This is a genomic window from Geothrix sp. 21YS21S-2, assembly GCF_030846775.1.
Lineage (GTDB): Bacteria > Acidobacteriota > Holophagae > Holophagales > Holophagaceae > Mesoterricola.
The window spans coordinates 2713547-3170591 of record NZ_CP132910.1 but is presented as its reverse complement, the minus strand read 5'-3'; the positions used below and the strand labels follow the sequence as shown (position 1 = coordinate 3170591).

Below are 457045 nucleotides of genomic sequence, written 5' to 3'. Positions count from 1 at the left end.
GCCCGGGCCCATGGCGTAGTGCTCCCCCATGGGGATGCCGATGCTGACGATCTTCTTGGCCGAGGTGTTCATCGCCCCCCAGGGTAACCCTGGAGCGGGGTCCCGTCCATGCGGCCTGATACCATGGTCGCGTCGAGGATGGTGGCGATGCTGGGATACAGGGAGGCCCTGAAGCTTGTGCTGGAGCGCGCGGAGCCCCTGCCGCCCCGGCGGCTGCCGCTCATGGAGGCCCTCGGCCTCGCCGCGGCCGAGGACATCCTGGCGCGGGAGCCCGTGCCGCCCTTCACGAACTCCGCCATGGACGGATTCGCCCTGCGGGCCGGGGACGCCGCCCTGGGGCGGCTGCCGGTGGCCGGGACCGTGCCGGCCGGCATGGCCGAGGTGCCGGCCCTCCGGCCCGGGGAAGCCCTGCGCATCATGACGGGCGCCCCGCTGCCCCCGGGCGCCGATTGCATCCTTCCCATCGAGCACGTCCGCGTGGAGGGCGACTGGGTGATCCTTTCCACGGCACCTCGCCGCGGCGCCAACATCCGCCACGCGGGCGAGGACATCCCGGCCGGGGGCCTGGTGGTTCCGGCCGGGGCGGTGCTCAGGCCGGCCGAGGTGGGGGTGCTGGCCGCCATCGGCTGTCCCGAAGTCAGCGTGCGGCCCCGGCCCCGGGTCGCCGTCATCACGACCGGCAACGAGCTGGTGGACGCGGGCGACCGCCCCGGCCCCGGGCAGATCCGGGACGCCAACATCCATTCCCTCTGCGCCCAGGTCCTGGCCGCCGGGGGCCTCCCCGTCCCGCGGCCCCGGGTCGTGGACCGCCGGGAGACCGTGGCCCGGGCCCTGCGGGAAGCCCTGGAGGAGGCCGACGTGGTGCTCACCAACGGCGGGATCTCCGTGGGGGATTTCGACTACATCAAGGCGGTGCTGGAGGACCACGGCGCCGAGCGGGTCTTCTGGAAGGTGGCCCAGAAGCCGGGGAGTCCCCTGGGCCTGTGGGTCTTCCAGGGCAAGCTCATCTTCGGCATTCCCGGCAACCCGGTGGCGGCCATGCTCATGTTCGAGGAGTACGTCCGGCCCGCGGTGCGGCGCATGATGGGGTACCGGAACCTCCACCGCCCGGAGCGGACGGGGATCCTGGAGGAGGGCTGGAAGCGCGGCGGGGACCCCATGCGCACCGAATTCCTGAGAGTGGTTTCCGGGCCGGATGGGACGGTGGCCCTGGCCGGACCCCAGGGTTCCGGCATCCTTTCGGGCATGATGCGGGCCAACGCCCTGGCCGTCATCCCCGAGGGCCCCACGGCCCTGGAGCCCGGCAGCGAGGTGGCGCTCCACCTCCTCAACGAGGCGGAGGACCATTGAGCGAAGGTTTCCCCCTCCCCTGGGCCCGCCCCTTCCAGGTGGGCCTTCGCACCGCGCACATCATGGCGATGGGCCTCGTCCTGGGCGGCGTGGCCCTGGGAGCCGGCCACGGCCGGCTGAAGGCGTCCATCGCGGCCACCGTGGTCAGCGGCGTGCTCCTGTTCGCCCTGGACCTGGCCAAGGGCACGACGGTGATCTACCAGGGCAGCGGCGTCGCCGTGCTCCTCAAGCTGGCCCTCCTGGGCCTGGGCAACCTGGTCCCCCAGCAGCGCCTGGGGTGGTACCTCGCCGCCACGGCCGTGGCCTCCATCGGCTCCCACATGCCGGGGAACTGGCGGCACTTTTCCCTCATCCATGGGAAAGTGATCAGACACTAGAGGGGCGGGATGGGCATCGTACTGGGCGGACACATCGAAAAGGCGGCCGCGTGGCTGGACCAGACCGGCTGGCAGAAGCTGCAGCGCATGCTGGTGGTCGTCGTCACCTGCCTGATCATCCTCTGGGCGCTGCGCCTGGTGTCCAGGGCCGTGGCCCGGTCCATGGCCGCCGGCGTGGGCGAACACAACCCCGAGATCCAGCGCCGGGCCAAGACCCTGGGCGCGGTCATCGGGAATTTCGCCCGGGTGCTGGTGGTCTCCTTCTTCATCCTGGAGACCCTGCAGGAGTTCAACGTCAACGTGGGCCCCCTGGTGGCCGGGGTCGGCATCGTGGGCGCGGCGATCGGCTTCGGCGCCCAGAACCTCGTGAAGGACGTCATCGGCGGCTTCTTCCTCCTGGTGGAGAACCAGTACGGGGTGGGCGACATCATCTCGGTGGGCGACAAGCACGTGGGCACCGTGGAGCGCATGACCTTCCGGATGACCATGCTGCGGGACATGGAGGGCCGCGCCCACTTCCTGCCCAACGGCACCATCAGCGACGTCATCGTCCTCAGCAAGCAGTTCGCCAAGGCCCTGGTGGACGTGGACGTGAGCCACGACGAGGACCTGGACCGCATCATGGACGTGCTCCGGGACGTGGGCGCCGAGCTCATGGGGGCCCGGGAGGACGTGCTGGAACCCACCGAGGTCCTGGGCGTGGAGGCGATGACCGCCGCAAGCTGCACCATCCGGACCCTGACCAAGTGCCTCCCCGGCCAGCAGTGGGACGTGGCGAGGGAGCTGCGCAGGCGGGTGCAGGTGCGGTTCAAGCTGGAGGGCTTCGGGAGGCCCATTCCGCAGCGGATGATCATCAACAAGTAGGGGGATCCTTGGCCCCCGTCCGGGCTCGGCCGAGCCTCCCTTCATACAAACGGACAAGCATGTGATAAATCACCGCCTCCTGTGCCCTTTGGGCGGAGGACAGCAGGCGGTTCACGGACATGTGGATCAGGCTCGCCAGGATGGCGTCCATGGGGGCGGTCAAGGCGCCCACCGATGCCAGGAACCCCATCTCCCTTAGGATCGGCCGGATCCGCCCGGTCCTTGCCTCCAGGCAGGTCAGGTCCCGGGACCTTGGGTCCTGAGGACGGGGATCCAGCAGGGCCTCAAGCCCATTCTTCTCCTCGCGGAAACGTTGCCCCAGAGCCGGACCCGAAAGGGAGAACTCCTTCTCGAACCCGGCGCAGCGGTCCCGTACGTTCTTCAGGCGTTGGGCCACGGAAAGGTCCGCACTCGTGAAGTAGGCATCGACGCTGGCCAGGGCCGTGCACCAACGCCTCCGCTCCCCTTCCGCTCCCGGGTTGCCGCCGAGGATGCCCAGTGCCGCTTCGCTGTCGGCCATGAATATCCGTTCCGCCCGTTCCTGGTTGCTCAAGCCGCCGTAACGAAGGGTTTCCGGTTCATAGGTATCCAACTGGAGACGCCACACCGATCCGTTTGCGAGGTTCGGACCCAGAACCTGTCGCAGGCCCGGGAAGACCCGTCCCCAGATCCGGTCCGGGGCCCCGTGGAAACGAAGCCTGATATGGGGATCCGGATCGGCGTAGCGGAGGAAGAACCATCGGTCCGCATCTCCGGAAGCCATGATCCCCTGGATGAAGGAACCCAGCGCGCCGCCCAGCAGGGCCGCAGCCGAGTGCAGGCCGGTGTAGATCTTCGCGTACAGCCATTCCGAACCCGGGGCATGAGGGACCGTGACCTCCGAAAGGATCGGGGAAGGCACCGCGGGCGGAGGATCGCGGGGTTCGGCCAGAAAGGCCAGCACAAGCTGGTGCCGGTAGGGCCCATCCGGCCCGGTTGCCACCAGATGGTCACCATCGGGCAAGTCCTCCAGCAGGGTGACGCTCTCGCGCTGCTTGACGAGTCCCCAGAAGGCTTCCACACAGAGGGCGTTGTCCAGGTCCACGGGCAGTTCGTTATCCCCCTCGGGGAACACAAGGTGGCGGGGAAGACCCTGCTCACGGCGAAGCCGTTGAATGGCCAGGAACCGTTCCCGGGCACACGGTTCCTTCCGGAGCGCCGCCAGGACCGCTGGGCTCCAGCGCCATTGGGCCCGGGCGAGGACCACTCTTCCGCACACCACGCGCGGAAGGGCGGCCTCGCCCGCAAGGTTTCCCCATTGGAAGCCCAGGGTTCCCAGCACCCCCTGATCCTGGAGGGAGGCCAGGAAGCGGTAGGCCTCGCTGCCCCTGTCGTGATAGGCCGCGGCGCTGGAGAGGCGGGGCAGGACCTCCCGATCCAGGCGCCGGGACCAGAGCACTACCCGGTCCTCCACCACCCCGACGAAGAGGTCCTCGAGGAGGACCCACTGGTGCGGGTCGGCTCCCGAAGAGCCGAGGTAGGGGATTTCGAAGGAACGGAGAACGGGCCTTGCGAGCACGTTTCCCATGCGTCCCTCGGGAAGGTGGGCGATTTCCGCATGGATGGCATGCGGATTTAGCAGCGCTTCCGCCTCAAGGTGGCGACGCACTTCTTTGGAAAGCACTGGATCCCCGTGGCAGAAGCGTCCGAGCATACGTGCTGCTGACGGGCCTGCGGCCCCATGGAACAGGATCCTGAAGGGGCCGCCATCCACGGCGCTGGGCGAGGCGCCTTCCAGCTCCACCATGCAACTGAAGGAGTGGGGCAAGGGGGGGAGCGGACCCTCCCCGGACATGGCCGCCAGGTCCTGCTCCTGCAATTCCAGCACGCGCTCACCGGTTCCTTGCAGGGCCAGGACACGCTTGAGCAGGTGCACCTCCCTGGGCGCAAGCCATGCCTCCACCGGCCGGGAATCCATTCCGGGCCGCAAGCCAAGGCCGTCGAGCAACGCAGTGGCCAGGGGTCGGGTGCCTCCGTCTCCAAACCAGCCAACGCCACATTCAGGATCCAGGGCCTCGGCCAGTGGGACCCAACGGTTCGCGTAGCGACGTTTGAACGTCTCCTTGAAGGCCTGGAAGGGGTCTCGTGGGCTCCTTGGGCTCATCCGAATGTGGAGGTGGACCGCCTTCAGGATCTCGTCCCTCAAGGCCGGACTCAGGGTGAGTTTCTCCCCAGGCTGGAAAAGGTCCACCTGCCAGAGGCGGGTGGGGTCCACACCTGCGGGAAGGTCCTTGAGGCGCTCGACCAGCGCCAGATAGGCCTGGGGTTTGTTGCCTAGGCCCTTGAGGTCCAGATCGTTCAAAAATCGTGAAGCCTCCAGAAGGGCTGTGGCGACAGGGAGGGTCGAGGGTGAACGCGCAAGGCTTCGGATGCAGGCCGCAAGGGGCTCGGGGCCTGTGGTGGCCGGTTCCAGGTTGGAGACCAGGACCTGCCGTCCGATGAGTTCCCGCAGATACTCCCGGATCTCTCCCATCTGGAGATCCTCGGCCACCAGCCTGCGGGCCAGTTCCGCAAGGGATGAGCCCTCCCTCGCATGGGCAAGCACCGCTTCCAGCGGCCCGTCCGGAATGGCCTCCATCAGTTCAAGATGGCGCGTTCCTTTCTTCATGTGGACCGCCACGTACCTCAAGCGGTTGGCCACCCGGTATAGGCTGGAATTGGTCCTGAACTCCAGATTGTCCTGTAGACCGGGGTCCCCGCGCAGCCCATGCACCAGTTCGCACAGGTACCCCATGTCGAGGCGCGAACGGCGCCACCATGCCTCCCTGGGCGCAACCTCCAGCCGCGTCGCCTCGCCCATCCGCCCCATTCCGTGCCCGGCAAAGAGGCCAAAGGGGGTGGAACGGGTGCACATTCGCGCGAAGTAGCGAACCAGCGCCAATTCCGACCGCTGTCCTTTGGGTCCGAGCGGGTCCTCCTGCCAGCGTTCAAGGCTCTCCACGAGGTCGGGTGAGGCCACCTGCAGGCTTTCGAGGATTTCCGGCCGCATGGTCAGCCTTCTCAATCGATCCCGCAGGATCCGGCAATCCTGATCGTAGGCTCGTTCAAACCTTGCTGGATCTTCCACGCATGCGGCGGCCTGGAGTCCGGCGCACCAGGACCGCCATTCCCCGTAGGAAAGGAGGGGTGTGCGGAAACAAAAAAAATCGTCCATCCGGAATTTATCGGTTTGATCTGCCACGAAATGGCCTCCCCAAGGACGGTTTCAACAGATCAAGGTGAGCATTTTCCATTGCCCGTCGTGAGCCAGGTGCGGAAGCATCGCAGCGAAGAAACCGTACCAGAAGGAGCTGGATTTCCAGGCCAGGAAGGCCATTGTAAAGATAAAAAAGTCATAACCTGACCAAACGAGAATCAGGGCATATTCCAGTGCGTTTGGTGCCCCCCATGCGTGCAAAACACCCCACGCAATTCCTGAAATAACGGAAATGAGCACTGGATCGACCAACGCCTTGCCAATAACCCATACAAGCCCAGCCAAAAGGAAGGATTCCAGCACAGGGCCAACCAGCACCATCACGAAAAAGGGCCACTCGGTAAAGGGTGAGGGCCTCATGTCAGGGGCGTACCAGCCAGCGGTCTGACATAAGAATAAGACACAGCTAAAAATCCATCCTGGAAATTCCATGATAATTATTGATTTAATGACATAAGATAATAATGAATATCCTGGATCTAGTAGTGATTTAAAAAGTTGATGCAACATTGTGGCACAATCAGAATGCGCAACATTCCGAATTACTAAAATTCGCATATGCCATAACAGTCTCCAATCATATAAATTAATTAATATGCGATTTCGTTCACCGTTTGAACACTTCTGGAAACCGAGTTTCGTTCCACATTCAATCTTTATGTGGAAGGAAGGAGAGCGGGATGCCGCACGTGAACAGTGGGGCTAGCTCAACAACAAAGCGGACGTTATCGCCTGCACGGGCTGGCAGACAAGAAGAGATGCCTATCCCACGTGGGCTCCAGGTCGGATGCTGCAGCAAGCAATACCAGTCCTACACCTGCGTTTCCCTCCAGGACGCCTGGTAGATGATGGATTCCATGGACACGCCTTTCATCCAGCATGAAAGTTGGGAAGCCGCCAAAGGGTTTGCCTGGACAATGAAAGGCTATTGTTTCACCAAGATAATCCATCGCTGCTTCGTGGAAACAAGGGTCACCCGTAGCAAAATAAAGGCGCAAAAAAAGTAGGGAATTTCCTGATGCGCCATGGCACAAGCACGCATCGCGGACTCCAGAGGCTTCGAGAGGTCGTCTGGCCGCATTTTGGGCGATGGAAAGGGCCGCTGCTTCCCAGTCGGGCCGGGATGCGTCCTTCGCTGCCATAAGCAGGGCCATCGCCAGGCCAAGGTCTCCGTAGCACCAAGCAATCCTGCTGCAAGAGGGTATGTCCTCCTTTCCCTTTGGAAGGATGTTGGCAAAGGAGCCATGGCCACCGTCGGGGTTGCGCCGAGACAAGAGCCACCTGACACAGCCTTCCAGGAGAGGCGCAGCCATTGCCTTTTCAACATCTGCAAGAACCGCCCTTCCCAGTAATGCAATCACGCCAGGGATGCCATGGGCTAATCCCAAGTCCCAACAGCCTTCAGGTGCGAATTGGAGCTGCCATTCAGGAAGTTGCCAGGATGGAGTGAACCAAGCGATGCCATCGCTCCGGATCACCGCCGTCTGGCCCAGGTGCCTAATGACGCTGCCAAGAATCTGCCGTCCTCTCCCGGTCTCCAGGCGTTCGAGAGCATAAATGCCGAGGCCCACGAGGCCAATAATCAGGTCATAGGACTGGCGCCATTCCGGGCAGTTGAGACGAATCAGAAGATTTTCGTCTACCTCGTTTGCGGGATCCTCTGCCAAGGGGTCAAGCATGTCCTTCAGGTGGGTCGTCGCCCATGCAATGCCTGGAAACCCTCCAAAAAGTGAGGTGTCTGTCGATCTAAAGGGGAGGCTCCTCGCGGCTGACGCCTGAAGTCGTCTGCAATTCCGCAATGCCTCCATGCTGCCGGTAGCCATGGCGAGGTAGCCAAAGAACAGGGCGCCGCCTGCAACACCTCGGGCAAGGCCGGTTTCCTTTCCATCCCAGCATTTGATATCCGAAATTTCGCGAGAAATTTCCCAGATCCTTTCCCATGCCGATTCCGCATTCCTGTCAGTCAAGATCGCCTTCCAGATGTGGCCCATTCTCATTTCTTCCCAACTTGGATCCCAGGAAGGCCGTCGGGAGTGGACCCTTCGACCCTCCTGGTCTTTAACGCCGCGGTCTGTTCTCCGGTTGACCCGAGACTGCTGACCATCCAGCGGCAGGACGAGCAAAATGCTCAAATCCTTCAGCTAGCAACAACCCAATGCCGACAAGTTCAAAACTGGGTTGGGTGCGAGTAATAAGTCCAAAGCCATTGGATAATATGCGGGGTTAGCACCAGCACGTCGGCCAGTTCCCTGCGCCTGGCCCGCCTGGTCCCTGCGAGGTCGGCCTTGCGGGCGGAGCCTGTGGCTGTGGACGTTGGTGGCACCAGTCTGAACCGAGACGTCTCTTCCAGACATCTACCTGATCAGGAATTCTGGGGGTATTATTGACGAGCCGAATTGTTGTTGGTGTTGGAGATGTCCCTCCGACAACCCATTGCATTTCGCTATCGGAAACGCTGTTTAAAGGCATGATTGACTCCGCCTTGAATGAAAGCTTTTCCACGTTGGTCTCCTGTTCTTCAGATAACTTCCTATCTCGACGACCAGAGCACGGTCATATTTCATGATTAGCGCTAACAAATCGACGCACGTGGCGTCGATCGCCCCCAGGTACCCTCCTGAGTACCTATTCCAGGATGAAGGTTCCTATGCGGGAGCGATAATCGTCAAATTTTGATTGCTTAGCTGGTTTAAAACGGCCCTGGTTCCGGTCCTCGAAAAACACGGACCCTATCCGATGTGCTTTGAACCAGCTTGATGCAACCCTGTTGAATCGCCAGCTTGCTCCACCACCTCGCTCCGCCGAGGGTTCCTCGATGCTTCGGTTATCCCTTCCGGGTAACGATCATCGCATCCTTACCGATCCCACGCAGCCTGGCGGTCCGTGAAGCGCCAGGAAGGAGACTCCAAGGCCGTTGTGGACGGTCACCGTGCCAGGGCCCGCGTGCTTCGCCTTGAGGCCAAAGGTGGAATCAAAGAGGGCCCAGGCCGCGAAACCGTTTACGGCCAAATGATGGACGCCAGCGGGTACTGCGCGCCAATCTACGTGGCCGTCCTTCCCTGTTGCCAGGGGGTTTTCGCCATCCCGTAGAAGCGGAACGGTGGCGAGCGGTCTAAAGACCCTGCCTGCGCAGCGGAGCCACACCTCCTCCCCGCGCTGCATGGCCCACACCTCGTTCAGGTCCTGCCCGGCAGGCCCCGGGATGCGCAGCATGGCGGTCCCAGGGCAGGCATCGCATGTGAAATCCAGCGGATAGGCACCCACCGTATGCACAAACAGTGGATTCGGGAGTCCAGGAAGGGACTTGAGGGCAATGAAGGGGGCAGCAATGAACAATTCGCTGTCCAAGGATTCATTGACGAGTACCCAGGTCCCACCCCTTAGGGACTCCCAAAAACCGCTCGGCTTTCCGCCTGTGGTCACCCGCTCGGCTACGATGCGGCTGTCGATGCTGAACCGGGATCCGGTGCGCAACGCGAGGTAGAGCCTTCCCTGCCAACGGAGGAAGGCGTAGGCCGTTCCACTCTCCCCACCCGGGATGAACCATCCGTCCGTTCGGGGCCGCATGTCCGATGCAAGGTGCTTCCAGGTGGAGGCTCCAGCTTCGTAAAGGTCGAGGTCCAGGGTTCCGGTGAACCGGCCCGGCCTGACCCTGTAGGTGTGCTCCCGCGAACTGTAGATGCCGGGGAGGTCGGGGAACGCCCGTGGTTCCTCCTGGATTTCGGCCAGAAATTCCAGTCCGGGAGGAGCGGGCATTTCCGGGATGGAGCCCTTCTCGACCAAGGCTCGGATCAGAATGCGTTCAGCGACCTGGACCAGGGCATCGGCCTTCAGCTTCGTGGCTCCGGCCACGAAGATTCCCATCCGCTCCGAAGGTATGAGGATCATGGCACTGGCATAATGGGGTGTCTGCCCGCGGATCGCCCAGGCTTCGTACCCGGCAGCGCGAAGAGCGGGTTGGCAAACGGTGTCCCAACCCAGGCCGAAGGCTGTAAACGGTGAGGGAAGGGGTTCGGCCTCTGGCGGGAGTTGCTGGCGTCCCATCTCCTTTACGGTCTCCTCCGATAGGATTCGTTCACCCTTGAAGCTGCCGCCATCCAGGAGCATGGACATGAGCCGGGCCATATCCGGTGCCGAAGAATAGAACCCGCATGACGCATAGGCATTGGCGAATTCAAGGGGACACCGTCGCATGCCATCGAAAGCCCGGGCGTAGGGATCGTTCTGTGGACGTGGAGCCGGGATGAAATCACAATGTCTCATTCCCAGCGGGTCGAGAATCTCCCTTTTCGCATAATCGATGTAGGCAACCCCGGTCACAGCCTGGACCAATTCCTGCAGGACCGTGAAGCCATCGCCACAGGGTACCGGCAGGATTCCCGGCAGATGATTGAGGCGCTGGAGCGCGAGGCCGTCCAGCACCTGGCCCGCATAGCCGGCAAAGGGCACCGAGGTGAATCGACTACGTGGATCCGTGCCTGGTATTCCTGAAGTCTGGCCCAGCAGCATCCGGACGGAGATGTGCCGGTACTCTGGCGACAGCATGCGGAAGGCCGGGAGGTGTGCCGCCACGGGGGTATCCAGGCTGAACCGGCCCTCTTCCGCTAGCTTCAGGACGGCTACGGTGGCCAGGATCCTCCCTACCTCTCCGACGCCGAACCGTGTATCCGAATTGGCGGCGATGAGCCTGGCACCGGGACCCTCCCCGGCGGCGTCGGCGAACCCGAAGGCCTCTTCCCAGACGAACTTGCGGCCGTTGACCAGGGCAAGGGCCACGGAAGTGGCTCCCGTTTCGGCCATGGCCGCCTTGACCGCGGCAGCTCCCTCGGTAGATGCGAAAAAGTGGACATCCTGCAACCCGCCTGCCCTGACGGGCGCAGGATGCGCCCAAAGGGGCATCAGCAGGGCGAAGATGATGTGGGTTCGCCATGATTGCGTCATCTGACCTCCCTTTGCCACCCTCTCTCCCACAGTGTGGGACGGCCCCTGAAGGTTCGGGCTCAGCCGGATGCCCAACCGCTCGCGCAGCGGCAGGCCCTCAACATTCCGTCAGTCAGAATTATAAGACTTTTAATGCTGCTGTTTGATATTCGAATGAAACCTTTGATTTTTGCCCGTCAGGTCCTAGTGACGGGGCTGAATGGCCCCATAAACGCCGAGCAACTCGGCCCGCTTGGAGGAATGTTATGAACATAAGAAGCATAGCCTTGCAAGGAGCGATGCTCCTCGCCGTCACTCAAACACTCGGCGCATGCGGGGATGGGGTTTCCTGCCCACTCGCCGACATGACCCGATCGGCGGCGGACGCTTCGAATTCCGCGCTTGACGCTATTCCGAAGAGGCGTGTTGAAGTGGGGAACATGCAGGGAACACCAAGTAATGGTCTTTATTATCTAGCTGTCTGCCTGACGTGCAGGCTGGGTTCCGCGATCACCACCGACCCGGCGGTGTGCTTGCAATGGGGCCAATTCCACAGCGCCAATAATCCGAACCATAACGTCGTGCTCCGGTCTGCCAGCAACCCGGCGGTGCTGGCCCCCTAAAGAGTCTGGCGATCATGGGTATCATTCGGGAGACCACCCCGGTCCATGTTGCTCAGGTGCGGGAACGCGTGGGTCCGGGGTTCTTCCCGACGGCGTGCGCTCCACGCGACTCCGGACGCGACAGGGGCTCGGGAAACCCGATTGGCATCACTCCAGCAGGGAAGCCAGCAACTCCGGCGCCGGCATGGCCCGGATCCGGTAGCGCTCCGGGAAGATCCCCATGGGCTCCAGGAGGCTTCCCAGCCGCGCCCGCGCGGTGTCCCAGGGGAACCATTGGCAGGCGCGGTGGCTGCCGCCTACGTCCAGGCGTCCCACGCGGTCCGCCTCGGGGAGCCAGGCCTCCTCGGAGGTCCCGGGGAGGAAGGTCGAGCTGAGCACGGCGCCCGAGGGCGTCTCGGTCACGAGAAGCGGCGCCACGGAAACCTCCCTGCCGTGGAGGCGGTCCAGGAGGATCTTCTGGCCGGCGTACTCCTCGGTGAGGCGCCGGCGGCGGAGGCGGGCCAGGAGTGGGGCCGCGGGGTGGTCCGGGCCGCCGTCCCAGGGCTCCCACTGGAAGTGCGCGAGCCTGAGGGGGCAGCTGTTCATCCACCTCGGGGTGCCGCCCAGGACGTCCAGGGCGAACTCCAGGAGCCAGCCCAGGGCGCGGGGATCCTCCGAGCCCGCCACCAGGAGCGTGTCCCGGTCGGGCAGGACCACAACGGGCTCGCCCGGGAGGTCGAGACCCTTGAGCATGCCGGGCAGCAGGATGCGGCTGCCGTCCAGGGCGTCCCGCCAGGTGGAGCGGAAGAGGCCGGGCCGCACCTGGAGGAAGCGCTCCCCGCCGCCCCGCTGGAGGAGGTTCGTCCGGGCCCTCTGCAGGAGGGCATCGTAGTCGGCGCCCCAGGAGGCCAGTTGCTTCGGTCCCACATCCAGTTCGCAGTCGGGGAAGTCCACCACAAGGCTGGTGGCGAAGATGCCCGCCAGGGGCCGGAATTCGGGCGGCGCCGCGCCTGGGCGCAGGGCAAGGGTCTCATGGAGGAACCTGGGTCGGACCTTGGGAAGGAGGCGGGGAAGGGCCTCATCGAGGGTGAGGGCGGGCCGGGCGGCGGGAGTGGCGAGGCGCTTGAGGTGTCCGGCGAGGGATCCAAGAATGTTCATGGCATCTCCTGGTAGAAAGTGCCTATTCTGTGTTAATGCTAGACAAAATTATAATAATTATGATTGAAATTATTCTAAAATTAGCAGAATTTAATACGTCTATTGGATTTTGCTGACCCCGGGCCTTCCGGCTTCCCCCCCGCGCCGGGCGGTGGCGACGACCCCGGCCCGATCCGCCAACCGTGCCCCGACCTGCCCCGCGCCGGGAACCTTTTCCCCTCTGTCGCCACCCCTTGAACTTGTGAACCATCGGGCCCCGCCGGACTTCGGGGAGGCAATGGATTGGGCAGGTGATACGATTGAAGGTCCCCCTCGCGTGGGGTTTTCAGAGGTCGCAAGCATGGAAAGCAACTATGAAGGCAGGACGATCTTCGGGGCCTCCCGCGCCGAGGAGCGCACGGCGTTCGTCCGGAGTGTCTATCTGTGGCTGATGGGCGGGTTCGGCGTGGCGGCGGTGGGGGCCCTGGCCTCTCCCCTCGTGCTGAACTACCTGATCGGGGCCCTGGGGCGGTTCTTCTTCTGGCCCATCCTCGGCGTCTATTTCGGAACGTTCTTCTGGGCCCAGAAGGTCAGCCGAACCAAACCCCAGAACCGGTACGCCTACGCGGCGTTCACCTTCGTGGCGGGCATCATCGCGGGCATGGCCATGCTCGCGGCCATGCAGCAGTCGGGCCCGGGCATCGTGATGGCGGCCATGGGCATGACGGCGGCCGACTTCCTGGTGCTGAGCGCCGTGGCGCACTTCAGCAGGAAGGACTTCAGCTTCCTGGGCAGCTTCGTCACGGTGGGCCTGGTGGTGGCCATGGTGGCCATCCTCATCGGGTTCTTCGTCCAGATGGAGATCTTCCACCTGGCCATCTCTGCGGTGATCGTCATCGCGTGCTCCGCCAAGATCCTGTGGGACACCTCCCGCATGCTCCAGGGCGGCGACTACACCGACGCGGCGGGCTTCGCCCTCTCGCTCTTCATCAGCCTCCTGAACATCTTCCTCAACCTCCTCCGCCTGCTTTCGGGCGGCCGCCGGAACTGATCGCCCAAAGGATGTCCATGCTCCGCAGCCTCGTTTGCACCGCCTTCTCCCTCGTCCTGGCCGCCCAGACGCCCGCTCCCGCCCCCCAGGCCCCAGCCGCTCCGGCTCCGGCCAAGGAGGACAAGGTCCTTGCGACCCTGGGCACCACCGTGGTCCGGGAATCGGATTTCGAGCTCTTCCTGTCCGTGTCCCTGCCCGAGCAGCAGCGCGCGCAGGTCATGATGATGGCCGGCGCCCGGGAGCAGTACCTCAAGCGCTTCCTGGACTACAAGATCCTGGCCGCCAAGGCCCGCAAGGAAGGCATCGCCAAGGCCCCCGACTTCGCGAAGAAGATGCAGCTCATGGAGATGCAGGTCCTCATCCAGTCGCTCTTCGATCGCGACGGCGCCTCGCTCAAGGAGAAGTCGGCCATCAAGGACGAGGACGTGAAGGCGTTCTTCGACAAGCACCCCGAGAAGTTCATGACCCCCGAGAGCTTCAACGCCCGCCACATCCTGGTGAGCACCCGGGCCCAGGGCGCCGAGAAGGCCCGTACGGATGACGAGGCCAAGGCCCGCATCAAGGAGATCCAGGACGCCCTCAAGGCCGGCAAGTCCTTCGAGGAACTGGCCAAGACCTATTCCGACGACCCGGGCAGCAAGGACAAGGGCGGTCTCTACGACAACATGCCCTTCGGCCGGTTCGTGCCCGAGTTCGACAAGGCCGTGCGCGACCAGAAGGTCGGCGAGGTGGGCGAGCCCGTGAAGTCCATGCATGGCTACCACCTCATCAAGGTGGACAAGATCACCCCCGCCGCTCCCCAGACCTTCGAGACCGCCAAGGAAGCCGCCAAGCAGCAGGCGACCACCGATAAGCAGGAAAAGATCATGAACGAGTACATGGAAGCGGCCCGCAAGGAGGTCGCCTACCATGAAGGCGCTGCGACGGCTCCGGCGGCCAAGGCCAGGAAGGGAGCCAAATGAGCGTCCGCGGGTTCGCGCTCCTCTCCCTCCCCTGCATCCTGATGGGCGCGCCGGAGGTCCGGGAGGAGATCCTGGTGGTGGTCAACGGCCACACCATCTCCCGCAGGGCCTTTCAGCAGGCGGTTGAACAGGAGACCGCCGCCCTCTACCGGCAGTTCTCCGGCAAGGTCCTGGACGAGAAGCTCAAGGACGCCCGGGAGAAGACCCTCCAGGGCCTCGTGGACAACTTCATCATCCAGGACAAGGCCGAGGACCTGGGCATCAAGCTCCGGGAAGAGGACATCCGCAACTACATCGAGGACATCAAGAAGCAGAACAACTTCGCCACCGATGCGGATTTCGAGCGGGCCCTCAAGGGTTCCCTGGGCATCGGCCTCCAGGCCTACATGAGCCGCACCCGCACGGACATGCAGAAGCAGGAGGTGCTCCGGCGCGAGGTGTACTCCAAGATCGCCATCGAGGAGCAGGAGCTGCGCGCGTACTACCTTGACCACAAGGAGGACTACCGCCAGCCCCCCCGCTTCCGCATCCGGGAGCTGGTCCTGGCCAAGGGCGTCACCCCCGAGGACCAGGCGGCCACCAAGGCCGTGGTCGCGAAGATCCAGGAAGCCCTGAAGAAGGGCACCACCTTCGAGGCGCTGGTGAAGGAATACTCCACCAGCACCAGCCGCAGCACCGGCGGCGACCTGGGCTGGCTGCCCAAGGGGATCCTCCACGCCAACATCGAATCCGCCTCCCTCGCCCTGAAGCCCGAAGAGGTCTCGGCCCCCCTGGAGACGGACAAGAACGTGTACCTGGTCCAGCTCATCGAGGCCCAGCTGGACACCACCAAGCCGTTCGCCGAGGTGAAGGAGAAGATCCTGGAGAAGCTGCAGGAGCCCAAGGCCCAGAACGCGATCGAAAACTACCTCGCCGGCTTGCGTATCCGCGCCAACGTCCGATACATGGTACTGAAGGACGACATCATCAAGGGGTGAACGTGCGTCTGGACCTGTTCCTGAAGAAGACCCACCTCGTCAAGCGCCGGGAACTCGCCCGGGAGCTCTGCGAGGAGGGGATGGTGCGGGTGGACGGCACCCCCCGCAAGGCCAGCTTCGAAGTGAAGGCTGGCGTCGAGCTGGAATTCCCGCTGTACAACCGCATCATCCGCGCCCGGGTCCTGAACGTCCCCGAAGGCAACGTGCCCCGGGGCGACCAGTGGACCTACATCGAGGTGCTGGAGGAGCGCTGGGCGCCCACCGACGACGCCCAGATGGCGGATCCCCTGGCCCCGCGGCCCAAGACTCCGACGTTCCATTAGGATTGAGCCATGACAGACCAGGCAGCCCTCCGCACCCTCAAGGAGGGCGATGTCTTCAACGGCTTCCTCCTGGCCCAGGAGGTGTCCTTCAAGACCAGCGCCAAGGGCTCGGAATACCTGGAGCTCAAGCTCTCGGACGCCTCCGGGGATCTCAAGGGCTTCCTGTGGGATCTGCGGGCCGTGGAGGGGGACCTCGACCAGGTGGTCCCCGACGCCTTCCTCAAGGTGAAGGGCCAGATCTCGAACTACAACGGCCGCACCCAGATCCGGCTGGACAAGCTGCGTTTCGCCCAGGACGGGGAAGTGGGGGACCTGGCCCGGTTCTTCCCCGTGAGCCGGCGCGACGCGGAGGAGATGGCCCGGGAGCTGGACGGGCTCGTGGCCGGCGTGAAGGACCCCTGGATCCGCCGGCTGCTGGAGGCGCTCTTCGTGGACGACCCGGTCCGGCGCGCGGCCTTCCGCCGGGCCCCCGCCGCCAAGAGCATGCACCACGTGTGCCTGGGCGGCCTCATCGAGCACACCCTTTCGGTGGCCGGCATGGCCGCGAAGGCCTGCGCGCACTATCCCGACATGAATGCCGATCTGGTGCTGGCCGGCGTCCTCCTCCACGACCTGGGCAAGATCGAGGAGCTCACCTACCAGCGCAGCTTCGGCTACTCCGACGCGGGCAACCTGCTCGGGCACATCTCCATGGAGGCCGAGTGGATCAGCCGCGCCGCCGCGGCCATTCCGGGCTTCCCGGAGGACCTGCGGCTGCACCTGCTGCACATCGTCCTGAGCCACCACGGCAAGCTGGAGTACGGCTCCCCGGTGCTGCCCAAGACCCCGGAAGCCTTGCTGGTGCATTACCTCGACGACCTGGACGGCAAGCTGGAGGCCATGTTCAGGGGCATGAGGGAGGACGCGGGCGAAGGCGCCTGGACCCCCTTCTCCCGTTCCATGGACCGGATGATCTACAAGTCCCGGTGGCCGAAGGTAGATTAAATCAATGAAGCAAGGCCGGAATTGCCGTATCCTCTCGGCAGGTACAACCTTGTTCCCCAAACCGCTAGGCTGAATATAGCCACCCGCCCCCGGGGCGCGGGGATCCATCGCACCCGTCAGGTCGCCACCCATGAAACTCTCCAGGAAAGCCAAGCGCTACGACGACACCGTCCTGCCGGGGGACTTCGTGGGGTTCGAGCCCTTCAGCGACGGCGACGCCCTGAGCGAGGGCGAGGTGAGCGGGGCCCTGCGGCGCACCGGGGACGGGGTGGAACTGGGGCACATCACCCTCGAGCGCCTCGCCGCCAAGAAGCAGACCTTCGCCAAGCTGAAGTCCCGGGCCGAGGTGCTCACCCGCCAGCTCACCTACCTGGACGAGCACCTGGAGATCGTGGACCACGACCGCCGCGGCATGTACATCCAGCTGCGGAGCCTGCCCCCCTACAAGGACGATTCCCAGATCCGCTTCAACGAGATCTCCATCGGCCGGGACAAGGTGGTGGTCAAGCGCATCGCCTTCTACCGCCGCGACGAGGTGAAACAGCAGGTGGCCTTCAGCCTCACCGAGGATCTGCTGGAGCGCCTCATGTCCGATCTGAGGCAGGTGCTGAGCCCCGTCTAGGTCAGGGGATCGGGACGAAGGTGAGTCCGCCCGCCGGCCCGCGCAGGACGGCGCTGTTGTCCAGGATTCCCACCAGGACGGCTTTTTCGTCCGCGCCCGTGGGCAGGAACAGGAGGTCGTGGGTGGTCAGGTCCAGCCGGGCCAGCATGAGGCCCTTACCCTCACCGGGTGGCAACTGGTACGCCGGCACGGCCATGAGGGCGACATTGTTGTTCATCCACCAGGCCAGGCCGCCCCGGTCCCCGTCCGCCAGGGCCAGCAGGGGCAGGGGCTTGCCTTTCACGGTGAAGTCCTCGGTGCCGGTGCGGGTGCCTTTTTCGATATCGAGAAGGTCCAGGCGGAGGCTCTCCCCGGAGGTGAGCAGGACCTTGCCGTCCTCCCGGATGGCCACGCGGTGGCGTACCTGGGCGGCGAGGCCCCCCTTGGACGGCTTGATGCCGTAGGTCCACATCACCGCGCCGCCCTTCAGGTCCCTCCGCTCCAGGTAGGGCTCCTTGGTGCGGTAGCACAGCACGAAGCTGCGGGCGTCCCAGGCCAGGTCGGCCACCTCGGCGGGCAGGGAGTAGGAGGTGCCGGCCTTGCCGGTCTTCTCCAGCCGCTGGAGGGTCGTGGACGTGACAATCCACGCGTTGCCGGCGGGATCCAGGACCCATTTCTCCGGGGGCGCATCCAGCCTGGATACCGCCAGCATCTCGGTGGTGCCCGTGTCCCTGGACCAGACCCGGAGCGCGCGGGCCGCCGGGTCGAGGAAGACGCAGGAGCCGTCCCGGTCGAAGGACGCCCAGCCGGTGGCGCTCTTCACGGGGTCCCAGTCCTGGCCGAAGGCCGGGACGGCGGCGAGGAGGACGAAGGCTGCGGTCAGAGCGCTGGCTGGATTCAACGAGGCCTCGGGTCGGTCTGGGGTTGGGCTGTATCAACCATAGACAAGGCCATCGCCACGGGCAAGAAATCAGGCGTACTTAATTTGCAGCCTGGCTGGAAGGCAGTTGGATCGGTAGTTTCCGATGGAAATCAACGATTCGTTCATATAGGGCTCGGGGGCTCAGGCCCTCTTCGTCCAGGAGCAGCGCCTGGTCCCCGTGATGGACGATGTGGTCCGGCACGGCGCAGCGGAGCAGGGGCCGGAGGATGCCCTGGTCCGCCAGGAGCTCGGCCACGGCCGCCGTGAAGCCGCCCGGGGCGCAACCCTCCTCCAGGGCCACGACGCCCCGGACCTTGCGGCTCCAGTGGCTGATGAGGTCCCCGTCCAGGGGCTTGACGAAGCGCGCGTTGATGACGGCGCAGGAAATCCCCTCCGCGGCGAGCCGCTGGGCCAGGGCCTCGGCCGGCGCCACCAGGGTGCCCAGGGCCACCAGCAGGAGGTCGCTTCCCTCCCGGAGGAGCTCCCCCTTGCCGATGGGCAGGGCGGCGATGGGATCCTGGAGCGGCACCCCCAGCGCGTTGCCCCGGGGGTAGCGCAGGGCCGCGGGGCGGTTGCTGTAGATGGCGGTGAACAGCATCTGGCGGAGCTCGTTCTCGTCCTTGGGGGCCATGATGACGATGTTGGGCATGCACCGCAGGAAGGACAGGTCGTAGAGGCCGTGGTGGGTGGGGCCGTCGGCGCCCACGATGCCTCCCCGGTCCATGGCGAAGGTCACGGGCAGGTTCTGCAGGCACACGTCGTGCAGCACCTGGTCGAAGCCCCGCTGCAGGAAGGTGGAATAGATGGCCACCACGGGCCGGAGGCCCTGGCAGGCCAGGCCCGCGCCGAAGGTGACGGCGTGCTGCTCGGCGATGCCCACGTCGAAGCAGCGCGTGGGGTGAGCCTTCTGGAAGATGTTCAGGCCCGTGCCGTCCAGCATGGCGGCGGTGACGGCGACGATCTTGGGGTCCTTGCGGGCCAGCTCCGTGAGGGTCGTGCCGAACACGCTCGTGTACGAGGGCATCGCCGGCTTCGCGGGGTCCACGGGGGCCTTGCGGATCTCCCCGGCCTCGGCGTCGAAGGCGGTGACGCCATGCCACTTGAGGGGGTCCTTCACGGCGGGGTCGTAGCCGAAGCCCTTCTTGGTCTGCACGTGGAGGAGCACGGGACCCTCGGCCATGCGCTCCTTGGCCTCGCCCAGGCCGCGCAGGAGGGCCGCCACGTCGTGGCCGTTGACCGGGCCGATGTACTTCAGGCCCAGGTCCTCGAAGAGCAGCCCCGGCACCGCGATGCGCTTGAAGGATTCCTCGCTCCACTTGGCGACCTTGGCCAGGCGCTTGCTGACGCTGGCCACGGGGATGGCCTTGATGGCGTACTCGATGCGGTCCCGCCAGCGGTTGTAGTACTGGCCGTTGATCATCTGGTTCAGGTAGCCCTGGAGCGAACCCACGTTGGGGTTGATGCTCATGTCGTTGTCGTTGAGGATCACCATGAACTTGCGCGTCTCCAGGAACCCGGCCTGGTTGAGGCCCTCGAAGGCCATGCCCGCGGTCATGGAGCCGTCGCCGATGACGGCGATGCTGGAGAAGTCCTGGCCCAGCAGGTCCCGGGCCTGGGCCATGCCCAGGGCCGCCGAGATGGAGGTGCTGGCGTGCCCGGCGCCGAAGTGGTCGTAGACGCTCTCCTCGCGCTTGAGGAAGCCCGACAGCCCCCCGTGCTTGCGCAGGGTGGGGAAGCGGTCCTTGCGGCCCGTGAGGATCTTGTACGGGTAGGCCTGGTGGCCCACGTCCCACACGATGCGGTCCACGAGGAAGTCGAAGTGGTGCATGAGGGCCACGGTGAGCTCCACCGTGCCCAGGTTGGAGCTGAAGTGGCCTCCGGTGACGCTGATGGAGTCGATGAGGAACTGGCGCAGCTCCAGGGCCAGCTGTTCCATCTGGATCAGGGAGAAATGCTGGATCTGCTGGGGCGCCGTGACGGAATCGAGGAGGGGTTGCCGGCTCACGCGCTGCGCCCCGCCAAGTACGTGGCCAAGGCCGTCAGGGAATGCGGATTCGGAAGCGATAGTAGCTGACATTGGGCACGCTCGGTGGCCTCCCGCAAGGCGTTGCGGGCTCCAGCGAGCCCGAGCAGCAGGGGGTAGGTGATTTTACCCTTGCCCTCGTCTTTGCCAACCCGCTTCCCCATGGCTTCCTGGGTGGAGGTGGCGTCGAGGATGTCGTCCTGGATCTGGAAGGCGAGCCCCAGGGCTTCTCCGGCCTCCCGCAGGGCGGCCCGCTCCTCCGGGGCGGCGGCGCCCGCGATGGCGCCCAGCTCCAGGGAGGCCCGGAGCAGGGCCCCGGTCTTCAGGCGGTGGATGACCTGCAGTTCGGCCAGGCTCACGGGATCGGCGCCCCGGGTGCGGGCCTCGCCCTCCAGGTCCAGGGCCTGGCCGCCCACCATGCCGCGCCAGCCCGCGGCCTCCCCCAGCACCCGGATGGCCTCCACCCGACGGGAGGGAGGGAGGTCGGCATCGGAGGCCAGGACCGTGAAGGCCTCGGTGAGGAGGCCATCGCCCGCCAGAATGGCCGGCCCCTCGCCGAAGGCCACGTGGCACGTGGGCTTGCCCCGGCGGAGGTCGTCGTCGTCCATGGCCGGAAGGTCGTCGTGGATGAGCGAGTAGGTGTGGATGTACTCCAGCGCCACGGCACAGGGCAGGGCCGCCTCGGCCCTGGCGCCCACGGCCTCGGCGGCCAGCATGCACAGCACGGGCCGGATGCGCTTGCCGCCGGCCTGGAGGCTGTAGGTCATGGCCAGGGCCAGGTTGGCGGCCTCGCCCTGGGCGAAGGGCAGGAGGTAGCGGGACTCGAAGAGGGGGAGGAGGCGGTCGAGATCCGCCTTGACCTGCTGGGGCGCCGGGAGGGTCAAGCCTGCTCCCCTTCCAGGGGCTCGGCGCGGTACTCCCCGCCCAGGCCCTGCTTGAGCACCTCCACCCGCCGCTGGGCCGCGGCCAGCTGCTGCTGGAGGGTCCGGCTCAGGCCGACCCCCTCCTCGAACTGCTGGAGGGCCTCCTCCAGGCCGAGGTTCCCGGCTTCCAGCCGCTGCACCAGGGCCTCCAGCCGGTCCAGTCCGTCGTCGAAGGAGGGGGTCGGATTCGTCATCCTTCCATTGTACCGGCCGGGTCTACTTTTTCTTCATCATCTCCTCGCGCATCTTCTTCCCCGCATCCTCGGTCCTGTAGTCCGCGGGGAGGGCGAAGGTGGCGGCGGGCACCGGGCCCTGCTCGATCTTCGTGGCCTCGGTGGCCACGTCCATGCCCATCATGCCGGTCATGTGGGTCTTGAGGGGGATGCCCTTGATCTTGGCCATCTCCTCGTAGAGCCGCTTGAAGCTCGCGCCCATGGGGCCGGCCTTGGCGAACTGCGCTGCGCGGGACTGGACCATCTTCATGTAGGCGGCATCGGGGATGGGCATCTTCAGGGTGGGGTCGGCGGAAAGGGCCATGACCAGCTTGCCCACCTTGATGTTCCAGGCCGTGCAGGAGCGCCCGGCCACGGTCTCGGGGCCCACCTTGTCCACCTTGAAGTCGTTGGGGTCGCCGAACATCGCGCCCATCATGGCCCCCATGCCCTCGGGCTGGGCGGCGTTGAGCGCGTCCAGGGCCGCCAGGGCGTCCTCGAAGCTCATCTTGGATATGAGTTTCTTCTTGTGGTCGATGGTGTAGGAGATGCCGTTCTTGAAGTCCACCAGGGTGTCCCGGCGGTCCTTCTCGTTGCGCACCATGTTGAATTCGCTGCTGTAGTAGTGGACCTCGGTGGAGGTCCCGCCGGCACCCATCATGCCTTTGGCCACCGAGTTGAAGGTGATGGTGAGATCGGCTGCGGCGAGGGCTCCGCACACCAGGGTTGCGGCCAAGGCAAGAACAAGGCGTAATCTCATTAGGAACTCCTGGGAAGGTTGACCCCAAATTACGCTCAAGCATTCCCGGATTCCAGAAGGAATTGTTGAAACTTCTAAGGACGAGGGTGGAAAAAACGATGGCCCGGATACTGGTTGTGGATGATTCCCAGGAAACCTGCGACCTCCTGGAGCTGCTCCTCGGGGAGGGCCTCGGCCTGGAGGTGGCCGTGGTCAAGGCCACCCGGCCCGAGGACGCCCTGCGACACCTCAGGGAGGGCGGTTTCGACCTGATGCTTTCGGACATCAACCTGGAGGCCAGCCTGGACGGCCTGGACCTGCTCAAGGCGGCCAAGCCCCTGGGGGTGGAGACCATCCTCCTCACCGGGTTCGGGACCCTGGAGAAGGCCCTGGAGGCCGTGCGGGAAGGCGCCTTCGACTTCATCTCCAAGCCCTGGAACAACGAGGACCTGCAGTCCCTGGTGAAGCGGGCCCTGCTCATGAAGGGTTCCCGCGGCGGGCCTAAGGATCCGGACACGGCCGTCGACCTCCATCAGAGCGTCATGATCGGCTCCAGCCCGAAGATGATGGAGGTCTACCGCACCATCGCCTCGCTGCAGAACAGCCGCACCACGGTGCTGATCATCGGCGAGAGCGGCACCGGCAAGGAGCTGGTGGCCCAGAACATCCACCTGAGCAGCGACCGCAAGGCCTGCCCGTTCGTGGCCATCAATTGCGGGGCCCTCACCGAGGGGCTGCTGGAGTCCGAGCTCTTCGGCCACGTGAAGGGCGCCTTCACCGGCGCCGTCCTGGACAAGAAGGGGCTCTTCGAGGAGGCGTCCGGAGGCACCATCTTCCTGGACGAGATCGGGGAGACCTCCCTGGGCTTCCAGGTGCGGCTCCTGCGGGTCCTGCAGGAGCAGGAGGTGCGCAAGGTGGGCGGCAACAAGACCGTCAAGGTGGACGTGCGGGTCATCGCCGCCAGCAACCGGGACCTTGCCGCCATGGTCAAGGCCGGCAAGTTCCGGGAGGACCTCTACTACCGGCTCTGCGTGGTGGAGATCCGGGTGCCTCCCGTGCGCGAGCGGTTCTCCCGGGACGCGCGCACCGGCAAGGTCCTCTCGGACATCCCCGCCCTCATGGACCACTTCCTGGCCGAGTGCAGCCGCAAGGACAGCCAGTTCTACCGCCTCAGGGCCGACGCGCGCCAGCAGCTGGAGGCCTACAGCTGGCCCGGCAACGTGCGGGAGATGGGCAACATCATCGAACACCTCACCCAGCTGAGCCGGGGCCGGGAGATCACCCCGGACGACTTCCCCGAGAAGATACGGGACGAGCTGCGCGCCAAGGGGACCAGCATCCCCGCCGCCCCCACCCCCCTCCTCGAGCTGATCAAGGACTGGGACCACCTGCCCACCCTCGAGGAGCTGGAGCGGCGCTACATCCAGGTGCTGCTCAAGCACGAGCACCGCAAGAGCCGCATCGCCGACATCCTGGGCAAGGACCGGACGACCCTCTACCGCAAGCTCAAGGACCTGGGCCTGGCGGAGGGCCCGGAGGAGGGACTCTGATGGAAAATGCAACGCGTTGCAGAATCCAACGGAGAAGACCTCAAGGTCAAATTATTAAGTAAAGCAATTGTTCAATTTATGTATTGGCCTGGTTCATGCATTCTTGTGCCCAGCTTCCGGCCGTGCCGGATTGAACCTGGAGAATCCATGAACAAGCTCGCAGCTCTGCTCATCGCGGCCGCCCTCATCAGCCCCGCGTTCGCCGAAGACGCCAAGAAGGACGTCAAGAAAGAGGAAGTGAAGAAGGTCGAAGTCAAGAAGGACGCCAAGAAGGACGTCAAGAAGGCTGAGCCCAAGAAGGAAGAGGCCAAGAAGGCCCTGACCGAAGAGAAGAAGGCCGAGGCCAAGAAGGCCGAGCCCAAGAAGGAAGAGGCCAAGAAGGATGCCAAGAAGGCTGCCAAGGCCGAGCCCAAGAAGGAAGAGGCCAAGAAGGCCCTGACCGAAGAGAAGAAGGCCGAGGCCAAGAAGGCCGAGCCCAAGAAGGAAGAGGCCAAGAAGGATGCCAAGAAGGCTGCCAAGGCCGAGCCCAAGAAGGAAGAGGCCAAGAAGGCCCTGACCGAAGAGAAGAAGGCCGAGGCCAAGAAGGCCGAGCCCAAGAAGGAAGAGGCCAAGAAGGATGCCAAGAAGGCTGCCAAGGCCGAGCCCAAGAAGGAAGAGGCCAAGAAGGCCCTGACCGAAGAGAAGAAGGAAGAGGCCAAGAAGGACGCCGCCCCCAAGGCCAAGAAGGCCAAGAAGGCTGCCAAGAAGGCCGAGAAGGCCGTCGAGCCCAAGAAGGAAGAGGCCAAGAAGGCCCTGACCGAAGAGAAGAAGGAAGAGGCCAAGAAGGATGCCGCCCCCAAGGCCAAGAAGGCCAAGAAGGCTGCCAAGAAGGCCGAGAAGGCTGTCGAGCCCAAGAAGGAAGAGGCCAAGAAGGCCCTGACCGAAGAGAAGAAGGCTGAAGCCAAGAAGGCCGAGCCCAAGAAGGAAGAGGCCAAGAAGGATGCCAAGAAGGCTGCCAAGGCCGAGCCCAAGAAGGAAGAGGCCAAGAAGGCCCTGACCGAAGAGAAGAAGGAAGAGGCCAAGAAGGACGCCGCCCCCAAGGCCAAGAAGGCCAAGGCTGCCAAGAAGGCCGAGAAGGCTGTCGAGCCCAAGAAGGAAGAGGCCAAGAAGGCCCTGACCGAAGAGAAGAAGGAAGAGGCCAAGAAGGACGCCGCCCCCAAGGCCAAGAAGGCCAAGAAGGCTGCCAAGAAGGCCGAGAAGGAAGCCGCTCCTGCCGAGAAGAAGTAGTCTCGATACGGACCAGCATTGAAAAGGGCCCCGCGAGGGGCCCTTTTCCTATGCCGGCGTGGCCCCCAGGAGGACCTGGAGCACGGCGTCCCGCAGGGAGGTCATGGTGTAGGGCTTGTGGAGGAAGGCGTCGGGCTTGAGGCTCCGGAGGGAGCCCGCCAGGACCTCGCTGGTGTAGCCGCTGCTCAGGATCACCTTGGCCCGGGGGTCCAGCTCCCGGATCTGGGTGGCGGCCTCGACGCCGTTGAGGTGCGGCATGGACAGGTCCATGACGATGATGGAGATGGCGTCCGCATGGGTCCGGTAGCATTCCAGGGCCTCGAGGCCGTCCTCGGCCAGGACGACCTCGAAGCCGGAGGCCATCAGGATCTCCGATGCGCACTGCCTGAGCATGGGCTCGTCGTCCACGAACAGCACCTTGCCCTGCGGGAGCACCAGGCTCGCGGGCTGCTCCGGGGCCTCCCCGCCCTCCGGCGCCTCCACCAGGGGAAGGTAGACCCTGAACACGGATCCGCCTCCGGGAACGCTGTCCACGGCGATGCCGCCCTCCCAGGCCCGGAGGATGCCCAGCACCGCCGACAGTCCCAGGCCCCGGCCGGTGAACTTGGTGGTGAAGAAGGGATCGAAGATCCTCGAAAGGATCTGATCCGTCATCCCGCAGCCCGAGTCCGCGACCTCCAGGACCGCATAGGCTCCGGGCCGCATCTGCGTCTGGGGCAGGAACGCCAGGGCCCCGGGCGGGTCGATGAGGTGCCGGCCGGCGCGTACGGTGATGGCCCCTTCCCTTTCCTCCCCGATGGCCTCGGCCGCGTTGTTGACCAGGCTGACCAGGATCTGGTGGAGCTGCGAAGGGTCCGCGTTGATCAGGAGGGGCTCGCCCGCCACGTCGACGCGAACGGCGATGCGCCTGGGGCAGGAGGCCTCGAACAGCTTTTCCATGCCTTTGACGAAGGTATTGAGGTCCAACAGGATGGGCAGCCAGGGCCCCCGGCCGGTGAAGGCGAGCATCTGGTTCGTGAGAAGCGCGGCCCGCTGCACGGCCTTCTCGATGTTGTCCAGGAAGGGCAGGGCCTGGCTTTCCGGGGGGTAGGCCTGGGTCAGGATTCCGCAGTTTCCCAGGATCGACGTCAGCAGGTTGTTGAAATCATGGGCGATCCCACCGGCCATGACCCGCAGGCTGTCCAGGCGCTGGGCCCTGCGGAGGGATTCCTCGGCCTCCTTCCAGGGGCTGATCTCCGTGTAGATCCCCAGGAACCGCTTCAGGTGGCCCGCGGGGTCGAAGGAGGGGGCGAGGGTGGCGTCCACCCAGTAGAAGGTGCCGTCCTTCGCCCGGTTCTTGATCTCCCCCTTCCAGACCCTGCCGGACAGCAGGGTCTCCCACAGGTTCCGCCAGAAGCAATCCTCGTGGCAGCCGCTGTTGAGGATCCGGTGGTCCTTGCCCACGAGCTCGTGGACCGGATATTTGCTGATCCGGCAGAAAAGTTCATTGACGTGGGTGATCAGCCCCCGGGGGTCCGTGATCGAAACCATGGCGTTCTCATCAACCGTTTTCAGGAGGTCTCCAATATCCTGAAGATGGATGATCGCGTTGGCGGACAGGAGGGTCCGGTCGGCATAACCTTCCATGGCTGCACCTGACGGCAACATAGATTAATCATCACCCGGAGGGGCGGCTCATGAGACGGTGTCTCAGGTCCCAAAGTATAGGTCGCCTCTTGATGATTGCCATATTTTCCATGCCTCCGGGCGAACGAAAAGGGCCCCATCCCGGGGCCCTTTTCATGGGTAGGCAATGTGCCGACTAGCAGACCTGGTGCATCCAGCCGTTGGTGTCGGGGTCCACGCCGTGCTGCAGGTTCAGCAGGGCTTCGCGCAGCTGGGAGGCCACGGGACCGGTCTCGCCGCGGTTGATCTGCCACTCGCCGTGGGCGGATTTCACGGTGCCGATGGGCGTGATGACGGCGGCGGTGCCGCAGGCGAAGGCCTCGGTCATGCGGCCTTCCAGGAGGGCGTCGCGCCAGTCGTCCACGGAGATCCGGCGCTCCTCGGCCCGGAAGCCCAGCTTCTTGGCCATGTCCAGGAGGCTCAGGCGGGTGATGCCGGGCAGCAGGGTGCCGGTGAGCACGGGGGTGACCACGATCGTCTCGCCGCCTTCCTTGTACACGAAGAAGATGTTCATGCCGCCCATCTCCTCGATGTAGCGGCGGTGCACGGCGTCGAGCCACACCACCTGGTCGCAGCCCTCGGCCTTGGCCTCGGTCTGGGCCACGAGGCTGGCGGCGTAGTTGCCGGCGCACTTGGCGGAGCCGGTGCCGCCGGGCGCGGCGCGGACGTAGTTCTCGGAGATCCACACGGTCACGGGCTTGACGCCCTGGGGGAAGTACGCGCCGGCGGGGGAGGCGATGAGGATGAAGAGATACTCCTTGGAGGCCTTGACGCCCAGGGCCGCCTCGGTGGCGATCATGAAGGGGCGCATGTAGAGGCTCTCGCCGATGGCGTTGGGGACCCAGTCCTTCTCCTGGCGGATCAGGAGGTCCGCGGCTTCCACGAAGAGGTCCACGGGCAGCTCGGGCATGGCCAGGCGGCGGGCGGAGGCGTTGAAGCGGTGGGCGTTGGACTCGGGGCGGAAGGTCTTGACGTGGCCGTCGGGCTGCCGGTACGCCTTGAAGCCCTCGAAGATCGCCTGGCCGTAGTGCAGGACGCTGGCGGCGGGGTCCAGGACGATGGGGCCGTAGGGCTTCAGCACGCCCTTGCCCCAGCCCAGCTCCTCGCTGTAGGGGATGACCACCATGTGCTCGGTGAAGACCTTGCCGAACCCCGGGTTCTGCATGCGCTTGGTCCGCTCCTCCGGCGACAGGGGTTCCCGGGCGAGCTGGATGTCGAAGCGCGCGGTGTTGGAGGTGGAGAGGGCGGTCATGGGAGCTCCTTCGGGGTTGAGACGCCGGGGCGGGCATGGATGAGCCCGCCCAGGCGCTCGATGGCTTCGCGGGTCACGCTCGGCGCATGGGTTGAGAAGTTGAGGCGAAGGCAGTTGGTGCCCCGCCCATCCGGAAAGAAGAGAGGACCCGGGGCGAAGCCCAGCCCGTGGGAGATGGCTTCGCGATGGAGATCGAGGGCCGAGACGTCCTCGGGGAGCACCACCCAGAGGTGCATGCCGCCCTTGGGCTCGGTGACTTCGGCGTCCCGGGGGAAACTGGCCTGGATGGCCTCCAGCATGGCGTCCCGGCGCTCCCGGAGGGCCTTGCGGATCCGCACCAGGTGGCGCCGGAACCCGCCGGAGTCCAGGAAGTGGCCCATCACGGCCTGGGAGAGGGTGGGCAGGGCGATGGTGTGCACCTCCTGCACCAGGGCCAGCCGGCGCAGGACGGCGTCGGGGGCGATGATGTAGCCCAGGCGCAGGCCCGCGGCCACGGACTTGGAGAAGCTGCCCAGGTGGATGACGTGCTCGGCCCCCGGCAGGCTCCGGAAGCTCGGCGTGCGCCCGCCGATGAAGCGGAGGTCCCCGTAGGTGTCGTCCTCCACCACCGTGACGCCGTGGGCGCGGGTGAGCGCGAGGATCCGCTCCCGCCGCGCGCGAGAGAGGGTCATGCCGGTGGGATTGTGGAAGGTGGGCACCGTGAAGAGGAACTTCGCGTCGCCCTTCTGCAGGAGGGAGGCGAGCCGGTCGGGGTTCAGGCCGTTGCGGTCCACCGGCACGGGAACCGCCTCGCGGCCCAGGGTGCGGATGAGGGCCAGGGCCCCCACGTAGCAGGGGCTCTCCACCAGCACCCGGTCGCCGGGGATGGTCAGCGATTCCAGCACCAGGGCCAGGCCGGCCTGGGAACCGGGGATGGAGCGGATGCCCCAGCCCGGGGGAACGGGTTCCCCCTCGTCCCGCAGCCACCCGGCGACCCCGGAGAGGTAGGACGGGTGGCCCGCGGGGGCGGCGTACACCCAGGCCTCGGCGTCGAGTTCCTTCATGGTGCGCGTGTACAGCCGGCGGAGGGCGTCGCCCGGCAGCAGGTCCGTGGGGGGGAAGGCTGCGGAAAAGCTCACCAGGCTGCGGTTCTGGGCCGCCTCCAGCGTGTCGCCCAGCCAGGGGCCCAGCTCGTCCTCCCGCACCCGCAGGGAGGAGCCCTGGAAGGGGAAGATGTCGGGATCCAGCAGGGCGGGCGCCTCCGGCAGGTAGTCGCTCACGAAGCTGCCCCGGCCCGTGACGGTCTGCACCCACCCCGTGCGCTTGAGCCCCGCCAGGGCCTTGAGCACGGTCAGGCGGTGCACCTTGAACCGCAGGGCCAGATCCGGCACCGCCGGGAGCCGCATGCCCGGGTTCCACTCGTTGGCCTGGATGAGCGAACGCAGGGTACGCTGCAGCTGCAGATAGAGGGGACTGGCTGCACCGGGATTCAGGGGGGCCGTGGGGATCATGACCCCCAAAGCTTGGGCTCCTGCCGGGGAAAAGTCACCCCACGGGGGTCAAAACTACAGGCCATGGCAGACCGCCCGCCATGATGGAGGCATTTTCAGGAATTTCCCATACCGGCACAGACTGCTAGCTGGCCAGATCCTCGCGCCTTATTCCCGCCGCCCGCCGGATGCCCAGGGCGGAAACCGCCAGGGCGGAGGGGTCCAGCACCTCCCGGGCCACCCGCTGCACCTGCTCCAGTCCGACCTCCTCGATCTCGGCGATCTGCTCGTCCAGGGTCAGGATGCGGTCCGTGTGCAGGCTCTGGTAGGCGAGGGAGAACATGCGGCTGGTGGCGGACTCCTGGCTGAAGACCAGGTTGGTGCGCAGCTGCAGCTTGGCCCGCTCCAGCTCTTCCAGGGTGACGCCCGAGGCCCGCACCTTGGCGCACTCGGCGGCCGCGCGGCGCACCAGCTCCCGGGCCCGCTCCGGCGCGCAGCTGGCGCTGATCTGCAGGGCCCCGGTGTCCTGGTAGTGGGTGAGGTAGGTCCCCACCTGGTAGCACAAGGCGTTCTTCTCCCGCAGTTCCATGAAGAGCCGGCTGGACATGCCGCCTCCGAGCACGTGGCTCAGCACCCCCACCGCAGCCCGGTCCGGATGCACGTGGGGATGGGCCGGGAACCCCATGACGAGGCTGGTCTGCTGCAGCTCCTTGCGGGGCGTGTTGAGGACGAAGGGCCGGGGCCGGCCGGAGGCGGCGCGGCCGGTTTCGTCCCGGAGGCCCCGCGGCAGGGCGTCCAGCACGGGCCCGAGCAGCTCCAGGAAGGGCTGGACCTCGATGTCTCCCGCCGCGACGATGAGGAGGTTGGGCGCCCGGTAGGTCTTGTCGAAGAAGGCCCGGGCCTGGTCCCGCCCGTAGGTGGCCACCTGCTCCCGCCGGCCCAGGATGGAGTGGGACAGGGGGCTGCCCGGCCAGAAGTTGGCGTAGAACAGCTCGCTCACCCAGTCGTCAGGTTGGTCCTCGCTCTGGCTGATCTCCTCCAGGATCACGTTCCGCTCCCGCGCCAGTTCCTCGGCGTCGAAGGTGGGCGTGGTCACCAGGTCCTCCAGGATGGCCACCAGGTCGGGGAGCTTCTCCTTCAGGACCTTGCCGTAGAAACAGGCGGCCTCCTTGCCCGTGAAGGCGTCGAGGCTGCCCCCCAGGTGGTCGGTGGCCTCGGCCATGACCTGGGGTTCCGGGAACCGGGCGGTGCCCTTGAAGACCGTGTGCTCGATGAAGTGGGCCAGCCCCTCCTCTCCCGGGAGTTCCCAGCAGGAGCCGCGCTTCACCCAGAACCCCACGGAGCAGCTGCGCACGCCTGGGATGGGGTCGATGAGGATCTCGGTGCCGTGGGGGGAAACGGAGCGGTAGGGCATCGGACCAGTGTAACGGCGAACCCCGATCCTAGCCTTCCGCGTCCCGCCCAGCCAGACCGACGGGCGTCTTCTGCAGCTTCCAGCCGCACAGCGCCCAGCACAGCGCGCCGAAAAGGACCAGCGCCAGGACCGACACCAGCACGGGGCTGGCGATCTGTTCCTGGGCCAGGATCTCCCAGTCCGCGACCATGCCGCCGCGGCTGCCGGAAATGCTCTCGATGTGGTGGAGGAAGGTGAAGCGCTGCAGGGTCGCGGGCAGCACGCGCAGGATGGACTCCCAGCCGAAGAACACCAGGGCGCCCCAGAGGGTGCCCCGCTTGAAGACGAGCACCAGAAGGCTCATGAACGCCAGTTCCGCCCAGAAGGCGAGCACCAGCGCCAGGGCCTGGAGGGCGGCGGAGGCGGCGTCCGCGCCCAGGGCCATGAGGCCGAGGCCGGCGGCCGCGAGCCAGCCCGCGCCCCAGGCGAACCACACGAGGCCCTTGGCGAAGGGGAGGCTCCACACGGGCACGGGGCGCACGAGGATGAGCGGGAGGGTGCGCTGCTCCAGGTCCTCCCGGATCCCGCCGGGGGCGGCCACCAGCACCATGATGGGGAGGACGAGCGCCGCCAGGACCCCGTGGAAGAGATGCAGCGCCAGGCGGGAGTCGAAGTTGCCGAACTGCCTGCCGACCATCAGGCCCACGAAGGAGAAGGCCACGGGCACCACGGCCAGGGCGCAGAGCACCCAGCCCCGGGCCTGGAGGACCCTCGGCGCGTAGCCCAGGGCCACGGCGCGCACGGTGGTCATCGCGGAGAGGGCTCGGCTCGTCATTGGTGGTCCTTGGTGAGGAACTGGAAGACCGCGTCCAGGTTGAGATCCAGGGGATCCAGGGCGGCCAGGGGCAGGCGCCCTTCCACCACGGCCTCCTGGAGCCGGGGGAGGAAGGTCCTGGGGTTGCGCACGGCCAGGACGGCTCCGCCCTCCTCCATGCGCAGGGCCACCAGCTCGCCCTGCTCCACGGCCCACCGGGCCACGGCGGTGGCGGAGGGGGCGGTGACCCGCAGCTCCACCGGGTGCCGGTCCAGCAGCTCGCGGATCTCGGGCACGCTGCCCTCGGCCAGGAGCCGGCCGCGGAAGAGCAGGAGGATGCGGTCGGTGAGCTGGGCCACCTCGCCCAGGATGTGGCTGGAGACGATGATGCGGGCGCCGCCCCCGGCCAGCATGCGCAGGAGGTCCATGAGCTGGAGCCGGGCCTCGGGATCCAGGCCGTTGAAGGGCTCGTCCAGGATGAGGAGCGAGGGCTCGTGGAGCAGGGCCTGGGCCAGGCGGATGCGCTGGCGCATGCCCTTGGACATGGAGGTGAAGGGCTGGCGCGCCCGGCTCTCCATGCCGGTGATGGCCAGGGCGCGCTGGAGGGCCAGGTCCAGGGCGCGGCCCTGGAGGCCGGAGAGCTGGCCCATCATGCGCAGCCACCGGTCCGCGCGCATGCCGCCCGGGAAGCGGTCCCCCTCGGGCACCAGGCCCAGGCGGGAGAGCACGGCGGGGTTGCGGTAGGGCGCCTCGCCGAACACCCTCACCTCGCCGCCCGAGGGCGGCAGGAGCCCGCACAGGAGCTGGATGAGGCTGGACTTGCCGGCGCCGTTGGGGCCCAGGAGGCCGGTGATGCCGCCCCCGGGTCCCAGGTCGAAGCTGGTGGGGGAAAGGCCGAGGATGTCGCCGTAGCGGAGGGAGGCGCGCTGGAGGGAGATCATATCGTCGCCTCGCTGGGGCGCGTGCGCCGCACTGCGATGATCAGCCAGAGGACCAGGTGGAAGGCGGTGCCAAGGAGCACCGGGATCCAGCCCTGCTCGCTGTCCAGGCCCAGGATGAGCCGGGGCCAGGCCTTGCTCAGCGTGCCCACGCCCAGGGCCATCCAGCGCGGGTCGGACAGGGCGCCGGAAGCGACCGCGCCCAGGGCGCTCGAGCCCAGCAGGATGCCGAGGGCCCATCCGAAGCCGGCCTTGGGGGAGGAGGCCAGGCTGGAGGCGCCCAGCGTGACGGCCCCCATGAGGGCGGAAATGGCGGCGGCCGCGGGCAGAAGGTAGAGGGGCGCCGTGGGCCACACCGGCCCGTGCAGCCCGGCGATGGCCAGGGACAGGCCCCAGGGGAGGAAGATGAAGGGAAGCATGACGGCCAGGGGCAGCCCCGCGGCGAAGAGGGCCTTGGCGCCGAGATAGTCCCTGGGCGTGACGGGGTGGGCATAGAGCAGCGGGCGGATGCGGTAGAGGGTGTCCCGGGCCACGAGCCCGCCGCCCACCAGGGCCACCTGGAGCCACAGGATGGTGATCATGAAGGGGTTCAGGAGCCCGGCCTGGAACCTGGCGCCCTGGGGGAGGAAGGCGTCGGTGACCTTCCGGATGTCGGCCAGGGCGGCCTTGCTGGCCATGAGGTGGTTCACGTAGAGCTGCGCGCAGAGGATAAGGAGGATGGCCAGGAACACGAACCCGAAGAACCGCCCCAGCTTGAGGCGGAGCACCCGCCGCAGGTCGAAGCGGAAGATCACGAGCGCGGGCGGCAGGCCCAGGCCCTGCTCGGGGCGGGGGGGAAGGGAGGGGGCGTAGATGGGCATCAGGCGGGCCTCAGGGCGCGGATCAGGACTTCGTCGAGGCGGTCATGCCTGGGGGTGAGCTGCACCAGGGTGGCGTTCCTCGCCTGGGCCCACCGGAAGGCGGCCACGGGATCGGGGTCCGCCAGCTCCACGTCGTAGAGCCCGTTGCGGGCCTCCAGCACGGTGCCCAGCTGGCCCAGTTCGGCCTCCTGCCCAGGCGCCAGCGGATCCAGGAACCGCAGCTCGAAGCGCCGGGCCAGCATCCTGCGCAGGCCCGCCATGCTGCCGCTGGCCTTCACTTCGCCCTTGTCCAGGATCACCAGCTGGTCCGCCACCCGCTCCACGTCCAGCAGCAGGTGGCTGGCCAGCACGACGCTGGTGTCGAGCTCGGCGCGAACCTTCAGCACCAGGTCCAGCATGCGGGTGCGGCCGTCGGGATCCAGGCCGTTGGTGGGCTCGTCCAGGAAGACCAGTTCGGGCGAGTGGACCAGGGCCTGGGCCAGCTTCACCCGCTGGCGCATGCCCGTGGAGTACCCGGAGACGTTGCGGTAGCGGGACTCGTCCAGCCCCACGAAGTAGAGCACCTCGTGCGAGCGGTCCCGGGACTGGCGGGCGGAGAGGCCGCTCAGCTCGCCCCAGAAGGCCACCTGCTCGTAGGCCGAGGCGTCCTCGATGAGGGCGTCGTACTCGGGCATGTACCCGATGCGGGAACGCAACTTCGCCGCATCGGGACTGCCCAGGGGCACGCCCAGCACCTCGCCCCGGCCCCCTGCGGGCCGCAACAGGCCCAGCAGCGTCTTGAGGAGCGTGGACTTGCCCGAGCCGTTGGGGCCGAGGAGACCGATGATCCCCGGCTCCAGCTCCAGGGTCACCCCGCGAAGGGCGACCACCGGTCCGTACCGAACTTCCAGTTCTTCGAATGCGAGCAAGGGGTGCTCCTAGAATTTCATCCCGACGCTGCCCTGGAGGACGTTCCCATCGTAGGTGCGGTCCACGGAACTCACAAGGTAGCGCGCTTCCGCCGACAGGGCCCGGTTGAAACGGTAGCCGGCGCCCGCGGTCACCGCCAGCTTGGTGGTGTGGGAGGACACCCGGGCACCGGCCGCGGGCGTGCGATCGAAGAACCACCGCACCCCGCCCAGGCCGGCCAGGACGTAGGGCCCCTTGAAACTGCCGGAGAAATGGTAGAGGTGGTCGAAGGAAAGGACGTAGTTGCTCGCCTTGGTCTTCAGGGCCGGGGTCCCGGCGGGGCCGCCCTCGGGGAAGACGTTCCACTCCAGCCGCGTGCGCCGGGAGAGGCCGTCCTTGAAGTAGCGGTTCCACTGCACGCCCAGGCCCAGGCCGGTGGTGTGGTCCAGGGCCGTCCCCAGCTCCTTGGCGGGGAGGTTCGCCTGCACCTGCCAGGCGAATTCCGACCGGTCGCGGGAATGCCAGTGCCAGCGGTGGCGATCCGGCTTGGCCTCGGGCTCGTCGGCGAAGACGGGCGCGACGCTGGCGGCGCAGAGGAGGAGGACGAGGGTTCGAAGAACATGCCGCATGGAATCTCCGTGGCTTTCCAATGCCTACGGATCGGCGGCCCCGGAGGTTTAGAGGAATCCCAGGAGAGGGTTCCCCCCCGTCCCGAAGTTCGCGAGGTTCGGGAAGATCGCGGCGAGGTCGGAGGCGCCCACGCCCAGCCAGGATCCGAGGGTGGCGGCGTACTGGTCCACGGCGGTGGTGGGGATCCAGACGCCGCTGAAGGGGGAATCGGGGTTCACGAAGGCGCCCAGGTCGGGGCCCACGGTGGGGAAGCGCCCGTAGAGGTCGCCGCCCTTGACGGCGCCGCCCACCACCAGGTGGTGGGCGCCCCAGCCGTGGTCGGTGCCCGAGCCGTTGCTGGTGAAGGTGCGCCCGAAGTCGGACATGGTGAAGGCCGTCACGCTGCCGCTGAGGTCGGCGCCGTTGAGGGAGGCCAGGCTCTGCATGAAGTAGCCCAGCCCCGCGTCCAGGTTGAGCATGAGCCTGGGGTGGCTCGCATTCTCGTCCATGTGGGTGTCGTGGCCGCCCACGCCCAGGAAGAACACCTGGCGCTTCATGCCCAGCACCTGCCCGGCGGCGATGAGGTTGGCGATGGTCTGGAGGCCGGTGGCCACGGGATTGACGACGCTGGCTCCCGTGCGGGGGTCGGTGACCCTGGGGGGAGCGGGGGCGGCGGTGATCGCCAGGAGGGCGTTGGCCAGCTGCTGCTGGGCCGTTGCCGAGCGGCTCACCACCGCGGCGTGGTCGGCCTGGAAGTGGGATGGGATCGACGGCGTGGGGGACGTGATGATCGACTGGAGGGTGCCGGGGGCGGCGGAGCTTCCGAAGAGGCTGCCCTGCCGGGTGCCGCTGATGGCGATGGGACCCGAGGCGGAGGACTGGTAGGCGAGGGTGGTGCGCCCGGAGAGCAACACGGCGTTCCCCGACACCGATATGGCGGTGAACACCCCATTGGCGTTGGCGGAGGCGAACGTGTCGGCCAGGAGGCCGCCCCAGCCCAGGCGGGCCCCCTCCCCCGCTCCGGTCTGCCACGTGGACTGCTGGTCGTTGTGGGAGTAGAGGCTCCTGGGCAGGGTGGCGGTGCCGGCCTTGTACTGGGCGCGGGTGACGGGCTGGACCAGGGTGCCCAGGTTGGCCACCACGGCGGCCTTGCCCTGGGCGAAGAGGCCCTGGACGTTGGTCATGAGCGGGTGGAGGGCGAAGGTGCGCACCCCGGTGCCGGTGGTGCCCGCGGGCCACCCGTTGTCGGTGCGGGGCACGATGGGCAGCACGCCGCCCAGGGCCGAGGCCCCCTGGGACCCCAGGGCCCCCGCCACGGCCGGGGCGCCCGGCTCGGCCAGGGCGATGGAGGACGCGCCGCCCACGTTCCGGGAGGCCTGGTAGCGGCCCCAGGAATCGGCGTCGGTGGCCATGACCATGTTGGCGGAGTCGTTGCCGCCCAGCAGGAAGATGCACACCAGGGCCTTGTAGTCCGTGGGCGCGGCCAGGGCGCCCAGGGAGGCCAGGCGCAGGCCGAAGGGGTGCAGGGCAGGACCCAGGCCCAGGGCCGCGGAAAGGCGGAGGAAGTCGCGACGGGATGAGGGCATGGTTGCTCCGCTCAGCGCTGGTGCAGGAATTCGGGGGAGGCGAGGGTCAGGAACACGGCGATCTTCACCCGGTCCAGACGGGCCTTGTCCAGGTCGGCCTGGACGCCCGTGGTGGGCAGCTTGCGGGCCGCGACGGCCGCGGTGATCTGGTCGCGCAGCGTGGCCGACATGGCCGAGCAGGTGAGGACGTCGGCCACCCGCGCCACCAGGGCCGAGGGGGTTTCCGCCAGCGGGAGTTCCGCGGCGTAGGCCGCGGTGATGTCGGCGCCGGTGGTGGGGGGCAGGGTGCCGGTGCCGCCGCCGATGCCGTTGGAGACGAGGTTCAGGAGGAAGTTCAGGTAGCCCGCCACCGAGACCTCGTCCACGGTCTGGAACTCCGGGGCCAGCAGCCCCGCGGCTCCCAGCTCGCCGTGGGGGGGCACGAAGCCGGGGCGCCAGAAGTTGAAGACGGACGGCGCATTGAGCGGCGACTGGCCGAGGCTGGTGGAGCTGGAGTCCAGTCCGGGCATGAGCCAGGTGCCGGACTGGGAGGAGGCGCCGAAGGCCCTCATCCAGGCCGTGAGCCGCAGCACGGGCTCCTTCAGCTTCCCGTAGCCCGGGTCGGAGGAGGCCGTGCGGGCCTCGGGGTCCAGCAGGAGGGCCCGCACCACCGCCTTCAGGTCCCCGCGCACCCCCTTGCCGTTGTCGTTGAACGCCGCGGCCACCCGGCCCACGTAGGCCGGGGAGGGGTTGCTGGTCACCAGCTGCTGGATGAGCCGCGTGGCGAGGAAGGGCCCGACGTTGGGGTGGCCGGCGAGGGTGTCCAGGGCCACCTTGAGATCCCCCGCGGGGTCCGGCGTGGAGGAGGCGGCGATGGTGGTGCCCAGGAAGCTCTTGGCGCTCACGGAGTGGTAGGCGGGGTAGAGGCCCATGGCCGTGGTCTCGCTGGCGGGGCCCTCCATCTTCCAGAAGGTGGTGCTGGTGGGATTGGCGGCGTACCAGCCCCAGCCCGTGAACGCCTTGGCCAGGCCCGCCACGTCGTCATGGCTGTAGGTGGGGATGGGGGCGCCCTGGGCGTCGGTCTTCAGGGTGCCGTCGGCGTTGAGCTGGTAGAGGCCGATGGTGAAGAGCTGCATGACCTCCCGGGCGAAGTTCTCGTCCGGCAGGCGCCCGCGGGTGAGGTCCTCCTGTCGGTTGTTGAAGGAGGAGAGGTAGAACCCCATGGCCGGATGGAGGGTGACGTCCTCCAGGAGCCTGCGGAAGCTGCCGAAGGCGCCGGCCCGGAGCGTGTCGTAGTAGGAGGCCGCGCTGCGGGGATGGCCGGCGACCTTGGCGTCCTGCATGGACACCACCATGATCTGGCTCAGTGCGAAGGCCACCCGGTGCCGCAGGGGGTCCCCGGCGTTGACCGCCTGCCCGTAGAAATGCTCATAGAACTGGTTGGGACCGAGACTGAGGAGCCCGGTGGTCCTGCCCGAGTTGTAGGCGTCGAACTGGGCCTGGCGGGCGTCCATGTGGGCCACGAAGGTATCGGTGGCCGGCTGGGCCAGCTGGTGGTCCACCCAGCCGGCGTAGCCCAGGGTGGTCAGCAGGGCCACGTCCGCGTCCGAGGGACCGAAGGTGGCCTGGGTGAGGAAGCGCCGGGCCTCGGCGGGCGTCGCGGGGGGATCCTTGGGCGGGGCCAGGGTGGGGTGGCTGCCGCCGCCGCACGCCAGCAGGAAAGCGGCCGCCATGGAGATCACGGACCTTCGGATAAAGGTGGGGCGGATCATACGTGCTCCCGAGAAGGGCTTGCCTAGCGCTCGATTCCCGGGGGGCCATGTACCGTGCCAAACCATTCATATGATAAGGCAAGCGAGCGAAGGGTGACGAAAAGAATCACGATCCTTCGCACGGATCCACATGGGCAGAAAAAAACGCCCGGCATGGTGTGCCGGGCGTTTTCGTCGCGCTGGGCGCGGTCTACTCGGTGACGAGCTCCCGGCGGCGCTCCTTGAGGCGGCCGGCCTTGCCGAGCTTGTCGCGCAGGAAGTAGAGCTTGGCGCGGCGGACCTTGCCGCTGCGGAGCACTTCCAGCTTGTCGATCGAGGGGCTGTGGAGGGGGAAGACCCGCTCGACCCCGATGCCGGCCGAGATCTTCCGGACGGTGAAGGAGGTGCGCATGCCGCCGCCCTTGATGCTGATCACCACGCCCTGGTAGATCTGGATGCGTTCCTTCTCGCCTTCCTTCACCTTCACGTGCACCTTGACGGTGTCGCCGGGGGCGATCTTGGGGAGGTCGGAACGAAGCATGCCAGCTTCGAGGCGGTCCATAATGTTGGTCATGACTTCTCCTGTTGAGGCCAGCGGTCCCAGGGCCAGAACGGCCGGACATGGCGCACGAATCCCACACTCGGGCTGATCAGTTTACCGGAATGAGCCCGGATTTCCAGCGCTTTTCCAGCCTTTGGGCCGGGGCCGGTCCCAGTCCTCGGGGTGCTCGGCCTGCCAGGCGCACCATTGGTCCGCCCGGGGCAGGGCCGGGATGCGGGCCCGGAAGGCCTCCCACAGGTCCGGGCGCAGGCGCTTCGTGCGGGCCATGGCCTCCCGGAGGCGGTGGAGGCGGATGGCCTCGTGGTTGCCGCCCTGGAGCACGGCGGGGACCGGGAGGCCCTCGAACTCCGCGGGGCGGGTGTAGTGGGTGTGGTCCAGCAGGCCCCCGGCGAAGCTGTCGGCGTCGGCCGAGGCGCTGTTGCCCAGGACCCCGGGGAGCCAGCGGCACACCGCGTCGATGAGGAAGAGGGCCGGGAGCTCGCCCCCGGAGAGCACGGCCTCCCCGACGCTCATCTCCTCGTCGATGTAGAGGTCCACGGCCCGCTGGTCCAGGCCCTCGAAGCGCGTGCAGACCAGCACGACCTGGTCCAGGGCGGCCAGTTCCAGGACCTTGGCCTGGTCCAGGGGCGGGGCGGCGGGGCTGAAGTGGATGACCCGGCGCCGGGGTTCCCGGGGCAGCGAGGCCAGGGCGTCCCGGACCACGTCGGGCCGGAGCACCATGCCCGGCCCGCCCCCGAAGGGCGGGGCGTCCACGTGGCCGAAGGCGTTGCCCGCGAAGGGGCGGTAGGAGTGGGTGGCCAGCACGTGCCCCAGGTCCCGGAAGGCCCGGCCCGTGACCCCCGTGAGGGCCAGATCGAAGAACTCGGGGAGAAGGGTCAGGGCGTCGAAGCGCATGGGGTTCCAGTTTGTCACAAGGAATTGAAGGGTTGGACCTTGCGCTTTGGCCGGGGGCAACCATCCTTGCGGGGTCGAATCCGGCCGGAACGGCTACAAGTATATAAATAATTACCTTTGAAGGGGCCTGCCGGGCCTCTCCGTCCCCTTTTCAGCCATCCTTCCAAAAGAAAGGCGCTCCCATGGAATGGGTCACTCTCCTCCTCCAGATCCTCGAACTGCTGATCCGGCTGCTCGCTACGAAGTAGGCGTCTCCTCGGACCAGCCCTCCCCGTCCTCCAGGGCGGGATCCACCGGCACCCGGTAGGCCTCGGAGCCCCACGCTCCCAGGTCCCGGGTGCGACAGCGTTCGGAGCAGAAGGGCCGGGTGGGGGTCGTCTCCCAGGGGACGGGTTTGCGGCATTGGGGGCAGGGGCGCACGAGCATGGCCCCAGTCTACCACCCGGCCCTCCACGCAATCCTGCTTGCGTCGGCATTAAAAAATTTTAGTCAGTTTTGGAAGATCCGGTTGACACCTGGATTTCCATGCGTAGACTGGGAAGTGCGGAATGGTGACGGAACCGTCCGGCACCCCCCAGGAGGCAGGTATGGGAAAGATCATCGGCATCGACCTCGGCACCACCAACAGCTGCGTCGCAGTCATGGAGGGTGGCCAGCCAAAGGTCATTCCCAACGCGGAAGGCTCGGACACCACCCCCAGCGTGGTGGGCTTCAACCCCAAGACCAGCGAGCGCCTGGTCGGCGCGGCCGCCAAGCGGCAGGCCGTGGCCCAGCCCAAGAACACGGTCTCCTCCATCAAGCGGTTCATGGGGCTCCCCTTCGCCGATTCCTCCAAGGAACAGCACCTGGTGCCCTACCTGGTCGAGCGCGGCGAGAAGGGCGGCTGCAACGTCAACATCATGGGCAAGCACTACACCCCTGAAGAAATCAGCGCCATGGTGCTCACCAAGATGAAGGAGAGCGCCGAGGCCTACCTGGGCGAGAAGGTGACCCAGGCCGTCATCACGGTCCCGGCCTACTTCAACGACGCCCAGCGCCAGGCCACCAAGGACGCCGGGGCCATCGCGGGCCTGGAGGTGATGCGCATCATCAACGAGCCCACCGCCGCGGCCCTGGCCTACGGCCTGGACAAGAAGAAGGACGGGACCATCGCGGTGTTCGACTTCGGCGGCGGCACCTTCGACATCTCGATCCTGGAGGTGTCCGAGGGCGTGGTCGAGGTGAAGTCCACCAACGGCGACACCCACCTGGGCGGCGACAACGTGGACCAGCTGATCATCGACTGGCTCATCGAGGAGTTCCAGAAGGCCGAGGGCATCGACCTGCGCAAGCAGGCGGAATCCCTGCAGCGCCTGAAGGAGGCCGCCGAAAAGGCCAAGTGCGAGCTCTCCACCACCACCCAGACCGACATCAGCCTGCCCTACATCACGGCGGACGCCAGCGGTCCCAAGCACATCAGCCAGACCCTCACCCGCAGCCGCTTCGAGGCCATGCTCGAGCCGATCCTCAAGCAGCTTCGCGTCCCCTGCGAGAACGCGGTGAAGGACGCCAAGCTCAGCCACCACGAGATCGACGAGGTCGTCCTGGTGGGCGGCTCCACCCGCACCCCCAAGGTGCAGGAGCTGGTGAAGTCCATCTTCGGCCGCGAGCCCAACAAGAGCGTGAACCCTGACGAAGTGGTGGCCGTGGGCGCCGCGGTGCAGGGCGGCGTGCTCGCCGGCGACGTGAAGGGCGTGCTGCTCCTGGACGTGACGCCGCTCTCCCTGGGCATCAACGCCAACGGCGGGCAGATGAGCGTCATCATCCCCCGCAACACCACCATTCCCACCAAGCGGTCCGAGATCTACACCACCGCCGTGGACAACCAGCCCGGCGTGGACATCGAGGTGTTCCAGGGCGAACGCCCGCTCGTCGAGGGCAACAAGCTCCTGGGCAACTTCCACCTGGGCGGCCTGCCCCCCGCGCCCCGCGGCATGCCCCAGATCGAGGTGGTCTTCGACATCGACGCCAACGGCATCGTGCACGTGACGGCCAAGGACAAGGGCACCGGCAAGGACGCCAGCATCACCCTCACCGGCTCCACGGGCCTGTCCAAGGAGGAGATCGACGCCAAGGTCAAGGACGCCGAGGCCCACAAGGCCGAGGACGAGGACCGCAAGAAGCTCCTGGAGGACAAGAACCACCTGGACCAGACCATCTACCAGGTGGAGAAGCTCATCAAGGAGAACGGCGAGAAGCTCCCCGAGGGCGACCGCAAGGACGCCGAGGCCGCCATCGCCGAAGGCAAGGAGGCCCTGGCCAGCCTGGACAAGGACCGCATCGCCAAGGCCCTGGAGAACCTCAACGCCAAGAGCCACAAGCTGGCCGAGAGCATCTACAAGGATGCCCAGCCCCCGCAGGATCCCGGCGCGGCGGCCCCCGGCGGGGACCCCAAGAAGAAGGAGGACGACGTCATCGACGCCGAAGTCGTGAACTAGGAATTGACGCATTCCCGTGGGGCCGGGGTTTCGACCCCGGCCCTTCGTCTATCCGGCAAAAAACCTTAGTCCGGGTGGCGCAAATCCAGGGTAAATTGCTGCCATGGCCACTCCCGACTACTACAAGATTCTTGGCGTCCCCAAGGGCGCCTCCGAGGAGGACATCAAGAAGGCCTACCGGAAGCTCGCGCGCAAGTTCCATCCGGACCTCAACCCCGGCAACAAGGAGTCGGAGGCCCGGTTCAAGGAGCTCGCCGAGGCCAACGACGTCCTGTCCGATCCTGCCAAGCGGAAGAACTACGACACCTACGGCGACCCGGCCGGGCCGGGGCCCCAGATGGGCGGCGGCCAGGGCTTCTCCTTCGAGGACGGCGGATTCGCCGGCAGCTTCCAGGATCTCTTCCAGGGCTTCGGCAAGCGGCCCCCGGGCCGCCGGAGGCCGGGGCCCCGGGCCGGCGAGGACACCCAGCACACCGTCCGCATCGGCTTCAAGGACGCCTTCAGCGGCACCCGCCTCACCCTCAACCTGCACCGCTCCGAGACCTGCACGGCCTGCCAGGGCAGCGGGGACAAGGTGGGCGCGCCGGTGAGCACCTGCCCCACCTGTTCCGGCCGGGGCTACCAGGAGCTGGGCGGCGGCTTCTTCCGCTCGAGGGAGGAGTGCCCGGCCTGCGGCGGAACGGGGAAGAAGGCCCCCCCCTGCGAGACCTGCAAGGGCCAGGGGCGCATCCCCCGGAACGAGTCCGTGACCGTGGCCATCCCCGCGGGGGTGGAGGACGGGACCCGGCTGCGGGTGGCCGGCAAGGGCGAGGCCGGACGGCGCGGCGGCGGCCCCGGGGACCTCTACCTGCAGGTGCAGGTGGAAGCGGACCCGCGCTTCGAGCGCCGGGGGGCGAACCTCTATCTGGATCTCCCCATCAGTTTTTCCGAGAGCGCCCTGGGGGCCAAGGTGGAGATCCCCACCCCCGAGGGCCACTCCACCATCAAGATCCCGCCGGGCACCCAGGGCGGCGCCAACCTCCGCCTCAAGGGGCTGGGCATGCCCATCCCCGGAGCCTCCCAGCGGGGGGATCTCTTCGCCCGCATCAAGGTGGTGACGCCGAAGATCGAGGACGAGCGGTCCAAGGAACTGCTCCGGGAACTTGCGGAACTCAACGACGGATCCATCCGTGCGGACGCGTGGAGGTGATATGAGGCGGGATCCGAAAAGCGGCTCGTACATGATCGGCGTGGTGGCCGCCCGGTATGAAATCCACCCCCAGACCCTGCGCTTATATGAAAGGGAAGGGCTCCTTCTCCCCTCCCGGACGGAGGGCAAGACCCGCCTCTACAGTGAGGACGACCTGGAACGCCTTGAGTTCATCCTTAGTCTTACCAGAGACTTGGGTGTAAATCTGGCCGGCGTCGAGGTGGTCCTGAACCTCCGGGACCGCATGAAAAAAATGCAGGAGGAGATGCAAAACATTATCGAAAAAAATGAATCTAAAATGAAGTCAGCCGGACTTGAACCCGAAAGGGGTCCGGAAGGCATTTCTTCGACAGGCCTGGTCAAACTGACGCACCAAGGCCTGCGCAAGAGGTAAGCTGACAATCCCTTTGTTATGCTGTTCCTTCTTCAAGGTGGAATGTGCCCCAACGGCATCTGGAAGAGCGGTCGCTCGACAAGTACTTCGACTCGATCAGGGATCTCCCGCTCCTGACCGCGGAGGAGGAGCGCATCAACGGCAGGCTGTGGCAGAACGACCGCAACCCCGAGGGCCTGCGCATGCTCGTGGAGGGCAACCTCCGCTTCGTCGTCAAGGAGGCGCGCAAGTTCCAGGGCATGGGGCTCGACCTGCTGGACCTCATCTCCGAGGGTAACCTCGGCCTCATCGAGGCCGCCAAGCGCTTCGATCCCGAGCGCGAGAACAAGTTCCTTACCTACGCGTCCTGGTGGGTGCGCCAGGCCATCTTCCACGCGCTGGCCGAGCACGGCAGCAAGATCCGCCTGCCCCAGAAGGTGGCCGGGCACCTGGTGCAGCTCAACCGCATCACCCACCGCCTGGGCCAGGACCTGGGCCGCACGCCCACCGTGGCCGACATCGTCGCCAACAGCAACTTCTCCGCGGAGGAGGTGGAGCGCCTGCAGCTGCTGCAGCAGACCACCTCCACCGTCAGCACCGAGCAGGGCATGGGCGAGTCGGACCTCACCCTGGGCGACAGCCTCGAGCAGACCATCGAGCCCAGCGCCATGGACACCCTGGACCAGGAGTCCTTCCAGGACCAGGTGCGGCTCAGCCTGGGCCTGCTCAACGAGAAGGAGCGCCGCATCATCGCCCTGCACTTCGGCCTGGACGGCTCGGACCCCATGACGCTCGAGCGCATCGGCCAGTCCTTCGAGCCCCCCATCAGCCGCGAGCGGGTGCGCCAGATCGAGGAGCGCGCCTTCATGAAGATCCGCGAGCGCAGGCGCGTCCTCCTCGGGCAGTTCCTGAAGGGAGACCGTTCGTGAAAGGTGCCGAAGTCTGCCCCCTCTGCGACGGGCGGCGGGTGATCCTGGATCCGGATCCCATGAAGCCGGCGCGCCCCTGCACGTGCGCGGCCCCGGCCGCGGCCCAGCGCGCGGTGCACGGCATTCCCGGGCGGTACCGCGAGGCCACCTTCGAGTCCTTCTGGGAGTGGTGGAAGATCCAGAACCCGCGCGAGAAGCTCGTGGGCTCGCTGGCGCAGGTGAACCAGCTGCTCGACAACGCCGAGATCCGCGCCACCCTCTCCGAGGACCTGCGCAGCAAGCTCGACCTCATCGTCCACAAGTGCGGGCCCAAGGCCGGCCCCGACGGCGAGATGACCTGGCGCGACCCCAGGCCGGCCCAGGAGCCCTGGGGCTACCGCTCGCTGTTCAACTGGGCGCGCAGCGACCGGGACCCCTCCGACTTCTGGTGGATCGACGGGCCTCCGGGCTCCGGGCGCAGCACCCTGGCCGCGGCGGCCCTCAAGGCCTGCGGCGAGCGCACCCGCGGCGGCGGCCTGTTCATCTCGGTGCGCGCCTTCACGCTGGAGCTGCGCGACACCTACTACGATTCCCGCAGCTTCACCAACACCGACTTCATCAGCGAGCGCGACCGAATGGCGCCGCTGCTTGAGGCGCCCATCCTCGTGCTGGACGACTTCGACCGCATGGACGGCGACATCCGCGTGGTGCGCGCCATGGCCCAGCTCCTGGACCACCGCTACGGGGAGCAGCTCCCCACCCTCCTCACCGCCAGCCGGTGGACCGAGACCCTCCAGAACGGCGACCGGGACACCTACCCGCTGCTGCGCCTCGACGATCCCAGCCTCTTCCGGCGCCTGGCCTCGGCCAAGCGGGTCGTGCTGCGCCCGACCCTGGAGCGGCTGCTGGAAACCCTGAATGGGTAGGAAGCTCCTCCGCGCGCTCCTGCTCCTCCACCTGCGCCGCCCCGCGGGCCTGTGGATCGGGCTGGCCGTCCTGACCCTGGCCCTGGGCCTGGGCGCGCTGCGCGTGGAGCGCAGGCTCGACCTCATGAGCCTCCTGCCCACGGACAACCCCGTGGTGCGCGCCAGCATCGAGGCCGGCGTGGGCCAGCAGGAACTGCTCTGGCTCGCCGCCGAAGGCGGGCCCGGGGACCTGGAGGCCCGGCAGGCCTGGGCCGAGCACCTGGTGGAGAACCTCCTCACCGACGCCAGCGTCCCCCTGAACGGCATGAGCGGCGAGGGCCGCATCTCGCCGCCCATCCCCGTGCCGGAGGCCCGGGGCGCCTCCCTCTGGCCGCCCCTGCTGGCCGCGGGCAGCTTCCTCGAGGGCGACGGCGCCGTGGGGCGCCTGGTCACCGAGCAGTTCTACGCCCTGGCCCCCATGCTCCTGGGGGACCGCCTGGCGCCCCTGAAGGACCCCGCCGAGCTGCAGCGGCGCTTCCGGGCGACGGCGAAGGCCCTGGCCTCTCCGGACCCGGCCAAGGCCAAGCTGGCCCAGCTCGACCCCCTCCAGCTCAGCCAGTTCGTGACGGAAAAGGACGAGACCCGCCTGAGGGTGACCCAGGGCGCCAGGGCCTTCCCCGTGAAGCTGCGCACGGGCTACCTGGAGACCCGCGACGGCCGCTTCGTCCTGGTCCCCCTGGTGCTGGACTTCCCCAGCGGCGACGCCCGGGCCACGGCGCGGGTCCTGCGGTGGCTGGGCGCGGGCGCCCGGGGTCCCCTGCCGGAGCGGGCCACCCACGCCCAGGTGCGCGGGGCGCTGGCCGCGGGCCCCGACCGCGCCTTCCCGCTCCAGGCCACCGGCGCCCACGCCATCGCCTACTGGGAGTCCCACACCCTCACCCGGGAGATCCTCCTGAGCCTCCTGCTGAGCTTCGTGCTCATCGGACTGGTGTACTGGATCGGCTTCCGGACCCTGGCCGGCTACGGTTTCGTGGTGGTCCCCCTCCTGCTGGGCATGCTGTGGGCCCTGGGCCTCACGGGCTGGGTCCTGGGCCGGCTCAACCTCATGGCGGCCGCTTTCGGCGCGGTGCTCCTGGGCATCGGGGACGATGTGGGCATCCTGCTCTTCAGCCGCTACCGGGACGAACGCCAGACGGGCCGCACCAAGGCCCTGAGCCTGCGCGCCGCCCTCCTGGGCACCGGCCCCGGCGTCATCGCCGGGGGCCTTGCCACCTCCGCGGCGTTCCTGGCGTGCGTGGCGGCGCCCTTCCCGGGCTTCCGGGACCTGGGCCTGACCGCCGGCCTGGGCCTCCTGGCCTGCATGGCCGCGAGCTTCCTGGTGCTGCCGGCCCTGCTCCTGGCCCTGGACCGGGGCACGGGGACCTTCGCGCCCGCCCCGCACGCCCTCGACCGCCCCGCCCCCATCCGGCCCTGGAAGCCCGCCCTGGCCCTGGCCCTGCTGGTGCTGGGCACCTGGGGCATCGGCTCCATGAAGTGGGAGGAGGACCTGCGCCGCTTCCGCCAGCAGGGAAACCCCGCCCTCTCCCTGCAGGAGACCCTCAGCCACGCCCTGGGAGCCGGCCTCCAGCCCCTGGCGGTGCAGCTGCCCCTGGACGACCCCGCGCGCCTGCCCCAGCTGTGGAACGCCGTGGTCGTCCCCCTGCGCAGGGAGGGCCTGCCCATGCCCGAGTGGAAGGTGCCGTCGCCCGAGCTCAAGCGGATCCTGGGTTCGGACACCTGGTACCGCCGGGCCCTGGAGGAGGCGGCCTCCGCGGGCCTGGACCCGGTGGCCCTGGAAGGCAGCCTTACCGCCCTGCGCGCCAGCGTGGAGAATCCCGCCAACGTGCCCCGGAGCATCCAGGCCCTCATGCCCCCCGTGAAGGCCCCGGTGCGGCGCGCCCCGCTCCAGCTCTTCGGATGGCACGCGGGGCCCCGGGAGCCGGAGGCCGCCCCGGCCGCGACCTTCACCCTGCCCCTGCGCCTTTCCGAAGGCGCCCAGGAGCGCATCGAGGCCGAAGTGGAGGCCGCCGGAGGGCGCATGGTGGGCACCCGCCCCCTCTTCCGCGCCATCAAGGCCGTGGCCCGGGACGCCCTGCGCCAGGTGATCCTCCTGGCCCTGGCCGCCGTGCTGGCCGTGGTGGCCGTCTTCGGGCGGCGCCTGCGCTTCCTGGGGCTGGCCCTGGTGCCCCTGGCGGCGAGCCAGGTGGGGGCCCTGGGCATCCTGGGCTGGATCGGCGAGCCGCTCACGTTCCTGTCCCTGGTGGCCATCCCCATCGCCCTGGGCGTGAGCGTGGACACCGCCATGAACCTCCTCCACCGGGCCCGCCTGGAGCCCCATGCGGCGGCCCGCGTGGCCCGGGTCAACGCCGTGTGCGCCGGCACCACCCTGGCCGGCTTCGGGGGCCTGGCCTTCAGCGGGTACCGGGGCCTGCGCGGCCTGGGCCTGGCCTCCCTGGGCGGCGTGGCCCTGGCCCTCCTCGTCACCCAGTGGGTCCTTCCCTGGATCCTGGAGCGGTGGCCCCTGCACCGGAGCGAACCGTGAACGACCTCAAGGCCCTCGTTGAGGCCCGCCTGGCCAAGGGCCCCCTGCCCGCCGCCGAGGCCATGGCCCTGGCCCTCTACCACCCGGAATTCGGCTACTACCGGCGCGCCGAGGGCCCCTGGGGCTTCGAGGGCGCAGACTACTACACGGCCCTGGACCTGGGACCCCTGCTGGGCGAGGCCCTGGCCACGCGCCTGGAGCGGGCCTGGGAACGGCTCGGTCGGCCCGATCCCTTCGTCGTGCTGGAACCCGGCGCCGGCCGGGGCTGGCTGGGCCGGGACCTGCTGCAGGCCTCCCGAGGGGCCTTCGGCGCGTGCCTGCGCTACCTCCACCGGGACGACAACCCCGCCGCCGCGGCCGCCGCGCGCATCGCCCTGGCGCCCCACCTCGAATCCGGCCGGGCCCGCATCGTCGCCCAGCAGGAGCCCCTGGAACCCTTCCGGGGCGCCATCCTCTCCAACGAGCTCTTCGACGCCCTGCCCGCCCAGCCCTACCGCTGGGACGGCGAGCGCTGGAGCTACGAGGCCCTGACCGCCCAGGGCCAGGCATGGCTGCCGGCGGACCCCTGCGAAGCCGTCGACTGGTTCGCCTCCCAGGCCGAAGGCGGCCTGGAGGCCGGGGACGGCGCCCCCTGGTGCGAGGACCTGCCCGGGCTGGTGCGGGACCTGGCCGGGTGCCTGGAGGCGGGTCTCTTCCTCGCCATCGACTACGGCCACACCGCCAGCCGGGTCCTGGACAAGGGCTCCGACCTGCGCCGCTACAAGGGCCACAAGGTGGACGGCGCCTGGTGGGAGGACCTGGGGGAGGCCGACCTCACCGCCGACGTGGACTTCACCCGCCTCGCCCTCCACCTGGAGCGCGCGGGCCTGCGCGAGTCCGCCCACGTGAGCCTCAGCGCCTGGATCCGGGAGCACGCGCCCCTGGCGGCCTGGGAGGAGGCGTGGCAGACCCTGGAGCCGGCGGCACGCGTGAAGCGCATGGAGAACCTCCTGCAGCTCACCCTGCCCACCTTCATGGGCGAGCGGTTCCGGGTGCTGGAGGCCTGGAGGAGTTGTGATTGAGGACCGGGCCACCGGGCGCCAGGGGGGATAGAATTGGGTCCCCACTTGTGCCAAGGAGCCCCATGTCCACCCGCAACCGCATCACCCTGGGCCTCGTGCCGATCCTGGCCCTGGCCGCCATGCCGCTTCGGCCGGAGCAGCCCATGACCCCCACCCTCAAAGCGCTCACCGCCCCCTGGACGGGCCCCTTCGGCGGCGTGCCGCCCTGGGACCAGGTCCGCCCCGCGGACTTCGCCGCCGCCTTCGACCTGGCCATGGCCGACCAGCGCAAGGCCATCAAGGCCATCGTGGACAATCCGGCCGCCCCCACCTTCGAGAACACCATCGCGGCCCTGGAGCGCTCCAGCCGGATGCTGGACCGGGTCAACATCCTCACCGGCGTCCACTTCAGCACCCTGAAGACCGGCGACGTGCCCCGCATCGAGGCCGAGACCAATCCCAAGCTGGCGGCCTTCGCCGACGAGATCACCCAGAACGCCGGTCTCTTCAAGCGCATCGAGGCGGTGTACGCGGGCCTGGACAAGGCCGCCCTCACCCCCGAGCAGAAGCGGCTCACCTGGCTCTGCCGCACGAACTTCGTGCGCGCCGGCGCCCTGCTCACCCCCGCGCAGAAGAAGCGCATCCAGGAGATCAACCAGGAACTGGCCACCGTCAACACCCGGTTCGCCCAGAACGTGGTGGCCGAGGAGAGCGGGCTCTTCACCGTCATCGACTCGGAAGCCGGCCTGGCCGGGCTCTCCGCGGACTACAAGGCCGGCGCCGCCCGCGCCGCCGAGGCCCGGGGCCTCAAGGGCAAGTGGGTGGTCGCCAACACCCGCTCGGCCATGGAGCCCTTCCTGGCCTACGCCCAGGACCGCGCGCTACGCGAGAAGGTCTGGCGCACCTACGTGAACCGCGGGGACAACAACGACGCCCGGGACAACAAGGCCGCCATCACCCGCATCCTCCAGCTGCGCTACGAGCGCGCCCGGCTCCTGGGCTACAAGAGCCACGCCCACTGGTCCGTGGAGCTGAGCATGGCCAAGACCCCCGAGCGGGCCGTGGCCCTCATGGAGGCCGTGTGGAAGCCCGGCGTGGCCCAGGTGAAGGCCGACGTGGCCGAGATGCAGGCCATCATCGCCAAGGAGGGCGGGACGTTCAAGCTGGCCGCCTGGGACTACCGCTTCTACGCGGAGAAGCTGCGCAAGGCCAAGTACGACCTCGACCTAAACGAGGTGCAGCCCTACATGCAGCTCGACAAGCTTCGCGAAGGCATGTTCTGGGCCGCGGGCAAGTGCTACGGGCTGTACTTCAGCCCCGTGCAGGGCCTGCCCGTGCAGCATCCCGACGTGAAGGTGTGGGAGGTCAAGGACGCCAAGGGCGCCCACGTGGCGCTCTGGTACTTCGATCCCTTCGCCCGGGCCGGGAAGTCCTCCGGCGCCTGGATGAACGAGTACCGCACCCAGCAGCGCTACGACGGAGAGATCACCCCCATCGTCAGCAACAACTCCAACTTCACCAAGGGCGCCCCCGGCGAGCCCGTCCTCATCTCCTTCGACGACGCCCAGACGATGTTCCACGAGTTCGGCCACGCCCTCCACGGCATGCTGAGCAACGCCACCTACCCCAGCGTGGCCGGCTCCAACACCGTCCGGGACTTCGTGGAGTTCCCCTCCCAGATCAACGAGCACTTCTTCCTGACCCCGGAGATCCTCAACACCTACGCGGTCCATTACAGGACCGGCAAGCCCATCCCCCAGGAGCTGGTCGACCGCATCAAGAAGGCCGCCAAGTTCAACGAGGGCTTCCAGACCATGGAATTCCTGGCCTCGGCCGTCATCGACATGAAGTTCCACCTGGCCGGGGCCGGGCCCGTCGATCCCGCGAAGTTCGAGAAGGAGGAGCTGGCCAGGCTGGGCATGCCGGAGGAGATCGTCATGCGCCACCGGCCCACCCAGTTCAACCACATCTTCTCGTCGGACGGGTATTCCGCCGGGTACTACGCCTACCTCTGGGCCGACGCCCTCACCGCCGACGCCTGGGAGGCCTTCCTGGAGGGCAAGGGGCCCTGGGACCCCGCCGTGGCGGCCCGCCTCAAGGCCACCGTCCTGTCCGTGGGCAACACCGTGGACCCCGCCGACGCCTTCCGGAATTTCCGCGGCCGGGACGTCAACACGGACGCCCTCATGCGCAAGCGGGGCTTCATGAAGTGATTTTTCCCTTGCGATTCAAGGGAATGGATGACATTCTATTGGGCCTTGTCTTGGGCTCCCCAAGTGTGCCGACTTTACCTGGCACCGCCCAAGCCTCCTTTGCGAGGACGTCATGTACGCAGTGATCCAGACCGGTGGCAAGCAGTATCGGGTTTCCGAGGGGGACATCCTCCGCGTGGAACTGCTCGAAAAGGACCTCAAGGAAGCCGTGATCTTCGATCGCGTCCTCCTGGTGGACAACGACGGCGAGCTGAAGGTGGGCAAGCCCACCCTCGAAGGCGCCACCGTCTCGGCGGAGGTCATCTGCCACGACCGCGCCAAGAAGGTTCTCATCTTCAAGAAGAAGCGCACCACGACCTACCAGCGCACCAAGGGCCACCGCCAGGGGTACACGGAAGTTCGCATCAAGGGCATCCAGGCTTAGGCCCGGTAAGAGAAGAGAGGTTTTGTCATGGCACATAAAAAAGGTGTAGGTTCCAGCCGCAACGGCCGCGATTCCAATGCTCAGCGCCTCGGCGTGAAGGCCTTCGGGGGCCAGCTGGTCACCGCCGGCTCCATCATCGTCCGCCAGCGCGGCACCCGCTTCAAGATGGGCGTCAACGTGGGCATGGGCACCGACCATACCCTCTTCGCCAAGATCGAGGGCAAGGTCCGCTTCCAGGACAAGGGCCAGCACGGCCGCTTCATCCACATCGACCCCGTCGAGGCCTGATCCCAGGCTCCATTCCGGTGAGCGCGCGGCCTTGAGAATCGGGGCTGTGCGCTCATCGTCTTTCAGGCAAAACCATGTTCCTTGACCATCTGACGCTGCACCTGGAAGCCGGCCACGGCGGCGCCGGGGCATCCTCCTTCCGCCGGGAGAAGTTCGCCGAACTGGGCGGCCCCGACGGCGGCAACGGCGGTCTGGGCGGGTCCATCAGCATCCGGGCCAACAAGGCCCTCAACACGCTCAATCCCTACCGCAACCAGCGCAACTTCCTGGCCGAGCGCGGCGGCAACGGCGCCGGCGGGCTCTGCTCGGGCACCGACGGGGCCGACATCGTCCTGGACGTGCCGCTGGGCACCGTCATCAAGGACGCCCTCAGCGGTGAGATGATGGCCGAGCTGCTCAGCCACGGGGAGGTCGTCACCGTGGCCCGGGGCGGCCGCGGGGGCCTGGGCAACAACAACTTCAAGAGCTCCACCAACCGCACCCCCCGCCACGCCCAGCCCGGCGAGGACGGCGAGATCCGCGACATCGACCTGGAGCTCAAGCTCATCGCCGACGTGGGCCTGGCGGGCCTGCCCAACGCCGGCAAGTCCACCCTGGTGAGCCGCGTGTCCGCGGCCCGCCCCAAGATCGCCAACTACCCCTTCACCACCCTCGAGCCCCAGCTGGGCGTCGTCACGGTGGACGAGGTCAACAGCTTCGTCATCGCCGACATCCCCGGCCTCATCGAGGGCGCCGCGGGCGGCGCGGGCCTGGGCGTGCAGTTCCTGCGCCACGTGGAGCGCACCCGCATGCTGCTGCACCTGGTGGACCTCTCGGACCCCGTGCTGGAGCCCGAGGAGGCCATCCGCATCATCGAGGGCGAGCTCAAGGCCTTCTCCCCAGTGCTGGCCTCCAAGCCCTGCTGGCTGGTGGGCACCAAGCTGGACGCCCTGCAGGACGACGACCGGCGCACCCGCTTCGAGGCCCTCTGCAGGGCCCGGGGGCAGGAGCCGATCCTCATCTCCGGCGTCACCGGCGAGGGCATCCGGCCCCTGGTGTACAAGCTCGGCACGGCCCTTCTGGGGGCTTCGGGCGCATGAGGCGGGTGGGGCTCCTGGGAGGCACCTTCAACCCTCCCCACGCCGGACACCTGAAGCTCGCGGACCTCGCAATACCGGCCCTGGACCTGGACGAGCTGCGCCTGGTCCCCACCGCCATCCCCCCCCACAAGCCCCGTCCGGCCCTGGACGGGGCCATGCGCCTGCGCCTGCTCCGCGACCTGCCCTACCCGGTGGAGACCCTGGAGGTGGACCGGGGCGGCCCCAGCTTCACGGTGGACACCCTGGAGGCCCTGGCCGGGAGGGAGCCCGGCACCGCCTGGATCCTGGTCATGGGAAGCGACCAGCTGGCCGGCTTCCAGGGCTGGAAGCGGCCGGAGCGCATCCTGGAGCTGGCCTCCCTGGCCGTGTCGCCCCGTCCGGGCTTCGAGGGCTCCGCCGTGCCGGACCTCCTGCGGGACCGGTTTCGGGCCCGCTGGTCCGGATCTCCGGGAGAGGTGGTCGAGCTGCCCGGAACCGCGCTGGAGCTGGCTTCCACCGAGCTCCGGGGGGAGCTGGCCCGCGGGGGGGCGCCCCCCGAAATTCCGCCGCAAGTTCTGGCTGTCATTTGCCGGGAAAACCAGTACCGTAATGTCTGTTTGGGAGAACGAATGACCCTAGAGCCTCGGCTCGCGAGTGTGGTGGAAGCTGCCCGCTCCAAGAAAGCCTTCCGGATCCGCCTTTTCGACGTCACCGGGATCGCCAGCTTCACCGACACCTTCGCGTTCATGTCCGGGTCCAGCGACCGCCAGAACCGCGCCATCGCCGACGCGGTGGAAGAGCAGCTGAAGGCCATCGGCACCCGCCCCCTGTCCCGCGAGGGCGAGCAGAACGGCAACTGGATCCTCCTGGACTACGGCGACATCATCGTCCACGTCATGGATGAGGACACGCGGGGCTTCTACAATCTTGAAGGCCTGTGGAAGGAAGCCCGGGAGCTGGAGCTCCCGCCCGAAGTGCATCCCTCCATTCCGAACACCGAACACCGGGAGGGGTGAGCCATGCTCAATCAACACAGCGCATTCGACGCCATGCAGTCGCGTCTGCGCGTCGCGGCCGAGCTCTACGGCCTCGAAGAGGCGCTCTTCAAGGTGTTCATCGCTCCCATCCGCTCGATCATCGTCAGCTGCCCCGTGCACATGGACGACGGGGGCTGGGAGGTGTTCACGGGCTACCGCGTGCAGCACAACGTCGCGCGCGGCCCCGCCAAGGGCGGCATCCGCTACGACCCGCGCATCACGCTGGACGAGATCAAGGCCGGCGCCGCGTGGAACACCTGGAAGACCGCGGTGGTCGACGTGCCCTTCGGCGGCGGCAAGGGCGGCGTCATCTGCGATCCCACGAAGATGAGCGACGGCGAGCTCGAGCGGCTCACCCGGCGCTACATCGCCGAGATCATGGACCTGCTGGGCCCCGACCGGGACGTGCCCGGCATCGACATGGGCACCAACAGCCAGGTCATGGCCTGGGTCCTCGACACGTACACCATGCACACCCGCAAGACCGAGAACGCCGTGGTGACCGGCAAGCCGATCTCCCTGGGCGGCAGCCTCGGGCGCACCGAGGCCACGGGCCGCGGCATCCTCATCTCCGCCCGCGAGGCCATGCAGCGCCTGGGCAAGCCCCTGGCCGGGGCCACGCTGGCCGTGCAGGGCTTCGGCAACGTGGGCTCGCAGGCGGCAAGGCTCCTGCACGAGGCCGGCGCGCGCATGGTGGCGGTATCGGACCTCAAGGGCGCCATCCGCAACGACCGCGGCATCGACACCCACGCCCTCCTCAAGTACCACGCCGAGCACAAGACGGTGGTGGGCTTCAAGGGCGCCGAGCCCATGGACGCCAAGGACCTGCTCACCATGGCCGTGGACATCCTGGTGCCGGCGGCCACCGAGAACCAGATCACCGAGGACAACGCCGCCAAGGTGCGGGCCAAGGTCGTGGTGGAGGGCGCCAACGGCCCCACCTCCCCCGAGGCCGATCCCATCCTCCTGGACAACGGCGTCCTGGTGGTGCCCGACATCCTGGCCAACGTCGGCGGCGTGACCGTGAGCTACTTCGAGTGGGTGCAGAACCGCCTGGGCTTCTACTGGCGCGAGCGGGAGGTCAACGAGCGCCTGGTGGAATACATGACCCACGCCTTCCAGGCCGTGTTCGCCACCACCGACAAGTTCAAGACGAACCCCCGCATCGGCGCCTACATCCTGGCCCTGGACCGCGTGAGCCAGGCCATGCACGCCCGGGGCTTCTACGCCTGAAGGCCTTGCGGAACTGAAATAAATCATTAATATTACGGGATGTCCTTTCGTCCCCTGCCGGGTCCCCGGGATCCGCTTGCCCGCATTTGGGGTAAGACCGGTGTTTATAACGCAACAGCCTTGGCGTTCCTCGTTGCCGCGGCCCTCTTCCTGGTGGGCCTGAATAACCATGCGCTTTGGGATTATCATGAACCTTACGTCGGCGGCATCATCCATGAGATGGCCACCGGGGGGGACTGGGTCGTTCCGACCCTGGGCGGCCAGCCCTACCTGGAGAAGCCGCCCCTCCACTACCTGATGGGCGTGGCCGCCACCCGCCTGGCCGGCACCTTCGAGCCCTGGGCCCTGCGGCTCCCCAGCGCCTTCATGGCCATGGCCACCGTGGCCTGGATCACCTGGGTGGGATGCAGGCTGCAGTCCTGCCGGGCCGGGCTGTGGGGGGGCTCCTGGCCGCGACCCACGTGCTGTTCTTCCGCATGGGCCACCAGGCGGTGGTGGACATGACCCTCACGGCGGCCCTGACGGCGACCCTGGGCCTGGCGCTCCTGGCCCTGGCCGAGCCCGGGCGCCGGCTCTGGGTTGACCTCTTCTGGGCCAGCCTCGGACCGCTGTTCCTGGCCAAGGGCGTCATCGGCCCGGTGATGGCGCTGTGGGCCCTGGCGGCCCTGCTGGCCCTGGACCGCGGCGCCGCCCCCGGATTCCTCCGCCCCGGGTGGGGCATGGCCGCGGGCCTGGCCCTGGCTCTGGCCTGGGTACTGCCGCTGGCCCTGCGGGGCGGACGGGAGTGCCTCACGGAGGTGTTCATGCGAAACACCCTGGGCCGCTTCCTGGAGCGGGCGGGTCTGGTGCCGCGAACGGGCCGCCTGGACGAGCACCGGGAGTCCGCGCTGTTCTACCTGGAGCGGACCCCGGGCAACCTCCTGCCGTGGCTGGCGCTGTGGTGCGCGGCCCTGGTTCCCCGCGGCTGGCGGGGGGTGCGGGCCTGGGGCATCCCCGCCGTGCTCGCCGCGACCCTGGTCCTGCTCACGGTGTCCTCGGAAAAGCGCATGGTGTACCTCCTGCCCGTGCTGCCCCTGTCCTTCCTCAACACGGGCCTGTGGCTGGACCGCGTCTTCCTCCGCGGTCCGGACGGCGTGGCGCGGGCCGCGCTATGGATCACCCTCTTCCTGGCCCTGGTGCTCGGCGCGGGCCTGCCCTGGTTCGTGGTGGCGCGGGTGGGCATGGCCTGGACGGAGGCCCTGGCCCTGAGCCTCCCGCCCCTGGCGCTGGGCGCGGTCTCCTGGACCCTGGCGGCCCGGGGCAGGCTGGAGGCGGCCCTGCGCTGGACCCTGGCCCAGTGGGTAGCCACGCTCCTCCTCTTCATGGTGCAGGCGGTGCCGCACCTGGACCGGGAGTGGAACCCCATCCTGGAGCCGTACCTGGAGGCCAAGAAGCTGGAGGACCAGGGCGCGCGCGTGCTCCAGGGCCGCCTGGAGGAGACCCAGGTGGGCTACGCCAGCCTCACCTTCGGCCGTGTCCTGCCCGAGGTGGCCGACGCCCGGGCGGTGCGGGAAGCGCTCTCCCGCGCCGAACCGGTGGCCCTCCTCCTGGAACCCAGGCACTTCTGGCGCGGGGAGCTGGCGGCCCGGGCCGAGGGGGCCGTGGAGATCCCCACCGAGGCCTCCCGCTCCCGCCGGCTCCGGGACCGGGCCCCGGTGCTGCTCCTGAACCGCCGGGCCCTGGACCTGCTCGAGCATTCCAGGGACCTGGGCCCGCTGGCCTCAAAAGACCCTGAAAAAGCCCACGAACCCGTTGCATGAGCGGACGCCTGGGAGGGTGCTGAGAAGCCCCACGCCCAGGTCCACGCGCACGGCGGTGAACCACCAGAAGCCGGGGAGGTCCCCCGCGATGGCAAGGCCGGTGACCTGGTAGGTCCGCTGGTCGTCCAGGCTGCGCAGCCAGGCGTGGTCCAGGCCGAGAGTGACGCGCAGGCTGGGCCCGGACGGGAGCACCAGCGCGGCCTTGGCGTAGGTGAGCCGGTCCGCGGCGATGGCGTTGTTCCGGATGCCGGCGATGCGCACGCTCCCCCCGGTGCCGCCCACGTCCAGGGCCTGGAAGCGGTCGAAACTGCGGCCCCCGGCGAAGCCCGCCTCGCCGTGCAGCCAGGAACCGCGGCCAAGCTCATGGTCGTAGCCCGCGGACCCTCCCCACCGCGCGTAGGGCCCCTTCAATTCCCGGAGGGAACCCGGCAGCCCGTAGACGCCCTCGGGCCGCCGTCCCTCGCCATAGTAGCCCTTGAGCTGGAAGCCGCTGCGCAGCCAGCTGAGTTCGCCCGTGGTCTCGCGGTTCCACCCCGAGGGAGGCAGGACGAAGCCCTCGGTCCAGTACTTGCCCTCCCGCGGCCTGGAGTAGTGGTCGTGGCGGAGGTCCATGCGCCCCTGGAGCCGGAAGCCCCAGCCCAGGTCGTGGCCCACGGAGAGGAGGAGGTTGCCCGTCCTGCGCCCCACGCCCTCGCGGTCCACCAGATGCCCTTTGCGCACGGGGCGCTCGGTGCCGGAGAGGAGGCTGAAGGCGGTGCTGGCGGCGAAGTCGAACCCCGCGCCCACGTTGGGGACCGAGATCTGCCCGGTGTTGAAGATTCCCGCGGTGAGCCCGGAAACCTGGATCCCCTTGCCGAAGGCGTCGAAGTCGAAGTAGGCGAGGGCGGGCAGGGGGATCACCGGCAGGGGCAGGGTGGGGTCGAAGAGGAGAAGGCCGCCGATGAGGCGCCCCGAGGTCCGGGGCTTCTCCTCGGCCTTCCGGGTCCCGTCCTTCTGGCGGCTGAGGTACCGGAGGCCGTCCGGGGTGCTCCGCAGCATGGTTCCGTCCGACCTGCGGGCCTCGAGCCGATGCTCGGCGAACCCCGGGCCGTTCACCGTGAAGCCGGAATAGGCCAGGGTGCGCCGGGCCTGGGTGACGCCTCCGCCGCCCACCCAGCGCTCGAAGATGACGGCCTTCTCCAGGCGCCAGATGCCCGGGGCCGCCTCGCCGTAGGTGAGGGTCCGGGTCTCGGACTTCACCATGCCCGGCAGGCCCGAGCGGGAGGAGCGCTCCTCCAGGATGCGCCCCGAGGCCTCCTCCACCAGCAGGGACCCCTCGTGGAGGGTGGCGTCCCCGTCCGCGGGCTCGAAGAGGATCCGCCGCCGGCCGGCGCCGGCCTCGCCGCCGTCCCGGTAGCGGTACCGCTCCGTCAAGGTCAGCGCCGCCGGCGGCGCCAGGCTGGTGCGGCTCTCCACGATGGGCAGCTGGAGGCCGCCCTTGAGCTTGGCCTTCACCCCGTTGAGGAGCACCTCCTTCTGGAGCGTCTCCTCGGGCTCGCCCGCGGCCTGGAACGACCGGAACCGGAAGCCCAGGTCCGAGCCCGGGCCCTGGGAGGCCTGGATATGGAGGTCCACGGCGAGGTCGGCCTCCAGGGTGCGCACCGCCAGGGTCTCCCGCAGCCGCTCGGCCCGGACCCTGGCCAGGAGCGCGCCCACATCGTAGGCGTCCCGGGCGGTGACCTGCACCTCGTGGCGGTCCCGGGGGGCCTCCACCACGGCCCAGGCGCCCTGGACGAACCGCCAGCGGCGCTCGGAGCCCGTCCTGGGGTTGCGCAGGAGGAGGGTGCCCGCGCCGCCCTCCACGTCCGTGAACCCGGCCGGGATCTCCAGCCCGGCCCCGGGTCCGCCGGGGGGGATCACGAGCCGGCCCCCGTCCCCCAGGAGCTGCCCCAGGCGCGGTCCGGGATCGGAGGGGAGCCAGAGGGTCCAGGGCCGCCCGGGCATGAGTTCCTGGGCCCGCGCCAGGAGGCCGGGCCAGGCCGCGGGGTCGGGCCCCAGGTCCTCGGCCAGGAGCGCGCCGCCCTGCACCGCGCCCCAGGCGGCCTCGTCCCACAGGGGCTCCCCCCCGGGATCGAAGCCCAGGTAGAGGACCACGGCGGGAGCCTGGGCCTTCAGGGCCTGGCTGGCGGCCAGGAGCAGCGGGACGCGCCCGGGGCCCCGGGGCAGGAGGATCCGGACGGCCGGCCTCCCCAGGAGGGGGGCGACCCGGGCGGACCAGGCCTCGATCTTCGCCTGGACCTGGGCGGGATCCCGCGAATCGCCAGGAACCCAGTCGGCCGCCGCGGCATCCCTGAGGTCGAGCATTCCAGGAACCGATTCACCCACCCGGAGGGGAGCTTGGCCTTGAAGCGCGGCGCAGCCGAGGGCGATGATGGCGGTCCTGAGGATCACGCGGCCTCCCGTAATGAACGTACAGCCAGTGTAGCGGTTCCGGCCGCGGCCCATTAGCGGCTATCCTTTCTCAGAGCTGCCCATGCGATTCACCGTGAAGTTCACAACATCCGCCGGCGAGATCCTCGTGAGGGACTTCGAGGGCGGCGACGCCGCCGAGGTGAAGGCCAAGGTCATGGCCGAGGGGAACTTCCCCATGGACGTGCGCCGCACCATGGGCGCCTTCCAGAGCCAGAAGACCCTCAAGGCCGAGACCCTGATCCTCTTCAACCAGGAGCTGCTGGCCCTGCTCAAGGCCGGCATCCCCCTGCTGCAGTCCCTGGAGCTGCTGGTGGGCCACGGCAAGGACGCGCTGCTGCGCAGCTCCCTGGAGCGCGTGGTGGAGCTGCTCAAGGAGGGCATGTCCTTCTCCGAGTCCATGGAGCAGGTGGGCACCTTCCCGGCGGTGTACCGCGCCAACGTGGTCGCCGGCGAGCGCAGCGGGACCCTGCCCGAGGTCATCGCGCGGTGGCTGGCCTTCCAGTCCTTCGCCCAGAACAGCCGCCGGCGCATCATGGAGGCCCTGTTCTACCCCTGCTTCCTGGTGGGCGTGCTCATCATCGCCCTGGCCGTGATCTTCAACGTGGTGCTCCCCCGGTTCGCGGAGATCTACCAGGGCAGCGGCATCGAGATGCCCCAGGCCACCCAGTGGCTCCTGGACATCGGCGAGTTCGTGCGCCGCACCATCTACTTCCAGCTGGTTCTGCTGGCCGTGCTGGCCGTCTTCATCCGCTGGATGTTCACGACCCCGGCCGGCAGGCAGGTCTGGGAGCGGATCCTCCTGTCCCTGCCCAAGCTCGGCACGCTCTACCGCATGTACCACTCCTCCGTCTTCACGCGCACCCTGGGCGTGCTCCTCTCGGGCGGCATGCCCGCGCTGCAGGCCCTGGAAGTGATCCAGCGCACCACCCCCAGCGAGCGCATGAAAAAGCGCCTGCGCAACGTCACCGAGCTGGTGCGGGCCGGTTCGTCCCTGCACACCGCCCTGGAGCAGTCGCAGCTCCTGGACCCCCTGGCCGTGGAGATGACCCGGGTGGGCGAGCAGTCCTCGGCCCTGCCGGAGATGCTCAACCACGTGTCGGACTTCTTCGACCAGGAAGTGGAGAAGGCCACAACGGCCGTGACGGCGCTCATCGGGCCGATCCTCATCCTCTTCATGGGCGTGACGGTGCTGGGGCTGCTGCTGGCGGTGTACATCCCGCTCTTCAACGCCGGGAGCACGGTCCACTAGCCGGGCGGGAAACCCCTAATCCCGCGCCTTGGCCTCCAGGGCCACCGGGTCGCCGTGGAAGTAGTTGCCGCGGATGATCAGGTCCGCCACCTCCAGGCCCTCCCTGCAGTGCGCGGCCTCCTTCGGGGACGCCGAGCCGCGCAGGGTGCCGTCGGCCAGCACGATCTGGCCGCGGGCGGTGTTCAGGAGGTTCCGGCCCATCATGCGGCCGCCCCATTCCCCGGGGTCGACGCCCAGCAGGTCCAGGAGGGTGGGCATGATGTCGACCTGGCCGCCCGGGATGTCGAGCTCCTTCGGCTCAAGACCCTTGGCGGCGATGATGAAGGGGATGCGGTGGTCCCGGGCGCCCCACCAGGGCTGGGCCAGGGGCGACCGGAGCAGCTCCTTTTCATAGTACCTGTGCACGCCCTGGTGGTCGCCGGTGACCACCACCACCGTGCGGTCCAGGAGCCCGCTTTCCTCCAGGCGCTTCAGGAAGATGCCCAGGTGCTTGTCGGTGTAGTGGATGCTCTGGAGGTAGCCCCCCATGGGGCCCTGGTCCAGCGCGGGGTCCAGGGGGAGTTCCCGCAGGTAGTCCGGGAGATTGAAGGGCTCGTGACTGGAGAGCGTGACCAGGAAGGCGTAGAAGGGCTCCTTCAGGCCGCGGACGAGGGGCGTGGCCTGGGCCAGGAAGGAGGCGTCGGCCAGGCCCATGCCGAAGGACTCGCTGCAGTCGAAGGAGCCGGAATCGAGGATCCGCTCGAACCCGAGGTTCACGTGGCCCTGCCGGACGTTCCAGAAGGACCCGGGGTCCGGGTGGATGGAGAGGGTGGCGTAGCCCCGCGCGGCCAGCAGCCGGGGCAGGGAGGGCAGGCTCGCCAGGGGGTAGGAGGCGAAGGTGGCCTCCCGGCGCACGGGGTACACGGAGGCGTTGGTCATGAGGTCGGCGTCCGAGCTCATGCCCAGGTTCACCTGCTCGTGGAACCGGGTGAAGGAGAGCCCCCGGCGCCGCAGGGCGTCCAGGGTGGGGGTCACGGGCACGCCGCCCGCGGTCTGGCCCAGGACGAAGGACTCGAGGGATTCCACCTGGATGAGGAGCAGGTTCCGCCCCTTGAGGCTCCCCCGGAGCGGTCCCGGAGACCTGCCCTCGCGGTTCCCCCGGAGCCAGCCTCCGATGCGGTCGCGCTCCGTGCGGGACAGGTCCAGGAAGGCACTCCCCTTTTCCAGGTAGGCCACGAGGTCCAGGGCGTGGTACCCCAGGGGCGTGACGAGGACCGCGAGGTCCACGGGCTTGGCCAGGGTCAGGGGCTCCCTGGCGCTTCCGGAGCCCAGGACGCCCCCGCCCAGCACCGGCACCAGCAGGAAGAGGCCGCCGAAGGTTCCGGACTGGAGGGCCAGGCGCCCGAAGCGCCCCGGGCCCCAGGCCGGGATCTGGCGGCGCAGGAGGTAGAGGAGGGCCAGGTCCGCCAGGAGGAGCAGGTCCCACCCCTGGATGAAGGGCGTGATGTGGTCCAGGGGCAGGGAGATGCCCCCCGCCGCCGAGAGGATGCCCAGGGAGGGGAAGGCCCGGAAGGCCCGGTAGTACCAGAGGTCCGCCAGCAGGAGCGACGTGAGGAGGACGCTCAGCGCGCAGAAGGCCGCGGTGCGCCGCCGCTGCGGGAAGGCGTTGAGCAGGGACAGCAGGAGGAGGATGACCAGGGAGTAGTAGGCGGGGCGGAGGAGGGACCGGAAGATCTCGCGGTTCAGGATGCCCAGCGAGAAGTCCAGGTGGTCCACGCTGAAGATCGCGGAGTAGAACACCAGGAACTTCAGCCACACCAAGCCGAAGAGGACGAGTTCGGGCCGGGTGGGGCGGAGCGCCCCCAGGGCCGATCGCAGTGCGGACATGACGCCTCCGGCCCGGGCAGGGCGGTGCCAGGGGCGGCCCAGGACCGCCCCCCGGCAGGACATTGATTAATAATTAAAATTGAACCCAACAATCCAGGCCAGTTCCCGGTTGTGGGTTCAATAATTAATAATCAATTAATATCCGTCCGCAACCCCAATCCCGGTCCTACCGGTAGTGCTGCTTCAGCCACTTGTTGGGATCCTGGGGCTGGGTGAGATGCCGGACCTCGAAGCCCAGCCGGGGCCCGTCCACGGTGACGCCCACGGTGCCCAGGGCCTCCCCCTGCTTGAGGATCTGGCCCTTGGCGGCCGAGATGCCGCGCAGATGGGTGTATAGCGTGAAGAAGCCGCCGCCGTGGTCGAGGATCACCATCGGCCCGAAGCTCTGGTAGATGTCGGCGTAGACCACCTTCCCGTCGGCCACGGCGTTGACCTGGGCGCCGGCCGTGGCCGAGATGAGGAGCCCGCTCTGCATGGTCCGGGTGTGGAACTTGGGGTGCAGGTGCTCGCCGAAGCCCTGGGCCAGGGTGCCGGGGGTGGGCTGGGGCAGGTCCCCCCGCAGGCCCGCGAAGGCCACGGGGCTCTCGAAGGCGTCGGCCCGGGGCTTGCCCAGGAGCTGGGTGAGCATGCGCTCGAGCTGAAGGGCCTCCTCGGCGAGCTCGGCCTGGACTTCCTTCTGGCGCGATTCGTCCATGCGCAGGCCGTCCAGGAAGGAACCCAGGCGCTCCTCGTTGAGGGTGAGGCTGGCCTGGAAGCGCACCGCCTCCTCCTCCTCCCGGGTGAGCCGCTTCATGGCCTCCTGGATCTCGCCCTCCCGGCGGGCCAGGTCGGTCTGGAGGTGCTGGATGCGGTCCAGGCGGATGCGCTCCTGGTTGCGCAGGTAGGCGAGGTAGCGTCCCTGCACGATGTACTGCTCGAAGGTGGCGAAGCTGGCGAACAGGCCCAGGTCCCCCAGGGGGCCCAGCGCCTGCATCCACCGCACCTCCTTGCGCAGCTCGTTGCGCCGCTGGCGGATCTCCAGGCTGATCTCCTCCTTCTTGCGGCTGATGGACTGGACCTCCATCTGCGCCTGGTCGCGCTTGAGCCGGGCCTGCTCGGCCTGGGCCCGCACGCGGTCGGCCTGCAGGGAGATGGCCTGCAGCTCCACCAGGACGCCCTTCCGGCGCTTCTTGAGGGCTGCGATCTGCTGGTCCGCCGCCGTGAGCGCGGCCTGGATCTGGGTGAGCCGGCCCTTGACCTGGTTGAGGTCCTGGGGGGGCGGCAGGGGCTCCTGGGCCGCCAGCGCGGCGCCGAGGACGAGGGCGAGGGTCCGTCTCAAGCCTTGCTCCGCTTGGGGGCCTTGCCCGGCAGGAGGAGCAGGAGGGCCGCGAGGAGGATGGGCAGGCCCAGGGTCAGCGGCAGGGCCTTCCAGGCGAAGGGGTCGGAGGGGAGCTGGGTGCTGGGCAGGGCCCGGCCCAGGAAGGCCATGGTCTTCACGGCCGCCTTGGGGACGTCCAGGTCCCCCAGGAATTCCCCGCCCCAGGCCATGACGCGCCCCACCTCCTGGAGCCCGAAGGCGAGGATCACCGCCAGGCCGCGGTTGGACTTGAGGAGGCACCCCAGGGCGGCCGACCAGAGCAGAAGCTCCAGGCCCAGGAGCACGGCGTTGGTGTCGGCCAGGAGGATGCGGGGGGCCAGGGGGTTGCCCAGGAGCCTATAGCTGGCGGCCAGGATCGGAAGGATGGCGATCTGGCTCAGGACGAGCCCGTGGGCGAAGGCCAGGGGCGCGCCCAGGGCCAGTCCCTTGAACCGCTCGGGCCGGGAGCCCGAGGCCAGCCACTCCCCCAGGGGGAAGATGCCGCCCAGCAGGATCACCGCCGGCACCACGGCGAACAGGAAGCGCCCCAGGATGTCGGCCGCCCAGGCCTTGGGATCGTCGATGAAGCCCAGGGGGATGCCCGAGCCGAAGACCATCAGCTGGCCGTCGCCGTTGATGCCCTGGATGCCGCCCAGCACGAGGCCGGTCAGGAGCAGGCAGATGCTGGTCCACACGATGCGCAATCTGGAGCTTCCGAAACGGTCCATGCCTTCTCCTGGTTGTTCCCGAGGATTGTACTGCGCCCGCGGCCCGCATGAGGATTCCCCTTTCCGGGTTCCCGCCCTGGGGCTATGGTAGAGGCCCCTCCCCAGGAGACGCCATGAACGCCGATGCCCTCACCCGTGAAGCCCTTGCAGCCTTCGCCCAGTCCAAGCGCCAGGCCTTCGAAGCCGAACTCCGCACGCTCGTCGAGATCCCCTCCGTCTCCAGCGACCCGGACCGGGCCGGCGACATCCGCCGCTGCGCCGAGGCGGCCGTGGACCTCTTCCGCCGCCACGGCGGGGAGGCCACCCTCCTCGAGACCGAAGGCAACCCCCTGGTCCTGGGCCGCTACGACCTGGACCCGGCCCTGCCCACGCTCACCGTTTACAACCATATGGATGTCCAGCCCGCCAACGAGCCCGAGTGGACCACCGAGCCCTTCCGGATGGAGATCCAGGGCGACACCTACAAGGGCCGGGGCACCACCGACGACAAGGGGCCGGCCCTGTCGGCCTTCTTCGGGGCCATGGCCGCCCGGGAGGCCGGGGTCCCCCTGAACGTCCACTTCCTCTGGGAGCTGGAGGAGGAGATCGGGTCCCCCAGCTTCCGGGGCGGCCTGGAGAAGCACAAGCACCTCCTGGGCACCCAGGCCATCGTGGTGAGCGACACCGTGTGGATCACCCGGGGCAAGCCCAGCACCCCCGCCGGCCTCCGGGGCCTGAAGGGCTTCCGGCTCACCCTGGAGACCGCCAGCCACGACCTGCATTCCGGGGTGGTGGGCGGCGCGGCCCGCAATCCCCTGGCCGAGCTCATGAGCGTCGTGGCCGCCATGGTGGACGGCCACACCGGGAAGGTGAAGATCCCCCACTTCTACAGGAAGGTGGCCAAGCCCTCCAGGAAGGAGCTGAAGGAGTGGGCCCACTCCGGCTTCTCCGTGGAGACCTTCAAGGCCGACCACGAGATCCACGGCCTGCGCACCGAGAACCCCCTGAAGGTCATGAAGCGCATCTGGGGCCGGCCCACCATGGAGGTCCACGGCGTGGTGGGGGGCTACACCGGCCCCGGCATCAAGTCCGCCGTCCCCCCCCGGGCCGAGGTCAAGATGAGCTGCCGGCTGGTGCCCGACATGGACGAGGCCTCCACCTTCGACCTCATCCGGAAGTTCCTGGCCATGCACTACCCCGACGTGCAGGTCCACGAGGAGCACGGCCTGGCCCCCTTCAAGGGCCACGTGTCCGGCCCCTACGCCGAGGCCGTGAAGGACGCCTACGCCTTCGCCTTCGGCGCCCCCTGCTGCTTCACCCGGGAGGGCGGCTCCATCGGGGCCGTCAAGACCATGGAGGACGTCCTGGGGTGCGAGGTCTACTTCCTCGGCCTGAGCCTGCCGTCGCACGGCTACCACGCCCCCAACGAGAACTACGACTGGGAGCAGGCCTCGGGGGGGATCGCCGCGTTCGCGCGGTACTTCCAGGTGGTCAGCGGATTCTGAAGGCCGCCCGGCCCGGCCCCATGGGAGAATCGGACCCATGGAGGTTTTTGCGTGAAGCTCGTCATCTGGGATTTCGACGGAACCCTGGCCGACACCCGGCCCATCATCGAGGCGGGCATGGACCACGCCCTCAAGGCGATGGGGCTGCCGGGGACCGTCCGGGAGGAGTGGCTCAAGTACGTCGGACTGCCCCTGGAGGAGGGGATCACCCGCACCTTCGGCCCCCTGGGCCGGGCCATGGAGGAGGTCCTCCCCATCTACCGGTCCTACAACTACACCGCCAACGAGCACCTGATCCGTGGCTTCGAGGGCATTTCCGAGCTCCTGGCGGAGCTTCACCGCCGGGACGTCCGGCAGGCCATCGCCTCCAGCAAGCGCACCGCGCCCCTGGTGCGGCAGGTGGAGGCCCTGGGATGGACCCGCTTCTTCGAGGCGGTGGTGACCCCCGACGACGTGGCCGACGCCAAGCCGGCCCCGGAGAGCATCCACCTTATCCTGGGGCGCCTGGGGGTTGCCCCGGAGGATGCGGTGATGGTGGGGGACACCCCCTTCGACCTGGACATGGCCCGGGAGGCCGGGATCCGGAGCGTGGCCGTGGGCCACGGCTTCTACGGGGAGGAGGCCCTGGCGGCCTCGGGGCCCATGGCCTACGCCCCCGACACGGCGGCCCTCCGGGACATCCTTCTGGCATGGAGCGCGTCATGAGCCTGACCCACCTGGACCCCGAAGGACGCCCCGTGATGGTGGACGTGTCGGCCAAGGCCGCCACCCGGCGCCGCGCCGTGGCCGCGGGCTACCTGGCCCTGAGCCCGGAGTGCGCCCGCGCCCTGGAGGAAGGCGGCGGCCCCAAGGGGGACCCCTGGACCGTGGCCCGCATCGGGGCCGTCGGCGGGGCCAAGCGCACCGGGGACCTCATCCCCCTCGCGCACCCCCTGGTCCTGGACGCCGTGACCGTGGCCCAGCACTGGGACCCGGAGCTCCGCCGGGCCTGGCTGCGGGTGGAGGTGGCCCTGGAGGGGCGCACGGGGGTGGAGATGGAGGCGCTCACCGGGGTCAGCCTGGGGCTCCTGGTGCTCTACGACATGCTCAAGGCCGTGAACCACCGCATGGAGGTGGGCCCGGTGCGCCTCCTCCTGAAGGAGGGGGGACGGCGGGGCCGGATCCTGGAGAGCTGGCCGGATTGTCCTTGGCAAGAATAATGCCGCCATTTTCCAGCCGCTGCCCGGCTGCCATTGATCACCCTGAAAACAAAGGGTGATGCGCTATTTCCTTGATTCCATTCGGCGCAAACGGAATGCATTTTCGTTTGCGTTGGGGAAATGTGCTGGCTAGGATCAGAGTTCCGATTGTCCACCATGGGGTGATCCCCAGGAGGGTTGCTAGCGTCCCACCACCTGATTCCCGTTCCCGCATGAGGAGAACCCATGCGCAATGCCATTATTGCACTCGCACTCGCCATCTCCGGAATGACCGGGAGCCTTCAGGCTTCCAGGACCGTGACCTCCAGCCTCCACAAGGTCAGGAGGGGGGAGACCGCCGCGCGCATCGCGCGCGACAACGGCCTTTCCCTGGCCCAGCTTGAAGCCATCAACCCCGGCCTGGACCTGGGCCACCTGCTGGTGGGTTCCACGGTCAAGGTGAAGGGCAAGCCCGCCCTGGCCTCCCACCGGAAGCCGGGCGCGCCCGTGCCCTCCCTGCCGGCCACCCCCGCCCCCGGGCCCACCAGCTTCACCCACCTGGAGCGGATCCTCCCCGCCTCGGCGCGGGATCTCTCCGCCATGGCCCCCGTTGGGGAGGACCGTCCGGCCCTTGCGGGCATCAAGGCCGTCCTGCCTCCCGTGGACCCCGCCGATGCGGTGGTGGCCCCCGCCCTGGCCTTCACGCCGGCCGATCCGGGCCGCCTGGACCTGCTCTGGCCCGTGGAGACCCGCACGGTCAGCTCCGCCTGGGGCCCCCGCATGCGCTCCAGGACCATCAAGGTGAAGGCCTCCAAGCGCCGGGTGAAGTACCGGGGCAGCCACAAGGGCGTCGACCTCACCGCCCCCACGGGCACCGACGTCTTCGCCGCCCTGGACGGCCAGGTGGTCACCGTGGGCTCCATGAAGCGGGGCTACGGCAATTTCGTGATCCTCGACCACGGCAACGGCGTCGTGACCGTCTACGGCCACCACCGGAAGAACTTCGTCCGCGAAGGCGAGATCGTCCACCGGGGCCAGAAGATCGCCGAAGTGGGCCGCACCGGCAACGCCACCGGCCCCCACCTCCACTTCGAGCTGCGGGTGGACGGGACCGTGAAGAACCCCCTGCCGTTCCTGAACGACGTGGAGGAGATCCCCGCCGACCAGATCGCCGAGAACCAGGCCGCGGTGGCTCCCAAGACCCGGCATTGATTTTTACAGAACCTCTCGTCCGTTCGCAGCATCCCTGCCTGGAACGAGCATGTTTGGGTTTGGCATGTTAGGCTTGGCCTTTGCGCGGTTGTACGAGGTGATCATGGTTGTACGTCATTACGGGTTGCGCGCGTGCGCAGCCATGCTGCTCGCCGCTCTCGTGCTTGGCGCCGGCCTCGGGTGCGCCAAGAAGTCCCTGGCCGAGAAGGCCGCGGAATCCACCACGTACAAGATCTCGGGCACCGTGACCTACACCCGGGTGCCCATGCACTACGACGCCAACGGCGTCCCCACCGGCCTGGAGACCGATCCCGCGCTCTTCAAGACCGTTCCGGCCCGGGGCCTGAAGGTCCGGGTCTTCCAGGTGCGCCCGGAGACCCTGCCGGACTACACCGTCAAGAACGTATGGACCCTGGTCTCCCAGGCCACCACGTCCAGCACCGGCCTCTACACCGCCAGCCTCGGCGTCCAGAAGAACTACCTCACCTTCGTGGAAGTGGAAGGGCAGATGACCCAGCCCACCACCCCCGCCTCCCTCGTGACCCTCGGCGCCGACCCCGACGGCGTCTACAGCACGAAGCAGATCATCGACCGCCCCGTGTACGTGATCCGGAAGTCGATTGACGGCAGCACTTCAACCACGAATGCCACCCCGGCCGCCGTCGGCACCGCCGACGTGGTCGTGAACTTCGACATCGGGCTGAACGACCCGTGGATGGTGGTCCTGCCCAACTGGTGGGTGCCCTACGAGAGCAGCTTCCCCTTCCCCGAGACCGTGGCCGCCGGCAGCCGGATCCCGGCCATCCTGGACACCTTCTACGAATTCAACAACAACATCGGCAACGCCGTGCCCAGCAGCTCCGAGACGGAGCTGGCCATGCACTACCGCCCCGGCCTGTCCACCCGGCGGGGCACCTTCGTCGAGTGGCGCCCCACGCTCCTCCCCAAGTCCTATAACGGGTCCACATATCTGTACATGGGCTCCATCTGCGGCGGCGGCACCATCGACGGCGTCCCCCAGCCGGACGACGCCTTCGATCCGGCCACCCTCTACGCGCTCATGGGCCGCAACGCCATCCTGGGCCAGGGCAAGACGAACATCCTCCCCACCGGCGTCCCCGCCACCAGCCTGGCGCCGGACCTGGCCCTGGTCGAAGGCTTCGGCGACGCCATCGCCGTCACCCTGCTGGAGCACCCCTACCTGCCCTCCGCCACCGGGAGCAACCGCTACCAGACCGTGCGGGACATCCGCGACCTCAGCAAGCTGAACGCCTCCCAGATCGGCCCCTTCTCCGCCCCGGCCATCACGGCCCTCACCTGGGAACTGGCCCTCATCAACGGCGGCATCACGTCCCCGGGGTCCGTGGCCAACTGGTCCAACATGACCGCCCTCAATTTCACGCGCATGTATTCCGGCAACAACCCCACCATGACCTCGGGGACGAAGACCGTCTCCACGGACGTGACCAGCCTGTACACCCAGCTGGCCCGGTTGCAGGAGGACCGGACCGCCTCCGACAACTCCGACCTGAAGACCTTCTTCGGGGACGCGGTGCTCACCCCCTTGTGCGCGAAGTTCAACATCCCCTGGTCAACCGCCGCCAACGCCATCCTGCCCAAGTACACCGTCAACTGGGGCTCCGATCCCGATTCCCTGGTCACGCCCCTGCCCAGCTTCACGCTGTCCATGTCCTCCGCCGCCAAGATCAAGCGCTACTTCCTGGACACCGGCAACGTGGAGCAGGCCGAGGACTATTACCCCAACAACTCCCGGGGCGAGGTGCTCTACGCCATGAGCGCCTGGAGCCTGGACCGCGCCTACTCCTTCAGGGTCACCACGGTGCCCGCTCTGCCGGCCGGCGCTTCCATCGAGGTGGTGATCGACGGCGACATCGCCAACGCCTATCTCTTCCCTTCCGGCGCCGCCACGGCCTACCCCCTCGCCATCAAGGGCAACCCGGCCGACCTGACCACCCCCAACTGGCACCGGTTCAGGATCCGCCTGCTCAGCCCCACGACCCTGGTGTCCGACACCCAGGTCACCATCCATCTGGACAAGGTAAATTGATGAACATCCAGCCCGCACTCGAAATCCTCCGGGCCCGTGCCCCGTTCGTGCCGGACCTGGCCCTCGTGCTGGGCTCGGGACTCGGAGCCCTGGCCGGTTGCGTCGAGGCCAAGGCAGGCGTGTCCATCCCTTTCACCGACCTGGGCTTTCCCGTGCAGACCGTGCAGGGCCACCAGGGCAAGCTCATCTTCTGCGAGCTGGAAGGCCGGAAGGTCGTGCTTCAGGCCGGCCGCTTCCATTTCTATGAAGGCAACCCCATGTCGCTGGTCACGGCCCCCATGCGCATGCACGCGCGGCTCGGGGTGAAGGCCGTGGTTCACACCAACGCCGCCGGAGCCGTGAACGCGGGCTTCAAGGTGGGCCAGCTCATGGTCATCAACGACCATATCAACCTCATGGGCACCAACCCGCTCATCGGCCCCAACCAGGAACCCGGCCCCCGCTTCCCGGACATGACCGGCGCCTACGACCCCGCCCTCTCCGCGCAGATCCTGGCGGCCGCCAAGGCGCTGGGCCAGGACGTGCAGCAGGGCGTCTACCTCGCCGTCACCGGCCCCAGCTTCGAGACCCCCGCCGAGATCCGCGCCTTCCGCACCCTGGGCGCCGACGCCGTGGGCATGAGCACCGTGCCCGAAGTGATCGTGGCCCGCCACGAGGGCATGAAGGCCGCGGGCATCTCCTGCCTGTGCAACATGGCCGCGGGCATGCTCCCCCAGCCCCTCACGCACGCCGAGGTCCTGGAGGCCGGCGCCGCCGCGGCCGCAAGCTTCGAGAAGCTCGTGCGGACCTTCCTGCGGGATCTTGCAATATAGGCTTATCCTTACCGGATGAAGCTGTCGCTTTCGATGATCGTGAAGGACGAGGAGGCCCACCTGGGCCACTGCCTGGACTCCGTCCGGGGCCTCGTGGACGAGATCGTCGTGGTGGACACCGGCTCCACCGACGGCACCGTGGCCCTGGCCCGGGCCAGGGGCGCCGCGGTGCACCCGTTCCCCTGGAACGGCGACTTCTCCGCGGCCCGCAACGCCAGCCTGGCCCACGCCACGGGCGACTGGGTGCTGGTGCTGGACGCCGACGAGGCCGTGGATCCCAGGGACCACGCCGCCCTGCGCGCGGCCTGCGGGGGCGCCGACGCCTACCGGGTGCTCATCCGCAGCTACCTGCCCGACGCCGCCTACACGATGATGGACACCCAGGCCCGGCCCAACCCCGGCGGGTATGCCGAGGGGGCTTCCTGGCCGGCCTGCGGCGACACCCGGGCCGTTCGGCTCTTCAGGCGCCTTCCGGGCGTGGCCTTCCGGGGCCGCATCCACGAGAGCGTTGAGGCCTCCTTCCCGGGTCCCCTCCCGGACCTGGACACGGTGATCCACCACTACGGCTTCACCCTCGCCGACCGCGTGGAGGCCAAGAAGCCCGTGTACCTGGACCTGGCCCTGAAGGACGCCCAGGACCGCCCGGAGGACCTCCTGAGCCTCTTCAACGTGGTGATCCAGGCCGCCGCCGCCGAGGACTGGGAGCTGGCCGTCCGCACCGCCGAACGCTATCGCGCCCTGTCGCCGGAGGTCCCCCCGACCCTGCGCCTCACCCACGGCACCGCGCTCCAGCGCAGCGGGCGCCACGAGGAGGCCCTGCGGGTCTTCGCCGAGCTTCCCGGCAGCATCCCCGCCGCCGTGGGCCGGGGGGTCTCCCTGGAGCGCCTGGGGCGCCGCGAGGAGGCCCGGGCCCTCCTGGAGGCCTGCATCCGGGAGTCCCCCGGCTACACCACGGCGTACCTGGACCTGGCCGACCTCCACGCGAGGGCCGGCGCCCAGGACGCGGCCCGGACCGTCCTGCTGGCCGGCCTGGAGGCCGCGCCATCGGACGCCTCCCTGTGGGGCCGCCTCGTGCGCCTGGGCGTGGAGGAGGGCCTGCTGGAGCAGGCCGTCCGGGACGCCTGGGTAGCCATCCAGCACTGCCCCCAGGGGGGCGACGGCAGCTGGCACAAGCTCGTGGGCATCTTCCTCCTGCGCCAGGGCGCCGCGGCCGAGGGGCGCCAGGTCATCACCCTGGGCCTGGCGGCCTTCCCCGGCCACCCCGATCTCACCCGACTCCTGGAGCTCTGCTGACATGCCCCGCATCCGCGTCCTTCCCGACCAGGTGGCCAACCAGATCGCCGCGGGCGAAGTGGTGGAGCGTCCCGCCTCCGTGCTCAAGGAACTGGTGGAGAACGCCCTGGACGCCGGCGCCACCCGCCTGGAGGTGCGCTGGGAGGAGGGCGGCAAGCGCATGCTGGACGTGGCCGACGACGGCTGCGGCATGGCCCGGGACGACCTGTACATGGCCCTGGAGCGCCACGCCACCAGCAAGGTGCGCACGGCCGACGACCTGGGCCACCTGGCCTCCTTCGGTTTCCGGGGCGAGGCGCTGCCCTCCATCGCCTCCGTGAGCCGCTTCGACATGGCCTCGGCCGAGCAGGACGGCGCCGGCCACCGCCTGCGGTGCGAGTTCGGCGTCATCAAGGAGGTGCAGCCCTTCAGCCGGTCCCGGGGCACCACGATCACCGTGCGGGACCTCTTCGCCCAGCTCCCGGCCCGCAAGCGCTTCCTCAAGGCCACCGAGACCGAGCACGCCCACCTGTGGGGCGTGGTGACCCGCATGGCCCTGGCCACGCCCGCCATCCACTGGGTGCTGGAATCCGACCGCAGCGGCCGCCTCGCCCTCCCCGCCGTCCCGGTAGCCGGCGCCCGCCTGGGGCCCCTCCTGGGCGACAAGCTCACCGCCCTGGTCCCCTTCCGGGACGGCACGGCCCCCTGGACCCTCCACGGCTACGTGTCCCCCCCCGAGCTCAGCTTCCGGGACCGCAACCACCTCTACCTCTTCGTCAACGGCCGCGCCGTGCGGGACCGCCTGCTGCTGGCGGCCCTGGCCTCGGCCTGGGAGGGATTTTTCCCCAAGGGCTCCTATCCCGCCGCCGTGGTCTTCCTGGACGTGCCCGCCGACGCGGTGGACGTGAACGTCCACCCCACCAAGGCCGAAGTGCGGTTCCGGGAGCCCCAGCGCATCTTCCCCTGGGTGGGCCGGGCCCTTCGCGAGGCCTGGAGCGAACTGCGCGGCGGCCTGGCCTCCGTGCTGGACCTCCCCCCCCGCCCCCTGGAACCGGAACTGGACCGCCCCCTGGCCCCCGTGGCCGCCGAACACCCCCACCTGTGGTCCGCCGCGGGCTCGGCCGGCACCGGCACCTACCAGGCCCTGGAAGCGGCCTTCCCCCGCCGGGAGGAACCCGCCCGTGTGGCGGAACCCCTCCATGGGCCCGCCGTGCGCTACCTGGGTTCCTTCGATTCCACCTACCTCCTGGCCGAGGTGACCGGCGGCGCCGAACCCGAACTGTGGCTGGTGGACCAGCACGTGGCCCACGAGCGCATCCTCTACGAGCGCCACTTCCTCCGCAAACACCAGCCTGCCGTGCAACCCCTTATGCCCCCCCGGGTGGTGCGCGTGGGCCCCGAGGCCATGTCTCGCCTGACCCCCTTTCTGGACGCCTTCACCGAAGCCGGCATGGAGGTGGAGCCCTTCGCCGAGGACGCCGTGGTGGTCCGCGGCCTGCCGGACTTCCTCATGGACCGGGACCCCGAGGCCCTGCTGGCCGACCTGCTCCAGCGCCTGGAGGAGCTGGGCCGGGTGGACCTGGACCACTTCCGCCGGGAGCTCAACGCCGAGCTCAGCTGCCGCAGCGCCATCAAGAAGCACCACCACCTCCCGGCCGACCTTGCCCAGCGCCTCATCGAGGACCTCATGGCCTGCGAGGTGCCGCACACGTGCCCCCATGGGCGGCCGGTGATCAAGAAACTGACGCGGACGGAGCTGGAGCGGAGCTTCGGGCGGCGGGCTTAGATCATGTGGCTATTGCGCTTGTCAAAACCTCCTCATCCGGGCCAACGCACCTAGGCTGACTGAGGGGAAACGAGGCCTGAGCAAGGCTCCTGTGCAACGGCTGCATTGGCATTTTCGGCCTTTGGCTGGTGGAGACGCTGCTTGCGACCCGGAACGTCCGTTTCCTTGGCTTTCAGATTCAGGTGTTTATTGGGGATCGGCGGTCTTTGGCCGGCGGTTCCTCCAAACTGCCGGAGACACTTCCCGGTGCACCTCCTGGCGAGAACCGTGAAGGTCTTCCAGGGGCCTGGCACCAACGTCACCCTTGGGCACCACGGAGCCCCACCATTGTCGAAATTGTTGAATCCGGACGGGCTTTTGGCAAGGAGAGCTACCACATAACCCCGATGCCCAAGGCTTTTTCATGTTCGGTGGAGGCAGGGGTGCGAAATTCTGCCTGATCTCCGGGATGGCTGAAATAGCGGCCCACGATAACAGGCAAGCGAAGAACTCGCTTACCTTTGGACAGGAGGCGTTGCCACCAAAGTGAATCACCGATGATGTTAATGGTGCTTCCATCATTGAAGGCGAAGGGATAGCGACCCAATTCGCCGTGCAGGGCCGTGCGCCATCCGGTGGCAGGACCGAGCGTCGCGCGTTCTCCGGTGCCACTCCCCAGTCTTACGCACTCCCCTTGGCTAGGGGGCCAGACGGGATTGAAGGGCAGTTCTTTCGCAAGGATGCTCGGTGTGACGGCATCCGTTTCCGCCTGTGAGAAGCAAACGCGCCAATCGCCTGCCACCAGGTCCGCCCCCCCCTCCAAGGTTTTCAGAAACAATTCCACCGCATCCGGGTTCAGCCGGTCGTCCAGGTTCAGGTTGATGACAAAGGGGGTCTTTACTTGGCTGAGGGCCAGGTTCCAGGCTTCATAGATTCTGAGAGGCTCCCGGGAAACGAGGGCTGTTCCCCTCAACCAATTGGGGACGGTATCCCCGGCGTCGAAGACATAGATCCGGTCCACCGCTACGGACTGGGCATCCAGGCAGGACTGGTGCCCCTGCAGACGTTCCAGGCGGTCGGGGTCCTTGTGCCAAACGGCGCAAAGGACGGTGGCCCGCGCCAGCGATGGCTTCTGGCCGCTTTCGTGGCCAAAGTCCCATCCGAGGGCATCGGCCCGTTCCAGTGAGTCTTCCCGCTCGGCCTGGGCGGCTCCGTCTCCATCGAGGAACTCGGCTTTTAAGGCCCAGAGGAAACCCGCCCTGGGTGCCAACTCAAGCCAAAGCTCAAGTGTGGACGTCAAGCGGGCAGCATCCATGGAGAGCAGGGAACGGACTTGATCATGAAAGATATTGGCGGCGAACGTCCGGGCCCCGGCCGCAGCGAGGGCCGTCAGGCCCTGACTGACCGCGATCTGGTGTGCAGGGCGAAGGTGCTTCCGCGCCTCCATAAGGTCCTTATCCTCTTGCCATCGCTCTTCATGGCTCTTCTTGACTTCGTCCCCTTCCTGATTGTGGTGGACACGCGCATCCCATACGGGCAGAATCTGCCAGCCCGCAGCATGGATTCGGTAACAGAGATCCCAGTCCGCGCCATAGAAATGGTAGCCCGGGAAGAATCCCCCCACGGCCTCCCATGCGGTTTTGCGCACGATCCCGAAGTTGATCATCAACCAGCCGTCGGACCCCATGGGAGCCCACCAATCGGGGTACCCCTGCCAGCCGGGGTTGTGTTCCATCAGCGAAAGGCCACCAACCTTGATGCCTGCCAGCTCTCCATAGGCAAGCAGCCGCGGCAAGGAATCGGGTTCGAACAAAAGGTCATCGCTGCCATACATCACCCACTTGCCCCTGGCCTTTGCGAAGCCTGCGTTCATGAGGAGGGACCAGCTGAACTTGCCGTCTGTGCCCAGGTAGTCCTCATCCGCCAGAACAATCCTGGCTCCCATCTTCTGGAATACCTCCCGGCTGCTTTGGTCGCCGCTGGGGCAGATCCCTATTACTTCCCAAGGGATGGTGCCCAATGACGCGTGTGCGCTCGCGAGCATGGCCTCGAGGCGCTTTGGCCGCCCGATGGACGGAACCACCAGCGAAAGAACCGGTGCAGGGCCCTGGGGCGCGGCCACGGTAACCGTTTCCAGCCCCACCCTGGCGAGATCCAGGTTTGGTTTTAAATCAATTGCGTTTGGGCCATTCCACGTTTGTTCCCAGCCATCCTGGGCCACCAGGAGAGGGACCTCGGATCTGCCTTCCATGGCCGTTCTGACTGCCCTCGTGAGGACTTCAGGAGAAAGGTCCTTGACGCAATACGGGCGTTCATATGGACAGTTCCAATCGCACAAATAGCAGGACAGAGGCAGGACCGAACACGTCGTCAGAGGGGAATACGGCATGAACCGGCCGAAGTGCCCCCCGCCAAGTACCACCACATTCGGGAGGCCAACCGCGCAGGCCATATGGGCCAGGCCGGTTTCTGCGCCAACCGCGAGGGCACATCTTTTCATCAATGCGGCGCATTGGCGAAGTGTCAGGCGCCCGCACAAATTCACCCCAGCCGTCGGGAACAGGTCGAGGTGCCGTTGATTGATCCCCTGTTCTGCCTCGACACCAAGGGCGACAACAGCAAGCTCAGGGTGGTCCTTCAGGACGGGGGCCAGGGCCAGGCCATAGCCTTCGTAGATCCGTGATTCCCATTGGGCCCCCGCAAAGAGTGCCACCAGCTTCCTGTCCTGAAGCTTCTCCTCCCCTAAAATGGCTTCGACCGCCTGGACGTCCTCTGGAGTGAACCAGACCTCTGGTTGCAGATCCTTAGGTTCGATGCCCAGGTATTGGAGGAAGGATTTATGTCGATCCAGTTCCAAGGCCCAGTCCTCCTGCGCAGGAACGAGATCCGTATACAACGCGTCCAAAGCCGGCCGTTCCCTGGGATTGCGGTTATGGTCGTCCCCGAAGTGGCCCACCCGGCGCAAGGCCCCGCACATCCCGGTGAGGACGTCCGCCAGCGGCTCCCTTGAGTAGACACTATGCAGGCAGAGATCGAAGTGCCTGTGGGTCAGGTCCCGGATCAGGTCCTGGAGGTAGGGGCCTCCACCCAGAGCCAGTTGCTTGTCGACCGGGTAGACTTCATCAGCAAATGGGCATGCCTCGTACAGCTCGGCTACTCGTGGCTGGCAGAGCACGGTAATCCGGGCATCTGGGAAATGGCCACTTACGCCTTCCAGCATGGAGGCGGCAAGAAGGTTGTCTCCAACGGCATCCAGTCGGACCCAAAGGATGTTTTCCACGTGGGGCTTGGCCGGTACTCTGCCCGGATCGAATTTCGCCACGCAGAACCCGAATTTTTCCCGCGATAGGTAGGTCAGGTCAAACCGGGGATCCTCGAGGATGCACTGGAGGCTTCGCCGGTGCTTGACGTGGAACACGTCGTCAAGGGCGATCGTGCAAGGGCCTTCAAGGAGTTCCAGGAGATACTGGAATTCCACGAAGCCCATATGGCCTCCGCTGTCAAGGAGCACGAGGTCAGGCCGATATCCGAACGCTTTCAGGCATTGGCGGAGAAGATCATCGGGGACCTCGGAAAAATCTGTTTCCTGGGCGTACAGCCTAGACCGCTCGTTTTCCTGGTGGTCCACATAGACATCCTTGAAGGCCATGTTCCTCACCATGGCCTCCTCGATTTCCGCCAGCCCCGGCAATCGGGTTCTTGGCACGGAAAGGCCAAGAAGGGGTTCCACCATTGCCAATAGGCCATCTCTTCCAAGGTTCTCCTTAGCCTGCAGATGGTTGGAGGGGTTCACTTCAAGGCTGAAGAACCTGGGGGAATCGATCTTGTAGTCGCGCAATAGGATGGCCAAGGTACGGGTCGTACCGGTGCCCAGGTAAGTGCCCGTTTCAAGCACCTTGGCCGGCCGGTTGTTGCGGAAGACCCGGTCCATGGCGGTGGAGAAATCGGAATTGCCCTCAACCACGGTCAGGTCCTTATCCCCAGCCCCCTCGCCGGCAATTCGCACGCCCGCTGAGGCCTTGACCTTACGGCCCAAAATGAGTGCGTCGTACGGGAACGGCGCCCAAAGGAGCTCCTGGACTTCAAGGCCCGCTGCCTCGAAGAGGCGAACCAAAGCCTTGCCTGAGAACAAGTTCAAGTGGGCCGGGCTCTCGAATGGGTACCAGTCCGCACCCTCTCCGTCAAAGATGGGTGTCTGCAGCAGGAGCCTGCCCTTCTCCTCCAGCAGCCCAGCAATACCGCGCAGGAACCCGAGTGGGTCCGGCACGTGTTCGAGCACATCGAACGCTACGACCGCATCAAACCGGGGCTCAGGGATGGCGACGGCAGGGAATAGACCCGGGTAGACCTCTGCGAGACCGAATTCCCTCCTTGCGAATGCGCAAGTGGCTTCGTCCACCTCCACGCCGACAGCACGCTTCGTGCCGCGATCCAGGCAATACCGGAGAAAGCCGCCGTGACCACATCCGATTTCGAGGAGCCGATCAGGAACGCCATTGCGCCGGGTGAGCCGCTCGAACCATTCCGGAATCCGGTCATTGAAGTCATGCAAGGCTCTTTCCGCGATCAGGCCAGGCGTCTCCGGGTGGTCCGCGCCTTCGCCGTTCCAGTAGGGGCCGAATGCATACAGGGCTTTCAGTGCTTGTTCGCCATAGCCCGTCCATTTCACCTGGGTTCCACAGGACGTACAACTGCCATACCCAGGGTGGACTCCATCTACCAGTTTGCCCCCGCACCAGCATGTCTCGAAGTCACGGATCTCAGCGTCGGGCATGGAAAGCTCCAGGGGTTAGATAGCGTGGGTGCATACAAAGTGCCTACCGAGCAAGCTTTGCGCCAAGTTCATTCGGCCAGGACCGTCGAGAGGGCTGCTCGAAGGGATTTCCGGTGCATTTCGAGGGTGTGGCCGGAATTCACAAAGTCTATTGCTTGCAAGGTCCGGGCAAGCCGCTCCTCCACGGGGAGGACTTCGCACGATTCGATCGCTTGGGCTACCAGGGCTTCGCTGCAGCCCGCAATGGGAATGCCAAAGGTACCGAGCTCGACGCTTGCCTCCAGAGTTGCCACGGGGAGAAGTCCACCGTTTCCGACAGCAGAGAGCAGGCTTACCCCCCCACCCTCGGAGCAGGAAGGAAGAACCGCAAAGCCGCATTGTTCCGCGATCCGCAGGAACTCAGGACTTCCAATCCGGACCATTCCGATCATATGGATATTCCTCGACGCTGCCAGACGGGATTGAAACACCCGTCCAAAGGCCCCTTCCCCTTCAAGAGGACCGCAAACATAAAGTTCAAGCCATGGGCGGGCGAGAAAGACCTCCAGGAGGAGGTCGAGACCCTTGTGAATGAGGCCGGCACTGCCGAACCAAAGAAATCCCCGGCCGGCCTTCCTGGGGTCCTTCCGCTGGGCGAGGGCCGCCCCGTCCACGAGGTGATGGAAAAATGCCCGGATGATGAAAATCTCGCTGGAGGTCCGGCCATGATAAGTCGCGGCAGTGGCCTCATTGCCGAGGACCAGCACTGCATCGCAAAGGGAGGCGATGGAGGTGAAATCCTCCGACGCAAACCGACCGGACTCCAGGAGGCAGGGGCCATACCTCTCCCTGAAGGCCTTGACCCGGTCCAGAGTGCGGAGATTCTGGACCTGGTTGTGGATGCCGGGGGAGTAAAGAAGGACCCGTCTGGGGCGCCGGCCACCCGAATGGCACTCGACCAGGGCCCGCCCGAGGCCCAGGATGACGTCATATTCGCCATACCCTCGGGGGGGTTCAGCCCAATGGTCGATGGCATCAACCGAATAGCCCGATTCGTGCAGGGCCAATCCTTGTTCAAATGCCTCATGGGTGTTTGTGTGGAAAAAATTCATGGACTCCCTGTCCACAAGACCTTCTACCGCGCCACATAGGAGGGCCTTTTTCTTGCGCCGTGTGCCGAAGGCATCTTCCAGGATTGGCATTGGGCTTCCTCATGCACGGTTGTGGGCCAGGAGCCAAATCGAATCGCATTGGGTTGTCGGCTGGTTGTACTCCCAGTAGCTGACCATCTGGAAGCCCCTTCCTTCCAGCAATGCCTTCGCTTCGCCGAAAAGTCGCTGGCCCTCCCAAACCGGCACCGTCTCGCATTCCAGATGGATGGCATGGATGCGAGTCAGTTCTGTCCCAAAACCTTCAAGGACTTCCACAGCATGGCCTTCGACATCGATCTTGCATGCTGAAATGTCTTGGATCCCATATTTATCGAGAAATGTGTCGCCCCGCATCAGTTCAACTAAAATATTCTCCGAGGGGAATCGTTCGTAGATCTCCCTTGGCATCAGAGAACTCATTCCCTGCTTATTGAGGTCAGGATCGACAATGTTGTGAAACACCTGATGCCCGTTTCGGTTTGACAAGGCCAGGTTGTAAACCTGGAAGAAGGGGAAATGGGCCTGGATCCGCGCAAAGGACTGAGGTGCCGGCTCGATGACATGGACTTGGCGAATACCAGCGGCCTTTGCGAAGGTATTGGCATCTTCGCCATCCCGGGAACCGATTTCGAGGAAATTCCTGATCCTGAGTCGGCGGGAGTGCAAGTGGCTGAAAAAATTAATCATCGGGCCTCCCCAATTTCCGCTCTACCTAGTGCCCCGCTGACCCAGGCGACTCTTCTGTCCAAACTGAAATCCGCATATCCGGTTGCCCTGTTCAGAACCTTCTTCCGTGAGGCCGCAGCCGCCCGGGCATTGGGCCCCTGCAACCAGGGCAGCCTGTTGTTCGGTCATTGGGGCCCTCCGGAAGGGTGGCGCGCCTTGGCAGGGCGGGCGAACTTATCTGCATGGAAGATCCAGGACAACCTTTGCTGAAGATCAGGATACGCCAAAGCCGGGGAGCCCCGCCAGGGTGCCCAGCCTTCCCTTCCACCGCCAGGGCTTGGGCGAGAATGGCGGATTTCTGTCGGTTCACGGGGTCCGAAGGACGATACCCAGCGTCCGCAGTCAACCGACTTAATCATTGACCCACCCGTGGTCAATACTTGTGACGCTTGACAGGGGCGCCTACCCGGCCCTTGCGAGCCCATTGAGGCCCTGCGTGGCCTACCCGGGGGGCGGTCCCGCCGCCACGTTCGGCCGGCGCACGGGGTGTCCGCCGATGGTCAGCCCTTGCGCCGTCGCTCCTGGGCCAGGTCCACCCCAAGGCGCCGGGCGGTGGCGTAGAGAGCGGTGCGGCTGAGCCCCAGGTCCCGGGCCGTTTCGGCGGCGTGGAACCCCCTGCGGCCGAGGGACTCCAGGAGGTGGCGCCGCTGGAACGCCAGGGTGGCTTCCTGCCAAGGCAGCGGGATGCCTGGTGCCTTGGCGAGCTCGGGGAAATGTTCTGACCCCAGAGGCCCCTTCCCGCACCTTAGGAGGGCGCGTTCAAGGCAGTGGAGGAGCTGGCGCACATTGCCAGGCCAGGACTGGGCGGCAAGCGCCTCGCATAGGCCGGGTTCCAAGGGCGGCCCGTTCCGGCCGAGAGCCAGCGAGATGCGTTCCACAAGGCGCGGCACTAGGTAGTGGAATTCATGGCCCCGTTCCGCCAAAGCCGGTGTAACCAGCACGGAGCCCTGGAGCCGGTGGAGGAGATCCTCCCGGTACAGCCGGGTCCGCACCATCTCCTCCAGGGGCTGATTTGTGGCAGCTACGAATCGCAGGTTCACCGGTCTCCACCGGTCACTGCCGAGGGGGCGGATCTCGCTTTCTTGCAGAACTCTTAGCAGCATCGCCTGGGTCCGGGCTGATAGGTCGGCCACTTCGTCAAGGAAGACGGTCCCCCCCGAAGCCGACACAAGGGCTCCTGGCCGGTCCCGGTCGGCGCCCGTGAAGGCCCCCCGTACATGGCCGAAGAGCTCGGATTCCAGCGCCCCTTCGGCCAGGGCCGCGCAGTTCACCGGCACCAGGGGGCCTGAACGGCCGGATCGGCGGTGCAGTTCCCGCGCGGCGAGTTCCTTGCCGCTCCCGGAGGGGCCCAGGATGAGAACGGTCAGGGAGGTCTGCGCGACGAGATCCAGCTCCCGCAGCACCGCCCCCATGGGCTCGGACCCATCGGTCAGCAGCTCGGGTTCGGGGGGCGCGTTCCTCACCCCCCCACCCTACACCCCCTACCTGGCGTCCATGTACGGCCGGCTGATGGTCTTGTCCGTGGAGATGGGCAGGGTGTAGGCGCCGTAGAGATCCAGCTTCTGGGTGTACTTGAGCTTGATGACGCAGGTGCCGGCGTTGTGGTCCCCGAGGACCGTGAAGGTGATGCAGCCCTTGGCCAGGGCCTCGGGGATCTCCAGCTCGGCGGCCTTGGCGCGCAGCTGCTGCTCCAGGGCGGCCGCGGGCATGATGCCGGCCCGGGATCCCAGGTCCTCGGCGGCATTCACCAGGCTGTTGTTGGCGTAGAGCACGGGCACGACCTTGAGGGCCACGGCGCCCACGATGATCAGCACCAGGAGGCTGACGATGCAGCCGATCTTGCCTTCGCCGCGTTCATTCCTGCGGTTTTCGGTCATGGCGTTCCTTTCGGGGGTTCAGGGTTGGAGGTCCTGGAGGGCCTGCCGGGCCAGGGGCGCCAGCAGCGGCCCGTCGGGACCGAACAGGGTGGCCTGGGGGTATTTCAGGGCCTGGGTGAAGGACTGGGCTGCGTCGCGCACATAGACGCTGCCCATGTGGAGGAGGCAGATGCCGGTGTAGTAGTCGAGGGTGCCCTGGCTCACGCCCTGGACGCCCACCATCCGGGCGTCGCGAAGGACCTCCAGGGCCTTGTCGTACTCCCGGAAGTGCATGAGGGCGAGGGCCTGGTCGAGCCGCAGGAGCGAGGCCTCGTCCCCCTGGGCCCCCAGGTAGCGCAGGCGCAGGTCGGAGAGGACCAGGGGATAGCAGAGGTCCGGGGAGTTGACGGGGAGTTCGGCGGGCATCTGCGAGACCGTGAGCTTCACGGGGGCATCCCCCTGCGAGACGGCGAGGCTGCCGCCCCCTGCCTCGGCCAGGGCCCTGCGGAAGTCCGCAACGTTGGCCACGGGCCTGCCGCCGGCCTCGGTGAGGATCCTGCCGGGCTTGATCCCGGCCTTGAGGGCGGCGGCGTCGGCCGTGAGGACGTGGGCGCCCTCGGGCAGGTCCAGGAGGGTGAGGCCGGCCCAGGGCTCGGAGAGCGCGGGCTGCCGCTCCATGCGCGCGGCCAGCGACCCCAGGGGATCCTGCTCCAGGGGCATGACGGCAAGGCGCTCCTCCTGTCCGGTGAGGGTCGAGAGGACCAGTTCCACCTGCTGGATGGGCCTGCCTGGGGCGGGCCGCGCCCACAGCAGGAGCTCGGTCTCGCGGGTGGCCCGCAGGCGGGCCAGGCAGTCCTTGAGGGACTCGCCCTTGGCCGCGGTGATGAAGGCCACTTCGTGGAGCCTGCCGCCCAGGGACGCCAGCATGCCCAGGAGCCGGTCGCGGCCCGCGAAGTCATCGCTCCCCTCGAAGCCCGCGTAGGTGAGGCGCGGCTTGGGCCGGGCCACGAGGGTGAGCGACTTGCCCTCCAGCACCTCGATGCGCTGGGTGAAGCTGCCCGCGGCGTACTTCACCTGGAGGTCGTAGGCCTGGGCGCAGACCTGCAGGTCCCGCACGGGCACCCGGCCCATGTCGAGGCCCGAAAGGAGCAGCTGGCCGCCGGGGACGGCGCTCTGGACGGTGAGGGTGCCGCGGCTGGGCTCGAGCTTGACGGGTTCGAGATCGGCGTCGGCGAACGGGGTGGTCAGGGCCTCGGCGATCTCCATGCGGCGGGTCCGGTGGCAGGGCAGGCGCACCTCGAGGAGGTGCTTGCCGGGCGCCAGGTCCGCGATGCGCAGGCCCTCCGAGAGTTGGTCGGGCTTCACGCCGGCGCGGTCGGCCAGATAGCTCCGGTCCGCGGGTGCCTGGCCCCGGGAAAAGCCGCGGGACTTGCCGTCCACGAACAGCTCGGCGCCCGCGGGGGAGGTGAAGACCGTGATGACCGAGGACGTGCGCGCGAGCTTGAAGTCCAGGGTCCTGGTGTCCTTGAGGGCCACGTCGAACTTCACGTCCTGGCCCTGGAACCCGAGCCGGGAATAGGCGGCGGCGTGGGCGCCCGGGGCCAGCCAGTGGACGCCGGGCTCGGGGCGCCGGGGCTTGCCGTCCACGGTGAGGACGCCTCCCGCGGGGTCCAACGAGAGCTTCACCCGGCCGAACCGGGCCGTGCGGAGCCCGTCGTAGGCGGCCTGCAGCCTGGGGTTGGTGATGGAGCGGTCGATCTCGTAGTCGGGATCCAGTTCCAGGAGGCTCTCCAGGCGCTTGGGGGCCTGGGCCTTCCTGCCCGCGGTGCGGTCGTCCAGGACCGCCGTCCAGTTGTAGGCCTCGCAGAGCACCCTGGTCCAGCCCTCGTCCAGGGTGCGTGCCGACGGCTCCAGGGCGGCGAGGATGGACTCGAACTTGGCGGCGGCGCCGTCCCGGTCGCCCTGGGTGGCCCACAGGGCCTTGGCCGCGGCCAGCGTGTCCCGCAGGGCGGGATCCTGGGCGCCCAGGGCGGCGCAGGCGGTGAGGAGGAGGCAGAGGAGACGTCGCATCATTGCAGCCTGATCAGCAAGTCGTTGGAGCGGTCCGCGAGGATGAGCCCGCCGGCGCGGTCCAGGGCGACGGCCCGGAACTTCCCGGCGATGCCCAGCGTCTTGTAGGTGGCCGAGCGCAGCACGGAACCGTCCGGCCCCCACACCACCACCCCTTCGAAGTCCCCGTCCACCAGGGCGGCCACGTGGCCGAGCGGATCCGAGGCGAGGGAGACCACGTACTTGAAGGAGGCCGGGAGGTCCTTCCCGTAGGGCACGGAGGCCCGGGTCCGCCCCGCGGCGTCCAGGAAGAGAAGGGTCCGGGTGGCGTCCGAGGCCGCGGCGGCGCCGCCGTCGGGAAGGGGGGCCAGGGCCTGCACGGCGGGCACGGGCAGGGGCCGGGGCGCGGCGTCCCCTGCCAGCACCTGGATGACCTGCGATCCCGGGTCGCAGATCCAGGCGTTGCCCCAGGTGTCCAGCATCCCGCCGGAAGGGGAGGGCAGCGGGGGCGCGGCGGGCTGGGGCGCGTCCTCCTTCACCAGGCCGAACTTGGCGCTCACCACCCAGGTGGTCCCCGGAGCCGGCACCAGGAGGGCCTTGCCGCCCTTGACCACCGGGCCGGAGGGGACCAGGGCCCCATCCTTGAAGTGGTAGGCGCGGTCGTCATCGGACTGGTACAGGTAAAGGCCGCCCTCGGGGCCCGTGGCCAGGAGGGTGGGGGTCTTCAGCCACTTGGTCCTGCCCTGGGGCCAGGGGCCCATGGATTTTAGGGCGGGCTTCTGGAGGCGCTGGAGCACCCGCACCTGGATGCGCCACTGGGCCTCCTGGGCCTCAGGGGCCTGGGGGTGACGGTTCCTCAGGTCCTGGAGCATGCGCAGGCAGCCCGTGAGGTCGCCCATGATGTCGAGGGTCTCCGCGGCCTGGAGTTGGGCGGCGATGCCCGCGGGGGAGGCCGGGTCCATGCGCATGGCCTCGGTGAAGGCCTGGAGGGCCCGGCCCCACTCGCCCTGGAGCTTCCGGGCCAGGCCCATCTGGAGCCGGGCCTCCTGCACGAGGGGGTGGTCCGGGAAGAGGTCCACCAGCCGGTTGAAGTCGGCCAGGGCCTCCTTGATGTCGGCGGGGGCGTGGCTGCGCGCGGCCCTGCGCCTGCCCAGGAGGAGGAGGGCGTCGCCGGCCTGGGGGGTCTTGAGGTACTCGTTCTTCAGCTTCTCGAGAAAGGGGGTGGCGGCCTCGGGCTTCTTCTCCACGTCCATCTGGTGCCGGGCCAGGCTGAGCAGGGCCCGGGCGGCGAAGGGGGACTGGGGGAGCTGCGCGACGAGCTGGTTCCAGGTCTCCAGGGCCTCGGGGTAGCTGTGCGCGGCGTAGGCGCGCTCCCCGGAACGGTAGAGCCGCTCGGCCATGTCGCCGTCCTGGGCATGCAGCAGGGGCACGGCAGCCAGGATCAGGGTCACGGGGCGGATCCAGGTTCCTAGGACATGCATGAGGGCCTCGAAATATTAATTAAAGACAGCTTAACCCCTTCAGGGCTCCAGCGCCTGGAGGACGTGCTCCGTGGGGTAGGGCTTGAAGAGGGCCCCGATGACCCAGGGATTCAGCCGCAGCGGCGCGATGTCGCGGTTGGCGGTGGAGAGCAGGGCGTAGCGGAAGCGCTCGCGGCCCTTGAGGTCCTCCAGCCACGGGGCGAGGTCGCCCTGGGCGTCCTTGCTCTCGGTGATGACCAGGTCCACGGAGCGGCCCGCCAGGATCGCCTCCGCCTCCTCCCGGCTTCCGGCCTCCATGACCTCGCGCTCCCCGTTGGCCAGGGCCATGGCCAGGCGCTTGCGGAAGAAGGCGCTGGGCTCGAGCAGCAGGACGGAGCGCACCGGGGGCCGCCGGTTGAGATCGGATTCCGTCAGGCCCAGGGCCAGGAGGGCGGCGCGCGCGGCGCTCTTGAGGCCCAGGCCGGAGGCACTCAGGTAGATCTCCCGGATGGGCTCCACCATTCCGGGCTGGCGGGTCAGGCCGCCGATCTCGCAGAGGTGGGCCACCTCGCGCCACTCGGCGCCAGGGGCCGAGAGCATGCCCAGCACCACCCCGGAGAGGGTCTGGGCCAGCTCGGGCCGGATGATGAGCTCGGGGTCGGAGAGGGCCTCCCGCAGGGCCAGGAGGGCCTCGGCCTTCTTCGGGCCCTTCTCGGGCAGCTTCTGGATCTGGGCGTTGATGCCGGCTTCCTTCTGCGCCAGGAGCCCCAGGCCGTCGCCGCGCCGGGCCAGCTCCTTGACCACCAGGGCGACCCGGTCGTTGGACTCCCGGTCCCAGGTCTCCTTGGTGCGCATGTCGAACAGGAAGTCCGAGACCCGGTCCTTCAGGAGGTTGTACGCGGGCCGGTCGAAGACGAAGAGGTCCTGGGAGGCCAGGATGGCGCGCAGGCGCTGGCCCTCCCCCTCGCGCTCGTCGCAGCACCTCTCGAAGAGCTTGATGAAGTCGGGCAGGGCGTCCAGGGGCAGGGGCCGGTCGAAGCCGGGGAAGGCCGTGAGCGCGCCCTCCAGGGCCAGGATGAGCACCTGGGGCTGCTTGAGGTTGGGGGCCTTGCGCAGGAGGCCCAGGGAGGCCTCCGGGGTGCCCAGCTCCTTGAGCGCGGCGGCCAGGGCGATCTGGAGGTTGAGGGGCTTGCCGTCGTGGAGGAGCTCCAGGAGCACGGGAGCGCTGCCGGGGTAGCCGATGGCGGACAGCGCCTCCACCGTCTCGACGATGAGGGCGTCCCGGTTGTCCTTCTGGAGGAAGCCCAGGAGGGGCTCGGCGGCCATGCGGGTGCGGTTCTCGCCGAAGACCCGGATGGCGCTGCGCACCTGGTCCTGCTGGCCGCTCTCGAACATGCCCATGAGGGCCGGGAAGCTGGAAGGGAGCTTGCCCAGGTGGTGGATGGCCCTCTGGCCCACCTCGACGATGGGGTCCTCCATGGCCGCCAGGAAGAAGGGGGTCAGCGCGTCGTCCTCGCGGGTGCCCAGCGCGTCCAGGTACTTCTCCCGGCGCGAGATGTCGGGGTCCTTGAGCAGCTCGGCCAGGAGGGCCGTCTCGGTCACGGGCAGCAGGCGGAGGAAGGCCGTGACGAACCCGTCGCCCCCGGCCCGGCTCCGGAGGATCGGCGCGAAGATGGGCAGGATCTCCTCCCGGGTGATCTCCCCGCAGTCCACCTTGAAGGCCAGGGCCTCGGCCACCTGGTCCACCAGGGAGGTCAGGAAGCCCAGGCGGGCCTCCACGCCCTGGGCGGCGTCGGAGACCATGGCGGAGTACCGGGCCACCTTGCCCTCCCCCATGAGGGTCAGGGCGTCGGTGAGGAAGGTCTCGTAGACGCCCCCCACCCAGGGGCGCAGGTCCTCGACGGCGCCCAGGATGTCGGGCTCCTCCTGGGCCGCGGCCCGCTGGAGGCCGGCCAGCAGCTCCTTGGTCTCCGGGTGCCGGCTGGAGAAGTGGGCGAGTGTCTGGCGCAGGAGCTCGGGCAGGACCGAAGCCCGCTGCAGGGTCTGGAGGCGGTTGAGCCCGGCCAGGAGCAGCTGGTGGTCGAGGAAGTCCTCCCGGGCCGATTCCGCCACCGCCTTCAGGAAGGCCGTGGCCCCGGCCTCGGGCAGCGAGCCCATGACGCGGATGGCCAGGCGCTGGGCGAGGGGGTCCCCGTTGTGATAGGCCTCCACGATGGCACCCAGGTCCTGGGCGCCGGCCGTGGCCCCAAGCAGCTTGGCGCCCTGGGCCGCCATGCGGAGGTTGCCCTGGCCCTCCATGAGCCGGCTGATGTGGTAGGCGGCGCTCTGCTGGCTCTGGAAAAGGCCCAGCTCCCGGTTCAGGATCACCTGGTAGTCGTGCTCGGTGCGGGAGGTCTTCAGCGCCGTCAGGGCCGTCAGGGCCCCCCGGGTCCCAAGCGCGCCCAGGGTGGCGCACCCCTCGTCGAAGATGCCCAGGTCCTGCTCGGTCTTGAGGGCCATGGCGATCCAGGGCGTCCATTCGGGCCAGTCGAACTTGGCCACGGCGCCCAGGATGGCCTTGCGCAGTCCCCGGGGCGTCCCCTGGGAGCCGAGCCGGCTGCCCAACTCATGCAGGGCCTGCTTTTTGAGTGTCTGGAGCTGACTGGCCAGCCTGGCCGGGAACTGCACATCCCCTTCGGCGAACTCCTTGAGGAGGTCGCGGAGGTTGTCCAGGGGTGTGTGCGGGATCTTCCGTAGCGGGCTTGGCATTACATCCTGTGAAAGAGGGGCGGCAAGCATTATTCTTTTCACAATCGCCGCGATTCGCTAGCGTTTCCACATGCGCATTCCGTATTTTCTGCTCCTGGCCATGTCCTGCCTCCTCGGGGCCCAGATCCCCTTCGGGGAACTGGCCCCCATGGACCGGGAGGAAGCCGCCCAGATCGTGAAGAAGGCCGACTTCGCCTTCCAGACCCGTACGCAGCCGGTGCACGTTCGAACTTCCACCATGGAAAAGATCTTCGACCACCCCCGCATGAGCCTGGCCATGTGGCGCTATTGCCAGTTCGTGCCCAGGTTCCACGGCTTCGTCCTCCCCGACGGGTCCTGGACCCTGGACGACGCCCGGGGCCTCACCGGGCGCCTGCGGTGCGTGCTGGCCAAGCCCGGTTTCCGGGTCTACCTGGTGGAGGGCCGCGCCGAGGCGGGCCGGCTGAAGACGCCCTTCGCCGTGGGCGCGCGCATGGCCGTGGCCTACCGCTACTGGGACACGCCCCAGGGGTTCGAGACCCACCTCCAGACCTGGACCGCCCTGGACTCGGCCGTCCTGGGCATCGTCGCCCGGCCCTTCCAGGGCTACATCCGCCACCGCCAGGACGAGTTCATCGCCTACATCAACGGCAATATCGCCACCTTCGGCCAGTTCGCCGAACGGGACCCGAAGGAGTTCCGCGATCCCCTCCGGAGCGAAGGCGATCCCGTGGCGGTCCACGACTTCGACGCCCTCTTCCCGAAGCGCTGATGGAATCCTTCCGCGAGCTCTGGACACGGGCCGTCCGCCCCCGGGAGGGCTTCCGGGCGCGGGCCCTGGAGGCCCCCACCCTGGCGGGGTCCGTCAAGGACCTCCTGCTCCTGCGCGCGCCCCTGGCCTTCCTGGGCCTGGTCCTCGGCTACCTGAGCTTCTCGGGCCTCTACGCCCGGCTCGTCTCCCCGGACAGCGAGGTGTGGACGCACATCCTCCGGCAGCTCCCGGAAGCCGTCGATCCGGCGGAACTCCGCGCGGCCCTGGCGAACCTTCCCGCGGCCCCGGGGCTCCACGCGCTGCTGCCCTGGATGGTGCTGCTGGCGCCCGTTGCGGTCCTGGGCCTCTGGCTCCACGACGCGACCTTCGACCACGTGGCCCTGTGGCTCCTGGGGGGGCTGCGGGAGCGCCGCGGGTTCCGGGCCAGCCTCGTGGCCGACGCCGAAGCCCTCAAGGTGGGCGCCTTCGGGGCCGCCGCGGCCCTGCTGGGCGACCTCCCCGTGGTGGGGTTCGCCTTCGGCCTGCTCCTCCTGCCCGTGGCCGTCTATTTCTGGATCCTGCGGGGGTACGCCCTGGCCGCGTGGCACGGGTGCCCGCCCTGGAAGGGCGTGACGGCCACCCTGGTGCACGTGGCCCTTGTGGGAGTCTGGCTGGTCCTGATGATCCTGGCCTGCCTCCTGATGCTCCTCATGCTCCTGTAGAATGGTTCATGGTGGCGTTCCCCCCGCAGACAGGTCATCATGTGACCACGTTCCCCCAAGGGAGTTCCCCCATGTCCTTCCAGGCCATTCTGGACAATCTGATCGAGCGGGTGCCCGAAGCCATCGCGGCGACCTTCAACGACAAGGACGGGGATCCCCTCTGCTCGCGCACCATCGAGGTGCCCAACGACGCCCTGCAGCTCCTGGGCGCCTACCGGAACGTCGTCAAGCGCCATCTCCAGCAGGCCGTGGAGGAGTTCGACCGGGGCGAGGTCGAGCAGGTGGCCTTCTGCACCGACCAGCACTGGATCCTCATGATGGGCGGGCTGGAACACTGCTCCCTGGTGCTGGTGATGCGCCGGGACGGCATCCTGGGCCGCGCCCGCTTCCAGATGCAGCAGGCCCTGGAACAGCTCAACCAGCAGCTGTGAATCCCTTCTGAAACACCAAAAAACGAGTGATATGGGAGAATCATGGTCCGATTTACGGGTCTTCTTGGTCTTGTCTGCTTCATGGCTCTGGCCTACGCGTGGTCCTCGGACCGCAAGGCCATCCACTGGAAAACCGTCGGCTGGGGCATGGCCCTGCAGTGGATCCTGGCCCTGGTGGTCCTCAAGGGCGAGTTCCTTTCCAGCGCCCTGGGCTTCATCCCCTTCCCCCCCCACGCCGGCTGGGTGATCTTCGCGCTCCTGTTCGTGCCGATGCTCTTCAAGCGCTACGGCATCCTCCAGGTGGCCTGGTTCAAGTGGGCCCTGGGCACCGTGGTGGCCGTGGCCCTGGTCCGCGGCAACCTGGTGGGCTCGGTCTTCGACAAGGCCCGGGTGGTGGTGGAGGGCCTCATGTCCTACGCCAAGGCCGGCGCGACCTTCGTCTTCGGCCCCCTGGCCACCCCCTCCGGCGCCGCCGTCACCAACGCCCAGGGCGCCACCGTGGGCAGCATGGGCATGATCTTCGCCTTCGTGGTGCTGCCCACCATCATCTTCGTGGCCAGCATCTTCGCCGTGCTCTACCACGTGGGCGCCATGCAGTGGGTCGTGGGGGCCTTCTCCCGCGCCATCAGCCGCTTCCTCAAGGTGAGCGGCGCCGAGAGCCTGTCGGTCTCGGCCAGCATCCTCATGGGCCAGACCGAGGCCCCGCTGACCATCCGCCCCTACCTGGCCGGCCTCACCCGGTCCGAGCTCATGGTCGTCATGACCGCCGGCATGGCCCACGTGTCGGGTTCGATCATGGTGGCCTACGTGCAGGTGGCCCACGTTGACGTGGTGCACCTCCTCACCGCCGTCATCATGACCGCCCCCGGCGCCATCATGATCGCCAAGATCCTGGAGCCCGAGACCGGCACCCCCGCCACCGCCGGCGAAGTGCAGGTGAACATCCCCTCCAACGACGCCAACGTCCTGGACGCCGCCGCCCGCGGCGCCTCCGAGGGCCTGCACCTGGCCATCAACGTGGCCGGCATGCTCATCGCCTTCATCGCGCTCATCGCCCTGATGAACGGCATCCTGAAGGCCATCTTCCCGGCGCTGTCCCTGGAGCTGGTGCTCGGCGTCATCTTCCGGCCCTTCGCGTGGCTCATGGGCATCCCCTGGAAGGAGGCCGGCATCGTGGGCTCCCTCCTGGGCCAGCGCATGGTCATCAACGAGTTCGTGGCCTTCATCCAGCTGGGCAACCTTCCCGAGCTGAGCACCAAGGCCCGCCTCATCTCGACGTTCGCCCTGTGCGGCTTCGCGAACTTCAGCAGCATCGCCATCCAGGTGGGCGGCATCGGCGCGCTGGTGCCGGAGCGGCGCGGCGACCTCGCGCGGCTCGGGCTGAAGGCGATGATCGCGGGGACCCTGGCGAACTTCATGTCGGCCTGCATCGCGGGGATCCTGAGCTGAAGGGGACTTGGAGCCATCTGGGCACGGAAAAAGTCCGGCCGGGGCCTTGCACCCCGGCCGGATGCGATTTAGCATGATGTTTCAGTTCGCAATTGAGCGGTCTGATTTTAATAAACTAATTTTGATGTAATTTATGAAATATACCATACTCACCTTGGTTTTCTTGTCAACTGCCTATTTTCAGGCTGGTGCAGTGGTTCCGCAGGATCCAGGAATTCAGCATCCCATTTTTGATGAAATGGATTCGAGGGGTGGGGGTTCGAGTTCTCGTCAGGACTGCATAAAGGTGTGTGATAAAAAATATGCGGAGAAGGTCAAGGCAGGAGCCCTCCTCACCGGTATTGAGCTATTTACGTGGGCTCTACTGATAAAAAATGAATATGACAAATGTGTTGCTGGCTGCCCATCTTAAGAGATTGTTCTCTCTCCGTTTTTTACATATCTCTCCGACTTTGCGTCACCTGGCACCTAAAACATAAATAATACTATAACCGTCTTGATATACCTACTCAGTCAGCAATTAATAATTTTATTATCAAGGGTTTTCCATGCAATCGACAAAATCCATTAAGACAATTATTTGCTACCTTACCTTTTTTTGTTGCCTTTGGCCACAGGATCCCCCTGACTACCCCGGTTTCCGCGGCCTGCCGGGCCTCGTCTGGAGTGGTGGGAAGCGCATTCTGTCCCTTGATTTTGGCCGTGCGCTCGAAATCGCCGATCAGACATCAGGAAAGGAGGAAACCCTTGAAGAGCCCGAGGGCGCCTTGGGCCTGACCTACCGTGCCGGTGTCGCAACCACCTGCCGGCTCGTGGACAAGACCATCCTGGTCTCCCAGCAGAGGCTCCCGGGCCTCTGGGAAAACTTCCCCATCGATTTCGGGACCTTCGGACGCGACGAATTTTTCGGACTGCCTTCGAAGCTCTATCAGACCGATACCGGCTCGCGATTTTTCGTCATGGATGTGATGCCCGGATTTTCGAAAGGGGAGGACGCTTCCATCTGCTCCTGGTGGAAGCAGACGAACGGCGGGGTCTTCAAGGCGGAGGCCCTGATTCCCATCGCCCTCGACGTACCGGTCTTCCAGGCCTTCCATCCGGTGGGACCGGGCGGAGCGTGGATTGCCCAGGTGGCCCTCCGTTACCAAGGACTGCTACCGTTCCTGGAGTTCCCCATCCAGGTGAAGGGGGCCTTCCTTGTGGTCTCCTGGAATGCCGGGATCATCTGGGTGATCAAGGACGATGACCCGTGGCCCTCCCGGACGATCAAACTCCTGCCGCTGGACGACGACTGCCTGTCGGGGCGGAAGCGGCACAGCCCCGTGCTCCTGGGGATCCAGCCCATGCCCAACGACCGGGTGCTGGTGGCCATGCGGACCCGGAAGGCGATCGAGGCCTCCATCCGATTGGAACAGGCGCCCAGGAGCTCCGTCCCCCAGCCGCCCGATGGCCAGGGATTGGACGAAATCGAATGGAAGGAGGTTGACCCCTTCGAGGGGAGGGTCGGCGACCCGGATCCGGCTGTGCTCGAACGCGCCCCCACCTCCTGGCCCGCGGGTGAAACCCTGGCTTTCCGCTTTGATCTGGCCGGGAGGCTGATCCTTCCCTAATGAGCGTTCGGGCCCTGCGGGTCCCCACGCCCCTCAGTGCGCCGCCACCAGCTCCGGCAGGATGCTCTTCGCGCCCACCATGCACGTCTTGTGCTCCAGGTGGTACTCGAACTCGCCCCTGAACTTCTGCAGGAACGACTCCACCGGTCCGCAGGCGGCATCCCCCAGGGGGCAGAGCGTCCTGAGGTTGATCCGCGGCGGCAGGCTCGCGAGAAGCTCCAGGTCGCCTGGGCGGCCCTGGCCGTGCTCCAGGCGGTGGAGGATCATCTCCATCCAGTTGCAGCCTTCCCGGCAGGGGGTGCACTGGCCGCAGCTCTCGTGGGCGTAGAAGTGGGTGAGGCGGAGCAGGGCCTGGACCATGCAGGTGCTCTCGTCCATGACGATCATGCCGCCCGAACCCGCCATGGAACCGCGGGCCTTGACCGTGTCGAAGTCCATGGGGCAGTCGAAGTCCTTGGCGTCGAAAACCGGGGCGCTGGAGCCGCCGGGGATGACGGCCTTGAGCTTGCGGCCGGTGCTGGAGCCGCCGCCCAGGTCGTTGAGGATGAAGTCCATGGGCAGGCCCAGGGGGAGCTCGTAGAGGCCGGGGCGCTTCACATGGCCGCTGAGGCCGTAGATGCGGGTGCCGGTGTTGCCGGGGGTGCCCAGCTGCGCGTAGGCGTGCCCGCCCATGCGGAGGATGGGGGCCACGGCGGCCAGGGTCTCCACGTTGTTCACGGTGGTGGGCTGGCCGAAGGCCCCCACGGAGGCCGGGAAGGGGGGCTTGACCCGGGGCTCGCCGCGGCGGCCCTCGAGGCTGTTGAGCAGGGCGGTCTCCTCGCCGCAGATGTAGGCGCCGGCGCCCCGGTAGGTGAGGATGTCGAAGTCCCAGCCGGTGCCCAGGATGTCCTTGCCCAGGAACCCGGCGTCGCGGGCCTCCTGGAGCGCGGCCTCGAGCTTGTCGATGAGCCAGGAGAACTCGCCCCGCAGGTAGATGAACCCGGTGCGGCACTGCATGGCCCAGCCGGCGATGACCATGCCCTCGATGAGCTGGTGGGGGTTGTACTCCAGGATCGCGCGGTCCTTGAAGGTCCCGGGCTCGCCCTCGTCGCCGTTGCAAACGAGGTAGCGGGTCACCTTGCGCTCGGGGGTGTCCTTGGGCATGAAGCCCCACTTCATCCCGGTGCGGAAGCCGGCGCCGCCCCGACCGCGCAGGTCGGAGGCCTTCACCTCGGCGGTGACGGCCGCGGGCTCCATCTTCAGGGCCTTGCGGCAGGCCTCGTAGCCTTCCCACTTCTCCGTGTAGACCTTGAGGTGCCAGTTGTGCAGGTCCCCGGCGCCGCGGAGCATGAGGTTGGGGTACTTCGAGGAGCCGAAGCCCTCGAAGGTGTAGAGCTGGTGGTCGGGCTTGGTGCGGATGGCGGCCATGGTCACTCCCCCCACGCTGCGGTCTCGCCGCGCCGGCAGGCATCCATGAGGGCCTCCAGCTTCGCCTCGTCCACGAACTCGTCGAAGACGCCGTGGTTGATCTGGATGCAGGGCCCGCTGCCGCAGGAGGCCAGGCACTCCACCTCATCCACGCTCCAGAGCCCGTCCGGGGAGGGGCCCTCGCCGGGCCTGGCGCCGGTCTTCTCGATGACCTTGGCCAGCAGTTCCGCGGCCCCGTTCAGGGCGCAGCAGAGGTTGGTGCACACCTCGAAGTGGTACCGTCCCACGGGCTTCTTGCGGAACATGGTGTAGAACGTGGCCACCCCGAAGACGTGCCCTTCGGTGACCCCCAGCGCCGCCGCCACTTCCTTCATGGCCCCCAGGCTCAGGAAGCCGAACTCCTTCTGGGCGATGTACAGGGCCGGCAGGGTCCCGGCCATCCGGTCCGGGAACTGGGAGGCGATGGCCTGGATCTTCGCGACAGCCTCCGGGCTGAGCTTGTCCCGCTGCGTCTTGGGCAGACGCTCGCCCGGCGCCAGGGGCACATCGCTGGTTTCAGGGGGCAGGGGATGGTTCATGGCTCGTCCGCGAAGGTAACTAAGGACACCCAGTCTATCCTGTATCCCCCGCACCACGGCACCAAAGCCTCGCGGCCCGGCTCCGTCCGCCGGCGCGCCCGGGAAGGCGTTCCGGGGCGTATGTGTTGAAACGCCTAATTCGCCCGCGGGACCCCTCCGGCCGCTCCCGGGCGCATTCCGCACCCGCCCCTGCCGGCCGCCCGTTCCCGAAATCCCGCGGCTGGACACGCCAGCGCCCCCATCTACACTGAAGGCACGCCCAAGGGCACAGGAAACGGCCACCCCATGCAGCTGCGCGAAGAGCTCCTCATCAACAAGCCCCTGGACCCCGGCCAGGAGCTGCTCCTGTCCATCCTCCTTTGCCGGGAGTACGCCACCCGGCTCTCCGACGAGCGGCTCTTCAAGCCCGCCGGCATTACGGATCAGCAGTTCAACGTGCTGCGGATCCTCAAGGGGGGACCCGACGACGGCTACCTCATCCGGGAGCTGCGCCGCCGCATCATCAGCAGGAGCGCCGACGTGCCGCGGCTCGTGGACCGCATGGTGAAGGCGGGTCTGGTGTGCCGCCGGGAGGACCCCAACGACCGCCGGGGCTGCCTCGTGAAGCTCACCCCGGAAGGCCGTGCGCTGGAGGCCAAGCTCGCCCCGGTGCACACGGCCCTGTGCCGCGAGATCGACGGACTCCTGGGGCCCGAGGACAACCGGGTCCTCATCGCCCTCCAGCAGAAGCTGCGGGAAGGGATGCAGGAACGGCTGGAGACCGCGGACTAGCCCTTCTTGGGGCCGGGCTTGCGGAAGCCGCCCGTGGGCTTCGCCACGGGCCTGCCGCCCGCGGGCCGGGCATCGGCGGGCCGGCGCGGCCGGGGGGCGTCGTCACCGGGGCCCGCAGCGCGGCGCGGCCTGGGGGCGTCGTCGCGGGGGCCCGCGGCGCGGCGTGGCCGGGGGGCGTCTTCGCGGCCGGAGGGGGCCCGCCGGGGCTCGTCCTTGGTGTAGCGCTCGGCGCGCCGGACCCGGTCCAGCTTTCGCTCGGCGGTGATCTTGGGCTTGTAGATGTCGGCCTCGCCCTTGAGGCCGGCGTCGGCGCGCTCCACCCGGCGCGCGGTGCGCAGGGCCTTGAGCGCCTTCTCCATGTCCGAGGGCAGCGGGGCCGAGGCGGTGACGGATTCGCCGGTGACGGGGTGGCGGAAGCCCAGCAGCTCGGCGTGGAGGGCCTGGCGGTCGATGATGGGGCTGGGGCTGCCGTAGACCTGGTCGCCCAGGAGCGGGAACCCGCGGTCGGCGAACTGGACGCGGATCTGGTTGCGCCGGCCCGTCTCCAGCTTGACCTCCACGACGGTGTGCCCCGGGAGGCGCTCCAGCACGCGGTAGTGGGTGATGGCGACCTTGGCGCCCTTGACGTCGTGCTTGGCCTTGGAGTTCTCGGGCACCACCTGCATGCGCAGGGACTTCCGTTCCACCAGCTTGTCCGAGAGGGTCCCGGCGTTCTCGGGCAGCTCGCCCACGAGGATGGCCTTGTAGATGCGGTGGAGGTGGTGCTCGTCGAAGATGCGCTTGAGGCCGTTGAGGGCCTCGGGGGTCTTGGCGAAGACCAGCACGCCGGAGGTGAATCGGTCCAGGCGGTGGGCGATGAAGAGCTGGAAGCGCTTGAAGCCGCGGCGGCGGTACAGGTCGGTGAGGGCCTCGGCCAGGCAGGGGTCGGTGTTCTTCTCTGCGGGCACCGTCAGGAGGCCGGCGGGCTTGTCCACGAAGACGAGGTGCTTGTCCTCCAGGAGGATCGTGAACGGGCAGTCGGCGGACCTGCTGGGTTTGGGCTGGGCGCTGTAGACCATGTCCGGGTCGAAGACCACGTCGATGACGTCCCCGGCCGTGAGGCGCTGGCCGTAGGTGCGGACCTCCAGGCCGTTGACCTTGACGCAGCCAGCGTCGATGAGGCCCTTGGCCTGGCGGTGGCTGACCTCCAGCTTGCGGTGCAGCTCCGCGGCAAGGGCGGTACCTTCGACCGCGCCGGTCCAGTTTTCCTTCGATCGGGCCATGGGCTCCTCCAGTGCCCGGCGTCCGTTGAAACGCTGAGCTTCCTGACCATGGAACCATAAAAACCCATATTTATCAACAAAAAAGGGCGGCCCCACCCGGGGCCGCCCTCCTTGGGGGGTCCACCCTACCTGGCCGGGGCGGCCTTCGCGAAGTCGCCGGCCTTGACCACGCTGATGCTGCCGGGCGCCAGGAACTTCTTCAGGGCCGAGAGGATCTGGTCGTTGGTGAGCTCGGCAACCTTCCTGTCCAGGGCTGCCTGGAAGGCCATGGTCCTGCCGGCCTCCTCGTTGCTGGCGAGGCGGCCGGTCAGCTCCCGGTCCTGGGCGCGGCTCTGTTCCTGCCCCTGGAGCCACCCGGACTTGGCCTCGGCGATCTCCTTGTCGGTGAAGCCGGTGGCCAGGGCCCGCTCAAGCTCCTCCCGGAAGGCCTTCTCGACCTTGGCGGCGTTCTGGGGGGCGCAGATCGCGTTGGCGGTCCAGGAACCGAAAGTCTCCATGGAGCCGGCCCGGAAGCGCGAGCCGACGCCGTAGCTGAGGCCGTCCTTGACCCGGATCCGGTTGGCCAGGCGGCTGTTGAGGAAGCCGCCGCCCAGCATGAAGTTGCCCAGAACCATGGCCGGGTAGTCGGGATCGGTGTCGCGGATGGCGAGGTTCAGGCCGGCGAGGAAGACGGCATTGGGCTTGTCGGGGGTCTCGATGACTTCCGATCGGGCCGTGGAGGGACGGGGGGTGGCGGTGATGCGGGCATAGGGGGCCGGGCTCTTCCAGGTGCCCAACAGGCCTTCGACCACCGGCCGGATGGCCGCGGCGTCCACGTCGCCCACAATGGCCAGCTCGCCGTGGGAGGCGCCGAAGAAGGCGGCGTGGAAGGCCTTGGCGTCCTCCACCTTCACGGTCTTGAGGTCGGCGATGGCCTCCTCGATGCTGTCGGTGTGGCGGGGGTGGCCCTTGGGCCAGATATCGAGCAGCTGCTGGAACCGCGTGTAGCCCAGGGCCGTGGGATCGCTCTTCTGGGCCTCCATGCCGGCGAGGTTCTCCTGGCGGAGGATCTCGAACTCCGTGGCGGCGAAAGCGGGCTCCCGCAGGGCCTCCGTCACCAGCTTGAGCGTGCCGGCGAGGTTCTCCTTCACCGTCTCGATGGAGACGCTGATCCCCTCGGCGCCGCCGTTGAAGTCCACGTTCGCCTTGAGCTGGTCCAGCCGGTCCTGGAATTCCTGGCGTCCGGTGCGGACGGTGCCGCGGCTCAGCATGGCCGCGGCCATGGAGGCGCGGGCGTCCTGGCCCATGAGCGCAGCCTCGGTGCCGAAGTGAAGGGCGAGCGTTGCGTGGACGGAGCCGCCGCGCGTCTTCTTGGGCACCATCGCGACCTTGAGGCCGGCCGCGGTGGCGAAGCGCACCGTGCGTGCCTCGATGGCCAGGGGGGTGGCGTCGAAGGCCTCTCCCTGGCTCTTGAGCTCCTGGCCCTTGTAGTCCTTGACCATGGCCGCCACGTCCTTCAGGTCGGGGATCTCGGACCGGTCCGGCTTGGGGGTGGGGATGAAGGTGCCCAGGGTGCGGTTGCTGGGCTTGAGGTAGGCCTTGGCGACCCGCTGCAGGTCGGCGGGCGTCACCGCCTTCACCCGGTCCCGGCCCAGGAAGAGGGTGCGCCAGTCGCCCAGGGCGATGGGTCCGCTGAGCGCGAGGCCGACCTGGTCGGACTGGTTGAGGTGGAGGTCGAATTCCTTGAGGATGCTGGTCTTGGCGCGCTCGACCTCCTCGGGGGCGAAGGTGGCCGCACCGGCCTCCTCGGTGATCTTGAGCACGGCATCCCGGGCCTCGTCGAGGTTGCCGCCGGGCGGGAGCATGGCGCCGACATACATCAGCCCGGGCTCACGGGTGGGCTGGGGAAAGGAGAAGACGAAGGCGGCCTTCTTGGGCTCCACCAGGGCCTTGTAGAGCCTGCCCGAAGGCGCGTCGCTGAGCACCTGGCTCAGCACCGAAAGAGCCGCCATGTCCGGGTCCGTCCCGGCAGGGATGTGATAGGCGGCCATCAGGGCCAGGGTGTCGCCCACGCGCCGGACCGTGACGCTCCGTTCGCCGTCCTGGGTCGGCTCGACCGTGTAGGTCCTCTCCAGGATCCGGGCCGGCCTGGGAATGGGGCCGAAGGTGTCGTTGACCAGGGCCAGGGTCCGGGCCGGGTCGAACTTGCCGGCCACCAGCAGCACGGCGTTGTCGGGCTGGTAGTACTTCCGGAAGAAGTCCGAGAGGTGCCAGATGTTGACGTTCTCGATGTCCGCGCGGCACCCGATGGTGGGCTTGCCGTAGTTGTGCCAGAGGTAGGCGGTTTCGGCGACCCGCTGCTGCAGGACGGCGAAGGGCTGGTTCTCGCCCATCTCGAATTCGTTGCGGACCACGGTCATCTCGGTCCTGAGCAGCTCGGCGGCCTTCTCCGGCTTGACGGCCACCCAGCTGTTGATCATGCGGTCCGCTTCCAGGTCCAGGGCCCACTTCAGGTTCTCGTCGGTGGCCTTCATCGACTCGAAGTAGTTGGTGCGGTCGTAGTTGGTGGTCCCGTTGGGGCGGGTGCCGTGGAGGGTGAGCTCGTTGGGGATGTCGGGGTGGCGCGCGGTGCCCTTGAAGATCATGTGCTCGAGCAGGTGGGCCATGCCGGTCTCGCCGTAGCTCTCGTTGCGGCTGCCCACCAGGTAGGTGATGTTCACCGTGACGTTGGGCTTGGAGGGGTCGGGGAACAGAAGGACCTTGAGGCCGTTGGCCAGGCGGTATTCGGTGATGCCTTCCACGGAGGCGGTCAGGACCGGGGCGGGCAGGGCGGCCTTGGCGGCCGCCTTGGGTGCGGGGGCCTTCGCCTTGGCCTGGGCCAGGCCGGGAAGGCCGCCCAGGATGAGCAGGGCGGCCACAGGCAGATGGAAGCGGGTTCTCGGCATCGAAAAACTCCTAGCGGATGAAAGGCATGACCTAGCCTCTCACGCGGTGCGGAGGGATTCAACGGCGAGGAAATTAACCAAACTTAACGGTCACCAGAGCCCGAAAACGGCTAGCCCACCGCCCAGGAGGGCCATGGCGGTGGCGGCCCAGCCCACCTGCTTGAGCCGGCGCGGAGCGGGCGGGGCGGCCCACACCCAGAGCGCCGCCAGGGCCATGGGCACCAGCGCCGCCCCGGCGGTGCGGGGCAGGCTTCCGCGCAGGGCCGCCAGGCCCGCCCAGGTGGCCAGGGCCGCGCCCAGGGCGAAGGCGCAAAAGCGCGGGAGCCAGGCCCCGCCGCGCTTGAGGGCGAGGATGTGGCAGTGCACCACGGCGGTGGCGAGGGTGAACATCCCGCCCAGGAGGAGGGCCAGGAGGACCGCCCGTCGGGGACCCCCGCCGCCCAGGAGCACCACGCTGCCCGCCGTGGCGGAGAAGGCCCAGGCCGCCACCAGCTCGCCGGCGGCGGTGCGCTCCTGCCGGATGAGGAACAGGAAGAAGAGGACCGCGCCCAGGGCGGCCGCCGGGAGGAGGCCCAGGAGGTGGGCGGCCGGGGCGCCGATCCAGGCCCCGAAGATGGCCAGCAGGAGGACCGAGCCCAGGATCACCAGGCGGAGGGCCGCCCGCACCTGGGAGGCCCCCCGGGCGGCTTCACCCCTGCGGCCCAGGAGGACCAGCACGGGTTCGCTGGCCAGGAAGAGGGTCACCGCCAGCACGGCCTGGAAGATGCCGCGGGAGCCGTGCCCCAGGGCGGCGCCGCACAGGAGGGCCACGCCCAGCTGGGCGTAGGCGCCGTGTTCGCGGGGCCAGAGAGGGTGGGATTCCTTGGGCATCGCTTCAGATCTCCAGCAGGGCCGCGAGCCGGGTTTCCCACTCGCGTCTAAGGTCATCCAATTTCAATCCCTTCCCCTTGCCGGGGGCCGCCTGGAGCAGGCCCTGGGAGGACGGGTGGGGCAGGACCTCCAGCTGGAAGTCCGGGGCCCCTTCGATGCGGGCGAAGACCCACTGGGCCCTGCGCCCCATGGCGACCACCCGGAGGCGGCCCGGGCAGCGCTCCGAGGCCTCCGTCAATTCCTTCCGGAGCCTTTCCTGGTTGCCGGGGGCAAGGAGTTCCTTGTCGGTGGGGGCCCGGAAGGTCCGGAAGTCCCGGGTGGGGCAGACCGGAAAGGCGTTGGAGAGGGCGGCCCCCCGGAGCACCGGCGCCAGGCCGGCTTCCCGGAAGCGGGCGCCGTCCCAGTCCAGGTAGGCCGCCGGAGGGACCTGGGCCAGGCCTGCCGCCTCCAGGGCCCGGTACACGCAGGTGCCGGCACGGTCCCCCCAGAAGGGGATCCCGCTCTGGTCGGCGCCCCGGGGTCCCGGGGCCTCGCCGAAGAGCATGATCCGCACCGGTCCCTCGGGAGGAAAAAGGGGGGCGACCTGGGTTTGAAGAATCCGTGCCATGGCATCAGATTGCCAGAGGCTTATCTTGGAAGATGCGAATTTGAAGTGCGGGAGGCGGGTATGAATTCGACCCCTGGCCTGGATGTGGGCATAAAAAGAATGGTGGAGTCAGGTACTTACATCCCCGCCACCGGGAAGGTGGAGGATCTGAAAATTTCCTGCCCGCCCCGCCTGAAGCGGAGCGACCTGGATGACCCTGCCCGTTTCCACGTGCGTCTCGTTGAATGGCTCATGCAGCAGAAGTGACGCGGTTCCGTTTTTTTACACGGAGAAGTACCGGGCCTGGGGGTGCCAGGCGATCAGGGCCGAGGTGGTGTACTCCGGGTCCATCTGGAACTGGTCCGTGATCGAGACGCCGATGCGGGAGCCGTCCAGGAGGTCCAGGAGGGTGGCGTTGCCCTCCAGGTCCGGGCATGCCGGGTAGCCGAAGGAGTAGCGGGAGCCCTGGTAGCCCTGGCTGAAGAGCTGGCGCAGCTGGGCCGCGTCCTTCCCGTGGATGCCCAGCTCCCGGCGGACGCGGGCGTGGAGGTGCTCGGCGAAGGCCTCGGTGAGCTCCGTGGCCAGGCCATGGAAGAGGAAGTAGTCGGCGTACTGGTCGGAACGGTAGAGCTCCGAGGCCAGCTCCGCGGCCCGGTTCCCCAGGGTGACCACCTGGAGCGCCAGCACGTCGAAGCGGCCCGAGGCCTCCGGCTCGAAGAAGTCGGCCACGCAGAGGCGCCGGCCCGCGTCCTGCCGGGGCAGGGCGAGGGTGGTCAGGAGGGTCTTCCGGTCCGGCGCGTAGACCCGCAGCGCGTCGCCCCGGGCCTGGACCGGCAGGTAGCCGTAGCGGGCCCTGGGCTCGAGCAGGCCCTCCTCGAGGATCCGGCTCTTCCAGGCCGCCAGGAGGGGCTCGGCCTTCTCCTTCAGCACGGCCTCGAAGGCCGCGTCGGTGAGCCTGCCCTGGGTGAAGGACCACCGGTTGCGGATCACCACGAACGTATCCAGGAAGGCGAAGAGGTCGTCCAGGCTGACCTCGGGCTGGCGCACGCCCCAGAAGGGGGGCTCGGGGACCGGGAGGTTCCGCTTCACCCAGGAGCTCTGGCCGGCGGGGGTGAGCTCCACCTGGGCCGCGCCCCGGTGGAGGACCGTGATGCCGGGCGTTCCCGGCGGGGCCGCCGCGGGCGGGGCCGTCCCGGCCCCGCTGGTGAGGCGGTCCATGTGGCGCAGCCCCTCGAAGGCGTCCTCGGCGTAGAGCACCTGGCCCCCGTAGACGCTCTGGCACTGCTCGGCCACGAAGTCCCGGGTGAGGGCGGCGCCCCCGAGGATCACCGGGATGTCCAGGCCCTTCCCGGCCATGAAGATCAGGTTCTCCCGCATGATCGTGGTGGACTTCACCAGCAGTCCCGAGAGGCCGATGGCGTCGGCGGGGTAGCCCTCCAGGGCGGCCAGGATCGCCTCCACGGGCTGCTTGATGCCCAGGTTGACCACCTCGTAGCCGTTGTTGGAGAGGATGATCTCCACCAGGTTCTTGCCGATGTCGTGCACGTCGCCTTTCACCGTGGCCAGGATGACCTTGCCCTTGGTGACCGAGGCCTCCTTGGGGATGTGGGGCTCGATGCGCTTGACGGCGGTCTTCATGGCCTCGGCGCTCTCCAGCACGAAGGGCAGCTGCATCTCGCCCGCCCCGAACCGCTCGCCCACGACCCGCATGGCGTCCAGGAGGATCCGGTTGATGATGTCCAGGGGGGGGATCGTCATCAGGGCCTCGTCCACGTCCTCGAGGATCAGGCGCTTCTCCCCGCCCAGGATGTCCCGCTTCAGCCGCTCCTCCACGGGCAGGTTCCGGTCCGAGGGGCCCGCGCCGGGGGCGGCCTTGCCGTCGCCGAACAGGGCCATGACGGTCTTCAGGGGATCGTAGCCCTCCCGCCGCCGGTCGAAGATCAGGTCCTCGGCCGCCGCGCGCTGCTCCGGGTCGATCTCGGCCACGGGGATGACCTTGGCCGAGTTGAAGATGGCCAGGTCCAGCCCGGCCTTCACGGCGTGGTAGAGCATGAGGGCGTTGACGACGTGGCGGACGCCGGGGGCCAGGCCGAAGCTGATGTTGCTGACCCCCAGCATCGTGAGCACCCCGTGGTGCCGGGCCTTGATGAGCCGGATGGCCTCCAGCGTCTCCAGGGCGGAGCGGCGGAATTCCTCGTCCCCGCTGCCCAGGGTGAAGGTCAGGGGATCGATGATCAGGTCGGAGGGGTTGAAGCCGTACTCGCCCACCGCCAGGTCGTAGAGCCGGGTGGCGATGGCGGCCTTGGCCTGGGCCGTCTTGGCCATGCCCTTCTCGTCGATGGTCAGGCCCACCACGGCGGCGCCGTAGGTGCGGCAGAGGTCCAGCACCTTCCGGGCCTTCTCCTCGCCGTCCTCGAAGTTGATGGAGTTGACCACGCACTTGCCGGGGGCGGTCTGGAGGGCCTTCTCGATGACCGGCACCTCCGTGGAGTCGATCATGAGGGGCAGGAGGACCTGGCCCACGGCCTTCTTCAGGAAGGCCTCCATGTCCGCGGACTCGTCCCGGCCCACATAGGCCACGCACACGTCCAGCATGTGGGAGCCCTCCCGCTGCTGGTCCCGTGCGATGTCCACGAGGCCGTCGACGTCCTCCTTTGCAAGCAGGTCACGGAACTTCTTGGATCCGTTGGCGTTGGTGCGCTCGCCCACGATCAGGGGGCGGGGCTCCTGGCGCAGGGGGACGCTCTGGTAGAGGCTCGAGACGGCGCGGTCCAGGACCGGCGTGCGGTGGGTGACGCCCGAGGTGCCCAGCTGGGCCCGGAGGGCGCGGATGTGGTCGGGGGTGGTGCCGCAGCAGCCGCCGACGATGTTCAGGTTGAACTCCTTGGCCAGATGGGCGACCTTCCCGGCGAAGGCCTCGGGCTCCAGGGGATACACCAGGGCCCCGTCCCGGTTCACCGGCAGGCCCGCGTTGGGCAGGCAGCTGATGCGGCAGGGGGACTGCTCCACCAGGGCCTGCAGGGGGGCGTGCATCTCGTCCGGGCCGGTGCCGCAGTTGAGGCCGATCACGTCCACGCCCAGCATCTCGATGCTGGTGATCACGGCCTGGATCTCGGTGCCCAGGAGCAGGGTGCCCGTGGTCTCCACCGTGGCCTGGACCCACAGGGGGCATTCCCGCCCCAGCCGGGCCATGGCGTCCTTGGCGGCGCGCACCGCCAGCTTGATCTGGCCCAGGTCCTGGCTGGTCTCGATGAGGATGCTGTCCACCCCGCCCAGGAGCAGGCCCCGCATCTGGGCCAGGTAGCTGGCGTACAGGGCCCCGTAGGTGATGTGGCCCAGGGTGATGAGCTTGGTGCCGGGGCCCACGGAGCCCACCACGTAGCGGCGCCGGTCGTAGGACCTGGCCACCTCCAGGGCGAGCCGCGCGGCGGCGATGTTGAGCTCCTCGGCCCGTTCGGGGATGCCGAATTCGGCGAGCACCACCTCGTTGGCGCCGAAGGTGTTGGTCTCCACCGCGTCGGCGCCGGCGTCCAGGTAGGCGGCGTGGATGTCCCGGATCCACTCCGGGCGCCTTTCGCACAGCAGCTCCATGCAGCCTTCGAGGGCCGGGCCGCCGAAGTCGTCCACCGTGGGCTTGCGCGCCATGATCTGGGTGCCCATGCCCCCGTCCAGCAGGAGGGTGCGTTCGAGGAGAAGCGAGGAAAGGGAAGTCACGCGTCCACCCCCAGGTATTCGATGACCACGTCTCCCGCCACGGAGAACTGGCAGGCCAGCCTCTGGCCGGCAGGGGCCTCCATGCTCCGCAGGAAGTCCCGCTCCTCGGGACCCATGGCCGAGCAGTGCTCGAGCCCGGCCAGGATCCGCACCCGGCAGGTGCCGCAGGACCCGCTCCGGCAGCCGAAGGTGATGTCGGCCCCCGCGGCGTCGGCGATGGCCTGCAGGGCCGTGCCCGCCGGCGCCTCCACCAGCAGGTCCTCGGGAAGGAAGCGCACCCGCGCCAGCTCACTCATGGTCCACTCCCGCTTCCAGCAAGGTCTCCAGCAGCTCGACCTGCCCCAGGGGGGCCGAGAGCTGCAGGCCGCGCACCACGGGGCGCACCTTGGCGATGATCTCCCGGGCGATGTCCAGGCCCTCCTTGAGCTGGTCCTCGGCGGACTGCCACCGGGCCATGCGCTTGAGGAGGATGTCCGGCAGGGTCACGCCGGGCACCTCGTTGGCCATGAACTCGGCGTTGCGCAGGCTCTTCAGGGGCCAGATGCCCGCGATGACCGGGATGCCGAGGGGCTCGGCGAACTCCAGGAAGCGGAACAGCGCGTCGGCGTCGAAGACCGGCTGGGTGATGGCCCATTCGGCGCCCGCGTCCACCTTGTACCGGAACCGGGACTGCTCCCTGTCCACGTCCACGGCCACGGGGTTGGCCCCCACGCCGATGCTGAACCGCGTGGGCACGCCGATGTTGCTGCCGCCCAGGTCCAGGCCCGAATTCAGGCAGCGCAGGATGTTCACCAGGCCGATGGCGTCCACGTCGAAGACCGCCGTGGCGTTGGGGTAGGGCCCGAGCTTCGGGGGATCGCCCGTGATGGCCAGCACGTTCTGGACGCCCAGCCCCGCGGCGCCCAGGAGGTCGCTCTGGATGCCCAGGAGGTTCCGGTCCCGGCAGGCGAAGTGCATGAGGGCCTCCATGCCCACCCGCTGCTGGATGATCACGGCGGTGGCCAGGGCCGACATGCGGGCCATGGCCCGGGGGCCGTCCGGGACGTTGATGGCGTCCACGCCCCGGTCCCGGCAGAAGGCGGCCTTCTCCACCAGCTTGTCGGCGCTGATGCCCTTGGGGGGGACCAGCTCGACGGTCACCACGAATTCGCCGTCGGCGATCTTCCGGCTGAACGCGCTGCGCTCGGCCTGGGGCACCGGGTAGTGGGTGGCCTCGGTGGGGGGGCGCTCGGTGGCGCCCTCCACGAAGGCCTTCTCCTGGCGCAGGGCGCCCCGCATGGAGCGGGTGTGCCCGGGCGTCGTGCCCGCGCAGCCGCCCACGGCCCGGACCCCCAGCTGGAAGGCCTGGCGCGCGAACTCGCCCAGGTACTCGGGGCTGGCCATGTACAGGAGGCGCCCGTCGACCATGCGGGGAAGGCCGGCGCTGGGCTGGAGGATGAGGGGACAGTCCGTCACGGCCCGGAACCGCTTGAGCAGGTCCAGGAGGGGGGCCGGGCCGCTGCCGCCGTTGACGCCCACGAGGTCGGCGCCCCACTCGGCCAGCTTGGCGATGTACCACTCCGGCTCCGTGCCGTAGAGGGTCTGGCCCTCGTCGTTGGGGGTCATCTGGGCCACCACGGGCAGGGAGCAGATCTCCTTGATGGCCAGGATGGCCTGGTGGATCTCGTTGAGATCCGCGAAGCTCTCCAGAACGAAGAGGTCCACGCCGCCCTCGATGAGGGCCCGGGCCTGTTCCGCGAAGAAGCCCCTCGCCTCCTCGAAGGAGGTTGGGCCCCAGGGCTCGATGCGCACCCCCAGGGGGCCGATGCACCCGGCCACCCAGCCGGGATCCTCGTCGCCCAGGGCCGCGCGCGCCAGGAGGGCCCCCTTGAGGTTGATGTCCCGCAGGTTTTCGGCGAGGCCGTAGCCCTGCAGCTTCAGGCGGTTGGCCGCCCAGGTGTTGGTGGTGACCACCTGGGCCCCCGCGGCGCGGAACTCCTGGTGGATCGCCCCCACCAGCTCCGGGGAGGCCAGGTTGGCCTCGTCGAAGGACCGGTTGATGTAGACGCCGCGCTCGTAGAGCACGGTGGGCGTGGAACCGTCGAAGAGGAAGCATTGCCCGGAATTCAGGGCTTCGGTGAAGGTCTGGGTCATCCGCCGCTCCTGGGTGCAGACTCTATGCAATGCGCATGCAGCCTGGGAATCAACAGGGAAAGCCGGTGGTCCGGCACCAGGAAGGCCAGGGAGACCCCGGTGTCCCCGGCCAGGATGGCCGCCACCGGTTCATCCACCAGGGGCCCCAGGAGGCTGAGGGCGCGCCCCGGCGCCTCCCGCAGGCCCTCGCCCACCAGCGCCACCGCCGCCCAGCCCCGCTGGACGGAGAGGCCGGAGGCCGCCAGGTCCCGGAGGACGGCTTCGGAATCGGCCGTCTCCCCCTTGGCGACCAGGAGGCCCCCGTCGGGGGTGGCCAGCAGTCCGTAGAGGGAGGCCCCGGCCTCCAGCAGCCGGGTGGAGGCCTGGAAGAGCAGCTCGGAGTCCTGGGCGGGGGGGACCCGCAGGCAGGAGACCCCCTCCTTGTACGCCACCGAGGTGATCTCCCCGGGTCGGCGCGCCGGGGCCTCGGAGCGGATCTCGGTGCGGCTGCCCGTGGGGCGGTGCGTGTTGGCCACCACCAGGCCGAAGCCCGCGCGGCTCACCGGCGCCAGGGCGTCGGCATGGAGCACCTTGGCCCCGAAGGCCGACAGGGCCGCGGCCTCCCGGAGGCTCATGACCGGGATGGGCCGGGCCTCGGGCACCAGGCTGGGGTCGGCGCTGAGCACGCCGTCCACGTCCGTCCAGATCTGCACCTCGGAAGCGCCCAGGGCCTCGCCCAGCAGGGTGGCGCTGGTGTCGGAGCCGCCCCGGCCCAGGGTCGTGGTGGACCCGTCCGGGGCCGTGCCCAGGAAGCCCTGGGTGACCCACAGGGCGCCCTTGGCCAGGCCCTCCCGCCAGGGCCCGGCGGCCTCCCGGATGCGCTCGAGGTCGGGCCGGGCCCTGCCGTGGCGGGCGTCGGTGCGAAGCGCCTCCCGCACGTCCCGGAACGTGGCCGGCAGGCCCCGGCGCCCCAGCAGGGTCTCCAGGAGCCGCGCCGACAGGGTCTCGCCCAGGGCGAGGGCGGCGTCGCGGGAACGGGGGGAGGCCTCCCACAGGAGGCCCATGCCCTGCAGCAGGCCCGCCAGGGACTGGAACAGGGGCTCCCAGTGGGGGCGGACCGCCTCGTCCACGCCCAGCGCCCGGGCCGTGGCCCAGTGCCGGGCCTCCAGGGCGATGCGGGCCGCGCCCGCGGCCTCCAGGTCCCCCTTGGCCGAGGCGTTGATGGCCTTCAGGATCAGGTCCGTGGTGCCCGACAGGGCCGAGACCACCACGAGGCCCCCCTGGGGGAGCTCCTGGCCGATGATCGTCGCCGCCAGTTCCAGGGCCTCCCGGGTTCCGACGCTGGTTCCTCCGAACTTGAGAACTTTCAAGGCAGTACCTCCTTCAGCCAGGCTTTCACCTGGTCCCACTCGATGAGGAAGGCATCGTGCCCGTGGGGGCTCCGCACCCAGCGGGCCTCCCCCAGGCGCTCCGCCTTCCGGGCGGCTTCGATGAGTTCAATCAGGCAGGCCTGGGAGAAGAGCATGTCCCCCTCCAGGCCCAGGACGTGGAGCGTGGCGCCCATGCGCGCCAGGACCTCGGGCAGGCTGCCCCGGCCCCGGGTGAGGTCGTGGTTGTCCATGGCGTCCAGGAGGGCCACGTAGGCCGCCCGGGTGAACCGCGCCGCCAGGGCCCTGCCATGGAAAGCCAGCCATTCCTGCAGCTCGCTTGGAGCGGTGAAGCGCCCAGCCAGACCCGCGGGGCTCCGGAAGGTGAGCATGGCGACGCGCCGCGCCAGGGCGATGGCCTCGTCGTCGCCCAGGGAGGGGCTGGCCAGGATCGCGCGCTGGGCCTCGTTGGAGCCCCAGAGCCACGCGTCGGAGCGGCCCCCGCAGCCGATGACGCCCACGGCCTTGAAGCGCCCGGGCTCCAGGACGGCCAGCTCCAGCGCCACCATGCCCCCCAGGGATCCCCCCAGGAGGGCGTCGAAGGACAGGTCCCCGGCGCGGATCCACTGGGCCAGCACCTCGGCCTGGTACCGGGTGGACCAGCCGCCCCGGGGTTCCGGCCCTTCGGCGCCGTAGCAGCTCCCGGCGAGGTTGGGCGTCCACACGGTGGCCTCGGATGCCGCCAGGGGCGCGCCCGGCTCGAACATGGGCCCCCACCAGCCCTTCACCCCCGGCGCGTCGGCGGCGTCGGGGCCCCCGGTGAGCGCGTGGAGGAGCAGGACCCTGGCCGGCCCGTGCCCGGTGACGCGGAAGGCGGTGCGCACGCCCTCCGGGGAGAGGAAGGCCTGGGTCAAGCGTCCCCCCCGCACAGGGCCTGGTTCAGGTCCGCCTTCAGGTCGTCGATGTTCTCGAGGCCGATGGAGAGCCGGATGAGGTCGTCCGTGACGCCGTTGGTGGCGCGGTCCTCGGCGCTGAGCTGCTGGTGGGTCGTGGTGGCCGGGTGGATGATGAGGCTCTTGGCGTCGCCCACGTTGGCCAGGCGGGAGAAGAGCTCCACCGCGTTGATGACCTTGGCCCCGGCGGCCAGCCCCCCCTTCACGCCGAACGTGAGGATGCCGCCGAAGCCCGCGCCCTCCCGGAAGTAGCGCCGGGCCAGGGCGTGGCTCGGATGGCCGGGGAGGCCCGGGTAGTTGACCCAGGCCACCTGGGGGTGGGCCTCCAGCCACTGGGCGATGGCCAGGGCGTTGCTGCCGTGGCGGTCCATGCGGATGGGGAGGGTCTCGATGCCCTGGAGCAGAAGGAAGGCGTTGAAGGGCGACAGCGCGGGGCCGAAGTCCCGAAGGCCCTCCAGGCGGGCCTTGGCCGCGAAGGCCGCCGGACCCGCAACCTGGGTGAGGACGGCCCCGTGGTAGGAGGGGTTGGGCTGGGTGAACTCCGGGAACCTGCCGTTGGCCCAGTCGAAGTTGCCCCCGTCGACCAGCACGCCGCCGAGGCTCGTGCCGTGGCCCCCGAGGTACTTCGTCGCGCTGTGCACCACCAGGTTCGCGCCATGCTTCAGGGGCTGGCAGATCCAGGGGGAGGCCAGGGTGTTGTCCACGATGAGGGGCACCCCCGCCTCCTGGGCCACCGCCGCCAGGGCGTCGAAGTGGGGCACGTCCAGCTTGGGGTTGCCCAGCGCCTCCAGGTAGATGGCCTTGGTCTCCGGGCGCAGGGCCTTGCGGAAGGCGTCAGGGTCGGTACTGTCCACGAAGGTGACCGTGATGCCCAGGCGCTTGAAGCTCTGGCTGAAGAGGGTGTGGGTGCCCCCGTAGAGGTTGGTGCCGGCGATGAGGTGGTCCCCGGCCTGGGCCAGGGTCACCACCGCGAGGGTGATGGCGGCCTGGCCGGAGGCCGTGGCCACCGCCGCCACGCCGCCCTCCAGCTGGGCCACGCGCTTTTCCAGCACGTCCACCGTGGGGTTCCCGATGCGGGTGTAGATGTTGCCCGGCTCCTCCAGGCTGAACAGGCGCGCCCCGTGCTCCGTGGAGTCGAAGACGTAGCTGGTGGTCTGGTAGATGGGCACCGCGCGGCTGCGGGTGTCCCGGTCCGGGCTGTGCCCCCCGTGGAGGGCGATGGTCTCGAAGTGGGGCTGGTTCTGGCTCACGTTCGGCTCCAGGTGGATCTTCCCCCGCCCGCCGCGGGGGGGGAATGCTTGGGTCCTTGTCTCCCCGCTAGGGGCCTCCGGACAGGTCGAGGGAGCCTTCGGTTCCTCGCGAGCTTCACATGGACGGAGAGGGGCCCGAATAATTCGGGCCCCTCTCCGTCTGTGTCTTGGCAGTCACATCAGTTCGGTATCTATCCGGCTCGACGCATGCGTCCACCGGCAGGAATTGGCACCTTGCTCATCGCAGGTTGCCAAGGTTTCACAGGGCCCGTCCCTCCACCTTTCGTGATAGCTCACTATGGAACTGACAAAGAACTCAGAACCATCATGATGCGTGTTCGCTGCCCAGGAGTCAAGGCCTCAGGGTAGGCTGAAGCCATGCTCTCTTCGCTCCGCATCCAGAACCTGGCCCTGGTGGAAGACCTCGCCCTGGACTTCCAGGCCGGCTTCACCGTCCTCACCGGCGAGACCGGGGCCGGCAAGTCCCTCCTGGTGGACGCCCTCTCCCTGCTGGTGGGGGCCCGGGGCGACGGCGACATGGTGCGCCAGGGCACGGCCCGGGCCGTGGCCGAGACCGTGGTGGACGGCGCCTTCGAGGCCTGGCGGGCCTTCCTCGCCGACCGGGGCCTCCCCGAGGAGCAGCCCGTGGTGCTGCGCCGGGAGGTGGCCGCCAACGGCCGCAGCCGCGCCTGGATCAACGGCGGCGCCTGCAGCCTGACCGACCTGCGCGAGGCCGGGCGCATCTGGATGCGCCTCACCAGCCAGCACGACCACCAGTCCCTCCTGGCCGAGGAACGCCACCTGGGCCTCCTGGACGAGGTGCTGGGCATCAGCGCCGACCTGGCCGCCCAGGCGGGCGACGTGCGGGACGCCCAGGCCCGCCTGGCGGCCCGGAAGAAGAGCGAAAGCCAGCGCGCCGAGCGCCTGGAGTGGCTGGCCGAGCAGATCGCCGACCTGGAGAAACTGGCCCCCCGGGCCGGGGAGTGGGTGCAGCTGCGCAGCGAGCGCGAACCCCTGCGCCACGCCGTCCACCTGGAGTCCGCCTTCCGCGAGGGCGCCGAGGCCCTGCGCGACGCCCTGCGCCTGGTGGAGGACGCCCACCGCGCCCAGGCCCGCGCCGCCTCGATCCTGCCCGCCGCCCAGGTGGAAGTGGACCGCACCCGCTCGGCCCTGCTGGAGCTGGAGGACCTCCAGGCCCTGGCCCAGGACCAGGCCATCCGCTGGTCCCGGGAGGGCGTGGACCGCATCGAGGCCCTGGAGACCCGCCTAGCCCAGTTCGAGAAGCTGGCCCGGCGCCACCGCTGCGAGCCCGAGGAGCTCGCGGGCCGCCTGGAGGCGCTCCGCCGCGAGCAGGACGAACTGAACAACCACAGCTCCAGCCTGAGGGAACTCGAAGGCGGCCTGGCGAAGGCCTGCGAGGCCTACCGCGCCGCCGCCGAGGTCCTCCACGCCCACAGGGCCGGCCTCGTCCAGCCCCTGGAAAAGGACGTGCACCAGCGCCTGGGCCGCCTGGGGATGAACGGCTGCCGAATCCAGCTGCGCCTGGCCGTCGCCGAGGAACCCTCGAGCCCGGTCCTCCTGGCGGGCCTGCCCGTGAGGGTCTCCCCCCAGGGCTTCTCCACCGTGGCCATCTGGATCGAGCCCAACGTGGGCGAGGGCTTCCGCCCCCTGGCCAAGATCGCCTCGGGCGGCGAGCTGAGCCGCCTCATGCTGGCCATGCAGGGCGCCGGCATGGCGCTCGGCGCCGGCAGCCGGGACCCCCTGGTCCTGGTGCTGGACGAGGTGGACGCCGGCATCGGCGGCGAGACCGCCATCGCCGTGGGCGCCGCCGTGCGCGAGCTGGGCCGGAGCCACCAGGTGCTGGCCGTGACCCACCTGGCCCAGGTGGCCGCCCGCGCCGAGCACCACGGCCAGCTGCGCAAGGAAGTGAACGAGGGCCGCACCCGCAGCGGCCTCACCTGGCTCGCGGGCGACGCCCGGGTGCGGGAACTGGCCCGGCTCCTGTCCGGCCACCCCGACCGCCCCGAGGCCGTGGCCCACGCACGGATCCTGCTGGAGGGGGCCGTGGCCACCCCGCTGCTGGAGGTGGACGGCGCGGCCCCGGTGGAGGGGAAGCGGAAGCGGCGGTGAAAGGCTGCCGGCGCCTGGCGTTGTTTACCAAGAACAGGAATGGCGATACTTGAGTTCAATTTACGGGAAAATAATAAATTCATCCGTTTAACAGATTGAAATTATGCCACCAGATGGCATATTTTTATCATGTTCGATCGCACCCTTTCCCCACGCGTGGCCGAAGCGCTGCTCGACACCCCCGTGGTCCTCCTTTTGGGGGCCCGGCAGGTGGGGAAGAGCACCCTGGCCAAGGCCCTCCTGGCCCACCAGGCCCAAGGCCGCTACCTGACCCTGGACGACCCGGCCGTACGCCGGGCCGCAGAAGTGGATCCGGTCGGCTTTGTCGCCCAGCAACGGGGCCTGACGGTACTGGACGAAATCCAGCTTGCCCCCCAGCTCTTCCGGACCATCAAGGCCGAGGTGGATGCAGAACGCAAACCGGGCCGCTTCCTGCTCACCGGCTCTGCGAACGTCCTCGTCCTCCCCCAGGTTTCCGAATCCCTGGCGGGGCGAATGGAAGTGATTACGCTGGATGGGCTTTCCCAATACGAGGTGGCGGGTTCCGGCGGCAATCTGGTGGACCGCCTCTTCTCGGACAGGCCCCTGGAACCGCAGAATCTGGACCTGGACCGGGAAGCCCTCATCGGCGCGATTCTCGCCGGGGGGTTTCCGGAAGCCCGCGAACGGGAGCCCGGGCGTAGGCGCAGCCAATGGTTCGAAAGCTATGTCCAGACTCTGCTGCAGAGGGATATCCGGGACCTGTCACGGATCGAGGGACTGACCCAGCTGCCCCGGATCCTGGAACTCCTTTCCGTGCGTTCGGCCAGCCTCCTCAACATGGCCGAGCTTTCGAGGTCCCTGGGCATCCCCCTCAACACCCTGAAGCGCTACCTGGCCCTCCTGGAGGCGGTCTTCCTGCTCGCCACGGTTCCGGCCTGGAGCAGCAACCTGGGCAAGCGGCTGGTGAAGGCGCCGAAGCTCATGCTTCGCGACACCGGCCTTCTCGCCCACATGATGGGGGCCGATGCCGGGCGGCTGGCCCGCGATCCGGACCTCCTGGGGGGCCCCCTGGAGACCTTCGTGGCGGGTGAACTGCGTAAGCTGCTGGGATGGGCTGAGTGCAGGGCAAGGCTGTTCCACTACCGGACCCTGCCGGGCGCGGAGGTGGACCTGCTCCTGGAGCACGCCGACGGCCGGGTCCTGGGTGTCGAGGTGAAGGCCAGCGGGGCCCTTCAGGCCAAGGACTTCAGGGGGCTGAAAGGCCTGGCCGGCTCGCTGGGCGAGGCCTTCCACGGAGGGATCGTCCTGTACACCGGCCGGGAAGTCCTTCCTTTCGGTCCGAAGCTCCATGCGGTGCCGGTTTCGGCCCTGTGGCAAGGACTGGCTTGAAGCCTTCAGAAATCTCCGCGGTCCCCCACCTGCGGGGCCAGCGGAAGATCGTGGTGGGCCAGGACCCCGCGGGCCTGCCCAGGCGAATCCCCGTCACGGCCGCGGGACTGCGGATCCGGGCCGAGGCACGGCAAGGGCCCGCCATTTGCCTGCGAGCGCTCACGGCGGGTCGAAGCCCGGAATCTCGGCATCAGCGACTTGAGGCAAGCTGCTTTACATAAAGCGTGTAGGTCACACAAAGGCTTGTCACTTTGTAAAGAAAACTCCCCGGGCTGGGCAGATTTCGCGTCCCCGGCTCCGGATCCTCCGGGCCACGTCTAATAATTAAATTAATTTGGCTTAAAGCCATTCGATCCAGCACCCGGACCCTCGTGGACCCAGCATTTCCCTTGATTTGGGACCCCCGTCACAGCATCCGCCGCCAATAGGCGGATGCTGGTTTGGTAGCATTTTTGTTCACGACGGAAATCCTGACTCGGAGGTATCAAATGACCTACAAGATCGCGTGGCTCCCCGGTGACGGCGTGGGCGTCGAAGTCATGGAAGCGACCCGCATCTGCCTGGACGCCCTCAAGTTCGACGCGACCTACACCCACGGCGACATCGGCTGGGAATTCTGGTGCAAGGAGGGCGAGTCCTTCCCCCAGCGCACCATCGACCTGCTGGGCAGCTCGGACGCCGCCATGTTCGGCGCCATCACGTCCAAGCCCGCCAAGGACGCCGAGCGGGAGCTGATCCCCGAGCTCCAGGGCAAGGGCCTGGTGTACCGCAGCCCCATCGTGCGCATGCGCCAGATGTTCGACCTCTACACCTGCCTGCGCCCCTGCAAGGCCTACCCCGGCAACCCCCTGAACTTCAAGGAGGGCATCGACCTGGTGGTGTTCCGCGAGAACACCGAGGGCCTCTACTCCGGCGTGGAGTTCAGCCCCGTTCCCGCCGAGATCTCCAACGCCCTCAAGCACAACTCCAAGCCCTTCGGCCATTTCGCGGAGCTGGCCCCCGAGGACTACGCCATCACCTGCAAGATCAACACGCGCAAGGGCTGTGAACGCATCATCCGCGCGGCCTTCGAGTATGCCAAGAAGTTCGGCTACCCCAAGGTCACGGCCATCCACAAGGCCAACGTCGTGCGCGCCACCGAGGGCATGTTCCTGGAGATCGCCAAGCAGGTGGCCAAGGACTACCCCGGCATCCAGATGGACGACGCCAACGTCGACGCCATCTGCATGTGGCTCCTGAAGAACCCCAAGAGCTACGGCGTCATGGTGGCCACCAACCTCTTCGGCGACATCATCAGCGACCTCAGCGCCCAGCTGGTGGGCGGCCTGGGCTTCGGCTGCTCGGGGAACATGGGCCAGAAGCTGGCCGTCTTCGAGCCCAGCCACGGCTCCGCGCCCAAGTACGCGGGCCAGTACAAGGTCAACCCCATCGCCACCATCCTGGCCGCCAAGATGATGCTGGACTGGCTGGGCGAGACCGCCATGGGCTCCCGCCTGGAGGCCGCCACCGCCGCCGTCATCGCCGAGGGCAAGGTCCGCACCTACGACATGGGCGGCACCTCCACCACGCTGGAGATGGGCGAAGCCATCGCCCGGAAGCTGTAGCCATGGCCATCGTCATCCACGAGGTCGGCCCGCGCGACGGGCTCCAGGTCGAGCGCCAGGTGGTGCCCACCGAGGTCAAGGAGGGCTGGATCCGCGCCCTCATGGGCTCGGGCGTGGACATCGTCCAGGTGGGCTCGTTCGTGCACCCCGAGAAGGTCCCCCAGATGGCCGACACGGACGAGCTGTTCCGGCGCCTCTCCGGCGCCAAGGGCGCCCTGCTCTCCGGCCTCGTGCTCAACGAGAAGGGCCTGGAGCGCGGCGACGCCTGCGGCGTGGGGATGTTCTGCATGGGGGTCTCGGCCTCCGAGACCCACTCCCGCAAGAACACCGGAATGGGCAGCCTGGAGGCCCAGGCGCGCATCATCGCCATGGGGCGCGCCGCCCTGGCCGCCGGCAAGAAGGTGCAGGTGAGCGTCCAGAGCGCTTTCGGGTGCGGCTTCGAAGGGAAGATCCCCGACGAGCGCGTTCTGGAGATCGTCCGCGCCTACGTGGATGCCGGGCTCGTGAACATCAGCCTGGCCGACACGGCGGGCCACGCCCACCCGGAGCAGGTCAAGCGCCTGTTCGGCCAGATCCTCGCCCTGGGGCCCATCCAGGCCACGGGGCACTTCCACGACACCTACGGCCTGGGCATGGCCAACGTCTACGCCGCCATGGAGGCCGGGGTGCAGGTCTTCGAGACCAGCTTCGCGGGCCTCGGGGGCTGCCCCTTCACGAAGGTGGCCGCCGGCAACGTGGCCACCGAGGACCTGGTGCACGGCCTGAACCGCGTGGGCCAGCGCCGGGACATCGACGTGCCCCGGCTCGTGGAGATCGCCAAGGACGTCGCGGCCTTCTTCGGCCGCGAAATGACCGGCCGCGTGCACCGCACCGGCCCGCTGGGATACTGACATGACCAAGCAACGCATGCTCGAAGGCGTCAAGGTACTCGACCTCACCAACGTCCTCTCCGGACCCTTCGCCACCCTTCATCTCGCCCTCCTGGGCGCGGACGTCATCAAGGTGGAGAACCCCAAGGACGGCGACCTGGCCCGCAAGCTGGGCATCGTCCCGGCCTTCAACAAGGCCCTGATGGGCACCAGCTTCCTCGCCCAGAACGCCAACAAGAAGTCCATCACCCTCAATACCAAGAGCCCCGAGGGCAAGGAGATCTTCCGCAGGCTGGTCAAGGACGCCGACGTCCTGGTGGAGAACTTCCGCCCCGGCGTCATGGACCGCCTGGGCCTGGGGTACGCGTCCCTGAAGGCCATCAACCCCAAGCTCATCTACTGCGCCATCTCCGGCTTCGGCCAGACCGGCCCCGACGCCCTCAAGCCCGCGTACGACCAGATCATCCAGGGCCTGTCGGGCGAGATGGCCGTGAACGGCGACGAGCGCCTGAACCCCCTGCGCACGGGCTTTCCCGTGTGCGACACCGTGGGCGGCCTCAACGCCGCCTTCGCCCTCATGGCCGCGCTCTACCACCGGGAGCGCACCGGGGAAGGCCAGTTCATCGACATCTCCCTCCTGGATTCCATCATGCCCCTCATGGGCTGGGTGGCGGCCAACCTCCTCATCGCCGGCCAGGAGCCCGTCCTCATGGGCAACGACAACTTCACCGCGGCGCCCAGCGGAACCTTCCGTACGAAGGACGGCTTCATCAACATCGCCGCCAACAAGCAGGAGCAGTGGGAAGCCGTGTGCGACGTGCTGGGCGTGGCCGAACTCAAGGCCGACCCCCGCTTCCAGGAGCGCGACACCCGCAAGAAGAACCGCAAGGACCTGACGCCCCTCCTGGAAGCCAGGCTCCTGGAGAAGGAGACGGACGTCTGGGTGGAGGCGCTCAACGCCAACGACGTCCCCAGCGGCGCCATCCTCAGCCTCAAGGAGGCCCTGCGCCAGCCCCAGGTCCAGCACCGGGGCGTGCTCCAGAAGACCGAGGTGCCCGGCGTGGGCGAGATCGAGGTGTTCGGCCTCACCGCCCTGTTCGACACCTGCTCCGGGGACGTGGCGGCCCCGCCGCCCACCCTGGGCCAGCACAACGCCGAGATCTACGAACGCGCCGGCCTGGACGAGGCCGCCCGCGCTGAGCTCAAGTCCAAGGGCGTCATCTAGAACCGAAACGGAGGAACCCCCATGGGTATGACAGTTGTTGAGAAGATCCTCGCCCGCGCCGCCGGGCGCGAGGCGGTCAAGGCCGGTGACGTGCTGGAGCCCCGGGTGGACCTGGCCATGTCCCACGAGAACGCCGCCCTGGTGATCAACCAGTTCGAGGCCATCCACGAGGGCACCGGCATCGAGGCGAAGCCCTGGGATCCCAGCCGCATCGCCATCATCTTCGACCACCGCATCCCCGCGGAGAGCCCGAAGACCGCCACCAACCACAAGAAGATCCGCGGCTTCGTGGGCAAGCACGGCATCGCCAAGTTCCATGACGTGCGCGGCGACGTGGGCGGCATCTGCCACCAGATCCTGCCGGAGTACGGCTACGTGCGCCCCGGCTTCGTGGTGGTGGGCACCGACAGCCACACCACCAGCCACGGCGCCCTGGGAGCCTTCTCCTTCGGCGTGGGCGCAACCGAGATGGCCTCCGCCTGGACCCTGGGCTACGCCGTCAACATCGAAGTGCCCGCCACCATCAAGGTCGTGGTCAAGGGCGAGTTCGCCCCCATGGTGAGCCCCAAGGACCTGATCCTCCACCTCATCGGCGTGCTCACCGCCCAGGGCGCCAACTTCCGCGTGCTGGAATTCCACGGGGAGACCATCCGGAAGATGAGCACCTCCGGGCGCCTCGCCATCTGCAACATGAGCGTGGAAGCCGGCGCCACCAGCGGCATCGTCCCCGCCGACGCCGAGACCATGCGCTACCTGCGCGAGGAGGCCGGCGTCACAGACGCCATCACCCCCGTCGCCCCCGACGCCGACGCGGTCTACGAGCGCGTGGTGGAGATCGACGTGAGCGCCCTGGCGCCCCAGATCGCCTGCCCCCACACCGTGGACAACGTCAAGGACATCGGCCTCGTGGCCGGCAAGCCCGTGCAGCAGATCGTCATCGGCTCCTGCACCAACGGCCGCCTCGACGACCTGGCCATCGCCGCCGGCATCCTGCGCGGCAAGAAGGTGGCCGCGGGCACCCGCATGCTGGTGTTCCCGGCATCCGGCAAGATCTTCGGGCAGGCCATGGACAAGGGCTACATCCAGGACTTCATGAAGGCCGGCGCCGTGGTCATGAACTCGGGCTGCGGCCCCTGCCTGGGCGTGCACGAAGGCGCCCTGGGCGACGACGAGACCGCGCTCTCCACCACCAACCGGAACTTCAAGGGCCGCATGGGCAACCCCAAGTCGGAGGTCTACCTCTGCAGCCCCGCCGTGGCCGCGGCCTCGGCCATCACCGGCGTCATCACCGATCCCCGCGAAGCCTGAGGAGAAGCCCATGAGCAAAGTCATCATCAAGCTGGAAGCCGACATCTCCACCGACGACATCTACCCCGGCCGCTACATGGCCACGGTCCTGCCCACCGAGACCCCCCAGTTCTGCTTCGCCAACCGCATCGAACTGAACGAGAAGCTGAGGGGCGGCCAGTTCCCCAAGGGCTCGGCCATCGTCGCCGACCACAACTTCGGCTGCGGCTCCTCCCGCGAGCAGGCCGCCTCCGCCCTCAAGGGCTTCGAGCTCAACATCGTCGCCAAGAGCATGAGCCGGATCTTCCTGCAGAACTCCATCAACCTGGGGCTGAACGTCGTGCTCTGCCCCGGAATCGAGGCCGAAGAGGGCCACGACCTGGACATCCAGGTGGACAAGGTCACCAACCTCACCACCGGGAAGACCTTCGAGACGGTCAGGCTCCCTGAGGCCCGGCAGGCCATCATCGACGCGGGCGGGCTGGTGCCCTACACCCGCAAGCGGCTGATGGAGTCGGTCCGCTAGACAAGTGCTGAAAACAGTATAGAAGAGGACCAGCCGCAGGGGTGCTCCCGCGGCTGGTCCTTTTCCTTCGGCCCGGCGCATCTGACGGGTACCCAAACATGCCTCGTAATGATAGGCTAAAGCCGATTCCCGGAGGCCCGATGCGAACGCTCCTTTCCTGTCTCGTCGCGACGACCCTGGTCGCAGCCGCGCCGGCGCCCGCCACGCGCAAGGTCGACCAGGTCGACGACTACTTCGGCACGAAGATCGCCGACCCCTACCGGTGGCTGGAGGACGACAACGCCCCCGAGACCAAGGCCTGGGTCGCGGCCCAGAACCAGGCCACCTCCGCCCACCTGGCGGCCATCCCCCAGCGGCAGGCCATCCTGGAGCGGCTGCGGGCCCTGCAGGACTACGAGAAGTTCACGGCGCCCCGGAAGGAGGGCCGGAACTACTTCTATTCCCACAACACGGGCCTCCAGAACCAGGCCGTGGTATTCGTGACCGCCGACCCCGCCAAGGAAGGCCGGGTCCTCCTGGACCCCAACGGCCTCAGCAAGGAGGGCACCATGGCCCTCTCGGGCATGAGCCCCAGCCCCGACGGCCGGCTCGTGGCCTACGCCGTGGCCGCCGCGGGCAGCGACTGGAAGACCTGGAAGGTGCGGGACGTCGCCACGGGCCGGGACCTGCCCGACGAGCTCCAGTGGACCAAGTTCGCCAACGTGGCCTGGAACCGCAAAGGCACCGGGTTCTTCTATGTGGCCTACGCCGCCCCCGGGCAGGGCGAGGCGCTCAAGGGCGTGACGAAGAGCCCCAAGGTGCGCTTCCACGCCATGGGCACCCCCCAGGCCGACGACGCCTTGGTGTACGAGCGGCCCGACCAGCCCGAGTGGTACCTGGCGCCGGACGTCACCGACGACGGACGCTGGCTGACCATCCACGTCTCCAAGGGCGACGCCCCCGAGCATTCGGTCCTCCTCAAGGACCTGCGCAAACCCGGCGCCCCGGTGGTGCCCTTCCTGGACCGGTTCGACGCCCGCTATGCCCCGGTGGGTTCCAAGGGCGACACCTTCTTCTTCAAGACCGACAAGGGCGCCCCCCGCGGACGCCTGGTGGCCATCCGCGTCAACCACGCGGATCCCAAGGACTGGACCGAGCTCATCCCCCAGGCTGCCGGAACGGACGTCCTGCAGGGCGTGTCCCTGGTGGGCGGCCGCTTCGTGGCCAACTGGATGCGGGATGCCCACACGGCCGTCACCTTCCACAGCCTCAAGGGCGCCCTCCTGTCCGAGCTGGCGCTCCCCGGCGTCGGTTCGGTAGGCGGCTTCCACGGCAGGATCGGGGACCGGGAGGCCTTCTATACCTACACCTCCTTCAACACCCCCCCGGCCATCTACCGCTACGACTTCGCCACCGGGACCTCCAAGGTCCTCCATGCCCCCAAGGTGGCCTTCGACCCGGCCGCCTACGTGGTGACCCAGGTCTTCTATCCCAGCAAGGACGGCACGAAGGTGCCCATGTTCCTGGTGCACAAGAAGGGCCTGGCCCTGGACGGGAACAACCCGACGCTCCTGTACGGCTACGGCGGCTTCGACGTCTCCCTCACGCCCTCCTTCTCAGCCGTCAGGGTGGCCTGGCTGGAAAGGGGAGGTGTCTACGCCCAGCCAAGCCTGCGGGGCGGCGGAGAGTACGGCAAGCCCTGGCACGACGCGGGCCGGCTGGCGAACAAGCAGAACGTCTTCGATGACTTCATCGCAGCCGGCGAGTGGCTTATCAAAAACAAGTACACCTCCACCCCCCGCCTCGCCATCAACGGCGGCAGCAACGGCGGCCTCCTGGTGGGGGCCTGCCTGAACCAGCGCCCGGACCTGTGGGGCGCCGCGGTGCCCGAGGTGGGCGTGATGGACATGCTCCGCTTCCACAAGTTCACCGTGGGCTGGGGCTGGAAGGGGGACTACGGTTCCAGCGAGACCCCGGAAGGCTTCCGCACCCTCCTCGCCTATTCCCCTCTCCACAACATCAAGCCCGGCACCGCCTACCCGCCGACCCTGGTCCTGACCAGCGACCATGACGACCGGGTGGTGCCCGCCCACAGCCACAAGTTCACGGCCACCCTGCAGGCGGCCCAGGCGGGTCCGGCCCCCATCCTCACCCGCATCGCCACCAACGCGGGCCACGGCGCGGGGAAACCAACCGCCAAGATCCTGGAAGAGAAGGCGGATGTTTATGCTTTTCTCCTCGAGGCGCTGAAAATCAAGTAAGACCTGCGTAAAATTCCGTCAAATGAGTCAGGCCGCCGAAAGGTTCCCCGGCGGTCTGATTTTTTTGTGGAAAGTCACAGTTTGGACATACAAATTCTCGGGATTCCATGCACAATCATTCAACTAATCCACGGCCCAACAGCCAAACTACCAACCTCCATAGGGGAGCCACTATGTATAAGAAGAGACTAGGTCTTCTGCTTCTGACCCCACTTGCCTGTATGACCGTCGCCCAGGCGCAGGTGAGCCAGACCACCGGCGCCGTCCGCGGCACCGTCACCAGCCAGAAGAAGACCCCCATCGCCGGCGCCACCGTCATGGTGCGCAACGTCGAGACCGGTTACAGCCAGACGGCCGTCACCGGCGCCAAGGGCGACTACCAGCTGCCCCTGCTGCCCACCGGCGCCTACGACATCACCTTCTCGGCCAAGGGCATGAAGACCCTCAAGGACCTCAAGGTCCGCGTCACCCTGGGCAACGCGACCACCGTCAACCCGGTCATGGACTCCGCCGAAGTGAGCGCCACGGTGGCGGTGGTGGCCACCACCAGCGACATCGACCCCAGCCGCACGGTCACCATGACCCAGGTGGACCAGAAGCTCGTGGAGCAGGTGCCCCTGGTGAGCCGCAACTTCACGGACATGGCCCGCCTGACGCCCGGCGTCACCGCCGGCCAGGGTTCGGGCGGCACGCCCCGCCTCATCGTCGAGGGCGGACGCCAGATCTTCAACGCCGTGCAGATCGACGGCGCCTCCAACAACTCCGCCTTCTTCAACGAGCAGCGCGGCGGCGTCTACACGCCCTTCATCTTCGGCGCGGACACCATCAAGGAACTGCAGGTCGTCACCAACGGCTTCGACGTGCAGTACGGCCAGGCCGGCGCCACCATCAACGCCATCACCAAGGGCGGCACCAACGAGTTCACCGGCAGCGCCCTCTACGAGATGCGCAAGACCAGCTGGTCCGCCGCGCCCAAGGGCGTGCCCTACGATCCCGCGGGGACCTTCAACACCCCCACCAACCTCCAGCGCTTCAACGATTCCACGAACATCAACTTCAACGTGGGCGGTCCGATCATCAAGGACAAGCTCTACTACTTCGTGGGCGTCGAGCGCTTCCACAAGAGCATCACCTCCAACCCCATCCCCACGCCCATCACCACCGCCGCTGGCATGACCCAGGCCGACTTCGACCGGATGTACAACTCCCGGCTGGGCCACATCGTCACCAACAAGAGCGGCCTCACCCTGGACAACGAGTTCGGGAATCCCGGGCAGGGCATCTCCGCCCATCCCTATCCCATGGAGAACACCAACACGGTGTACTTCGCCCGGCTGGACTACAGCCTCAACGCCAACCACCGCTTCGTGCTGCGCACCAACTACCAGAACATGACCGACACGCTGACCAACACCAGCGCGGTGCCCAACAACGCGGAGTCCAACAACATCCCCACCCGCGTGCAGTCCATCAGCTGGGTGCTGGAGGCCAACGACATCTGGACCCCCGAGCTCTTCACCGAGAGCCGCATCCAGTTCGCCCGGGAAGCCCGGCCCATGACCGGCAACGCCTACCCCGGCACCCCCTCCATCTCCATCCCCCAGAGCACCTCCTTCATGGCGTTCGGCACCAAGACCTCCACGCCCCGGGAGAGCAACGAGCTCACCACCCAGTTCTACACCTCCACCACCTGGAACCGCGGCGACTGGCAGGTGAAGGGCGGCTTCGACCTCACCAAGGTGGACGAGGACAATCAGTTCTTCCAGAACAACGCCGGCGCCTGGAACTTCGGCACCTACGGCTCCGCGGCCGACTGGGCCAACGGCGTGCTCGCCGCCTCCCCCAACAACGGCTCCGTGCAGTACAACGGCGCCGTAAGCGCCTACTCGGGCCGCATCCCCATGACCACCAAGTGGGCGTCCGTGTTCGCCCAGGGCCAGTACTCGGGCCTGCTGGACCACCGCCTCCTGCTCACCGCGGGCTTCCGCACCCTGAGCCAGAGCTTCTCCGACAACCCCCACCCCAACCCGAACTTCGCCGGCCTGGACCAGGGCATGGGCGGACACACCATCGACCCCCGCTTCGCCTTCAGCTTCGATGTGGACGGCAAGGGCAAGACGGTCGTCCGCGGCGGCCTGGGCTACTTCACCAGCCCCACCCCGCTCCTCCTGCACTCCAACACCATGACCGGCAACGGCCAGATCATCACCAACTACAGCTTCTCCCTCAACCGCGCCAACGCCACCAACCTCGCGCTGTTCAACAGCGGCCTGCTCAGCGCCAACAACGTCATCGGCAACACGACGAACATGCGCAAGCTCTCCGACGCGGAGCTGGCCACCCTGGCCTCGGGCACGGCCTTCACCGCCGGCTCCTCCCCCACCTCCCTGTGGGACCCCACCAACAAGCTGTCCCGCTCCCGCAAGATCAGCATCGGCGTCGAACATGACCTGGGCAACAACCTCACGGTCGGCCTCACCGCCAGCTACGTCAACTACTACAACCTGCAGCGCTTCGAGAACATCAACCTGACCCAGACCGGCGGCAGCGCCTACAACGACGGCTACGCCCCCGGCATCAACGCCTGGAGCACCGCCACCCGCCCCGGCACCGCCACCATCCGCGGCCGCGTCGTCAACTTCGGCAAGGGCAGCGTCGTCCCGGGCAACCCCGTGGGCGGCTTCAGCGACGTCTACCTGGTCAAGGCCGACGGCTACGGCTTCTACCGCGGCCTGAGCGCCTCCGTGAAGAAGACCTGGGCCGAGAACCTGGGCCTGCTGGCCAACGTGACCTGGTCCAAGGCCCAGGACACCGGCTCCTTCGAGCGCGGCACCTACACCTCCGCCGGCAACTACTCCAGCGAACTGGGCGCCTCCCTCACGCCCGATCCCCAGGACGTGGGCTCCAACTTCGGCTACGGCGACAGCGACCGCCGCTGGGTGGCCAACGTCGTGGCCTACTTCCCCATCGTCCTCGGCATCGAGGGTTCCGTACGCGGCCTGTTCAACACCGGGCTGCCCTTCACCGCCTACGACGCCCGCAACCTCAACGGCGACGGCATGATCAACAAGATCTACGCCGGGCACGTCCGCAACGACATGCGCCAGCCCAACTACACCCAGTTCGACATCCGCCTCACCCGCACGTTCCAGGTCTACAAGACGGTCCGGGTGCAGGGCATCGTCGATGTCTACAACCTCTTCAACAAGGCTGACTTCCAGGTGCCGACCGGCAACTACCAGGCCGACACCTCCACCGGCGCTCCCAGCCTGGCCTTCGGCCAGCTGGCCACCGTGGACAAGAACCGCACCCGCGAAATGCAGATCGGCATCAAGGCGATCTGGTAACCTGCCCGCGTCCGCTAGGAAGGCCCCCTCCGGGGGGCTTTCCCCTGTACGGCCGACCAGACCAGGAGGCCAGCCAGGGCCGCCAGGGCCAGCCCGCTTTCCGCAAGGAAGGCGGCCCGGGCTCCGGCCGCGGCCATGAGCAGACCCATGAGCGGGCTGGAGACCAGGGCCCCGAGGCCCAGGACGGACTGGAGGGCGCCGAACCCGGTGCCCCGGGACGCGGCCGGGAGCAGGTCGGCCAGGAGGGCCTTCTCCACGCCTTCGGTGAATCCGTAGAAGGCGCCGTACCCCAGGAGGGCCCCGGCGAACAGGAGGGGGGTCGTGGCGGTGCCCATGGCCGCATAGGCCGCGGCGTACACGGCCCACCCCAGGGCCAGGAAGGGCACGCGGCCGAACCGGTCCGAGAGCCTGCCCACGGGCAGGGCGAGGGCCGCGGCCAGCAGGTTGAACACCAGGAAGATCCCCAGGATCGCCCGGATGGAGAAGCCCGCCTCCCGGGCGCGCAGCACCAGGAAGGCATCGCTGGAGTTGGCCAGGGCGAACACGAAGACGAGGGCCAGGTAGGTCCGGGCCTCCCGGGGCACATGCCACGAGAGCCGGCGCGAGGAGGTGGTGGCCCTCGGGATGGTGGGCACCCAGAAGACCAGCAGGCCCAAGGTCGCCAGGCCCAGGGGCAGGGCCAGCCACACGCAGGTGCGGAACAGCTCTGCGGTCATGGGGCCCCGGCCGACCCCCAGGGCCAGGGCCAGGCCGATGCCGGCCATGGCCCCCAGGGTGTCCAGGAACCGCGTCACCCCGAAGTCCCGCCCGGACCTCCCGGCAGCGGCGGCATCCGCGATCATGGCGTCCCGGGGCGCCGTGCGCAGGCCCTTGCCGACCCGCTCCAGGACGCGGCTAAGGCCCACCAGGGCCGGCGTGAAGGTGAGGAGGTACAGCGCCCGCGCCACGACGGTGACCGCGTAGCCCCCCACCACGAACCCCTTCCGGCTGGGCATGCGGTCCGAGAGCCACCCGCTGATGCCCTTGAGGAAGACCGCCGCGCTTTCGGCCACCCCCTCCACCAGGCCCACCAGGGCCGGCGAGGAGCCGAGGGCCACCGTCAGGTACAGGGGCAGCATGCGGGCCAGAACCTCCCCCGCGCAGTCGTTGAGGAAGGCCACCCAGCCGAGGCGGGTGGAAATGCTCACAGAAGACGAGGATGGGGCCTGGGGAGGCATGGAGAGAGAATAGCCTCTTGGTCTTGGGCGGTCTTCAGGCCATCCTGAAGGTTCGTTGTTGAACTTATGGGTTGTCCGCGCCACTTCGTTGACATGGACACCATCTGGGAGGTTTGGGTATGGCGAGGACGACTGTGAGGACCGGACTGGGTGCGCTTGGGCTCCTGGCGGGCCTGGGGACGCCGCTGGCGGCCCAGACCCTTTGGCTCCCTGCTTCCGATCCGGTGGGAATCGCCCGGGGCGGGGCGGGGGTGGCCTTCGGCCAGAGCCTGGAGGCGGCTGCCCTGAACCCCGCCCTCCTGGTCACCCTGCGGGACGACGCCAGCGCCTTCGTGGCCGCCGGCATGGAGCTGCATTCCTCCCAGGCCACCCTGCAGTCCAATTCCAACGTCCAGTACAGCTCCGACCGGAACCGCTTCCTGCCCGCCTTCGGGGCCGCCTGGAAGCTCAAGCCGAACCTGTACCTTGGCCTCAAGTTCGATAATCCGTTCATGCGCCATACCCTGATGCCCAACACCTACACGGGCCGGTTCGAAGCCCAGGGCATGGATCTCTCCACCCGCCGCATGGAGGCCCAGGTCTCGTATGCGGCCACCCCCGGCCTGTCCTTCGGGGCCAGCCTGGGCATGACGCACGTCTCGTATTCCTTCACGAATTCCGTTCGGGTGCCGGTGCCGGGCGTGCCGGGAGCCCCGGTCTCCGGGACCAACCCCGCCCAGGGAATCCTCGAAGTGAACGCCGAGGAGAAGGGCTCCAAGTATCTCCCCAGCTACGCCCTCGGGTTCCGGTGGGCCATGAATCCCCGATGGACGATCGCGGGAGCCTACCAGGGCGCCATCCAGGGAACCCTGCCCCTGACGGCCAGGGTCGACGCCAGCCACCGCCAGCTGGTCGGGATAAGCGGATTCGGGACCCCCAACGCCATCGCCGTGCCCGCGGCCCAGACGCTCCAGGGCGCCCTCACCGTCAATCCCGGCGTCGGCAAGATCACCCTCCCCGGCCGTTTCACCGTCGGCGTGCGCCAGCGGATGACCCAGACCTTCACCTGGGAAGCCGATCTCCGCTACATCCTGGGCAACGGCATGAAGCTGCCCGGGTACGCCACCGTGACGGGCCCCAGCGGATCCGTGAGCGGGCAGGGCTTCCAGGGCGACCTCCACAGCGGCTTCGGCATGAGCCTCGCCGGCGAATTCGCCTTTTCCAAGAACGTCACCGGACGCATCGGGCTCTCCTCGGACCCCGGCCTCCGGAAGGATCCATCCCTGGAGCCGGTCCTGGGCGGTTCCAGGACGGCTGGCTTCTCGGCCGGTTTGGGCTGGAGGGTCCTCAAGGGCGAAGTGAACCTCGGCTGGCAGATCCGCCAGTCCCAGGACCGCGAAGTCAAGAACCTGGACGGCACCTGGGGCCTCGCCGGACAGGGCACCACCGGCACCCTCACCCGGGTGGAGGGCATGGGGCACCTCTGGTCCGTCGGCTACAAGAAGGCCTTCTAGCATGCGCTTCCTGGGTCCCCACGCCTGCGAGGAGGCCCTGCTCAGGGGCGAGCTCCAGACGCTCCGCGTCGCGCCCACGGCCTGGGAGCGCAGCGCCAAGCTGCGAACCGACGCCCGGGAGCAGGGCGTCGTCATCCACCGCGAGCCCATGGACAGCCTGGACCGCAGGGCCCAGGGGCAGCGCCACCAGGGCGTCCTGGGCGAGGGCGAGGCCATCGTCCTGGGGTCCCTGGCCGAGCTGGCGGAAAAGGTCCGGGAGCGCGGCTCCGCGGCCCTGGTGCTGGCCCTGGACGGGGTGACGGACCCCCACAACTTCGGCGCCATCCTGCGGTCCGCGGCGGCCGCGGGGGTGGACGGCGTGGTCTTCCCCGAGCGCAGGTCCGCGCAGGTGAACGAGACCGTGGTGCGCGCCAGCGCGGGCACGGTGGGCCGCGTACCCCTGGTGCGGGTGGTGAACCTCGCCCGCGCCCTGGAGGACCTCAAGGAGGCCGGGGCCTGGGTCTACGGCCTGGCCGCGGGGCCCGGCAGCACCGACTACCTCGCCGAGACCTTCGACTGCGCCACCGTGCTGGTGCTGGGCTCGGAAGGGGAGGGCCTCCACAAGAAGATCCAGGAGCACTGCGACGGACTGCTGGCCATCGGCATGCCCGGGGGCGTCGAAAGCCTGAATGTCTCAAGCGCAGCGGCGGTCATGGTTTTCCGTGTCCTCGCTCAGCGCGGCGTCCACCCAGGGTGAATCTTTTTTGTTGTGCCCTTCCTGCGGGCGTGTTACCTTTGCAATTCCCTGTCAGGAAAGCTTTGCCTCACAGAGCGCCGAAACAGGGTTCCTTTGACATTGCCTAGATGGCCGAGTGGTTAATGGCAGCAGACTGTAAATCTGCCGGGCTCCGCCCTACGGAGGTTCGAATCCTTCTCTAGGCACCAGTTCTTTCGCGGAAGACTGGTTGTTTTGCGGGAATAGCTCAGTTGGTAGAGCGTCAGCCTTCCAAGCTGAATGTCGCGGGTTCGAACCCCGTTTCCCGCTCCAGAAAAGCATGGCCCACATAGCTCAGTGGCAGAGCGCGTCCTTGGTAAGGACGAGGTCGGCGGTTCAATCCCGCCTGTGGGCTCCACTTTTCATCCGCGCACCACCCAACTAAGCAACTTCACAATCCCCACCACCTCCAGGAGGCACCTGTGGCCAAAGAGAAATTCGATCGCTCAAAGCCTCACGTCAACATCGGCACCATCGGCCACGTGGACCACGGCAAGACCACGCTGACGGCCGCCATCGCGACCCTGCTGTCCGTCACGCAGGGCGGCACGGCCAAGTCCTACGAGCAGATCGACTCCGCTCCTGAAGAGAAGGCCCGCGGGATCACGATCAACACGGCCCACGTCGAGTACCAGACCCCCCGCCGGCACTACGCCCACGTGGACTGCCCCGGCCACGCCGACTACATCAAGAACATGATCACGGGCGCGGCCCAGATGGACGGCGCCATCCTGGTGGTCGCCGCCACGGACGGCCCCATGCCCCAGACCCGCGAGCACATCCTGCTCGCCCGTCAGGTCGGCGTGCCCTACATCGTCGTCTTCATGAACAAGATCGACATCGCCGATCCCGAGCTGAGCGACCTGGTGGAGATGGAGCTGCGCGAGCTGCTCACCTCCTACGGCTTCCCCGGCGACGACATCCCCATCATCCGCGGCTCGGCGAAGCTGGCCATGGAGAACGCCACCAACGTCAACGCCCCCGAAGTCAAGTGCATCTATGAGCTCATGGAAGCCGTCGACTCCTACATTCCCGATCCCGCCCGTCCCGTCGACAAGCCCTTCATCATGCCCGTCGAGGACGTGTTCACCATCACCGGCCGCGGCACCGTGGTCACCGGCCGCATCGAAGCCGGCGTCGTGAAGGTGGGCGAGGAGATCGAGATCATCGGCCTGCGCGACACCGTCAAGAAGGTCGTCACCGGCGTCGAGATGTTCAAGAAGTCCCTGGACCAGGGCCAGGCCGGCGACAACGCGGGCATCCTGCTCCGCGGCGTGGAGCGCAAGGACGTCGAGCGCGGCATGGTTCTCGCCAAGCCCGGTTCCATCACGCCCCACACCAAGTTCACCGCCGCCGTCTACGTCCTGGGCAAGGACGAGGGTGGACGTCACACTCCCTTCTTCAACAAGTATCGCCCCCAGTTCTACTTCCGCACCACGGACGTGACTGGTTCCATCGAGCTGGAAGCGGGCCGCGAAATGGTCATGCCCGGTGACAACGTCACCCTGACCGTCGAGCTGATCGTTCCCATCGCCATGGAGAAGGGCCTCAAGTTCGCCATCCGTGAAGGCGGCCGCACTGTCGGCTCCGGCAGGGTTGACGAAGTCATCCAGTAAAGGACCACGCCATGCGTGACATCGTTCAGCTTCTCTGCACCGAGTGCAAGCGCAAGAACTACACCACCACGAAGAACAAGCGCACCACCACGGGCAAGCTCGAGTTCAAGAAGCACTGCCGATCCTGCGGGGGCCACAAGCTCCACCGGGAAGGCAAGTAGGAAGGGTCGAACAGGGTCCCGCGACAGCGGGATCCTGCTTTCCTTGGAAGCCCAGAGGGGAGTAGCTCAGCTGGTAGAGCAGCGGACTCCAAATCCGCAGGTCGCGGGTTCGAAACCTGTCTCCCCTGCCAATCTTGCTCGGCCCCAGCCAACGACAGCTGGGGCCAATTGCTTAAAAGACCTTTGAAAGCCGGGAGATCCCGTTGATTTCAGCCATCAAACATCAGGCCAAGGAGCTTCTCGCGGAGCTCAAGCGCGTTGATTGGCCCGGGAAGCCGAAAGTACTGAGCGCCGCCTATTCGGTGGTGATCGTATCGGCCTTCGTGGGCCTGTTCCTGTGGGCGTGCGACAAAGTCATCACCTGGGGGATGGCCTTCATCCTTCCTCACCACTAGTCCGGAGGACCCGATGACAGATCTGCTGGGTATGCCCGGAGAAACCTTGGCACCCCCGACCAACGAACGGAAGATGGCCTGGTTCATCATCCACACCTATTCCGGCTACGAGGCCAAGGTGATGGAGAGCCTCCGCCAGCGCATCAAGATGGAAGAGCGGGACGAGCATTTCGGCGACATCCAGATCCCCGAGGAAACCTACGAGGAGATGAAGGTCGACGCCAAGTCGGGACGCAAGGAGCGGGTGCTGAAAAAGCGCAAGTCCTTCCCCGGCTACCTGCTGGTTCAGATCGCGGTCACCAAGAAGGGTGCGAACTACGAGATGGAGGATGCCGATTGGCACCTCGTCCGCAACACCCCGAAGGTCACCAGCTTCGTGGGCGCCAACAAGAAGCGCCCCACGCCCCTCACGGACGACGAGGTGCGGCAGATCATGAACCACACCGAAGAGACCCAGGAGAAGCCCAAGCCCAAATACCACTTTGAAAAGGGCGAAAAGGTCCGTATCATAGACGGCCCGTTCGCCAACTTCGAAGGGGATGTGGAGGAAATCCACGAAGAGCGCTCCACCATCAAGGTGATGGTGACGGTGTTCGGTCGCAGCACCCCCGTGGAGCTCGACTTCATCCAGGTGGAGAAGCGCTAGCTTCCCGCCCTACAAGGCGACAGTCGCCGGCATGTGCCGGAATCCGTCGCGGGAGATCATAAGACATGGCCAAGAAGATCACCGGATACATCAAGCTGCAGCTCCCCGCCGGGGAAGCCACCCCTGCGCCTCCCGTGGGCCCCGCCCTCGGCCAGCACGGCGTGAACATCATGGAGTTCGTGAAGCAGTTCAACGCGAAGTCCGTGACCCAGGTGGAGAAGGGCACGATCCTGCCCGTCGTCATCACCGTCTTCGGCGACCGCAGCTTCAGCTTCATCCTCAAGACCCCCCCCGCCGCCGTGCTCATCAAGAAGAAGCTCGGCCTGGACAAGGGCAGCGCCATTCCCAACAAGACCAAGGTCGGCAAGATCACCCAGGCCCAGCTTGAGGAGATCGCCAAGGTCAAGATGCCCGATCTCAACGCCGGCAGCCTCGAGGCCGCCATGCGTTCCATCGCCGGTTCCGCGCGCTCCATGGGCGTCGAAGTCGTCGACTAGGAATCCCTTCAACGGAGTCCCGCATCGTGCGGGAAACCCGGCAACCGCGACCGTCATCGCGGAAGATCTTTTGAGCAGGAGTTAATATGGCAAAACCTGGAAAGAAGTACCAGGCTGCCGCCTCCAAGATCGAAGATCGCCCCTACGACCTCGTTGAGGCCCTCGGCGTGATCACGGACCTGGCGTTCGCCAAGTTCGATGAGACCGTGGAAGTGCACATGAGGCTCGGCGTCGACCCCCGTCACGCGGACCAGATGGTCCGTGGAACGATTGTCCTGCCCCACGGCACGGGCAAGACCATGCGGGTGGCCGTCATCGCCACGGGCGAAAAGATCAAGGATGCGGAAGCCGCCGGTGCGGATATCGTGGGCGGGGACGATCTCGTGGAGCGCATCGCGGGGGGTTTCCTGGAATTCGACGCCCTCGTCGCCACCCCGGACATGATGAAGGGCGTGGGACGTCTCGGCAAGGTGCTGGGTCCCCGCGGCCTCATGCCCAACCCCAAGACGGGCACTGTGACCTTCGACGTGGCCAAGGCCATCAAGGAGATCAAGGCCGGCAAGGTCGAGTATCGTGTCGACAAGACGGGCATCATCCATGCGGGCGTCGGCAAGGTCTCCTTCGGAGTTGAAAAGCTCAAGGAGAACGCCAAGGCCCTCATCGATGCCGTCCACAAGGCCAAGCCGTCCGCTGCGAAGGGCAAATATGTGAAGGCTATCCACATGGCCTCCACCATGGGCCCCAGCATCTCCGTCGCCCACGTTGTGGAAAAGTAGGAGCGGACCATGGAACGCGAACAGAAACGCACCGAAGTGGCCCAGCTCAAGGGGACGTTCTCCACGGCCAAGTCCGCCGTCGTCCTTGGGTTCAAAGGCCTTACCGTCGTCAAGGACACCACCTTCCGGAAGTCCATCCGGGAGAGCAAGGCCCAGTACCGGGTTTCCAAGAACACGCTGCTCAAGCTGGCGGTGAAGGAAACCCAGTTCGATAGCCTGTCCGAACACTTCAAGGGCGCCACCGCCGTCGCCACCACGGAAAATGACGTGGTCGCCCTGGCCAAGGCCGTCCATAACTTCCTGAAGGACAACCCCGCAGCCAACCTCAAGGGCGCGATCCTTGACGGCAAGGCCGTGACCCCGGCGGAATTCAAGATCATCGCCGAGCTCCCGTCCCGCGACGTCCTCATTGGCAAGCTGCTCTACCTCATGATGTACCCCATCTCCGGCATCGCAGTGGCTCTGGAGGCGATCCGCAAGCAGAAGGAAGACGTGGCGCCTGCGGCCGAATAGGCTCCTGCCAGATCCCGTCTCCACCCACCCCGAAACCAATCATTTGAGAGGAGAACTACATGGCTCTCACCGCTGATATGTTGATCAAGGAAATCGAAACCATGACCGTCCTCGACCTGGCCAACCTGGTCAAGGCCCTCGAGGAGCGCTTCGGCGTTTCCGCCGCCGCTGTCGCCGCCCCCGCGGGCGGTGGCGCCGCCGCTGCGGCCCCCGTCGAAGAGCAGACCGAGTTCAATGTCGAGCTGCTCGAAGCCGGCGCCCAGAAGCTGAACGTCATCAAGGCGGTCCGCGAGATCGTGACCGGCCTGGGCCTCAAGGAAGCCAAGGACATGGTCGACGGCGCTCCCAAGGTCGTCAAGGAAGGCGTGTCCAAGGACGAAGCCGCCAAGATCAAGGAAAAGCTCGAAGCCGCCGGCGCCAAGGTCGCGATCAAGTAAAAAGCCGACCGGCCGCGTCAAACCCGAAGCGCGAGGTGTCTTTGTACACCTTGCGCTTTGTGGTTTGTGAAAAAGTGGTATGCTTATTTCTTGCCCCCGGACCCGCGTCCGGGCATTTCGATCCCAGCCACCACAAAGGGCCCCGGTTGCCTCATTTTCCGTGTGCCAGAACATCGCGATCCTCAGGGTCAGCTTCCGCCGGTGACGGCGGGTGGCTGACCCCAGGTCCGTCGCATGTCGCGTGTTCGGTGGGCCTGGATCGAGACTTCTCGTCCGACCTCTCCATGTTTTCCCGACGGTCCCTCAAGGCCTGCGCGGGTGTCTTCCGGAGTGAACCATGAGCGTTCAACAGAACATCTACCGCCAGCGTGTGCAGTTCTCGAAAATCCGCTCCCTGGTTCCAATCCCGAACCTGATCGACATCCAGAAGCGCAGCTACGACGAGTTCCTGCAGATGAACCTGCTCCACTCGGAGCGGGAAGGCCGCGGCCTCAAGTCCGTCTTCGAGTCCATGTTCCCCGTGCACAACGGCAAGAACCCCGACGGCGGCGACGCGAGCCTCGAGGTGGAGTTCGTCGACTACACCGTGGGCCACTGGGCCTGCAAGTGCGGCAAGAACGAGGGCCTCGAGCACCTGCGCACCACCTGCAAGAGCTGCGGCCACCACATCGTGACGGACCACCCGAAGGACCCCACGGTGGACTGCCCCAAGTGCGGCACCCGCAACAAGAACCAGGCGAAGATCTGCGACGTGTGCAGTGAGCCCGTGGGCCTGCACCAGAAGATGCGCATGGAAGAGTGCGTGGAGCGCGGCGCCACCATGGCCTCGCCCCTGAAGATCCGGGTGCGCCTCAACCAGTTCGACAAGGACGAGAAGGGCAACCGGCGCTACAAGCAGAGCCAGGAGTCCGAGGTCTACTTCGGCGACCTCCCGACCATGACCGACCGCGGCACCTTCGTCATCAACGGCACCGAGCGCGTCATCGTCTCCCAGCTGCACCGCAGCCCCGGGGTGTTCTTCGCCATCAGCAACGACAAGGCCCTCTACAGCGCCCAGGTGATCCCCTACCGCGGCAGCTGGATCGAGTTCGAGCTCGACACCAAGGGCCTCCTCTACGCCCGCATCGACCGCAAGCGCAAGTTCCTGGGCTCCACGTTCCTGCGCGCGCTGGGCCTGTTCGACGAGCGGCTCGCGGACAACCAGTCCATGCTGGCCCACTTCTACACGGCGCAGCGCTTCACCCTGAAGGGCGCCGTCGTCTACCTCCAGCCCAGCGAGCTCCTCGTGGGCCAGAAGGCGATCGAGGACATCAAGAATCCCAAGGACAAGGAGATCATCGTACCCAAGGGCAAGGCCGTCAGCCGCCGCCTCCTGGAGTCGATGATCAAGGCCGGCGTCAAGCAGGTGGCCGTGGAGCGCGGCATGCTGGACGGCGCCGTGCTGCTGGAGGACGTGGTCAACATGAACACCGGCGAGGTCCTGCTGGAGGCCAACGACGCCTTCGTGCAGACGCACCTCGAGATGTTCCTGGCCAACAACGTCGACGAGTTCGCGGTGTGCTTCCCCGAGAACGACGCCACGGGCAAGGTCTTCACCGAGACCCTCTCCAAGGACCACACCGAGGACAGCGAAGAGGCCGCCAAGGAGCTCTTCAAGAAGATCCGGCCCGGCGAACCCGCCACGCTGGAATCCAGCAAGAAGCTCCTCCACTCCATGTTCTTCGACGGCCAGAAGTACGACCTCTCCAAGGTCGGCCGCCACAAGATGAACGCCAAGCTCGGCCTCACCACCGAGCTGGACGCCCGCACCCTGTCCACCGAGGACTTCGTCGCCACCGTCCACTACCTGCTGCGCCTGAAGAAGTACGACACCACCCGTTCCGACCGCGTGGACGAGGTGGCGCCGGTGAAGAAGGACGACATCGACCACCTCGGCAACCGCCGCGTCCGCAGCGTCGGCGAGCTGCTGGAGAACTGCTTCCGGGTGGGCCTCGTGCGCGTCCAGAGGGCCATCAAGGAGAAGTTCTCCATGGCCCAGGACCCCAACAGCCCCCTGCAGCCGCACGACCTCATCAACTCCAAGCCCGTCATCGCGGCCATGAAGGAGTTCTTCGGGTCCAGCCAGCTTTCGCAGTTCATGGACCAGACCAACCCCCTGTCGGAGATCACCCACAAGCGCCGCCTGTCGGCCCTCGGACCGGGCGGCCTCAGCCGCGACCGCGCGGGCTTCGAGGTGCGCGACGTGCACACCTCCCACTACGGCCGCATCTGCCCCATCGAGACGCCTGAAGGCCCGAACATCGGCCTCATCTCCAGCCTCTCCTGCTACGCCCGCATCAACGAGTTCGGGTTCATCGAGAGCCCCTACCTCAAGGTCGAGAACGGCCGCATCGTCAACTACGCCAAGGTCACCAGCGTGGGCGACAGCAAGTTCGGCTACATGCAGGTCGTCCCCCTTGACGAGCTGGAGGCCGAGAACGCCAAGTTGGACAAGGCCGGCAAGCGCCCCGCCAAGTCCGAGATGCACGCCTGGTACCTCTCCGCCTGGGAGGAGGACGCCCACACCATCGCGCAGGCCAACGTGCCCGTGGACAAGGAGGGCAACATCCTGGACGAGTTCGTGGTGGCCCGCGTCGCCGACGAGACCAAGACCGTCGAGCGCGAGAAGGTCACCCTCATGGACGTGAGCCCCAAGCAGCTCGTGTCCGTGGCCGCCAGCCTCATCCCCTTCCTCGAGAACGACGACGCCAACCGGGCGCTCATGGGCGCCAACATGCAGCGCCAGGCCGTGCCGCTGGTCCGCACCGAGGCCCCCATCGTGGGCACCGGCATGGAATACTACGCCGCCCGCGACTCCGGCGCCTGCGTCCTCTGCCGCCGCTCCGGCATCGTGGAGACGGTCGACGCCAACCGCATCGTGGTGCGCGTCGAGGACGACCCCGAGACCGAGGGCGAAGAGAGCGGCGTGGACATCTACACGCTCATCAAGTACGCCCGGAGCAACCAGAACACCTGCCTCAACCAGGTGCCCCTGGTGAAGAAGGGCGAGTACGTCGCCTCCGGCCAGATCCTGGCCGACGGTCCCTGCTGCGAGCACGGCGAGCTGGCCCTGGGCCGCAACCTCGTGGTCGCCTACATGCCCTGGCGCGGCTACAACTTCGAGGACGCCATCCTCATCAGCGAGCGCATCGTCAAGGAAGACCTCTACACGACGATCCACATCGAGGAATTCGAAGTCCACGCCCGCGACACCAAGCTGGGCCCCGAAGAGATCACCCGCGACATCCCCCAGGTCCGGGAAGAGATGCTGAAGAACCTGGACGAGTCGGGCATCATCCGCATCGGCGCCACGGTCCGCCACGGCGACATCCTGGTGGGCAAGGTCACCCCCAAGGGCGAGACCATCCTCAGCCCCGAAGAGAAGCTCCTCCGGGCGATCTTCGGCGAGAAGGCCAGCGACGTGAAGGACGCCAGCCTCACGGTGGGCCCCGGCATCGAGGGCACCGTGGTCGACGTCAAGGTCTTCACCCGCAAGGGCCAGGAGAAGGACCTCCGCACCCAGCAGATCGAGCGCGAGCAGATCAGCAAGTGGGAGAAGGACCTCGAGGACGAGGAGCGGATCATCCGCGCCGAGGCCAAGAAGCGCATCGTCGCCCTCCTGAAGAACAAGGAGCTGGCCGAAGCGCTGGCCGACGACAAGGGCAAGGAACTGCTCCCCAAGGCCAAGAAGCTCACCCAGAACATGCTGGAGGCCGTGCCCTACCACCGCTTCCGCCAGGTGACCGTCGCCGCCGGCAAGGAGCGCCTGGAAGCCCAGGTGCTGGACATCCTCGACAAGACCGAGAGCCAGCTCCGCGTGCTGCGCGACATCCTGAACGAGCGCATCGACCGCCTGGTCAAGGGCGACGAGCTCATGCCCGGCGTGCTCAAGACCGTCAAGTGCTACGTGGCCGTCAAGCGCAAGCTGCAGGTCGGCGACAAGATGGCCGGCCGCCACGGCAACAAGGGCGTGGTCAGCCGCATCCTCCCCGTGGAGGACATGCCCTACCTGCCCGACGGCAAGCCCGTGGACATCGTGCTGAACCCCCTGGGCGTGCCTTCCCGCATGAACATCGGGCAGGTGCTCGAGTGCCACCTCGGCTGGGCCGGCAAGGTCCTGGGCGTGCACTTCACCACCCCGGTCTTCGACGGCGCCCGCGAGAGCGACATCAAGGAATGGCTCGTCAAGGCCTGGGAGAAGAACGACCACAAGGGCCCCGACGTCACCGGCAAGACCCTCCTCTACGACGGCATGACCGGCGAGGCCTACGAGCAGCCCGTGAACGTCGGCTGCGTGTACATGCTCAAGCTGCACCACCTCGTCGACAACAAGATCCATGCCCGGAGCATTGGACCCTACTCCCTCATCACGCAGCAGCCCCTGGGCGGCAAGGCCCAGTTCGGCGGCCAGCGCTTCGGCGAGATGGAAGTGTGGGCCCTGGAAGCCTACGGCGCGGCCCACGTGCTGCAGGAGCTCCTCACCTACAAGTCCGACGACATGCACGGACGCACCCAGATCTACCAGGCCATCATCAAGGGCGAGACCATCAAGGATCCCGGCCTCCCCGAGAGCTTCAACGTGGTCAAGAAGGAGCTCAACGCCCTGTGCATCGATGTGGCGATGCTGACGCGAGAGGAACTCGAACCTCTCCAGGACGTCGAAGAACCCGCGTTCTCCATCGAGGGTTAAGTTCGCGACTTTCTGGTGAATCCACAACGATTTTGAGAGGTCTGAAATGTTTCCCGAGCAGCAGAACATCAACGCCTATGAGTGCATCCGGGTCACCCTCGCGTCCCCCGACGTGATCCGTTCCTGGTCCCGCGGGGAAGTCACCAAGCCCGAGACCATCAACTACCGCTCCCTCAAGCCCGAGCGCGACGGACTCTTCTGCGCCCGGATCTTCGGACCCGTGAACGACTGGGAGTGCCTGTGCGGCAAGTACAAGCGCCAGAAGTTCAAGGGCGTCATCTGCGACAAGTGCGGCGTCGAGGTCACCAAGAAGGCCGTGCGCCGCGAGCGCATGGGCCACATCGCCCTGGCCTCCCCGGTCAGCCACGTGTGGTTCTTCAAGGGCGTCCCCAGCCGCATCGGCTACCTCCTGGACATCCCCCTCAAGGATCTTGAGCGGGTGCTGTACTTCGAGGCCTATGCCGTCACCGATCCCGGCCAGACCCCCCTCAAGCCCCGCGAGATCCTCGCGGAAGAGAAGTACCGGGAGTACAAGGCCGAGTACGGCGAGGGCTTCCGGGCCCAGATGGGCGCCGAGGCCATCAAGGAACTGCTCCGCCACGTGGACGTGGAAGCGCTCGCCATCGAGCTGCGCCACCTCATGAAGCAGGAGACCTCCACCCAGAAGCGCGTGAAGATCGCCAAGCGCCTCAAGGTGACCGAGGCCTTCAAGCGCTCCGGCAACAAGCCCGAGTGGATGATCCTGGACGTCGTCCCGGTCCTCCCCCCCGAGCTGCGGCCCCTGGTGCCCCTGGACGGCGGCCGTTTCGCCACCTCCGACCTCAACGACCTGTACCGGCGCGTGATCAACCGGAACAACCGCCTCAAGAAGCTCCTGGAGCTCCGGGCCCCCGAAGTCATCGTGCGCAACGAGAAGCGCATGCTGCAGGAGGCCGTGGACGCGCTCTTCGAGAACGGCAAGCGCGGCCGCCTTCTGCGCGGCGTCAGCAACCGCCCGCTCAAGTCCCTGTCCGACGCCCTCAAGGGCAAGCAGGGCCGGTTCCGGCAGAACCTGCTGGGCAAGCGCGTGGACTACTCCGGCCGTTCGGTCATCGTGGTGGGTCCCGACCTCAAGCTCCACCAGTGCGGCCTCCCCAAGAAGATGGCCCTGGAACTCTTCAAGCCCTTCATCTTCAACCGCCTGGAGCACAAGGGCCACGCGGCCACCATCCGCCAGGCCAAGGAGATGGTCGAGCAGGGCGTGCCGGAAGTGTGGGACGTGCTGGATGAGGTCATCCAGAACCACCCCGTGCTGCTGAACCGCGCCCCCACGCTCCACCGCCTGGGCATCCAGGCCTTCCAGCCCGTCCTGGTGGAAGGCAAGGCCATCCGCCTGCACCCGCTGGTCTGCACCGCCTTCAACGCCGACTTCGACGGCGACCAGATGGCCGTGCACGTGCCCCTCTCCCCCATGGCCCAGATCGAGGCCCGGGTGCTCATGATGTCCACCCAGAACATCCTGAACCCCGCCAACGGCCGCCCCAACGTGGTGCCCTCCCAGGACATCGTGCTCGGCGGCTACTACCTGACCAAGAAGCGGCAGAACCGCAAGGGCCAGGGCATGGTCTTCGGCACCATCAACGAGGTCATCGCGGCCCACGAGGCCAAGGTGGTCGACACCCACGCCATCATCCAGCTGCGCTACACCGGCGAGGTGGTGGACGCCGAGGCCTGGCACAAGAAGGATCCCAAGAAGCACTCCGAGCAGGAGATCTTCGAGTGCCCCAGCCACGAGGTGAAGCGCGAGCTCATCACCACCACCGTGGGCCGGGTCATCTTCAACCGCTCCATGCCCGAGGGCCTGCCCTTCATCAACGCCCTCCTGAAGAAGGAAGGCCTGCTGTCCCTGGTGAACCGCGCCTACAAGCTCAACGGTCCCGAACTGACCATCAAGCTCCTGGACGCCATGAAGGATGTCGGCTTCCTCTGGGCCATGAAGGCCGGCGTGTCCGTGGGCATCGACGACATCGTCGTGCCGCTCACCAAGGGCAAGCTGATCAAGGAAGCCAACGAGCAGGTCCGCGCCGTCGAGCACGAGTACTACCACGAGGGCAAGCTGGACGCCGCCACCCGCTACAACAAGATCCTCGAGATCTGGGGCCAGACCTCCGAACAGGTCGCCACGGACATGATGAAGGAGCTTGAGAAGCGCAACGAGACCGGCGAGTTCCTCAACTCGATCTACATCATGGCCGACTCCGGCGCCCGCGGATCCAAGACCCAGATCCGCCAGGTGGCCGGCATGCGCGGCCTCATGGCCAAGCCCTCCGGCGACATCATCGAGACGCCCATCACCTCGAACTTCAAGGAAGGCCTCTCGGTTCTGCAGTACTTCACCTCCACCCACGGCGCCCGCAAGGGCCTGGCCGACACCGCCCTCAAGACCGCCGACTCCGGCTACCTCACCCGCAAGCTGGTGGACGTGGCCCAGGACGTGATCATCAACGAGGACGATTGCGGCACCCTGGACGGCATCGAGGTCAGGGCCATCGTCAACAGCGACGGCACCATCCGGAGCCGCCTCCGCGACCGCATCATGGGCCGCGTGGTGCTGGACGACGTGGTCGATCCCTACTCCAAGCAGGTCATCGTCCCGGCCGGCACGCTCCTCTCCGAGGAACTGGCCTTCCACATCGAGACCTCCGGCATCGTCTCCGTGAAGATCCGTTCGGTCCTCACCTGCGAAGCCCGCCGCGGCGTCTGCGCCATGTGCTACGGCCTCAACCTCTCCACCGGCCGCATGGTCGATCTCGGCGAGGCTGTGGGCGTCATTGCGGCACAAAGCATCGGCGAGCCCGGCACCCAGCTGACCATGCGAACCTTCCACGTGGGCGGCGCCGCCAGCCGCACCTCCGAGAACTCCACCCACGAGGCCCAGATCGCGGGCATCGTGAAGCTGGACGGCATCAAGTACGTGGAGAAGGTCGTCAACGTCGAGGGCCAGGCCCCCACCGTCGAGCTCATCGCCATCAGCCGCGCCGGCACCATCCAGGTGCTGGATGCCAGCGGCAAGATGCGGGAAAGCTACAAGATCGCCCCCGGCGCCCACATCAAGGTGCGGGACGGCGAGGAAGTGGAGCCCAAGACCCCCCTGGCCGAGTGGGATCCCTACAACGACTACCTCATCTCCGAGAAGGCCGGCATCATCGACTTCAAGGAATTCGAGCTGAACTCCAGCTTCCAGGAAGAAAAGGACCAGATCACCGGCCGCTTCCGCAAGCGCGTCATCGATCCCACCGACGACAAGCTCCATCCCCACATCAACATCAAGGGCGAGAACCACAAGGTCCTCCAGCGCTACAACATCCCCACCGGCGCCTACCTTGAAGTGGAGGAAGGCCGGGAAGTGGTCCCCGGCGAAGTCCTGGCCAAGACCCCCCGGCAGCAGGCCAAGACCTCCGACATCACCGGCGGTCTGCCCCGCGTCACCGAGCTCTTCGAAGGCCGTAAGCCCAAGGACCCCGCGATCATCAGCAAGGTCACCGGCATCGTCAAGTATGGCAACCGCGTCCGCGGCAACCAGAAGGTCATCGTCGAGAACGAGATGGGCGACCGTGAGGAGTACCTCATTCCCCGCGGCAAGCACATCCAGGTGCAGGACGGCGACGAGATCCAGGCGGGCGAGAAGCTCACCGAGGGCGCCGTCAGCCCCCACGACATCCTGGAGATCCAGGGCGACAAGGCCCTCCAGGCCTTCCTGCTCAACGAGGTCCAGGAGGTCTACCGGGCCCAGGGCGTGACGATCAACGACAAGCACATCGAGACCATCATCCGCCAGATGATGCGCTGGGTGCAGATCACCGACGTGGGCGACACCCCGCTCATCGTCGACGAGAAGGTGGACAAGCACCGCTTCAAGGAGATCAACGAGCAGGCCCTCAAGGACAGCGGCGCCCCCGCCACCTGCGAGCCCCAGCTCCTGGGCATCACCAAGGCCGCCCTCACCAGCGAGTCCTTCATCTCCGCCGCCTCCTTCCAGGAGACGACGCGGGTGCTCACCGAGGCCGCCCTCGAAGGACGCGTGGACTACCTGCGCGGCCTGAAGGAGAACGTCATCCTGGGCCGCCTGATCCCCGCCGGCACCGGCATGGCCCTCTACCGCAACCTCGAGACCGAGGAAGGCCAGTACCCCGAAGTGTCCGACACGGACAACCTGGGTATCGACGACTTCGACGACGAGTACAGCCGGATGGCGCAGCATGTCGAGGAACTGCAGGGTATGAGTGAGGTCGAGGGGGAAGATCTCTAGCCCTACTATGGAATAGGTGGTAAAAGGGAAGCAGTCCCCCTTCTTACCACCTATTCCATTGTCTGGATGGTTATATCGGTTGTAAGGGGCGTGGATTTAGATTAACTATGGGAATTCCTGTGCAGGACGTTAACTGCGAAGTCGAATGTACTGTCCGTAAGCGAGGGACTTGAATGGTCAACGGGGTCCTGGGGGTCAAGAAGTCCTTGCTGGCCGGTTGTGTTGTCGGTTTGATTTCAGCGGTCATTTCCGTCTTCCTGCCGAATTACTACACGTCCGAAACGCGTATCCTGCCGGTGGACGCCAAGGGAGCCGGCGGGGGCCTGGGTAATTTGGCCGCCGCCGCCGCCGCCTTCGGAGTGGGCCTGCCAAGCAACGATGGAGGCGAGAGCAATTTCGTAGATATCATTAACAGCCGCTGGATGCGGGAGCGGTTGCTCGCCACCGAGTTCCGGTTCCACTACCGGGCCTGGCGGTTTGGAGAGGACCGGGAATACCGGACGACCCTGGCGGAATTCTTCCATGTGACGAACCCGGATCGGGGTGTCGCCGTGATGGCTGAACTGGTGAAGAGCGGCCGGGACACGAAGACCAAGATTCTCACAATCACCGCCGAGACGCGGTCCCCGGAACTGTCGATGGCGATCGTCCAGCGGACGGCCAGTTTGCTGGAAGCCTTCGTCCAGGCCAAGGGACGGACCCGGGGCGGTAGTAAGGCGGTGTTCGCCGAGCAGCGCCTCAAGGAAGCCGAAGGCGAGTATCTTCAGGCAGAGGATGTTTTCCGGCGGTTCATGGAAGGCAATCGTAATTATTTGACCAGCCAAGATCCCGGGGTCAGGCTCCAGGGCGCTCGGCTGGAAGCCAATGTTAAGCTCAGACAGCAACTCCTTTCGACCCTGGCCCTGAACCGGGAGCAGGCCCTGATGGAAGAGAAGAATGACCTACCGATTCTCTCCGTCATGGATCCGGCCAACTTGCCAGTCGAAAAAAGTCGTCCATCCAGGAAGGCCATTACGCTTACGGGATTCTTTCTGGCCACCCTGGGCTGCTGGGCATGGCTGAACCGTAAATGGCTGAAGCTGGTCCTTCAGGAGTATGGCTCCACAGCGCCCGTTCCAGAGTCGGAGTGAAAATGCCAATCAAGGGAATTGTTCTCGCAGGTGGGACCGGATCGCGCTTGTATCCGCTCACGAAAGTCACGAACAAGCATCTCCTGCCGGTAGGCTATGCGCCCATGCTCTGGCACCCGGTCTGGAAGCTGAAGCAGGCTGGCATTGAGGAGATCCTGATCGTCACAGGCACCGAGCACATGGGCGACGTGGTCGGATGCCTTGGCAGTGGAAAGGATTTCGGTTGCCGGTTCACCTACAAGGTCCAGGACGAGGCGGGCGGAATCGCACAGGCCCTCGGGTTGGGCGAGAACTTCGCCGCGGGCATGCCGGTGTGCGTAATTCTCGGTGACAACATTTTCCAGGATGACCTAACGGCCGAAGTGCGGGCCTATGTTGCCCAGGGCAAGGGCGCGCGGCTCCTTCTGAAGCCCGTTCCCGACCCCCAGCGCTACGGCGTTGCCGAGGTCCTGGACGGTTCCATCGTCGGTATCCAGGAGAAGCCCTCGACCCCCAAATCGAACCTCTCCGTCACCGGCATCTACTTCTACGACGGCTCCGTCTTCGACATCATTCGCACGGTCAAGCCGTCCGGTCGCGGCGAGATGGAAATCACGGACGTGAACAATGAGTACATCCGGCGAAAGGAGTTGACGTTTGGGGTGTTGGAGGGATGGTGGACGGACGCAGGGACGTTCCCCAGCCTGGCCCACGCCAACGAACTGGCGCTCAAGGAAGCCATGGCCTTCCCGGACATCGCGAGGAGGCTCTAATGACCTTCACCCGGGGAATCATCGAAGGTGTCGTGATTACCCCATTCCGCAAATTCATCGACGAGCGCGGCTGGCTGGCCGAGATCTTCAGGCACGACGAACTGCCCGCCTGGTTCCGCCCCGAGATGTGCTACGTGAGCGTCACGCATCCGGGTGTGCTGCGCGGCCCCCATGAGCATGTTGACCAGGCGGACCTGTTCTGCTGGGTCGGGCCTGGCGATTTCAAGCTCACCCTTTGGGACAACCGGCCCTCATCTCCCACCTTCGGCAACCGGATGGAAGTGGCTATGGGCCTCAACAATCCAGGTTCGGCGATCATCCCCAAAGGGGTCGTCCACTGCTACCGGTGCATCAGCCACGAACCGGGCCTCGTCATCAACTGTCCGGACAGGCTGTTCATGGGAGACGGAAAGAAGGCGCCCGTGGATGAGATCCGGCACGAGGATGACCCGGCCAGCCCCTTCGTACTGGATGAGCGGGCCCGAAGGGCGCAGCTCTGATGAACATCCTGGTGACTGGGGCCGCGGGCCAACTGGCGTATGCCATCCAGAAGACCTGGTCGGGCCATGATCTCATCCTTCCCGAGGAATCCAGCCTGGATCTGTGTTCCGAGGCCTCCGTTCTGAAGGCGCTGCGAGGCTTCCGTCCCGATGTCGTCGTCAATTGCGCCGCTTTCACGCAGGTGGACCGGTGCGAGACGGAACCTGGGCTGGCCCGACTGGTAAATGGCGAAGCCGTCGGCTGGCTCGCCAGGGGGTGCGGTGAGGTGAACGCCCTTCTCGTGCAGATCAGCACCGACTATGTCTTCGATGGCACGGGGGACCGCCCGTACCGGGAGGACGACCCCACGGGTCCCCGGTCGGAATACGGAAAGTCCAAGCTGCTTGGTGAACAGAAGGCAGCCCTGGCCCCCAGGCACCTCATTCTGCGCACGGCCTGGCTTTACGATGCCTGGGGCAAGAACTTCCTCCGCACAATGCTGGCCTGCGCGGCCCAGGGGCGCAGCCTTCGGGTGGTGGATGACCAGTTCGGCTCCCCTACCTCCTGCCGGGCCCTGGCCCGTCAGATGAGGGTCGCGGTCGAGGAGGGCTGGGAAGGCCTGGTTCACGCCACCTGCACAGGGAAAACCTCCTGGCACGGGTTCGCTGCGGAAATCTTCCGCCAGTCGGGCCTTCAAGTGGACCTGAAACCATGCGGGACCCGGGACTATCCCCTACCCGCGCCGCGCCCGGCTTACTCCGTGCTGGATGGAACTCGCCGGGGCACCCTGGGCACGGACCTCATGCCGGCCTGGGCGGATGCGCTGGGCGAAGTTATCCAATTTCCAGAGATCTAAAAGGAGAGGCATTGACCGAGACCATCCTCATTACCGGCGGTGCTGGCTTCATCGGCAGCAACCTCGTCCATCGCTGGGTCCGGAACCACCCCGGCGACCGGGTCGTGGTTTTGGACAAGCTGACCTACGCTTCCGATCGTTCCCAGATCGAGGGCCTGTCCGGCGTGGACCTGATCCAGGGCGACATCACCAACCTGGAACTTGTCCGCCACGTGATCGAACGGAACGCCGTGGTCAGGATTTTCCATTTGGCAGCAGAAAGCCATGTGGATCGAAGCATTTCCGGCCCAGCCGAGTTCATCCGGACCAACATGGTTGGCACCTTCAGCATGCTGGAGGCGGCCCGACAGGCGTGGGCGGGGCAGAAGGGCTGCCGTTTCCTGCATGTAAGCACCGACGAAGTTTATGGTTCCCTTGGTGAGATAGGGAAATTCCACGAAACGATGGCCTATGCCCCGAACAGTCCGTACAGTGCCAGCAAGGCCGGCAGTGACCACCTGGTGCGCGCCTACCACCACACCTATGCTATGGACGTGATAACAACAAATTGTTCCAACAATTATGGCCCCAGACAGCACCCGGAAAAACTGATCCCCCTGGTTATTGCCCGGATGGTCGCCAACGAGCCGATCCCGATCTACGGTGATGGCCAGAACATCCGGGACTGGCTGTTCGTGGAGGACCACTGCTCGGCCCTGGAAACGGCGATGCTTTCCGGTGTGGCCGGGGAGACGTACTGTGTCGGTGGCGAGAACGAGCAGAAGAACCTCGATCTGATCGATATCCTTTGCGACACGGTGGACCTGCAGCTTGGCCGTTCCCAGGGCACCAGCCGCGGTTTGAAGACGTTCGTGCAGGACCGGGCCGGGCACGATCGCCGGTACGCAATTGATTCCACCAAGATCCAGACCGAACTGGGATGGAGGCCGGAGCATTCATTCCAGGACGGGCTCAAGGCTACGGTCGCCTGGTACCTTCGCGGCCAGGGGCATTTGGAAGCTTACGGAGAAACCCTATGAAGGCGGTCATCCTTGCGGGCGGCATGGGCACCAGGATAAGTGAGGAAACCCAGATCAGGCCAAAACCCATGATCGAGATCGGGGGCAAGCCCATCCTCTGGCACATCATGAAGACCTATTCTGCCCACGGGATCAACGATTTCATCGTCTGCTGCGGCTTCAAGGGCTATGTGATCAAGGAATATTTTTCCAACTATTTCCTGCACACGTCCGACGTCACGTTCAACATGCGGGACAACAAGATGGAGGTGCACCACCAGTCCGCCGAGCCCTGGCGAGTGACTCTTGTGGATACCGGCGAGGCGACCATGACCGGCGGCCGGATCAAGCGGATCGCCCCGTACCTCGATGAGGACTTCTGCCTGACCTACGGGGACGGGGTCGCGGATGTGGACATCAAGGCCCTCTTGGCCTTTCACGCGGAAGAGAAGACCCTTTGCACGTTGACCGCAGTCCAGCCGCCGGGCCGCTTTGGGGCCTTGGACCTCAACGGCTCCCGCATCGCGGCATTCCAGGAAAAGCCCAAGGGAGACAGCGCCTGGATCAATGGCGGTTTCTTCGTCTGCTCGCCCAAGGTACTGGACCTCATCGAAGGGGACGCCACCATATGGGAGCGCAAGCCCTTGGAGGAACTGTCCCGCCAGAACCAGCTCTCCGCGTTCAAGCACCGAGGTTTCTGGCAACCGATGGATACCCTTCGTGACAAAATTCTCCTAGAGGAACTGTGGGCCTCAGGCAAGGCCCCATGGAAGGTGTGGTGATGTTTCAGAATATCTATCAGGGACGACGCGTGCTCATCACCGGGCACACCGGGTTCAAAGGCGCCTGGCTGACCCGGTGGCTGTTGAGCCTCGGGGCCGAAGTCACGGGCCTGGCCCTCGCCCCAGAGACCACCCCAAGCCTTTTCGATCTGTTGGGCCTGGAGGACCAGATCCGGCACCACGTCGCCGATATCCGGGACGTACAGGCGGTTCGCCTGATCGTGGAAGAGGCCCGGCCCGAGATCGTCTTCCACCTCGCTGCCCAGGCCCTGGTGCGACCCAGCTACCAGGATCCCAAGTGCACCTGGGATACCAACGTGGGAGGCACGGTCAACCTGCTGGAGGCCATACGCCTGACCCCGGGGGTACGAGCGTGCGTGGTCGTCACCTCCGACAAATGCTATGAAAACGTTGAACAATTTTGGGGGTACCGGGAATCGGACCCCCTGGGGGGTCACGACCCCTACAGTTCGAGCAAGGGCGCCGTGGAACTGGCCGTGGCCAGCTGGCGCAAGAGCTTTTTCCAGAATCGTGGAGGCCTCCGCCTGGCCTCCGCTCGGGCCGGCAATGTGATCGGGGGAGGCGACTGGGCCCCTGAACGGATCGTGGTCGATTTCGTTCGCGCCATCCGGGCCGGCAGACCCCTGACCTTGCGTAACCCGGGGGCGACCCGGCCCTGGCAGCATGTGCTCGAACCCCTTTCCGGCTACTTGGATTTGGGCGCCCGCCTGTTCGGAGAGGACGGCTGGCGTTTTGCGGAAAGCTGGAACTTTGGCCCCAGCGAGGCATCGGTCGTCACCGTCCTTGCCTTGGCTGACGCGCTGGTGGCGAGTTGGGGCGCCGGGGAGGTCCAGGTACAGCAGGAGGCCAACCAGCCTCACGAAGCCGGCCTCCTGAAACTCGACTGCTCCAAGGCCCATGCCCTTCTTCAATGGCATGGGACCTGGGACTTCTCCGAGACCGTGCGCCAGGTCGTGGCCTGGTACCGGGGGCATCACGAGGGTCTTGTGGCCCAGGAATTGACTCTGCAACAAATCGATGCCTTCGAGGCAGCGGCCGCCTCCCTCGGGCTGCCTTGGACCCGATGAACAGGGATGAATTTATGACCGAACGACTTGCCCAACTCCGACAGGAAATCCTGGAACGCACCCGGGAACTCATCCGTCTTCGCGAAGCCCCAAAGCCCTTCGTCCCTGGCGAAACCACCGTCCCCTATGCCGGCCGGGTATTCGACGAGGAGGAGGTCGCCGCCGGCGTATCCTCGATGCTCGATTTCTGGCTTACCCTCGGTCCGGAAGGGGCGGCCTTCGAGAATGAATTCGCGCAGATGCTCGGGGTCTCCAGGACCCTGCTCGTGAATTCCGGAAGCTCCGCCAATCTGGTGGCCCTGTCGGCCCTGACCAGCCACAAGCTGGGGGAGCGCCGGATCCAGCCGGGGGACGAGGTCATCACCGTGGCCGCAGGATTCCCAACCACCGTCGCACCGATGATCCAGTGCCAGACGATCCCTGTCTTCGTGGACAACGATCCCCTTACGGGCAATGTCCGGGTGGAGTGCCTCGAGGACGCCTACGTCCCAGGAAAGACCAAGGCCGTGATGATCGCCCATACCCTGGGCAACCCCTTCGATCTGGGTGAAGTTGTCCGGTTCTGCAAGGAGAAGGGCCTCTGGCTCATCGAGGACAATTGCGACAGCCTGGGCAGCCGCTACGGGGAGGCCCTGACGGGCACCTTTGGCGATCTCTCGACCCAGAGCTTCTATCCGCCCCACCACCTAACGCTTGGCGAAGGGGGGGCCGTGAACGTCAGGACTGAACCCCTGCTCAAGCTGGTGGCCGAGAGCATCCGCGACTGGGGACGGGACTGCTGGTGTCCTTCCGGCAAGGACAACACCTGCAAGCGCCGCTTCGAATGGCAGCTGGGAGATCTCCCCCAGGGCTACGATCACAAATATATATACAGCCACCTCGGGTACAACCTGAAACCCCTCGATCCCCAGGCCGCCATCGGTCGCCAGCAGCTCAAGAAGCTGCCGGCCTTCATCCAGAGCCGGATCGACAACTGGGCCTACCTGCGGCACGGGCTGATGGACCTTGATGATGTCATTGATTTCACCCTGCCCACCCATGCGAACGGATGGAGCGAAAGCGGCTTCCAGTGGACCCCCGGGAAGCCCGTGACCGCCCCCAGCTGGTTCGGCTTCATGATGCTGGTGCGTCCCGGCAGCCCTGTCACCCGGACGGGCCTGGCCTGCGCCCTCGACCAGGCCAGGATCGGCAATCGCATGCTTTTCGGAGGGAATCTGGTCAGGCAGCCCGCCTTCGTACAGCTTGCCAGCGACAGCGGTGGCCGCGCCTTCAGGGTTGTAGGCGACTTGGCTGGAGCGGATCGGATCATGAACGATTCGATTTTCGTGGGTACCTACCCCGGTTTGCGGCGGGAACACCTTGACCATATCATTGCGACTGTCCGAAGGGCTTTTGGGCGAATCTAGGCAGGCCATCCAAGCACGTCCGAGCACTGGGCCAGGAGTGATTATGCTCAATGAAATTTCGGATTTGGTTCAACTGAATCCACTCGATAATGTTGCCGTCGTGATCCGCCCCGAGGGGCTGGAAACGGGGGACCCTTGGACCAGCGGGGACCTCAGGGGCGTTGTTGCCATGGCCATCCCGTCCGGCCACAAAATAGCCGTGCGCGCCGTCGGGGTGGGGGAACCCATCCTGAAATATGGAATGCCCATCGCCGTTGCCACCAGGCCGATCCAGGCCGGCGAGCATGTTCATGTGCACAACGCCGCCATGCCCGAGGATCATTTCCGGGAAACCTCGGTGCCAATCACATCCGCCAAGGAGTCCGGCTGGGCCGACCTCCCGGGAACCTACCTTGGATACCGGCGAAAGGGGAGGCCCAACGGCACGAGGAACTACATCGTAGTTGCGGCCACGGTCAATTGCTCGGCCACGGTGGTCAAACTGGTCTGCCGCCATTTCCAGGGTCAGGATCTCCGGGCCCGGGGTATCCACGGGATCATTCCCTTGACCCATGGCAGCGGCTGCGCACAGACAATCGGTGGTGGTGCTTACCAAACTCTCAACCGCACCCTCGCAGGTTCCATCTTCCACCCCAACGTGGTCGGAGCGGTCGTAATCGGCCTGGGTTGCGAGGGAACGACCTTCCAGAGCATCTGCGCGTCCAGGAGCGGCGATGCATCCTGGGAAGATTTTCCACTGGAACGCATGGACATCCAGGAGTGTGGCGGAACCGGGCCCGCGGTGGCGAAGGGGATCGAGCTGGTGGCGGAAATGCTGGACCATCTGCCGGTTCTCGAACGGGAGGAACTGCCCGTCAGCGATCTGAGGCTTGCGCTCAATTGCGGCGGCAGTGACGCGTTCAGCGGTCTTACCGCCAACCCGGCCCTCGGGGTGGTCAGCGATATCCTGGCCTTCAAGGGAGGCACAGTCGCCCTGGCGGAAATTCCGGAGTGCCACGGAGCGGAAGGCCTGCTCATTCAGCGGGCAGCCAGCCCCCAGGTCCGGGAGGACCTGCTCCGGGTCTTCGACTGGTGGCGGGCCTACTCCCAGCGCCACGGCGTCACCCTGAACGACAACCTCTCCCCCGGAAATATCCGTGGGGGCATCACGACGATCGTCGAGAAGAGCCTGGGCGCGGTTGCCAAGTCCGGGTCCAGCCCCCTGACGCAGGTGGTGGATTACGCCCTGCCCGTGATGGGGCCTGGGTTCGTCCTGATGAACACGCCGGGTTTTGACCCCGTTTCCGTGACCGGTCTGGTCGCAGGCGGTTGCAATCTTGTGGCCTTCACCACGGGGAGGGGATCCGTCTATGGGTGCGCCCAGGCGCCGACCCTGAAGATCGCGACTAATAGCTCCCTGGCAGCGCGTCTGGCGGGGGATATCGATTTTGATGCCGGCCGGGTGGTGGAGCATGGGGAGACGGCCCAGGTGGGTGCGGAGATCTATCACCAACTCATCCGGGTCGCGAGCGGGGAGACCACCTCCAGCGAACGGCTGGGCCTCGGTTGGGAAGAATTTGTGCCATGGGCGATCGGAGAGACCTTATGACCATTGGATCCTCGACACGGGAGATCTTAATCATTGGAGCTGGGGCCATCGGGCGGGGATACCTGCCCTGGTGCTTCCCCGGGTGCCGGTTCGTATTCGTGGACAAGGCCCCGGCCATCATCCAGGCGATGCAGGATCGCGGCAGGTACGAGACGTACCGGGCGCGCAACGGGAAGCTCGAAGCCATGACCGTGCCTGTTGAGGCGGCCTACTACCCTGACACCTTCGACGCTGCTCGTCACCCCGACCCCTTGGCCGTTTTCATCAATGTCGGTCCGAGGCACGCCGCGATGGTCGCCAGCCTAGTCAAGGGCTACGACTGCCCAATAATCCTGTGCGAGAACGACCCGGCCACCGTTAACGCGGTCAAGGCCTCCTCCGGTCTGGCCAAAGTCTATTTCGCGGTTCCGGATGTCATCACGTCCAATTCTGCTCCCGACCACCTGCTGGCCAAGGACTCCCTGTCCGTCATTTCCGAAGACGGGGTCCTGTTCGTCGATGAGGCCGTGGGGGATCTCCCCGGCGACTTCAAGACCCTGTCAACCCATGAGCTGCTCCACACCCAGTGGACGGCGAAACTCTTTCTGCACAATACGCCCCACTGCGTCGCCGCCTACCTGGGCGCCCTGGCCGGGGTGCGCTATGTCCACGAGTCCATGGCCATCCCCCGAATCGACGCCATCGTCGCCGGAGCGATGATGGAAATGCTCAACAGCCTCAAGCTCCGCTGGGAGATTCCCCACCCCTTCCTCGAATGGTACGCGGCCAAGGAACTGGCCCGTTTCCGCAACGAGCTGCTGTGCGACCCCATCAGCCGGGTCGCCCGCGAGCCGCTCCGCAAACTGGAGTCGGATGGGCGCCTGCTTGGAGCGGCCCAGATCTGCCTCGCGAGCGGCTTCATCCCCCACAATCTCTTGGCCGGCATTGCCAGCGCCCTCCTGTTCGCCGACGACGCGGACGCCGACCGACACCTGGGGTTCATGAGGAAGGCCCTTTCCCCGGCGACCTTCATCTCCCACATCCTGAGCCTGAGGCCAGGGGAGGCCCTGGAGGTCATCTTGCGCGAGCAGCTGCCCATCATCCTCCCGCGCCTCGAGAATTTGAATGTCCCCAAAGGAGAGCTCGCATGACCATCCAGTTTGAAAGGGAGTCCCTGGCCGCTCTCCGGTCGGTGGCCTCCAGCGAGGAACTCATGGAGGAGCCCATCGAGCGCGTGGTGACCGGCACCAAGGGCTCCATGCGGGATATCGTCACCAACCTCGACACGATGATCGAAAAGCATATCTGTGCAGTCCTGATGGAAACGGCCTACCCGATCCTCAGCGAGGAGGCCTACACGCCAGATGCTGAACTTCCCCCCATGGACGCGCCCTTCTGGGTGGTGGACCCCATCGACGGCACGGTGAACTTCGCCAGCGGCATGCCCTACTACGCCGTTTCCGTGGGGCTCTGGGACGGCACCGGCTTCGGCGTGGGCGCGGTCTCCATGCCGGCCTTCAAGGAAATCTTCTTCACTCACGGCAACGAGGCGGCCTTCCTCAACGGTAAGCACCTGAAGGCCCAGCCCAGCACCCTGCAGGATGCCCTGATCGGCGTGAGCCTGCCAGGTCGAATGCAGCCGGGCGGCCCCCCCCATTACGAGATCTTCGCCCGGGTCAACGAGAGCAGTCGCGGGTGCCTGCGCCTGGGTTCCGCCGCGGCACTGCTCTGCCTTACCGCATGTGGCCGGCTCCAGGGTGCCTACGGATTCAACGCAAAACTTTGGGACGTGGGTGGCGGCTTGGCCATCGCTTCCCGCGCCGGCTGCGAAGTCTGGACGCGGTTCCACCCCGGGCATGCCACCCTCGACTACCTTGTCACTGCGCCAGGTGTCCTGGAACCACTGATGGCACTTGTTCTACCGGATCCTTCTACCTTGGGAGCGAAATCATGAACCTGAGTGGAATTCCTGTCGTCATCCTGTGCGGGGGCAACGGCGTCTTCGTGGATGGGAGTATCACGCGGCGGTCCAAAGGGCTGGTTGAAGTCAGAGGGGAGGCCATGATCCTCCACTTGATCCGCACGTTCGTCCAGGCCGGGTCCAGGCACTTCATCCTATGCTGTGGCTACCAGATGGATCTCTATTCAACCCTTTTCGCCACAGTCGGCAAGGGGGACGGCCTCCACTTCGAGCTTGCCGGGCCGGGCCTCGAGGGGACGGTGGACCTGGTGGATACCGGACTTGCCACGCCAACCGCGGAACGGGTGAAGCAGGTTCAGCCTCTCCTTCGGGACGTGCCCTGGTTCTGGGTCACTTACAGCGATACGCTCAGCCACGTCAAGCTGGGTGAACTTGCCCGGTTCCACCTGGACCATGGGCTCATCGCGACGTGCCTGGCGGCGCGGCTCCCGACCCGGTTCCGGATCCTGGGGATGAAGCGGGGGGAGAATCTCCTGCGTGGGTTCTCAGACAACCCCGTCATCCAGAATGATTACATCAATGGTGGTTTCTACGCATTCCGCCAGGAGCTCTTCAATCCAGCCTATCTGGGCAACCCCGCCAGCAAGGTGCTTGAGGATGCGGTCCTCGGGGAGCTGGTCAAGGATGGCCAGATGATGGCCTTCCCCTATGAAGGGCCGTGGCACTATCTGGATTGCGAAAGGGACCTCGGCTATCTGGAGGCGCTGCTCGCCGCCAAGGACAACGGATGATGAAACTCAGCAGCTACGTGGCCTCGTTTCTCGCCGCCCACGGGGCGCGGCATATCTTCGCCATTTCGGGAGCGGGCAACGTCCACCTTCTGGAGGGGGTGGATGACCATCCGGACCTTACCTACGTATGCCCCCACCACGAACAGGCGGGGGTTATGGCCGCCATCGCCTACCACCGGCTTTCGGACCGGATGGGGGTGATGATGACCACCGGCGGTCCCGGTGCCGTGAATGCCATTTCTGGCGTCCTGGACGCCTGGGCGGATTCCTTTCCCTGCTTGATAATCTCGGGCCAGGAGAAGAGTGCCTGGGCCCGTGAGGACAACCCGCTGCGGATGTGGGGCGTGCAGGGCACGAACATTGCGAAGATGGTTTCGGGTATCACCAAATACAGCGCAATGATCACCGACCCGTCCACGATCCGGTGGCACCTGGAAAAGGCTTGGCATCTGGCCAGTTCGGGTCGCCCCGGCCCCGTGTGGCTGGACATCCCCACGGATATCCAGGCTGCGCAGGTCGACGAGAACCTCCTGGAGGGGTATGCCCGTCCCGTTGCCGAGGCGGTGGATTTCGGCCCGCACATGGCGCGGGTGCGGGAACTCATCGGCAACGCAAAGCGGCCGGTCCTTTGGCTGGGTCACGGGATCCGGCTGGCGGGCGCCCTGGGGAAGCTGGACGCGTTCCTTGACCATCTGCCCTTCCCCTTCCTGACCTCCTGGAACGGGGCGGACATGGTGCCTTCCTCCCATCCCCGCCACTTCGGCCATGCCGGTGTCTATGGGCAGCGCTGCGGGAACTTCGTCCTGCAGAATTCGGATCTGGTGATCGCCATCGGCACCCGGCTGGCCATTCCCCAGGTTGGCTATGAATGGAGCGAGTTCGCGCGCGGGGCCCAGGTCGCCGTGGTGGACATCGATGGCACGGAACTCGGCAAACTGCCCGAGAGCGACCGGTTCCTCAAGATCCACGCGGATGCCGGGCAGTTCCTGGATGCGATCCGGGAGTCCATCCCCGCCCAGCCGGAGCCGGCCTCCTGGTTGGCCCAGTGCTGCGACTGGGAGGGGCGCTACCCCCTTGTGGAACCGGAACTCCATGTGCAGTCGACCGGGCGTCTCAATTCCTACCGGTTCGCGCAAGCGCTGGTCGAAGAGCTGGCCGAAGACGATGTTGTCGTCACGGACATGGGGGCCGCCCTCACCACCACCCATCAGGCCATCACCCTCAAAGCCGGTCAACGGCTGGTCACCTCCACCGGCCTGGGCGAAATGGGGTTCGGCCTTCCAGGCGCCATTGGTGCGGCCTTCGGCAAAGGGGGCCGCGTGATCCTCCTGGCCGGGGACGGTTCGACCATGATGAATGTCCAGGAACTCCAGACCATCTTCCACCACCAGCTCCCCATCAAGATCTTCCTGTACGCCAACGACGGCTACCTGACGATCCGGCAGACCCAGCGGGCCCTGTTCGGCGAGCATCTGGTGGCGAGCGGCTCGGCCAGTGGCGTGACCTGCCCTGATTTCGCGAAGGTGGCGGAAGCTTTCGGGATCCCGAGCCTCCGCCTGTCGGACCCCGCCGAGGTGTCGGCAATGATCGCCCGGACCCTCGCGACGCCCGGGCCTGTACTCTGCCAAGTCTCCCTCGACCCCGAGCAGATTCTCGGGCCCAAGCTCTCCCTGGCCGTTCGGCCCGACGGAACCCTGGTCTCACCCCCGCTCGAGGATCTGGCACCCTTCCTGCCCAGGGCAGTCCTCCGGAAGGAAATGCTGGTCGGACTGCATCCCAAGAGCCAGGCCCTGGATTGAACCCGATTTCATGATTCCTGGAGTGACCATGGAAGAAGCAAAGACCTGGCTGGCCGCCAAACCGCACCGAATTGGCCCCTTCCTGCGCATCCCGCGCCCCGAGTTGGTGGAAATGCTGGGTATGGCCGGTTTCGATTTCGCAATCCTGGATCTGGAACACGGCCCTACCGCTCCCGCGGACGTTTATCCCCTGATCCTGGCCGCCGAGCGGCGAGGGTTAAGGCTCCTCGCCCGAATCCCAGCCCTTCAGGAATCCTATTTCAAGTGGCTGTTGGATCTGGGCGTCGGCGGCATTCAGGTTCCGCATGTCAAGTGTCGGGAAGATGCGGAACGGGCCGTGGCCTACGGCATGTTCGCACCGGGCGGCGAGCGGGGTATGTGCCGGTTCGTGAGGGCCGCCGAGTTCTCCAATATCCCCAAGGAGGACTACATCGCCGAGGCCAATCGAAACCGGTTGCTCGTCCTCCAGATCGAAGGGAAGGAGGGGCTCGACCACCTGACCGAGATCATCGAGGTGCCGGGAATCGATGTGATCTTCGTGGGTCCCTATGACCTCAGCCAGTCGCTCGGCCTGATCGGCCAGATTTGGCACCCCGAGGTGGTCAAGGCGGTGGAGGAGGTCATCACCCTTTGTGGCAACAAGGGCGTCGAGGTCGGTGTCTTCACCGATACCCCGGAAGGGCTGGCCCATTGGAAGAAACTGGGCGTGAAATACCTTGCCTACCGGGTGGAGACCGAGATCCTCCTCAACGCATTCAAGAGCACCCTTACCGACGCCCATGACGCCTTGCGCTGATCCGAACCGGGGTTCACGCCACCCCATCCTGGAGGGGGACCTGGACCGGATCCTGGCTAACTCCCTGCCCTGGGAGCAGTTCGCAGGCAAGACGGTCCTTGTCACGGGGGCTGGAGGCTTCCTGCCTGCCTACCTGGTGGAAACGCTTCTGCGGCTTAATGAGACCCGCACCCTGGCGAAGGTCCGTGTGGTGGGCCTGGTTCGCAACCTGAAGAAAGCCCAGGAGCGTTTCCGGCATCACGCCGGACGGAGCGACCTGGACTTGGTGTGCCAGGACGTCATCGAACCCTGGAATTTGGAAGGACGCATGGATTTCATCATCCATGCCGCCAGCCAAGCCAGTCCGAAGTTCTTTGGCAGTGACCCGGTGGGCACCCTGGAGGCGAACCTCCTGGGAACCCGCCGCGCGCTGCTGCGTGCCAGGGAGGACAGAACCGAAGGCTTCCTCTACTTCAGTTCCGGGGAAGTTTATGGTCAGGTGGACCCCGCCAGGATCCCCATCCTCGAGGATGCCTACGGGTATCTGGACCCCACGAACGTTCGGGCCTGCTATGGAGAAGGCAAACGGGCCGGCGAAGCCCTTTGTGTGGCCTATGCCCACCAGTTCGGCATCCCCGCCCGGATCGCAAGGCCATTCCATACCTATGGGCCGGGTATGGCCTTGGACGATGGGCGGGTCTTCGCGGATTTCGTCTCCAACATCGTCCTGGGTCAGGACCTTGTGCTGAAGAGTGAAGGTTTGGCCGTTCGTCCGTTCTGCTACTTGGCGGATGCCACGGTGGGCTTCTTCACGGTACTCCTGAAAGGATCGACCGGGGCCGCATACAATGTGGGCAACCCCGACACTGAGATCAGCATTCGGGACCTCGCGGCCCTCTTGGTCCGGGTTTTCCCTGAACCCCAAAAGCGAGTTGTTGTATCGGTCCAACCGCACTCCCATGGCTATCTCGAAAGTCCGATCGTCCGCAACTCTCCGGATATCAGGAAACTGCGGGCACTAGGCTGGAACCCCACGACAGGCCTGGTGGATGGCTTCACGCGGACTGTGAATTCCTTTTTAAATCCTTCGAATCAGGCCACATGATACGTTTGGACGAAAAGGGTATGGGGGCGCCTTCATACTGCCATTGGGGAGCTTCCGGATGACGATACAGCGAGTGGGAAGGCTGACGGCGGGCCACGGTACGGCCTTGCTGGCCATGTCTGCCCGGTTTGTGGCCGCGGGGGGGTGGCTGGTCGCCATGGCCATGGTGGTTGCCAATCTCAGTCCGGCACAGCAGGGGTTCCATTACGCCTTCCAGAGCCTCATTGCGCTCCAGATCCTGATGGAAATGGGCATGTCCACCGTGATCCTGACGACGGCCGGGCACGAAGTGGCCCTACTAGCCTGGAGTGGCGAATTCTGGCGCGGGGAGGATTTCCACATCCAGCGTCTGGGGTCGCTGATGCGCCTAGCCATGAAGTGGTATGGGATCGCGGGGCTCGCGGTGGTCTTCATCATCGTCCCCTTCGGCGTGGTCTTCTTCAGCCGCACCCACCCTGCGGACACCGGCGTGGTCTGGCTGGGGCCGTGGATCGGTCTGGGCCTTGCCACCGCCGCATCCGTGTTCATGGTGGGGATGAACGCCATGGCCGAGGGCATGGGGGCCGTGCGGGAATTGGCGCTGACGCGTCTGTTCCAGTCCACGGTTGCCATCGTCTCGTTCTCCCTGGCCCTGAAGCTGGGGGCGGGGCTCTGGTCCGCCTCGGTCATGGTCGGCTCCGGGGTGGTGGTCAACGCCAGCCTGCTCTACCTCAAGTGTGGCCCCCGCATGGTTAACGCCCTTCACAGCCCCGTGGGGGCGCGGATCGATTGGGCCAAGGACCTGCTGCCCTTCCAGTGGCGGATTGCCGTTAGCTGGATGGCCGGCTACGCCATCTTCCAGCTCCTCACCCCAACAGTGTTCGCGTTCAACGGCGCGGTGGCGGCCGGCCGGTTCGGCATGGCTGTCCAGGCGACGACGGGGGTCGGGGCGATCGCGGGTGCGTGGCTCCAGGTCCGGCAGGCCCCTTGGGCCCAAGGCGCGGCCCGGCGCGATTGGACGTTCCTGGACTCGGACTTCCGCAAGGTCGGGACCGTGACTACCACGCTGGCCATTCTCGGCTGCGGTTGCCTCGTTCTGATCTTCCATTTCGCTGGCCGCGTGGGTTATGGAACCCGGGTCCCTTCCGGATCGGTGCTTTTGCCTTTGTGCATTGCCATTTGCCTGAACCAGTGGACCAACGCCATGGCCACCTACCTGCGGTCCTTCCGGGTGGAACCGTTCCTCATCCCCTCCCTGCTTATGGCGGCTTCCATTGCCATCGGCTGCACGCTGCTCCGGCATCAGGAACCCTTCGTTCTGGCCTGGTGGTACTGCGCCATGACCATCCTGGTCGGGTTAACCGGGGGTGGCTGGGTGTTCCACCGTTGGCGCCGCCTGAACCAGGCCTAGGCCTTGCCGGGATCTTGCCTTGATGAAAGTGAGTTCAACATTGCATGTGCCCCCCTGGGGCCTGAGTGGAAGAGGATTCGATGAGTGATTCAATAAAATTCCAGGAGCCCCCTGCCCAGGTGCCCCAGGTCCCCTTGCTCACCATCGGAATCCCGACCTACAACCGAGCAGGTTTCCTCAAAAGATGTTTGGACCACATTTTCGATCAGGTGACGCCGGCAATGGCGCCCCTGGTCCGAATCCTCGTCGGTGACAACGCGTCACCCGACGGGACGGAGGGCGTGGTGGCGGAGTACTGCCAGCGTGGAATCGAGGTGGTTTACATGCGGCATGCCGAGAACCTGGGCGCGGACGGCAATTTCATGAAGATCCTGGAGACCATGGGCGATACCCACTACTGGATGCTCCTGGGAGACGACGACTGGATCATGCCCGGGGGGCTCGCCAGGATCCTCGACCTCCTGTCATCCTCCTCACCCCTGGGTGCGGTATTCCTAGAATGCCGCCCGAGGCATGAGCAATTCGTAAGCCATGGCTCAACCTTCCTTCTCGACCGGGAGGCCTTCGTCAAATATGTGAACCACCACCTCACCTTCATCTCCTGCATGATCTTCCCCAAGGAGGCCCTCCGGACTGCCCGCCAGGGCTTCGAGGAGTGCCGTGGTTCACGCATACAGCAGTTGGGGTGGGTCTTCCCCCAGATCTTGAGGGCAGACCGGTTCGGCGTCATTGGCAAGATGATCATCGGAGCCGAGGTAGGGAACACGGGTGGATACGGTTTCTCCACCGTCTTCGTCACCCATTTCTGGAGGATCTGGAATCGGTATTTCGTCGACTACCCAGTGTTGACGCACTGGGTGAGGACCAATATGCATCTCTTTTTCTACCAGAATTTCCTGGTGGAAATCCGGACCGGTACGGGGAGCGACTTCAAGGCGGAAGCCGACTGCAAGAAGATCCTGGAAGATGAATTCGCAGGCGAATGGTCCTATACCCTCTACCTGAAACCGGTCATGTGCCTCTGGCCGCCCCTCGCCCGGGTCTACTTCCGGGTCTGCGGGTTAGTGCGATTGCTCAAACTGTGGCGCCAAGGCGAGGCGCTCAAGCGTTCCCTTGCGACCGGGGCGGTTACCCGGGTGGTTCCGGATGGCCCTCCAAAGGCCTGAATGGTTCAGGATACCGGGGGCCCTGAGGCCCTACCGAATCTTAAAGGCTCGATAGCACGCGATTCCCTTGGCGAACTCCAGGGAGAAGGTGGTCTGGCCGCCGGAGATTTCAGTAATCCTGGGAGTCGTGCCCCAGCCGAAGAAACATTCCCCGGGGCCGAAATACTGGAAGGAACCCATGGCGACCGTGTTCGCGCTGCCGGGGTACTGGTCGATCAGGTCAGCCGTCATCCGGTCCTCGTCAAGACTAAGAACCTTGCCGCTGCTGTGGCTCAAATCATAATGTCCATTGTTGTTGTCGAAGAGGGAAAGGGCGAGGGATTGGCCCGATCGGGAAACGATCCGCGCCATGTGCTGGTGGAAAAAATTCCAAGGGGAGGATTTCGTGAACATGTTCCCGCCACCGCCAAGCACCCATTTGATCTGGATCAGGGAATGGGAGTCCCTGGGCGCGAAGGGGAGAATCTTGATTATCGCGTCCTGATGACGGAAGGAGAGGATGTAGCCGTTGTCTTTAGGGTCAAGGGCCATCGAATTGAAATGCATATAGTCGGCCGCAGGCTTGGAGGCGGGGTTTGTATTGGTATAGTCATTTGAATCCGTGCTGGTGCTAAAGAATTGCGGATAATCAGTAGAATCCCACTCCCAGAGCACTTGTCCATCCTGGATCTCCTGGATGATGGTGCCTTTGACATGGCTGTCGCTCTTCCCCCCGAATGCGGTCAAGTCCATTATTCGCTCGCTCGTCGACGCCAAAACATAGTGGTCGTCGGCATAGAATATGAAATCATGAACATCGGCGGGAACGGTTCCGTGCCAAGTATTCTGCAGCCCCTTATGCCTGCGCAACTCCCTGAAATTTGCATCGAGGAGGACAAGGTCATCCGTGATGGTCTGGGCGAAGGCATACCGCTGGACGCCATTGGCATAACTGAATTTTTGGAAATTGAAAGGATAGCCAATTAAACGATGAAAATATACCGGATCGCCTGTCTCAGAGAGAATGAGATTATATCCAGGCGGGTTGACTCTGACACTCGAATCGAAGGTCGTCGTATAAATTTGGCCCGGGGCTACCGGCCCCGAAGTGGACCTGGTGAAACCCGGGAAATCGGGCGGGTGCGTGGAGACGGACAGGAGACGCTCCGCTCCGGACTCGCCCCAGATCCTGATGGTGAAAGCCTCCTGGCCCGCGAGATCGTTCAACTGGATGGTGCTGCCGTGCCCAAGAATTTCGGCATCCGTATACCCCTCCGGGAGGTGGAGGTCGGGAAGGGAGATCGCCATGGGCATGCCCAACGATGCCTCCACAAGGGCATAGGAAGCCACCGATTCTGAGATCTCCGGAACCAGGCGGATGGGCATGGCCGGTCGGGAGCCGCCTTCGTGGGTGCAGGAGATGGAATAGAGTCCCGCCAATGCCAGTAAGACTTCAAATGTGATCGTACAAGACGAGAACGTCTTCCGCGTCAAACCCATGGGTTCCTTCCTTGTACGGGAAGTATTGACTTCCGGTGGAACGTGTAAAGAACTATTCGAGATCGAGGACGGATCCTCCTCTAGGGGGTCCATTCCGCCAGCTTCTCCTTCCGGAGCCGCCATCCATCCCGGATGCCCCTCAGGATCACCCGGATCTCGGCCCAATCGCCGACCAGGGCCCGCTTGACGACCCGGAGGGAGGTCCCCACCACAAGCGGCAGGAGCGGGAAGGGGGCGCGCCTGTAGCAAAACCGGGCGAAGGACCGGTTGAGGTAGTAGTGCTGCCGGAGGGACCGTCTGCCGATGGTCGCGCTCTCATGGTGATAGACCACGGCCTCCCGCGCTACCGCCAGACGGAAGTTCCGCCGCTTCAATTCCGCGCAAAAGTCCGCATCCTCGAAATAAAGGAAATAGCCATCGTCGATGAAACCGATTTCTTCGATCACTGCCATGGGGATGAGGAGCGATGCGCCCGTAAGGAAATCCAGGGATTCCGCCGCGCAGGGATGCGTGACGTGCCAGGAACGGCCAACGAAATGGGAAAACCGGCCTCCCCCATACGTAAGCACCCGTCCGGGCTGGTCCCCGTCCAGGATTTTGCAGCCAACGGCCCCGATCTGGGGGTCGGAGGTGATGCGTTCCAGCATCAGGTCCAGGGCCTGGGGATCCACCTCGGCATCGTTGTTCAGAACCCACAGGTAGGTGACCTTCCGTGCCTTGAAATGGAGGTAGCCAACCTCGTTCCCTTTGGCGAAGCCGAGGTTCCCCCCCGATTCGAGGACCGTGACCCAAGGGTGGGCGGCCCGGATGAACTCAACGCTCCCGTCTCCGGACGCATTGTCCACTACCACGGCCTCCCAGTTCGCGTGGGCCAGGGCCTTCAGGGAGTCGAGGCACCTGATGGTCATCGGGTAGTTCTTGTAGTTCAGAACGACAATGCCGACCTTCACTCGTTCTCCCTTGACTTGGCGACGGGGGCGTTGGCGTCCAGGAAGGCGGCCACATCCTCGCTCGAGAGGAGGGGGACCGCTTCACGGATCCGCTCTTCCGGCCAGTCCCACCAGCGGAGGTCCTCCAACCTGGCGATGACCTCGTCCGGGAAGCGCATCTTCAGGATCCGGCCGGGTGCGCCGCCGACGATCGCATAGGGAGGAACATCTCGGGTGATCAGACTCCTGGCCGTGACAATCGCGCCGTTGCCGACCGTGACTCCCGAAAGGAGCGTCACGCCATGACCTATCCAGACGTCGGAGCCAATGACCACATCCCCCTTGGAGGACGGCATGCCATCCTCCCAGGCACCGGGCAGGCCCAGTCTGATGCGCAATGGATAGGTGGAAACCCAGGTGGTGGGGTGGTTGCCGCCCAGAAGAACATGGACCTCGTCCGCAATGGAGGAATAATTCCCCACTCGTAGCTGGGATCCGTTCGGCCAGGTGTGGACCACAGGTGTTCCATAGGAATGACGGCCCCATACCACGTGACCTTTCCTGATCAGGAGAAGCAGCTTCCCGGCCTGGGCGGCATCCAGGAACCGCTGGTGAAGAGTCCCAAGGATGACCTTGATTATGGACAACATCAATATATCCCTTCTCCCGCAGGTGGCTGGACCAAGTGGAACGTTGGTTTCTGATTGTTCAATTATAGTGCTGATTTGGCTGGATATTGCAGCACCAGGTCCTATCCGGTTCCCTCCCAGCTGGGAGGGCCTGGTACCGCAAAGCCCGATCCGCCGGACGCCGCATCGCGCGGCCCATTGGACCGTATTGACCGATGGCGAACGGAACTGATGTTAGCATTATCCCGTATGTAGCGAAGGATCCGCGCTCTAGCCAGACCGGCCCTTCGCGTCCGAGCGGTCCTTTAAATCTTGTCACTATCCCCTCTTTCGACGGGCCCTTGCCCCTTTTCGTGAGTCATGATCGCTTTCTTTCTGCCCAATGGTATCGGGGACACCCTGATGGCGATTCCAGCGCTTCGAAGGCTGGCCGCGGTCGAGGGGGCGAATGCTCTGACCGTGGTCATCAGTTCGAAGCTGCACCGGCCTCTCCTGACGAAGTTCGTGGGGGAGAAGATCCGGACCATCGAGCGGTACGACGGTAAACCGTTCCCGCACGTCCGCCTCTTCCTGAAGCTCCTGTTCTCCCGGGCCAAGGTCATCTACGCGCCGATGCTGTCTCGCAAGCCCATGCACCTTCTGTTCTTCCTGCTGATGGGCAAGAAAGTGGTCGTGCCCAGGGGCTTCCTGGGCCGGAACCTGCTGGGGCTGGTCAGATCAAGGGCCTCGCTCGAGACGTTCCCCGGCCACCAGGTGAATTTCTTCGTCCAGTTCCTCGCGGAACAGGATCCGAGGGTGGATGCGGCACCCGTCGATCCGGGGGAGCTATCCCTTCCCCGGCCCGAACCGGTCCCGCCCGTCGACCACGCACTCCCCCGGAGGTTCCGGGTCGCGCTGGGTATCAGCTGCGGGGGGCTGGAAAGGCACAAGGTCCCCACCGCGGGGACCTTTGCCAAGTTGATCAACGCAATTGAGAAGCGCATTCCGGTCCACACAGTGCTAATCGGGATTCCCTCGGACCTGCCCCTCATCGAGGCCTTCATGGCGGAAATGGACCATCCCGAGCATGTCGAGAAGGTCATCGGACTGCCCCTCGAAGACCTGTTCCGTGAGCTCCAGACCTGCGATCTCGGGATCAGCGGAACGACGGGTCAAGGTCACATCATGGCGGTGGCCGGCCTGCCAATGCTTGTGGTGGCTGGCGTGACGGAACCCTTCGAATCAGGGCCCTATACACGGCGGGGGGCGGACCTCCGGCACCGCTTGGCCTGTGGCCCTTGCTACCAGGAGGGTTACAGGTCCGGCTGCGGGGCCATCCAGTGCATGGAGACCCTGGACTTGGAGGAAGGCGCCGAGCTGGCATACAAGTTGTTGATGGACCCAGAGTTCGGGCTTGATTGGCAGGCCCGGAACCTCAAGCGGTTCCCGGTGCTGATCGAGAGCATTAAGGGAATTCATGCCGTTCTGCCGGAAGTGCCAGGGAAATGAATAGCGACGCCTTGGCCGGGGCGGCCCCGGAGGGTCCTCGCCCTCCGCAGACGGCGGGGTTGGGTGCCGTCCGCTCCTGGGATGGGTCCAGCCGCCGCATCTGGACCATCTACGTCCTGGTGATCTACGGCTACCTCTACCTCTGCATGTTTTTCGGTGGGCCGTTCACGGCCTTTGATCATGAAAATTACATCGGCTTCCTGAACCAGCCGTTTCCGTTCTTCTTCGAACCTGGCTTCACAGCGCTGGCCTACCTGCTGAACATGTTCATTGGCGAGAGCCTGCGTTTCCCATTGCAATTCGTGATCCTGACCCTGCCCCCGTTCCTCCTCGTCTGGAGTGCGGACAAACGGGAAAGGTCCGGTGCGAGCGGAATGATGTTGTACGCCTGCATCCTTACCAAGGCTTTCTATATCGGGTTTTTTGCACAGCGGTTCTTCTTCGCCGAGCTCTGGGTTACCGCTCTGGTGATCCGTTCCACGACCCGGAAAGGCTTGTCCTGGAAAGAGGCCATGCCAGGTCTTCTGCTCCATTTTTCCACTTTAACGATTCTGCCCTCTCTTGTCTGGCTTCGCGGCACCTTTTCCATGCGCAAGCTGATGACCGGCGGCCTTTTCCTTGGGATTGGCTATATTTATATCATGTTTTTTAGTGGCTTTCAATTCCTGGGCTACGACTACTCGCGCTACCTGGACGGCAATGGGCCACCCGGAGGCTATTCCCTTTTCACCATCTTTGAAATGGCAGTGCTTGCCATGATCTGCAAGGTCATCCTGCCGAAAAAGGATGTGGCGAATTTCATTACCCTGGTGGTCCTGGTCCTGATAATGAAAATGGCGATGGGCGAGGTGGAAGTCTTTTCCAGGGTCTTCCAGATCCAGGTGGACCTGATCATGATCCTGGCTGGACTGTGGTCGAAGCGACGCGCAGAACTGCTTTATTTCTTCGGATTCGGCTTTTTCGTGATCCAGCTGCTGTTCACTTCCATCTCAGGGGAGTTGATCGTCTTCCATTCCACTGCCTTGCTTAATGCCCTGGGTTTCAAATAATCGTCAGGACGATCCCTTGCGGCGAAAGAACTGGGGGATCCGCGACCCTATCTTCTGGATGATGAACCAGGGAGCGATTTTCAGGCCATTCTCCATGCATGCCCGGTGGGATTCCAGGTTCGCCTTCAGAATGTTCCGGAGACTCTGGTTCGAGGCGCCTCCCATCCTGAACTTGACCAGCACCTCGGGGAGGTGGACAGAAGGTGTGTTATGGCGGGCCATGAACCTCAGCATGAGTTCGAAGTCCGCAGCGATCCGGTAGTCCAGGTTGAAGCTGCCGCATCGTTCGAAGACCTGCCGGCGCACGAAGAAGGTCGGGTGCGGAGGCATCCATCCCTTTTCAAACAGGCCAGGCCGGTACGGCTTGGATCGCCAGTAACGGATGACCCGGCTGGTGTCCGACGCGGACACGTACTCGAGATCGCCATACACGATGTCGATCGAAGGATCCCGGAAGGCCTCCAGAACCTTCTGGAGGACCTGATCGTCCGCATAGAGGTCATCGGAGTTGAGGGTCCCCACGATGTCGCCCGTAGCCAGGGCGATTCCCTTGTTCATGGCATCGTAGATGCCCTTGTCCCGTTCGCTGACGAAGTGGCCTAGCCTGGGAAGGTAGGGCTTGAGGGCATCGAGGGTCTCGGCCCGGGAGCCGCCATCCACCACGATGCTCTCCAGGTCGCCTTCGAACTTCTGGTTGAGGATCGAGTCCAGCGCCTCGTGTACCTGGGGGTTGTTGTAGACCACCGTGACTATGGAAATCTTCATAGAACCTTTTTCATCCATGCGATGGTCTCAGCCAACCCTTCATCCAGGGTCGTCCTGGCCTGCCAGCCGAAGCGCTCGGTGGCCCTCGATGTATCCAGCTTGCGCTTGGGTTGCCCATCGGGGTAGCTCGGGTCGAAGACCAGTTCGCCCTGAAAGCCTGTTGCGCCCTTGATCTTAAGGGCCAGGTCCCGGATGGTGATCTCCTCCCCGGTGCCGAGATTGACGGGATCGGCGTCCTCGTACCTGGTCATGGCTTCACAGATGGCCGTGGCGGCATCCTTCACGTACAGGAACTCGCGGCTGGCGGATCCCGTGCCCCAGAGGCCCACGGTCGGCGAAAGGGCGGCCTTGGCCTCCAGAAATTTTCGGATGAGGGCTGGGATGACGTGGTTGTTTGCCAGGTCCAGGTGGTCTCCGGGTCCGTAGAGATTCACGGGAATCAGGTAGATCCCGCGGGTTCCGTATTCCTGGCGGTAGGCCTGGAGTTGCACCAGCAGGGCCTTCTTGGCCAGACCGTAAGGGGCATTGGTCTCCTCCGGGTAGCCGTTCCAGATGTCGTCCTCCCGGAATGGCGTCGGGCAGAACTTGGGATAGGCGCAGACGGTGCCGAGAACGAGGGTCTTGGCGACCTGCTCCAGACGGCAGGCCTCGATCAGATGCAGACCCATCATCATGTTCGCGTAGAAGAAGGAGCCGGGATGTTCGCGGTTGGCCCCGATGCCGCCGACCAGGGCGGCCAGATGGATCACCCCGTCGGGCTTGTGGGCCTTGAGGTACTTCCGGGCGGCGCCAGGGTCCAATAGGTCCAGTTCCTTCTCGGTGGGAGCCAGCAGAGTCGCTCCGCGGGCGGCCAGCTCCTCCATGAGGTGTCTGCCCAGGAAGCCGTGGCTCCCGGTAACCCAGATGCGCTTGCCAGTCAGAGGAAAGGTTTCGGGGTGGATCATTCAAAAACTCCCGCGCGAGGTTGATCCATGGCCGGCATGGTTCAGGATGAGTTCTGCCTGTGCCAGCTTGAGGTCGGATTCCACCATCATGACCGCGAGGGTCTTTACGTCCGTCCGGGGTTCCCAGGCGAGGGCCTGCCGGGCCCGGGTCGAATCGCCCTCGAGGTGGTCCACCTCCGCCGGCCGGAAATAGCGGGGGTCGATTTCCACATATTGCCTCCAGTCAAGTTCGAGGTGCTCGAACACCAGCAGGAGGAAGTCGCGGATGGAAATGGAGGTCCCGGTGGCGATGACGAAGTCGCCGGGCTCGTCGAGCTGGAGCATCTTCCACATGGCCTCGACATAGTCGCCTGCGAATCCCCAGTCGCGCTTCGCTTCCAGGTTGCCCAGGAACAGCTTGTCCTGCAGCCCCAGTTTGATGCGGGTGGCCGCGCGCGTGATCTTGCGGGTCACGAAGGTTTCGCCCCGCCGGGGGCTTTCGTGATTGAACAGGATGCCGTTGGTGCAGAACATCCCATAGCTTTCCCGGTGGTTGATCATCTGGTAATGCGAGTATGCCTTGGCACAGGAATAGGGGGACCGTGGCTGGAAGGGCGTGTCTTCGCTCTGCCGGGGTTTGGCGCTGCCGAACATCTCGCTCGAGCCGGCCTGGTAGATCTTGACCTTGCGACCGTTGGAATCCTGGTGGCACCGGATTGCCTCCAGGAGGCGGAGGGTCCCCAGGGCGACGGTGTCGACCGTATACTCGGGCTGGTCGAAACTGACCTTCACATGGCTCTGGGCGCCAAGGTTGTACACTTCGTCGGGCTGAACTAGGTCCAGGATCTTTCTGAGCCCGCCTCCGTCGCACAGGTCCCCGTAATGGAGGTGGAGCCGGGGGTTCTGGTGCGGGTCGACGTAGAGGTGATCGATGCGCCCCGTATTAAAGGACGAGGATCGGCGAATGATCCCATGGACTTCATAGCCCTTGGCGAGCAGCAGTTCGGCAAGGTAGCTTCCGTCCTGGCCAGTGAGGCCTGTTATCAGGGCAGTCGGCATGCATCCTCCATTTCAAGCGGGCTCCGGAACCCGGCTCCGTTTGACTGGGAGCCATCCCGGTTTCCTTGGTTTCTATTCTAGATTATCGGTCGACGACAGCGTTTGCCCCGCGCACCGGTTTTGCCGGCCAAGCCCCTCCCAGGAACGGAAGACCTCACGACCGACGTCCCACGGAAGCCGGACCCGTCGGCGACCTTCAACTTCAGGGACGCAGGTTATGAGGATCTTCCTGCCCATGGTCGGGGGCTACTCGCTCAGGAGTGCCTTCCTGCTCAGCTTGATCTTGCCATTGGCGTCGACCGCGATGCACTTGACCATGATTTCCTGGCCCTCGCTGACCTCGTCGGCGGGGTTCTTCACCCGGTGGGGCGCCATCTCGGAAACGTGGAGAAGGCCGTCGAGACCGGGGAGGATCGTCACGAAGGCGCCGAATTCGACCACCTTGGCCACTCGGCCTAGGTAGGTCTGGCCCACTTCTGCGGTCTGGATGAGGTCTCCGATCATCTTCAGGGCCACGGCCAGCTTCTCCTTGGTGGGACCGGCGACCTGGCAGGAGCCGTCGTCGTCGATGTTCACCTGGCAGCCGCTCACCTCGATGATGTTGCGGATGACGGCGCCGCCCTTGCCGATGACGTCGCGGATCTTCTCCTTGGGGAGCTGGATCGTGTGCATCTGGGGCGCGTTGCCTGCATACTCGGTGCGGGGGGCGGCCAGGACGGTGCCCATGGACTTGAGGAGCTCAAGACGGCCCTGCTTGGCCTGGTCGAGGGCCTTGGTGAGGATCTCGGTGGTGATGCCGCCGATCTTGATGTCCATCTGGAGGGCGGTGATGCCGTGGACGGTGCCGGCGACCTTGAAGTCCATGTCGCCGTAATGGTCTTCCTGGCCGGCGATGTCGGTGAGGACCACGAACTTCTCGCCGTCGCTCACCAGGCCCATGGCGACGCCCGCAACGGGGGACGCGAGCTTGATGCCGGCGTCCATGAGCGCCAGGGTGCCGCCACAGATGGTCGCCATGGAGCTGGAGCCGTTGCTCTCGGTGATCTCGGAGACGACGCGCAGGGTGTAGGGGTTCTCTTCCTTGGAGGGCAGCACCTGGAAGATCGAGCGCTCGGCGAGCATGCCGTGGCCGATTTCGCGGCGGCCGGGGCCGCGGTTGGGCTTGCACTCGCCCACGGAGTAGCCGGGGAAGTTGTAGTGGAGGTAGAAGCGCTTGTCGTACTCCTCCTCGATGCCGTCGATGTGCTGGATGTCATCGGCGGTGCCCAGGGTGGCGGTGACCAGGGCCTGGGTCTCGCCGCGGGTGAACAGGCAGGAGCCGTGGGCCGCCGGCAGGACGCCCACCTCGATGTTCAGGGGGCGGATCTGGTCGAACTTGCGGCCGTCGAGGCGCAGACCCTGCTTGAGGATGGCGTTGCGGAAGAGGGTCTCCTTGAGGGTGTCGAAGCTCTCGACGACGTCCTTCTTGAGCTCGGGCTTCTCCTTGGCGAACTCGGCCACGGCCTCCTTCTTCAGGGCGTCGATGGCCTTGTAGCTCTCGATCTTGACCTTCATGGTCAGGGCGGCCAGCAGCTTCTCGGCGAACTTGGCGGCCACGAGCTTGTAGACCTCCTCGTTGCGCTCGGGCTTGACGGCAACCATCTTGGTCTTGCCGACCTTGGCGCGCAGGTCGCGCTGGAGCTTCACGAGGGTCTTGATGGCGGCGTGCCCGAACTCCAGGGCCTTGACCATCTCGGCCTCCTGGAAGCTCTTGGCGCCGCACTCGACCATCACGAGGGCGTCCTCGGTGCCGGCGACCAGGAGGTCCAGGTCGGAGTCGGGGCGCTGGCTGACGGTGGGGTTGATGATGAACTCGCCGTCGATGCGGCCCACCCGGACGCCGCCCACGGGGTTCACAAAGGGGATCTCGGAGATGATCAGGGCCGCGGAGGCGCCCACCATGGCCAGGACGTCGGGCTGGTGGTCGCCGTCGAAGCTGATGACCTGGGCGGTGATGACGGTGTCGCCGTTGTAGCCTTCCTCGAAGAGGGGGCGCAGGGGGCGGTCGATGAGGCGGGAAACCAGGGTTTCCTTGGTGGTCTGCTTGCCTTCGCGCTTGAAGAAGCCGCCGGGGATCTTTCCGGCGGAGAAGACGGGCTCGCGGTAGTCAACAGTCAAGGGGAAGAAGTCGATGCCTTCCCGGGGTTCGGCCACGCAGACGGCCACGAGGACCATCGTGTCGCCCTGGCGGACGATGACGGAGCCAGCGGCCTGCTTGGCGATGCGTCCCGTCTCGATGCTGATGGGGGTGCCGCCCAGGTCGATGCTGACGGTGGTGGGGTTGAATTTAAGGGCGTTCATGGATTCTCCTGGGACCTCGGCCCCAAAGTGGCTCCCTGATTGCGATCCCTCCATGAAACCCTCCGCCGGAACTGATGGGGGGAGGTGGGCTTCCTGCAGAGGTCGCTGCCGACGGGAGCGAACGGATCGGCATTGCAATAATACCATTAAAGATGGTTGCATGAAAAAACAGCTTGCCTGGGGCTCGCTCGCGCCGGGACCCCCAGACCCGCCGACAATTTTCTCAAGTATTTTTCTCTTCTCAATCTTGCGCGAACCGTGGGATTACCATACTTTCCACGAAGAACCACGGAGGCATGCATGATTATCCGGGCGGAGTGGCCGGGCTATGTCGTGGGGGTGCTCGTCACCCCAGGCCAGGAAGTGGAGGAGGATGAGTCACTAATGCTTCTGGAAGGAACAGATACGGGCCACACCCCCTTCTACGTAAGTGCTCCCGAGTCCGGGAAGATCAAGCGCATTCTCCTCGAGGAAGGCGATTTCGCCGAGGAGGATGACGAACTGGTGGAGTTGGCCGACATGGACTGAAGACCGGTGCGGAGCTTGCCCGGGGATCCGATCCTGTAAGATGGAAGGGTTCCTGGAGCCGCCCATGTCCCTGCTAGTCAAGAACGCGCGTCTTATCGATCCCTCCCAGAATTGGGATGGTCCTGCCTCCATGCTGGTAGTGGACGGGCAGGTGGCGGCTGTGGGCGAAAACCTCGCGGACCCCCGGATCGAGGGGGCCGAGGTGGTGGACGCCAAGGGCCAACTCCTGGTCCCCGGCCTCGTGGATCTTCACGTGCACTTCCGGGAGCCTGGGCAGACCGCCAAGGAGAACATCGAGACCGGCTGCAGGGCGGCCGTGGCCGGAGGGTTCACCTCCGTGTGCGCCATGGCGAACACCAAACCCGTGAACGACTCGGTGGCCATCACGGAGATGATGCTGTCCCGGGCCCGAAAAGCTGGCTTGTGCCGGTACTTCCCCCTGGGTACGGTCACCAAGGGCGCTGCGGGCGAGGAACTCACGGACTACGGGACCCTCAAGGCGTCCGGGTGCATCGCCTTCAGCGATGATGGCCTGCCGGTGATGAACGCAGCCATCATGCGGCGGGCACTGGAGTACACGGGCTGGCTCGACATGCCTATCGTCGCCCACGAGGAGGACACGAACCTCGCGGCCAAGGGCTACATCAACGAGGGCGCCGTGAGCGCCTACCTGGGCTGCCTGGGCATCCCGGCTGCGGCCGAGGAGGCCATGGTCGCCCGGGACATCGTCCTGGCCGAGCACACCGGGGGGCATCTCCACCTGGCCCATCTGAGCACCAAAGGTTCCCTGCGGCTGGTGCGCGAGGCCAAGGCCCGCGGGCTGAAGGTCACCTGCGAAGTGACGCCCCACCATTTCGCGCTCACGGACCGCGAGCTGACGCGTTTCGATTCCGACTTCAAGATGAACCCGCCCCTGCGCAGCCAGGCCGATCTCGACGCCATCCTCGAGGCCCTTGCCGATGGCACGGTGGACGCCATCGCCACGGACCATGCGCCCCACACCTGGGATGACAAAGAGTGCGAACTGCGCGACGCGTCGTTCGGGATCATCGGCCTGGAGACCGCGCTTCCGCTCACGCTGGCGCTCCTCGTCGACAGGAAGGTCATCACGCTCTCGCGCGCCGTGGAGTTGCTCTCCTGCGGCCCGGCTTCGGCCTTCCACCTGGACCGCCAGGGCCTCGGCAGCCTCAGGCCGGGCTCGGCGGCGGACTTCGCGCTCGTTGACCTGGAAGCCAGGATCACGGTGGACCGCGCCTTCGTGCAGAGCCGGAGCTTCAATACACCCTTCAAGGGGTGGACGCTGCCCGGAAAGGTCGTGGGGACCTGGGTCGGCGGCGCGAAGGTATGGGGCTAGCTAGCGGGCGCCCTGACCAAAGATGACGACCTTTACCGTCTTGAGGACGATGAAGGCCCACATTCTCAACGTCCGGTTCTCGATGAACATCAGGTCGTAGGAGAGCTTGATCCTGGTGCCGTTCACCGAATCCACGTAGCCCTGGGAAACCTGGGCAAGGCCCGTTATGCCGGGCTTTACATGGAACCTCTCACCATAGCGGGGTATCTCCTGGAGGAAGGACTCGACGAAGGCTGACTGCTCGGGCCGGGGGCCTACCAGGGCCATGTTACCCATGAGCACGTTCCAGAACTGAGGGAGTTCATCGATCCGGGTTCTCCGCAGGAATTGACCTCCTGGCAGGATTCGGTCGTCCTCGTGGGCGCAGAATCGGGCATGGCCGTGATGGTCGTGGTGCATGGAACGGATCTTGAAAATTCGATAGGGCTTTCCACCCATTCCGATTCGAATCTGGCTGAAGATGGGGTTGCCCCGGTCCACCACCATGACATAGAGCAGGCTCACAAGGAGGACGGGCATGGTGAGGATGAACAGGACCAGTGTCGAGAGCCAGTCGATGGCGTAGATCAGGTCCAGCTGGCTCTTGACGGGGCCCGCCTGTTCCTCGGGGAGGGAAGGGGCAGTACCGCCGCTCAGCCTAGGGTATTCAAGGGCCAGGGCCAGTTTGTTTTCATCGGAAGGTGTCATCAGGAAACTCGTTATGCTTGGCCGATCGAAGGTGTGGAGGATTCACGCACGGAAAACCACTCGACTGTCTCCTCCAGACCATGCTGAAGATCGATGGCCGGTTCCCAGTCTATTACCCTTTTTGCGAGAGAGGGATCAAGGATGGACCTGACCTGCTCTCCCTGGATTGGGGGAAAGTGGGAAATCCCTGGGTCCGTGGGGAGGATGCCCCGGACCCGATCGGCCAATTGGAATATGGAGGTCTCGATGCCGGTCCCAAGGTTCAGCACGCCCTGGGGGCGGTGGTGGAGAATGAGGGTAGCGGCCCGGGCGAGGTCCTTCACATAAACGAAATCCCGGGTCTGTCGTCCGTCTCCATTGATCCTGAGGGGGTTGGCCCTCAGTCCCTGGCGGATAAGGACGGCGACCACGCCGGCCTCGCCCCGGCCGCCCTGCCGGGGGCCATAGACGTTGGAGAACCGCATCGAGCACGAGGGGAGTCCCCGATAGTGGTGGAATGTAGCTAGGTACTTATCTACGCTCAACTTGGCGACACCGTAGGGGGAGCACGGCCGTTCGGGGTGATTCTCATCCTGGGCCCCGGCCTGCGGCTCCCCGTAGATCGCGCCGCCGGAGGAGGCGAACGCGAAGTAAGCCAGTCCGTTCTGCATGCCAAGTTCCAAGAGCTTCAGGGTATTGATGATGTTCTGCTGGGCATCGAGGACGGGATTGGCGGCGCTTACGCGGACGTCGATCTGGGCCGCGTAATGGAGGATCGCTTCGGGACGGAAGCTTCGGATCAGGTCCGCGGAGCGCTCTGACTCGATGGCTCCTTGTTCGAACCGGGCGCCTGGGTTGAGGTTGCTCTCAGACCCGGAGGAAAGATCATCAATGACAAGGACATCCCGGCCCTGCTCGACGAGGGCGTCAACTACATGGCTACCGATAAATCCGGCGCCACCGGTGACTAGAATGCGCTTCACGAGGTCCCCTTGGTTGGATTGTCAGAACCATCCGGGCCTGCGCCGGGGCGGCTTCGGGGTTTTAGCGGAGTCGCTGGAAAAACGACTGGAGTCAATACGGAAATTGCTCGCTGATTCAGCATACCTTACTTGGGATCGACTTTGAAAAAAATGGCTTATCCTTCGTTGGTTATTATCTTTGGCGAATATAAATCGATCGTGATATCGATCAAATCCTACTGTTTTTATCGGGACCGACTTGATAGCTGACGGCCATTTTGGAGATTTTAAGTCTTTGACCCGAAGGCACATCCTTCCTGAGATCCCGGAGGTCCCCTTTAACGAAAATCGAATCGGTCATAATTAAATGAATAATTTCAATTGTATTTATGTGAGAAGTTTTTTTATCCTTTTATTTGATCGCGTTCAGGATGAGGGCAAGGGGAGTGATCGCCTGCAAGTTCTCCTGCCAGGTCGTGTCACGCCGCACCCGCTGGGGCACAAGCACAGCGTCCCCGGGTTCCACCTCCATCCCGAGAATGCTGCGGTCGAGAATCCGGCCATCGGCCTTCAGGAGGCGGATATTGGAGTCATCAGCATTCCGGGTGAGACCTCCGGCAACCTTCACCATGTCACGTACCTTGAAGCCGGGCACGACGTGGTAGGACATGAAGGGGCTCGCGGTTTCCCCGATCACATAAGCTGTCTCCGTCCTGCGGGGAATGATGATCTCGTCCCCATCCTGGAGATCCACATCCAGTTTGTCGTTTCCGGCAAGGATGGCGGGGATGTTCACCACAAGGCGGTCCAGGCTTCCCGTGCCCAGTCCGTGGAGGATGGGGGTCTTGAGAAGGGTGCCCGTGGTGGGCTGCCGCTTGGTCTCGTTGAGCCTTTCCAGGATGTTGTTGATGCCGTTCAGGGCGGGGGCCTGGGTGTTGGCGCGCTGCGACTCGACGTTGAACGAGTCGGGATTCGGTGTGGCCATGGGGCGAAGGAAGATGGAACCCTGGGGCATGGCCTCGGCGGTGAGGCCACCGGCCCGGGCGAGAACTTCCCGAAGGCCGGTTCGGGGGGAATCCAGCACGTACACGCCGGGCCGCACCACCTGCCCGAGGAGGGTCACGCTCCGGTGGGGGCGATAGTCGGGTTTCGCGTAGACGCTGATCTGGTCCTGGGGCTTGAGGAGGGGGTTGACGGCCTCGTCATTGAGGGCGACCGGGCTGGAGGTCTCGCTCGAGAGCAGTTTCGTGAGGTCCAGCTTTCTGATCTCGCTGGGCTTTCCCTCGCGTGTATGCGCCAGTTCCGCCACGAGCCGGTCGGCTTCGTTCAGGAGGACGCCGGTCTGGAAAAGGAGGTCCGAGGCGCGCATGCCCTCGTGGAAGGGGAAGGTGCCGGGACGGGAGACGGGGCCCCTGACCTGGACGGTCTGGGGAAGGCGCAGGTCGGAGACCCGGTACAGCTCGATCTGGTCACGGTCCTGGAGCAGGAGGTTATGCGCCGGCTCGCCGGAGAGGGCCTGGGCCACGTCGAAGGCGAGGTAGCTGGTGCTCTGGTCGGGTAGGGTGCGGACGATCTCGCCCCGGTGAAGGTAGGTGTCGGGAAGAAGCTGGGACTCCCTGCGAAGGAGGTCGCCGACCCGGAGCCCCTCGGGCCGGGAGAAGCTCCCGGGAACCCGGGCCCAGCCGGATACCGTGACGAGCCTTTCCCTGCGCTCGCGGCTGGTGAGGGCCGAGAGGACGTCGCCCCGCCGGAGCTCGACCTGGCCGGCCTTGGCCAGGGGGACGTCGGCGGCGTCCAGGACGCCGCCCTTGGCCAGGCGGCGCAGGACGAGACTGTCCTCGAAGGCCTGCAGAGCGAGGCCCCCCGCGAAACGCAGGGCCTGGTCGACCGTCTCGCCAGGCAGCATCTCGAACTGCATGGAAGGCGCCACGCCGTCGGAGTTCCAACGGGCGAGCCAGCCAGGGAGTCCGCTGTTCTCCATGGAGATGCTTTCGGCCTTGGCCTCCTGCTCTGGGATGTTCGTCGTGCGCTGGTCGCCACGGGCCTGGACGCTGATGCGGTCAAGGCGCTTGCGCAGGAGGACGAGGCGCTCCTCGATGAGGGTCCGTTCGGCTAGCGTGGGCTCCTGGTAGGAGGCTGTCTGCCCCTGGATGGGGCCCGCCGCCAGAGACTGATCCAGTCCCTGACCCTGGGAGCGTTCCTGCTCCAGTTCCAGGTCCGGCTTCTTGTCCTTGTTCTTGGAGGTGGCCTTGTCCTGTTCCCGGTCCGGGTCGATGTCTTCGGTCCCTTCCCGCTCCCCGAGCAGGGCCTCGGCATGCATGCGGTTGGGGGACCCCTTGGGGCCAAGGCGGTATTCCTCCGCGGCGATCTGCTCCTTCAGTTTGGCGATCTCCTTGTCCAGGCGGGTCTTCACCTTCCTGGGCTGCAGGTCGCCGGTGGCGGCCACCACGCGGGTGAAGGCGCCCTCCAGGGTGACCTGGTTGAAGGCCAGCGGCACGAAGACGGTGTCGCCGCTCTGAAGGCCGAAATTCATGTTGCCCAGGCCTTCGGCCCGCAGGGGGTAGAGGTCCACCTGGTGGACGGCCTTGCCGCCGCGCATCACCCGGATCTGGCGGTAGCTGCCGGCGGCGGTGGGGCCGCCCGCGAGGCTCAGCACATTGACAAGGCTGCTGAGGCTGGGGACCAGGTAGCCGCCGGGGCGGTAGACTTCACCCAGGACGAAGACGCGCACCTCCCGCAGCTTCACGACGGAGAGGTCGACCGTGGTCCGGCTGAACTGCTGGGCCACCTTCGCCTGGACGGCGGAGCGGGCCCTGGCCAGGCTCATGCCGGCCACCTTGACCGAACCCACCTTGGGGACCACGAGTTCGCCGCGTCCGTCCACCTGGGCGGGGAGCTCGAAGTTTGCACTGCCGAAGGCGCTGATCTGGATCTGGTCGCCGGCGCCCAGGACGTAGTCCTCGGAGATGCCGCCCTCGGTTCCGGAAGGAGAGCTCTGCCGCGTCGTGAAGAGGTCCTCGGCGAAGCGCTTCGGTCCTCGCTCTTTCGCCTTGGCGGCCTTGATCTCGGCCTGGATGGAGTCCTGCTCGGACGGAGCCTGGCGCGCGCCTTCCTGTGCCTGCAGGGTTCGAGCCGTGGCCGCGGTACCCCGTGGGACGGCATCCGTGGCTGCGGCCCCGCCCAGTTGGGCCGCTGTTGCAGCCTGCCGGAGGCTCTGGAGATCCGGGAGGCCCGGTTCCTGGGCCACGAGGGAGAGGGCCGTGAACAAGACGCCTACATAGCGGGGACGAAGCATGAAATCACCTTTTAATTTTCCAATCCTAGCACCAGCAGGGAACACGCCCTAATAGGTAGGCGCTCGCTTCGTCGGCGTCAACCTTGCGGTCCGCTGTGGAACCTGCCCTCCTCAACCGATATGGATCATTTCCCTGAATGCTCCAATCCGGCTCTCGTACTCCTCGGTGCCCAGAGCCTGCACCCGCTCCGTCCCGAAATCCTGCACCGCGAAGCTGGCCATGACCGTTCCGGCCAGGGCCGCGCGCTTCATGGTGGCCAGGTCCAGCGTCCCGGCGGCCGCGAGGTAGCCGAGGAACCCGCCTGCGAAGGTGTCGCCCGCTCCGGTGGGATCGTGGACCTCCTCCAGGGGGAAGGCGGGAGCGGCAAAGTGCCCCTCGGGGGTGAACAGGAGCATGCCGTACTCGCCGCGCTTGACGACGAGGATCTGCGGGCCGAGCTTGCGGATCGCTGCGTAGACCTTCACGAGGTTCCGCTCGCCCGTGAGGGAGCGGGCCTCGGCCTCGTTCACGAGGAGGATGTCGATCTCCTTGAGGACCTCGAGCAGGGCCCCGCGGGCGCCGTCGATCCAGAAGTTCATGGTGTCCAGGGCGATCCACTTGGGGCGGGGGGACATCTGCCTGACCACGTCCAGCTGGAGGGTGGGATCGATGTTGCCCAGGAAGAGGTACTGGGAGCTGCGGAAGGCCGCGGGAAGGTCCGGCTTGAAGCCCGCAAAGACGTTCAGGTGGGTCTCCAGGGTCCTGGCTTCATTGAGGTCGCTGCCGTACTGCCCCTTCCAGTGGAAGCTGAGGCCGGGGGTCTTGATCAGGCCCGAGAGGTCGATGGGGCGGCCTTCGAAAACCTTGAAATGGTCCGGACCGAAATCCTCGCCGACGATCGCCACCACCTGCACGGGATGAAACCGGCTCGCGCTGAGGGAGAAGTGGCTGGCCGAACCGCCCAGGATGTTGTCCCGGCGGCCCGAGGGGGTCTCGAGGTCATCGAACGCTACGCTTCCAACGGCGAGAAGGCTCATGGGGGTTCTCCGGACGTGGTGGAATGGAGATGGATGCCCACCCTGCGCCCTTGCGGGATCGCGGGGTGAGCGTCGTTGGACGGGACGGAGGCCGCCGAGCCTAGGCCGTCCGGACGGGACGGCTCGCAACGCTCCTCGGTGACATTAGATCCTACCTTGCCGATCCCTTGAGGGGCAACGCCATTCCAGGGCGGTCAGGCCATTCCGTGCTTGGAAAGAATGGCGCTGCGCTGCTTATCAAACTCGGCCTGGGTGATGAGCTGGCTGTCGAAGAGATCCTTGAGTTCGGTGAGCTCCTCCTTGATGCCCTTGGCCGGGGCCGGGGCGGCCTGGCCGGCGGGGTAGGGGGCCTGGGCCATCTGGCCCATGGCGCCGCCCATCTGCTGGCCCATCATGTTGCCCATGCCCACGCCCATGCCCAGGCCCATGCCCATGCCGGCGATGCCGCCCGGGTTCTGTGCGGCCAGGGGCACGGAATCGGCCACCTGCATCTGGGTGTAGGCGCCCATCACGGGGGCCATCATGCCCACCGAGGTTCGCTTGTCCATCATGGCCTCGACTTCCTCGGGGAGGCTGATGTTCTCGATGAAGAGCTTGGAGCACTCCAGGCCCATGGTCTGGAATTCGGGGTCCATCTTCTGGCGAAGCAGGTCCGAGAGGTCGTCGTAGTGGGCTGCCAGGTCCAGGGCGGGGACCTTGGCCTCGCCCAGGGCGTCGGTGAACTTGCTGATGAGGCTCTTGCGCAGCTGCTCGGTGATGTCGTCCTTGGTGTAGACGCCGTTGGTGCCCACCAGCTCCTTGAGGAACTTCTTGGAGTCCTTCACCCGGATGGAATAGATGCCGAAAGCGCGGATGCGCAGCATGCCGAAGTCGGCGTCCCGCATCATGATCGGGTTGGAGGTGCCCCAGCCCAGGTCGTTGTAGAGCCGGGTGTTGGTGAAGTAGACCTCCGACTTGAAGGGGCTCTCGAAGCCGTACTTCCAGCCCTTGAGGTCGGCCAGGATGGGCATGTTCTTCGTGGAGAGGGTGTGGGTGCCGGGGGTGAAGGTGTCGGCGAACTGCCCCTCGTGGACGAAGGTGGCCTCCTGGCTCTCCCGCACCACCAGCTGGGCGTTGTTCTTGATCTCCTGGTTCCGCACGGGGAAACGCCAGGCCAGCACGTCATTTGAATCGTCCAGCCACTCGATGATTTCAATGAATTGGGCCTTGCCCCAGTCCATAAAAGCCATAAAGGCCTCCTCGCGGCATTTGGTGCCGAGGGATTATACCAGGAGCGGAGAAGAACTCTGGGGCGTAGAGAGAGGGGCGCCCTGGTTTCCCTCCAAGCGGTTCTTTTGGCCGGATTGAAGCGTTTGCCAACTATCATCTAGCAAACTCTAGGAGCAGGAATGCCCACTTCACGATCCGCGATGATCACCGGCGTCACGGGCCAGGATGGAAGCTACCTGGCGGAGTTGCTCCTCTCGAAGGGCTATCAGGTCCACGGCATGGTCCGGCGGTCCTCGGCGTTCAACACCAGCCGGATTGATCACCTCCACATGGGTGGGAAGGCGAATCCGAATTTTTTCCTCCATTACGGCGATCTTGCTGACGCAGGGTCCCTGCGGGACATCCTTGATCTTGCACAGCCGGATGAAATCTACAACCTCGGAGGGCAGAGCCATGTGCGGGTGAGCTTCGATCAGCCCGAATACACAATGGAGGTGAACGGAACTGCCGTCCTGAGATTCCTGGAGGCGCTCCGATTCCACCTGAAGCATGGGGGGAAGGCTGCCCGGTTCTACCAGGCGGGTTCCAGCGAGATGTTCGGGAGGGCGAAACCGCCCCAGAACGAGGGAACAAGGTTCGAGCCGCGCTCGCCGTACGCCGTCGCGAAAGTAGCTGCGCACCACGAAGTCGTGAACTACCGGGAGAGTTATGGGCTGTTTCTATGCAACGGGATCCTTTTCAATCACGAGAGCCCCAGGCGGGGCGAGAACTTCGTGACCCGAAAGATCACCCGGGCGGCAGCTAGAATCAAGCTGGGCCTGGAACATCGCTTGACTCTTGGAAACCTGGAGCCAAGGCGGGACTGGGGTTTCGCCGGGGATTATGTTGAGGCCATGTGGCGCATGTTGCAGCAGGAGGAGCCTGACGATTATGTCATCGCCACCGGGGTCTCCAATTCAATCCGCGGGTTTCTGGATCTGGCCTTTGCAACGGTTGGGCTGGATTGGCATGAATTCGTCGATACCGATCCTCGCTTCCTCCGGCCCTCAGAGGTAGACGACATCGAGGGCGACGCATCCAAGGCCCGGGACCTTCTGGGTTGGAAGCCGACCATGGATTTCGCATCGCTGGTCGAGATGATGGTCGAGGCGGACCTGGAACTGGCAAGGACCGAAATCAGGACCGAGGGCTGAAGGCGGGTGGCCCACCCATCACCGCAACCCAGGACAGAAGAATACCGGGCCTCTCTTTTGTTCCCGGTCGCACCTTCAGGGCTTTCGGCCCTAGGCAAGTGCCGGTTGGCTGATGCCATGGGCTGAAGCCAGGTCCTCCTGGCTTATTCCTGCCTTGAGGCGTGCCGTTCGGATCGGGTTGCGGATGGGAGCCGGGTTGAAATCCTGGGGATGCTCCAGCATCTCCCGGTCAAACCGGTGATGGCCTGCCGATCCGCATCGTCAGCGGGGACCCCTTGGCGGATTCGCCGCAACCCTGCTGACGGGTTATAGAACCTTTCAGGGGCGTCAATATCCCTTCACTGCTTTTTCCGCCCCCTCGGCACCTCTGGATTGGGAATCCGCGTCTTCGTGAACACCGCGCGCGTATCGCTGTCCACCACGCACCGCCACCCGCGGCTCTCCCCCGGCATGCGCAGGTCCACCTCCCACCCCCCGGTGGCGCCGTTCAGGTGCACCCTCCGGGCGCTGACGGCGATGCCGCTGGTCTCGTGCTCGGCGATGGCCCGGGCCTCCCGGGCGGTGCCCACGGGGCGGGCCAGGGCCGCGGACCCCAGGAGGAGGAGGGCGGCGAGGAGGGGCCTCACTTGGCTTCGGGGATGCCCAGCTCCCTGAGCCAGGCGGCATGGACCGAGGGGCGCTCGCTGCGGACCCCCTCCCGGCGGAGGGTGTGGAGGCGCAGGGCGCCGTCCCGGAAGCCCAGGAGGATCCCCTCCCGGCCTTCCCGGAAGTGGCCCTGGGGGCAGGGGGAGGCCGAGGGAAGGGCCCAGGCCACCTTCAGGAGCCCCCGGGGGGTCTCCAGGAAGGCGTTGGGCCAGGGATCGGCCACGGCCCGGATGAGGTTGAAGGCCTCGTGGAGGGGATGGGTGAGGTCGAGCTGGCCGTCCTCGGGGGCCCTGCCCCCGAAGTAGCTGGAGGCGCCCAGGCCCTTCTGGGGGATCCGCTTGGCGGTGCCGTCCACCAGGCCGGGGACGAGGGCCTTGACCAGGGTCCTGGCGGCCGCGGCGGAGCGCAGGGTGAGGCTGAGGGCCGTCTCGTCCCAGGCGATGGGCAGGGGGGTCTGGCCGATGATGTCGCCGTCGTCGGGCCGGGAGGTCATGGAGTGGAGCGTGATGCCGGTGGCCGTCTCGCCCTTCACCAGGACCCAGTTGATGGGGGCACGGCCCCGGTAGGCGGGCAGGAGGGAGCCGTGGAGGTTGTAGGCGCCCTTCTTGGGCAGGTCCAGGTACCGCTGGTGGATCATCTCCCGGAAATAGAAGCTGAAGAGGAAGTCCGGCGCCATGGCGGCCACGGTCTTGTAAACCTTGTCGCTGTTGAAGTCCTTTTCCATGTGCACGGCGATGCCGTGCTTCTGGGCCAGGGCCGCGGGCGGGGTGAACCAGGCCTCGTCGGGGCGCTGGGGGTAGGTGAAGAGGGCCTGTACGTTGATCCCGGCCTCCAGGAGTCCGGCCAGGGCCTCGTGGCCGACGGAGGAATAGGCGCAAACGATGGCTGTGGTCATGGGCTGTCCTCCCGGGGCGGTCCATTCTAACCTCCGGACCGTTCCCTGCCGTATTCTGAACCAGGAGGTTCCGTTCCTGTAAAGTCGTTGGCGGAGGGCTTGGGTTTGATGGACATTCGGACGTTCTTGGCCGCCGGCCTCCTGGGGATCGTTTCCCAGGCCCAGACGGCGCCCGCCCAGGCGGATCCCTTCTTCCTCCCCTCGGAGGCCAGGGCCTACATCCTCAAGGCCACGGGCTCCGCCCCCACCACCCAGACCAAGCTGCAGGACCTCCTCCAGACGCTATTCCTGAAGCGCGCCGATGGCGGCATCGGCCTGGTCTACGACAACTCCCGCACCCGCACGGTGGCCGAGGTGTGGACCGACGGCAGGGCCAACTGCCTGTCCCTGACCGCCTTCTTCGTGGTGGCCTGCCGCGCCATGGGGATCCACGAGGAATACGCGGAGGCCCTGAACACGAACCACTGGCGCAAGGCCGGGGGGATCATCCGCTTCGAGCGGCACGTGGTCGCCCTGACCCCCGCCCCGCCCCACAACGACCTCATCGCCGACTTCGTGCCGGAACTGCGCAAGCGCTACGGCACCTACAAGGTCGTCGTCCTTCCCGAGACCCGGTTCCGGGCCCTCTTCTACAGCAACCGGGCCGTGGAGTGCCTCACCGACGGGGACCTGGACGCCGCCCGGGAGCAGGCCCAGCTCTCCCTGGATTCCGATCCCAAGTCAAGCGTCGGCTGGAACATCCTTGGGGTCGTGTACGCCGCCATGGACAATCCCGCCAAGGCCGAGGAGGCCTACCGCCGCGCCATGGAGCTGGACAAGCGCGACGGGGCGCCCATCGGGAACATGGAGGCCCTGCTGCGCAACGCGGGGCGGGTGGAGGAGGCCCAGCGCTTCCGCGCCCTGGGGGAGACGGTGCGCAAGAAGGACCCCTACTTCCACGCCTACCTCGCCGAGGAGGCGCTGCTGGAAGGGGACGTGGCCGAGGCCCAGAACCGCATGCGGTCCGCTCTCAGGATCCTGCCCAAGGACCCGGACTTCCTCCTGCTGGCCGCGCGGGTGCGCCTGGCGGCGGGTGACCTGGAGGGGGCCATCCGGAGCCTGCAGGATGCGAAGAAGTACGCCGATCCCTCGGAGCAGGAGCGCTACAACAGCAAGATCGAGGGGATCCAGGGGATGAAGGGCGGAAAGGTGGAGCGCTAACGCCCATCCCGAAGGGGGGGCTATACTTGAAGGGAGTTGCGTCCAGCCGGCACCCCGAGAGGGCGGAGAATGACGTTCGGTGGTCCAAAGCGTGAAGGGGAGCTCTACAAGGCGGCCGGACCCGAGGCCGGGTCCTTCGTGCCGGAGCTGCAGATCCTTCCCGTCAACCAACGTGCCCTGTGGCCGGCCCTCCGGGTGCTCCGGGACCAGGGGTTCGTCCTCTACGGAGGGACGGCCATTTCCCTTCGCCTGGGGCACCGGGTATCCGTGGATTTTGACTTCTTCACGGATCGTAAGCTGGAGCATGCCGGTGTCATCGCGGCACTCCCATTCGGCGGCAGGTCCCAGGTCCTCCAGGAGGCGCCCAATACCCTCACCCTGCTGGTGGCTGTGGAGGAGGGTTCGGGAGAAGGCGTGAAGGTCTCCTTCTTCGGGGGAAGGAGCATGGGCCGGGTGGGGACTCCGGACGTGACCAGCGACGGTGTCGTGGTCGCGGCCTCGCTTCTGGATCTGATGGGGACGAAGCTCAAGGTCATTCAGCAGAGGGCGGAGAAGAAGGACTATCTCGACATCCATGCCATGCTCGGGCGGGGTGTGGGCCTCGACGAAGGCCTCGCGGCTGGGAAGGCGCTTTACGGCAAGACCTTCCAGCCCTCCGAGGCGCTGAAGGCACTGGCCTACTTCGGCGACGGGGACCTGGGTGGACTGCCAGCTGATGTGCGCGAATCCCTGGTCAGGAAGTCCGCCTCCGTCATCGATATCCCGGCGCTGACCATCCTCTCGTCCCGGCTCGGACCTGGAGAAGCCTGATGGACCAGACCGCGAGCCGAATGCTCTTCGAGGATGCCCGTCGCTACATCTGGTGGGAGACACCCGCCGAGGCGATGCTCCGCCCCGACCGGGTTATCGCGCAGGTCATGAACATGGGAGATTTTGACGATTCCCGGGCCCTCCTCGCAGCCATCGGTGAAGCTTCCTTCCGGGTGGTGCTTGAAATCGCTGAACCCGGCTGGTTCAACGAGCGGTCCTGGCATTACTGGCACTACGCCCTGGGGGTATGCCCTCCGGACGGGACGGTGCCGCCACTTCCGGCCCGCCGCTTCAGCTAGGCCAGGACCCCACGCCCCGACTTGATCCGCTCCACGATGGTGCTGGTGCTGTGCCCCGGCAGGAACGGGATGAGGACCAGGGTCCCCCCCCGCGCCTCCACCACGTCCCGCCCCACCACGGTCTCGGGCGTGTAGTCCCCGCCCTTGGTGAGGATGTCGGGCTGCAGGGCCGTGATGAGCTCGAGGGGGGTGTCCTCCTCGAAGCGCACCACCGCGTCCACGCTGCGCAGGCCCAGGAGGACCCGGGCCCGGGCGGCCTCGTCCTGGAGGGGGCGGGAGGGCCCCTTGAGCCGGGCCACGGAGGCGTCGGAGTTCAGGCCGACCACCAGGAAGTCCCCCAGGGCCCGGGCGTCCTCCAGGTACTGCACGTGGCCGGGGTGGATCAGGTCGAAGCAACCGTTGGTAAAACAGAGTTTCCCGTTCCGGTTGGGGTGGGCGCTGAGGAAGGACTGGGCGTCGGTGAAGTAGCGGGCGGGTGAAGTCATGGGATTCCTGGGGTAAGCTGGTAGTTCCGGCCGACGGCCGGTTTCAAGAGGATGCCATGCCGCTGTATGAATACCGCTGCGAAACCTGCGGCGAAAAGGAAGAAAAACTGGAGGGGTTTTCCGCCCCCACCGAGCACGCCTGCGAGCACTGCGGGGCCGGCATGGGCATGAAGCGCCAGATCTCCCGGACGGCCTTCAACCTGTCCGGCGGAGGGTGGCATGCCCAGGGCTATTCCGGGTCCGCCCCCGAGAAGAAGGAGGCCGCTTCGGAGGCCCCGGCCGCCCCCAAGGGGGGCTGCTCCGGAGGCTGCGCCTGCCATTCCCCGGCCAAGGACAACTGAAAATCGGGATTGTGGCTGGACATTTCCCTGAATTTCGGTAACATTTCAGATTCCCGGGTCCCATGGGCCCGTGGAATTTTCGCCCGACGTCATCCCGCATGACCTCTTCGGCGCCGGCAAGCGGCGAATACCTTGCTGCATGCCCAAAACATAGGAGGATGGTGTGCCAACCATCAATCAGCTGATCCGCCAGGGGCGGAGCACCTTTGAGAACAAGACCAAGAGCCCGGCGCTGGACGCCTGCCCGCAGAAGCGCGGCGTGTGCACCCGGGTCTTCACCACGACGCCCAAGAAGCCGAACTCGGCCCTCCGCAAGGTGGCCCGCGTGCGCCTCACCAACGGCATCGAGTGCACCACCTACATCCCCGGCGTGGGCCACAACCTGCAGGAGCACAGCATCGTGCTCATCCGCGGCGGTCGCGTGAAGGATCTCCCGGGCGTGCGCTACCACGTGGTCCGCGGCACCCTGGATGCCACCGGCGTCGCCGGCCGCAACCAGTCCCGTTCCAAGTACGGCGCCAAGCGCCCCAAGGCGGGTGCCGTCGCCGCCAAGAAGAAGTGAGGTAGACATGAGCCGCCGTTCCAGCCCCGCCAAGCGCGAAATCCTGCCGGATCCCGTCTACAACAGCCTCACCGTCTCCAAGTTCATCAACGTCCTGATGGAGCGCGGGAAGAAGTCCACCGCCGAGCGCATCCTCTACGGTGCGCTTGAGATCGTGGCCAAGAAGTCCGGCGAGGAGGCCCTCGAGGCCTTCCAGAAGGCCCTCAACAACATCAAGCCCTCCGTCGAGGTGAAGTCCCGCCGCGTCGGCGGCGCCACCTACCAGGTTCCCGTGGAGGTCCCCCAGGGCCGCCGCCAGTCCCTGGCGATGCGCTGGCTGAAGACCTATTCCGCCGGCCGCGGCGAGCGCACCATGCGCGACAAGCTCGCCGGCGAGATCCTGGACGCCATGAACTTCCGCGGTTCCTCCGTGAAGAAGAAGGACGACGTCCACAAGATGGCCGAGGCCAACAAGGCCTTCGCCCACTTCCGCTGGTAGGTACAGGACCTGCATGACCGGGGCCGATCATGACGGATCGGCCCCCGTTTTTGCACAGTGAACGTTGATCCCGCGTCTGATATTTGATTTCTGAACTCTGAAGGAGGCCCCCGTGGCCCGCACGACTCCCCTCGAGCGCTACCGAAACATCGGCATCATGGCCCACATCGATGCCGGCAAGACCACGACGACGGAGCGTATCCTCTATTACACCGGCAAGATCCACAAGATCGGCGAGGTGCATGAGGGCGCGGCCACCACCGACTGGATGGTCCAGGAACAGGAGCGCGGCATCACCATCACCTCCGCGGCCATCACGGCCTCCTGGACGGCCCAGACGGGCTTCCTCAAGGACATCGAGCACCGCGTCAACATCATCGACACCCCCGGGCACGTGGACTTCACCGCCGAGGTGGAGCGCAGCCTGCGCGTGCTGGACGGTTCCGTGGCGGTGTTCTGCGCCGTCGGCGGCGTCGAGCCCCAGAGCGAGACCGTGTGGCGCCAGGCCGACAAGTACGGCGTGCCCCGCCTGGGCTTCGTGAACAAGATGGACCGCCCCGGCGCCGACTTCTTCCGCGTCTGCGAGATGATGCGCACCCGCATCAAGGCCCGGCCCATGCCCATCCAGATCCCCATCGGGGCCGAGGAGCACTTCAAGGGCGTGGTCGACCTGGTCCTCATGAAGGGCCTGACCTTCAGCGAGGGCGACAAGGGCTTCGAGGTGGAGTACGGCGAGATCCCCGAGGATCTGGTCGACACCGCCAACGAGTGGCACGAGAAGATGGTCGAGATGGTCGCCGAGACCGACGACGTCCTGATGGACAAGTACCTCAGCGGCGAGACCCTCACCGAGGACGAGATCCGCACCGGCATCCGCAAGGGCTGCCTGAGCCTCGCCTTCACCCCCATGTGCTGCGGCTCGGCGTTCAAGAACAAGGGCGTCCAGCCCCTGCTCGACTGCGTCGTCAGCTACATGCCCAGCCCCCTGGACGTGCCCGCCATCCAGGGCCACGACCTCGACGGCAACCCGATCGAGCGCCAGGCCAAGGACAGTGAGCCCTTCAGCGCCCTGATCTTCAAGATCATGGCCGACCCCTTCGTGGGCAGCCTCGCCTTCATCCGCGTCTACTCCGGCGTCCTCGCCGCGGGCTCGGGCGTCTACAACGCCAACAAGGGCCGCCGCGAGCGCATCGGGCGCCTCCTCCAGATGCACGCCAACAAGCGCGAGGACATCGACGAGGTCCGCACGGGCGACATCGGCGCCGCCGTGGGCTTCAAGGACGTCCTCACCGGGCAGACCATCTGCGACGAGAACCACCCCGTGATCCTGGAGTCCATGGACTTCCCGGATCCCGTCATCCAGGTGTCCATCGAGCCCAAGACCAAGGTCGACCAGGAGAAGATGGGCATCGCCCTCAGCCGCCTGGCCCAGGAGGATCCCACCTTCAAGGTGAAGACCGACCCCGAGACCGGCCAGACCATCATCGCCGGCATGGGCGAGCTCCACCTGGAGATCATCGTCGACCGCATGATGCGCGAGTTCAAGGTGGAAGCCAACGTGGGCAAGCCCATGGTGGCCTACCGCGAAACCATCCGCAAGCGCGTGGAAGCCGAAGGCAAGTTCGTGCGCCAGTCCGGTGGCCGCGGCCAGTACGGCCACGTCAAGATCTACGTCGAGCCCAACGAGCAGGGCAAGGGCTACGAGTTCGTCAACGACATCAAGGGCGGCGTCATCCCCAAGGAATACATCAAGCCCGTCGACCAGGGCATCCAGGAGGCCATGCAGTCCGGCGTCCTGGCCGGCTACCCCTGCGTGGACATCAAGATCACCCTCTACGACGGAAGCTACCACGAGGTGGACTCCAACGAGATGGCGTTCAAGATCGCCGGCTCCATGGGCTTCAAGAACGGCTGCGAGAAGGCCAACCCCGTGCTGCTCGAGCCCATCATGGCCGTCGAGGTCGTGGTCCCCGAGGACTACATGGGCGACGTGATCGGCAACCTGAACAGCCGCCGCGGCCGCATCGAGAACATGGAAGACCGGGCCGGCGTCAAGGTCGTCACCGCCCAGGTCCCCCTGGCCGAGATGTTCGCCTACTCCACCAGCCTGCGCGGCATGACCCAGGGCCGCGGCAACTACACCATGCAGTTCAGCCATTACGACGAGGCTCCCCGGAACGTGGCGGAAGAAGTGATCGCCAAGGTCCGCGGCACCAAGTAGCAGAATTCCGGGCGTCTAGGCGCCGGACGCAGTCACAGCCCCCATCCGGGGGTGAGGTCGCCCGAGATCCCATGGATCGAGACCTCCAAATACGAAGCTCGCCGGGGGGGGAAACCTCCCCTGCAGCCTTGAAAATCAAAAAAAGCCATTGCGAAATCGATGGCTTTTGCTATTCTGACTAGCCCTGTCCCTGCTATCGGGACAACAAAACCCATGGGCGGTCAGCGCCCCACGTCTATGGACGGTACACCCGTCCCACTGGAGTGAAGATGAAAGACAATATTCGCATCCGTCTGCGAGCCTTCGACCACCGTCTGCTGGACCAGTCCACCCGCGAAATCGTGGAGACTGCCAAGCGCACCGGGGCGCAGGTTGCGGGGCCCATCCCCCTTCCCACGCGCACGTCGAAGTACACCGTCAACCGCTCTCCCCACGTCGACAAGAAGAGCCGCGACCAGTTCGAGATCCGCACCCACAAGCGGCTCCTCGACATCCTGAACCCCACGCAGAACACCGTGGACACCCTCATGCGCCTGGACCTCCCGGCGGGTGTGGATGTCGAGATCAAGGTGTTCAGCCGGCAGGGCAACAGGTAAAGGGAGGCGACGATAATGACCAAGGGAATCATCGGCAAGAAGCTGGGCATGACCCAGATCTTCAATGAAAAGGGACAGGTTGTCCCGGTAACCGTAATCCAGGCCGGCCCGTGCGTGGTCGTGATGCGCAAGACCGTGGCCCGCGACGGCTACGAGGCCGTGCAGGTGGGGTTTGTGGATCCCGCCGGCGGCAAGCGCGCCTCCAAGCCCGAGAAGGGCCACTGCGAGAAGCACGGCGTGGCCCCCGTCCGGGTGCTCCGCGAGCTGAAGGTGGACGCCACCGACACGCTCAAGGAAGGCGACTCCATCCTGGCTGGCGAGTTCGAGGGCGGCGCGAAGGTGCACGTCACCGGCATCAGCAAGGGCAAGGGCTTCGCCGGCGTCATGAAGCGCCACCACTTCAAGGGCGGCCGCGCGACCCACGGCTCCATGTTCCACCGCGCCCCCGGCTCCATCGGCGGCTCGTCCTACCCCTCCCGTGTGTGGCCCGGTATGCGCATGGGCGGCCACATGGGCGCCGAGCAGGTCACCGTCCGCAATCTGGAAGTGGCCCGCGTCGACGCCGAGAACAACCTGCTGCTCATCAAAGGCGCCGTTCCCGGCCCCAAGGGCGGCTACGTCGTGATCAAGCAGGAGGCGTAACATGGCGGTCTTCTCTCATCCCGTTCTGAACCTGGAAAACAAGCAGGTCGACACCGTCGAGCTCATGGCCGAGGTGTTCAAGCTTGAAGAGATCAACAACCACCTGATCTGGGAATCCGTGCGGCACCACCTGGCCAGGCGCCGGGCCGGCACCGCCAAGACCAAGGACAAGTCCGAGGTCTCCGGTTCGGGTCGCAAGCTTTGGAAGCAGAAGGGCACCGGTCGCGCCCGCGTCGGTTCCATCCGCTCCATCATCTGGAAGGGCGGCGGCACGGCCCACGGTCCGAACCCCCGCTGCTTCGACTACGCGTTCCCCAAGCGGGCCCGCCGTTCCGCCCTGCGGAACGCCCTCTCCGCCAAGTTCGCCTCCGGGCAGGTGGTGGTCGTCGAGAACTGGGCTGTGGATTCCCACAAGACCAAGTCCCTCATCGCGACCCTGACCAAGCTGGGCGTGGACGGTTCGGCCCTCCTGGTCGGCACCTCCGACAAGGCGACCCTTGCCGCGGGCAACAACCCCAAGCTCCACACCATCGAGAGCCTGGGCGTCAACGTCTATGACCTTCTGAAGTTCGACCAGGTTGTCTTCTCCAAGGAAGCCATTCTGGCCCTCCAGGAAGTGGTGAAGCCATGACCAAGATTTTCGAAGTGATCCGCAAGCCCCTCCTCACCGAGAAGGGACAGCTCCTGCGCGAGGCCAACATCCAGGTCTTCGAGGTCGCCGTCTGGGCCTCCAAGCACCAGATCAAGGAAGCCGCCGAACTCCTTCTCCAGGCGAAGGTCAAGTCCATCCGCACCGTCAAGATGCCCAGCAAGAGCAAGCGTCTCGGCCGTTGGATGGGCACGACCGGAAACAAGAAGAAGGCCTATATCGAACTGGTCGAGGCCACCGAGGCCGCGCAGTAGCGACCGTTCATCCATTCGCCGGGCGGACAAGAAATGCCACTATCGCCCGGCCACTTTGAGGCATGAGGATAATCATGAGCATCAAGCTGCTCAAACCCACGACCCCCGGTCAGCGGGGCATGTCCAAGCAGGGCTTCGAGGAGATCACCACCGATCGCCCCGAGCGCACCCTCCTCGGCACCCGCACCCGTTCGGGTGGCCGGTCCAACACGGGCCGCATCACCACCCGCCACATCGGCGGCGGCCACAAGCGCCGCTACCGCATCATCGACTTCAAGCGCAACAAGGCTGACGTTCCGGCCCGGGTCGCCACCATCGAGTACGACCCCAACCGCTCCGCCCGCATCGCGCTCCTGATCTACGCCGACGGCGAGAAGCGCTACATCCTGGCCCCCGACGGCCTGGAAGTGGGCCGCACCGTCCTGTCCGGCAAGAACGCGGACATCCTGGTTGGCAATTCCCTGCCCATCAAGAACATCCCGCTCGGCACCGAAGTCCACAACATCGAGCTGAAGCCCGGCAAGGGCGGGCAGATCGCCCGCGCCGCCGGCACCTTCGCCCAGGTGGTGGCCAAGGACGTCGACTACGCCCAGCTGCGCATGCCCTCCGGCGAGATCCGCAAGATCCACCTCGAGTGCTACGCCACCATCGGCAAGGTCGGCAACCTGCAGCACGAGAACGTCGCCCTGGGCAAGGCCGGCCGTCGCATCTGGCTGGGCGTTCGCCCGACGGTCCGCGGCGTGGTCATGAACCCGGTGGATCACCCCCACGGCGGCGGCGAAGGCCGCACCTCCGGCGGCCGTCACCCCGTGACGCCCTGGGGCCAGCCGACTCGCGGCTACAAGACGCGCTCCAACAAGCGCACCACCAAATTCATCGTCAAGCGGATCAACTAGGAGGGGTAGTCAATGGCTCGTTCGCTTAAAAAAGGTCCGTTCATCGATGCCCACCTCCAGAAGAAGGTGGACACCGCCCAGCAGCTCAACGACAAGCGGGTCATCAAGACCTGGTCGCGGCGCTCCACGGTGGTCCCCACGATGATCGGCCTCACCATCGCCGTGCACAACGGCAACAAGTTCATCCCTGTCTACGTCACCGACAACATGGTGGGCCACAAGCTGGGGGAGTTCTCCCTGACCCGCACCTTCAGGGGCCACGCCGGCAAGTCCGACGCCAAGGCCAAGGGGAAGTAAGATGACGACCATCGTAAGCACCGCCACGCTCCGGCACCTTCGCGGCTCCGCCCAGAAGGCCCGGCTCGTGATCGATCTCATCCGCGGCAAGAAGGTGGGCGAGGCCCAGTGGATCCTGGCCTCCACCAAGAAGTACGCCGCCGGCCACATCAAGAAGATCCTGGACTCCGCGGTGGCCAACGCCATCGACAAGGATGCCGCCGTCAACCCCGACGAGCTCTTCGTCAAGAGCGCCTTCGTGGACGAGGGCTTCCGCATGAAGCGTGTCCGCCCCGCCCCCATGGGCCGGGCCTACCGCGTGCAGAAGCGCACCTGCCACATCACGCTCCAACTCGGCCGGGAGGAATAAACCATGGGTCAGAAAGTTCATCCGTACGGATTCCGTCTTGTCCACAACAAGAACTGGCACTCCAAGTGGTTTTCCAAGCGTGAGTACGCGACCCTCCTCCACGAGGATCTCAAGCTCCGCCGCGAACTGAAGAAGCAGCTCCACGGCCTGAACGCCATGGTGTCCAAGATCGACATCGAGCGCGCCGCCGACAAGGTGACCGTGCGCATCTTCACCGCCCGCCCCGGCATCGTCATCGGCCGCAAGGGCGCGGAGATCGACAAGCTCCGCGAGGAGCTCCAGGCCAAGCTCAAGCGCCCCGTGAGCGTCGACATCCAGGAGATCAAGAAGCCCGAGATCGACGCGCAGCTCGTGGCCGAGGGCGTCGCCCAGCAGCTCGAGCGCCGCATCGCCTTCCGCCGTGCCATGCGCAAGGCCGAGGAAGCCGCCATCCGCTTCGGCGCCAAGGGTTTCAAGATCAAGGTTTCCGGTCGTCTGAACGGTGCCGAGATCGCCCGCACCGAGGACTATCTCTCCGGCCAGATGCCCCTCCAGACGATCCGGGCCAACGTTGACTACGGCTTTGCCGAGGCCAACACCACCTACGGCATCATCGGCGTCAAGGTGTGGGTCAACCTCGCCGAAGCCGCCGTCGAAACCGTGAAGCGCTGAGGTAACAGCCATGTTGATGCCTAATAAGGTCAAGCACCGCAAAGTCCAGAAGGGCCGCACCTGCGGCGTCTCGACCCGCGGCAACGAAATTTCCTTCGGCGACTATGGACTCAAGGCCCTCGAGCACTGCTGGCTCACCAACCGGCAGATCGAGGCCGCCCGTATCGCCATGACCCGCCACATCAAGCGCGGCGGGCGCATCTGGATCCGGATCTTCCCCGACCGGCCCACCACCAGCAAGCCGGCCGAGACCCGCATGGGTTCCGGCAAGGGCGCGCCCGATGGCTGGGTTGCCGTGATCCGTCCCGGCCGCATCCTGTTCGAGATGGAAGGTGTGGACGAAGCCACTGCGAAGGAGGCCCTGCGCCTCGCGCAGATGAAGCTCTCCGTGGCCACCGAGTTCATCTCCCGAACCCCCCCGGAAGAGTGAGAGGCACGAGATGAACAAGAAGAATCCATTCAGCGAACTGGCTGGCAAGAGCATCGAGGAGCTGGCGCAGCTGGAGGCCGACCTGGCCGCCAAGCGGTTCACCCTCCGCTTCCAGCATGCCGTGGGACAGGTGGAGAACACTGCCGAGATCCGCAAGACGCGTCGCGAACTGGCCCGCGTCAAGACCGCCCTCAAGTCCAAACTGGCTGTGTGAGGAAACCATGAGCCTAGAACATAAGATGATTCGCAGTGGCGTAGTGGTCTCCAACAAGGCCGACAAGACGGTGGTGGTGAAGGTGGAGCGCAAGTTCCAGCACCCCCTGTACTCCCGGACCGTGAAGCAGACCGCGAAATTCATGGCCCATGACGAGACCAATGCCTGCCAGATCGGCGACGTGGTCAAGATCGTGGAGTCCCGTCCCCTTTCCAAGCGCAAGCGCTGGATGGTCCTCGAGATCACCCAGAAAGCTGGCGAGTAAGGAGCCGATATGATTCAGATGGGATCCATGCTAACCGTCGCCGACAACTCCGGCGCAAAGAAGATCTGCTGCATCCTGCCCCTGGGCGGCGGTGTGGGCAGGATCGCCCAGCTGGGCGACGTCATCACCGCTTCCGTCAAGGAAGCCATCCCGGGCGGCACGGTCAAGAAGAAGGCCGTCGTCCAGGCCGTCATCGTCCGCCAGCGGAAGGCCTTCCGCCGCAAGGACGGGTCCTACATCCGCTTCGACGAGAACGCCGCCGTCATCATCAAGAAGGATGGCGAACCGGTCGGAACCCGCGTCTTCGGACCCGTGGCCCGCGAGCTGCGCGAGCGGAAGTACATGAAGATCGTTTCCCTCGCCCCTGAGGTGCTCTAATGGACAAACCGACCAAGATGAAGCTCAAGAAGGGCGACGAAGTGGTCGTCATCGCGGGCAAGGAAAAGGGCAAGCGCGGCCAGATCGCCAAGGTCCAGCCCGCCACCAACAAGGTGATCGTCGGCGGCCTGAACATGATCAAGAAGGCCACCAAGCCCAACCAGCAGACCGGTGAAGGCGGCGGCATCATCTCCAAGGAGGCTCCCATCCACGCCTCCAACGTGATGCTGATCGACCCCACCACCCAGAAGCCCACCCGCAAGCGGGCCGAGTAAGAATTTTCCATCCCGTTCCTTCACATCTGTGAGAGAATGGCCATTCCGCCGATGGATGTCCGTCGGCGGAACACTTTGACAACCGAGGTTGGAAGGAAACGGGCCGGACCGCCGGTACCAAGCCCTTTCGCCCTCCCGAACCCTGGGGATGTAGTCGTCCCCCGGAAATGGAGGAAAGAATGCCTACTAGTGCGGAACCCCGCATCAAGGCCCGTTACCACGCCGAAGTGGCCGGGAAGCTTCAATCGGAATTCGGGTACACCTCTGCGATGCAAGTGCCCCGTTTGAACAAGATCGTCATCAACATGGGCGTCGGCGACGCCATCCAGAACATCAAGGTCCTGGACGTCGCCGTGGAAGAGCTCACCGCGATCGCCGGCCAGAAGGCCGTCGTCCGGAAGGCCAAGAAGAGCGTCGCCCAGTTCAAGCTGCGCGAGGGCATGCCCATCGCCTGCATGGTGACCCTGCGTGGCAACCGCATGTGGGAATTCCTGGACCGCCTGGTGAGCCTGTCGCTCCCCCGCGTCCGCGACTTCCGCGGCGTCCCCACCAAGTCCTTCGACGGACGCGGCAACTACACGCTCGGCCTCAAGGACCAGCTGATCTTCCAGGAGATCGACTACTCCAAGGTTGAAAAGATGAAGGGGATGAACATCACCTTCGTGACTTCAGCGCCCACGGACCCCGAGGCCCGTGCCCTGCTTGCCCACCTGGGCATGCCTTTCCGGAAATAGGGAGCCCACATGGCTAGCACCAACAAGATCTACAAGGACAGCGTCAAGCCCAAGTTTTCCACTCAGCACCGGAACCGCTGCAAGGTGTGCGGCCGTCCCCGGGGCTACATGCGCAAGTTCGAACTCTGCCGCCTTTGTTTCCGCAAGCACGCCCTCGCCGGCGAGCTCCCGGGCGTCCAGAAGTCCAGCTGGTAAGGAGAGGCATCCATGAACACTGATCCGATCGCCGATTACCTCACCCGCCTCCGCAATGGCATCATGGCCGGCCACGACGCCGTGGTCGTGCCCGCCAGCAAGATGAAGGAGCGTCTCTCCGCCATCCTGAAGCAGGAAGGCTACATCCACGGCTACAAGGCCGTCGAGCACGAGGGCCGCGACTACCTCATCATCCAGGTCAAGTACGTGAAGACCGGAGAGTCGGTCATCCACGGCCTCAAGCGCATCTCCAGCCCCGGCCTCCGCGTCTACGCCGGCGTCAAGGAGATCACCGAGGTCCAGGGTGGCCTGGGCATCTCCATCCTCACCACGCCCAAGGGCCTGCTGACGGGCAAGGACGCCCGCAAGCAGAACCTCGGTGGCGAGGTCCTGGCCCACGTCTGGTAGAAACCGCTCTCCAACCCTTTCCAAGGAAACCATCATGTCTCGCATCGGAAAAAAGCCAGTGGCACTGCCGTCAGGCGTCAAAGTGACCATCCACGGGGCTGAGGCCGTCGTCGAAGGCTCCAAGGGCAAGCTGACCTGCCCGATCCCCCAGGGGATCACCGTCGAAGTCGCGGCCGATTCCATCAACCTTACCCGCGTCAATGACGAAGCCCAGAACCGGGCCTTCCACGGCCTCACCCGCGCCCTGATCAACAACGCCGTCGTCGGCGTGACCACGGGCTGGAAGAAGGAACTGGACATCGTCGGCGTCGGCTACAAGGCTGCCATGGACGGCGAAAACCTCCGCCTCGACCTGGGCTACAGCCACCCGATCAACTATGCCGCTCCCCAGGGCATCACGATCGCCGTGGAAAAGAACACTCACCTCGTCGTGACCGGGATCGACCGCCAGTTGGTCGGCCAGGTCGCAGCGGACATCCGCAAGTACCGGAAGCCGGAGCCCTACAAGGGCAAGGGCGTCCAGTACACGGGTGAAGTCATCCGCCGCAAGGCCGGCAAGACCGGGAAGTAGGGAGCAACCATGGCTAACGACATCTCGATCCGCCGTCAGAAGACCAAGAATCGCATCCGGGGCCGCATTTCCGGCACCCCCGAGCGTCCGCGTCTCACCATCTACAAGAGCCTCAAGAGGATCTACGTGCAGGCCGTGGATGACACCCAGGGTGTCACCATCGCCGCCAGCTCGTCCCTCGAAAAGGGCCTGCGGGAAACCCTGGCCTCCGGCTCCAACATCGCAGCCGCCAAGGCCGTCGGGGAGAGCATCGCCGCTCGCCTGAAGGAAAAGGGCATCACGTCCGTGGTGTTCGACCGCAACGGTTATGTCTATCACGGCCGCGTCAAGGCGCTGGCTGACAGCGCCCGGGCTGCCGGGCTCCAGTTCTAGGAGGGTGAGGAACATGGCATACAATGCACCAGACACCAAGCCCAACTCCCAGAGCGGCGACCAGCAAGGCGAAATGAAGGACCAGGTCATCTACGTGGGCCGCGTCACCAAGGTCGTGAAGGGGGGCAAGAACTTCTCCTTCAGCGCGCTGGTGGTCGTGGGCGACGGCAACGGCAAGGTGGGCTTCGGCCTCGGCAAGGCGCTGGAAGTGCCTTCCGCCATCAAGAAGGGCATCGAGAGCGCCAAGCGGAACATGATCCACGTTCCCGTGTCGCCCAACCGCAGCCTGCCCCATCCCATCACCGGCCGCTTCGGCTCCGGTTCGGTCCTCATGAAGCCCGCTCCCGAGGGCACCGGCATCATCGCCGGCGCCGCCGTCCGCGCCATCATGGAAGCCGCCGGCATCAACAACGTGCTCACCAAGAGCCTCGGTTCCTCCAACCCCCACAACGTGGTTCGCGCCACCTTCGAGGGTTTCAAGAACCTCATGGATCCCTACACGGTCATGACCAACCGTGGCCTGGATCAGGCGGAGGCCTAAATGTCCCAGCTCCTCGGCAAGCAGGTCGTCATCACCCTCAGGCGCTCCAGCATCTGCACCGTGCCCAAGCATCGTGCGTTCCTCCAGACCCTCGGTCTCAAGAAGGTCGGAGACAAGCGGGAGTGCGAGTACACGCCGAATGTGCATGGCATGGTCAAGCGCATTCCCTACCTCATCGACGTCACGGTGAAGGGGTAAGACATGAAGCTCAACGAACTCAGGCCCGCAGAGGGCGCCACGAAGAACCGCAAGCGCATCGGCCGGGGCAAGGGCTCCGGCAACGGCAAGACCGCCGGAGCCGGCGAAAAGGGCCAGAAGTCCCGCCGGGGCTACAGCTCTCAGCGCGGCTTCGAGGGTGGCCAGATGCCCCTCCACCGCCGCCTCCCCAAGCGCGGCTTCACCAACATCCATGCCATCCAGCTCCAGGAGCTGGGCCTGGACTTCATCAGCACCCATTTCGCCGAAGGCGAGACCGTGTGCCTGGAAGCCATGAAGGACAAGAACCTGCTTGACCCCAAGATGGGCGGGATCGTGGTCCTCAAGCGCGGCGAACTGACCCACAAGATCACCGTGGTGGCAGACCGCGTCACCAAGGGCGCCCGCGAGGCCATCCTGGCCGTCGGCGGCACCATCCAGGAGCCCCCCTGCTCCAAGCAGGCGTCCAAGTAGTCCTTCCCGTTAGGATTTGAAACGCATGGAAAAGCTCCGGCAGTTGTTCTCCAACCCCGAACTTCGCAAGCGCCTGCTGTTCACGCTGACGATGCTGGTGATCTACCGGCTCGGCGTGCACGTGTCGGTGCCCGGCGTCAACGCCGAAGCCCTGGCCAAGAACCTGGGCAAGGCGGGGGATCTGTTGAACGTGGTTGACCTGTTCTCGGGCGGCGCCTTCAAGAAGTTCTCGGTGTTCGCCCTGGGCATCACCCCGTACATCACGGCCAGCATCGTGCTCCAGCTCATGGGCGCGGTGGTCCCGGCCCTCGAGAACCTCCAGAAGAAGGAGGGCGAGGCCGGCCGCCAGAAGATCAACCAGTGGACCCGGTTCCTCACCGTGGGCCTGGCCTTCGTGCAGGGTTTCGGCATCGCGTCCCTGGCCCAGAGCCTGGGGCCCGACGTGGTCATCAATCCCGGCCTCGGCTTCAAGATCCTGTGCGCCTTTACCTTATCCACCGGCACCATCTTCGTGATGTGGATCGGCGAGCAGATCACGGACCGGGGGGTCGGCAACGGCATCTCGCTCCTGATCTTCGCCGGCATCGTCTCGGGCCTGCCCAAGGCGATGGAGACCATCGGCACCATGTTCATGGCGTCCCTCAAGGGCGCCGGCAACGTGGCCCCTCCGGGCGTCTTCCTCCTCCTGCTGGCTTCCATGACCGTCGTCCTCCTGGCCGTCGTCCTCGTGGAGAACGCCTACCGGAACATCCCCATCCACTACGCCCGCCGGGTGGATTCCTCCCGGATGGCCAGCCAGCGCAGTTCCTACCTGCCCCTCAAGGTGAACACCGCGGGCGTCATGCCGGTGATCTTCGCCAGCTCGGTGATCTTCTTCCCCGCCACCATCGCCCAGTTCACGCGGTGGGAGTGGCTGAGCAAGGCCTCCAGCTACATCAGCCCGCAGTCCCACTTCTGGACCTACACCCCGATCTTCGTGGGCGTGGTCATCTTCTTCGCCTTCTTCTACACCAGCATCGTCTTCAATCCGGACGAGACCGCCGACAACATGAAGCGGTCCGGGGGCTACATCCCCGGCATCCGGCCCGGCAAGGAGACCTCGGTCTACATGGACAGCATCCTCTCGAAGCTGACCTTCGCGGGCGCCGTCTACCTGGCCCTGGTTTCCATCGTTCCCCTCGTGATCACCAATTCCATGCCGGGACTGAATTTCTACTTCGGCGGAACCTCCCTCCTCATCGTCGTGGGCGTGGCCATGGATACCGTGGCCCAGCTTGAGAGCTATCAGGTGATGCGCCGCTACGACGGGTTCCTGGAGAAGGGTCGCATCCGGGGTGGCCGGCTGGCACGCTCGGGAGCGAAGACGCCATGAAAATCCATATCCTTCTCGGGGCCCCTGGCAGCGGAAAGGGAACCCAGGCCAAGCGCCTGGTTCAAAAAAGGTCTTTGATACACCTGTCTACAGGTGATATTCTGAGAGATGCCGTCTCGAAAGGGACGGAGATTGGCCTTCGGGCCAAGGCCCTCATGGCCAGTGGCAAGCTTGTGGATGACGACACGGTTAACGGTCTTGTTTTCGCGCGGCTGCAGAACGAGAGCGGAGATGTGTTGTTTGATGGATATCCCCGGACCCTGCAACAGGCTGAATCCTTGGAGACTTTCCTCTCCTCCCAGGGAATCGGCCTCGGATTCGTGATCGACATCTTCGTCCCCGAGAGTGTCTTGGAAGCCCGTGTGGTGGATCGCATGGTGTGCAGCAACAACGATTGCGGCGCCATCTACCACCTCGTCACAAAGCGGCCCCACCAGGAGAACGTCTGCGATCTGTGCCACAGTCCGCTGAAGCACCGCGCCGACGACTGCTCCGAGGCCTTCAGAAGCCGGATGGTTGAATTCAACAAGACCTTCCAGCCTCTCCAGGCCTTCTACAAGGAGAGGCCGAACTATCGCACCGTCGACGGCAACCTCGCGCCCGATGCGATCCACGCCACCATCCTTGAACTTTTCCAGGAGCAAGCTTGAGCAAAGAAGAAGCCATTGAGCTCGAAGCCACAGTGGTGGAGTCCTTGCCCAATGCCGTGTTCCGGGTCGAGTTGGAAAACAAGCACCAGGTCCTGGCTCACATCAGCGGCAAGATGCGGAAGAACTTCATCCGCATCCTCCCTGGCGACAGGGTCCTGGTTGAAGTCACCCCTTACGATCTCAGCCGTGGCCGGATCATCTACCGATTCAAGTAACCTCACACATTAATCCCTGGGGGAAACCCATGAAAGTCAGGCCCTCTATCAAGAAGCTGTGCGAGCACTGCAAGGTGGTCCGCCGCGAAGGCATCAATCGGATCATCTGCAAGAAGAATCCCAAGCACAAGCAGCGCCAAGGCTAAGGAGTCAACATGGCACGCATCGCAGGCATCGATCTGCCAATTGCCAAGCGCATCGAGATCGCGCTTACGTACATCTATGGCATCGGTCGCCCCAAGGCTCAGAGCATTCTGACCCGGGCCAAGGTGGACTTCAGCACCAAGGTGCGGGATCTCACCGAGGACGAGGTCGGGCGCATCCGTCGCGTCATCACGGCCGAAGAGACCGTGGAAGGCGATCTGCGCAAGAACATTGGCATGGACATCAAGCGCCTCATGGACATCGGCTGCTACCGGGGCCTTCGCCACCGGAAGGGCCTCCCCGTCCGTGGACAGCGCACTCACACCAACGCGCGGACCCGCAAGGGCAAGCGCAAGACCGTGGCCGGCAAGAAGAAGTAAAGGTTGAGGAACTGATATGGCAAAGACTCAGTCAAAGACCGCCGGCAAGAAGGTGGTCAAGAAAAAAGAAAAGAAGAACGTCCCCCACGGCGTGGCGCACATCCAGGCCTCGTTCAACAACACCATCATTTCCATCTCTGACCCCATGGGGAACATGCTCAGCTGGGCGTCCTCCGGCAACCAGAACTTCCGGGGCACCCGGAAGGGCACGCCCTTCGCCGCGCAGATCGCGGCGGGCGTCGCCGCCGAGGCCGCCAAGGAACAGGGCATCCGCAGTGTGGATGTCCGCGTGAAGGGACCCGGGGCTGGCCGCGAAAGCGCCATCCGCGCCCTGAACGCCGCCGGCATTTCCGTGACCAGCATCCGCGACGTCACCCCCATCCCCCACAATGGCTGCCGCCCTCCCAAGCGGCGCCGGGTTTAAGAGAGGAGGAGAACCATGGCTCGATATCAAGACGCCGTTTGCCGCCTCTGCCGACGCGAGGGCATGAAGCTCTACCTCAAGGGTGAGCGCTGTTTCAAGGAGAAGTGCTCCTTCGAGACCCGCAAGGGCAAGATCCCCGGACAGCACGGGGCCGCCAAGGCGAAGAAGCCCACCGGCTACGCCCTCCAGCTTCGCGAGAAGCAGAAGGTCAAGCGCATCTATGGCGTGCTGGAAAAGCAGTTCCGCCTCTACTTCGAGCGCGCCGACTCCAAGAAGGGCGTGACGGGTCACAACCTGCTCTCCTTCCTGGAAAGCCGTCTCGACAACGTCGTTTTCCGGCTCGGGTTCGCCCCCAGCCGCGCCGCAGCCCGCCAGATGGTGATGCACGGCCACATCCTGGTCAACGGCAAGCGCTGCGACATTCCCAGCTACCAGACCAAGAGCGGCCAGAGCATCGAGATCTCGGTCAAGGCCCAGGCCAACGACTTCGTTAAGTCCTCCCTGGAAACCGCGGCTGGCCGCGGAATTCCCCAGTGGCTCACCCTCGACGCCGGCGCCTTCAAGGGCTCCGTCATCGCGGTTCCCAAGCGGGAAGATGTTCCTCTAGACATCAACGAGCAGCTGATCGTCGAACTCTACAGCAAGTAAGGGGACAGGAATGCTGAACATCAGCGATTTCCAGAGGCCGCGTTTCGCGGAGGTCAGTGCGAGCTCGAAGACCGGCTCGTACGGCGAGTTTGTCGCCTATCCCTTCGAACGCGGTTTCGCCACCACCTGCGGCCACTCCCTTCGCCGGGTGCTGCTCAGCAGCATCCAGGGCGCGGCCGTCACCAACGTACGGATCAAGGGCGTGCAGCACGAGTTCACGGCCATGCCCGGCGTGTGGGAGGACATCACCCACATCCTCCTGAACCTCAAGGAAATCCCTTTCAAGCTCCATTCCTCCCAGCCCCAGATCGTGACCATCAGCCACAAGGGCGAAGGCGTGGTGACCTCCGGGTCCATCCGCTGCAACCAGAATGTGGAAGTGATGAACCCCGATGTGCACATCGCCACCCTGGGCGAGGACGGGGAACTTGAGATGGAGATCCAGGTCTCCATGGGCCGCGGTTTCGTCACGGCCGACCGGAACCTGGACGAGAAGCTGGGCCTCGGGTTCATCCCCCTGGATTCCAACCACAGCCCCATCATCCGCGTGAACTACATCGTCGAGCCCGCCCGCGTGGGCCACAGCACGGACTACGAGAAGCTGACCCTCCAGGTGTGGACCAACGGCACGGTCGACCCCAAGGACGCGGTGAGCGATTCCGCCCTCATCCTCCGCGAGCACTTCCTCATCTTCGCCCGCCAGGACGAGGATGCCGTCGAAACCGAGCAGGGCGCCACGATCCTCACCACCGAGGGCGTGAACGGCATGCTGGGCAAGTCGGTCGAGGAGCTCGAGCTGTCCGTCCGGGCCAACAACTGCCTGCGCAACGCCAACATCACCACCATCGGTGAGCTGGTGCAGCGCACGGAAGCGGAGCTGATGAAGACCAAGAACTTTGGTAAGAAGTCGCTCCAGGAGATCAAGGACGAGCTCGCCCGCATCGGCCTCTCCCTCGGCATGCGCATCGAACAAGAAGTCTAAGGAGCTTACCCATGCGTCACAATGTCACCGGCAAGCGCCTTGGCCGCACCACCAACCAGCGCAAAGCCCTCATGAAGGGTCTCGCCATCTCGATCATCGAGCATGAGCGCCTCCAGACCACCCTCGTGAAGGCCAAGGAGCTCCGCAAGTTCGTGGAGCCCTTCATCACCCTCGGCCGCAAGGACACCGTCGCGAACCGCCGCCTGGCCATGGCCCGGCTCGGCAGCAAGAAGGCCGTGGAGAAGCTCTTCTCCGAGGAATTCTCTGCCCGCTTCGTCGGCCGTCCCGGTGGTTTCACCCGCATCCTCAAGACGGACCACCGTCTGGGCGACGCGGCGGACATGGCGATCATCGAGCTCGTGGACTACGTCCTGCCCGAGCCCAAGGAAGCCGAAGCCACCGCCGAATAAGGCGACAACCGCTTCACGAAAGGCGCCCTCCCGGGCGCCTTTTTCGTTGGGGCGGGTCAGTGCTGCGGCGGGGCCTCGAGCGCATCCCCGAGGTCCGGGTCCCAGGCGGCCGTGGCGAGGGTGGCGCCTCCTGGCTCGATGCGAAGGGTCCGCCGGATGAGGGTCTCCTCGGCGGCGCCTGCGCCATGGCGCAGGGTGAAACCCGCGTCCGGGTCGGCCGTGAGGACGAACCCCCGGGGAGTCCGGCTGGAGGCGTCCCAGAGGCGCAAGGCGAGGGGCGCTTCCCCGGCGGCCATGGGCAGGAACCGGACGGCGTGAGGCGGCAGGCGGTACGACTGGGCGACCGGCAGCACCACCTCGATGCGCGGCCTCACCTGGACGGCCCGGCCCGCCTTGTACCGCCATAGACCCTGCCTGCCCGGCCCAGGCTCCTGGGTGAAGCCGACGGTCCAGGTGGCGTCCGACCGGTTGGTGAGGGTCAGGAGCCGAAGGGCCTGGGAGGCGGGGGCGCCGGGCACGGCCAGGGGGGCCGGGCCTTGCCCGGGTTCCTTGGATTCCTGGGGATCCTTGCCCTCCGCGAGGCGGGGGCGGGACAAGGGCCTGGGGGCGTCGATCGCCTCGGCCGAGGTGCGCTTCACGCCGCGGGCCGCCTGCGGGGGGACGGTGGCGGACGCCTTGGCGGGCGGATCCCAGCCGTCCCCCAGGATGCGAACCGTATCCCCCTCGACGACGCAGGGATTCCAGCCCGGGACGCCGTGCCGGAACTCGAGGGTCACGACGGGGGAACGGCCCTCCTTGGCCTCCTCCTTCGGGAAGCGCAGATACAGGGCCCGGCTCCTGCCGAGGCCGCCCAGGGGGCCGGCGTCGAACAGGCCGCAGGTGACGTGCTCGGGTCCCTTCCCGGTGGGGCGGGTGAGGGTGAGGCGCTGGCCCGGGTCGAGGCGGACCTCCCTGACCCGGGCGGGAAGGCGGCGCTCCCCCGAAGGCCCTCCGGGATACACGAGCAGGTTCGCCTCCCTGGAGTCCAGGATCAGGGACCAGCGGGATCTGGACAGGTTTTCGACGTGCACGTTCCGGTTGGCCGCCAGAGGGGCCGCGACCAGGCAGACGGCGGAAAGGAGGACGCGCGTCGCGGGGACGGGGCGGGCGGATCGGGACATGGCTGGGCTACCTCGCCTCCAATAATAAAATATTAATGGATCAAGGCAAGGGCCGGAAGGGTCCGGGGTCAGGCCAGGAGGCCTGCCAGGAAACTGCCGGGGGCCACGTAGCCCTCCACCCGGTCGGGCCCGGTGCTCAGGTAGGCGATGGGGGTCTCCACGCTGGCGGTGAGGGCCTCCAGGTAGACCCGGGCCTCGGCGGGGAGCTTCGCGGGGTCCTGGATGCCCCGGGTGGGGGTGCTCCAGCCCTTGAAGTATTTGATCTCGGGCTGGATTTCGTTCCAGTCCTGGATGCAGGAGGGGATGCGGGTGCCCACGCGGCCTTCGCCGTCCCGGTAGCCCACCACCAGTCCCACCTGGTCGAAGCCGTCCAGCACATCCAGCTTCATGAGGCCCAGGCCGTCCACCCCGTTCACCCGGCAGGCGTGGCCGGTGATGACGGAATCGAACCAGCCGCAGCGCCGCGGCCGGCCGGTGGTGGTGCCGAACTCCCGGCCCAGTTCCCGGATGCGGTCCCCGGTGGCGTCGAGCAGCTCGCTGGGCATGGGCCCTGCGCCCACCCGGGTGGTGTAGGCCTTGGCGACCCCCAGCACGTGGGAGAGGGCCTTGGGGGGCAGGCCGGTGCCGGTGAAGAGGCCTCCGATGCTGCAGTTGGAGCTGGTGACGTAGGGATAGGTGCCGTGGTCGATGTCCAGCAGGGTGGCCTGGGCCCCCTCGAAGAGGATGGATTCGCCCTTGCGCCAGGCGCTCCACAGGAAGTCCTGGATATCGCCGATCATGGGCAGGAGGGGCTGGGCGATGGCCAGGATGTCCCGGGCGGTGTCCGCGACGGACGCCAGGCCGGCTTCGGCGCCCAGGAGCTGGCTCACCTCGGCGTGCCCGTGGCTGATGCGCTCGGGAAGCGTGGCGGCGTGGAGGAGATCCCCCATGCGAACACCCATGCGAGCGGCCTTCATCTCGTAGGCGGGGCCGATGCCCCGGCCGGTGGTGCCGATCTTGTGGAGCCCGCCTTCGCGCCACTTGTCCAGGGCGATGTGGTGGGGCAGGATGATGTGCGCCTTATCGGAAATCAGGAGACGATCGGTCAGGTCGAACCCGCGCTTGGCGAGCCGGTCCAGTTCCTGCAGGAAGACCTCCAGGTTGAGCACGACGCCGGAGCCCACCACCAGGAAGCAGCCCTCATGGAGCGCCCCGCTGGGAACCTGGTGCAGGGCGATGCTGACGCCGTCCACCACGACGGTGTGGCCGGCGTTGTTGCCGCCCTGGAACCGCACCACGTTCTGGAACCGCGAGCTCAGAAGGTCCACCAGCTTGCCCTTGCCCTCGTCGCCCCACTGCAGGCCGAGGATGGCCAGATTCTCCGCAAGAACACTCATGCATTTACCCCCATCCTCCAGATTACCGCGCCGGGGTCCGGTCTCCTAGGTACCGGAAGCAAATGGGGACACCAGGACCGGATGAGGCTACCCTTTAGTGTCCGGTCCTGTCTTCAGTGGGGAGGCGGGGTTCAGAATATTCCGGGGGGGCCGCATGTTCGAGAAATTCACCGAAAAAGCACGCCGCGTCATGTTCTTCGCTCGCTACGAAGCCAGCCAGTTCGGCTCGGAGAGCATCCAGAGCGGGCATCTCCTGCTCGGTCTCCTGCGCGAGGCCGAGAAGACCTCCATCCAGCTGCTGGATCGCATGGGCGTCCAGACCAACCTGCTGCGGGAGCGTCTCATTTCCGCCCTGAGCCCGCGCGACAAACGGCTCACGCCCAGCTCGACCAGCATCGACATCCCCATGGAGGAGGAGGTCAAGCGCATCCTCCAGCACGCCACCCAGGAGAGCGCCAAGCTCAACCACAAGCACGTGGGCGCCGAGCACCTGCTCCTGGGCATGCTGAAGGAGGAGCAGGGCCTCGCGGGCCGCCTCCTGAAGGAGGCCGGCGCCGACCTCATCGCCGCCAAGGAGATCCTCCTGGAAGCCACCAAGGAGGAGAAGATCGCCAAGAAGAAGAAGGAGCACCCGCTCCTGGCCGAGTTCGCGAGGAACCTCTCGGAGCTGGCCGAGCGCGGCATCTTCGACAACCTCATCGGCCGCGAGACCGAGGTGGACCGCATCATCCAGATCCTCTCCCGCCGCCGCAAGAACAACCCCATCCTCCTGGGCGAGGCGGGGGTCGGGAAGACCGCCATCGTGGAGGGCCTGGCCCAGAAGATCCACGAGGGCCTCGTGCCGCCGAGCCTGCAGGAGAAGCGCATCTACGCGCTGGACCTGAGCCTGGTGGTGGCGGGCACCAAGTACCGCGGCCAGTTCGAGGAGCGGCTGAAGTCCATCATCGCCGAGGCGTCCAAGGACCCCAGCGTGGTGCTCTTCATCGACGAGATCCACAGCATCATCGGCACGGGCGCCGCCGAAGGCAGCCTGGACGCCGCCAACATCCTGAAGCCGGCCCTTTCCCGCGGCGAGATCCAGTGCATCGGCGCCACCACCCACAAGGAGTTCGCCAAGTACATCGACAAGGACCGCAGCCTCGTGCGGCGTTTCCAGCCGGTGAACGTGAACCCCCCGGACGAGCCCGAGAGCCTGCGCATCCTGGAAGGCATCCGCAGCCGCTACGAATTGTTCCACCGGGTGCGCTACACCCCGGCCACCCTGCTGGCCTCGGTGTACCTCTCCAACCGCTACATCACCGACCGGTCGCTCCCCGACAAGGCCATCGACCTCCTGGACGAGGCCGGCGCCCGGGTGAAGCTCCGCGGCGGCGTGACCGTGGGGGAGAGCCACAAGGCCGAGGAGGAGCTGCACCGGGTCATCACGGAGATGAACGAGGCGGTGCTCAACCGCGACTTCGAGAAGGCCGTGCTGCTCCGCCAGAAGGAAGTGCAGCTGCGGGAGCAGATCACCGGGACCGAAGGGGAGCTGTCGGAGGAGGACTACGAGAGCTTCGCCGAGGTGACCGAACGGGACATCGAGGACGTGGTGGCCTCCTGGACGGGCATCCCCGTGCGGGCCCTCAAGAACGAGGAGAAGGCCAACCTCTCCCACATGGAAGAGCACATCAACGAGCGCGTCATCGGCCAGGAGGAGGCCGTGAGCGCCGTGAGCCGGGCCGTGCGCCGGGCCCGCACCGGCCTCAAGAACCCCGCCCGGCCCATGGGCTCCTTCCTCTTCCTGGGCCCCACGGGCGTGGGCAAGACCGAGCTGGCCAAGACCCTGGCCGGGTTCCTCTTCGGCGATCCCAAGAAGATGATCCGGTTCGACATGTCCGAATTCATGGAAAAGCACGAAGTTTCCAAGCTGCTCGGGGCCCCTCCGGGGTACGTGGGCTATGAAGAAGGCGGCATGCTCACGGACAGGATCCGGCGCAACCCCTATTGCGTCATCCTTTTCGATGAAATGGAAAAGGCCCACCCGGACCTGATGAACGTCCTCCTGCAGATCTTCGACGACGGTCAGGCCACGGACGCCTTCGGGAACCAAGTGGACTTCAAGAACACAATTATCATCATGACCTCCAATGTGGGCAGCCGGGAACTCCTCCCGGACAAGAACCTTGGCTTCGGGATAAAGGATGACCGTCCGGATTCGAAAGCTGGCGAAGCGCTCAAGGTGCTCAAGCGGACCTTCCCGCCCGAGTTCCTCAACCGCATCGACGAGATCGTGGTGTTCAACCGCCTCGGGGACGCGGAGCTCCGCAAGATCGTGCGCCTGCTCATCAACGACCTCAACGTCACCCTCCAGAAGCACAGCCTGGTCGTCACCCTCTCGGACGATGCCTGCGACTTCCTGGTGCGCACCACGGTCCGCGACCGCGCCTACGGCGCCCGGCCGCTCCGCAGGGCCATCCAGAAGATGGTGGAGGACCCCCTCGCCGAGCTCATGGTCGCCCAGGAGGAGGTGCCCGCGGGCATGGTCCACTTCGATCTGGTTGATGAGAAGCTCGTACCTTTGTTCACCGAGACACCCGCCGTTACCGAACCCCAGCTCACCGAGGTCCAGGGATGATTTAGAAATCCGCCTTGCGGGCGGCCCGGTTCGCCGGGGGACCTTCCAGAGAGACCGACGGCCCTTTCGGCCTTGGGAATTCAATGCTCGACCTTATGTAATGGATCATGAATGAGATTGCTCGCCGAACCCCAGCGCCAGACCCCTCGTCGCCCGCTTCTTAGCCAGTGGGCACGGGGCCTGTCCCCCCTGGTGCTGGCGGCCAGCCTCCAGGCCCTGCCGGCCCTGGCCCAGGACTCCGAGGTCATCACGAAGATCGAGGTCATCGGGGCGCAGAAGCAGACGGCGGAGACCATCATCTTCAAGACCGGCCTGAAGCCGGGCGACGACCTGCGCAACGTGGACCTCACCGCGATCCTGGACAAGCTCTGGGCCACCAATGCCTTCGACGACATCAAGTTCCAGGCCGATGACGAGGAGAACGGCAAGAAGCTCATCATCATCGTCAAGGAGCGGCCCCTCATCAAGGAAGTGGATTTCCGCGGCGGCACGGAAGTGGGCCTCAGCTCCCTGAAGGACAAGATCAAGGAGAAGAAGCTCACCATCAACCCCGATACCGTCTACGATCCGGAGGCGGCCCGCAAGGTCAAGGACCTCATCGTCGACCAGTGCGCCGAGAAGGGCTTCCGGAACCCGGTCATCGAGGTGTCCCTGGAGAGCATGGGGCCGACCGTCTCGCGGCTGGTCTTCGACATCAAGGAAGGCGGCAAGGTCAAGATCTACAAGGTCGCCTTCCGCGGCAACAAGGCCATCAGCAGCAAGGCCCTCGCCAAGGTCATGGCCAAGACCCGCAAGCACTGGATGTTCAGCTGGCTCACCTCCCATGACCTCCTGGTGGAGAAGAACATGGACGAGGACCTGATGGCCATCAAGAAGGCCTACTGGCGCCTGGGCTACAAGGACGTCTTCGTGGGCAAGCCCACCATCGAGGTGAGGGACGTCACCGCCGAGAAGAACAAGAAGAAGAACGAGAAGCGGGTCAAGGAAGGCAAGTCCCCCAAGTACGATCTGCGCGCGGAGCTGATGATCCCCATCCTGGAGGGCGAGGCCTATTCCGAGGGCACCTTCAAGCTCGAGGGCAACGACAACGTCATGAAGGGCGAGGCCGGCGAGAAGTTCTACCGCACGAAGATCGCCGAGGCCAAGCGGGACAACCACTCCTGGCTGGCCAAGCTGCTCAGCATCAAGCCCGACATCCAGGACCCCAAGGAGACCGAGAAGCGGCCCTTCGACCTGGATTCGCTCAACGCGGGCATCGACAAGGTCAAGGAACAGTACAGCAACATGGGCTACATCATGTTCCGGGCCGAGAAGAAGATGGATGTCCGGGAGGTGAACGGGGTCAAGAAGGTCGACGTCACCCTGAAGGTGGACGAGGGCGAGCTCTACACCGTGCGCCACCTGAACTTCGAAGGCAACAGCGTCACCAAGGACAAGGTCCTGCGCCGGGCCATGATCCTCAAGGAAGGCGACCCCTTCCAGACCGAGCTGTTCAAGGACTCCTTCACGGGCCTGGGCCAGCTGGGCTTCTTCGACGTCAAGAGCTCGGAACCCAAGGTCGACATCGTCCCCGACAAGCCCCAGGTGGACATCACCATCAAGGGCGAGGAGGCCGGCGTCAACGAGGTGCTCTTCCAGGGCGGCTACGGCTCGGTGCTGGGCTTCTCCCTGGGCATGAGCTTCTCCACGCGCAACCTGGGGGGCGGCGGCGAGACGCTGAGCCTGAGCTACAACGGCGGCAAGTACCAGCGCATGGCCTCCATCTCCTTCACCGAGCCCTACATCTTCGACCTGCCGTACTCCCTGACCACCAGCATCTCGGACGGGACGACGGACTACGACGCCTCCCGCGTGGGCGCGGCCTACGCCTACAAGCAGCTCTCCCGGGCCCTGGGCGTCTCCATGGGCACGCGTCTGTCCACGTTCATCCCCGGCAAGACCTGGGCCTGGTTCACCACGTACCAGGTGGGCTACACCTTCCGCATCCTCAAGATCGAGGGCGGCCGGAACTACTACTACCGGGACACCAGCTCCCAGCTCACCTCGACGATCAACAACTTCATCACCTACAGCACCGTCAACCATCCCTTCAAGCCCACCCACGGCACCAAGCTGTCCCTGGGCTTCGAGTACGGAGGCTGGCAGTTCGGCGGGGACCGGCCCTTCTACCGCACGACGCTGGAATTCGCCAAGTGGACGAACATCGGCGAGCGGCACATCTTCGGGTTCAACTCCAGCTACGGCTATGTGCGCAACCTGACCAACGACAGCCTGGCCATCTGGGAGCTGTATCGGCCCGGCGGCGAGAACTCCATCCGCGGCTACACCTACGGCCAGGTGGGCACGGCGGCCAGGGACAACAACAACACGTTCGTGGTCGTGGGCGGCAACAAGCAGTTCATCGCCAACGCCGAATACCAGTTCAAGATCGCCGACCAGTTCCGGATCGTGGCCTTCTACGACGCGGGCAACGCGTGGGCCCAGGGCGTCAAGATCTTCCACGAGTCCCTGCGGCGCAGCGCCGGTCTCGAGTTCCGGTTCTTCCTGCCCATCAGCCCGGCCCCGCTGCGGCTCATCTGGGCCCGCAAGCTCAATCCCTACGAGTTCGACACCGAAGGGAAGACGCAGTTCCAGTTCAGCATCGGCACCACCTTCTGATCCCAAACCACCCCCCGTCAACCCGGAGCCACCCATGCGCATCCTGAACGCCCTGCTGCCCCTGGCGGCCGTCGTGAGCCTTTCCGCCCAGGACATCACCCCCAAGATCGCCGTGTTCGTCCCCGACCGGCTCATCGCCAACACCGTGAGGGGCCGCCAGCTCTTCGCCGAGCTCGAGGTCACCAAGAAGAACCTCGAGGAGAAGCTCAAGGCCAAGGGCGAGGAGGGCGCGCGCCTCCAGGCCCAGCTCCAGTCCCCGAGCATCAGCGACGCCGGCAAGGAGCAGATCACCAAGCAGCTGCGCGATGCCGACTACGAGTTCAAGAAGCTCCAGGAGGACAGCCAGGCCGAGTTCCAGAAGACCCAGCAGAAGGTCTTCGGCCAGTTCCAGCAGGAGGTCGGCCCCATCGTCGACGCGGTGGCCAAGGAACAGAAGATCCAGCTGGTGCTGCAGTACCAGCAGGGCCTCATCGCCTACGGCGAGGAGAGCTGGATGCTGGCGTTCACCAACGAGGTGGCCAAGCGCTTCGACGCCAAGACGCCCGCCACCGGTCAGCCTGCCAAGCCGGCCGCTTCCGCCCCCGCCGCCAAGCCTGCCGCCAAGCCCGCCACCCCCAAGAAGTAGCTAGTCCCGGCCCGTAGAGCCGTAGCCGCCCCCGCCGCGCTGGGTGTCCCCCAGGGCGGCGGCGTCGCGTTCGGGGCGCCATTCCCAGGCCGGCACGGGGGCCAGGAGGAACTGGGCGATGCGCTCGCCCCGGGCCAGGGAGAAGGGGGCCGTCCCGTGGTTGACCAGCACCACGGCCACTTCGCCCCGGTAGTCCGCGTCGATGGTGCCGGGGGCGTTGAGCACGGTGACGCCGTGCTTGAAGGCGAGGCCGGACCGGGGCCGGACCTGGCCCTCGAAGCCCTCGGGGATGGCCATCACCAGGCCGGTGGGCACCAGGCGGCGCTCGCCGGGGGCCAGGGTCCACGTCTCCCCCTCGGCGATGGCGGCCCGCAGATCGAGGCCGGCCGCGTGGGGCGTGGCCCTTTCGGGCAGGGGAAGGCCCTCGCCGTGGGGCAGGAAGCTGATGGGGACCTGGATCATGGACACTCCGCCGTGCCCTCCACCTTAACGCGACCCTAACCCGGCGGGACCTCTTCTGCGTTACCTTTCATGAATGCGGAGGTCACCATGAGGATCGGGATCGCTTTGGCGACGTTGACGGTTTGCGCCGGCCTGGTGGCGGCGGAAGGGCCCGGCTCCGGCAACCGCACCGAGACCCGCTCCGAGAAGCTGGCCTTCGGGTCCAAGCTCTGGGTGAAGAACCGCAACGGGGCCATCCGGGTCGTGGGCTGGGACAAGGAGGAGGTTTCCCTCGTCGCCCAGATCCGGGACACCTCCAAGCGCAAGATCGACCTGGTGGTCCAGCACGTGGGCGCCGACCTGGACATCGAAGCCCAGTTCCAGCAGCCGGTGGTGGTGTTCAGCTTCGGCTTCGCCCCCAGCCCGCGCTGCGAGATGACCCTCAGCGTGCCCCGCAGGGTCATGGGGCACTTCCGCACCACCAACGGCCCGGTCTCCGTGGCCAGCCTGGAGGGCTACGCCCGGTGCGAGACCACCAACGGCGACGTGGTGATCCGGGACCTCAAGGGCGAATGCCTGGCCGAGACCACCAACGGCGCCCTGGAGGCCTACAACCTCAAGGCCCGCATCAAGGGCGGCACCACCAACGGCCGGATCCGCCTCGAGGACGTGGAGGGAGGCATCCAGCTGGAGACCACCAACGGCGGCATCGTCGCCAGGAACCTGGACGGCTGGGGCGAGGGGATCCGCCTGGAAAGCACCAACGGCGGCATCGAGGTGGTGCTGGGCAAGGCCACCGGCGATATCCGGGCCGAGAACTCCAACGGCGGCATCGACATCAAGGTCGCGGGCGCCACGGTGGTGGAATCGGCCAAGCACTCGGCACGGGTGAAGGTTCCGGGCCGGGAGCAGAAGATCACGCTGGAAACCACCAACGGCGGGATCACGGTCCGCTAATCTGGAGTCATGTTCGACCCGAGACCGTTCCTCCTGGCCCTCCTGGGCGCGGCCTGCGCCGCCCAGATCATCCAGCCGCCCGACGTGACGGACCGGACCCTGTCCAACGGGATCAAGGTGCTGATGGTGGAGCGCCCCGGCATCGGTGCCGTGCGGGCCGAGGTGTTCATCCAGGGGGGACGGGCCGCCGCCGGGGGCCTCGCCCCCGCGGCCGCCGACCTCCTGGCCCGGAGCCTCTTCCGCCGCCAGCCCCCCGCCCAGGTGGAGAAGGACCTGGACATGACCCTGCGCCAGGAGGGCACCGCCTTCGAGACCCTCCGGCTGGAGCGGCTCCGCCAGGCCCGACGCCCGGACCGGGCTCCCTCGCCCGAGCTCCCGGCCCTCCAGGCCATGCACCGGGCCGCCCTGGCGGCCATCCAGGACCACATGCGCCCCTCGGACGCCTGGGACGAGGTGGATGCCCTGGGGGGCACCCGCCGCAGCTGGGACGTGACGGCGGACTACATCGCCCATGGCTTGGACCTGCCCGCCGGCCAGGTGGAGGCCTGGTGCCGGCTGGAGGCCGCCCGCCTCGCCCACCCGCCCCTGGGCCGCTTCCCCCTGGAGCGGGAGCGGCTCCTGCTGGAGGTGGACAGCGGGAAGCCCCCCTGTCCGTCCTCCCTTTCCGTGCTGCTTTCCATGGCCCTGGCGGGGCGCCCCTATGCCCAGGCTTCCGAGTTCCATCGCTCCGACGTGGAGTCCATCACCCTGGCCGACCTGAAGGCCCTGGGAAGGCACCTCCTGGCCCCCGGGCGCATCACCCTGGTCCTGGTGGGCGATTTCCGCTCCGATGCCCTCCTGCCGGCCCTGGAGCGCGCCTTCGGTGTCCTGGGGAAGGGGGAGGCCGCCCCGGCGCCCGCGCCCTTCAAGGACGACGACCCCATGAACGCCCTGGAGTCGCCCGCGGGGCGGAAGATGCTGGTGAGCACCACCGGGGAGACCCGGATCATCGTGGGCTGGCGGATCCCCCCGGCCAACCACCCCGACGGCCCCGCCCTGCGCGCCCTCGCCCAGGTCATGGCCGGCAGCCCCAGCTCCCGCCTGAACCAGGCGCTCCTCACCACCAAGGGCGTCGCCGGCACCCTCGCCCTCAGCATCGGGGTGCCCGGGCAACGGGACCTGAACCTTTTGGTGGTGGACGCCGAACCCGCCGCGGACCACTCCCTGGCCGAGCTGGAGCAGGCCATCATGGGCGAGGTGCTGCGCCTGCAGCGCGAACCCCTGCCCGAGGCGGAGGTGCGCCGGGCCCAGGTCCAGCTGGAGGTGCTCCAGATCCAGGTGCAGGAGGACGCGGCCGCCCTGGCCGGCGCCCTGGGGAAGGCCCACTGCCAGGGGGGCGACTGGCGCCTGGCCTTCCGGGCCCTCTCCGCCGCCCGGGACCTCCGGCCCTCCGACATCCAGGCCGCGGCCCGCACCTACCTGGTGCCCTCCCGCATGACCGTGGCGCAGTTCGGTCCGGATCCGCTCCTCCTGCCCCTGGATCAGACCGAGAGCCGCCTGCTCCAGGTCCTCAATGCCCTGGTGCAGCGCCGCATGTCCGATCCCGTCGAGGCCCAGGGCGTGCTGCGGGAGGCCCTCAGGCAGCTGCGCATGCTGAGCCCCGGCGAGCGCCTGCAGACCCTCAAGCTCCTGGAAGCCCAGGTGGCGCCATGAGGGCCTGCCTGTTCCTGGCCTGCGCGGCGCTCGCGGCCGCCCCGGGGCCCCAGACCTTCACCCTCCCCTCCGGGTTGCGGTGCCAGCTGCTGGAAAACCATGACCAGCCCCTCATCCGGGCGGAACTGGCCGTGCGATGGGACGGCGAGCCACGGCCCGGCCTGGGCGGCTTCCTGGCCCAGCTCATGCGGGCCGGGGGGGCCGGGACGTACACCCGCCCCGAGTTCAACCGGGCCCTGGACGACCTGGGCATCACCTTCGGGTTCGAGAGCGGGCCCGGCCTCTACCGGTGGACCCTGGCCACGGACAGCCGCAGCCAGGAGCCCGCCATGGAGCTGCTGGCGGACGCGGTCTTCCGGCCGGCCTTCGACATGGGGACCCTGGGGGCCCAGCGCCTGGCCGTGGGCCGGCAGTTCACCGCCGCCGGCGCCCAGGACCGCGGCCGGGCCCGCTTCCTGTGGGCCCTGGGGGACCCGTCCGTGGAGCTGCCCCTGGTCGCCGGGGCCGTGGACGCGATGGACTTCACGGAACTGCAGGCGTTCCGCCGCCGGGTGGTGCGCCCCGAGAACGCCTCCCTCGTCCTCCACGGCGACCTGAGCCTGGTCCAGGCCAAGGAGCTCGTCTTCCTTCATTTCGGGCTTTGGGGGCCGGGTCCCCGGACAGCCCCCCCGGGGACAACCCCCCAGGCCGCCGCCGAACCCAGGCTCCTGGAGGTGCTGGACGGCGGCGAGGCCGAGCTGTGGGCCGGACGGTCCGCGGCCGGGTGCGATCCCGCCGTGCGGGAACTGCTGGAGGACCTGCTGCAGCAGCTGCCCCGGGTCCTGTCCCCGGGCCTCGTCGGCGAATGGGGCGTCGGTCCCGGCCGGCCGCTCCTCCTCAAGGTCAAGGCGGGCGCCGGCGCGCGGGACGGCCTGGTGGCGGCCTTCCTGCGGACCCTTGAGGGGATGCGGACGCAGGGCTTCACGGAGCAGGACCTGGACCGGGCCCGGGCCCGGTGGAAGGCCCGCGTCGCGGCCCTGCCCCTGCATCCCCAGGACCTGGTCCGCCGCCTGCAGGAGGGGGTCCTGGACCCCGCCTTCGCCGCCCGCGTGGAGGCCGTGCGGCTGAAGGAGGTCAACGAGGCCCTGGCCGCCCTGCTGGCCCCGGCGGACCTGCGGTACCTCCTGCTGGGCGGGGATGCCGCCCTGGTTCAGAAGGCCGAAGCGGCGGGCCTGGGGCCCGCGGTGGCGATCAACTGACCTGGACCCCGAAACGGGCCGCGAGGTCCAGATAGCGCTCCTGGATCCCCCGGATGACCTGCGGAGGCAGGTGGGGCGCCGGGGGCCGCTTGTCCCAGTCCGGGAGGGTCTCCAGGTAGTCCCGCAGGAACTGCTTGTCGAGGCTGGGGGGGTTGGAGCCGGGCCGCCACGCGTCGGCCAGCCAGTACCGGCTGGAGTCGGGCGTGAGCACCTCGTCGATGAGCATCAGGCTGCCGTCCTCCAGGAGGCCGAACTCGAACTTGGTGTCGGCCAGGATGATGCCCCGTTCCAGGGCCAGCTCGCAGCCGCGTCGGTACAGGGCCAGGCTGGCCGTACGCACCCGGGTCGCCAGCTCCTGGCCGATGAGTCCGGCCATGGTGGCGAAGTCGATGTTCTCGTCGTGGCCCTCCTCGGCCTTGGTGGAAGGGGTGAAGATGGGTTCGGGCAGGCGGTCGGCATTCCGCAGGCCGGGGGGAAGGGCGATGCCGCAGACCGTGCCGCTCTTTCCGTATTCCTTGAGCCCGGAACCGGCCAGGTAGCCGCGCACCACGCACTCCACGGGCAGGGGCGCGGTCTTGCGCACCAGGATGGAACGGCCCCGGAGCAGGTCGGCATGGGGCCGGAGGGCCTCGGGGTAGGCCTCCACCGCCGTGGCCTCCAGGTGGTTGGGAAGGAGGTCCGCGGTGGCGCCGAACCAGAAGTTGGCCACCTGGGTGAGGATCCGGCCCTTGCCGGGGATGCCTTCGGGCATGATGCAGTCGAAGGCGGAGATGCGGTCGGTGGCCACGATGAGGAGGCTGCGCCCGAGGTCGTAGACATCCCGCACCTTGCCGCGCCGGAAGGCGGGGAGGGGCAGGTCGGTTTTCAGGAGTGCGTCCATGGCGTCCTCGTTCAGGGGGTGGAAGGCAGTTCCGGGATGTGCCGGGGGGTGGGGGCCAGCCAATGGAGGGCCATGGGCAGGAGCTGGTAGCGGTTCTGGATGTTCACCCACCGGGATAGTTCGGTTTCCCGCACGGTGGTTCCCGGCCCGGTGACGGGCAGGCCGCGCTCGGCGCAGAAGGCCTGGACCTCGGCGCCGGTGACGCCCAGAAGGGCGGGCAGGACCTCGAAGGGGTAGGTGTTCTCGTTGAAGGCCGGGGCGAGGATCCGGAAGTCGAAGGTCTCCCGGAGCACCGAAAGGGTGGCCTCCCGGTTCAGCTCCAGGGCCGCGTCCAGGTGGGGGAAGGGGTCCTGGCCACCCAGGCTCCGGGCCTGGGCGGCGCCCAGGTGGGCCAGCGGGTGAACGGGGTTGGCCTTGAGGAGCTTGGCGAAGGCCTCCCCGGCTTCCAGGGCACGCCCCAGATTGATGAGACATTCACCCCTGTGCAGCAGGGATTCGGCGTTCCGGGGGTCCTGGGCGAGGATGCGGTCGGTGATCTCCAGGAGTTCCTCCACCATGCCGGCCTTGCGCAGGAGGGCTGCGAGGTTGTCCAGGGCCGAGCGGTGGTTGGGGGTGAGGAGGAGGAGCCGCTCCAGGAGCTCGATGGCGTGGGCGTCGTCCTGCTCCTGTTCGGCGCGCTGGGCCCAGTCCCAGAGGACCTCGGCCTGGCGCGCCACGGGGTGGCTGAGGGTGCCCCGGCGCTCGTCGGAGGGGTGCAGCAGCTGCGTGCAGACCCAGGTGTAGCGGCCGGGGTCCCGCCCGCCCGGAGCGCCCAGTTCGTCCTCGATCGCCCGGATGACGGTCTTCAGGCCGCGGTCCCACAGGGGCGGCACCGGCATCTGCACATGGGTCTGAAGCTCGCGGCGCAGGGGCTGGAGGGGGTCCCCCGTGCGGCCCAGGTGGAGCTTCAGGCGCAGGAAGCGCAGCTCGGCGGGGGGATCGGTCTCGACCCGCACCCGCAGTGCGAGTTCGCCCGTGTCCGGGTCGAAGCCGTCGAGGAGGAGGTACTGGAGGTGGGCCCGCATACCAAGAGATTAGCAAAGGTAGTTGACCGCGAGTCCTTTAGCCATGAATATTGGGATGTTCCAGAGTTGCAGGGAGCCGCCATGAAAATCCTGTCCGTCGTCGGTTGCGCGCTTATCGCCTTGGCACCCGCGACGGCGCATGCGGGGGGCCTTGAACTGGGATTGCTGCTGGACAAGCAGGTGGGCAAGGCCCAGGCGCTCACGGCGCCCTCCAACGGCCTGAAGGCGGGCAACTACGATTCGGTGGGCCCCACCGGCCTGGGCTTCCGCGCGGCCTACACCTTCCTGGACCTGAAGATCGCGGGCCTGGGCGCGGCCGTGACCTACCACCCCAAGGCCGAGGGCGACCTGAAGCTGGGTTCGGCCACCCTGGGCAAGTACGGAAGCGAATATTCCGCCGTGGGCCTGCAAGCGGATTGGAAATTCATCATCAACCTGAACGCCGGCATCGATTACCGGTTCGAGAAGCTGACCACCTCCGGGCCCGGCCTGCCGACCGAGACCACGAACCTCGGCCGCCCCTGGGTGCGCGCGGGGCTGGGGTTCTCCGCCCCCCTGCCGGTGGTGAGTCCCTTCGTGCGCCTGGAAGTGGCGGCGCCGCTCAGCACCCCTGCCAAGGGCGACGGCAACGAGGAATTCCGCAAGGCCATGGCGCCTTCCTTCCAGGTCGCCCTGTACGGGGGCATCCGCTTCTAGGGGCCGAATGGAACTGCGCGTTCTAGGATGTTCGGGAGGCGAGGCCGAGGGCAACCGCCTGACGGGGCTCCTCGTGAACGGCACCGTCGCCATCGACGCGGGGAGCCTCACCCAGGCCCTCTCGCTCGAGGAGCAGGTGGAGATCCGGCAGATCTTCATCAGCCACTCGCACCTGGACCACATCTGCACGCTGCCCTTCTTCACCAAGAACATCTTCGGGCACACCGACGTGCCCGTGGAGATCCACGCCCTGCCCGAGACCCTGGACGCCCTGCGCCGGCACCTCTTCAACGACGAACTGTGGCCCGACTTCTCGGTGATCCCCAGCCCCGACAACCCCATCATCCGCTTCACCGAGATCGAGCCCGGCCGCACCTACGAGGTGGAGGGCCTGCGCATCACGCCCATCCCCGTGAACCACCTGGTGCCCTGCGTGGGCTACTGCGTGGAGGACGACCACTCCGCCTTCATCTTCAGCTCCGACACCGCCGCCACCGACAAGGTCTACGAGGTGGCCAACGCCACGCCGAACCTGCGGCTCTTCATCACCGAAGCCAGCTTCCCCAATGCCCAGGGCTGGCTGGCGGACGCCTCGAAGCACCTGACCCCGGAGAAGCTGGGGAAGGAACTGAAGAAGCTCAAGGTGGACGTGCCGGTGGGCATCTACCACCTGACGCCGGGGGACCGGGCGGTGATGCTGCCCGAACTGAAGGCACTGAAGGATAAGCGGTTGAAGCTTCTGGATCAGGACTCACGATTCCAGTGGTAGGGCAACGCTCATGTCCTCAGGAATTGAACCGATTGAAAACCGGACTTTGAAACGGTTTGGATAGGCCGTTCATTCCCCAGCGTGAATTGGGTGAAATGGGGTGTCATTGTGGGTGTCGGTGCTTGAATTGGGTGAAATTGGGTGTAGTTTTGGGTGCATGTTCCGCACTGAATCCCTCCAGATCACCCAGGAATTCCTGAACCTCATCGCGAGGATCGAGGAATTCAAGGGAATCTGGCGCACCCTGGGCGTTCTGGCCCCGGACCGGCTGGCGACCCTGCGCCGGGTGGCTACGGTGGAAAGCATTGGATCCTCCACCCGCATCGAGGGCAGCCGGCTCACCGACAGGGAGGTGGAACGCCTTCTGGGTGCCCTGGAGATCCGGGAATTCGCAACCCGGGACGAGCAGGAGGTCGCTGGCTACGCGGGGGTGATGGAGCTGATTTTCGCCTCATGGCAGGACATCGCCTTCACCGAGAATCATGTCCGCCAGCTCCACCGGGACCTGCTGGTCCACAGCGACAAGGACGCTTGGCACCGGGGCGACTACAAGACCACTTCCAACTCCGTGGCGGCCTTTGATGCGGAAGGGAACCAGGTGGGGGTGGTCTTCGAAACCGCCGCGCCGTACGACACCTCCCGGTTGATGGGGGAGCTGACCGGGTGGGTCCGGGAGGAGCTGGAGAGTCGCCGGATCCATCCCCTGCTCGTCATCGCCATCTGGGTGGTGGTCTTCCTGGAGATCCACCCGTTCCAGGACGGCAACGGCCGCCTCAGCCGTGCCCTGACGACGCTGCTTCTCCTCAAGGCGGGCTACGCCTACGTTCCGTACAGTTCCCTGGAGAGCATCATCGAGCGGAACAAGGAGGCGTATTACCTCGCGCTGCGAAGGACCCAGGGAACCATCCGCACCCAGGCTCCGGACTGGCAGCCCTGGGTGGGATTCTTCCTGCAGTCCCTGCACGAGCAGACCCGCGTCCTTGGCCGCAAGATCGAGCGCGAGAAGAAGGTGCTGGCGGCCTTGCCCAGGCACTCCCTCCTCATGGTCGAATTCGTCCGCGAGCAGGGAAGGATCACCATGCGGGAAGCGGTCCGGGTTACGGGCGCCAGCCGGAATACGCTCAAGGTGCAGCTCCGGACCCTGGTGGTATGGGGTTTGCTGAACCAGCACGGGCAGGGGCGGGGCGTCTGGTACGACCTCGCATGAACGAAGGGCCGGGACGAATCCCGGCCCTTCATTCCCAGGTCGTTCAATCAGTGCCCGATCGGTTTCCCTGCAGCCTGCAAGCGCACCAGGCTGGCGGCGAGCTTGGCCTGGGCCACGTCCAGCTCGTCCTCGGTGTCGGCGTCCTTGATCATCTTCAGGGCGCGGACCCGGGCGGCCTCGGCGCGGTCGGCGTCGATCATGTCCACGGTCTCGCTGATGCGGGCCAGGACGGTCACATGGTCGGGACCCACCTCGGCGAAGCCGCCGAAGACCGTGAGCCAGTGCTTCTGGTCGTTCTCGGTGTAGTAGACGAGGCCGGTGCCCAGGGCCGTCACCAGGGGGGTGTGGCCGGGCAGCACGCCGTAGTAGCCCAGCTCGGCGGTGGGGAACTGCACCTCCGAGACGTGGGCGGAAAAGACCCGGCGTTCGGGGGTAAGCACTTCGAGGAGGATGGAGTCGGTCATGGCAGCCTCAGGCCTGGGCCAGCTTTTCCGCCTTCGCCGCGGCCTCTTCGATGGTGCCGACCATGTAGAAGGCCTGCTCGGGGAGATGGTCCCACTTGCCGTCGCAGATCTCCTCGAAGCCGCGGATGGTCTCCTCCAGCTTCACGTACTTGCCGGGCATGCCGGAGAAGGTCTCGGCCACGTGGAAGGGCTGGCTGAGGAAGCGCTGGAGCTTGCGGGCGCGGGCCACGGCGAGCTTGTCGTCGTCGGAGAGCTCGTCCATGCCCAGGATGGCGATGATGTCCTGGAGCTCCTTGTACTTCTGCAGGATGGCCTTCACGCGCATGGCGGTGCCGTAGTGGCGCTCGCCCAGCACGCGGGGGTCCATGAGGCGGGACGTGCTGGCCAGGGGATCCACGGCGGGGTAGATGCCCAGGGCGCTCAGCTCGCGGGAGAGGTTGGTGGTGGCGTCCAGGTGCGCGAAGGTGGTGGCGGGCGCGGGGTCGGTGTAGTCGTCGGCGGGCACGTACACGGCCTGCACGGAGGTGATGGAGCCCTTCTTGGTGGAGGTGATGCGCTCCTGCAGCTCGCCCATCTCGGTGGCCAGCGTGGGCTGGTAGCCCACGGCGGAGGGCATGCGGCCCAGGAGGGCGGAAACCTCGGCGCCGGCCTGGGTGAAGCGGAAGATGTTGTCGATGAAGAGCAGCACGTCCTTGCCCTCGGCGTCGCGGAAGTGCTCGGCGACGGTGAGGCCGGTGAGGGCCACCCGGGCGCGGGCGCCGGGAGGTTCGGTCATCTGCCCGTAGATGAGGGCCACCTTGCTCTCGGCGATGTTCTCCTTGTTGATGACGCCGGAGTCCATCATCTCGACCCAGAGGTCGTTGCCCTCGCGGGTGCGCTCGCCGACGCCGGCGAACACCGACAGGCCGCCGTGGCCCTTGGCCAGGTTGTTGATGAGCTCCATGATCAGCACGGTCTTGCCCACGCCGGCGCCGCCGAAGAGGCCCGTCTTGCCGCCCTTGGCGTAGGGCTCCAGGAGGTCGATGACCTTGATGCCGGTCTCGAACATCTCGGCGGTGGTGTTCAATTCGTCGAGCTTGGGGGCCTCGCGGTGCATGGGCAGCGTGGTCTTGTTGCCCAGGGGGCCGCGCTCGTCCACGGGCTTGCCCACGACGTTGATGATGCGGCCCAGCGTCTCGGGGCCCACGGGCACCTGGATGGCGCTGCCGGTGTCGACCACCTTCTGGCCGCGCACCATGCCCTCGGTGGGCTCCATGGCCACGCAGCGCACGCGGTTCTCGCCCAGATGCTGCTGGACTTCGAGCGTCACGGTGCTGGTGACGCCGTTGGCGTCGGTGATGTCGGTGAGGATGGCGTTGAGGATCTCGGGGAGGTGGTTCTCCTCGAACTCCACGTCCACGGCGGGGCCGATGATGGCGATGACGCGGCCTTGCTTCATTTGACTCATGTCGGACCTCAGGGCTAAGGGGGATTGATCAGGCGTTGGCGCCGGACACGATCTCGATGATCTGGTTGGTGATGGAGGCCTGCCTCAGCTTGTTCATGTTGAGGGTGAGGCGGGCGATCATGTCCTCGGCGTTGGTGCTGGCCTTGTCCATGGCTGCCATGCGCGCGCCGTGCTCGCTGGCGGAACTCTCCAGCAGGGCGTGCAGGAACGTGGTCTCGATGAAGCGGGGCAGGAGGGCGTCCAGAACCTTGGCGGGGCTGGGCTCCAGGAGGGGGGGCACGGCCTCGTCGGCGTGGGCGGGGATCTCCATGGGGAAGATGCGCAGCGTCGTGGGCACCTGGGCGAGGGCCGAGGCGAAGTAGTTGTGGATGACGTACAGCGCGTCGATCTCGCCGGCCTCGTACTGCTTCGCGGCTTCCACCGCGATCTCCTGGGCCAGGGCCGGGAGCCCGGCCAGGGCGATGCCGGTGCGGTCCGCGGCGTAGGCCATGCCGCGCTTGCGGGCCCAGTCCGCGGCGCGCTTGCCCACCGCGTCCAGGTGGACGATCCTCGAGCCGGTGGTGGTCACGAAGGCCGTGGCCTGCTTGAGCACGTTGGCGTTGAAGCCGCCGCAGAGCCCCTTGTCGCTGGCGATGACCACCAGGCGGATGTTCTTCTCCTCGCGGGGGGCGAGAAAGGCCTGGGCGATGGGGCTGTCGACGGAGGCGCCCAGCTCTTCCGAGCGGGTCACCACGTTGCGCACCACGTCCAGCATCTTGGCGGCGTAGGGGCGCAGGGCCAGAAGGCTTTCCTGGGACTTCCGCAGCTTGACGGCGGAAATCATCTTCATGGCCTTGGTGACCTGCTGGGTGTTCTTCACCGACCGGATCCGGCGGCGAATGTCCTGTAGGCCGGCCATGGGTTATGCTCCCGCGGGCTGGTTGAGCGAAGCCTGGAAGGTCTCCTTGAAGCTCGTCACCTGGACCTTCAGGGCGGCCTTGGTCTCGTCGGAGATGACCTTGGTGTCCCGGATGGCCCGGAGCAGCTCGGGAGCGTTGATGTCGAGGTACGAGTGGAGGCCGGACTCGAACTTCCGGCACTGGTTGACCGGCAGGTCATCCAGGAAGCCGGCGGTGGCGGCCCAGATGGTGACCACCTGCTTCTCCACGGGCATGGGCACGTACTGGGGCTGCTTGAGGATCTCCACCAGGCGCTGGCCGCGGTTGAGCTGGGCCAGGGTGCCCTTGTCCAGGTCGGACCCGAACTGGGAGAAGGCCGCCAGCTCGCGGTACTGGGCGAGCTCGAGCTTGATGGAGCCGGCCACCTGCTTCATGGCCTTCACCTGGGCGGCGCCGCCCACGCGGCTCACCGAGATGCCCACGTTCAGCGCGGGCCGGACGCCCGAGTTGAAAAGGTCGGATTCCAGAAAGATCTGGCCGTCGGTGATGGAGATGACGTTGGTGGGGATGTAGGCGGAAACGTCGCCGGCCTGCGTCTCGATGATGGGCAGGGCCGTCAGCGATCCGCCGCCACGCGCCTTGCTGAGCTTGGAGGCGCGTTCCAGCAGGCGGGAGTGGAGGTAGAACACGTCGCCGGGGTAGGCTTCGCGGCCGGGAGGGCGCCGCACCAGGAGCGAAATCTCGCGGTAGGCCACGGCCTGCTTGGAGAGGTCGTCGTAGATGGCGAGGACGTGCTGGCCGGGGTTCTCGGCGGAGGCCTCCTTGCCGTCCACGCCGTGCCACATGAAGTACTCGCCCATGGCCGCGCCGGTCATGGGGGCCAGGTACAGCAGGGGCGCGGGCTCGGAGGCCGTGGCGGCCACCACGATGGTGTGCTTCATGGCGTCGAAGTCTTCCAGGGTCTTCACAACCTGGGCGACCGTGGAGCGCTTGAGACCGATGGCCACGTAGATGCAGATGACGCCCGTGTCCTTCTGGTTGATGATGGCGTCCAGCGCCACGGCGGTCTTGCCGGTCTGGCGGTCCCCGATGATCAGCTCGCGCTGGCCGCGGCCGATGGGGATGAGGGCGTCGATGGCCTTCAGGCCGGTCTGCATGGGCTGGCTCACGGACTCGCGGTCCACGATGCCCGGGGCGATGCGCTCGATGGGGTTGCGGCCGGCGGAGGCGATGGGGCCCTTGCCGTCGATGGGGTTGCCGAGGGCGTCGATGACGCGGCCCACGAAGGCCGGGCCCACGGGCACGCTCATGATCTTGCCGGTGCGCTTGACTGTGTCGCCTTCCTTGATGGCGGCGGTCTCGCCCAGCAGGATGATGCCGACGTTGTCCTCCTCCAGGTTGAAGGCCAGGCCCTTCACGTCGTGGGGAAGCTCCAGCAATTCGCCGGCCATGACCTTCTCGAGGCCGTGGGCCCGGGCGATGCCGTCACCCACGCTGATGACCGTCCCGATCTCGGAAACGTCCACCTGGGCGTCGAAGCCTTCGATCTGGCTGCGGATGATGCGGGAAATCTCTTCCGCGCGAATGTCCATGCGTTCCTCCGAAATTCCGGGACGGGGTTAGGCAGAAAGGAGCTTGGCCTTCAGGAGCCGGAGCTGGCCCTGGAGGGAGGCGTCGTAGACGGTGGAGCCCACCTGGACCTTCACGCCGCCGAGGATGGCGGGATCCGGCTGCCAGCGGAACCGGATGGTCTTGCCGGTGCGCTGGGCCAGGGTGGCCGTGAGGGCCGTGGTCTGGGCCCCGGTGAGGGGCTGGGAGCTCTGCACGCGGGCTTCCACCACGCCCGTGGCCTGGTCGACGAGTTCCGAGTAGGCCTCGGCGATCTCGTGGACCAGCGGCAGGCGAGCGGCCTTGGCCACCACCTGGAAGAACGTGCGCACCGTGGCGCTCATCTTGCCCTGCTCGAGGATCGCGTCGAAGGCCGCGGCCTTGCGGGACGGGGCCAGGAGGGGGTAGAAGGCCAGGCGGGTGAGGTCGGGGTTGGCCTTCACCAGGGCGGAGATCTCCGTGAGCTCCTCCCGGTAGGCGGCGAGCTTGCCTTCCTTCTGGGCCAGATCCGCGAGGGCCTTGGCGTAACGGCGAGCGACGAGGCGGTTGCTCACTGGGCACCTCCGACCTGCTGGATGGACTGGTCGATGACGCGGGCGGCCACGTCGCCGGTCACCTGGTTCTGGAGCCGGCGGCTGGCGCCCTCCACGGCCAGGGTGGCCACCAGAGTGCGCAGCTCGGCTTCGGCGGCGCGCTTCTGGTAGTCGATGTCGGCGGCGGTCTGGGCCCGGATCTGGGCGGCCTCGGCCTGCGCGGACTGGATGATGCGCTCCTTCTCCGCCTCGGCCTCGGTCTCGGCCTTGGCCATGATGCCGGCCAGCTCCGCCTGGAGCCCGGCCATGCGGCCCTCCAGCTCGGCGATCTGGGCGTCGGCTTCGGCGCGCTCGCGCTCGGCCTGGCTGAGCTTGTCCTCCAGCTCCTTGGCCCGGGCCTTGAAGGCGCTGGACAGGGCGCCCTTCAGGAGGAGGAAGAGCAGCCCCGCGAAGAGGGCGAAATTGAAGGCCTGGATCCCGAACTGGCCGGCCTTGCCCAGCTCCATGCCGAAGAGCTTGAAGGGGACGTGGTGCGCTCCCCCGTGCCCTTCGCCGGTGGCCTCATGGCCGCCCTCGTGGGCCGCTGCGGCCTCATGGCCGGCCGAAGCCTCATGGCCTTCGGGCTTTGCTTCATGCCCTTCAGGCTTGGTTTCGGGCTTGGCCTGGGCGTGGCCGGCGGGCTCCTGGGCCCGCAGGGCGGGCGTTCCGGAAGCGAGGCCGCAGAGAAGGGCCAGGAAAACGAACGGTCGGAGGATTTTCATCATGCCTGCCGGAGAAGATGGGAAACCATGGATTCGGAAAGGGCTTCCACCTGGGTCATGAGATCGGCCTTGGCCGATTCCTGCGTGGCCTTCAGTTCGGCCAGGGCGCGCTCCCGGTGCCCCGCCGATTCGGCGCGGGCCTTGTCCAGCAGGGCCTCCTTCTCCGCGGACGCGGCGGCGGAAAGGCTCTTGCGGTGCTCGAAGGCCTTGGCCCGGAGCTCCTTGAGACGGGCGGCATAGTCCGCCTGGCGCTCCTCCACCAGGGCGGCGGCCTCGGCCCTGCGGCTGGCGCCCGACTGGATGGCCGTTTCGCGGTCGTCCATGACCTGGATGATCGGCTTGAAGAAGGCGTATTTGAGGAAGATGAAGAGGGCCGTCACCAGGACCATCACGAAGACGAGGGTCCCCGGATCGATCTTCATGGGATCCGGCAGCGCGTCCATGAAACCCTGGGGCTCGCCTGCATGAAGGATCCCTGCCCCGCCAATCGACATCAGAACATCAGGTAGCACGGATTCCTCCAATTGGCCTGCGTTTCCCCTCAACTCGGACCGCCCGGGGCGCAGGAAGGAAGGTCCTAGATAAGGGAGCCAGACATTCTCTCAACTTCGCAGTCATACCTCAAGCCAGGGATTTAGCCTTGACGCAGCGGGTGTCACGTGAGAGTATCAATGTTCGGCGATACGGGCGATTAGCTCAGTCGGTAGAGCAGCTGCTTTACACGCAGCATGTCGGCGGTTCGAGTCCGTCATCGCCCACCAGAAATGGTGCTTTGAAAACCAGGGGTTGTAGCTCAGTCGGTTAGAGTGACGGCCTGTCACGCCGTAGGTCGCGGGTTCGAGCCCCGTCAGCCCCGCCAGTAAAAGGAAGCGCCCTCGTCATGAGGGCGCGACTTTTTTAGGGAGCCACCCTCATGAAACTCCCCATCGTAGCCCTGTGTGGTCGTCCCAACGTGGGCAAGTCTACTCTTTTCAACCGACTGACCCGGAGCCGGGCGGCACTCGTGCACGATCTGCCGGGCATGACCCGGGACCGGAGCTACGGACGGGTGACCTGCCTGGATGAGCTCGGCGATCCCACGGAGGTGTTCGAGCTGGTGGACACCGGCGGCCTGGACTTCGACGGGGCCGACGTGATCACCATGGGCATCACCCGCATCGCCGAGGCGGCCATGCAGGAGGCCCACGTGCTCGTCCTCATGGTGGACGCCCACGACGGCTGGAATCCCGACGACGCCGAGATCGCCACCCGCATCCGGGTCCAGGGCAAGCCCTCCATCCTGGTCATCAACAAGATCGACGGCGTGCGGGGCGGGTCCCCGGACAGCGCCTTCTACGAGCTGGGCTTCGACGAGGTGCACATCCTCTCCTCCGCCCACGGGGACGGGGTGCCCGAGCTGCTGGAGAGCATCAAGGCCCACCTCCCCTTCCACCGCACCCCCGAGGAGGCGGAGATCCACGATCCCGGCGACGAGCTGCGCTTCGCCGTGGTGGGCCGCCCCAATGTGGGCAAGTCTTCTCTGGTCAACAAGTTCCTGGGCTACGAGCGGAGCCTGGTGAGCGACGTGGCCGGCACCACCCGGGATACGGTGGACACGGTGTTCCAGGTGGAGGAGCGCATCTACCGCCTCATCGACACCGCCGGCATCCGCCGCAAGGGCAAGACCAACGAGGGCGCCGAGAAGCTCTCGATCCTCAAGGCCAAGCAGGCCATGGCCCGCGCCGACGTCTCCCTGCTCCTGGTGGACGCGGTGGAGGGGGTGACCCACCAGGACGCGGTCATCGCGGGCTACGCCCACGACGCCGGCGCCGCGGTGATCATCGTGGTGAACAAGTGGGACCTGGTGGAGAAGGACACCTTCACGTCGCTGTCCATGGAGGACAAGATCCGCCAGGACCTGGGCTTCCTGCAGCACTCGCCCATGATCTTCGTGTCGGCCCTCACGGGCCAGCGGGTATCGAAGATCTTCGCCCTCATCCACGAGGTGGCCGACGCCCACGCCCGGCGCATCCCCACCAGCAAGCTCAACAATTTCCTCCGGGAAGCCGTGTCGAACTTCCCGCCCGCGGCCACCGAGGGCCTGAAGCCCAAGCTCTACTTCATGACCCAGGTGGGCACCCGCCCCCCCAGCTTCGTCATCAAGACCAACACGGACCGCGAACTGCACTTCAGCTACCAGCGCTACCTGGAGAACCGCCTGCGGGAGCAGTTCGGGTTCATCGGCACCCCCATCCGCCTCGCCTTCCGCAAGCGCGGGGTGGGCGAGGGCCAGGACGAAGGCACCGCGAAGGTCCGGAGGATCCTGGATCCCGGCGAGGGGCTGAAGCCCAGCCGGAGCGCCGAGGCCAAGTCCCATTCCTCCCAGGGGCCCTCCACCCGGTCCCGCACCTTCCACCGGCCCAAGGCCGAGGGCGAGGCGGACGAGCCGCGCCCGCCCCGCACGCCGAAGGCTCCCGCCAAGCCGGCCAGGCCCGCGGCCACCCGCCCGGTCCGGGCGACCAAGGCCGCTCCCGCCAAGGGCCGAGCGTCCAGGGGCGTGAAGGGGCTGTCGGCCACCCGTGCTGGGCACTCGGCCAAGCGGCAGGTCAGCAAGAAGAAGTAGGAATCGATGCGATGCAGGAGGGGGCCTGCATGGCCCCCTTCTCTTATCCCTTTTCCATCCCCGTCCATCCCCGTTCATCCCCGGCGAATAGAACGCCGGGTGCTTCGGTCCCAGCGTTTCGGCAGCATCCTTGGCTTTCAATCGCCGGGGATGAACGGGGAGTGCGCCAGGCCAAGCCTGGGCGAGGAGGATGGATGACCTAAGACAGACTGAAACCTCGCAATGGAGCCCAGCGGGGAGGCAGCAAGCCCCGCCCGGCAAAGCTGGCCAGCAGCCGGAACCGAGTCTTGCGTGGGGAAGGGCGACCGACCTCGTGAAGCGTAGACAGGGAGTGCATGGGCCGTGTGATGGAGCCCCGAAAGCATCCAACCGTGGGAGTCGACGCCGTTCTCCGATCGGAAGACAGCACCCGAAGGTCGCAAGGGCCTGACCGTAGGGTCCCACCGGGGTCATAGAGCAGGGCACGTGCACAGGGGTTCCCCAGGAACCTGGGAGATCCAGCCATCTCCGCCAACAACCCAGTGGTGAGGGAAGCCACGTAAAACGAACCCAGGCTCGCCGGGGGGTGCCGCCCCCGGCGGGAGCGAACAGCCGGCACAGGGCGGTACCGCAAACTGAAGGAAACGAAGGAGCGCGGGAGGGGTGGCCGGAAGTCGGAGCAGCTCATAGTAGCGATGATCGCGGGGAACCGGGCCGCCGGGACCCGCTGGAGCCAAGGAGCTGCCGGATCACGGAACCGTTGAAGGGAAAGATAATGGGTGCAATGACATCCAACAGCGTCTCCACGAAACAACAACGGATCGCAGAACTGGCCAGGATCCACCCGGAGGTGGCTTTCACCTCCTTGGCCTACCACATGGACCTGGACTGGATGAAGGAAGCCTTCGGGCGCACCCGCAAGGATGGGGCGACCGGGGTGGACGGCGTGACGGGCAAGGAATACGGGGAAAACCTGGAGTCCAACCTCCAGAGCCTCCTGAACCGGGCTAAGAACGGCGACACCTACAAGGCCCCTCCAGTCCGGAGAACCTACATCCCGAAAGGGGATGGCAGCCAACGCCCCCTGGGCATTCCCGCCTTCGAAGACAAGGTCCTGCAAAGGGCCGTGGTGATGGTGATGGAACCGCTCTATGAGCAGGACTTCCTGGACTGCTCCTACGGGTTCAGGCCCGGGCGCTCCGCGCACATGGCGCTGGAGGCGATTTGGCAGGGGTTGATGGACATGGGGGGAGGCTGGGTGCTTGACGTGGATATCCGTAAGTATTTCGATACTTTGGACCACGGGAAGCTGCGGGAAATCCTTGACCTGCGGATGAAGGACGGCGTTCTGAGGCGCCTGATCGGCAAATGGCTCAACGCGGGCGTGCTGGAGAAAGGATGCATCACGCACCCGGAAACCGGCTCGCCCCAGGGCGGGGTGGTCAGTCCGATGCTCGCCAACATCTACCTCCACGAGGTGCTGGACGTGTGGTTTGAAAGGGAGGTCAAGCCCCGACTCCGGGGTCGGGCCTTCCTGGTGCGCTACGCGGACGACTTCGTGATGGGCTTTGCCCAGGAGGAGGATGCCAAGCGGGTTATGGAAGTCCTGCCCAAGCGGTTCGAGCGGTATGGCCTGACGATCCACCCGGATAAGACCCGGCTGGTGGAGTTCTGGAAGCCGAGGGAGCCCAGGGACCCCAATGGGGGACCAGGCCACTTCGACTTCCTGGGATTCACCCACTACTGGGCCACGGCCAAGAACGGCCGGTGGGTGGTGAAGCGGAAGACCGCGAAGAGCCGGATGAGTCGGGCGCTCACGAAGATCGGGGAGTGGATGGCCAAACACCGCCACCTCCCGGTGCGCGAGCAATGGCGGACGATCAACCAGAAACTGGTCGGTCACTTCAGGTATTACGGGATCACGGGGAACTCCAGGGCCCTGGCGCACTTCCGCTATGAAGTTGGGCGAAGGTGGCGTGGATGGCTCAACCGGAGGTCCCAGCGGGCCCGCATGACCTGGGATCGCATGAACAAGCTTCTGGCTCGGTTCCCACTGGCCCCAGCCATCAGTTACGCATCGAAACTACGTCCTCAGCGACCGTGACGAGGAGCCGGATGCGGTAGTCCCGCACGTCCGGATCTGAGGGGGGCCGGGGGCGCAAGCTCCCCGGCCTACCCGACTAAAAAAAGCTATAAAAGATGTTATTCCAATCCATGCCCGGGCCGGCCTAGAGCGTGCCCTGGATGATCCCCCCGTCCACCTGGATGGAACTACCCGTCAGGTAGCTGGCTCGCTCGCTGCACAGGAAGGCGATGACGTCGCCGATCTCCTCCGGCCGCCCCAGGCGGCGCACGGGGATGGAGGCGTTGGCCTTCTCGAAGTAGTCCTCCACGGTGGTGCCGTCCTTCCGCGAACGCACCTCGGCCAGGTGGAGCTGGCGGTCCGTCAGGACGTGGCCGGGCAGGAGGGCGTTCACCAGGACGTTGTCGGGGCCGAACTCGGTGGCCATGGTCTTGGTGAGGGCGGACAGGCCGGCGCGCAGGGCGCTGCTGATGGTCAGGAGGGGCACCGGCTGCTTGGCCACCAGGGATGTGATGTGGACGATGCGGCCCCACTTCCGCTCCCGCATGCCGGGCAGGACGAGGCGGGACATGCGGACCACGTTCAGGAGGGTGCTCTGCACGCCGCTCTCCCACTGGGCCTCGGTGAGGTCCAGGAAGGTGGCGGCGGGGGGGCCCCCGGTGTTGGTGACCAGGATGTCCACCTGGCCGAAGGCGGCGAGGGTCGCCTTGAACCAGTCCTCGATCTCGGCGGGGTTCGTGACGTCGCAGGGGACGGCGAGGACGGAGCCGCCCAGCTCGGCCCTGGCGGCCTCCAGGGCGGCCCGGTCCCGGCCGCAGATGGAGACCCGGCAGCCCTCCTTCACCAGGGCGGCCGCGGCGGCCTTCCCCAGGCCCTTGCTGGCGGCCGCCACCATGGCCACGCGGCCCGTGATTCCCAGTTCCATGGCTGCACCTCCCGAGGTTCCCAGGCTGCCACGATCGGGGCGCGGCCGGAAGCTGTGACTTGGGAGGAAGACAAGGGGGGGCCGGTCCTGTAGCCTGGATCCAAACCACTTTCCCCGGGAAGCCCCATGACGGAAGCCATCAGAAGATCCCTGCGCGATTCGGTCCTGGCCCGATGGACGTCCCTGCTCATCGTGTCGTTCACGATGCTGTGCGGATACTACGTGGCCGACGTCCTGTCCCCGCTCAAGCCCCTGATCGAGCAGCAGCTGAAGTGGACCAGCGCGGAGTACGGGTTCGTCACGGGCGCCTACGCCTGGTTCAACGTCTTCCTCTTCATGCTCATCTTCGGCGGCATCATCCTGGACAAGATGGGGGCCCGGTTCACCGGCATCCTCGCGAGCTCGCTCATGGTGATCGGCTGCGGGATCAAGTGGTGGGCGGTGAGCACGCACGCCCTGGACGGGACCATGGTCCCGCTGGTCCACGTCAAGGGCCAGGTCATGGCGGCCTCGCTGGGGTTCGCCACCTTCGGGGTGGGCATCGAGATCGTCGGGGTCACGGCCACCAAGGTCATCGCGAGGTGGTTCAAGGGCTACGAGATCGCCCTGGCCATGGGGCTCCAGGTGGGCACGGCCCGCATCGGGACCGGCCTCGCCATCGGCCTGGGCGGGCCCATCGCGGTCTACTTCAAGTCCGTGGGGGCGCCCATCCTCGTGGGGGTCGTGCTCCTGGGCGTGGGCCTCGTGGCCTACTTCTTCTACTGCGCCATGGACCTGAAGCTGGACCGGACCGAGGGGGTCGACACCCAGGGCGTGGCCGAGGAGGATGCCTTCCGCCTGTCGGACATCGGCGAGATCCTGCGCATCCGCGGGTTCTGGTACATCACCATCCTCTGCGCCCTCTTCTATTCGGGCGTCTTCCCCTTCCTCAAGTACGCCCCGGACCTCATGGTCCAGAAGTTCCACGTGAAAGAGAGCCTGGCCGGCTCCATCCCCAGCATCCTCCCCTACGCCGCCATGCCGCTGACGTTCCTCTTCGGCAGCTACTACGACCGCAAGGGCAGGGGCGCCACCCTCATGGTCATGGGCTCCGTGCTCCTGGTGGCCGTGCACTTCGTGTTCACCGTGCCGCTGCTCAACAGCTGGGTGGTGGCCCTGGTCGCCACGATCTTCCTGGGCTTCGCCTTCGCCCTGGTGCCTTCCGCCATGTGGCCGTCGGTGCCCAAGTTCATTCCCCACCGCCAGCTGGGCACGGCCTACGCCCTGATCTTCTGGACCCAGAACCTGGTGGCCCTGTGGGGCGTCCCCTACCTCATCGGGTACGTGCTTGACCGCTATTGCATCGTCGGCACCCGGGTGGTGGACGGCGTCAGCAGCCCGGCCTACAACTACGCCCTGCCCATGATGATCTTCACCTGCCTGGGCGTGCTGGCCGTGGTGTTCGGCCTGCTCCTGAAGATGGAGGACAAGGCCAAGGGCTTCGGCCTCGAGCTCCCCTGCCAGGAACGGTAGCTACAGCAGGTTCGTCCAGGCCCCGCCGTTGTGGACCTCGACGCATCCCTCCCGCTCCAGGAACTGCTTGGCGATGCCGGACCGGCCCCCGCTGGCGCAGAAGACGATCACCGGCCGCCCGGGATCGATCTCGGCCACGCGGAGCTGGAGCTGGTCCAGGGGGATGTTGACGCTGCCGGGGACGTTGCCCTGGCCGTACTCGGCCGGGGTCCTCACGTCCACGAGCTGGGCGCCTGCGGCTTTGAGCTGGTCGAAATCACCCACGGGGTTGGCCTCCACGGAAGAAGAGCAGGATCTGCTTGACGATGAAGAGGATCCCCCAGACCAGGGCCAGAACGAGCACTGCCTTGCCCAGGTACATGGGATCCTTTCCTAAGATGCTTTAGAAGATATCCTTGTTCCGTTCCCGGAGGCGATCCCATGACCAGCATCGAAGAAAGGGCCCGGGCCATCCGCCTCGTGTGCACCGACGTGGACGGGGTGCTCACCACCGGGGCCCTGGTCTACGGCACGGATCCCCGGCACACCAAGGCCTTCAACGTGCGGGACGGCGCGGGGATCAAGTGGCTCCAGCGGTTCCGGATCCCGGTGGCCTTCATCTCGGGGCTGGATTCCCCGGCCACGATCCACCGGGCCTGGGACCTGAAGGTGGAGGACTGCTTCGTGGGCCACCTGGCCAAGAAGCCGGTGTTGGACCAGCTCTGCGCCAAGTACGGCCTGGCCCCCGAGGAGGTCGCCCACGTGGGCGACGACCTGGCCGACCTGCCCCTGCTCACGCGGGTGGGCCTCGCCTGCTGTCCCCGGGACGCCGTGGCGGAGGTGCGCGCGGCCTGCCACCTGGTCGTGCCCGTGGACGGTGGAGCCGGCGTGGTGCGGGCCGTGGCCGAGGCCATCCTGCGGGCCCAGGGGCACTGGGACGAGGTGGTGGCCTCGTACTGAAGTAGACTGGAGCCACTTCCATAGGATCCGCCATGCACGCCGTCCATAGGACACTGGCCATCACCTCGGGAATCCTCCTGGCCTCCGCGCTCTGGGGCCAGGAGGCCGAGCCCTCCACCCTGGGCCTCCAGCTGCGGGGGAGCTTTCCCGAATCGGGCCTGGGGGATGCCGTGGGCGGCGGGAACGCGCCGGGGGTGGGTATCAGCCTCGTGATGGAGAACGACCTGGCCGAGTACTACCCGGGCTGGCGGTACCGCGTGGCCCTGGGCATGGACTTCTGGTTCTGGGGCAACCTGACCAAGCTCCCCGGCTCCGCGGGCAAGGTGTCCGTGGGCCACCTCAGCGCCGAGGCGGTGCGGATGCTGCGCCCGGCCAGCCCCAAGGGCCCCTACCTGGTGGCGGGCGTGGGCATCTACGAATGGTCCTGGTCGAAGTCGGACCCGGTGCTGGGCAAGGTGGACCAGAAGGCGGGGCACATGGCGGGCACCTTCGGGTTCGGGTACCGCTGGACGCGGTCCCTGGACTTCGAGGTCAAGGCCCTCATGGGCAAGATGGACCCCGACACCACCGCGGTGGCCATCATGGCCGCGGCCACGTACCGGTTCTAGGGCTGCCGGCAAAGCCCGGGGCTTCCTGGACACAGGATGAAGGGGGCGCTCAAGGCAGGAAGATCCCCATCCATCCCATACATCTGATTCCCTGTTTCAGCAGGGCGATTGCAGGAATGGGTCGGCGAAGGCAGCTAGCCTGCGCGCCTTCTCATTCCTGGCCGGCCCTGCTGAAACAGGGATGTGAATTGGATCGAGAGGAAAGGGCAGGATAAGGCCTGGCCGGTCCTTTCCTAGAGAAACGCGGCAAGGTGGTCCGCCACCCGGCGCGCCGCTCCCGGTTCGCCCAGGCGGGCCCGGATGCCGGCCAGTTCCTCGCGCATGGAGGCCGCCTTCCCGGGTTCCAGGAGGTCCTTGAGCACCTGCCGGAGCCGGACGGGGTTCACCTCGCCCTGCAGGAGTTCGGGCGCCACTTCGCGGCCGGCCACCACGTTGGCCAGGCCGAAGTGGGGGATCCGCACGAAGTACCGCGCGGCCAGATAGGTCAGGGGGCTCAGCTTGTAGATGATCGCGAAGGGCGTGCCCAGGAGGGCGGTCTCCAGGGTGGCGGTGCCCGAGCACACCAGGGCGGCGTCGGCGTAGGCCCGGGCGGCGTAGCCCAGGTCCTCCACCAGCCGGATGGGGGCGCCTTCCAGCCGGAGGGAGGCCGCATCCAGGGTGGGCGCCACGGGGAGCACCCACTGGACGTCCGGGCCGTCCCACCCGGCGACGGTGGCCACCAGGGGCGGCAGGAGGCGGTCCAGTTCGCTGCCGCGGCTGCCGGGAAGAAGGGCCACCAGGGGTCGGGAGGGGTCCAGGCCGGCCCTCCGGAAGAAGGTCTCCCGGTCCACCTCGGGCACCACGGCCTCCACCAGGGGGTTGCCCACCCAGAGGGCCTCCACGTGGAGGCCCTGGAAGAGGGCCGGCTCGAAGTCGAACAGGCAGTAGAGGGCATCCAGGGTGCGGCCCAGTTCCGGGATGCGGCCCGCCTTCCAGGCCCACACCTGGGGGCATACGTACCAGTGCAGGCGCAGGCCCGGCATCGCCTTGCGGAAGGCCTTGGCCAGGCGGAGGTTGAGCCCGGGATAGTCGATGAAGAGGACCGTGCCCACCCCCTCCTCCCGGGCCACGTCCTGGATGAGCTTGAAGAGGCGGCGCAGCTTGGGCAGGTGGCGGATGACCTCCACGAAGCCCACGACGCCCAGATCCTTCACGTCCGCCAGTTTGCGGTCCAGGAAGGGGGTCATGAGGCCGCCGCCCACGCCGATGATGCGAAGGTCGGGGCGCAGGGCTCGGAGCTCCTTGAGGATCTCGGCGCCGTGGAGGTCGCCGGAGGCTTCGCCGGCGATGACGAGGAGGGGCTTCACTGCGCGCCTCCCTTGAACAGCACCTCGGGCCAGGCCCGGGCCAGGTCCTCCAGGCCGGCGCCCCCGGGCACCGCCACGTTCCACCGGTAGCCCAGGGCCTCCAGGCCCGCGAGGTCGTCGCCGGGCTCGGCCACCGCGCAGAAGAGCCGGTCCGAGATGCACTCCAGGTCCGCGCCCACGCCGCGGTCCCAGCAGAACCCCACCGCCTCCCCGCGGGCTTCGCGCAGCCGCCTGACCAGGCCCGGAGCGGCGCCGGGGGCGGGGCGCAGGGCCAGCTTGACGCCGGTGCCGTGGGTGATCTCCAGCAGGCCCTCCAGGACGCCCAGGAAGCGGGAGACGTCCATGCGGGCTTCCGGGTCCTCGGCGGCCAGCACCAGGAAGTCGGGCTCCAGGCGGGCCCGCAGGGCCGCCATGGCGGTCTCGCCCAGCGCCTCGTCCCAGGGGGCCGGAGCCAGGTGGATGGCGTGCACGGGGAGGCCGGCCCAGGCCGGGTGGAGTCGGCCATTCCACGCCAGTTCGATGGCCTGGAAGGGCTTATGGGCGCCGGGGTCGATTTCGGAAGGGACGAGGGGCACAAATCGCATCAGGTGATTATCATGGAACACTGGAGGCATCCATGGCCCGAGTTTTCACTCTCGAGGAAGCCCGGGCGGCGCTGCCTCAGGTCCAGGTCATCACGCGACCGGTGTTCGAACTGGCCTCGAGCCTCGCGGAGGAGCTGCAGGCCGCCGAGGACCGGCAGGAGGATGCGCGGGTGGAATCGCTCCAGACCCGCCTGGAGGCCCTCATGGAGAGCTGGGCCGAAGCCGTGCGCGACCTGGGCCCCGACGTGAAGGGCCCCTGGCTGGTGGACTTCGATTCCGGGGACGGCTACTGGTGCTGGGCCTTCCCCGAGGAGGACCTGGACCACTGGCACAGCTACGAGGGGGGCTTCTCCTCCCGGGTTCCCGTGGCGCTCAAGCCGGAGGTCCGGCGCGGGTGAACGGCTTCCGGGAAGCCGTGTGCGCCGCGGTGGCCCTCGTTCCCCGGGGGCGGGTGGCGACGTACAAGCAGATCGCGTGGATGGTGGGCTTCCCGCGCCGGCCGCGGCAGGTGGGGATGGTGCTCAAGGGCCTGCCCGAAGGCACGGACCTGCCCTGGCACCGCATCGTGAATTCCAAGGGCTACGTGCCCAGCCGGGGCCGGTGGTGGGGGGCCATGCTCCAGATCGAGCGGCTCCGGGCCGAGGGCGTCGAGGTGGACGACGCGGGCAACCTGGACCTGAAGGCCTTCGGCTGGGACGGCGCTACATCTTGACCAGTTCCACCCGGCGGTTCTTCCCGCGGCCCTCCTCGGTGTCGTTGGAAGCCACCGGCGCGAAGGGGCCGGCGCCGAAGCCGCGCAGGCGCGCGGGGGCGATGCCGTGGTCCTTCACCAGGGCCTGGACCACGGACTCGGCCCGGGCCTGGGAGAGCCTCAGGTTCAGGTCGGGGGCGGCGACGGAATCGGTGTGGCCCACCACGAAGACCTTCAGGGCCGGGCTGGCCTTGAGGAGCACGGCGACCTCGGCCACGGCGGCCCGGGAGTCCTCCCTGAGCTCGGCCTTGCCGGAGTCGAAGTGGATGCCCGGCACCTCCACGTGGCCCGCGGCGCCCAGGCCGGCCCGGAAGGCGTCGGCGTTGGCCTTGACCTCCTGGGCCATGCCGGCCTTCTCCACGATGGTGAGCTGGTAGCCCCCGCCCCAGGCCGAGTCCACCTGGATCCAGGTCTCGGCGCCGCCCTTGGCGGCCACCATCGTCGTGTAGCGCCCCTCCTCGAGGAGGACGGTGCCGCCCAGGGCCCGCAGGGCGGCCTGGTGGTTGCGGTGGATGGCCAGGGGCGAAGGGGCCTGGGTGCCCTTGTCGGCCTGGTAGCGGATCTCGAAGAACCGCCCCTCCACCGGGGTGGTCTTGCCCTTGGGGCCCTTGAAGGGGTAGGAATCGAAGGCCTGGGTCCGGTAGGCGACGATGTGCATGTTCTGCATGCGCGTCAGGAGCGGATGGTCCTTGGAGCCGGGGCGGTCCGGATCGGCGTGGGCCGGCAGGAAGCCCAGCACGGCGGTGAGGACGAGGGGGACGAGTCGCATGGCGCCTCCTGGGGCGGGGGGCCTTCCGCCAGGAATCCGCCGGCGGAATCCTCCCAAGGGATGGGGTCTGGTGGGACAGGCACATTGAACGCCTGCGGCGGTGAGAATGCAACGTCAAGTCGCCATGATTTTCCTTTTGGGATCGGGCCGGGCCCATCCTTCAGCCTGCGGAGGTTTTCAAAGGCGCCCCCGAGGGCCCGGGCTTGGTGAATCCCGGGTCAGGGTTGATCGAGGTGGATGGGGTGGAGGTGCTCATCCCTGGCGCCTGCAGAGGGAATGGTCTGGCCAGCACGCGATCCAGCACGGTATCCGACAGGCCCAGAACATCCTCCACGGTCGGCTCCAGGAGCACGTCCGGAATCAAGCCCCGCTGCCAGCCTTCCGGGTTTCCCTTGTCCCAGAGGAAGCGCCGCACGGAACAGCCGAACACCGGCCTGAGTCCGGGGAGCACCGTGAAGTGGACCTGGCCAAAGGCGTTGTCAGGTTGACCCGTCTCTCCGCCGGCGAGGAGCGCCCCGTCCCCTTTGAGCCGCCGCGCCGCTCCGTGGCCGGAGCTGTGGGTTCCCGCATCCGTGAGCACCCATGTGCCTCCGGGCCGAGAGAAGGCCGGGTTGTTCCTGATCCAGCGCAGCACGGGTGCGAACACGCGCTCGTCGCCCCCGGCATTGCCTCGGAGGTCCACCACGATCCGGGCCACGGGGCGGTTCCGGCAAGCCTCGGCCATCCGCCCAAGGAAATCCTTCATGGGGTCATCCGTCCGATTCCGGCACCTGGCGTAGCGCAGATAGAGGGTCCGGTCCTCCTGCAGCAGCCGGAAGGCATAATAGCGATCGGGCTCAAGATCCCGCGGGCGCTTCCAGGCTCCGGGCAGCGTGGCCCATCGCCTCCCCTCCTCCGGGCCCACCTCCATCCTCGCCTCAAACCGCTTCCCCTCCCGGTCTTCAAGTTCAAGGAGAGGCTGGGCGCCCCCAGGAAGCTCCCCCAGGGCCTCCAGCCAGGCCCACCCCACTGGAAAAAGACCCGCCAGGAGCTGCCTCCGCTTGGAAGGGACGGGGTCAGCGATGAAGGGTTCGAGGCGATGAAGGTAGTCGTCCACGGGTTCGCCGCCCACGGCTACGACTCGCGCCCCCAGAAGGGCTTCCTGCCCGTGGGCAACGAGGATGATTCTCAGGCCATCCTGGGCATGGCTGGTCCGAAGCGGCCAACTCCTGACCGATGTGGCGGTTTCCCGGAGTGCCGTATGGGCATCCCCCAATCGGGCCAGGATCCGCTTCCAGCGCAGCGCTGCCTGATACTCGCTCAGCCTTGGAAGGTCTTGATCCAGGTCGGCCACACGGGCCAGAAAGGCCTCGCGGCTGAAGCGGGACCACGGGTCAGGGTGGTCGGCCTGGAGGGCCCGCATGATGCGGCGGCCGGCCTCCCGCCAACGCTCCACGCCGGTTCCGTCGAGGGGCTCCAGCACGGCGGCCCGTGCCTCGGAGGCGGGATACGAGGTGTCCGGCACCTTCTGGAAGATGACCTTCGTGTAGGCACAGCCCACCAGGAGGCAGAGGGATAGAACGGCGGTACGCAGCACGGAGGACCTGCCCGGAAGGATGGGCCAGGATACCAGAAGCCCTTTCCCTGGCGTTCCGGCCCCGCAGACCCCCTTCAGATCGGTGTGGCGGCCGGCAAACCCTCCCGTCCCCGAAGCCCCGTTGAGGTTCTCGGGGACCCTCCACCCGGGTGAACGGCGGAAGGGCCTCCTTGCGGAGGCCCTTCAGGTTGGTTGGGGAGGAAGGATTTGAACCCTCACCTGACAGAATCAGAATCTGTTGTCCTACCGTTAGACCACTCCCCAAACGGCACTAATAGAATATCCAATTTCAAGAGGAAAACAAGACCTTTGGGTGAAATGCGGGGGGCCCAACCCGCGGTATCCTCTTAGCCAACTCCACAGGCGGACGCACCCATGGCAGATACCCTGAAACTGGCCTATTTCGTGGCGATGAAGGAGGGCGCCAGCTACCTGGGGGGGCTGCTCCTCACCGACGCCTCCGGGATCCCGCTGGATTTCCGCTACACCGAGCCCATCACCCCCACGAAGCTCCAGGCGGTGCTCTACGGCAAGGCCCTCGAGCCGCACCTCAAGGAGGAGGTGATCCAGAAGACGCTTCTCAAGGAGCTCAAGTCCCCGCCGGACCTCTTCATCCTGCCCCCGGCGGAGCTCGCGGGGGGCTGGAACGGGGAGGCGAAGTGCCCGGCCCTGGCGGTTCAGAAGACGCAGGAGTCCCCCCTGGCGCGGGTGGGCGAGAGCTTCCGGGCCTCGCCCCGGGAGGTGCTGCTCCAGGTGGCGGAAGGGGCGGCCCCGCTGCGGGTGATCTTCGCCCAGTCCGTGGACCTGCCGGCCCAGGAGCAGGCCCTGGGCAGGCTGCTGGAAGCCGCCTACCAGATGGATCCCGTGGAGCCCCTGGAGCGGGTCGCCGCGGCCCTCCAGACCCTGGTCAAGCCGGTGTAGGCATGGTGGGCGGCCGGTTCCGGGACGCGATGTCCGACATGGCCGAAACCATCCGGCGGGTCTTCAGGGACCCGCCCACGCGGGGCGTGGACCTCGGCCTGCCGGTCCCCGGGGCCCGGGGGGCGGAGCCCCTCGGGACCCGGGCCCAGGCCCCGGACTTCCGGCTCATGGCGGCCACCGCGCAGGTCCCTGTGCTGGCACCGGTCCCGCCCACGGCGGTGGCCTTCCGCTGGACGGCCGAGGTTCGCGGGGAGGACGGGTGGGGCAGCTGGGCCGCGGGTGCCCAGGTTTGCGTCCTGCCGCTCTTCGAGGCCGGGGAGGCCGCCCGCCTCGAGGTGCCGCCCCTTCCCCGGAGGCCCCGGGTGCGCGAGGTGGCCCCGGAGGCGTTTCGCGCCCGGAGCCGGCCCGGGCTGGAGCCCCTGGCCTGGGCCCGGGTCCTGGCCGCGCCCTGCGCCCTGGACGCCCCCCGGTCCTTCCGCGCCCTGGAGCACGCCCTGGCCCTGCCGGTGGCCTTCGTGGGGGAGGATGTCCAGAAGCTCCCCAAGGCGATCTGGATGCGGTATACCCTGAAATTGGTGCGGGAGACCGGCGAGAACATCCGTAATCTGGATGTGCTGGGCCTCTACCGGATCCCCGCGCGGGGCACCCGGCAGATCAACCATCAGGCCTCCACCGGGCGCCTCCTGGTCACCCTCGGCCCGGAGAGCGTGGGCGCCCCGAGGGCCCCCTTCGTCCTGGCCCGGAAGAAGGATGACGAATCGATCGTGTGCTGCTTCGTGGAGGATGTCTGATGTCCAAGCCCGGCAAGGAACCTGACAAGGACTGGACCGAGGAGGTGGACGCGCCGGACCCGACGGTGCCCATCTCGGGCTGGCCGGATTTCGAGACGGCCCTGCGCAAGCGCTTCCCCGGCGAGACCGGGCCCGTGCCGTGCGAGTACGTGGTGGTGGTCTACGCCGGCGCCCACCTGGGCCGGGTCTTTCCCCTGGTGCCCGGGGCCAACATCATCGGCCGCAGCCCCAGCGTGGACATCGCCCTGCTGGACGAGGAGGTGAGCCGCACCCACGCCACCATCACCCTCTGGCAGGGTCCCGCCGGGGACCGGGTGCAGCTGGAGGACAACGCCAGCACGAACGGGACCTTCCTCAACGGCCGGGCCGTGACCCGCACCATGGAGCTCTCCCCCGGGGACCGCATCGCCATGGGCAGCCACGTGCTCAAGCTCGTGGCCATGGACGCCATGGAGCGGGCCTTCCACGCGGTGCTCCTGGACCAGAGCTCCAAGGATCCCCTCACGGGCCTGGGCAACCGGCGCACCGCGCTGGAGGAGCTGCAGCGGCGCTTCGACCTCTCCAAGCGCCACCACCGGCCCCTTTCGATCATCATGTGCGATCTTGACTTCTTCAAGCGCATCAACGACACGCTGGGCCACCTGGCCGGGGACCAGGTGCTCCGGGACTTCGGGGAGCGGGTGGTGCGCGGCCTGCGCACCACCGACGTGGCCGGGCGCATCGGTGGCGAGGAGTTCCTCCTGGTGCTGCCCGAAACCGACATGGAAGGCGCTCAGCTGCTCGCCGAACGCCTCCTGGCGGCCACGGGCGAGGTGCCCTTCGACCTGCCCTCGGGGCCCCTGGCGGTGACCTGCAGCCTGGGCGTGGCCGAGCGCCGGGAGGAGGACCGGGACGGAGGCGCCCTCATGGGCCGGGCCGACGGGGCGCTCTATCTCGCCAAGCGCGGCGGGCGGAACAAGGTGGTCTGCGACCAGCCTCCTCGTTGACAAGGCTTGTGGCGGAACACGAATCATGGGCTAGCGGAATTCCGCAACAAAGGCTTAAATGACATAGGACTTCCCGCCTGTGCCAGCCCACACGATGCCCATTCAGCCACCTCTCTACGAGGACTTCGCCGAATCCGATCCGCCGACGCTCTTCGCCTCCCCGCTGGGCGAGACGCTGCCGCCGGCCAGAGGGGAGTGGGCGCTCATCCGCTATGTGGGCGTCCCCATCGGGGAGGTCCTGCCCCTGCGCACGGTGAACCTCACCGTGGGCCGGTCCCCGGAGAACAACCTGGTGCTCCCCGAGGTGGAGGTGAGCCGCCACCATGCCCGCATCGAGCTGGTGGGGCAGGAGGACCTGGCGCCCATCGTCCTCATCTCCGACCTGGGGTCGACCAACGGCACCTACGTGAACGGCCGGAAGATCCTCACGCGCAACGGGCCGGTGAGCCTCCAGCACGGCGACGTGATCCGGGTGGGGACCCATGCCTTCAAGCTCAAGCACCTGGACGAGATGGAAAAGCACTACCACGAGGCGGTCCTGGCCCAGACCACGGTGGATTCCCTCACGGGCCTGACGAACCGGGCCTCGGTGCTGGGCTTCCTGGAGAAGCAGACCGACCTGGCCAGGCGCCACGGGCGCCCCCTGACCCTCATCATCTGCGACCTGGACCACTTCAAGGACGTGAACGACCAGCACGGCCACGCCGTGGGGGACCTGGTCCTCAAGCGCTTCGGCCAGGTGGTCATGGGCCGGCTCCGGGCCTCGGACCACGTGGGCCGCATCGGCGGGGAGGAGTTCCTCATCGTCCTGCCCGAGACCGAGGGCCGCGAGGCCCTCGCCGTGGCCGAGGAGCTGCGCAAGGCCCTGGCCGAGGAGGCCATGGCGTCCCACGCGCCGGGCCAGACCTTCCACGTCACCTGCTGCTTCGGCATCGCCCAGTTCCGGCCGGAGGACGCCGACGCCGGCTCCCTCCTGGCCCGGGCCGACGTGGCCCTCTACCGTGCCAAGTCCCAGGGCCGGAACCGGGTGGAATTCGACGGACGGACATGAGCCTGGTCCTGCCCAAGCGCGCCGGCGGAGCCCGGGTCCTGGAGCGCCTGGGGGAGGGCGGCATGGCCGTGGTGCACCGGGCCGAGGATCCCTTCCGGCCGGGGCGGGCCCTGGCGGTGAAGTTCCTCAAGGCCGAGGCGTCCGGCGACTCGGAGCTGGTGGTGCGCTTCCTGCGGGAAGGGGAGGTCCTCAAGCGCCTCAGCCATCCCAACCTGGTGGAAGTCTTCGACTTCGGCCGGGCGGGGAGCACGCCCTTCATCCTCATGGAGCTGCTCCCCGGCGGCGACGTCAAGCGCTGCTACGGAGAGGCGCCGGCGCGGTTCCTGCGCCGCCTCCTGCCCGTGGCCGGCGCCCTGCGCACGGCCCACGAGGCGGGGATCATCCACCGCGACCTGAAGCCCTCCAACCTGCTCTTCGACGCCCTGGGCAACCTCAAGGTGACCGACTTCGGCGTGTGCCTGTGGGAGGGCGGGGAGGGCACCCGCGTCACCCGCAGCCAGATGGTGGTGGGGACCCTGGGCTACATGGCGCCGGAGCAGCACGGCGATCCCAGGAGCGTGGACGGCCGGTGCGACGTGTACGCCCTGGGTGCCATCCTCTACGAGTTCACCACGGGCCGTCCCTACAGCCAGGTGCAGCTCCCGCCCGCCCTGGTGCGCACGGGCTTCCCGCCCCGCATGGCGCGCATCCTCATGCAGTCCCTGGCCCCCGATCCCGCCAGGCGCATCCCCTCCATGGAGGCCCTGGCCGCGGAGTGGGCGGATTGGCTGGAGAGCGCCGAGAGCGCCGGGTGGGGCGACCAGCCCCTGCCCGGGTTCCGGGTCGAGGACGTGGAGCAGGAGACCGTGAGCCGGGTCCGGCGCCACGCCGAGGAGGAGCCCGGGTCGCGGCTGGGACCCTACCTGGACGGCCTGCGCACCGGCGGCGTGGGCAGCCGCCGCGCCGCGGCCGAAGGCCTCCAGAACGCCGTGGCCGCCGGTGACGAGGGCTTCCTCCTGGCCGAGCTGGCCCAGGCCCCCGAGGCCATGCGGTTCGCCCTGTGCAACGCACTGGGCGCCGTGGGCACTCCCGCTGCCATACCGGCCCTGCTGGCCCTCCTGGGGGACCCCTTCGCCCAGCGGGAGGGGGCCGAGGCCGCCAGCCTCATCGCGCAGCGGGCCGGACTCCCGGACCTGGTCCTGCCGCACCTGCGCGAACCGGGCCTGGGCTCCTCCTGGCGCTGGGTGCCGAGGGCGCGCCTGGGTGACGGGGCCTGGGCCGCGGCCCTGGCCCGGGACTGGGGGGCGCTGAACGCGCCGCTGCGCCTGCAGGCCCTGGAGGCCGCGGGCCTGCTGCCGGCGGCCGCAAGGGCCGGGCTGAAGACGCGCCTCAAACCGGCCCTGGAACGCGTCGGCGGGCAGCTGCAGAAGCTGTGGGAAGCGCTCTAGACCCAGAACCGCTCCAAAAGCATCCTCAACGGGGCCGGGGAAATGGCCCCCGGGCCCAGGAACGGGTAGTTGTAGACCAGCAGGAGGAAGAAGACCAGGCCCAGGCTGGCGCCGAGGGTGGCATGCATCAGGTGGTGCTGGCGCAGGCTGCCCATGTTCAGGAGACAGGAGAAGGCCAGCAGGATGAGGCTTCCCATGCCGAGGGAGATCCACATGGACGCGTCCAGGTAGGTTTCCCCGCCTTCGATGCGGTCATGGCGCAGGCTCCGGCAAAGGGCCAGCTGCTGGAGCTGCTGCTGATGCAGGGGCAGGTCGCCCAGGGCGGCCGGCTTGTAGGTGGTGAAGGCCAGGCCGAGATGGGCGATCATCCGGTTGGTCTCCGGGTCCTGGTCCCCGTCGGTGATCCTCGTCCACTCCTTGTCGATGACCTGCCGGACGTAGGCCTTCAGTTCCGCCCGAATCGGATCCCGGAACTCCGGAGGGTAGCCTTCGAGGTTCTGGTAGAGGTTGTGCAGGGCGTTGGCCTCCTGGTCCACGATCGAGGACACCTTGTCGTAGTTCTGCCACACGGCGACGATCACCAGGGCGAAGACCAGGGCGAAGATGGAGCCCACCGCGCCACCGTAGATCTGGCCGAAATCCGAGGAGCCCGGTTCGAAGCGCAGCCCGGGCAGGAACCGGTAGGAGGCCTTCAGGGTCCCGACGGCAGCCAGGGTGAAGGCGGAAATCATGAAGAGGGCCAGGGCCAGTTCGTTCACCTGGCAATAGAGGTAGCGCATGTCCAGGGTCTCCGGGGAAAGGTCGGCGGCTGGGTCTACGCTATAAAATAATCATATATCAAGGGAGGGCAAGGCCGTCCCGCGGAGGTTGCGGGAACCCCCCGTCAGTCCGCCAGCAGGGCTCCGAAGGCCCCGGGTTCGAAATCCGGGACGGGACCGGGCTGGAGCACGGCGTGGGCTCCGGCGTAGAGTGCGCTCCAAAGGGCGCCCCGCACCGCAGGGGATCCCAGCTCCGCAAGGGGCAGGGCGACGCGGGTGGAATGGTCCCAGCCCAGCCGCCCGTTGAGGCGCCGGAGGCGCAGGAGCAGCCCGGCCTGGGTGAGGGTCCCCTGGAAGAGGGCGTCCGGGTCCGGGTCGCAGTCGTGGTAGGCCTGGCGGCCCTCCTCGCCGTTGAAGCGGGTGCCCCCGAGGATCTCGGGGTCCACCGTGCCCGCGGGATCCCAGGTGAGGCCGCACGCGGCGCAGGCCACTTCGCAGGCCCAGTCCCACGGCCCGCCGCCCCGGCTGAACACGGACCGGGGCGGGGCGGCCATGAGGCCCAAGGCCACACCCTCCACCCGGTTGCGGAAGGCCGGGTACAGGAGCGTGCCCCACTCCGGGGCGGTCACCGCGGGCCATTCCTGGAGCCGCGCGGCGCGCTGGATCAGGAGGGCCCTGAGGGTGTCCAACTAGGCTTCCATCATCTCGCTGATGCTCCTGCCGCCGTGGATGCGCAGGATGGCGTCGCCGAACATGGAGGCGGTGGAGAGGACCTTGAGGTTGGGGATCTCCGCGGAGATGGCGGGCGGGATGGGGATGGTGTCGGTGACGACCAGCTCGTCCAGCTCGGCCTCCTTGAGGCGCGTGAGGGCGGTCCCGGAGAAGACGGCGTGGGTGGCGCCCACGCGGACCCGGCGCACGCCGAAGCCCCGCAGGATCCGCGCGGCCTCGCGGATGGAGCCGCCGGTGGCGATCTCGTCGTCGAAGATGATGCAGTCCTTGTCCGCCACCTCGCCGATGAGGGCGGTGGAGCGGGCCGATTCGCTGTCGTCCACGCGGCGCTTGTCGATGATGGCCATGGGCAGGCCCAGGCGCTTGGCGAAGTGGCCGGCGATCTTGCCGGCGCCGGCGTCCGTGGCCACCACCACGGAATTGGAGAGGTCCGAGCTGCGGAAGTGGTTCACCAGGACCGGCGTGGCCAGGAGCTGGTCGGCGGGGATGCGGAAGAAGCCGAGGATCTGGGGGGCGTGCAGGGTCATGGCCAGCACCCGGTCCGCCCCGGCGGTCTGGAGAAGGTCTGCCACCAGGCGGGCGGTGATGGAAATGCGTGCTTCATCCTTCTTGTCGCTGCGGGCGTACGGGTAGTAGGGCAGGACCGCCGTGATGCGTGCCGCCGACGCGAACTTGAGGGCGTCGATCATTATGAGCATTTCAACAAGGTTGTCGCTCACCGGCGGGGCGCTGGTCTGGATGACGAAGACGTCGGACTCCCGGACGTTCTCGTCGATCTTCACCTTGATGTTCTCGTTGGAGAAGCGGGTGATGCGGGATTTTCCCAGCTGCATCCCGATATGGCCGGCGATGCCGGCGGCCAGGGTCGGATGGCTCGAACCCGAAAATACCTTCATCTCACCGAACATGATTCCCCCAGGGGCCAGTTTACCAACCCAGGCCCCGCCTCGACAGGCGAATGGAAATCAAAATTCTAGACCTTCCCGCCTCCGACCCGCTCGATGCGCGCCCCCAGGCCCTTCAGCTTCTGTTCCAGGCCCGAATAGCCCCGGTCCAGGTGGTAGATGCGGTCGACGGTGGTCTCCCCCCTGGCCACCAGCCCCGCGATGACCAGGGTGGCGGAGGCCCTCAGGTCCGTGGCCATGACCGTGCAGCCGGTCAGGGCGCTGGGGCCGGCCACGATGGCGGTGCCGCCGTCGATGCGCAGGTTGGCGCCCAGGCGCTCGAGCTCCATGGCGTGCTGGAAGCGGTTCTCGAAGATGGTCTCCCGGATCACGGAGATGCCGGTGGCCTGGGTCATGACGGCCATGACCTGGGCCTGGAGGTCCGTGGGGAAGCCGGGGTAGGGGGTGGTGGTGACGTCCTTGGCGTGGAGCTTCTGGCCGGCCTCGCGCTGGATGCGCAGGTTCAGCCCCTCCTGGCCCTCGCGTTCGGTGAACACGCAGCCGCAGCGCTCCAGCAGGTCGATGATGGACCGGAGGTGGTCCGGCTCCACCCGCTCCAGCAGGACGTCGCCCCCGGCGGCGGCCACCGCGCACAGGAAGGTGCCGGCCTCGATGCGGTCGGGGATGATGCCGTGGTCGCAGCCGCCCAGCGCGTCCACCCCCCGGATGGTGAGGGTGGAGGTGCCGATGCCTTCGATGGGCGCGCCCATGGCCACGAGCATGCCGGCCAGGTCGCCGATCTCGGGCTCCATGGCCGCGTTGCGCAGCACGGTGGTGCCGGTGGCCAGGCACGCCGCCATGAGGATGTTCTCCGTGGCGCCCACGCTCACCTTCTCGAAGGTGTGGTCGATGCCCTTGAGGCGGCCGGCGGGCACGTGGGCCTCGACGTAGCCCCGGTCGATCTCGATGACGGCGCCCATGCGCTCCAGGGCCTCCAGGTGGAGGTTCACGGGCCGCGCGCCGATGGCGCAGCCCCCGGGCAGGGACACCGAGGCCTTGCCGTACCGCGCGAGCAGGGGGCCCAGGACCAGGATGGAGGCCCGCATGGTCTTGACCAGGTCGTAGGGGGCCTGGAGGCCGCCCCCGGCCACGCCGGCGGCGTCCACCACGGCGGTGAGCTCGAAGCCCTCCTCGTCCTTGGTGACCTCGGCCGTGCAGCCCAGGGCCTGGAGCACGCGGAGCATGGTGCGGATGTCCGAGACGGCCGGCAGGTGGCGCAGGGTGACCTGCTCCCCGCCCAGGAGGGCCGCGGCGATGCAGGGGAGGGCGGCGTTCTTCGCCCCGGAGACGGCCACGCGCCCCGTGAGGGGGACGCCACCTTGAATCACAAGCCTGTCCATCGACACTCCAATCTCGGGTTCCAGCATAAACTGAGGCGTCCCCGGGAGCGAACTTTGCGCCTTTCCGCCGCCATGATCGTCAAGAACGAAGCCGGTTCCCTGGGCCACTGCCTGGAATCCGTCCAGGGACTCTGGGACGAGCTGGTGGTCCTGGACACCGGATCCACGGACGGCACCCGGGAGCTGGCCCGGTCCTTCGGGGCCCGGGTGGAGGACTTCACCTGGGTGGACGACTTCGCCGCAGCCCGCAACGCCTGCATCCGGAGCTGCACGGGGGACTGGATCCTGGTGCTGGACGCGGACGAGGCCATCGACCCCGCGGACCACGCCGCCCTGCGGGCCGCCCTGGAGGACGCCGCGGTCCAGGCCTACACCCTGCCCATCCGGAACTACCTTCGCAGCGGGGCCTTCGTGGGCATGGACGGCCCGGCCCGGCGCAACGAGCGGGAGTCGGGGGAGGGGGCCCAGTGCAGCCACTACTACCTCCAGAAGGCCATCCGCCTCTTCCGCAGGCGCCGGGACGACGTCTACCGGGGCCGGGTGCACGAGATCGCCGAGCTCTACTTCGAGGAGAAGGGCCTGGCCGCGCCGGAACTGGAGGTGCCCATCCACCACTTCGGCAAGCTGGACATGGCGCGGGACCGGGCCAAGCAGGGCGAGTACTTCCGCCTCGCCCGGGCGGAGGCCGAGGCCCGGCCCCAGGACCTGCAGCTCCAGTACAACGTGGTGCAGGAGGGCCTGCTGGTGGAGGCCTGGGAGGACGTGCGACGGGCCGCGGAGCGCTTCCGGGCCTCGGCCCCGCGGGCGCCCATGCTGGTGTGGCTGGGGGGCGGGCTCGCCCTGCAGGGCCTGGAGCGGTACGAGGACTCCCTGCTCTGGTTCGGCAACATCCTGCGCCAGCAGCCCGGCCACGCCGCGGCCCTGGGCGCCCGGGCCGAGTCGCTGTGGAAGCTGGGCCGCCTCAACGAAGCCAAGGACGACTACCTGAGGGCCCTGGACGCCGACCCCGCCTACACCCTGCCCTTCCTGAAGCTGGCCTCCCTGCTGGAGGAGGCCCAGGACCTGGAGTCCGCCCGGAGCGTGCTGGAGGCCGGGCTGGACCAGAACCCCAGGGACACCCTCCTGTGGGAGGCCCTGGTGGGCCTGTCGGCGCGGTACCGGGACCCCCGGGTCGCCTCGGACGCCCTGGACGCGCTCCGGGCCGTGCCCGACGGCGGCAGGACCCTGTGGCACCAGATCGTCATCCACGCCCTCCTGGACGCGGAGGAGCCGGAGAGCGCCGCCGGGATCCTGGACCTCGGACTGGCGGCGTTCCCCGGCGACCCGGAACTGCTGGCCCTTACTGAAAGATGTTCACGTAGTACGCCTTGAGCTTCCCGGTGCCGTCGGGCACCCCGTAGACGCGCACCTTCGCGCCCGCGGTCAGCACGGAGGCCCACTGGGCCGGGTCCACGCCGGCCACGGTGACCACGGCCCCGGCCTGCCGGGTGAAGGTGGTGACCAGCGGCTGCTCCTGGGCGGCCGAATTGAGGGTGACGGTGACCGGCACGGCCGTGGCCCCCCTGGCGGTGATCTGCATGGAGCCCGAGGCGTAGGCGGTGGTCACCGTCTGGGCCAGGGGGGAGATGGCGATGGGCATGAAGACGGCGTTGGCCGCGTTCCAGCCCGAGGACCAGTTGAGGGTGCTGATCGCGTAGGGCTTGAAGGTGGCGCCGGTCGAGTCCAGGACGACGCCCGAATTGGCCTCGGCCAGGAAGCCGGCGGTTCCCGTGGTTGCGGCGCCGGGGAAGGTGAAGTCCCAGCTCGAGAAGGAGGGGGCGTAGCCCAGGGCGTGGGTGGCGGTGGAGAGGTCCCCGAAGGTCTTGGTGTACGTGAAGCCCGCGGCGGTGGCGGGATGGATGGAGCCCTCGAACACGCCCCGCTGGATGTCCACCGAGGTCGCGGTCATGGGCGTGGCGGTGGGATCGGCCACGGTGAGGTGCACCTTGAAGAACCGCTCCACCTGGGAAAGGAAGGCGGTGCCGTTGCCGCCCGAGAGGTCGGTGGTGGCGTCGCCCCTGAAGTACCACTTGGTGGCGGCGTTGATGAGGAAGGTCTTCGGATTGCCGTTGGAGTCGAGCACCCGGATGAGGTTGTTGGTGCGGTCCACGTAGGTGATGTGGCCCTCGGGCCTCCAGGCCGGGAGGTTGGCGGTGGCGGAATACCACACCCGCACGGCGGTGAGGCTGCCGTCGGCCTGGTAGCGGGCGGTGCACTCCACGTTGAGGCCGGCGGCGAGGGTGGCCGGAACGGCGGCGCTGGGCACGGCCGTCACGGGTTTCACGTCCAGGTTGTAGAAGAGGGTGGGGCTGGTCCCCTTGTCGGCGAGGATCTTCAGGGTCTGGCCGTGCTCGGTGAGCATCGTGATGCTTGACCCGTCGGCGGCCACCGAGGCCACGGTGCCCAGGTGGCGGCGCAGGTAGTAGGCGCTCATGGCTGCCGCGGGGCGGTGGCGGAAGATGCCCCGGGTGCCGAAGTTGACCACATAGAGGGTCTGGCTGCCGGCGGCGGTGGTGACGTCGTGCTCGACGATGAAGGCGGGATGGGCGAGGTCGAAGTCCACGGCCACCGCGGTGGTGGTGTTGGCGGCGACGACCACCGGGGCGGCGAGGGTGATGGTGGGCAGGACCATCCAGGTGGGATGGGCGGCGTCGGCGGTGCCCCGGACCTTGATGAGGGAGGGATCGACGGCGGCGGGAACGGTGCCGTTGACGGGATCGGCCGCGGGCACCAGGGTGATCTTGTCGGGGCTGCCGTCCACCTCCACGACGAGGCGGTCGTAGGTCCCGGCGGGGACGCCCGTGGCGTGGGAGAGCAGTTCGTCGACCTGGTCCTGCTGGAGGAGGTTGACCGGGGTGGTGTCCCCCGAGCCGTCGTAGATGACCACGGGGCTGGCGGCGGCGGTGTCGCCGGCGAGCACGAGGGAGGCCCTGCGGATGATGATGCCGACGTTGGACCAGGCCTCGGTGGCGGCGTCGGTGGTGATGAAGCCGACGGTGCCCTGGGCGGGGGGCGTCGCGGTGCCGGTGGCGGCGCCGCCGCCACCGCAGGCGAGGGCGAGGCCCAGGGCGGTGAGGCCGGTGCCGAGAAGGTAGAGGCGGGTTCGGTTCATGGGCGGCTCCTGGGAAGGCTGGCAAGGTCCAGCATCGGGTCCCCCGGGGGGAGCGGTAAGGTACACATCCCGATTTCCCGGTTGTGCCAGATTCCGGCCTGGTGTCCACTCAAGGCACACCTCCACGGACGGATGGCCTTGCGAGCCCACGAACTGAACCTGACCCTCGACCCCGCGCTGGCCGGCCCCATCTACGTGCGCGTGGCCGAGGCCATCCTGGTGGCGGTGCGGGCCGGGCAGATCCGGCCGGGGCACGCGCTTCCCGGCGTCCGGGAACTGGCGGACCGCGTCGGCGTGCACCGGAACACGGTGCTGGCGGCCCTGCGGGAGCTGGAGGAGCAGGGATGGGTGGAGGCCCGTCCCCGCAGCGGCTTCTTCGTGGTGGACCCGCTCCCCGAGCGCCCTGTCCAGGAGCCTTCCGCGGCCTCCAGCGCCGTCCCGGGCTTCGACGTGCCCGGAACGCTGCGGCCCATCACCAGCACCCTCAACGTGACCCTGGACTTCTCCGACGGGGTGGCCGACGCGCGCCTGGCGCCCATGGAGGCCCTGGCCAAGGCCTACCCCAGGGCCCTGCGCCTCAAGGGGCCCGCCCTGCTCCAGGCCACGGAGTTCATGGGGCACGCGCGGCTGCGCAAGGTGCTCGCGGACCACCTCGCCGAGCAGCGCGCCCTGGTGCGGGACCCCGCGCAGTTCCTGCTCATCCGCAGCACCTCCATGGCGGTCAACCTGGTGGCCCAGGCGCTCATCGGGCACGGGGACGGGGACGTGGCGGTGGAGAATCCGGGGAACCCCCTGGTGTGGGACACCCTTCGCCAGGCCTCGGGGGCGAGGCTCCACGGCCTGCCCGTGGACGGCGGCGGGCTCCGGGTGGAGGCCCTGGAGGCCCTCCTGGCCGTCACCCGCCTGGGCCTCCTGGTGCTCACGCCCCAGTGCCACTTCCCCACCGGGGCCGCGCTCGCCCAGGACCGCCGGGAACGCATCCTGGCCCTGTCCCGGGAGCACCGCTTCGCGATCCTGGAACTGGACCCGGAATACGACTACCTGGAGGCCCCCATCCGCCCCCTGGCGGCCCAGGACACCACGGGGCAGGTGCTCTACTGCGGCAGCCTCTCCCGGCTCATCGCCCCCGGGGTGCGCCTGGGCTTCATCGTGGTGCCCCGGCTCCTGGCCGACAGTTTCGCGAGGGCCCGCCAGCGCATGGACTGGCAGGGGGATCCGGTGCTGGAGTGGGCCGTGTCCGAGCTGTTCCTGGACGGGGAGATGGCCCGCCACCTGCGCCGCGTGCGCAAGGCCTGCCAGGACCGCCGGGAGGCCCTCTTCGACGCGCTGCGCTTCGCCCTGCCCGGGCGGGTGGCCTTCGATCCCGCGCAGGAGGGCATGGGCCTGTGGCTGCGGGGCGAGGGGAAGCTGGCCGACCCGGCCCGCTTCGACCTGTGGGTGAAGTCCTGCGGCCTGAAGGGGATCAAACTGCGGCTGGGCAGCTACTTCGACCTGACGGGCAGCCCCGCGGCGGCCACGCGGCTGGGGTTCATGGCCTACACCCCGGAGGAGCTGCAGGAAGCCGTGCCTTTGATGACCTGACGGCGGGCCGGGAGGACGGCCTCAGCGCACCAGGCGGGCCTCGAGGCTCCCGGGCGGCAGGACCCCCCATGCGCGGCTGTCCTGGCTCTCCTGGCGGTTGTCGCCCAGGAGGAACCAGCCGGGGCCCGTCTCCCAGGGGCCTCCGGAGGCCCTTTCCGTGACCGCGACGTAGGGTTCCGGGACGTACTGCCCGTCCACCCACAGCTCCCCGTCGCGGAGCTCCACCCGCATGCCGGGACCCGCCACCAGGCGCTTGACGACGGTGCCGGAGGGGCCCCTGGCGAGCCACACCTCCCCCACCGCGGGCCTTCCGGCGCACCAGGCGCGCAGGGCGACCCGCACCTGGCCGTCCCGCAGCGCCGGTTCCATGCTCCTGCCGGAGATGCGCACGGGGTGCACCACGGCCAGGGGGGCCAGGCCCAGGGCCAGGGCAGCCGCCAGGAGCCGCGGGGAGATCAAGGCCGGTAGGCCAGCCGCCGTCCCTGGCCGTCGGTGAGGGCAACCTCGGTCAGGCGGGCGGGAGGGGGAACCTTCAAGGCCAGTTCCGCGGCCAGCAGGCGGACCAGGTCCATGGGGCCCTGGAGCCCCAGTTCGCCCAGGAGGCGTCCCCGCAGGGGCTCCAGGAGGGCGTCCAGGGCGGCCTCCAGGTCCCGGAAGTCCACCACCACGTCGAAGCCGTCCAGGCCCTCGCGGGCGGCGATCACCTCCACCCGGTAGTCGTGGCCCTCCCAGGTCCCGTCCTCCCCGCGGTACACCACCGACAGGGGGCGTTCCACGGCGGCCTCGAAATGCAGGGATCTGGGCGGGGCGGGGCGGGGCGCATCCATTCCTAAGATTCTGCCACCGCCCGCGGTAAACTGGGCCGGATCTCTTGGAGCGCCCATGCCCGATTTCTCGACCCAGCTTGCCCGGCCCGGCGTGGCGCGGGAGGACCTGGAATTCGACGTCCTGTTCGTGGGGGCCGGCCCCGCCAACCTGGCCGGGCTATGGCGCCTGCTGGACCTGGTGGAGGCCCGCAAGCTCACGGGGCTCACCATCGGCCTCATCGAGAAGGGGGACGAGATCGGGGACCACGCCTTCTCCGGGGCGGTCCTGGATCCCGCGGCCCTGGACGAGCTCTGCCCGGACTGGGCGGAGCGGGGCTTCCCCGCCGAGGGGCGGGTGACGTCCGAGGAGGTGTGGTACTTCACCGAGCGCGGGGGCCTCAAGGCGCCCTTCCCGCCGCCCTTCCTGGCCAACCACGGCTTCCCCATCGTCTCGCTGAGCCGGATGGTGCGCTGGATGGCGGCCGAGATCGAGAAGCGCGAGGTGCCCGGCGTGGACGTCATGCTCCTGCCCGGCTTCGCGGGGGTCAAGGTGCTGTGGGAGGACGGCCGGGTCGCCGGGGTCCAGACCGCGGACCGGGGCGTCAACGCCGACGGGTCCCCCCGGCCCACCTTCGAGCCCGGCAACAACCTGCGGGCCAAGGTGACGGTCTTCGGCGAGGGCCCCCGGGGCCACCTCATGCGCGAACTCGACGAGGCGCTGGGCCTCCAGGCCCAGGCCGTCAATCCCCAGGTGTACGAGACCGGGGCCAAGGAGATCTGGGAGCTGCCCGCGGGCCGCGTTCCGGACGGCTTCGTCCTGCACTCCGCGGGCTGGCCCCAGGCCGAGGGCGAATCCGGCGGCTCCTTCGTGTACAAGATGGGCGGGGACCGGCTGGCCGTGGGCTACGTGGTGTCCCTGGACACCCGGGACCCCTTCGCCGACGCCCACCTGATGCTCCAGAAATTCAAGACCCACCCCCGCATCAAGGCGATGCTGGCCGGCGGCAGGCTGGTGCAGTACGGCGGCAAGGCCCTGGCCATCGGCGGCTGGAACTCCATGCCCCGCCTGGCCTTTGCCGGCGGGATGCTGGCCGGGGACGCGGCCCAGATGGTCAACGCTGGGCGCCTCAAGGGCATCCACCTGGCCATGAAGGGCGGGATGTGCGCGGCCGGGACCATCGCGGACGCCCTGGCCGAGGGGGATTTCGGCGAGGCCTCCCTCATGCGCTACAGCCGGTCCTACCTGGCCTCCTGGGCGGGCACCGAGCTCTACCGGGCCCGGAACTTCCACGCGATCATCGCCCGCGGGCCCACGCCCGGGGCGCTGTTCAACCTGGCCCTGAGCCAGGTCACGGGCGGCTGGGTACCTGGGGATCCCCTGCGCCTGGAGGCCGACGCCGACGCCACCGCGACCACGGAGGCCTACTACGGCAAGGAGGGTCTCAAGCGCGACCAGCTGGACTGGGGCGTGAAGACGGACGGCGCGCTCACGTTCTCCAAGCTGGACGACGTCTACGCCTCGGGCACGATGCACGACGAGCACCAGCCCGGCCACCTCAAGATCGTCAAGGGCGACCAGGTGTGCGTCTCCTGCTACGCGTCCAAGGGGAGCCCCTGCACGGTGTTCTGCCCCGCGCAGGTGTACGAGATGCATCCCGACGCCGCCGGGCGCGTGTCCAGGGTGGATATCGCCTTCTCCAATTGTGTCCATTGCAAGACTTGCGACATCAAGTGCCCGGAGGGGAACGTCATCTGGACGCCCCCCGAAGGCGGCGGCGGTCCCAAGTACACCCTCTGCTGAGAGTCCCCATGCTTGATCCGCGCCTTCTCGAGATCCTCTGCTGCCCCGCCGTGGACGGCGATACGGCCTGCCACGGCGACCTGGCCGAGACCCCCGCGGGGCTCGCCTGCGCCCGGTGCGGGCGGGTCTACCCCGTGGAGGACGGCATTCCCGTCATGCTCCAGGACAAGGCCGCGAAGGAGGCCCGATGAGACTCGACCGGGAACAGGCCGGCGCCCTCCTGGGGCTGATCCGGGGCCGGAAGGTGGCCGTGCTGGGCGACGTGATGCTGGACGAGTACCTCTTCGGCGAGGTGAGCCGCATCTCCCCCGAGGCCCCCGTGCCCATCGTCCGGGTGTCCCGGGAGCGGGCGGTGCTGGGCGGGGCCGCCAACGTCGCCGCGAACCTCAAGGCCGTGGGCGCCGATCCGGTCCTGGTGGGCTCCTTCCAGGACGACGCCGCGGGCCGGCGCCTGCGGGGACTGCTGGCAGGCCTGGACATCGCGCAGGACCGGCTGGTGGAGGACCCCTCCCGCCCCACCATCATCAAGACCCGGGTCATCGGGCAGCAGCAGCAGATGCTGCGCATCGACCGGGAGGAGACGGACCCCTTCTCCCCGGCGGCCGTCGAGGGCCTGTGCCGCAGCCTCGAGGCGGCCCTGGAAGGCGTGGGCGCGCTCATCATCTCCGACTACGCCAAGGGCGCCGTGAACCCTCCGGTCATGGACCGGGTCCGGCTCCTCTGCGCAAGGCTGGACATCCCCTGGATCGTCGACCCCAAGCCCGCCCACGCCCCCCTCTACCGGGGCGCCACGCTCATGACCCCCAACACCAAGGAGCTGACCGAGCTCAGCCACATGCCGGCCAAGGCCGACGCCGACGTGGCCGCGGCGGGCCTGGCCATGGTGGAGTCCCTGGAGCTCAAGGGCCTCCTGGTCACCCGCAGCGAGAAGGGCATGGCCCTCTTCACGCCCGAGGCCCTGCACCGGGAGCCCTGGCTCATCCCCACCGAGGCCCGGGAGGTGTTCGACGTCAGCGGCGCCGGCGACACGGTCATCGCGGTATTCGCCGCCGCCGTCGCCTCGGGGGCGGACTGGAAGCGGGCCGCGATGCTGGCCAACGCCGCGGCCGGAGTCGTGGTGGGCAAGATGGGCACGGCCACGGCGACGCCCGAGGAGATCCTCAGGCACTACCAGGACCAGGAGGCGATCTAGGAGGGTGGCCAAGCAATCGTGCGTGTCCCAGACTTGCGGCCCGGTTCGTTGGCGCAGCTTGCCTGCGCCAACGAACCGCGGCGGGAGTCTGGGACACGTATGCCTACTTGGCCGGGCTCCTAGTGTAGGCCGCCAGAAGAACAGGTAACACCTTGTCCCCCCCCCTTCGCCTCGGGTCCAGTTCAGGGCTTGGTATTGACGAGTCGCTTGATGCCCCCGTCCTCGAGGGGCCAGTTATGAAAATTGATCAGCAGGCCCACTTCGAAATTTGCAAAGTGGAGGCAGCTATTCAGTTGGGCGAAGTCGGCCTCCGAAAACTTCGCAATGGCCTTCGCCTCGACGACCACCTTGTGGTCCACCACGATATCCATGATGTAGGCATTCTCGACGCACAATTCCTTGTAGGTGATGTCGAGGTGAACCTCGCGTAGGGCCTCGTGTCCGGCCAACCTGAGTTCATGGGCGAGGCAAGCCTTGTAGGCATTTTCCAGGAGTCCAGGCCCCAGAACTATCTGCACCCTGATGGCAGCGAGGATGATGGCTTCGGTGATATCTCGATGGGGATAGTTGTCGCCCCAATCTTCGCCCCAATGCCGACCCATGACTTCCTCCTTCGGGTCAGGAGTGCGCTCAATCACGCCGGGACGTTCAGGCCAGAATTCTTTCCTCGGTATCCTCGGCCTCCTCGGCGCCTCGGCGATGGGCTTTTCGACGGGTGCTTCGGCGCATGTAATCTTTGCGCCGACTGATACTTGAGAAAGCCATCGCCGAGGCGCCGAGGAGGCCGAGGATACCGAGGAAAAGAAAAAGGCAGGTTCGCCGTCAACCCTTGGCAGAGGCCGTCCGAATGGCCGCGAGGGCCTGCCGTGCTCGTGTCACCTTGGCGAGGATATCGTTCGCGGACGCGGTCCAAACAAATGGTTTCGGAGCGGCATTGTGTCTCGCGATATAGGTGTGGATCGCTGCTTCGAGTTCCGGGACGGATCTGAAAATACCCCTTCGGATGCGGTTCTCCGTGATGTCTCGGAAAAATCGCTCCACCATGTTCAACCACGATGAACTGGTGGGGGTGAAGTGAACGTGGACCCTCGAATGGCCTTTCAACCAGCTTTTGACCGCCGGATGTTTGTGGGTGGCGTAGTTGTCGCAAATGATGTGCAGAGCGAGTCGCTTCGACGTACCCCGCTCAAGCCGCTTGAGGAACTTCAGCCACTCCTCATGGCGATGACGTGGCATCGTGGCCGAGATCACCGTACCATCCAGCGTGTTCATGGCCGCAAAGAGGGTGGTCGTTCCATTGCGCTTGTAGTCGTGCGTCATGGTGCCGCAGCGACCCTTCTTCATCGGTAGGCCAGGCTGAGTCCGGTCCAGGGCCTGAATCTGGCTCTTCTCATCTACGCTCAGCACGATGGCATGCTCCGGAGGGTCCAGATACAGGGCCACGATGTCCACCAACTTCTCTTCGAAATGAGGATCGTTGCTTAACTTGAAACCAACGGTGCGGTGCGGCTTGAGGCCATTCTGACGCCAAATGCGTCCCACCGTGCTCTCGCTCACCCCGGTGGCCTGCGCCATGGAGGCCCGGCTCCAGTGCGTGGCATTGACGGGCTGTTCCTGCGTCGTCTTATGGAGCACCTCTTGCCCCTTCAAAGCAATCACCCAAGACTTCCGGCCTCGACCTGGGCGTTCCCTCTCGAGGCCATCGAAGCCCGCTTCCTCCCATCGCTTGAGGCATTGCCAAGCAGTCCGATGATCACAGCCCAAAGCCTGGCCGATGTCACGAAAGGACTCGCCAGAAGCTCGATGAAGAACAATCTTGGCCCGCAGGACGCTGCGCGCAGGCAAGGTCCGGCTCCGCGCCATTTCCTCAAGGCGTCTGAATTGCTCCACAGTTAGATCAACTCGCCCCACTTGCGCCAAAGTTCTCACCTGCCGCTTGGATGCGACGAGCTGTATTGGCGTTACAGGTATTTCTGGCGGCCTACACTAGTCCCTCAGTTCGATGCTGAGGTAGAAGTGGTCCCCCTTGGGGAGCCGCTCCAGGACCTGCCGGAAGTTCAGGTCGAAGGTCTCGGTCGTCCCGGCGCCCACGCTGCCGATCTTGGTGCCGCCGGAGGCGACGCCCAGGAGGCGATCCTCGGCGTCGAAGACCGCGACGGAGAACCCGGGCGTCCGGTCCTTGGCAGCGGTGTTGGTCACCTCGACCTTGGCGCGGGTGCCGAAATCGGCCCCCTTGAGGGGCCACACGTTGGCTTCGCGCTTGTTGAAGTAGATGGAGGTGACCTTCAGGCCGTCGATCTCCACGCCCTTGATGGGGATCAGGGCGTTCCAGGTGAAGGGGAGCCGGAAGCTGGCGAAGCTCAGGGGCTGGGCCGGGGGGGGCGTGGCGGGGGCGGGTTCCTGGGGGGCGAGGGCGAGCAGGACGGGCAGGAGCAGGGAGAGCATGGGGCTTCCTTTGTCAGTTTCTGCCGAAGAGGCCGCCGAAGAGGCTCTTCTTGGCAGGGGCCAGCTCGGGAGCCGGCAGGGGCGCCTCGGCGGAGGAGGGGGCGCCGTCCCGCCGCTTGCGATCGAAGACGGGACGCAGGGCGGGGACCTTGACCGCCTCGATCCAGTGGTCGCTGAACTGGCGGGCGACCATGTGGTACTCGTGGACGCGGCCCTGCTCGATCCAGGCGGTGACCTGGTCGATGGTGACGTTGTTCAGGGTCTCCTGCTCCATCTGGATCTTCAGGAGGTCGGCGCCCGGGGCGACGGGAGCCTCCATGGGCCGGGGCGGCGGCGGCAGCTCGGCCCTGGGGGGCGGCGGCGGCATGGGCGGGGGCGTGGGGGGCCGGGCGCCCACCGAGGCCATGGCCGCCTGGATCTCCTGGGCCGTGAGCTTCATGGTGGAGGCGGTGGCTTCGGCGGCGGCGGCCGGGGCGTTCCCCCCCAGGGTGACGTCCAGGGCGCTGAGGGTGGCCTCCACGTCCATGGGGCTGCGGGAGCCCAGGAAGCGGCGCTCGCTGGTGGAGGCATGGACGGCGGGGGCGTCCTCGCCCATGAGCTTCGAGATGGCGTCCCGGGCGGAGGAGAAACCCCCGGAGGCGGTGGGATCGCCTTCGGCGACCTCAGGCACGCCGGGGGGCGGGTTGATCACGAGGGTCTTCTCCATGATCTCCTCGTCGGCGCCATCCAGGTCCCCGAGGGTCAGGGAGGGGGGCGGCGGCGCGTCGAACGCGGCGAAGATGGAGGGCTCCTCCACAGGCGCGGCGGGGATGGAGGGCTCCTCCACGGGCGCGGCGGCCGGAAGGAGCCTTCCGACCACCTCGGCGATGTCGAAAATCGTCTCGCACCGGAAGCACTTCGCGCGGCGCAGGCCGGCGTGGACGCGTTCGGGGGTGAGCGTGAAGCGGGTGGAGCAGCCTGGACACCGAATGGTTTCTGTCACGGTCATCTCCGGGGGGAAACAATTTTTTAAAGGATATGCCCATTTTTGGAGATTGTGCAGCTTCAGTGGCGCCTGCCGGGGCGGCGATTCGTCCTCCGGGCCCCCGAGCGGGTATTCTCTAGGGGTGCCGAGGGGCGCTGGGAGGTTGCGTGGCGGGGCTGTTCATCACGATGGAAGGGATCGAGGGGTCGGGCAAGTCCACCCAGCTGCGCAAGCTGGCCTCGCGGCTCTCGGACTGCGGGATCCCTGTGGACGTGTCCAAGGAGCCCGGGGGCACGCCCCTGTGCCGCGAGCTTCGCCAGCTCCTCCTGGAGCCCCACGCCTCGGGGGAGGCCTGGTGCTCCAAGGCCGAGCTCCTGCTGTTCTATGCCGACCGCGCCCAGCACCTGGCCGAGTATGTCCTGCCCGCCCTGGAGAAGGGGCACCTGGTCCTGCTGGACCGCTTCGACGATTCCACCCGCGCCTACCAGGGGGCCCAGGGCATCAGCGACTCCGTGGTCGAGCGCATCGGGGAGGTGGTGCTGGGGCGCCTGAAGCCCAACCTCACCATCCTCCTGGACATGGATCCCGTCGTCTCCCTGGCCCGGGTGGAGGCGCGCAACGCGGCCGCCAGCGGCTTCCGGGAGACCCGGTTCGACCAGGAGCACCTGGAGTTCCACCGGCGGGTGCGCTCCCGCTTCCTGGCCATCGCCCAGAAGGAGCCCCAGCGGGTGGTGGTCGTGCCCGCCCAGGACGCACCGGAGGCGGTGGAGGAGGCCATCTGGAAAAGCCTGGCGCCCCTCCTGCGCACCGCCGGGCTGAAGGTGGAATAGTGTTCGACCCCCTGATCCTGGGCCACCGGGCCATCCGGGAACGCCTGCTCACCCGCGTGCAGGAGGAGAAGGTGGGCGGCTCGCTGCTCTTCGCCGGCCCCGACGGGGTCGGCAAGCGCCGCGTGGCCATGGAGCTGGCCCAGCGCGAGCTGTGCTTCCGCCGCACCGCCTGCGGAGCGTGCGAGGGGTGCCGGATGTTCCAGGGGGAGGTGCCCGTGGAGCTGCCCAACCTGCTGCGCATCGCCCCCGAAGGGAAGGCCGGCCTCATCAAGATCGGCTCGATCCGCGAGGACGACCTGGTCGAGGGGGGCGTCATCAGCTGGGCCCACCGCGCGCCGGCCCCGGGGTGCCACCGCTGGATCCTCGTGGAGGACGCCCACCGCCTGAACGGGGCCTCGGCGAACATGCTCCTCAAGACCCTGGAGGAACCCCCTCCCGGAACCTGCTTCCTGCTCGTCACCCACCGCCCCGAGGCCATGCTCCAGACCATCCGCAGCCGGTGCGAGCGCATCCCCTTCCTGCCCCTGTCGGCGGAGGACGCCTGGGCCGTGGCCCGCCGGGCGGGCTGGGAGGAGGCGCACCGGGCGCGCTGGACGGCCCTGTCCGGCGGGACCCTGCGCTACCTGGACGAGGCCGCCTTCCAGCGCGCCTCGGACCAGGTGGACGCCTGGATCAACGTGGCCGGGGGCGCCGCCTTCAGTGGCGCCGGCGCCGCGCTGGCCCCGGACAAGAGTTCGGACGCCAGCCAGAACGAGCAGGTCAGCCAGTGCCTGGAGCTCCTGCTCCTGGTGCTGGGCGACGTCGGGCGGATCCGGGAGGGCCGCGGGCTGCGCCTGGGCCCCTGGGCCGCGGGCCTGACGAAGCTGGCCGAGTCCCCCATGGCCCTGGAGCCCGTCCAGGCCCGGGCCTTCGAGGCGATGCGGAACCTGGCCCGCAACCCCTCGGCCGAATCGCTCCTGCGCGAAGTGGCGATGGCCTGCGGCTGACCGGGAGCTACTTGTCCAGGTTGCGGGTCTCGTCGGCCAGCATGACGCAGCCCTTGCCGCTGGCCTTGGCCTTGAGGAGGGCGCGGTCGGCCTTCTCCAGCAGGTGGTCGGCGCCGTCGGCGTCGGCGGGGAAGGAGGCCACGCCCACGCTGATGGATACGGCGACCTTGACCTTGCCCACCTGGAGCGGGCTTCTCACCAGGGCGTTGAGGAGCCGCTCGCCGATCTTGGCGGCGACGGGGGCGGTGGAGCCGGGGATGATGATGCAGAATTCGTCCCCGCCGTAGCGGTAGAGGCGGTCCAGGTTGCGGATGATCTGCTTGGCCTCCAGGGCCACGGTGGAGATCACCCGGCTCCCGGTGGGGTGGCCGAACTGGCTGTTGAGCTCCTTGAGGTTGTCCACATCCAGGAAGAGGAGGGCCACGGACTCGCCCCGCACGGAGGCGCTCCGGATGGCCTGGGGCAGCTCCACCTCCAGGCAGCGCCGGTTGTAGGCCACGGTCAGGTCGTCCCGGTACGAGAGGTTCCGGCTCTGCTCCAGGTTCCAGGCCTTCACCAGGAGGTCGTCCACCTCCGTGATCCAGCCCAGGAACGTGTCCTGGGGCGCCCGGGGCTCCACCAGGCGCAGGAGGCCCAGCTTCTCGCGGGGACACAGGAAGAAGGCCTCCCCGGCCTCCACCAGGGCCTCGGCCTCGCTGAACCCCACCGGGGCCTCGGGGAAGCCCGCCCCGCAGCGCTGGAAGAAGCTCTCCTCCTGGCGGATCCAGATGGCCCCGCCCCGGGCGGCGGAAAGGCCCATGGCCCGGGCGAGGATGGGCCTGAGCAGCTCGTCCAGGGTGGCCAGGTGGATCATCTGCCGGAGCCAGCCGTCGCTGCCCAGGTCCCGGCTGCGGATGCGGTGGAGGGCCTCCCGCACCCGGTCCAGGGGCTGGTCCTGGCGTGCCACCCAGCCGAAGCGCAGGCTCAGCACAAGGCTCACCTCCTCGGGGTCGGCCTCCTTCACCCACCAGAGGATCTCGGAACCGGAAGGGGGGATCCACCTGGGGTCGGGGCGGTCGGCGACGATGACCACGGTCCCGTCCCCGGGCTCGGGCGAGAGGCCGTGCCCCCACGAGGCCAGGGCCTCCTCCAGGGCCGGGAGCCCCTGGGCAGGGTGGATCGCGAGGAGGCCGATGGTCATGTCAGCTCAGGGCCGCGTTGAGGCGGGAGGAAAGGTGCTCCAGGTGGGAGAGGAGGGTGTCCAGCTGCGTCTTTACCTCGCGGCCGCTGCGCTCGGCGCGCACCCACCGCTTGAGGAGGTTGAGGGCCTGGGGATCCCGCACGCCCAGGGGCTTGGTGGTCTGGATCAGGCGGTGGGTCAGCCTCGAGCGGTCCGGGGCGTCGCCGCGGGTCTCGCAAAGCGCCTGCCCCAGGCGCAGCGCCTCCCGGGAGGTCGTGAGGTCCAGGCGGATCAGGGGCACGCGGGCGTTGATGCGGAGCAGGAACTGGTCCAGGAAGCGCAGGATTTCGCCCACGGTCTCCGAGGCCTCCTCGAGCGACGTCTCGATGACGGCCGGGTCCTCCAGGGTCCGGGTGAACTGCAGGGTGAGCCGCTCGAACTCCTGGCGGTCGACGCTGCGGATGAGGAGGAACTCCGGGCTCCGGCGGAAGCTCGCCACCTGGCCCTGGGCCTGGGAGAGGGCCAGAGCCAGGCGGGGCCAGCTCCGGAGCTCCAGGTGGAGCCGGATCTGGCCGAGCGCGGGATCCATGTACTGCCAGAGGCGGTGCAGGCGCTGGCGGAGCCGGTCCCCCTCCTCCGTGAGGGACGGGGAGTCCGGGAAGAGCTTGTGGCGCAGCTCGGGGCTGAACAGGCCCACCAGGTCGCCCATGAGCTGGCGCTGGTGGGACAGGAGGAGGGCCTTGAGGTTGTCGAGCGTCGTGGCCAGCTGGTCCACGTCGTCGTTGGTCAGGGTCTGGAGCAGGAGGCCCCGGATGGTGGCCTGGTCCTGCAGGAGGCTCAGCACCGCCTGGCGCAGGAAGGCGCCCAGGAGCAGGGACTCCTCGCTGCCCTTGGGCAGGTTCTCCGCCGCCCGGGGGTGGAAGACCCGCTCGGCCAGCCGGCCCAGTTCGCTCTCGATGACGTAGAAGTGGGGCACCGAGGCGAAGCGCCTGGGGATGGAGGCGTTCACCGCGGGCTCCATGCCCTCCACCAGGCTCAGGAGGGCCAGGTGGCTCACCAGGGCCCGGGCCACGATGCGGAAGGAGGGCGGGTGGCTCTCGCGCAGCTGCTTGAGCAGCGCGCGCACGTCGCCGGGGAGGCTCTTCTCCAGGAGGCGGTCCTCCACCCGGGGCAGGCTCCAGCCCAGGTGGTTCCACAGCCACTGCAGGCTGCCCCGGATGTGCTCCACCGCAGGCCAGTGGACGCCGCGGTCCAGGGGGCGGAAGAGGATGATGCGCAGGCTGCTGATGACGTGCTGCACGAGCAGGAGCGGTTCGGCCCGCAGGCGGGTGGACTCGGGCAGGGCGCCGCCCAGGAGGGCCTCCATCTTCCGGATGGCCTCCAGGGGGTTGCCCGAGCCGGACTGCAGGGCCCGGTTGAGGGTCTTCATCTGCTGGTTGAGCCTGGCCACCAGGGCCGGGCCGTCCTCCATGCCGGCCAGGACGGCGAAGATGCTCCGGATGTGGTCCCGCTCCTCCTGGAGGTAGGCGGTCCAGTGGTCCTTGAGCTGGGAGCCCTCGCCCGAGCCCAGGGAGGTGGCCATGGTGCGAAGGCTGGCGATGAGGTCCAGGAGGTGGATGACCCAGTCCGGCTCCAGGTTCTGGTCCAGCACCTCCCGGTGCGCCGCGGAGGCCAGTTCGCCCAGGGTGTCCAGGCTGTGCTGGAGCACCAGGCCCATGGCCGGACGCACCTCGCCCAGCCGCCTTTCGGAGAACTGGTTCAGGAAGGCGAGGAAAAGTCCGAAGGCCCGGCGGAGTTTCGCGAGGTGCAGGGACTCCCCCACCAGGAAGGCCTCCCCGGGTCCGGTCTCCAAAAGCGGGAAGACGTCGCCGCCTCCGACGCGAAGTATCTCATCCAATAACTGGAGATCCTGGCGCGAAAGTCCCTTCTCCCGGATGAGTTCCCGGACCAAATCGAGGCGCTGACCGGAGGACTGGGCGCTGGGCATGCCCCCAGGATAGCCTGTTGGTTGAATCTCGCTATATCCCAAGCACCTGATTGTAGGTGTACACTGCCCATCAACCCCCTTGGGAGGATCCATTGGCTAGCAAGCTAGGTGAAATGCTTGTGAAGGCTCAGCTGATAACGGAAATTCAGCTGGACGACGCCATCAAGCTGCAGCGCCGCGAAGGCGGGAAGCTCGGCAGCATCGTGGTCCGCCTGGGATTCTGCTCGGACCAGGACATCGTGAGCTTCCTGGGGATGCAGTACGGCGTGCCGGCGGCCGACCTGGACCAGTGGCCCCCCATCGAACCCTCCGTCATCGCCCTGGTGCCCTCCGAGCTGGCCAACAAGCACAAGGTCCTCCCCCTGCAGCGGTCCGGGAACGTGCTCACCATGGCCATGTCCGATCCCACGGACATCTTCGCCATGGACGACGTGCGGTTCCACACGGGCTACAACATCGACCCGGTGGTGTCCTCGGAACGGGGGCTGGTACGGGCGATCGAACGCTACTACGGCGGCACCAGTGCCGTCCGCCTGCGGGACCGCCAGGACGACGGGCGCGGCGTCTACAACGCCGGGGCGCCGGGTTCGGACGCCGGCGCCTCCGCCGGCGGGCCCTCCGACGACTTCGGGGACCACGAGGACGCCAGCCTCGACCTGAAGGGCCTCGAGGAGGAGATGGCCGAGTCCACCCAGTACGAGACGCTGGACGAGGAGGACGAGGTCAACGCCACGGCCCTGGGCAAGGCGTCCGAGGACGCCCCGGTGGTGCGGCTCGTGAACATCGTGCTCATCGACGCCATCCGCAAGGGCGCCTCCGACATCCACATCGAGCCCTACGAGAAGCACTACCGCATCCGGTTCCGCATCGACGGCCTGCTCCAGGAGGTGATGCGGCCCAGCATCAAGCTCAAGGACCCCGTCACCTCCCGCGTCAAGATCCTGGCCAAGCTCAACATCGCGGAAAAGCGCCTGCCCCAGGACGGCCGCATCAAGCTGCGGGTGCAGCTGGGCGGCAAGCAGAAGGTCATCGACTACCGGGTGAGCATCCTTCCGACGCTTTTCGGCGAGAAGATCGTGCTGCGGCTCCTGGACTCGGACAAGCTCATGCTGGACCTCACCAAGCTGGGCTTCGAGCCCGAGAGCCTCCAGCAGTGGGACCGCCAGATCAGCAAGCCCTACGGCATGGTGCTGGTGACCGGGCCCACCGGATCGGGCAAGACCAACACCCTCTATTCCTCCATCTCCAAGCTCAACACCGCGGACGTGAACATCATGACCGCCGAGGATCCCGTCGAATTCAACTTCGCCGGCATCAACCAGGTGCAGATGAAGGAGCAGATCGGCCTGAACTTCGCGGCGGCCCTGCGCAGCTTCCTGCGCCAGGATCCCAACATCATCCTGGTGGGCGAGATCCGGGACTTCGAGACGGCCGAGATCGCCATCAAGGCCTCCCTCACGGGCCACCTGGTGCTCTCCACCCTCCACACCAACGACGCCCCCTCCACCATCAACCGCCTCATGAACATGGGCGTGGAGCCGTTCCTGGTGGCCACCTCCGTCAACATCATCTGCGCCCAGCGCCTGGTCCGGCGCATCTGCGCCAACTGCAAGCAGCCCGATCCGCACCAGCCGCCCCCGGAGGCCCTGCTCAAGGTGGGCTTCACGGAGGAGGAGGTCAAGCGCGGCGTCATCCTGAAGAAGGGCGCCGGCTGCGAGATCTGCGGGGGCCGGGGCTACAAGGGCCGCGTGGGGCTTTACGAAGTACTGGAGATGTCCGAGACTCTCAAGGACATGATCCTCACCGGGGCGAGCGCCATCGAGCTGAGGGAGCAGGCCCAGAAGGAAGGGATGATCACCCTGAGGCGTTCGGGTTGCCGCAAGGTCCTGGACGGCGTCACCACCATCGAGGAAATCGTCCGCGAGACGGTCCTCTAGTCCCATAAAGGGGTAGCAATCATGGTCGAACCCAGTGCCCAGTACGTAGTGCCCCTCCAGCAGCTCCTGAAGACGATGGTCGAATATGGGGGGACCGACCTCCACGTCACCACCGACACCGCCCCGCAGGTGCGCATCGACGGGCGCATGGTCCCCCTGAAGCTGCCGCCCCTGGAGGCCTCCCAGACCCGGTGGCTCTGCTACGGCGTCATGACCGACCAGCAGAAGCACCGCCTGGAGGAGGACCTGGAGGTGGACTTCTCCTTCGGCCTGCAGGGGGTGTCGCGCTTCCGGGCCAACGTCTTCAACCAGAAGGGCGCCACCGCCGGCGTGTTCCGGGCCATTCCCGAGACCATCCGCAGCTTCGAGCAGCTGGGCCTGCCCCCCATCGCCCAGACGCTCTGCGACAAGCCCCGCGGCCTGATCCTGGTCACCGGCGTCACCGGCTCGGGCAAGTCCACCACCCTGGCCGCCATGATCGACCGGATCAACGAGGTGGAGCCCCTCCACATCCTCACCATCGAGGATCCCGTGGAATACGTGCACCACCACAAGCGCTGCCTGGTGAACCAGCGCGAGATCCACGCCGATACGCACAGCTTCAAGAAGGCCCTTCGCTCGGCGCTGCGCCAGGATCCCGACGTGGTTCTGGTGGGCGAACTGCGCGACCTGGAGACCATCGAGGCCGCCCTGACCATCGCCGAGACCGGCCACCTCACGTTCGGCACCCTGCACACCAGTTCGTGCGTGCAGACCATGAACCGCATCATCGACGTGTTCCCCGCCCACCAGCAGCCCCAGATCCGCGCCCAGCTCTCCCTGGTGCTGGAAGGGGTCATCTGCCAGTCCCTCATCCCCAAGTCGTCGGGCAAGGGCCGGTGCCTGGCCCTGGAGGTGATGATCCCCAATCCCGCCATCCGCAACCTGATCCGCGAGGACAAGATCCACCAGATCTACAGTTCCATGCAGACCGGCCAGCTGAAGTTCGGCATGCAGACCTTCAACCAGAGCCTCTCCGAGCTGGTGCTGAAGGGCGACATCACGCAGGACATGGCCATGTCCTACTCCTCCAACCAGGACGAGCTGCGCGAGCTCATCAACCGGGGCGTCGGCACCCAGAACATGGTGCCCATGAACCAGGGCAAGCCAACGAGCCAGCCGAACAGCGTGCTGGGAGGCCGGAATCCCAATATTAAATACACCTAGAATAAGGACATCATGGCTTCCCATGGCTAAACATTGGCCTTATCCTGGTCCCACTGACACGTCCCAAATCTTGAAGAGGTTCTGATGCCCGCATATGCATGGAAAGGCAAGAATCGGCTCGGGGAGATTCAGGAAGGGGTCATCGTCGCCGAAACCCGGGACGGGGGCGCCGCCACGCTCAAGCGCAACGGCATCCAGGTCATTTCCATCAAGCCCCAGGGCGCCGCGGGCGGCAAGTCCCTGGGCGGCGTCAAGGCGAAGGAACTGGCCATCTTCACCCGGCAGTTCAGCGTGATGATCGACGCCGGCCTGCCCCTGGTGCAGTGCCTCGAGATCCTCGGGGCCCAGCAGGCCGACAAGGGCTTCCAGAAGATCATCGCCGCCGTGCGCAGGGACGTGGAACAGGGCGCCACCCTGCAGACCGCCCTCAGCAAGCACCCCAAGGCCTTCAACGACCTGTACGTGAACATGGTGGGCGCGGGCGAGGCCGGCGGCATCCTGGACATCATCCTGCAGCGCCTTTCCGGCTACATCGAGAAGGCCGTGAAGCTCACCGCCAAGGTGAAGGGGGCCATGACCTACCCCATCACCGTCATCATCATCGCCATCGTGGTGGTGGCCATCATCATGGTGAAGGTCATCCCGGTGTTCTCCCAGATGTATGAGGGCATGGGCAGCAGCCTGCCCTTCCCGACCCTCATCTGCATCGCCATCTCCAACGTGCTGATCAACTACTTCTACGTGGTGCTGATCTTCATCGCCCTGGTCTGGATCGGCCTGCGGCAGTACTACAAGACGCCCACGGGCCACCTGCAGATCGACAGCTTCATCCTGAAGATCCCCGTCATCGGCGAGCTGCTCCGGAAGGTCGCCGTGGCCCGCTTCTGCCGCACCCTGGGCACCCTCACCAGCTCGGGCGTGCCCATCCTGGAGGGCATGGACATCACCGCCCGCACCGCCGGAAACCTGGTGATCCAGAACGCGATCATGAAGTCCCGGGAGGCCGTGGAACAGGGCCGCAACATCGCCGGACCCCTGGCCGAGACCAAGGTCTTCCCGCCGATGGTCGTGCAGATGGTGGGCGTGGGCGAGGCCACCGGCGCCCTGGACGCCATGCTGAGCAAGGTCGCCGACTTCTACGAGGACGAGGTGGACAATGCCGTGGCGGCCATGACGGCCATGATGGAACCCCTGATCATCGCCGTCCTGGGCGGCATCATCGGCTTCATCGTCATCGCCATGTATCTGCCCATCTTCAACCTGGCCAACGTCATGGGCAAGGACTGAGGCAGCGCTTCCAGCCTTGGCTGCTCCGACCGCCGGCACGCACCGGTGGGTCGGAGGCAGAAGGGGGGCGGGAGCGCCGGAAGGCGCCGACCGCAGGGGACCGGATGCCCTTCATCCGGTCCAGCGGCAGTCCTCGCAGATGCGGCGCTTCTGGTAGGCGGCCATGGCGGCGCGGTCGGTCCTGCGGGAGCGGGTCCAGGTCAGGAAGGTGACGGCTCCCAGGGCCAGGAAGGTCGACAGGACGGGGAGGGCCCGGTCGGGCTTGACGAAGCCGGGGCTGAGGGCGGCCAGGAAGAAGAAGGTGATGCAGGCGGTGCCGTGGAAGATCGAGCGCCGCAGGGGCGGCGCCAGCGGGGCCAGGACCTCGGGGTCGGCCTCGGGGATCCGCACCTGGGCGGCGTAGTGCTCGGCGACGGCCACGACGCGGGTTCCGCCGCAGGAGGGGCAGGCTGGCATTCAGGACTCCAGGGTTCGGGTGAAGGCGAAGGCCTGGAAGCCCTCGCCGGGCCAGGTCAGGGGGTCGGGGCGGAAGAAGGCCGTGGGGCCCTCCTCCGCGCCCAGGCCCGCGGGCCACGCGGCCACGGGCGCCAGGCCGGGCTGGGCGAGAAGCCAGTCCCGGTGGTCCTGGCCCTCCTCGGAGAGCCAGGAGCACACGGCGTAGATGAGTAGGCCGCCCGGGGCGAGGCGGGAGACCGCGGCCTCCAGGAGATCGCGCTGGACGGCGCGCATGCGGGGGCGGTCGATGGCGGGGCCGATCCAGGTGAGCTCCGGGTGCTTCTGGAGGGTGCCGCTCCCGGTGCAGGGGGCGTCCAGCAGGATGAGGTCGAAGGCGGATCCCGGCCGGCGCATCCAGGGGCCGGCCTCGTCCACCACGACCTCCGCCTTGACCCCGCGGGCCAGGAGGTTCTCCATGAGCCGCGCGGCGCGCGCCGGGTTCTTCTCCAGGGCGGTGAGGGCGGCCCCGGGGTAGCGCCGGGCCAGGGCCGTGGTCTTGCCGCCGGGGGCGGCGCAGGCGTCCAGGATGGTGCGCGGGGCGCCGTCCCACGCGAAGGCCAGGAGGGCCTGGGAGCTGAGGTCCTGCACCATGCCCTGGCCCGAGGCGAGCCACTCCCGGGGGAAGGAGGCGCCGGGGGCCAGCTGCAGCGCGCCGGGGACGCCCTCGACGGGCAGGAGGGTCCCGGGGGCCGGACCCAGGGCCCTGAAGAAGGGACGGGGCGGGGCCTGGAGGCGCTTCCACAGCTCCTCCCTGGCCGCGCCCTGGCCCCTGGGGTAGAGCGCCGCCTTGAGGGTGAGCTCGGCGAAGGGGGTGCGGTCGAGGGCGGGGTCCATGGCGTCCAGGCCGGCCCGGAGGGCCTCCCGGTCCCGGCCCGCCCTGCGGAGGATGGCGTTCACGAGGCCCCGGTGGGGCGGGAAGCCCAGGTCCCGGTCCCCGGCCAGGTCCACGGCCTCGTTCACCGCGGCGTGGTCCGTGACGCCCTCCAGCCACGCCAGCTGGGCCAGGCCGATGGCCAGGGCCACCTGGGTGCCCAGGGGGACGCCCCGGGCGGGGTTCTTGAGCTGGGGCCGGCAGTGGGCCTGGAGGGTGCCCCAGCGCCGCAGGCAGTGCCCCAGGAGGGCGTTGGCCAGTCCCGCGTCCTCGGAGGAGAGGGCGGCGTCCCAGGCGTCGGGGACCCTGTCCCCCTCGCCGAAGACGATCTGGAGGGTCCGTGCCACCGCGATGCGACTCTGTGTTGCCATGCCTCAAGCCTCTCACATTCCGGGGGGCCATGGGGAGCCGCTACACTTGGAGGATGAGCGAAGCCGAAAACCCCGCCCTGGTTGTTCGGGCCCTCACGTCCGATCGCCATATCCGCTTTTCCGCCCTGGACGCGAGCCCGCTGTGGGACGGGGTGCGCAGGGGCCACCCGCACCTGGAGGCCGAGGCCTGCGCCGTGCTGGTGGAAGTGCTCGCCAGCGCGCTTCTGCTCCAGGCCCGGAACTTCTTCTCCGAACGGCTGCAGATCCACCTGCGCACCGCCGGCCGCGCCCGGGCCGTGGTGGCCGATTCCTGGCCGGACGGCGACATCCGCGGCGTGCTGGACGAGGGCCCCGCGACGGGCGCCTGGCTCCAGGCCCCCGGTCTCCTCCAGGTGACGCGCTCCACGGGCTCCGATACGCCCTACGTGGGAACCCTCGAGATGGTGGAGGGTCCCCTCCAGGCCCAGCTCGAGGCCTACCTTCTCCAGTCCGAGCAGGTCCAGGCCAGCGTCCACCTGTGGTGCGACCCCGGCACGGGGGAGAGCGGCGGCCTGCTGGTGGAGCTCCTGCCGGAGTGCCCGCCCGAGCGCCTCCGGGCTCTCGTCCAGGCCCTGGAGGGCCTCGACGTGGTGCCTTTCTGGGAGCGCACCCCCGAGTTCCTCAGCACCTGGATCAACCAGGGCCCGGGGACCGAGGTGCTCAACACCACCGCCATGCGCTACCGCTGCCGCTGCTCCCGGGAGAGCCTCCTGGAGGCGCTGGCCGGGTTCGGCCGGGCCAAGCGCCACGAGATGTTCAAGGATGGCCAGCCCGTCCAGGTGCGCTGCGACTACTGCGGCAAGGACTACACCATCGCCCCGGGGGACCTGGGGCCGGAAGGGGAGGGGCCGTGAGCGGGGTCCAGATCGTCGAACGGGGCCGGCCCGTGGGCGGGCCCCTCAGCGTGTGGGTCAACTTCCGGTTCGTGCCCTTCGTGGCCGCTGCCCTGGTGAAGACCCTCTCCTACACCCTGCGCGTCGCCCGGGAGGGTTTCGAGCCCGTCGAGGACCTGGTGGCCGGGGACCGGCGGGTGATCCTGTCCTTCTACCACCGGCGCCTGGTGATGATGCCCCAGGCCTACCCCTTCCGCCGCAGCGCCCCCGGCGGCGAGGCCCGCGGCGTGGCCATCCTCTCGAGCGACAGCAAGGACGGGGAGCGCAGCGCGGCCACCTGGCAGTGGTTCGGCATCCATGCGGTGCGAGGCACCGCCGGGGACCGTGGGGCCCAGGCCCTCGTGCGGATGATCCGGGCCGTGAAGGAGGGCTGGGACCTGGGCATCACCGTGGACGGCCCCCGGGGTCCCCGCCAGGAGGTCAAGGGGGGCGTCCTGGCCGTTTCCCGCAAGACCGGTGCCTGGATCGTGCCCGTGTGCGTGGCCTACCAGGCCGCCTGGACGTTGCGCACCTGGGACGAGATGCTGGTGCCCAAACCCTTTTCGCAGGTGCGGGTCCGCTACGGCGTGCCCTTCCAGGTGCCCCCCTCGGGGGACGAGGAGGACTTCCGGACCGCCCTGGAGAGGGAACTCGACGGAATGGAGAGCTGGGCGGAGCAGTTTCGCGGCAGTTATTGAATAATTATTTTTTCAGCCGGAACGCAAGGATATTTCCCCGAATTTTAAGAATTAATTTATAATAAAAATATGAATGGCGAGTTGATCTCCCGGTGTCCGCCGGAGGCTGGACCCTTCGCCCGGCCCCCCTGGGCCCTGGAGGGCAGGCGCCTGGGCCGGTACCGCCTGGGCCCGAGCCTGGGGCGGGGCGGGATGGGCGAGGTGTTCGAGGCCTGGGACACCCTCCTGAACCGCCAGGTGGCCGTCAAGACCCTGGTGGCTCCCGACCCCGCGGCCATCCTGCGCTTCATGAAGGAGGCCCAGCTCCAGGCCCGGGTGAGCCATCCCAACGTGTGCCGGATCTTCGATGTGGACGTCTCCGACAACGTCCCCTTCATCGCAATGCAGCTGGTGCCCGGCCCCAGCCTCTTCCAGGCGGGCCCGGGCCTGACCCTGCGGGAGGCGGTGGAGGTCCTCGCCGCGGTGGCCCTGGCCATGCACTCCGCCCACCGCGCGAACCTCATCCACCGGGACCTCAAGCCCTCCAACATCCTGCTGGAGCGGTCCCCCGCGGGCGGCTGGGTGCCCTACGTGGCGGACTTCGGGCTGGCCAAGGACCTGGCCGAGGATGGCCTGACGCTGGCCCACGGGGTGCTGGGCACCCCCAGCTTCATGGCCCCGGAGCAGAGGGCCGGGGAGGGCGCGCTCATCGGCCCGCCCACGGACGTCTACGCCCTGGGGGCCACGCTCTGCGCGGTGCTGGGCCTGGCCCGCGCGGGCTCGGGAAGGAGCGGCCGGACCTGGGCCTCCGGGGCCCAGGAGCCCCCCTCCCAGCCGTCCTGGCCCGGCCTGCCCCGCAAGCTGCGGGCCATCCTCGTGCGGTGTCTCGAGGAGCGGCCCCAGGACCGCTACCCCACCGCGGGGGCCCTGGCGGAGGACTTCAGGCGCTATCTGGACGGCGAACCCCTCGTGGCCCATCAGCCCGACTGGCTGCGCCGCGGCCGGCGCCTCCTTCGCAGGCACCCCGCCTGGGCGGCCTCCCTGGGCATCAGTCTCCTGCTGGGGTCGGGTTTCGGGGTGTGGAGCTCGCGCCTGGCCGCGGCCTCGGAACGCCGGACGGTCCTGGCCCTGCATTTCGCCCACGACGCCAAGGAACTGGAAACCCGGCTCGGCATGGCGCGCCTTTATCCTCCCCACGACCTGCGGCCCCTCCTGGCGCGGATGGCCGAGGACCTGGAGCGGATCCAAAAGGACATCGCCGACCTGGGCCCCGAGGCCCGGGGCCCCGGCAACCTTGCCCTGGGGCGGGTCTACCTGGGCATGCGCCACCTGGAGCCCGCCCTGGCGGTCCTGGAGGAGGCGTGGAACGACGGGTACCGCACCCCCGACGTGGCCTACGCCCTGTGCCGCACCCACAGCGAATTCTTCCTGCGGGTCACCGAGCACGAGCAGCTGGGGGACCTCCCCCCGGCGCCCGAGGCCGCCGCGCGCCACCTCCAGGCCGCCCAGGCCTTCCTTGCGCAGGCGGCGGGGGCGGCCTGGGAGCCGCCGGACCTCTGCGCCGCCCGGATGCGCACCTTCGAGCACCGGGGGGCCGAGGCCCTGGAGCTGGCGCGGGCGCTGTTCGCGAAGAACCGCTGGTTCCACGAGGCGAAGGTGGAGGAGTCCCGGGCCCTGGCCGCCCTGGGCCGGGAGCGCCAGCGGGCCGGGGACACCGGGGGCGCCCTGGACCTGTACCGCCAGGCGGATGCCGCCGCCCGCGCCGCGCAGGGCATCGCCCCCAGCGATATCACCGGTTGGCTGGCCTCCGCGGACTGGCGGCTGCGCTGGCTGGAGCAGCCCGGCCTGCCCTCCGGGGAGGCCCTCCGGGTCTTGAAGGAGACCGAGGCGCTGCTGGACACGGTGCTGACCATCCGCCCCGGCAATCCGCGGGCCATCAGCGGCAAGGTGCACGTCATCCTCGGCCGGGCGCGGATCCTCAAGGCCCGGGGGGGGGACCCCGGGCCCGAGCTGGCCCGGGCGGAGCGCTTCCTCCACGCCGCCCAGCACCACCCCGTCTTCCGGTGGCTGGTGCCGGTGAAGGAGGACCTGATCCGGAGGACCCGGAAGGAGCTGGCCGGGTTATCTTAGTAGGTTCAAGGAACCTCGATGACCCCTGCCCCCATTTCCGTCGTGTCCCTGTCCGGGGGACTGGACTCCTGCGTCGCCGCCGCCGCCGCCCGGGCCGCGGGCTTCCAGCTGGCCCTGCTCCACGCCGACTACGGCCAGCTCACGGAGGCGCGAGAGCGCCGGGCCTTCGAGGCCATCGCCGACTTCTACGCGGCGCCCCGCCGCCTCGTGGTGCCCTTCGCCGGGCTGCGGGCCATCGGCGGCAGCGCCCTCACCGACCCGTCCATTCCGCTCCCCGAGGGCGACCTGGACCGGGAGGGCGTGCCCGTGAGCTACGTCCCCTTCCGCAACGCCCACCTCCTGGCCACCGCGGTGAGCTGGGCCGAGGTTCTCGGCGCCGGGGCCGTCCACGTGGGCTTCGTGGAGGAGGACTCCAGCGGCTACCCCGACTGCCGCGAGGCCTTCCTTCGGGCCTTCGAGCAAGCGGCGGACCTGGGCACGAAACCCGGCACCCGCATCGCCTTCCACGCCCCGCTCATCCACCTGCGCAAGGCGCAGATCGTGGAGCTCGGGGTGAAGCTGGGCGCCCCCCTGCACCTCACGTGGAGCTGCTACCAGGCCGACGGCGCCGCATGCGGCACCTGCGATTCCTGCCTTCTCCGGCTGCGGGGCTTCAAGGAGGCCGGCGTCGCCGACCCCATCCCCTACGCCTTCATCCCCGACCACCTGCGACCCTGAGGACATCCGTTGCCCAAGCCCACCCTCAAGACCCTCCCCAAGCGCCGCGTCACCGAGCCCTCCACCACCCTCGACACGTTCCAGAGCCCGCGTCCGGGCCGGGCCTTCGAGGTGCGCTTCGAGACCGACGAGTTCACCTGCCTGTGCCCCATGACGGGCCAGCCCGATTTCGCCCGCCTGCGCATCACCTACGTTCCCGACCAGCTGTGCGTGGAGTCCAAGTCCCTCAAGCTCTACCTCTGGAGCTACCGCGACCGCGGGGCCTTCCACGAGGCGGTCACCAACCAGATCCTGGACGACCTGGTGGCGGCGCTGGAGCCCCAGTGGCTCCAGGTGGAGGGGGACTTCCTCATCCGCGGCGGCATCCGAACCCTGGTGAAGGCCGAACACGGGAAGCGGCCATGAGATACCGCGGCGCGGTCCCTCCCCTCGTCCTGATCCTGGCCGCCACGGCCGGGACCCTGGCCTGCGACACCCAGGCCAGGAAGGAGGCCCGGGCCCAGGCGGCCCGGAAGAACCAGGAGTGGGAGGCCGGCCAGCGCCGCGAAGCCGAGACCGCCGCGCCCACCCCCGAGGTGCAGGCCCAGGTGGACACGGCCGTGAAGGCCTTCATGGACGAGCACCACCCCGAGCTGCAGGTGGAGGGCTCCACCTACACGCCGCTCACCCCGAACCTCTTCCTCGTGGGCGTGAACGTCCACGATCCCCTGAAGGGCAATTCCTACGTGGCCCAGCTCACCGCCGAGCGGCTGCGGGACGTGGACTGGGGCGAGTCCGACCAGCCCCGCGAGAACGGCCGGCTCCTGTGGGTGGTGGACTACGCCGACGCCGACAGGATGCGCGTGCTGGCTCAGCGCCACGGTTTCGGCGAGGAGGTGGACCGCATCCGCGACCAGGACCGGGACTACCGGTACCGCACCTCCTGGGGCCACCGCTCCTGGCTGGACGACTACCTCCTCTGGCATTTCCTCTTCCATCGGCCCTCGGCCTACGGGTACCGGGGCGGCATGTTCGCGCCGATGCCCCCGGGCTACCGGTTCCACGATCCGGGCCACCCCATCGCACCGCAGGACGCCTCCCGGTTCGCGCCCGCCGCCGCCCCCACCGGAGGCCGGTCCATGGTCTTCCTGGGCGGCTCGGCCTGGCGCCCCCCCCTGGTGAGCGGCGCGGGTTCCCTGCCCGGGCAGGCCTTCGTGGCCGGACCCCGCGGCTCCATCTCCGGCAAGGCCGCCACGGGCTCGGTGGGCCGGGGCGGCTTCGGCGCCGCGGGCCACGCGTCCGGATCGGGAGGCTGACATGCAGAGGCATTCGATCAAGGCGCGCCCGGACTGGGAATCGAAGCTGGAGGCCGCCGGCGTCACCTTCCACACGCACGACGACGGCAGCCCCTACTGGCGCGAGGACGCGTACTACGCCTTCGGCGCCGCCGAGATCGAACGCATCGAGCGGGCCGCGGCCGAGCTCCAGGCCATGTGCCTGAAGGCCGTCGAGCATGTCCTCGACAAGGGCCGGTTCCGGGAGTACGGCATCCCCGCGTGGATGGAGCCCGTCATCCGGGAGAGCTGGGACCGGGACGAGGTGGGCCTCTACGGGCGCTTCGACCTCGCCTGCGACGGCCAGGGCTTCCCCAGGCTCCTGGAGTACAACGCCGACACCCCCACCTCCCTGGTGGAGGCCGCCGTGGCCCAGTGGTACTGGCTGGAGGAGCGGTTCCCCGGCAGGGACCAGTTCAATTCCCTCCACGAGCGCCTGATCGCGGCCTGGAAGCGCGCCCAGGACTTCCTGCCCGCGGGCACCCTCTACTTCCTCCACCAGGACACCCTGGAGGACCAGCAGACCGTGGCCTACCTGCGGGACACCGCGGACCAGGCCGGGCTCTCCACCGTCCAGATGCTCGTGGAGGATCTCGGCTGGGACGAGGCCAAGGGCGGCTTCTGCGACCTGGACGAGCGCCCCGTGCGCAGCGCCTTCAAGCTCTACCCCTGGGAGTTCATGGTCAAGGACGCCTTCGGGGCCCAGCTGGCGCGCCAGCCCAGGCCCTGCACGTTCCTGGAGCCCGCCTGGAAGATGCTCCTGTCCAACAAGGCCCTCCTGGCCATCCTGTGGGAGCTCTTCCCCGGCAGTCCCTACCTGCTGCCCGCGTATCTGGACGGTCCCCGGGACATGGCGAACTACGTGCGCAAGCCCATCCTCGCCCGCGAAGGCGCCAACGTCGAGATCCATTCCGGCGGCCAGGTGTTCGCCGGCAAGACCATGGACTGCTACGGCGCCGAGGGGAGCGTCTACCAGGCCCTGGCCCCCATTCCCGCCTTCGACGGCTTCCAGCCCGTGCTGGGCGCCTGGATCGTGGACGGCGAGCCCGCCGGCATGGGCATCCGGGAGGCCAGGGGCCCCATCACCGACAACGGCAGCTCCTTCGTGCCCCACCTCATCGAGGGCTAGGCATGCGCGCGCTGGTGGCCCTGGGCTCCAACCTCGGCGACCGCCGGGCCAACCTCGGGGCCGGCCTGGCCCTGCTGGCCGAACTGGGCGAGGTCACCCCCTCGCCGCTCTGGACCGAGACCCCCGACGAGTCCGGCAGGGGCCCCGACTACCTCAACACCGTGGCCCTGGTGGACACCGCCCTGGACCCCCAGGCGCTCCTGGAGGCCCTGCTCCGGGCCGAGCTGCGCGCGGGCCGGAACCGCTCCGCGGGCCGCAACGCGCCGCGCACCCTGGACCTGGACCTCATCCAGGCCGAAGGCGCCGAGGGCCGCTGGACCTGGCCCGCGCCGCCCGGCCTGGAGGGCCTGGGAGGGGAACTGGTGCTGGAGCTGCCGCATCCCCGGGCCAAGGCGCGGCCCTTCGTGGTGGAGCCGGCCAGGGCGCTGGGAGTGGAGGTTTGAGGGGGGCTTGACGGGTGCCACAACGTATATACACTTGACCTGTGGACGTAATTTTCATCCGAAATGGCCAAGCCTTTGAATGGGATGCTGGCAAGGCCCTCCTGAACCTCAAGAAGCATGGAGTTTCCTTCGAGCGGGCCAGTGAAGTCTTCTTCGACCCCTTTATCCGCCGGGTCGATGCCAGCGACCGGGAGCAATCCAGGGATGCGGCCCTGGGCTATTCGGAAGAGGGTGCATTGCTGTTCGTGGTGCATCGGGTCCGCCACGAGAAAAACCATCCGGGTCATCTCCGCCCGCCCAGCCACCCCCTCGGAAAGGAGGGCCTACGAATATGAATGAGAAAATCCTGAAGCGCCTCCAGAAGGACCGCCCCATGGTCAGCATCTCCATCCGGTTCCCGGAGGATGTCCTCGAGGACCTGAAAGCGGTCGCCCCGGCCCTGGGGTTTTCAGGCTACCAGCCGCTCATCCGTGCCTACATCGGCCAGGGGCTTCGGAAGGACCTGGCCCGGCTGGAGAAGGACCCGCTGACCCGGGTGTCCGAAAGCCTCCGGCGCCAGGGGGTGGCGGATGACATCATCGCCGAGGCGGTCAGGTCGGCCCTCGCGGTACGGGAGCCGTATCCCGCCGGGGGCTCCGCGTTCCTGGAGCGGGTCAGCGAACCCTCCGCCGATCCCTATGGGACGCCGGAGGAATGATCCCGCCTGCCGGGAACCAGGGCCCGGGCGCGGCTCAGTAGCGCTTTTCCACCACGCCCCAGTCGATGAGGGGCTTGATGGCGTCCACGTACTTGGCCCTGGCCGTGGCGCCGTAGTCCTTCACGTAGGCGTGCTCCCACACGTCCACGACGAGGATCGGCACCGTCCCCACGGGGATGGCGTTCTCGTGGTCCTGGAACCACGCGTTCATGAGCCGGCCCGTGAGCGGATCCTTCACCAGTGCGCCCCAGCCGATGCCGGTCATGGTGCACGTGGCCTTGAAGGCCCCCCACCACGCGTCGAAGCTGCCCCAGCCGGCCTGGATGGCCTTCTGCAGGGGGTGGCCGGGGCCGGGGGCGGCGGCCTTGTCGCGCAGGGCCTCGAAATAGAGTTCGTGGAGGCGCATGCCGCTGAACTCGAAGCCCAGGCGGCGGCGGGATTCCTGCACGGCGGTGGTGGCGCGGCCCTCGGCCTCGGCGGCGTGAAGGTCCTTGAGCAGGGCGTTGGTGCGGTTCACGTAGCCCTTGTAGAGGGCCAGGTGCTCGCCCAGCATGTCCTTGGAGAGGCCGGGCAGGCCCGTCTCCAGGGCGAAGGGGCGGGGCTTGTAGTCGGCCCGGGGGTCGGTGGGAGCGGCCTGGGCCGCGTCGAGACGGGGGGCCAGACCCAGGGCCAGGGTCCCGGCGGCGAGGGTGCCCAGCAGTTCTCTTCGTTCCATGGTGCCTCCTTGGAGCAGGCACCACTATATCCGACCCGTCCGGTCAGGGAAGTCTATTTTCCTATCATCTGCCAGCCCAGGCGCAGGATCAGGACGGACACGACCGCGATGAAGACGGCGCGCACCAGGCCGCTACCCCGGGTGAGCGCGGTGCGGGCTCCCAGGTACCCGCCAACGCCGTTGCCCACCGCCATGGTCAGGCCCACCACCGGCATCCAGCTGCCCTGGCTCACGAACAGCGCGAGGCTGGCGATGTTGGAGGCCCAGTTCACGCTCTTGGCCAGTCCCGAGGACCGCAGGAAGTCGAAGCCCAGCACCGCCACGAACAGGAAGATGAGGATGGAGCCCGTGCCCGGGCCGAAGAACCCGTCGTAGGCGCCCAGGGCGAAGGAGATGAGCGCGGCCAGGCCGCGCTGGTGGTTCACGCCGTACTTCGGCGCGTGGACCTTGCCCAGGTCCGGCCGGAACACCGTGAAGGCCAGCATCACCACCATCAGCCCGACCATCACGGGCCGGAACCAGGCGTCGCCCCTGCCCTGGAGGACGTAGGCCATGCGCACCCCCAGGGCCGCCCCGGTCATGGCGCAGGCCACCGGCCCGAGCATTTCGCGGAACGTGAGGATCTTCGCCCGCAGGAACTGGGCGGTGGCGAAGGTGGCGCCGGCGGAGGCCACCACCTTGTTGGTGCCCAGGACGGTGGTGATGGGCGTGCCGGCGGGAAGCCCCAGCATCAGCGCGGGTATGGTGATGAGCCCGCCGCCGCCCACGATGGCGTCGACGAAGCCTGCCAGGAGCGCCGCCAGCACCAGCAGCGCCAGGGTTGCCGGATGCACCATCAGATGTGCATGATCTCGGCGTCCTTGTGCTTGACGATGTCCTCGACGTCCTTGATCGACTCGTCGGTGATCTTCTGGATGTCGGCCAGGGCCTTCTTGGCGGCGTCCTCGCCCAGGGGCGCGGTCTTGTCCTTCTCCAGCTTCTTGACGTCCTCGTTGGCGTCGCGGCGGACGTTGCGGATGGCGGTCTTGATCTCCTCGCCCATGCGGCTGACGACCTTGACCAGGTCCCGGCGCCGCTCCTCGTTCAGGGGCGGGATGGGCAGGCGGATCACGACGCCGTCGTTGGCGGGGTTGAGCCCCAGCTCGGACTTGAGGATGGCGTGCTCGATGGCCTTGATGGCGGTCTTGTCGAAGGGGGTGATGACGAGCATGGAGGCCTCGGGGACGCTCACGCCCGCGATCTGGTTCAGCGGCATGGAGGCGCCGTAGTACTCCACGTGCAGGGTGTCCAGGATGCCCGCGTTGGCGCGGCCCGTGCGGACGGTGGCCATCTCCTTCTTGAGGGTCTCCAGGGAGGACTTCATGCGCTTCCTGGTTTCGGCCAGAATCGTGTCAACGGTCGCGGTCATCGGATACTCCATCAAAGGCGCACTTCATTTTCTAGCGGGAATCCCGGGGAATTGCCAGCGGATCAGCCCAGACAGGTGCTGCAGCGGGCACCTTTCTGGAGATTGCCGATGATCCGGGGGACGTGGGACAGGTCGGGGATCTCGACCAGGTCCGCCCCGGGGTCGCAGGCCGGCCTGGGATTGCCGGGGCGGTTCACCCAGATGGCGGTCCACCCTGCCTCCAGGGCACCGGTCACGTCGTCCCGCCAGCTGTCGCCCACCATGGCGATCTCGCCGGGGAAGAGACCCAGGCGCCTCTCCATGGTGCGGAAGGCGTCGGGCTCGGGCTTGAGGTGCCCGGTGAGGGCGCTGAGGCAGCGGGTGGGCAGGATCCGCTCCAGGCCCAGGCGGTCCAGGAACTCCATGTCGAAGCTCTGGGTGTTGGAGAGGAGGCCGACCCGGGCCAGCTTGCGGGTGCCTTCCACGGCCTCGAGGGCCTCGGGGAAGCACGCGGCGTCGTCGGCGGCGGTCTGGAAGACCTCGGCCATGGCGAGGATCTGGGTGCCGGAAAGGGAGAGCCGGTCCATCCATCCCGCGATGAAGGTGCGGGCGTCGGGGTGGGGACGGTCCATGGCCTCGCGCCGGAGCTCGGGGTACAGGGCCCTCTGGTCGTCGTCCAGGAGCCGCTGGAGGTGGCGGAAGGGGTCGCCGTGCTGACTGTGCACCAGGGTGTTCCAGAGATCGAAGACGACGGCCCGGATCATGGGGCTCCCCCGAAGGCGCGCCTGGACCTCACGGGAAGCTGGATGGGAAAGCCGTGGGTCTCGGCCCTCAGGGCGCCTTCCAGGAGCCAGACGCCGGAACCGCCCTGGGCCGCGGCCTGGATGGCCACCCAGTTGTCCCGGAGGTCCCCGTAGGAGAAGGACACCTCCACCTCCATGCTGCCGGCGCCCTGGGGCGGCAGGTCGATGGGCCTGGCCAGCTCCATGCGGCCGATGGCGTGGACGGCGCCGCGGGTCTCCAGCTTGAGGTCACCGGTGAAGGCCGTCACGTGGAAGGGGACGCCGGAGGGGTTGTCCACGCCCACCACGACCCGGAAGGCCATGCGGGACCGCTCCAGGGGCAGGGCCAGGTGGACGCTGGGCTCCACCCGGTCCAGGCGGAAGCGGAGGCCGCGGGCGGCCTCCCGGTAGTCCCTCACGGGCGCGCAGGCTGTGGCCAGGACCAGGATGGGGAGCGCCAGCCGGGCCGGGCGCATCAGGCCCCCCGGTAGATCACGCTGTTGTCCAGCGTCTCGAAGACCTCGATCTGGCAGAGCAGGGGCAGGGACGGCTTGAGCTCCTCCCAGATCCACACCGAGATGTTCTCGGCGGTGGACAGGGGGATGAGGTCGTTGAGGAAGCGGTGGTCCAGGCGCTGGATGACCTTGTCGACCACCACCTTGGACAGGTCGTCGAAGTCGATGATCATGCCCGTCTCCGGATTCACGGAGCCTTCCAGGGACACGAAGAGCTTGTAGCTGTGCCCGTGGAGGTTGCGGCACTTGCCGGGGTGGTTGTGGATGAAGTGGGCGGCCTCGAAGCCGTATTCCTTGCGAAGAATCATGAATCTCGCCTTAAAACCCCATTATCGCACAGGGGGCGGGATCGGGATGCGGACCCTGACCCGGGTCCCCGCCCCGGGGGCGGAGTCCAGGTCCACGCGTCCCCCCAGCATCTCCGTCAGGCGCTGCACCAGGGTGAGGCCCAGCCCGGTGCCGCCGTACTTGCGGGTGGTGCTGGAGTCGGCCTGGACGAACTCCGAGAACACCCGCTTCTGCTCGTCGGGGGTCATGCCGATGCCCGTGTCCTCCACCGCAAACAGCGCCCAGCCCGGCTCGGAGGAGGCCCGCAGCACCACCTGGCCGTTCTCGGTGAACTTGGCCGCGTTGCCGAGGAGGTTGGCGAGTATCTGCTGGAGCCTCGTGGAGTCGGTGGCCAGGACGGCCGGGGCGCCCTCGTCGGCCACGTGGAACATGTTCCCGTTGCGCTCCACCACGGGCCGCAGGGCGGAATCCAGGGCCGCCAGGAAGGGCGCGACCGCCAGGTCCCGGATGTCGATCTGCATGTGCCCGGCCTCGATCTTGGAGATGTCCAGGATGTCGTCGATGAGGTTGAGCAGGGAGCTCCCGGCCTGGCTGATGCGCCCGGCGTCCCGGATGGTGGAGTCCAGCCCGCGTTCCTTGGCCTCCTCCTGGAGCAGTTCCGAGTAGAGGAGGATGGCGTTCAGCGGCGTGCGCAGCTCATGGCTCATGTTGGCCAGGAAGGCGCTCTTGGCCTTGGAGGCCTCCTGCAGGGCCCGGGTCTGGCGGGCTACCTCCTCCTGGAGCTGGCGGTTCCGGGCCCGCAGCGAAACGCTGCGCAGCCAGAAGAGGAGCCAGATGCCCCCGGCCGCGAGGAGCGCCCCGAGGATCCGGGCCCAGGGGGTCTCCCACCAGGCCGGGACGACGGTGAAATGGAGCGCGAGGACGGGCCCTTCGATGCCGTTGTCGGGGAGGACGCCCCGCAGTTCCAGGGTGTGCCTTCCCGCGGCGAGGCCCGCGTAGCGGAGGTGGCCCTCCTCCTGGCGGATCCAGCCAGGGTCCACGCCCAGGAGCCGGGCCTCGTGCCAGATCTTTCCGGGGGCCTGGTAGGTGGGGACCATGAACTTGAGCTCCAGCAGGTTGGAGTCCCGGGCCAGCCTCGGGGCCGACCAGGGCAGGTCCAGCTCCGTGGCGCCGGACCAGGCCTGGAGCACCATGGGCTCCTTGAGCACCGGGCGCACCTCCAGCTGGCTGGAGTCGTACGATGCCAGGCCCGAGGTGGTCCCCGCCCAGACCCTCCCCCGTTCGGCCAGCATCGCCCATTCGTTGCACTCCGGGCTCACCAGCCGGTCCTCCATGCCGATCATCCGGAAGGCGGGGGCGTCCTCGGAGGCGAGCTCGCCCAGGCCCTTGTTGGTGCCCACCCACACGCGTCCCTCGGGATCCATGCCCACCGAGAAGATGGACATGAGGGGGTCGCTGGCCATGCCCTGGACGGGCACGATGCGCCTTCGCTCCGACGTGCCGCCCTGGAGGCGGTGGAGGGTGACCACGGAGCGGTTCTGGTAGGGGTTGCGGTAGGACACCACGAACGCGCCGCCGGGCCCGAAGGCCACGGCGCCGGGCGTGTCCGGCAGGAGCCCGGGCACCGGGCGCCAGACGCCGCCGCGCAGCATGGACGCGGCGCCGTCGTGGAGGACAACGATCCCCCCGCCGGGCACCGCGGCCAGGCCCAGCACCTCGCTGGGGTCGCGGCCCCCGATGGGCACCTTGGTCCAGGTCCAGCCCGCCCCGCTCCGGTTCCCCCTGGCCAGGCCCTTGAACCGGTCCGCCACCCAGGGCGTGCCGTCCTCGTCGATGGCCAGGCCCGCGGTGATCCGCCCCCGGGGCAGCACGTCCACGGTGTGGGTCCGCGACGCGAGGGTGGCCGGATCCAGCTCGTGCACCGTCCCTCCGGGGCTGCCGGTGGCCCAGAGGTGGCCGTCGGGCGCCGCGGCCAGGGACAGGAAGCGCCCGGGGAGGACCGTCCGGAACCCCGTGTCCGTGGCCACGCAGAGACCCTTGTCCGTCCCCACCCACAGCCGGCCCGACCGGTCCCGCAGGGGCTGCCAGGCGAGGTTGGCGGCCAGGCCCTCGTGGGTGTCGTAGCCCGCCCAGCGGCTGCGGCCCAGGTTGCGCTGCACGCCGTGGTCCGTGCGGATCCAGATGCCGCTCTCGCGGTCCACCAGGCCGCCCTTGGCGTCGTCCCCGGCGCGGCCGTACCGCTCCCGGGCATCGCCCTTCATGCGCCAGAGGCCGTCGGCGTCGTCGAACCACACCCAGCCCCGGGAGTCCCGGTCGGGGCGCGAGCTGAAGCTGAAGCCCCCGGTCATGTTGGCCCGGACCTTGTGCCAGGCGCCGTCCTCCCGCCGCTGCCACATGGCCCGGCTGGACCGCACCCAGATGCAGCCCAGGCCGTCCCGGGAGTGGTTGAGGAACTCCTCCTTGGGGCCGATGGGAGGGCCGGGGACGAGGACCCAGGCGCCGCCCCGCCACTCCAGGATGTGCCGGGCGGTGATGACCAGGGGCCCCGGGTCGGCGGGGTCCGTGAACAGGTGCACAGGCCGTTCCGGGACGGGCAGGGCCGGGGCCCGCACGAACCGCATGGCGCCGTTCTCCACGTATAGCGCGTCGGTGGAGAGCACCCACAGGTGCCCCAGCGCGTCCCGGCCCAGCTTGCGGTAGAACCCGCGGGGCAGGCCCTCGGCGTCCCCCAGGAGCACGGAGCGCCGGTTCCGGATGCGGGCCACGCCGCCGTCCGTGGCCACCCACAGGGACCCGTCCGGGTCGGCGAAGAGGTCCGTGAGCACGGGCGAGGGCAGCTGGCCGACGTAGGGCGCGAACTGGCGCCCCTCGAAGGACGTGAGCCCGGCCTCCGTGCCCGCCCAGATCTGGCCGTCGGCCGTGATCGCCATGGCCGTGACGACCTCGCTGAGCAGGCCGTCCTCCTTGCCGTAGTGCCGCGTGGGCGGACGGCCCGGTCCCTGCGGCCAGAGGGCCGTGGCCAGGAGGAACGCTGCGGCGAGCCGGAGGAAGGGGGGCATCGGCTGGGTCCAGGAGGGGGTTACGGCATCATGATAGGGCTAGAACGTCCTTCTCGACACCAGGGCGTTTGCGAGGAACAGCCCGAGCATCAGCGCCACGGTGACCGACAGGGCGTGGATGCCCGCCTCCAGCCCCTCCAGGGTCTGGCCGTGCATCATCATGGTGATGCCGCGCACCCCGACGCTGCCGGGGAGAATCAGCATGATCGAGGGCAGCAGGAGAACCGCGCCGGGGCGCCGGGTGCGCCTCGCGTACTGGTTGCACGCGGCGCCCAGGGCCAGGGCCGCGATGCCCGCGCCCGCCTCGGAGCCCAGGAACTCCGTGCCCAGGCGCGCGGCGCCCCACGCCAGCACGCAGGCGCCCAGGGTCCAGGCGAAGTCCTCCAGGCGCCCCTGGAAGACCACCAGGAAGCCCAGGGCCACCAGGGCCAGGGCCGGGGCCACGGTCCAGAAGGGCAGCGGGACCGCGGTGGAGGGCACGCCCACCAGCCACGCGCCGCCCAGGTGCTGGCCCAGGCCCACCCCGAAGGCCAGGAGCAGGAACACCAGGAAGGTCCCCGCCAGCCGCGCGGTGCCGGCCACCAGGTTGCCGGTGCCCAGCTCCTGCATGGACACCAGGAGCCCCAGCCCAGGCACCAGCACGATGATGCCGCTGAGGACGAGGATGGGGTGGGAGGCCGAGGGCAGGAAGCGCCCCAGGAGCGCGCCGCCCAGGGAGCTGATGACGCCGCCCAGCAGCGGCGTGAGGCGGGCCAGCCCCGCCCGCCTTCCGGCGAGCTGCGCCGCGGCGCCCACCAGGAGCCCGATGAGGGTGCCCAGCAGGACTTCGCGCCAGCCCCCTCCGAAGATGACCGCCATGCCCATGGAGGCCATGCCGTAGGCCAGCACCTGCAGCCAGGGGGGGAAGCGCATGGGCCGCGCCGCCAGCCTCGCCAGGTGGTCGCGGGCCGTGGCCACGTCCAGGCGGTCCTGGAGCACCTGGTCCACCAGCCCCTCGGCGTCCGCGAGCTTCTCCAGGGAGGACTGCCCCGCGTCCACCCGGATGAGGTAGGTCTTCCCGTGGTGCCCCTCCTTGCGCAGGGAGGCCAGGAAGCCCGTGGGCGTGGCGTAGATGGCCCCCTCCAGGTCCAGATGCTGGGCGAGGCGGCCCAGGGCGTTCTCCAGGGTGGGGGCGCTGACGCCGCACTCCTGCAGGGTCCGTCCCAGCTCCAGGACGAGGGCCACCTCGGGGATCGAGCTGGGGCCCTGGTACGCCAGGGGCGGGAAGGGTGCTGCGCCTTGATCGCTCATGGACCTCCAGCATAGCGGCCGGACCCGCGCCCTGGGTCATAATGGGCCCGTCCCCCGGAGCCCGCATGGACCTTCTCTTCAAAGCCGGTGACCGCGTCCGCCTCGCCAGGGCCGCCTACGCCCTGTACGGCGGCGCGTGGCCGAACTTCTGCCCCCAGGGCCAGGGCGGAGGCCGGCCCGGCACGATCCTCTTCGCCGGGGACCGCCCCCACAAGCCGGGCGCCGCGCCCCGGCCCTACTATGTCCGGTGGGACAACGGCGTGGAGAACAGCTACCGGGTGGAGGATCTGGAGGCGGACGGGGAACGGCCGGAGGCGGAGGACAACATCATCCCGTTCTCGCCAAGGCGCACCTGACCCCATCCAGGGCATTGGATCTACAATGGTCCAACCCACCCCGGAGGCGCCCATGAAGACGGATCACGTCATTCTCGGCATCCATATCACCGATCGCCTGCGCAACGCAGGCGAGGTCCAGAAGGTCTTCACGGACTACGGCGGCAACATCAAGACCCGCCTGGGCCTGCACGAGGTCGCCGACAGCCTCTGCGCCTCGGAGGGCGTGGTCCTGCTGGAGGTCCTGGGCGGCGACGAAGTCCGCACGGGCATGGTCGCCAGGCTCGGGGCGATCCCGGGCATCGAGGTGAAGGAGATGGTCTTCTCGCACGCGTAGCGGGATCGGCGGCGCTCCGGGCGGATCGAGGAAACCCCCGAAACCGGGCGGTGACGGGGGTTCGTATCTGGTGCGCCCAGCGCGACTCGAACGCGCGACCTACGGCTTAGAAGGCCGTTGCTCTATCCGGCTGAGCTATGGGCACAGGCTGCCGGCGGGAGGCCGGCCGGATCCAGAATCCTAAGGATCCGGCTCCTGGGTCAAGGGGCATTTCGGGAGAGCATCCACTCATAGGCCGGCTGAACGGCGATTCCCGGGGGCACCGCGGAGGGGGCGCCGTCCCGGGTCAGTGTCAGAAGGCGCTGCCCTGCGCCGGGGAAGCGTATTGCCGCTTCGGCCAGGGCCCTGAGTTCCCGGTCCGCCACGGCCGGGTCGGATGCGTCGGCGCAGACCTGGACCAGTTCCATCCCGCCCTCCGGGGTGCGGGCAAGGAAGTCGACCTCGTGGTCCTCCGGCGTGCGCACGTAGGTCACCTCGGCCCGCCGCCGCTGCAGTTCGATGAGCACAGCCGCTTCCAGGGCATGTCCAAGGTTGCTCCGGCCGCTGCGGTCGTAGATCGGGATCAGGCCGGGGTCCGCCGGGTAGGCCTTGCGCGGATTCACCATGCGCTGGCGCTCCGAGTTCGATTCCATCCAGACCGTGCGCACCAGGAAACAGTCCTCGAGGTGGGCCAGCAGGTCGTGGACGGTGTCACGCGCGATGGCCACGCCCTGGCTCTTCAGGGCTCCATGGAACTTCTCGACGCTGAAAAGGCCTCCCGCATTTCCCAGGAGATGGCGCACCAGCCACCTCAGGCCGGTCAGGTTGGTGACCCCGTGGCGCTCCATGACATCCCTCAGCATGGCCACGTCCACGTAGTCCTTCAGCAGCTGGCCCCGTGCGGCGGGGTCCAGCCCCTGGACTTCAGGGAAGCCGCCCACCGTGAGCCAGGCAAGGAAGGCCTTCTCCATTTCCACGCGCCCAGCGGCGGTGGCGAAGCCTGGCCTTTCCGGAACGGCCCGGCCCTGGTGACGGAGCGCCTCCGGGAAGCTGAACGGGTAGAGCGGGACCTCCCAGGCCCGCCCCCTGAGGGCCGTAGCGATCTCGTGCGACAGCAGGGCCGCCGAGGACCCCGTGAGGAGGACCTCTGCCTCCCCGCCATCCAGGAGGCGGCGCACGAACCGTTCCCAGCCGGGGACCACCTGGATCTCGTCGAAGCTCCAGGTGACCGGTTCCCCGGGCCGGGCCCCGGGAACCCGGCGGCCATATTCCTCCACGAGGAAGCCCAGCTGGGCACCCTCCAGCCCAGCCAGGCGCTCATCCTCGAAGTTCACGTAGGGAAGGCGGTCGCGTCCAACCCCCCTCGCCAGTCGTTCCAGCCTCATCTGGTGGATGAGGGTGGTCTTGCCGGACCGGCGCATGCCCACCACCACCGTAGCTTTTCCGGCAAACGCCTTCAGGCCGTGGACCTCGCGGGGCGTTCCCTCCGGGATCGGGGAAGCCAGGGAATCGGCCAGCTTCTCGAGCAGGACGTCCTTGAGGCGGGCATCAACCATGACCGAAATTCTCCTTTTCAGAAGGGGAATTTAGGCCAAGATTCTCCTTCTGACAAGGATAAATTCAGATGAACCGGATCCGCACTTCCTTGAGGAACTTCTCGGTCAGCACCTTCTTTAGCCCCCGGAGGATGTTCCTGCGGATGTCCAGGTCCTCGGGAAGGCTGGGATCCTGGAGGGCCTCGTTGATCTTGGTGCCGGCGACGATGTGGATGATGTCGCTGTCCAGGAGGATGCCGGCCAACTGGGTCGCGGCGTTGGGTTTGAGGAGGTCGGGGGACTCCTCGTCCTCCAGGAGGCGCACCATGCGGGCCAGGGTGATGGCGCCCTCGGTGACCAGGTCGAAGCCGTCCATGCGCGAGATGGGCGGCACGTCGGGGTCGAGGTTGCGCAGGTCCATGCTGAGGGTCCGGCCCAGCTCCCGGCCCAGGATGGCCGAGGTGGTGCCGCCGCAGATGACCTTGCGGCCGGTGAAGGCCTGGGCGATCTCGGCCATCTCCGGATCCCGGTCCCGGGAGACCGGGGCGCCGGTGAGGATGAGGACCTCCCGGGGCTCGCGGTAGTACATGACGGCGCAACTGATGTCGTCCTTGGCTTTGCCGCCGTCGATGGCCTTGGCCCGGAGGACGAGGGTGCGTGCAAGCTGACGAGCGGAAATGCGGGGGCGTTCCCGGATCACCTTGCCGAGGTAGGCCGTCACCGCCGTCTGGCCCCAGCCCAGGGGGGTGCCTTCGCTTCCCACCCCGGCCTGGGTGACGCCGTCGGAGAAGAAGATGATGCGGTCCCCGGGGCGCACCTCGAACCGGGCGTGGCGCAGTTCGGCCTGGCGCCCCTCGGTGTCGGGCAGGGGCAGGATCTCGGGGGTGATGGCCACGGGGTCCGCGCCGCGCATGAGGATGCTCGGGGGGTTGTCGTACTCCAGCACGCGGGTGGCGCCCCAGGGGTCCATCTCCACGATGGTGAAGGTGGAGTAGGCGATCTGGCGCTCCCGGCACACCGGGAGGGTGGCCATGATGGTGCGCGCGGCCTTGCGCACGTCCATGTCCGACTCCATGTACCGGATGGCCATGGTGGAGGTGAGGTTGGCCAGCACGTTGGCCTTGATGCCCGAGCCCAGGCCGTCGGCGAGGACCGAGATCACCCGGTGGTCCTCGGCGATCTTCTCGGAGAGGAACACGTCCCCGCAGGCGGCCTGGCCCTGCTTGCGCTCCTGGTAGTGGTCCACCTCCATGAAGTGGCGGGTCATTTTTCCGGCCTCTTCACGGGGGGCAGCTGGAAGGACTCGATGATCGAGCCCAGGATCAGCTCGGTCTCGGCCGCGTTCTCGCCCAGCAGGAAGGCGATCTGCTGCACGGTGGTGACGTTCTTGCGGATGACGTCCTGGGTCTTCTGGATGATCTGCTCCCGGACCACCGCGGGTTCGGTGATGTCCTGGAGGATGCCGCCCACCATGTGCCCGGACTCGATGGGGAAGACCATGAGCCGGATGACCCGGTCGCCCACGCGCAGGTCCTTGCGGATGGGCTCCCCGTGGGAGTCCAGGGCCTCGAGGAAGAGGCGGCTGAAGGGGGCCACCTTGGCCAGGGACGCGCCCTCCATGCCCGGGCGGGCCTCGTAGATCATGAGGCAGTCGGGGCCCATCATCTCCGCGAAGAGGCGGTTGCACTCCACGATGGTCAGGTTCTCGTCGGCGATGACCACGCCGCTGGGCATGGCGCGGATGAGCGCGTTGGCCTTGTTCATGGCCAGCTTGCGCATGTGCGAGACGCACATGCCGGGCTCGGCCCGGCCCTCCAGGAGGGCCAGGGCGAGGGATCTGCAGTCGTCGTAGCCGCAGCCGCCGCAGTTGAGCTGGTCCTCGGGCAGGGTCTTGCCCACCAGGCGCAGGGCCCGCTTGATGTCGGCGGAACTGTGGGCGGGGGGGAGGATGGGGGCCTCGTGCACGGGGGCCGCCAGGTCCACGGTGGGGGCCGGGGGCGGCCCCACCTCCCCGGGGAAGTGGTCCATGACGCGCAGCCACTTGAGGGCGGTGCCGCAGGCGCGCGAGGCCTGGGGCCCGTTGACGCAGCCCCCCTCGCAGGCCAGGAGCTCCAGGAAGAGGCCCCGCGCGTCCGCGTCCAGACCCTTGAGGGCCTCCTGGAGGCTGGGGATGCCTGAGAAGGCCATGAAGTTCGCGCCGGAGCCGCCGGCGCCCCGGATGCCCCGGATCATGCCGCCGTCCATGGGGTAGAGGGCGCCCTCCCGGGCCGGACCCGGGATGAATTCCTCCCCGGGGGCCTGGGCGGCCGGGTCGATGCCCCGGTCCTCGAACCAGCGCCGCAGGTCGGCGAAGGTCAGCGCCACGTCCAGGAGCAGGGGGTTGGCGTCGGCCTCCAGCTTCTTGGAGATGCAGGGGCCCAGGAAGACGATGCCCACCTCCTCCCCGTATTCGTGCTTGAGCAGCCTGCAGTGGGCCAGGAGCGGGGAGAGGTAGCGGGTGACGGCGCCCAGGTGTTCCGGGTGGTACTTCCGGATGAGCTCGACGGCCGTGGGGCAGGCCGAGGAGATGGAGAGCCCGGAGGGATCCCTCGCCAGGGCCGCGGCGCAGGCGCCCGAGACCTGCTGGGCCCCCAGGGCCGTCTCGGAGACGCCCCAGAAGCCCAGGGCCTTGAGGGCCGCGACCATGGAGCCCGGGGCGACGCCGGGGAACTCGGAGACGAAGGACGGCGCCAGGGAGGCCACCACCTTCGGCCTGCGCTTGAGCAGGAGCCGGGCCCGGTACAGGTCGTCCCGCACCTTCTTGGCGCCCACGGGGCAGACGTTGACGCAGGTGCCGCAGTAGACGCATCTCTCGGGAATGACCTGGGCGCTGCCGTTCTGGACCTTGATGGCCTTGACCGGGCACTGCCGGACGCACTTGTAGCAGTCCTGGCACTGCGTCTTTTCCGTGAAGATGGGCATCTCGGTGTTCACCTGCTGCCTCCGGCGGCCTGCCCCAGGCGTTCTTCCAGGACCTGGAGGATGGCCTTGGGCTCCATCCCGCAGAAGCACTCGCCCTGGACCGTGACGTTGGGTCCCTGGCGGCAGCGGTCCTGGCAAAGGGTGCCGGTGACCTGGACGTCCTGCTCCAGGCCGTGCTCCCTCAGGTAGCCCTGGATGAGATCCAGGGCCTTGATGTTGCCCCGGGAGAAGCAGGCGCTGCCCATGCAGACTACCAGCTCAATGGCAGCCATGGCCCGCCTCGACGGGTTCCAGTTCGCCCTTGAGGGCCTTGCCGATCAGCGCCTTGACGTCCTCCAGGCCGGCCCGGTGCAGGACGTGCCCGGCCACGCGCACCGAGGGGCCCCGGTCGCAGGCCTCCATGCAGAAGGTGGCGCGGATCTCCACCGCCTCGCCCAGGTCCTGGTCCTCCACGTGGTGGAGCAGGGCCTGCAGCAGCTTCTGGGAGCCCCGGATGTGGCAGGAGGTGCCCACGCAGACGCTCACGGGGATCCGGGCCCCGCCCTCCTCGGTGAGGGCGATGCCCTCGCCCTGGATGCGGCGGCGGATCCGGTAGTGGGTGTGCAGGAGGCGGTGGGCCTCGGGCGAGTTGGGCTCGCCCAGGTGGTCCTTGTAGGCCTGGGTGACCAGGGAGTTGTCCCTGGAGACGCGCAGGTCCATGGACGCGTCCAGGCGGCGCAGGGAATCCGCCCGGCGCGCCCGGATGCGGGAATCCGTGGCCACGGGCTGGCCCGCGCCCCCCGAGCACCCTCCGGGGCAGGCCATGACTTCCACGAAGTCGTAGTGCTCGCGTCCGGCACGCACGTCCTCCATGAGCTCCCGGGCGTTGGCCAGGCCGTGGACCACCGCGATGCGCACCTCACCTCCGGGGAGGTCCAGGACGGCCGTGCGCCGGCCCTTGGTGGAGCGCACCTGCTCGAGGATGGGGCCTTCGCCCAGGACGCCCACCACGTTGCGGAGGACCGCTTCGGTCACGCCGCCCGAGTTGCCGAAAATGATGCCGCCGCCGGTCTTGAAGCCGAAGGGCATGTCCATGCCCTCGGGCTCCAGCTCGCCCAGGGCCAGCCCGGCGTCCTGGATCATGCGGCCCAGTTCCTGGGTGGTGAGGACGAAGTCCACGTCGGGGTTGCCCTCCACGCCGAACTCGGGGCGCCTGGCTTCGGACTTCTTGGCGGTGCAGGGCATGATGGCCACCACCACGAGGTCCTTGCGGCCGATGCCCAGCTCCCCGGGCAGGGTGTCCTTGGCCAGGGAACCGAACATCTGCTGGGGGCTGCGGCAGCTGGAGAGGTGGGGCAGCTCGCCCGCGTACTCCTGCTCCATGAACTGCACCCAGGCCGGGCAGCAGGAGGTGAACAGGGGCAGCTTCTCCCCCTTGGCACGCCGGGCGAGGAACTCCGCGCCCTCCTCCATGATGGTGAGGTCGGCGGCGAAGGCGGTGTCGAAGACCTTGTGGAAGCCCAGGCGCCGCAGGGCGGCGACGGTGCGGCCCATGACGTGGCTGTCGTCGCCCAGGCCGAAGAGCTCGCCCAGGGCCACCCGCACCGCCGGGGCCACCTGCACCACCACGGTCTTCGAGGCGTCGTTGAGGGCCGCGTGGACCGCGTCCACGTCCTGCTTGACGGTGATGGCGCCCGTGGGGCAGACGGCGGCGCACTGGCCGCACTGCACGCATTCCACGTCGGCCATGGCCTTGTCGAAGGCCGGAGCCACGGTCACCTGGGAGCCGCGGCGGGTGAAGTCGAGCACCCCCAGGCCCTGGATCTCCTGGCACACCCGCACGCAGTCGCCGCAGAGGACGCACTTGTTGGGGTCGCGCACCAGGCCGTGGCTGGAGGTGTCCAGGGGCTTCGTCTCCCGGGGGGCGTTGAAGCGCACCTTGTCCACGCCCAGGCGCTGGGCCAGGGACTGGAGCTTGCAGGAGCCGCTCTTGCCGCAGGTGGGGCAGTCGTGGTCGCCGCTGGCCAGGAGGAGCTCGAGGTTGACCTTGCGCAGTTCCCGGACGGGGCCGGTCTGGGTGCGCACCCGCATGCCGGGCTCGGGCAGGGTGGAGCAGGCCGCGATCATCCCGCGGCCCTCCACCTCCACCACGCACAGGCGGCAGGCGCCGTAGATGCTCAGCTCGCTGTGGTAGCAGAAGGTGGGCAGCTCGATGTGGGCCTTGCGGATCACCTCCAGCAGGTTGCGCTCGCCCTGGATGGGGACCTTGAAGCCGTCGATGGTGAGGGTTTCGGAAGCGCTCATGTCAGGCTCCAGTGATCGCGTTGAATTTGCAGGCGTCCACGCAGGCTCCGCAGCGGATGCACTTGCCGGTGTCGATGGTGTGGGCCGTCTTGCGCTCGCCGATGATGGCGCCCACCGGGCACTTGCGGGCGCACAGCGTGCAGCCCTTGCAGAGCGCGGCCTCGATGGCCGGGGTCATGAGGGCCTTGCACACCCGGCTGGGGCAGACCTTGCGGTGCACGTGGGCCTCGTACTCGTGGCGGAAGTGCTTCAGGGTGCTCAGCACCGGGTTGGGCGCGGTCTTGCCCAGACCGCAGAGGGCCCCGACCTTGACGTTGCGGGCCAGCATCTCCAGGAGCGGGAGGGTCTCCTCGGTGGCCCGGCCCTCGGTGATGTCGTCGAGCAGGGCCAGCATCTGGCGCGTGCCCTCCCGGCAGGGGACGCACTTGCCGCAGCTCTCGTTCTGCGTGAACTGCATGAAGAACTTCGCCACCTGCACCATGCAGGTGTCCTGGTTCATCACCACCAGGCCGCCCGAGCCCACCATGGCGCCGATGCCCGTGAGGTTGTCGAAGTCCATGGGGAGGTCCAGGTGGTCCCGGGTGAGGCAGCCCCCGGAAGGCCCGCCGATCTGCACCGCCTTGAAGCCCTCCTCGGAGACCCGGCCGTCCTTGCCCGTGACGCCCCCGCCCACCGCGTAGACGATGTGGCGCAGGCTGGTGCCGAAGGGCACCTCGATCAGGCCGGTGTTGGCCACGTGGCCGGTGAGGGCGAAGGTCTTGGTGCCCGGGCTGGCCGGGGTGCCGGTGGCCTTGAAGGCCGCCGCGCCCTGGGCCAGGATGAGCGGCACCGAGGCGAGGGTCTCGACGTTGTTGATGATGGTTGGCTTGCCGAAGAGGCCGCACTGGGCGGGGAAGGGCGGCTTGGGCATGGGCATGCCCCGCTGGCCCTCGATGGAGGCCAGCAGCGCGGTCTCCTCGCCGCACACGAACGCGCCGGCGCCTTCCATGACGTGGACCCGGAAGCCCAGGCCCGTGCCGAACAGGTCGTCGCCCAGGAGCCCCAGCCTTTCGGCGTCGGCCACGGCCCGGCGCACCCGGGCCACGGCCAGGGGGTACTCGGCCCGCACGTAGACGTAGCCTTCGTCGGCGCCGATGGCGCGGGCCGCGATCATCATCCCCTCGAGGACGGCGTGGGGATTGCCCTCCATGACCGAGCGGTCCATGAAGGCTCCCGGATCGCCTTCGTCGCCGTTGCACACGATGTACTTCTTGGGGCCGGGCTGCACCCGGGCCATCTCCCACTTCCGTCCCGTGGGGAAGCCCCCGCCGCCCCGGCCGCGGAGGCCCGAAGCCAGGATCTCGCCGCACACGCCTTCGGGCTGCATCCGGAGGTAGGCCTTGGCGGCCGATTCGTAGCCGCCCTGGGAGAGGTATTCGCGGATGTCCTCGGGGTCCAGGCTGCCGCAGCTCTTGAGCACGGTGCGCTGCTGGAGGGCGTAGAAGGGGATCTCGTTGCGGCCGCGGCAGGGCTTGCCCGTGACCGGGTGCGGATAGAGGAGGCGCTCCACGGGCTTGCCGTCCAGGAGCGTCTGGCCCACGATCTCGGCCACGTCGGAGGGGCGCACCTTGCAGTAGAGGATGCCGTCGGGCTCGATGCTGAGGAGGGGCCCCATCTGGCAGAAGCCCTGGCAGCCGCTCTTGGTGAGCAGGCCGTCCCGGTTCCGCGTCTCCTCGAAGTCCAGCTCGATGTCCAGGGAGAGGCCGTGGTCACCGGCCTCGTTGCGGAGGGCCTCGAGGACCTTCATCGCCCCGTTGGCCATGCAGCCCGTGCCGGCGCAGATGACGACCCGGCGCTTGAAGTGCTTGGACGCTTCGCTGTAGGCCTCGCCCATGGCCTGGAGTTCCATCACCGCTGTGCTCACATGCCCTCCTGCTGCCGGATGCCCTCGAGGATTTCGCAGGCCTGGTCAGGCCCGACCTGCCCGTGCACGTCCTCGTTGACCACCATCGCCGGGGCCAGCCCGCAGGCCCCCAGGCACGAGACGGTCTCGAGCGTGAACATCATGTCCGGCGTCGTCTTGCGCGCGCCGCCCAGGCCCAGCTTCGCCTGGAGCGCATCCACCAGGTCCTGGCTGCCCTTCACGTGGCAGGCGGTGCCGTCGCACACCCGGATGACGTACTTGCCCTTGGGCTGCAGGGCGAAGTGGCTGTAGAAGGTCGCCACGCCGTAGACCTTGGCGGGGGAGATGCCCAGGGAGGTGGCCACCAGGGTCATGACCTCCTCGGGGAGGAACCGGTACTCCTCCTGCACCGCCTGGAGGATGGGCACCAGCCGCGTGCGGTCGCGGTGGTGGCCGTCCAGGATCTGGATCACCTTCTCGAATCTGCGGCCTGCTTCCTGGGCCATGGGTGCCGTTGCTTCCATGCTGGGACTCCTTTCGTTCGGGACAGAGCTCCCCTGCCGGCGGTTCGCCGGACGCGGGTCATGTTCTTTGCCCGGCCCCGTGGGCCGGAACGCTAGCTCAGGGGCGCCGGGGAGCGGCTGTCCGAGAGCCTGCGGAGAAGGTAGGCGAGGCTGGTGAAGAGCTCGAGGTTCTCGACGATGACGTCATCCGGGAGGTCCAGGTTCACGGGCGCGAAGTTCCAGATGGCCCGGATGCCGCTGCCCACCATGAGGTCGGCCGTGGCCTGGGCGGCTTCGGGCGGCACGGTGAGGATGCCCACGGAGATGTGCATGCGTTCGGCCAGGCTGGAGAACTTCTCCATGGGCAGCACGGGGGTTTCACCCACGCGCTGGCCCGCCTTGGCGGGGTCCGCGTCGAAGGCCGCGACGATGCGCGCGCCGGCCCTGTCGAAACCGGGATATTTGATGAGTGCCGTGCCCAGGCTCCCGACGCCCACGAGGAACGCGTCGGAGTGGCTGTCCCAGTGCAGGAACCCCTCGATGGCGGACATGAGCTCGGACACCTTGTGCCCCGTCTTGGGCCGCCCCTGGCACCCCGTGATGGCCAGGTCCTTGCGGACCTGCGTGTGGTGCACGCCGAGCACCTCCGCCATGTGGGCCGCCGAGACCTGTTCCTGGCCGGAACCCTTGAGGCGCGCCAGGTACTGGTAGTACCGCGGCAGCCTTCTCAGGGTGGGGATCGGAACCGATGGGCCGGTCAAGGTGGCCTCCAGGATGATTCAAGATTTTTGAGTCGATACAAAAATCATGATTAAAGGTATCGCCCCGGTCGGCGCTCTGTCAACGGCTCGGGTGGGGAATTGAGTAAAAATAGGATGTGCTGTGTTCTGAAATGGAACTGATATTAAGGTTTAGACTTGGTTAAAAAAAATTGAAGCGGTAGTATTGTAGTGTAAAAATAAACAACAAATAAAAGTTGTGAAATTTACTGTAAATTTCATATTGATAATTATCATGATTCCGCTGCATTAATTCTGACCTTTGTGACGGTCCATTTTATTCGATAACTCAATTGAATTAAGCCATATATGACATTCTTTAAGCCCTCGTAGCCTCTGGGCTTGACCCCTTCCATGGCTTATCAGCGCCATCGGGTAAGCCGAAGATATACCACTGGGAAAGTACCAAATTCTGAAGTGTAGATACGTCATATATGACCACAAATGAAATAATTCCATCAACTATTTCATAAAATATCAAGTATATTACTTTTGTAATAATTATTAATCTCTGAAAATTCTAATACTATTTATACTCTTCACGATGGTGCATGTGCCAGCATAACCTGTGACCTTACGCCATATTCATCAGGTGTCCTACTTGTTTTATTATGCAGAATCAATAATTTTATAATCCAGGATTTGATTGACATTCCTTTCTTTTGGAGTTTAATTGCATTCGTATCCGTCGTGAACCATCCGCCGATACCTTAATAAGTTGCAAGTCATAACAATCAATTTTATCCAAGAAATCCAAGGGTATCCACCCTAACAAAAATTCTGATTCGTCCTGCCCAAAGGCCAGGCCCTGGCTCTTCTGCGGGCGGGCTTAATTCCCCAACTGCCGCCGCGCTTCCGTTCCGGGTAGCGGCGGGAGGCTGCCCCTTCCTTGAAAGGACGGAAAACGCCATGTCGGGTCTCGCGTGCATCCAGAAACCCAAACAGGTCTTCGGGCTGGGCTGGGGGCGGCTCCACAAGGCGCCCTGGGCCCGGCGGTGCGGAAAAGTGCTGCTGGACGCGGGGCTGGCCTGCCTGGCTTGGGAGCTGGCCGAGGGCGGGGGCGGGAAGGCGGAACCCTTTCCGGGGAGCCGGCTTTTCTTCGTCAGCCTGGCGCTGGCCGTCAACCTGGCCATGCAGCTGACGGCCCAGCACTACCGGCTGTTGGACCTGCGGGAGGCCAAGGCCATCCTGTACGCCGATCTGGCGCTGATCGCGGCGTCCATGGCCTTCTGCGCACTGCGCGGCGACGGTCCGGTGGCCGGGAAGGACGTATTCATGGAGGCCAGCCTCCTGTGCGGGGTCCTGTGGTTCATGGCCCGGATCCTCATGGGCGCGCTCCTCGGGAACCGGCCGGGCGGAAACGGGTTCTCGGAGCGCGCCCTCATCGTGGGCGCGGGACGAGCGGGTCTCCGCCTCTGCCAGGAGGTGCTCGAGCACCCGAAGGTCCGGTTCCAGGTGGTGGGATTCGTGGACGACGCGCCGGAAAAGCTGGGCGTCCGCATCGAGGGCGTGCCCGTCCTGGGCGCGACGTGCCAGCTCAGGGAGCTCGTGCGCGACCGGGAGATCTCCCTCGTGATCCTGGGCCTGGCCAGCGCCCCGGGCGCGCGGGTGCGGGAGATGTGCCGGGAGGTGCAGGCCCTGGGCGTGAAGGTGAAGATCGTGCCGGGGATCCTGGACCTGGTCGGGGACCTGCCCTGGAAGCCGCAGTGGCGGGACGTGGCCATCGAGGACCTCCTGCGGCGGGAGCCCGTGGTCCTCGACACCACGGCGATCCGGAAGGCCCTGGAGGGCTCCGTGGCCCTCATCACCGGGGCGGGGGGCTCCATCGGGAGCGAGCTGGCCCGCAGGGTGGCCGCCTTCGGGCCCAGCCGCATCGTCCTGCTGGGCCGCGGCGAGAACAGCCTCTGGGAGATCGAGGGGGATCTGGCCCGCAGGTTCCCCGGCCTGGCCACGGAGGTGGCCCTCTGCGACGTTCGGGATCCGGCCCGGCTCCGGCAGGTGTTCGAGGCCTGGCGGCCCAGGGCCGTCTTCCACGCCGCGGCCCACAAGCATGTCCCCTACCTGGAGAAGCATCCGGAGGAGGCGGTCGTGAACAACATCCTCGGAACCCGCAACGTGCTGGACGCGGCGCTGGCCGCGGGCACGGAGGTGTTCGTGAACGTGTCCACGGACAAGGCCGTCAACCCCGTGAACGCCCTGGGGGTGAGCAAGCACATCGGGGAGCACCTCGTGACCCTCGCCGCCGGCCACGCTCCGGCCGGGGCGCGGTACGTGAGCGTGCGCTTCGGCAATGTCCTGGGGAGCCGCGGAAGCGTCATCCCCCTCTTCCGCGAGCAGATCGCCCGGGGCGGGCCCATCACCGTCACCCACCCGGACATGGTGCGCTATTTCATGACGATCCCCGAGGCGGTGCAGCTGGTCCTCCAGGCGGGGATCCTGGGGGAGACTGCCAAGGTCTTCGCCCTGGACATGGGGGCCCCGGTGCGGATCATGGACCTGGCCGAGGACATGGCGCGGCTCTCGGGGTTCAGCGCCGGGGTGGACATCGACATCAAGATCACCGGGACCCGTCCCGGGGAGAAGCTCTTCGAGGAGCTCTTCTCCGATCGGGAGTCGCGCAAGGCCGACATCCACCCCAAGGTGTTCGAGGCCGGACAGGACCGGCAGGATCCGGACCTGCTGGAGCGGGGCCTGCAGGCCCTGGAGGAGGCCTCGGCGCTGCCGGACGGGGAGCGCCAGCGGCGGATCATCCTCTGGTTCCGCCGGCTCGTGCCGGCCTACGTCCCGTCCCCGGAGGGCCTGGGACGGTGGCTGGCCGCCCCCCGAGCGATCCCGGCCTCCGAAACGGTCCACACCTAGCCATGCGCCTTCCGCCCCTCCCCCCCGGCCTCCGCAGGCCCCTCGCCCACGCCGCCCTGGCGGGCCTTCTCGCGGGGTGCCTCTCGCTGCTCCTGCCCGACCAGTTCCGGGCGGAGGCCCGCATCCTGCCGGACGCCGGGCACGCGGGCTCCCAGGGCCACACGGGCATTTGGGCCCCGACGGCCCCGCCGGTGGTCCCGGGGACGCGGGAGGACGGACCCACCGTGATCTACGACGACATCCTCCGGAGCCGGAGGGTGGCCGACGGCGTCCTGTCGGCGGTGTACGAATACGGGGCCCGTTCCTGGCGCTTCGGCCGGCTCCGCAGCCGCCGGGGGACCCTGCTCCAGTACCTGGGCGCCGCGGACGTGGACCGGGCCCTGGGGGACTTCCGGCGCCTCCTGCGGGTGGAGCGCAACCCCAAGTCCGGCCTGCTCACCGTCACGGCCGAGACCCGCTCCCCCGAGCTGAGCCTCCAGGTGGTGCGCCTTGCCACGGAGGAGCTGCGCCGCGCCCTGGTGGACCTGGCCCAGGCCGAGGGCAGGAACCGGGCCCGGGCCACCCAGGCGCGGCTGGAGGAGGTGGGCGCCATCTGCTCGGCGAGGGACGAGGCCTTCCAGCGGTTCCAGGACGCCAACCGCAACTGGGAGACCAGCGCCTCGCCCAACCTTCGCTACCAGGGGCTTCGCCTGCGCGAGCAGCTGGTCCTGTGGAGGCGGGTCCAGGAGAACCTCACCCTCAACCAGGAGCAGGCCCTCCTGGAGGCGCGCAACGACGCCCAGACCCTGCTGGTCCTGGACGCCGGCGACCTGCCCCGGGCCAAGAGCCGGCCCCACCGGTCCTTCATCGTGTTCGGCGCCATGGTCGTCACCGGCACGGCCACCTGGGCCGCCCTCAACCGCACCAAGGTCCACGACCTTTTCATCGCCAAGGAGAAGCCATGAGCACTCGCACCGCCCCGGCGCACGCCGGGGACCTGATCCGCAAGTTCGGAAACCGCACCGCCCTGGTCGGGGTGGTGGGCCTGGGGTACGTGGGCCTGCCCCTCGCGGTCGAGAAGGCCAAGGTGGGCTTCCAGGTGGTCGGCTTCGACCGGAACGCCTCCCGGGTGGCCAGCGTGAACCTCGGCGTCAACTACATCGAGGACGTGCTGGACGCGGAACTGCGGGACCTGGTGCTGGACCACAAGCGCCTGGAGGCCGCCACGGAATGGAGCCGGCTGGGGGAGATGGACGCGATCGTGATCTGCGTGCCCACCCCGCTGACCCGCAACCTGACCCCCGACCTCCAGTTCGTGGAGGCCGTCACCCGCGAGGTGGCCAGGCGCCTGCGGCCGGGGCAGTTCGTGAGCCTGGAGAGCACCACCTACCCCGGTACGACGGAGGAGGTCATCAAGCCCATCCTGGAATCCACGGGCCTGCGCGAGGGCGAGGACTTCCACCTGGCCTTCAGCCCGGAGCGGGTGGACCCGGGCAACAAGCGCTTCACCACGCGCAACACGAGCAAGGTGGTGGGCGCGGCCAGCCCCTCCAGCCTGGAGGTGGCCCTGGCCTTCTACCGGCAGACCATCCAGGAGGTGGTCCCCGTCAGCTCCTCGCGGGTGGCGGAGATGGTCAAGGTCTTCGAGAACACCTTCCGGGCGGTGAACATCGCCCTGGTGAACGAGCTGGCCATGCTCTGCGACCGCATGGAACTGGACGTGTGGGAGGTGCTGGACGCCGCGGGCACCAAGCCCTTCGGGATCATGCCGTTCTACCCCGGCCCCGGGGTGGGGGGCCACTGCATCCCCCTGGATCCCCACTACCTGGAATGGAAGGCCCGGGAGTTCAACTTCAACACCCGTTTCATCGCCCTGGCCGGCGAGATCAACAGGCGCATGCCGGAGTTCGTGGTGGGCAAGGCCATGCGCATCCTCAGCGACCACGGCCTGGGCCTGCGGTCGGCGCGGGTGCTGGTGCTGGGCCTGGCCTACAAGAAGGACGTGGACGACGCCCGGGAAAGCCCCGGCGCCGAGGTGCTGGAGCTGCTCGCGGCCCGGGGCGCGCGGGTGGAGTACCACGACCCCCACGTGCCGCGGTACATCGACAATCGCTTCGACCTGCGCAGCGTGGCCCTGACCGCCGACGCCCTGGACCTGGCCGACCTCGTGGTGATCCTCACGGACCACTCGGACGTGGACTACGCCTTCGTGCTCCGCCACGCCCGCCTCGTCCTGGACACCCGGAACGCCACCCGCGGGCTCCAGGCGGACCGGGACCGGCTGGTGCTCCTGTGAGTGCCCCGGCGAGGGTGGCCGTGGCAGGGGCGGGCGCCTGGGGGCGCAACCACCTGCGCGTCCTCCACGGCCTGGGGGCCCTGGCCGGGGCGGTCGAGGTGTGCGAGGCGTCCCGGGACCAGGTGCGCCGGGACTACCCGGGGCTGCCCGTGTGGGGATCCCTCGGGGAGGCCTTCCGGCACGGCGGGCCCGTGGACGGGGTGGTCATCGCCACCCCCGCGCCCACCCACGCGGGCCTGGCCGCCCAGGTCCTCCGGGAAGGAAGGGGGGTCCTGGTGGAGAAGCCCATGACGCTGGAAGCCCGGGAGGCCCAGGGGCTCGTGGACCAGGCCGAGGCCGCCGGCCGGGTGCTGATGGTCGGACACCTCCTCCTCTACCAGCCCGCCGTGAGGGAACTCAAGCGGCTCCTCGACTCCGGGCTCCTGGGGCAGGTGTACCGGATCCACCAGGAGCGCGCCAACCTGGGGCGCGTGCGGTCCACGGAGAGCGCGCTTTGGAGCCTCGCTCCGCACGACGTGGCCGTGCTCATCCACCTGATGGGCGAGGCCCCCCTCCGGGTCGCGGCTTCGGGCGCGGCCTTCCTGCAGCCCGGCCTCCACGACGACGTCCACCTGGAGCTGGCCTTCTCCGGGGGGCGCAGCGCCCACGTGCACGTCTCCTGGTACTGGCCGGGGCGGCGCCGCGCGCTCCGGGTCCTGGGCGAGCGCGGCATGCTCGTCTACGACGAGGCCGACCAGAGCCTCACCCTGCACCGGAAGCGGCTGCTGGGCGGGGACACCCTCCGGCGGCTGGATGCCGTGGACGACGGGACCGTTCGCGTCTTCGAGGGGCCGGGAGAGCCCCTGCGGCTGGAGGACGAGCATTTCCTCCACTGCCTGGCCAGCGGCAGCAGGCCCATGAGCGACGGCCGCAGCGGCCTCGACGTGATCCGGGTCCTGGAGCGGGCCGATGCCCAGCTCCTCGGGGCCCTTCCACCCACCCTGAAGGAGGTTTGAATGAACAGCCTTACCGAAACCCCGCCCTGCCTGGTGCATCCCCTGGCCGTGGTCGACGAGGGCGCCGCCCTGGGCGACGGCACCCGCGTCTGGCACTTCAGCCACGTGTACGGAGGCGCCGTCATCGGCGCCCACTGCGTCCTGGGCCAGAACGTCATGGTGGCCTCGGGCGTGACCATCGGCGACCACTGCAAGATCCAGAACAACGTCTCCCTGTACGGGGGCGTCGTGCTGGAGGACTATGTCTTCTGCGGGCCCAGCATGGTCTTCACCAACGTGCGCACCCCGCGGTGCCTGTACCCCCGCAACACCCCGGAGGACTACGCGCCCACCCGCGTCAAGCGCGGGGCCAGCATCGGGGCCAACGCCACCATCGTCTGCGGCGTGACCCTCCACGAGTGCGCCTTCGTGGCCGCCGGGTCCGTGGTCACCCGCGACGTGCCGCCCTTTGCCATGGTGGCCGGGGTCCCGGCCCGCGTGGTGGGCCACATGTGCGAACGGGGGGAGCGCCTGCGCTTCGACGCCGAGGGATTCGCGCGCACCAGCTACGGGCAGGCCTACCGCCGCATGGCCGACGGCATCGTCCGCAAGGAGGCGCCATGAGCACGCAGGCCCGCATTCCCAGCCTGGACCTCTCCGGACCGGTGGAGGCCCTCTGGCCGGAACTCTTGGGGGCGGTGGAGAAGGTTCTCCGCTCCGCCCACTACATCCTGGGCCCCGAGGTGGCCGCCTTCGAGGAGGAAGTGGCCCGGTTCCTGGGCACGCGGCACGCGGTGTCCTGCAACTCCGGCACGGACGCCCTGGTGCTGGCCCTGCGCGCCGTGGGCGTCGGCCCCGGGGACGAGGTGATCACCACCCCCTTCACCTTCTTCGCCACCCCCGAGGCGGTCAGCAACGTCGGGGCGCGGCCGGTCTTCGTGGACATCGACCCCGACACCTTCAACCTGGATCCCCGCCTCGTGGACGCCGCGGTCACCTCCCGCACCCGGGCCATCATCCCCGTGCACCTCTTCGGGCGGCCCTGCGACATGGCCGGCGTGCTGGGCGCCGCGGCCCGCCACGGGCTCAGGGTGGTGGAGGACTGTGCCCAGGCCTTCGGGGCCCGCTACCACGGCAAGCCCGTGGGCACCCTCGGGCATGCGGGGTGCTTCAGCTTCTTCCCGACCAAGAACCTGTCGGGGTTCGGTGACGGCGGCCTCCTGGCCACCGACGACGAGGGCCTGGCCCAGACGGCCCGGATGCTGAGGGTGCACGGGAGCCGGCGGAAGTACCACAACGAGGCCGTGGGCTGCAACTCCCGCCTGGACGAGCTGCAGGCCGCGCTGCTGCGGGTGAAGCTGCCCCGGGTGGCGGCTTGGAACGAGGCGCGGGTGCGGGCGGCGCGGAACTACCAGGGCCTCCTGGGAGGGGATGGGCTCCTGGTGCCGCCGGAGATCAGCGACGGCCATGTGTTCAACCAGTACACGGTCCGCATGCGCAGCCGCTCCCTGGACCGGGACCGGGTGCGCGCAAGGCTGGGAGATGAGGGCATCGACACGATGGTGTACTATCCCGTGCCCTGCCACCGCCTGAAGGTCTACGGGCAGAGCCACGCCGAGGTCATCTGCCCCGAGGCCGAGCTGGCCGCCTCCGAAGTGCTGAGCCTGCCCCTGTGGCCGGGCATGGATGCGGAGGTCCAGGCCCAGGTTGCCTCGACCCTCCACCGCATCCTGCGGGAAGGGTGAACCGTGCCGACCTCCTTCACGGGGTTCCGCCTGAAGGTCCTGCAGGTCGCGGGGGGCACCGCCGTGGCCCAGGGCCTCCTGGTGGCGGCCTCGCCCCTCCTGACGCGGCTCTACACGCCTGCCGACTTCGGCGTTCTGGTGGTCTACGTGTCCCTGGTCTCCCTGCTGGTGACCGTGGCCTCCCTGCGTTTCGAGCTGGCCCTGCCCCTGCCGGTGGGCGAGGCCGAGGCGGCGGGGCTGCTCCTGCTCTGCGTGGGCCTCGTGGCCCTCACCACGATCGCGGGCGCCCTGGCCATCCACCTGTTCCGGGACCGGATCCTGGGCTGGATGGAGGCGCCTGGCCTGGGGCCCTTCCTCTGGCTGGTGCCCGTGAGCACGCTGGGCGCCGGGCTCTACCAGGTGTTCACCTGCTGGGCCATCCGGAAGGAACGCTACGACCGCATCGCCAGAACCCGCATCACGCAGGGCCTGACCCAGCTGACGGTGCAGGTGGCCGCGGGGCTGCTGGGGCAGGGGCCCGCCGGGCTCCTGGCGGGGGACGCCCTGGGCCGCACCAACGGCACCCGGACCCTGGCCCTCCTGGACTGGCGCCGGGACTGGGCCCAGGTGCGCCGGGCGGGGCCCGCGGACCTGCTGGGCGCGGCGCGGCGCTACCGGCACTTCCCCCTCTATTCCAGCGGCACGGCCCTGCTGAACACCATCAACCTGCGCATGCCCGGGCTCCTCCTGGCCATCTGCTACGGGCCCGCGACCGCGGGCTGCTTCGCCCTGGCCCAGCGGGTCTTCGCGCTGCCCAGCTCCATCATCGGGGAGTCGGTGGCCCAGGTGTTCTTCGGGGAATCGGCGCAGCTGAAGGGGGCGAGCCTCATGCCGCTGTTCCGGGGCACCGTCAGGCGCATGTTCCTCCTGGGCCTGCCGCTCATGGCCCTGTCCTCGGCGGCGGGGTGGTTCCTCTTCCCGGCCATCTTCGGGGCGGCCTGGAAGAGCGCGGGGGTGTTTCTCGTGGCCATCGCACCCATGGCCCTGGCCCAGTTCACCGGGGCCTGCGTCTCCAGCGCCCTGGTGGTCCTGGAGCGCCAGGACCTCGCCCTCCTGCGGGAGGTGATCCGCTCCCTGCTCTTTTTCGGCGGCATCGGGGCGGCCTGGCTCCTGAAGTGGGACGCCCCGCGCGCGGTGGGCCTGTTCGGCCTGACGGGGACGCTTTCCTACGCCCTCTACGGGTGGATCACCTGGTACGCCATCCGGCGCCACGACCTGACCCGGGCGCTGCCATGAGGGCCTGGGCCGCGTCCAAGCGCGTCCCGGCGCGCTTCCTGGTGCTGGGGGCCTTCCTGTTCGCCGGGGTCCTGAAGGCCGGGCCCACGCTGTCGCGCCTGCCGGTGGACCTGACCCTCCTGGCCGGGGGCGGGCTCGCATGGGTCCTCCTCCGGGCCTGGATCGGGGGGGCCCGCGCCGCCTCCTGCCGGGGCCTCGGGCTCACCGGCCTCTGGTACGCCACCTTCCTGCCGGGGGCCGCGCTGGCCGCGCCCACGTCGTACGCCTTCCAGAAGGTGGCCACGCTCTTCAGCTTCAGCCTCCTGGCCTCCCTGGCCCCCTTCGTCCTCCTGCGGGAGCGGGAGGACCTGCGCCCCTTCCTGGACGCGGTGGCCTTCTTCTGCCTGGTGCTCACGGTGGACGGCCTCCTGGGCGCGGGCCAAGGCGCGCAGCGCCTGGAGACAGCCGGAGGCGGGACCATCGCCCTGGGGCGGTCGGCGGGGTTCCTCTTCCTCTTCGGCGCGCTCCTCCTCGCGCGGCCCGGGCCGGTGTCCCTGCCCATCCTGGGCCTCACCGGCGCCGCGGCCGTCGCGGCGGTCTTCTCCGGCTCCCGGGGGCCCATGGCGGGGGCCGTCGTGGCCCTGGCGCTGACCTTCGCGCTGGGTAGGCGCGGGGCGGGGATGGCGGTACGCAAGCTCCTGCTGTGCGGGGGGGCCCTGGCCCTGGCGGTGGGCCTCTCCCTGGCCCTGGCGCCCCCGGGCTCCCTCCGCCGCACCGCCAGCTTCCTGCGGGGCGAGTTCGGGTCCTCCGAGCAGTACCGCGCCCTGGCGGCCCGGGCCTCCTGGGAGCGCCTGGGGTCGGAACCCTGGGGCACAGGCTGGGGCGGATTCGCCGCCCTGGTGGATCTGGACGGGGGCACCGTCCGCCAATACCCCCACAACCTCCTCCTGGAGGTCACCCTCGAGTCCGGGTGGGCCTGCGGCGCCTGCACCGCGCTGGTGCTGGGGGCGGCCCTGGGCGCCGCCCGGGCGCGCGCGGACCGGCCGGAGGGCCGGATCCTTTTCGCGGGGCTGGTCTTCTGGATCATCAACGCCCTGGTGAGCGGGGACGTGAACGACAACCGGCCCCTCTTCGCGTTCGTCTCCGCCGCCCTTTGCCTGGGGGCCCCATGAGCCGCATGGCCGTGGTGACCACCGCCCATCCCTGGGGGGATCCCCGGGTCTTCGGACGCGAGCTGGCCGCGTGCCTGGAGTGGGGCCTGGAGGTGCACCTCTTCGCGGTGCCGCCGGCCCGGGAGGGCTGGCGCCCGGAGCCGGGGTTCCGGCTCCATCCCCTGCCGTTGCGCGCCAGCCGCCTGGGGCGGATCTGTTCGGCCCTGGGCGTCTGGCGCGCCGTGGTCCGGGAGGGCCCGTTCGAGGTGGTGCACTTCCACGACCCCGAGCTGCTGCCGGCCATGGCGCTCCTGGGTCTCCTGGCGCCGCGGACCTTCCTCCTCTACGACATCCACGAGGACCTGCCGCTGCAGTTCCGGTCCAAGGCGTACCTGCCCGCCTGGGCGCGGGAGCCCATGGCGCACCTGGGGGCCTGGGCCATGGGCCTGGCGGGGAGGGTCTTCGACGGCTTCGCCCCGGCCACCGAGGCCATCGCCCGCCAGTGGCCCCGGGCGTCCACCCGGGTGGTGCACAACTACCCCCGGGCGGTCTTCTGCGTCGCGCCCCGGGCGCCGGATCCGATGCGGGTGCTCTACATGGGCGGGCTCTCCCGGGGCAGGGGCATCCCCCTGGCCCTGGAGGCCATGCGCCTGGCCCGCGTGCGTCTTCCGGGCCTGCGCCTGGAACTGGCGGGCTGGATCCTGGAACCGGAGGTGGGACGCCTCGTGGCCGGGGCGGTCCGGGAAGGCTGGTGCCGCCACCTGCCCACCCTGGAGGCCGGGGCCCTGGCCGAGCACGCCGCGGGGGCCGGCATCGGCCTGGTGACCCTGCTCCCCCTGCCCAACTACCTGGAGTCCCTCCCCACCAAGCTCTTCGAGTACATGGCCCTGGGCGTCCCGGTGCTGGCCTCGGACTTCCCGCTGTGGCGCCGGCTGGTGGAGGAAAGCGGCGCCGGGCGCGTGGTGCGGCCGGAGCCCGGCCCCCTGGCCCGGGCGCTGGTGGAGATGGCCCGGGATCCCGAAGCCCTCCAGGCCTTCGCCCGGCGGGGGCGGGCCGCCTACCTGGAGCGGTACCGGTGGGAGGCCGAAGCCCCCAACCTCCGGTGGCACCTGGAGCGGGCCGGCGCCCTGGAACGGATCCCCTCGGAGGAAACCTCATGAACATCCTCATCGTCAATCCGTACGCGCTCGCCCCGGACCAGCCCGGGGGCACCCGCCACTTCTCCCTGGCCCGGGCCCTCATGGGCCTGGGGCACTCCGTGGTGATCGCCGCCTCCGGTTTCGACCACCTCACCCGCACCGCGTCCGTGCCCGCCGGGGAACCGGCTCGGCGCGAGACGCGGGAAGGCGTGACCTTCATCCGCCTGCGCACCCCCCCCTACCGGGACAACCGGGCCGGGCGGCTCTGGAACATGCTGGCCTTCGCGCGAAGCGTGGGGACGGTCCTCCCGCGCTTCCTGGGCACCTGGCCGGACGTGGTGGTGGGCAGCAGCCCCCACCCCTTCGGCGCCCGGGCCGCGCTGCGCCTGGCCCGGGGGCTGGGGGTGCCCTTCGTCCTGGAGATCCGGGACGTGTGGCCCCAGTCCCTCACCGCGGTGATGGGCGTGTCCCCCCTGCACCCCATCATCTGGGTCCTGGAGCGCATCGAGCGGGAGCTGTACCGGGGGGCGGACCACATCGTCACCCTCCTCCCCAAGGTGGCGCGGCGCGTGGCCGAGCGGGGCGGGGATCCCGGAACCATCACCTGGGTGCCCAACGGCATCGACCTGGCCATGGTTCCGCCCCTGGCCGAGCCCCGGGACGGGGACCCCTTCACGGTGATGTACGCGGGGGCCCACGGGGTCACCAACGCCCTGGACGTGCTGGTGGACGCCGCCGCCATCCTCCAGGGGCGCGCGCGGCTCCTGCCCCGGCGCCTGGCCCTGGTGCTGGTGGGCACCGGCCCCGAGAAGCCCCGCCTGGAGGCTCGGGCCCGGAGCCTGGGCCTGGCCAACCTCGCCTTCCGGCCCCCGGTGCCCAAGCGGGAGATCTACGCAACCCTGGGGCAGGCCGACGCGTTCTGGGTCAGTTCGGCGGACTCCGAGCTCTGGGAGCACGGCATCAGCTTCAACAAGCTCTACGACTACATGGCCATGGGGCGCCCCACCCTCATCGGCGTGCGCTGCTCCACCAACCCGATCCTCCTCTCCGGAGGCGGCCTCACGGTGCTCCCCGGCAGTGCCCCGGCCATGGCCGAAGGGGTGGAGCGGCTCCTGGCGGAGGGTCACGCGCGCCGCCTGGCGATGGGTGCGAAGGCGAGGAGCTTCGTGGAGGCCCACTTCGACGTGCGCAGGCTGGCGGAGGCCTTCGAGTCGGCCCTTCTGGAGGCCCTGGGGGCGGGTTGCGGAGGCACCCATGCGTCGTGAGTTCATCGGTCCCGGCGATCATGCCTGGACCTCGTTCCTGGAGTCGGCGCCCCACGACTTCTACCACCTCCCCGGCTACGTTGAACTCTGCGCCCGGCGGGACGGCGGCGAAGCCGCGGCCTTCCTGGCCGAGGAGGGCGGCTGCGCCATGCTCATGCCGCTGGTGCTGCGCCCCGTGCCGGGCACGGGGTGGCGCGACGCGTGCGCACCGTACGGCTACCCCTGTCCGCTGTTTGGCGGCGGGCCCTCTCCGGACACGGTCGGGGCCTTCCTCGGGGCCTTCGCAGAAACCGGCGCCGGCGAGGGCCTGGTGAGCGCCTTCTTCCGGTTGCATCCGCTGTTGCCGGGCCCGGCAGGTCCCTTCGAGCGGTTCGGCGCCCTCGTGGACCACGGCCAGACCGTCTTCCTGGACCTGGGACTCCCCGCCGAGGAGCTGGAGCGCCAGACCCGCGTGAACCACCGCGCCGATGCCCGCAAGCTCCTAGCCGGGGGGTTCCGGGTCGAGGTGGACGGCTGGGACCGGCTGGAGGGCTTCGTGGCCATCTACGAGGCGACCATGGCCTACCGGGGCTCGGGCGACGCCTACCGCTTCGACGCCGACTACTTCCGCGACCTGCGCAGGTGCCTGGGGGACCGCCTCCACCTGTGCATGGTGCTAGGCCCGGGGGGGGAGCCCGCGTCGGGAGGGCTGTTCACCAACGTGGACGGCCTGATGCAGTTCCACCTGGCCGGCACCGCCTCGGCCTACCGCAGGGCCGGCCCGGCCAAGCTCATGCTCCTGCACATGCGGGACCAGGCCCGGGACTGGGGCGCCCGGCGGCTCCACCTCGGCGGCGGGGTGGGCTGCGCCGAGGACTCCCTGGCCTTCTTCAAGCAGGGCTTCTCGCGCCTCCGGGCCCGCTTCTCCACCTACCGCATGGTCCTCCTCCCCGGGGTCTACCGGGAGCTCGCCGGGGACCCCGACGACGACTTCTTTCCAGCCTACCGCCACCCCTGAGGAGCCCATGGATCCCCTGAACCCCCGCCCCCTGACCCTGCTGCGCACCGCCGCGGGCTCCCCGCCCACGGTGACCCAGTACCGCGCCTTCCACGACCTGGGCTGCCGCATCGTGGCCGCCGACTGCGACGGGCGGAGCGTGGGCTTCCCCTTCGCGGACGCTTCCCATGTCGTTCCGCGCGTGGGCGATCCCGGCTACCTCGACCGCATGGTGGAGATCTGCCGGCTCGAGGCGGTCGACCTCTTCCTGCCCGCGCTGGACGAGGAGCTGGCGCTGTGCTCCATGCACCGCGCGCGGTTCGCCTCCATCGGCACCCGGGTCCTGGTGTCCGGGCCCGAGGCGCTGGCGGTGTGCACCGACAAGCTGCGGACCTTCGAGCTGTTCAGGGAGCTGGGGATCCCCACGCCCCGCACCCTGCCCGCGGCCGATTACCGGGAGGGCGCCTTCCCGTCCTATCCCGTGGTGGTCAAGCCCCGGGCCGGCCGGGGAGGCGCCGGGGTGCACCTGGCGCGCACCCATGCGGAGGCGGCCTTTTTCGCGTCCTACGTGGCCGGGGCGGTGGTGCAGGAGCACTGCCCGGGCGAGGAGCTGACCCTGGACGTGCTGGCGGACCTGGACAGCGAGGTGGTGATCCTCTCCCCGCGGAGGCGCCTGGCCGTGGACTCGGGCATCTCCTCCAAGGGCGCGACCTGCTGGAGGGACGATCTCCTGCCGCCGGTGCGGCGCATGGTCAAGGCCCTGGGCCTGGTGGGGCCTGTGAACGTGCAGTGCTTCGTCGACGGCGGTGCGCGCTTCACCGAGATCAACGCCCGGATCGCCGGCACCGCCATCCTCACCCAGGCCGCGGGGGTGCCCTACTTCCAGGGGATCCTGGACCTCTGCGAGGGGCGGGCCCCGGAACCCTGGCTCAAGCCGGCCGTGCCGCTGGTCATGTACCGGTACTGGGAGGAGTTCTTCCTGGCGCCCGGGGGCGGGGCATGAGCGGCACCCTGCTGGCGGTGGGCTTCGACCTGGACTACACCCTCTGGGACCACGGCGACTTCGCGGAGTCCTTCTTCGGCTCCATCGCCTGGGAGCTGGGGGGGCGCCTGGGCTGCAGCGGGCGCCGCGTCGAGCGCGTGCTGTCGGACACCCTGGCCAGGCTCACCCTGGGCCACCCGCGGGTCTTCGACGAGGCCCTGCGGCGCATGGGCATCGAGGACCCGGGCCTGGTGGCGGAGCTGGTGGACCGCTACCACCGGCACCGGCCCCCGCTGAGGCCCTACCCCGGTGCGCTCGATGCGCTGAGCCGGCTCCGGGACCGGGGCTACCGGACCTTCCTGGTCACCGACGGCATGAGCGACACCCAGCGGTACAAGGTCGAGGCCCTGGGCCTGCGGCCCTGGTTCGACGAGCTGGTCTTCACGGGGGACTTTCCCCGGATCCTCCGGAAACCCAGCCCGTTCCCGTTCCTCCTGGCCTGCCGGAGGCTGGGCGTGAGGCCCCGGCAGTGCGCCTACGTGGGGGACAACCCCCTGTGCGACTTCGAGGGGCCCATGCGCCTGGGGATGCTCACCATCGGCGTGCCGACGGGACCCTTCGCGGGGCGGCCGGTGCCGCCGGGGCAGTCCCCCGAGCGGCTCGTGACCGATCTCCGGGACCTCGGGGGCCTCCTGTGAGCGGGCTCAAGCGCGTTTTCGACGTGGCCGGGAGCCTCGCGCTGCTGGCGGTCCTGGGGCCCGTCCTGGCCGGGGCGGCCCTGGCCGTGGCACGGGACGGACCCGGGCCCGTCCTCTTCAGGCAGCGGCGCCTGGGCCTGCGGGGCCGCCCCTTCACCATCCTCAAGTTCCGGACCATGGCCGCCGGGGACCCGGAGGCTGAGACCCGCCGCGACGATCCTCGCATCACCCGGGCGGGGGCGGTGCTGCGGGCCTGGCGCATCGACGAGCTGCCCCAGCTGGTGAACGTGCTGCGGGGGGAGATGAGCCTCGTGGGGCCGCGGCCCCTCCTGGAGCGCTTCCTGCCCTACTACTCCGCCCTGGACCTCCGCCGCCTGGAGGTGCCTCCGGGGATGACCGGGTGGCAGCAGGTCAACGGCGCCTCCCGCCACGGCTGGCGGGAGCGGGTGGAGCTGGACGTCTGGTACGTGGACCACCGGAGCTTCCTGCTGGACCTGTGGATCCTGCTGCGCACCGTGGGCGTGGTGCTGCGCGCCGACACCGCCTACGCCCCGGACGGGTCCCAGCGCAGCGGAATCCCCGACGGGGCCCCCCGGGAGCGGCCATGAGGCCCGTCATCAAGCTCGTGCTGGCCCCCCATGCGGACGACGAGGTCCTGGGGCTGGGGGGCTCCATCGCGCGGTGGGCCCGGGAGGGCCACGCCGTGCACGTGGTGGTGGCCACCCGGGGCTACCCCCCCGTTTGGTCCCCCGAGGAGGAGAACGCCTGCCGCGCGGAGGCCCTGCGGGCCCATGCCCGGCTGGGGGTGGCCTCGGCCCGGTTCCTCGACCTGCCGGCCGCGGAGCTGGACACGCTCATGCACCGGGAGCTGAACCACCACCTCCTGGAGGCGGTGCGGAGCCTTTCTCCCGAGGAGCTGTACCTGCCCTTCCCGGGCGACCTGCACCGGGACCACCAGCTGGTGTTCCATTCGGCGCTGGTGGCCGCGCGCCCCGGCAGCCCCGGCTTCCCGCGCAGGCTCTACGCCTACGAGACGCTTTCCGAAACCAACTGGAACGCGCCGCAGCTGACTCCGGGTTTCATCCCCAACCACTTCGTGGACATCAGCGGCACCCTGGAGGACAAGCTGGACGCCTTCGCCCTGTTCCGGTCCCAGGTCCGGCCGCCGCCCCACGAGCGCTCCCTCGGAACGCTTCGCGCCCTGGCCGTCCTGAGGGGCGCAACCGTGGGCCTGGCGGCGGCCGAGGCCTTCGTCACCATTCGCACCGTCGCCTGACGGGGAGGGATCCCATGCTCCGAACTTCCGAAATCTCCATGTCCAGCGCCGACCTGGACGAGAGCGACATCCGCTCCGTCGTGGAGGTCCTGCGCGGCGGGCGCCTCGCCCTGGGCCCCGTGGCCTCCGCCTTCGAGGCGGCCGTGGCCGCCTACGCCGGGGTGGCGCACGCCGTCGCGGTGAGCTCGGGCACCGCCGCCCTTCACCTCGTCATCAAGGCCCTGGGGCTGGGCCCTGGGGACGAGGTGCTGGTGCCCAGCTTCACCTTCGCCGCCTCGGTCAACGCCATTCTCTACGAAGGCGCCACGCCCGTGTTCGCCGAGGCGGAGCCCGTCACCTTCAACCTGGACGTGGACGACCTGGAGCGCCGGGTCACCCCCCGCACCCGGGCCATCCTGGCCGTGGACGTCTTCGGCCATCCCGCCGAGTGGGACGGCCTGGCCCGGGTGGCGCGCCGGCACGGGCTGATCCTGGTGGACGACTGCTGCGAGGCCCTGGGCGCCGAGTACCGGGGCCGCAGGCTGGGCTCCTTCGGCGCCGCCGGCGCCTTCGCGTTCTACCCCAACAAGCAGATCACCACCGGGGAGGGGGGAATGGTCGTCACCTCCGACCCGCGCCTGGCCTCCCTCTGCCGCAGCCTGGCCAACCAGGGGCGGGAGGAGGGCGCCGGCTGGCTCCACCACGGCCTCCTGGGCCACAACTACCGCATGGACGAGATGAGCGCCAGCCTGGGCCTGAGCCAGATGGCGCGCCTGGAGAACATCCTGGCCCGCCGCGAGCGGGTGGCGACGATGTACGGCGAGCGCCTGCACCGCGTGCCCGGCGTCCAGCCCCCCAGGATCCTGCCCCACGTCCGCGTGAGCCGGTTCGTGTACGTGGTGACCCTGGACGAGGGCCTCGACCGGGACCGCACCATCGAGGCCATGGCGGCCGAGGGCGTCCCCGCCCGGGGCTACTTCGCCCCCATCCACACCCAGCCCTACATCCGCGAGCGCCTGGGGAACCTGGCGGGGACCCTCCCGGTCACCGAGCGCCTGGCGCGACGCACCCTGGCCCTTCCGTTTCACAACCGCCTCGGGGAGGCCGACGTGGACCACGTGCTGGCGGTGCTTGGGAGGAGCCTGCGGAAGGGCTGATCAGCCCAGGGTCCGGGTGATTTCCGCCGCCAGTTCCCCGGGTCCCTGCTGAAGGTCCTGGCGGGCCTCCAGGTCGGCAAGGCTGGCGGGGTCGGAAGGCCGCGGCGCCCCGGCGAAATCCTCGAGGCGGCCCAGGGCGAACGCCACCTTCAGGACCAGGTCCAGGGAGGCGGATCCGGTGGTTTCGAACCGCTTCAAGGAGGCGCTGGTCAGGCCTGCCCGTGCCGCGAGGGTCTCCCGGGTCCAGGGTTCCCGGAGCCGGAGCGATTTCGCCCGCCCGGCAAGCATCCTGCTGATTTCCCCTTCACTCCGCCCATCCGGATGGCGTTCGCCTGTCCCGATTCTGGATTCCGGATCCAGGATCGGGAATCGTCGATGGGAGACGAATATTTAAACACTGCAATTAAAGGACAAACCATTCTCTGCCAGGCTGGCACCGCCCTTGCTCCTTCCCGATAGCCCAACCCTGCCGGGTGAGGCGACCGAGGGAACCACGGACTGGTTTGCGATTCGGCCCGCCGCCGTTCCGGCGGGGCCCTGGAGGAGGTGCGCCCATGAAAACGCTCAACACCGTTCTGTTCACCACGAGCCTTGTGGCCCTTGGCTGTTCGGGGCAGTCCGCCCAGGGCACAAGCACCCCCAAGGCCGCCAACCCCCAGGTGACCGCGCCCGCCCCGGTGACCCTAGGCCCGACGGTGGCCGACACCGGCACCATCCGCACCCCGGCCCTGGTATCCGCGGGCATGACCCAGATCCAGGCCTTCGTCCCGACCCAGCCCGGCGCCACCTACCTGTGGTCGGTGGGAAACGGGACCCTCCCCGGCGTGGCGACGAACGCCGCGGTCTACTACAACGCCCCGGCCTCCGGCGTGGTCGCCCTTGCCTGCACCGTCACCCTGGCGGGGGTGGCGACCACCACCACCCAGACCGTGCCGGTGGTGCCCGTCATGCCCGTCACGCCGTTCTTCTACGGTTCGGGCTTCAGCGCCGACTCCCTGGCCAACACGGTCGTGGGCGGGCCCAGCGCCAACGTGGTGAGCTACCGCTTCCAGGCCAAGCACACCACGCCCCTGGAGGGCTTCCGCATCTTCTTCATCTGGTCGTCCACGAAATCCGGCTACAACGCGGGCCTGGGCGGCACGGTGCGGGTGGACCTCCTGGCCGACGACGGGACCGGCGCCCACCTGCCCACCGGGCCTGCGCTGGCCTCCACCTCGTACGGAAATATCATCCCCCAGAACAACTTCTACCCGAAGCTCACCTTCCCCAACCCGGTGGCCCTCACCGGCGGGGGCCTCTACCATCTGGTGTTCACGAACATCGACCAGGATCCCGTCGCCAACTACATCTCCCTGGACACCCTCTACACCAACGCCCAGACCGCGCCCATGCAGCCCGTCACCAGCGACGCCACCTTCGCGGTGCTCTTCAAGCCCGCCGGGGGCGCCTGGAGGGTCCGGCAGGGCTACACCCCCACGCTGGAGCTGGACTACACCACCGGCAGCCAGGGCAACGGCTACATGGAAGTGTGGTCCACCAACCCCAAGTCCATTTCCGGGGCAGCCTCCGTGCGGGAGACCTTCAAGGTCACCGGGCCCAGCCGGGACTTCAGCAAGGTCAACGTGCGCCTCAGCCGAACCAGCGGCTCCGGCCCCTTGACGGTGCGGGTGGAGGAGGCGGACGGCACCCTCGTGGACCAGGCCGCCCTCCCCGCCGCCCTGTTCCCCCAGGGCGTCCCCACCTGGGTCACCGCCACCTTCCCCCTCAGCCACGTGCTCAATACGGGCGTCGCCTACAACCTGGTCCTGGCCTGTGCCGCGGACACGTCCTTCTCCGCCTTCCCCATGCGCAAGGGCCGGGACAAGGGGTTCGCCAACACGACCTTCTTCCCCGACGGCTACGCCCAGTTCACCACCACCGGCGCCACCGGCTGGCAGGGCTGGGACATGTGGGGCACGCCGAACCTCACCTTCAGCGATCTGCAGTTCGCCTTCGTACCCTGAGCGTCCCGGGCGGCATCCAAGCTCCGACGATCGTGATGCCATGCGTGTGCCGGCCCTCCTGCTGCTTCCCCTGCTTCTCCAGGCCCAGGCCGGGTTCTACGGGCCTTGTATCCAGGGGGATTCCCTGGCGAACACCCCCATCGGCCCGTCGGGCAACCAGGTTAGCTATCGTTTCCGCGCCGGGCCGGGCGGCCCCCTCCTGGGCGTCCGGCCGTTCCTCATCTGGAGTTTCCGCAAGGCCGGCTACCACGGCGGCACAGGCGGGACCCTTCGCATCGAGATCCAGCCGGACGACGGCACCGCCTCCCATGCCCCCTCGGGCCGGGTGCTGGCCACCAGCCGGCAGACGCTCAACCTGGTTCCCGCCAGCGACCGGTTCTACCCCCTCATCGCCTTCGACCGGGAGCCGGTGCTGAAGGCCGGAAGCCTCTACCATGCCGTTTTCTCCAACGTGGACCCCCGCGGGGCCGTGAACTTCGTCTCGGTCAACGCCATCTTCTCCCGCACCCGGGAGACCCCCGCCCAGCCCGCCCTGCCGGACGAGGACTGGGCCATGCTCTTCCGGAATTCGGCGCACCCCCGCTGGGAGCCCCGGCGCACCCCGGGCACGTCCGAAGCGTTCACGCCGATCCTGGAGGTCTACTACGAGGGCGGCGGGTCCCAGGGGGTGGGGTACCTGGAGTTCTGGATGGGGGCGCCCCGGCCCATCGGAGGGACCGCCACGGTGGGCGAGGTCTTCACGGCCACGGGAACCACCCGGAAGGTGGAGGCCGTTCACCTGCGGGTCCGGCGGCTGGCCGGAAGGGGGCCCTTGGCGGCGCGGCTGGAATCCCGCGAGGGCCAACCCCTGGCGGAGGCCTCCTGCCCGGAAGCCGTCCCGGCGGCCAGCGCCTCCTGCGCCCTGGGCGGGTGCGGCTGGGTGGAGGCCGTCTTCCCGCGGCCGCCGCCCAGTCTCCAGGTGGGCCACACCTACCGCCTGGTGCTGGCGGCCCGGGGGGATGGGCGCTTTGAGGCCTTCCCCATGCGGAAAGGGTCGGACAAGGGGTTCACCACAGCCACCGTATTCGGGGATGGTCATGCTGAGTTCAATGACGGGGAGGGATGGAAGGGCTGGACCCAGTGGGGGCAGCCGAACAGGATGGATTCGGATCTGCAGTTTTATTTCAAGGTATCTAAAAAATGAGATCCAGGGGGGCGGTATGGGTTGCGGCATGTTATTAATTAATAATACTGAAGGGTGCGCCGATCTCCGGCCCCATCCGAGCGTCGTCACCCAATGCGCATACCGTGGTTGCAATCCGTGTTCTCCCGATCAGGCCCGGGACTGGGCTGGGGACTCCTGGCTGCCTGTGCCCTCATCGCAGCCTTCGGGCTGGTGGCTGCAAACCGGCTGAACGAGGGAATCGAGCGAACGCTGCTCCTGGCGGCGGCCCTGATGGCGGCCGCCTTCATGCCCGTATTGGCCTTCGAAGTGCGCCATGCCCACCGCGCGAAACGGGACGACCGGGCCCTGGTGAAGGCCTTCCAGGGCTCGCCCCTGCCCATCTTCGCCCTGGACCGGGAGGGCCGGATCCAGCGGTATTGGAACCCGGCGGCCGAAAGCCGCTTCCGGCTCGCCGCCGCTGAGGTGATGGGCCGGCCCATGCCCGTGGCCCTGCCCGGCCTGGGGCAGGAGCTCGGCCACCTCCTGGAGCGGGCCTTCCTCGGGGAGCCCATCGGCGGCATCCAGGGCCAGGGAAGGCCCAGCGCCGGCCCCGCCTTCCCCCTGACCCTCCACATGACCCCCCTCCGCGGGGCAGGCAACCGCGTGGAAGCCGTGCTGGTGATCCTCCTCGACGCCACCGAGGCCCGGAACCTCGAGCAGCAGCTCCTGCACAGCCAGAAGCTGGAGACCGCGGGGGAGTTCCTGAGCAGCGTCACCCACGACGTCAACACCATCCTCACGAGCATCCTGGGCTGCAACGAGCTCCTGCTCCGGGATCCCCACCTGAGTCCCGAGCAGAAGCGCCGGCTGGAGGTCATGAGGAGAGGCGCAAGCCGGGGCCATGCCCTGGCGGCCCGCCTCCTGCGGTACGTGCGCAAGGCCCCGACCGAGCGTCAGTGCACGGACCTGAACGAACTGGTGCTGGAGGTCGCCGCGCTTCTCAAGGAATCGGCCGGTTCCTCGGTGAGCTTCCGGTGCCAGCTGGATCCGGACTTGCCGGCCCCCCTGGTGGAGCCCACCGAGATCCACCAGGTGATCATGAATCTGGGCACCAACGCACGGGACGCCATGCCCGGGGGCGGGGACCTCACCTTCCGCACCCGCCTGGCAGGTCCGGGGGAGGCCCCCGGCCTGCCGCGCCCCGTGGTCCTCCTGGAGGTCCAGGACACGGGCACGGGGATCCCGGCGGAGGTGCTGGGGCGCATGTTCGAGCCCTTCTTCACCACCAAGGGGGCAGGCAAGGGCACAGGCCTCGGCCTGGCGGTGGTGGACCGCATCGTCAAGGCCCACGGGGGCCAGGTGCGCTGCTCCAGCCGGGAAGGGGAGGGCGCGCTGTTCCAGGTCTTCCTGCCCTGCTAGCGTTTGAGGATCATCGACACCACGGTCTTGTCGTTGCCGCCCATGGACACCAGGATGCCGTGGTCCTTCTTCACGTCCACCTGGTAACCGGCCGCCCGGCCCGTGAGCTGGCGCCACAGATCCACGGCCATGCGCACGCCGGTGGCGCCGGTGGGGTGGCCGTAGCCCACGAGGCCGCCGCCCGTGTTGGTGGGCCAGCGCCCGTCGCGGCGGGTGAGGCCCTCCAGCACGGCGTCGGCGCCGCCCCCGGGCCCGGCCATGCCCAGGGCCTCGGTGAGCAGCACGCCCGATACGGTGAAGCAGTCGTGGACCTCGGCTACGCCCATGTCGGCGATGCCGGTGCCGGCCATGGCCATGGCCTGCTCGGCGGCCCTGCGGCAGGTGGTCATCTCCGTGAGGTCGGGCGGGGGCGCCGTGAGGTTGGCGGCCATCTGGCCGTACCCGGCCAGCTCCACCACGTCCTGCCGGGCCAGCCCGAGGCGGCGCCAGCCCTCCTCGGAGGCCACGATGATCGAGGCCGCGCCGTCGGAGACCTTGGAGCAGTCGAAGAGGTTCAGGTGGTCGGTGAAGCCCTTGGGATTGGGCGGGGTGAGGCCCTGGGCCACGAGGTCCGCCGTCCTGTTGAAGTGCTCCTGGGCGTCGGGGTTGAGCCGGGCGGACTCCACGGCGTTGCGGTACCAGTGGGCGAAGGCCTGCCGGGCCTTCTCCGGGCCCACCTTGGCGGAATACGCCCCGGCGCGGTCGGAGAACTTCCCGGGGAAGAAGTAGGTGTGGCCGTCCTTGCGCTCCCCGTCGTACCACCCGGCCCCGGCGAGGAAGTCGGCGCAGTAGATGGCCTTGACGGTGTTCTGCACCTCCACGCCCATGACCAGCACGGCGTCGGCCATGCCGCTGAGGACGCTCTTGACCGCCGAGGCCAGGGCGAGGCCGCCGGAGGCGCAGGCCCCCTCCACCCGCAGGCTGGGCTTGTACTCCAGCGCGGGGTGGACGATGGTCATGAGCGAACCCAGGTGGCCCTGGCGGTTGAACCGCGCGGCCATGAAGTTGCCGATGACGCTCTCGTCGATGGCTTCGGGGTCCCCGACCTGGGCCAGGGTGGCCGCGCCGGCCTGGCGGATGTAGTGGTCCAGGCCCGGCCTCGGGGTCCGGGGATTGAACTCGGGGCGGCCGGTGCCCAGGCTCATGGTGTAGGCGCCTGCGGCGAGGTAGACGGGCTTGTGCATGGTCTTCATGGCTCTTCTCTCAGTCCAGGTAGTCGTTGACGGGGCCGTACAGGTGGAAGAAGCCCAGGGTCAGGACGGCGTTCACGTCCTCGGCCCGGGCCGCCACGCCCTGGCGCACCAGGTCCAGGGCGACCTCCCGGCTGTCCTCCACGTGGTTCCGGGCCATGCCGGCGCCCAGGGAATCCAGGCCCTTGAGGGCCTTGAAGTAGGCGCGCAGCTTCTCCTCCCTGCCGGCATCCCGGGAGAGGCCCTTCCAGGTGAGGGACGGGTCGGGGTGGGGCCCCAGGCGCCCGTCCAGGTCCGCCGTGAAGGCGGCGTCCATGGGCACGTAGTCCCGGATGGCCGGATCGAAGATGCCCACGGGGCGGCCCTTCTCGTAGCGCAGGAAGCCGTCCTTCTGGGCCCCGGAGGAGGTCTGGCCGCCCTTGACGCCCATCTCCAGGAACGCGTCCACCAGGTCGGAATGGAGGCCCTCCTTAAGGTACTTGTCCATGACCCGCAGGATCAGCTGGAACACGTCGATGCCCACGTAGTCGATGAGCTGGAACATGCCCATGGGCCGCAGGAGCCAGTCCCGGCTCACCTTCTCGACCATGTACACGGCCTGGACGAAGCCGTAGTCCTCGGCGAGGTGCTCCATCTCGCGGATGCAGTGGAGGCCGTCCCGCATGAAGTGGCCGTTGCCGATGAAGCCGGCGATGTCACGGGCCGGCACGGTCTTCTTGCGCAGCACCAGGGCCAGTTCCTCCGAAGCGGCCACCAGGTCGGGGTCGCAGCCCTCGGGGGGGATCAGCTCGACCAGCTTCTGGACCGCGGGCGGGTTGTAGAAGTGGAAGCCGATCATGCGGCCCTGGATGCCGCAGTGGTCGGTGAGCACGTGGAGGGGGATGCTGGAGGTGTTGGTGAGGAACCAGGCCGAAGGCGGACACAGCACGGCCAGCTCGTTGTAGATCTGGAACTTGATCTCCTCCTTCTCGAAGGCTGCCTCGAAGACCAGAAGGGCGTCCTTGGCCAGGGCCAGGGTCTTGCCCGTGCGCACGTGGAGCATGACCTCGGCCACGAACTCGTCGACCATCTCGGCGTTCTCCACCAGGTCGCGCCGGTCCTTGTACAGGGCGCGCAGGCGGTTCATCTGCCGCTCCCCGTCCTTGCGGGCCTGGTCGCGCACGTAGCGCAGCAGGCCCTGGAGGCCGGCGTCGTTCATGTCGATGAGGCTGAGAACGAAGGTGGCCTGCCGGTCCTCCAGGGCGCGGTAGGCCAGTTCCAGGGCGAGCAGCAGGGCGATGCCGCTGCCCATCTTGCCCGCGGCGCCGACCACGGCGACGTTCTGCATTCGGGTGTTCAGGTCCATTTGGAATTACCTCTACTTGCCCAGGAACCGGGCGGGTCGTTTGTCGATGAAGGCCTGCATGCCTTCCTTCTGGTCGAGCGTGGAAAAGGTCCGGGAGAAGAGCTCGGCCTCCAGGGCGAGGCCGTGGGCCAGGGGGCCGTCGGTGCCCTCGTTCACGGCCCGCTTGACGCTGGAGACCGCCACCGGGGCCTTGGCGGCGATGGCGGTGGCGATCTCCATGCAGCGGGGCATGAGGTTCTCCGGCGCCACCACCTCGTTGAAGAGGCCCAGTTCCAGGCCCCGGGCGGCGCTGATCACCTCGCCCGTGAAGAGGAGGTACTTCGCTGCGGACCGCCCCAGGATGCGGGCCAGCCGCTGGGTGCCCCCGAAGCCGGGGAGGACGCCCAGGTTCGCCTCGGGCTGGCCGGCCTTGGCCTTCTCGCTGGCGATGCGGATGTCGCAGGTCATGGCCAGCTCGCAGCCGCCGCCCAGGGCGTAGCCGTTGATCGCGGCGATGACGGGGTGCGGGTAGTCCTCGATGAGCGTGAAGATCCGCTGGCCGCGCTGGGCGAAGCTCCGGGCCTCCACCGGCGTGAACGCCGCCATGGCCTTGATGTCGGCCCCGGCCACGAAGGCCTTGCCCGCTCCGGTGAGGATCACGGCGCGGATCGAGGGGTCGCGCCCCAGCGCGAGGAAGGCCTCCTCGAGACCCGCGAGGATCCCGTCGTCCAGGGCGTTGAGTACCTCCTGGCGATCGATCGTCACGATGCCGATGCCGTTCTCGATGACAAGTCTCACATGGTCGCTCATGTCGTCTCCGTGCCTTCAACCGGTGGGGAACTGCGGTTCCCAGGGCTCCACCACCAGCAGGGGGTCGCCGGCGGCCACGGCCACGCCCTCGCGGGCGGTGACGGAGGCCACGATCCCGTCGATGGCGGACTTGAGCTCGTTCTGCATCTTCATGGCCTCGAGGATCAGCACCACCTGGCCAGCGACGACGCGGTCCCCGGGCTGGACCAGGACGGCCCTCACGTTGCCGGCCATGGGGGACTTCATGTCCTGCCGGCCCGTGGCGCCCTTGCTCATCTTCATGGCCAGCTTCTTCTTCTTCTCCTCCACCATCTCGACCTCGTAGTGGTCGCCCTTGATGAAGACGTCGAACACGTCGCCGTCGGGCCTGGCGTCCACGTCCACCTCGAAGGAGCGGCCGTCGATGATCAGGGAGTAGATGTTGGGCTGGGGCTCCAGGAAGTCGACGTGGTACTCCGCCTCGCCCAGGGTCACCGTGAAGATGCCCGGGCGGGGTTCCACGACTTTCGCCTTGGTGGTGCGGCCTTGGTGGGTGCCGATGTAGACCATGGCTATCTCCTCAGAATCCCGGATCCCGCTTGACCCTGCCGCTGGCCTTCCAGGCCGAGACGTCCCCCGCCGGGCCGCCCTCGCCGCCGACCCGGCCCAGCGCCTTCTCCTTGTCCCTGCGGTAGGCCCCGATGGCCGCGGCCACCAGCGCGATGTCCTCGTTGGGCTTTTCCCGGGCCTCGTCGAGGGGCTGGAACTCGTTGTCGATGAAGTTGGTGTCGATGTCCCCGGAGAGGAAGCGTTCGTTCTTCAGCATGCGGGCGTGGAAGGGGATGGTGGTCTTGATGCCCTTCACGGCGTATTCCGACAGGGCCCGCTGCATGCGGGTGATCATGCGCTCCCGGGTGCTGCCCCAGACCACCAGCTTGCTGAGCATGGGGTCGTAGTGGATGGGCACGTCCAGGCCCTCGTACATGCCGGACTCGTCCCGCACCCAGGGGCCGCCCGGGACCCGCAGGCCGATGATCCTGCCCGGCGTGGGAAGGAAGCGGTTGTCGGGGTCCTCGGCGTAGATGCGGCATTCGAGCGCGTGGCCGTGGCACGGGATGTCCTCCTGCCGGAAGGGCAGGACGTAGCCCGCAGCGCTGCGGATCATCTCCTTGCACAGGTCGATGCCCGTGATCATCTCGGTGATGGGGTGCTCCACCTGGAGGCGCGTGTTCATCTCGAGGAAGAAGAACTCCCTGGACTTGCCCGAGACGATGAATTCCACCGTGCCCGCCGAGTCGTAGTCCACGGCCCGGGCCGCCTTGATGGCGGCCTCGCCCATGGCCTTGCGCATCACGGGGTCCACGATGGTCGAAGGGGCCTCCTCGATGACCTTCTGGTGCCGGCGCTGGATGGAGCACTCGCGCTCCGGGCAGTAGATGAGGTTGCCGTGCTTGTCGCCCAGCACCTGGATCTCGATGTGCCGGGGGTTCTCGATGTACCGCTCCATGTAGACCGCGTCGTCGCCGAAGGACGCCAGGCTCTCGGACTTGGCGGCGCGGTAGGCGGCCACCACGTCCTCGCGGCGCAGGATCTGGCGCAGGCCCTTGCCGCCGCCGCCGGCGGCGGCCTTCATCATGATGGGAAACCCGATCCGGTCGGCCCATTCCAGGGCCTGGTCCTCGGACTGGAGGTTCTCCCGCATGCCGGGCACCAGGGGCACCCCCATCTCGAAGACCGCCACCCGGGAGGTGGTCTTGTTGCCCATGACGCGGATGGCCCTGGGATTGGGCCCGATGAAGGTGACGCCCTGGGCGGCGCAGGCCTCCGCGAAGGCCACGTTCTCCGACAGGAACCCGTAGCCCGGGTGGATGGCGTCGGCGCCGCACTTCGCGGCCACCTCGAGAATCCGGTCGTAGCGCAGGTAGGAATCCCGGCTGGGGGCGGGCCCGATGCAGTAGGCCTCGTCCGCCGCCCTCACGTGCAGGGCGGCCCGGTCCGCCTCGGAGTAGACGGCCACGGTGGGCACCCCCAGCTCCTTGCAGGCGCGGATGACCCGGATGGTGATCTCGCCCCGGTTGGCGATGAGAATCTTCTTGAACATGGTCGGAGTCCTCAAAGCGGCAGGTTGCCGTGCTTCCGGGGCGGGTTGCTGACGCGCTTGTTCCTGCACATCTCCAGGGCGCGGATGAGGACGGGCCGGGTGTTCATGGGATCGATGACCTCGTCCACGTAGCCCATCTCGGCCGCGTTGTAGGGGTTGGCGAACTTGTCGCGGTAGTCGTCCAGCAGGGCCGTGCGGGTGCGCTCGGGGTCCCGGGACGTGTCCAGCTCCTTGCGGTGGATGATGTTGACGGCGCCCTCGGGGCCCATGACGGCGATCTCGGCGGTGGGCCAGGCGATGGCGTAGTCGCAGCGGATGTTCTTGGCGTTCATCACGCAGTAGGCGCCGCCGTAGGCCTTGCGGGTGATCACGGTGAGCCGGGGCACCGTGGCCTCGGTGATGGCGTAGAGGAGCTTGGCGCCGTGCTTGATGATGCCGCCCAGCTCCTGGTCCACCCCGGGCAGGAAGCCCGGCACGTCCTCGAAGAAGATCAGCGGGATGTTGAAGCAGTCGCAGAACCGCACGAAGCGCGCCCCCTTGAGGGAGGAGTCCACGTCCAGGGCCCCGGCCAGGTGATTGGGCTGGTTGGCCACGATGCCCACGGGCCTGCCGTTGAGCCGGGCGAAGCCGATGACCAGGTTCTTCGCGAAGTGCTCCTGCACCTCGAAGAAGTAGCCGTCGTCCACCACCGCATGGAAGATGTCCTTCATGTCGTAGGGCAGGTTGGCGGAGTCGGGCACCAGGGTGCGCAGCGTGACCTCGGTGCGGTTGGGATCGTCGGTGCAGGCCCGCGCCGGCGGGTCGTCCTGGTTGTTGAGGGGCACGAAGCTCATGAGCTCGCGGATCATGAGCAGGCATTCCTCGTCGTCCGCGCACGCGAAGTGGGCGCAGCCGGAGCGGGCGTTGTGGGTCATGGCCCCGCCCAGGGCCTCCTTGGTGACCTCCTCGTGGGTGACCGCCTTGATGACGTCGGGCCCCGTGATGAACATGTAGGACGTGTCCTTGACCATGAAGACGAAGTCCGTGATGGCCGGGGAGTAGACCGCGCCGCCGGCGCAGGGCCCCATGATGGCCGAGATCTGGGGCACCACCCCGGAGCTCAGCACGTTGCGGGTGAAGATGTCCGAATAGCCCGCCAGGGACTGGACCCCCTCCTGGATGCGCGCGCCCCCCGAGTCGTTGAGCCCGATGACCGGGGCCCCGTTGCGGGTGGCCATGTCCATGATCTTGCAGATCTTCTCCGCGTAGGCCTTGGAGAGCGAGCCGCCGAAGACCGTGAAGTCCTGGGCGAAGACGTACACCAGGCGCCCGTCGATCTGTCCGAAGCCCGTGACCACGCCGTCGCCGGGGATCTTCATCTTCTCCATGCCGAAGTTGTCGCAGCGGTGCAGGACGAACTTGTCGATCTCCGTGAAGGAGCCCTCGTCGAGGAGGATGGCGATGCGCTCCCGGGCCGTGAGCCGGCCGGACTCGTGGTGCCTGGCGATCTTGTCCGCGCCGCCGCCCTTTTCTGCCTCCTCGTGCTTGGACTTCAGCAGTCTCAGCTTCGCGTCCTGTCCGGTGGTCATTGGCCCTCCCGTGATGATTTCATTTCTTTTCCCTTCTCGGCGATCCTCGGCAACCCCGGCGCCTCGGCGATAGGCTTTTCATATGATGCTGCGGGGCAACGGGTCGCTGCGCCGAAGCAACCGGCGAAAAGCCTATCGCCGAGGCGCCGGGGTTGCCGAGGATCGCCGAGAAAAGAAGCCTTCATCCAAATAGATCCCCATGTTTTACAGCAATTTGGCAATCGTCTGCAGCTGCATGAACGTCGTGCCTTCGTAGATCTTTCCGATCTTGCTGTCCCGGAAATACTTCTCGGCCGGGTAGTCCTTGGTGAAGCCGTAGCCGCCAAAGAGTTCCAGGCACTCGCTGGACACCCATTCCGCCACCTGGCTCGTGAAGTACTTGGCCATGGCGGCCTCCCGGATGAAAGGGAGACCCGCGTCCTTCATGCGGGCGGCGTTGTAGGTCATGAGGCGCGCGGCCTCCACGCGGCTGGCGCACTCGGCCAGGCGCATCTGGACGGCCTGGAAGCTGAAGATGGGCTTGCCGAACTGCCGGCGCTCCTTCGTGTAGGCCAGGGCGTGGGCCAGGGCGCCTTCGGCCAGGCCCAGCATCTGGGCGGCGATGCCGATGCGGCCCTCGTTGAGGGTCTCGATGGCCACCTTGTAGCCCTTGCCGACTTCGCCGAGCACCTGGTCCGGCCCCACCTGGACGTCGGCCAGGCTCAGCTCGCAGGTGGAGCTGGCGCGGATGCCCAGCTTGTTCTCCTTTTTGGAGACCGAGAAGCCCGGCATGCCGCGCTCCACGATGAAGGCGGTGATGCCCTTGTAGCCCGCCGCGGGGTCCACCGTGGCGAAGACCACGAAGATCCCCGCCTCCTGGGCGCTGGTGATGAAGAGCTTGCTGCCGTTGAGCAGGAACCCGCCGGCGTTGGGCGTGGCCCGGGTGGCCAGGGCGAAGGCGTCCGAGCCCGAGCCCGCCTCGGACAGGGCGTAGGCGCCCACGGTGTCCTTGCAGAGCCGGGGCAGGTACTTCTTCTTCTGGGCCTCGCTGCCCCAGCGCATGAAGCAGTTGTCCACGAGGGTGTTCTGCACGTCCACCAGCACGCCCACGGAGGCGTCGACCTTGCTGAGCTCCTCGATGACGAGGATGGCGTTGAAGAAGGTGGAACCGGCGCCGCCGTATTCCTCGGGCACCTCGATGCCCATGATGTCCAGGCCGAAGAACTTCTTCACCAGGTCCGGGCGCATCTCCTGCTGCTCGTCCATGGCGTCGCGCAGGGGTTCGATCTCGTTCTTCGCGAAGTCGGCTACCAGTTCCTGGAAGGCGAGTTCCTCCTCGCCAAGCTGGGTCAGGGGCATGCTCATTCTTAGCTCCGGTGGGTATCGGGTATGGGGATGGTGATGAAGTTGAACATGATTCGGGACGGTGGGGGTAATGATGAATTGGAAGGTCACATGGAGCGCCGGTATTTTCCTCCCATCTCGTAGAGCACGGAAGTGATCTGGCCCAGGCTCGCCACCCGGACCGTGTCCATGAGGACGTCGAAGAGGTTGCCCCCCCGGCGCACCTGGTCCCGGAGGCGCTCCAGGGCCGGGCCCGCCTCGGCGGCGTGGAGCTCCTGGAAGGCGCGCAGCGCCCGGAGGCGGTCGTCCTTCTCCTCCGGCGTGGCCCGGCTCACGGGGCGGGGCTCGGCCCCGGGCTCCTCCTCGCGCACGAAGGTGTTGACCCCCACCACCGGGAGCTCCCCGGAGTGCTTGCGGGTCTCGTACAGGAGGGACTGCTCCTGGATGCGGAAGCGCTGGTACTGGGTCTCCATGGCCCGCAGGACCCCGCCCCGGCCGTTGAGGCGGCTGAACTCCTCCAGCACGGCCTCCTCCACCTCGTCCGTAAGGTGGCTGAAGAAGTAGGAGCCCTGCAGGGCGTTCTCGTTCCAGTAGACGCCCCACTCCTTGGTCAGGATGAGCTGGATGGCCATGGCAAGGCGCACCGACTCCTCGGTGGGGGTCGTGAGGGCTTCGTCGTAAGCATTGGTATGTAGAGAGTTGCAGTTGTCCAGCAGGGCCGTGAGGGCCTGGAGGGTGGTGCGGATGTCGTTGAACTTCATCTCCTTCAGGTGCAGGGAGCGCCCGGAGGTCTGGATGTGGTACTTGAGCTTCTGGTTCTTGTCGCTGGCGCCGTAGACGTCCCGCAGGGCGATGGCCCAGATGCGCCGGGCCACCCGGCCCAGGACGGAGTATTCCGGGTCCAGCCCCGAGCTGAAGAAGAAGGAGAGGCTCGGCGCGATGTCGTCGATGGCCATGCCGCGGCTCAGGTAGTACTCCACCAGGGTGAAGCCGTTGGCCAGGGTGAAGGCCAGCTGGGCGACGGGATTGGCCCCGGCCTCGGCGATGTGGTAGCCCGAGACGCTCACCGAGTAGTAGTTCCGCATGCCGTGCGCGATGAGGAAGGCCTGCATGTCGCCCATCATGCGAAGGGCGAACTCGATGGAGAAGATGCAGGTGTTCTGGGCCTGGTCCTCCTTGAGGATGTCGGCCTGGACGGTGCCCCTCAGGTTGCGCAGGGTGGTCTCCCGGTCGATGCCCTTCTCGAGCTGCTGGTCGATGGCCGCGTTGAAGAACATGGCCAGGATGACCGGCGCCGGACCGTTGATGGTCATGGAGACCGAGGTGTTCGGGTCGCACAGGTCGAAGCCCCGGAAGAGGGTCTTCATGTCGTCGAGGGTGGCGATGCTGACGCCGGATTCCCCCACCTTCCCGTAGATGTCGGGGCGCTCGTGGGGGTCCTCGCCATAGAGCGTCACGGAGTCGAAGGCGGTGGACAGGCGCCTGGAGGCATCCCCCTGGCAGAGGAAATGGAACCTCCGGTTGGTGCGCTCCGGGCCCCCCTCGCCCGCGAACTGGCGCTTGGGATCCTCGTCGGTGCGGCGGAAGGGGAAGGCTCCGGCCGTGTAGGGGAAGCTCCCGGGCACGTTCTCCTGCCGGAGGAACCGGATGATGTCCCCGGCCCGGTCCGTGCGCGGCAGCTCCACCTTGCGCACCTGGGTGCCCGACAGGGACGTGACGGTCAGGGGCACGTGGACGTCCCGGTCCCGCACCCGGTAGGTGAAGGTCTCCCCGGCGTAGGCCGCCTTGAGGCGGCTCCACCGCTCCAGCAGCGCGACGCCCTCCCCCAGGTCCTTCCTGGCCCTGGCCGCCTCGGCCTTCAGGGCCTCGGGGGCCTCGGCCATGGCCGCGCAGGCGCCTTCGAGCGCCTGGAGACGGTCCGCGCGGGCTGCGAGGCCCTCGGTGTGGTGCCGGTAGTCCCTCACCGCCTTCACGATCTCCTGGAGGTACTTGCCCCTTTCGAAGGGCACGATGGGCGCCGCCCTTTCGCAGGAGAACGCCGCGGGCCCCGGGTCCGGCAAGGCCGATTGCAGGTCGAGCCCGAAGGCCTCCCGCAGGTGGGCCAGAAGGTCCAGGTAGAACCGGTCCACCCCGGCGTCGTTGAAGTGGCCGGCGGCGGTGCCGTACACCGGGAGCCGGTCGTCGGGAACCGAGGCGGGGATGTTCCGGTTGCGCCGCACCTGCCGGCGCACCGCCTGCAGGGCGTCCTCGGCCCGCTTGTCCTCGTACTTGTTGATCACCACCAGCCGGGCGTAGTCCAGCATGTTGATCTTCTCGAGCTGCGTGCCCGCGCCGAACTCGCTGGTCATGACGTAGACCGGCACGTCGGCCATCTCCAGGATCTCGGTGTCGCCCTGGCCGATGCCGCTGGTCTCCACCAGGATCAGGTCCGCCCAGCCCTTCAGGAGGCCGGCCCCGGCGCGCACCATGGCCGAGCTGTCCCCGGAGGCCGCCACGCTGCGGAAGAAGACCCGGTCGCTGGCGGTGGACCCCATGCGCAGGCGGTCTCCCAGCAGGGCGCCGCCCGAGGCCTTGCGGGTGGGGTCGATGGCCAGCACCGCCACCTTCAGGGCGGGGAAGTCCAGGAGGAGCCGGCGCACCAGCTCGTCGGCGAGGGAGCTCTTGCCGGCCCCGCCGGTGCCGGTCAGGCCCACCACCGGGACCCGGGGCGCTTCGCCCTCCGGGGCGGCACCGGCCAGGGCCGCGGTGAGGCGCCATGAGAGCGCGAGCCGCTCCCCGGGGGCGGCCGACGGGCCGCGGCCCTTCCGGGCGCGCGCCAAGAGATCGGCGATCATGCCCTCCACCCCCAGCAGCATCCCGTCGTCGGGGGTGTAGATCTTCTCCACGCCGGAGGCCTCCAGGGTCTGGGCCTCTTCGGGCATGATCACGCCGCCGCCCCCGCCGAAGACCTTGATGTGGCCGGCGCCCATGGCCCGCAGGCTCGCTGCCAGGTAGGTGAAGAACTCCATGTGGCCGCCCTGGTAGGAGGACACGCACACGGCGTCGGCGTCCTCCTCCACCGCGGCCTTGGCGATCTCCGCCACGCTCCGGTTGTGCCCCAGGTGGACGACCTGGGCGCCCTGGGCCACCAGGAGGCGCCGCACGAGGTTGATGGCGGCGTCGTGGCCATCGAACAGGGCGGCGGCGGTGACGATCCTCAAGGGCTGGCTGGATCCACTCATGTACTCTCCGGAAGGGCGGGTTTTGAGCGAGATGGGTTCTCATTCTCGCTCAAAACCCGACACGGCCTTCCGGAATATTTATGGGTCCATAACCTGGACGGAGGTCAAGGGGTGTAGGTCCGGACCACCTGCGCCGAGTTTCCGGACGCGTCCACCAGGGCCAGGGTCCAGGTGCACGGGACCCGCGCCGTCAGGCCTCCGGTGACGGTGTTGGCGGAGTCGCCGGGATCCACGGACCAGTCGAGGGTGGTGGTGGTGGAAGGGAGTCCGGTGACGGTCCAGGAAACCCCACTGCCTTTCAGGGTGAAGTCGTAGTGGTAGGACGGGGGGGGCGCCAGCGGCGCCGCCCAGGCGAAGGCCGGTTCCAGGTCGCCGGGGGAGCCGGCGCCCTGGAGATCGGGCGCCTGCAGCTCCGGGAAGGCATCGAGGACGCCGGTGACCTGGACCGTGAGGGTCTCGGTGGTGCCATCGTAGAAATTGACGACGATCGTGTAGGCGTCCCCTGCGGTGGGCCGGGCCGTGGGGGTGGCCTCGAAGGTCAGCACGGAGCCGCCGTTGCCGGCGCCGAGGCTCGCGGGCATGGGCAGATTGGGGCCCGAGGAGAGCTGGGCCGAAGCCACATGGTTGGCGCCGTCGCGCACGGTGAAGAGGAGAGTGCAGGTCTCCGTGTCCCCGTACCTGGCGTGGCGCGTGGTGACCGCCGCGGTGCAGGAGGCCGAGGGCAGGACCAGGGCCTGGTCCCGCAGGTCCGAGGCGACGACGGCGGGGAGGGTCCGGGCGGGATCCCCGAGGGAGAGGAGGCCGTTCAGGTCCTGGTCCAGGAAGGCCACCAGCTCGAAGGCGCCCGGGGTGGAGGCGGGGACGCCGCTGACCGCGAAGGCCTGGGGGCTCGCGGGGGCCTGGATCCGGGTCATCCAGGCCCGGCCCGTCGCGGGGTCCCGCAGGCCCACCAGGAGCGGGCCTTCGGGGGGCGTGGCGAAGCTCACCGTGCCCGAGGCGGAGAAGGCGCCCGTGCCGGCCCCCACCGTCACTGCCCTGGAAGCGGACCAGGCCGTGGCGGAGGCGACTCCCAGGCCCCTCATGCGGACGTGATAGGTCGTGCCGTTGACGAGCGAGTCGCCCGAGAGCACCACGAGGTGCGCGGGGGAGGGCGTCACCCGCCGCGTCCCCGAAAGGGAGGCGAAGGCGGGGTCGGTGCTCCAGTCCAGCTGGTAGGACCTGGGCTGTTCGACGCCCCCGGAGGTGACGGGCCGGTAGTCGATGACGGCTCCGGAATCCATGGCGCTCACCGAGAAGGCGGGGGCGGCCAGGGCGGACAGGTCCGGGACGGCGGGCGCCAGGGGCAGGGTGAGGCCTGTCACGTTCGCCGCGGCCACGGTGACGGGTGCGGCCAGGGTTCCGGACGGGTCGTGGGCGTTCACCGTGCCCTTGTCGAAGAGGTCGGCGCGGCCCGAAAGGGTGTAGGTGCCCGGCGGCACCCCCCTGAAGGCGAAGGCGTGCCCACCGGCCAGGTCCAGGTGGGCCTCGCCCAGGGCGAAGCCCTCCCCGGCGGGCCGGAGGGTCAGGTAGATGGTGCCGGAATCGGGGTCGGAATTCGTGATGACGCCGGAGACGGTGTAGCCCAGGGTGGCCGTGAAGCTGGCCTCCACATCGCCGGCGACGACCGTGACGGGCCGGGAGGTGGGCGCGAAGACCGAGGAGAAGGCGGGGATGGAGGGCGTGAGGGTGTAGGAGCCGGGGGGCACGTGGGAGAGGGTGTAGACTCCGCTGGAGTCCGTGGTGGCGGTCCTGGCCGGGTTCGTGTCGAGGGTGAGGACGGCCCCCGTGACGCCGGCGCCCCCGGCCGTCACGGTGCCGGACACCGTGTAGCCCGCGGCGACCTGGACGATGGCCTTCTGGCTTTCGGTGGACCCCGCTCCGTTGGTCACGGTCACCGTGTAGCTGCCGCTGTCCTCCGCGGTGGCCCTGTCGACGGTGTAGCTGGCGGCGGTGGCCCCGGGCAGAGCCTCGCCATTCCTGTTCCACTGGTAGGCGAGGAGGTTGGGCAGCCCCACGGCCTCGACCGAGAGGGTGAACGCCGTCCCCGCCGGAAGGCTCCGGCCCAGGGGCTGGGTGGTGATCACCGGGACGCTCGTGACGTTCAGGGCGGCCGGGGCGCTGGTGACGGACGTTCCCGCGCAGGAGACGGTGACGGTGAAGAGGTCCCCGTTCATGGCGATGGTGCTGGCGGGGATGGTCCAGGAGGCCGAGGTGGCGCCGACGATGGGCGTGCCGTTGCGGTTCCACTGGTAGGCGAGCGGATTGCCCTCCGCCTCCACCCGGAAGGTGGCCGGGGCGGGGGAGAGGACGTTCTCGGTCGCGGGCTGGACCTTGATGGTGGGGCCGTAGGCCACGGTGAGGACAGCCGGAGAGCTGGTGACCGAACCGGAGGGGCTGGTCACCTCCACGGTGTATCTGGCATCGGTCATCTCCCGGGTCGCGGCGGACGTGGTGTACGTGGCTGCCGTGGCATCGTCGAGGGCCGAGCCGTCCCTGGACCACCTGTAGGTGAGCCCGCCGGCTCCCGCCGCCGCGACGGTGAAGGTGGCCCTTTCGCCCACCCGCACGGTGATGGCCGCGGGCTGGGCGGTGACGACCGGGGGGCCGGTCACCGTGAGGACGGCCGGAGCGCTGGTGACCGACCCGAGGCTGTTGGTGGCGACCAGGGCATAGGCCCTGCCGGTCATGCTCGAGTCGGTGCCGGGCGTCGTGTAGGTGTTCGAGGTGGCCCCCGGGATGGGGACTCCGTCCAGGGTCCACTGGTAGGTCGGGGCGGGGTTGCCCGAAACCGTGGCGGCGAAGGTGGCGGAGGCGGGGGCCTTGACGGCCTGGTCCTGGGGCTGGGAGGTGACCAGGGGTTCCAGGGGCGTGAGCGGCACGTCCGTGCGGCCCCCGCCGCAGTGGATCAGGAGTCCCAGGAGCAGCGCCGTCAGGAAACGCGTCTCAAATGCATTAAGCATAAATCTCCGATGGTGCTGACCCGCCGGGATCCCTGGTTTCAGGGTTCGACATGCTGGTAAATGCATTATTATTAAGCATGCACGGCCTGGGTGGGTACGGTGCTGTCCTGAAATCTGGGTCATCAAGGGATCAAATCAATATAAAAATTTTGTACACTTCTTCAAGCGAACCCCCCAGCATACTGGAAGCATCCCCGGAGTCCCCATGGCGTTCCCCCTTGGCCCGCGGTTCCAGGAGGCCCTGGCCTTCGCCGCCCAGGTGCACACCGGCCAGTACCGGAAGGGGACCGCGATCCCCTACGTCTCCCACGTGCTGGCGGCGACCGCGACGGTCCTGGAGCACGGCGCGGACGAGGAGGTGGCCATCGCGTGCCTTCTCCACGATGCGGTGGAGGACGGCGGGGGGCTGCCGGTACTGGAGGAGATCCGGACCCGGTTCGGCCCCCGGGTGGCCGACCTGGTGCTGGAGTGCACCGACGCCACGGTCACCCCCAAGCCCCCCTGGCGGGCGCGCAAGGAGGCCTACCTGGCGCACCTGGCGGTGGCCAGCGCCGGGGCCCGGCTCATCGTCCTGGGGGACAAGCTGCACAACGCCTCGTCCCTGGTGCGGGACCTGCGCGCGGCCGGGTCCGCGCTCTGGGACCGCTTCAACGCGGGCCCCGGGGAGACGGCGTGGTACTACCGGAGCGTGGTGGAGATCCTGGGGGAGAAGGGCCGGACGCCGCTCCTGGACCAGCTGGATGCCGTGGTGGGGGAGCTGGAGAAGGCTATCCTTGGCGCTTGAGCCAGGCGTTGTAGGCGTACATGCTCGCCGCGCTGCACAGGCCGATGCCCGTGAGGATCACCCACCCGGTGGCCGCGGCCCTGGGGTCCAGCTTGAGCAGGCCGCTGGGGAGCTTCGTGGCACCCTTGCACATGACCGCATTGAAGAGCCAGGCCCCCGCGGGCCCGCCGACGAGGGCGCCCACCGCCATGGGGATGTTGGCGTAGCCCAGGAAGAGCCCCTCCTGGCCCTTGGGGGCGAGGGAGCCGATGTACTCGTAGAGGCGGGAGGACGCGAACAGCTCGCCGAAGGCGATCAGCGCCACCGTCAGGACGATGAAGAGGGAGCCCAGCGGGAGCAGGTCCATCATCCGCAGTCCCACGCCGCCGGCCATGTAGAGCGGCGCGATGTTGATGAGCATGGAGAACCCGATGATCACCGTGCCCACGATGATGGACTTGATGGGGGGCAGCTTGCCGAAGGCCATGGTGATCAGCAGCTGGCAGGTGACGATGACGAAGGGGTTGGCCATGGTGTAGATGTCCATGGCCGGGGTCAGTTCGACGGTGCGCTTCACGTAGAGCGGCAGGAGGTTGTACACCTGGTTGTAGATGAAGTAGAAGCCGCTCGATACCAGCAGGAACATGGCGAAGCGGCCGCTGCCCAGCACCTTGACCATGCCCAGGAGGATCTCGGCCATGGACCGGGCGGGCTTCCTTTCCGTGTTGCCCATCTCCACGTCGGGGTCCTTGTACACCAGGAGCACCACGAAGAAGGCCACCGCGGCCGCGGCCATGGACACCGCGAAGATCGCGCTCAGGTCGAAGCGGCGGCGGAAGAAGAACGCCACGCCCCGGCCCACCAGGCTGCCCACGTTGATGATCATGTAGAAGATGGCGAAGCCCAGGGTCTTGCGGGCGCCGGCGGTCTTCTGGACCGTGCCGGCGATGCAGGGCTTCACGATGCTTCCGCCCAGGCCGATCATGACCACGCCGCCGACGATGGGCACGGCAGTGCGCCAGCCCACGGTCACCTCGGAGGAGAACACGGAGGCCAGCTTCGCCCCCCCGAACCACACCGGATAGCCCATGAGGAAGTAGGCGATGGCCAGCAGCACGAAGGCCACCAGCAGGGACCTCCTGAAGCCGTACTGGTCCGCCAGGGAGCCCGAGAGGATGGGCAGGAAGTACACCAGGAACCACAGCACGGAGCTGTTCAGGAAGCTGGGCCAGTAGGCCCCGAAGCCCAGCTGGCCCAGATAGAGGACCACGAAGCTGGCCATGGCGTAGTAGGCGGCGCGCTCGCAGAGCTCGGTGCCGTTGGCGGTCCAGAAGCTGCTCGGGAATCCAGGCTGCGCGCCGCCCCGGGGGCTGTCGTTGGTCATCGGTCTCTCCATGTCTGCATCGGAAAGCTTGGCATGGAGCGGCTCCGGGGAGAAGCGGCGTGGCGAAGATCACAAATCGGATCAACTAGTCCGAAATCGGCCCGGGGCGATGCTAGCCTCGAAGCATGAAGAAGCGTCCCTTCCCCCTGCGCGCCGCGGTGCAGGCCGCGTTCCTGGCCCTGTGCGCCTGGATCGGGGTCGAGTTCGCGCTCTTCATGCACGGCCGCGGGGCCCATCCGCCCGGGGCGGAGGGGTTCCTGCCCATCAGCGCGCTGCTGAGCCTCAAGTTCTGGGCCGCCACCGGCCGCATCTGCGAGCTCCATCCGGCGGGCCTGTTCATCTTCCTGGCCATCCTGGCCCTGGGCCTGTTCCTGAAGAAGGCCTTCTGCAGCTGGCTGTGCCCCGTGGGGACCCTCAGCGAGGTCCTGTGGCGCCTGGGGGCAAGGCTCTTCGGGCGGAACTTCGAGCCGCCCCGGTGGCTGGACTACCCCCTGCGCTCCCTGAAGTACCTGGTCCTGCTCTTTTTCCTCTGGGCCGCCTGGAAGATGGACGGGCCCGCCCTGCAGGGCTTCCTCTACAGCCCCTTCAACGCGGCGGCGGACCTGCGCATGTACCTCTTCTTCGCCCGCATCTCCGGCACGGCCCTGGCGGTCGTGCTCGTCCTGGCCGCCCTATCCCTGGCGGTGAAGAACGTCTGGTGCCGCTACCTCTGCCCCTACGGAGCCCTGCTGGGCCTGCTGAGCCTGGCGAGCCCGCTGCGCATCACCCGGTCCAAAGCCACCTGCATCGACTGCAAGCTCTGCACGAAGGCCTGCCCCTCGCGGATCCAGGTGCACGAGGCCACCCGGGTGGGGAGCGACGAGTGCACCGGCTGCTACCGGTGCGTGGAGGCCTGCCCCGTGAAGGACACGCTGGAGATGCGCGCCCCGGGCGGCAAGGCCGTGCCCAGGGCGGTGTTCGCGGCGCTGGTGGCGGGGCTCTTCCTGGCCGTGACGGGCCTGGCCATGCTCACGGGCCACTGGCGGAACGTCCTCACGGCCGAGGACTACCAGGAACTGATCCGCATGCAGGACAGGCCCGCCGAGTAGGCTGGGCCCTGCAGGCAAACCCGCCAGGCCTTATCCTGCCCTTTCCCTTCAATCCGATTCATCCCTGTTCCAGCAGGGCCAGCCAGGGATGAGAAGGCGCGCAAGCTACCTGCTATTGCCGACCCAATCCTGCACTCGCCCTGCTGAAACAGGGATGAACCGGATCCAGGGGATGGAAGGGGATCTTTCTGCTTTGGACTGCCCCCTTCATCCTGTATCGAGGAAGCCCCTGGCTAGCCGGCAGCCCCTAGAACCGGTAGCCCACGCCCACGCCGATGAGCATGGGATCGAGCTGCACGGCCGAGACCTTGGCGCCGTTCGCGGCGAGCTTCACGTCCGAGCCGAGCTTGGCGTACTTGACGTCGAGGTTCAGGGCAGCACGGTGGTGGCGTGGCCCCAGGCGCGCTGAACGGTGCACCCCGGACCGAAGACGCAGGGTTCGCCCCCGTTCAGGCAGTCGTTGAGCGCGACGCCCCCCTCCAGGGCCTCCAGGAGGTCCAGGAGGGAGATCTCCGAGGCGGGGCGGGCGAGGCTGACGCCGCCGAGGGTGCCCCGGGTGGTCTGAAGGATGCCCGCCTGGATGAGGAGGGCGATGAGCCTCCGGGTGAAGGGGGCGGGCAGCAGGCGGGTCCTGGCGATCTCCGGAATGGAGACCCGGGTTCCGGGCTCGAGGCAGGCCAGGTGTAGAACGAGCCGCGCCGCGTAGTCCGTCTGGCGGGAAATGCCGATCATGGGGTCTTTCGGTTGCTTGATGACCAATGTTACCTATTGGGTCACATATGTCAAGACCAGGCGACATCGACCTGATTCTCCTTGGGAACCACGAGCCCTCCTGGGAAATTTCCCCATTATGCCTATGCCGGGACGTTCCGGGCCGGGTAATTTCGGATCGGTCCTTCGATAATCCGGGCGAGCGAGTCTCAGTCGCCGAAGACCTGATCCGCCGCCACGGCGTCGTTGAAGGAGGTGAGCTTCGCCAGCTCCTTGCCGGGGAAGCGGCAGCGCCAGATCTCCGAGGCCTCGCCCACGCGGTTGCGCACGAACAGGACCGAGGCCTGGTCCGGGGCCACCACGAACTCCCGGATGCTCTGGCCGTCAAGCACCCGCACGGGCTGGCCGGAGGGAAGGTCCACGCGGTAGAGGGGGTAGCGGCCCTTCTCCTGGACGGTGAACCACAGGGACCTGCCGTCCGCCGACCACTGGAAGGCCTCGATGGGGTTGTCCAGGGCCTCGGTGAGGTTCCGGAAGGCCTTGGCGGAGCGGTCGTAGACGCCGAGTCGGAAGCGGTCGGATTCGAACCCGGGGACCTTCTGGAACTTGTAGGCGATCCAGCGCCCGTCCGGCGAATAGCGCGGGGCGCCGTCGGCCGCGGGGTTGGCGCCAGTGATGCAGAGGGGCGTGCGGTCACCGTCCAGGCGGATGAGGAAGAGGTCGACGTTGGTGGACCGGGCCGGTTCCGGGCCGTTGGGGGTGGCCACGCAGACCTCCCGGCCGTCGGGAGCGACGTCGTAGCTCTGGTCGTAGCCCGGGAAATCCCGCGGGCCTGAGGTGAGCGCCGTCACGGCCCCGCCGTCGGCGGGGGCCTTGAACAGGTGGGTGTACTGGAAGTCCCGGTACGAGGTCCAGTGGCGGTAGAGCAGTCCGTCGGCCAGGTGGGCCTGCACGGGCCCCTTCTCCAGCTTTTCGGCCATGGCCTTGTTCCGGGCCTCGTCCGCCAGGGCCTCCGGGAAGACGGTGGACTGGAAGAAGACGGTCTTCCCCACCACCTGGGGGTCCGCGATGCCCGGGCCGAACGCGGTGACCTGCTTCGCCTCCCCGCCGGCCATGTCCAGGCGCCACAGCTGGGAGCCCTCCTCCCGGTTGGAGAGGAAGGTGAAGGACCGGCCATCCGCCGACCAGCGGGGCCAGGTGTCCGACGTGCCCGCGAAGGTCAGCTGCCGCACGGCACCGCCGCGCAGATCGGCCATCCACACGTGGGTGGCCCGGGTGGACCTGCGCAGGTCCTGGGAGGAGACTTCGAAGAGGAGCTTGGAGCCGTCCGGCGAGAGGGCGAGGTGGGCCACATCCTTGAGGCGGTAGAGATCCTCGATGGCGAAGGCCCGGGGCGCGGCAGCCAGCGCGGGGCAGAGGAGGAGGGGCAGGACGCGGCGGAGGATGTTCACGGGACTCCCAGAAAGGCTCTAGGTTAAGATTCTTGAAACTCCAGTGCAGACACAAGGGAAAGGTGGGTGCGGTCCATGGCCAGATGCGCGTTCCTCTTGATCTGCATGGCGATTCAGCTTCTTCCGGAGCCTGGGCGGGGGGAGCTGAGGCCCGGCGGACCGCGGGGGCGATGCCTTCCTCGAAAAAAAATCGCGGCCCCCGCAGGGGCCGCGTGACCGTGGGTGCCTTGCATCAGGCCTTGGCGCCCACGTGGAAGGTATCCGGCAGCAGGCACATCCCGATCAGCACCAGCTGGCTTCCGATGAACAGGAACAGCCACAGGAAGGCCGCGTCGGTGAACCCGTAGGAGTGGAGCCCCACGCCCAGCATGTTCACCCCGAACCAGGAGAGGCTGGTGATGATGTTGCCGAAGATGGCGCAGGCCATGAGGCCCTTCTCCTTGATGTAGCCGGCCCAGCGCGCGTGGAGGATGACGGCGTTCCACAGCACGATCAGCAGCGCGCCGTTCTCCTTGGGATCCCAGCCCCAGAACCGGCCCCAGGACTGGTCGGCCCAGATCCCGCCCAGCACCGTGCCCACGAAGCTGAAGAGCAGGGCGAAGCAGATGATGCCGTAGGTCATGTCCACGAGGACCTTGGTGGTGGCCTCGTCGCGGTTCCTGCCGAAGAGCTTGCGCAGGGTGAAGGCGATGGCGATGGCGCCGGCCAGGAAGGTGGCGCTGTAGCCGATGGTGATGGTCACCACGTGCGTGGCCAGCCAGAAGTTGGAGTCCAGCACGGCGCGCATCATCTCCATGGTGTCGCCTTCCATGGCGAGGTGGTGGGCGATGATCAGCGAGACGAAGCCGGAGGCCGCGCCCACCGCGGTGGCGAAGCCCCGGCGGTACATCCGCTCCAGGACGATGGCCAGGATCACCGCGCCCCAGCCCACGAACACGGCCGAGGAGTAGAGGTTGGTGACCGGGGGACGGCCCTGCAGGATGATGCGGGAGGCCAGGCCCAGGGTGTGGATGATGGCGGCGCCCCACAGGAAGGAGAAGGCCCCCTCCTGGAAGAACTCCCGCCGGCCCAGCCAGGAGAAGAAGATCCCGCCCAGCGCCAGGAGGTAGAAGACCATGCCGATGTAGAAGGGCTCCACCCGGTTGAAGAGCAGCTCGGAGCCCGCGCGGCTGAGGGCCTCGGGGCGGGCGGCGCTCACCTGGCGCTTGAGGTCGTCGGTGGCGGCGTTGAACGAGGCCGCGTCGCCCACCGTGTAGGCGGCGCCGGCCCGGGCCAGGGGCACCAGGGCGGGGTGCATGGAGCCGGCGGCGGCGTTGTCCAGGGCCGTGCCCACGGAAATCCACGCGTCGGGATCCTGCCCGGCCAGGGGGGCCAGGGGCTTGAACTGCGCCAGCTCCGCAAGGGCCCTGTGGCGCGCCGGGGCGTCGGGGGTCTGGAGCGTCTGGAGCTCCATGAAGAGCCCCGGGGTGTCCATGAGCTGCATGGAGTTGCGCAGGCCGTGGTACTTCTCGAGCCGGCCGTAGAGCTTGACCACCGCGGCCTGGAAGCGGGAGCGCTTGATGGCCTCGATGCCCATGGCGGTCTGGGCCTGCTTGACGATCTCGTCGAGGTGGGGGCCGAGGGTGGCGAAGCTGAAGCGCCGCTGGTTGCTCTGGGCCATGCCCATGAGACCCAGCACGTCGGGATCGTCGATGCTGAAGATGGGCTGCTGGTCGGCCACGGCGGGGCGGAACATGACGTCCAGGATCCACTCGTCGGGGCTGAGCGTGCGGTTCTCGAAGCGGACGGTCTGCCGCTCCTGGATGACCAGGATGGCGTTGCGCGCCACCGAGTCCAGGGGCTTGACGCGACCGCCCTCGAGCACCGGCATGCGGCAGAACTTCTCGATCTCCATGCCGCGCACGGGGCGCGGCGGCATCATGACGAAAAGGGCGGCCGCGAGGGTGAGGACCGCGGGCAGCCACTTGGCGAGGCGGTTGAGGTTCATGCCGTCACCTCCTGGGTTTCATTGCGCTTTTTCGTGGAGCGCCGGAGGGTGATCCCGAAGTGGATGAGCAGGCCCAGGGTGATGAGCGTGCAGGAGATGTAGGGGAGCAGCCACCCGGGGTTCTTCACCACCTGGAGGATGCTCAGCTGGTCCCCCTTGCCGAAGCTGGCCTGGTAGAAGGCCCGGCCGTCGTAGCGCAGGGGCTGGTTCATGGAGATGAGCACGTCCCGCTCCTCGCCCCGGGCGGGATCGGAAATGTGGACCAGGCTGGAGAAGTTCTTCGGGATCTGGGTTCCGGGGTAGAGGTCGTGGCTGAACTTCTTGAGCGTGATGGAGTAGGGCAGGTAGTAGCGCCGGTTGTGGATGCCCAGGGTGTAGGTGCGCCCTTCGTGGATGAAGCTCTGGGGCGCGCCGATGCCGTTGGAGGCCAGCCAGGTGCCGTAGCTGTGCCCACCGGCCATGGGCTCGACGACGGCGGTGACCATGTTGACCTCGGTCTCCGTGGCGGCCAGGGGCGCCTCGGTGACCTTGACGCCCGTGCCGACGCCCTGGGTGGCCAGGGGCGGGGGATCGCCCGGGCCCAGGCGGGTCAGGTTCGCGTTGGGGAAGAACTTCTTCACCCGGATGGTCAGGGGCGTGCCGGGCAGGGCCACGTCCCGGCCCTTGGCCAGGAGGCTCTCCGGCACCCCGTAGGCCTGGGGCTGCCCGGGATCGGTGACGTCGGTGACGGTCAGCTCGAAGTCCCGGGGGCTCTCCAGCCAGTTCACGGTCTGACCGGTCTCGATGGACATGTTCGTCTCCACCTGGAAGGCGCCGGTGGAGAACTCCCCGGCCACCAGGAGGATCAGGCCGCCGTGGGCCAGCCAGAGCCCGCACTTCGACCAGTTGGGCTCCAGGCGCTTGAAGCCCGCCACGGAGAGGTTGAACAGGAGCACCAGGCCCACCAGGGCTCCGCCCGGGAAGATGGGCAGGGGGAAGGGCAGTCCCGGGAAGTAGCGCCAGACCAGGAAGGAACGCATGTACACCTTGACGGCGCCGAAGGTTCCCAGGTCGGTCTGGGCCAGGGTGCAGAGCACGACCAGGGCCATCAGGAGCACCAGGGAGACGATGGTGACCTGCATGGACGCCAGGCCGTTCCAGAAGCGGAGGGCGTATGTCTTAATCAAGGTGGAGGGTCTCCAGGTAGCGCATGAAGTCGGGCTTGGCCTTGGCCACGGGTACCGCGTCGCCCACGAGCTTGAGGAACCAGGTGCTGCCGTCCTTGGTGGTGAGGGAGCCCGTGATCATACGGGTCTGGGCCTGCCCCTGGCTGGCGAAGTCGAAGACCGCCACCGAGCCGGCCTTGCTCTTGACGGTCTGGCGGGAGGCCGCCAGGGCTTTCTCGTCCAGGGGTTCCAGGCCGATCTGCCCGCGCCAGCGGTTCACGTTGGCCAGTTCACCCCCCGCCTGGCCCGGAAGGCACACGACGGACAGCTCGATCTTGCCCGGGCCGGGCGGGTTGAGGGTCGCGAAGCGCATGCCGCTGCCCGGGGTCTCGGTCCAGCCCTTGGGAAGGGTCCAGTGGAGGGGGCTGGCGGGCGCCGGCGGTGGGGCCACGTCCCCGGACATCCCCGGGGGCATGCCGCTCGGTGTCGCGGCGGGCATTGGCGAAGCGGGCGCGGCGGGAACCGGGGCCGAGCGGCTCACCTGGTCCCGGTCGCAGCCGGTGAGAAGGATCGCGCAGGCAGCCAGCGCAGCGCAGGCGCCGGATGGCAGCCTCAGGGAAGGGGTTGGCATGGTGACATCTCCAAGGAAACGACCTCGGGTCCAAGCATAACCGGACCGGTCCTATATCCGACGCATATGCTCTGGATTGTGACTCAGATCTTCTCGGCGATCTTCAGGACGGCGTCGCTCAGCTGCACCTTGGCCGTCTTCAGGTTGGCGGTGTTCAGGATGAGCTTGGGCCGGCCGCCGTCCTCCACGATGAGGACGGAGGCGCTGGTGGCCAGGTCCCGCCGGTTCGTGATGACCAGGCGGCCGAACTGCTTCATGGTCTTGGCGATATTGGGATTGGTCACCCAGCAGATTTGAGCCGAGGAATCCACCACGATCCCCTGGGCCTCCAGGGCGGTCTTCAGGGCGGCGTCCTCGCAGGCGATCTTGTTGGTGCCGCTGGAGGCGATGATGGCTTTCAGGAACTTGGCTTCCACTTCAGGCGTCAGGTCCGCGCGCACCGCGAGGGTGGCCACGGATGCGGCGGCGAGGAGGAACGTCTTGGAGTAGCTCATGGATTCCTTTCGTGGGGACGCGCGGTACGGACCCTTCACGCCAGTTCGGCAGACTTGCCCTTACCCCGGTCGCGGGAACCTTCCCTCCTCGAGAGCTAGGGTTGGTCAGAACTATTTTAATTAATCGGAGAAATGGGAACAATCTTTTTGTTCTGCCTGCTTTTTCACAGGCTCTAAGCTTGGGTTTTTCCCAGGTTCCTCCACAGCGCCACCAGGAGGATCCCCAGGCCCAGGCCCATCAGGCCATGGGCGAGGCCGTAGGCGCCGGCCCGCAGGGCGTGGCTTGAAGACATGAATCGATCATTCAGCAAGGCGAAATCATGTGCTCCGTGCCGGACGCCCAGCACGAAGTGGTAGCCCTTGACCAGCATGAGCCCGACGGTGAGCACGGCGCCGGGGAGGTACAGGGCGGACGTCCAATCGAGGGAGCGCTTGGAGACCGTTCCCGCCCCCAAAGCGAGCGACAGGTGAAGCATCCAGGCGAAGGCGAGGGGCAGGAGGACCCCCACCAGGAAGGCATGCCCATGGACCAGCGCCAGGGTGAGGAGGAACTCCAGGTGGGCCCCGGCGGGAACTTCTGGGGAGATGAGGACCTTCCGGCCGGACTCCTGGAAGGAGATCCCGGCCAGGAGGGCCACCACGATCATGATCAGGGCGAAGCGCAGCTGGGTGCGGTAGAACCGCTGGTAGTGGCCGGGGATGTTCACGGGATCTCCTGGGTTGGTCCGCGTCTCCAGACGGGCCCTACCCGGATTCTGGGGGAGCAAGTGACGAAGATCAAGGTTCCCGGCAGGGTTCCGTTGGATACTGATGCCGTGTTCTTTCCGCCCCCGGCCGGGGGCGGATGTCTGGTTTTCCCGCACTATCTTCCTCCTGGTGGCCCATGCTCGGGATTTCGCGACAGACCGATTACGCCGTGCGGGTGGTGCTGCACCTGGCTTGCCTCGAGAAGGGGGCGCAGGTGTCCATCGCGGAGATCTCGGAATCCAGGGCCCTGCCCATGCCCTTCGTGCGGCGCCTCATCAAGCCCCTGGTGACCCGGGGCATCCTCGTTTCGGCCCGGGGCTCCTCGGGCGGCATCCGCCTCGCCAGGCCCGCCGGCGAGATCTCGCTGCTGGACGTGGTGCAGGCCATGGAGGGCGGCATGGCCCTCAACCACTGCGCCGACGCCGACAAGGGCTGCCCCCTCTCCCACAGCTGCCCGGTGCAGTCCGTGTGGGTGGGCGCCACCAGCGTCCTCGAACGCCACCTGGACCAGGTCCACTTCGACTCGCTGGCCCTCGGGCCGCAGGGGCACGTGGTGGCCCACCAGCGCATGCACAGCGCCTCCGCGGCGGTCGGCCTCGTCTAGCGCAGGCCTCGTCGAATCCCTTCGAATCGCACCGCAAGCCGGCCGGCTTGGCCGATGCGATTCCGCCAATCCGGCCGGCCCGAACCAGGTCTGCCGCGGCGAAGGACCCGGCCCGCCGGAGGCCTGCGCGCGCGCATCCCAGGCATGGAATCCAAGTCAAGTAATCAGGCAATCTGGTCGGATATCGGATCGCCCGGAAACGGAACTGAAAATGAGTCTCAAAGATAAAAACAGCCTCAAAATCGGACGATTCTGAGGTAGATTTTGAATTTTTATTTATTCTAATAACACGACTTATATAAAACGTTACCAAAAACATCACAAATATGACAAAAGGGTCTTGTGAACTAGCAGACGTTTCACGCAGGATAGGACATCGCAATCGTGAGGTTACTGATGGAGTGCTGGTCCCTGACCGGATACGCCGCAACCTTCACCGCGGGGTCACCTTTCCCGCGGGGAGGCACGCCATGGAAATGACGTGGATCTCCATCGCCGCGAGCCTCGCGATGGGACTCGCCGCGGCCTTCCTCTTCGTCTTCGCGGTCAAGCGCGGCTGGTTCAAGGACATCGAGGACGCGAAATACCAGGTCTTCTGGTCGGACAGGAAAGATTCCACGGATTCAACTAGGGAGGCTGTTGATGGCAGTCAATCTGAAAAGAAGTAGCGGGGGAGGCACCCAGGTGGCGGTTTCGCGCCGGAGGATGCTGGCCTGGATCACCGGCACGGGCCTGGTCGGCTCGGGCGTCCTGAGCGCCGTCTCCAACTTCGTGTTCATCAAGCCCAGGGCCACCTACGGCCAGCCGCAGCGGTTCAGCATCGGCAAGCCCGACGACTTTCCGGCGGGCACCCGCATCGCCCTGGAGGCCCGTCGCATCTGCGTCGTGCGCGAAGGCAACAAGCTCGCGGCCCTGAGCACCACCTGCACCCACCTGGGCTGCATCGTGGGCCTGGCCGACACGGGCTTCGCCTGCCCCTGCCACGGATCGCGGTTCGATTCCGACGGCACGGTCACCGGCGGCCCCGCCCCGCGCGCGCTTCCCTGGTACAAGATCACGCTGGCCCCCAACGGCGAGATCGAAGTGGACAAGGACACCGAGATCACCCCCGGGAGCTACCTGACCCTATGAGCAAAGAGACGGCAAGCCCCTCCCTCCTGACCGCGGTGAAGGAACTGCCGGGGAACGTGTGGAAGTCGATCTTCCGCAATCCCCTGCCCACCAACGACCTGGAACGTTCCAGCACCAGCTTCACCAACTTCTTCCTGCACATCCACCCGGTGAAGGTGCACAAGAACACCCTTCGGCCCCTCTATACCCTGGGCCTCGGCCTGGTCTCGTTCTTCCTCTTCGTGATCCTGGTCATCACCGGGATCCTCCTGATGTTCTACTACGTCCCCAGCACGACCCAGGCCTACGACCGGATGCTTGACCTGCGCGGATCCGTCGCCTTCGGGACCATCCTTCGCAACATGCACCGCTGGTCCGCCCACGGCATGGTCGCGGTGGTGGTCATGCACCTGTGCCGGGTGTTCCTCACGGGCTCCTACAAGAAGCCCCGGGAGTTCAACTGGGTGCTGGGCGTCGTCCTGCTGCTGCTGACCCTGCTCATGAGCTTCACGGGGTACCTGCTCCCCTGGGACCAGCTGGCCTTCTGGGCCATCACCGTGGGCACCGCCATCGCCGGCTACGCTCCCGTCATCGGCAAGGACATCCAGTTCCTGCTCATGGGGGGATCCACCGTGGGCCAGGAGGCGCTGCTGCGCTTCTATGTCCTCCACGTGGCCGTGCTCCCCGCCGTGCTGACCATGGCCATCGCGATCCACTTCTGGCGCATCCGCAAGGATGGCGGCCTCTCCCGGCCCGCCGACGCCGACCCCACCCCGCCCATGGAGATGATGGCCGCCATGACGGACCCCAAGCCCTCCCTCCTGGAGGGCAAGAAGACCTACGGCCTCCAGGGCCTGGTGCGCGGGCCCCTGACCAAGGTGAACAACATCCCGGACAACACGGTCTTCTCCTGGCCGAACCTCTTCATGTCCGAGCTTTTCGTGTTCGTCATGACCCTCGCGGTGATCCTGGTGCTCGCGCTGCTCTTCAACGCGCCGCTGGAGGAGCCTGTCAACGTCATGCATCCGCCCAACCCCGCCAAGGCGCCCTGGTACTTCCTGGGCCTCCAGGAGATGGTGTCCTACTCGGCGTTCTGGGGCGGCATCGGGGTTCCGGGCATCTTCGTGGGGCTGCTGCTGCTCACGCCCTACCTGGACCGCTCCCCCAAGGGCGTGGGCGTGTGGTTCTCCAAGGACCGCCTCCTGGCCAACACCATCTTCCTGACCTTCCTCCTGGCGAACGTCATCTTCGTCATCATCGGAACGTTCTTCCGCGGTCCCAACTGGGCCTTCGTTACCCCTTGGTGAGGTCCAACCCATGAGATTCGCACTCGCCGTCGGAACCTTCCTGATCCTCGTGATCCACGGGGTCATCCTCTACAACCAGTTCTCCCACAAGTGGGAGGCGCACCAGATCGCCTATTTCAACCAGGCCAAGGCCATGGCGAAGGGCGAGGCGGAGAGGGCCTCCCTCGAGGCGCGGGGTCCGCGCATCGAGCAGACCGTGGTGGCCGACTTCGGGGAGACCCGGGTGGACCGCTGCATCACCTGCCACATCGCCTCCGACGACCCCCGGTTCTCGACCTACCAGCAGCCCCTCAAGACCCACCCCTATTCGCTGGCCATGGGCGACGTCCAGAAGAACGGCAGGTGGGAGCGCCGGCACAAGTTCAGCGAGTTCGGCTGCACCGTGTGCCACGACGGCCAGGGCCGGGGCCTCAGCCCCAAGGACGCCCACGGGGAGGACGAGTACTGGCCCGACCCCATCCTCGGAGCCGCGGTCCAGGAGAACTGGCGCAAGGAGTTCGTGCCCATGCTCCGGGGCAAGGAGTACCTGGAGGCCAACTGCGCCCAGTGCCACACCGGCGCCCATTTCACCGGCACGCCCACCGTGCGCAAGGGCATGGACCTCTTCTACGCCAGCAACTGCTACGGCTGCCACCGCATCGAAGGGCTCTCGGACGGCACCATCGGCCCCGATCTCACGGAGGTGGGCCGCAAGTTCAAGATCGACTACCTGTACACCCGCATCAAGGATCCCAAGTCCGTGCTGGCCACTTCCATCATGCCCAAGTTCAACATGCTCTCCGACCAGGACATCAAGGCCCTGGTCATCTTCCTCAAGAGCCGCAAGGGCAAGAACTTCTCCGAGACGGAGATGGACCGCTACCGCCTGCGCGCCACCGGCGGCGCGGAACTGGTCCAGGCCCACATCAAGCCCGTCCAGATCAACCCCGCCCAGATGGCGAAGCAGGGCGAGCAGCTGGTCCTCGACCGCGCCTGCACCGCCTGCCACAAGCTCGGCGCCAAGGACGGGGCCATCGCTCCCGACCTCAGCTTCGAGGGACTCGTGAAGGATCCCGCGTGGCTGGATTCCCACTTCAGGAATCCGCGCATCACCATGCCGGACTCCATCATGCCGGCCTTCCGGTTCACCGACGACGAGTTCAAGGCCATGACCTCCTACCTGTCCGGCCTGAAGGCGGTGCCGGCCATGCCCACCCCCGAAGCCACCTACAAGGCGCTCTGCCTGCGCTGCCACGGGGAAAAGGGTGACGGCCGCGGGCTCATCGCCGAGCACCTGGACCCGTCCCCCCGGGACTTCACCAAGGCCGCCTTCATGAACTCCAAGCCCATGGGCCGCCTGGTGGCCTCCATCAGCAAGGGCGTTGACGGGACGTCCATGCCCGCCTGGGGAAAGCTGGTGGACGAGAAGCAGGCCACGGCCCTCCTGGGCTACATCCAGACGGCCTTCGTCAAGGAGCCCCGCCAGGAGCCCAAGGCCCGGAACCTGCCCGCCGCCAACCCGGTGGCCTCCAGCCCCGAGTCCATCGCCCGCGGCGAAGCCACCTTCGTCAACCGGTGCGCGGGCTGCCACGGCCGCAAGGGCGACGGCAAGGGGCCCAACTCCCTGGACATCCTCCCCAAGCCGAGGAACCTGCGCAACGGCCTCTTCATGGCCAGCGTGAACGACACCCGGCTCTTCGACTCCATCCTCTACGGCGTCCAGGGCACGGCGATGCCGTCCTGGATCGACTACGGCATGAGCAACAACGATGTGGGCGATCTCGTGAACTTCCTCAGGAATCTCAATCCCAAACCCAAGGGGGGCCAGAATGCAGGAACAATTTAGCCGTGCGGAATCCGGAGGCGCAGCTCCGGGGGCCATCATCCACGAGGACACCACGGTCAAGTGGTTCGTAGTGAGTTCCATCAGCTACTTCTTCATCGTGGGGATCATCGCCCTCGTCATCGCGGCCAAGTTCGTGTGGCCCGACCTCATGGGCACCACGTCCTGGCTCACCTACGGGCGCCTCCGTCCCCTGCACGTCAACGGCATGCTCTTCGGCTGGCTCCTGGCCGCCGACATGGGCCTGACCTTCTACATCGTGCCCCGCCTCTGCGCCGTGAAGATCTGGAGCGAGAAGCTGGGCGTGGCCACGGGCATCCTCTGGAACATCATCATCCTCAGCGCCGTGGTCAGCCTGCTCCTGGGCCGCAACAAGGGCTTCGAATACGGCGAGCTGGAGATGTTCATCAGCGTCCTGGTGGTGGTGGCCTGGCTCATGTTCACGGCCAACATCCTCATGACCATCTTCCAGCGGAAGTACCAGGCCATGTACGTGTCCATCTGGTACTTCATGGGCTGCCTGCTCTGGACGGCCTTCGTCTACCTCACAGGGAACTTCGCCACGCTGCTCGCCACGGGCGTGAACCAGGCCAACCTGAACTGGATGTACGTGCACAACGCCGTGGGCCTCATCTTCACCCCGGTGGGCCTGGGCATCGCCTACTACTTCATCCCCCGCTCCTCCAACACCCCGCTGTTCAGCCACAAGCTCTCCATGGTCGGCTTCTGGTCCCTGGCCTTCGTCTACGTCTGGACCGGCGCCCACCACATGCTCCACGGACCCATCTCCCAGTGGCTGCAGACCATCGCCATCGCCTTCAGCCTCATGCTCCTGGTCCCCGTGTGGGCCGTGGTCTACAACCTCATCATCACGATGAAGGGCCAGTGGCACCAGCTGCGCGACAAGGTCGAGCTGAAGTTCCTCATGTCCGGCGTCGTCTTCTACCTGCTCACGTGCTTCCAGGGCCCCATGCACAGCCTGCGCACCGTGAACGCCATCGTCTCCAAGACCGACTGGATCCCCGGCCACGCCCACATGGCGGTGCTCGGCGCCTTCAGCTTCTTCGCCATCGCGGGCACCTACTACGCGGCGCCCCGGGTGTTCGGCAAGCTCCTGCACTCGGTGCCCCTGGCCAACTGGAGCTACTGGATGATCATGATCGGCGGCCTGGGCTTCTTCACCACCCTCTGGCTCGGCGGCTTCTGGCAGGGCTGGCAGTGGAACAACGTCTCCATCCCCTTCATCGACACGGTCGTGGCCCTCAAGCCCATCTGGACCGTCCGGTTCATCTCCGGCGTGATGATCTTCGTCGGCATCGTGATGTTCGCCTACAACATCATGGCCACCGTCCTCGGACCCGAAACCGAGGCGGCCGCGTAGCGGCCAGAAAGGAGCGAACATGCTGAGAAAAGCCGACACTTCCGCAGTCTGGGCCATCGTCGCGTCCCTCGTCCTCTTCTTCATCGGAGGCCTGCTCACCACCGTGGTGCCGCCCATGGTCGACAAGAGCTGGGGCAAGCCCTTCGCCAACTCCGATCCCGCCAAGGGTCCCACGGGGCACCTGGCGAAGCTCAACGAGCAGCAGCTGCAGGGCCGCGCCATCTACGTGCGGGAAGGCTGCTGGTACTGCCACACGCAGCAGATCCGCACCCTGCTGGCCGACACCAAGCGCTACGGCTGGAAGGGCGTCGACGCCCCCATCTCCACGCCCGACGAGTTCGTCTACGACACCCCGCACATGTTCGGCACCAAGCGCACCGGTCCCGACCTCGCGCGCATCGGCGGGCGCTACGACACCCAGTGGCACCGCACCCACTTCCGCAATCCCCGCGACCTCGTCAAGGGCTCGATCATGCCGGCCTTCCCATGGATCGTCAACGATCCCAAGGAATTCACCGCCCTGGTGGCCTACATGCAGACCCTCGGGCGCGCCAAGGACTGGCGCCCGGCCAACGACTACGAGAAGTAGCCATGGACTACACCTGGCCCAGCGTCTATTTCGCCTATCTGTTCTTCTTCCTGATGTTCGCCCTGGCGGTGTTCTTCTTCGTCAAGACCGCCAAGGACGGCTACTGGGGCAAGGACGGGGAGGACATCAAGTTCCGCATGCTGGAAGACGACGATCAGAGGAGAACCCATGAGTGAGCAGAAGGAAGAACTGAAGGACTATGCGGGCGGCTGGATCATGGAGAGGAAGGGCACCGACTTCCCCTTCTTCCTCAAGCTGGTCTTCCCCATCATCGGCCTGGGCTGCGTGGCCTACATCGTCCTCCAGATGATGGGCGACGTGGACCACGCCACCCGCGGCGCCTTCGTGCAGCAGTTCAACAAGGTCACCCAGACCAGCCCGGCCCTGCAGTACGCCGTGGCGATCCTGGCCCTGATCTACGTGGTCATCATGGCCGTGTTCACCTTCCGGTCCGTCAAGGAGCATTAGAGCCGTGGATATGGGGAATTGGCAGCTCAGGGTTCCGGACGACTCCCAGTACTGGCTGGAGATGGTCAAGTGCCAATACGCGTGCCCGGTCAACACCGACGCATGCGCCTACGTGACCGCCATCGCCGAAGGCCGGTACGAGGACGCCTACCGGGCCGCGCGGGCCACCAATCCCTTCGCGTCCATCTGCGGCCGCGTCTGCGGGGCCCCCTGCGAAGCCAACTGCCGCAGGGGGTCCCTGGACGAGCCCGTGGCGATCCGCGCCCTCAAGCGGTTCGTCACGGACAAGTTCGGGCCCGAGACGGGCGACTACGCCCGCTACAGGGAAGGCTGCGACCAGCGCATGCTGCCCCCCAACCGGGGCGACTACGAGCGGGTCGCGGTCATCGGGGCCGGCGTGTCCGGGCTCACCGTGGCCCACGACCTGGTCCAGGTGGGCTACAAGGTCACCGTGTTCGAGGCCGATTCCAAGCCCGGCGGCATGCTCATGACGGGCGTCCCGGTCTTCCGGCTCCCCCGGGAGCTGGTCAACCACGAGATCGAGGCCATCGTCTCCATGGGCGTGGACCTCAAGTGCAACATGAAGCTGGGCCGCGACTTCACCATCCAGCAGCTGCGCGACCAGGGCTACAAGGCGATCTTCCTGGGCGTGGGGCTCCCCAACGGGCGCAAGCTCAGCCTGCCCGGAGGCGACGCCCAGGGCGTCTACGACGGCATGGAGTTCCTGCGCGCCTTCAACGACGGCAGGACGCTGGAACTGGGCCGGCGCGTGATGGTGGTGGGCGGCGGCAACGTGGCCTACGACGTGGCGCGCAGCGCCCTGCGGCCCATGGAGGCCACCGAGGAGGAGCTGGTCCGCGAATCCATGGGCCACGACGAGAAGGTGGCCTACGACGTGGCGCGGTCCGCGCTGCGCCTGTCCGGGGACAAGGAGATCCACCTCATGTGCCTGGAGTCCCTCGAGGAGATGCCCGCCGACAAGGTGGAGATCCATGAGGGCGAGGAGGAGGGCATCCGCCTCCACAACCGCCGCGGCCCCAAGGAGATCGTCGTCGAGAACGGCAAGGTCAAGGCCATGCGCACGGTGAAGTGCCTCTCGGTCTTCAACGAGGAGCGGCGGTTCGCGCCGACCTTCGACGAGACGGCCCTGGAGGACATCCCGGTGGACACGGTGATCTTCGCCATCGGCCAGACCTCGGACCTGACGTTCCTCTCCGAGGCCGACGGGGTCGAGACCGAGCGCGGCCTCATCAAGGTCAACAAGGAGACCTACCAGACCACCGCCCCCGACATCTTCGCCTGCGGCGACATCGCCCACGGCGCCCGGCTCTTCATCGACGCCATCGCCTCGGCCCACACCGCCGCGCGCAGCATGCACGACTTCCTGCGCGGCACCCGCACCGACGTGGTGGTGCGCAAGCACTGGGAACCCGCCGTCTACACCATGGCCGAAGGCTGGCACCGCGAGGAGCGCTGCAACGCCCCGGTGCTGGAGAGCGGGATCCGTGCCGCCTCCACCGAGATCGTGGAGCTGAGCTACCCCGAGGAGATGGCCCGGCGCCAGGGGGCCCGCTGCCTGCGCTGCAACATCAACACCGTGTTCGACACCTCCACCTGCATCGCCTGCAACGGCTGCGTGGACGTGTGCCCCGAGGACCTCATCAAGCTGGTGGGCCTCAGCCGCCTCAAGGACGAGGACGCCTGGCTCAAGCTCGAACAGGCCGGTGCCGATATCCCGTTCGAGGCCTACCGGGCCATGTCCATGGAGGAGAAGGACGAACTGGGCGGAATCATGCTGAAGGACGAGAGCACCTGCATCCGCTGCGCCATGTGCGCCTCCCGGTGCCCCACCCAGGCCATTCTCATGAAACGTTTTGTGCATTACAAGGAATGCGTCGCCGTGCCCACCCCGAATCCACGAATTCTTTATAGCCGATGAGTGAGGCCGTCCCTCCCGCGCGGCACTGGCTCCTGGCTGAGAAACGCAAGCCCCTGCCCCCCCCGGGGCGGGGCCACCGTCCCCTCCGGAAGCTGTTCCACCTGATCTGCTTCCTGGTCTTCCTGGTCCTGCCCTTCTCCAACCTGATGCGCTTCGACATCCCCCGGCAGCGGTTCTACTTCGCCGGCTTCGAGGTGCTCATCAGCGAGTTCAGCATCCTGTTCTTCGCCCTGATGTTCCTGATGTTCGTCATCGCGGTGGTGGCCATCATGTACGGGCGCGTGTACTGCGGCTACGCCTGCCCCCAGATGATCTTCAGCGAGGCGAGCACCGCCGTGGAGGCCTGGGCCATGAAGCTGGCCCAGAGGTGGACGGCGAAGCCCCTGGGCCGGAAGATGCTGGGCAAGGGCCTCTTCCTGGCCGTCCTGGCGGCGGCCTCGGTGTTCCTGGCCTTCGTCTTCATGGCCTACTTCATCGAACCCCGGGACCTGCTGCACCGCCTGCTCCGCTTCGACCTGGCCTCGGTGGGCGGCATCATGGGCGCCTCGGTCACCCTCGTGACCTTCCTGGACTTCACCCTGGTCAAGCAGACCTTCTGCACCACCGTGTGCCCCTACGGCTACATGCAGGGCATGCTCCAGGACCGCCACTCCCTCCTGGTGGCCTACCAGGACCCCACCTCCGCCTGCATCGACTGCAAGAAGTGCGTCCGGGTCTGCGAGATGGGCATCGACATCCGCAAGGGCCCCTACCAGATCGAGTGCGTGCACTGCGGCGACTGCATCGACGCCTGCGACGAGGTGCTGGCCAAGGTGGGCCACCCCGGCCTCATCCACTACTCCTGGGGCGGCTCCGCGGCCTCCGCCCGGAAGGAGCCCTGGTTCCGCCGCTGGGGCTTCAGGGACCCCAAGCGCTTCGTGATCCTCTTCGTGATGGCGGCCTACCTGACGGCGCTGGGGCTGACGCTGTACCTGCGCAAGCCGGTGCTCATGCGGGTCACCCCGGACCGCGCGACCCTCTTCACCCTGCTGCCCGACGGCAGCGTGGCCAACCGGGTCCGCATGAACCTCGCCAACCGCTCCCCCAGGCCGGTGGAGATCCGGGTCTGGGTCGAGGGATTGCCGGGCGCCCGGGTGATGCTGGACCGCAATCCCCTCACCCTGGCCCCCGGAGCCGCCCTGGAGCGGACCTTCGACATCGCCGCCCCCGCCGGCGGCCAGGAGCTCAACCCCATCCGCGTGGTGATCCAGTCCTCGGACCGGGGCGCCCCGGACGCTGCCGAAATGAACTTCATCATGCCCACCAAGAGGAACTGACCATGGATGACAAGAAGCGGACCGGGCGGTTCTACCTGACGTTCTTCGGGCTGGTGTGCGTGCTGTTCATCGGCCTCCTTGGCTACGTCTACAACCGGGTTTCCCACGTGCGCATCGAGATGCTGGACGAGCACGGCAAGACCGTTCCCGTCCGCTGACCATGGCGGTCTGCGACCTCTGCGGCACCCCCGCGGGCACGGGGTCCTGCTCGAGGACCTTCCTGGAGGTCCCCCGGACCTTCTGCTGCAGCGGGTGCATGAACGTGTACGCCATCCTGGTGGAGAGCGGGGCCGTGGCCGCGGGGCAGGACCTGCGCACCACCGAGGTCTACCTCCAGAGCCTCAAGCTGGGCCTGATCGCCGCCCCCGACGAGGGCCGTCCTCCCATCCCGGAGGACGCCGAGATCCGGGAGGAGCTGTACCAGATCAACGGCATGTGGTGCACCTCCTGCGGGTGGCTGGTGGAGCACGCCCTGGCCCGGGAGTACGGCGTGGTGAGCGCCGACGTCCTGTTCACCTCCGATCTCCTGAAGATCCGCTACTGCCCCCAGTACCTTCCGCCGGGGGTCATCCCGGACCGGGTGGCCTCCCTGGGCTACCGGGCCCTGCCCTTCGGGGCCGAGGGGGACCGGAAGGGATGGCAGGACATGCTCCTGCGCCTGGGCATCGCCTTCGGCATGTGGATGAACGTGATGCTGTTCAGCCTGGTTGTGTACGCCTCGTTCTTCGAAGGCATCGCCGAGGGGGCCCGGAGGGCCGTGCCCTTCATCCTCATGGGCCTGGCCCTGCCGGCGGTGACCTATTCGGCCTGGCCCATCCACCGTCTGGCCTTCTACGGGCTCCGGCAGGGGCGCCTGCGGCTGGAGGCGCTCATCTCCACAGGCGTCCTGGCCGCCTTCGCCTACAGCGCGGCCCAGGCATTCCTGGGGGGGCGCCACTACTACTTCGACACCGCCTGCGCCATCGTCACCCTCATGCTCACGGGCAAGGCCCTGGAGCGCTCCGCCAAGGAACGCAGCGCCAGGGCCATCGCCATGCTGCACCGCCTCCTGCCCCGCAAGGCCCGCATCCGGGTGGATGGCGAGGAGCGCTTCGTGGCCATCGAGGCCCTCGAGCCCGGCATGGTCTTCCTGGTGAAGGCCGGGGAGCGCATCCCCGCCGACGGGGTGGTGGTGGCGGGGGCCTCCTCGGTGGACGAGTCGGTGATCACCGGGGAGTCCGAGCTGCGGGCCCGGGGAAGCGGGGACCCGGTGGTGTGCGGCAGCCTCAATGCCTCGGGCGTCCTGGAGGTGCTCGTCACCCACGCCTCCGCGGATTCCTCCCTGGCCCGGATCGTCGAGTCGGTGGAAGGGGCCCTGGCCAACCGCAGCCCCCTGGAGCGCGCCGTGGACCGGGTCTCCCGGCTCTTCATCCCCGTGGTGCTGCTCATCTCCCTGGGCACCCTGGCGGGCTGCCTCGCCCTGCACCTGGGGCCCACCGTGGCCATGCTGCGGGCCATCGCCGTGCTGGTGATCGCCTGCCCCTGCGCGCTGGGCATCGCCACTCCGCTGGCCACCACCGCCGCCGTGGGGGCGGCCTCGCGCAAGGGCATCCTCATCCGGGACGTGGGCGTCCTGGAGACCTTCCGCAAGGTGGACGCCGTGGTGCTGGACAAGACCGGCACCATGACCGAAGGCGTCTTCAAGGTGAGGGGCGCGGCCATGGAGCGCCTGGACCTGGCCGCTGCCCTGGAATCCTACTCCGAGCACCCCCTGGGGCACGCCCTGGTGGCCTACGCCCGCGAGCAGGGCCTCGCGCCCCAGGACGCCGCCGGCCTGGAGATCCGGCCCGGCCTCGGCCTGGCGGGCCGGGTGGGCCCCCACCGTGTGGTGGTGGGCAACCGCAGGCTCATGGAGCTGGAGGGGACCGAACCCACGCCGGAGATGACCGCCCAGGCCTCGGTGTGGCAGGCCGAGGGCTACACCGTGGTCTTCGGCGCCGTGGACGGCCTGCCCACCGGGGCCCTGGCCTTCGGCGACGCCCCGCGCCGGGAGGCCGCCGCCCTCGTGGCGGCCCTCAAGGCCCGGGGCGTGCGCACCATCCTCCTATCGGGCGACGCCCGGAGCACCACCCTGCACATGGGCCAGCGCCTGGGCGTGGACGAGTGCCTGGGCGAGGTGCCCCCCGCCGACAAGGCCGAGGCCGTGCGGCGCCTGCAGGCCAAGGGCGCCGTCGTGGCCATGGTGGGCGACGGCGTCAACGACGCCCCGGCCCTGGCCGCCGCCGACCTGGGCATCGCCCTGGGTTCGGGCGCCGACCTGGCGATGCACGCCGCCCCCATCGTCCTGTTGGGGGGCGGCCTCCTGCGCATCAACGAAACCTTCCGCCTGGCCGAGCGGACGGTGGCCATCATCCGGCAGAACCTCTTCTGGGCCTTCGTCTACAACGCCGCGGGCATCACGCTGGCCATCACGGGGATCCTGAACCCCATCCTGGCGGCGGGGGCCATGGTCCTGTCGAGCCTGTCGGTGATCGGCAACTCGCTGAGGCTGGGGCGGGGGTGACCCCGGCGGAGGGGTCTCCGCCTACCTGGCTTCGGGCGGCTGGGCCGGGCGGATGCGGTAGGCATACACCACGGGCACCACGACCATGGCTCCGATGAGCGCCATGACCACCGGACCCGCCACTGGGCCAGGCAGCAGGCACGCCGCCAGTTGCAGCAGCCCGCCGGCCATGAACACCCGCCCGCCCAGGCGGTGGGTGCGCTTCCACACCGCGCGGTCCTCCAGGGTCGGCGGGATGCGGATGCCCACCAGGGCGTTGGGCTCCAGGCGGGGCATGAGGTTGCCCAGCAGGATGAAGAACAGGGCCAGGAGGGCGAGGATCCCCGTGGCCCCGGGAGCGCCGCCCCGCAGGGCGCCGCCCAGGGTCAGCGCCTGGAGGCCGCCCAGGAACAGGACCAGCAGCAGGCGGACGCGCCGCGCCAGGGCCGGGTCCATGGACCGGGCCGCCCGGAAATCGAAGGGCCCGTTCAGGAAGAGCAGGCTCAGGCCGTAGACCACGGTGAGGAGGCCGGGCAGCAGCAGCGCGGCCTGCAGCGGGGAGGCCCACCCGTTGGGCCGGCCATCGAGGCCCCAGTGGACAGCCACCTGGGCCGGCAGCCGCGGCGCGGCCCAGAGGCTGAAGCCCCACACCGCAGCCAGCAGGACCCAGCTGGGCCATTCCCTCCTCAGCTGGAGCCCCTCCTCGCTCACGGGAAGAAGTTCATCATCCATTGCATCGCCTCCTGGAAGACCGTCGTATGCAGGGTGTAGATCTGGTGCTGCCCCTGGCGCCGCACGCGCACCAGACCCGCCTGCTTGAGCAGGTTCAGGTGGTGGGAGATGCTCGCCTTGGTGATGTCGAAACCGGCCGCGAGGTCCCCGGCGCTGAGGTCGCCCTCCCGGAGCAGATCGAGGATCCGCCTCCGGGTGGGGTCGGCAAGCGCCTTGAATACCAGGGAACCGGGTTCCATCGTCGGCCTCTGGGATCAGTATAGGGTTATTTAGATGTTTGGCTAAATATCTTCATTCAGCCGGAAGCGCTACTTCCGCTTCGCGTCCAGCTGGCCCAGCAGGGCGCCCACGGCGGCCTCCAGCTGCTGGTCCCGGCCGCCGTTCATGGCGGCAGGCTCGTTGGCCACCTCGATGTCGGGTTCCAGCTGGTTGTTCTCGCAGAACCTGCCGTCGGGGGTGCGCCAGCCGCCCTGGGGGATGCCGAAGACCAGGGTGGGGTCGATCTGGGGCTCCCACCACACGAAGGTGCCGGTGCCGGGCACGGGCTTGCCGACGGTGCTGCCCAGGCCCTTGAGCTTGTAGGCCACGGGGAAGAGGTGGGCGTCGGAGTAGTTGCCTTCGCTCATGAGGACGATGGAGGGCTTGACCCACTTGAGCAGGGGCTCGTGGCCGTAGGGGAGGCCGCGGGGGATGATGTCGAAGTACTTCTTTCCGCTCAGGAAGTCCGAGAGCTGCTCGTGGATGTTGCCGCCGCCGTTGAAGCGGGTGTCCACCACCAGGGCCTCCTTGGCGCCGTGGCGCCCCAGGGCTTCGTCCACCACGGTGCGCATGCTGGAGTCGTCCATGCTCCGCACGTGCACGTAGCCCAGGCGGCCCCTGGAGAGGCGTTCGGTCTCGGCGCGGTTCCGCTCCACCCAGCGGAGGTAGAGCAGTTCGTTCTCGCGGGCGGGGGCCAGGGGCTTCACGGGTTCGTCGAAGGCAACGCCCGCGTCGTCGAAGCCGAGCAGGGTCGGCAGGCCCGCGCGGCGGTTCAGGAGGCGCGCGACGTCCTCCGGGCTGTCCACGGGGGTGCCGTCGATGGCCTTGAGCACGTGGCCGGGCCGCACCCTGCTGGCGTCCAGGTCCAGGGGGCCGCCCTTCAGGACCTCGGCCACCTTCAGCCCCTTGCCGGCGGGCTCCAGGAACAGGCCCAGGGAGGCCGTGACGGGGGTGTTCACCTGGGGCGGGTTGTAGCGGGCCCCGGTGTGGGAGGCGTTGAGTTCGCCCAGCATCTCGCTGAGCAGTTCCTGGAAGTCGTAGTTGTTGCGAACGGAAGGCAGGAAGCGGCGGTAGGCCTCGCGGTACATCGCCCAGTCCACGCCGTGGAGGTCGGTGACGTAGAACTTCTTCTCCACCTGGCGCCACACGTGGTTGAAGATGTAGGCGCGCTCGGCGGCGGGGTCCTGCATGAGCTCGGAGGCCACGGGCAGGTCCTCGCGCTTGGCGGTCTCAGGGTCGATCTTCACCAGCTTCCCGTCGGCCAGGAGGTACAGCGCCTTGCCGTCGGCCGTGGCCTCCAGGGCCGCGCGCTCAGCTCCCACCTTGAGGACGAGCCGGCTCTCGTGGGTGCGGAGGTCGACGGACCAGAGGTCGTAGCCCTTCTCGAACCGCGCCAGGTAGTACATCCTGTCCAGGGCCCGCGAGACCTCGGCGTCGGCCATGGCCGCGCTGTGGCTGGAGAGCCGGGCCTTCCGGTCGTCCAGGCCGTCCCACTCGATGGCCACGGGTTCGGGCTTCGCGTCCTTGGCCGCATCCTTGGCCTTGGCCTTCTCTTCGGCGTCCTCCTTCTCCTTCACCAGGGCGAAGTCCTCCTTGGAGAGGTTGAACCGGTCCCAGGCCTTGCGGGTGAGGAAGAGCCCGAAGACGTCCCGGGTGACGCCCTGCTGGGCGGCGTTCAGGCTGCCTTCCCGGGAGGAGGTCCAGTAGATCATCGCGCCCCCGGGGGCGAAGCGCGGGTCGCCGCTGCCGAAGCCGCTGTGGGAGAGGTTGCGGGCGGGCCCGGAGCCGTCGGCGGGCACCAGGGCGATGTCGCGCAGCCAGCCCATGCCCCGGTCGCAGGCATAGACGATCCACTTGCCGTCGGGCGACCACTGGAAGTCCTGGTCCCCGTCGGCGTAGGAGTAGTTGCGGCCCTCGGGCAGGAGGGTGCGGGTCCTGCCGCCGGCCAGTTCCGTGACCTTGATGGAGGTGCGCTCCTCCAGGTAGGCCACCTCCTTGCCGTCCGGCGAGAACAGGGGCTGGAACTCGTCGGCCTTGGTGGCGGCCACGGCCTTCTCCTCCAGCTGGGTGGAGGCGAAGAAGGTGGGCTCCTCCTTGCGGACGATGCGCTTGGTGAAGACGTCCCAGCTCCCGCCGCGCTCGGCGGCGTAGACCAGGGAGCGCCCGTCGGGACTGAAGCTGACGCTGCGCTCCTGGCCGGGAAGGCTGGTGATCCGGCGCGTGACCTTGCCGTTGGCGCTGGTGACGAAGATCTCCCCGCGCACCACGAAGGCGATCTCCTTGCCGGTGGGCGAGACCTTCATCTCGGTGATGGCCCCGTTCACGGGCAGCACCTTCTCCAGGGAGCCCCTGCCGTCCACCTGGACCGTCACCGCCAGCTTGCGGGGCGTCCCCCCCGGGCCCTGGAGCCAGACCTCCCCGTCGTAGGCGAAGCAGAGCGTGTTGTCCCGGGCCGCGGTGAGGAAGCGCACCGGGTGCGTCCTGAAGCGGGTCACGGCCTCGGCCCGGTCCGGGTGGGCCACGGAGCCGCGGAAGACGTTGAAGGAACCGCTGCGCTCGCTGAGGTAGTAGAAGGTGTCCCCATCGGAGCCGAAGACCGGGTTGCGGTCCTCGCCCTTGAAGGACGTGAGGCGGGTGAACGCGCCGGAGGCGGGCTGGAAGCTCCAGATGTCCCGGGTGACGGCGGAGGTGTGGTGCTTGCGGAAGGGGTCCTCGTAGCCCTTCACGTCCTGGAACAGGATGCGGGCGCCTGCGGGATCGTAGGCGGCCTGCTCGAGGGTGGTGTCGGTGAGGCGCCGGGTGCGGCCGTCCTCCCGGGACACCAGCCAGGTCTCCGGGAAGGACCGTCCCGGGAACTGCCGGCTCTGGGCGGAGTGGCCCCGCTGGCTGGTGAAGAGGATCTCCCGGTCGTCCGGGGTGAAGGCGAAGGGCAGGTCCGGCGCGGAATGGTGCGTGAGGCGCCGGGCCTCGCCGCCCTGGCTGGGCATGACGTACACGTCCAGGTTGCCGCTGCGGTCCGAGGCGAAGGCGATCCACCTGCCGTCGTGGCTCCACACCGGGCGGGAGCTGTACGAGCCGCCCACGGTGAGCGGGGTGGCCGCGCCGCCGGTGGAGGGCACGCGGTAGAGGTCCCCCTGGTAGGAGAAGGCCACCGACGCGCCGTCGGGGGAGATGGCCGGGTAGCGCAGCCAGAGGGGCGGGGCCTGGGCCAGGGCGGCCGCGGCGGTGGTCAGGAGGAGCAGGCGGAGGGGGCGCATGGGGTTACCTCGGAAATGGGCGGGGATGACCTCCAGGGTAGCGGGGTTCCCCGGGGAGATCGCAGCTTGCGCGAGCGCCGGGCCGGATTCACTCCACCGTGACCACGGCGGCGTCCTGGGCCGGAACGCCGTCCTCGGTGATGCAGGTGAGCCGCAGTTCCACCCGCCCCGGCTTCCGGAAGGTCAACTCGGCGCGGCCGGCCCTCCCGCCGGACAGCGCGCCCCGGATCCGGGGCAGCACGGGCCGGCCCTCGGGATCCAGGGCGTCCAGGGTCCAGAAGCAGGGCGCCTGGCCTTCCGGGTTCAGGCCCGGGCCGGCGAAATCCACGGTCAGGGGGAGGTCCCTCCGGACGGTCCCCCCGGACAGGAGCATGAGCGCCGGGGCCGTGCGATGGAGGGTGGCGGCGGGGGCGGAGAGGTGGACGAGGCAGGTGCCGTCGGCCAGGAAGAGATCGCCGGCGCCGCCGGCCACGAGGCCCCGGGGCTCGGCCAGGGCGGCGAACGCCTCCCCCAGGGGGCCCTTGATGCCCATGCGGAGCAGGCCGAAGCGGGTGCCCGCCAGGGACCGGTCCCCGGCCAGGAGGCTCAGGTCGACCCGGCCGCCGGGGCAGGGGTGGATGGCCTGGACGGTGCGGTTGCCCGTGTCGGTCACCACGAGGTCCCGCCCCAGGAGGGCGATGCTGTGGGGATGATCCAGGCAGGGCGTCCGGCCGTCGACGGGCACCCCGGCGCGGGTCTGCCGGGAGGGGCCGGGCCGGGCCGGGTCCCCGCAGAGGGTCGTCACGGCGCCGTCCACGACGCTCCGCACGCTGTGGCCGTCCACGGCGTAGAGGGTCGCGGGGGCGCTCCAGGCCAGGCCCCCCAGGGCGCTGAAGGTGCCCTGGGGGCCGTCCTGGCGGCCCGGGGCGCCGGGGATGCCGGCCACGGTGGTCACGGCCCCCTGGGGCGTGACCTTCCGGATGACGTGGTTGCCGCGGTCGGCCACGAAGAGGTTGCCGTCGCGGTCCAGGGCCAGGCCCTGGGGGCTGTCGAAGAGGGCTTCGCCCGGCTCCGGGGAATCCCGGTGGCCGCGCAGGCCCGGGACGCCCGCGAGGGTCGTGGCGGTCCCGCCGCCGTCCACGCGCAGGATGGCGTGGCCGCCAGCGTCCGCGACCAGGATGTCCCGGCCCCGGACCGCCACGAACGCGGGGGAGACGAAGGGGGCCCCCCGCAGCGTCGAGACGGCGCCTCCGGGGCTCACCAGGCGGAGGGCCCGGGCCTCGGAATCGGCCGCCACGAGGGTGCCGTCGGCCATCCTGGCCAGGCCCTCCGGACGCCGGAACCGCGCCGACAGGCCGGTCCCGTCCGCGTCCCCCGGGCCCAGGGGATTGCCGGCGAAGGGAAGGGCGCCGCGCACGGTGATGGCCAGGGGCTGGACGAGGCTCGTCCAGTCCCGGGCCGTGCCCCGGTTGAGGAACTCCACCTGGGCCCCGGTGATGGGGCCGCGGGCCTGCAGGACGGCGCCGTGGCACCCCGTCACGTCCCTGCGGAAGGTTTCGCCGCCCTCGCTCCAGCTTAGGAGCTGGGCGTCCGGGACCAGGCCCGGCGCGGGCCAGGCCACGGTCACGGGCAGGCCGTAGCCGATGATGTCGCGCTGGGGGAAGGCGGCTCCCTGCAGCTGCAGAACCCGGTCCCCGGGATCCCCCAGGCGCCTGCCGGTGGTGATGTCCACGAAGGGCAGGGCCTCCGACCACCCGGGGGCGAAGGCCCCGGGGCATACCTGGCCCACGGTGCGCAGGCCCGGGATGTCCTCCAGCACCAGGACCCCGGTCTCGTCGAAGAGCGAAGGGTCCTTGAGGCTGGCGGCGCGCACCCGGTGCAGGCCCGGCCCGCCCCGGAAGACCCCGTCGGCCCCGATGGCGCCTCCGGGACCCGTGACCGTCCACGCGCAGGCCACGGGGAACCCCTCGGGGGAACGGGCCGTGAAGGCCTGGGTGCTGCCCGCCTGCAGGACGCCGTGGCGGGGTTCGACGAGGACCTGGGCGTCCAGGGGCAGCAGGGCGGCGGCGAGCAGGAGCGGACGGTAGGCCATGGGAGCACCGGATACGGGGGTTGGAGGAAGCCTTCGGCTTCCGGATTCTGACCCGTGCTCCCAGGAGCCCCGCGGGTTCCGGCGCGCTCCGCAGATTTCCGTCGCCCTGGAGCCTCTCCCGGGCCTACCATCGTATAACGATGGAGAGCTTGATGAATGGTCTGGGCCTACTTCCCCTCATCGCCCTGCTGACGCCGGGCCTGGCCCAGGAGCCTATCGACGCCAGCCTGAACGCCCGCATTCGCGCGGAGGCGCTGGACCGGTCCCAGGTCATGGCCACGCTCCATCCCATCACCGACGTGTTCAGCCCGCGCCTCACCGGGTCCCCCACCTACAAGGCCGCCGCGGACTGGGCCGTGGGCCGGTTCCAGGAATGGGGCCTGGACGCCAAGCTCGAATCCTGGCAGTTCGGCCACCCGGGCTGGGCCAACGAGCGCTGCTCGGCCCACGTGGAAGCGCCCTACAAGGCCCACCTGGGCGTGGAGGTGGTGAGCTGGACCCCCTCCACCCGCGGCGCCGTGAGGGGCGACGCCTACCTGCTCAGGGTTCCCGAGGAGCCCACCCAGGCCGAGCTCACGGCCCTCTTCGACGCGAGCCGCAAGGCGGTGCGCGGACGCGTGGTGCTGGCGGGGGCGCCGAAGGACCTGCCGGCCCTGAATCCGTCCCCGCGCCCCCCGCGCCTGGCCGACGATGCCCTGGCCCGGCGTTTCGATCCCGCGGCTCCGGAGCAGGGACCGCGGACCCCGGCGCCCCGGCGCGCCGGCGCGCTGCCGCCCCGGGAGGCCGAGGCCCAGCTGGACGCCTTCCTGGTGGCGTCCGGCGCCCTGGCGCGCGTGAACGACGCGGGCCTGCGCAACGGACAGGTGCGCGCCTTCCAGAACCGGGCCTACGACACCGCCAAGGCCGTGCCGACCCTCGTCATGCGCCACGAGGACTACGGGCGCATGTGCCGGGTGCTGGCGGACGGGCCCCGGGTGGAGCTGGCCCTGGACATCGCGAACCGGGCGTACAAGGGCGGCATGGGCTACAACGTCATCGCCGACCTTCCCGGATCCTCCAGGCCCGGCGAGGTGATCCTGCTGGGGGCGCACCTGGACGCCTGGCACACCGCCACCGGCGCCACGGACAACGGCGCCAGCGCCGCCGTGATGATGGAGGTGGCCCGCATCGTCAAGGCCCTGGGAGTCCGTCCCGCCCGCACCCTCCGCTTCGCCCTGTGGGACGGGGAGGAGCACGGCCTCCTGGGTTCCATGGCCTACGTGGCGGCCCACTACGGCAGCGCCGAGGCCCCCAAGCCGGAGTTCGGCCAGCTCGTGGCCTACGTCAACATGGACGGCGGCGCGGGGCAGGTCCGGGGGCTCACGATGTTCGGCCCCGCCCAGGGGTCCCAGGTGCTGCGCGAGCTTCTGGCGCCCTTCCAGGACCTGGGCGTGCGGGGCGCCTCGGCCACCCGGAACCGTCCCCCCAAGTCCCTCACGGGCCCCTCCACCGACATGAGCTCGTTCACCGCCTCGGGCCTGCCCGCCATCGGCGTGGTGCAGGACGGGCTGGAGTACTTCGAGTACACCTGGCACACCGCCATCGACACCCTCGACCGGGTGCCCCCCGAGGACGTCAAGCGCACCGCCGCCGTGCTGGCCTCCGTGGCCATCCACCTGGCGCAGCGCCCGGAGCGGCTGCCCTTCTTCACCAAGGAGACGCTGCCCCCGGCGCCCGTGCAAAGGTAGGGCTGTACCCTCCGGGATCCTGGAGTTGTACCTGTCCGGGCAGGGGAGCGGGGATCAGACTGGTCCATACCCACGGAGCTCCCCATGAAACGCGCTCAAGCCGTCCGGACGCTGCTGCCCTTTCTTGCCCTCCTGGCCCTGGGCTGTGCCGGCGGAGGCGGAAGCCAGGAGAACACGGTCCTCCCCCAGGCGCCGGTTTCCGTCCTGGTCGGAGGCAGCGTCACGCGGGACGACCGGACGGAAGCCCTCTACTGGCGGGACGGAACGCCGGTCTCCCTGGAAAACGAGGCCGGGATGCATGCCGGAGTCTCGGCCCTGGCCGTGTCGGGAACGGATGTCTACGCGGTGGGCGGGCACTCCGGCTTCCCGGGATCAGGGGCCATGTGGAAGAACGGGGCGCTGACGGAGGTCCGCGCGCCCTTGGCGGATCTCCCGAGCAGCGTCGGCCTCACGGGCATCGCGGTGTCGGGGGCGGACGTCCACATCGCCGGGACGGTGAACGGCAACTCCCCCTACAGCCTCGCCGTAAGGTGGAAGAACGGAGAGGGCACCGTCCTGGGCGGCGGCGCGGTCCTTTCCTGGGCCAGCGGGATCGCTCTCAAGGGCGCGGACACCTTCGTCGCCGGGTGGGACGGGGGCGCGAAGTATTGGAAGAACACGGTGGCCTTCGGACTCGGATCGGCCACGGGGACCGGGGATGTCGCGGCGGTTGCCGTCACGGACGCGGGAGAGGTCCTGACGGCGGGCTACGTTCTGAACCTGGCCGGTGTCCAGGTGGCCACCCTGTGGCGGAACGGCGAACCGGTCGCGCTTTCCGACGGCGTCCTCCCGGCCTCCGCCCTGGCCCTGGCCGTGGCCGGCGGGGATGTCTACGCCGCGGGCTACGTGGTGGTGGGCACGACCCGCGTGGCTGCCACCTGGAAGAACGGCGTGCAGGCCACCCTGCGCGCAACCTCGGGGCGGGATTCCGAGGCCACCGGGATCGCCCCCTACGGCAGGGACGTCTACGTCTCCGGCTCCGACGGCGGCAACGCGGTGCTCTGGAAGAACGGCGCCGAGACGCTGCTTTCGGACGGCAGGAGCCAAGCCTGGGCCTCCTCGATCTGCCTCGTCCATCGCTGAACAGGAGCTTCCATGACCTTCCCTTCCCGTCTCCTGATCGCCCTCCTTCCCCTCGTCCTGGGCTGCGCATCGTCCTCCCGGGGAACCCACACGCTTCCTCCCTCCACGGGCCTGGTCTCGGTCTGCATGACCAGCACCGGCACGCAGGACTGGGTGGAGATCGACGTGAAGATCGTCAGCGTGACCCTGACCCCCCAGGGGGGCGGCGCCCCCGTGGCCCTGCTCGCGCCCCAGACCGGGCCGCTTCCGGTCAATCTCGCGCTGCTGGGCCGTGCCACCCAGCTGATCGGGAGCCTGGCGGCGCCGGTGGGCACCTACACGGGCGCCACCGTCACCCTGGCCTCGGCCAGCGGCGATGTCGTCCTGAACGTGTCCTCCACGCCCTCCCCGCAGTTCCCGCAGGCCGCCCAGACTGCTGTCCCGCAGCTCTGGATCTCCGGCGCGAACGGCGCGAAGACCCTCGCCCTGGCGGTTCCTTTCGCGGCTCCCCTCGTGGTCACCACCGACCGGAATGTCGTGCTGGACCTGGAGTGGGACACCGCCCGGCCGGGTTTCCTGACCGGCGCGGCGGTGCCGAGGCTGGCCTCCGTCTACTGGACGGTGAATTTCGAGAACAGCCTGCGCCAGCGCGTGGTCGCGGACCCGGCCGGGCTGGACCTCCTTCCCCTGCGGGGCTCGGTCTACAAGGTCGACGCCTCCAGGAAGTCCTTCCAGATGTCGCCCACCTTCAGGGCGGGCGTGTTCAATGCCGGCTTCCTGCCCCAGCTCGTGGGGGTCACCGTGGATGCGGCGGGCGGGGCCTACTTCTTCGACGTGGATGACGGGACCCGCAAGGTGATCAAGGACCTCTCCGCGGTCGGGGACGCGCTGCCCGGAAGGCCGGTTTCGGTGCGCGGGACGCTGCAGCAGGACGGGACGCTCCTGGCCACCCGCATCTGGGCCGGCACGGGCACCTTCCTCGGCACCCAGATCCAGGGGCGCGTGGTCCGCGTCGATCCCGGCCGGGCCCTGGCGGCCTTCGACGGGGACGCCCTCAACGGCTGGACCGCCGGATCCGGCGGCGTCGTCACCGAGGAGACCCTCTTCATGGCCCCGGCCCCCGAGGCGGGACCGGGCTTCCTGTCCGCAGGCAACCTCGCGCTGGGCTTCACCGCGATCCCGGTATTCCGCTTCCCCCTCCACGGCGCGGTCACGCTCCTGTCCGTGGACATCGTCTCCCCGGACTTCAAGGGCACGGTCACGGCCGTGGACGGGAACCAGGTGACCCTGTCCTGTCCCACGGGCACGGACGCCGCGGCCCTGGTCCCGGTCCTGCCCTTCGCCGGGCCCGCGGGAGGGAGCGGTGGGGCTGGCACCATCCAGCAGGGCTTCTCCTGGTGGGAGGCCGGCGCCCCGGACAGGATCCAGGCCGGGGCGGCGTCCTTCGCCGGGGCCGCGGCCGCGGTGGTGGACTTCGGTGGAACCGTGGGGGCCATGCGGGCCCTGGCCACGGTCCACGCCGTGTGGGGGAACGCCGCCAATCCCGCGGGATGGAGCGCCCAGTGGGCGGTCCTGGAGACCCTGCCCCTTCCGGCCGGCACCGTGGCCGAAGCGTATGCGTCCTCGGGCTTCGGGCTGATGCTTCCCGGAGGTGCCAACACCGTCACCGTGGACATGGACGCCTCGACGGTCTGCTACCGGGCCGACCTGCCCGCGACGGACTGGTACGGGGGAAACCCCTATCCGGTGCTGACCGAGGTGAGCCCCGCCACGGCCCTCCTGAAGGGCGCGGCGGTGAAGGTCTTCGGGATTCCCGCGGCCGATGGGCACCTCAAGGCCCGTGCGGTGTTCCAGTGCGTCTATCATTCCTTCTGAATGGAACCGGGGAAGGACAGGGGGGGGCGTGGCGAAGGGAACCGAGCTTGAACTCAGGCTGGACCCGCAGTCGCGCGGCCCGCTCTACCTCCAGGTCGCGGGCGCCGTGGTGCAGGCCATCGCCCGGGAGCGGCTGCGGCCCGGCATGTCCCTGCCGGGGGTGAGGGAGCTTTCCGCCCGGCTCGGGGTGACCGTCAACACCATCCTGGCCGGTCTGCGGGAACTCCAGGCCCAGGGCTGGCTCACCTCCCAGGAGCGGGCGGGTTTCTTCGTGGCCGCCTCGCTTCCCGTGGATGGCCGCGCGGGCGCCCCGGGCGCCAGGGTCCCGCCCGGGTTCGATCTGCCGGACAACCTGGACCCTGTCACCAGTGCCGCGGGCGTGGTCATGGACCTCTCGGAGGCCTGCGCCGACGCCCGCCTCGCCCCCTTCCGGGAACTGGGGCGCGCCTACCAGCGGGGACTGCGCCTCAAGGGGCCGCAGCTGATGGGGTCGAGGGACCCCATGGGCCTCCTGCGTCTCCGGGAGGCCCTCGCCACCCACCTGGGCAGCCGGAGGTCGCTCCAGGCGGACCCGGGGCGGATCCTGATCCTGCGAAGCTCATCCATGGCCGTGACGCTCGCGGCCCAGGCCCTGGTGGGAGGCCGGGGCGGCACCGTCGCGGTCGAGGACCCGGGGGATCCGGCCGTTTGGGAGAGCCTGCGCCAGGCCTGCACGGCCCAGCTGCGGGGCCTTCCGGTGGATGCAAGCGGCCTGCGGGTGGAGGCCCTGGAGGACCTCCTCCGGGAAGGTCCCCTGAAGCTCCTGGTGCTGACCCCCGGATGCCATTTCCCCACCGGGGCGCGGCTGGAGGACGCCCGCCGCGTCGCGATCCTCGAGCTGTCCCGGCGGGGGCGCTTTCCCATCCTCGAACTGGATCCCGAGGGCGACCACCTCGACGCCCGGGAACCGCTGGCGGCCCTGGACCCCGGACAGGTTCTCCACTTCGGCAGCCTCTCCCGGATTTTCGCACCGGGCCTGGGCGTGGGCTATCTGGTGGTGCCGGACTCCATGGCGGCCCTCCTGGCCCGGGCCCGGCAGCGCATCGACTGGCAGGGGGATCCGGCCACGGAATGGGCGCTGTCCGAGCTCTTCCTGGACGGCGAGATGGAGCGCCAGATCCTCCGGGTGCGCAGGGCGGGAGTCGAGCGCGCCGAAGCCGCCCAGGACGCCCTGGGCCATGCCCTCGGGGACCGGCTCCGGTGGGTTCGCGGCGCCATGGCCCTGTGGCTGGAGGGCCGGGGCCCGCTGGAAGAGCCGGCCGCGTTCAGCGCCTGGGTCAAGGGCTGCCAGTCTCAGGGGCTCAAGCTCCGGCAGGGCCGGTACTACGACTTCGCGGGAAAGGACCTCGCCGCCACGCGCCTGGGCTTCACGGCCTTCACCCCTGAAGAACTCCAGCGGGCGGTGGCCATGATGCGATAGGCGCCTGGTCCCGCAGGACGGCCAGGATCGCGGCATCCCCGGGCCTCTCTCCGGGCGCCTTCCGGCAGAGGGCGGCCACCAGGGCGCACAGGGCCTCCGGAGCCTCGGGCCGCAGGCTGCGCATCTCGGGCAGCGGCCGGGTGCGGTGGGCCTCCAGGATCTGGAAGGCCGAGGTGCCGCCGAAGGCCTGCTGCCCCGTGAGCATCTCGAAGAGGATGAGGCCCAGGGCATAACCGTCGGCCTCCGGCCCCACCTGGGGATTCGCCAGGCATTCCGGGGCCGCGTACGAAGGGGTCCCGATGAACATGGTGGAGGAGGTGGCGGTGCCGTCGAGGACGCGGGCCACGCCGAAGTCCATGACCCAGGCCCCGGCCTCGTTGAGCATGATGTTGGCGGGCTTGAGATCCCGGTGCACGACGTTCCTGTCGTGGGCATGGGCGATGGCCTCAGCGACGTGGGTGGCGATGGCGGTGGCCCAGGGCACGGGGAGGGCGCCCCGGGCCCGGAGGAACGCCTCCAGCGTGGTGCCTTCGATGAAGGTCATGGCGATCCAGAGGTCCTCCTCCGCGGGATCGGGGGTGAGGATGGGGACGATGCGCGGATGGTGGAGCCGGGCTCCCAGGGCGGCCTCCCGGCGGAACCGGGCGCGGAACTGGGGATCCTGCGCCAGGTGCCGGTGGGGAACCTTGAGGGCCACGGGATCCCCCGTCCCGCGGTGGACCCCCAGGTAGGCGGAGGCGCAGCCCCCGTCGCCCAGGAGGCGCAGGGGACGGTAGGGCCCGAAGGTGCGCATCAGGTTGGGATCGGTCGCGAGGGTGGGCGGGTCCCCGGAGGGGCGCGATCGCCTCCGGAAGAGGAGGCCCAGGCCCATCGCGCCCAGGCCCAGGCCGCCCAGGCCCCAGGGCCAGCGCGGCCTTGCCGGCGGGGATGGAACCGGCAGCGCCGCCCGGGGGGGCGCCTCGGCAGGGGTGGCCGCGGGCCCGGGCCTTGGGGCGGGGCGGGGCGGCAGGGTTTCCTGAGCGCGCGCCTTCGGGGCTGCGGGCGGTTCCTGGACCGGCGTCTCTGGGATCCGCACCGGTCCGGGCACCGGGGGGGTGGCGGCAACCTGGCTCTGGACCGCCGCCGGAGCGGGGGAGGCCGACTGCTGGGGGGCCGGGCGGAGCCGTTTCCTCAGGGCCTCCCTTTCGGCGGCGGGCTCGACGCCCAGGCGCTCGGAAAGGGCCAGGGCCCGCTCCGCCCCGGCCAGGTCGCCCAGGGCGAGGAGGGATTCCGCCTGGCGGAGGTACGGGAAGTAGGCGGGGAGGAAGTTCAGGCCATAGGTCTTCACCTGGCGGCCCGGCCTGGGCTCCAGGTCGATGGCCCTGGCGAAGGCCTGGGCGGCCAGGGCGTGGTCACCCCGCTTCTGGGCATCGAGGCCGTCCTGGTAGGCGGTGTGGAAGTTGAACCAGGCCGGGGCCGAGACCGAGAGCAGGGCCGCCAGCGCCGCGTGGGGCAGGCTCCAGGTCATCCGAAGACCCAGGCGATGGCCCGGTGCACGGGCTCGGTCTGGAACTGGTAGATGCAGGAAAGGTAGAGGCGGTACTCCGCCAGGCGCTCCATGCCGTAGGCTGTGGAGGCCACCCCGCCGATGGGGGCGTCCGTGTTGAACCTGGAGATGAAGCGGTGGTCGTGGGAGGCCTTCAAGGCCATGTCGACGGTGAGGTTCCTCATCTTGACGCCCACGCCCACGGTCCAGCCCTCCAGCACCCGCTGGGCGCCGGTGAGGGGGTCCACCAGGGGCTGGGGTTGCCGGAAGGCGCCGGCCCGGAGGGGTACGACCAGCCCGGGCCGGACGAGGGCCAGCCATTCCACCCCCACCTTCGTGTCGGTGGCCTTGGGCGTCAGGGACCGGGACTGGAGGTCGAACCAGTTGAGGCCGTCCAGGGAGCCCCCCTTGAACCGGGCCCTGGACCAGGGCGTGAGGCTCCAGTCCGCCGTTATCAGGACCCGCGACCCCAGGTGGACCCCCAGGCCCCAGGTGAGCGTCTCGGGCCAGTTGATGGCCGTGGTGGTGGCGCCGCTGGTTTCGGTGGCGGGGATGCCGATGGCGTTGTCCAGGTAGGTGTAGGTGTTCGTGAAGACGTAGGTGGCCCGGAAGGGCGTCCGGTAGGTGAAGCCCAGGTTCAGCCATTCCGAGCGCCAGATCAGGCCCAGGGTGGCGTTGAGTCCCTGGAAGGTGCTCTCCTGGGACAGATTGGAATCGAAGATGTGGTCGACGCCCGTGGTGGTCCGCTGGGAGAACGACGTGAACCCGGAACGCCCCGTCCAGCGGTTGACGGCCACGCCCAGGAGGATGCGGCTGGACACCTCCGCGCCCAGGGCCAGGGAGTACTGGGCCACGCCCCCGTTCTGGGCCACGCTCTGGCCGATGGCCTGCGACGTGGTCCCCCCGTTGGTGGAGGCAAGGTAGGACACGTCGCTGCGGTAGGTGAAGTCGAAGACCTTCTGGTAGCTGAGGAGCAGGACCAGGTTCCGGCCCCCCCACTTCCACGGCACCGCCGCCGACGCGAAGCTGAGAGCCAGGTCCCGGTCCTTGTTGTAGGTGTCCTCGAAGGCCGTCCTCACTCCGGCCACGCTGCCCGCGAACCCCTTGAAATCCAGGTTGCGCGTGAAGCCCTGCGCCACGGCGGAAACCTCGGGCCGGACCAGCTGGGCCAGGCCCGCGGGGTTGTAGGACACGGCGGTGGCGTCATCGGCGATGGCCGTGAAGGCGCCCCCCATGCCCATGGCCCTGGCACCGGCGCCTTCCACCGTGAAGGCCGTGCGTGCCTGCTGGGTGAGCAGGAAGAAGGGGGCCGCGGAGGTTCCCGGCGTCTGGGCGTGGAGCACCGCCGGCCCCAGGGCCAGACCTGCCAGAAACCACGGTCTCATGGGCATGGACCCCCATCCAAGGCGCTTCGCGCGAATGAATCATGATGCTCCGGATCGGCGCGGTACGCTAGCGCCCGCCCTTGGGCGGCAGGGCCAGGCCCCAGTAGTACTGGTCGAAGAAGGCCTTGAAATCCTGCCGGGTGACCGCCTCCAGCAGCTTCTGGACATCGGCCGTGGTGAGGAACTTCCCCTGGAACTGGCCCTGGAGGAGGCGCAGGAACCGGTAGAAGTCCGCGTCGCCCACGCGCTCGCGGATGCGCTGGAGCAGCAGGGGGCCCTTGCCGTAGAGCAGGCCGTAGCGGCGCCTGGACTCCAGGTTCGAGGGGTCCTTGATGATGCAGATGCGGTTGGCCAGGGCGATGGGGGCAACGGAGGCCGCGGACTCGGCGTTGGTCTTCCACCGCGCCACGGCGCCCTCGAAGGCAGACTCGCCCTTGCTCCGGATGGAGCGGAGGGCCTCGCCGGCGCAGTACTCCGCGAAGGCCTCCTGGAGCCACTCCTCCTCCCAGCTGGTGGCCTTGAGGGCGTGGCCCCAGTACTGGTGGGCGATCTCGTGGGCGAAGCGCTGGTTGACGTTGGTGGTGAACAGCTTGGCGAGGTCATCCATCTGGCCGCTGAAGGCCTCGTCGGTGATGATCATGATCCCCGGCGGCGCCTGGCCGTAGCCGAAGGAGCGGTCCTGGATGATGTTGAATTCCCGGAAGGGGAAGGGGCCCAGGAGGGCGGAGTAGACCTCGATGAGTCCGAAGGCGAGGTTGCTGAGCTTCTGCATGCCGGAGCCCTGGGTGTGGTACGCGGCCACCCGCACCAGCTGGCCGCCCTGGGTCTCCTCCTGGACCTGGTAGGATCCGGCGAAGACCGTGAAGGCCTCCACGGGCTTGGTGAAGGCCACCTCCAGGCAGTTCAGGTTCCCCTCGGCCTCGCGGCGGATCGTGGTGCCGCCGGCGAGGGGGACGTAGGGCCTGGGCACCCGGATCAGGGCCCGGATGGTGTAGAACTGGCCTCCGATGTCCGGCTGCGGGAACCAGGGCTCGACGCCCAGCTTCCAGCAGTCGAAGTTGTCCACGTTGAACATCAGCATGCCCTCGATGGCGAAGGAGAGCTTGACGGGCTGGTCCGCGGGCACGGTGCGTCCCAGGTCCACCAGCAGTTCGTCGCCCATGTGGCTGAAAGCCAGTTCCTTGCCGGCCGCGTCCTTCACCGAGGCGACCCGGACCGACGTCTTGCTGCCGCCCCGGCGTACGAAGTTGAGCATCTGCAGCGGGAGGATGCGCATGGGCTGGAAGGGCATCAGCGTCTCGTCCACGGCCAGGTCCGACATCTGCTCCGGGCGCGCGTCCAGCTTGAGCACCACGTCCTGGAGGATGTAGGTGGGCAGGGGCTGGTCGGCCATGACCCAGCCCAGGGGCTGGAAGGACAGGGGCAGGAACCAGCGGTACTCGCGCTGGTCGGTGAAGGTCGATGCCACCGCATCCAGGGCCTCCACCTGGCTCCAGGCGTCGTCGAAACGGTGGATGACGGCGTAGTCGCCGCCCATGACCTCGGCCAGGGCCAGGCGCTTGCCGGGCGCGTTGGCCGCGGCGTAGGCCAGGAGGTGCTCCTTCCCGTGGTAGTAGGTGGCGGCCATGCCGGGCTGGGCCTCCAGGGAGAACTTCCTCTGGTGCGCGTCGAAGGCGGATTTGAGAGGGCCGGGCGCCGCGGGCAGGGCCGCCAGGATCTCCGAGGGCATCCCCAGCACGAGGCCCTCCTCGATCTTCATGGTGAAGCCCAGGGTGCCGGGCCCCTCCTCCCACCTGGCGCCGTAGGGGCGCACGGGGAGCGAATTGCTCTCCATGTTGTGGCGGAACACGGGGAACTCCGGGGCGTAGGCGGAGGCGTAACGGAAGGTGCCCTGGCCGGTGAAGAACACGCCCACGGGCTTGCCGCCGGCGAGCACTCGGTCCGCGGTGCCGCTGGGCACCTGGAGCTGCCCGTGGCCCACGGACCAGCGCAGATCCTGCACCTGGCGGGGGGCTCCTTCCAGGGTCAGGGCGAGATCGAGGCGGGGGACGGTCCCGCCCAGAGACAGGACGAAGGCCAGGGCGAGGAACAGGCGCATACGGATCCTTACATGGGGCTGGTGGAGGTTCCTTGTATCCTACGCCGAAAATCCACATAAAACACCAGCCCAATCGGGCTCTGCCGGCCTGGGATCCGGGCTAGTAACCCGCCGCCTGGCCATCCTTCCGGCTTTCGCTGGCCCCGAAGTACACCTTGCTCCGCGGCTCCCGGCGGATCCCCTGGTAGCCGCCGTAGCCGCCCAGCATCCAGGCCACGCCGTGGCCCATGTCCATGAGCTGGCGCACGGTTTCCAGGGGGAATCCGCTCTCCAGCTGCACGGTGCCGGGCAGGTGGCCCTTTTCGCCGGTGGGTTCGGGCGAGCCCTCGTGGGCCCAGCGCGGGGCGTCGCCCGCCTCCTGGACCCCCATGCCGAAATCCACGATGTTCATGACGATCTGCACGTGGCCCTGGGGCTGGAACTCGCCGCCCATGACGCCGAAGCTCAGGAACGGCTCGCCGCCCTTGGTGATGAAGGCCGGGATGATGGTGTGGAAGGGGCGCTTGCCGGGGGCGTAGGTGTTGGCCTGGCCGGGTTCGAGGCTGAAGAGCTCCCCGCGGTCCTGGAGGCAGAAGCCCAGGTCCCCGGGGGTCATGCCGCTGCCCATTCCCCGGTAGTTGCTCTGGATGAGGCTCACCATGTTGCCTTCGGCGTCTGCCACGGTGAGGTAGACGGTGTCGCCTTCCTTCAGGGCGGGGTTGCCGGCCTCCAGGCGCCTGGCGGCCCGGTCCTCCCGGATGAGGGCCCGGCGCTGGGCGGCGTAGGCCTTGGAGAGCAGGCCCTGCACCGGCACCTTCACGAAGTCGGGGTCCGCGTAGAACTTCGCCCGGTCCTCGAAGACCAGCTTCTTGGCCTCGGCGGCCAGGTGCAGGTGGCGGGGGCTGCCGAAGGGGATCCTGGAGAAGTCATAGCCTTCCAGGATGTTCAGCATCTGGAGCGCGGCGATGCCCTGGCCGTTGCCGGGGAGCTCCCACACGTCGTAGCCGCGGTAGTTCACGCTCACGGGGTCCAGCCAGTCGCCGTGGTGGGAGGCCAGGTCTTCGTAGCCAAGGAAGCCGCCCTGGGCCTTCATGTAGGCGTCGATCTTCCGGGCGATGCCGCCCTTGTAGAAGGCGTCCCGGCCGCCCTCGGCCACCAGGGCCAGGGTCCTGGCCAGCCGGGGATTGCGGAAGACCTCGCCGGAGGCGGGGGCCCGCTGGCCGTCCACGGAGAAGGTCTCCCGGAAGCCGGGATACCGGCCCAGCGAATTCATGCTGCGCCCCATGTAGTACGCGATGAGTTCGGACACCGGGAAGCCCTCCTCCGCGTAGCGGATCGTGGGGGCCAGCAGGGCCTTCATGGGCAGCTTGCCGAAGCGGCCGTGGAGCATGAACCAGCCGTCCACCGCGCCGGGCACCGACACCGGCAGGGGGCCGGTGGGGGGGATGTGCTTGAGGCCCAGCTTCTGGAAGTGCTCCAGGGTGAGCGAGCGGGGCGACCGGCCGCTGGCGTTGAGCCCATGGAGCTTTTTCGCCTTGGCGTCCCACACCAGGGCGTAGAGGTCCCCGCCCATGCCGGCGCCGGTGGGCTCCATGAGCCCCAGGGCCGCGTCGGCGGCGATGGCCGCGTCCACCGCGGAGCCCCCCGCCTTGAGGATGTCCAGGGCGATCTGGGTCACGAGGGGCTGGCTGGTGCACGCCATGCCGTGCTGGGCCGCCACCTCGGACCGGGTGGCGAAGGCGCGCCCGGTGACCCGGTCGGCGGCGGAGACGGCGCCCGCGAGGCAGAGGCAGAGGAGGGGCAGGGTCCATCGCATGGGCATACCTCGTGACAAGATAGCTAAACGTACAGGATCGACAGGGGGCCCGTCCAGGGGCAAGGTAGTGGGATACCCATCCCCATCCCTGCCCGCCCCATCCAGGAGGTGCTCCCATGAATCGACATCCGCTTGTCAAGAAGGCCCTCGGCGCGGCGGCCCTGGTCGCCTCCGCCAGTCTCCTGGGAGCCCCGCCCGCAGCGGCCCCCGCCAAGATCGGCTTCGTGTACGTCGGCCCCGTCGGCAACGCGGGCTGGACCTTCCAGCACGACGTGGCCCGCCGGCAGATGGAGAAGGACCTGGGCGGGAAGGTCACCACGTCCTTCGTGGAGAACGTGCCCGAGGGCGCCGACTCCGAGCGCGTCATCCGCGAGATGGCCAGGTCCGGCTGCAAGGTGGTGTTCTGCACCTCCTTCGGCTACATGAACCCCACGCTCGCCGTGGCCAAGGCCTACCCCGGCACCGTGTTCATGCACGCCACCGGCTACAAGACGGCCCCCAACGTCGGCGTCTACAACGCCCGGTTCTACGAGGCCCGGTACCTCTGCGGCGTCATGGCCGGCAGGCTCACGAAGACCCACACCGCGGGCATCGTCGCCGCCTTCCCCATCCCCGAGGTGGTGATGGGCATCAACGCCTTCACCCGCGGCATGCGCAGCGTCGACCCCAAGGCCAAGGTCAAGGTCATCTGGACCAACTCCTGGTTCGATCCCGGCAAGGAGCGCGAGGCCGCCCTCACCCTCATCACCCAGGGCGCGGACATGATGACCCACGACACCGACTCCACCGCCGTCATCCAGGCCGCGGAGGAGAAGGGCATCGGCGTGTTCGGCTACAACTCCGACGAGGCCCAGTTCGGCCCCAAGGCCACCCTCACCAGCCTCGTGCACCTCTGGGGCGACTACTACACGAAGACCGTCAAGGCCGCGCTGGCCGGCACCTGGAAGTCCGAGAACGTCTGGGGCGGCTTCAACAAGGGCATGATCGCCCTGGCCCCCTTCGGCCCCAAGGTCCCCAAGGAACTGGGCGCCTCCATCCTCAAGCTGCGCGACCGGATCAGCGCCGGCACCTTCCATCCCTTCGCCGGGCCCGTGGTGGACCAGGCCGGGACGGTGCGCGTGCCCGCCGGGAAGAACATCTCCGACGAGGACCTGGACAAGATGAACTACTACGTCGAGGGCGTGGACGGGGTCATGCCCAAGGCCTAGGGCGAGCGACAGCACGGACAAGCATAAAACGAGATTGGGACGCATCCTCGAATCAGGGTAGAATCCCTGCCCTGGAAGTCCCTTCCTTTCCATGCGCCGTTGGGGGCGGGATAGGAAAAATACGATGGTCTCCCTGCTGTCGCCACGCTCGAAATGGATGCCCTACGGCCTCGGCGCCGGCCTGGTCCTCCTCGCCGGACTGGCCCGGGTCTGGCCCCTGCACGCCCTGGGCGGGCACCTCATCTGGCTGACCTTCTACCCTGCGGTCATCCTCGCGGCGCTCTACGGGGGGATGCGCGCGGGCCTGGCCGCCACCGCCCTGTCCTGCGCCGTGGTCCTCTGGGGCCTGCCCTGGTTCGCCGGACTCGAGCCGGTGCGGGACGGCATGGGCCTCCTGGGCATGGGGCTCTTCATCGCCATCACGACCATCCTGGCCTGGCTGTCGGAGACCTCGGGGCGCAGCCGGGTCCGCCAGCGGCGGGCGGAAGCTGAGCGGGAGCGCTTCTTCACCCTGTCCCTGGACATGCTCTGCATCTCCAATGCCGACGGCTACTTCAAGCGGCTGAGCCCGGCGTTCACCGAGACCCTGGGCTGGAGCATGGAGGAACTCCTCACCCGGCCGTTCCTGGACCTCGTGCACCCCGATGACCGGGAGGCGACGCTGCGGGAGGTGGAGCGGCAGGTGCGCCTGGGCGAGAAGGTGCTCCAGTTCGAGAACCGGTACCTTCACAAGGACGGCTCGTGGCGGTGGCTCTCCTGGCGCTCGGTGCCCGTGGCCGACGGCTCCATGTACGCCACGGCCCGGGACGTCACCCTGCTCAAGGACGCCGAAACGGCCCTGCGGCTTTCCCAGGGGGCCCTGGTGGAGAGCGAGCACCTCCTGCGCTCCCTCAATTCCGACCTGGAGCGCCGGGTCGAGGCGCGCACCGCCGAGGTCCGCCAGGCGCTGGCGACCCTCGACGCCACGGAGGACGGCGCCTTCGTCTTCGAGCCCGGCACCCTCCGGTTCACCTACGTCAACGAAGGCGCCGTGCGCCAGACGGGCTACACGAGGGCCGAACTGCTCGCCAGGACCGCGCCCGAGCTCCTGCCCGGGGAGGAGGCCGAGGGTTTCAACGCGTACCTGGCCCAGCTGGCGGCGGGGGAATCGCCCTCCCTGCAGCTGACGACCACGCACCGGCACAAGGACGGACACGAGATCCCGGTGGAGATCAAGATCCAGTACGTGACCCCCGCCCGGGAGTCGCCCCGGTTCATCTACCTCGCCCGGGACATCACGGAGCGCCGGCTCCAGGACCTCGCCGTGCACCGGTCCCAGCGCATCGAGGCGCTGGGGACCCTGGCCGGCGGCGTGGCCCACGACCTGAACAACGCGCTCACGCCCATCCTGATGGGCGTGGAGGCGCTGAGGGAGCAGTTCCCGGATGCCCCTTCGGCCGTCCTGGACCTGCTGGAGGCCAGCGCCAAGCGCGGGGCCGCCCTGGTGAGACAGCTGCTGGCCTTCGCCAGGGGCACCGAGGGTGTCAAGGAACCCATCCAGAGCGGTCTCATCCTCGCCGAACTGGCCGGCCTCCTGAAAAGCACCTTCCCCAAGAACATCCAGGTCGAGCTGATCGGCCGGGACGACCTGCCGCCGCTGTGGGGGGACGCCACCCAGGTCAACCAGGTCCTCCTGAACCTCTGCGTCAACGCGCGGGACGCCATGCCCGACGGCGGGAGGCTGACCCTCGAGGCCCGGGTCCAGGAGGTGGCGGGCCCCGTCCCCGACGCCCTCCCTGCCTCCAGGCCGGGACCCTACCTCGTCCTGGACGTGCGGGATACCGGAACGGGCATTCCTCCGGAGATCCTCTCCAAGATCTTCGACCCCTTCTTCTCCACCAAGCCCATCGACAAGGGCACGGGCCTGGGGCTCGCCACGGTGGTGGCCATTCTGAAGGGCCACGAGGGCTTCCTCCAGGTGCTGACCGAACCCGGCCACGGCACGACCTTCCGGGTGCACTTCCCCCTGGCCCGCCCCGGCTACCACGAATGGCAGGTCCAGGCGCCCGGGGCAGCGCAGTCCGGGGAGGGGAGGACCCTCCTGGTGGTGGACGACGAGGCCGGGGTGCTCACCATGGCGGCCATCGTCCTCAGGCGCCTGGGTTTCGAGGTGGTGACCGCCGTGGACGGCGTGGACGGCCTGATGCGCGCCGAGGACCACCGGAAGGTCCTCCACGGCGTGATCACCGACCTGCACATGCCGGCCCTCGACGGCCTGGATTTCGTCCGCGCCCTGAGGCGGCTCCTGCCGGCCATCCCCATCATCGTCTCCAGCGGCCGCATGGAGGACGAGGCCCTGGAGACCTTCCGCTCCCTGGGGGTCGGGGGCTTCCTGGAAAAGCCGTTCTCGGAGGGGCAGATCCGCGCCGTGCTGCAGGCGCAGGGCCTGCTGGGCAGGGGCCACCTGAAAGTCTAGAGCGCCTCCAGCGCCGCGAGCCAGGGCGCCCGTTCCGCGTCCGTCACGAAGCTGGCCAGAAGGCTGTTGCGCGCCACGGCGGCCAGGTCGGCGCGGGTGAGGCCCAGGCCTTCGGCCGTCTCCAGGTAGTTCTGCGCCACGTAGCCGCCGAAGTAGGCGGGGTCGTCGGAGTTGATGGTGACGCGGAGGCCCGCGTCGAGCATGCGCTTGAGGCTGTGCGACGGCATTCCGGGGAACACCTTCAGCTTCAGGTTGGACAGGGGGCACACCGTCAGGGGGGTGTTGGCGAGGGCCAGGCGCTCCACCAGGGCCGGGTCCTCCAGGCAGCGCACCCCGTGGTCCACGCGCTCGGCGCCCAGCAGGTCCAGGGCCTCGGTGATGTAGGCGGCGGGGCCCTCCTCCCCCGCATGGGCCACGGCGCGAAGTCCCAGCTCCCGGCCGCGCGCGAAGACCCGGGCGAACTTCGACGGGGGGTGGCCCGCTTCCGAGGAGTCCAGACCCACCCCGTGGATGCGGTGGAGGTGCGGACGGGCCTCCTCCAGGGTCGCGAAGGCCTCCTCCTCGGGCAGGTGGCGCAGGAAGCAGAGGATGAGCCGGGAGCTGACGCCCAGCTCACGCCGGGCCAGGGCCGCGGCCCGTTCCAGGCCGTCCAGCACCGTGGCGAAGGGGATGCCCCGGGCGGTGTGGGTCTGGGGGTCGAAGAAGAACTCGGCGTGCACCACCCCGTCCGCCGCGGCCCGGCGGAAGTAGGCCGTGCCCAGGTCGAAGAAGTCCTCCTCGCGCACCAGGGCCGCGGCCCCGGCGTAGTAGACGTCCAGGAAGGACTGCAGGTCGTGGAAGGCGTAGGCCGCCCGGGTTGCCTCGACGCTGGCGTAGGGCAGGGCGACGCCGTTGCGCCGGGCCAGCTCGAACATCATCTCCGGCTCCAGGGTTCCTTCGATGTGCAGGTGGAGCTCCGCCTTGGGCAGGGCGCGGATGTAGGCCATCAGATCCATGGGGGGTTCCTTCGCGGGGGGATGGGACCATGATCCCAGATGCCCCGGCGATTACCTAGCGTGGCACCCGGCACAGGTCTCCAGCCCCCGGGCCGGGCTGCGCCAGTAGACGAAGTCCTCCCCGCCGTAGTCCTTGCGGTCCGCCTCCGGGATCCGGGGCCAGTAGAGGGCGAAGGCCTGGGTTCCGTCGGCCTTGGCCTCCCGCATGAAAAGGGGCCCCGGGCCGCCTTTGGCCTCGGTGCTCATGACCGCATAGGCGCCCACGGGCAGGGCCTTGCCGGCCGCAAGGGCGTCGCTTCCCGAGGCGGTGACCCAGGTGCGGGCCAGGCGGTCCCCGTGGGCCCTGCTGCGGAAGGGGGCGGCCTGCAGCGGCTCCAGGCTGGCATAGTCCAGGGCCCGGACGGGGAGCTCCGCCTCGGCGTCGTTCTTCTTGGCGTTGATGGCGTCGGCCGCGGCCTTGTTGGTCTCGGCGCTGCCGAAGACCATGACCCCGCCCAGCCGGCCCACGTAGCCCCAGGTGCCCGCCCACAGGATGGTCCCGGCCAGGCACGCGGTGGTCCACCGCATGCGGTCGGGCTCGTGGTAGGACTTGCGCAGCAGCAGGAGGTTCAGGAGCCCCACGCCGAAGCCGGCCAGGGCCGTGAGCTCGTGCGTGCGCAGGATGCGCTGGAGCGCCTGGCCCTGGGAGGCCACGACCGGGAGGAAGGCGCCCGTGGGGATGAGGTTGAGGAGCCGGGCCCAGTAGAAGCCGCTCAGCAGGGTGAGCAGGCTCCCCCCCAGGGCCAGCAGGGCGACCCGGAAGGCCATGCGCCGCCAGGTCTGCGGGTAGCGGGAGCGGTGGGCGGCCACCATCATGACCGGCAGCACCACGACCATGCCCAGGGGCACGTGCACCAGGGCGGGGTGTTCGCGGGAGAAGATCTCGAAGAGCGCGCTTCCCATCACTCAGAAGGTCCGGGCGACGTTGAACCCCAGGGCCCACTGGCCCGTGGAGCGCGCGCCCCCGCCGTAGTCCCCGGACAGGACCTGGTTGGCCGTGGTGCCCGAGGTGTTGGTGCCCACCAGGGTGAACCGGTGCTTGAAGGTCTTGTAGGTGAAGCCCGCGGCGTAGCCCGGCTTGAAGGCCTTGTCGATCTTCGGGGGGCGCGGGTAGTACTCGGCCACGAAGCCCAGCTTGTCGGTGAAATCGATGCGCAGTCCCGCTCCCGCCGTGAAGACGGCCTTCTTCTGGGTGGTGGTGCGGCTCAGCCAGGTGGGAACCACCGTCAGGATCCCGAAGTCCCCGAGGAAGAATTCCGTGGGCAGCTGGCAGGCGGCGCCGGTGAGGCCCACGGTGCCGAGGGGGGTCTCGGTGCGCCTGACCACCTCGTCGAACCGCTCGGCCCGGAGGGCCATGCGCACGACGTCGGCGTTGAGGAGCCGCTGCTGGAGGGCGAACGTGAAGGTCTTGTTGTCCGCCGTGCGGTAGAGGATCACGTTGAGGCCCTTGACGGGCTTGAACCCGAAGTCCACGCCGAAGCCCGGATAGGCGTAGCCGTCCAGGCCGTAGGCGTCCTTGCCGTGGCCGGAGGCGGGCGTGGAGAAGCGGTGGGTGAAGGCGATCCCCAGGTCCCAGAACTGCATCATGTCGCCCGTGGGCAGGTTGACCCCCAGGGGGTATTCGGATGACTCGCCGAAGAGGAGGCTCGAGGCCAGGCACAGGGCGGCGGTTCGCAGGCATGGGGTCATGGACAGCCTCCTAGTGCTTGGCGCCGAAGGGACGGATGATGTCGGTGATCATCTTCTGGGCCTGCTCGGGGGTCATCTTGCCCTTGAAGGCCGGCATCTTCTCCTTGCCTTCCAGGGTGATGCGGACCCAGTCGGAATCCTTCTTCCGCCCGGCCTTGCGGCTGTCGGTGAAATCGAAGCCGTTGTCGGGCAGCTGCTGGCCGGCGTTGTCGCGGCCGTTGCCGTTCACGCCGTGGCAGCGGGCGCACACGTCCAGCCAGTACTTGGGGTAGTCGCCGCCGAAGGGCGGGGCCTCCTTCCTGCTCTGGGCGGCCAGGGACGCTCCGCAGAGGAGGACGAGGAGAGCGAGGCGTGGGAAGGGCATGGAATCTCCTTGGAATGCGGCCTACCAGGACCGGTTGGCGTGGTTCTCGCCGTGGCAGGTGAGGGTGCAGGTGCGGTTGGACGCGTTGTAGACCGAGCGGCTGCCCAGGTACTGGATCGTGTCGCCGGCCGGGCCTTCCATGGCGGCGGTGTTCAGGCGGGTGAAGTGGGCCAGGGCCCCGGGCGTGCCGTTGGCCATGGCGTGGCAGTCGGTGCACTTGGCGGCCACCTCCGAACCCAGGTGCGTGCCGTGGTGGCCGGAATAGTAGCTGTTGTTCTCCGGCACGCCCAGGGACGTGCCCCGGGAGTGGCAGGCGCGGCAGCCGGCGTCGCCCGTGGCCCCGGCGGAGTCCAGGGTCCCGGTTCGCCAGTTGGGTGCCGACAGGGCCCCGTGGCAGCTCACGTTGGAACAGGTGAGGGTGGCGGGAGCGAAGGCTGCGGCGCCGGCCTTCGCGTTGTAGGTGGGCGAGAAGCCCGTGGGCGCGGGCGGCACCCGGAGCGTGTCGGCGCCGGGGCGGGCGTTGGCGTAGGTGTAGTGGTTCGGGGTCCCGGCGTCGTAGTTCGTGTGGCAGACCCCGCACTGGGCGGCGACGCCCGCGAGGGCATTGTGCCTGGCGTGGGCCCCGGCGACGTCGGGGAAGGCGGCGGCCGCCGGGGGCCTGCCGTGGCAGGAGGCGCAGTTGGCCACCGTGAGCGGGGAGCCCGCCTGGTGGCAGACGCTGCACAGGGGCGCCGTGGACACCGGGGACGTGCCCGTCACCGCGTGGCAGCTGGAGCAGTTGGCGTTGAAGGCGGTCTGGCTGCCGGCGCCGGTGTGGCCCGTGCCCAGGTAGGGCACCGGGTGGCTGGGGCCGCCCTTCCAGGAGGAGGCGGCGTGCACGTGGCTGTGGCAGGTCACGGTGCAGTTCTGGTTGACCGGGTCGTAGGTGTTGGCCGTGCTCCCCAGCAGGAGGATGGTGTCGCTGGCGGGGCCCTCCATCTGGGGCGTGTCCAGGTGGGCGAAGTGGTTGGCGGCCCCGGGCGTGCCGTTGGCCATGCCGTGGCAGTCGGTGCACAGGGCGCCCACGCCGGAGGCCAGGTGGAAGCTGTGGAGGCCGGACCAGGCGGCGTTGTTCTCGGGCGTGGCCTGGGCCGTGCCCACCTGGTGGCACTGGCGGCAGCCGGGATCGGAGTTGACGTCGATGGTGGCCCTGCCCCAGGCCGGGGTGGGGATGCCGCCGTGGCAGCTCACGCTGGAGCAGGTGAGCGCCGTGGGATTGAGGGCGGCGGTGCCGGCCTTGGCGTTGAAGCTCGCCAGCAGGGACACGGGTGCGGGCTGGGTGGCGGTGCCCAGGCCCGGCCTGGCGTTGGCGCGGTTGTAGTGCTCCAGGGAGCCGGAGTCGTAGGTGTTGTGGCAGGTGGAGCACAGGCCCGTCACCCCCGCCAGGGCCTCGTGAATGGCGTGGGAGCCCGCCACGTCGGGGAAGGAGGTCCCCGTGGGGGGCCTGCCGTGGCAGGAGGTGCAGGAGGTCCGGGCCAGGGGCGAACCGGCCACGTGGCAGGTGGCGCAGCTGGGCGCGCCCGTCAGCGGGGAAGCGCCCGTCACGGCGTGGCAGGTGGCGCAGTCGGCGCTGAAGGAGGTCTGGGTGGCCGCGGTGTGGAGCGAACCCTGGAAGGGCACCGGGTGGTTGGCCTGGCCGGGGCCGTTGGCGTGGCAGGCCACGGCGTTGGAGGAAGCGGCGAAGCAGCTGGGAGCGGCCGGCAGCGGCGCGGTGCGGCCCCGGGTGTAGTCGTGGCAGAGGGGGCAGGCCAGGTCCCGGTTCTGGGCGTTGCGGTGGGAGGGCACGTAGCCCGGGAAGGTGTCCACGGGCGCCGCGCTCCAGACGGTGGAGTGGGCCCCCGCCGCGGTGTGGCAGGCCGAGCAGGCCGTGGAGACGGAGCCGCCGCCGAAGGACGTGGTGCCGGGAATGCCGTGGCAGGACTGGCAGTACACCAGGTTCTGCTTGGCCTGGAAGCCGTGGAAGGCGCTGCTGGCGGCGTCGCGCCACGCGGCTCCCAGCGGGTGGGGCGCGGCGGCCGCGCCGTGGCACAGGGTGTTGTTGAAGCAGGAGGGCACGGCGCCGGCGGCCGCGGACTGGGCGGGATGCCCGGCGGGATTGCTGGCCGAACCCGCCAGGTGGCACTGGGCGCACACCGCGGCGTTGGCGGGATCGGTGGTGCTGTGGGTGAGGCCGGCCGCATCATTCCAGGGCCTGGCGGGGTGCGGCGCGGGGACGCCGTGGCAGCTCTTGCAGGACACCGCGGAACCGCCGCCGGCGAAGTCCGCCCCGTGGCAGGTCTGGCAGGACGCGAGGCCCCCGCCCGTGGCGTCCTGGGCGGACTTGGCCCGCAGGCCGTGGGAGGCGGCCAGGCTGAAGCCGGGAACGGTGCCGTGGTGGCAGTCCGCCGTCATGCAGTTGGGGATGCTGCTGCCCACCTTGAGGACGGTCATCTCGTGGCAGGTCCTGCAGCGGGCGAGGTCGGCCAGGGCCTGCCCCTGATGGACGCCCAGCCAGCCCTTGGGGTGGTAGTTCCCCTTGGCGGCGGCGGAGCCGCTTCCGCAGCCCACGGCCAGGAGGATCGGCAGGAGGGGCAGCAGGACGAGCCCGGCGGGGAGCTTCTGAATTAATGATCTAATCATTAACCTGAAACGCACACGTTTGACCATGGCCCGGGGTACTCCTGGAAGGGTGCTATGAAGTGCTGATCGGGATTCCGGGATCCATCGATTAGCAAAATCTTGAAGATCTTGGTTCTTCAAGCTACCCGCAGGTTATTGCATGTGCAAACATCAATTTTGAAAAAAACTAACATCCCTCATTTCATATTCTATTTTGACGATGAATAGGTCTTATTTCTGGACCACGAAGAACAGCCGCAAAAAGGGCATGAGCAGGTTCCCGTCCCGGCTCAGGGGGAAGGCCTCCCGGACGCCCTCGAGGACCAGCTCCTTGAAGAAGGCCTGGTCCCCGGGCTCCAGGCGCTCCAGGTAGGGGCGCATGCCGGTGGTCTCGAACCACTTCACCACGGCCTCGTGGCCGGGCAGGACGTGGTGGTAGGTGGTCTCCCAGAGGTCCACCTGCGTGGCCAGGGGGGCCAGGAGGTCGTAGTAGAAGCCGGGGTCCTTGAAGGTGAGCGTCGGCTCGGCCCCGGGCAGGCGCCCCGCGAACCGCGGGTGCGCGGCGGCCTTCTCCATGGCCAGGCGCGCGGGGGAATCCTTGCCGGTGGGCATCTGCACCGCCAGGTGGCCGCCCCTGGCCACCAGGTCCATGAGGCGGGGCAGGAGCAGGTGGTGGTCCGGAAGCCACTGCAGGACGGCGTTGGAGAAGACCACGTCGTAGGGTCCTCCCCCGAAGTCCGCCAGGTCCGCGAGGACCCAGTCGCCTTCCGGATCGTTCCTCCGGGCGGCGGCGATCATCTCGGGGGAGTTGTCCATGCCCGTGACCCGGGCGCCGGGCCAGCGCTCCCGCAGGACCTGGGTGCTGTTCCCGGGGCCGCAGCCCGTGTCCAGGACGGAAGCGGGGGCCGCGGCGGGAATGCGCGCGCAGAGGTCCCGGGAGGGGCGGGTGCGTTCCTGCTCGAAGCGGAGGTAGCCGGCGGGGTTCCACATGGGAAGCAGTCTACCGCCGCTGGTCCTCCGGGAGGTCCAGGCCCAGGGTGCCTCCGGGGTTCAGGATGCCCCCGGGGTCGCAGTGGCGCTTGATGGCGCGCAGGAGGTCCATGTGCGCGGGTCCCAGCTGGCCCTCCAGCCAGGGCGCCGTCATGCGCCCGATGCCGTGGTGGTGGCTGAGGGCCGCGCCCTGGGCGCGGATGGCGTCCAGGATCCCGGCCTGGTAGGCCAGGTAGTCGGGGATGGCGTCCATGCGGGTGATGAAGATGAAGTAGAGGTTCGCCCCCTGGGGATAGCAGTGGGACATGTGGGTCATGCAGAGGGTGCCGGGCCGCGCCTTGCAGAAGGCGCGCACCTCCCGGTGCACCCGCTCCAGGCTGTCCCAGGTGACCGAGCACTCCAGGGTGTCGGTCATGATGCCGAAGTCCTGGAGGTCCTCCCGCAGGTAGGGGTCCCGGAACCGCCCGTGCTCCCAGGCCCGGGTCACCAGGCCGGTGGTGGGCAGGGCGCCGAAGCGCCTGGCGATGCGCCCCACGGCCCTGCGGACGTTGCGAGCGTAGCCCCGCTCCCCGTCGGTGGAGCCCAGCAGGAGGCAGCGCTTCCCGGGGCGCAGGCCCCACAGGCCCAGCAGGGCGTTGGCCGCCGGGCTCTCCACCCCGTAGAGCTTGAGGGCGACGTCGGTCTCCTCCGGGTCCGACAGGCGGAAGACGGAGGGGAACCCGGCCTCGCACTGGAGGATCTCCCGCACGGCCCGGCAGGCGCCGGGCCAGTCCGGGAACATGTAGCCGAAGCGGAGGCGGTTCTCCGGCAGGAGCCGGAAGACGCGCAGGGTGACCTCCGTGACGATCCCGAAGGCGCCCTCGCTGCCCAGGAGCAGCTGGTCCAGGTCGGGGCCGGTGGCCGCGGCGGGGTGGCAGGCGGTGCGCAGGACGCCGGCGGGAGTGACGCACTCCTGGGCCAGCACCAGATCCTCGATCTTGCCGTAGTAGGTGGAGTTCTGCCCGGCGCCCCGGGTCACGGCCCAGCCGCCCACGGTGGAGAACTCGAAGGACTGGGGGAAGTGGCCGCAGGTGTAACGCCGGGTGGCGCCGAAGAGCCCGGGCGCGCCGTTGAGGAGCTTCTCCAGCTCGGGGCCGTACATGCCGGCCTCGACGGTGACGGTCTGGTCGGTCTCGCTGAAGGCGACGACCTTGTGCATGTGCCGGGTGAGGTCCAGGGAGACCCCGCCGCGGGGGCACTCCAGCCCCCGGGTCACCGAGGACCCGCCGCCCCGGGCCGTCACGGCGATGCCGCGGCCCGCGCAGAGCTCCACGATGCGGGCCACGTCGTGGCGGTTGCGGGGGAAGAGCACGGCGTCCGGGAGGTTCTCGGCGATGCCCTCCCGAAGGCGCAGGAGGTCGAGCATGGTCTTGCCGTAGGCGGCCCGGAGCCGGGCGAGGCCGTCCGTGGCGACGCCGCCTGCCCCCAGGAGGGCCCGGAAGGCCTCGAGGTCGCCGGCGGCGAGCCCGCAGGGGGGGTCCAGGTCCACCCGGCCCTCCCCGGTGCGGCCCGGGGCCCGGAAGTCCGCGTCGCACATGCCGAAGGTCGTCTTCATGAGGCCGAAGAGCCGGGGGTTGGGGTGCTTGAATTCCCCCGGGGCGCCCCACTTGAGCAGGGAGCGCCAGGAGCCCGGGGGGGGCGCCTCGTGGATCCAGGGGGGCTGGGGATCAGTCTTCATCGGAGGCCCTCGCCGGATAGTTCACGATGGACCGGATCTCCTGGTACAGGGGCTTGAGCCGGGCGTAGAGCTTCCGGTAGACCCTCCGGTACAGCCTGTCGTAGAGCGCGGCCTCGGCGGGCCGGGGGCGGTAGACGTGGCCGTGGCGGACCATGGCGGCCACCGCGTCGGGCAGGGTCGGGTAGAGGCCCACGCCCACGGCGGTGATGGCCGCGGCGCCCAGGCCCGCGGTCTCGAAGGTCTCGCCCGAGGTGAGCTCCCGGCCGAGGATGTCGGCGGTGAGCTGGCAGATCTCCCCGGACTGGGTGGCGCCGCCGGAGATGCCGATGCGGGTGATCCGCCTGCCCCCGGCCCTCTCGATCCGCTCCAGGCCCTCCCGCAGGCCGAAGGCCAGGCCCTCCAGGAAGGACCGGTAGATGTAGCCGCGGGTGTGGACGTCCCCGAAGCCCACCATGGCGCCCTTGGTCCAGGGCAGCTTGAGGCTGGGGCCCCAGTGGGGCAGCGTGATCAGGCCCATGGACCCCGCGGGCACCTCCCGCAGGAACCGGTCGAGGATCACTTCCGGGGGGACCCCGGCCTCGGCGGCCTCGCTCACTTCCACCGGCGCCAGCTCCCGCTTGAACCAGGAGATCATCCAGTAGCCCCGGAAGATCTCCACCTCGGGGTTGTAGTGCCCGGCCATGGCGGCGGGGTAGGGGGGCATGAAGGCCACCGGCTCGAAGTAGCGCGGGCTGCTGGTCTGGACCGTGGCGGTCGTGCCCAGCGAGAGGCTGGCCATGGTTTCCCCGACGCAGCCGATGCCGACGGTCTCGGCGCCCTTGTCGGAGGCGCAGGCGACGACGGGGAGGCCCTCGGGAAGGCCCGTGGCCCGGGCGGCGCCGGCCGTCACCGTGCCCAGCAGGGAACCCGCGGGCAGGAGCTCCGGGAGCAGGGCGCGCTCGATGGGGAAGAGGAGGTAGGGCAGCTCGCCCTTGCGGGCCCAGCGCATCTTCTTGTAGTTGAAAGGGATATGGCCGATCTGGTTGGCCACGGAGTCCCGGTAGGCGCCGGTGAGCCGGTGGTTCAGGAAACCCGAGACCTGGAGGACCTTGGTGGTTCGGGCCCAGATGTCCGGCTGCTCCTGGCGCACCCAGCTTGCCCGGCACTCCTTCTGGGTCTTCTGGACCGCCTCCAGCATGCCCACGGCCCAGAAGGCCAGGCGCTTGAACCAGATGGGCCGGTAGACCGAGCGGGCCTTGCGGGTGTCCAGCCAGGTGATGGCCGGGCGCAGGGGGAGGCCCTGCCGGTCCAGGAAGACCATGGTGTCCCGCTGGGTGGTGACCCCCACGCCGCGCACGGCGTCGAAGGCCTCCCGGGCCTCCAGCTTCAGGGTGCCCACGGCCTCGCAGAGGCTCTTCCAGTAGAGCTCGGCGTCCTGCTCGGCCCAGCCGGGGCGGGGGCTCGTGTAGGGCTCGTACTCGATCTTCACCTTGTGCAGGAGGGTGCCGTCCTTGGCGAAGAGCATGGCCCTGAGGCTCTGCGTTCCGCAATCCAGGGCCAGAAGCGTTTCATCCATGGGCTGCCTGCTGGAAGAAGATGGTTTTCCGGATGTAGTCCAGGTAGGTCGCGATCTCTCGTTGCGTGCGGGGTTCGTCCCAACCGTAGAAGCTTCCCGCCACCGCCGCAACCCTGGAGGCGAGGGCCTCCTGGAGGCGGTGGGAGACGGTGAGCTGCATCTCGGTGCGGCGCAGCATCAGGTCCATGAGGGTGGGGGCGTTCTCGAAGGCCAGGATGTGGCGCAGCTCGGCTTCGCAGAAGGGGTGGCCCTCCAGCAGGGGCAGCCCGGAGGGCGGGTCCGCCTTGACCTCGGCGAGGATAGCCACGGCGCCGTGGCCGTACTGCTGGTGGAGGTGGCGCAGGGTGGCCTCGGGCAGGAGGCCCTCCAGCCCCAGGCCGGCCAGGACCTTCCCGAAGGCCTCCCAGGTGACGCCCGCCTTCAGGGGGCGGCGCGAGAAGTTCCGGTGCCTCTCCCGGCCCTTGAGGGGGCGGAGGTAGCCCTGGCGGGAGCAGTGGCTCAGCACGTCCCAGCCCATGACCCGGAAGGTGGTGAGCTTGCCCCCGGCGATGGCCACCAGGCCCGTGCCGGGATCCCGTATGACGTGCCGGCGGCTCACGGCGGAGGCGGTGGCGCCCCCGTCCTTCACCAGGGGCCGGATGCCGGCGTAGGTGGAGAGGATGTCGTCGTACGTGATGTTCGCCCCGGGGAAGCGGATGTTGACGGTGCGCAGGAGGTAGTCCGCGTCCTCCTTCGTGCAGAAGGGCGCGTCCAGGGGTCCCTGGTAGTCGGTGTCGGTGGTGCCGATGAGGCTGATGTCGCCCCGGCGCAGCACGAAGAAGTTCCGCCCGTCGTCCAGGGAACGGAGGATGAAGGCCTCCCGGTTGCCCAGGCGCGCGTTGGGGATGGCCAGGTGCACGCCCTTGGTGGGCCGGATCTCGGGGCCCGCGAGCTCTCCCGTCCAGACCCCGGTGGCGTTCACCACGCAGCCGGCCTTCACGGTGAAGGCGCGGTCCGAGAGGCGGTCACGGATCTCGACGCCCCGGACCCTCCCGTCCTCCACGAGGATGCCCGCGGCCTCGGCGTAGTTCAGGGCCACCGAGCGCCCCCCGCTGAAGTCCCGGGCTTCCTTGAGCACTTCCACCACGAGCCGGGCGTCGTCCACGTTGGCGTCGTAGTAGAGGCCGGCGAGGACCATGCCCTCGGAACGCACGCCGGGCTCGCGCTCGTTCAGCTGGGCCGGCGTGAGGATCCGGTGGCGGGGGATGCGGTAGCGGGAGAAGGCGTTGGAGAGGAGGTCGTAGAGGCGGAGCGCGGCCTTCACGCGGCCCGGGCTGTCCTTGCTGCCGAGGTAGGCGCAGTAGTGGAAGCCCAGGGGCCGCACCAGGTTGGGCAGGGCCGCCAGGAGCCAGTTCCGCTCCGTCGTGGACTCGCGCACCAGCTTCCACTCCTTCTGGGCCAGGTAGCGCATGCCCCCGTGCACCAGCTTGGAGGAGCGCGAGGAGGTGCCGAAGGCGAAGTCCTCCTTGTCCACCAGGAGGAAGGTGATCCCCCGGAGCGCGGCCTCCCGGGCGATGCCGGCCCCGGTGATGCCGCCGCCGATGATGACCAGGTCGAAGTCCAGGCTGGCGGCCCGGTCCAGGGCGCCGGGGCGCTCGAGGGCGGACCAGGCCAGGCCCGTGCCCGCGGTGTGGAAATCGTCGCCGCGGCTCACAGCACCCCCTCCCCGGTCCTGCCGGGCAGCTGGATGAACTCCAGCGGATGGAGGTCCGTGCGCAGGGTGAAGCTCACCGCGTAGTAGACCTCCCGTTTCAGCACCAGGGCCCGTTCCACCCGGATGGCCTGGCGGCTGCCCAGGGCCCGGGCGGCCTCCCGCTCCTCCTTGATGCGGAAGTCCAGGGCATGGAACCGGTTGCGCACCCTGTCAGGGGCCAGGCCGAAGCGTCCGCTCATGAGCCCGTGGAGGGAACCGGAGAAATCCGCCGTCTCGATGCCGGGGAAGTCCCCCTCCCGGAAGTACGAAGTCTCCACGGCCAGCACGTCGCTGCGCACCAGGCGGAGGCGCTTGACCTGGAAGACCCGCGGGGCCCCCTCGAAGAAGCTCCGGAGAAAGGGGGAGGAGATGCGGTCCGGGGCGATCCAGCCCGACTCCAGGACGGTGTTGCGCACCGGGTGGCGGGTGCGGGCCAGCTCCTCCGTGATGGAGAGGGTGCCCGAGAGCGGGTTGAAGCTCATGGGCGCCTCCACGAAGGTGCCCTTGCCGTGCATGCGGTAGATGAGGCCCTCGGCCTCCAGCATCCCCAGGGCCTTGCGCACGGTCTCCCGGCTGGCCTCGAAGAGCTTGACCAGCTCGGGCTCGGAGGGGAGGCGGTCCTCCCAGACGCCGTCGGCGATCCGGGCCCGGAGGGCGTCCCGGATGCTGGCGGCGAGGGTCTTCCTGATCATGGCGGCGGCTCCCTGCAACTTGTACGGACAACACTTGTATAGACAAGTTAATCCCTTCCCTGAAACAGTCAATGGAATTCCACGGGCGCGGCGTAGACTGGGGGAAAAGGGTCCGTCATGCACACGCTCATCGGGGAGAACGGGAAGGTCGGCTACGGCTGCCTGGACGGGCCGGTCGACTTCAACCACGAGGCCTTCCCCCTGCGGACCTTCTTCGGGCGCAGGGCGGGCCGGCTGCGAAGGCGCATGGCCCTGGGGGCCTTCAGCTACCTGGGCATCCTGGGGGACGGCTGCCTGGCGGGCCTGGCAGCCGTGCGCCTGGGCTACGTGGCCAACGTCTTCGGCTTCTTCTTCGATTTCCGCACCGGGGACTTCTGGGAGCACACCGTGAAGGACCTCCCGGGCCGCCTGGACTTCCCCCTGGACCCCGACGAGGGCGCCATCCGCTACCGGAGCCGCAGCTGCAGCCTCGATCTGGCCAAGTCCCACAGCCGGGAGCGGCTGGAGGTGGAGGCCCGCTTCGGGAAGCGCCTGGCCGTGAGCGGCCGGTTCCCCTACGGCTTCGCGAACAAGCCCCTTCGGGTGGTGAACCCCAGCTGCGGGGACCCCAACCGCTTCACCTTCACCGAGAAGTGCGCCCCCCTCCTGCCGGAGGCCCTGTCGGTGACCTTCGACGGCGTCGAGCGGGCGGGCCCCCTCGCCCAGGCGGCCGCCGTGTACGACTGGTCAGCCGGCTTCTTCAACCGCCACAGCAACTGGCTCTGGTCGGCCCTGGCCGGGATCCTGCCGGACGGCACCCCGGTGGGCGCCAATTTCGCCGCCCTGGTGAACGAGTCCTTCTACCCCGAGAACGCCTTCTGGGTGGGCGCCAAGCGGATCCGCCTGGCCCAGGTGGTCTTCGACTACGACCCCGCGGACCCGCGGGGGGAGGACTGGCGCGTCTTCACCGAGGACGGCCAGGTGGACCTGCGGTTCCGGCCGCTGGGGGAGCGGGGGGAGCGGACCCGGGTGCCCTTCCTGAAGGTGAATTTCCGGCAGTTCTTCGGGGAGTACACCGGGTGGCTGCGGGACCCCGGCGGGCGCTCGGTGCGGCTGGACCGCATGCGGGGGGTGGCGGAGATCCACCTCTCCGTATGGTGAGCCCTATTTCAGCCTGTCCTGGATGAGTCCCACGGCCTTCCGGATCTCCTCGGGCGAAAGCTTCCCTTCCTTGAAGAAGAGCACCGTCCCGTCCCGGTCCAGCACGATGACCGCCGACTGCCCCGGCAGCAGGCCCCAGGCGGCCCTGGCGGCGCCCTTCTCGTCGGCCACGAAGATGGCGTAGGGCGTGTCCCTCTGGTTCTTCTCGAGGCGGCCGACCCCGACGCCGTGGGTGACCCAGTTGGCCTCGGAGAGGTTCAGGACCGTGATGGTCTTGTAGGGGCTGTCCGGAAGCGTCTCGGGGAGCCTGGCGGCGATGAGGGCGTCGATGTACGGCTTGTTGATGTCGTCGATGCCCATGCGGGCGGCGAGGTGGTAGAGGGTGCGGATCCGGCCGTTGGTTTCCGAGGCCTTCCAGGGGCGATAGGCGATGGACCTGCCGTCCAGGACCATGACGCCCTTGTCGGCCACTTCGGCTTCGGGGAGCTTCTGGCCGACGGTGATCCCAGCCAGGGCGGGACCGAGTGCGAGGAGGGCGATGGCGGCCTTGCGGATCATGGTTCCTCCCGGGAAAGGCGGGTGAAGAAGGCGATGCACTTGTCTGCGATGAGTTCCTTGTCGTGGTCCATGGTGGCCACGTGGTAGGAATGCTCCAGCCACACCAGTTCCTTGTCGGCGGAACCGGCCTCCAGGAGGGTGATGGGGGCGTTCCGGGCCGGCAGGACGTGGTCCTCCCGGGACTTGAAGACCAGCAGGGGCTGGCGGAGCGCGGGCAGGTCCGCCCGCACCTCCCGGGCCAGGCGGTACACCTGCTCCACGCCTGCGGTGGGGGTGCGGTCGCAGCCGGGCTCGCTGATGCCCGAATCCAGGATGTCCGAGGCGATGGCGGGGGTGGAGCGCACGAGGTGCTTGAGGAGGAAGGCCACGGGGACCAGGGGATTGCCGAAGACCAGCGCGTGGTTGACCACCGCCACGCCCCGGATGGCGGGGTCCGTCTGGGCCAGGCGCAGGGCCAGGGTCCCCCCCATGGAAAGGCCCGTCACGAAGACCATGCGGCTCCGGGCCTTGAGGCGCTCCATCGCGTCGCGCAGGTCCCGCAGCCAGTCCTCCCGGGTGGCGGTGGCCAGGTCCTGCCAGTGGAGGCCGTGTCCCGTGAGGCGGGGGCACTCCACGTTGAAGCCGGCCTCGGCCAGGCGCCGGGCCAGGTGGATCACGCTGGCGGGGCTGCCGGTGAACCCGTGGGACACCAGGACGCCGGCGTCCGTTCCGGGGTAGGCGGAATAGGGTTGCCAGGCCGATTCGGGATCGCGCATCGCCATGGTGCCTCGCAAGCTTTGGACTCACCGGATTCTGGAAGCTGCGGACGGACGCCGTCAAGCTGAAATGCCTAAGCTTAGGAATGGCATCCCAAACAAAGGTTTGACGGGCGGTACGGGCAGGTCTAGCATCCACCCAACCACTCGTTTTTCCATGTCCCTCCAACGGCAGGCCCTGGGCTGCCCTTGACCTGAAACAGCATCAATCCCCCTTAGTCCGGATCCCACACAGGAGGTACGTTAATGAAGAGAGGTCTGCTCTATTCCTCGCTGATCCTCGGCCTGATGCCCCCGGCGGCGGCCGGCGGGATCTTCTACAACAGCAACCAGAGCGCGGAATACATCCGAATGTTCGACCGGAACAGCGCGATCGACAACGCGGACATCGTCTACTACAACATGGCCGGCACCACCCGGCTCAAGGACGGCTGGACCTTCAACTTCAGCGACCAGATGATCTTCCAGAAGGCCACGGTGCGCACCATCGGGAACCCGGCGGTGGGGGACAGGACCTACACCTCCGACAACCCGGTCCTGATCGTCCCCAACTTCTACCTGGCGTACAAGAAGGACACCTGGGCGGCCTTCCTGGGCGTGGAGACCCTCGGGGCCACGGCCATCCGGGAATGGAAGGGCGGGCTGCCCACCCTCGACCTCATGGGCAAGCAGCTGGCGGGCTATGGCCAGACAGAGTACTCCCAGGTCATCGGCGCCGACGCCATCGCCGCGGCTCTGGCCGGCGGCGCCACCCCCACCCAGGCCCAGGCCGCGGGTCTTGCGGCGGGCCTGGGCACCGCCTACTTCCCCTCCAACTCCTACCTGAAGGGCTCCTCCGCCTACATCGCCGTGCGGATCGGCGGCGCCATCCAGGTCAACCCGAAGTTCTCGGTGGCCGCGGCGGGGCGGTTCGTGACGTCCCAGCAGGCCACGGTGGGCAGTGTGGACGGCTATTGCACCTACAACCAGTTCAACCATGACCTGAGGACCCACAACCGCCTGGTCATCGACAAGGTCGACAAGGCCACGGGGTTCTCGGCCGAATTCGGCTTCAACTACTACCCGAACGACAAGGCCGTGCTGAATCTGACCTATGAGATGGGCACCTCGCTCAACTTCAAGACCACCGTGCACGACGGCAAGGACGGCGGCGGCCTCTTCAAGGACGGCGCCAAGGCCCACCTCGACCTGCCCCAGGTGGTGCGCCTGGGCTTCGGCTACCAGCTGACGCCCGCCCTGCGGCTATCCATGGGGGCCAACGCCTACCTGGAAAAGGACGTCGACTTCAGCGCGCTCGACAACGTGCAGTTCGGAATCAAGGCCTCCCGGGCCTACCGGAACACCTACGAGGAGTCGGCGGCCTTCGAGTACCAGATCAATCCCAAATGGCTTGTGAGCTTCGGGGTCAACCTGAACCAGATCGGGCAGCGCCAGGAATCCACCATGGACATCAGCGTTCCGGGCGCCCACGCCAACTACATGTCCGAGGGCGTCGGCTTCCAGTACTCGGCCTCGAAGCGCATGAAGATCAACGTGGGCCTCGCCCACACGGCCTTCCAGAACAAGTACAAGAACGCGGACGCCGGGGACCGGCAGCTGGCGGCATCCTACGCCACGCAGGGCGTCACCATCGCGCCGACCAAGGAATACAACAAGGAATACTACATCCTCGCCATCGGCGTCGATTTCCATTTCTAACGGACAGGAGCCATCCATGCCAAGGAATGTCGTTTCGCTGGCCGCCGGGAGCATCCTCACCGTACTGCTCGTAGGCTGCTCGCTTTCCTCCCCCGAAAAACTCGCCGGCCAGGGCGCCCTCGCCGGCGACGCCAAGGTCATCCTCCTCCAGACCACGGACGTCCATGACCACGCCAACGGCTTCGGGCCCATGTCGGCCACCAGCCCGGGCCCCGTGGGCTCCTACGCGCGGGTCGCGAGCTACGTGAACTCCGTGCGGGCCGGGGCGCCCGCCGGGACCTCCGTGGTGCTGGTGGATTCGGGCGACTGGACCATGGGCACGCTGTACGACCTCACCATCGGGTCCCAGCCCCTGGCCACCTTCTTCATCGACACGCTGCGCTACGACTGCGTGACCCTGGGCAACCACGAGTTCGACTACACCCCCCTGGGCCTCGCGTCGGCCCTCGCCCAGTCCCAGGCCAAGTTCGGCTACCACACCCCCATCGTCGCCTCCAACACGGTGCTCAACGGGAACGCGGACCTGGCCCCCTTCATGGGCACGGCCATCACCCCCACCTACACCAAGACCTACGCCTCGGGCCTGAAGATCGGCTTCATCGGCCTCATGGGCACGGAGGCCGCCGCGGCGGCCCCGGCCTCGGCCCCGGTGACCTTCACCGACTACAGCAAGAACTACGCCCTGGTGCAGAACCTGGTGGACAACCTCCGCAACGCCCAGGGCTGCCACGTGGTCATCGCCCTCTCCCACGCGGGGACGGACTCCTCCAACATCAACGCCGTCACCGGCGAGGACGTGAACCTGGCCAAGAACACCACCGGCATCGACGTCATCGCCTCCGGCCACACCCACAACGCCTTCCCGGACACCAAGGCGAACTTCGCCCAGGCCACCGCCGTCGCGGGCAAGACCTGGACCACCCAGATCATCTGCGCCGGCGCCTACACCACCAACGTCGCCCGCATCGACCTCACCTACAACTTCGCCTCCAGGGCGACCACCCTGGTCGCCTCCTCCAACAAGGCCATGACCGACGCGAGCCTCACGGCCCTGGCGGTCAACCCCGTGCGCGACCCCGCCCAGTCCGTGTTCGTGGCCCAGGCGGACTCCCAGCTCAACTACGGGCTGGGCTCCCTGTTCACGACCCTCTTCGGCTCGCAGGCGGGATACACCTACAACGCCACCGACCTGACCACGGGGATCTACAAGGTGGTGGGCACCACCCCCCAGGACATGCGCTCCAACGACCAGAACCCCGTGCGCTGCCCCAACGGGCTGGGCGACTTCGCAGCGGACTCCGTGCGCAACGTTCCCAACGGCATCATCTCCGCCGCCGTCGCGGGGACCATGACGAAGTACTCCCTGACCCAGGCCCAGGCCGTCGCGGCCCTCCAGGCCGGAGGCTACGACACCACCCCCTACACGGCGGGCGTCGTGGCCACAGGCGTCATCCGCGACTACCTGGGCGCCGGCCCCATCTCCTTCGCCAACGCCTACAACGTGCTGCCCCTGGGCATCTCCCCGGACACCACCCAGGCCATCCCGGTGGGCTACCCCCTGATGTCCATCTACCTCACCACCGAGGACCTCCAGAAGGTCTGCGCCCTCCAGCTCCTGAGCCAGTGCAACCTCACCCCCTCGGACTACTACCTGAACCTCTCCGGCCTCACCTACGCGCTGGACGGCCCCGGGTCCTACCTGTACTTCAAGTACGCCACCGCCGCCGCCGTGCTCTCCGTGGTCCAGTCCAAGGCCGCCACCGTCGCCGCCGCCGGCGCGGCCTACCAGGCCCTGGCCGCCCTGGGCGCCACCGGCGATCCCACGGCGCTCCTCACCGCCATGGCCGGCGGCAACGCCTACGCCACGGCCATGGTCGCCCTGAACGACCCGGCCGCCACCCTCACCCAGACCCAGATCGGCACGAACCTGCAGGTTCTGGGGGACGTCGCCACCAAGGGCGCCACCGACGCCGCCACGGGCAGCATCACCCTCAACACCAAGATCTTCAACATGGCCATCGGCGCCATCGGCCAGATCTCGGCCTTCGCCGCGGCCGACGCCACCTGCATGGGCGCCCCCGCCCTCAACCTCGCCCCCGCCACCCGCTACCGCGTGGCCGGCGACCTCTATGCCGTGCTGATGATGGGCGCGGCGAAGTCCAAGTTCGGGGTGGACATCACGGCCTACGCCAAGGGGACCGCGGGGGACGCCACCACGGTGTCCGCCGCCAACCTGGCCGCGGCCATGGCCTACCGCATCAACGCCAGCGGGCCCGTCGCCCCGGTGGTCGAGCTCAAGGAGTGGATGGCCCTGGTCGAGTACATCGGGGCGCTGGGCGGCACCATCCCGCCCTACTACCTGTCCACCGCCGTCTTCTCCGATTTCGCCGTCGCGGGGCGCTGGGGCCCGGCCGTCACGGTGCGGAACCAGTCCTATCCGATCGGATCCATCGGCGCGATGATGACGACCCTCGGAGGCCTTTGATCAACCGCAACGCCGGGGGGTGCCGCCAGGCGCCCCCCGGCCCTTTTCCCGTGGAGGTTCCATGACCCGCCTGCGCGGTTCCCATGTGCTCATCACCGGCGCCGCCAGCGGCATCGGGCGCCTCATGGCCCAGGACGCCCGGGTGCGGGGGGCGCGCCTGACGCTCCTTGACCGGGACGAGGCCGGGCTCCGTTCCGTCATGGCGGAACTGGGGGGCGACACCGCGGTGTTCACGGTGGACCTCTCCGACCGCGCCCAGATCCAGGCCACGGCCGCCAAGGTCCTCAAGACCCGGGGCGCGGTGGACGTGCTGGTCAACAACGCCGGCATCGTCACGGGCAAGCCCATCCTGGAATGTTCGGACGAGGCCATCGAGCGCACCTTCCAGGTGAACACCCTGGCCCTCTTCTGGATGACCCGGGCCTTCCTGCCGGCCATGATCGCCCAGGGCCGGGGCCACCTCGTCACCGTCGCCAGCGCCGCGGGCCTCTCGGGCACCTCCCGGCTCACCGACTACTGCGCCTCGAAATTCGCCGCCGTGGGCTTCGACGAGTCCCTGCGCCTGGAGCTCAAGCGCCTGGGCCACCCCGTACGCACCACCGTGGTCTGCCCCTACTACATCGACACCGGCATGTTCCGCGGCGTCAAGACCCGCTTCTCCTGGCTCCTGCCCATCCTGGACCCCGTCTACGTCACCGTCCGCATCCTGGACGCCATCGAGAAGGACCGCGCCCGGCTCATCATGCCGAGGTTCGTGGTGTCGGTGCTGATGATCAAGTTCCTGCCCGCGTCGCTCTTTGACGCCATCACGGGGTTCTTCGGGGTGAACCGGTCCATGGACGAGTTCAAGGGACGGTGATGGGCGGGGGGAGCCGTCCCGGTCCGCCCCCAGGCCGTTCGAGAAGGTTCCGCAATCCCCCTAGCGCGGCCAGAGCCACCCGAAGGCGCCGGCCGTCAGGAGGGCGTAGATGAGCCCGTCGGCCAGGTCCTTGAGGGTCACCTTCCAGGGCTTCCCGAACCAGATGGAGCCCTGCACGGTGGCGGCGGCGTAGGCCAGGAACGCCACGGTGCCGGCCACCCGGAAGACCTGGAGGTACGGGGTTCCCGGGGCCAGGGTGCGGGAGGCCAGGTAGGCCACGCAGAAGGAGATGGCCAGGGTGTAGACGAACCATTGGCCAAGGTACCTGCCCATGTTCGGGACCCCGGGGGCGGTCAGGATGAGGAAGCCGATGGGGCCCTCCTCGAATTTCTTCTTCATCGCCTCGGAACCCATTTCCTTGTGGTCGCCGCAGTGGGGGAGGGTGTACTGCCCGGGGCCGGGCGAGCCCTTGCGGATGGCCGCGCGGAGGCCCTCCTCGTCCGGGTGGGGCAGGTAGTCGGAGTTGTGCCACCTGAGGGCCATGTGAACCAGGCTGCTGCCCAGAAAGACGAACACCGCCGCCAGCAGGATGGGCAGCCACAGCTGAGTGAGGGATACCATGGGCGTACTCCCGGGAAGTTGGAAACCATCTTAGCCGTGGAGCTTACGTTCTTTGCTAGGATAACAAACGGGATCAGCGGGTCTTCTGTTCGTTCGGTCCCACCTTATGAGAGAGCGTCCATGGTTCCTTGCTCGCCCGTGATCGGTCTGCGCCTCGCGCGGTGGGCGGCGCTCGGGCTGGTGGCCTGGGGCATTCCCCTGGGGGCGGCCGGGCTGGAAGCGGTGCGCGCCCGGGGACCCATCCGGCTGGACGGCGGCATGCACGAGCCCGACTGGGACCGGGCCCCCGCGGCCACGGGGTTCCGCACCTCCTGGCCCGACTTCGGCCGGGAGGCGGCCACCCCCACCGAGGTGAAGGTCCTCTACGACGACCAGTATCTCTACGTGGGCGCGCACATGGGGCTGCCCCGGGGGGTGCGCCCCGTGCGCCGCCTGCACCGCCGGGACCAGGAGAGCACCAGCGACTGGTTCGGCGTCTACATCGACAGCAACCGGGACCGGCGCACCGCCTTCGGCTTCCTGGTCAACGCCGCCGGGGTCCAGCGGGACGCCCTCTACGCCGGGGACGCCATCTCGGGCGACTCGAGCTGGGACGCCGTCTGGGAAAGCCAGGTCAAGGCCGGTCCGGGAGGCTGGACGGCCATCCTGAAGATCCCCCTCTCCGCCCTGCGCCTGCGCAGCGGAGGGAACGAGGTCTGGGGCATCAACTTCAGCCGCACGGATTCGGGCGCCATCCGCGAGTCCAGCTACTGGGACCTTCCGCCCCGGGGCGAGAACGCCTTCGCCAGCCGGTTCCCGGACCTGACCGGCATCAAGGGGGTGGCCCCCCAGCTCCGGCGGGAGTGGATCCCCTTCTTCACCTTCACGGACAAGTTCCGTACGGCCAAGACCTACGATGACCGGCACCGGAAAGGGAACGCCGGGCTGGATGCCCACCTGGGCCTGACCTCCGCCTCCCAGCTGGACCTGACCCTGCGGCCGGACTTCGCCCAGGTGGAGGTGGACCAGGCGGTGCTGAACCTCTCCACGGTCGAGACGGTCTTTCCCGAGAAGCGGCCCTTCTTCCTGGAGGGCATGGAGATCTTCCAGTTCCCCGGGGTCCGCCTCTTCTACAGCCGCAGGATCGGCCGGAGCCTCGCCAGCCCCACCCTGGACGACGGCCAGACCCTCCTGGACGGGCCCCCGACCGCGGAGATCGCGGCGGCCGCGAAGTACACGGCCAAGCTGGACAGGGGTCTGGCCCTGGGCGCCCTGGCCGCGGGGGTGGAGAACGCCCGGGGCATCGTGGACACTGCGGACGGCGGGCGCCTGGGCCGCCCCATCTCCCCCTACGCCACCTACGGGGTCGTCCGGGCCCTGCAGACCGTGGACGGCCGGGGGAGCACCGTGGGCGGCTTCGCGTCCGTGGTGCGGGAGGCGGACCGCACTGGGCGGATAGCCAAGGTGGGGGCCGTGGACAGCGTCCTGAAGAGCGCCGACCGGGCTTCCGTCCTGGAGCTGAGCGCCGCATGGAGCGAGGCGGGGGCCAGGGGGGCCGAGGCCACCGGGGCGTGGCAGTACGCCCGGTACTTCCGGCGCTGGAGCTCGGGCTGGCGCATGGAGGTCAACGGCGACAACGCCAGCCGGAACTTCAACCCCAACGACCAGGGCTACCAGGCGCGGGCCGACGAGCAGCGCGTCTACGCCGGGGTGGTCCGCCACTGGGACGAGCGGATCCTCTCCATGCGGAACTGGGAGTGGGGTGTGGATTTCTCGTTCGCCCGGGACCAGGCCGGCAAGGTCTTCCAGCGGACCGCAAGCACTTGGGCCAGCACGGACTTCACCAATTTCTGGGCCGTGTGGGGCAGCGCCCGGGTCTCCCTGCCCGTGGACGACGACCGGGAGCTTCGCGCCTACACGGATCCCGTCAAGAAGTACCTCCACCGGGGCTCCATCCCGGGCCTGGGCCTGGGGTTCGACACGCCGGGGAACCGGCCCTGGTACGTGCGCATAACGGCCAACCGGTCGTTCTGGCCGGACGGCCCCACCTCCGACGCGGGGTGGTACCAGTCCATCAAGCTCGGTCCGGCCATCGAGATCCAGTCCGACACCTCCGTCACCCGCAACGAGGGGGAGCTCAGGTACCTGGAGACCCAGGGCACGACCCCCGTGGTCGGCCTCCGGCGCATGACCCAGTTCAACGAGACCCTGCGCCTGGCCTACGCCGTGACCCCGAAGCTCAGCCTGCAGGTCCTCGGACAGTGGCTCATGGCCAACTGGGAGTTCCGGAACCTCCAGAGCTACGTGGACGACGGGACCCTGGCCCCCAACGCCGCCAGCGCCGCCACCTGCTTCTCGGACCGGGTATGGAATGAGAACCTTATCGTCCGATGGGAATTCAACCCGGGGTCCACGCTGTTTTTCGTCTACACCCACGGGGTGGCCACGGATGCGCTGGTCAACGACCGGGGCAGCCTCAGCCCGCGTGCGGACGTGGCCGTGCTTTCCCGCCTGCCTTCGGACGATGCGGTCCAGGTGAAGGTGAGCTGGATGTTCCGCTAGAGGTACCGGAGGGTCAGGGCCACCAGCTTCCGGACGAACCGGGTGTAGGGCGGGTGCATGAGCCGGGCCGGGGAGAACCGCGTCCGCTGGCGGAGCACGGCCCGCTCGTTGGAGAAGGCCAGGAAGCCGTGGTGGCCGTGGGCCCTCCCGAAGCCCGAGGCGCCGGTGCCGCCCGCGGGGAGGTGGGGATGGGCGAAGTGGAGGACCGTGTCGCCGATGCAGGCCCCGCCCGAGGCGGTGCGGGCGAGGATGCGCTCCGCCCGGGCCCGCTCCGCGAAGACGTAGAGCGCCAGGGGCGTGGGGCGGGCGTTGACGAAGGCCACGGCCTCGTCCATGGAGGCCACCTTCAGCACCGGGAGGATGGGGCCGAAGATCTCCTCCTGCATGAGGGCCGAGTGGGGCGGTACGTCCGCCAGGAGGGTGGGGGCCAGGTAGTTTTCCGTCGTATCGGCCTCGCCGCCCAGCACCACGCGGCCTCCCGAAACCGCCAGGAGGCCCGTGAGCCGGGCCAGGTGGGCGGCGTTGATGACGCGGGCGAGGTCGGGGCTGGCCCTGCGGGCCTCCGGCGTCTCGCCGTAGTGGCGCTTCACCGCGCGGACCAGGGCTTCCAGGAGACGGTCGTGGGCGCCTTCGGCGACCAGCACGTAGTCCGGGGCCACGCAGGTCTGGCCCGCGTTGATGAACTTTCCCCAGACGATCCTCCCCGCGGCCTCCTCCAGGTCCGCCCCGGCGTCCACCAGGACGGGGGACTTGCCCCCGAGTTCCAGGGTCAGGGAGCCCAGGCGCCGCGCGGCGGCGGCCATGACCCGCTTCCCCACGGCGGGGCTGCCGGTGAAGAACACGTGGTCGAAGGGCAGGTCCAGCAGGGCCCGGGCCTCCGGGGCCGCGCCCTCCACCACGGCCACCTCCTCCGGCGCAAACAGGCCCTCCAGGAGGGACCTCAGGAAGGCGGTGGCATGGGGCGAGAATTCAGAAGGTTTGACGATGCAGCAGTTGCCGGCCGCGATGGCGGAGACGAGGGGCCCCAGGGTCAGGAAGAGGGGGTAGTTCCAGGGGCTGATGATCAGCACCACGCCCTTGGGCTCGGCCCGGACGCTGGCGGCGCTGCCGAGGAAGGCCAGGGGGGTCCGCACCCTCCGGGGCCGCATCCAGGAACCCAGGTGGCGCAGGGCGGTGCGGATCTCGGAAAGGACGGGGTAGATCTCCGTGAGGTCCACCTCCTCGGGGCACTTGCGGAAGTCCGCGGCCAGCGCGGCCCGGGCCTCCGGGAGCCGGGCCAGGAGGGCCCCCATGAGGGCCCGGAGCTTGCGCCTGCGTGCGGAGGCGCAAGCCGAACCCACCCGCCACCGCGCCTCCCGCTGGGCTGCGAAGCGTTCCTCGGGGGTGGGGACCTGGGTCACGGGTGCTCCTGGAGCCGGGCCGGACCAGGTGCAGACTGGAGCCTTCATCGGCTCCCCACCCTACCAAGAATCCCGGTCAGGGACGCCAGGGCCCGGGCCGTCCACTCCCTGACGTCCGCCGCCCTGCCGACCGCCTTCGAGGCGCGCCAGGAGGAGGCACCGGGGGGACCGAAGCGGGCCTAGGGTTCGGTGCAGGCGGCGATCTCGATCAGGGCCAGCAGTTCCCGCTGGGTCTCCCGGCCCGCGGGGTCGGCCTCGTAGCGGGCCGACACCTTCTTGCGGGCGGCGGCCACGTCGCCGCAGGCCTTGCCGCGGGCGATGAGCTCGCGCAGGGACGAGGGCATGGGGCCCCAGTTGCCGACTTCCACCCAGGCTTCCGACAGGAAGATGAACTTGGGGATGGCCTCCCCGCCGTTGGTGAGGAACCTCGCGAAGACCTGGGGGTGCTGCTCCCGTGACACGAAGCGAACCTGCAGGCCGGCGGCAGCCCGGGCCATGCGCTCGAGCACCGGCACGTGCTTGACGACGTCCCCGCACCAGTCCTCGGCGATGGCCACGACCCGCACCGGGCGGGCCAGGGCGGCCAGGAAACCCGCGACGTGGGGTTCCAGCGCCGTGGCCTTGAGGAGCTCCTGCATGCGCTCGCGGTTGGCGGGGGCGGTTCCGGTGGCGATCCACTCGGCGTAGGGCAGTCCGGACTCGAAGATGGATTTCCAGTCCAGGGCCGGAAGGATGGGGGGCATGGGCATGGCGGAACCTCCGGGGTCATTCTGGTTCCATTTCCGGGGCGGTGTGGCGCTCGATGGGTGCGGCTCATGTAAAAAGTTTTTTACATGCCCCAAATGTTTGAAGTGCAGTTATTTAATTATTGAGTTGGTAAAGGTTGGGGATTTTCAGGACTTTAGATTCATGAGACTGGCTCCGATGTATAAATAACGGATTTTGCCAGGACCATTTCCTCCAAACGGGGTTGGGGGAAGTGTGCTTCGAATCCCTCCCCAGGGGGCTCGTTATGAATGTTTTTTCCAATCTGCGCGTTGGCGTGAAACTGGGTCTGGGATTCGGCCTGCTGATCGCCCTGATGCTGGCCACGATCCTGGTGGACAACCGGAAGATGGCAGCGATGGAAACGCAGACCGTGGAAATGTTCCGGGTGAACCAGGCCGCCGCCGACGCCTCCCAGGCCATGATCATCTCCGCCGACCGCATGCGGGTGGCCTACCGGGACATGGTCATCGCCCGGGAGCCCGCCGCCTTCGAGCGGTCCAAGGGTCTGTACCGGAAGGCCCGCGAGGGCTACGGCGAGGCCGAGGGCCGGCTGGCCCGGGTCAACGAGGGCCGCCGGGGCCGGATTCCGGCCGCCGAGCAGGACATCCTGGACCGGATCCGCTCCAGCCGGGAGCAGGCCTTCCCGGCCATCGACCGCCTCATGGACCTCATGGGCAAACCCGGAAAGCAGGAGGCCGGGGACTTCATCCTGGGCACGCTGCGTCCCATCTATGGCGGCTGGATGCAGGCCCTGGACGACCTGGGCGCCCAGCTCACGCAGCAGAACGCCGTCAAGGCCGCCGCCATCGAGAAGGCCGTGGCCCAGGCCCAGCGCCTGCAGCTGGCCCTGCTCGCCCTGGGCCTGATCGTCGGGACCGCCGCTGCCCTCCTGGTGACGCGGAGCATCACCCGGAGCCTGGGCGGCGAGCCTTCGTACGCCGCCGAGGTGGTCCGGCGCGTGGCGGATGGGGACCTGGCGACCCCCGTGGACGTGGATCCCCGGGCCAAGGGCAGCCTCCTGCTGGCCATGCGGGAAATGGTGGGCCGGCTGGCCGGGATCATCGGCCAGGTGCAGGAAACCTCCCAGTCCCTGGCGGGAGCTTCGGAAAAGCTGAGTTCCACGGCCCAGTCCCTGAGCCAGGGCGCCAGCGAACAGGCCGCGAGCGTGGAGGAGACCAGCGCCTCCATGGAGGAGATGAGCGCCTCCATCGCCCAGAACGACGAGAATGCCAAGGTGACCGGGGACCTGGCCTCCCGCACGGCCCAGGACACCCGGGAAGGGGGCCAGGCCGTGAAGGACACGGTGGGGGCCATGAAGGAGATCGCCAGGAAGATCGCCATCATCGACGAAATCGCCTACCAGACCAACCTGCTGGCCCTGAACGCGGCCATCGAGGCGGGCCGGGCCGGGGACCAGGGCCGGGGCTTCGCGGTGGTGGCGGCGGAAGTTCGCAAGCTGGCCGAGCGCAGCCAAGTGGCGGCCGAGGAAATCAGCGGACTGGCCTCGGGCAGCGTGGGCCTCGCAGAGCGGGCCGGGCACCTCCTGGACACCATCGTCCCTTCCATCCAGAAGACGAGCGACCTGGTGCTGGAGATCGCGGCGGCCTCCGGGGAGCAGAACTCGGGCGTCAGCCAGATCAACGGCGCCATCGGCCAGATCAGCCAGGCCGTGGCCCGGAGCGCGGCGGCCTCCGAGGAGCTGGCCTCCACGTCCGAAGAGGTCAATGCCCAGGCCCTGGAGCTGCAGTCGACCATGGCCTTCTTCCGGCTGGCGGGGAAGGCCGCGCCGTCCCGGAAGCGGGCCCCGGACCCCCTGGCGGATCCCGGGAAGGGTCGGGCGCCCACCGCCCTGGCCGCCCCTGGCCGGGAGGCGTTCGTCAGGTTCTAGGCCCACGTGCAGAATTTCAGGCCCGTTTTTTCTCGTTCCTGACGTCCCGGGCGCCGGAAAGGGTTGAAATACCTGCCGAATCTAAGCTCTCCACCGGGAATACCGATAACTCATCGAAGCCTTGTTCGTCTTGTCCCAATCCACGGCACCGAAAGGAGTTCCGCATGTCAAGCCTGAACAACCTCCGTCTTTCAGCACGGCTGTTGCTCGCCTTCCTGATCGTTTCCATCCTTTCGATCGGGGTCGGCCTGTTCGGGTTGAGGGGGACCTCGACCGTCGCCGGACTCATGCACCAGGTCTACACGGACAACGTGCAGGGCCAGAACTACATGGCCAACTGCATCGTGCGGGTGGCCGCCCTCCAGCTGCGGGTGATCTACATGGTCATCGCCCCGGACGAGAAGGGGCGGGCCGTGGAACTCGCCAACATCGAAAGCGCCAAGAAGGAATTCCTGGATTGGTCCAAGAAGGAGCGGTCCACCAACATGAGCGACACCGAAAAGGCGCTCTGGGCGGAAATCGACACCAAATGGGCCAGTTATGTGGAAACCATCAACAGCGTCTCCACCCTCCTGGACGCCAAGAAATCGGAGGAGGCGAAGAAACTGACGGTCCAGACGGCCCGGCCCAAGTACCTCGAGCTCCGGGGCCTCCTCGTGAAGATCCTCGACGACAACAGCCATGTGGCGCAGGAGGCCGACAAGGCCGGAGCGGCCACCTACGAGGCGCTGCGTCGCAATCTCATCATCGCGATGGCCGCGGGGTTCGCCCTGGCCATGGGGCTGGGACTCCTGGTGACCCGGGTGATCAAGCGCCAGGTGGGCGGCGAGCCCACGGAAGCCGCCCTCATCGCCCAGAAGGTGGCGGCCGGGGACCTGGCGGTCCAGGTGGACCTCATGCCGGGCGACACGACGAGCATGATGGCCTCCATCAAGAACATGGTTGAAAAGCTCGCCAGCGTGGTCGGGCAGGTGCAGGAAGCCTCCCGGTCGCTGGTGGGGGCCTCGGAGCAGCTCAGTTCCACGGCCCAGTCCCTGAGCCAGGGTGCAAGCGAACAGGCAGCCAGCGTCGAGGAGACCAGCGCCTCCGTGGAGCAGATGAGCGCCTCCATCGCCCAGAACAACGAGAACGCCAAGGTCACCGGGGATATCGCCACCAGGACGGCCAGGGAGACGGTGGAAGGGGGCCAGGCGGTGAAGGAGACCGTGGGCGCCATGAAGCAGATCGCCCAGAAGATCGCCATCATCGACGACATCGCCTACCAGACCAACCTCCTGGCCCTGAACGCGGCCATCGAGGCGGGCCGGGCCGGGGAACACGGCAAGGGCTTCGCGGTGGTGGCGGCCGAAGTGCGCAAGCTGGCCGAGCGGAGCCAGGTGGCCGCCGAGGAGATCAGCGGGCTCGCCTCGGGCAGCGTTGACCTGGCGGAACGCGCTGGCAAGCTCCTCGACACCATCGTCCCCTCCATCCAGAAGACGTCGGACCTGGTCATGGAGATTGCCGCGGCCTCCGCGGAGCAGAATTCAGGGGTGGGCCAGATCAACGCCGCCATCGGGCAGATCAGCCAGGCCGTCGCCCACAGCGCGGCCGCCTCGGAGGAACTGGCCTCCACCTCGGAGGAGGTCAACGCCCAGGCGCTCGAACTCCAGGGGACCATGGACTTCTTCCGGCTCGCCAAGGCCGCCGCGCCCGTCCGGAATCGCACGTCCGGTCGTTCCCCGGTCACGCCCCGGCGGGCCGCCCCCCAGCGGGAGGAAGAAGCGGGTGAGTTCACACGATTTTGATGGCTGACCCGCCGGGGTGATGGAATCCTTTCCTTCGCCTGTATGATTCGACCTTCCCCGCGCGACCCTGCGCCCCGTTCAGGAGACCGGACCCCTTGGAATCCCCAGAGACTGGAACAAAACCTCCGCTCACGCGGCATCTGGCCGCCTACGGCGTCCCTGCCGCGGTCTTCCTGGCGCCCCTTCTGGCCTCCGGATTCTCCCGGATGGGCGCGCTCCTGGGCGTCGCGGCCCTGGGGTGCGTCCTCCTGGGGCGGCGCCCCGCCCCCGCCCCCCCCGTGCCCGAGTCGGCGCCCGAACAGGCCACCCCCCAGGCCCGTCCCGGGATCGAGCAGGTCGCGGGCGCCGTGGTCCCCCTCTGGGCCGGCCAGACCTCCCAGGCCCGGTCGGAGATGGAGGAGGCCGTCACGGCGCTCACCGGACGCTTTTCGGCCATGCAGCGCAACCTCAAGGAGGCGGTCCATTCCGCGGGACTGGAGTCGAACCGGAACCTGCAGGCCGCCATCGAGGGCGGCTCCGCCGCCCTGCACGGGGTGGTGCAGGACCTGGAGAAGGGCGCCAGGGTCCGGAACGAGGTGCTGGAGAAGATCCAGGACCTGGCCGCCATCACCGAAGAGCTGCGGACCATGTCGGAAGAGGTGGCCGCCATCGCCAACCAGACCAACCTCCTGGCCCTGAACGCGGCCATCGAGGCCGCCCACGCCCGGGAGCTGGGGCGGGGCTTCGCCGTGGTGGCCGACGAGGTGCGCAAGCTGAGCATGCGCTCGGGCACCACGGGCAACGCCATCACCTCCAAGGTGGCCTGGGTGAACAAGTCGCTCCTGGACACCCTCGCCGCCACCCAGTCCTTCGCGGCAACCGACGCCGAGATGGTCCGGAAGGCCGACGCCACCATCAAGAAGGTGGTGGAGGACATCCAGCAGGGCGTCACCCTCCTGTCCGACTCCGCCCAGCGCTTCGAGGGCGTGGGGATCCACCTGGGCCAGGAGATCTCCAGCACCCTGGTCCACCTGCAGTTCCAGGACCGGGTCGGGCAGATCCTCCAGAGCGTCGTGGCGGACATGGAGAAGTTCAGCCACCGCCTCGAGCACCACCCCTCCGGCCTGGAGGTGGACCAGTGGCTCGCCGAGCTGGAGACGACCTACACGACCGCCGAGCAGCTCGCCATCCACCGTGGGGAGCAGACCTCCCATGACACGGATTCCGACATCACCTTCTTCTGAGTGGACCCCATGGCAAAAACCATCATGATCATCGACGATTCCGTGAGCCTCCGGCAGGTGGTGGCCATCGCCCTGGCCAGCGCCGGCTACGACGTCATCGAGGCCTGCGACGGGCAGGACGCGCTGGCCAAGCTCACCGGGCAGAAGGTCCACCTGATGATCTGCGACGTGAACATGCCCAACATGGACGGCATCACCTTCCTCAAGTCCATCCGGGTCCATCCGGCCTACAAGTTCACCCCGGTGATCATGCTCACCACCGAGGCCGGGGAGGACAAGAAGCGCGAGGGCCAGGCCGCGGGCGCCCGGGCCTGGGTTGTCAAGCCCTTCAAGCCCGAGCAGCTGCTCGTGGCCGTCTCCAAGCTGATTCTTCCCTGAGGCCGGCCATGATCTCCTTCGAACGCACCCAGCACACCCTCCTCGTCGCGGGCGAGCTCACCATCTACCACGCCGCCGAGGCGCGCCAGCGCCTCGGGGAGGAGCTGACCATGGACCCGGCCCTCGAAGTGGACCTCTCGGGCATCGAGGAGCTGGACACCGCCGGCGCCCAGGTGCTGCTCTGGCTCAAGCGCGAGGCCCGCGCCAGGGGCGGGGTCCTGCCCTTCATCCGCCACAGCCCCGCCGTCCTGGAGGTCCTCGACCAGCTCAACCTGGCCGCCGCCTTCGGGGACACCCTGCTCATCGCCCCCACCGCCTGAGGCACCCATGGACATGGAACAGGTCAAACAGACCTTCATCATCGAATGCCGTGAGCTGCTGGCCTCCATGGAGGAGGCGCTCCTCACCGTGGAGGACCAGGACGACGCCTCCGAGTCCATCAACGCCATCTTCCGCGCCGTGCACACCATCAAGGGTTCGGCGGGCCTGTTCGGCCTGGACCCCATCGTGCGCTTCGCCCACACGGTGGAAAGCGTCATGGACCGGGTGCGCGGCGGGCGGACCCCGCTGACCCCGGAACTGGTGGGGCTGTTCCTGGAGTGCCACGACCACCTGGTGCGCCTCCTGGCCACCACGGTGCGGGAGAACGCGACCGAACCCCCGGAAGTGGCCGCGGAGGGCGAGCGCCTGATGGCGGCCCTGGTGCCCTGGCTCGAGAACGGCGTGGCGACGGTGGCCGAGGCGGTGCGCCCGGAGGTGGCCCCCCGCCGCGAGGGCGGAGGGGACCACTGGCACATCTCCGTGCGCTTCTCGCCCACCGTGCTCCAGAACGGCATGGACCCCCTGTCCTTCGTGCGCTACCTGCGCACCCTGGGCCGCATGGTCAGCCTGCACTCCCTCCTGGAGAGGCTCCCCGCAGGGGAGGCCTTCGACCCGGAGCTCTGCTACCTGGGCCTGGAGATGGACCTGGAGACGGACGCGGACCGGCAGACGCTGGAGGGCGTGTTCGAGTTCATCCAGGACGACAGCCGGATCCGGATGATCCCGCCCCACTCCAAGGTGGAGGAGTACCTGTCCCTCATCCAGGCCCTGCCCGAGGAGGAGCACTACCTCGGCGAGATCCTGGTGGCCGGGGGCTGCATCACGCCCCACGACCTGGAGTCGGCCCTCGCCACCCAGAAGGCCGAGGACTCCCAGCGGATGATCGGGACGATCCTCGTGGAGGACCAGTCCGTGCCTCCTCCCGTGGTCGTCGCGGCCCTGGAGAAGCAGAAGCGCTTCCACGACAAGCTGGCCAACGAGATGAAGGTGGTGAAGGTCGCCGCCGACAAGCTGGACAAGCTGGTGAACCTGGTGGGCGAGCTGGTCATCGCCGGGGCCAGCGCCCAGGCCCTGGCCAGCCACTCCAAGGAGGCCCGCCTGCTGGAGGCCACCGCCACGTTCAACAAGCTGGTGGAGGAGATCCGGGACAACGCGCTCAGCCTTCGCATGGTGCAGATCGGGGAGACCTTCAGCCGGTTCCGGCGCATCGTGCGGGACGTGAGCCGGGAGCTGGGCAAGGAGATCGAGCTGGAGATCCAGGGCGCCGACACCGAGCTGGACAAGACCATCGTGGAGAAGATCGCCGACCCGCTCATGCACATCGTGCGCAACTCCATCGACCACGGCATCGAGTCCGCCGACGTGCGCCTGGCCCGGGGCAAGCCGGCCACGGGCTCCCTTTCGCTCAACGCCTTCCATGAATCCGGCAGCATCGTCATCGAGGTGGCCGACGACGGCGGCGGCCTGGACCGCGCGCGGATCCTGGCCAAGGCGGTGGAGCGGGGCCTGGTGCCCGCCGGGGCGGACCTGTCCGACGCCGAGGTCCACGCCCTCATCTTCGAGCCGGGGTTCTCCACCGCCGCCGCCGTGAGCAACCTCTCGGGCCGGGGCGTCGGCATGGACGTGGTGCGCCGGAACATCGACGAGCTGCGGGGGACGGTGGAGATCGAGAGCTACGAGGGCTCGGGCACCACCATGCGCATCCGGCTCCCCCTGACGCTCGCCATCATCGACGGCTTCCGGGTGGAGGTGGAATCCACCTGCTACGTCATCCCGCTGGACACCGTCATCGAGTGCCTGGACCTGGGCCCCTTCCTGGAGTCCGAGGAGAACCACCTCATCAACCTGCGGGGCGAGGTGCTGCCCTTCCTGCGCCTGCGGGAGGTCTTCAGCGTGCCGGGGCCCCGGCCCGCCAAGGAGCGGGTGGTGGTCATCCAGTACGGGGAGACGCGCGCCGGCATCGTGGTGGACAGGCTCCTCGGGGAATTCCAGACGGTCATCAAGCCGCTCGGGGAGCTCTTCCGCAACCTCAAGGGCGTCGGGGGGTCCACCATCCTCGGCACCGGCGAAGTGGCCTTGATCCTCGACGTCCCCCAGCTCGTGCAGCTCGCGACCCGCCGCGGCCGATCCTCCTCCCAGCCTGTGATTTCCAACTAGTCATTTCCACCATCAGGAGCCCCATGAACTGGTTCAAGCAACTCCGTCTCGCGACGCAACTCATCCTTTCCTTCATTCTGGTCGCCCTCATCGCCGGCGGCGTGGGAGCGATCGGCATCAGCAACCTGGGCAAGCTGGCCGAAAGCGACCGGTTCATGTTCGAGAACGCCACCGCGCCCATGAAGAACCTGGATGCCATCAACGGGAACTTCCAGCTGGTGCGCAACTCCCTGAGCAAGACCATCGCGGCCCCCGACAAGGAGAAGCTGGCGCAGGTCCTGGCCGCCTACGAGAAGAACTGGAAGCTCATGCAGGAGGCCATGACCGCCTACGCCAAGCAGGCCAGTTCGGCGGACGAGAAGGCCAACCTGGCCCGGCTCAGGGAACTGACCGTCACCTACGACCGGGAAGTGGCCCAGCCCATGATCCGGTTCCGGAACGAGAACAAGATCGCCGATTCGGTGGCGGTCTCCTACAGCCCGAACGTCGGCAAGATCACCAGCGAGCTCAACGGCGTCATCGAGAAGATGATCCGGGAGAACGTCGAGGAGGCCGAGGGCATCGCCGCCGCCAACGCCCAGACCGCCCACTCCGCCTCGGTCCAGATGACCGTGGCCATGGGCGTGGGCATGCTCCTGGCCGTGGGCCTGGGGCTCCTCGTGACGCGGCTGATCAAGCGCCAGGTCGGGGGCGAGCCCGCCTACGCCGCGTCCATCGTGCGCCAGGTGGCCGAGGGCAACCTGGCCCTGGAGGTCGTGACGGAACGGGGCGATACGGAGAGCATGATGGCCTCCATCAAGGTCATGGTGGAAAAGCTGTCGGACGTCGTCGGCCAGGTGCAGGAGTCCTCGGACATGCTGGTGGGCGCCTCGGAGCAGCTCAGCGCCACGGCCCAGTCCCTGAGCCAGGGCGCCAGCGAACAGGCGGCGAGCGTGGAGGAGACCAGCGCCTCCATGGAGGAGATGAGCGCCTCAATCGCCCAGAACAACGAGAACGCCAAGGTGACCGGGGACCTGGCGACCCACACGGCCCAGGACACCCGGGAGGGGGGCCAGGCGGTGAAGGATACCGTGGGCGCCATGAAGCAGATCGCCCAGAAGATCGCCATCATCGACGACATCGCCTACCAGACGAACCTCCTGGCCCTGAACGCGGCCATCGAGGCGGGCCGGGCCGGGGAGCACGGGAAGGGCTTCGCGGTGGTGGCGGCGGAGGTCCGGAAGCTGGCCGAAAGGAGCCAGATCGCGGCCGAGGAGATCAGCGGCCTCGCCTCGGGCAGCGTGGAGCTGGCGGAACGCGCCGGCAAGCTCCTGGACACCATCGTGCCCTCCATCCAGAAGACCTCGGACCTGGTCATGGAGATCGCCGCGGCCTCCGCGGAGCAGAACTCCGGCGTGGGCCAGATCAACGATGCCATCGGACAGATCAGCCAGTCCGTGGCCCAGAACGCCGCGGCCTCCGAGGAACTGGCCTCCACCTCCGAGGAGGTGAACGCCCAGGCGCAGGAGATGCAGAGCACCGTGGCCTTCTTCCGGCTGGCGGGGGCCCGCCCCCAGGCCCGGGCCAAGGCTCCGGGGCGGCCCCCCGTCCAGGGCCGGAAACCCCGGGCCCTGGCCCCGGCCTTGGACGAACAAGAATTCTCGCGGTTCTGACTTGAAGGAGACGGCCATGGCCGAAGCGATGCAGGTCAACAAACGCACCCGGGGCGGCGTCGAGCGGGCCCAGGTGGAGAAGAAGGACCAGTTCCTGGCCTTCGTGCTGGGCGGCGAGAACTTCGCCATGGACATCCGGTCCATCAAGGAGGTGATCCAGTACGGGGCCCTCACCGAGGTGCCCCTCATGCCGGACTTCATCCGGGGCGTGATCAACCTGCGCGGGGCGGTGGTGCCGGTGATCGACCTCTCGGTCCGGTTCGGCCGGCCCGCCACGGAAGTGGCGCGGCGCACCTGCGTGGTGATCCTCGAGGTGGAGCAGGAGGGGGACATCGTGGAGCTGGGGGTCATCGTGGACCACGTGAGCGAGGTCCTGGAGATCGGCGCCTCCGACATCGAGCCGGCCCCGTCCTTCGGCAGCACCCTGAGGAGCGACTTCCTGGCCGGGGTGGGCAAGGTGGGCGGGAAGTTCGTCATCCTGCTGGACGTCAACCACGTCCTCTCCATCGACGAGATGGCGGCCCTGGCCTCGGGCGGTTCCAGGACGGAAGCCTCGTGACCCTGCGCCCTCCTCCTTCCGGGCTTCCGCTGGCTGCGGGTTCTCCAGCGATCTCGGACCAGGAGTTCGGCCGCATCCGGACCCTGGTCAAGCAGCTTACCGGCATCAACCTTTCGGACCAGAAGAAGGCCCTCGTGGTGGGCCGCCTCGGCAGCCGCCTCCGGCACCGCGGCCTGGCCTCCTTCGGGGACTACTTCAAGATCCTCCAGGACCCCTCCGAGAAGGCCGAGCTCCAGACGGCCATCGACCTGATGACCACCAACGAGACCAGCTTCTTCCGCGAGCCCGAGCACTTCCGCATCCTGGCCGACCACATCCGCGCCCTGCGCCCCGTGCCCTTCCCGTTCAAGGTCTGGAGCGCGGCGAGCTCGAGCGGGGAGGAGGCCTACACCATCGCCATGGTGCTGTCCGACCTCCTGGGCACCGCCGACTGGCAGGTGCTGGGCACCGACATCAGCACGCGCGTCCTGGAGCGGGCCCGCACCGGCCTCTACCCCATCGAGCGCAGCGCCGGCATCCCCAAGGACCTGCTCCACGCCAGCTGCCTCAAGGGCACCGGAAAACAGGAGGGAATGTTTCTCGTCAACCGGAATCTAAGACAGCGGGTGACCTTCACCCAGGCCAACCTCATCCAGCCCCTGCCAAGGCTGGGCCCCTTCGACGTCGCCTTCCTGCGCAACGTCCTCATCTACTTCGAGCCGCCCCAGAAGAAGCTCGTGGTGGACGCCGTGGCCGCGCAGGTCAAGCCGGGGGGCCTGCTCATCGTCGGCCACTCCGAGAGCCTGACCGGGCTCGATCACAACCTCACCCCCCTTCGCCCGACGGTGTATCGTGTCCCCTGAACCCATCAAAGTCCTGATCATCGACGATTCCGCGGTGGTGCGGCAGGCCCTCTCGGAGATCCTCGGGAAGGACCGCGGGATCAAGGTCATCGGCCAGGCCATGGACCCGCTGTTCGCCATGGAGAAGATGAAGAAGGAGTGGCCGGACGTCATCCTGCTGGACGTGGAGATGCCGCGCATGGACGGCATCACCTTCCTGCGCAAGATCATGGCCGAGCGCCCCACGCCCGTCATCATCTGCTCGTCCCTGACGGCCAAGGGCGCCGAGACCACCATGCAGGCCCTGGCCGCCGGCGCCTTCACGATCTTCACCAAGCCCACGCTCGGCGTTAAGAACTTCCTGGAGGACAGCTCCGGCGATCTGGTCATGGCGGTGCGGGCCGCCGCCGGCGCCCGGGTCAGCCGGGTGCTCAAGCCCGTCCCGCCCAAGGCCAACGCGGACATCGTGCTTCCGCCGGGAGGCGAGGCCATGGTGGTCACCACCGACCGGTTCACCGCCATCGGGACCTCCACCGGGGGGACCCAGGCGCTGGAGTTCGTCCTGGCCTCCCTGCCCCGCACCTGCCCGGGCATCGTGGTGGTCCAGCACATGCCCGAGAAGTTCACGGCCGCCTTCGCGGCCCGGCTCAACAGCATCTGCGAGATCGAGGTGCGGGAGGCGAAGACCGGCGACCGCGTCCTGGCCGGGCGGGCCCTCATCGCCCCCGGCGGCAAGCACCTCGTGGTGCGCCGGAGCGGCGCCCAGTACGTGGCCGAGGTGGTCAGCGCGCCCCCCGTGAACCGGCACTGCCCCTCCGTGGACGTGCTCTTCCGGTCCGTGGCCAAGTACGCGGGGAGGAACGCCCTGGGGGTCATCATGACCGGCATGGGCGACGACGGCGCCCGGGGCCTCCTGGAGATGAAGCAGGCCGGGGCCCACACCCTGGCCCAGGACGAGGAGAGCTGCGTGGTCTTCGGCATGCCCAAGGAGGCCATCAAGCTGGGCGCCGCCGACAAGGTCGTCCCCCTGTCCATGATTCCCGAACTGATCGCCCGCTGAAGCCCGGAGCAAGCCATGGAGCCCACGGATACCATCCTGGTCATCGACGACGACGCGGGCCTGCGGGTCGCCCTGCGGGCCTTCCTGGGAGGCATCGGCCTTCGGGTGCTGGACGCCCCCGACGGCGCCCTGGGCCTGGAGGTGGCCCTCCGGGAAAGACCCGGCCTGGTCCTCCTGGACCTGTCCATGCCCGGCATGAACGGCTTCGACGTCTGCCGGGAACTCCTGGCCCAGTCCGGGGACGGGCCTCCCACCGTGATCGTCATGAGCGGCCTCCTGGGCACCACCCAGCGGGTGCGGGCGTTCCACGCCGGCGCCGTGGACTGCCTGGCCAAGCCCGTCCAGTACGAGGAGCTGGAAGTCCGGGTGAAGACCCATCTCGCCATCCGCCGGAGGACGCAGGAGCTCAAGGAGAGCCGCGACAGCCTGGGCAAGGCCCTCCACGACGCCAGCGCCATGAACCGGAACCTCCTGGCCCTCAACGAGAAGCTCCAGCACTCCGAGGAGGTCAAGACCCGCTTCCTGGCCCTCATGCGCAACGAGATCAACAACCCCCTCGGCAGCATCATGGCCCTTTCCGACAGCATCGCCGACCCGGCCCTGCCCCCCGGCAAGGCCCGGGAGCTGGCGCTCCTGGTCAAGGACGAGGCGTTCCACCTGGACTGCCAGATCCGCAACGTCTTCGCCGCCGCGGAAGTGGAGGCCGGCGAGGCCAGCCCCTTCATCTCGAGGGTGGACGTGGGCTCCGTGGTGCGGGACGTGGCGGCCTCCTTCGAGCCCAAGGCCCGGGAAAGGGGGCTCGGCGTGGCCATCAGCCTCCAGGGCCTGGAGGCGGACTGGCACACCGACGCGGACATGCTCCACCACATCCTCGCCAACCTCGTCTCCAACGCCGTGCAGCACGGGGGGGGCGCCCTCGAGGTGCGCGCCGAGGTGACGGAGGCCGGCCTGGTCCTGGAAGTCCAGGACGGCGGTCCGGGCATGTCCGGGGAGGGCCTGAAGGCGATCTTCGAGCCCTTCCGGAACAAGGGGGGATCCTTCAAGGTGGCCCGGGGCCAGGGCCTGGGCCTGGTCGTGGTGCGGGCCCTGGTGGACATCCTGGACGGACGGTTCCACGTCGACAGCGAACCCGGCCGGGGCAGCCTCTTCCGCGTCGTCCTGCCCAGGGCCCTGTCCCTGGCGGACCCGGAAGCCCGTGCCCAGGACGACAACATCCTGATCTTCGACGAGCCGCAAGCGTTCTGACCATGGACCAGGTCCTGGAGAAGGTCCCCAGCCACTACCTCTACCCCTGCATGGTGTTCGCGCACCGGCAGGAGTTCGAGGTGTCGACGGTGCTGGGGTCCTGCGTGGCGGTGTGCCTCTGGGACGCGACGATGCAGATGGGGGGGATCAACCACTACATGCTGGCCCTGTGGAACGGGGACGGCCTGCCCACGCCCAAGTACGGCAACATCGCCATCGACAAGCTGATCCGGGCCATGCTCGACCGGGGCTGCACCCGGGAGCGGCTGGTGGCCAAGGTCTTCGGCGGGGGCAACGTCATCGGCAACAGCCAGGGCGCCGTCACCGTGGGCGAACGGAACATCGCCGTCGCCCGGGAGCTGCTCCAGGAGGCCGGCATCCCCATCGTGGCCTCGGACGTGGGCGGGGACGTGGGGCGAAAGGTCATCTTCAACACCCGCACAGGGACCGTCCTCATGTCCCGCCTCAAGCGCATCGACGGCAAGCCCCTGGACCTCCCCGACGGCAGGCCGCGCTAGAATCCTCCAATGGAGGACCATGGCTGGATCGTCGTCAGGGACGCGCGGGAGCACAACCTGCGCGGCGTGGACGTGGCGATCCCCAGGGGCCGCATCACCGTCGTGACCGGGGTGTCGGGTTCCGGCAAGTCCTCCCTCGCCTTCGACACCCTCTTCCGGGAGGGCCAGCGGCGGTTCCTGGAGACCCTCCCCTCCTTCTCCCGGCAGTTCACCGGGGGCCTGGCGCGGCCGGCGGTGGCCTCCATCACCGGGCTGGGGCCCGCCGTGGCCGTGGGCCAGCGCGCGGCCCTGGCCAATCCCCGCTCCACCGTGGGCACCCTCACCGAGGTGTGGGACCTGCTGCGCCTCCTCTTCGCGCGGCTCGGGAAGGGGCCGGTCCCTCCCACGCGGGGGCTCTTCTCGTTCAACGGCCCGGAGGGCGCCTGCCCCGCCTGCGCCGGCCTGGGGGTGGAGGACCGGCTGGACCTGGACCTCCTGGTGGCCGACCCCGCCCGCAGCCTGCGCCAGGGGGCCCTCCACGTGAGCACGCCCAACGGCTACCTCATGTACTCCCAGGTGACCCTGGACGTGCTGGACCAGGTGCTGCGGGCCCACGGAGGCTCCGTCGACGTCCCCTGGCGGGACCTGGGGGACGAGGCCCGGCACGTGGTCCTGTTCGGCTCGGAGCGCCTACGGGTTCCCTACGGCAAGCACCCCCTGGAATCCCGCCTCAAGTGGACCGGCATCACCGCCCGCCCCCGCCAGGACGGCTTCTACCGGGGCCTCGCGCCGGTCATGGAGGAGATCCTCCGGGGCAAGCGCAACGACTCCATCCTGCGCTACGTGCGCACCACCCCCTGCTCATCGTGCCTGGGGGCGCGGCTGCGTCCGGAGGCCCTGGCGGTCCGGTGGCGGGGCCTGGCCATCACGGACCTGGCCCGCAGGACGGCCTCGGAACTCCACGGATTCCTGGCGGGACTGGAGCCCTCCGGTCCCGGGGCCGGCGTCCTTGCGCCCATCCGGGAGGACCTTCTGGCCCGCACCGCCCTGATGACCGAACTGGGCCTCGGGTACCTGGCCTTCGACCGCCCCGCGCCCACCCTCTCCCTGGGGGAGGCCCAGCGCCTGCGCCTGCTCACCCTGGCCCTGGGGGAACTGCGGGGCCTCCTGCTGGTGCTGGACGAGCCTTCCGCCGGCCTCCACCCGGGCGACGCGGCGCGCCTGCTGGGCGTGCTGCGCCGGCTGCGGGACCAGGGCCAGACCGTGGTGGTGGTCGAGCACGATCCCGTCGTCGCCCTGGGTGCCGACTGGATCGTCGACCTGGGCCCCGGTCCGGGCAGGGAGGGCGGAGGCCTGCTCTACAGCGGCCCCCCGGCGGGCCTTCTGGAACCGGGCGACGCCCCCACCCGCACCTGGCTGCGGGGCGGCTTCCGCCCTCCGCCCCGGACCCCCCGGGAGGGGCCCCGCACGCGCATCGAGGGCCTGTGCCGCAACAACCTGCAGGACCTCGCCATCGAGCTGGTGGAGGGCGGCCTCAACGTGGTCACCGGCGTCTCCGGGGCCGGCAAGACCTCCCTCCTGGAGGACGTCGCCGGACGCCGCCCGGCGCTTCTGGTGGACGCGTCCCCCATCGGCCGGACCCCGAGATCCAACGCCGCCACCTACACCGGCGCCTTCGACCTGATCCGGGCCCTCTTCGCCGCCACCCCGGAGGCCCGGGCCGCGGGCCTGGGCAAGGGCCACTTCACCTTCAACACGCCCGGAGGGCGCTGCGAGACCTGCGAAGGGGCCGGGGTGCTGGAGGTGGGCATGAAGCACCTGGGAACGGTGTCCGTGCCCTGCGGCGCCTGCGCCGGGCGGCGGTTCCACCCGGAGGTCCTGGCCGTTCCCTTCCGGGGCCGGAGCATCGCCGACGTGCTTGAGTGCAGCGTCCGGGAAGCCGCCGAGGTGTTCGGGGACCAGCCGAAACTGGCCCGCATCCTCACGGCCCTCCTGGACTGCGGCCTGGGGTACCTGCCCCTGGGCCAGCCCGCCACCACCCTCTCGGGCGGCGAGGCCCAGCGGGTCAAGCTGGCCACGGAGCTGGCCCGGGCGGGGAAGGGGACCGCCTTCATCGCCCTGGACGAGCCCACCACGGGGCTCCACGCCGCCGACACCCAGGTGCTGCTGCGGGCCTGGGACCGCCTCGCCCAAGCCGGCCACACCCTCCTGGTGGTGGACAACGATCCCGACGTGATCCTGCGCGCCGACCACGTCATCGACCTGGGGCCCGGCAGCGGTCCCGGAGGCGGCCGCATCGTCGTGGCCGGACCCCCCGCCGCGGTGGCCGCCTGCGCTGGCTCCCTCACGGGGGCGGGGCTGCGGGGCTTCCCCCTCCCCGCGGCGTCCCCGCCCGCCCCGGCCGCCGCCCCGCCCATGGAGCTCCGGGGCGTCACCACCCACAACCTGCGGGAGGTGGACGCCGCCTTCCCGGCGAGAGGTCTCACGGTGGTCACCGGACCCTCGGGTTCGGGCAAGAGCTCCCTGGCCTTCGACACCCTGCTGGCCGAGAGCCTCAACCGGTTCAACGACCTGGTGGCGCCCTGGGCGCGCCGGCTCCTGCCCCGCAAGGGCGGGGCCGAGTTCGTCTCGGCCCGCAACCTCCAGGCCGCCGTGGCCGTGCCCCAGGCTTCGGGCCGGCGCAACCCCCGCTCCCGGGTGGGCACCGTCACGGAGCTGGACGAACTCTACCGCATGCTCTGGTCCAGGGCCGGGTCGGAGCCGCTTCCCGCCTCGGCCTTCTCGCCCAACGCCGAAGCCGGGGCCTGCCCCCGGTGCAAGGGCCTGGGCTTCCTCCAGGCCTGCGACCCGGAGCGGCTCGTGACGGCCCCGGACCTGCCCCTCGGCGCCGGCGCCATGGACGGCACCCGCTTCGGCGCCTACCTGGGAGAGCCCGACGGCAGGTACGTCGCCACCCTCCTGGCCGCGGGCCGGAAGCTGGGGCTGGACTTCACCCTCCCCTGGCGCGGGCTGGACGCCCGCGCCCGGACCGTGGCCATGCGCGGCTGCGAGGGGATCCTGGACGTGGAGTGGGCCTACCGCCGGGGCAGGCGCGAGGGAGTGCACCGGCTCGCCACCCCCTGGGAGGGCTTCGCCGCCCTGGTGGACACCGAGTACGAGCGGGTGCACCTGGAGAAGGGCGAGGGCCTGGCGGAGCTCCTGGCCGAGACCCCCTGCCCGGACTGCCGCGGGGAGCGCCTGAACCCGCGGTCCCGGGGGGCCGCCTTCGCGGGGCTGCGCCTGCCCGAACTCGCGGGCATGCCCGCGGCCGCGGCCCGGGCCTGGTTCCGGTCCCTGGACCTGTCCGGTCCCGCCGCGGCCCTGCGGGAGGACATCCTGCCCCGCCTGGCGGCCCTGGAGGAGGCGGGCCTGGGGCACCTCGCGCCCGGGCGGGAGATGGCGAGCCTCTCCGGCGGCGAGGCCCAGCGGGTGAGGCTGGCCGCGTCCCTGGGCTCGGGCCTCTCGGGCGTCACCTACGTGCTGGACGAGCCGACCCTCGGCCTCCACCCCCGGGACACCGCGCGCCTGGCGGGGGTCCTGCGCGGCCTGGCCGACGCCGGCAACGCCGTCGTGGTGGTCGAGCACGACCCGGCCCTGGTGGCCCGGGCCGACCACATCCTGGAGCTGGGCCCCGGGGCGGGACCCGAAGGCGGCCGGGTGACGGGCCACGGCGCCCCGGGCTCCTTCCCGGCCTCCTCGCACACCGGCCGGATCCTGGCGCGGCGGACCCCGGCCGCGTTCGCCCCGGCGCGCTCGCTTTCCCCCGGCGTGTCCATCCGCGGCGCCAACCTCCACAACCTGCGCGGCCTCGACGTGGACCTGCCGGCGGGGGCCCTGGTGGCCGTCACGGGCGTCTCGGGCAGCGGCAAGTCCAGCCTGGTGCGGGGCGTCCTGGCGGCCTCGCTGCGCTCCCTCCTGGCCGGGCGGGGCCCGGTGGGCTGCGGGGAGCTGCGGGTCCACATCCCCCTCCGGCGCGTGGAGGTCCTGGACCAGGGGGGCTCCGGCCCGGGCTGGTCCACCACCGTGGCCACCGCCGCGGGCCTGGCGGAACCCCTGCGCCGGCGCTTCGCCGCCACCCCCCGGGCACGGGCCCTGAAGCTCGCGGCCCGGCACTTCTCCACGGCCTCGGCGGGAGGGCGCTGCGAAGCCTGCGAGGGCAGGGGGGTGCTCACCGTTGCCATGGACCTCCTGCCGGACGTGACCGTGGGGTGCGAGACCTGCGGGGGCGCGGGCTTCCGGCCCGAGGTCCTGGAGTGTCTCCTGGAGGGCCGGTCCATCGCCGGGGTCTTCGCCTCGACCGTGGAGGAGGCCCTGGCCCTTTTCGGGTCCGACCCGGTCCTGGCGGGGCCCCTGGACGCCCTGGCCCGGGTGGGCCTGGGCTACCTGCGCCTGGGGCAGCCCGGCCCGGGACTCTCCGGCGGGGAATGGCAGCGCCTGCGCCTGGCCTCCATCCTCGCCGCGCCTCCGGAAGGCGCCGCCGTGCTCCTGGACGAGCCCGCGCGGGGCCTGGGGGCCGGCGACGTGGAGCGCCTGGTGGCGGCGCTGCGCCGGCTGGCCGGAGGCGGCAACCTGGTGGTGGCCGTGGAGCACGACCTGGACCTGGTGCGCGCCGCGGACTGGGTCGTGGACCTGGGCCCCGGGGGTGGGCCCCAGGGCGGGGACCTCGTGGCGGCCGGCACGCCCGCGGACATCATGGCGTGCGGGGCCTCGGCCACGGGCTTTGCATTGAACCATTAATACCGCGTTCTTGCTATATTCTAGGGGACACGGGGCCGCATTCGGGCGGCCGTTCTGTTTTGACAGGGAACCCCCCATGCCCGACATCCGCCGCCTGTTCGTGGAGAAGAAGCCCGAGTTCGCCGTGGAGGCGGAGAAGCTTCGCCACGACCTGCGCGAGCAGCTGGGCATCACGGGCCTGGAGGGCGTGCGCCTCGCGGCGCGCTACGACGTGGAGGGCCTCTCCGCGGCCCACCTCGAGGCGGCGCGCTGGACCGTCTTCGCCGAACCCCCGGTGGACGCGGTGTTCGACGAGGAACTGCCCGTGGGCCCGGAGGAGACGGCCCTGGCCGTGGAGTACCTGCCCGGGCAGTACGACCAGAGGGCCGACAGCGCCGCCCAGTGCCTCCAGCTCCTGTCCCACGGCGCGCGGCCCGCGGTGGCCGGGGCCCACGTCTTCGTCTTCCGGGGCGCGCTGGCGCCCGGGGACATGGACCGCATCCGGGGTTTCCTCATCAACCCCGTGGACAGCCGGGAGGCCTCCTGGCACAAGCCCGCGACGCTCACCCCGGTCCTGCCCGAGCCCGCCGCCGTGGCCGTGCTGGACGGCTTCAACGAGGGCGGCCCCTCCTTCCTCGAGGAACTGCATGCCCGCATGGGCCTGGCGATGACCCTGGCGGACCTGGAGCACACTCGCACCTACTTCCGGGGCGAGGGCCGCAACCCCACCGAGACCGAGCTGCGCCTGCTGGACACCTACTGGTCCGACCACTGCCGGCACACCACCTTCCTCACCCGGGTCACGGACGTGGCCGTGGAGGACGGCCCCATGGCCCGGCCCATCCGGCGCGCCTACGGGGCCTACCGCGACCTGCGGGCCGAGGTCTTCGGGGAGGAGCTGGCGGACCGCCCCGAGTGCCTCATGGACATCGCGCTGCTCCCCGCCCGGGCCCTGCGCAGGGCCGGCAAGCTCGACGACCAGGAGCTCACCAGCGAGATCAACGCGTGCTCGGTGGTGGTGGACGTGGACAACACGGCGGCTCCCGGCGGCCATGAGCCCTGGCTGCTCATGTTCAAGAACGAGACCCACAACCACCCCACCGAGATCGAGCCCTTCGGCGGAGCCGCCACATGCCTGGGCGGGGCCATCCGCGACCCGCTCAGCGGGCGCTCCTACGTGTACCAGTCCATGCGGGTGACGGGCTCGGGCGACCCCCGGGTCCCCATGGACGCCACCCTCCCCGGCAAGCTGCCCCAGCGCAAGATCACCCAGGAGGCCGCCCAGGGCTTCGCCTCCTACGGCAACCAGATCGGCCTGTGCACGGGCCAGGTGACGGAGTACTACGATCCGGGCTTCGTGGCCAAGCGCATGGAGATCGGCGCGGTGGTGGGCGCCGTGCCCCAGGCCCAGGTGCGCCGAGAGGAGCCCGCGCCCGGCGACGTGATCATCCTGGTGGGGGGCCGCACCGGCCGCGACGGCATCGGCGGCGCCACCGGCAGCTCCAAGAGCCACACCGAGGACTCCATCGACACCTGCGGCGCCGAGGTGCAGAAGGGGGATCCCCCCATGGAGCGCAAGCTCCAGCGCCTGTTCCGCTCCCCCGCCTTCTGCCGGCTGGTGAAGAAGTGCAACGACTTCGGCGCCGGCGGCGTGGGGGTGGCCATCGGGGAGCTGGCCCCGGGCCTGGTCATCGACCTGGACGTGATCCCGCGGAAGTACGAAGGCCTCAACGGCACCGAACTGGCCATCGCCGAGAGCCAGGAGCGCATGGCCGTGGCCGTGGCCGCGGAGGACGCCCCGGAGGTGCTCCGCCTGGCCTCCCTGGAGAACCTGGAGGCCACCCTGGTGGCCCGGGTCACGGAGGAGCCGCGCCTGCGCATGACCTGGCGCGGCCGCACCATCGCCGACCTCTCCCGCGAGTTCCTGGACACCAACGGCGCCGCCCAGTTCACCTCCGTGCGCATCGAGTCCCCCGCCGCGGCCACCCCCTTCGCCGCGCCCCCCGTGGCCCCGGAGGACCTGGAGCGCCGCTGGCTGGAGGGCCTCGCTGACCTGAACACCTGCAGCCAGCGCGGCCTGGGCGAGAAGTTCGACTGCACCATCGGCGCAGGCACCGTGCTGGCCCCCTTCGGAGGGCGCCTCCGGCGCACGCCGGGCGAGGCCATGGTGGCCAAGTTCCCCGTGCAGGACGGCGAGACCCTGTCGGCCAGCGCCATGAGCCACGGCTACTTCCCCGCCCTCAGCCGCTGGAGCCCCTTCCACGGCGCGGTGTGGGCCCACGTGCAGGCCGCGGCGCGCCTGGCGGTGGTGGGCGCGGACCCGCGCAAGCTGCGCTTCACGCTGCAGGAATACTTCGGCAAGCCCGCAGGCGACCCCGTGCGCTGGGGCCGGCCTTTCGCGGCCCTCCTGGGGGCCCTGCACGCCGAGATGGCCCTGGGCGCCCCCGCCATCGGCGGCAAGGACTCCATGAGCGGCACCTTCAAGGACCTGGACGTGCCCCCGACCCTGGTGGCCTTCGCCGTGGACGTGGTGCGGGCCGACCAGGTCACCAGCCCCGAGTTCAAGGGCCCCGGCCACGCCGTGGTGCTGATCGACCTCCTGCGCACCGAGGAGGCCCTCCCCGACTGGGAGGTGCTCGACAAGACCTACGCCCACGCCGCCCGGCTCGTGCGGGAGGGCAGGGTGCTGGCCGCACGCACCGTGGGCATGGACGGCCTCGCCCCCGCCCTGTCGATCATGGCCTTCGGCAACGGGGTGGGGCTCGAACTGGAGTGCCGCGAACCCTCCCACTGGTTCGCCCCCCGCCCCGGCGCCCTCGTGCTGGAGCTCGACGGCGACCTGGAGGAGCTGCTGGACGGCCTCGCCTGGACCCGCCTCGGCACGACCCGGGCCGAGCCCGTGATCCGCACGAAGGGCATGGTCCTGCCGCTGGACCGGGCCATGGCCGCCTGGGAGGCGCCGCTGGAGCCCATCTTCCCCACCCGCCTGGAGGGCGCAGCCCCGGCGCTGCCGCCCTTCCAGCCCCGCGTGCTCCATGCGCCCCGGGGGCCCGCCCTGGGCCTCGCCCGTCCCCGGGTGGTCCTCACCGTCTTCCCCGGCACCAACTGCGAGTACGACACCGCGCAGGTCTTCGAAAGGGCCGGGGCCGTGGCCGAGACCGTGGTCTTCCGCAACCTGGACGCCCGGGCCGTGGAGGAATCCCTGGACGCCATGGCCGAAGCCATCGCCCGGGCCCAGATCCTCATGATCCCCGGCGGCTTTTCCGCCGGCGACGAGCCCGAGGGCAGCGGCAAGTTCATCGCCGCCGCCTACCGCAACCCCCGGGTGAAGGACGCCGTGCACGAACTGCTCGGGAAGCGCGACGGTCTCGTGCTGGGCATCTGCAACGGCTTCCAGGCCCTGATCAAGCTGGGCCTCGTGCCCTTCGGCGAGATCCGCGACCTCGACCCCCGCAGCCCCACCCTCACCTTCAACAGCCTGCGGTACGCCAGCCGCTTCGCCCGCACCCGCGTGGTGGCCAACGGCAGCCCCTGGCTCTCCCGGCTCCAGCCCGGCGCCGTCCACACCGTGGCCATCGCCCACGGCGAGGGCCGCATCGTGGGCCCCGCCGACGTGCTGGAGGACCTCCTGGCCCGAGGCCAGGTGGCCACCCAGTACGTGGACGACCGGGGCGAACCCACCCTGGACCTGGAGTTCAACCCCAACGGCAGCTCCCTGGCCATCGAGGGCCTCACGAGCCCCGACGGCCGGGTCTTCGGGAAGATGGCGCACCCCGAGCGCTACACACCCCACGTGTGGTACAACGTGCCGGGGGACAAGGACATGGAGATCTTCAGGGCGGGCGTCGACTACTTCCGGTGAATGGGGGTCATCCCAGGTCCAAGGGCAGGGCGTATTCCGTCCCGCTCGGTTTTTCCCCGGAATCGCACAGGGAAACCACCAGGCCCAGGTAGGCGAGCACCCGAAACTGGGAAGCGGTGACGTGCCGGATCCGGGGAAGGTCCCATTGTGGACCGTATCCCCTCAGCCACCCCCGTCCATCCGAACGTGCTGATCTGCAAAAGGCTTTTGGGCTTTTCCTCTGCGATCCTCGGTCCCCTCGGCGCCTCGGCGTTAGGCTTTTTGCCGGTTGCCTCGGCGCGAGTAATCTTTGCGTCGGCATAACCTAGGAAAATTTTAACGCCGAGGCGCCAAGGAAAAGCAAAAATTGCATTAACCCAATTATCATCAGCGTTGGATACCCCGCTGAGGGGATACTGTGGATCTTGGACGCCCGTGGGCCGGAGGTTGTTCATGCCACTCTGGTTGGCGGTTGGTGAATAAGGCAAGTGCCTTCGAGGCTTATTTGGGGAAATCCTCACCAGGCCTGACGGTTTTTGATTTCAGCATGCGCACGACAGCTTTTATTATTGTTATGAATATAGATAACAATCCAAATGCCATAATATTCGATAATAGGAATTGGATGACGAATGGAAGTTTGTTAAGACAACTTTCAATATCAATAGCTTTTATAAAAATTGGTGTGGTGACGGCAACAATGAAAACCATGCTCGATGCAATCAACCTTGGTTGAGTTAATGCCATTGGTGGGTCCTTATTATGCAGTGAGTAGTTGTTGGTTTAATAACTTATGTCGGGTTTATTGCCCGCGCAATTGGTGTCCGAATAGTTCTGGATGGCACGGAAATTAGCCTTCCAGTTTTCTTCGTTCCTATTGAATTTATCTCTAAGCTCGATACCGCCCGGAACGGCAGAGGAAACCAGTCCCCCAAGCCCTGCAATGATTCCCCCCGTTACGGCACCGGCTCTTATAACGGGAGCGGCCCCCATTCAGAAGCGAAATCCCCCAATCGCAGGTTCCGGGGCCGACTTCCGCGGGCATGGCACCCTGGGCGGGCGCTCCTGCTGTTAGGCCGCCCGTGAAGGGAAATGTAAAACCTAAAGTAATATAGGATAAAAAACGAATCATAAATATCACCTGTCGTAATAGATTTTTACGATATCAAATGCTTGCGCTGGACAATGGAGAGCCAATTTTGTTGGTGCTGTAAAATGGTATTGAAATTAAATTCAAGGAAAAATGTCCGGATCATCTGCGTCAAGCCGGTGGGTGATGAGGCGGGCCGTGGGCATTTACAGAAATTAGTGATGGCCTCGCCACTTTGCAACAGAATTATTCATCTTCCACGAATAGTGGCATTCAGAGCCAGTGCGAAGGCGATCACCCCACCCCCCATCGCGAGTCGTATCCATTCCACCCGCTCCCCGAACACCAGGCCCGAAGCCAGGATGGCCAGGGGCACCTTGGCGTTGTTGAAGACCGCCAGGGTGCCCACGTCCACCTTGCGGGCGCCGGTGTTGAAGAGGAAGAAGCCCAGCCCCGAGGCCACCAGGCCCAGGTAGGCGAGCACCAGGATCTGGGAAGCGGAGGCCTGCCGGATGCGGGGAAGGTCGATCCCGGGCACGGCCATGGCCAGGGTCACCAGGGCGGCGCCGGTGAAGAGGAGGCCCATGAGCTGGCGGTCGGGCCTTCCAAGGCGGCGCGCCAGGCGCCGGTACCCCACCTGGCCCAGGGCGAAGCAGGCGTTGGAGGCCATGACCAGGAGGAAGCCCAGGAGCACGCCTTCCTGGCGCACCCGCGCGCCCAGGCAGATCGCGGTGCCTGCCACGGCCAGCGCCGCCACGCCCAGCACGGACCAGGACATGCGCAGGGAGAGGGCATCGTCGGCCAGGGCCACGAGGATGGGCGTGAAGATGGTGAAGAGGGCCACCTCGCTGGGCAGCAGCCACCGGAAGCTGGCGGTGTAGAAGACGTACATCAGGCCGAACTGAAGCGCGCCCACCAGGGCCAGCGCGAACCCGTCCCGCCGGGCCAGGCCCCTGATCCGCACGAAGGGCAGGAAGAGGGCCAGGGCCAGCAGGGACCGGGCGGCGGCCACGAAGGGCGCCCCCAGCGGACTGACCCGGGGGATCAGTCCGAAGGAGAGGGCCCAGAGGAGGGAGACGGCGAGAAGAAAGACCATCCCCCAACTCTACCTCAGGGACGGGTGGAGGCCTCCAGGAGGTAGACGAAGCTGCGGTAGATGGAGCCGGTGGAGCGGGTCATGCCGATCTCGCAGGTGCGGCTGCTGGAGAGGTGGGCGTCGAAGGCGCCCTTGCGGACCTCGGCGGACTCGTGCTTGGTGGCCGAGGCGGTGAGCTCGGGCACCATGAAGCCGCGGTCGCCGGCGAAGCCGCAGCAGCCGGCATCCTTGGGCACCAGCACCTTCTCGGCGCAGGCCTTGGCGACGCCCTCGAGCTTGGGGGCGAGGGCCATCTTCGTCAGGGAGCACACCGGGTGCAGCACGGCCGAGCCGATCTTGCGCTTGACCTGCAGCTTGGGGAGCAGGACGTCATGGGCGAAGGCCACGGCGTCCAGGATGGTGAGCTTGTCGAACTTCGCCTGGTTCTCGGGGGTGAGGTAGGCGCGGCAGGTGGTCAGGCCGTAGGTGCAGGGGGACGTGTCCACCACCACGGGCAGTTCGCCTTCGTGGCTCCAGGTCCAGAAACGCTCGATGGCCTGGTTCACGGTGAACGTGTGGGCCAGGTCGAAGCCCTTGGAGGAGAAGGGGACCCCGCAGCAGGTGCCGGCGACGTCGGTGGGGATGTGCACGGGCACCCCGGCGCGGGCGGAAACGGCGACGAGGGCCTCGACGAGGCTGATGCTGGTGTCCTCCCCGGGCAGGTGGCCCATGGTGCGGGAGATGCAGGCCGGGAAGTAGATGGCCTGGGCGCCGGCGCGTTGCGTGACCGGAAGCTTGCCCTTGGCCGCCTTGGGCATCTCCGGGCTCCACTGGTGGGCCCAGCCGAAGGCCTTCAGGATCCGGGTGAGCATGGGCATGGCGGCGTTGCCGAAGATGCTCTGCACGATGTGGCCGGAGCGCAGGCCCAGGCGGACTCCGGGCTCGAGGGTGGCGAAGTTGCGGGCCACGGTGAGCGCGAGCTTCTGGGCGCGGGGGGAGTGGCTGGCGCGGCGGAAGCGCTTGGTGAGCTGGCCCGTGTCGATGCCCACGGGGCAGGCGGTGGCGCAAAGGCCGTCCACGGCGCAGGTCTGCAGGGCCATGTAGGGGAAGGCCTCGGTGAGCGAGCCCAGGAGGCCGGGGTTTTCCCGGGTGCCCTCCAGGCGGGCCATTTCGCGGCGCACCACGATGCGCTGGCGGGGGGTGAGGGTGAGCTCGCGGCTGGGGCACTTGGGTTCGCAGTAGCCGCACTCGATGCACTTGTCGACCTCCTCCTCCACCCCGGGCATGGGCTTGAGGTCGGCCAGGTGGCCCTTGGGGTCGGCGGTGAGGATGACGCCGGGGTTGAGGAGCCGCTCGGGGTCCACCAGGGCCTTGAGCTTCTCCATGACGGCCTTGGCCTCGGCGCCCCACTCGGTCTCCACGAAGGGGGCCATGTTGCGCCCGGTGCCGTGCTCGGCCTTGAGGGCGCCGTCGTACTTCTTCACCACCAGCTCCACCACGTCGTCGATGAAGCGGGCGTACCGGTCCACCGCGGCCTGGTCGTTGAAGGACTGCGTGATGACGAAGTGCAGGTTGCCGTCCTTGGCGTGGCCGAAGATGATCGCCTCGTCATAGCCGTGCTTGGCGAAGAGCCTGGTGAGATCCACGGTGGCGTCGGCGAGCTTCTCGATGGGGAAGGCCACGTCCTCGATGATGACGGTGGTGCCGCGCTTGCGCACCGCCCCCACGGAGGGGAAGGTGCCCGAGCGGATCTTCCAGAAGAGGGCCTGCTCCACGGGGTTGTGGGTGAACTTGGCGGGCTCCAGGAGGGTCAGGCCGGCGGTGGCCCCGATGGCCCTGGCCTCCAGGTCGTACCGGGCCGCCTCCTCCTGGCCCTGGAACTCCACCAGCAGGGCCGCGGCGCCCTCGGGCAGGCCCTTGATGGAGGGGGGGATGCCGGCCTGGTTCTCCACGGAGCGAAGGCTGGCGCGGTCCAGCAGTTCGAGGGCCGCGGCGCCCGCGTCCCTCAGGGGCACGATGGCCGCGCATGCGGCGTAGACGTCGGGGAAGATGAGGAAGCCGGTGACCTTCACCGGCAGGTCCGGCACCGTCCTCAGGATCGCCTCGGCGATGAAGGCGAGGGTCCCCTCGGAACCCACCAGCAGGTTGCGGAAGATGTCCACGGGGCGCTGGAAGTCCAGGAAGGCGTTGAGGGAGTAGCCGGTGGTGTTCTTGATCTTGTACTTGGCGCGGATGCGCGTGGCCAGGGGCGCGTTGGCCTCCAGCTCGGCCTTGAGGGCCAGCAGGCCCTCCCACAGGGCGGGTTCCGCGGCCTTGAAGGCCTCGTCCGCATCGGGGCGGGCGGTGTCGATCACCGTGCCCGAGGGCAGGACGAAGGTGAGGGAGTCCAGGGTGTGGTAGGCGTTCTGGGCGACGCCGCAGCACATGCCGCTGGAGTTGTTGGAGAGGATGCCGCCCACCGTGCAGGTGTTGATGGAGGCGGGATCGGGGCCCATCTTGGACTTGAACCGGCCCAGGGCCAGGTTCACGTGGGCGCCGATGACGCCGGGCTGGACCTTGACCTTGGCGCCGCCCTCGAGCACCTCGATGCCGCGCCAGTTGCGCGCGACCTCGACGAGAATGCCGTCGGAGACCGACTGGCCGGAAAGGCTCGTGCCCGCCGCCCGGAAGGTCATGGGCATGCGGAGCGCGTGGCTGGCCCGGAAGAGGCCCTTGACCTCCTCGACGTTGCCGGCGAATACGACGGCCTTGGGGATCAGCCGGTAGAAGCTCGCGTCGGAGGCGAAGGCGATGAGGTCCACGGGGCGGTCCAGGACACGGTCCTGGCCCACGATGGCTGCGAGGGAATCCCGGAGGGTGGCGGCGTTGGTCATTGTACTGTCCTCGGGCCCTGGCGGCCCTGAAAAGGGTCCCGCCAGCGGGAGGCTGGCAGGACCCGGTCGTGCGGAAACGAACTCGTCCTACTTGACGGGCGTCGCGACGGGAGCTGCCACGGCGGGAGCCGGGGCGGCGACGGTGACGACGGGAGCCGGCGCCGGGGCGGTGGGCATCCAGCTGGAGGGGAGCACCTTGGCGTAGAGCATGATCACGATGCCCACGAGGGCCGCCAGCACGATGCTGTGCCAGAAGACGTAGCGGAGGATCGTGCCTTCCTGGCCTTCCTGGTGGGTGGCGACGGAAGCCACGACGAGGCTCTGGGCGTCGATCATCTTGCCCATGACGCCGCCGCAGGTGTTGGCCGCGGCCGTGAGCATCGGGTTGAGGCCCAGCTGCTGCGCGGTGATCTTCTGCAGGCCGCCGAAGAGCACGTTGGAGGAGGTGTCGGAACCGGTGAGGGCCACGCCCAGCCAGCCCAGCATGGCGCTGAAGAAGGGGAAGACGGCGCCCGTGGCGGCGAAGGCCAGGCCCATGGTGGCGTCCAGGCCCGCGGACTTGGTGCAGAAGCCCAGCGCCAGCATGGCGGCGATGGTGAGCAGGGAGATGCGGACGCGCTTGACGGTGTTGCCCCAGATCTTCAGGAGCTGCCAGGGGCCGAAGCCCAGGAGGAGGCCGCCCGCGATGCCGGCCAGCATGAGGCTGGTGCCGGTGGCGGAGAGCCAGTTCAGGGTGTAGACGGCGGCTTCCTTGGCGGGCTTGGCGACGACCGGCGGGGTCTTGGTGACGGCCATGTGGAGCAGGGGCATCGGGTAGTCGAGCTTGGAGATGCCGTAGAGGAAGTTGGGAGCGGCCTTGGTGCCGCCGTTCAGGAAGGTCTTGACCTGGGGGGTGCCCCAGGCGAACACGAACAGGGACAGGAAGACCCAGGGCATCCAGGCCTTGACGACCTTGCCGGTGGACTGGTCGGGGATCTCGGCGTGGGCTTCCTCGCGCTCATGCTCGTAGCGCCAGAGGGTCTTGGGCTGCCAGAACTTGAGGAGGATGACCGTGCAGACCATGGAGATGATGGCGCCGGCGATGTCCACCAGCCAGGGGCCGTGGTAGTTGCTGACGAGGAACTGGCAGACGGCGAAGGAGGCACCGGCGGTGAGGCAGGCGGGCCAGACTTCCATCATGGCTTTGCGGCCGGCCATGGTCCAGATGATCCAGAAGGGCACGACCAGGGAGAAGATGGGCAGGATGCGGCCCGCGGCGGCGCTGAGCAGTTCCAGGGGCAGACCCGTCACGCCGGCGAGGGCGATGAGGGGGGAACCCAGGGCGCCGTAGGCGACGGGGGCCGTGTTGCCGATGAGGGCGAGGCCGGCGGCCTGGAGGGGCCGGAACCCGAGGCCGATGAGCATGGCCGCCGAGATGGCCACCGGGGTGCCGAAGCCCGCGGCGCCTTCGATGAAGGCACCGAAGCTGAAGGCGATGAGCAGGGCCTGGATGCGGCGGTCGGCCGCGATCCCGGCGATGGAGTGCTTCACCACCTCGAAATCACCGGATTTCACGGTGATGTCATAGATGAAGATGGCGTTCAGCACGATCCAGCCGATGGGCAGCAGCCCGTACAGGGCGCCGTTCACCGCGGCCATGCCCGCGAGCTTGGCGGGCATGTGGTAGACGAAGATCGACACCAGGAGCGCGGTGGCGAGGCCCAGAAGGGCCGAAATATGTGCCTTCACGTGCCAGAAGGCCAGCAGGCCCAGGAGCACGAACACGGGCAGGGCGGCCACGAGGGCCGACAAGAAGATGTTGCCCATTACGGGCGAGTACACCTGAGTCCAATTCATTGGACCTCCTTTAGGTGAGGAGTGGGTGGGTTGGAAGAAAGATCAGGGGAGCGAGAAAGACTACCAAAGGTCTGGTGGTCCTACCACCAAATTTTTGGACAACTTCGTCCGGTTTCTAACTTTATTTATTGCAGCAATTCGGTTTGGGTCAAAGATATCGTATTCATGCTTTGGGCCGGTTCCCCGCCCCCTGGGCCTGCTAGGATCGTGGCGAGGTTCCCCGTGGCCATCGAATTCACTCCCGTAAAGACCAAGCGCATATATGAAGAGATCGCCGACCAGATCCAGCAGCTCATATCCGGCGGGGCGCTGAAGCCCGGAGACAAGCTGATGTCCGAACGGGAACTGGCCGACAAGCTCCAGGTGAGCCGCGTATCCGTGCGCGAGGCCATCCGGTCCCTGGAGATGCTGGGGTTCATCGAGATCCGCCACGGCGAGGGCACCTTCATCCGGGATGCGTCGGCCAACGAGGTGATCCGCCCCCTGGCCATGTTCCTGGCGGTGGAACGCGGTTCGCTCCTCGACATGTTCGAGGTGCGGCGCATCTTCGAGACCGCCACTTCTGCGCTGGCCGCGGAACGCGCCACGGACGAGGAGATCGAGCAGATAGGAATGCTCCTTGAAAAGATGAAGGATCGCATCCGGCAGGGAGACTCTGAAAAAGGAGAGGAATATGATGGAGCCTACCACTATGCGGTGGCGGAGGCGACCCATAACAATCTTTTGATCAAACTACTTCGCACCGTCCATGAGGAATGGAGCAAGGCGGTGTCGGCCGGAAGCCAGCAGCTGCTCCTGGACACCCCCAACAACGCCCAGAAGATCATCGACCAGCACACCCGGGTCTTCGAGGCGATCAAGGCCCACGATGCCGAGACGGCCTCCAGGGCCATGCTGGAGCACGTGACCTTCGCCGAGCGCGAGATCCGCAAGCGCCTATAGGTTGTTCACCAGCACGACGACGAGGCGCTTGGGTCCGTGCACCCCGTAGGCCAGGGTCTGCTCGATGTCCGCGGTCTTGCTGGGGCCGGAGATGAGCAGGGAATTGCGGGCGGTGCCCTTGCCCCAGCCGCGGGTCCGCATGGCGGACCAGAGGGTGTCCTCGATGGCCGAGGCCAGGAGCAGGGCGATGTGCACCGGAGGGACCAGGGAGAGGAGGCGCGGCTCCTCGGGGCCGGGTTCAAGCAGCAGGCCGCCGGTCTCCGCCACCCCCGCCAGGGCCGTGGTGAAGCCGGCCGCCACCCCGTCGAATAGGGTCGCCTTGAAGGACTCCACGGGGTCCTGGTAGGGGATCAGCTCCGGGTCCCGGGGCGTCCATGCGGCAGCCAGGGCCTGCCCGGCGGCGCATCGGGGTCCATAGAGCAGGTTGGCGAAGCCCTCGTCCCGGCAGAAGCCCAGCACCACGCCGGGCCACTGGCCCGGAGCGGCCTCCAGGAACTCCGTGTGCACGGCCTCCATGCCCCGGCGAAGCCGGGCCATCCGTTCCGCGGGCGCCCAGGTGCGTCGGGCCAGGACGGCGGTGTCGGGCAGGGGGACGGCCTCTCCGCCCCCACCGGCGCGGAGGCGTTCCAGGATCTCGGCGCGGGCGTCAGCCATGGGGGAGTCCCTCCTCTCGGACGCGTTCCTGCAGGGAGCGCCGGGCGGGCACCGGCTTGGCCCGGGACAGGGTCCAGGCCTTGAGCAGGGGCAGGCCGCCGGGGATCAGGCGGCGGAACCGGGTGGCGCACCAGGCCGCGAGCCGGTAGACCCGGGGCCGGGAGAGCACGGCGGCCCACAGGCGCCAGGCCAGGTCCTCGGTCGCGGTCCGCCCCGTTCCCCGGCCCTCCACGGCGGAGGCGGCGTCCCGGTGGGTGGCCTCCCGCCGGAGGCGGACGATGATCTCGGGGATGGGGATCTCCACCGGGCACACCTCGGCGCACGCGCCGCAGAGGCTCGAGCCGTGCAGCAGTTCATGGCGGACGCCCACCCCCTCCATCTGGGGGGTGAGGATGGTGCCGATGGGGCCGGGGTACACCGCCTGGAAGGCGTGGCCCCCCACCCGCGTGTACACCGGGCAGTGGTTCATGCACGCCCCGCAGCGGATGCAGCGCAGGGTCGCGCGAAGCTGGGGATCGGCGTAGATGCGGGAGCGGCCGTTGTCCAGGATCACCAGGTGCACCTCCCGGGGGCCGTCCAGCTCCCCGGGGCCCCGGGGACCGCGGATGAGGTTGAGGTAGGTGCTCACGGCCTGGCCCGTCGCCGAGCGCGTGAGGAGGGCGTAGAGGGGCGCCACGTCCTCCAGGGTCTCCACCACCTTCTCAAGGCCCATGACGGCGATGTGCAGGGGCGGCACGTGGGTGCTCATGCGCCCGTTGCCCTCGTTCTCCACGAGGCAGAGGGTCCCGGTGTCCGCCACGGCGAAATTCACGCCGGAGAGCCCTGCGTCGGCCTCGAAGAACTTCCGGCGCAGCACCTTGCGCGCCAGGGCGGTGAGCTCGTCCACGTCCTCGGTGTACTTCGCGTCCTTGATCTTCTGGCTGAACTGCCGGGCGATCTGCGTCTTGTTCTTGTGGATGGCCGGCATGATGATGTGGCTCGGCGTCTCCTGGTCCAGCTGGATGATGTACTCCCCCAGGTCCGATTCCAGGGCCTCCACGCCATGGGCCTCCAGGAAGTGGTTGAGCCCCATCTCCTCCGACACCATGGATTTGCCCTTGACCAGCCGGGTGGCCCCCCGGGCCTGCAGCAGCCCCAGGATCAGCTCGTTGCCCTCTTCGCAGGTGCGGGCCCAGTGCACCTGGATCCCGTTGCGCAGGCAGCTGGCCTCCAGCTGCTCCAGCAGTGCGGGCAGCTTCAGCAGGCTCCGGGCGCGGATGGCCGTGCCCAGGTGGCGCATGGCCTGGAAGTCCTCGGGGTCGGGGAACTGTGCGGCCCGCTTGGCCATGAGGCCGTCCATGGCCCGGCGGAAGTTGGCCCGGATCTGGGGGTCGCCCAGGGCCTGGGCGGCGGATTCCCGGAAGCCCGTCTCAGCGTGCATGGGTGCGCTCCCAGAGGAATTCGGCGATGTGCTGGACCCGGAGGGCCTCGCCCTTGGCCTCCAGGGCGCCCTGGACGTTGAGGAGGCATCCGCCGTCCGTGCTGAGCACCCGGCTGGCCCCCGTGGCCACCGCGTCGTCGGCCTTGTCGCAGGCCATGGACCCCGAGATCTCCGGATGCCGCACGGCGAAGGTGCCCCCGAAGCCGCAGCACTCCCGCTCCCGCCCCAGGGGCGCCAGCTCCACGTTGGCCAGCTGGCCGAGAAGGGACTGGGGCTGGCCCTCGAGGCCCAGGTCCCGCAGGGCGTGGCAGGAGCTGTGCCAGGTGACCTTCACCGGCTCCCCGAGGTCCTCGAGCCGGACGTCCAGAACATCCACCAGGAACTGCGTGAGCTCGAAGACGCGCCCGCTGAAGGCCCGGACCCGGGCCTCGTCGGGCTCGCCGTGGAAGAGCTCCGGGTAGTGGTTCCGCATCATGCCCGCGCAGCTTCCGGAAGGGAGCACGACGGGGATGTCCAGGGGGAAGAGGGCCACCTGGCCCCGGGCCACCGCCCGCGCCTCCTCCCGGTAGCCGCAGTTGAAGGCCGGCTGCCCGCAGCAGGTCTGCCCCTCCGGGAACAGCACCTCCACGCCCGCGCGGCGCAGCAGCCGGATCCCGGCCATGCCCGCTTCCGGATAGAACAGGTCCACCAGACAGGTGCCGTAGAAGTACACGCGCTCGGGCTGCATGGGATCCCTCCGGCCGAACCAAGGTGGCCCAGCTTAACCCGGAAGGGAGCCGGTGGCGAGACGGCATCTCAAGACCTGGAATCGTGAAGCTGATCCAAGGCCTCCCGGGCGGCCAATTCATAGAACTCCTCCAGCTTGGCGCGGAGGAGGCCCTTGTCCGGAAGCTGGGTCTGGTAGTCCGCTATGAGGGCCGGGCTGAGGGTGCGGCTGAGGGAATATTCCACCACGTCGGCATTCCGGTCCTTGCAAAGGAGCACGCCGATGCTGGGAGCCTCGTGGGGCTTGCGGTGGTCCCGGTCGAGGGCCTCCAGGTAGAAGGAGAGCTGCCCGAGGTGGCCCGGCTCGAACCCGCCGATCTTCAGTTCGAAGGCCACCAGGGCCTGAAGACCCCGGTGGAAGCACAGGAGGTCGAGGCGGAAGTCGACGCCACCCACCTGGAGGAGGTAGTCGCTGCCCACGAAACAGAAGTCCCGGCCCAGTTCCAGGAGGAAGTCCTTGAGATGCTGAACGAGGCCCCGCTGCAGGTCCTTCTCGGAGTGGTTTTCCGGGAGGTCCAGGAAATCCACCAGATAGCTGTCCTTGAAGATGGCGGCCGCTTCGGGGCGAAGTTCTCGCAGCGGAGGTGAGAGATTGGGACCGGTTGCAAGGACCCTCTCGAACAGGGCGCCCTGGATTTGGCGTTCCAGTTCACGGGTGCCCCAGTGCTCCCTCACTGCCATATTGAGGTAGAACCCCTTTTCTTCAATGGATTTGCACTTGCTGAAAACAATCAGATTGTGTGTCCACGACAATTCTCGCAGCAGTGCCGCGAGTTTCTCATCCTCCGCATAGGTCTCGTAGAATTGCCGCATCCTCCACAGATTCGAGGCCGAAAACCCGCGGAGCCCGGGTTCCCGGTGGAGGAGCCAATCCGCGAGGGCGGCCACGGTGGTTTTCCCCCACCCATCGGCGCGGATCTTCCCGCTGAGGTACCGCCCAATCCCCCAATGGAGGTCCACCAGGGCCGCGTTGACCGCCTGGAGGGCGCGCCTGCGCGACTGCCGGATGAGGTCGAGGATGGGGCTGAAGTGCTGGGCGGTGGCGATGCCGGAATCGGCGGTGGATCGGGGAGTCGGCGGGTTCTTCATTCGGGCACGATGCCATGGAGCGAAGGCCGCTAAAACGCTAAGTTTTTCATAGGTGCATACATGAAAAATACGGCTCTGTATATTCAAAAATTCTTGAGCCTAAGGAGCCCGGATGGCCATCGGGCGCTCCGGAAGGCGATTCGGCGAGGTCCCTTGCCCGCGCCGCCTCCCGGCTGTACCAATGGGGCTTCGGAGGCCTCCCCCATGTCCCAGCCCGGTCAGGATCTCAACAAGCTCGTGGCCGAGCTCAACCAGGGCCTGGAGTCCCCGGACCTGGAGCTGCGGCGCGAGGAGGCCGGGCCCTCGCCGGAGCTGGACGCCATGCTGCGGCAGGCCCGCTCCCGCGGGGCTTCGGACCTGCTGCTGGTGGCGGGGGCGCCGGTGGCGTTCCGCGTGGACGGGCGGATGGAGCGGGACCCGGGCGCGGCGCTGGAGGGGGACCAGATCCGGCGCCTCCTGGTGCCGCTGCTCACTTCCCCGCAGCAGAAGGAGCTGGAACGGAACCGGTCCGTGGACTTCTGCTTCACCTGGAAGGGCACCGGGAGGTTCCGGGTGAACGTCCACTACCAGCGGGGGACGGTGGCGGGGAGCCTGCGGCTGCTGCCCCTGAAGGTCCCGACCCTCCAGTCCCTGAACCTCCCGCCGGGGCTGCGGAGGCTGGCCGAGGGCCGCCAGGGGCTGGTGCTGGTCACCGGCGCCACCGGCTCGGGCAAGAGCTCGACCCTCGCCGCGCTCCTGGACATCGTCAACGCCGAGCGCCAGGACCACATCGTGACCATCGAGGACCCGGTGGAATACGTGCACCCCAGCCGGAAGTCCATCGTGGAGCACATCGAGGTCGGCCCGGACGCGCCGGACTTCGCCTCGTCCATCCGCAGCATCGTGCGCCAGAGCCCGGACGTGATCCTGGTGGGCGAGATGCGGGACCCGGAAACCATCCAGACCGTCCTCACCGCGGCCGAGACCGGGCACCTGGTGTTCTCCACCCTCCACACCAACGACGCCTCCCAGGCGGTGAGCCGCATCCTGGACTCCTTCCCCATGAGCAACCAGCCCCAGATCCGCCAGCAGCTCTCCCTCGCCCTCTCGGCCATCGTGGCCCAGCAGCTGGTACCCTCGCGCACCGGGGCCATGATGCCCGCCCTGGAGATCCTCCACGCCACCCACGCCGTGCGCAACACCATCCGCAAGGGCGATGACCACCAGCTCTACACCCTGATCTCCACGGGGCGCGCCGACGGCATGACCACGATGGAGCAGAGCCTGGCCGAGATGGCCAAGGCCGGGCGCATCTCGGAGGAGACGGCGCTGGCCCGCTGCTTCCGGCCTTCCGAGATCAGGCGCTACCTGGGCTGAAGGGTCTGGGGGTCCCGCAGCGGGAGCTCGGTGAAGGGGAGCGGCGCCACGTCGCGCAGGGCGCCGGGATGGTCGGGGTCCCCGGGCAGGACCTCGCCGGCCTTGCCCACCACCAGGACCACGAGCCGGTCCAGGTCGAGGTACTTCCGGGCGCAGCGCTGCACGTCGGCGGGGGTCACGGCCTGGATCTTCTCCCGGAAGTCCGCCCACCAGTCCTCGGGCCAGCCCTGCAGGGCCTCCTCGGCGAACCGGGTGACGATGGCCTGCCGTCCGGGCCACTGGCTGGGGAAGGATTCGATGATGCCCTGCTGGATGACCTTGAGTTCGTCAACGGGGGCCGCCGTCTCCTTGAGCTTATGCATCTCCGCCAGGGCCAGGCGCAGGGCGTAGGCCACGGAGCGGTTCTTGGTCTGCATGCGGCCCACGATGTCTCCGCGCCAGTAGGGGCCCGGGCCCAGGCTCGAATAGACGCCGTAGGTCAGGCCCTCGTTGGAGCGGATGGTCTTCATGAGGCGGCTGGTGAAGCCGGGGCCTCCCAGGAGCTGGTTCATGACGTAGGCGGCGTGCCAGTCCGGGTCGCTGCGGCGCAGGCCGGGCATGGCCCAGGTGACCATGGCCTGGGGCGCGTCCTTGGCGGTGAAATAGATGCCGGGCTTGCGGGCGAAGGTGGAGGGCGGGACCTTGGCGGCCGCCCCGGGACCCGGCTTCAGGGCGCCCAGGGCGCGGTCCAGCCTGGCCAGCATCGCCTTGCGCTCGAAGGATCCCGACACGGTCACCACCAGGTTCGCGGGGTCCAGGACACGGGTGTGGAAGGCCTTGAGGTCCTCCCGGGTGAGGGCGTCCAGGCTCGCGGAGGTGGGCTCCCGGGAGGCGAAGTGGTCCTCCCCGTGCAGGAGGAAGTTGAACTGGTAGGAGGCGATGGAGGTGACGGCGTCGTTGCGCCGGCTCACGGCCTGGCGGGCCTGGCGCTTGGCCAGGTCCAGGCGGTCCTGGGCGAAGGCGGGGGCGGTGAGGGACTGCAGGAGGAGCTCCAGGCCGGCGTCCAGGTCCTTGTCGAGCACCTGGAGGGAGAGGCTGCCGGTGGTCTCTCCGCAGGCGGAGGTGAGGGTGGCGGCCATGGCCTCCAGGCGGTCCTCGAGCTGCGCGGCCTCCAGCGCGGCGCTCCCGCCCTGCACGAGCTGGGATCCGAAGAGCTTGGCCAGGCCCTCCCGGCCCCGGGGATCCAGGTACGCGCCGCCCCGCCAGGCCACGGAGACCCGCACCAGGGGCGTGCCCTCCCTGCCGGCGGGGGCCAGGTAGACGGGGATGCCGTTCCTCAGCCTGGCCTTGAGTTCCCTGGCCAGGGGCGTGCGGAAGACGATGGGGGCGAACTCCAGCTTCTCGGGGCGGGAGGGGATGGCCTGCGCCGACAGGGCGGTCGCCGTCACGAGGGCCAGGGCGATCCGGGCGTTCATCACTTCACCTCCGCGTTCTGGGTCCGGGGCCTGGCGTCGCCCGCCTTGCGGTGGGTGATCAGCACGTTGCGGGCGTTGGGGGTGAGGTACTGCCTGGCCACACGCTGCACGTCCTCGACGGTGACGGCCTGGATGCGGCCGGGGGCCTCCTGGAAGTCCTGCACCGTGCCCACGGCGAGCGCCTGGGCCAGGGTCTCCCGGATGCCGGAGTTGGTCTCCAGGCGCGTGTAGAAGCCCACCTGGGTCGCGTTCTTGAAGCGCTGCAGCTCGCCGGGCGTGACGCCGTCCCGGGCGATGCGCTCGACCTCGGCGTGGAGCAGGGGCTCCAGTTCCTCAGGTGTGTGGCCGGGGCCGGGGGTGGCCCGCAGGGCGAAGGTGCCGCCGTACTTCTCCCCGTGGAAGGCGGCGCTGGCGCCGGTGGCGACCTTGCGTTCCAGCACCAGGGCCTTGTGGAGGCGGCCGGTGGGGACCCGGGCGGAGCCCGGGCCGGGGCGTCCGCCGTACACCTGCGCGCCGCCCAGGATCCCGCCCAGTGCGGCGAAGGCCGCGGCGTCCCGGTGCACGGCGGAGACGGTCTTGTACTCCACCTGGATGGAGGGGGTCGTCTCCACGTCGGCGATCATGCGCTGCTCGGCGGGCTGGGGCGGCTCGAGGGTGGTGACCTCGGGGACCGGGTTCCGGCCCGCGGGAATGCGGCCCAGGTACCGCTCGGCCATGGCCGCGGCCTTCTCCGCGTCGAAGTCCCCCACCAGCACGGCGGTGAGGTTGCCGGGGGCGTAGTAGGTGGCGAAGAACTCGTTGGCCTGCTCCCGGGTCACCTGGGCGATGTCGCTGGGCCAGCCGATGACCTCCCAGGTGTAGGGGTGGGCCATCCAGGTCATGGCGTTGAAGGCCTCGCCGACGAGGCCGCCGGGGCGGCTCTCCAGGGTCTGGCGGCGCTCCTCGAGGATCACGTCCCGCTCGCTGTAGAACTCCCGGAACACGGGGTTGGCGATGCGGTCGGACTCGATCCACATCCACAACTCCAGCTTGTTGGAGGGGAGCCCCACGATGTAGAAGGTGCGGTCCTGGCTGGTGCTGGCGTTGATGCCGGTGGCGCCGGCCTGGGTGTAGATCTGGTCCATCTCGTCCTTGACCACCAGGGCGCGCTGCTCCCGGACCAGCGCCTCGTACTCCTCGATCAGCTTGGCCAGCCGGGGCGTGCGGGCCCGCGGATCCATCATGTCGGGGATGGCGCCGCGCCGCTGCTGCTCGCGCAGCAGGCTCATCTCGGCGCGCATCCGCGCCTGCACCCGGTCCTGGAGGTCGTTGAGCTCCGCGTCCCGCCTGGCGTCGCGGGTGCCCAGCGTCTTCGACCCCTTGAACATCATGTGCTCGAACAGGTGGGCCAGGCCCGTGATGCCGGGGCGCTCGTTGGCGGAGCCCACGCGGGCCATCCAGCCGAAGGCGATGGTGGGCTGATCGTGGCGCTCGACCATCACCAGTCGCATGCCGTTGGCGAGGGTCCGCTCCACGATGGGCAGCTGCTGGGCGGGGAGGGAGCTGGCTAGGACCGCGGCCAGCGCGCTGACAAGGACCTTGGAGACGGCCATGGGACCTCCGGTCGGATCGGGATTGCGGGGAAGCAGGGATACATCGTATAACGGTGTTTCATGCGGGCGCCAGCGCCGATTCGTCCCCGTGACGTTCGGGCCTATACTCATCCAACGATCGGCAACAGGGGGCGGGCCATGGGCATCGGACACTTGGCGTGGAAGGGTTTCATCCGGCTCGCCCTGGGGCTTTCCCTTGCGGCCGCCGAACCCGCCCCCCTGCGCATCGGCGTGGCGCCCCACACCAGCGCCCGGGTGATCCTGGAGCTCTACCAGCCCCTGCGGACCCACCTGGAAAAGGCCCTGGCCCGGCCCGTGGAGATCCTCACGGCCCCCGACTTCACCGAATTCGCCCGCCGCGGCCTGGCCCAGGAGTACGACCTGGCCATCACCACCGGCCATCAGGCGCGGCTCTTCCAGGCCGACGCCGGCTACCTGCCCCTCCTCACCTACAAGGCCGACTTCAGGGCCGTGGCCATGGTCGCGACCAAGGGGAAGGTGAAGGCGGTCCGGGACCTCAAGGGCACCACCGCCATCGGCCTCAGCCCCACCTCCCTGGTCACCCTGTGGGGCCAGCACTGGCTGAAGGCCCAGCACCTCGCCGAGGTGCCCGTGCGGTACGTGAGCGCCGCCGACAGCGTCGCCCAGCTGCTCCTGGCGGGCGAGGGCAGCGCGGGGTTCGTGTCCCTGGCCAACTTCCAGAAGCTGCCCCCCGAGGTCCAGGCCGGCCTGCGGATCCTTGCGGAGAGCCAGCCCATGGCGGGCCGGGTCTACGTGCTCAACGCCCGCAATGCCCCCCAGAAGGCGCGGATCGACGCGGCCCTGTGGGCCTTCGCGGCCTCAAGGGAGGGCGGGGCCTACTTCGAGGCCAACAAGCTCGAGGGCTACCGCAAGCTGAAGCCAGGCGAGCTCAAGGCCATGGATCCGTACGCCGCCGAGGTCCGGGCGACCCTCAAGGCCCCATGAGCATCCACCCTCCCTGGAGGTCCGTCCGGGGCCGCCTCCTCATCGCCGCGGTGGCGGTGGAGGCGGCGATGCTCACGCTGCTGGTGGCCAACAGCCTGCGGCTCCTGTCGGGGCACATGACCGAGCAGGCAGCGAACCACGCCGCGCAGATGACCCCCGTGCTCAACGCGGCCCTGGTGGCGCCCCTGGCCCAGCGGGACTTCGCGACCCTCCAGGCCATCCTGGAGGAGAGCCGGGCCCGCCAGGGGATCGAATACCTCTCCGTGCTGGACGCCACCGGCAGGATCGCCGCCCAGAGCGGCTGGCCCCGGGACAAGCCCCTGCCGGAGCCCGACCACGCCTTCCACCTCTTCGGTCCGGGCAGCAGGCCCACCTACAACGTGGCCTCCCCGGTGGAACTGGCCGGGCAGAAGCTGGGCACCCTCCGGTTCGGGCTGGACCTCCGCCAGATCATCGCGGCCCATCGCCAGCTGCTGACCCAGGGGCTGCTCATCGCCCTGGGCGAGCTGGTGCTCACGACCGGGCTCATCACCCTGCTCGGGCTGTGGCTCACCCGGCAGCTGGCCCACCTCACCCAGGCCAGCGAGTGGGTGGCCGCGGGCCGGCTCACCTTCCCGCCGGTGGCCGAGGGGCCCGACGATGTGGGGCGCCTGGGCACCGCCTTCAACGCCATGTCCCGGGCGGTGCTGGAGCGGGTGGAGGACCTCACCGCCGCACGGGACGCGCTGGAAAGGGGGCGGGACGAACTGGTGGCGGCCAAGGAGGCGGCGGAAGCCGGCGCCCGGTCCAAGGCGGCCTTCCTGGCCTCCATGAGCCATGAGATCCGGACCCCCATGAACGGCATCCTGGGCATGACGGACCTGGCCCTGGGCTCGGACCTGGCCCCGGAGCAGCGGGAGCAGCTGGGCTGGGTGATGTCCTCCGCCGAGAGCCTGCGCACCATCCTCAACGACATCCTGGACTTCTCGAAGATCGACGAAGGCTACATGGGCCTGGAGATCCGGCCCTTCCACCTGCCGGCCCTCCTGAAGGAGGTGGCGGGCCCCATGGCGGAGGTGGCCCGGCAGAAGGGGCTGGCCCTGGAGACCCGGCTCGGTCCCGGCCTTCCCGGGCGGGTGCTGGGCGACTCCCACCGGCTGCGCCAGGTGCTGAACAACATCCTGTCCAACGCCCTCAAGTTCACGATGGAAGGCCGGATCGTGCTGGAGGCCGACGCCGTGGAGGAGGGCCGGGTGCGCTTCTCCGTCACCGACACCGGCATCGGGATCCCCGAGGACAAGCAGGTGGAGATCTTCTCGCCCTTCTCCCAGGCGGATTCCTCCACCACCCGGCGCTTCGGGGGCACGGGCCTCGGGCTGGCCATCGCCCACAAGCTGGTGGCCCTCATGGGCGGGCGCCTCGGACTCGAGAGCGCCGTGGGGCGCGGGAGCCGCTTCGAGTTCACCCTCCCCTTCGACGGGGCGCCCGAGGCGAAGTCCCCGTCCGAGGCGGCCGTCTCCGGACCCGAACCCGTCCCTGAAGGGACCCGGGTGCTCCTGGTGGAGGACACGCCCGTGAACCAGGCCCTGGGGCGGAGCATCCTCCGGAAGGCCGGCTACCAGGTCTCCCTGGCCAAGGACGGCGTGGAGGCCCTGGAGATGATGGAGACGGAGACCTTCAGCCTGGTCCTCATGGACATGCAGATGCCCCGCATGGACGGCCTGGAGGCCACCCGGCGGATCCGCGCCATGGAGCGCGCCCGGGGCGCCGCCCACGTGCCCGTGGTGGCCCTCACCGCCAACGCCCTGGACTCCGACCGCCAGCGCTGCCTGGAGTCGGGCATGGACGCCTTCCTGGCCAAGCCCTTCAAGATGGAGGAAGTGATCGAGCTCGTCACGCGGTTCGCGGGCATCTGACGTGGAGGCGCGCGTGGTCCGGACCTTCCTGCTGGCCCTCCTGCTGGTCCAGGTCCTCTGGGCGGGTCCGGTTCGCACCCGCGCCGCGGGGCTGGCCGGGCCGGGGATCGCGCTGTTCCTGCCCGAGGGGCTGGAGCCCGCGCCCTCCCCCAGCCTCCTCCGGGCGCCGCGCATCGGGGCGCCGCTGCCCCGGGCCTGGAAGCTCCGGCCCGCCTTCGGCGCCGGCGGCGGTCGTTCCACCGCCCACCTCGACTGCGGACCCGGCGTGGACCTCTACGGCACGGGCGAGGTCACCGGCCCCCTGCGGCGCAACGGCTCCCGGATCCGGCTCTGGAACACCGACAACTACGGCTACGGCAAGGACGGAGGCCGGCGCCTCTACCAGAGCCACCCCTGGGTGCTGGGCGTGCGGCGCGACGGCACTTCCTTCGGCGTCCTCTTCGATTCCAGCTGGAAGGCCGAGCTCAGCTGCGAGGAGGGCGTCACCTTCTCCTGCCAGGGCCCCGCCTTCCCCGTCCTGGTCATCGAACGCCCCGGCCCGCTGGCGGTGCTGGCGGCCCTCGGGGACCTCACCGGCCGCATGGAACTGCCGCCCCTGTGGGCCCTGGGCTACCAGCAGTGCCGCTATTCCTACGAGCCCGAGGCGCGGGTGCGCGAAGTGGCCCGGGAGTTCCGGTCGCGGGGCATCCCCTGCGACGTCCTCTGGCTGGACATCGACTACATGGACGGATACCGCGTCTTCACCTTCGACCCGGCGAAGTTCCCGGACCCGGCCAGGCTCAACGCGGACCTCCACGGCCAGGGCTTCCGCACCGTGTGGATGATCGACCCGGGGGTGAAGGCGGACTCCGGCTACGCCGTCTTCCGGTCCGGCGCCGGCGGCTGGGTGAAGACGGCTTCAGGCGAGGATTTCCAGGGCGACGTGTGGCCGGGGGCCTGCGTCTTCCCCGACTTCACCCGCCCCTCCGTGCGGGCGTGGTGGGCGGGCCTCTACGGCCCCTTCCTGGCCCAGGGGGTGGATGGCGTGTGGAACGACATGAACGAGCCCGCGGTCTTCGGGACGCCGGACGGCACCATGCCCGAGGACAACCGCCATGCCGGCGGAGACGGCCTTCCCGCCGGCCCCCACCGCCAGTACCACAACCTCTACGGCAACCTCATGGCCCAGGCCACCCGGGAGGGCCTTCTGGCCGCGCGCCCCGGGCTGCGCCCCTTCGTGCTGAGCCGGGCCCAGTTCCTGGGGGGCCAGCGCCACGCCGCCACCTGGACGGGGGACAACACCTCCACGGAGCGGGACCTCCTGCAGTCCATCCCCATGACCTTGAACCTGGGCCTGTCGGGCCAGCCCTTCAACGGCCCGGACCTGGGCGGCTACGCCGGCAGGGCGACCGCCGACCTGTGGGCCCGGTGGAGCGCCGTGGGGGCCTTCTTCCCCTTCTGCCGCGGCCACGCCGCCAAGGGCCCCCAGGACAAGGAGCCCTGGGCCTTCGGCGAGTCCGCCGAGCGCACCGCGCGCATCGCCCTGCTGCGCCGCTACCGGCTCCTGCCCTACCTCTACACCTGCTTCGAGGAGGCCTCGCGCACGGGGGTCCCGGTCATGCGCCCGCTCTTCCTGGCCGACCCCGGCAACCCCGCCCTGCGCAGCGAGGAACGCGCCTTCATGATCGGGCCGGACCTGCTGGTGGTGCCCGCCTGGGCCCAGGACGCCCCGAAGCCCAGGGGCGCGTGGATCCCGCTGGCCCTGGTGGAGGGCGAGGCAGGGGACCCGCTCCAGGCCCGGCTCTTCCTGCGCGCCGGCGCCATCCTGCCCCTGGGGCCGGAGATCCTGACCACCCGCGACGCCCCCGAGGGGGCCACGACGCTGCTGGTGGCGCTCGACGCCCGGGGTCGCGCCACGGGCCGGATCTACGCCGACGCGGGCGACGGATTCTCGTACCGCACCGGCGACTTCCGCCTGGCCACCTACGAAGCCAGGCGGAAGGGAAGGGGCGTGGGCCTGAGGCTGGCCGTCGTGCGCGGCGGCCGCCCCCCCGCGGCCCGGCCGCCACGGGTGGTCCTGCTTCACTGAGGCCGGAAGGCCGCGATCACCGTGACCTCGGCCATCCCGCGGGCCCGGGCGGCCACGGGGGTGAAGCCCTTCGGGGGAAGGACGGGGGCGATGGTGCCGATGATCGCGTCGTTCACCAGGACGCTCAGCCCCGTGTCGGGGCCGATGGCGAACACGGCGCCCTGCCGCACCGCCATCCGGGTGGTGCCGATGGCCGGGATCCCGACCATCGCCGCCTGGTGAAGCAGCTGGGTGGCCTGGGGCGAACCGTCCCGGACCAGGGGGTCGCGGGGCAGGAGGACGACGTAGTCGGGCCTTCGCCCGTATTTGACCAGGTTGCAGGCCCGGCCGATCTGGTCGCGGCGGGTGAGGTCGATCACCGTGAGGATGGTGCCGTCGCCCGCCTCCCGGGCCAGGGCCAGGATCTCCGCCTGGGAGTGGCGGTAGTTGGCGACGACGCAGAGGTGCGCCTTCTCGGGCCAGGTGGCCCGGACGGCCTCCATGAGGGGGCCGAAGTCCGTGGCCTGGGCGGTCGCGGCAAGGAGGAAGGGAAGGACCAGCACGTTGGCGTTCATGGGAACCTCCGGACAAGGATGGTTGGTTGCAGGCGGACGAAAGATCCGTTGGCCCCGTCCCGGCGTCCACTGGAATCCGGCTGAACCTTTCCTGCACCGGACCTGTATCGGCGACTTCCCCTTGAAGGCGGCGGCGTTAAAATGGCTCCCCTGGAAATCCCCGGCATGTACCCACTCCCTCGGTCCACCCTCCGGCGCTTCCTTTTCGACGGCTTCGAGGCCGACGCAAGGACGGGTGAACTGCGGCGCAGCGGCGAGCGGGTCCCCCTCCAGGACGTGCCCTTCCGCTTCCTCGTGGCGGTGCTGGAGCGGCCGGGCGAACTGGTGACCCGCGAAGAGCTCCGGCAGCGGATCTGGCCCAGCGGCGTGAACCTCGATTTCGAAAGCGCCCTGGACACGGCCGCCCGGAAAGTGCGCCAGGCCCTCGGCGATACCGCCCGGCCCCACCTGTACCTGGAGACCCTGCCCGGCAAGGGCTACCGCTTCACCGGCAAGGTGGCGGCGGAGGCCGACCCGCCAGAGACCACCCTCCGCCAGCGTCTGGCGGTCACCCCGGGGATCCGCATCGAGGCCCGGCCGAAGCGCCGGCCCCGATGGCTCCTTCCCGCCGCCCTGGCCGCGGCGGCTTGCCTGCTCATGCTGAAGACCTGGGAACCGGCCCGCCCCGGGGGCCGGAGCCCCAGCCTGGTGGTCCTGCCCGCCAAGGTGCTCGGAAGCGCCGATTCCGCGTTCCTGGGCGACGGCATCCCCGACACGCTCTCCACCTACCTGGCGGGGGTCCGGGGCCTGGAAACCCGGATGCCCCCCAGCGGCTCCCAGGTCGCTGCCGTGCAGGGGGACCTGGGGCGGGTGGCGGCGGCCTACCAGGTGGAATACCTGGTGATTCCCACGGTGCTGGAGGAGGACGGGCACCTCCGGCTGGACCTGAAGCTGGCCGAGGCGGGAACCCGGAAGGTGCGGTGGGCCGGGCAGTTCGAGGGGACCCGCGCCACCTACAACGGGCTGCTGAGAGAGGCCGCCCAGGGTCTGGCCGGGTTCCTGAAGCCGGGCTGGGACGCCACGGGAGGCATGGGCCTGGCCGCCTTCCGCTCCGAGGTGGCACTGGCCCTGCGGGAGGGCAAGTACTTCCAGGCCCGCTACGACGCGACCGGCGAAGCCGCGAATTTCGACCGGGCCCTGGCCGCGTTCCGCAGGGCCCAGGCCCTGGAACCGGCCAGCGCGGTGCTGATGGCCGAGATCGGGGGCCTGTTCGGAACCCAGTTCTTCGATACCCGCGACCCCAAGGCCGCCGCCGAAGCGGCGCGCTGGACGGACCGGGCCCTGGCCCTGGACCCCCGGTGCGGACAGGCCTGGGGGGTGCGGGTCTGGATCGAGACCAACCGCACGAAAGTCGACCCGGAGGCCGCCCTGGAGGCCGTGTTCAAGGCGGTCAGGTTCGCGCCGGAAGACGCCCGGACCTATATCCAGCTTGGCTCCGTCGCGCCCACCGCCTCCTTCCAGGCGGCCTGCGGCCGCCGCGCCATGGCCCTGGACCCCCTGAACACCCTGGGCTACGCCTGGGACGCCATGTGCCTGGGCCAGCTGGGCCGGGAAGGGGAGGCCCTGGGGGTCCTGGACCGGGCGATCCCCCTGGAGGCCCGGCCCGGATTCTGCACCTGGCTCAGGTTCTGGTGCCTGTTCCGGGCGGGACGCACCGGGGAGGCGAAGGCGGCCTATACGGAGGCATCCTGGGCCGGAGCCTCCCGGCTCATGAAGCACCTGCTGGAGGAGGACCCGGCCGGGGGCAGGGACCTGGCCCGCAGGATGCTCGGCCGGTGGCAGCGCCGGGAGGCCGGCTCCATGGACCTGGCGAACCGCACCCTCTTCATCGCCCCCCTCCTGCTGAGGCTGGGCCTGACCGAGGAGGCCCAGGGGATCTTCTCCCGTTCCGCGGAGTCCGGCCTCGCGGCCGGCTACGACTGGCTCCTGGCGGCCCCCGAACTGGGACCCCTGCGGGGGGATCCCCGGTTCGACCGGACCCTCGAGGTTGCGCGCACCTACGCCCGGAGCTTCCTGGCCAAGGCCCAGGCGGCCCGGGCCCAGGGGGAGTTCCCCGCCCACCTGGAACCCGACCTGGCCGCGCTCGCGGAGCTCCTCGGGACGGCGGCGGAGGCCCCCCGGCCGAAAACTTCCGGCGCCAAAACTGCAGGAAGGGGTTAACCTGACCAGATGCCAGTTCTTTGGGTTTCCGATTTCGACCTGGACAAGCTCCAGTCCCTTCCTGAGGCGCTCCTGATGGCCATGGGCGCCATCGGCCAGGCCTCGGCCCGGGCCCATCTGGCCCAGACCCTCGTGCGCAGCCGCGTGGCTCCCCAGGCCGAGCCGTGGATCGCCAACCCCGCGGCCATGACGCCCATGCTCAGCCTCCTGCGGGAGGCGGGCCTCGCCCAGGAGGAGCACAAGGGCTTCTGGTCCGTGGCCGAGGCCGCCCGGGAGGCGGTGTGCCGCCGGGCCCACCGCAAGGGCCTGCTCAAGCCCCTCTCCGTGGCCGGGCAGTGCTCGTACGACGCCGGCAAGGTCCTCCTGGACACCCTCGGACGGGACCTGGCGGCGTTCCGCCTGGCCTTCCTGGAGGGGCGCACCGAGGACTGGCTGACGGCCCAGGAGAAGGTCCGCGCCGCCCACCGGGCCGCGCTGGCCTTCCGGGACCCCCTGGCCCTCATCTGCTCCCGCCCCTTCGACGCGGCCTGGTTCGAGGCCCTGCCTCCGGCCCAGCAGAGCCACGGCGCCTGGGCCCTCCTGCACGACCAGACCGTGCACCACCACGCCAACGAGCCCTTCCGGGCCTGGCTGGAGGCCCGGAGCCGCACCCGGCCCAGCCCCCTGGGACCCATGCTGGAGTACCTGGTCATGGAAGGGCGGGTGGAGGAGGCCCGGACCCTGCTGGACAAGCTCCAGCCCAAGCAGCGCGCCCTGGTCCCCATCGCCCTGCTGGAGGCCGCCATGAACCTCGTCCAGGGCCAGACCGCGGCCGCCGCCGGCGGCTTCGAGACCGTCCTGGCCGCGCTCGGCCAGGGCAGCCGGCGCAAGGCGGTCCACCTGCCCGGGCTCATGGACATCTTCTGCTTCCTGGCCTTCGTGGGACGGGGGGACGACACCGGCCTGCGCATGGCCGCCGAGCGGCTGGAGCTCCTGGGCCGGCGCCAGCCCGGGGATCCCCTCAGCACCGTGGCCGAGCCCCTGCAGCGGCTCCTCCTCCACCGCACCGGCCTGCCCCTGCGCGAGGAACTCCCGCCCCGGGTCCGCCCCGCGGGGGTCATGCGGTTCGTGGACGTGCTCTGCGGCTACCTGTGCGAGGCCCGGATCGCCCCGGCCGCGCTCGAAGGCGCCCAGCAGGAGCTGGCCGGCCTGCCCCTGGGCCTGTTCGCCCGCGAGCTGGAGGAGATGGGCCGCCGCAGCCGCGGCGCGCTCTCCACGGGACGCTTCCCCTTCCTGGACCTGGTGCAGCACAGCGAGAGCTGGGAGAAGGCCCTGGAGGACCTGCACGGCCTGGTCAAGCCCATGGCCAGCCAGCGCCCCGGGCGCCTGGCCTGGTGGGTGTGGCGCAACGCCGAAGGCAAGGCCCCCTTCATCATCGAGCCCCGGGAGCAGCGCCTGGACGCGCGCGGCCAGTGGACCCGCGGCAAGGCCATCTCCA

The 457045-nt window shown here is 68.1% G+C and carries 398 protein-coding genes, 8 tRNA genes and 2 riboswitches (2 of these 408 cut by a window edge); of the genes, 238 read left to right on the top strand and 168 right to left on the bottom strand.

What is annotated here, in order from left to right; all coding sequences use genetic code 11:
- Positions 1 to 72, bottom strand: the 5' portion of a protein-coding gene (locus tag RAH40_RS13895) for a winged helix-turn-helix domain-containing protein (RefSeq protein ID WP_306598151.1). It extends 303 nt beyond the left edge of the window; only the first 72 of its 375 coding nucleotides appear in the window; the start codon lies at positions 70 to 72; its stop codon lies off the left edge, out of view.
- Positions 73 to 108: 36 nt separating this feature from the next.
- Between RAH40_RS13895 and glp the strand changes: the two genes are divergently transcribed.
- From glp to RAH40_RS13880, 3 genes are read left to right on the top strand one after another with little or no spacing between them, the layout of a single operon-like run.
- Positions 109 to 1350: a gephyrin-like molybdotransferase Glp gene (gene glp / locus RAH40_RS13890; protein WP_306598150.1), complete on the top strand. Its 1242-nt coding sequence runs from the start codon at positions 109 to 111 to the stop codon at positions 1348 to 1350.
- Complete coding sequence (locus RAH40_RS13885) at positions 1347 to 1727, top strand: hypothetical protein (RefSeq protein WP_306598149.1); 381 nt, start codon at positions 1347 to 1349, stop codon at positions 1725 to 1727. Before glp ends, RAH40_RS13885 begins: the two co-directional genes overlap by 4 nt.
- 9 nt (positions 1728 to 1736) lie before the next feature.
- Entirely contained in the window at positions 1737 to 2591 is an 855-nt protein-coding gene (locus tag RAH40_RS13880; RefSeq protein WP_306598148.1) for a mechanosensitive ion channel family protein, read from the top strand.
- On the opposite strand, the gene RAH40_RS13875 is transcribed toward RAH40_RS13880, so the two are convergent.
- The 4 genes from RAH40_RS13875 to RAH40_RS13860 all read right to left on the bottom strand — a co-directional run bounded on the left by RAH40_RS13875 (position 2581) and on the right by RAH40_RS13860 (position 10767).
- Positions 2581 to 5619 carry a lantibiotic dehydratase gene (locus RAH40_RS13875; protein ID WP_306598147.1) on the bottom strand — a complete coding sequence of 1013 codons (3039 nt, stop codon included), beginning with the start codon at positions 5617 to 5619 and terminating at the stop codon, positions 2581 to 2583. The two genes, RAH40_RS13880 and RAH40_RS13875, sit on opposite strands and share 11 nt — an antisense overlap.
- Positions 5620 to 5835: 216 nt before the next feature.
- Entirely contained in the window at positions 5836 to 6384 is a 549-nt protein-coding gene (locus RAH40_RS13870; RefSeq protein WP_306598146.1) for a hypothetical protein, read from the bottom strand.
- 167 nt (positions 6385 to 6551) lie between these two features.
- Complete coding sequence (locus tag RAH40_RS13865) at positions 6552 to 7823, bottom strand: lanthionine synthetase C family protein (protein WP_306598145.1); 1272 nt, start codon at positions 7821 to 7823, stop codon at positions 6552 to 6554.
- 847 nt (positions 7824 to 8670) lie between these two features.
- Complete coding sequence (locus RAH40_RS13860) at positions 8671 to 10767, bottom strand: serine hydrolase (protein WP_306598144.1); 2097 nt, start codon at positions 10765 to 10767, stop codon at positions 8671 to 8673.
- A 278-nt stretch (positions 10768 to 11045) separates the two neighbouring features.
- Between RAH40_RS13860 and RAH40_RS13855 the strand changes: the two genes are divergently transcribed.
- Positions 11046 to 11369 carry a hypothetical protein gene (locus RAH40_RS13855; RefSeq protein ID WP_306598142.1) on the top strand — a complete coding sequence of 108 codons (324 nt, stop codon included), beginning with the start codon at positions 11046 to 11048 and terminating at the stop codon, positions 11367 to 11369.
- A 147-nt stretch (positions 11370 to 11516) separates the two neighbouring features.
- Here RAH40_RS13855 and RAH40_RS13850 read toward each other — a convergent pair whose 3' ends face one another.
- On the bottom strand, positions 11517 to 12506 hold the full coding sequence (locus tag RAH40_RS13850; RefSeq protein WP_306598141.1) for a hypothetical protein: 990 nt from the start codon (positions 12504 to 12506) through the stop codon (positions 11517 to 11519).
- Positions 12507 to 12846: 340 nt separating this feature from the next.
- On the opposite strand from RAH40_RS13850, the gene RAH40_RS13845 reads away from it, so the two are divergent.
- The 6 genes from RAH40_RS13845 to RAH40_RS13820 all read left to right on the top strand — a co-directional run bounded on the left by RAH40_RS13845 (position 12847) and on the right by RAH40_RS13820 (position 17404).
- Complete coding sequence (locus RAH40_RS13845) at positions 12847 to 13536, top strand: Bax inhibitor-1 family protein (protein WP_306598140.1); 690 nt, start codon at positions 12847 to 12849, stop codon at positions 13534 to 13536.
- Between the two features lie 17 nt (positions 13537 to 13553).
- Entirely contained in the window at positions 13554 to 14498 is a 945-nt protein-coding gene (locus RAH40_RS13840; RefSeq protein ID WP_306598139.1) for a peptidylprolyl isomerase, read from the top strand.
- Positions 14495 to 15475: a peptidyl-prolyl cis-trans isomerase gene (locus tag RAH40_RS13835; protein WP_306598138.1), complete on the top strand. Its 981-nt coding sequence runs from the start codon at positions 14495 to 14497 to the stop codon at positions 15473 to 15475. Before RAH40_RS13840 ends, RAH40_RS13835 begins: the two co-directional genes overlap by 4 nt.
- 2 nt (positions 15476 to 15477) lie before the next feature.
- A complete protein-coding gene (locus RAH40_RS13830; RefSeq protein ID WP_306598137.1) occupies positions 15478 to 15798 on the top strand; it encodes a S4 domain-containing protein in 321 nt (106 codons plus the stop codon).
- Between the two features lie 9 nt (positions 15799 to 15807).
- Positions 15808 to 16782 (top strand): 3'-5' exoribonuclease YhaM family protein, encoded by a 975-nt coding sequence (locus RAH40_RS13825; protein ID WP_306598136.1) that lies wholly within the window; start codon positions 15808 to 15810, stop codon positions 16780 to 16782.
- Between the two features lie 130 nt (positions 16783 to 16912).
- Positions 16913 to 17404: a hypothetical protein gene (locus tag RAH40_RS13820; protein WP_306598135.1), complete on the top strand. Its 492-nt coding sequence runs from the start codon at positions 16913 to 16915 to the stop codon at positions 17402 to 17404.
- Between the two features lies 1 nt (position 17405).
- Here the strand turns inward: RAH40_RS13820 and RAH40_RS13815 are convergent, their stop codons facing one another.
- The 5 genes from RAH40_RS13815 to RAH40_RS13795 form a co-directional block, all read right to left on the bottom strand.
- Positions 17406 to 18284, bottom strand: a complete 879-nt coding sequence (locus RAH40_RS13815) for a hypothetical protein (protein WP_306598134.1) — start codon at positions 18282 to 18284, stop codon at positions 17406 to 17408.
- A 79-nt stretch (positions 18285 to 18363) separates the two neighbouring features.
- Positions 18364 to 20310 (bottom strand): 1-deoxy-D-xylulose-5-phosphate synthase, encoded by a 1947-nt coding sequence (gene dxs / locus RAH40_RS13810; RefSeq protein WP_306598133.1) that lies wholly within the window; start codon positions 20308 to 20310, stop codon positions 18364 to 18366.
- The gene (locus RAH40_RS13805; RefSeq protein ID WP_306598132.1) at positions 20307 to 21212 is read right to left on the bottom strand and encodes a polyprenyl synthetase family protein; all 906 of its coding nucleotides are present in this window, start codon (positions 21210 to 21212) and stop codon (positions 20307 to 20309) included. Before RAH40_RS13805 ends, dxs begins: the two co-directional genes overlap by 4 nt.
- The gene (gene xseB, locus RAH40_RS13800; RefSeq protein ID WP_306598131.1) at positions 21209 to 21445 is read right to left on the bottom strand and encodes an exodeoxyribonuclease VII small subunit; all 237 of its coding nucleotides are present in this window, start codon (positions 21443 to 21445) and stop codon (positions 21209 to 21211) included. Before xseB ends, RAH40_RS13805 begins: the two co-directional genes overlap by 4 nt.
- Before the next feature lie 22 nt (positions 21446 to 21467).
- Complete coding sequence (locus tag RAH40_RS13795) at positions 21468 to 22223, bottom strand: DUF4412 domain-containing protein (RefSeq protein WP_306598130.1); 756 nt, start codon at positions 22221 to 22223, stop codon at positions 21468 to 21470.
- Positions 22224 to 22321: 98 nt separating this feature from the next.
- Between RAH40_RS13795 and RAH40_RS13790 the strand changes: the two genes are divergently transcribed.
- Together RAH40_RS13790 and RAH40_RS13785 are read left to right on the top strand one after the other, a co-directional pair.
- Positions 22322 to 23752: a sigma-54 dependent transcriptional regulator gene (locus RAH40_RS13790; RefSeq protein ID WP_306598129.1), complete on the top strand. Its 1431-nt coding sequence runs from the start codon at positions 22322 to 22324 to the stop codon at positions 23750 to 23752.
- Positions 23753 to 23758: 6 nt separating this feature from the next.
- Positions 23759 to 25018, top strand: coding sequence for a hypothetical protein (locus RAH40_RS13785; RefSeq protein WP_306598128.1), 1260 nt, complete (start codon positions 23759 to 23761; stop codon positions 25016 to 25018).
- A 48-nt stretch (positions 25019 to 25066) separates the two neighbouring features.
- On the opposite strand, the gene RAH40_RS13780 is transcribed toward RAH40_RS13785, so the two are convergent.
- From RAH40_RS13780 to RAH40_RS13715, 14 genes are all read right to left on the bottom strand, one after another.
- Positions 25067 to 26548: a response regulator gene (locus tag RAH40_RS13780; RefSeq protein WP_306598127.1), complete on the bottom strand. Its 1482-nt coding sequence runs from the start codon at positions 26546 to 26548 to the stop codon at positions 25067 to 25069.
- Positions 26549 to 26819: 271 nt separating this feature from the next.
- Positions 26820 to 27935, bottom strand: coding sequence for a branched-chain amino acid aminotransferase (locus tag RAH40_RS13775; protein WP_306598126.1), 1116 nt, complete (start codon positions 27933 to 27935; stop codon positions 26820 to 26822).
- Complete coding sequence (locus RAH40_RS13770) at positions 27932 to 29425, bottom strand: PLP-dependent aminotransferase family protein (RefSeq protein ID WP_306598124.1); 1494 nt, start codon at positions 29423 to 29425, stop codon at positions 27932 to 27934. The genes RAH40_RS13775 and RAH40_RS13770 overlap by 4 nt, the downstream gene beginning before the upstream one ends.
- A gap of 124 nt (positions 29426 to 29549) precedes the next feature.
- Positions 29550 to 30818 (bottom strand): pitrilysin family protein, encoded by a 1269-nt coding sequence (locus RAH40_RS13765; RefSeq protein ID WP_306598123.1) that lies wholly within the window; start codon positions 30816 to 30818, stop codon positions 29550 to 29552.
- Positions 30819 to 30846: 28 nt separating this feature from the next.
- Positions 30847 to 31632: a hypothetical protein gene (locus RAH40_RS13760; RefSeq protein ID WP_306598122.1), complete on the bottom strand. Its 786-nt coding sequence runs from the start codon at positions 31630 to 31632 to the stop codon at positions 30847 to 30849.
- Positions 31629 to 32552, bottom strand: coding sequence for an ABC transporter ATP-binding protein (locus tag RAH40_RS13755; protein WP_306598121.1), 924 nt, complete (start codon positions 32550 to 32552; stop codon positions 31629 to 31631). Before RAH40_RS13755 ends, RAH40_RS13760 begins: the two co-directional genes overlap by 4 nt.
- Complete coding sequence (locus RAH40_RS13750) at positions 32549 to 33409, bottom strand: hypothetical protein (protein WP_306598120.1); 861 nt, start codon at positions 33407 to 33409, stop codon at positions 32549 to 32551. The genes RAH40_RS13755 and RAH40_RS13750 overlap by 4 nt, the downstream gene beginning before the upstream one ends.
- Positions 33409 to 34317, bottom strand: a complete 909-nt coding sequence (locus RAH40_RS13745; RefSeq protein ID WP_306598119.1) for an ABC transporter ATP-binding protein — start codon at positions 34315 to 34317, stop codon at positions 33409 to 33411. The genes RAH40_RS13750 and RAH40_RS13745 overlap by 1 nt, the downstream gene beginning before the upstream one ends.
- Before the next feature lie 9 nt (positions 34318 to 34326).
- Entirely contained in the window at positions 34327 to 34926 is a 600-nt protein-coding gene (locus RAH40_RS13740) for an outer membrane protein (protein ID WP_306598118.1), read from the bottom strand.
- A gap of 48 nt (positions 34927 to 34974) precedes the next feature.
- Positions 34975 to 36492, bottom strand: coding sequence for a DUF1501 domain-containing protein (locus RAH40_RS13735; protein WP_306598117.1), 1518 nt, complete (start codon positions 36490 to 36492; stop codon positions 34975 to 34977).
- A gap of 11 nt (positions 36493 to 36503) precedes the next feature.
- Positions 36504 to 38204 carry a DUF1800 family protein gene (locus RAH40_RS13730; RefSeq protein WP_306598116.1) on the bottom strand — a complete coding sequence of 567 codons (1701 nt, stop codon included), beginning with the start codon at positions 38202 to 38204 and terminating at the stop codon, positions 36504 to 36506.
- Between the two features lie 229 nt (positions 38205 to 38433).
- Positions 38434 to 38796, bottom strand: a complete 363-nt coding sequence (rplS, locus tag RAH40_RS13725) for a 50S ribosomal protein L19 (protein ID WP_306598115.1) — start codon at positions 38794 to 38796, stop codon at positions 38434 to 38436.
- 81 nt (positions 38797 to 38877) lie between these two features.
- A complete protein-coding gene (gene trmD / locus RAH40_RS13720; RefSeq protein ID WP_306598114.1) occupies positions 38878 to 39678 on the bottom strand; it encodes a tRNA (guanosine(37)-N1)-methyltransferase TrmD in 801 nt (266 codons plus the stop codon).
- A 237-nt stretch (positions 39679 to 39915) separates the two neighbouring features.
- Positions 39916 to 40104, bottom strand: coding sequence for a DNA gyrase inhibitor YacG (locus RAH40_RS13715; RefSeq protein WP_306598113.1), 189 nt, complete (start codon positions 40102 to 40104; stop codon positions 39916 to 39918).
- A 161-nt stretch (positions 40105 to 40265) separates the two neighbouring features.
- On the opposite strand from RAH40_RS13715, the gene dnaK reads away from it, so the two are divergent.
- From dnaK to RAH40_RS13640, 15 genes are all read left to right on the top strand, one after another.
- Positions 40266 to 42155, top strand: coding sequence for a molecular chaperone DnaK (dnaK, locus tag RAH40_RS13710; protein ID WP_306598112.1), 1890 nt, complete (start codon positions 40266 to 40268; stop codon positions 42153 to 42155).
- 103 nt (positions 42156 to 42258) lie between these two features.
- Entirely contained in the window at positions 42259 to 43344 is a 1086-nt protein-coding gene (gene dnaJ / locus RAH40_RS13705; RefSeq protein ID WP_306598111.1) for a molecular chaperone DnaJ, read from the top strand.
- Position 43345: 1 nt separating this feature from the next.
- A complete protein-coding gene (locus RAH40_RS13700) occupies positions 43346 to 43738 on the top strand; it encodes a helix-turn-helix transcriptional regulator (RefSeq protein ID WP_306598110.1) in 393 nt (130 codons plus the stop codon).
- A 44-nt stretch (positions 43739 to 43782) separates the two neighbouring features.
- A complete protein-coding gene (locus RAH40_RS13695) occupies positions 43783 to 44646 on the top strand; it encodes an RNA polymerase sigma factor RpoD/SigA (protein WP_306598109.1) in 864 nt (287 codons plus the stop codon).
- A complete protein-coding gene (locus tag RAH40_RS13690) occupies positions 44643 to 45551 on the top strand; it encodes an AAA family ATPase (protein WP_306598108.1) in 909 nt (302 codons plus the stop codon). The genes RAH40_RS13695 and RAH40_RS13690 overlap by 4 nt, the downstream gene beginning before the upstream one ends.
- Entirely contained in the window at positions 45544 to 48111 is a 2568-nt protein-coding gene (locus tag RAH40_RS13685; protein WP_306598107.1) for an MMPL family transporter, read from the top strand. The genes RAH40_RS13690 and RAH40_RS13685 overlap by 8 nt, the downstream gene beginning before the upstream one ends.
- Complete coding sequence (locus RAH40_RS13680) at positions 48108 to 49172, top strand: SAM-dependent methyltransferase (protein WP_306598106.1); 1065 nt, start codon at positions 48108 to 48110, stop codon at positions 49170 to 49172. Before RAH40_RS13685 ends, RAH40_RS13680 begins: the two co-directional genes overlap by 4 nt.
- Before the next feature lie 62 nt (positions 49173 to 49234).
- Positions 49235 to 51364, top strand: coding sequence for a M3 family metallopeptidase (locus RAH40_RS13675; protein ID WP_306598105.1), 2130 nt, complete (start codon positions 49235 to 49237; stop codon positions 51362 to 51364).
- A 112-nt stretch (positions 51365 to 51476) separates the two neighbouring features.
- Positions 51477 to 51788 (top strand): 50S ribosomal protein L21, encoded by a 312-nt coding sequence (gene rplU / locus RAH40_RS13670; protein ID WP_306598104.1) that lies wholly within the window; start codon positions 51477 to 51479, stop codon positions 51786 to 51788.
- 27 nt (positions 51789 to 51815) lie between these two features.
- Complete coding sequence (rpmA, locus tag RAH40_RS13665; protein ID WP_306598103.1) at positions 51816 to 52076, top strand: 50S ribosomal protein L27; 261 nt, start codon at positions 51816 to 51818, stop codon at positions 52074 to 52076.
- 74 nt (positions 52077 to 52150) lie between these two features.
- Positions 52151 to 53155, top strand: coding sequence for a GTPase ObgE (obgE, locus tag RAH40_RS13660; protein ID WP_306598102.1), 1005 nt, complete (start codon positions 52151 to 52153; stop codon positions 53153 to 53155).
- Positions 53152 to 54150 (top strand): ribosome silencing factor, encoded by a 999-nt coding sequence (gene rsfS / locus RAH40_RS13655; RefSeq protein ID WP_306598101.1) that lies wholly within the window; start codon positions 53152 to 53154, stop codon positions 54148 to 54150. The genes obgE and rsfS overlap by 4 nt, the downstream gene beginning before the upstream one ends.
- A gap of 3 nt (positions 54151 to 54153) precedes the next feature.
- On the top strand, positions 54154 to 55404 hold the full coding sequence (locus RAH40_RS13650) for a Glu/Leu/Phe/Val dehydrogenase (protein ID WP_306598100.1): 1251 nt from the start codon (positions 54154 to 54156) through the stop codon (positions 55402 to 55404).
- Positions 55405 to 55524: 120 nt separating this feature from the next.
- Complete coding sequence (locus RAH40_RS13645; protein WP_306598099.1) at positions 55525 to 55908, top strand: glycosyltransferase family 39 protein; 384 nt, start codon at positions 55525 to 55527, stop codon at positions 55906 to 55908.
- Positions 55809 to 57203, top strand: a complete 1395-nt coding sequence (locus RAH40_RS13640; RefSeq protein ID WP_306598098.1) for a hypothetical protein — start codon at positions 55809 to 55811, stop codon at positions 57201 to 57203. The genes RAH40_RS13645 and RAH40_RS13640 overlap by 100 nt, the downstream gene beginning before the upstream one ends.
- Here RAH40_RS13640 and RAH40_RS13635 read toward each other — a convergent pair.
- Positions 57165 to 59633: a hypothetical protein gene (locus RAH40_RS13635; protein WP_306598097.1), complete on the bottom strand. Its 2469-nt coding sequence runs from the start codon at positions 59631 to 59633 to the stop codon at positions 57165 to 57167. The two genes, RAH40_RS13640 and RAH40_RS13635, sit on opposite strands and share 39 nt — an antisense overlap.
- 82 nt (positions 59634 to 59715) lie before the next feature.
- On the opposite strand from RAH40_RS13635, the gene RAH40_RS13630 reads away from it, so the two are divergent.
- Positions 59716 to 60903 carry a type II secretion system F family protein gene (locus tag RAH40_RS13630; RefSeq protein ID WP_306598096.1) on the top strand — a complete coding sequence of 396 codons (1188 nt, stop codon included), beginning with the start codon at positions 59716 to 59718 and terminating at the stop codon, positions 60901 to 60903.
- A gap of 15 nt (positions 60904 to 60918) precedes the next feature.
- On the opposite strand, the gene RAH40_RS13625 is transcribed toward RAH40_RS13630, so the two are convergent.
- The 3 genes from RAH40_RS13625 to RAH40_RS13615 form a co-directional block, all read right to left on the bottom strand.
- A complete protein-coding gene (locus RAH40_RS13625) occupies positions 60919 to 62769 on the bottom strand; it encodes an LTA synthase family protein (RefSeq protein ID WP_306598095.1) in 1851 nt (616 codons plus the stop codon).
- 166 nt (positions 62770 to 62935) lie between these two features.
- Entirely contained in the window at positions 62936 to 64087 is a 1152-nt protein-coding gene (locus RAH40_RS13620) for a murein hydrolase activator EnvC (protein WP_306598094.1), read from the bottom strand.
- Positions 64084 to 64833, bottom strand: a complete 750-nt coding sequence (locus RAH40_RS13615) for a hypothetical protein (protein WP_306598093.1) — start codon at positions 64831 to 64833, stop codon at positions 64084 to 64086. The genes RAH40_RS13620 and RAH40_RS13615 overlap by 4 nt, the downstream gene beginning before the upstream one ends.
- Before the next feature lie 113 nt (positions 64834 to 64946).
- On the opposite strand from RAH40_RS13615, the gene RAH40_RS13610 reads away from it, so the two are divergent.
- The 8 genes from RAH40_RS13610 (at position 64947) to mutL (ending at position 74645) form a co-directional block, all read left to right on the top strand.
- Complete coding sequence (locus RAH40_RS13610) at positions 64947 to 66317, top strand: M20/M25/M40 family metallo-hydrolase (RefSeq protein ID WP_306598092.1); 1371 nt, start codon at positions 64947 to 64949, stop codon at positions 66315 to 66317.
- 51 nt (positions 66318 to 66368) lie between these two features.
- Positions 66369 to 67022 (top strand): HAD family hydrolase, encoded by a 654-nt coding sequence (locus tag RAH40_RS13605; protein ID WP_306598091.1) that lies wholly within the window; start codon positions 66369 to 66371, stop codon positions 67020 to 67022.
- Positions 67019 to 67516, top strand: a complete 498-nt coding sequence (gene moaC / locus RAH40_RS13600) for a cyclic pyranopterin monophosphate synthase MoaC (RefSeq protein WP_306598090.1) — start codon at positions 67019 to 67021, stop codon at positions 67514 to 67516. Before RAH40_RS13605 ends, moaC begins: the two co-directional genes overlap by 4 nt.
- A 225-nt stretch (positions 67517 to 67741) precedes the next feature.
- Entirely contained in the window at positions 67742 to 68707 is a 966-nt protein-coding gene (locus RAH40_RS13595) for a M23 family metallopeptidase (RefSeq protein ID WP_306598089.1), read from the top strand.
- 103 nt (positions 68708 to 68810) lie between these two features.
- The gene (locus RAH40_RS13590; protein ID WP_306598088.1) at positions 68811 to 70775 is read left to right on the top strand and encodes a hypothetical protein; all 1965 of its coding nucleotides are present in this window, start codon (positions 68811 to 68813) and stop codon (positions 70773 to 70775) included.
- Positions 70775 to 71587 carry a purine-nucleoside phosphorylase gene (locus RAH40_RS13585; RefSeq protein WP_306598087.1) on the top strand — a complete coding sequence of 271 codons (813 nt, stop codon included), beginning with the start codon at positions 70775 to 70777 and terminating at the stop codon, positions 71585 to 71587. Before RAH40_RS13590 ends, RAH40_RS13585 begins: the two co-directional genes overlap by 1 nt.
- A 15-nt stretch (positions 71588 to 71602) precedes the next feature.
- Positions 71603 to 72880 carry a glycosyltransferase gene (locus RAH40_RS13580; RefSeq protein WP_306598086.1) on the top strand — a complete coding sequence of 426 codons (1278 nt, stop codon included), beginning with the start codon at positions 71603 to 71605 and terminating at the stop codon, positions 72878 to 72880.
- A gap of 1 nt (position 72881) precedes the next feature.
- Positions 72882 to 74645 (top strand): DNA mismatch repair endonuclease MutL, encoded by a 1764-nt coding sequence (gene mutL, locus RAH40_RS13575; protein WP_306598085.1) that lies wholly within the window; start codon positions 72882 to 72884, stop codon positions 74643 to 74645.
- Between the two features lie 370 nt (positions 74646 to 75015).
- Here mutL and RAH40_RS13570 read toward each other — a convergent pair whose 3' ends face one another.
- The 8 genes from RAH40_RS13570 to RAH40_RS13535 form a co-directional block, all read right to left on the bottom strand.
- Complete coding sequence (locus tag RAH40_RS13570) at positions 75016 to 79293, bottom strand: methyltransferase domain-containing protein (RefSeq protein ID WP_306598084.1); 4278 nt, start codon at positions 79291 to 79293, stop codon at positions 75016 to 75018.
- 173 nt (positions 79294 to 79466) lie between these two features.
- Positions 79467 to 80579, bottom strand: a complete 1113-nt coding sequence (locus RAH40_RS13565) for a hypothetical protein (RefSeq protein WP_306598083.1) — start codon at positions 80577 to 80579, stop codon at positions 79467 to 79469.
- 9 nt (positions 80580 to 80588) lie between these two features.
- Positions 80589 to 81215: an FkbM family methyltransferase gene (locus RAH40_RS13560; protein ID WP_306598082.1), complete on the bottom strand. Its 627-nt coding sequence runs from the start codon at positions 81213 to 81215 to the stop codon at positions 80589 to 80591.
- A 539-nt stretch (positions 81216 to 81754) separates the two neighbouring features.
- Entirely contained in the window at positions 81755 to 82717 is a 963-nt protein-coding gene (locus tag RAH40_RS13555) for a sigma 54-interacting transcriptional regulator (RefSeq protein WP_306598081.1), read from the bottom strand.
- 18 nt (positions 82718 to 82735) lie between these two features.
- The gene (locus RAH40_RS13550) at positions 82736 to 83131 is read right to left on the bottom strand and encodes a hypothetical protein (protein ID WP_306598080.1); all 396 of its coding nucleotides are present in this window, start codon (positions 83129 to 83131) and stop codon (positions 82736 to 82738) included.
- An 18-nt stretch (positions 83132 to 83149) separates the two neighbouring features.
- Positions 83150 to 85180 carry a PDZ domain-containing protein gene (locus tag RAH40_RS13545; protein ID WP_306598079.1) on the bottom strand — a complete coding sequence of 677 codons (2031 nt, stop codon included), beginning with the start codon at positions 85178 to 85180 and terminating at the stop codon, positions 83150 to 83152.
- Positions 85180 to 86640, bottom strand: coding sequence for a tetratricopeptide repeat protein (locus RAH40_RS13540; RefSeq protein WP_306598078.1), 1461 nt, complete (start codon positions 86638 to 86640; stop codon positions 85180 to 85182). Before RAH40_RS13540 ends, RAH40_RS13545 begins: the two co-directional genes overlap by 1 nt.
- Positions 86641 to 86679: 39 nt before the next feature.
- A complete protein-coding gene (locus RAH40_RS13535; RefSeq protein WP_306598077.1) occupies positions 86680 to 89367 on the bottom strand; it encodes a HEAT repeat domain-containing protein in 2688 nt (895 codons plus the stop codon).
- 70 nt (positions 89368 to 89437) lie between these two features.
- Here RAH40_RS13535 and RAH40_RS13530 point away from each other — a divergent pair, with 70 nt between their 5' ends.
- The 5 genes from RAH40_RS13530 (at position 89438) to RAH40_RS13510 (ending at position 94309) form a co-directional block, all read left to right on the top strand.
- On the top strand, positions 89438 to 90118 hold the full coding sequence (locus RAH40_RS13530) for a hypothetical protein (RefSeq protein ID WP_306598076.1): 681 nt from the start codon (positions 89438 to 89440) through the stop codon (positions 90116 to 90118).
- Positions 90118 to 90819 (top strand): hypothetical protein, encoded by a 702-nt coding sequence (locus RAH40_RS13525; protein ID WP_306598075.1) that lies wholly within the window; start codon positions 90118 to 90120, stop codon positions 90817 to 90819. Before RAH40_RS13530 ends, RAH40_RS13525 begins: the two co-directional genes overlap by 1 nt.
- A 71-nt stretch (positions 90820 to 90890) precedes the next feature.
- Positions 90891 to 91250, top strand: a complete 360-nt coding sequence (locus RAH40_RS13520; protein WP_306598074.1) for a hypothetical protein — start codon at positions 90891 to 90893, stop codon at positions 91248 to 91250.
- A gap of 42 nt (positions 91251 to 91292) precedes the next feature.
- On the top strand, positions 91293 to 92699 hold the full coding sequence (locus tag RAH40_RS13515) for a NupC/NupG family nucleoside CNT transporter (RefSeq protein WP_306598073.1): 1407 nt from the start codon (positions 91293 to 91295) through the stop codon (positions 92697 to 92699).
- 548 nt (positions 92700 to 93247) lie between these two features.
- Complete coding sequence (locus RAH40_RS13510; protein WP_306598072.1) at positions 93248 to 94309, top strand: hypothetical protein; 1062 nt, start codon at positions 93248 to 93250, stop codon at positions 94307 to 94309.
- A 33-nt stretch (positions 94310 to 94342) separates the two neighbouring features.
- Here the strand turns inward: RAH40_RS13510 and nuoF are convergent, their stop codons facing one another.
- Positions 94343 to 95716 (bottom strand): NADH-quinone oxidoreductase subunit NuoF, encoded by a 1374-nt coding sequence (gene nuoF / locus RAH40_RS13505; RefSeq protein ID WP_306598071.1) that lies wholly within the window; start codon positions 95714 to 95716, stop codon positions 94343 to 94345.
- Between the two features lie 2 nt (positions 95717 to 95718).
- Positions 95719 to 96294 (bottom strand): NAD(P)H-dependent oxidoreductase subunit E, encoded by a 576-nt coding sequence (locus RAH40_RS13500; RefSeq protein ID WP_306598070.1) that lies wholly within the window; start codon positions 96292 to 96294, stop codon positions 95719 to 95721.
- A gap of 285 nt (positions 96295 to 96579) precedes the next feature.
- On the opposite strand from RAH40_RS13500, the gene RAH40_RS13495 reads away from it, so the two are divergent.
- Positions 96580 to 97065, top strand: coding sequence for a MarR family winged helix-turn-helix transcriptional regulator (locus RAH40_RS13495; protein ID WP_306598069.1), 486 nt, complete (start codon positions 96580 to 96582; stop codon positions 97063 to 97065).
- Here RAH40_RS13495 and RAH40_RS13490 read toward each other — a convergent pair.
- From RAH40_RS13490 to RAH40_RS13445, 10 genes are all read right to left on the bottom strand, one after another.
- Positions 97062 to 98327, bottom strand: coding sequence for an RluA family pseudouridine synthase (locus RAH40_RS13490; RefSeq protein WP_306598068.1), 1266 nt, complete (start codon positions 98325 to 98327; stop codon positions 97062 to 97064). The two genes, RAH40_RS13495 and RAH40_RS13490, sit on opposite strands and share 4 nt — an antisense overlap.
- A 125-nt stretch (positions 98328 to 98452) precedes the next feature.
- Entirely contained in the window at positions 98453 to 101251 is a 2799-nt protein-coding gene (locus RAH40_RS13485) for a pitrilysin family protein (protein ID WP_306598067.1), read from the bottom strand.
- A gap of 90 nt (positions 101252 to 101341) precedes the next feature.
- Positions 101342 to 102121 (bottom strand): YwiC-like family protein, encoded by a 780-nt coding sequence (locus RAH40_RS13480; RefSeq protein WP_306598066.1) that lies wholly within the window; start codon positions 102119 to 102121, stop codon positions 101342 to 101344.
- Between the two features lie 4 nt (positions 102122 to 102125).
- The gene (locus RAH40_RS13475; protein ID WP_306602301.1) at positions 102126 to 102665 is read right to left on the bottom strand and encodes a uracil-DNA glycosylase family protein; all 540 of its coding nucleotides are present in this window, start codon (positions 102663 to 102665) and stop codon (positions 102126 to 102128) included.
- A 324-nt stretch (positions 102666 to 102989) separates the two neighbouring features.
- On the bottom strand, positions 102990 to 106421 hold the full coding sequence (metH, locus tag RAH40_RS13470; RefSeq protein ID WP_306598065.1) for a methionine synthase: 3432 nt from the start codon (positions 106419 to 106421) through the stop codon (positions 102990 to 102992).
- The gene (locus RAH40_RS13465) at positions 106418 to 106717 is read right to left on the bottom strand and encodes a 2Fe-2S iron-sulfur cluster-binding protein (RefSeq protein ID WP_306598064.1); all 300 of its coding nucleotides are present in this window, start codon (positions 106715 to 106717) and stop codon (positions 106418 to 106420) included. Before RAH40_RS13465 ends, metH begins: the two co-directional genes overlap by 4 nt.
- Entirely contained in the window at positions 106710 to 108554 is a 1845-nt protein-coding gene (locus tag RAH40_RS13460) for a bifunctional homocysteine S-methyltransferase/methylenetetrahydrofolate reductase (RefSeq protein ID WP_306598063.1), read from the bottom strand. The genes RAH40_RS13465 and RAH40_RS13460 overlap by 8 nt, the downstream gene beginning before the upstream one ends.
- Positions 108551 to 109903, bottom strand: coding sequence for an aspartate kinase (locus tag RAH40_RS13455; RefSeq protein WP_306598062.1), 1353 nt, complete (start codon positions 109901 to 109903; stop codon positions 108551 to 108553). The genes RAH40_RS13460 and RAH40_RS13455 overlap by 4 nt, the downstream gene beginning before the upstream one ends.
- The gene (locus tag RAH40_RS13450; RefSeq protein ID WP_306598061.1) at positions 109900 to 110814 is read right to left on the bottom strand and encodes an alpha/beta fold hydrolase; all 915 of its coding nucleotides are present in this window, start codon (positions 110812 to 110814) and stop codon (positions 109900 to 109902) included. Before RAH40_RS13450 ends, RAH40_RS13455 begins: the two co-directional genes overlap by 4 nt.
- Positions 110811 to 112103: an O-acetylhomoserine aminocarboxypropyltransferase/cysteine synthase family protein gene (locus tag RAH40_RS13445; protein ID WP_306598060.1), complete on the bottom strand. Its 1293-nt coding sequence runs from the start codon at positions 112101 to 112103 to the stop codon at positions 110811 to 110813. The genes RAH40_RS13450 and RAH40_RS13445 overlap by 4 nt, the downstream gene beginning before the upstream one ends.
- 184 nt (positions 112104 to 112287) lie before the next feature.
- Positions 112288 to 112398, bottom strand: a riboswitch (SAM riboswitch).
- 83 nt (positions 112399 to 112481) lie between these two features.
- Between RAH40_RS13445 and RAH40_RS13440 the strand changes: the two genes are divergently transcribed.
- From RAH40_RS13440 to RAH40_RS13400, 9 genes are all read left to right on the top strand, one after another.
- Complete coding sequence (locus RAH40_RS13440) at positions 112482 to 114233, top strand: DNA repair protein RecN (protein ID WP_306598059.1); 1752 nt, start codon at positions 112482 to 112484, stop codon at positions 114231 to 114233.
- 129 nt (positions 114234 to 114362) lie between these two features.
- Positions 114363 to 115604: an ATP-binding protein gene (locus RAH40_RS13435; protein WP_306598058.1), complete on the top strand. Its 1242-nt coding sequence runs from the start codon at positions 114363 to 114365 to the stop codon at positions 115602 to 115604.
- A 488-nt stretch (positions 115605 to 116092) separates the two neighbouring features.
- Positions 116093 to 117208, top strand: a complete 1116-nt coding sequence (locus RAH40_RS13430) for an isocitrate/isopropylmalate dehydrogenase family protein (protein ID WP_306598057.1) — start codon at positions 116093 to 116095, stop codon at positions 117206 to 117208.
- 2 nt (positions 117209 to 117210) lie between these two features.
- Positions 117211 to 118098: a hydroxymethylglutaryl-CoA lyase gene (locus RAH40_RS13425; protein ID WP_306598056.1), complete on the top strand. Its 888-nt coding sequence runs from the start codon at positions 117211 to 117213 to the stop codon at positions 118096 to 118098.
- 1 nt (position 118099) lies between these two features.
- Positions 118100 to 119302: a CaiB/BaiF CoA-transferase family protein gene (locus RAH40_RS13420; protein WP_306598055.1), complete on the top strand. Its 1203-nt coding sequence runs from the start codon at positions 118100 to 118102 to the stop codon at positions 119300 to 119302.
- Between the two features lie 21 nt (positions 119303 to 119323).
- The gene (locus RAH40_RS13415; protein ID WP_306598054.1) at positions 119324 to 120610 is read left to right on the top strand and encodes a 3-isopropylmalate dehydratase large subunit; all 1287 of its coding nucleotides are present in this window, start codon (positions 119324 to 119326) and stop codon (positions 120608 to 120610) included.
- A 10-nt stretch (positions 120611 to 120620) separates the two neighbouring features.
- Entirely contained in the window at positions 120621 to 121115 is a 495-nt protein-coding gene (locus tag RAH40_RS13410) for a hypothetical protein (RefSeq protein ID WP_306598053.1), read from the top strand.
- Positions 121116 to 121255: 140 nt separating this feature from the next.
- Complete coding sequence (locus tag RAH40_RS13405; RefSeq protein ID WP_306598052.1) at positions 121256 to 123355, top strand: prolyl oligopeptidase family protein; 2100 nt, start codon at positions 121256 to 121258, stop codon at positions 123353 to 123355.
- Positions 123356 to 123576: 221 nt separating this feature from the next.
- The gene (locus RAH40_RS13400; RefSeq protein WP_306598051.1) at positions 123577 to 126702 is read left to right on the top strand and encodes a carboxypeptidase regulatory-like domain-containing protein; all 3126 of its coding nucleotides are present in this window, start codon (positions 123577 to 123579) and stop codon (positions 126700 to 126702) included.
- 14 nt (positions 126703 to 126716) lie between these two features.
- Here RAH40_RS13400 and RAH40_RS13395 read toward each other — a convergent pair whose 3' ends face one another.
- Positions 126717 to 127889 carry an MFS transporter gene (locus RAH40_RS13395; RefSeq protein WP_306598050.1) on the bottom strand — a complete coding sequence of 391 codons (1173 nt, stop codon included), beginning with the start codon at positions 127887 to 127889 and terminating at the stop codon, positions 126717 to 126719.
- 149 nt (positions 127890 to 128038) lie between these two features.
- Between RAH40_RS13395 and RAH40_RS13390 the strand changes: the two genes are divergently transcribed.
- From RAH40_RS13390 to RAH40_RS13230, 33 genes are all read left to right on the top strand, one after another.
- Entirely contained in the window at positions 128039 to 129412 is a 1374-nt protein-coding gene (locus RAH40_RS13390) for an OmpP1/FadL family transporter (RefSeq protein WP_306598049.1), read from the top strand.
- A 1-nt stretch (position 129413) separates the two neighbouring features.
- On the top strand, positions 129414 to 130148 hold the full coding sequence (gene rlmB / locus RAH40_RS13385) for a 23S rRNA (guanosine(2251)-2'-O)-methyltransferase RlmB (protein WP_306598048.1): 735 nt from the start codon (positions 129414 to 129416) through the stop codon (positions 130146 to 130148).
- Positions 130149 to 130249: 101 nt separating this feature from the next.
- A tRNA-Tyr gene (locus RAH40_RS13380) sits at positions 130250 to 130336 on the top strand.
- A gap of 27 nt (positions 130337 to 130363) precedes the next feature.
- Positions 130364 to 130439, top strand: a tRNA-Gly gene (locus RAH40_RS13375).
- A 10-nt stretch (positions 130440 to 130449) separates the two neighbouring features.
- Positions 130450 to 130524 (top strand) — tRNA-Thr (locus tag RAH40_RS13370).
- Positions 130525 to 130588: 64 nt separating this feature from the next.
- Complete coding sequence (gene tuf / locus RAH40_RS13365) at positions 130589 to 131782, top strand: elongation factor Tu (protein ID WP_306598047.1); 1194 nt, start codon at positions 130589 to 130591, stop codon at positions 131780 to 131782.
- An 11-nt stretch (positions 131783 to 131793) separates the two neighbouring features.
- Entirely contained in the window at positions 131794 to 131943 is a 150-nt protein-coding gene (gene rpmG, locus RAH40_RS13360) for a 50S ribosomal protein L33 (RefSeq protein ID WP_306598046.1), read from the top strand.
- A 55-nt stretch (positions 131944 to 131998) separates the two neighbouring features.
- Positions 131999 to 132074 (top strand) — tRNA-Trp (locus tag RAH40_RS13355).
- 72 nt (positions 132075 to 132146) lie between these two features.
- Positions 132147 to 132338, top strand: a complete 192-nt coding sequence (gene secE, locus RAH40_RS13350; RefSeq protein ID WP_306598045.1) for a preprotein translocase subunit SecE — start codon at positions 132147 to 132149, stop codon at positions 132336 to 132338.
- A gap of 73 nt (positions 132339 to 132411) precedes the next feature.
- Complete coding sequence (gene nusG, locus RAH40_RS13345) at positions 132412 to 132984, top strand: transcription termination/antitermination protein NusG (protein WP_373432579.1); 573 nt, start codon at positions 132412 to 132414, stop codon at positions 132982 to 132984.
- Between the two features lie 65 nt (positions 132985 to 133049).
- Positions 133050 to 133481, top strand: a complete 432-nt coding sequence (gene rplK, locus RAH40_RS13340) for a 50S ribosomal protein L11 (protein ID WP_306598043.1) — start codon at positions 133050 to 133052, stop codon at positions 133479 to 133481.
- An 86-nt stretch (positions 133482 to 133567) separates the two neighbouring features.
- Positions 133568 to 134257 (top strand): 50S ribosomal protein L1, encoded by a 690-nt coding sequence (gene rplA / locus RAH40_RS13335; RefSeq protein ID WP_306598042.1) that lies wholly within the window; start codon positions 133568 to 133570, stop codon positions 134255 to 134257.
- Between the two features lie 9 nt (positions 134258 to 134266).
- Positions 134267 to 134770 (top strand): 50S ribosomal protein L10, encoded by a 504-nt coding sequence (gene rplJ / locus RAH40_RS13330; RefSeq protein ID WP_306598041.1) that lies wholly within the window; start codon positions 134267 to 134269, stop codon positions 134768 to 134770.
- Between the two features lie 59 nt (positions 134771 to 134829).
- On the top strand, positions 134830 to 135207 hold the full coding sequence (rplL, locus tag RAH40_RS13325; RefSeq protein WP_306598040.1) for a 50S ribosomal protein L7/L12: 378 nt from the start codon (positions 134830 to 134832) through the stop codon (positions 135205 to 135207).
- Positions 135208 to 135544: 337 nt separating this feature from the next.
- Positions 135545 to 139936 (top strand): DNA-directed RNA polymerase subunit beta, encoded by a 4392-nt coding sequence (gene rpoB / locus RAH40_RS13320; protein WP_306598039.1) that lies wholly within the window; start codon positions 135545 to 135547, stop codon positions 139934 to 139936.
- Positions 139937 to 139982: 46 nt separating this feature from the next.
- Positions 139983 to 144224, top strand: coding sequence for a DNA-directed RNA polymerase subunit beta' (gene rpoC, locus RAH40_RS13315; protein ID WP_306598038.1), 4242 nt, complete (start codon positions 139983 to 139985; stop codon positions 144222 to 144224).
- Positions 144225 to 144397: 173 nt separating this feature from the next.
- The gene (locus RAH40_RS13310; protein ID WP_306598037.1) at positions 144398 to 145354 is read left to right on the top strand and encodes a hypothetical protein; all 957 of its coding nucleotides are present in this window, start codon (positions 144398 to 144400) and stop codon (positions 145352 to 145354) included.
- A gap of 8 nt (positions 145355 to 145362) precedes the next feature.
- Positions 145363 to 146106 (top strand): sugar phosphate nucleotidyltransferase, encoded by a 744-nt coding sequence (locus tag RAH40_RS13305; RefSeq protein WP_373432578.1) that lies wholly within the window; start codon positions 145363 to 145365, stop codon positions 146104 to 146106.
- Positions 146106 to 146606: a dTDP-4-dehydrorhamnose 3,5-epimerase family protein gene (locus RAH40_RS13300; protein ID WP_306598035.1), complete on the top strand. Its 501-nt coding sequence runs from the start codon at positions 146106 to 146108 to the stop codon at positions 146604 to 146606. Before RAH40_RS13305 ends, RAH40_RS13300 begins: the two co-directional genes overlap by 1 nt.
- Positions 146606 to 147442, top strand: coding sequence for a dTDP-4-dehydrorhamnose reductase (gene rfbD / locus RAH40_RS13295; RefSeq protein WP_306598034.1), 837 nt, complete (start codon positions 146606 to 146608; stop codon positions 147440 to 147442). Before RAH40_RS13300 ends, rfbD begins: the two co-directional genes overlap by 1 nt.
- Positions 147443 to 147453: 11 nt before the next feature.
- The gene (gene rfbB / locus RAH40_RS13290; protein ID WP_306598033.1) at positions 147454 to 148461 is read left to right on the top strand and encodes a dTDP-glucose 4,6-dehydratase; all 1008 of its coding nucleotides are present in this window, start codon (positions 147454 to 147456) and stop codon (positions 148459 to 148461) included.
- The gene (gene rfbF, locus RAH40_RS13285) at positions 148458 to 149222 is read left to right on the top strand and encodes a glucose-1-phosphate cytidylyltransferase (RefSeq protein WP_306598032.1); all 765 of its coding nucleotides are present in this window, start codon (positions 148458 to 148460) and stop codon (positions 149220 to 149222) included. Before rfbB ends, rfbF begins: the two co-directional genes overlap by 4 nt.
- Positions 149207 to 150310 (top strand): CDP-glucose 4,6-dehydratase, encoded by a 1104-nt coding sequence (gene rfbG / locus RAH40_RS13280; protein ID WP_306598031.1) that lies wholly within the window; start codon positions 149207 to 149209, stop codon positions 150308 to 150310. The genes rfbF and rfbG overlap by 16 nt, the downstream gene beginning before the upstream one ends.
- Positions 150307 to 151716 carry a lipopolysaccharide biosynthesis protein RfbH gene (gene rfbH / locus RAH40_RS13275; protein ID WP_306602300.1) on the top strand — a complete coding sequence of 470 codons (1410 nt, stop codon included), beginning with the start codon at positions 150307 to 150309 and terminating at the stop codon, positions 151714 to 151716. The genes rfbG and rfbH overlap by 4 nt, the downstream gene beginning before the upstream one ends.
- 43 nt (positions 151717 to 151759) lie before the next feature.
- Complete coding sequence (locus tag RAH40_RS13270) at positions 151760 to 153304, top strand: UxaA family hydrolase (RefSeq protein ID WP_306598030.1); 1545 nt, start codon at positions 151760 to 151762, stop codon at positions 153302 to 153304.
- 98 nt (positions 153305 to 153402) lie between these two features.
- Complete coding sequence (locus RAH40_RS13265; protein ID WP_306598029.1) at positions 153403 to 154434, top strand: hypothetical protein; 1032 nt, start codon at positions 153403 to 153405, stop codon at positions 154432 to 154434.
- Positions 154431 to 155237 carry an inositol monophosphatase gene (locus RAH40_RS13260; protein ID WP_306598028.1) on the top strand — a complete coding sequence of 269 codons (807 nt, stop codon included), beginning with the start codon at positions 154431 to 154433 and terminating at the stop codon, positions 155235 to 155237. Before RAH40_RS13265 ends, RAH40_RS13260 begins: the two co-directional genes overlap by 4 nt.
- A 107-nt stretch (positions 155238 to 155344) precedes the next feature.
- Entirely contained in the window at positions 155345 to 155995 is a 651-nt protein-coding gene (locus RAH40_RS13255) for a hypothetical protein (RefSeq protein ID WP_306598027.1), read from the top strand.
- Positions 155992 to 157794 carry a thiamine pyrophosphate-binding protein gene (locus tag RAH40_RS13250; protein WP_306602299.1) on the top strand — a complete coding sequence of 601 codons (1803 nt, stop codon included), beginning with the start codon at positions 155992 to 155994 and terminating at the stop codon, positions 157792 to 157794. Before RAH40_RS13255 ends, RAH40_RS13250 begins: the two co-directional genes overlap by 4 nt.
- Before the next feature lie 28 nt (positions 157795 to 157822).
- Positions 157823 to 158590, top strand: coding sequence for an HpcH/HpaI aldolase/citrate lyase family protein (locus RAH40_RS13245; RefSeq protein ID WP_306598026.1), 768 nt, complete (start codon positions 157823 to 157825; stop codon positions 158588 to 158590).
- The gene (locus RAH40_RS13240; RefSeq protein ID WP_306598025.1) at positions 158574 to 159674 is read left to right on the top strand and encodes an NAD-dependent epimerase/dehydratase family protein; all 1101 of its coding nucleotides are present in this window, start codon (positions 158574 to 158576) and stop codon (positions 159672 to 159674) included. Before RAH40_RS13245 ends, RAH40_RS13240 begins: the two co-directional genes overlap by 17 nt.
- Positions 159675 to 159732: 58 nt before the next feature.
- Positions 159733 to 161064: a hypothetical protein gene (locus RAH40_RS13235; protein ID WP_306598024.1), complete on the top strand. Its 1332-nt coding sequence runs from the start codon at positions 159733 to 159735 to the stop codon at positions 161062 to 161064.
- An 80-nt stretch (positions 161065 to 161144) separates the two neighbouring features.
- On the top strand, positions 161145 to 162230 hold the full coding sequence (locus tag RAH40_RS13230; RefSeq protein ID WP_306602298.1) for a glycosyltransferase family 2 protein: 1086 nt from the start codon (positions 161145 to 161147) through the stop codon (positions 162228 to 162230).
- A gap of 30 nt (positions 162231 to 162260) precedes the next feature.
- On the opposite strand, the gene RAH40_RS13225 is transcribed toward RAH40_RS13230, so the two are convergent.
- The 3 genes from RAH40_RS13225 to RAH40_RS13215 form a co-directional block, all read right to left on the bottom strand.
- Entirely contained in the window at positions 162261 to 163709 is a 1449-nt protein-coding gene (locus tag RAH40_RS13225) for an arylsulfotransferase family protein (RefSeq protein WP_306598023.1), read from the bottom strand.
- An 80-nt stretch (positions 163710 to 163789) separates the two neighbouring features.
- Entirely contained in the window at positions 163790 to 164659 is an 870-nt protein-coding gene (locus RAH40_RS13220) for a glycosyltransferase family 2 protein (protein ID WP_306598022.1), read from the bottom strand.
- Complete coding sequence (locus tag RAH40_RS13215; RefSeq protein ID WP_306598021.1) at positions 164656 to 165288, bottom strand: CatB-related O-acetyltransferase; 633 nt, start codon at positions 165286 to 165288, stop codon at positions 164656 to 164658. The genes RAH40_RS13220 and RAH40_RS13215 overlap by 4 nt, the downstream gene beginning before the upstream one ends.
- 339 nt (positions 165289 to 165627) lie before the next feature.
- On the opposite strand from RAH40_RS13215, the gene RAH40_RS13210 reads away from it, so the two are divergent.
- Positions 165628 to 166755 carry a glycosyltransferase family 9 protein gene (locus tag RAH40_RS13210; RefSeq protein WP_306598020.1) on the top strand — a complete coding sequence of 376 codons (1128 nt, stop codon included), beginning with the start codon at positions 165628 to 165630 and terminating at the stop codon, positions 166753 to 166755.
- The gene (locus tag RAH40_RS13205) at positions 166752 to 167804 is read left to right on the top strand and encodes a hypothetical protein (RefSeq protein ID WP_306598019.1); all 1053 of its coding nucleotides are present in this window, start codon (positions 166752 to 166754) and stop codon (positions 167802 to 167804) included. The genes RAH40_RS13210 and RAH40_RS13205 overlap by 4 nt, the downstream gene beginning before the upstream one ends.
- 3 nt (positions 167805 to 167807) lie before the next feature.
- Here the strand turns inward: RAH40_RS13205 and RAH40_RS13200 are convergent, their stop codons facing one another.
- From RAH40_RS13200 to pnp, 4 genes are all read right to left on the bottom strand, one after another.
- Positions 167808 to 168587, bottom strand: coding sequence for a glycosyltransferase family 2 protein (locus RAH40_RS13200; protein ID WP_306598018.1), 780 nt, complete (start codon positions 168585 to 168587; stop codon positions 167808 to 167810).
- Positions 168566 to 169513 (bottom strand): GDP-L-fucose synthase, encoded by a 948-nt coding sequence (locus tag RAH40_RS13195; protein ID WP_306598017.1) that lies wholly within the window; start codon positions 169511 to 169513, stop codon positions 168566 to 168568. Before RAH40_RS13195 ends, RAH40_RS13200 begins: the two co-directional genes overlap by 22 nt.
- Positions 169514 to 170551, bottom strand: a complete 1038-nt coding sequence (gene gmd, locus RAH40_RS13190; RefSeq protein WP_306598016.1) for a GDP-mannose 4,6-dehydratase — start codon at positions 170549 to 170551, stop codon at positions 169514 to 169516.
- Positions 170552 to 170797: 246 nt separating this feature from the next.
- Positions 170798 to 172891 carry a polyribonucleotide nucleotidyltransferase gene (pnp, locus tag RAH40_RS13185; protein WP_306598015.1) on the bottom strand — a complete coding sequence of 698 codons (2094 nt, stop codon included), beginning with the start codon at positions 172889 to 172891 and terminating at the stop codon, positions 170798 to 170800.
- A 300-nt stretch (positions 172892 to 173191) separates the two neighbouring features.
- Here pnp and RAH40_RS13180 point away from each other — a divergent pair, with 300 nt between their 5' ends.
- Together RAH40_RS13180 and RAH40_RS13175 are read left to right on the top strand one after the other, a co-directional pair.
- Positions 173192 to 173419, top strand: coding sequence for an acetyl-CoA carboxylase biotin carboxyl carrier protein subunit (locus RAH40_RS13180; protein WP_306598014.1), 228 nt, complete (start codon positions 173192 to 173194; stop codon positions 173417 to 173419).
- Between the two features lie 64 nt (positions 173420 to 173483).
- Positions 173484 to 174773, top strand: coding sequence for a dihydroorotase (locus tag RAH40_RS13175; RefSeq protein WP_373432529.1), 1290 nt, complete (start codon positions 173484 to 173486; stop codon positions 174771 to 174773).
- Here the strand turns inward: RAH40_RS13175 and RAH40_RS13170 are convergent, their stop codons facing one another.
- From RAH40_RS13170 to RAH40_RS13150, 5 genes are all read right to left on the bottom strand, one after another.
- Entirely contained in the window at positions 174774 to 175460 is a 687-nt protein-coding gene (locus tag RAH40_RS13170) for a sugar transferase (protein WP_306598012.1), read from the bottom strand.
- 11 nt (positions 175461 to 175471) lie between these two features.
- Positions 175472 to 176422, bottom strand: coding sequence for an NAD-dependent epimerase/dehydratase family protein (locus tag RAH40_RS13165; RefSeq protein ID WP_306598011.1), 951 nt, complete (start codon positions 176420 to 176422; stop codon positions 175472 to 175474).
- Positions 176423 to 176813: 391 nt separating this feature from the next.
- The gene (locus tag RAH40_RS13160; protein WP_306598010.1) at positions 176814 to 179696 is read right to left on the bottom strand and encodes an SLBB domain-containing protein; all 2883 of its coding nucleotides are present in this window, start codon (positions 179694 to 179696) and stop codon (positions 176814 to 176816) included.
- A 111-nt stretch (positions 179697 to 179807) separates the two neighbouring features.
- Complete coding sequence (locus tag RAH40_RS13155) at positions 179808 to 180713, bottom strand: PfkB family carbohydrate kinase (RefSeq protein WP_306598009.1); 906 nt, start codon at positions 180711 to 180713, stop codon at positions 179808 to 179810.
- Positions 180714 to 180773: 60 nt separating this feature from the next.
- Positions 180774 to 180856: riboswitch (S-adenosyl-L-homocysteine riboswitch) on the bottom strand.
- Between the two features lie 51 nt (positions 180857 to 180907).
- Positions 180908 to 181942, bottom strand: coding sequence for an SPFH domain-containing protein (locus RAH40_RS13150; protein WP_306598008.1), 1035 nt, complete (start codon positions 181940 to 181942; stop codon positions 180908 to 180910).
- Positions 181943 to 182101: 159 nt separating this feature from the next.
- On the opposite strand from RAH40_RS13150, the gene gmd (RAH40_RS13145) reads away from it, so the two are divergent.
- The gene (gene gmd, locus RAH40_RS13145; RefSeq protein ID WP_306598007.1) at positions 182102 to 183115 is read left to right on the top strand and encodes a GDP-mannose 4,6-dehydratase; all 1014 of its coding nucleotides are present in this window, start codon (positions 182102 to 182104) and stop codon (positions 183113 to 183115) included.
- A 338-nt stretch (positions 183116 to 183453) separates the two neighbouring features.
- Here gmd (RAH40_RS13145) and RAH40_RS13140 read toward each other — a convergent pair whose 3' ends face one another.
- Together RAH40_RS13140 and RAH40_RS13135 are read right to left on the bottom strand one after the other, a co-directional pair.
- Positions 183454 to 183741: a hypothetical protein gene (locus RAH40_RS13140; protein ID WP_306598006.1), complete on the bottom strand. Its 288-nt coding sequence runs from the start codon at positions 183739 to 183741 to the stop codon at positions 183454 to 183456.
- Positions 183738 to 184655, bottom strand: a complete 918-nt coding sequence (locus RAH40_RS13135; protein ID WP_306598005.1) for a formyltransferase family protein — start codon at positions 184653 to 184655, stop codon at positions 183738 to 183740. The genes RAH40_RS13140 and RAH40_RS13135 overlap by 4 nt, the downstream gene beginning before the upstream one ends.
- A 108-nt stretch (positions 184656 to 184763) precedes the next feature.
- On the opposite strand from RAH40_RS13135, the gene RAH40_RS13130 reads away from it, so the two are divergent.
- The 3 genes from RAH40_RS13130 (at position 184764) to RAH40_RS13120 (ending at position 186964) form a co-directional block, all read left to right on the top strand.
- Complete coding sequence (locus tag RAH40_RS13130) at positions 184764 to 185855, top strand: tetratricopeptide repeat protein (protein WP_306598003.1); 1092 nt, start codon at positions 184764 to 184766, stop codon at positions 185853 to 185855.
- Between the two features lie 69 nt (positions 185856 to 185924).
- Entirely contained in the window at positions 185925 to 186665 is a 741-nt protein-coding gene (locus RAH40_RS13125) for a nucleotidyl transferase AbiEii/AbiGii toxin family protein (RefSeq protein WP_306598002.1), read from the top strand.
- The gene (locus RAH40_RS13120; protein WP_306598001.1) at positions 186665 to 186964 is read left to right on the top strand and encodes a hypothetical protein; all 300 of its coding nucleotides are present in this window, start codon (positions 186665 to 186667) and stop codon (positions 186962 to 186964) included. The genes RAH40_RS13125 and RAH40_RS13120 overlap by 1 nt, the downstream gene beginning before the upstream one ends.
- On the opposite strand, the gene rfaE2 is transcribed toward RAH40_RS13120, so the two are convergent.
- On the bottom strand, positions 186961 to 187449 hold the full coding sequence (rfaE2, locus tag RAH40_RS13115; RefSeq protein ID WP_306598000.1) for a D-glycero-beta-D-manno-heptose 1-phosphate adenylyltransferase: 489 nt from the start codon (positions 187447 to 187449) through the stop codon (positions 186961 to 186963). The two genes, RAH40_RS13120 and rfaE2, sit on opposite strands and share 4 nt — an antisense overlap.
- 56 nt (positions 187450 to 187505) lie before the next feature.
- Between rfaE2 and RAH40_RS13110 the strand changes: the two genes are divergently transcribed.
- The 34 genes from RAH40_RS13110 to rplQ all read left to right on the top strand — a co-directional run bounded on the left by RAH40_RS13110 (position 187506) and on the right by rplQ (position 205662).
- Positions 187506 to 187790, top strand: coding sequence for a zinc ribbon domain-containing protein (locus RAH40_RS13110; protein WP_306597999.1), 285 nt, complete (start codon positions 187506 to 187508; stop codon positions 187788 to 187790).
- Between the two features lie 163 nt (positions 187791 to 187953).
- The gene (gene rpsL, locus RAH40_RS13105) at positions 187954 to 188352 is read left to right on the top strand and encodes a 30S ribosomal protein S12 (protein WP_306597998.1); all 399 of its coding nucleotides are present in this window, start codon (positions 187954 to 187956) and stop codon (positions 188350 to 188352) included.
- A gap of 7 nt (positions 188353 to 188359) precedes the next feature.
- Complete coding sequence (rpsG, locus tag RAH40_RS13100; RefSeq protein ID WP_306597997.1) at positions 188360 to 188830, top strand: 30S ribosomal protein S7; 471 nt, start codon at positions 188360 to 188362, stop codon at positions 188828 to 188830.
- 112 nt (positions 188831 to 188942) lie between these two features.
- Complete coding sequence (gene fusA, locus RAH40_RS13095; protein ID WP_306597996.1) at positions 188943 to 191051, top strand: elongation factor G; 2109 nt, start codon at positions 188943 to 188945, stop codon at positions 191049 to 191051.
- A gap of 269 nt (positions 191052 to 191320) precedes the next feature.
- Complete coding sequence (gene rpsJ / locus RAH40_RS13090; protein WP_306597995.1) at positions 191321 to 191647, top strand: 30S ribosomal protein S10; 327 nt, start codon at positions 191321 to 191323, stop codon at positions 191645 to 191647.
- Positions 191648 to 191662: 15 nt separating this feature from the next.
- Positions 191663 to 192289 (top strand): 50S ribosomal protein L3, encoded by a 627-nt coding sequence (rplC, locus tag RAH40_RS13085; protein WP_306597994.1) that lies wholly within the window; start codon positions 191663 to 191665, stop codon positions 192287 to 192289.
- Position 192290: 1 nt separating this feature from the next.
- On the top strand, positions 192291 to 192920 hold the full coding sequence (rplD, locus tag RAH40_RS13080) for a 50S ribosomal protein L4 (RefSeq protein ID WP_306597993.1): 630 nt from the start codon (positions 192291 to 192293) through the stop codon (positions 192918 to 192920).
- Positions 192917 to 193192, top strand: a complete 276-nt coding sequence (locus RAH40_RS13075; RefSeq protein WP_306597992.1) for a 50S ribosomal protein L23 — start codon at positions 192917 to 192919, stop codon at positions 193190 to 193192. Before rplD ends, RAH40_RS13075 begins: the two co-directional genes overlap by 4 nt.
- Before the next feature lie 74 nt (positions 193193 to 193266).
- The gene (gene rplB, locus RAH40_RS13070) at positions 193267 to 194088 is read left to right on the top strand and encodes a 50S ribosomal protein L2 (protein WP_306597991.1); all 822 of its coding nucleotides are present in this window, start codon (positions 193267 to 193269) and stop codon (positions 194086 to 194088) included.
- 12 nt (positions 194089 to 194100) lie between these two features.
- Positions 194101 to 194385, top strand: coding sequence for a 30S ribosomal protein S19 (gene rpsS / locus RAH40_RS13065; RefSeq protein ID WP_306597990.1), 285 nt, complete (start codon positions 194101 to 194103; stop codon positions 194383 to 194385).
- Between the two features lies 1 nt (position 194386).
- Positions 194387 to 194734, top strand: a complete 348-nt coding sequence (rplV, locus tag RAH40_RS13060) for a 50S ribosomal protein L22 (RefSeq protein ID WP_306597989.1) — start codon at positions 194387 to 194389, stop codon at positions 194732 to 194734.
- Positions 194735 to 194737: 3 nt separating this feature from the next.
- On the top strand, positions 194738 to 195385 hold the full coding sequence (gene rpsC / locus RAH40_RS13055; protein ID WP_306597988.1) for a 30S ribosomal protein S3: 648 nt from the start codon (positions 194738 to 194740) through the stop codon (positions 195383 to 195385).
- A 10-nt stretch (positions 195386 to 195395) separates the two neighbouring features.
- Positions 195396 to 195815 carry a 50S ribosomal protein L16 gene (gene rplP, locus RAH40_RS13050; protein WP_306597987.1) on the top strand — a complete coding sequence of 140 codons (420 nt, stop codon included), beginning with the start codon at positions 195396 to 195398 and terminating at the stop codon, positions 195813 to 195815.
- Between the two features lie 10 nt (positions 195816 to 195825).
- Complete coding sequence (gene rpmC, locus RAH40_RS13045; RefSeq protein WP_306597986.1) at positions 195826 to 196029, top strand: 50S ribosomal protein L29; 204 nt, start codon at positions 195826 to 195828, stop codon at positions 196027 to 196029.
- A 7-nt stretch (positions 196030 to 196036) separates the two neighbouring features.
- A complete protein-coding gene (gene rpsQ / locus RAH40_RS13040) occupies positions 196037 to 196294 on the top strand; it encodes a 30S ribosomal protein S17 (RefSeq protein WP_306597984.1) in 258 nt (85 codons plus the stop codon).
- 9 nt (positions 196295 to 196303) lie between these two features.
- Complete coding sequence (rplN, locus tag RAH40_RS13035) at positions 196304 to 196672, top strand: 50S ribosomal protein L14 (protein WP_306597983.1); 369 nt, start codon at positions 196304 to 196306, stop codon at positions 196670 to 196672.
- Positions 196672 to 196947 (top strand): 50S ribosomal protein L24, encoded by a 276-nt coding sequence (rplX, locus tag RAH40_RS13030; RefSeq protein WP_306597982.1) that lies wholly within the window; start codon positions 196672 to 196674, stop codon positions 196945 to 196947. The genes rplN and rplX overlap by 1 nt, the downstream gene beginning before the upstream one ends.
- Before the next feature lie 179 nt (positions 196948 to 197126).
- The gene (gene rplE, locus RAH40_RS13025; RefSeq protein ID WP_306597981.1) at positions 197127 to 197681 is read left to right on the top strand and encodes a 50S ribosomal protein L5; all 555 of its coding nucleotides are present in this window, start codon (positions 197127 to 197129) and stop codon (positions 197679 to 197681) included.
- 9 nt (positions 197682 to 197690) lie between these two features.
- Positions 197691 to 197876: a type Z 30S ribosomal protein S14 gene (locus tag RAH40_RS13020; RefSeq protein ID WP_306597980.1), complete on the top strand. Its 186-nt coding sequence runs from the start codon at positions 197691 to 197693 to the stop codon at positions 197874 to 197876.
- A gap of 12 nt (positions 197877 to 197888) precedes the next feature.
- Positions 197889 to 198284: a 30S ribosomal protein S8 gene (gene rpsH, locus RAH40_RS13015; protein WP_306597979.1), complete on the top strand. Its 396-nt coding sequence runs from the start codon at positions 197889 to 197891 to the stop codon at positions 198282 to 198284.
- Positions 198285 to 198318: 34 nt separating this feature from the next.
- Complete coding sequence (gene rplF, locus RAH40_RS13010) at positions 198319 to 198855, top strand: 50S ribosomal protein L6 (protein WP_306597978.1); 537 nt, start codon at positions 198319 to 198321, stop codon at positions 198853 to 198855.
- Between the two features lie 9 nt (positions 198856 to 198864).
- Positions 198865 to 199227: a 50S ribosomal protein L18 gene (gene rplR / locus RAH40_RS13005; RefSeq protein ID WP_306597977.1), complete on the top strand. Its 363-nt coding sequence runs from the start codon at positions 198865 to 198867 to the stop codon at positions 199225 to 199227.
- Positions 199228 to 199300: 73 nt separating this feature from the next.
- Positions 199301 to 199768: a 30S ribosomal protein S5 gene (gene rpsE / locus RAH40_RS13000; RefSeq protein WP_373432577.1), complete on the top strand. Its 468-nt coding sequence runs from the start codon at positions 199301 to 199303 to the stop codon at positions 199766 to 199768.
- Entirely contained in the window at positions 199769 to 199966 is a 198-nt protein-coding gene (rpmD, locus tag RAH40_RS12995; RefSeq protein ID WP_306597975.1) for a 50S ribosomal protein L30, read from the top strand.
- Positions 199967 to 199969: 3 nt separating this feature from the next.
- On the top strand, positions 199970 to 200437 hold the full coding sequence (rplO, locus tag RAH40_RS12990; protein WP_306597973.1) for a 50S ribosomal protein L15: 468 nt from the start codon (positions 199970 to 199972) through the stop codon (positions 200435 to 200437).
- A 25-nt stretch (positions 200438 to 200462) separates the two neighbouring features.
- Positions 200463 to 201809, top strand: a complete 1347-nt coding sequence (gene secY / locus RAH40_RS12985) for a preprotein translocase subunit SecY (protein ID WP_306597972.1) — start codon at positions 200463 to 200465, stop codon at positions 201807 to 201809.
- A complete protein-coding gene (locus tag RAH40_RS12980) occupies positions 201806 to 202459 on the top strand; it encodes an adenylate kinase (RefSeq protein ID WP_306597971.1) in 654 nt (217 codons plus the stop codon). The genes secY and RAH40_RS12980 overlap by 4 nt, the downstream gene beginning before the upstream one ends.
- On the top strand, positions 202456 to 202674 hold the full coding sequence (gene infA / locus RAH40_RS12975) for a translation initiation factor IF-1 (RefSeq protein ID WP_005038062.1): 219 nt from the start codon (positions 202456 to 202458) through the stop codon (positions 202672 to 202674). The genes RAH40_RS12980 and infA overlap by 4 nt, the downstream gene beginning before the upstream one ends.
- A 29-nt stretch (positions 202675 to 202703) precedes the next feature.
- A complete protein-coding gene (rpmJ, locus tag RAH40_RS12970) occupies positions 202704 to 202820 on the top strand; it encodes a 50S ribosomal protein L36 (RefSeq protein WP_243288424.1) in 117 nt (38 codons plus the stop codon).
- A 9-nt stretch (positions 202821 to 202829) separates the two neighbouring features.
- The gene (gene rpsM, locus RAH40_RS12965; RefSeq protein WP_306597970.1) at positions 202830 to 203198 is read left to right on the top strand and encodes a 30S ribosomal protein S13; all 369 of its coding nucleotides are present in this window, start codon (positions 202830 to 202832) and stop codon (positions 203196 to 203198) included.
- A 16-nt stretch (positions 203199 to 203214) separates the two neighbouring features.
- Positions 203215 to 203622 (top strand): 30S ribosomal protein S11, encoded by a 408-nt coding sequence (gene rpsK / locus RAH40_RS12960; RefSeq protein ID WP_243330331.1) that lies wholly within the window; start codon positions 203215 to 203217, stop codon positions 203620 to 203622.
- Between the two features lie 15 nt (positions 203623 to 203637).
- Positions 203638 to 204270 (top strand): 30S ribosomal protein S4, encoded by a 633-nt coding sequence (rpsD, locus tag RAH40_RS12955; protein ID WP_306597969.1) that lies wholly within the window; start codon positions 203638 to 203640, stop codon positions 204268 to 204270.
- Positions 204271 to 204280: 10 nt separating this feature from the next.
- On the top strand, positions 204281 to 205252 hold the full coding sequence (locus RAH40_RS12950; RefSeq protein WP_306597968.1) for a DNA-directed RNA polymerase subunit alpha: 972 nt from the start codon (positions 204281 to 204283) through the stop codon (positions 205250 to 205252).
- 11 nt (positions 205253 to 205263) lie between these two features.
- Positions 205264 to 205662, top strand: coding sequence for a 50S ribosomal protein L17 (gene rplQ / locus RAH40_RS12945; protein WP_306597966.1), 399 nt, complete (start codon positions 205264 to 205266; stop codon positions 205660 to 205662).
- 56 nt (positions 205663 to 205718) lie between these two features.
- On the opposite strand, the gene RAH40_RS12940 is transcribed toward rplQ, so the two are convergent.
- On the bottom strand, positions 205719 to 206822 hold the full coding sequence (locus RAH40_RS12940; protein ID WP_306597965.1) for a hypothetical protein: 1104 nt from the start codon (positions 206820 to 206822) through the stop codon (positions 205719 to 205721).
- Between the two features lie 68 nt (positions 206823 to 206890).
- Positions 206891 to 208198: an adenylosuccinate synthase gene (locus RAH40_RS12935; protein ID WP_306597964.1), complete on the bottom strand. Its 1308-nt coding sequence runs from the start codon at positions 208196 to 208198 to the stop codon at positions 206891 to 206893.
- Positions 208199 to 208352: 154 nt separating this feature from the next.
- Here RAH40_RS12935 and RAH40_RS12930 point away from each other — a divergent pair, with 154 nt between their 5' ends.
- From RAH40_RS12930 to RAH40_RS12920, 3 genes are all read left to right on the top strand, one after another.
- Positions 208353 to 210812: an ATP-dependent Clp protease ATP-binding subunit gene (locus RAH40_RS12930; protein WP_306597963.1), complete on the top strand. Its 2460-nt coding sequence runs from the start codon at positions 208353 to 208355 to the stop codon at positions 210810 to 210812.
- A gap of 111 nt (positions 210813 to 210923) precedes the next feature.
- Complete coding sequence (gene bamA, locus RAH40_RS12925; protein WP_306597962.1) at positions 210924 to 213470, top strand: outer membrane protein assembly factor BamA; 2547 nt, start codon at positions 210924 to 210926, stop codon at positions 213468 to 213470.
- 34 nt (positions 213471 to 213504) lie between these two features.
- Positions 213505 to 214095: an OmpH family outer membrane protein gene (locus tag RAH40_RS12920; RefSeq protein ID WP_306597961.1), complete on the top strand. Its 591-nt coding sequence runs from the start codon at positions 213505 to 213507 to the stop codon at positions 214093 to 214095.
- Here the strand turns inward: RAH40_RS12920 and dut are convergent, their stop codons facing one another.
- Positions 214096 to 214557: a dUTP diphosphatase gene (gene dut, locus RAH40_RS12915; protein ID WP_306597959.1), complete on the bottom strand. Its 462-nt coding sequence runs from the start codon at positions 214555 to 214557 to the stop codon at positions 214096 to 214098.
- An 87-nt stretch (positions 214558 to 214644) separates the two neighbouring features.
- Here dut and RAH40_RS12910 point away from each other — a divergent pair, with 87 nt between their 5' ends.
- Genes RAH40_RS12910 through RAH40_RS12900 form a run of 3 tightly spaced genes read left to right on the top strand, consistent with a single transcriptional unit; the run spans position 214645 to position 218423 of the window.
- Positions 214645 to 215493, top strand: coding sequence for a DUF4097 family beta strand repeat-containing protein (locus tag RAH40_RS12910; protein WP_306597958.1), 849 nt, complete (start codon positions 214645 to 214647; stop codon positions 215491 to 215493).
- A 9-nt stretch (positions 215494 to 215502) separates the two neighbouring features.
- On the top strand, positions 215503 to 217185 hold the full coding sequence (locus RAH40_RS12905) for a pitrilysin family protein (RefSeq protein ID WP_306597957.1): 1683 nt from the start codon (positions 215503 to 215505) through the stop codon (positions 217183 to 217185).
- Positions 217182 to 218423: a pitrilysin family protein gene (locus RAH40_RS12900; RefSeq protein WP_306597956.1), complete on the top strand. Its 1242-nt coding sequence runs from the start codon at positions 217182 to 217184 to the stop codon at positions 218421 to 218423. Before RAH40_RS12905 ends, RAH40_RS12900 begins: the two co-directional genes overlap by 4 nt.
- On the opposite strand, the gene RAH40_RS12895 is transcribed toward RAH40_RS12900, so the two are convergent.
- Positions 218416 to 219303 (bottom strand): phosphoribosylaminoimidazolesuccinocarboxamide synthase, encoded by an 888-nt coding sequence (locus RAH40_RS12895; RefSeq protein ID WP_306597955.1) that lies wholly within the window; start codon positions 219301 to 219303, stop codon positions 218416 to 218418. The two genes, RAH40_RS12900 and RAH40_RS12895, sit on opposite strands and share 8 nt — an antisense overlap.
- An 11-nt stretch (positions 219304 to 219314) precedes the next feature.
- Positions 219315 to 220367, bottom strand: a complete 1053-nt coding sequence (locus tag RAH40_RS12890) for a hypothetical protein (protein ID WP_306597954.1) — start codon at positions 220365 to 220367, stop codon at positions 219315 to 219317.
- Between the two features lie 81 nt (positions 220368 to 220448).
- On the opposite strand from RAH40_RS12890, the gene RAH40_RS12885 reads away from it, so the two are divergent.
- From RAH40_RS12885 to RAH40_RS12875, 3 genes are all read left to right on the top strand, one after another.
- The gene (locus tag RAH40_RS12885) at positions 220449 to 221063 is read left to right on the top strand and encodes a hypothetical protein (RefSeq protein WP_306597953.1); all 615 of its coding nucleotides are present in this window, start codon (positions 220449 to 220451) and stop codon (positions 221061 to 221063) included.
- 7 nt (positions 221064 to 221070) lie between these two features.
- Positions 221071 to 221832 carry a 3',5'-cyclic-nucleotide phosphodiesterase gene (locus RAH40_RS12880; RefSeq protein ID WP_306597952.1) on the top strand — a complete coding sequence of 254 codons (762 nt, stop codon included), beginning with the start codon at positions 221071 to 221073 and terminating at the stop codon, positions 221830 to 221832.
- A 157-nt stretch (positions 221833 to 221989) separates the two neighbouring features.
- Positions 221990 to 223039 carry a Fic family protein gene (locus RAH40_RS12875; protein WP_306597951.1) on the top strand — a complete coding sequence of 350 codons (1050 nt, stop codon included), beginning with the start codon at positions 221990 to 221992 and terminating at the stop codon, positions 223037 to 223039.
- Positions 223040 to 223086: 47 nt separating this feature from the next.
- On the opposite strand, the gene atpC is transcribed toward RAH40_RS12875, so the two are convergent.
- From atpC to RAH40_RS12840, 7 genes are read right to left on the bottom strand one after another with little or no spacing between them, the layout of a single operon-like run.
- Positions 223087 to 223503 (bottom strand): ATP synthase F1 subunit epsilon, encoded by a 417-nt coding sequence (gene atpC / locus RAH40_RS12870; RefSeq protein ID WP_306597950.1) that lies wholly within the window; start codon positions 223501 to 223503, stop codon positions 223087 to 223089.
- 7 nt (positions 223504 to 223510) lie between these two features.
- Positions 223511 to 224941 carry a F0F1 ATP synthase subunit beta gene (atpD, locus tag RAH40_RS12865; RefSeq protein ID WP_306597949.1) on the bottom strand — a complete coding sequence of 477 codons (1431 nt, stop codon included), beginning with the start codon at positions 224939 to 224941 and terminating at the stop codon, positions 223511 to 223513.
- A 37-nt stretch (positions 224942 to 224978) separates the two neighbouring features.
- The gene (gene atpG / locus RAH40_RS12860; RefSeq protein WP_306597948.1) at positions 224979 to 225848 is read right to left on the bottom strand and encodes an ATP synthase F1 subunit gamma; all 870 of its coding nucleotides are present in this window, start codon (positions 225846 to 225848) and stop codon (positions 224979 to 224981) included.
- A gap of 3 nt (positions 225849 to 225851) precedes the next feature.
- Entirely contained in the window at positions 225852 to 227420 is a 1569-nt protein-coding gene (gene atpA, locus RAH40_RS12855; RefSeq protein WP_306597947.1) for a F0F1 ATP synthase subunit alpha, read from the bottom strand.
- A gap of 27 nt (positions 227421 to 227447) precedes the next feature.
- The gene (gene atpH, locus RAH40_RS12850; RefSeq protein ID WP_306597946.1) at positions 227448 to 227990 is read right to left on the bottom strand and encodes an ATP synthase F1 subunit delta; all 543 of its coding nucleotides are present in this window, start codon (positions 227988 to 227990) and stop codon (positions 227448 to 227450) included.
- A complete protein-coding gene (gene atpF, locus RAH40_RS12845; protein ID WP_306597945.1) occupies positions 227987 to 228730 on the bottom strand; it encodes a F0F1 ATP synthase subunit B in 744 nt (247 codons plus the stop codon). The genes atpH and atpF overlap by 4 nt, the downstream gene beginning before the upstream one ends.
- A complete protein-coding gene (locus RAH40_RS12840; RefSeq protein WP_306597944.1) occupies positions 228730 to 229173 on the bottom strand; it encodes an ATP synthase F0 subunit B in 444 nt (147 codons plus the stop codon). The genes atpF and RAH40_RS12840 overlap by 1 nt, the downstream gene beginning before the upstream one ends.
- 242 nt (positions 229174 to 229415) lie before the next feature.
- Here RAH40_RS12840 and RAH40_RS12835 point away from each other — a divergent pair.
- The 4 genes from RAH40_RS12835 (at position 229416) to ltrA (ending at position 233415) form a co-directional block, all read left to right on the top strand.
- Positions 229416 to 229491: transfer RNA gene (locus RAH40_RS12835), tRNA-Val, on the top strand.
- A 21-nt stretch (positions 229492 to 229512) separates the two neighbouring features.
- Positions 229513 to 229589, top strand: a tRNA-Asp gene (locus RAH40_RS12830).
- A 54-nt stretch (positions 229590 to 229643) separates the two neighbouring features.
- The gene (der, locus tag RAH40_RS12825) at positions 229644 to 231332 is read left to right on the top strand and encodes a ribosome biogenesis GTPase Der (protein WP_306597943.1); all 1689 of its coding nucleotides are present in this window, start codon (positions 229644 to 229646) and stop codon (positions 231330 to 231332) included.
- 763 nt (positions 231333 to 232095) lie between these two features.
- Positions 232096 to 233415 (top strand): group II intron reverse transcriptase/maturase, encoded by a 1320-nt coding sequence (ltrA, locus tag RAH40_RS12820; RefSeq protein WP_306597942.1) that lies wholly within the window; start codon positions 232096 to 232098, stop codon positions 233413 to 233415.
- Positions 233416 to 233539: 124 nt separating this feature from the next.
- Here the strand turns inward: ltrA and RAH40_RS12815 are convergent, their stop codons facing one another.
- Positions 233540 to 234319 (bottom strand): SDR family oxidoreductase, encoded by a 780-nt coding sequence (locus RAH40_RS12815; RefSeq protein ID WP_306597940.1) that lies wholly within the window; start codon positions 234317 to 234319, stop codon positions 233540 to 233542.
- A 126-nt stretch (positions 234320 to 234445) separates the two neighbouring features.
- On the opposite strand from RAH40_RS12815, the gene RAH40_RS12810 reads away from it, so the two are divergent.
- Positions 234446 to 235831 (top strand): MFS transporter, encoded by a 1386-nt coding sequence (locus tag RAH40_RS12810; protein WP_306597939.1) that lies wholly within the window; start codon positions 234446 to 234448, stop codon positions 235829 to 235831.
- Here RAH40_RS12810 and RAH40_RS12805 read toward each other — a convergent pair whose 3' ends face one another.
- Positions 235832 to 236095 (bottom strand): rhodanese-like domain-containing protein, encoded by a 264-nt coding sequence (locus RAH40_RS12805; protein ID WP_306597938.1) that lies wholly within the window; start codon positions 236093 to 236095, stop codon positions 235832 to 235834. It abuts the gene before it with no gap.
- A gap of 156 nt (positions 236096 to 236251) precedes the next feature.
- On the opposite strand from RAH40_RS12805, the gene RAH40_RS12800 reads away from it, so the two are divergent.
- Entirely contained in the window at positions 236252 to 236770 is a 519-nt protein-coding gene (locus RAH40_RS12800; protein WP_306597937.1) for an HAD family hydrolase, read from the top strand.
- 32 nt (positions 236771 to 236802) lie between these two features.
- Complete coding sequence (locus RAH40_RS12795) at positions 236803 to 237378, top strand: hypothetical protein (RefSeq protein ID WP_306597936.1); 576 nt, start codon at positions 236803 to 236805, stop codon at positions 237376 to 237378.
- Between the two features lie 233 nt (positions 237379 to 237611).
- Here the strand turns inward: RAH40_RS12795 and lpxB are convergent, their stop codons facing one another.
- On the bottom strand, positions 237612 to 238724 hold the full coding sequence (lpxB, locus tag RAH40_RS12790) for a lipid-A-disaccharide synthase (RefSeq protein WP_306597935.1): 1113 nt from the start codon (positions 238722 to 238724) through the stop codon (positions 237612 to 237614).
- Positions 238721 to 239308, bottom strand: coding sequence for a hypothetical protein (locus RAH40_RS12785; RefSeq protein WP_306597934.1), 588 nt, complete (start codon positions 239306 to 239308; stop codon positions 238721 to 238723). Before RAH40_RS12785 ends, lpxB begins: the two co-directional genes overlap by 4 nt.
- Before the next feature lie 32 nt (positions 239309 to 239340).
- Here RAH40_RS12785 and RAH40_RS12780 point away from each other — a divergent pair, with 32 nt between their 5' ends.
- Both RAH40_RS12780 and RAH40_RS12775 read left to right on the top strand, forming a co-directional pair.
- The gene (locus tag RAH40_RS12780) at positions 239341 to 239706 is read left to right on the top strand and encodes a DUF2203 family protein (RefSeq protein WP_306597933.1); all 366 of its coding nucleotides are present in this window, start codon (positions 239341 to 239343) and stop codon (positions 239704 to 239706) included.
- The gene (locus RAH40_RS12775) at positions 239703 to 240020 is read left to right on the top strand and encodes an MGMT family protein (RefSeq protein ID WP_306597932.1); all 318 of its coding nucleotides are present in this window, start codon (positions 239703 to 239705) and stop codon (positions 240018 to 240020) included. The genes RAH40_RS12780 and RAH40_RS12775 overlap by 4 nt, the downstream gene beginning before the upstream one ends.
- On the opposite strand, the gene RAH40_RS12770 is transcribed toward RAH40_RS12775, so the two are convergent.
- From RAH40_RS12770 to RAH40_RS12760, 3 genes are all read right to left on the bottom strand, one after another.
- A complete protein-coding gene (locus tag RAH40_RS12770; protein WP_306597931.1) occupies positions 240010 to 240828 on the bottom strand; it encodes an OmpA family protein in 819 nt (272 codons plus the stop codon). The genes RAH40_RS12775 and RAH40_RS12770 overlap by 11 nt on opposite strands.
- A 160-nt stretch (positions 240829 to 240988) precedes the next feature.
- Entirely contained in the window at positions 240989 to 242404 is a 1416-nt protein-coding gene (locus tag RAH40_RS12765; RefSeq protein WP_306597930.1) for a hypothetical protein, read from the bottom strand.
- Between the two features lie 189 nt (positions 242405 to 242593).
- Positions 242594 to 242668: transfer RNA gene (locus RAH40_RS12760), tRNA-Gln, on the bottom strand.
- A gap of 111 nt (positions 242669 to 242779) precedes the next feature.
- On the opposite strand from RAH40_RS12760, the gene RAH40_RS12755 reads away from it, so the two are divergent.
- The 5 genes from RAH40_RS12755 (at position 242780) to RAH40_RS12735 (ending at position 247580) form a co-directional block, all read left to right on the top strand.
- Positions 242780 to 243325, top strand: coding sequence for a hypothetical protein (locus RAH40_RS12755; protein WP_306597929.1), 546 nt, complete (start codon positions 242780 to 242782; stop codon positions 243323 to 243325).
- Positions 243326 to 243363: 38 nt separating this feature from the next.
- Positions 243364 to 244116 carry a hypothetical protein gene (locus RAH40_RS12750; protein ID WP_306597928.1) on the top strand — a complete coding sequence of 251 codons (753 nt, stop codon included), beginning with the start codon at positions 243364 to 243366 and terminating at the stop codon, positions 244114 to 244116.
- A complete protein-coding gene (locus RAH40_RS12745) occupies positions 244116 to 245102 on the top strand; it encodes a GGDEF domain-containing protein (RefSeq protein ID WP_306597927.1) in 987 nt (328 codons plus the stop codon). Before RAH40_RS12750 ends, RAH40_RS12745 begins: the two co-directional genes overlap by 1 nt.
- A gap of 94 nt (positions 245103 to 245196) precedes the next feature.
- The gene (locus RAH40_RS12740; protein WP_306597926.1) at positions 245197 to 246153 is read left to right on the top strand and encodes a GGDEF domain-containing protein; all 957 of its coding nucleotides are present in this window, start codon (positions 245197 to 245199) and stop codon (positions 246151 to 246153) included.
- Entirely contained in the window at positions 246150 to 247580 is a 1431-nt protein-coding gene (locus RAH40_RS12735; protein WP_306597925.1) for a serine/threonine-protein kinase, read from the top strand. The genes RAH40_RS12740 and RAH40_RS12735 overlap by 4 nt, the downstream gene beginning before the upstream one ends.
- On the opposite strand, the gene RAH40_RS12730 is transcribed toward RAH40_RS12735, so the two are convergent.
- From RAH40_RS12730 to murA, 4 genes are all read right to left on the bottom strand, one after another.
- Positions 247577 to 248359, bottom strand: coding sequence for a hypothetical protein (locus RAH40_RS12730; protein WP_306597924.1), 783 nt, complete (start codon positions 248357 to 248359; stop codon positions 247577 to 247579). The genes RAH40_RS12735 and RAH40_RS12730 overlap by 4 nt on opposite strands.
- Positions 248360 to 248463: 104 nt before the next feature.
- Positions 248464 to 249027 carry a hypothetical protein gene (locus RAH40_RS12725; RefSeq protein WP_306597923.1) on the bottom strand — a complete coding sequence of 188 codons (564 nt, stop codon included), beginning with the start codon at positions 249025 to 249027 and terminating at the stop codon, positions 248464 to 248466.
- Positions 249028 to 249978, bottom strand: coding sequence for a ribose-phosphate pyrophosphokinase (locus RAH40_RS12720; RefSeq protein WP_306597922.1), 951 nt, complete (start codon positions 249976 to 249978; stop codon positions 249028 to 249030). It lies immediately after the preceding gene.
- 65 nt (positions 249979 to 250043) lie between these two features.
- The gene (gene murA, locus RAH40_RS12715) at positions 250044 to 251354 is read right to left on the bottom strand and encodes a UDP-N-acetylglucosamine 1-carboxyvinyltransferase (protein WP_306597921.1); all 1311 of its coding nucleotides are present in this window, start codon (positions 251352 to 251354) and stop codon (positions 250044 to 250046) included.
- Between the two features lie 54 nt (positions 251355 to 251408).
- Between murA and RAH40_RS12710 the strand changes: the two genes are divergently transcribed.
- Complete coding sequence (locus tag RAH40_RS12710) at positions 251409 to 252725, top strand: glycosyltransferase family 2 protein (protein WP_306597920.1); 1317 nt, start codon at positions 251409 to 251411, stop codon at positions 252723 to 252725.
- Here the strand turns inward: RAH40_RS12710 and RAH40_RS12705 are convergent.
- A complete protein-coding gene (locus tag RAH40_RS12705; protein WP_306597919.1) occupies positions 252694 to 254505 on the bottom strand; it encodes a DUF4382 domain-containing protein in 1812 nt (603 codons plus the stop codon). The two genes, RAH40_RS12710 and RAH40_RS12705, sit on opposite strands and share 32 nt — an antisense overlap.
- A 138-nt stretch (positions 254506 to 254643) precedes the next feature.
- Here RAH40_RS12705 and RAH40_RS12700 point away from each other — a divergent pair, with 138 nt between their 5' ends.
- Positions 254644 to 256086 (top strand): PLP-dependent aminotransferase family protein, encoded by a 1443-nt coding sequence (locus RAH40_RS12700; protein WP_306597918.1) that lies wholly within the window; start codon positions 254644 to 254646, stop codon positions 256084 to 256086.
- Positions 256087 to 256107: 21 nt separating this feature from the next.
- Here the strand turns inward: RAH40_RS12700 and lepB are convergent, their stop codons facing one another.
- Positions 256108 to 256545: a signal peptidase I gene (gene lepB / locus RAH40_RS12695; protein WP_306597917.1), complete on the bottom strand. Its 438-nt coding sequence runs from the start codon at positions 256543 to 256545 to the stop codon at positions 256108 to 256110.
- Complete coding sequence (locus tag RAH40_RS12690) at positions 256542 to 256913, bottom strand: 6-carboxytetrahydropterin synthase (protein ID WP_306597916.1); 372 nt, start codon at positions 256911 to 256913, stop codon at positions 256542 to 256544. Before RAH40_RS12690 ends, lepB begins: the two co-directional genes overlap by 4 nt.
- Positions 256914 to 256968: 55 nt before the next feature.
- On the opposite strand from RAH40_RS12690, the gene RAH40_RS12685 reads away from it, so the two are divergent.
- The 3 genes from RAH40_RS12685 to rfaE1 are packed head-to-tail and all read left to right on the top strand — an operon-like array spanning position 256969 to position 259885.
- On the top strand, positions 256969 to 258693 hold the full coding sequence (locus RAH40_RS12685) for an electron-transfer flavoprotein:ubiquinone oxidoreductase (protein ID WP_306597915.1): 1725 nt from the start codon (positions 256969 to 256971) through the stop codon (positions 258691 to 258693).
- Between the two features lie 8 nt (positions 258694 to 258701).
- Positions 258702 to 258884 (top strand): Trm112 family protein, encoded by a 183-nt coding sequence (locus RAH40_RS12680; protein ID WP_306597914.1) that lies wholly within the window; start codon positions 258702 to 258704, stop codon positions 258882 to 258884.
- On the top strand, positions 258881 to 259885 hold the full coding sequence (rfaE1, locus tag RAH40_RS12675) for a D-glycero-beta-D-manno-heptose-7-phosphate kinase (protein WP_306597913.1): 1005 nt from the start codon (positions 258881 to 258883) through the stop codon (positions 259883 to 259885). Before RAH40_RS12680 ends, rfaE1 begins: the two co-directional genes overlap by 4 nt.
- 182 nt (positions 259886 to 260067) lie before the next feature.
- Here the strand turns inward: rfaE1 and RAH40_RS12670 are convergent, their stop codons facing one another.
- From RAH40_RS12670 to RAH40_RS12655, 4 genes are all read right to left on the bottom strand, one after another.
- Positions 260068 to 260487, bottom strand: a complete 420-nt coding sequence (locus RAH40_RS12670) for a GxxExxY protein (protein WP_306597912.1) — start codon at positions 260485 to 260487, stop codon at positions 260068 to 260070.
- A gap of 220 nt (positions 260488 to 260707) precedes the next feature.
- Positions 260708 to 261748, bottom strand: coding sequence for an IS630 family transposase (locus tag RAH40_RS12665; RefSeq protein WP_306597910.1), 1041 nt, complete (start codon positions 261746 to 261748; stop codon positions 260708 to 260710).
- A 123-nt stretch (positions 261749 to 261871) separates the two neighbouring features.
- Positions 261872 to 262330, bottom strand: a complete 459-nt coding sequence (locus RAH40_RS12660) for a hypothetical protein (RefSeq protein ID WP_306597909.1) — start codon at positions 262328 to 262330, stop codon at positions 261872 to 261874.
- A gap of 13 nt (positions 262331 to 262343) precedes the next feature.
- Positions 262344 to 263312: a hypothetical protein gene (locus RAH40_RS12655; protein ID WP_306597908.1), complete on the bottom strand. Its 969-nt coding sequence runs from the start codon at positions 263310 to 263312 to the stop codon at positions 262344 to 262346.
- A 149-nt stretch (positions 263313 to 263461) separates the two neighbouring features.
- Here RAH40_RS12655 and tmk point away from each other — a divergent pair, with 149 nt between their 5' ends.
- Both tmk and RAH40_RS12645 read left to right on the top strand, forming a co-directional pair.
- A complete protein-coding gene (gene tmk / locus RAH40_RS12650) occupies positions 263462 to 264124 on the top strand; it encodes a dTMP kinase (RefSeq protein WP_306597907.1) in 663 nt (220 codons plus the stop codon).
- Positions 264124 to 265110, top strand: coding sequence for a hypothetical protein (locus RAH40_RS12645; RefSeq protein ID WP_306597906.1), 987 nt, complete (start codon positions 264124 to 264126; stop codon positions 265108 to 265110). The genes tmk and RAH40_RS12645 overlap by 1 nt, the downstream gene beginning before the upstream one ends.
- A 7-nt stretch (positions 265111 to 265117) precedes the next feature.
- On the opposite strand, the gene RAH40_RS12640 is transcribed toward RAH40_RS12645, so the two are convergent.
- Entirely contained in the window at positions 265118 to 266290 is a 1173-nt protein-coding gene (locus RAH40_RS12640; RefSeq protein ID WP_306597905.1) for a GGDEF domain-containing protein, read from the bottom strand.
- Between the two features lies 1 nt (position 266291).
- Positions 266292 to 268166 (bottom strand): hypothetical protein, encoded by a 1875-nt coding sequence (locus RAH40_RS12635; RefSeq protein ID WP_306597904.1) that lies wholly within the window; start codon positions 268164 to 268166, stop codon positions 266292 to 266294.
- A gap of 203 nt (positions 268167 to 268369) precedes the next feature.
- On the opposite strand from RAH40_RS12635, the gene pilB reads away from it, so the two are divergent.
- From pilB to RAH40_RS12620, 3 genes are all read left to right on the top strand, one after another.
- The gene (gene pilB / locus RAH40_RS12630; RefSeq protein WP_306597903.1) at positions 268370 to 270193 is read left to right on the top strand and encodes a type IV-A pilus assembly ATPase PilB; all 1824 of its coding nucleotides are present in this window, start codon (positions 268370 to 268372) and stop codon (positions 270191 to 270193) included.
- A gap of 21 nt (positions 270194 to 270214) precedes the next feature.
- A complete protein-coding gene (locus RAH40_RS12625) occupies positions 270215 to 271399 on the top strand; it encodes a type IV pilus twitching motility protein PilT (protein WP_306597902.1) in 1185 nt (394 codons plus the stop codon).
- Positions 271400 to 271483: 84 nt separating this feature from the next.
- Positions 271484 to 272686 carry a type II secretion system F family protein gene (locus tag RAH40_RS12620; protein WP_306597901.1) on the top strand — a complete coding sequence of 401 codons (1203 nt, stop codon included), beginning with the start codon at positions 271484 to 271486 and terminating at the stop codon, positions 272684 to 272686.
- Positions 272687 to 272797: 111 nt separating this feature from the next.
- On the opposite strand, the gene RAH40_RS12615 is transcribed toward RAH40_RS12620, so the two are convergent.
- Both RAH40_RS12615 and RAH40_RS12610 read right to left on the bottom strand, forming a co-directional pair.
- Positions 272798 to 273142, bottom strand: a complete 345-nt coding sequence (locus tag RAH40_RS12615) for a hypothetical protein (protein ID WP_306597900.1) — start codon at positions 273140 to 273142, stop codon at positions 272798 to 272800.
- A complete protein-coding gene (locus tag RAH40_RS12610; protein WP_306597899.1) occupies positions 273143 to 274423 on the bottom strand; it encodes a transcription antitermination factor NusB in 1281 nt (426 codons plus the stop codon).
- Between the two features lie 53 nt (positions 274424 to 274476).
- Between RAH40_RS12610 and RAH40_RS12605 the strand changes: the two genes are divergently transcribed.
- The 10 genes from RAH40_RS12605 (at position 274477) to RAH40_RS12560 (ending at position 282440) form a co-directional block, all read left to right on the top strand.
- A complete protein-coding gene (locus RAH40_RS12605) occupies positions 274477 to 275316 on the top strand; it encodes an Hsp33 family molecular chaperone HslO (RefSeq protein WP_306597898.1) in 840 nt (279 codons plus the stop codon).
- Positions 275313 to 276032, top strand: a complete 720-nt coding sequence (locus tag RAH40_RS12600; protein ID WP_306597897.1) for a lysophospholipid acyltransferase family protein — start codon at positions 275313 to 275315, stop codon at positions 276030 to 276032. Before RAH40_RS12605 ends, RAH40_RS12600 begins: the two co-directional genes overlap by 4 nt.
- A gap of 81 nt (positions 276033 to 276113) precedes the next feature.
- On the top strand, positions 276114 to 278141 hold the full coding sequence (locus tag RAH40_RS12595) for a serine/threonine-protein kinase (RefSeq protein ID WP_306597896.1): 2028 nt from the start codon (positions 276114 to 276116) through the stop codon (positions 278139 to 278141).
- A gap of 18 nt (positions 278142 to 278159) precedes the next feature.
- Complete coding sequence (gene queC / locus RAH40_RS12590; RefSeq protein ID WP_306597895.1) at positions 278160 to 278858, top strand: 7-cyano-7-deazaguanine synthase QueC; 699 nt, start codon at positions 278160 to 278162, stop codon at positions 278856 to 278858.
- 9 nt (positions 278859 to 278867) lie between these two features.
- Positions 278868 to 279263 carry a preQ(1) synthase gene (gene queF / locus RAH40_RS12585; protein WP_306597894.1) on the top strand — a complete coding sequence of 132 codons (396 nt, stop codon included), beginning with the start codon at positions 278868 to 278870 and terminating at the stop codon, positions 279261 to 279263.
- A complete protein-coding gene (locus tag RAH40_RS12580) occupies positions 279260 to 280153 on the top strand; it encodes a hypothetical protein (protein ID WP_306597893.1) in 894 nt (297 codons plus the stop codon). Before queF ends, RAH40_RS12580 begins: the two co-directional genes overlap by 4 nt.
- A 1-nt stretch (position 280154) precedes the next feature.
- The gene (locus RAH40_RS12575; protein ID WP_306597892.1) at positions 280155 to 281300 is read left to right on the top strand and encodes a glutathionylspermidine synthase family protein; all 1146 of its coding nucleotides are present in this window, start codon (positions 280155 to 280157) and stop codon (positions 281298 to 281300) included.
- Positions 281301 to 281302: 2 nt separating this feature from the next.
- Positions 281303 to 281743 carry a 2-amino-4-hydroxy-6-hydroxymethyldihydropteridine diphosphokinase gene (gene folK, locus RAH40_RS12570; protein ID WP_306597890.1) on the top strand — a complete coding sequence of 147 codons (441 nt, stop codon included), beginning with the start codon at positions 281303 to 281305 and terminating at the stop codon, positions 281741 to 281743.
- A gap of 41 nt (positions 281744 to 281784) precedes the next feature.
- A complete protein-coding gene (locus RAH40_RS12565; protein ID WP_306597889.1) occupies positions 281785 to 282078 on the top strand; it encodes a BrnT family toxin in 294 nt (97 codons plus the stop codon).
- Positions 282075 to 282440, top strand: coding sequence for a hypothetical protein (locus tag RAH40_RS12560; protein ID WP_306597888.1), 366 nt, complete (start codon positions 282075 to 282077; stop codon positions 282438 to 282440). Before RAH40_RS12565 ends, RAH40_RS12560 begins: the two co-directional genes overlap by 4 nt.
- 34 nt (positions 282441 to 282474) lie before the next feature.
- On the opposite strand, the gene RAH40_RS12555 is transcribed toward RAH40_RS12560, so the two are convergent.
- The 8 genes from RAH40_RS12555 to RAH40_RS12520 all read right to left on the bottom strand — a co-directional run bounded on the left by RAH40_RS12555 (position 282475) and on the right by RAH40_RS12520 (position 290476).
- Positions 282475 to 283155, bottom strand: a complete 681-nt coding sequence (locus tag RAH40_RS12555; protein WP_306597887.1) for a superoxide dismutase — start codon at positions 283153 to 283155, stop codon at positions 282475 to 282477.
- Positions 283156 to 283208: 53 nt separating this feature from the next.
- Positions 283209 to 283991 (bottom strand): TSUP family transporter, encoded by a 783-nt coding sequence (locus RAH40_RS12550; RefSeq protein ID WP_306597886.1) that lies wholly within the window; start codon positions 283989 to 283991, stop codon positions 283209 to 283211.
- Positions 283991 to 284563, bottom strand: a complete 573-nt coding sequence (gene frr / locus RAH40_RS12545; RefSeq protein WP_306597885.1) for a ribosome recycling factor — start codon at positions 284561 to 284563, stop codon at positions 283991 to 283993. Before frr ends, RAH40_RS12550 begins: the two co-directional genes overlap by 1 nt.
- 62 nt (positions 284564 to 284625) lie before the next feature.
- Complete coding sequence (locus tag RAH40_RS12540) at positions 284626 to 285306, bottom strand: HAD family hydrolase (RefSeq protein WP_306597883.1); 681 nt, start codon at positions 285304 to 285306, stop codon at positions 284626 to 284628.
- Positions 285303 to 285800: an LEA type 2 family protein gene (locus RAH40_RS12535; RefSeq protein ID WP_306597882.1), complete on the bottom strand. Its 498-nt coding sequence runs from the start codon at positions 285798 to 285800 to the stop codon at positions 285303 to 285305. Before RAH40_RS12535 ends, RAH40_RS12540 begins: the two co-directional genes overlap by 4 nt.
- Complete coding sequence (gene queD / locus RAH40_RS12530) at positions 285800 to 286147, bottom strand: 6-carboxytetrahydropterin synthase QueD (protein WP_306597881.1); 348 nt, start codon at positions 286145 to 286147, stop codon at positions 285800 to 285802. Before queD ends, RAH40_RS12535 begins: the two co-directional genes overlap by 1 nt.
- A 21-nt stretch (positions 286148 to 286168) precedes the next feature.
- A complete protein-coding gene (locus tag RAH40_RS12525; RefSeq protein ID WP_306597880.1) occupies positions 286169 to 289186 on the bottom strand; it encodes an ATP-binding protein in 3018 nt (1005 codons plus the stop codon).
- Between the two features lie 39 nt (positions 289187 to 289225).
- Positions 289226 to 290476, bottom strand: a complete 1251-nt coding sequence (locus tag RAH40_RS12520) for a threonine/serine exporter ThrE family protein (protein WP_306597879.1) — start codon at positions 290474 to 290476, stop codon at positions 289226 to 289228.
- A gap of 65 nt (positions 290477 to 290541) precedes the next feature.
- On the opposite strand from RAH40_RS12520, the gene RAH40_RS12515 reads away from it, so the two are divergent.
- A complete protein-coding gene (locus RAH40_RS12515; protein WP_306597877.1) occupies positions 290542 to 290832 on the top strand; it encodes a hypothetical protein in 291 nt (96 codons plus the stop codon).
- Positions 290833 to 290884: 52 nt separating this feature from the next.
- Positions 290885 to 291148 (top strand): hypothetical protein, encoded by a 264-nt coding sequence (locus tag RAH40_RS12510; RefSeq protein WP_306597876.1) that lies wholly within the window; start codon positions 290885 to 290887, stop codon positions 291146 to 291148.
- Between the two features lie 68 nt (positions 291149 to 291216).
- Here the strand turns inward: RAH40_RS12510 and RAH40_RS12505 are convergent.
- The 9 genes from RAH40_RS12505 to RAH40_RS12465 form a co-directional block, all read right to left on the bottom strand.
- A tRNA-Arg gene (locus RAH40_RS12505) sits at positions 291217 to 291293 on the bottom strand.
- A 55-nt stretch (positions 291294 to 291348) separates the two neighbouring features.
- The gene (locus RAH40_RS12500; protein WP_306597875.1) at positions 291349 to 292683 is read right to left on the bottom strand and encodes an ATP-binding protein; all 1335 of its coding nucleotides are present in this window, start codon (positions 292681 to 292683) and stop codon (positions 291349 to 291351) included.
- 64 nt (positions 292684 to 292747) lie between these two features.
- On the bottom strand, positions 292748 to 293929 hold the full coding sequence (locus RAH40_RS12495; RefSeq protein WP_306597874.1) for a SpoIIE family protein phosphatase: 1182 nt from the start codon (positions 293927 to 293929) through the stop codon (positions 292748 to 292750).
- The gene (locus RAH40_RS12490) at positions 293926 to 295635 is read right to left on the bottom strand and encodes a [Fe-Fe] hydrogenase large subunit C-terminal domain-containing protein (RefSeq protein WP_306597873.1); all 1710 of its coding nucleotides are present in this window, start codon (positions 295633 to 295635) and stop codon (positions 293926 to 293928) included. Before RAH40_RS12490 ends, RAH40_RS12495 begins: the two co-directional genes overlap by 4 nt.
- The gene (locus tag RAH40_RS12485) at positions 295632 to 295895 is read right to left on the bottom strand and encodes a (2Fe-2S) ferredoxin domain-containing protein (RefSeq protein ID WP_306597872.1); all 264 of its coding nucleotides are present in this window, start codon (positions 295893 to 295895) and stop codon (positions 295632 to 295634) included. Before RAH40_RS12485 ends, RAH40_RS12490 begins: the two co-directional genes overlap by 4 nt.
- The gene (locus RAH40_RS12480; RefSeq protein WP_306597871.1) at positions 295882 to 297906 is read right to left on the bottom strand and encodes a [FeFe] hydrogenase, group A; all 2025 of its coding nucleotides are present in this window, start codon (positions 297904 to 297906) and stop codon (positions 295882 to 295884) included. The genes RAH40_RS12485 and RAH40_RS12480 overlap by 14 nt, the downstream gene beginning before the upstream one ends.
- A 1-nt stretch (position 297907) precedes the next feature.
- A complete protein-coding gene (locus tag RAH40_RS12475) occupies positions 297908 to 299794 on the bottom strand; it encodes an NADH-ubiquinone oxidoreductase-F iron-sulfur binding region domain-containing protein (RefSeq protein WP_373432576.1) in 1887 nt (628 codons plus the stop codon).
- An 11-nt stretch (positions 299795 to 299805) separates the two neighbouring features.
- Complete coding sequence (gene nuoE, locus RAH40_RS12470; RefSeq protein WP_306597869.1) at positions 299806 to 300312, bottom strand: NADH-quinone oxidoreductase subunit NuoE; 507 nt, start codon at positions 300310 to 300312, stop codon at positions 299806 to 299808.
- Between the two features lie 92 nt (positions 300313 to 300404).
- Positions 300405 to 301052, bottom strand: coding sequence for a redox-sensing transcriptional repressor Rex (locus RAH40_RS12465; RefSeq protein WP_306597868.1), 648 nt, complete (start codon positions 301050 to 301052; stop codon positions 300405 to 300407).
- 927 nt (positions 301053 to 301979) lie between these two features.
- On the opposite strand from RAH40_RS12465, the gene RAH40_RS12460 reads away from it, so the two are divergent.
- The 16 genes from RAH40_RS12460 to RAH40_RS12385 are packed head-to-tail and all read left to right on the top strand — an operon-like array spanning position 301980 to position 318800.
- Positions 301980 to 303929 (top strand): nucleoside-diphosphate sugar epimerase/dehydratase, encoded by a 1950-nt coding sequence (locus RAH40_RS12460; protein ID WP_306597867.1) that lies wholly within the window; start codon positions 301980 to 301982, stop codon positions 303927 to 303929.
- Positions 303930 to 303931: 2 nt separating this feature from the next.
- Positions 303932 to 304873: a hypothetical protein gene (locus RAH40_RS12455; protein ID WP_306597866.1), complete on the top strand. Its 942-nt coding sequence runs from the start codon at positions 303932 to 303934 to the stop codon at positions 304871 to 304873.
- Positions 304870 to 306204: a nucleotide sugar dehydrogenase gene (locus RAH40_RS12450; protein WP_306597865.1), complete on the top strand. Its 1335-nt coding sequence runs from the start codon at positions 304870 to 304872 to the stop codon at positions 306202 to 306204. The genes RAH40_RS12455 and RAH40_RS12450 overlap by 4 nt, the downstream gene beginning before the upstream one ends.
- Complete coding sequence (locus RAH40_RS12445) at positions 306201 to 307199, top strand: Gfo/Idh/MocA family protein (RefSeq protein WP_306597864.1); 999 nt, start codon at positions 306201 to 306203, stop codon at positions 307197 to 307199. The genes RAH40_RS12450 and RAH40_RS12445 overlap by 4 nt, the downstream gene beginning before the upstream one ends.
- Positions 307200 to 307802, top strand: a complete 603-nt coding sequence (locus RAH40_RS12440; protein WP_306597863.1) for an acyltransferase — start codon at positions 307200 to 307202, stop codon at positions 307800 to 307802. It abuts the gene before it with no gap.
- The gene (locus tag RAH40_RS12435; RefSeq protein WP_306597862.1) at positions 307799 to 308923 is read left to right on the top strand and encodes a DegT/DnrJ/EryC1/StrS aminotransferase family protein; all 1125 of its coding nucleotides are present in this window, start codon (positions 307799 to 307801) and stop codon (positions 308921 to 308923) included. Before RAH40_RS12440 ends, RAH40_RS12435 begins: the two co-directional genes overlap by 4 nt.
- Before the next feature lie 3 nt (positions 308924 to 308926).
- Positions 308927 to 310198, top strand: a complete 1272-nt coding sequence (locus RAH40_RS12430) for a lipopolysaccharide biosynthesis protein (protein ID WP_306597861.1) — start codon at positions 308927 to 308929, stop codon at positions 310196 to 310198.
- Positions 310195 to 311349: an O-antigen ligase gene (locus RAH40_RS12425; protein WP_306597860.1), complete on the top strand. Its 1155-nt coding sequence runs from the start codon at positions 310195 to 310197 to the stop codon at positions 311347 to 311349. The genes RAH40_RS12430 and RAH40_RS12425 overlap by 4 nt, the downstream gene beginning before the upstream one ends.
- On the top strand, positions 311346 to 312488 hold the full coding sequence (locus tag RAH40_RS12420) for a glycosyltransferase (RefSeq protein WP_306597859.1): 1143 nt from the start codon (positions 311346 to 311348) through the stop codon (positions 312486 to 312488). Before RAH40_RS12425 ends, RAH40_RS12420 begins: the two co-directional genes overlap by 4 nt.
- Positions 312485 to 313732: a glycosyltransferase family 4 protein gene (locus tag RAH40_RS12415; protein WP_306597858.1), complete on the top strand. Its 1248-nt coding sequence runs from the start codon at positions 312485 to 312487 to the stop codon at positions 313730 to 313732. The genes RAH40_RS12420 and RAH40_RS12415 overlap by 4 nt, the downstream gene beginning before the upstream one ends.
- Complete coding sequence (locus tag RAH40_RS12410) at positions 313722 to 314729, top strand: GNAT family N-acetyltransferase (RefSeq protein ID WP_306597857.1); 1008 nt, start codon at positions 313722 to 313724, stop codon at positions 314727 to 314729. The genes RAH40_RS12415 and RAH40_RS12410 overlap by 11 nt, the downstream gene beginning before the upstream one ends.
- Positions 314730 to 314736: 7 nt before the next feature.
- Positions 314737 to 315711: an ATP-grasp domain-containing protein gene (locus RAH40_RS12405; RefSeq protein ID WP_306597856.1), complete on the top strand. Its 975-nt coding sequence runs from the start codon at positions 314737 to 314739 to the stop codon at positions 315709 to 315711.
- Positions 315708 to 316388 (top strand): HAD family hydrolase, encoded by a 681-nt coding sequence (locus RAH40_RS12400; RefSeq protein ID WP_306597855.1) that lies wholly within the window; start codon positions 315708 to 315710, stop codon positions 316386 to 316388. Before RAH40_RS12405 ends, RAH40_RS12400 begins: the two co-directional genes overlap by 4 nt.
- The gene (locus RAH40_RS12395) at positions 316385 to 316996 is read left to right on the top strand and encodes a sugar transferase (RefSeq protein WP_306597854.1); all 612 of its coding nucleotides are present in this window, start codon (positions 316385 to 316387) and stop codon (positions 316994 to 316996) included. Before RAH40_RS12400 ends, RAH40_RS12395 begins: the two co-directional genes overlap by 4 nt.
- Positions 316993 to 317664: a PIG-L deacetylase family protein gene (locus RAH40_RS12390; RefSeq protein WP_306597853.1), complete on the top strand. Its 672-nt coding sequence runs from the start codon at positions 316993 to 316995 to the stop codon at positions 317662 to 317664. The genes RAH40_RS12395 and RAH40_RS12390 overlap by 4 nt, the downstream gene beginning before the upstream one ends.
- A gap of 14 nt (positions 317665 to 317678) precedes the next feature.
- The gene (locus RAH40_RS12385) at positions 317679 to 318800 is read left to right on the top strand and encodes a DegT/DnrJ/EryC1/StrS aminotransferase family protein (protein ID WP_306597852.1); all 1122 of its coding nucleotides are present in this window, start codon (positions 317679 to 317681) and stop codon (positions 318798 to 318800) included.
- Here the strand turns inward: RAH40_RS12385 and RAH40_RS12380 are convergent, their stop codons facing one another.
- Positions 318801 to 319088: a helix-turn-helix transcriptional regulator gene (locus RAH40_RS12380; protein ID WP_306597851.1), complete on the bottom strand. Its 288-nt coding sequence runs from the start codon at positions 319086 to 319088 to the stop codon at positions 318801 to 318803.
- Between the two features lie 266 nt (positions 319089 to 319354).
- Here RAH40_RS12380 and RAH40_RS12375 point away from each other — a divergent pair, with 266 nt between their 5' ends.
- The 3 genes from RAH40_RS12375 (at position 319355) to RAH40_RS12365 (ending at position 323366) form a co-directional block, all read left to right on the top strand.
- Positions 319355 to 320803, top strand: a complete 1449-nt coding sequence (locus RAH40_RS12375; RefSeq protein WP_306597850.1) for a hypothetical protein — start codon at positions 319355 to 319357, stop codon at positions 320801 to 320803.
- A gap of 40 nt (positions 320804 to 320843) precedes the next feature.
- Positions 320844 to 321986 (top strand): hypothetical protein, encoded by a 1143-nt coding sequence (locus tag RAH40_RS12370; RefSeq protein ID WP_306597848.1) that lies wholly within the window; start codon positions 320844 to 320846, stop codon positions 321984 to 321986.
- Between the two features lie 117 nt (positions 321987 to 322103).
- Positions 322104 to 323366 carry a nitrogen regulation protein NR(II) gene (locus RAH40_RS12365; protein WP_306597847.1) on the top strand — a complete coding sequence of 421 codons (1263 nt, stop codon included), beginning with the start codon at positions 322104 to 322106 and terminating at the stop codon, positions 323364 to 323366.
- Here RAH40_RS12365 and RAH40_RS12360 read toward each other — a convergent pair.
- From RAH40_RS12360 to RAH40_RS12320, 9 genes are all read right to left on the bottom strand, one after another.
- Positions 323363 to 324598 carry a beta-ketoacyl synthase N-terminal-like domain-containing protein gene (locus RAH40_RS12360; RefSeq protein WP_306597846.1) on the bottom strand — a complete coding sequence of 412 codons (1236 nt, stop codon included), beginning with the start codon at positions 324596 to 324598 and terminating at the stop codon, positions 323363 to 323365. The genes RAH40_RS12365 and RAH40_RS12360 overlap by 4 nt on opposite strands.
- Positions 324599 to 324608: 10 nt before the next feature.
- Entirely contained in the window at positions 324609 to 325940 is a 1332-nt protein-coding gene (locus RAH40_RS12355; protein WP_306597845.1) for a 3-hydroxyacyl-CoA dehydrogenase family protein, read from the bottom strand.
- A 12-nt stretch (positions 325941 to 325952) separates the two neighbouring features.
- Complete coding sequence (locus tag RAH40_RS12350) at positions 325953 to 326729, bottom strand: enoyl-CoA hydratase/isomerase family protein (RefSeq protein WP_306597844.1); 777 nt, start codon at positions 326727 to 326729, stop codon at positions 325953 to 325955.
- A gap of 15 nt (positions 326730 to 326744) precedes the next feature.
- The gene (locus RAH40_RS12345) at positions 326745 to 327278 is read right to left on the bottom strand and encodes a biotin/lipoyl-containing protein (protein ID WP_306597843.1); all 534 of its coding nucleotides are present in this window, start codon (positions 327276 to 327278) and stop codon (positions 326745 to 326747) included.
- Positions 327279 to 327288: 10 nt separating this feature from the next.
- Complete coding sequence (gene accC / locus RAH40_RS12340) at positions 327289 to 328809, bottom strand: acetyl-CoA carboxylase biotin carboxylase subunit (protein ID WP_306597842.1); 1521 nt, start codon at positions 328807 to 328809, stop codon at positions 327289 to 327291.
- Positions 328810 to 328820: 11 nt separating this feature from the next.
- Positions 328821 to 330377, bottom strand: coding sequence for an acyl-CoA carboxylase subunit beta (locus RAH40_RS12335; RefSeq protein WP_306597841.1), 1557 nt, complete (start codon positions 330375 to 330377; stop codon positions 328821 to 328823).
- 204 nt (positions 330378 to 330581) lie between these two features.
- Positions 330582 to 331721 (bottom strand): acyl-CoA dehydrogenase family protein, encoded by a 1140-nt coding sequence (locus tag RAH40_RS12330; protein ID WP_306597840.1) that lies wholly within the window; start codon positions 331719 to 331721, stop codon positions 330582 to 330584.
- Positions 331722 to 331807: 86 nt separating this feature from the next.
- Complete coding sequence (icmF, locus tag RAH40_RS12325; RefSeq protein WP_306597839.1) at positions 331808 to 334921, bottom strand: fused isobutyryl-CoA mutase/GTPase IcmF; 3114 nt, start codon at positions 334919 to 334921, stop codon at positions 331808 to 331810.
- Between the two features lie 104 nt (positions 334922 to 335025).
- A complete protein-coding gene (locus RAH40_RS12320) occupies positions 335026 to 337920 on the bottom strand; it encodes an immunoglobulin domain-containing protein (RefSeq protein ID WP_306597838.1) in 2895 nt (964 codons plus the stop codon).
- A 205-nt stretch (positions 337921 to 338125) separates the two neighbouring features.
- Between RAH40_RS12320 and RAH40_RS12315 the strand changes: the two genes are divergently transcribed.
- On the top strand, positions 338126 to 338704 hold the full coding sequence (locus tag RAH40_RS12315; protein ID WP_306597837.1) for an HD domain-containing protein: 579 nt from the start codon (positions 338126 to 338128) through the stop codon (positions 338702 to 338704).
- On the opposite strand, the gene RAH40_RS12310 is transcribed toward RAH40_RS12315, so the two are convergent.
- The gene (locus tag RAH40_RS12310; RefSeq protein ID WP_306597836.1) at positions 338688 to 340067 is read right to left on the bottom strand and encodes an MFS transporter; all 1380 of its coding nucleotides are present in this window, start codon (positions 340065 to 340067) and stop codon (positions 338688 to 338690) included. The two genes, RAH40_RS12315 and RAH40_RS12310, sit on opposite strands and share 17 nt — an antisense overlap.
- A gap of 125 nt (positions 340068 to 340192) precedes the next feature.
- Between RAH40_RS12310 and RAH40_RS12305 the strand changes: the two genes are divergently transcribed.
- Positions 340193 to 341155, top strand: coding sequence for a 4Fe-4S binding protein (locus RAH40_RS12305; RefSeq protein WP_306597835.1), 963 nt, complete (start codon positions 340193 to 340195; stop codon positions 341153 to 341155).
- A 247-nt stretch (positions 341156 to 341402) separates the two neighbouring features.
- Here the strand turns inward: RAH40_RS12305 and RAH40_RS12300 are convergent, their stop codons facing one another.
- From RAH40_RS12300 to RAH40_RS12265, 8 genes are all read right to left on the bottom strand, one after another.
- The gene (locus tag RAH40_RS12300; protein ID WP_306597834.1) at positions 341403 to 341573 is read right to left on the bottom strand and encodes an OmpW family outer membrane protein; all 171 of its coding nucleotides are present in this window, start codon (positions 341571 to 341573) and stop codon (positions 341403 to 341405) included.
- Positions 341525 to 341887: an Rrf2 family transcriptional regulator gene (locus tag RAH40_RS12295; RefSeq protein ID WP_306597833.1), complete on the bottom strand. Its 363-nt coding sequence runs from the start codon at positions 341885 to 341887 to the stop codon at positions 341525 to 341527. Before RAH40_RS12295 ends, RAH40_RS12300 begins: the two co-directional genes overlap by 49 nt.
- Before the next feature lie 188 nt (positions 341888 to 342075).
- On the bottom strand, positions 342076 to 343317 hold the full coding sequence (locus RAH40_RS12290) for a hypothetical protein (RefSeq protein WP_306597832.1): 1242 nt from the start codon (positions 343315 to 343317) through the stop codon (positions 342076 to 342078).
- Between the two features lie 232 nt (positions 343318 to 343549).
- Positions 343550 to 345304, bottom strand: a complete 1755-nt coding sequence (locus tag RAH40_RS12285) for a cytochrome c biogenesis protein (protein WP_306597831.1) — start codon at positions 345302 to 345304, stop codon at positions 343550 to 343552.
- The gene (locus tag RAH40_RS12280) at positions 345301 to 346470 is read right to left on the bottom strand and encodes a cytochrome c biogenesis protein ResB (protein WP_306597830.1); all 1170 of its coding nucleotides are present in this window, start codon (positions 346468 to 346470) and stop codon (positions 345301 to 345303) included. The genes RAH40_RS12285 and RAH40_RS12280 overlap by 4 nt, the downstream gene beginning before the upstream one ends.
- Positions 346463 to 347080, bottom strand: a complete 618-nt coding sequence (locus RAH40_RS12275; RefSeq protein WP_306597829.1) for a hypothetical protein — start codon at positions 347078 to 347080, stop codon at positions 346463 to 346465. The genes RAH40_RS12280 and RAH40_RS12275 overlap by 8 nt, the downstream gene beginning before the upstream one ends.
- Before the next feature lie 83 nt (positions 347081 to 347163).
- On the bottom strand, positions 347164 to 347574 hold the full coding sequence (locus RAH40_RS12270) for a hypothetical protein (protein ID WP_306597828.1): 411 nt from the start codon (positions 347572 to 347574) through the stop codon (positions 347164 to 347166).
- Positions 347575 to 347747: 173 nt separating this feature from the next.
- Entirely contained in the window at positions 347748 to 348281 is a 534-nt protein-coding gene (locus tag RAH40_RS12265) for a DUF2871 family protein (RefSeq protein WP_306597827.1), read from the bottom strand.
- Between the two features lie 176 nt (positions 348282 to 348457).
- On the opposite strand from RAH40_RS12265, the gene RAH40_RS12260 reads away from it, so the two are divergent.
- The 13 genes from RAH40_RS12260 to RAH40_RS12200 all read left to right on the top strand — a co-directional run bounded on the left by RAH40_RS12260 (position 348458) and on the right by RAH40_RS12200 (position 361399).
- Complete coding sequence (locus tag RAH40_RS12260) at positions 348458 to 348925, top strand: Rrf2 family transcriptional regulator (protein WP_306597826.1); 468 nt, start codon at positions 348458 to 348460, stop codon at positions 348923 to 348925.
- Between the two features lie 470 nt (positions 348926 to 349395).
- Positions 349396 to 349593: a hypothetical protein gene (locus RAH40_RS12255; RefSeq protein ID WP_306597825.1), complete on the top strand. Its 198-nt coding sequence runs from the start codon at positions 349396 to 349398 to the stop codon at positions 349591 to 349593.
- A 16-nt stretch (positions 349594 to 349609) separates the two neighbouring features.
- The gene (locus tag RAH40_RS12250; protein ID WP_306597824.1) at positions 349610 to 350056 is read left to right on the top strand and encodes a ubiquinol-cytochrome c reductase iron-sulfur subunit; all 447 of its coding nucleotides are present in this window, start codon (positions 349610 to 349612) and stop codon (positions 350054 to 350056) included.
- Positions 350053 to 351342 carry a cytochrome b N-terminal domain-containing protein gene (locus RAH40_RS12245; RefSeq protein WP_306597823.1) on the top strand — a complete coding sequence of 430 codons (1290 nt, stop codon included), beginning with the start codon at positions 350053 to 350055 and terminating at the stop codon, positions 351340 to 351342. Before RAH40_RS12250 ends, RAH40_RS12245 begins: the two co-directional genes overlap by 4 nt.
- 10 nt (positions 351343 to 351352) lie before the next feature.
- Entirely contained in the window at positions 351353 to 353167 is a 1815-nt protein-coding gene (locus tag RAH40_RS12240; protein ID WP_306597822.1) for a c-type cytochrome, read from the top strand.
- Entirely contained in the window at positions 353151 to 354545 is a 1395-nt protein-coding gene (locus RAH40_RS12235) for a cbb3-type cytochrome c oxidase subunit I (protein WP_306597821.1), read from the top strand. The genes RAH40_RS12240 and RAH40_RS12235 overlap by 17 nt, the downstream gene beginning before the upstream one ends.
- A 19-nt stretch (positions 354546 to 354564) precedes the next feature.
- On the top strand, positions 354565 to 355134 hold the full coding sequence (locus RAH40_RS12230) for a cbb3-type cytochrome c oxidase subunit II (RefSeq protein ID WP_306597820.1): 570 nt from the start codon (positions 354565 to 354567) through the stop codon (positions 355132 to 355134).
- A gap of 2 nt (positions 355135 to 355136) precedes the next feature.
- Positions 355137 to 355310, top strand: coding sequence for a hypothetical protein (locus tag RAH40_RS12225; RefSeq protein WP_306597819.1), 174 nt, complete (start codon positions 355137 to 355139; stop codon positions 355308 to 355310).
- Complete coding sequence (locus RAH40_RS12220; RefSeq protein WP_306597818.1) at positions 355303 to 355602, top strand: hypothetical protein; 300 nt, start codon at positions 355303 to 355305, stop codon at positions 355600 to 355602. Before RAH40_RS12225 ends, RAH40_RS12220 begins: the two co-directional genes overlap by 8 nt.
- A gap of 10 nt (positions 355603 to 355612) precedes the next feature.
- Positions 355613 to 357541, top strand: a complete 1929-nt coding sequence (locus RAH40_RS12215) for an FAD-dependent oxidoreductase (protein WP_306602297.1) — start codon at positions 355613 to 355615, stop codon at positions 357539 to 357541.
- A complete protein-coding gene (locus RAH40_RS12210) occupies positions 357538 to 358857 on the top strand; it encodes a 4Fe-4S dicluster domain-containing protein (RefSeq protein ID WP_306597817.1) in 1320 nt (439 codons plus the stop codon). Before RAH40_RS12215 ends, RAH40_RS12210 begins: the two co-directional genes overlap by 4 nt.
- Positions 358858 to 358859: 2 nt before the next feature.
- The gene (locus tag RAH40_RS12205; protein ID WP_306597816.1) at positions 358860 to 359015 is read left to right on the top strand and encodes a hypothetical protein; all 156 of its coding nucleotides are present in this window, start codon (positions 358860 to 358862) and stop codon (positions 359013 to 359015) included.
- Positions 359016 to 359017: 2 nt separating this feature from the next.
- Entirely contained in the window at positions 359018 to 361399 is a 2382-nt protein-coding gene (locus tag RAH40_RS12200) for a heavy metal translocating P-type ATPase (protein ID WP_306597815.1), read from the top strand.
- Between the two features lie 21 nt (positions 361400 to 361420).
- On the opposite strand, the gene RAH40_RS12195 is transcribed toward RAH40_RS12200, so the two are convergent.
- The 4 genes from RAH40_RS12195 to RAH40_RS12180 all read right to left on the bottom strand — a co-directional run bounded on the left by RAH40_RS12195 (position 361421) and on the right by RAH40_RS12180 (position 367696).
- On the bottom strand, positions 361421 to 362110 hold the full coding sequence (locus RAH40_RS12195; protein ID WP_306597814.1) for an SdpI family protein: 690 nt from the start codon (positions 362108 to 362110) through the stop codon (positions 361421 to 361423).
- Positions 362086 to 362349: an autorepressor SdpR family transcription factor gene (locus RAH40_RS12190; RefSeq protein WP_306597813.1), complete on the bottom strand. Its 264-nt coding sequence runs from the start codon at positions 362347 to 362349 to the stop codon at positions 362086 to 362088. Before RAH40_RS12190 ends, RAH40_RS12195 begins: the two co-directional genes overlap by 25 nt.
- A gap of 69 nt (positions 362350 to 362418) precedes the next feature.
- Complete coding sequence (locus tag RAH40_RS12185; protein ID WP_306597812.1) at positions 362419 to 365625, bottom strand: S41 family peptidase; 3207 nt, start codon at positions 365623 to 365625, stop codon at positions 362419 to 362421.
- 88 nt (positions 365626 to 365713) lie between these two features.
- Positions 365714 to 367696, bottom strand: coding sequence for a hypothetical protein (locus RAH40_RS12180; protein WP_306597811.1), 1983 nt, complete (start codon positions 367694 to 367696; stop codon positions 365714 to 365716).
- A gap of 152 nt (positions 367697 to 367848) precedes the next feature.
- Between RAH40_RS12180 and RAH40_RS12175 the strand changes: the two genes are divergently transcribed.
- The 4 genes from RAH40_RS12175 to RAH40_RS12160 all read left to right on the top strand — a co-directional run bounded on the left by RAH40_RS12175 (position 367849) and on the right by RAH40_RS12160 (position 373858).
- Positions 367849 to 369423 (top strand): M20/M25/M40 family metallo-hydrolase, encoded by a 1575-nt coding sequence (locus tag RAH40_RS12175; RefSeq protein WP_306597810.1) that lies wholly within the window; start codon positions 367849 to 367851, stop codon positions 369421 to 369423.
- Positions 369424 to 369507: 84 nt separating this feature from the next.
- On the top strand, positions 369508 to 370545 hold the full coding sequence (locus RAH40_RS12170) for a hypothetical protein (RefSeq protein ID WP_306597809.1): 1038 nt from the start codon (positions 369508 to 369510) through the stop codon (positions 370543 to 370545).
- A gap of 12 nt (positions 370546 to 370557) precedes the next feature.
- Entirely contained in the window at positions 370558 to 372399 is a 1842-nt protein-coding gene (locus RAH40_RS12165; protein WP_306597808.1) for a DUF5666 domain-containing protein, read from the top strand.
- Positions 372400 to 372427: 28 nt separating this feature from the next.
- Positions 372428 to 373858, top strand: a complete 1431-nt coding sequence (locus RAH40_RS12160) for a PLP-dependent aminotransferase family protein (RefSeq protein WP_306597807.1) — start codon at positions 372428 to 372430, stop codon at positions 373856 to 373858.
- On the opposite strand, the gene RAH40_RS12155 is transcribed toward RAH40_RS12160, so the two are convergent.
- From RAH40_RS12155 to ggt, 4 genes are all read right to left on the bottom strand, one after another.
- Positions 373815 to 375365: a serine/threonine-protein kinase gene (locus RAH40_RS12155; RefSeq protein ID WP_306597806.1), complete on the bottom strand. Its 1551-nt coding sequence runs from the start codon at positions 375363 to 375365 to the stop codon at positions 373815 to 373817. The two genes, RAH40_RS12160 and RAH40_RS12155, sit on opposite strands and share 44 nt — an antisense overlap.
- Complete coding sequence (locus RAH40_RS12150; RefSeq protein ID WP_306597805.1) at positions 375362 to 376768, bottom strand: OmpP1/FadL family transporter; 1407 nt, start codon at positions 376766 to 376768, stop codon at positions 375362 to 375364. The genes RAH40_RS12155 and RAH40_RS12150 overlap by 4 nt, the downstream gene beginning before the upstream one ends.
- A 67-nt stretch (positions 376769 to 376835) precedes the next feature.
- Positions 376836 to 378866, bottom strand: coding sequence for a M1 family metallopeptidase (locus RAH40_RS12145; RefSeq protein WP_306597804.1), 2031 nt, complete (start codon positions 378864 to 378866; stop codon positions 376836 to 376838).
- 100 nt (positions 378867 to 378966) lie between these two features.
- The gene (gene ggt / locus RAH40_RS12140; RefSeq protein WP_373432528.1) at positions 378967 to 380667 is read right to left on the bottom strand and encodes a gamma-glutamyltransferase; all 1701 of its coding nucleotides are present in this window, start codon (positions 380665 to 380667) and stop codon (positions 378967 to 378969) included.
- Between the two features lie 110 nt (positions 380668 to 380777).
- Between ggt and RAH40_RS12135 the strand changes: the two genes are divergently transcribed.
- Positions 380778 to 381869: a BMP family ABC transporter substrate-binding protein gene (locus tag RAH40_RS12135; protein WP_306597802.1), complete on the top strand. Its 1092-nt coding sequence runs from the start codon at positions 380778 to 380780 to the stop codon at positions 381867 to 381869.
- A 124-nt stretch (positions 381870 to 381993) separates the two neighbouring features.
- Positions 381994 to 384324, top strand: coding sequence for a PAS domain S-box protein (locus RAH40_RS12130; protein ID WP_306597801.1), 2331 nt, complete (start codon positions 381994 to 381996; stop codon positions 384322 to 384324).
- Here RAH40_RS12130 and RAH40_RS12125 read toward each other — a convergent pair.
- From RAH40_RS12125 to RAH40_RS12080, 10 genes are all read right to left on the bottom strand, one after another.
- Positions 384321 to 385319 carry an adenosine deaminase gene (locus tag RAH40_RS12125; protein WP_306597800.1) on the bottom strand — a complete coding sequence of 333 codons (999 nt, stop codon included), beginning with the start codon at positions 385317 to 385319 and terminating at the stop codon, positions 384321 to 384323. The two genes, RAH40_RS12130 and RAH40_RS12125, sit on opposite strands and share 4 nt — an antisense overlap.
- Before the next feature lie 51 nt (positions 385320 to 385370).
- Complete coding sequence (locus tag RAH40_RS12120) at positions 385371 to 386261, bottom strand: hypothetical protein (protein WP_306597799.1); 891 nt, start codon at positions 386259 to 386261, stop codon at positions 385371 to 385373.
- 3 nt (positions 386262 to 386264) lie between these two features.
- Positions 386265 to 387047 carry a DUF5777 family beta-barrel protein gene (locus RAH40_RS12115; protein WP_306597798.1) on the bottom strand — a complete coding sequence of 261 codons (783 nt, stop codon included), beginning with the start codon at positions 387045 to 387047 and terminating at the stop codon, positions 386265 to 386267.
- Positions 387048 to 387057: 10 nt separating this feature from the next.
- Positions 387058 to 387411, bottom strand: coding sequence for a cytochrome c (locus RAH40_RS12110; protein ID WP_306597797.1), 354 nt, complete (start codon positions 387409 to 387411; stop codon positions 387058 to 387060).
- A 21-nt stretch (positions 387412 to 387432) separates the two neighbouring features.
- Positions 387433 to 390069 (bottom strand): hypothetical protein, encoded by a 2637-nt coding sequence (locus RAH40_RS12105; RefSeq protein WP_306597796.1) that lies wholly within the window; start codon positions 390067 to 390069, stop codon positions 387433 to 387435.
- Positions 390070 to 390279: 210 nt separating this feature from the next.
- The gene (locus RAH40_RS12100) at positions 390280 to 391038 is read right to left on the bottom strand and encodes a methyltransferase domain-containing protein (RefSeq protein WP_306597795.1); all 759 of its coding nucleotides are present in this window, start codon (positions 391036 to 391038) and stop codon (positions 390280 to 390282) included.
- Positions 391039 to 391048: 10 nt separating this feature from the next.
- Positions 391049 to 392755 (bottom strand): FAD-binding oxidoreductase, encoded by a 1707-nt coding sequence (locus tag RAH40_RS12095; RefSeq protein ID WP_306597794.1) that lies wholly within the window; start codon positions 392753 to 392755, stop codon positions 391049 to 391051.
- Positions 392745 to 394310 (bottom strand): FGGY-family carbohydrate kinase, encoded by a 1566-nt coding sequence (locus RAH40_RS12090; protein ID WP_306597793.1) that lies wholly within the window; start codon positions 394308 to 394310, stop codon positions 392745 to 392747. The genes RAH40_RS12095 and RAH40_RS12090 overlap by 11 nt, the downstream gene beginning before the upstream one ends.
- A complete protein-coding gene (locus tag RAH40_RS12085; RefSeq protein WP_306597792.1) occupies positions 394303 to 396003 on the bottom strand; it encodes a glycerol-3-phosphate dehydrogenase/oxidase in 1701 nt (566 codons plus the stop codon). Before RAH40_RS12085 ends, RAH40_RS12090 begins: the two co-directional genes overlap by 8 nt.
- Complete coding sequence (locus tag RAH40_RS12080; protein ID WP_306597791.1) at positions 396000 to 396734, bottom strand: GntR family transcriptional regulator; 735 nt, start codon at positions 396732 to 396734, stop codon at positions 396000 to 396002. Before RAH40_RS12080 ends, RAH40_RS12085 begins: the two co-directional genes overlap by 4 nt.
- A 117-nt stretch (positions 396735 to 396851) precedes the next feature.
- Between RAH40_RS12080 and RAH40_RS12075 the strand changes: the two genes are divergently transcribed.
- Entirely contained in the window at positions 396852 to 397874 is a 1023-nt protein-coding gene (locus tag RAH40_RS12075) for a DUF2804 domain-containing protein (RefSeq protein ID WP_306597790.1), read from the top strand.
- Between the two features lie 3 nt (positions 397875 to 397877).
- Here RAH40_RS12075 and RAH40_RS12070 read toward each other — a convergent pair whose 3' ends face one another.
- Entirely contained in the window at positions 397878 to 398432 is a 555-nt protein-coding gene (locus RAH40_RS12070) for a YtfJ family protein (RefSeq protein ID WP_306597789.1), read from the bottom strand.
- A complete protein-coding gene (locus tag RAH40_RS12065) occupies positions 398429 to 399193 on the bottom strand; it encodes a carboxylesterase (RefSeq protein ID WP_306597788.1) in 765 nt (254 codons plus the stop codon). Before RAH40_RS12065 ends, RAH40_RS12070 begins: the two co-directional genes overlap by 4 nt.
- Before the next feature lie 240 nt (positions 399194 to 399433).
- Here RAH40_RS12065 and RAH40_RS12060 point away from each other — a divergent pair, with 240 nt between their 5' ends.
- The 3 genes from RAH40_RS12060 to RAH40_RS12050 all read left to right on the top strand — a co-directional run bounded on the left by RAH40_RS12060 (position 399434) and on the right by RAH40_RS12050 (position 404229).
- A complete protein-coding gene (locus tag RAH40_RS12060; RefSeq protein WP_306597787.1) occupies positions 399434 to 400885 on the top strand; it encodes an OmpP1/FadL family transporter in 1452 nt (483 codons plus the stop codon).
- A gap of 16 nt (positions 400886 to 400901) precedes the next feature.
- A complete protein-coding gene (locus RAH40_RS12055) occupies positions 400902 to 403370 on the top strand; it encodes a bifunctional UDP-sugar hydrolase/5'-nucleotidase (protein WP_306597786.1) in 2469 nt (822 codons plus the stop codon).
- A 61-nt stretch (positions 403371 to 403431) separates the two neighbouring features.
- Complete coding sequence (locus tag RAH40_RS12050; RefSeq protein ID WP_306597785.1) at positions 403432 to 404229, top strand: SDR family oxidoreductase; 798 nt, start codon at positions 403432 to 403434, stop codon at positions 404227 to 404229.
- Positions 404230 to 404289: 60 nt separating this feature from the next.
- Here RAH40_RS12050 and RAH40_RS12045 read toward each other — a convergent pair whose 3' ends face one another.
- Positions 404290 to 404850 carry a hypothetical protein gene (locus tag RAH40_RS12045; protein WP_306597784.1) on the bottom strand — a complete coding sequence of 187 codons (561 nt, stop codon included), beginning with the start codon at positions 404848 to 404850 and terminating at the stop codon, positions 404290 to 404292.
- Between the two features lie 138 nt (positions 404851 to 404988).
- On the opposite strand from RAH40_RS12045, the gene RAH40_RS12040 reads away from it, so the two are divergent.
- Positions 404989 to 407391: a DUF5916 domain-containing protein gene (locus RAH40_RS12040; protein ID WP_306597783.1), complete on the top strand. Its 2403-nt coding sequence runs from the start codon at positions 404989 to 404991 to the stop codon at positions 407389 to 407391.
- On the opposite strand, the gene RAH40_RS12035 is transcribed toward RAH40_RS12040, so the two are convergent.
- Positions 407388 to 408791, bottom strand: coding sequence for an aldehyde dehydrogenase family protein (locus tag RAH40_RS12035; RefSeq protein WP_306597782.1), 1404 nt, complete (start codon positions 408789 to 408791; stop codon positions 407388 to 407390). The genes RAH40_RS12040 and RAH40_RS12035 overlap by 4 nt on opposite strands.
- 179 nt (positions 408792 to 408970) lie before the next feature.
- Positions 408971 to 409540, bottom strand: a complete 570-nt coding sequence (locus RAH40_RS12030; protein WP_306597781.1) for a thioredoxin family protein — start codon at positions 409538 to 409540, stop codon at positions 408971 to 408973.
- A 293-nt stretch (positions 409541 to 409833) separates the two neighbouring features.
- On the opposite strand from RAH40_RS12030, the gene RAH40_RS12025 reads away from it, so the two are divergent.
- The 15 genes from RAH40_RS12025 (at position 409834) to RAH40_RS11955 (ending at position 432476) form a co-directional block, all read left to right on the top strand.
- Positions 409834 to 411447, top strand: coding sequence for a methyl-accepting chemotaxis protein (locus tag RAH40_RS12025; RefSeq protein WP_306597780.1), 1614 nt, complete (start codon positions 409834 to 409836; stop codon positions 411445 to 411447).
- Between the two features lie 164 nt (positions 411448 to 411611).
- Positions 411612 to 413231, top strand: a complete 1620-nt coding sequence (locus tag RAH40_RS12020) for a methyl-accepting chemotaxis protein (protein ID WP_306597779.1) — start codon at positions 411612 to 411614, stop codon at positions 413229 to 413231.
- 95 nt (positions 413232 to 413326) lie between these two features.
- Entirely contained in the window at positions 413327 to 414454 is a 1128-nt protein-coding gene (locus RAH40_RS12015) for a methyl-accepting chemotaxis protein (RefSeq protein ID WP_306597778.1), read from the top strand.
- 9 nt (positions 414455 to 414463) lie between these two features.
- Positions 414464 to 414832, top strand: coding sequence for a response regulator (locus tag RAH40_RS12010; protein WP_306597777.1), 369 nt, complete (start codon positions 414464 to 414466; stop codon positions 414830 to 414832).
- 8 nt (positions 414833 to 414840) lie between these two features.
- Positions 414841 to 415152 (top strand): lipid asymmetry maintenance protein MlaB, encoded by a 312-nt coding sequence (locus RAH40_RS12005; protein WP_306597776.1) that lies wholly within the window; start codon positions 414841 to 414843, stop codon positions 415150 to 415152.
- A gap of 7 nt (positions 415153 to 415159) precedes the next feature.
- The gene (locus tag RAH40_RS12000) at positions 415160 to 417310 is read left to right on the top strand and encodes a chemotaxis protein CheA (protein WP_306597775.1); all 2151 of its coding nucleotides are present in this window, start codon (positions 415160 to 415162) and stop codon (positions 417308 to 417310) included.
- Between the two features lie 23 nt (positions 417311 to 417333).
- Entirely contained in the window at positions 417334 to 418962 is a 1629-nt protein-coding gene (locus tag RAH40_RS11995; RefSeq protein WP_306597774.1) for a methyl-accepting chemotaxis protein, read from the top strand.
- A gap of 16 nt (positions 418963 to 418978) precedes the next feature.
- Positions 418979 to 419521: a chemotaxis protein CheW gene (locus tag RAH40_RS11990; RefSeq protein ID WP_306597773.1), complete on the top strand. Its 543-nt coding sequence runs from the start codon at positions 418979 to 418981 to the stop codon at positions 419519 to 419521.
- Positions 419518 to 420363: a protein-glutamate O-methyltransferase CheR gene (locus RAH40_RS11985; protein ID WP_306597772.1), complete on the top strand. Its 846-nt coding sequence runs from the start codon at positions 419518 to 419520 to the stop codon at positions 420361 to 420363. Before RAH40_RS11990 ends, RAH40_RS11985 begins: the two co-directional genes overlap by 4 nt.
- Complete coding sequence (locus RAH40_RS11980; RefSeq protein WP_306597771.1) at positions 420353 to 421402, top strand: chemotaxis response regulator protein-glutamate methylesterase; 1050 nt, start codon at positions 420353 to 420355, stop codon at positions 421400 to 421402. The genes RAH40_RS11985 and RAH40_RS11980 overlap by 11 nt, the downstream gene beginning before the upstream one ends.
- 15 nt (positions 421403 to 421417) lie before the next feature.
- Complete coding sequence (locus tag RAH40_RS11975; RefSeq protein WP_306597770.1) at positions 421418 to 422647, top strand: hybrid sensor histidine kinase/response regulator; 1230 nt, start codon at positions 421418 to 421420, stop codon at positions 422645 to 422647.
- A gap of 2 nt (positions 422648 to 422649) precedes the next feature.
- Positions 422650 to 423165 (top strand): chemotaxis protein CheD, encoded by a 516-nt coding sequence (locus tag RAH40_RS11970; RefSeq protein ID WP_306597769.1) that lies wholly within the window; start codon positions 422650 to 422652, stop codon positions 423163 to 423165.
- A 9-nt stretch (positions 423166 to 423174) separates the two neighbouring features.
- Positions 423175 to 427920 carry a hypothetical protein gene (locus tag RAH40_RS11965; RefSeq protein ID WP_306597768.1) on the top strand — a complete coding sequence of 1582 codons (4746 nt, stop codon included), beginning with the start codon at positions 423175 to 423177 and terminating at the stop codon, positions 427918 to 427920.
- 76 nt (positions 427921 to 427996) lie between these two features.
- A complete protein-coding gene (locus tag RAH40_RS11960; RefSeq protein ID WP_306597767.1) occupies positions 427997 to 431761 on the top strand; it encodes a phosphoribosylformylglycinamidine synthase in 3765 nt (1254 codons plus the stop codon).
- Positions 431762 to 432158: 397 nt separating this feature from the next.
- Positions 432159 to 432476 (top strand): hypothetical protein, encoded by a 318-nt coding sequence (locus tag RAH40_RS11955; protein ID WP_306597765.1) that lies wholly within the window; start codon positions 432159 to 432161, stop codon positions 432474 to 432476.
- Between the two features lie 604 nt (positions 432477 to 433080).
- On the opposite strand, the gene RAH40_RS11950 is transcribed toward RAH40_RS11955, so the two are convergent.
- The 3 genes from RAH40_RS11950 to RAH40_RS11940 form a co-directional block, all read right to left on the bottom strand.
- Positions 433081 to 433926 carry an EamA family transporter gene (locus tag RAH40_RS11950; protein ID WP_306597764.1) on the bottom strand — a complete coding sequence of 282 codons (846 nt, stop codon included), beginning with the start codon at positions 433924 to 433926 and terminating at the stop codon, positions 433081 to 433083.
- Positions 433927 to 433940: 14 nt separating this feature from the next.
- Positions 433941 to 436778: an FAD-binding and (Fe-S)-binding domain-containing protein gene (locus RAH40_RS11945; protein WP_306597763.1), complete on the bottom strand. Its 2838-nt coding sequence runs from the start codon at positions 436776 to 436778 to the stop codon at positions 433941 to 433943.
- Positions 436779 to 436865: 87 nt separating this feature from the next.
- Complete coding sequence (locus tag RAH40_RS11940) at positions 436866 to 438614, bottom strand: L-lactate permease (protein WP_306597762.1); 1749 nt, start codon at positions 438612 to 438614, stop codon at positions 436866 to 436868.
- Positions 438615 to 438836: 222 nt separating this feature from the next.
- On the opposite strand from RAH40_RS11940, the gene RAH40_RS11935 reads away from it, so the two are divergent.
- Entirely contained in the window at positions 438837 to 439556 is a 720-nt protein-coding gene (locus RAH40_RS11935; RefSeq protein WP_306597760.1) for a FadR/GntR family transcriptional regulator, read from the top strand.
- Here RAH40_RS11935 and RAH40_RS11930 read toward each other — a convergent pair.
- The 4 genes from RAH40_RS11930 to RAH40_RS11915 form a co-directional block, all read right to left on the bottom strand.
- Positions 439551 to 440210 carry an LUD domain-containing protein gene (locus tag RAH40_RS11930; protein ID WP_306597759.1) on the bottom strand — a complete coding sequence of 220 codons (660 nt, stop codon included), beginning with the start codon at positions 440208 to 440210 and terminating at the stop codon, positions 439551 to 439553. The two genes, RAH40_RS11935 and RAH40_RS11930, sit on opposite strands and share 6 nt — an antisense overlap.
- Positions 440203 to 441630 carry a LutB/LldF family L-lactate oxidation iron-sulfur protein gene (locus tag RAH40_RS11925; RefSeq protein WP_306597758.1) on the bottom strand — a complete coding sequence of 476 codons (1428 nt, stop codon included), beginning with the start codon at positions 441628 to 441630 and terminating at the stop codon, positions 440203 to 440205. Before RAH40_RS11925 ends, RAH40_RS11930 begins: the two co-directional genes overlap by 8 nt.
- Positions 441620 to 442357, bottom strand: a complete 738-nt coding sequence (locus tag RAH40_RS11920; protein ID WP_306597756.1) for a (Fe-S)-binding protein — start codon at positions 442355 to 442357, stop codon at positions 441620 to 441622. Before RAH40_RS11920 ends, RAH40_RS11925 begins: the two co-directional genes overlap by 11 nt.
- A gap of 68 nt (positions 442358 to 442425) precedes the next feature.
- Positions 442426 to 443484: a YhcG family protein gene (locus RAH40_RS11915; RefSeq protein ID WP_306597755.1), complete on the bottom strand. Its 1059-nt coding sequence runs from the start codon at positions 443482 to 443484 to the stop codon at positions 442426 to 442428.
- Between the two features lie 204 nt (positions 443485 to 443688).
- On the opposite strand from RAH40_RS11915, the gene RAH40_RS11910 reads away from it, so the two are divergent.
- A complete protein-coding gene (locus RAH40_RS11910; protein ID WP_306597754.1) occupies positions 443689 to 444840 on the top strand; it encodes a type IV pilus twitching motility protein PilT in 1152 nt (383 codons plus the stop codon).
- Here RAH40_RS11910 and RAH40_RS11905 read toward each other — a convergent pair.
- Complete coding sequence (locus RAH40_RS11905; protein ID WP_306597753.1) at positions 444828 to 446294, bottom strand: pitrilysin family protein; 1467 nt, start codon at positions 446292 to 446294, stop codon at positions 444828 to 444830. The two genes, RAH40_RS11910 and RAH40_RS11905, sit on opposite strands and share 13 nt — an antisense overlap.
- Positions 446294 to 447886 (bottom strand): pitrilysin family protein, encoded by a 1593-nt coding sequence (locus RAH40_RS11900; RefSeq protein ID WP_306597752.1) that lies wholly within the window; start codon positions 447884 to 447886, stop codon positions 446294 to 446296. Before RAH40_RS11900 ends, RAH40_RS11905 begins: the two co-directional genes overlap by 1 nt.
- Positions 447887 to 448024: 138 nt before the next feature.
- On the opposite strand from RAH40_RS11900, the gene RAH40_RS11895 reads away from it, so the two are divergent.
- Genes RAH40_RS11895 through RAH40_RS11885 form a run of 3 tightly spaced genes read left to right on the top strand, consistent with a single transcriptional unit; the run spans position 448025 to position 452815 of the window.
- Positions 448025 to 448852 (top strand): phosphate/phosphite/phosphonate ABC transporter substrate-binding protein, encoded by an 828-nt coding sequence (locus tag RAH40_RS11895; protein ID WP_306597751.1) that lies wholly within the window; start codon positions 448025 to 448027, stop codon positions 448850 to 448852.
- The gene (locus tag RAH40_RS11890) at positions 448849 to 450747 is read left to right on the top strand and encodes an ATP-binding protein (protein ID WP_306597750.1); all 1899 of its coding nucleotides are present in this window, start codon (positions 448849 to 448851) and stop codon (positions 450745 to 450747) included. The genes RAH40_RS11895 and RAH40_RS11890 overlap by 4 nt, the downstream gene beginning before the upstream one ends.
- Before the next feature lie 13 nt (positions 450748 to 450760).
- Positions 450761 to 452815, top strand: coding sequence for a TIM-barrel domain-containing protein (locus tag RAH40_RS11885; RefSeq protein ID WP_306597749.1), 2055 nt, complete (start codon positions 450761 to 450763; stop codon positions 452813 to 452815).
- Here RAH40_RS11885 and RAH40_RS11880 read toward each other — a convergent pair.
- On the bottom strand, positions 452809 to 453369 hold the full coding sequence (locus RAH40_RS11880) for a hypothetical protein (RefSeq protein WP_306597748.1): 561 nt from the start codon (positions 453367 to 453369) through the stop codon (positions 452809 to 452811). The two genes, RAH40_RS11885 and RAH40_RS11880, sit on opposite strands and share 7 nt — an antisense overlap.
- 165 nt (positions 453370 to 453534) lie before the next feature.
- Between RAH40_RS11880 and RAH40_RS11875 the strand changes: the two genes are divergently transcribed.
- Positions 453535 to 455568, top strand: a complete 2034-nt coding sequence (locus tag RAH40_RS11875; RefSeq protein WP_306597747.1) for a winged helix-turn-helix domain-containing protein — start codon at positions 453535 to 453537, stop codon at positions 455566 to 455568.
- A gap of 9 nt (positions 455569 to 455577) precedes the next feature.
- On the top strand, positions 455578 to 457045 hold the start of the coding sequence (locus RAH40_RS11870; protein WP_306597746.1) for a DEAD/DEAH box helicase. It continues 2600 nt past the right edge of the window; 1468 of the gene's 4068 nt are visible here — the first part of the coding sequence; it begins with the start codon at positions 455578 to 455580; its stop codon lies beyond the right edge, outside the window.

Coding starts and splice junctions, on each gene's coding strand:
- glp (WP_306598150.1), top strand. CDS start 109: ATGCGGCCTGATACCATGGTCGCGTCGAGGATGGTGGCGATGCTGGGA.
- RAH40_RS13880 (WP_306598148.1), top strand. CDS start 1,737: ATGGGCATCGTACTGGGCGGACACATCGAAAAGGCGGCCGCGTGGCTG.
- RAH40_RS13875 (WP_306598147.1), bottom strand. CDS start 5,619: ATGCGGCCGGAAATCCTCGAAAGCCTGCAGGTGGCCTCACCCGACCTC.
- RAH40_RS13870 (WP_306598146.1), bottom strand. CDS start 6,384: ATGCGAATTTTAGTAATTCGGAATGTTGCGCATTCTGATTGTGCCACA.
- RAH40_RS13865 (WP_306598145.1), bottom strand. CDS start 7,823: ATGAGAATGGGCCACATCTGGAAGGCGATCTTGACTGACAGGAATGCG.
- RAH40_RS13860 (WP_306598144.1), bottom strand. CDS start 10,767: ATGACGCAATCATGGCGAACCCACATCATCTTCGCCCTGCTGATGCCC.
- RAH40_RS13855 (WP_306598142.1), top strand. CDS start 11,046: ATGCTCCTCGCCGTCACTCAAACACTCGGCGCATGCGGGGATGGGGTT.
- RAH40_RS13850 (WP_306598141.1), bottom strand. CDS start 12,506: ATGAACATTCTTGGATCCCTCGCCGGACACCTCAAGCGCCTCGCCACT.
- RAH40_RS13845 (WP_306598140.1), top strand. CDS start 12,847: ATGGAAAGCAACTATGAAGGCAGGACGATCTTCGGGGCCTCCCGCGCC.
- RAH40_RS13840 (WP_306598139.1), top strand. CDS start 13,554: ATGCTCCGCAGCCTCGTTTGCACCGCCTTCTCCCTCGTCCTGGCCGCC.
- RAH40_RS13835 (WP_306598138.1), top strand. CDS start 14,495: ATGAGCGTCCGCGGGTTCGCGCTCCTCTCCCTCCCCTGCATCCTGATG.
- RAH40_RS13825 (WP_306598136.1), top strand. CDS start 15,808: ATGACAGACCAGGCAGCCCTCCGCACCCTCAAGGAGGGCGATGTCTTC.
- RAH40_RS13820 (WP_306598135.1), top strand. CDS start 16,913: ATGAAACTCTCCAGGAAAGCCAAGCGCTACGACGACACCGTCCTGCCG.
- xseB (WP_306598131.1), bottom strand. CDS start 21,445: ATGACGAATCCGACCCCCTCCTTCGACGACGGACTGGACCGGCTGGAG.
- RAH40_RS13795 (WP_306598130.1), bottom strand. CDS start 22,223: ATGAGATTACGCCTTGTTCTTGCCTTGGCCGCAACCCTGGTGTGCGGA.
- RAH40_RS13790 (WP_306598129.1), top strand. CDS start 22,322: ATGGCCCGGATACTGGTTGTGGATGATTCCCAGGAAACCTGCGACCTC.
- RAH40_RS13785 (WP_306598128.1), top strand. CDS start 23,759: ATGCAACGCGTTGCAGAATCCAACGGAGAAGACCTCAAGGTCAAATTA.
- RAH40_RS13780 (WP_306598127.1), bottom strand. CDS start 26,548: ATGGTTTCGATCACGGACCCCCGGGGGCTGATCACCCACGTCAATGAA.
- RAH40_RS13775 (WP_306598126.1), bottom strand. CDS start 27,935: ATGACCGCCCTCTCCACCTCCAACACCGCGCGCTTCGACATCCAGCTC.
- RAH40_RS13770 (WP_306598124.1), bottom strand. CDS start 29,425: ATGATCCCCACGGCCCCCCTGAATCCCGGTGCAGCCAGTCCCCTCTAT.
- RAH40_RS13765 (WP_306598123.1), bottom strand. CDS start 30,818: ATGCCCTACCGCTCCGTTTCCCCCCACGGCACCGAGATCCTCATCGAC.
- RAH40_RS13760 (WP_306598122.1), bottom strand. CDS start 31,632: ATGACGAGCCGAGCCCTCTCCGCGATGACCACCGTGCGCGCCGTGGCC.
- RAH40_RS13755 (WP_306598121.1), bottom strand. CDS start 32,552: ATGATCTCCCTCCAGCGCGCCTCCCTCCGCTACGGCGACATCCTCGGC.
- RAH40_RS13750 (WP_306598120.1), bottom strand. CDS start 33,409: ATGCCCATCTACGCCCCCTCCCTTCCCCCCCGCCCCGAGCAGGGCCTG.
- RAH40_RS13740 (WP_306598118.1), bottom strand. CDS start 34,926: ATGCGGCATGTTCTTCGAACCCTCGTCCTCCTCCTCTGCGCCGCCAGC.
- RAH40_RS13735 (WP_306598117.1), bottom strand. CDS start 36,492: ATGCCCTCATCCCGTCGCGACTTCCTCCGCCTTTCCGCGGCCCTGGGC.
- RAH40_RS13730 (WP_306598116.1), bottom strand. CDS start 38,204: ATGGCGGCCGCTTTCCTGCTGGCGTGCGGCGGCGGCAGCCACCCCACC.
- rplS (WP_306598115.1), bottom strand. CDS start 38,796: ATGACCAACATTATGGACCGCCTCGAAGCTGGCATGCTTCGTTCCGAC.
- trmD (WP_306598114.1), bottom strand. CDS start 39,678: ATGCGCTTCGACGCCCTGACCCTTCTCCCCGAGTTCTTCGATCTGGCC.
- RAH40_RS13715 (WP_306598113.1), bottom strand. CDS start 40,104: ATGCTCGTGCGCCCCTGCCCCCAATGCCGCAAACCCGTCCCCTGGGAG.
- dnaK (WP_306598112.1), top strand. CDS start 40,266: ATGGGAAAGATCATCGGCATCGACCTCGGCACCACCAACAGCTGCGTC.
- dnaJ (WP_306598111.1), top strand. CDS start 42,259: ATGGCCACTCCCGACTACTACAAGATTCTTGGCGTCCCCAAGGGCGCC.
- RAH40_RS13700 (WP_306598110.1), top strand. CDS start 43,346: ATGAGGCGGGATCCGAAAAGCGGCTCGTACATGATCGGCGTGGTGGCC.
- RAH40_RS13685 (WP_306598107.1), top strand. CDS start 45,544: ATGGGTAGGAAGCTCCTCCGCGCGCTCCTGCTCCTCCACCTGCGCCGC.
- RAH40_RS13675 (WP_306598105.1), top strand. CDS start 49,235: ATGTCCACCCGCAACCGCATCACCCTGGGCCTCGTGCCGATCCTGGCC.
- rplU (WP_306598104.1), top strand. CDS start 51,477: ATGTACGCAGTGATCCAGACCGGTGGCAAGCAGTATCGGGTTTCCGAG.
- rpmA (WP_306598103.1), top strand. CDS start 51,816: ATGGCACATAAAAAAGGTGTAGGTTCCAGCCGCAACGGCCGCGATTCC.
- obgE (WP_306598102.1), top strand. CDS start 52,151: ATGTTCCTTGACCATCTGACGCTGCACCTGGAAGCCGGCCACGGCGGC.
- rsfS (WP_306598101.1), top strand. CDS start 53,152: ATGAGGCGGGTGGGGCTCCTGGGAGGCACCTTCAACCCTCCCCACGCC.
- RAH40_RS13650 (WP_306598100.1), top strand. CDS start 54,154: ATGCTCAATCAACACAGCGCATTCGACGCCATGCAGTCGCGTCTGCGC.
- RAH40_RS13640 (WP_306598098.1), top strand. CDS start 55,809: ATGCAGGCTGCAGTCCTGCCGGGCCGGGCTGTGGGGGGGCTCCTGGCC.
- RAH40_RS13630 (WP_306598096.1), top strand. CDS start 59,716: ATGCGATTCACCGTGAAGTTCACAACATCCGCCGGCGAGATCCTCGTG.
- RAH40_RS13625 (WP_306598095.1), bottom strand. CDS start 62,769: ATGTCCGCACTGCGATCGGCCCTGGGGGCGCTCCGCCCCACCCGGCCC.
- RAH40_RS13615 (WP_306598093.1), bottom strand. CDS start 64,833: ATGGACCGTTTCGGAAGCTCCAGATTGCGCATCGTGTGGACCAGCATC.
- RAH40_RS13610 (WP_306598092.1), top strand. CDS start 64,947: ATGAACGCCGATGCCCTCACCCGTGAAGCCCTTGCAGCCTTCGCCCAG.
- moaC (WP_306598090.1), top strand. CDS start 67,019: ATGAGCCTGACCCACCTGGACCCCGAAGGACGCCCCGTGATGGTGGAC.
- RAH40_RS13595 (WP_306598089.1), top strand. CDS start 67,742: ATGCGCAATGCCATTATTGCACTCGCACTCGCCATCTCCGGAATGACC.
- RAH40_RS13590 (WP_306598088.1), top strand. CDS start 68,811: ATGGTTGTACGTCATTACGGGTTGCGCGCGTGCGCAGCCATGCTGCTC.
- RAH40_RS13585 (WP_306598087.1), top strand. CDS start 70,775: ATGAACATCCAGCCCGCACTCGAAATCCTCCGGGCCCGTGCCCCGTTC.
- RAH40_RS13580 (WP_306598086.1), top strand. CDS start 71,603: ATGAAGCTGTCGCTTTCGATGATCGTGAAGGACGAGGAGGCCCACCTG.
- mutL (WP_306598085.1), top strand. CDS start 72,882: ATGCCCCGCATCCGCGTCCTTCCCGACCAGGTGGCCAACCAGATCGCC.
- RAH40_RS13565 (WP_306598083.1), bottom strand. CDS start 80,579: ATGCCAATCCTGGAAGATGCCTTCGGCACACGGCGCAAGAAAAAGGCC.
- RAH40_RS13560 (WP_306598082.1), bottom strand. CDS start 81,215: ATGATTAATTTTTTCAGCCACTTGCACTCCCGCCGACTCAGGATCAGG.
- RAH40_RS13550 (WP_306598080.1), bottom strand. CDS start 83,131: ATGACCGAAAACCGCAGGAATGAACGCGGCGAAGGCAAGATCGGCTGC.
- RAH40_RS13545 (WP_306598079.1), bottom strand. CDS start 85,180: ATGCGACGTCTCCTCTGCCTCCTCCTCACCGCCTGCGCCGCCCTGGGC.
- RAH40_RS13540 (WP_306598078.1), bottom strand. CDS start 86,640: ATGCATGTCCTAGGAACCTGGATCCGCCCCGTGACCCTGATCCTGGCT.
- RAH40_RS13535 (WP_306598077.1), bottom strand. CDS start 89,367: ATGCCAAGCCCGCTACGGAAGATCCCGCACACACCCCTGGACAACCTC.
- RAH40_RS13530 (WP_306598076.1), top strand. CDS start 89,438: ATGCGCATTCCGTATTTTCTGCTCCTGGCCATGTCCTGCCTCCTCGGG.
- RAH40_RS13525 (WP_306598075.1), top strand. CDS start 90,118: ATGGAATCCTTCCGCGAGCTCTGGACACGGGCCGTCCGCCCCCGGGAG.
- RAH40_RS13520 (WP_306598074.1), top strand. CDS start 90,891: ATGTCCTTCCAGGCCATTCTGGACAATCTGATCGAGCGGGTGCCCGAA.
- RAH40_RS13515 (WP_306598073.1), top strand. CDS start 91,293: ATGGTCCGATTTACGGGTCTTCTTGGTCTTGTCTGCTTCATGGCTCTG.
- RAH40_RS13510 (WP_306598072.1), top strand. CDS start 93,248: ATGCAATCGACAAAATCCATTAAGACAATTATTTGCTACCTTACCTTT.
- nuoF (WP_306598071.1), bottom strand. CDS start 95,716: ATGGCCGCCATCCGCACCAAGCCCGACCACCAGCTCTACACCTTCGAG.
- RAH40_RS13500 (WP_306598070.1), bottom strand. CDS start 96,294: ATGAACCATCCCCTGCCCCCTGAAACCAGCGATGTGCCCCTGGCGCCG.
- RAH40_RS13495 (WP_306598069.1), top strand. CDS start 96,580: ATGCAGCTGCGCGAAGAGCTCCTCATCAACAAGCCCCTGGACCCCGGC.
- RAH40_RS13490 (WP_306598068.1), bottom strand. CDS start 98,327: ATGGCCCGATCGAAGGAAAACTGGACCGGCGCGGTCGAAGGTACCGCC.
- RAH40_RS13485 (WP_306598067.1), bottom strand. CDS start 101,251: ATGCCGAGAACCCGCTTCCATCTGCCTGTGGCCGCCCTGCTCATCCTG.
- RAH40_RS13480 (WP_306598066.1), bottom strand. CDS start 102,121: ATGCCCAAGGAATCCCACCCTCTCTGGCCCCGCGAACACGGCGCCTAC.
- RAH40_RS13475 (WP_306602301.1), bottom strand. CDS start 102,665: ATGCTCTTCGGCGAGGCCCCGGGACCCCGGGGCGCCGACCAGAGCGGG.
- RAH40_RS13465 (WP_306598064.1), bottom strand. CDS start 106,717: ATGAGTGAGCTGGCGCGGGTGCGCTTCCTTCCCGAGGACCTGCTGGTG.
- RAH40_RS13460 (WP_306598063.1), bottom strand. CDS start 108,554: ATGACCCAGACCTTCACCGAAGCCCTGAATTCCGGGCAATGCTTCCTC.
- RAH40_RS13440 (WP_306598059.1), top strand. CDS start 112,482: ATGCTCTCTTCGCTCCGCATCCAGAACCTGGCCCTGGTGGAAGACCTC.
- RAH40_RS13435 (WP_306598058.1), top strand. CDS start 114,363: ATGTTCGATCGCACCCTTTCCCCACGCGTGGCCGAAGCGCTGCTCGAC.
- RAH40_RS13430 (WP_306598057.1), top strand. CDS start 116,093: ATGACCTACAAGATCGCGTGGCTCCCCGGTGACGGCGTGGGCGTCGAA.
- RAH40_RS13425 (WP_306598056.1), top strand. CDS start 117,211: ATGGCCATCGTCATCCACGAGGTCGGCCCGCGCGACGGGCTCCAGGTC.
- RAH40_RS13420 (WP_306598055.1), top strand. CDS start 118,100: ATGACCAAGCAACGCATGCTCGAAGGCGTCAAGGTACTCGACCTCACC.
- RAH40_RS13415 (WP_306598054.1), top strand. CDS start 119,324: ATGGGTATGACAGTTGTTGAGAAGATCCTCGCCCGCGCCGCCGGGCGC.
- RAH40_RS13410 (WP_306598053.1), top strand. CDS start 120,621: ATGAGCAAAGTCATCATCAAGCTGGAAGCCGACATCTCCACCGACGAC.
- RAH40_RS13405 (WP_306598052.1), top strand. CDS start 121,256: ATGCGAACGCTCCTTTCCTGTCTCGTCGCGACGACCCTGGTCGCAGCC.
- RAH40_RS13400 (WP_306598051.1), top strand. CDS start 123,577: ATGACCGTCGCCCAGGCGCAGGTGAGCCAGACCACCGGCGCCGTCCGC.
- RAH40_RS13390 (WP_306598049.1), top strand. CDS start 128,039: ATGGCGAGGACGACTGTGAGGACCGGACTGGGTGCGCTTGGGCTCCTG.
- rlmB (WP_306598048.1), top strand. CDS start 129,414: ATGCGCTTCCTGGGTCCCCACGCCTGCGAGGAGGCCCTGCTCAGGGGC.
- rpmG (WP_306598046.1), top strand. CDS start 131,794: ATGCGTGACATCGTTCAGCTTCTCTGCACCGAGTGCAAGCGCAAGAAC.
- nusG (WP_373432579.1), top strand. CDS start 132,412: ATGGCCTGGTTCATCATCCACACCTATTCCGGCTACGAGGCCAAGGTG.
- rplK (WP_306598043.1), top strand. CDS start 133,050: ATGGCCAAGAAGATCACCGGATACATCAAGCTGCAGCTCCCCGCCGGG.
- rplA (WP_306598042.1), top strand. CDS start 133,568: ATGGCAAAACCTGGAAAGAAGTACCAGGCTGCCGCCTCCAAGATCGAA.
- rplJ (WP_306598041.1), top strand. CDS start 134,267: ATGGAACGCGAACAGAAACGCACCGAAGTGGCCCAGCTCAAGGGGACG.
- rplL (WP_306598040.1), top strand. CDS start 134,830: ATGGCTCTCACCGCTGATATGTTGATCAAGGAAATCGAAACCATGACC.
- rpoB (WP_306598039.1), top strand. CDS start 135,545: ATGAGCGTTCAACAGAACATCTACCGCCAGCGTGTGCAGTTCTCGAAA.
- rpoC (WP_306598038.1), top strand. CDS start 139,983: ATGTTTCCCGAGCAGCAGAACATCAACGCCTATGAGTGCATCCGGGTC.
- RAH40_RS13310 (WP_306598037.1), top strand. CDS start 144,398: ATGGTCAACGGGGTCCTGGGGGTCAAGAAGTCCTTGCTGGCCGGTTGT.
- RAH40_RS13300 (WP_306598035.1), top strand. CDS start 146,106: ATGACCTTCACCCGGGGAATCATCGAAGGTGTCGTGATTACCCCATTC.
- rfbD (WP_306598034.1), top strand. CDS start 146,606: ATGAACATCCTGGTGACTGGGGCCGCGGGCCAACTGGCGTATGCCATC.
- rfbF (WP_306598032.1), top strand. CDS start 148,458: ATGAAGGCGGTCATCCTTGCGGGCGGCATGGGCACCAGGATAAGTGAG.
- rfbG (WP_306598031.1), top strand. CDS start 149,207: ATGGAAGGTGTGGTGATGTTTCAGAATATCTATCAGGGACGACGCGTG.
- rfbH (WP_306602300.1), top strand. CDS start 150,307: ATGAACAGGGATGAATTTATGACCGAACGACTTGCCCAACTCCGACAG.
- RAH40_RS13270 (WP_306598030.1), top strand. CDS start 151,760: ATGCTCAATGAAATTTCGGATTTGGTTCAACTGAATCCACTCGATAAT.
- RAH40_RS13260 (WP_306598028.1), top strand. CDS start 154,431: ATGACCATCCAGTTTGAAAGGGAGTCCCTGGCCGCTCTCCGGTCGGTG.
- RAH40_RS13255 (WP_306598027.1), top strand. CDS start 155,345: ATGATCCTCCACTTGATCCGCACGTTCGTCCAGGCCGGGTCCAGGCAC.
- RAH40_RS13250 (WP_306602299.1), top strand. CDS start 155,992: ATGATGAAACTCAGCAGCTACGTGGCCTCGTTTCTCGCCGCCCACGGG.
- RAH40_RS13245 (WP_306598026.1), top strand. CDS start 157,823: ATGGAAGAAGCAAAGACCTGGCTGGCCGCCAAACCGCACCGAATTGGC.
- RAH40_RS13240 (WP_306598025.1), top strand. CDS start 158,574: ATGACGCCTTGCGCTGATCCGAACCGGGGTTCACGCCACCCCATCCTG.
- RAH40_RS13235 (WP_306598024.1), top strand. CDS start 159,733: ATGACGATACAGCGAGTGGGAAGGCTGACGGCGGGCCACGGTACGGCC.
- RAH40_RS13230 (WP_306602298.1), top strand. CDS start 161,145: ATGAGTGATTCAATAAAATTCCAGGAGCCCCCTGCCCAGGTGCCCCAG.
- RAH40_RS13225 (WP_306598023.1), bottom strand. CDS start 163,709: ATGGGTTTGACGCGGAAGACGTTCTCGTCTTGTACGATCACATTTGAA.
- RAH40_RS13215 (WP_306598021.1), bottom strand. CDS start 165,288: ATGTTGTCCATAATCAAGGTCATCCTTGGGACTCTTCACCAGCGGTTC.
- RAH40_RS13210 (WP_306598020.1), top strand. CDS start 165,628: ATGATCGCTTTCTTTCTGCCCAATGGTATCGGGGACACCCTGATGGCG.
- RAH40_RS13205 (WP_306598019.1), top strand. CDS start 166,752: ATGAATAGCGACGCCTTGGCCGGGGCGGCCCCGGAGGGTCCTCGCCCT.
- RAH40_RS13200 (WP_306598018.1), bottom strand. CDS start 168,587: ATGGATGAAAAAGGTTCTATGAAGATTTCCATAGTCACGGTGGTCTAC.
- RAH40_RS13195 (WP_306598017.1), bottom strand. CDS start 169,513: ATGATCCACCCCGAAACCTTTCCTCTGACTGGCAAGCGCATCTGGGTT.
- gmd (WP_306598016.1), bottom strand. CDS start 170,551: ATGCCGACTGCCCTGATAACAGGCCTCACTGGCCAGGACGGAAGCTAC.
- pnp (WP_306598015.1), bottom strand. CDS start 172,891: ATGAACGCCCTTAAATTCAACCCCACCACCGTCAGCATCGACCTGGGC.
- RAH40_RS13180 (WP_306598014.1), top strand. CDS start 173,192: ATGATTATCCGGGCGGAGTGGCCGGGCTATGTCGTGGGGGTGCTCGTC.
- RAH40_RS13175 (WP_373432529.1), top strand. CDS start 173,484: ATGTCCCTGCTAGTCAAGAACGCGCGTCTTATCGATCCCTCCCAGAAT.
- RAH40_RS13170 (WP_306598012.1), bottom strand. CDS start 175,460: ATGACACCTTCCGATGAAAACAAACTGGCCCTGGCCCTTGAATACCCT.
- RAH40_RS13160 (WP_306598010.1), bottom strand. CDS start 179,696: ATGCTTCGTCCCCGCTATGTAGGCGTCTTGTTCACGGCCCTCTCCCTC.
- RAH40_RS13155 (WP_306598009.1), bottom strand. CDS start 180,713: ATGAGCCTTCTCGCCGTTGGAAGCGTAGCGTTCGATGACCTCGAGACC.
- RAH40_RS13150 (WP_306598008.1), bottom strand. CDS start 181,942: ATGGCTTTTATGGACTGGGGCAAGGCCCAATTCATTGAAATCATCGAG.
- gmd (WP_306598007.1), top strand. CDS start 182,102: ATGCCCACTTCACGATCCGCGATGATCACCGGCGTCACGGGCCAGGAT.
- RAH40_RS13135 (WP_306598005.1), bottom strand. CDS start 184,655: ATGACCACAGCCATCGTTTGCGCCTATTCCTCCGTCGGCCACGAGGCC.
- RAH40_RS13130 (WP_306598003.1), top strand. CDS start 184,764: ATGGACATTCGGACGTTCTTGGCCGCCGGCCTCCTGGGGATCGTTTCC.
- RAH40_RS13125 (WP_306598002.1), top strand. CDS start 185,925: ATGACGTTCGGTGGTCCAAAGCGTGAAGGGGAGCTCTACAAGGCGGCC.
- RAH40_RS13120 (WP_306598001.1), top strand. CDS start 186,665: ATGGACCAGACCGCGAGCCGAATGCTCTTCGAGGATGCCCGTCGCTAC.
- rfaE2 (WP_306598000.1), bottom strand. CDS start 187,449: ATGACTTCACCCGCCCGCTACTTCACCGACGCCCAGTCCTTCCTCAGC.
- RAH40_RS13110 (WP_306597999.1), top strand. CDS start 187,506: ATGCCGCTGTATGAATACCGCTGCGAAACCTGCGGCGAAAAGGAAGAA.
- rpsG (WP_306597997.1), top strand. CDS start 188,360: ATGAGCCGCCGTTCCAGCCCCGCCAAGCGCGAAATCCTGCCGGATCCC.
- rpsJ (WP_306597995.1), top strand. CDS start 191,321: ATGAAAGACAATATTCGCATCCGTCTGCGAGCCTTCGACCACCGTCTG.
- rplC (WP_306597994.1), top strand. CDS start 191,663: ATGACCAAGGGAATCATCGGCAAGAAGCTGGGCATGACCCAGATCTTC.
- rplD (WP_306597993.1), top strand. CDS start 192,291: ATGGCGGTCTTCTCTCATCCCGTTCTGAACCTGGAAAACAAGCAGGTC.
- RAH40_RS13075 (WP_306597992.1), top strand. CDS start 192,917: ATGACCAAGATTTTCGAAGTGATCCGCAAGCCCCTCCTCACCGAGAAG.
- rplB (WP_306597991.1), top strand. CDS start 193,267: ATGAGCATCAAGCTGCTCAAACCCACGACCCCCGGTCAGCGGGGCATG.
- rpsS (WP_306597990.1), top strand. CDS start 194,101: ATGGCTCGTTCGCTTAAAAAAGGTCCGTTCATCGATGCCCACCTCCAG.
- rplV (WP_306597989.1), top strand. CDS start 194,387: ATGACGACCATCGTAAGCACCGCCACGCTCCGGCACCTTCGCGGCTCC.
- rpsC (WP_306597988.1), top strand. CDS start 194,738: ATGGGTCAGAAAGTTCATCCGTACGGATTCCGTCTTGTCCACAACAAG.
- rplP (WP_306597987.1), top strand. CDS start 195,396: ATGTTGATGCCTAATAAGGTCAAGCACCGCAAAGTCCAGAAGGGCCGC.
- rpmC (WP_306597986.1), top strand. CDS start 195,826: ATGAACAAGAAGAATCCATTCAGCGAACTGGCTGGCAAGAGCATCGAG.
- rpsQ (WP_306597984.1), top strand. CDS start 196,037: ATGAGCCTAGAACATAAGATGATTCGCAGTGGCGTAGTGGTCTCCAAC.
- rplN (WP_306597983.1), top strand. CDS start 196,304: ATGATTCAGATGGGATCCATGCTAACCGTCGCCGACAACTCCGGCGCA.
- rplX (WP_306597982.1), top strand. CDS start 196,672: ATGGACAAACCGACCAAGATGAAGCTCAAGAAGGGCGACGAAGTGGTC.
- rplE (WP_306597981.1), top strand. CDS start 197,127: ATGCCTACTAGTGCGGAACCCCGCATCAAGGCCCGTTACCACGCCGAA.
- RAH40_RS13020 (WP_306597980.1), top strand. CDS start 197,691: ATGGCTAGCACCAACAAGATCTACAAGGACAGCGTCAAGCCCAAGTTT.
- rpsH (WP_306597979.1), top strand. CDS start 197,889: ATGAACACTGATCCGATCGCCGATTACCTCACCCGCCTCCGCAATGGC.
- rplF (WP_306597978.1), top strand. CDS start 198,319: ATGTCTCGCATCGGAAAAAAGCCAGTGGCACTGCCGTCAGGCGTCAAA.
- rplR (WP_306597977.1), top strand. CDS start 198,865: ATGGCTAACGACATCTCGATCCGCCGTCAGAAGACCAAGAATCGCATC.
- rpsE (WP_373432577.1), top strand. CDS start 199,301: ATGAAGGACCAGGTCATCTACGTGGGCCGCGTCACCAAGGTCGTGAAG.
- rpmD (WP_306597975.1), top strand. CDS start 199,769: ATGTCCCAGCTCCTCGGCAAGCAGGTCGTCATCACCCTCAGGCGCTCC.
- rplO (WP_306597973.1), top strand. CDS start 199,970: ATGAAGCTCAACGAACTCAGGCCCGCAGAGGGCGCCACGAAGAACCGC.
- secY (WP_306597972.1), top strand. CDS start 200,463: ATGGAAAAGCTCCGGCAGTTGTTCTCCAACCCCGAACTTCGCAAGCGC.
- RAH40_RS12980 (WP_306597971.1), top strand. CDS start 201,806: ATGAAAATCCATATCCTTCTCGGGGCCCCTGGCAGCGGAAAGGGAACC.
- rpmJ (WP_243288424.1), top strand. CDS start 202,704: ATGAAAGTCAGGCCCTCTATCAAGAAGCTGTGCGAGCACTGCAAGGTG.
- rpsM (WP_306597970.1), top strand. CDS start 202,830: ATGGCACGCATCGCAGGCATCGATCTGCCAATTGCCAAGCGCATCGAG.
- rpsK (WP_243330331.1), top strand. CDS start 203,215: ATGGCAAAGACTCAGTCAAAGACCGCCGGCAAGAAGGTGGTCAAGAAA.
- rpsD (WP_306597969.1), top strand. CDS start 203,638: ATGGCTCGATATCAAGACGCCGTTTGCCGCCTCTGCCGACGCGAGGGC.
- RAH40_RS12950 (WP_306597968.1), top strand. CDS start 204,281: ATGCTGAACATCAGCGATTTCCAGAGGCCGCGTTTCGCGGAGGTCAGT.
- rplQ (WP_306597966.1), top strand. CDS start 205,264: ATGCGTCACAATGTCACCGGCAAGCGCCTTGGCCGCACCACCAACCAG.
- RAH40_RS12940 (WP_306597965.1), bottom strand. CDS start 206,822: ATGTCCCGATCCGCCCGCCCCGTCCCCGCGACGCGCGTCCTCCTTTCC.
- RAH40_RS12935 (WP_306597964.1), bottom strand. CDS start 208,198: ATGAGTGTTCTTGCGGAGAATCTGGCCATCCTCGGCCTGCAGTGGGGC.
- RAH40_RS12930 (WP_306597963.1), top strand. CDS start 208,353: ATGTTCGAGAAATTCACCGAAAAAGCACGCCGCGTCATGTTCTTCGCT.
- bamA (WP_306597962.1), top strand. CDS start 210,924: ATGAGATTGCTCGCCGAACCCCAGCGCCAGACCCCTCGTCGCCCGCTT.
- RAH40_RS12920 (WP_306597961.1), top strand. CDS start 213,505: ATGCGCATCCTGAACGCCCTGCTGCCCCTGGCGGCCGTCGTGAGCCTT.
- dut (WP_306597959.1), bottom strand. CDS start 214,557: ATGATCCAGGTCCCCATCAGCTTCCTGCCCCACGGCGAGGGCCTTCCC.
- RAH40_RS12910 (WP_306597958.1), top strand. CDS start 214,645: ATGAGGATCGGGATCGCTTTGGCGACGTTGACGGTTTGCGCCGGCCTG.
- RAH40_RS12905 (WP_306597957.1), top strand. CDS start 215,503: ATGTTCGACCCGAGACCGTTCCTCCTGGCCCTCCTGGGCGCGGCCTGC.
- RAH40_RS12900 (WP_306597956.1), top strand. CDS start 217,182: ATGAGGGCCTGCCTGTTCCTGGCCTGCGCGGCGCTCGCGGCCGCCCCG.
- RAH40_RS12895 (WP_306597955.1), bottom strand. CDS start 219,303: ATGGACGCACTCCTGAAAACCGACCTGCCCCTCCCCGCCTTCCGGCGC.
- RAH40_RS12890 (WP_306597954.1), bottom strand. CDS start 220,367: ATGCGGGCCCACCTCCAGTACCTCCTCCTCGACGGCTTCGACCCGGAC.
- RAH40_RS12885 (WP_306597953.1), top strand. CDS start 220,449: ATGAAAATCCTGTCCGTCGTCGGTTGCGCGCTTATCGCCTTGGCACCC.
- RAH40_RS12880 (WP_306597952.1), top strand. CDS start 221,071: ATGGAACTGCGCGTTCTAGGATGTTCGGGAGGCGAGGCCGAGGGCAAC.
- RAH40_RS12875 (WP_306597951.1), top strand. CDS start 221,990: ATGTTCCGCACTGAATCCCTCCAGATCACCCAGGAATTCCTGAACCTC.
- atpC (WP_306597950.1), bottom strand. CDS start 223,503: ATGACCGACTCCATCCTCCTCGAAGTGCTTACCCCCGAACGCCGGGTC.
- atpD (WP_306597949.1), bottom strand. CDS start 224,941: ATGAAGCAAGGCCGCGTCATCGCCATCATCGGCCCCGCCGTGGACGTG.
- atpG (WP_306597948.1), bottom strand. CDS start 225,848: ATGGCCGGCCTACAGGACATTCGCCGCCGGATCCGGTCGGTGAAGAAC.
- atpA (WP_306597947.1), bottom strand. CDS start 227,420: ATGGACATTCGCGCGGAAGAGATTTCCCGCATCATCCGCAGCCAGATC.
- atpF (WP_306597945.1), bottom strand. CDS start 228,730: ATGAAAATCCTCCGACCGTTCGTTTTCCTGGCCCTTCTCTGCGGCCTC.
- RAH40_RS12840 (WP_306597944.1), bottom strand. CDS start 229,173: ATGGACGCGCTGCCGGATCCCATGAAGATCGATCCGGGGACCCTCGTC.
- der (WP_306597943.1), top strand. CDS start 229,644: ATGAAACTCCCCATCGTAGCCCTGTGTGGTCGTCCCAACGTGGGCAAG.
- ltrA (WP_306597942.1), top strand. CDS start 232,096: ATGACATCCAACAGCGTCTCCACGAAACAACAACGGATCGCAGAACTG.
- RAH40_RS12815 (WP_306597940.1), bottom strand. CDS start 234,319: ATGGAACTGGGAATCACGGGCCGCGTGGCCATGGTGGCGGCCGCCAGC.
- RAH40_RS12810 (WP_306597939.1), top strand. CDS start 234,446: ATGACGGAAGCCATCAGAAGATCCCTGCGCGATTCGGTCCTGGCCCGA.
- RAH40_RS12800 (WP_306597937.1), top strand. CDS start 236,252: ATGACCAGCATCGAAGAAAGGGCCCGGGCCATCCGCCTCGTGTGCACC.
- RAH40_RS12795 (WP_306597936.1), top strand. CDS start 236,803: ATGCACGCCGTCCATAGGACACTGGCCATCACCTCGGGAATCCTCCTG.
- RAH40_RS12785 (WP_306597934.1), bottom strand. CDS start 239,308: ATGCGATTTGTGCCCCTCGTCCCTTCCGAAATCGACCCCGGCGCCCAT.
- RAH40_RS12780 (WP_306597933.1), top strand. CDS start 239,341: ATGGCCCGAGTTTTCACTCTCGAGGAAGCCCGGGCGGCGCTGCCTCAG.
- RAH40_RS12770 (WP_306597931.1), bottom strand. CDS start 240,828: ATGCGACTCGTCCCCCTCGTCCTCACCGCCGTGCTGGGCTTCCTGCCG.
- RAH40_RS12755 (WP_306597929.1), top strand. CDS start 242,780: ATGGCAGATACCCTGAAACTGGCCTATTTCGTGGCGATGAAGGAGGGC.
- RAH40_RS12750 (WP_306597928.1), top strand. CDS start 243,364: ATGGCCGAAACCATCCGGCGGGTCTTCAGGGACCCGCCCACGCGGGGC.
- RAH40_RS12745 (WP_306597927.1), top strand. CDS start 244,116: ATGTCCAAGCCCGGCAAGGAACCTGACAAGGACTGGACCGAGGAGGTG.
- RAH40_RS12740 (WP_306597926.1), top strand. CDS start 245,197: ATGCCCATTCAGCCACCTCTCTACGAGGACTTCGCCGAATCCGATCCG.
- RAH40_RS12735 (WP_306597925.1), top strand. CDS start 246,150: ATGAGCCTGGTCCTGCCCAAGCGCGCCGGCGGAGCCCGGGTCCTGGAG.
- RAH40_RS12730 (WP_306597924.1), bottom strand. CDS start 248,359: ATGCGCTACCTCTATTGCCAGGTGAACGAACTGGCCCTGGCCCTCTTC.
- RAH40_RS12720 (WP_306597922.1), bottom strand. CDS start 249,978: ATGTTCGGTGAGATGAAGGTATTTTCGGGTTCGAGCCATCCGACCCTG.
- murA (WP_306597921.1), bottom strand. CDS start 251,354: ATGGACAGGCTTGTGATTCAAGGTGGCGTCCCCCTCACGGGGCGCGTG.
- RAH40_RS12705 (WP_306597919.1), bottom strand. CDS start 254,505: ATGAACCGAACCCGCCTCTACCTTCTCGGCACCGGCCTCACCGCCCTG.
- RAH40_RS12690 (WP_306597916.1), bottom strand. CDS start 256,913: ATGGATGCGCCCCGCCCCGCCCCGCCCAGATCCCTGCATTTCGAGGCC.
- RAH40_RS12685 (WP_306597915.1), top strand. CDS start 256,969: ATGCCCGATTTCTCGACCCAGCTTGCCCGGCCCGGCGTGGCGCGGGAG.
- RAH40_RS12680 (WP_306597914.1), top strand. CDS start 258,702: ATGCTTGATCCGCGCCTTCTCGAGATCCTCTGCTGCCCCGCCGTGGAC.
- rfaE1 (WP_306597913.1), top strand. CDS start 258,881: ATGAGACTCGACCGGGAACAGGCCGGCGCCCTCCTGGGGCTGATCCGG.
- RAH40_RS12670 (WP_306597912.1), bottom strand. CDS start 260,487: ATGGGTCGGCATTGGGGCGAAGATTGGGGCGACAACTATCCCCATCGA.
- RAH40_RS12665 (WP_306597910.1), bottom strand. CDS start 261,748: ATGGCGCGGAGCCGGACCTTGCCTGCGCGCAGCGTCCTGCGGGCCAAG.
- RAH40_RS12660 (WP_306597909.1), bottom strand. CDS start 262,330: ATGCTCTCCCTGCTCCTGCCCGTCCTGCTCGCCCTCGCCCCCCAGGAA.
- RAH40_RS12640 (WP_306597905.1), bottom strand. CDS start 266,290: ATGACCATCGGCCTCCTCGCGATCCACCCTGCCCAGGGGCTCCCGGCC.
- pilB (WP_306597903.1), top strand. CDS start 268,370: ATGCTTGTGAAGGCTCAGCTGATAACGGAAATTCAGCTGGACGACGCC.
- RAH40_RS12625 (WP_306597902.1), top strand. CDS start 270,215: ATGGTCGAACCCAGTGCCCAGTACGTAGTGCCCCTCCAGCAGCTCCTG.
- RAH40_RS12620 (WP_306597901.1), top strand. CDS start 271,484: ATGCCCGCATATGCATGGAAAGGCAAGAATCGGCTCGGGGAGATTCAG.
- RAH40_RS12615 (WP_306597900.1), bottom strand. CDS start 273,142: ATGCCAGCCTGCCCCTCCTGCGGCGGAACCCGCGTCGTGGCCGTCGCC.
- RAH40_RS12610 (WP_306597899.1), bottom strand. CDS start 274,423: ATGGCAACACAGAGTCGCATCGCGGTGGCACGGACCCTCCAGATCGTC.
- RAH40_RS12605 (WP_306597898.1), top strand. CDS start 274,477: ATGAGCGAAGCCGAAAACCCCGCCCTGGTTGTTCGGGCCCTCACGTCC.
- queC (WP_306597895.1), top strand. CDS start 278,160: ATGACCCCTGCCCCCATTTCCGTCGTGTCCCTGTCCGGGGGACTGGAC.
- RAH40_RS12580 (WP_306597893.1), top strand. CDS start 279,260: ATGAGATACCGCGGCGCGGTCCCTCCCCTCGTCCTGATCCTGGCCGCC.
- RAH40_RS12575 (WP_306597892.1), top strand. CDS start 280,155: ATGCAGAGGCATTCGATCAAGGCGCGCCCGGACTGGGAATCGAAGCTG.
- folK (WP_306597890.1), top strand. CDS start 281,303: ATGCGCGCGCTGGTGGCCCTGGGCTCCAACCTCGGCGACCGCCGGGCC.
- RAH40_RS12560 (WP_306597888.1), top strand. CDS start 282,075: ATGAATGAGAAAATCCTGAAGCGCCTCCAGAAGGACCGCCCCATGGTC.
- RAH40_RS12555 (WP_306597887.1), bottom strand. CDS start 283,155: ATGGAACGAAGAGAACTGCTGGGCACCCTCGCCGCCGGGACCCTGGCC.
- RAH40_RS12550 (WP_306597886.1), bottom strand. CDS start 283,991: ATGGTGCATCCGGCAACCCTGGCGCTGCTGGTGCTGGCGGCGCTCCTG.
- frr (WP_306597885.1), bottom strand. CDS start 284,563: ATGACCGCGACCGTTGACACGATTCTGGCCGAAACCAGGAAGCGCATG.
- RAH40_RS12540 (WP_306597883.1), bottom strand. CDS start 285,306: ATGATCCGGGCCGTCGTCTTCGATCTCTGGAACACCCTGGTGCACAGT.
- RAH40_RS12535 (WP_306597882.1), bottom strand. CDS start 285,800: ATGCGCCCGGCCCGGCTGGCGCTCCCCATCCTGGTCCTGGCCACAGCC.
- queD (WP_306597881.1), bottom strand. CDS start 286,147: ATGATTCTTCGCAAGGAATACGGCTTCGAGGCCGCCCACTTCATCCAC.
- RAH40_RS12525 (WP_306597880.1), bottom strand. CDS start 289,186: ATGCCCCCCTTCCTCCGGCTCGCCGCAGCGTTCCTCCTGGCCACGGCC.
- RAH40_RS12520 (WP_306597879.1), bottom strand. CDS start 290,476: ATGAGCGATCAAGGCGCAGCACCCTTCCCGCCCCTGGCGTACCAGGGC.
- RAH40_RS12515 (WP_306597877.1), top strand. CDS start 290,542: ATGGACCTTCTCTTCAAAGCCGGTGACCGCGTCCGCCTCGCCAGGGCC.
- RAH40_RS12510 (WP_306597876.1), top strand. CDS start 290,885: ATGAAGACGGATCACGTCATTCTCGGCATCCATATCACCGATCGCCTG.
- RAH40_RS12500 (WP_306597875.1), bottom strand. CDS start 292,683: ATGGTTGATGCCCGCCTCAAGGACGTCCTGCTCGAGAAGCTGGCCGAT.
- RAH40_RS12495 (WP_306597874.1), bottom strand. CDS start 293,929: ATGACCCGCCACTTCATGGAGGTGGACCACTACCAGGAGCGCAAGCAG.
- RAH40_RS12485 (WP_306597872.1), bottom strand. CDS start 295,895: ATGGCTGCCATTGAGCTGGTAGTCTGCATGGGCAGCGCCTGCTTCTCC.
- RAH40_RS12480 (WP_306597871.1), bottom strand. CDS start 297,906: ATGAGCGCTTCCGAAACCCTCACCATCGACGGCTTCAAGGTCCCCATC.
- RAH40_RS12475 (WP_373432576.1), bottom strand. CDS start 299,794: ATGGAACTCCAGGCCATGGGCGAGGCCTACAGCGAAGCGTCCAAGCAC.
- nuoE (WP_306597869.1), bottom strand. CDS start 300,312: ATGGAAGCAACGGCACCCATGGCCCAGGAAGCAGGCCGCAGATTCGAG.
- RAH40_RS12460 (WP_306597867.1), top strand. CDS start 301,980: ATGTCGGGTCTCGCGTGCATCCAGAAACCCAAACAGGTCTTCGGGCTG.
- RAH40_RS12455 (WP_306597866.1), top strand. CDS start 303,932: ATGCGCCTTCCGCCCCTCCCCCCCGGCCTCCGCAGGCCCCTCGCCCAC.
- RAH40_RS12450 (WP_306597865.1), top strand. CDS start 304,870: ATGAGCACTCGCACCGCCCCGGCGCACGCCGGGGACCTGATCCGCAAG.
- RAH40_RS12440 (WP_306597863.1), top strand. CDS start 307,200: ATGAACAGCCTTACCGAAACCCCGCCCTGCCTGGTGCATCCCCTGGCC.
- RAH40_RS12435 (WP_306597862.1), top strand. CDS start 307,799: ATGAGCACGCAGGCCCGCATTCCCAGCCTGGACCTCTCCGGACCGGTG.
- RAH40_RS12425 (WP_306597860.1), top strand. CDS start 310,195: ATGAGGGCCTGGGCCGCGTCCAAGCGCGTCCCGGCGCGCTTCCTGGTG.
- RAH40_RS12420 (WP_306597859.1), top strand. CDS start 311,346: ATGAGCCGCATGGCCGTGGTGACCACCGCCCATCCCTGGGGGGATCCC.
- RAH40_RS12415 (WP_306597858.1), top strand. CDS start 312,485: ATGAACATCCTCATCGTCAATCCGTACGCGCTCGCCCCGGACCAGCCC.
- RAH40_RS12410 (WP_306597857.1), top strand. CDS start 313,722: ATGCGTCGTGAGTTCATCGGTCCCGGCGATCATGCCTGGACCTCGTTC.
- RAH40_RS12405 (WP_306597856.1), top strand. CDS start 314,737: ATGGATCCCCTGAACCCCCGCCCCCTGACCCTGCTGCGCACCGCCGCG.
- RAH40_RS12400 (WP_306597855.1), top strand. CDS start 315,708: ATGAGCGGCACCCTGCTGGCGGTGGGCTTCGACCTGGACTACACCCTC.
- RAH40_RS12390 (WP_306597853.1), top strand. CDS start 316,993: ATGAGGCCCGTCATCAAGCTCGTGCTGGCCCCCCATGCGGACGACGAG.
- RAH40_RS12385 (WP_306597852.1), top strand. CDS start 317,679: ATGCTCCGAACTTCCGAAATCTCCATGTCCAGCGCCGACCTGGACGAG.
- RAH40_RS12380 (WP_306597851.1), bottom strand. CDS start 319,088: ATGCTTGCCGGGCGGGCGAAATCGCTCCGGCTCCGGGAACCCTGGACC.
- RAH40_RS12375 (WP_306597850.1), top strand. CDS start 319,355: ATGAAAACGCTCAACACCGTTCTGTTCACCACGAGCCTTGTGGCCCTT.
- RAH40_RS12370 (WP_306597848.1), top strand. CDS start 320,844: ATGCGTGTGCCGGCCCTCCTGCTGCTTCCCCTGCTTCTCCAGGCCCAG.
- RAH40_RS12360 (WP_306597846.1), bottom strand. CDS start 324,598: ATGAAGACCATGCACAAGCCCGTCTACCTCGCCGCAGGCGCCTACACC.
- RAH40_RS12355 (WP_306597845.1), bottom strand. CDS start 325,940: ATGGACCTGAACACCCGAATGCAGAACGTCGCCGTGGTCGGCGCCGCG.
- RAH40_RS12350 (WP_306597844.1), bottom strand. CDS start 326,729: ATGAGCGACCATGTGAGACTTGTCATCGAGAACGGCATCGGCATCGTG.
- RAH40_RS12345 (WP_306597843.1), bottom strand. CDS start 327,278: ATGGTCTACATCGGCACCCACCAAGGCCGCACCACCAAGGCGAAAGTC.
- accC (WP_306597842.1), bottom strand. CDS start 328,809: ATGTTCAAGAAGATTCTCATCGCCAACCGGGGCGAGATCACCATCCGG.
- RAH40_RS12335 (WP_306597841.1), bottom strand. CDS start 330,377: ATGACCACCGGACAGGACGCGAAGCTGAGACTGCTGAAGTCCAAGCAC.
- RAH40_RS12330 (WP_306597840.1), bottom strand. CDS start 331,721: ATGAGCATGCCCCTGACCCAGCTTGGCGAGGAGGAACTCGCCTTCCAG.
- icmF (WP_306597839.1), bottom strand. CDS start 334,921: ATGAGTGGATCCAGCCAGCCCTTGAGGATCGTCACCGCCGCCGCCCTG.
- RAH40_RS12320 (WP_306597838.1), bottom strand. CDS start 337,920: ATGCTTAATGCATTTGAGACGCGTTTCCTGACGGCGCTGCTCCTGGGA.
- RAH40_RS12315 (WP_306597837.1), top strand. CDS start 338,126: ATGGCGTTCCCCCTTGGCCCGCGGTTCCAGGAGGCCCTGGCCTTCGCC.
- RAH40_RS12310 (WP_306597836.1), bottom strand. CDS start 340,067: ATGACCAACGACAGCCCCCGGGGCGGCGCGCAGCCTGGATTCCCGAGC.
- RAH40_RS12305 (WP_306597835.1), top strand. CDS start 340,193: ATGAAGAAGCGTCCCTTCCCCCTGCGCGCCGCGGTGCAGGCCGCGTTC.
- RAH40_RS12295 (WP_306597833.1), bottom strand. CDS start 341,887: ATGATCGGCATTTCCCGCCAGACGGACTACGCGGCGCGGCTCGTTCTA.
- RAH40_RS12285 (WP_306597831.1), bottom strand. CDS start 345,304: ATGAACCTCAACCGCCTCGCCAAGTGGCTGCCCGCGGTCCTCACCCTC.
- RAH40_RS12275 (WP_306597829.1), bottom strand. CDS start 347,080: ATGCCAACCCCTTCCCTGAGGCTGCCATCCGGCGCCTGCGCTGCGCTG.
- RAH40_RS12270 (WP_306597828.1), bottom strand. CDS start 347,574: ATGAGCTACTCCAAGACGTTCCTCCTCGCCGCCGCATCCGTGGCCACC.
- RAH40_RS12260 (WP_306597826.1), top strand. CDS start 348,458: ATGCTCGGGATTTCGCGACAGACCGATTACGCCGTGCGGGTGGTGCTG.
- RAH40_RS12255 (WP_306597825.1), top strand. CDS start 349,396: ATGGAAATGACGTGGATCTCCATCGCCGCGAGCCTCGCGATGGGACTC.
- RAH40_RS12245 (WP_306597823.1), top strand. CDS start 350,053: ATGAGCAAAGAGACGGCAAGCCCCTCCCTCCTGACCGCGGTGAAGGAA.
- RAH40_RS12240 (WP_306597822.1), top strand. CDS start 351,353: ATGAGATTCGCACTCGCCGTCGGAACCTTCCTGATCCTCGTGATCCAC.
- RAH40_RS12235 (WP_306597821.1), top strand. CDS start 353,151: ATGCAGGAACAATTTAGCCGTGCGGAATCCGGAGGCGCAGCTCCGGGG.
- RAH40_RS12230 (WP_306597820.1), top strand. CDS start 354,565: ATGCTGAGAAAAGCCGACACTTCCGCAGTCTGGGCCATCGTCGCGTCC.
- RAH40_RS12225 (WP_306597819.1), top strand. CDS start 355,137: ATGGACTACACCTGGCCCAGCGTCTATTTCGCCTATCTGTTCTTCTTC.
- RAH40_RS12220 (WP_306597818.1), top strand. CDS start 355,303: ATGAGTGAGCAGAAGGAAGAACTGAAGGACTATGCGGGCGGCTGGATC.
- RAH40_RS12215 (WP_306602297.1), top strand. CDS start 355,613: ATGGGGAATTGGCAGCTCAGGGTTCCGGACGACTCCCAGTACTGGCTG.
- RAH40_RS12210 (WP_306597817.1), top strand. CDS start 357,538: ATGAGTGAGGCCGTCCCTCCCGCGCGGCACTGGCTCCTGGCTGAGAAA.
- RAH40_RS12205 (WP_306597816.1), top strand. CDS start 358,860: ATGGATGACAAGAAGCGGACCGGGCGGTTCTACCTGACGTTCTTCGGG.
- RAH40_RS12200 (WP_306597815.1), top strand. CDS start 359,018: ATGGCGGTCTGCGACCTCTGCGGCACCCCCGCGGGCACGGGGTCCTGC.
- RAH40_RS12195 (WP_306597814.1), bottom strand. CDS start 362,110: ATGGATGATGAACTTCTTCCCGTGAGCGAGGAGGGGCTCCAGCTGAGG.
- RAH40_RS12190 (WP_306597813.1), bottom strand. CDS start 362,349: ATGGAACCCGGTTCCCTGGTATTCAAGGCGCTTGCCGACCCCACCCGG.
- RAH40_RS12185 (WP_306597812.1), bottom strand. CDS start 365,625: ATGCGCCCCCTCCGCCTGCTCCTCCTGACCACCGCCGCGGCCGCCCTG.
- RAH40_RS12180 (WP_306597811.1), bottom strand. CDS start 367,696: ATGGCCTACCGTCCGCTCCTGCTCGCCGCCGCCCTGCTGCCCCTGGAC.
- RAH40_RS12175 (WP_306597810.1), top strand. CDS start 367,849: ATGAATGGTCTGGGCCTACTTCCCCTCATCGCCCTGCTGACGCCGGGC.
- RAH40_RS12170 (WP_306597809.1), top strand. CDS start 369,508: ATGAAACGCGCTCAAGCCGTCCGGACGCTGCTGCCCTTTCTTGCCCTC.
- RAH40_RS12165 (WP_306597808.1), top strand. CDS start 370,558: ATGACCTTCCCTTCCCGTCTCCTGATCGCCCTCCTTCCCCTCGTCCTG.
- RAH40_RS12155 (WP_306597806.1), bottom strand. CDS start 375,365: ATGACCTGGAGCCTGCCCCACGCGGCGCTGGCGGCCCTGCTCTCGGTC.
- RAH40_RS12150 (WP_306597805.1), bottom strand. CDS start 376,768: ATGAGACCGTGGTTTCTGGCAGGTCTGGCCCTGGGGCCGGCGGTGCTC.
- RAH40_RS12145 (WP_306597804.1), bottom strand. CDS start 378,866: ATGCGCCTGTTCCTCGCCCTGGCCTTCGTCCTGTCTCTGGGCGGGACC.
- ggt (WP_373432528.1), bottom strand. CDS start 380,667: ATGCCCATGCGATGGACCCTGCCCCTCCTCTGCCTCTGCCTCGCGGGC.
- RAH40_RS12135 (WP_306597802.1), top strand. CDS start 380,778: ATGAATCGACATCCGCTTGTCAAGAAGGCCCTCGGCGCGGCGGCCCTG.
- RAH40_RS12130 (WP_306597801.1), top strand. CDS start 381,994: ATGGTCTCCCTGCTGTCGCCACGCTCGAAATGGATGCCCTACGGCCTC.
- RAH40_RS12125 (WP_306597800.1), bottom strand. CDS start 385,319: ATGGATCTGATGGCCTACATCCGCGCCCTGCCCAAGGCGGAGCTCCAC.
- RAH40_RS12120 (WP_306597799.1), bottom strand. CDS start 386,261: ATGGGAAGCGCGCTCTTCGAGATCTTCTCCCGCGAACACCCCGCCCTG.
- RAH40_RS12115 (WP_306597798.1), bottom strand. CDS start 387,047: ATGACCCCATGCCTGCGAACCGCCGCCCTGTGCCTGGCCTCGAGCCTC.
- RAH40_RS12110 (WP_306597797.1), bottom strand. CDS start 387,411: ATGCCCTTCCCACGCCTCGCTCTCCTCGTCCTCCTCTGCGGAGCGTCC.
- RAH40_RS12105 (WP_306597796.1), bottom strand. CDS start 390,069: ATGATTAGATCATTAATTCAGAAGCTCCCCGCCGGGCTCGTCCTGCTG.
- RAH40_RS12100 (WP_306597795.1), bottom strand. CDS start 391,038: ATGTGGAACCCCGCCGGCTACCTCCGCTTCGAGCAGGAACGCACCCGC.
- RAH40_RS12095 (WP_306597794.1), bottom strand. CDS start 392,755: ATGAAGACTGATCCCCAGCCCCCCTGGATCCACGAGGCGCCCCCCCCG.
- RAH40_RS12090 (WP_306597793.1), bottom strand. CDS start 394,310: ATGGATGAAACGCTTCTGGCCCTGGATTGCGGAACGCAGAGCCTCAGG.
- RAH40_RS12080 (WP_306597791.1), bottom strand. CDS start 396,734: ATGATCAGGAAGACCCTCGCCGCCAGCATCCGGGACGCCCTCCGGGCC.
- RAH40_RS12075 (WP_306597790.1), top strand. CDS start 396,852: ATGCACACGCTCATCGGGGAGAACGGGAAGGTCGGCTACGGCTGCCTG.
- RAH40_RS12070 (WP_306597789.1), bottom strand. CDS start 398,432: ATGATCCGCAAGGCCGCCATCGCCCTCCTCGCACTCGGTCCCGCCCTG.
- RAH40_RS12065 (WP_306597788.1), bottom strand. CDS start 399,193: ATGGCGATGCGCGATCCCGAATCGGCCTGGCAACCCTATTCCGCCTAC.
- RAH40_RS12060 (WP_306597787.1), top strand. CDS start 399,434: ATGAAGAGAGGTCTGCTCTATTCCTCGCTGATCCTCGGCCTGATGCCC.
- RAH40_RS12055 (WP_306597786.1), top strand. CDS start 400,902: ATGCCAAGGAATGTCGTTTCGCTGGCCGCCGGGAGCATCCTCACCGTA.
- RAH40_RS12050 (WP_306597785.1), top strand. CDS start 403,432: ATGACCCGCCTGCGCGGTTCCCATGTGCTCATCACCGGCGCCGCCAGC.
- RAH40_RS12045 (WP_306597784.1), bottom strand. CDS start 404,850: ATGGTATCCCTCACTCAGCTGTGGCTGCCCATCCTGCTGGCGGCGGTG.
- RAH40_RS12030 (WP_306597781.1), bottom strand. CDS start 409,540: ATGCCCATGCCCCCCATCCTTCCGGCCCTGGACTGGAAATCCATCTTC.
- RAH40_RS12020 (WP_306597779.1), top strand. CDS start 411,612: ATGTCAAGCCTGAACAACCTCCGTCTTTCAGCACGGCTGTTGCTCGCC.
- RAH40_RS12010 (WP_306597777.1), top strand. CDS start 414,464: ATGGCAAAAACCATCATGATCATCGACGATTCCGTGAGCCTCCGGCAG.
- RAH40_RS12005 (WP_306597776.1), top strand. CDS start 414,841: ATGATCTCCTTCGAACGCACCCAGCACACCCTCCTCGTCGCGGGCGAG.
- RAH40_RS12000 (WP_306597775.1), top strand. CDS start 415,160: ATGGACATGGAACAGGTCAAACAGACCTTCATCATCGAATGCCGTGAG.
- RAH40_RS11995 (WP_306597774.1), top strand. CDS start 417,334: ATGAACTGGTTCAAGCAACTCCGTCTCGCGACGCAACTCATCCTTTCC.
- RAH40_RS11990 (WP_306597773.1), top strand. CDS start 418,979: ATGGCCGAAGCGATGCAGGTCAACAAACGCACCCGGGGCGGCGTCGAG.
- RAH40_RS11975 (WP_306597770.1), top strand. CDS start 421,418: ATGGAGCCCACGGATACCATCCTGGTCATCGACGACGACGCGGGCCTG.
- RAH40_RS11970 (WP_306597769.1), top strand. CDS start 422,650: ATGGACCAGGTCCTGGAGAAGGTCCCCAGCCACTACCTCTACCCCTGC.
- RAH40_RS11965 (WP_306597768.1), top strand. CDS start 423,175: ATGGAGGACCATGGCTGGATCGTCGTCAGGGACGCGCGGGAGCACAAC.
- RAH40_RS11960 (WP_306597767.1), top strand. CDS start 427,997: ATGCCCGACATCCGCCGCCTGTTCGTGGAGAAGAAGCCCGAGTTCGCC.
- RAH40_RS11950 (WP_306597764.1), bottom strand. CDS start 433,926: ATGGTCTTTCTTCTCGCCGTCTCCCTCCTCTGGGCCCTCTCCTTCGGA.
- RAH40_RS11945 (WP_306597763.1), bottom strand. CDS start 436,778: ATGACCAACGCCGCCACCCTCCGGGATTCCCTCGCAGCCATCGTGGGC.
- RAH40_RS11940 (WP_306597762.1), bottom strand. CDS start 438,614: ATGAATTGGACTCAGGTGTACTCGCCCGTAATGGGCAACATCTTCTTG.
- RAH40_RS11930 (WP_306597759.1), bottom strand. CDS start 440,210: ATGGCTGACGCCCGCGCCGAGATCCTGGAACGCCTCCGCGCCGGTGGG.
- RAH40_RS11925 (WP_306597758.1), bottom strand. CDS start 441,630: ATGCACGCTGAGACGGGCTTCCGGGAATCCGCCGCCCAGGCCCTGGGC.
- RAH40_RS11920 (WP_306597756.1), bottom strand. CDS start 442,357: ATGCAGCCCGAGCGCGTGTACTTCTACGGCACCTGTCTGGTGGACCTG.
- RAH40_RS11915 (WP_306597755.1), bottom strand. CDS start 443,484: ATGAAGAACCCGCCGACTCCCCGATCCACCGCCGATTCCGGCATCGCC.
- RAH40_RS11910 (WP_306597754.1), top strand. CDS start 443,689: ATGTCCCAGCCCGGTCAGGATCTCAACAAGCTCGTGGCCGAGCTCAAC.
- RAH40_RS11905 (WP_306597753.1), bottom strand. CDS start 446,294: ATGAACGCCCGGATCGCCCTGGCCCTCGTGACGGCGACCGCCCTGTCG.
- RAH40_RS11900 (WP_306597752.1), bottom strand. CDS start 447,886: ATGGCCGTCTCCAAGGTCCTTGTCAGCGCGCTGGCCGCGGTCCTAGCC.
- RAH40_RS11895 (WP_306597751.1), top strand. CDS start 448,025: ATGGGCATCGGACACTTGGCGTGGAAGGGTTTCATCCGGCTCGCCCTG.
- RAH40_RS11890 (WP_306597750.1), top strand. CDS start 448,849: ATGAGCATCCACCCTCCCTGGAGGTCCGTCCGGGGCCGCCTCCTCATC.
- RAH40_RS11880 (WP_306597748.1), bottom strand. CDS start 453,369: ATGAACGCCAACGTGCTGGTCCTTCCCTTCCTCCTTGCCGCGACCGCC.
- RAH40_RS11875 (WP_306597747.1), top strand. CDS start 453,535: ATGTACCCACTCCCTCGGTCCACCCTCCGGCGCTTCCTTTTCGACGGC.